This window comes from Lysinibacillus sp. UBA5990 (assembly GCF_002429815.1).
Classification (GTDB): domain Bacteria; phylum Bacillota; class Bacilli; order Bacillales_A; family Planococcaceae; genus Lysinibacillus; species Lysinibacillus fusiformis.
On the sequence record NZ_DJAY01000015.1, the window covers coordinates 1 to 461,373 of the forward strand.

General features: G+C 37.5%; 447 protein-coding genes, 2 pseudogenes, 4 riboswitches and 1 other annotated feature (1 of these 454 only partly in view). Of the genes and pseudogenes, 362 read left to right on the forward strand and 87 right to left on the reverse strand.

All coding sequences use genetic code 11. From position 1 onward, the window contains the following. Positions 1 to 147 precede the first annotated feature (147 nt). Entirely contained in the window at positions 148 to 1,056 is a 909-nt protein-coding gene (locus B3D94_RS12500; protein ID WP_069480265.1) for a glycerophosphodiester phosphodiesterase, read from the reverse strand. A gap of 360 nt (positions 1,057 to 1,416) precedes the next feature. Here B3D94_RS12500 and B3D94_RS12505 point away from each other — a divergent pair, with 360 nt between their 5' ends. Then, positions 1,417 to 1,689, forward strand: coding sequence for a YlbG family protein (locus B3D94_RS12505; RefSeq protein WP_036123750.1), 273 nt, complete (start codon positions 1,417 to 1,419; stop codon positions 1,687 to 1,689). A gap of 2 nt (positions 1,690 to 1,691) precedes the next feature. On the opposite strand, the gene B3D94_RS12510 is transcribed toward B3D94_RS12505, so the two are convergent. After that, positions 1,692 to 2,081 carry a DUF7147 family protein gene (locus tag B3D94_RS12510; RefSeq protein ID WP_069480266.1) on the reverse strand — a complete coding sequence of 130 codons (390 nt, stop codon included), beginning with the start codon at positions 2,079 to 2,081 and terminating at the stop codon, positions 1,692 to 1,694. Positions 2,082 to 2,136: 55 nt separating this feature from the next. On the opposite strand from B3D94_RS12510, the gene B3D94_RS12515 reads away from it, so the two are divergent. From B3D94_RS12515 to coaD, 3 genes are all read left to right on the forward strand, one after another. Continuing rightward, a complete protein-coding gene (locus tag B3D94_RS12515; RefSeq protein ID WP_291757486.1) occupies positions 2,137 to 3,555 on the forward strand; it encodes an RNA polymerase II in 1,419 nt (472 codons plus the stop codon). A 74-nt stretch (positions 3,556 to 3,629) separates the two neighbouring features. Further along, positions 3,630 to 4,196, forward strand: a complete 567-nt coding sequence (gene rsmD / locus B3D94_RS12520; protein ID WP_036162598.1) for a 16S rRNA (guanine(966)-N(2))-methyltransferase RsmD — start codon at positions 3,630 to 3,632, stop codon at positions 4,194 to 4,196. A 1-nt stretch (position 4,197) separates the two neighbouring features. Next, positions 4,198 to 4,689: a pantetheine-phosphate adenylyltransferase gene (gene coaD, locus B3D94_RS12525; RefSeq protein ID WP_069480268.1), complete on the forward strand. Its 492-nt coding sequence runs from the start codon at positions 4,198 to 4,200 to the stop codon at positions 4,687 to 4,689. Between the two features lie 61 nt (positions 4,690 to 4,750). Here coaD and B3D94_RS12530 read toward each other — a convergent pair whose 3' ends face one another. Next, complete coding sequence (locus B3D94_RS12530; RefSeq protein WP_254664228.1) at positions 4,751 to 5,650, reverse strand: hypothetical protein; 900 nt, start codon at positions 5,648 to 5,650, stop codon at positions 4,751 to 4,753. Positions 5,651 to 5,768: 118 nt separating this feature from the next. Between B3D94_RS12530 and B3D94_RS12535 the strand changes: the two genes are divergently transcribed. Next, a complete protein-coding gene (locus tag B3D94_RS12535; protein ID WP_083244611.1) occupies positions 5,769 to 6,815 on the forward strand; it encodes a SepM family pheromone-processing serine protease in 1,047 nt (348 codons plus the stop codon). A gap of 48 nt (positions 6,816 to 6,863) precedes the next feature. On the opposite strand, the gene B3D94_RS12540 is transcribed toward B3D94_RS12535, so the two are convergent. Beyond that, positions 6,864 to 8,075, reverse strand: a complete 1,212-nt coding sequence (locus B3D94_RS12540) for a nucleotidyltransferase (RefSeq protein ID WP_069480271.1) — start codon at positions 8,073 to 8,075, stop codon at positions 6,864 to 6,866. Between the two features lie 166 nt (positions 8,076 to 8,241). Between B3D94_RS12540 and B3D94_RS12545 the strand changes: the two genes are divergently transcribed. The 31 genes from B3D94_RS12545 to ileS all read left to right on the forward strand — a co-directional run bounded on the left by B3D94_RS12545 (position 8,242) and on the right by ileS (position 38,353). Next, on the forward strand, positions 8,242 to 8,775 hold the full coding sequence (locus tag B3D94_RS12545) for a YceD family protein (RefSeq protein WP_069480272.1): 534 nt from the start codon (positions 8,242 to 8,244) through the stop codon (positions 8,773 to 8,775). A 24-nt stretch (positions 8,776 to 8,799) separates the two neighbouring features. Next, positions 8,800 to 8,973, forward strand: coding sequence for a 50S ribosomal protein L32 (gene rpmF, locus B3D94_RS12550; RefSeq protein ID WP_004224819.1), 174 nt, complete (start codon positions 8,800 to 8,802; stop codon positions 8,971 to 8,973). A gap of 163 nt (positions 8,974 to 9,136) precedes the next feature. Then, complete coding sequence (locus tag B3D94_RS12555; protein WP_069480273.1) at positions 9,137 to 9,904, forward strand: enoyl-CoA hydratase/isomerase family protein; 768 nt, start codon at positions 9,137 to 9,139, stop codon at positions 9,902 to 9,904. A gap of 110 nt (positions 9,905 to 10,014) precedes the next feature. Beyond that, positions 10,015 to 10,392, forward strand: a complete 378-nt coding sequence (locus tag B3D94_RS12560; protein ID WP_036123766.1) for a transcriptional regulator — start codon at positions 10,015 to 10,017, stop codon at positions 10,390 to 10,392. Between the two features lie 180 nt (positions 10,393 to 10,572). Next, positions 10,573 to 11,481: a ketopantoate reductase family protein gene (locus tag B3D94_RS12565; protein ID WP_291757495.1), complete on the forward strand. Its 909-nt coding sequence runs from the start codon at positions 10,573 to 10,575 to the stop codon at positions 11,479 to 11,481. Then, positions 11,478 to 11,873: a DUF3397 domain-containing protein gene (locus tag B3D94_RS12570; RefSeq protein ID WP_069480275.1), complete on the forward strand. Its 396-nt coding sequence runs from the start codon at positions 11,478 to 11,480 to the stop codon at positions 11,871 to 11,873. Before B3D94_RS12565 ends, B3D94_RS12570 begins: the two co-directional genes overlap by 4 nt. Before the next feature lie 274 nt (positions 11,874 to 12,147). Next, the gene (gene bshC, locus B3D94_RS12575; protein WP_069480276.1) at positions 12,148 to 13,764 is read left to right on the forward strand and encodes a bacillithiol biosynthesis cysteine-adding enzyme BshC; all 1,617 of its coding nucleotides are present in this window, start codon (positions 12,148 to 12,150) and stop codon (positions 13,762 to 13,764) included. A 254-nt stretch (positions 13,765 to 14,018) separates the two neighbouring features. Further along, on the forward strand, positions 14,019 to 14,450 hold the full coding sequence (gene mraZ, locus B3D94_RS12580) for a division/cell wall cluster transcriptional repressor MraZ (RefSeq protein WP_008173894.1): 432 nt from the start codon (positions 14,019 to 14,021) through the stop codon (positions 14,448 to 14,450). Positions 14,451 to 14,512: 62 nt separating this feature from the next. Beyond that, complete coding sequence (gene rsmH, locus B3D94_RS12585) at positions 14,513 to 15,463, forward strand: 16S rRNA (cytosine(1402)-N(4))-methyltransferase RsmH (protein WP_025113838.1); 951 nt, start codon at positions 14,513 to 14,515, stop codon at positions 15,461 to 15,463. Beyond that, positions 15,464 to 15,835, forward strand: a complete 372-nt coding sequence (ftsL2, locus tag B3D94_RS12590) for a cell division protein FtsL (RefSeq protein WP_069480277.1) — start codon at positions 15,464 to 15,466, stop codon at positions 15,833 to 15,835. Continuing rightward, on the forward strand, positions 15,832 to 18,060 hold the full coding sequence (locus tag B3D94_RS12595; protein ID WP_291757502.1) for a penicillin-binding protein: 2,229 nt from the start codon (positions 15,832 to 15,834) through the stop codon (positions 18,058 to 18,060). The genes ftsL2 and B3D94_RS12595 overlap by 4 nt, the downstream gene beginning before the upstream one ends. A 57-nt stretch (positions 18,061 to 18,117) precedes the next feature. Beyond that, positions 18,118 to 20,034, forward strand: coding sequence for a stage V sporulation protein D (locus tag B3D94_RS12600; protein WP_291757503.1), 1,917 nt, complete (start codon positions 18,118 to 18,120; stop codon positions 20,032 to 20,034). 125 nt (positions 20,035 to 20,159) lie between these two features. Then, on the forward strand, positions 20,160 to 21,131 hold the full coding sequence (gene mraY / locus B3D94_RS12605) for a phospho-N-acetylmuramoyl-pentapeptide-transferase (protein WP_025113842.1): 972 nt from the start codon (positions 20,160 to 20,162) through the stop codon (positions 21,129 to 21,131). Continuing rightward, positions 21,131 to 22,480 (forward strand): UDP-N-acetylmuramoyl-L-alanine--D-glutamate ligase, encoded by a 1,350-nt coding sequence (gene murD / locus B3D94_RS12610; protein WP_069480280.1) that lies wholly within the window; start codon positions 21,131 to 21,133, stop codon positions 22,478 to 22,480. Before mraY ends, murD begins: the two co-directional genes overlap by 1 nt. Positions 22,481 to 22,520: 40 nt before the next feature. Further along, positions 22,521 to 23,600 carry a putative lipid II flippase FtsW gene (gene ftsW / locus B3D94_RS12615; protein WP_069480281.1) on the forward strand — a complete coding sequence of 360 codons (1,080 nt, stop codon included), beginning with the start codon at positions 22,521 to 22,523 and terminating at the stop codon, positions 23,598 to 23,600. 20 nt (positions 23,601 to 23,620) lie between these two features. Beyond that, on the forward strand, positions 23,621 to 24,454 hold the full coding sequence (locus B3D94_RS12620) for a cell division protein FtsQ/DivIB (RefSeq protein WP_193831123.1): 834 nt from the start codon (positions 23,621 to 23,623) through the stop codon (positions 24,452 to 24,454). Next, a complete protein-coding gene (locus tag B3D94_RS12625; RefSeq protein ID WP_291757506.1) occupies positions 24,432 to 25,160 on the forward strand; it encodes a DUF881 domain-containing protein in 729 nt (242 codons plus the stop codon). Before B3D94_RS12620 ends, B3D94_RS12625 begins: the two co-directional genes overlap by 23 nt. A gap of 98 nt (positions 25,161 to 25,258) precedes the next feature. Next, the gene (locus B3D94_RS12630; protein ID WP_069480284.1) at positions 25,259 to 25,978 is read left to right on the forward strand and encodes a DUF881 domain-containing protein; all 720 of its coding nucleotides are present in this window, start codon (positions 25,259 to 25,261) and stop codon (positions 25,976 to 25,978) included. A gap of 3 nt (positions 25,979 to 25,981) precedes the next feature. Then, positions 25,982 to 26,353 carry a small basic family protein gene (locus tag B3D94_RS12635; protein ID WP_008173872.1) on the forward strand — a complete coding sequence of 124 codons (372 nt, stop codon included), beginning with the start codon at positions 25,982 to 25,984 and terminating at the stop codon, positions 26,351 to 26,353. Between the two features lie 95 nt (positions 26,354 to 26,448). Further along, positions 26,449 to 27,732 carry a cell division protein FtsA gene (ftsA, locus tag B3D94_RS12640; protein ID WP_069480285.1) on the forward strand — a complete coding sequence of 428 codons (1,284 nt, stop codon included), beginning with the start codon at positions 26,449 to 26,451 and terminating at the stop codon, positions 27,730 to 27,732. Between the two features lie 53 nt (positions 27,733 to 27,785). Then, positions 27,786 to 28,943, forward strand: a complete 1,158-nt coding sequence (ftsZ, locus tag B3D94_RS12645; protein WP_069480286.1) for a cell division protein FtsZ — start codon at positions 27,786 to 27,788, stop codon at positions 28,941 to 28,943. Positions 28,944 to 29,135: 192 nt separating this feature from the next. Beyond that, entirely contained in the window at positions 29,136 to 29,969 is an 834-nt protein-coding gene (locus B3D94_RS12650) for a sigma-E processing peptidase SpoIIGA (protein ID WP_069480287.1), read from the forward strand. A 13-nt stretch (positions 29,970 to 29,982) separates the two neighbouring features. Then, on the forward strand, positions 29,983 to 30,690 hold the full coding sequence (sigE, locus tag B3D94_RS12655; RefSeq protein ID WP_025113851.1) for an RNA polymerase sporulation sigma factor SigE: 708 nt from the start codon (positions 29,983 to 29,985) through the stop codon (positions 30,688 to 30,690). Between the two features lie 114 nt (positions 30,691 to 30,804). Then, positions 30,805 to 31,578: an RNA polymerase sporulation sigma factor SigG gene (gene sigG, locus B3D94_RS12660; RefSeq protein ID WP_025113852.1), complete on the forward strand. Its 774-nt coding sequence runs from the start codon at positions 30,805 to 30,807 to the stop codon at positions 31,576 to 31,578. A 139-nt stretch (positions 31,579 to 31,717) separates the two neighbouring features. Next, positions 31,718 to 31,954 carry a PRC-barrel domain-containing protein gene (locus B3D94_RS12665; protein WP_025113853.1) on the forward strand — a complete coding sequence of 79 codons (237 nt, stop codon included), beginning with the start codon at positions 31,718 to 31,720 and terminating at the stop codon, positions 31,952 to 31,954. Positions 31,955 to 32,043: 89 nt separating this feature from the next. Beyond that, on the forward strand, positions 32,044 to 32,748 hold the full coding sequence (locus tag B3D94_RS12670; protein WP_069483255.1) for a YggS family pyridoxal phosphate-dependent enzyme: 705 nt from the start codon (positions 32,044 to 32,046) through the stop codon (positions 32,746 to 32,748). Continuing rightward, a complete protein-coding gene (locus B3D94_RS12675; RefSeq protein WP_036226338.1) occupies positions 32,732 to 33,232 on the forward strand; it encodes a cell division protein SepF in 501 nt (166 codons plus the stop codon). Before B3D94_RS12670 ends, B3D94_RS12675 begins: the two co-directional genes overlap by 17 nt. Positions 33,233 to 33,252: 20 nt before the next feature. After that, positions 33,253 to 33,534, forward strand: coding sequence for a YggT family protein (locus B3D94_RS12680; RefSeq protein WP_008173852.1), 282 nt, complete (start codon positions 33,253 to 33,255; stop codon positions 33,532 to 33,534). Positions 33,535 to 33,735: 201 nt separating this feature from the next. Continuing rightward, a complete protein-coding gene (locus B3D94_RS12685; RefSeq protein WP_291757518.1) occupies positions 33,736 to 34,524 on the forward strand; it encodes an RNA-binding protein in 789 nt (262 codons plus the stop codon). Positions 34,525 to 34,619: 95 nt separating this feature from the next. Beyond that, entirely contained in the window at positions 34,620 to 35,144 is a 525-nt protein-coding gene (locus tag B3D94_RS12690; RefSeq protein ID WP_036226342.1) for a DivIVA domain-containing protein, read from the forward strand. A gap of 100 nt (positions 35,145 to 35,244) precedes the next feature. Continuing rightward, positions 35,245 to 35,472, forward strand: a binding site (T-box leader). Positions 35,473 to 35,584: 112 nt separating this feature from the next. Next, complete coding sequence (gene ileS / locus B3D94_RS12695) at positions 35,585 to 38,353, forward strand: isoleucine--tRNA ligase (RefSeq protein ID WP_036123800.1); 2,769 nt, start codon at positions 35,585 to 35,587, stop codon at positions 38,351 to 38,353. 110 nt (positions 38,354 to 38,463) lie between these two features. Here ileS and B3D94_RS12700 read toward each other — a convergent pair whose 3' ends face one another. Further along, positions 38,464 to 39,669 carry an AraC family transcriptional regulator gene (locus B3D94_RS12700; protein WP_069480289.1) on the reverse strand — a complete coding sequence of 402 codons (1,206 nt, stop codon included), beginning with the start codon at positions 39,667 to 39,669 and terminating at the stop codon, positions 38,464 to 38,466. Between the two features lie 203 nt (positions 39,670 to 39,872). Between B3D94_RS12700 and B3D94_RS12705 the strand changes: the two genes are divergently transcribed. From B3D94_RS12705 to pyrE, 14 genes are all read left to right on the forward strand, one after another. Further along, a complete protein-coding gene (locus B3D94_RS12705) occupies positions 39,873 to 40,208 on the forward strand; it encodes a hypothetical protein (protein WP_036123805.1) in 336 nt (111 codons plus the stop codon). Between the two features lie 23 nt (positions 40,209 to 40,231). After that, the gene (locus B3D94_RS12710; RefSeq protein ID WP_036147375.1) at positions 40,232 to 41,800 is read left to right on the forward strand and encodes a cation acetate symporter; all 1,569 of its coding nucleotides are present in this window, start codon (positions 40,232 to 40,234) and stop codon (positions 41,798 to 41,800) included. A 163-nt stretch (positions 41,801 to 41,963) separates the two neighbouring features. After that, positions 41,964 to 42,443 carry a signal peptidase II gene (gene lspA, locus B3D94_RS12715; RefSeq protein WP_291757524.1) on the forward strand — a complete coding sequence of 160 codons (480 nt, stop codon included), beginning with the start codon at positions 41,964 to 41,966 and terminating at the stop codon, positions 42,441 to 42,443. After that, a complete protein-coding gene (locus tag B3D94_RS12720; protein ID WP_069480292.1) occupies positions 42,440 to 43,351 on the forward strand; it encodes an RluA family pseudouridine synthase in 912 nt (303 codons plus the stop codon). The genes lspA and B3D94_RS12720 overlap by 4 nt, the downstream gene beginning before the upstream one ends. A 239-nt stretch (positions 43,352 to 43,590) precedes the next feature. Further along, positions 43,591 to 44,139 (forward strand): bifunctional pyr operon transcriptional regulator/uracil phosphoribosyltransferase PyrR, encoded by a 549-nt coding sequence (pyrR, locus tag B3D94_RS12725; protein ID WP_025113865.1) that lies wholly within the window; start codon positions 43,591 to 43,593, stop codon positions 44,137 to 44,139. A 14-nt stretch (positions 44,140 to 44,153) separates the two neighbouring features. After that, positions 44,154 to 45,464: a uracil-xanthine permease family protein gene (locus B3D94_RS12730; RefSeq protein ID WP_031418932.1), complete on the forward strand. Its 1,311-nt coding sequence runs from the start codon at positions 44,154 to 44,156 to the stop codon at positions 45,462 to 45,464. A 192-nt stretch (positions 45,465 to 45,656) separates the two neighbouring features. Further along, entirely contained in the window at positions 45,657 to 46,535 is an 879-nt protein-coding gene (locus B3D94_RS12735) for an aspartate carbamoyltransferase catalytic subunit (RefSeq protein WP_291760524.1), read from the forward strand. 1 nt (position 46,536) lies between these two features. After that, the gene (locus tag B3D94_RS12740) at positions 46,537 to 47,814 is read left to right on the forward strand and encodes a dihydroorotase (RefSeq protein ID WP_291757531.1); all 1,278 of its coding nucleotides are present in this window, start codon (positions 46,537 to 46,539) and stop codon (positions 47,812 to 47,814) included. Beyond that, positions 47,814 to 48,914 (forward strand): carbamoyl phosphate synthase small subunit, encoded by a 1,101-nt coding sequence (locus B3D94_RS12745; protein WP_291757533.1) that lies wholly within the window; start codon positions 47,814 to 47,816, stop codon positions 48,912 to 48,914. The genes B3D94_RS12740 and B3D94_RS12745 overlap by 1 nt, the downstream gene beginning before the upstream one ends. After that, on the forward strand, positions 48,907 to 52,104 hold the full coding sequence (gene carB / locus B3D94_RS12750; RefSeq protein WP_291757535.1) for a carbamoyl-phosphate synthase large subunit: 3,198 nt from the start codon (positions 48,907 to 48,909) through the stop codon (positions 52,102 to 52,104). Before B3D94_RS12745 ends, carB begins: the two co-directional genes overlap by 8 nt. Position 52,105: 1 nt before the next feature. Then, positions 52,106 to 52,879 carry a dihydroorotate dehydrogenase electron transfer subunit gene (locus B3D94_RS12755; RefSeq protein WP_291757537.1) on the forward strand — a complete coding sequence of 258 codons (774 nt, stop codon included), beginning with the start codon at positions 52,106 to 52,108 and terminating at the stop codon, positions 52,877 to 52,879. Next, a complete protein-coding gene (locus B3D94_RS12760) occupies positions 52,876 to 53,787 on the forward strand; it encodes a dihydroorotate dehydrogenase (protein ID WP_069480298.1) in 912 nt (303 codons plus the stop codon). The genes B3D94_RS12755 and B3D94_RS12760 overlap by 4 nt, the downstream gene beginning before the upstream one ends. Beyond that, entirely contained in the window at positions 53,787 to 54,491 is a 705-nt protein-coding gene (gene pyrF, locus B3D94_RS12765; protein WP_291757539.1) for an orotidine-5'-phosphate decarboxylase, read from the forward strand. The genes B3D94_RS12760 and pyrF overlap by 1 nt, the downstream gene beginning before the upstream one ends. Positions 54,492 to 54,494: 3 nt before the next feature. Further along, entirely contained in the window at positions 54,495 to 55,124 is a 630-nt protein-coding gene (gene pyrE, locus B3D94_RS12770; protein ID WP_069480300.1) for an orotate phosphoribosyltransferase, read from the forward strand. A 73-nt stretch (positions 55,125 to 55,197) separates the two neighbouring features. Here pyrE and B3D94_RS12775 read toward each other — a convergent pair whose 3' ends face one another. After that, positions 55,198 to 55,986, reverse strand: a complete 789-nt coding sequence (locus B3D94_RS12775; protein ID WP_291757541.1) for an MBL fold metallo-hydrolase — start codon at positions 55,984 to 55,986, stop codon at positions 55,198 to 55,200. A 735-nt stretch (positions 55,987 to 56,721) separates the two neighbouring features. Between B3D94_RS12775 and B3D94_RS12780 the strand changes: the two genes are divergently transcribed. From B3D94_RS12780 to B3D94_RS12800, 5 genes are read left to right on the forward strand one after another with little or no spacing between them, the layout of a single operon-like run. Beyond that, a complete protein-coding gene (locus B3D94_RS12780) occupies positions 56,722 to 57,735 on the forward strand; it encodes an ABC transporter ATP-binding protein (RefSeq protein WP_012293192.1) in 1,014 nt (337 codons plus the stop codon). Further along, the gene (locus tag B3D94_RS12785; protein ID WP_069480302.1) at positions 57,732 to 58,667 is read left to right on the forward strand and encodes an ATP-binding cassette domain-containing protein; all 936 of its coding nucleotides are present in this window, start codon (positions 57,732 to 57,734) and stop codon (positions 58,665 to 58,667) included. The genes B3D94_RS12780 and B3D94_RS12785 overlap by 4 nt, the downstream gene beginning before the upstream one ends. Before the next feature lies 1 nt (position 58,668). After that, the gene (opp4B, locus tag B3D94_RS12790) at positions 58,669 to 59,631 is read left to right on the forward strand and encodes an oligopeptide ABC transporter permease (protein WP_008173810.1); all 963 of its coding nucleotides are present in this window, start codon (positions 58,669 to 58,671) and stop codon (positions 59,629 to 59,631) included. A gap of 35 nt (positions 59,632 to 59,666) precedes the next feature. Further along, the gene (locus B3D94_RS12795) at positions 59,667 to 60,566 is read left to right on the forward strand and encodes an ABC transporter permease (RefSeq protein ID WP_204162639.1); all 900 of its coding nucleotides are present in this window, start codon (positions 59,667 to 59,669) and stop codon (positions 60,564 to 60,566) included. Positions 60,567 to 60,582: 16 nt separating this feature from the next. Continuing rightward, entirely contained in the window at positions 60,583 to 62,412 is a 1,830-nt protein-coding gene (locus B3D94_RS12800; protein ID WP_291757548.1) for an oligopeptide ABC transporter substrate-binding protein, read from the forward strand. Between the two features lie 428 nt (positions 62,413 to 62,840). On the opposite strand, the gene B3D94_RS12805 is transcribed toward B3D94_RS12800, so the two are convergent. The 7 genes from B3D94_RS12805 to B3D94_RS12835 all read right to left on the reverse strand — a co-directional run bounded on the left by B3D94_RS12805 (position 62,841) and on the right by B3D94_RS12835 (position 73,016). Beyond that, a complete protein-coding gene (locus B3D94_RS12805) occupies positions 62,841 to 63,767 on the reverse strand; it encodes an ABC transporter ATP-binding protein (protein WP_069480304.1) in 927 nt (308 codons plus the stop codon). Further along, a complete protein-coding gene (locus tag B3D94_RS12810; RefSeq protein WP_036123858.1) occupies positions 63,760 to 64,815 on the reverse strand; it encodes an ABC transporter ATP-binding protein in 1,056 nt (351 codons plus the stop codon). The genes B3D94_RS12805 and B3D94_RS12810 overlap by 8 nt, the downstream gene beginning before the upstream one ends. A gap of 13 nt (positions 64,816 to 64,828) precedes the next feature. Continuing rightward, positions 64,829 to 65,749 carry an ABC transporter permease gene (locus B3D94_RS12815; protein WP_291757551.1) on the reverse strand — a complete coding sequence of 307 codons (921 nt, stop codon included), beginning with the start codon at positions 65,747 to 65,749 and terminating at the stop codon, positions 64,829 to 64,831. Continuing rightward, positions 65,749 to 66,678, reverse strand: a complete 930-nt coding sequence (locus B3D94_RS12820) for an ABC transporter permease (RefSeq protein WP_031418948.1) — start codon at positions 66,676 to 66,678, stop codon at positions 65,749 to 65,751. Before B3D94_RS12820 ends, B3D94_RS12815 begins: the two co-directional genes overlap by 1 nt. Positions 66,679 to 66,810: 132 nt before the next feature. After that, positions 66,811 to 68,472, reverse strand: coding sequence for a peptide ABC transporter substrate-binding protein (locus B3D94_RS12825; RefSeq protein WP_291757555.1), 1,662 nt, complete (start codon positions 68,470 to 68,472; stop codon positions 66,811 to 66,813). A gap of 911 nt (positions 68,473 to 69,383) precedes the next feature. Further along, positions 69,384 to 71,069 (reverse strand): methyl-accepting chemotaxis protein, encoded by a 1,686-nt coding sequence (locus tag B3D94_RS12830; protein WP_291757557.1) that lies wholly within the window; start codon positions 71,067 to 71,069, stop codon positions 69,384 to 69,386. Between the two features lie 252 nt (positions 71,070 to 71,321). Then, positions 71,322 to 73,016 carry an Rqc2 family fibronectin-binding protein gene (locus B3D94_RS12835; RefSeq protein ID WP_291757560.1) on the reverse strand — a complete coding sequence of 565 codons (1,695 nt, stop codon included), beginning with the start codon at positions 73,014 to 73,016 and terminating at the stop codon, positions 71,322 to 71,324. Between the two features lie 260 nt (positions 73,017 to 73,276). Between B3D94_RS12835 and B3D94_RS12840 the strand changes: the two genes are divergently transcribed. The 15 genes from B3D94_RS12840 to spoVM all read left to right on the forward strand — a co-directional run bounded on the left by B3D94_RS12840 (position 73,277) and on the right by spoVM (position 87,671). After that, complete coding sequence (locus B3D94_RS12840) at positions 73,277 to 74,152, forward strand: YicC/YloC family endoribonuclease (RefSeq protein ID WP_291757562.1); 876 nt, start codon at positions 73,277 to 73,279, stop codon at positions 74,150 to 74,152. A gap of 43 nt (positions 74,153 to 74,195) precedes the next feature. Further along, positions 74,196 to 74,813: a guanylate kinase gene (gene gmk, locus B3D94_RS12845; RefSeq protein ID WP_008173787.1), complete on the forward strand. Its 618-nt coding sequence runs from the start codon at positions 74,196 to 74,198 to the stop codon at positions 74,811 to 74,813. Between the two features lie 3 nt (positions 74,814 to 74,816). Further along, a complete protein-coding gene (gene rpoZ / locus B3D94_RS12850) occupies positions 74,817 to 75,044 on the forward strand; it encodes a DNA-directed RNA polymerase subunit omega (protein WP_008173785.1) in 228 nt (75 codons plus the stop codon). Positions 75,045 to 75,143: 99 nt separating this feature from the next. Further along, positions 75,144 to 76,154: a bifunctional phosphopantothenoylcysteine decarboxylase/phosphopantothenate--cysteine ligase CoaBC gene (gene coaBC, locus B3D94_RS12855; protein ID WP_069480310.1), complete on the forward strand. Its 1,011-nt coding sequence runs from the start codon at positions 75,144 to 75,146 to the stop codon at positions 76,152 to 76,154. Then, positions 76,151 to 78,562 (forward strand): primosomal protein N', encoded by a 2,412-nt coding sequence (gene priA / locus B3D94_RS12860; RefSeq protein WP_069480311.1) that lies wholly within the window; start codon positions 76,151 to 76,153, stop codon positions 78,560 to 78,562. Before coaBC ends, priA begins: the two co-directional genes overlap by 4 nt. A gap of 87 nt (positions 78,563 to 78,649) precedes the next feature. After that, on the forward strand, positions 78,650 to 79,144 hold the full coding sequence (def, locus tag B3D94_RS12865) for a peptide deformylase (protein ID WP_069480312.1): 495 nt from the start codon (positions 78,650 to 78,652) through the stop codon (positions 79,142 to 79,144). A gap of 1 nt (position 79,145) precedes the next feature. Further along, positions 79,146 to 80,087, forward strand: a complete 942-nt coding sequence (gene fmt, locus B3D94_RS12870) for a methionyl-tRNA formyltransferase (RefSeq protein WP_069480313.1) — start codon at positions 79,146 to 79,148, stop codon at positions 80,085 to 80,087. Next, entirely contained in the window at positions 80,084 to 81,445 is a 1,362-nt protein-coding gene (gene rsmB / locus B3D94_RS12875; RefSeq protein WP_291757569.1) for a 16S rRNA (cytosine(967)-C(5))-methyltransferase RsmB, read from the forward strand. The genes fmt and rsmB overlap by 4 nt, the downstream gene beginning before the upstream one ends. Continuing rightward, complete coding sequence (gene rlmN, locus B3D94_RS12880) at positions 81,445 to 82,587, forward strand: 23S rRNA (adenine(2503)-C(2))-methyltransferase RlmN (RefSeq protein WP_083244613.1); 1,143 nt, start codon at positions 81,445 to 81,447, stop codon at positions 82,585 to 82,587. The genes rsmB and rlmN overlap by 1 nt, the downstream gene beginning before the upstream one ends. Positions 82,588 to 82,593: 6 nt before the next feature. Continuing rightward, positions 82,594 to 83,343 carry a Stp1/IreP family PP2C-type Ser/Thr phosphatase gene (locus B3D94_RS12885; protein WP_069480315.1) on the forward strand — a complete coding sequence of 250 codons (750 nt, stop codon included), beginning with the start codon at positions 82,594 to 82,596 and terminating at the stop codon, positions 83,341 to 83,343. Positions 83,344 to 83,345: 2 nt separating this feature from the next. Beyond that, positions 83,346 to 85,334: a Stk1 family PASTA domain-containing Ser/Thr kinase gene (gene pknB / locus B3D94_RS12890; RefSeq protein WP_069480316.1), complete on the forward strand. Its 1,989-nt coding sequence runs from the start codon at positions 83,346 to 83,348 to the stop codon at positions 85,332 to 85,334. A gap of 11 nt (positions 85,335 to 85,345) precedes the next feature. After that, positions 85,346 to 86,230, forward strand: coding sequence for a ribosome small subunit-dependent GTPase A (gene rsgA / locus B3D94_RS12895; RefSeq protein WP_069480317.1), 885 nt, complete (start codon positions 85,346 to 85,348; stop codon positions 86,228 to 86,230). Positions 86,231 to 86,232: 2 nt separating this feature from the next. Beyond that, the gene (gene rpe, locus B3D94_RS12900; protein WP_291760529.1) at positions 86,233 to 86,901 is read left to right on the forward strand and encodes a ribulose-phosphate 3-epimerase; all 669 of its coding nucleotides are present in this window, start codon (positions 86,233 to 86,235) and stop codon (positions 86,899 to 86,901) included. Then, positions 86,898 to 87,551, forward strand: coding sequence for a thiamine diphosphokinase (locus B3D94_RS12905; protein WP_069480319.1), 654 nt, complete (start codon positions 86,898 to 86,900; stop codon positions 87,549 to 87,551). The genes rpe and B3D94_RS12905 overlap by 4 nt, the downstream gene beginning before the upstream one ends. An 18-nt stretch (positions 87,552 to 87,569) precedes the next feature. Beyond that, complete coding sequence (spoVM, locus tag B3D94_RS12910; protein ID WP_099805045.1) at positions 87,570 to 87,671, forward strand: stage V sporulation protein SpoVM; 102 nt, start codon at positions 87,570 to 87,572, stop codon at positions 87,669 to 87,671. Positions 87,672 to 87,790: 119 nt separating this feature from the next. Here spoVM and rpmB read toward each other — a convergent pair whose 3' ends face one another. Beyond that, positions 87,791 to 87,979, reverse strand: a complete 189-nt coding sequence (gene rpmB / locus B3D94_RS12915; protein WP_004227417.1) for a 50S ribosomal protein L28 — start codon at positions 87,977 to 87,979, stop codon at positions 87,791 to 87,793. 186 nt (positions 87,980 to 88,165) lie between these two features. After that, positions 88,166 to 88,909 carry an IclR family transcriptional regulator gene (locus B3D94_RS12920; RefSeq protein ID WP_069480320.1) on the reverse strand — a complete coding sequence of 248 codons (744 nt, stop codon included), beginning with the start codon at positions 88,907 to 88,909 and terminating at the stop codon, positions 88,166 to 88,168. A gap of 297 nt (positions 88,910 to 89,206) precedes the next feature. On the opposite strand from B3D94_RS12920, the gene B3D94_RS12925 reads away from it, so the two are divergent. The 104 genes from B3D94_RS12925 to B3D94_RS13440 all read left to right on the forward strand — a co-directional run bounded on the left by B3D94_RS12925 (position 89,207) and on the right by B3D94_RS13440 (position 195,419). Continuing rightward, a complete protein-coding gene (locus B3D94_RS12925; protein ID WP_069480321.1) occupies positions 89,207 to 90,079 on the forward strand; it encodes a dimethylarginine dimethylaminohydrolase family protein in 873 nt (290 codons plus the stop codon). 16 nt (positions 90,080 to 90,095) lie between these two features. Then, positions 90,096 to 90,857 (forward strand): dimethylarginine dimethylaminohydrolase family protein, encoded by a 762-nt coding sequence (locus B3D94_RS12930; protein WP_193831153.1) that lies wholly within the window; start codon positions 90,096 to 90,098, stop codon positions 90,855 to 90,857. A gap of 111 nt (positions 90,858 to 90,968) precedes the next feature. Beyond that, positions 90,969 to 92,396 (forward strand): amino acid permease, encoded by a 1,428-nt coding sequence (locus B3D94_RS12935; RefSeq protein ID WP_291757591.1) that lies wholly within the window; start codon positions 90,969 to 90,971, stop codon positions 92,394 to 92,396. Positions 92,397 to 92,432: 36 nt separating this feature from the next. Continuing rightward, entirely contained in the window at positions 92,433 to 94,037 is a 1,605-nt protein-coding gene (locus B3D94_RS12940; protein ID WP_291757593.1) for a M20/M25/M40 family metallo-hydrolase, read from the forward strand. A gap of 352 nt (positions 94,038 to 94,389) precedes the next feature. Beyond that, the gene (locus B3D94_RS12945; RefSeq protein WP_008173742.1) at positions 94,390 to 94,749 is read left to right on the forward strand and encodes an Asp23/Gls24 family envelope stress response protein; all 360 of its coding nucleotides are present in this window, start codon (positions 94,390 to 94,392) and stop codon (positions 94,747 to 94,749) included. Between the two features lie 18 nt (positions 94,750 to 94,767). Further along, entirely contained in the window at positions 94,768 to 96,417 is a 1,650-nt protein-coding gene (locus B3D94_RS12950; protein ID WP_069480325.1) for a DAK2 domain-containing protein, read from the forward strand. A gap of 353 nt (positions 96,418 to 96,770) precedes the next feature. Then, entirely contained in the window at positions 96,771 to 97,433 is a 663-nt protein-coding gene (gene sdaAB / locus B3D94_RS12955; RefSeq protein ID WP_031418969.1) for an L-serine ammonia-lyase, iron-sulfur-dependent subunit beta, read from the forward strand. A 14-nt stretch (positions 97,434 to 97,447) separates the two neighbouring features. Further along, a complete protein-coding gene (sdaAA, locus tag B3D94_RS12960; RefSeq protein WP_069480326.1) occupies positions 97,448 to 98,356 on the forward strand; it encodes an L-serine ammonia-lyase, iron-sulfur-dependent, subunit alpha in 909 nt (302 codons plus the stop codon). A gap of 137 nt (positions 98,357 to 98,493) precedes the next feature. After that, positions 98,494 to 99,648, forward strand: a complete 1,155-nt coding sequence (locus B3D94_RS12965) for a M20 metallopeptidase family protein (RefSeq protein WP_291757599.1) — start codon at positions 98,494 to 98,496, stop codon at positions 99,646 to 99,648. A gap of 167 nt (positions 99,649 to 99,815) precedes the next feature. Next, positions 99,816 to 101,861 (forward strand): ATP-dependent DNA helicase RecG, encoded by a 2,046-nt coding sequence (gene recG / locus B3D94_RS12970; RefSeq protein ID WP_291757601.1) that lies wholly within the window; start codon positions 99,816 to 99,818, stop codon positions 101,859 to 101,861. 129 nt (positions 101,862 to 101,990) lie between these two features. Further along, complete coding sequence (fapR, locus tag B3D94_RS12975) at positions 101,991 to 102,563, forward strand: transcription factor FapR (RefSeq protein ID WP_069483258.1); 573 nt, start codon at positions 101,991 to 101,993, stop codon at positions 102,561 to 102,563. A gap of 2 nt (positions 102,564 to 102,565) precedes the next feature. Continuing rightward, positions 102,566 to 103,558: a phosphate acyltransferase PlsX gene (gene plsX, locus B3D94_RS12980; RefSeq protein WP_291757603.1), complete on the forward strand. Its 993-nt coding sequence runs from the start codon at positions 102,566 to 102,568 to the stop codon at positions 103,556 to 103,558. An 18-nt stretch (positions 103,559 to 103,576) separates the two neighbouring features. Continuing rightward, complete coding sequence (gene fabD / locus B3D94_RS12985; RefSeq protein ID WP_291757605.1) at positions 103,577 to 104,530, forward strand: ACP S-malonyltransferase; 954 nt, start codon at positions 103,577 to 103,579, stop codon at positions 104,528 to 104,530. Continuing rightward, on the forward strand, positions 104,523 to 105,269 hold the full coding sequence (gene fabG, locus B3D94_RS12990) for a 3-oxoacyl-[acyl-carrier-protein] reductase (RefSeq protein ID WP_193831162.1): 747 nt from the start codon (positions 104,523 to 104,525) through the stop codon (positions 105,267 to 105,269). Before fabD ends, fabG begins: the two co-directional genes overlap by 8 nt. 58 nt (positions 105,270 to 105,327) lie before the next feature. Further along, positions 105,328 to 105,564, forward strand: coding sequence for an acyl carrier protein (gene acpP, locus B3D94_RS12995; RefSeq protein ID WP_008181678.1), 237 nt, complete (start codon positions 105,328 to 105,330; stop codon positions 105,562 to 105,564). A 397-nt stretch (positions 105,565 to 105,961) separates the two neighbouring features. Beyond that, on the forward strand, positions 105,962 to 106,726 hold the full coding sequence (gene rnc, locus B3D94_RS13000; protein ID WP_069480332.1) for a ribonuclease III: 765 nt from the start codon (positions 105,962 to 105,964) through the stop codon (positions 106,724 to 106,726). 3 nt (positions 106,727 to 106,729) lie between these two features. Next, a complete protein-coding gene (gene smc, locus B3D94_RS13005) occupies positions 106,730 to 110,305 on the forward strand; it encodes a chromosome segregation protein SMC (protein WP_291757609.1) in 3,576 nt (1,191 codons plus the stop codon). 2 nt (positions 110,306 to 110,307) lie between these two features. After that, positions 110,308 to 111,588, forward strand: coding sequence for a signal recognition particle-docking protein FtsY (gene ftsY / locus B3D94_RS13010; protein WP_069480334.1), 1,281 nt, complete (start codon positions 110,308 to 110,310; stop codon positions 111,586 to 111,588). Between the two features lie 341 nt (positions 111,589 to 111,929). Beyond that, positions 111,930 to 112,265 carry a putative DNA-binding protein gene (locus B3D94_RS13015; protein WP_012293242.1) on the forward strand — a complete coding sequence of 112 codons (336 nt, stop codon included), beginning with the start codon at positions 111,930 to 111,932 and terminating at the stop codon, positions 112,263 to 112,265. Positions 112,266 to 112,277: 12 nt separating this feature from the next. Further along, the gene (ffh, locus tag B3D94_RS13020; RefSeq protein ID WP_069480335.1) at positions 112,278 to 113,636 is read left to right on the forward strand and encodes a signal recognition particle protein; all 1,359 of its coding nucleotides are present in this window, start codon (positions 112,278 to 112,280) and stop codon (positions 113,634 to 113,636) included. Between the two features lie 94 nt (positions 113,637 to 113,730). Continuing rightward, positions 113,731 to 114,003: a 30S ribosomal protein S16 gene (rpsP, locus tag B3D94_RS13025; protein ID WP_004269411.1), complete on the forward strand. Its 273-nt coding sequence runs from the start codon at positions 113,731 to 113,733 to the stop codon at positions 114,001 to 114,003. Between the two features lie 15 nt (positions 114,004 to 114,018). Next, the gene (locus B3D94_RS13030) at positions 114,019 to 114,252 is read left to right on the forward strand and encodes a KH domain-containing protein (protein WP_004269410.1); all 234 of its coding nucleotides are present in this window, start codon (positions 114,019 to 114,021) and stop codon (positions 114,250 to 114,252) included. Between the two features lie 372 nt (positions 114,253 to 114,624). Further along, on the forward strand, positions 114,625 to 115,140 hold the full coding sequence (gene rimM, locus B3D94_RS13035) for a ribosome maturation factor RimM (protein ID WP_069480336.1): 516 nt from the start codon (positions 114,625 to 114,627) through the stop codon (positions 115,138 to 115,140). Next, a complete protein-coding gene (gene trmD / locus B3D94_RS13040) occupies positions 115,140 to 115,877 on the forward strand; it encodes a tRNA (guanosine(37)-N1)-methyltransferase TrmD (protein WP_291760540.1) in 738 nt (245 codons plus the stop codon). The genes rimM and trmD overlap by 1 nt, the downstream gene beginning before the upstream one ends. A gap of 116 nt (positions 115,878 to 115,993) precedes the next feature. Beyond that, positions 115,994 to 116,338, forward strand: a complete 345-nt coding sequence (gene rplS / locus B3D94_RS13045) for a 50S ribosomal protein L19 (protein WP_069480337.1) — start codon at positions 115,994 to 115,996, stop codon at positions 116,336 to 116,338. A 105-nt stretch (positions 116,339 to 116,443) separates the two neighbouring features. After that, complete coding sequence (gene lepB, locus B3D94_RS13050; protein ID WP_012293246.1) at positions 116,444 to 117,007, forward strand: signal peptidase I; 564 nt, start codon at positions 116,444 to 116,446, stop codon at positions 117,005 to 117,007. A 57-nt stretch (positions 117,008 to 117,064) separates the two neighbouring features. After that, positions 117,065 to 117,937: a ribosome biogenesis GTPase YlqF gene (gene ylqF / locus B3D94_RS13055; protein ID WP_036123953.1), complete on the forward strand. Its 873-nt coding sequence runs from the start codon at positions 117,065 to 117,067 to the stop codon at positions 117,935 to 117,937. Positions 117,938 to 118,091: 154 nt separating this feature from the next. Continuing rightward, the gene (locus B3D94_RS13060) at positions 118,092 to 118,853 is read left to right on the forward strand and encodes a ribonuclease HII (RefSeq protein WP_291757626.1); all 762 of its coding nucleotides are present in this window, start codon (positions 118,092 to 118,094) and stop codon (positions 118,851 to 118,853) included. A 49-nt stretch (positions 118,854 to 118,902) separates the two neighbouring features. Further along, on the forward strand, positions 118,903 to 120,792 hold the full coding sequence (locus tag B3D94_RS13065) for a hypothetical protein (RefSeq protein ID WP_291757628.1): 1,890 nt from the start codon (positions 118,903 to 118,905) through the stop codon (positions 120,790 to 120,792). Further along, positions 120,789 to 121,091, forward strand: coding sequence for an EscU/YscU/HrcU family type III secretion system export apparatus switch protein (locus B3D94_RS13070; RefSeq protein ID WP_069480340.1), 303 nt, complete (start codon positions 120,789 to 120,791; stop codon positions 121,089 to 121,091). Before B3D94_RS13065 ends, B3D94_RS13070 begins: the two co-directional genes overlap by 4 nt. Positions 121,092 to 121,252: 161 nt before the next feature. Next, positions 121,253 to 122,413, forward strand: coding sequence for an ADP-forming succinate--CoA ligase subunit beta (gene sucC / locus B3D94_RS13075; protein ID WP_025113922.1), 1,161 nt, complete (start codon positions 121,253 to 121,255; stop codon positions 122,411 to 122,413). A 17-nt stretch (positions 122,414 to 122,430) separates the two neighbouring features. After that, positions 122,431 to 123,333 carry a succinate--CoA ligase subunit alpha gene (gene sucD, locus B3D94_RS13080; protein WP_069480341.1) on the forward strand — a complete coding sequence of 301 codons (903 nt, stop codon included), beginning with the start codon at positions 122,431 to 122,433 and terminating at the stop codon, positions 123,331 to 123,333. Positions 123,334 to 123,501: 168 nt separating this feature from the next. Continuing rightward, on the forward strand, positions 123,502 to 124,398 hold the full coding sequence (gene dprA / locus B3D94_RS13085) for a DNA-processing protein DprA (protein WP_291757633.1): 897 nt from the start codon (positions 123,502 to 123,504) through the stop codon (positions 124,396 to 124,398). A 91-nt stretch (positions 124,399 to 124,489) separates the two neighbouring features. Continuing rightward, on the forward strand, positions 124,490 to 126,568 hold the full coding sequence (gene topA / locus B3D94_RS13090) for a type I DNA topoisomerase (protein WP_069480343.1): 2,079 nt from the start codon (positions 124,490 to 124,492) through the stop codon (positions 126,566 to 126,568). Between the two features lie 18 nt (positions 126,569 to 126,586). Then, positions 126,587 to 127,900 (forward strand): FADH(2)-oxidizing methylenetetrahydrofolate--tRNA-(uracil(54)-C(5))-methyltransferase TrmFO, encoded by a 1,314-nt coding sequence (gene trmFO, locus B3D94_RS13095; RefSeq protein WP_069480344.1) that lies wholly within the window; start codon positions 126,587 to 126,589, stop codon positions 127,898 to 127,900. Positions 127,901 to 128,185: 285 nt separating this feature from the next. Further along, positions 128,186 to 129,085: a tyrosine recombinase XerC gene (gene xerC / locus B3D94_RS13100; protein ID WP_291757635.1), complete on the forward strand. Its 900-nt coding sequence runs from the start codon at positions 128,186 to 128,188 to the stop codon at positions 129,083 to 129,085. 21 nt (positions 129,086 to 129,106) lie between these two features. After that, complete coding sequence (gene hslV / locus B3D94_RS13105; RefSeq protein ID WP_008181271.1) at positions 129,107 to 129,652, forward strand: ATP-dependent protease subunit HslV; 546 nt, start codon at positions 129,107 to 129,109, stop codon at positions 129,650 to 129,652. After that, positions 129,652 to 131,052, forward strand: coding sequence for an ATP-dependent protease ATPase subunit HslU (gene hslU, locus B3D94_RS13110; protein ID WP_069480346.1), 1,401 nt, complete (start codon positions 129,652 to 129,654; stop codon positions 131,050 to 131,052). Before hslV ends, hslU begins: the two co-directional genes overlap by 1 nt. A gap of 87 nt (positions 131,053 to 131,139) precedes the next feature. Continuing rightward, positions 131,140 to 131,919 (forward strand): GTP-sensing pleiotropic transcriptional regulator CodY, encoded by a 780-nt coding sequence (codY, locus tag B3D94_RS13115; RefSeq protein ID WP_025113928.1) that lies wholly within the window; start codon positions 131,140 to 131,142, stop codon positions 131,917 to 131,919. Positions 131,920 to 132,500: 581 nt separating this feature from the next. After that, positions 132,501 to 132,893: a flagellar basal body rod protein FlgB gene (gene flgB / locus B3D94_RS13120; protein WP_008180790.1), complete on the forward strand. Its 393-nt coding sequence runs from the start codon at positions 132,501 to 132,503 to the stop codon at positions 132,891 to 132,893. Between the two features lie 3 nt (positions 132,894 to 132,896). Beyond that, entirely contained in the window at positions 132,897 to 133,358 is a 462-nt protein-coding gene (gene flgC / locus B3D94_RS13125) for a flagellar basal body rod protein FlgC (protein ID WP_012293259.1), read from the forward strand. Positions 133,359 to 133,381: 23 nt separating this feature from the next. Next, positions 133,382 to 133,687, forward strand: a complete 306-nt coding sequence (gene fliE / locus B3D94_RS13130; RefSeq protein ID WP_025113930.1) for a flagellar hook-basal body complex protein FliE — start codon at positions 133,382 to 133,384, stop codon at positions 133,685 to 133,687. A 119-nt stretch (positions 133,688 to 133,806) separates the two neighbouring features. Then, on the forward strand, positions 133,807 to 135,402 hold the full coding sequence (gene fliF, locus B3D94_RS13135; RefSeq protein ID WP_069480347.1) for a flagellar basal-body MS-ring/collar protein FliF: 1,596 nt from the start codon (positions 133,807 to 133,809) through the stop codon (positions 135,400 to 135,402). A gap of 15 nt (positions 135,403 to 135,417) precedes the next feature. Then, positions 135,418 to 136,431, forward strand: coding sequence for a flagellar motor switch protein FliG (fliG, locus tag B3D94_RS13140; protein WP_008180783.1), 1,014 nt, complete (start codon positions 135,418 to 135,420; stop codon positions 136,429 to 136,431). Continuing rightward, on the forward strand, positions 136,424 to 137,215 hold the full coding sequence (fliH, locus tag B3D94_RS13145; protein WP_069480348.1) for a flagellar assembly protein FliH: 792 nt from the start codon (positions 136,424 to 136,426) through the stop codon (positions 137,213 to 137,215). Before fliG ends, fliH begins: the two co-directional genes overlap by 8 nt. A 5-nt stretch (positions 137,216 to 137,220) precedes the next feature. Beyond that, the gene (fliI, locus tag B3D94_RS13150; protein WP_069480349.1) at positions 137,221 to 138,546 is read left to right on the forward strand and encodes a flagellar protein export ATPase FliI; all 1,326 of its coding nucleotides are present in this window, start codon (positions 137,221 to 137,223) and stop codon (positions 138,544 to 138,546) included. Further along, positions 138,547 to 138,996 carry a flagellar export protein FliJ gene (fliJ, locus tag B3D94_RS13155; RefSeq protein ID WP_069480350.1) on the forward strand — a complete coding sequence of 150 codons (450 nt, stop codon included), beginning with the start codon at positions 138,547 to 138,549 and terminating at the stop codon, positions 138,994 to 138,996. A gap of 4 nt (positions 138,997 to 139,000) precedes the next feature. Continuing rightward, the gene (locus B3D94_RS13160) at positions 139,001 to 139,609 is read left to right on the forward strand and encodes a MotE family protein (protein ID WP_069480351.1); all 609 of its coding nucleotides are present in this window, start codon (positions 139,001 to 139,003) and stop codon (positions 139,607 to 139,609) included. A gap of 24 nt (positions 139,610 to 139,633) precedes the next feature. Continuing rightward, a complete protein-coding gene (locus B3D94_RS13165; protein ID WP_291757646.1) occupies positions 139,634 to 140,893 on the forward strand; it encodes a flagellar hook-length control protein FliK in 1,260 nt (419 codons plus the stop codon). Positions 140,894 to 140,896: 3 nt separating this feature from the next. Next, on the forward strand, positions 140,897 to 141,583 hold the full coding sequence (flgD, locus tag B3D94_RS13170) for a flagellar hook assembly protein FlgD (protein WP_069483260.1): 687 nt from the start codon (positions 140,897 to 140,899) through the stop codon (positions 141,581 to 141,583). Positions 141,584 to 141,598: 15 nt separating this feature from the next. Then, on the forward strand, positions 141,599 to 141,967 hold the full coding sequence (locus tag B3D94_RS13175; RefSeq protein WP_025113938.1) for a TIGR02530 family flagellar biosynthesis protein: 369 nt from the start codon (positions 141,599 to 141,601) through the stop codon (positions 141,965 to 141,967). Positions 141,968 to 142,052: 85 nt separating this feature from the next. Continuing rightward, positions 142,053 to 143,021: a flagellar basal body rod protein FlgG gene (flgG, locus tag B3D94_RS13180; RefSeq protein ID WP_069480353.1), complete on the forward strand. Its 969-nt coding sequence runs from the start codon at positions 142,053 to 142,055 to the stop codon at positions 143,019 to 143,021. A gap of 101 nt (positions 143,022 to 143,122) precedes the next feature. Then, positions 143,123 to 143,344, forward strand: a complete 222-nt coding sequence (locus B3D94_RS13185) for a flagellar FlbD family protein (protein WP_008180764.1) — start codon at positions 143,123 to 143,125, stop codon at positions 143,342 to 143,344. Next, positions 143,334 to 143,762: a flagellar basal body-associated protein FliL gene (fliL, locus tag B3D94_RS13190; protein WP_008180761.1), complete on the forward strand. Its 429-nt coding sequence runs from the start codon at positions 143,334 to 143,336 to the stop codon at positions 143,760 to 143,762. The genes B3D94_RS13185 and fliL overlap by 11 nt, the downstream gene beginning before the upstream one ends. Positions 143,763 to 143,793: 31 nt before the next feature. Beyond that, positions 143,794 to 144,789: a flagellar motor switch protein FliM gene (gene fliM, locus B3D94_RS13195; protein WP_008180759.1), complete on the forward strand. Its 996-nt coding sequence runs from the start codon at positions 143,794 to 143,796 to the stop codon at positions 144,787 to 144,789. Next, entirely contained in the window at positions 144,782 to 146,005 is a 1,224-nt protein-coding gene (gene fliY, locus B3D94_RS13200; RefSeq protein ID WP_069480354.1) for a flagellar motor switch phosphatase FliY, read from the forward strand. The genes fliM and fliY overlap by 8 nt, the downstream gene beginning before the upstream one ends. 21 nt (positions 146,006 to 146,026) lie before the next feature. Continuing rightward, positions 146,027 to 146,389, forward strand: coding sequence for a response regulator (locus B3D94_RS13205; RefSeq protein WP_008180756.1), 363 nt, complete (start codon positions 146,027 to 146,029; stop codon positions 146,387 to 146,389). Positions 146,390 to 146,399: 10 nt separating this feature from the next. Continuing rightward, entirely contained in the window at positions 146,400 to 147,074 is a 675-nt protein-coding gene (locus B3D94_RS13210; protein ID WP_254664229.1) for a flagellar biosynthetic protein FliO, read from the forward strand. Then, positions 147,071 to 147,736, forward strand: coding sequence for a flagellar type III secretion system pore protein FliP (fliP, locus tag B3D94_RS13215; protein WP_025113942.1), 666 nt, complete (start codon positions 147,071 to 147,073; stop codon positions 147,734 to 147,736). The genes B3D94_RS13210 and fliP overlap by 4 nt, the downstream gene beginning before the upstream one ends. A 13-nt stretch (positions 147,737 to 147,749) precedes the next feature. Further along, positions 147,750 to 148,019: a flagellar biosynthesis protein FliQ gene (gene fliQ, locus B3D94_RS13220; RefSeq protein ID WP_025113943.1), complete on the forward strand. Its 270-nt coding sequence runs from the start codon at positions 147,750 to 147,752 to the stop codon at positions 148,017 to 148,019. Between the two features lie 4 nt (positions 148,020 to 148,023). After that, entirely contained in the window at positions 148,024 to 148,797 is a 774-nt protein-coding gene (gene fliR, locus B3D94_RS13225; RefSeq protein ID WP_069480356.1) for a flagellar biosynthetic protein FliR, read from the forward strand. 1 nt (position 148,798) lies between these two features. Next, positions 148,799 to 149,887, forward strand: a complete 1,089-nt coding sequence (flhB, locus tag B3D94_RS13230; RefSeq protein WP_025113945.1) for a flagellar biosynthesis protein FlhB — start codon at positions 148,799 to 148,801, stop codon at positions 149,885 to 149,887. Positions 149,888 to 149,911: 24 nt separating this feature from the next. Continuing rightward, positions 149,912 to 151,942: a flagellar biosynthesis protein FlhA gene (flhA, locus tag B3D94_RS13235; RefSeq protein WP_069480357.1), complete on the forward strand. Its 2,031-nt coding sequence runs from the start codon at positions 149,912 to 149,914 to the stop codon at positions 151,940 to 151,942. Further along, a complete protein-coding gene (flhF, locus tag B3D94_RS13240; protein ID WP_291757657.1) occupies positions 151,942 to 153,138 on the forward strand; it encodes a flagellar biosynthesis protein FlhF in 1,197 nt (398 codons plus the stop codon). Before flhA ends, flhF begins: the two co-directional genes overlap by 1 nt. Continuing rightward, a complete protein-coding gene (locus B3D94_RS13245; protein WP_291757658.1) occupies positions 153,135 to 154,010 on the forward strand; it encodes a MinD/ParA family protein in 876 nt (291 codons plus the stop codon). The genes flhF and B3D94_RS13245 overlap by 4 nt, the downstream gene beginning before the upstream one ends. Next, entirely contained in the window at positions 154,011 to 155,165 is a 1,155-nt protein-coding gene (locus tag B3D94_RS13250) for a protein-glutamate methylesterase/protein-glutamine glutaminase (RefSeq protein WP_291757660.1), read from the forward strand. A gap of 15 nt (positions 155,166 to 155,180) precedes the next feature. Further along, positions 155,181 to 157,253, forward strand: coding sequence for a chemotaxis protein CheA (locus B3D94_RS13255; protein ID WP_291757662.1), 2,073 nt, complete (start codon positions 155,181 to 155,183; stop codon positions 157,251 to 157,253). Between the two features lie 27 nt (positions 157,254 to 157,280). Then, positions 157,281 to 157,727 carry a chemotaxis protein CheW gene (locus tag B3D94_RS13260; protein ID WP_291757664.1) on the forward strand — a complete coding sequence of 149 codons (447 nt, stop codon included), beginning with the start codon at positions 157,281 to 157,283 and terminating at the stop codon, positions 157,725 to 157,727. A gap of 9 nt (positions 157,728 to 157,736) precedes the next feature. Then, positions 157,737 to 158,369, forward strand: a complete 633-nt coding sequence (locus B3D94_RS13265) for a chemotaxis protein CheC (RefSeq protein WP_012293284.1) — start codon at positions 157,737 to 157,739, stop codon at positions 158,367 to 158,369. Then, a complete protein-coding gene (locus B3D94_RS13270) occupies positions 158,369 to 158,875 on the forward strand; it encodes a chemotaxis protein CheD (protein ID WP_008180730.1) in 507 nt (168 codons plus the stop codon). The genes B3D94_RS13265 and B3D94_RS13270 overlap by 1 nt, the downstream gene beginning before the upstream one ends. A gap of 38 nt (positions 158,876 to 158,913) precedes the next feature. Further along, positions 158,914 to 159,246, forward strand: coding sequence for a hypothetical protein (locus tag B3D94_RS13275; protein WP_232540462.1), 333 nt, complete (start codon positions 158,914 to 158,916; stop codon positions 159,244 to 159,246). A gap of 429 nt (positions 159,247 to 159,675) precedes the next feature. Next, positions 159,676 to 160,074 carry a nucleoside deaminase gene (locus B3D94_RS13280; protein ID WP_291757667.1) on the forward strand — a complete coding sequence of 133 codons (399 nt, stop codon included), beginning with the start codon at positions 159,676 to 159,678 and terminating at the stop codon, positions 160,072 to 160,074. A 14-nt stretch (positions 160,075 to 160,088) separates the two neighbouring features. Further along, positions 160,089 to 161,312 (forward strand): amidohydrolase, encoded by a 1,224-nt coding sequence (locus B3D94_RS13285; RefSeq protein ID WP_291757669.1) that lies wholly within the window; start codon positions 160,089 to 160,091, stop codon positions 161,310 to 161,312. Positions 161,313 to 161,340: 28 nt separating this feature from the next. After that, the gene (locus B3D94_RS13290; RefSeq protein WP_069483263.1) at positions 161,341 to 162,561 is read left to right on the forward strand and encodes an amidohydrolase; all 1,221 of its coding nucleotides are present in this window, start codon (positions 161,341 to 161,343) and stop codon (positions 162,559 to 162,561) included. A 581-nt stretch (positions 162,562 to 163,142) separates the two neighbouring features. Then, on the forward strand, positions 163,143 to 163,913 hold the full coding sequence (locus B3D94_RS13295) for a FliA/WhiG family RNA polymerase sigma factor (protein WP_008180720.1): 771 nt from the start codon (positions 163,143 to 163,145) through the stop codon (positions 163,911 to 163,913). Positions 163,914 to 163,936: 23 nt separating this feature from the next. Continuing rightward, the gene (locus tag B3D94_RS13300) at positions 163,937 to 164,245 is read left to right on the forward strand and encodes an RNA polymerase subunit sigma (RefSeq protein ID WP_069480363.1); all 309 of its coding nucleotides are present in this window, start codon (positions 163,937 to 163,939) and stop codon (positions 164,243 to 164,245) included. A gap of 9 nt (positions 164,246 to 164,254) precedes the next feature. Beyond that, entirely contained in the window at positions 164,255 to 164,830 is a 576-nt protein-coding gene (locus tag B3D94_RS13305; protein WP_069480364.1) for a hypothetical protein, read from the forward strand. Between the two features lie 156 nt (positions 164,831 to 164,986). Then, positions 164,987 to 165,706, forward strand: coding sequence for a 30S ribosomal protein S2 (rpsB, locus tag B3D94_RS13310; RefSeq protein WP_004269262.1), 720 nt, complete (start codon positions 164,987 to 164,989; stop codon positions 165,704 to 165,706). A 102-nt stretch (positions 165,707 to 165,808) separates the two neighbouring features. After that, complete coding sequence (gene tsf, locus B3D94_RS13315; RefSeq protein ID WP_069480365.1) at positions 165,809 to 166,696, forward strand: translation elongation factor Ts; 888 nt, start codon at positions 165,809 to 165,811, stop codon at positions 166,694 to 166,696. A gap of 215 nt (positions 166,697 to 166,911) precedes the next feature. Then, entirely contained in the window at positions 166,912 to 167,637 is a 726-nt protein-coding gene (pyrH, locus tag B3D94_RS13320; protein WP_069480366.1) for a UMP kinase, read from the forward strand. After that, positions 167,637 to 168,194: a ribosome recycling factor gene (frr, locus tag B3D94_RS13325; RefSeq protein WP_008181402.1), complete on the forward strand. Its 558-nt coding sequence runs from the start codon at positions 167,637 to 167,639 to the stop codon at positions 168,192 to 168,194. Before pyrH ends, frr begins: the two co-directional genes overlap by 1 nt. Positions 168,195 to 168,509: 315 nt before the next feature. Beyond that, positions 168,510 to 169,304, forward strand: a complete 795-nt coding sequence (locus B3D94_RS13330) for an isoprenyl transferase (protein ID WP_008181400.1) — start codon at positions 168,510 to 168,512, stop codon at positions 169,302 to 169,304. Continuing rightward, positions 169,301 to 170,101, forward strand: a complete 801-nt coding sequence (locus B3D94_RS13335; RefSeq protein ID WP_193831185.1) for a phosphatidate cytidylyltransferase — start codon at positions 169,301 to 169,303, stop codon at positions 170,099 to 170,101. The genes B3D94_RS13330 and B3D94_RS13335 overlap by 4 nt, the downstream gene beginning before the upstream one ends. A 62-nt stretch (positions 170,102 to 170,163) precedes the next feature. After that, positions 170,164 to 171,309: a 1-deoxy-D-xylulose-5-phosphate reductoisomerase gene (gene dxr, locus B3D94_RS13340; protein ID WP_291757682.1), complete on the forward strand. Its 1,146-nt coding sequence runs from the start codon at positions 170,164 to 170,166 to the stop codon at positions 171,307 to 171,309. Between the two features lie 46 nt (positions 171,310 to 171,355). Next, positions 171,356 to 172,618, forward strand: coding sequence for an RIP metalloprotease RseP (gene rseP / locus B3D94_RS13345; RefSeq protein ID WP_193831187.1), 1,263 nt, complete (start codon positions 171,356 to 171,358; stop codon positions 172,616 to 172,618). A gap of 148 nt (positions 172,619 to 172,766) precedes the next feature. Further along, complete coding sequence (locus B3D94_RS13350) at positions 172,767 to 174,473, forward strand: proline--tRNA ligase (RefSeq protein WP_291757686.1); 1,707 nt, start codon at positions 172,767 to 172,769, stop codon at positions 174,471 to 174,473. Between the two features lie 273 nt (positions 174,474 to 174,746). Beyond that, positions 174,747 to 179,078: a PolC-type DNA polymerase III gene (locus B3D94_RS13355; protein ID WP_139133716.1), complete on the forward strand. Its 4,332-nt coding sequence runs from the start codon at positions 174,747 to 174,749 to the stop codon at positions 179,076 to 179,078. 341 nt (positions 179,079 to 179,419) lie between these two features. Then, positions 179,420 to 179,890: a ribosome maturation factor RimP gene (rimP, locus tag B3D94_RS13360; protein WP_069480371.1), complete on the forward strand. Its 471-nt coding sequence runs from the start codon at positions 179,420 to 179,422 to the stop codon at positions 179,888 to 179,890. Positions 179,891 to 179,920: 30 nt separating this feature from the next. Further along, positions 179,921 to 181,060 carry a transcription termination factor NusA gene (gene nusA / locus B3D94_RS13365; protein WP_193831189.1) on the forward strand — a complete coding sequence of 380 codons (1,140 nt, stop codon included), beginning with the start codon at positions 179,921 to 179,923 and terminating at the stop codon, positions 181,058 to 181,060. A 136-nt stretch (positions 181,061 to 181,196) separates the two neighbouring features. Beyond that, entirely contained in the window at positions 181,197 to 181,475 is a 279-nt protein-coding gene (gene rnpM / locus B3D94_RS13370; RefSeq protein WP_291757690.1) for an RNase P modulator RnpM, read from the forward strand. Further along, positions 181,472 to 181,780 carry a YlxQ family RNA-binding protein gene (locus B3D94_RS13375; protein WP_008178997.1) on the forward strand — a complete coding sequence of 103 codons (309 nt, stop codon included), beginning with the start codon at positions 181,472 to 181,474 and terminating at the stop codon, positions 181,778 to 181,780. Before rnpM ends, B3D94_RS13375 begins: the two co-directional genes overlap by 4 nt. A gap of 14 nt (positions 181,781 to 181,794) precedes the next feature. Continuing rightward, positions 181,795 to 184,065 (forward strand): translation initiation factor IF-2, encoded by a 2,271-nt coding sequence (gene infB, locus B3D94_RS13380; RefSeq protein WP_069480373.1) that lies wholly within the window; start codon positions 181,795 to 181,797, stop codon positions 184,063 to 184,065. Continuing rightward, entirely contained in the window at positions 184,065 to 184,343 is a 279-nt protein-coding gene (locus B3D94_RS13385; RefSeq protein ID WP_008178987.1) for a DUF503 domain-containing protein, read from the forward strand. Before infB ends, B3D94_RS13385 begins: the two co-directional genes overlap by 1 nt. Positions 184,344 to 184,420: 77 nt before the next feature. Continuing rightward, complete coding sequence (gene rbfA / locus B3D94_RS13390; protein WP_069480374.1) at positions 184,421 to 184,762, forward strand: 30S ribosome-binding factor RbfA; 342 nt, start codon at positions 184,421 to 184,423, stop codon at positions 184,760 to 184,762. Between the two features lie 121 nt (positions 184,763 to 184,883). Beyond that, the gene (gene truB, locus B3D94_RS13395) at positions 184,884 to 185,795 is read left to right on the forward strand and encodes a tRNA pseudouridine(55) synthase TruB (RefSeq protein WP_291757693.1); all 912 of its coding nucleotides are present in this window, start codon (positions 184,884 to 184,886) and stop codon (positions 185,793 to 185,795) included. Positions 185,796 to 185,807: 12 nt separating this feature from the next. Beyond that, the gene (ribF, locus tag B3D94_RS13400; RefSeq protein ID WP_008178983.1) at positions 185,808 to 186,758 is read left to right on the forward strand and encodes a riboflavin biosynthesis protein RibF; all 951 of its coding nucleotides are present in this window, start codon (positions 185,808 to 185,810) and stop codon (positions 186,756 to 186,758) included. A 153-nt stretch (positions 186,759 to 186,911) separates the two neighbouring features. After that, positions 186,912 to 187,181, forward strand: a complete 270-nt coding sequence (gene rpsO, locus B3D94_RS13405) for a 30S ribosomal protein S15 (RefSeq protein ID WP_008178982.1) — start codon at positions 186,912 to 186,914, stop codon at positions 187,179 to 187,181. 388 nt (positions 187,182 to 187,569) lie between these two features. Continuing rightward, a complete protein-coding gene (locus B3D94_RS13410) occupies positions 187,570 to 188,094 on the forward strand; it encodes a DoxX family protein (RefSeq protein ID WP_291757698.1) in 525 nt (174 codons plus the stop codon). A 448-nt stretch (positions 188,095 to 188,542) separates the two neighbouring features. Next, entirely contained in the window at positions 188,543 to 190,657 is a 2,115-nt protein-coding gene (gene pnp / locus B3D94_RS13415; protein WP_069480377.1) for a polyribonucleotide nucleotidyltransferase, read from the forward strand. A gap of 82 nt (positions 190,658 to 190,739) precedes the next feature. Further along, positions 190,740 to 191,963, forward strand: a complete 1,224-nt coding sequence (locus tag B3D94_RS13420) for a M16 family metallopeptidase (protein WP_069480378.1) — start codon at positions 190,740 to 190,742, stop codon at positions 191,961 to 191,963. Between the two features lie 159 nt (positions 191,964 to 192,122). Then, a complete protein-coding gene (locus B3D94_RS13425; protein WP_291757701.1) occupies positions 192,123 to 193,121 on the forward strand; it encodes an ABC transporter substrate-binding protein in 999 nt (332 codons plus the stop codon). A gap of 17 nt (positions 193,122 to 193,138) precedes the next feature. Beyond that, complete coding sequence (locus B3D94_RS13430; RefSeq protein WP_291757703.1) at positions 193,139 to 194,131, forward strand: FecCD family ABC transporter permease; 993 nt, start codon at positions 193,139 to 193,141, stop codon at positions 194,129 to 194,131. Beyond that, positions 194,131 to 194,913, forward strand: coding sequence for an ABC transporter ATP-binding protein (locus B3D94_RS13435; protein WP_291757705.1), 783 nt, complete (start codon positions 194,131 to 194,133; stop codon positions 194,911 to 194,913). The genes B3D94_RS13430 and B3D94_RS13435 overlap by 1 nt, the downstream gene beginning before the upstream one ends. An 11-nt stretch (positions 194,914 to 194,924) precedes the next feature. Further along, positions 194,925 to 195,419 carry a pyridoxamine 5'-phosphate oxidase family protein gene (locus B3D94_RS13440; RefSeq protein ID WP_069480382.1) on the forward strand — a complete coding sequence of 165 codons (495 nt, stop codon included), beginning with the start codon at positions 194,925 to 194,927 and terminating at the stop codon, positions 195,417 to 195,419. A gap of 33 nt (positions 195,420 to 195,452) precedes the next feature. On the opposite strand, the gene B3D94_RS13445 is transcribed toward B3D94_RS13440, so the two are convergent. From B3D94_RS13445 to B3D94_RS13460, 4 genes are read right to left on the reverse strand one after another with little or no spacing between them, the layout of a single operon-like run. Further along, positions 195,453 to 196,067: an ABC-2 transporter permease gene (locus B3D94_RS13445; RefSeq protein ID WP_193831197.1), complete on the reverse strand. Its 615-nt coding sequence runs from the start codon at positions 196,065 to 196,067 to the stop codon at positions 195,453 to 195,455. 10 nt (positions 196,068 to 196,077) lie between these two features. After that, a complete protein-coding gene (locus tag B3D94_RS13450; RefSeq protein WP_069480384.1) occupies positions 196,078 to 196,704 on the reverse strand; it encodes an ABC-2 transporter permease in 627 nt (208 codons plus the stop codon). A gap of 2 nt (positions 196,705 to 196,706) precedes the next feature. Beyond that, positions 196,707 to 197,549, reverse strand: a complete 843-nt coding sequence (locus B3D94_RS13455; protein ID WP_069480385.1) for an ABC transporter ATP-binding protein — start codon at positions 197,547 to 197,549, stop codon at positions 196,707 to 196,709. Between the two features lies 1 nt (position 197,550). Continuing rightward, positions 197,551 to 197,928, reverse strand: coding sequence for a GntR family transcriptional regulator (locus B3D94_RS13460; RefSeq protein ID WP_008178959.1), 378 nt, complete (start codon positions 197,926 to 197,928; stop codon positions 197,551 to 197,553). A gap of 141 nt (positions 197,929 to 198,069) precedes the next feature. Between B3D94_RS13460 and B3D94_RS13465 the strand changes: the two genes are divergently transcribed. From B3D94_RS13465 to B3D94_RS13755, 59 genes are all read left to right on the forward strand, one after another. Then, entirely contained in the window at positions 198,070 to 198,333 is a 264-nt protein-coding gene (locus B3D94_RS13465) for a hypothetical protein (protein ID WP_004224966.1), read from the forward strand. A gap of 9 nt (positions 198,334 to 198,342) precedes the next feature. After that, positions 198,343 to 199,122: an NAD(P)-dependent oxidoreductase gene (locus B3D94_RS13470; protein ID WP_008178957.1), complete on the forward strand. Its 780-nt coding sequence runs from the start codon at positions 198,343 to 198,345 to the stop codon at positions 199,120 to 199,122. Beyond that, on the forward strand, positions 199,116 to 199,706 hold the full coding sequence (locus B3D94_RS13475) for a dipicolinate synthase subunit B (protein ID WP_008178956.1): 591 nt from the start codon (positions 199,116 to 199,118) through the stop codon (positions 199,704 to 199,706). The genes B3D94_RS13470 and B3D94_RS13475 overlap by 7 nt, the downstream gene beginning before the upstream one ends. 82 nt (positions 199,707 to 199,788) lie before the next feature. Continuing rightward, complete coding sequence (locus tag B3D94_RS13480; protein ID WP_036124081.1) at positions 199,789 to 200,826, forward strand: aspartate-semialdehyde dehydrogenase; 1,038 nt, start codon at positions 199,789 to 199,791, stop codon at positions 200,824 to 200,826. 13 nt (positions 200,827 to 200,839) lie between these two features. Beyond that, complete coding sequence (gene dapA, locus B3D94_RS13485) at positions 200,840 to 201,739, forward strand: 4-hydroxy-tetrahydrodipicolinate synthase (protein ID WP_069480387.1); 900 nt, start codon at positions 200,840 to 200,842, stop codon at positions 201,737 to 201,739. A gap of 260 nt (positions 201,740 to 201,999) precedes the next feature. Then, positions 202,000 to 203,667: a ribonuclease J gene (locus B3D94_RS13490; protein WP_258267993.1), complete on the forward strand. Its 1,668-nt coding sequence runs from the start codon at positions 202,000 to 202,002 to the stop codon at positions 203,665 to 203,667. Positions 203,668 to 203,820: 153 nt separating this feature from the next. Then, complete coding sequence (locus B3D94_RS13495; RefSeq protein ID WP_291757717.1) at positions 203,821 to 206,112, forward strand: FtsK/SpoIIIE family DNA translocase; 2,292 nt, start codon at positions 203,821 to 203,823, stop codon at positions 206,110 to 206,112. A gap of 188 nt (positions 206,113 to 206,300) precedes the next feature. Further along, the gene (locus B3D94_RS13500; protein ID WP_008178950.1) at positions 206,301 to 207,029 is read left to right on the forward strand and encodes a GntR family transcriptional regulator; all 729 of its coding nucleotides are present in this window, start codon (positions 206,301 to 206,303) and stop codon (positions 207,027 to 207,029) included. 54 nt (positions 207,030 to 207,083) lie between these two features. After that, positions 207,084 to 208,163 carry a BMP family lipoprotein gene (locus B3D94_RS13505; RefSeq protein WP_069480390.1) on the forward strand — a complete coding sequence of 360 codons (1,080 nt, stop codon included), beginning with the start codon at positions 207,084 to 207,086 and terminating at the stop codon, positions 208,161 to 208,163. 443 nt (positions 208,164 to 208,606) lie between these two features. Next, positions 208,607 to 210,154 carry an ABC transporter ATP-binding protein gene (locus B3D94_RS13510; protein WP_193831201.1) on the forward strand — a complete coding sequence of 516 codons (1,548 nt, stop codon included), beginning with the start codon at positions 208,607 to 208,609 and terminating at the stop codon, positions 210,152 to 210,154. Then, on the forward strand, positions 210,154 to 211,200 hold the full coding sequence (locus B3D94_RS13515; RefSeq protein ID WP_069480392.1) for an ABC transporter permease: 1,047 nt from the start codon (positions 210,154 to 210,156) through the stop codon (positions 211,198 to 211,200). Before B3D94_RS13510 ends, B3D94_RS13515 begins: the two co-directional genes overlap by 1 nt. A 1-nt stretch (position 211,201) precedes the next feature. Continuing rightward, positions 211,202 to 212,161, forward strand: a complete 960-nt coding sequence (locus tag B3D94_RS13520; RefSeq protein WP_069480393.1) for an ABC transporter permease — start codon at positions 211,202 to 211,204, stop codon at positions 212,159 to 212,161. Between the two features lie 175 nt (positions 212,162 to 212,336). Next, on the forward strand, positions 212,337 to 213,608 hold the full coding sequence (gene yfmF / locus B3D94_RS13525) for an EF-P 5-aminopentanol modification-associated protein YfmF (protein ID WP_069480394.1): 1,272 nt from the start codon (positions 212,337 to 212,339) through the stop codon (positions 213,606 to 213,608). Beyond that, positions 213,605 to 214,903 carry an EF-P 5-aminopentanol modification-associated protein YfmH gene (gene yfmH, locus B3D94_RS13530; protein ID WP_193831202.1) on the forward strand — a complete coding sequence of 433 codons (1,299 nt, stop codon included), beginning with the start codon at positions 213,605 to 213,607 and terminating at the stop codon, positions 214,901 to 214,903. Before yfmF ends, yfmH begins: the two co-directional genes overlap by 4 nt. Then, the gene (gene ymfI, locus B3D94_RS13535) at positions 214,903 to 215,631 is read left to right on the forward strand and encodes an elongation factor P 5-aminopentanone reductase (RefSeq protein WP_258267995.1); all 729 of its coding nucleotides are present in this window, start codon (positions 214,903 to 214,905) and stop codon (positions 215,629 to 215,631) included. The genes yfmH and ymfI overlap by 1 nt, the downstream gene beginning before the upstream one ends. Positions 215,632 to 215,675: 44 nt before the next feature. After that, entirely contained in the window at positions 215,676 to 215,933 is a 258-nt protein-coding gene (locus B3D94_RS13540) for a DUF3243 domain-containing protein (protein ID WP_008178933.1), read from the forward strand. A 227-nt stretch (positions 215,934 to 216,160) separates the two neighbouring features. After that, the gene (locus tag B3D94_RS13545; protein WP_069483265.1) at positions 216,161 to 216,946 is read left to right on the forward strand and encodes a DUF3388 domain-containing protein; all 786 of its coding nucleotides are present in this window, start codon (positions 216,161 to 216,163) and stop codon (positions 216,944 to 216,946) included. A 16-nt stretch (positions 216,947 to 216,962) separates the two neighbouring features. Then, a complete protein-coding gene (locus tag B3D94_RS13550) occupies positions 216,963 to 217,892 on the forward strand; it encodes a helix-turn-helix domain-containing protein (protein WP_291757726.1) in 930 nt (309 codons plus the stop codon). A gap of 47 nt (positions 217,893 to 217,939) precedes the next feature. Beyond that, positions 217,940 to 218,518 carry a CDP-diacylglycerol--glycerol-3-phosphate 3-phosphatidyltransferase gene (gene pgsA / locus B3D94_RS13555; protein WP_025113992.1) on the forward strand — a complete coding sequence of 193 codons (579 nt, stop codon included), beginning with the start codon at positions 217,940 to 217,942 and terminating at the stop codon, positions 218,516 to 218,518. Positions 218,519 to 218,535: 17 nt separating this feature from the next. Further along, positions 218,536 to 219,795, forward strand: a complete 1,260-nt coding sequence (locus tag B3D94_RS13560; RefSeq protein WP_291757729.1) for a competence/damage-inducible protein A — start codon at positions 218,536 to 218,538, stop codon at positions 219,793 to 219,795. A 161-nt stretch (positions 219,796 to 219,956) separates the two neighbouring features. Beyond that, positions 219,957 to 221,018 (forward strand): recombinase RecA, encoded by a 1,062-nt coding sequence (gene recA / locus B3D94_RS13565; RefSeq protein ID WP_291757731.1) that lies wholly within the window; start codon positions 219,957 to 219,959, stop codon positions 221,016 to 221,018. A 524-nt stretch (positions 221,019 to 221,542) separates the two neighbouring features. Further along, entirely contained in the window at positions 221,543 to 223,102 is a 1,560-nt protein-coding gene (gene rny, locus B3D94_RS13570) for a ribonuclease Y (RefSeq protein WP_008178918.1), read from the forward strand. 146 nt (positions 223,103 to 223,248) lie between these two features. Beyond that, entirely contained in the window at positions 223,249 to 224,013 is a 765-nt protein-coding gene (locus tag B3D94_RS13575) for a tyrosine-protein phosphatase (protein WP_291760546.1), read from the forward strand. Positions 224,014 to 224,266: 253 nt separating this feature from the next. Further along, positions 224,267 to 225,202, forward strand: coding sequence for an O-antigen ligase family protein (locus B3D94_RS13580; RefSeq protein ID WP_291757733.1), 936 nt, complete (start codon positions 224,267 to 224,269; stop codon positions 225,200 to 225,202). A gap of 69 nt (positions 225,203 to 225,271) precedes the next feature. Next, positions 225,272 to 225,988 (forward strand): YveK family protein, encoded by a 717-nt coding sequence (locus tag B3D94_RS13585; RefSeq protein ID WP_291757735.1) that lies wholly within the window; start codon positions 225,272 to 225,274, stop codon positions 225,986 to 225,988. Then, the gene (locus B3D94_RS13590) at positions 225,988 to 226,686 is read left to right on the forward strand and encodes a CpsD/CapB family tyrosine-protein kinase (RefSeq protein WP_291757736.1); all 699 of its coding nucleotides are present in this window, start codon (positions 225,988 to 225,990) and stop codon (positions 226,684 to 226,686) included. Before B3D94_RS13585 ends, B3D94_RS13590 begins: the two co-directional genes overlap by 1 nt. Positions 226,687 to 226,695: 9 nt before the next feature. Then, a complete protein-coding gene (locus tag B3D94_RS13595) occupies positions 226,696 to 227,781 on the forward strand; it encodes a glycosyltransferase (protein ID WP_291757738.1) in 1,086 nt (361 codons plus the stop codon). A gap of 67 nt (positions 227,782 to 227,848) precedes the next feature. Then, positions 227,849 to 228,955, forward strand: a complete 1,107-nt coding sequence (locus B3D94_RS13600) for a glycosyltransferase (protein ID WP_291760549.1) — start codon at positions 227,849 to 227,851, stop codon at positions 228,953 to 228,955. A gap of 15 nt (positions 228,956 to 228,970) precedes the next feature. Continuing rightward, a complete protein-coding gene (locus B3D94_RS13605; RefSeq protein ID WP_291757740.1) occupies positions 228,971 to 230,491 on the forward strand; it encodes an oligosaccharide flippase family protein in 1,521 nt (506 codons plus the stop codon). Beyond that, positions 230,491 to 231,471 (forward strand): glycosyltransferase family 2 protein, encoded by a 981-nt coding sequence (locus B3D94_RS13610; protein ID WP_291760552.1) that lies wholly within the window; start codon positions 230,491 to 230,493, stop codon positions 231,469 to 231,471. Before B3D94_RS13605 ends, B3D94_RS13610 begins: the two co-directional genes overlap by 1 nt. 120 nt (positions 231,472 to 231,591) lie before the next feature. Next, a complete protein-coding gene (locus B3D94_RS13615) occupies positions 231,592 to 232,389 on the forward strand; it encodes a TIGR00282 family metallophosphoesterase (protein WP_258268004.1) in 798 nt (265 codons plus the stop codon). A 178-nt stretch (positions 232,390 to 232,567) separates the two neighbouring features. Then, entirely contained in the window at positions 232,568 to 232,834 is a 267-nt protein-coding gene (locus tag B3D94_RS13620; RefSeq protein ID WP_004224903.1) for a stage V sporulation protein S, read from the forward strand. Between the two features lie 260 nt (positions 232,835 to 233,094). Then, the gene (locus B3D94_RS13625; protein WP_069480406.1) at positions 233,095 to 234,834 is read left to right on the forward strand and encodes a 2-oxoacid:acceptor oxidoreductase subunit alpha; all 1,740 of its coding nucleotides are present in this window, start codon (positions 233,095 to 233,097) and stop codon (positions 234,832 to 234,834) included. After that, entirely contained in the window at positions 234,834 to 235,700 is an 867-nt protein-coding gene (locus B3D94_RS13630; protein WP_025114005.1) for a 2-oxoacid:ferredoxin oxidoreductase subunit beta, read from the forward strand. The genes B3D94_RS13625 and B3D94_RS13630 overlap by 1 nt, the downstream gene beginning before the upstream one ends. A 186-nt stretch (positions 235,701 to 235,886) precedes the next feature. Continuing rightward, positions 235,887 to 236,594, forward strand: coding sequence for a lantibiotic protection ABC transporter ATP-binding protein (locus tag B3D94_RS13635; protein ID WP_069480407.1), 708 nt, complete (start codon positions 235,887 to 235,889; stop codon positions 236,592 to 236,594). A gap of 1 nt (position 236,595) precedes the next feature. Beyond that, positions 236,596 to 237,324 (forward strand): lantibiotic immunity ABC transporter MutE/EpiE family permease subunit, encoded by a 729-nt coding sequence (locus B3D94_RS13640; RefSeq protein WP_069480408.1) that lies wholly within the window; start codon positions 236,596 to 236,598, stop codon positions 237,322 to 237,324. Between the two features lie 3 nt (positions 237,325 to 237,327). Further along, positions 237,328 to 238,080, forward strand: a complete 753-nt coding sequence (locus tag B3D94_RS13645) for a lantibiotic immunity ABC transporter MutG family permease subunit (RefSeq protein ID WP_069480409.1) — start codon at positions 237,328 to 237,330, stop codon at positions 238,078 to 238,080. Positions 238,081 to 238,106: 26 nt separating this feature from the next. Next, on the forward strand, positions 238,107 to 238,769 hold the full coding sequence (locus tag B3D94_RS13650) for a response regulator transcription factor (RefSeq protein ID WP_069480410.1): 663 nt from the start codon (positions 238,107 to 238,109) through the stop codon (positions 238,767 to 238,769). Then, positions 238,757 to 240,133 carry a sensor histidine kinase gene (locus tag B3D94_RS13655; protein ID WP_291757755.1) on the forward strand — a complete coding sequence of 459 codons (1,377 nt, stop codon included), beginning with the start codon at positions 238,757 to 238,759 and terminating at the stop codon, positions 240,131 to 240,133. Before B3D94_RS13650 ends, B3D94_RS13655 begins: the two co-directional genes overlap by 13 nt. 119 nt (positions 240,134 to 240,252) lie before the next feature. Next, on the forward strand, positions 240,253 to 240,630 hold the full coding sequence (locus B3D94_RS13660; RefSeq protein ID WP_008178900.1) for a hypothetical protein: 378 nt from the start codon (positions 240,253 to 240,255) through the stop codon (positions 240,628 to 240,630). A gap of 230 nt (positions 240,631 to 240,860) precedes the next feature. Further along, a complete protein-coding gene (locus B3D94_RS13665) occupies positions 240,861 to 241,949 on the forward strand; it encodes an ABC transporter substrate-binding protein (protein WP_069480412.1) in 1,089 nt (362 codons plus the stop codon). Next, on the forward strand, positions 241,939 to 242,775 hold the full coding sequence (locus tag B3D94_RS13670) for an alkaline phosphatase family protein (protein ID WP_069480413.1): 837 nt from the start codon (positions 241,939 to 241,941) through the stop codon (positions 242,773 to 242,775). The genes B3D94_RS13665 and B3D94_RS13670 overlap by 11 nt, the downstream gene beginning before the upstream one ends. A 71-nt stretch (positions 242,776 to 242,846) precedes the next feature. Next, a complete protein-coding gene (locus tag B3D94_RS13675; RefSeq protein ID WP_175422989.1) occupies positions 242,847 to 243,692 on the forward strand; it encodes an ABC transporter permease in 846 nt (281 codons plus the stop codon). Beyond that, a complete protein-coding gene (locus B3D94_RS13680; RefSeq protein WP_069480415.1) occupies positions 243,689 to 244,474 on the forward strand; it encodes an ABC transporter permease in 786 nt (261 codons plus the stop codon). Before B3D94_RS13675 ends, B3D94_RS13680 begins: the two co-directional genes overlap by 4 nt. Further along, positions 244,471 to 245,472, forward strand: coding sequence for an ABC transporter ATP-binding protein (locus B3D94_RS13685; protein WP_291757761.1), 1,002 nt, complete (start codon positions 244,471 to 244,473; stop codon positions 245,470 to 245,472). The genes B3D94_RS13680 and B3D94_RS13685 overlap by 4 nt, the downstream gene beginning before the upstream one ends. Then, the gene (locus B3D94_RS13690) at positions 245,469 to 246,251 is read left to right on the forward strand and encodes a DeoR/GlpR family DNA-binding transcription regulator (RefSeq protein ID WP_069480417.1); all 783 of its coding nucleotides are present in this window, start codon (positions 245,469 to 245,471) and stop codon (positions 246,249 to 246,251) included. Before B3D94_RS13685 ends, B3D94_RS13690 begins: the two co-directional genes overlap by 4 nt. After that, positions 246,251 to 247,261, forward strand: coding sequence for a histidinol phosphate phosphatase domain-containing protein (locus tag B3D94_RS13695; protein ID WP_291757764.1), 1,011 nt, complete (start codon positions 246,251 to 246,253; stop codon positions 247,259 to 247,261). The genes B3D94_RS13690 and B3D94_RS13695 overlap by 1 nt, the downstream gene beginning before the upstream one ends. A 77-nt stretch (positions 247,262 to 247,338) precedes the next feature. Beyond that, complete coding sequence (locus B3D94_RS13700) at positions 247,339 to 248,643, forward strand: ATP-grasp domain-containing protein (protein ID WP_291757766.1); 1,305 nt, start codon at positions 247,339 to 247,341, stop codon at positions 248,641 to 248,643. A gap of 182 nt (positions 248,644 to 248,825) precedes the next feature. Further along, positions 248,826 to 250,370: a tRNA (N6-isopentenyl adenosine(37)-C2)-methylthiotransferase MiaB gene (miaB, locus tag B3D94_RS13705; RefSeq protein ID WP_069480419.1), complete on the forward strand. Its 1,545-nt coding sequence runs from the start codon at positions 248,826 to 248,828 to the stop codon at positions 250,368 to 250,370. Then, on the forward strand, positions 250,371 to 250,808 hold the full coding sequence (locus B3D94_RS13710; protein WP_012293354.1) for a RicAFT regulatory complex protein RicA family protein: 438 nt from the start codon (positions 250,371 to 250,373) through the stop codon (positions 250,806 to 250,808). 132 nt (positions 250,809 to 250,940) lie between these two features. Continuing rightward, positions 250,941 to 251,594, forward strand: a complete 654-nt coding sequence (gene cotE, locus B3D94_RS13715; protein ID WP_175422990.1) for an outer spore coat protein CotE — start codon at positions 250,941 to 250,943, stop codon at positions 251,592 to 251,594. Between the two features lie 127 nt (positions 251,595 to 251,721). Further along, positions 251,722 to 254,292 carry a DNA mismatch repair protein MutS gene (gene mutS, locus B3D94_RS13720; protein ID WP_291757769.1) on the forward strand — a complete coding sequence of 857 codons (2,571 nt, stop codon included), beginning with the start codon at positions 251,722 to 251,724 and terminating at the stop codon, positions 254,290 to 254,292. Between the two features lie 15 nt (positions 254,293 to 254,307). Then, positions 254,308 to 256,170: a DNA mismatch repair endonuclease MutL gene (mutL, locus tag B3D94_RS13725; RefSeq protein ID WP_291757771.1), complete on the forward strand. Its 1,863-nt coding sequence runs from the start codon at positions 254,308 to 254,310 to the stop codon at positions 256,168 to 256,170. Between the two features lie 17 nt (positions 256,171 to 256,187). After that, positions 256,188 to 257,681, forward strand: a complete 1,494-nt coding sequence (gene glpK, locus B3D94_RS13730) for a glycerol kinase GlpK (protein ID WP_291757773.1) — start codon at positions 256,188 to 256,190, stop codon at positions 257,679 to 257,681. Positions 257,682 to 257,699: 18 nt separating this feature from the next. Continuing rightward, positions 257,700 to 259,346 carry a glycerol-3-phosphate dehydrogenase/oxidase gene (locus B3D94_RS13735; RefSeq protein ID WP_069480423.1) on the forward strand — a complete coding sequence of 549 codons (1,647 nt, stop codon included), beginning with the start codon at positions 257,700 to 257,702 and terminating at the stop codon, positions 259,344 to 259,346. A 3-nt stretch (positions 259,347 to 259,349) separates the two neighbouring features. Further along, complete coding sequence (locus tag B3D94_RS13740; protein WP_291757775.1) at positions 259,350 to 260,267, forward strand: alpha/beta fold hydrolase; 918 nt, start codon at positions 259,350 to 259,352, stop codon at positions 260,265 to 260,267. Then, positions 260,254 to 261,156 carry a tRNA (adenosine(37)-N6)-dimethylallyltransferase MiaA gene (gene miaA / locus B3D94_RS13745; protein ID WP_291757777.1) on the forward strand — a complete coding sequence of 301 codons (903 nt, stop codon included), beginning with the start codon at positions 260,254 to 260,256 and terminating at the stop codon, positions 261,154 to 261,156. Before B3D94_RS13740 ends, miaA begins: the two co-directional genes overlap by 14 nt. Positions 261,157 to 261,253: 97 nt before the next feature. After that, complete coding sequence (gene hfq / locus B3D94_RS13750; RefSeq protein ID WP_069480426.1) at positions 261,254 to 261,484, forward strand: RNA chaperone Hfq; 231 nt, start codon at positions 261,254 to 261,256, stop codon at positions 261,482 to 261,484. Positions 261,485 to 261,578: 94 nt separating this feature from the next. Further along, entirely contained in the window at positions 261,579 to 261,881 is a 303-nt protein-coding gene (locus B3D94_RS13755; RefSeq protein WP_025114024.1) for a rhodanese-like domain-containing protein, read from the forward strand. 49 nt (positions 261,882 to 261,930) lie between these two features. Here B3D94_RS13755 and B3D94_RS13760 read toward each other — a convergent pair whose 3' ends face one another. Next, entirely contained in the window at positions 261,931 to 262,326 is a 396-nt protein-coding gene (locus B3D94_RS13760; RefSeq protein WP_069480427.1) for a hypothetical protein, read from the reverse strand. Between the two features lie 270 nt (positions 262,327 to 262,596). Between B3D94_RS13760 and B3D94_RS13765 the strand changes: the two genes are divergently transcribed. Both B3D94_RS13765 and cobT read left to right on the forward strand, forming a co-directional pair. Beyond that, the gene (locus B3D94_RS13765) at positions 262,597 to 263,460 is read left to right on the forward strand and encodes a DMT family transporter (RefSeq protein WP_291757783.1); all 864 of its coding nucleotides are present in this window, start codon (positions 262,597 to 262,599) and stop codon (positions 263,458 to 263,460) included. A 56-nt stretch (positions 263,461 to 263,516) separates the two neighbouring features. Next, a riboswitch (cobalamin riboswitch) is annotated at positions 263,517 to 263,693 on the forward strand. A 91-nt stretch (positions 263,694 to 263,784) separates the two neighbouring features. Continuing rightward, positions 263,785 to 264,840, forward strand: a complete 1,056-nt coding sequence (gene cobT, locus B3D94_RS13770) for a nicotinate-nucleotide--dimethylbenzimidazole phosphoribosyltransferase (protein WP_291757785.1) — start codon at positions 263,785 to 263,787, stop codon at positions 264,838 to 264,840. A gap of 75 nt (positions 264,841 to 264,915) precedes the next feature. On the opposite strand, the gene B3D94_RS13775 is transcribed toward cobT, so the two are convergent. Further along, positions 264,916 to 265,521 (reverse strand): trimeric intracellular cation channel family protein, encoded by a 606-nt coding sequence (locus B3D94_RS13775; protein ID WP_291757787.1) that lies wholly within the window; start codon positions 265,519 to 265,521, stop codon positions 264,916 to 264,918. A gap of 345 nt (positions 265,522 to 265,866) precedes the next feature. Here B3D94_RS13775 and B3D94_RS13780 point away from each other — a divergent pair, with 345 nt between their 5' ends. The 3 genes from B3D94_RS13780 to glnA (B3D94_RS13790) all read left to right on the forward strand — a co-directional run bounded on the left by B3D94_RS13780 (position 265,867) and on the right by glnA (B3D94_RS13790) (position 269,041). After that, positions 265,867 to 267,117: an aminotransferase class I/II-fold pyridoxal phosphate-dependent enzyme gene (locus B3D94_RS13780; protein ID WP_069480431.1), complete on the forward strand. Its 1,251-nt coding sequence runs from the start codon at positions 265,867 to 265,869 to the stop codon at positions 267,115 to 267,117. Positions 267,118 to 267,274: 157 nt separating this feature from the next. Continuing rightward, positions 267,275 to 267,652: a MerR family transcriptional regulator gene (locus B3D94_RS13785; protein WP_008174727.1), complete on the forward strand. Its 378-nt coding sequence runs from the start codon at positions 267,275 to 267,277 to the stop codon at positions 267,650 to 267,652. 54 nt (positions 267,653 to 267,706) lie between these two features. Further along, on the forward strand, positions 267,707 to 269,041 hold the full coding sequence (gene glnA / locus B3D94_RS13790) for a type I glutamate--ammonia ligase (protein ID WP_069480432.1): 1,335 nt from the start codon (positions 267,707 to 267,709) through the stop codon (positions 269,039 to 269,041). Between the two features lie 90 nt (positions 269,042 to 269,131). On the opposite strand, the gene B3D94_RS13795 is transcribed toward glnA (B3D94_RS13790), so the two are convergent. After that, complete coding sequence (locus B3D94_RS13795; RefSeq protein WP_069480433.1) at positions 269,132 to 269,443, reverse strand: CotD family spore coat protein; 312 nt, start codon at positions 269,441 to 269,443, stop codon at positions 269,132 to 269,134. A 457-nt stretch (positions 269,444 to 269,900) separates the two neighbouring features. On the opposite strand from B3D94_RS13795, the gene B3D94_RS13800 reads away from it, so the two are divergent. The 6 genes from B3D94_RS13800 to B3D94_RS13825 all read left to right on the forward strand — a co-directional run bounded on the left by B3D94_RS13800 (position 269,901) and on the right by B3D94_RS13825 (position 276,463). Next, positions 269,901 to 270,908: an ABC transporter substrate-binding protein gene (locus tag B3D94_RS13800; protein ID WP_069480434.1), complete on the forward strand. Its 1,008-nt coding sequence runs from the start codon at positions 269,901 to 269,903 to the stop codon at positions 270,906 to 270,908. 112 nt (positions 270,909 to 271,020) lie between these two features. Beyond that, positions 271,021 to 272,037, forward strand: a complete 1,017-nt coding sequence (locus B3D94_RS13805) for a FecCD family ABC transporter permease (protein ID WP_036124211.1) — start codon at positions 271,021 to 271,023, stop codon at positions 272,035 to 272,037. Further along, on the forward strand, positions 272,030 to 273,070 hold the full coding sequence (locus B3D94_RS13810; RefSeq protein ID WP_069480436.1) for a FecCD family ABC transporter permease: 1,041 nt from the start codon (positions 272,030 to 272,032) through the stop codon (positions 273,068 to 273,070). The genes B3D94_RS13805 and B3D94_RS13810 overlap by 8 nt, the downstream gene beginning before the upstream one ends. 50 nt (positions 273,071 to 273,120) lie before the next feature. Beyond that, positions 273,121 to 273,948: an ABC transporter ATP-binding protein gene (locus B3D94_RS13815; RefSeq protein WP_036147775.1), complete on the forward strand. Its 828-nt coding sequence runs from the start codon at positions 273,121 to 273,123 to the stop codon at positions 273,946 to 273,948. Continuing rightward, positions 273,945 to 274,715, forward strand: coding sequence for an IucA/IucC family C-terminal-domain containing protein (locus tag B3D94_RS13820; protein WP_069480437.1), 771 nt, complete (start codon positions 273,945 to 273,947; stop codon positions 274,713 to 274,715). The genes B3D94_RS13815 and B3D94_RS13820 overlap by 4 nt, the downstream gene beginning before the upstream one ends. Positions 274,716 to 275,107: 392 nt before the next feature. Next, positions 275,108 to 276,463, forward strand: coding sequence for a YjiH family protein (locus B3D94_RS13825; RefSeq protein WP_291757799.1), 1,356 nt, complete (start codon positions 275,108 to 275,110; stop codon positions 276,461 to 276,463). 15 nt (positions 276,464 to 276,478) lie between these two features. Here B3D94_RS13825 and B3D94_RS13830 read toward each other — a convergent pair whose 3' ends face one another. Together B3D94_RS13830 and B3D94_RS13835 are read right to left on the reverse strand one after the other, a co-directional pair. Further along, complete coding sequence (locus B3D94_RS13830; protein ID WP_291757801.1) at positions 276,479 to 277,105, reverse strand: CPBP family intramembrane glutamic endopeptidase; 627 nt, start codon at positions 277,103 to 277,105, stop codon at positions 276,479 to 276,481. 296 nt (positions 277,106 to 277,401) lie between these two features. After that, entirely contained in the window at positions 277,402 to 278,406 is a 1,005-nt protein-coding gene (locus tag B3D94_RS13835; RefSeq protein WP_291757803.1) for an acyltransferase family protein, read from the reverse strand. A 236-nt stretch (positions 278,407 to 278,642) separates the two neighbouring features. Between B3D94_RS13835 and B3D94_RS13840 the strand changes: the two genes are divergently transcribed. The 4 genes from B3D94_RS13840 to B3D94_RS13855 all read left to right on the forward strand — a co-directional run bounded on the left by B3D94_RS13840 (position 278,643) and on the right by B3D94_RS13855 (position 282,839). Continuing rightward, a complete protein-coding gene (locus B3D94_RS13840) occupies positions 278,643 to 278,894 on the forward strand; it encodes a phage holin (protein WP_025114039.1) in 252 nt (83 codons plus the stop codon). Positions 278,895 to 278,975: 81 nt separating this feature from the next. Beyond that, complete coding sequence (locus B3D94_RS13845) at positions 278,976 to 281,069, forward strand: DUF2339 domain-containing protein (RefSeq protein WP_291757806.1); 2,094 nt, start codon at positions 278,976 to 278,978, stop codon at positions 281,067 to 281,069. A 260-nt stretch (positions 281,070 to 281,329) separates the two neighbouring features. Then, on the forward strand, positions 281,330 to 282,082 hold the full coding sequence (locus B3D94_RS13850) for a prepilin peptidase (RefSeq protein ID WP_291757808.1): 753 nt from the start codon (positions 281,330 to 281,332) through the stop codon (positions 282,080 to 282,082). 34 nt (positions 282,083 to 282,116) lie between these two features. Further along, the gene (locus B3D94_RS13855) at positions 282,117 to 282,839 is read left to right on the forward strand and encodes a gamma-glutamyl-gamma-aminobutyrate hydrolase family protein (RefSeq protein WP_291757810.1); all 723 of its coding nucleotides are present in this window, start codon (positions 282,117 to 282,119) and stop codon (positions 282,837 to 282,839) included. Positions 282,840 to 282,943: 104 nt separating this feature from the next. On the opposite strand, the gene lexA is transcribed toward B3D94_RS13855, so the two are convergent. After that, entirely contained in the window at positions 282,944 to 283,561 is a 618-nt protein-coding gene (lexA, locus tag B3D94_RS13860; RefSeq protein WP_031419079.1) for a transcriptional repressor LexA, read from the reverse strand. A gap of 91 nt (positions 283,562 to 283,652) precedes the next feature. Between lexA and yneA the strand changes: the two genes are divergently transcribed. Continuing rightward, a complete protein-coding gene (gene yneA / locus B3D94_RS13865; RefSeq protein ID WP_291757813.1) occupies positions 283,653 to 284,042 on the forward strand; it encodes a cell division suppressor protein YneA in 390 nt (129 codons plus the stop codon). Further along, positions 284,039 to 284,704, forward strand: a complete 666-nt coding sequence (locus tag B3D94_RS13870; RefSeq protein ID WP_069480445.1) for a YneB family resolvase-like protein — start codon at positions 284,039 to 284,041, stop codon at positions 284,702 to 284,704. Before yneA ends, B3D94_RS13870 begins: the two co-directional genes overlap by 4 nt. A gap of 18 nt (positions 284,705 to 284,722) precedes the next feature. Here the strand turns inward: B3D94_RS13870 and def (B3D94_RS13875) are convergent, their stop codons facing one another. Both def (B3D94_RS13875) and B3D94_RS13880 read right to left on the reverse strand, forming a co-directional pair. Continuing rightward, positions 284,723 to 285,301, reverse strand: coding sequence for a peptide deformylase (gene def, locus B3D94_RS13875; protein WP_291757814.1), 579 nt, complete (start codon positions 285,299 to 285,301; stop codon positions 284,723 to 284,725). Positions 285,302 to 285,431: 130 nt separating this feature from the next. Then, complete coding sequence (locus B3D94_RS13880; RefSeq protein ID WP_069480447.1) at positions 285,432 to 285,959, reverse strand: GNAT family N-acetyltransferase; 528 nt, start codon at positions 285,957 to 285,959, stop codon at positions 285,432 to 285,434. Positions 285,960 to 286,149: 190 nt separating this feature from the next. On the opposite strand from B3D94_RS13880, the gene B3D94_RS13885 reads away from it, so the two are divergent. After that, the gene (locus tag B3D94_RS13885) at positions 286,150 to 286,383 is read left to right on the forward strand and encodes a DUF896 domain-containing protein (protein WP_008174688.1); all 234 of its coding nucleotides are present in this window, start codon (positions 286,150 to 286,152) and stop codon (positions 286,381 to 286,383) included. Positions 286,384 to 286,508: 125 nt separating this feature from the next. Then, positions 286,509 to 288,503: a transketolase gene (tkt, locus tag B3D94_RS13890; protein ID WP_291757820.1), complete on the forward strand. Its 1,995-nt coding sequence runs from the start codon at positions 286,509 to 286,511 to the stop codon at positions 288,501 to 288,503. 184 nt (positions 288,504 to 288,687) lie between these two features. Here tkt and B3D94_RS13895 read toward each other — a convergent pair whose 3' ends face one another. The 5 genes from B3D94_RS13895 to B3D94_RS13915 form a co-directional block, all read right to left on the reverse strand. Continuing rightward, the gene (locus B3D94_RS13895; protein WP_008174684.1) at positions 288,688 to 289,320 is read right to left on the reverse strand and encodes a response regulator; all 633 of its coding nucleotides are present in this window, start codon (positions 289,318 to 289,320) and stop codon (positions 288,688 to 288,690) included. Beyond that, the gene (locus B3D94_RS13900) at positions 289,295 to 290,335 is read right to left on the reverse strand and encodes a sensor histidine kinase (RefSeq protein ID WP_291757822.1); all 1,041 of its coding nucleotides are present in this window, start codon (positions 290,333 to 290,335) and stop codon (positions 289,295 to 289,297) included. The genes B3D94_RS13895 and B3D94_RS13900 overlap by 26 nt, the downstream gene beginning before the upstream one ends. Beyond that, complete coding sequence (gene liaF / locus B3D94_RS13905; protein ID WP_043989784.1) at positions 290,332 to 291,015, reverse strand: cell wall-active antibiotics response protein LiaF; 684 nt, start codon at positions 291,013 to 291,015, stop codon at positions 290,332 to 290,334. Before liaF ends, B3D94_RS13900 begins: the two co-directional genes overlap by 4 nt. 112 nt (positions 291,016 to 291,127) lie before the next feature. Continuing rightward, positions 291,128 to 291,766, reverse strand: a complete 639-nt coding sequence (locus B3D94_RS13910) for a PspA/IM30 family protein (RefSeq protein WP_036124247.1) — start codon at positions 291,764 to 291,766, stop codon at positions 291,128 to 291,130. 15 nt (positions 291,767 to 291,781) lie between these two features. Then, positions 291,782 to 292,138 carry an ABC transporter permease gene (locus B3D94_RS13915; RefSeq protein ID WP_069480450.1) on the reverse strand — a complete coding sequence of 119 codons (357 nt, stop codon included), beginning with the start codon at positions 292,136 to 292,138 and terminating at the stop codon, positions 291,782 to 291,784. 342 nt (positions 292,139 to 292,480) lie between these two features. On the opposite strand from B3D94_RS13915, the gene sirA reads away from it, so the two are divergent. From sirA to B3D94_RS13930, 3 genes are all read left to right on the forward strand, one after another. Beyond that, positions 292,481 to 292,906 carry a sporulation inhibitor of replication protein SirA gene (gene sirA / locus B3D94_RS13920; RefSeq protein WP_025114054.1) on the forward strand — a complete coding sequence of 142 codons (426 nt, stop codon included), beginning with the start codon at positions 292,481 to 292,483 and terminating at the stop codon, positions 292,904 to 292,906. A 99-nt stretch (positions 292,907 to 293,005) separates the two neighbouring features. After that, positions 293,006 to 293,224: a YneF family protein gene (locus tag B3D94_RS13925; protein ID WP_004232154.1), complete on the forward strand. Its 219-nt coding sequence runs from the start codon at positions 293,006 to 293,008 to the stop codon at positions 293,222 to 293,224. A 362-nt stretch (positions 293,225 to 293,586) separates the two neighbouring features. Next, the gene (locus tag B3D94_RS13930; protein WP_069480451.1) at positions 293,587 to 294,057 is read left to right on the forward strand and encodes an S-ribosylhomocysteine lyase; all 471 of its coding nucleotides are present in this window, start codon (positions 293,587 to 293,589) and stop codon (positions 294,055 to 294,057) included. A 49-nt stretch (positions 294,058 to 294,106) separates the two neighbouring features. Here the strand turns inward: B3D94_RS13930 and B3D94_RS13935 are convergent, their stop codons facing one another. Continuing rightward, on the reverse strand, positions 294,107 to 295,078 hold the full coding sequence (locus B3D94_RS13935; RefSeq protein ID WP_036127701.1) for an alpha/beta hydrolase: 972 nt from the start codon (positions 295,076 to 295,078) through the stop codon (positions 294,107 to 294,109). Positions 295,079 to 295,284: 206 nt separating this feature from the next. On the opposite strand from B3D94_RS13935, the gene B3D94_RS13940 reads away from it, so the two are divergent. The 3 genes from B3D94_RS13940 to B3D94_RS13950 all read left to right on the forward strand — a co-directional run bounded on the left by B3D94_RS13940 (position 295,285) and on the right by B3D94_RS13950 (position 297,421). Then, a complete protein-coding gene (locus B3D94_RS13940) occupies positions 295,285 to 296,469 on the forward strand; it encodes an acetyl-CoA C-acetyltransferase (protein WP_291757839.1) in 1,185 nt (394 codons plus the stop codon). A gap of 22 nt (positions 296,470 to 296,491) precedes the next feature. Then, positions 296,492 to 296,758, forward strand: coding sequence for a YqkE family protein (locus B3D94_RS13945; RefSeq protein ID WP_025114058.1), 267 nt, complete (start codon positions 296,492 to 296,494; stop codon positions 296,756 to 296,758). 156 nt (positions 296,759 to 296,914) lie between these two features. Then, positions 296,915 to 297,421 carry a GNAT family N-acetyltransferase gene (locus tag B3D94_RS13950; RefSeq protein WP_291757841.1) on the forward strand — a complete coding sequence of 169 codons (507 nt, stop codon included), beginning with the start codon at positions 296,915 to 296,917 and terminating at the stop codon, positions 297,419 to 297,421. Positions 297,422 to 297,443: 22 nt separating this feature from the next. Here the strand turns inward: B3D94_RS13950 and B3D94_RS13955 are convergent, their stop codons facing one another. Continuing rightward, positions 297,444 to 297,923: a VanZ family protein gene (locus tag B3D94_RS13955; RefSeq protein WP_069480454.1), complete on the reverse strand. Its 480-nt coding sequence runs from the start codon at positions 297,921 to 297,923 to the stop codon at positions 297,444 to 297,446. Next, entirely contained in the window at positions 297,920 to 298,819 is a 900-nt protein-coding gene (locus B3D94_RS13960) for an aldo/keto reductase (protein ID WP_069480455.1), read from the reverse strand. Before B3D94_RS13960 ends, B3D94_RS13955 begins: the two co-directional genes overlap by 4 nt. Positions 298,820 to 298,894: 75 nt before the next feature. On the opposite strand from B3D94_RS13960, the gene B3D94_RS13965 reads away from it, so the two are divergent. From B3D94_RS13965 to B3D94_RS14020, 12 genes are all read left to right on the forward strand, one after another. Next, a complete protein-coding gene (locus tag B3D94_RS13965) occupies positions 298,895 to 299,446 on the forward strand; it encodes an NUDIX domain-containing protein (protein WP_069480456.1) in 552 nt (183 codons plus the stop codon). 58 nt (positions 299,447 to 299,504) lie between these two features. Continuing rightward, the gene (locus B3D94_RS13970; RefSeq protein WP_025114062.1) at positions 299,505 to 300,017 is read left to right on the forward strand and encodes a hypothetical protein; all 513 of its coding nucleotides are present in this window, start codon (positions 299,505 to 299,507) and stop codon (positions 300,015 to 300,017) included. A 122-nt stretch (positions 300,018 to 300,139) separates the two neighbouring features. Further along, positions 300,140 to 300,604 carry a Fur family transcriptional regulator gene (locus B3D94_RS13975; protein WP_008174639.1) on the forward strand — a complete coding sequence of 155 codons (465 nt, stop codon included), beginning with the start codon at positions 300,140 to 300,142 and terminating at the stop codon, positions 300,602 to 300,604. A gap of 172 nt (positions 300,605 to 300,776) precedes the next feature. Next, positions 300,777 to 301,679: a site-specific tyrosine recombinase XerD gene (gene xerD, locus B3D94_RS13980; protein ID WP_258268040.1), complete on the forward strand. Its 903-nt coding sequence runs from the start codon at positions 300,777 to 300,779 to the stop codon at positions 301,677 to 301,679. A 92-nt stretch (positions 301,680 to 301,771) separates the two neighbouring features. Further along, complete coding sequence (deoB, locus tag B3D94_RS13985) at positions 301,772 to 302,953, forward strand: phosphopentomutase (RefSeq protein ID WP_069480458.1); 1,182 nt, start codon at positions 301,772 to 301,774, stop codon at positions 302,951 to 302,953. A gap of 13 nt (positions 302,954 to 302,966) precedes the next feature. Continuing rightward, complete coding sequence (locus B3D94_RS13990) at positions 302,967 to 304,217, forward strand: thymidine phosphorylase (RefSeq protein WP_069480459.1); 1,251 nt, start codon at positions 302,967 to 302,969, stop codon at positions 304,215 to 304,217. Between the two features lie 274 nt (positions 304,218 to 304,491). Continuing rightward, a complete protein-coding gene (gene spoIIAA / locus B3D94_RS13995; RefSeq protein ID WP_025114066.1) occupies positions 304,492 to 304,845 on the forward strand; it encodes an anti-sigma F factor antagonist in 354 nt (117 codons plus the stop codon). Continuing rightward, positions 304,838 to 305,278 (forward strand): anti-sigma F factor, encoded by a 441-nt coding sequence (gene spoIIAB / locus B3D94_RS14000; protein ID WP_069480460.1) that lies wholly within the window; start codon positions 304,838 to 304,840, stop codon positions 305,276 to 305,278. Before spoIIAA ends, spoIIAB begins: the two co-directional genes overlap by 8 nt. A 58-nt stretch (positions 305,279 to 305,336) precedes the next feature. Next, positions 305,337 to 306,080, forward strand: coding sequence for an RNA polymerase sporulation sigma factor SigF (gene sigF, locus B3D94_RS14005; RefSeq protein WP_372428013.1), 744 nt, complete (start codon positions 305,337 to 305,339; stop codon positions 306,078 to 306,080). Between the two features lie 15 nt (positions 306,081 to 306,095). Beyond that, positions 306,096 to 307,544: a spore germination protein gene (locus B3D94_RS14010; protein WP_054612283.1), complete on the forward strand. Its 1,449-nt coding sequence runs from the start codon at positions 306,096 to 306,098 to the stop codon at positions 307,542 to 307,544. A gap of 222 nt (positions 307,545 to 307,766) precedes the next feature. Further along, positions 307,767 to 309,086 carry a diaminopimelate decarboxylase gene (gene lysA, locus B3D94_RS14015; RefSeq protein ID WP_291757845.1) on the forward strand — a complete coding sequence of 440 codons (1,320 nt, stop codon included), beginning with the start codon at positions 307,767 to 307,769 and terminating at the stop codon, positions 309,084 to 309,086. A gap of 199 nt (positions 309,087 to 309,285) precedes the next feature. Further along, positions 309,286 to 309,657, forward strand: coding sequence for a GNAT family N-acetyltransferase (locus B3D94_RS14020; protein WP_008174622.1), 372 nt, complete (start codon positions 309,286 to 309,288; stop codon positions 309,655 to 309,657). A gap of 274 nt (positions 309,658 to 309,931) precedes the next feature. On the opposite strand, the gene B3D94_RS14025 is transcribed toward B3D94_RS14020, so the two are convergent. Continuing rightward, positions 309,932 to 310,435, reverse strand: a complete 504-nt coding sequence (locus B3D94_RS14025; protein ID WP_069480463.1) for a DUF309 domain-containing protein — start codon at positions 310,433 to 310,435, stop codon at positions 309,932 to 309,934. Positions 310,436 to 310,490: 55 nt separating this feature from the next. Between B3D94_RS14025 and B3D94_RS14030 the strand changes: the two genes are divergently transcribed. From B3D94_RS14030 to B3D94_RS14110, 17 genes are all read left to right on the forward strand, one after another. Then, positions 310,491 to 311,270: a segregation/condensation protein A gene (locus B3D94_RS14030; RefSeq protein WP_291757846.1), complete on the forward strand. Its 780-nt coding sequence runs from the start codon at positions 310,491 to 310,493 to the stop codon at positions 311,268 to 311,270. Beyond that, entirely contained in the window at positions 311,242 to 311,835 is a 594-nt protein-coding gene (gene scpB / locus B3D94_RS14035; RefSeq protein ID WP_069480465.1) for an SMC-Scp complex subunit ScpB, read from the forward strand. The genes B3D94_RS14030 and scpB overlap by 29 nt, the downstream gene beginning before the upstream one ends. Positions 311,836 to 311,906: 71 nt before the next feature. Next, complete coding sequence (locus B3D94_RS14040) at positions 311,907 to 312,977, forward strand: D-alanyl-D-alanine carboxypeptidase family protein (RefSeq protein WP_291757847.1); 1,071 nt, start codon at positions 311,907 to 311,909, stop codon at positions 312,975 to 312,977. A gap of 339 nt (positions 312,978 to 313,316) precedes the next feature. Then, positions 313,317 to 314,048, forward strand: coding sequence for a pseudouridine synthase (locus B3D94_RS14045; protein WP_008174614.1), 732 nt, complete (start codon positions 313,317 to 313,319; stop codon positions 314,046 to 314,048). Between the two features lie 326 nt (positions 314,049 to 314,374). Beyond that, on the forward strand, positions 314,375 to 314,908 hold the full coding sequence (gene resA / locus B3D94_RS14050; protein WP_069480468.1) for a thiol-disulfide oxidoreductase ResA: 534 nt from the start codon (positions 314,375 to 314,377) through the stop codon (positions 314,906 to 314,908). A 13-nt stretch (positions 314,909 to 314,921) separates the two neighbouring features. After that, complete coding sequence (gene resB, locus B3D94_RS14055) at positions 314,922 to 316,598, forward strand: cytochrome c biogenesis protein ResB (protein WP_069480469.1); 1,677 nt, start codon at positions 314,922 to 314,924, stop codon at positions 316,596 to 316,598. Further along, the gene (ccsB, locus tag B3D94_RS14060; RefSeq protein ID WP_291757848.1) at positions 316,595 to 317,776 is read left to right on the forward strand and encodes a c-type cytochrome biogenesis protein CcsB; all 1,182 of its coding nucleotides are present in this window, start codon (positions 316,595 to 316,597) and stop codon (positions 317,774 to 317,776) included. Before resB ends, ccsB begins: the two co-directional genes overlap by 4 nt. 115 nt (positions 317,777 to 317,891) lie before the next feature. Continuing rightward, positions 317,892 to 318,608, forward strand: a complete 717-nt coding sequence (locus B3D94_RS14065; protein ID WP_004232215.1) for a response regulator transcription factor — start codon at positions 317,892 to 317,894, stop codon at positions 318,606 to 318,608. Beyond that, complete coding sequence (locus B3D94_RS14070; protein ID WP_069480470.1) at positions 318,601 to 320,376, forward strand: ATP-binding protein; 1,776 nt, start codon at positions 318,601 to 318,603, stop codon at positions 320,374 to 320,376. The genes B3D94_RS14065 and B3D94_RS14070 overlap by 8 nt, the downstream gene beginning before the upstream one ends. Positions 320,377 to 320,454: 78 nt before the next feature. After that, positions 320,455 to 320,988 carry an RNA polymerase sigma factor SigX gene (sigX, locus tag B3D94_RS14075; RefSeq protein ID WP_036124281.1) on the forward strand — a complete coding sequence of 178 codons (534 nt, stop codon included), beginning with the start codon at positions 320,455 to 320,457 and terminating at the stop codon, positions 320,986 to 320,988. Further along, complete coding sequence (locus tag B3D94_RS14080) at positions 320,985 to 322,268, forward strand: RNA polymerase subunit sigma (protein ID WP_291757849.1); 1,284 nt, start codon at positions 320,985 to 320,987, stop codon at positions 322,266 to 322,268. The genes sigX and B3D94_RS14080 overlap by 4 nt, the downstream gene beginning before the upstream one ends. 154 nt (positions 322,269 to 322,422) lie before the next feature. Further along, a riboswitch (FMN riboswitch) is annotated at positions 322,423 to 322,610 on the forward strand. A 218-nt stretch (positions 322,611 to 322,828) separates the two neighbouring features. Further along, on the forward strand, positions 322,829 to 323,416 hold the full coding sequence (locus B3D94_RS14085) for an ECF transporter S component (protein ID WP_069480472.1): 588 nt from the start codon (positions 322,829 to 322,831) through the stop codon (positions 323,414 to 323,416). Between the two features lie 183 nt (positions 323,417 to 323,599). Next, positions 323,600 to 324,946 carry a sodium-dependent transporter gene (locus B3D94_RS14090; RefSeq protein WP_069480473.1) on the forward strand — a complete coding sequence of 449 codons (1,347 nt, stop codon included), beginning with the start codon at positions 323,600 to 323,602 and terminating at the stop codon, positions 324,944 to 324,946. A gap of 191 nt (positions 324,947 to 325,137) precedes the next feature. Continuing rightward, the gene (gene glnA, locus B3D94_RS14095) at positions 325,138 to 326,472 is read left to right on the forward strand and encodes a type I glutamate--ammonia ligase (RefSeq protein ID WP_036124288.1); all 1,335 of its coding nucleotides are present in this window, start codon (positions 325,138 to 325,140) and stop codon (positions 326,470 to 326,472) included. Positions 326,473 to 326,558: 86 nt separating this feature from the next. Further along, positions 326,559 to 326,756: a hypothetical protein gene (locus B3D94_RS14100; RefSeq protein ID WP_069480474.1), complete on the forward strand. Its 198-nt coding sequence runs from the start codon at positions 326,559 to 326,561 to the stop codon at positions 326,754 to 326,756. 370 nt (positions 326,757 to 327,126) lie between these two features. Further along, complete coding sequence (locus tag B3D94_RS14105; RefSeq protein WP_069480475.1) at positions 327,127 to 327,990, forward strand: AraC family transcriptional regulator; 864 nt, start codon at positions 327,127 to 327,129, stop codon at positions 327,988 to 327,990. A gap of 167 nt (positions 327,991 to 328,157) precedes the next feature. Beyond that, the gene (locus B3D94_RS14110; RefSeq protein WP_069480476.1) at positions 328,158 to 328,661 is read left to right on the forward strand and encodes a pyridoxamine 5'-phosphate oxidase family protein; all 504 of its coding nucleotides are present in this window, start codon (positions 328,158 to 328,160) and stop codon (positions 328,659 to 328,661) included. A gap of 45 nt (positions 328,662 to 328,706) precedes the next feature. On the opposite strand, the gene B3D94_RS14115 is transcribed toward B3D94_RS14110, so the two are convergent. Beyond that, complete coding sequence (locus tag B3D94_RS14115; RefSeq protein WP_291757850.1) at positions 328,707 to 329,213, reverse strand: GNAT family N-acetyltransferase; 507 nt, start codon at positions 329,211 to 329,213, stop codon at positions 328,707 to 328,709. Positions 329,214 to 329,347: 134 nt separating this feature from the next. On the opposite strand from B3D94_RS14115, the gene B3D94_RS14120 reads away from it, so the two are divergent. Then, positions 329,348 to 330,118, forward strand: a complete 771-nt coding sequence (locus tag B3D94_RS14120) for a GNAT family N-acetyltransferase (RefSeq protein ID WP_291757851.1) — start codon at positions 329,348 to 329,350, stop codon at positions 330,116 to 330,118. Positions 330,119 to 330,153: 35 nt separating this feature from the next. Here B3D94_RS14120 and B3D94_RS14125 read toward each other — a convergent pair whose 3' ends face one another. Continuing rightward, complete coding sequence (locus B3D94_RS14125) at positions 330,154 to 330,417, reverse strand: Parvovirus coat protein VP1-like protein (RefSeq protein ID WP_083244617.1); 264 nt, start codon at positions 330,415 to 330,417, stop codon at positions 330,154 to 330,156. A gap of 183 nt (positions 330,418 to 330,600) precedes the next feature. Here B3D94_RS14125 and B3D94_RS14130 point away from each other — a divergent pair, with 183 nt between their 5' ends. Next, positions 330,601 to 331,650, forward strand: a complete 1,050-nt coding sequence (locus B3D94_RS14130; protein ID WP_291757852.1) for a DUF418 domain-containing protein — start codon at positions 330,601 to 330,603, stop codon at positions 331,648 to 331,650. A gap of 97 nt (positions 331,651 to 331,747) precedes the next feature. On the opposite strand, the gene B3D94_RS14135 is transcribed toward B3D94_RS14130, so the two are convergent. Next, positions 331,748 to 332,221 (reverse strand): YbaK/EbsC family protein, encoded by a 474-nt coding sequence (locus B3D94_RS14135; protein ID WP_291757853.1) that lies wholly within the window; start codon positions 332,219 to 332,221, stop codon positions 331,748 to 331,750. A 185-nt stretch (positions 332,222 to 332,406) separates the two neighbouring features. On the opposite strand from B3D94_RS14135, the gene B3D94_RS14140 reads away from it, so the two are divergent. The 3 genes from B3D94_RS14140 to B3D94_RS14150 all read left to right on the forward strand — a co-directional run bounded on the left by B3D94_RS14140 (position 332,407) and on the right by B3D94_RS14150 (position 334,448). After that, a complete protein-coding gene (locus B3D94_RS14140) occupies positions 332,407 to 333,540 on the forward strand; it encodes a PstS family phosphate ABC transporter substrate-binding protein (RefSeq protein ID WP_291757854.1) in 1,134 nt (377 codons plus the stop codon). A gap of 31 nt (positions 333,541 to 333,571) precedes the next feature. Next, positions 333,572 to 333,667, forward strand: a riboswitch (guanidine-I (ykkC/yxkD leader). Between the two features lie 125 nt (positions 333,668 to 333,792). Next, positions 333,793 to 334,134 carry a DMT family transporter gene (locus tag B3D94_RS14145; protein WP_036124306.1) on the forward strand — a complete coding sequence of 114 codons (342 nt, stop codon included), beginning with the start codon at positions 333,793 to 333,795 and terminating at the stop codon, positions 334,132 to 334,134. Next, positions 334,134 to 334,448, forward strand: coding sequence for a DMT family transporter (locus tag B3D94_RS14150; protein ID WP_069480483.1), 315 nt, complete (start codon positions 334,134 to 334,136; stop codon positions 334,446 to 334,448). The genes B3D94_RS14145 and B3D94_RS14150 overlap by 1 nt, the downstream gene beginning before the upstream one ends. Before the next feature lie 56 nt (positions 334,449 to 334,504). Here the strand turns inward: B3D94_RS14150 and B3D94_RS14155 are convergent, their stop codons facing one another. From B3D94_RS14155 to B3D94_RS14170, 4 genes are all read right to left on the reverse strand, one after another. After that, positions 334,505 to 335,383 carry a glycine betaine ABC transporter substrate-binding protein gene (locus B3D94_RS14155; protein ID WP_069480484.1) on the reverse strand — a complete coding sequence of 293 codons (879 nt, stop codon included), beginning with the start codon at positions 335,381 to 335,383 and terminating at the stop codon, positions 334,505 to 334,507. Positions 335,384 to 335,451: 68 nt separating this feature from the next. Beyond that, positions 335,452 to 336,306 carry an ABC transporter permease gene (locus tag B3D94_RS14160; RefSeq protein ID WP_008174570.1) on the reverse strand — a complete coding sequence of 285 codons (855 nt, stop codon included), beginning with the start codon at positions 336,304 to 336,306 and terminating at the stop codon, positions 335,452 to 335,454. Continuing rightward, on the reverse strand, positions 336,299 to 337,498 hold the full coding sequence (locus tag B3D94_RS14165; RefSeq protein ID WP_069480485.1) for a quaternary amine ABC transporter ATP-binding protein: 1,200 nt from the start codon (positions 337,496 to 337,498) through the stop codon (positions 336,299 to 336,301). The genes B3D94_RS14160 and B3D94_RS14165 overlap by 8 nt, the downstream gene beginning before the upstream one ends. Positions 337,499 to 337,656: 158 nt before the next feature. Continuing rightward, positions 337,657 to 338,292: a TrkA C-terminal domain-containing protein gene (locus B3D94_RS14170; RefSeq protein ID WP_258268054.1), complete on the reverse strand. Its 636-nt coding sequence runs from the start codon at positions 338,290 to 338,292 to the stop codon at positions 337,657 to 337,659. Positions 338,293 to 338,562: 270 nt separating this feature from the next. On the opposite strand from B3D94_RS14170, the gene B3D94_RS14175 reads away from it, so the two are divergent. Genes B3D94_RS14175 through B3D94_RS14190 form a run of 4 tightly spaced genes read left to right on the forward strand, consistent with a single transcriptional unit; the run spans position 338,563 to position 342,084 of the window. Beyond that, positions 338,563 to 339,294 (forward strand): GTP cyclohydrolase II, encoded by a 732-nt coding sequence (locus tag B3D94_RS14175; protein WP_069480487.1) that lies wholly within the window; start codon positions 338,563 to 338,565, stop codon positions 339,292 to 339,294. 15 nt (positions 339,295 to 339,309) lie between these two features. Next, positions 339,310 to 340,422 (forward strand): bifunctional diaminohydroxyphosphoribosylaminopyrimidine deaminase/5-amino-6-(5-phosphoribosylamino)uracil reductase RibD, encoded by a 1,113-nt coding sequence (gene ribD, locus B3D94_RS14180; RefSeq protein WP_291757859.1) that lies wholly within the window; start codon positions 339,310 to 339,312, stop codon positions 340,420 to 340,422. Then, the gene (locus B3D94_RS14185) at positions 340,419 to 341,504 is read left to right on the forward strand and encodes an FAD-dependent monooxygenase (RefSeq protein WP_291757861.1); all 1,086 of its coding nucleotides are present in this window, start codon (positions 340,419 to 340,421) and stop codon (positions 341,502 to 341,504) included. Before ribD ends, B3D94_RS14185 begins: the two co-directional genes overlap by 4 nt. Before the next feature lie 16 nt (positions 341,505 to 341,520). Continuing rightward, positions 341,521 to 342,084 carry a 5' nucleotidase, NT5C type gene (locus B3D94_RS14190; RefSeq protein ID WP_291757863.1) on the forward strand — a complete coding sequence of 188 codons (564 nt, stop codon included), beginning with the start codon at positions 341,521 to 341,523 and terminating at the stop codon, positions 342,082 to 342,084. 220 nt (positions 342,085 to 342,304) lie between these two features. On the opposite strand, the gene solA is transcribed toward B3D94_RS14190, so the two are convergent. The 4 genes from solA to B3D94_RS14210 all read right to left on the reverse strand — a co-directional run bounded on the left by solA (position 342,305) and on the right by B3D94_RS14210 (position 347,412). Then, positions 342,305 to 343,423: an N-methyl-L-tryptophan oxidase gene (solA, locus tag B3D94_RS14195; RefSeq protein ID WP_291760566.1), complete on the reverse strand. Its 1,119-nt coding sequence runs from the start codon at positions 343,421 to 343,423 to the stop codon at positions 342,305 to 342,307. Positions 343,424 to 343,550: 127 nt separating this feature from the next. Then, positions 343,551 to 344,903 carry a uracil-xanthine permease family protein gene (locus B3D94_RS14200; RefSeq protein WP_069480492.1) on the reverse strand — a complete coding sequence of 451 codons (1,353 nt, stop codon included), beginning with the start codon at positions 344,901 to 344,903 and terminating at the stop codon, positions 343,551 to 343,553. A gap of 51 nt (positions 344,904 to 344,954) precedes the next feature. Next, positions 344,955 to 346,322, reverse strand: coding sequence for a guanine deaminase (guaD, locus tag B3D94_RS14205; protein ID WP_291757866.1), 1,368 nt, complete (start codon positions 346,320 to 346,322; stop codon positions 344,955 to 344,957). A 199-nt stretch (positions 346,323 to 346,521) separates the two neighbouring features. Further along, positions 346,522 to 347,412, reverse strand: a complete 891-nt coding sequence (locus B3D94_RS14210) for a LysR family transcriptional regulator (protein WP_069480494.1) — start codon at positions 347,410 to 347,412, stop codon at positions 346,522 to 346,524. 112 nt (positions 347,413 to 347,524) lie between these two features. On the opposite strand from B3D94_RS14210, the gene B3D94_RS14215 reads away from it, so the two are divergent. From B3D94_RS14215 to B3D94_RS14225, 3 genes are all read left to right on the forward strand, one after another. Next, the gene (locus tag B3D94_RS14215) at positions 347,525 to 348,709 is read left to right on the forward strand and encodes a YbfB/YjiJ family MFS transporter (protein WP_291757868.1); all 1,185 of its coding nucleotides are present in this window, start codon (positions 347,525 to 347,527) and stop codon (positions 348,707 to 348,709) included. A gap of 186 nt (positions 348,710 to 348,895) precedes the next feature. Continuing rightward, a complete protein-coding gene (locus B3D94_RS14220) occupies positions 348,896 to 349,636 on the forward strand; it encodes a class I SAM-dependent methyltransferase (protein WP_291757870.1) in 741 nt (246 codons plus the stop codon). Between the two features lie 12 nt (positions 349,637 to 349,648). After that, complete coding sequence (locus B3D94_RS14225) at positions 349,649 to 350,164, forward strand: DUF6886 family protein (protein WP_291757872.1); 516 nt, start codon at positions 349,649 to 349,651, stop codon at positions 350,162 to 350,164. 51 nt (positions 350,165 to 350,215) lie between these two features. On the opposite strand, the gene B3D94_RS14230 is transcribed toward B3D94_RS14225, so the two are convergent. Continuing rightward, positions 350,216 to 350,698 carry an NUDIX hydrolase gene (locus B3D94_RS14230; RefSeq protein WP_069480498.1) on the reverse strand — a complete coding sequence of 161 codons (483 nt, stop codon included), beginning with the start codon at positions 350,696 to 350,698 and terminating at the stop codon, positions 350,216 to 350,218. Between the two features lie 204 nt (positions 350,699 to 350,902). Here B3D94_RS14230 and B3D94_RS14235 point away from each other — a divergent pair, with 204 nt between their 5' ends. Beyond that, positions 350,903 to 351,346, forward strand: coding sequence for a DUF523 domain-containing protein (locus tag B3D94_RS14235; RefSeq protein WP_291757874.1), 444 nt, complete (start codon positions 350,903 to 350,905; stop codon positions 351,344 to 351,346). Positions 351,347 to 351,408: 62 nt separating this feature from the next. On the opposite strand, the gene B3D94_RS14240 is transcribed toward B3D94_RS14235, so the two are convergent. Together B3D94_RS14240 and B3D94_RS14245 are read right to left on the reverse strand one after the other, a co-directional pair. Further along, entirely contained in the window at positions 351,409 to 353,793 is a 2,385-nt protein-coding gene (locus B3D94_RS14240; RefSeq protein ID WP_291757876.1) for an ABC transporter permease, read from the reverse strand. 3 nt (positions 353,794 to 353,796) lie between these two features. After that, a complete protein-coding gene (locus tag B3D94_RS14245; RefSeq protein WP_291757878.1) occupies positions 353,797 to 354,555 on the reverse strand; it encodes an ABC transporter ATP-binding protein in 759 nt (252 codons plus the stop codon). Positions 354,556 to 354,714: 159 nt separating this feature from the next. Between B3D94_RS14245 and B3D94_RS14250 the strand changes: the two genes are divergently transcribed. Beyond that, positions 354,715 to 355,497 carry a DUF4184 family protein gene (locus B3D94_RS14250; RefSeq protein ID WP_291757880.1) on the forward strand — a complete coding sequence of 261 codons (783 nt, stop codon included), beginning with the start codon at positions 354,715 to 354,717 and terminating at the stop codon, positions 355,495 to 355,497. On the opposite strand, the gene B3D94_RS14255 is transcribed toward B3D94_RS14250, so the two are convergent. From B3D94_RS14255 to B3D94_RS14280, 6 genes are all read right to left on the reverse strand, one after another. After that, positions 355,487 to 356,926 (reverse strand): HAMP domain-containing sensor histidine kinase, encoded by a 1,440-nt coding sequence (locus B3D94_RS14255; protein ID WP_291757882.1) that lies wholly within the window; start codon positions 356,924 to 356,926, stop codon positions 355,487 to 355,489. The two genes, B3D94_RS14250 and B3D94_RS14255, sit on opposite strands and share 11 nt — an antisense overlap. 9 nt (positions 356,927 to 356,935) lie before the next feature. After that, positions 356,936 to 357,643, reverse strand: a complete 708-nt coding sequence (locus B3D94_RS14260; protein ID WP_069480503.1) for a response regulator transcription factor — start codon at positions 357,641 to 357,643, stop codon at positions 356,936 to 356,938. Between the two features lie 32 nt (positions 357,644 to 357,675). After that, positions 357,676 to 358,377: an ABC transporter permease gene (locus B3D94_RS14265; RefSeq protein WP_069480504.1), complete on the reverse strand. Its 702-nt coding sequence runs from the start codon at positions 358,375 to 358,377 to the stop codon at positions 357,676 to 357,678. 18 nt (positions 358,378 to 358,395) lie between these two features. Next, a complete protein-coding gene (locus tag B3D94_RS14270; protein WP_069480505.1) occupies positions 358,396 to 359,268 on the reverse strand; it encodes an ABC transporter ATP-binding protein in 873 nt (290 codons plus the stop codon). Between the two features lie 166 nt (positions 359,269 to 359,434). Beyond that, a complete protein-coding gene (locus B3D94_RS14275; protein ID WP_069480506.1) occupies positions 359,435 to 360,451 on the reverse strand; it encodes an ABC transporter permease in 1,017 nt (338 codons plus the stop codon). Next, positions 360,448 to 361,176: an ABC transporter ATP-binding protein gene (locus tag B3D94_RS14280; RefSeq protein WP_291757884.1), complete on the reverse strand. Its 729-nt coding sequence runs from the start codon at positions 361,174 to 361,176 to the stop codon at positions 360,448 to 360,450. Before B3D94_RS14280 ends, B3D94_RS14275 begins: the two co-directional genes overlap by 4 nt. 117 nt (positions 361,177 to 361,293) lie before the next feature. Between B3D94_RS14280 and B3D94_RS14285 the strand changes: the two genes are divergently transcribed. Next, complete coding sequence (locus B3D94_RS14285) at positions 361,294 to 361,890, forward strand: TetR/AcrR family transcriptional regulator (RefSeq protein ID WP_291757886.1); 597 nt, start codon at positions 361,294 to 361,296, stop codon at positions 361,888 to 361,890. A gap of 166 nt (positions 361,891 to 362,056) precedes the next feature. Here B3D94_RS14285 and B3D94_RS14290 read toward each other — a convergent pair whose 3' ends face one another. Further along, positions 362,057 to 362,956 carry a hypothetical protein gene (locus B3D94_RS14290; protein ID WP_291757888.1) on the reverse strand — a complete coding sequence of 300 codons (900 nt, stop codon included), beginning with the start codon at positions 362,954 to 362,956 and terminating at the stop codon, positions 362,057 to 362,059. A gap of 558 nt (positions 362,957 to 363,514) precedes the next feature. Here B3D94_RS14290 and B3D94_RS14295 point away from each other — a divergent pair. From B3D94_RS14295 to B3D94_RS14315, 5 genes are all read left to right on the forward strand, one after another. After that, entirely contained in the window at positions 363,515 to 364,528 is a 1,014-nt protein-coding gene (locus B3D94_RS14295; protein WP_291757889.1) for a hypothetical protein, read from the forward strand. 426 nt (positions 364,529 to 364,954) lie between these two features. Next, on the forward strand, positions 364,955 to 365,527 hold the full coding sequence (locus B3D94_RS14300; protein ID WP_291757891.1) for a class I SAM-dependent methyltransferase: 573 nt from the start codon (positions 364,955 to 364,957) through the stop codon (positions 365,525 to 365,527). After that, entirely contained in the window at positions 365,527 to 366,114 is a 588-nt protein-coding gene (locus B3D94_RS14305) for a DedA family protein (protein ID WP_291757893.1), read from the forward strand. Before B3D94_RS14300 ends, B3D94_RS14305 begins: the two co-directional genes overlap by 1 nt. Before the next feature lie 46 nt (positions 366,115 to 366,160). Continuing rightward, positions 366,161 to 366,862: a response regulator transcription factor gene (locus B3D94_RS14310; protein ID WP_069480569.1), complete on the forward strand. Its 702-nt coding sequence runs from the start codon at positions 366,161 to 366,163 to the stop codon at positions 366,860 to 366,862. Further along, on the forward strand, positions 366,846 to 368,357 hold the full coding sequence (locus B3D94_RS14315; protein ID WP_291757894.1) for a sensor histidine kinase: 1,512 nt from the start codon (positions 366,846 to 366,848) through the stop codon (positions 368,355 to 368,357). The genes B3D94_RS14310 and B3D94_RS14315 overlap by 17 nt, the downstream gene beginning before the upstream one ends. Positions 368,358 to 368,366: 9 nt before the next feature. Here the strand turns inward: B3D94_RS14315 and B3D94_RS14320 are convergent, their stop codons facing one another. Further along, the gene (locus B3D94_RS14320) at positions 368,367 to 368,672 is read right to left on the reverse strand and encodes a hypothetical protein (protein ID WP_291757895.1); all 306 of its coding nucleotides are present in this window, start codon (positions 368,670 to 368,672) and stop codon (positions 368,367 to 368,369) included. Positions 368,673 to 368,954: 282 nt separating this feature from the next. Between B3D94_RS14320 and B3D94_RS14325 the strand changes: the two genes are divergently transcribed. Next, positions 368,955 to 370,556: a Na/Pi cotransporter family protein gene (locus B3D94_RS14325; RefSeq protein ID WP_175422995.1), complete on the forward strand. Its 1,602-nt coding sequence runs from the start codon at positions 368,955 to 368,957 to the stop codon at positions 370,554 to 370,556. Between the two features lie 187 nt (positions 370,557 to 370,743). Here B3D94_RS14325 and B3D94_RS14330 read toward each other — a convergent pair whose 3' ends face one another. Further along, complete coding sequence (locus B3D94_RS14330; protein WP_069480573.1) at positions 370,744 to 371,616, reverse strand: LysR family transcriptional regulator; 873 nt, start codon at positions 371,614 to 371,616, stop codon at positions 370,744 to 370,746. Positions 371,617 to 371,718: 102 nt separating this feature from the next. On the opposite strand from B3D94_RS14330, the gene B3D94_RS14335 reads away from it, so the two are divergent. Continuing rightward, positions 371,719 to 372,876 (forward strand): YbfB/YjiJ family MFS transporter, encoded by a 1,158-nt coding sequence (locus B3D94_RS14335; RefSeq protein WP_291757896.1) that lies wholly within the window; start codon positions 371,719 to 371,721, stop codon positions 372,874 to 372,876. 61 nt (positions 372,877 to 372,937) lie between these two features. On the opposite strand, the gene B3D94_RS14340 is transcribed toward B3D94_RS14335, so the two are convergent. Together B3D94_RS14340 and B3D94_RS14345 are read right to left on the reverse strand one after the other, a co-directional pair. After that, positions 372,938 to 373,798: a YitT family protein gene (locus B3D94_RS14340; protein ID WP_069480575.1), complete on the reverse strand. Its 861-nt coding sequence runs from the start codon at positions 373,796 to 373,798 to the stop codon at positions 372,938 to 372,940. Positions 373,799 to 373,831: 33 nt separating this feature from the next. Further along, a complete protein-coding gene (locus B3D94_RS14345) occupies positions 373,832 to 374,371 on the reverse strand; it encodes a transcriptional regulator (RefSeq protein WP_069480576.1) in 540 nt (179 codons plus the stop codon). Between the two features lie 185 nt (positions 374,372 to 374,556). Here B3D94_RS14345 and B3D94_RS14350 point away from each other — a divergent pair, with 185 nt between their 5' ends. Genes B3D94_RS14350 through B3D94_RS14375 form a run of 6 tightly spaced genes read left to right on the forward strand, consistent with a single transcriptional unit; the run spans position 374,557 to position 379,146 of the window. After that, the gene (locus B3D94_RS14350) at positions 374,557 to 374,808 is read left to right on the forward strand and encodes a PLD nuclease N-terminal domain-containing protein (protein WP_291757899.1); all 252 of its coding nucleotides are present in this window, start codon (positions 374,557 to 374,559) and stop codon (positions 374,806 to 374,808) included. Next, complete coding sequence (locus B3D94_RS14355; RefSeq protein ID WP_069480578.1) at positions 374,792 to 375,694, forward strand: ABC transporter ATP-binding protein; 903 nt, start codon at positions 374,792 to 374,794, stop codon at positions 375,692 to 375,694. The genes B3D94_RS14350 and B3D94_RS14355 overlap by 17 nt, the downstream gene beginning before the upstream one ends. Before the next feature lie 4 nt (positions 375,695 to 375,698). After that, the gene (locus B3D94_RS14360) at positions 375,699 to 376,478 is read left to right on the forward strand and encodes an ABC transporter permease (protein WP_291757901.1); all 780 of its coding nucleotides are present in this window, start codon (positions 375,699 to 375,701) and stop codon (positions 376,476 to 376,478) included. Positions 376,479 to 376,492: 14 nt separating this feature from the next. Continuing rightward, on the forward strand, positions 376,493 to 377,194 hold the full coding sequence (locus B3D94_RS14365; RefSeq protein ID WP_291757902.1) for an ABC transporter ATP-binding protein: 702 nt from the start codon (positions 376,493 to 376,495) through the stop codon (positions 377,192 to 377,194). Beyond that, the gene (locus B3D94_RS14370) at positions 377,184 to 378,755 is read left to right on the forward strand and encodes a hypothetical protein (protein ID WP_291757904.1); all 1,572 of its coding nucleotides are present in this window, start codon (positions 377,184 to 377,186) and stop codon (positions 378,753 to 378,755) included. Before B3D94_RS14365 ends, B3D94_RS14370 begins: the two co-directional genes overlap by 11 nt. 7 nt (positions 378,756 to 378,762) lie before the next feature. Next, positions 378,763 to 379,146, forward strand: a complete 384-nt coding sequence (locus B3D94_RS14375; protein WP_291757905.1) for a GntR family transcriptional regulator — start codon at positions 378,763 to 378,765, stop codon at positions 379,144 to 379,146. A gap of 52 nt (positions 379,147 to 379,198) precedes the next feature. On the opposite strand, the gene B3D94_RS14380 is transcribed toward B3D94_RS14375, so the two are convergent. Next, positions 379,199 to 380,596, reverse strand: coding sequence for a hypothetical protein (locus B3D94_RS14380; RefSeq protein ID WP_291757906.1), 1,398 nt, complete (start codon positions 380,594 to 380,596; stop codon positions 379,199 to 379,201). Between the two features lie 465 nt (positions 380,597 to 381,061). Between B3D94_RS14380 and B3D94_RS14385 the strand changes: the two genes are divergently transcribed. The 4 genes from B3D94_RS14385 (at position 381,062) to B3D94_RS14400 (ending at position 385,913) form a co-directional block, all read left to right on the forward strand. Then, positions 381,062 to 381,700: a GntR family transcriptional regulator gene (locus B3D94_RS14385; RefSeq protein ID WP_036124377.1), complete on the forward strand. Its 639-nt coding sequence runs from the start codon at positions 381,062 to 381,064 to the stop codon at positions 381,698 to 381,700. A gap of 19 nt (positions 381,701 to 381,719) precedes the next feature. Beyond that, on the forward strand, positions 381,720 to 382,769 hold the full coding sequence (locus B3D94_RS14390; protein ID WP_069480585.1) for a 2,3-butanediol dehydrogenase: 1,050 nt from the start codon (positions 381,720 to 381,722) through the stop codon (positions 382,767 to 382,769). A 439-nt stretch (positions 382,770 to 383,208) separates the two neighbouring features. Beyond that, positions 383,209 to 384,120: an ABC transporter substrate-binding protein gene (locus B3D94_RS14395; RefSeq protein ID WP_069483276.1), complete on the forward strand. Its 912-nt coding sequence runs from the start codon at positions 383,209 to 383,211 to the stop codon at positions 384,118 to 384,120. Between the two features lie 140 nt (positions 384,121 to 384,260). Continuing rightward, positions 384,261 to 385,913: an AraC family transcriptional regulator gene (locus tag B3D94_RS14400; protein WP_069480586.1), complete on the forward strand. Its 1,653-nt coding sequence runs from the start codon at positions 384,261 to 384,263 to the stop codon at positions 385,911 to 385,913. Positions 385,914 to 386,114: 201 nt separating this feature from the next. On the opposite strand, the gene B3D94_RS14405 is transcribed toward B3D94_RS14400, so the two are convergent. From B3D94_RS14405 to B3D94_RS14415, 3 genes are read right to left on the reverse strand one after another with little or no spacing between them, the layout of a single operon-like run. Then, the gene (locus B3D94_RS14405) at positions 386,115 to 387,239 is read right to left on the reverse strand and encodes a Ger(x)C family spore germination protein (RefSeq protein WP_069480587.1); all 1,125 of its coding nucleotides are present in this window, start codon (positions 387,237 to 387,239) and stop codon (positions 386,115 to 386,117) included. A gap of 29 nt (positions 387,240 to 387,268) precedes the next feature. After that, complete coding sequence (locus tag B3D94_RS14410; protein ID WP_069480588.1) at positions 387,269 to 388,669, reverse strand: spore germination protein; 1,401 nt, start codon at positions 388,667 to 388,669, stop codon at positions 387,269 to 387,271. Then, positions 388,662 to 389,732, reverse strand: coding sequence for a GerAB/ArcD/ProY family transporter (locus B3D94_RS14415; RefSeq protein WP_291757908.1), 1,071 nt, complete (start codon positions 389,730 to 389,732; stop codon positions 388,662 to 388,664). Before B3D94_RS14415 ends, B3D94_RS14410 begins: the two co-directional genes overlap by 8 nt. Before the next feature lie 343 nt (positions 389,733 to 390,075). On the opposite strand from B3D94_RS14415, the gene B3D94_RS14420 reads away from it, so the two are divergent. The 13 genes from B3D94_RS14420 to B3D94_RS14480 all read left to right on the forward strand — a co-directional run bounded on the left by B3D94_RS14420 (position 390,076) and on the right by B3D94_RS14480 (position 407,753). Then, positions 390,076 to 390,867: a nicotianamine synthase family protein gene (locus B3D94_RS14420; protein WP_291757909.1), complete on the forward strand. Its 792-nt coding sequence runs from the start codon at positions 390,076 to 390,078 to the stop codon at positions 390,865 to 390,867. A gap of 471 nt (positions 390,868 to 391,338) precedes the next feature. After that, positions 391,339 to 392,166 carry a helix-turn-helix transcriptional regulator gene (locus B3D94_RS14425; RefSeq protein WP_069480590.1) on the forward strand — a complete coding sequence of 276 codons (828 nt, stop codon included), beginning with the start codon at positions 391,339 to 391,341 and terminating at the stop codon, positions 392,164 to 392,166. 83 nt (positions 392,167 to 392,249) lie between these two features. After that, complete coding sequence (locus B3D94_RS14430) at positions 392,250 to 393,236, forward strand: ABC transporter substrate-binding protein (protein ID WP_291757911.1); 987 nt, start codon at positions 392,250 to 392,252, stop codon at positions 393,234 to 393,236. Between the two features lie 52 nt (positions 393,237 to 393,288). Next, positions 393,289 to 393,618: a cupin domain-containing protein gene (locus B3D94_RS14435; RefSeq protein ID WP_291757913.1), complete on the forward strand. Its 330-nt coding sequence runs from the start codon at positions 393,289 to 393,291 to the stop codon at positions 393,616 to 393,618. A 514-nt stretch (positions 393,619 to 394,132) separates the two neighbouring features. Next, positions 394,133 to 396,001 carry an S-layer homology domain-containing protein gene (locus B3D94_RS14440; RefSeq protein ID WP_291757915.1) on the forward strand — a complete coding sequence of 623 codons (1,869 nt, stop codon included), beginning with the start codon at positions 394,133 to 394,135 and terminating at the stop codon, positions 395,999 to 396,001. Between the two features lie 72 nt (positions 396,002 to 396,073). Then, entirely contained in the window at positions 396,074 to 399,901 is a 3,828-nt protein-coding gene (locus B3D94_RS14445; protein WP_291757917.1) for a chitobiase/beta-hexosaminidase C-terminal domain-containing protein, read from the forward strand. Positions 399,902 to 400,409: 508 nt separating this feature from the next. Continuing rightward, positions 400,410 to 401,315: an NAD(P)/FAD-dependent oxidoreductase gene (locus B3D94_RS14450; protein WP_291760573.1), complete on the forward strand. Its 906-nt coding sequence runs from the start codon at positions 400,410 to 400,412 to the stop codon at positions 401,313 to 401,315. A 624-nt stretch (positions 401,316 to 401,939) separates the two neighbouring features. Next, positions 401,940 to 402,117: riboswitch (cobalamin riboswitch) on the forward strand. Between the two features lie 117 nt (positions 402,118 to 402,234). Next, the gene (locus tag B3D94_RS14455) at positions 402,235 to 402,459 is read left to right on the forward strand and encodes a glutaredoxin family protein (protein ID WP_031417836.1); all 225 of its coding nucleotides are present in this window, start codon (positions 402,235 to 402,237) and stop codon (positions 402,457 to 402,459) included. Next, positions 402,456 to 402,815 (forward strand): class Ib ribonucleoside-diphosphate reductase assembly flavoprotein NrdI, encoded by a 360-nt coding sequence (nrdI, locus tag B3D94_RS14460; RefSeq protein WP_069480595.1) that lies wholly within the window; start codon positions 402,456 to 402,458, stop codon positions 402,813 to 402,815. Before B3D94_RS14455 ends, nrdI begins: the two co-directional genes overlap by 4 nt. After that, positions 402,812 to 404,905: a class 1b ribonucleoside-diphosphate reductase subunit alpha gene (gene nrdE / locus B3D94_RS14465; protein ID WP_069480596.1), complete on the forward strand. Its 2,094-nt coding sequence runs from the start codon at positions 402,812 to 402,814 to the stop codon at positions 404,903 to 404,905. The genes nrdI and nrdE overlap by 4 nt, the downstream gene beginning before the upstream one ends. After that, on the forward strand, positions 404,893 to 405,861 hold the full coding sequence (gene nrdF / locus B3D94_RS14470; protein ID WP_025114203.1) for a class 1b ribonucleoside-diphosphate reductase subunit beta: 969 nt from the start codon (positions 404,893 to 404,895) through the stop codon (positions 405,859 to 405,861). Before nrdE ends, nrdF begins: the two co-directional genes overlap by 13 nt. Before the next feature lie 11 nt (positions 405,862 to 405,872). After that, complete coding sequence (gene dut, locus B3D94_RS14475; protein ID WP_069480597.1) at positions 405,873 to 406,310, forward strand: dUTP diphosphatase; 438 nt, start codon at positions 405,873 to 405,875, stop codon at positions 406,308 to 406,310. A gap of 276 nt (positions 406,311 to 406,586) precedes the next feature. Beyond that, on the forward strand, positions 406,587 to 407,753 hold the full coding sequence (locus B3D94_RS14480; protein WP_291760576.1) for a glycoside hydrolase family 5 protein: 1,167 nt from the start codon (positions 406,587 to 406,589) through the stop codon (positions 407,751 to 407,753). Between the two features lie 160 nt (positions 407,754 to 407,913). On the opposite strand, the gene B3D94_RS14485 is transcribed toward B3D94_RS14480, so the two are convergent. Together B3D94_RS14485 and B3D94_RS14490 are read right to left on the reverse strand one after the other, a co-directional pair. After that, positions 407,914 to 408,150, reverse strand: a complete 237-nt coding sequence (locus B3D94_RS14485) for an indolepyruvate ferredoxin oxidoreductase subunit alpha (RefSeq protein WP_036124417.1) — start codon at positions 408,148 to 408,150, stop codon at positions 407,914 to 407,916. Next, complete coding sequence (locus B3D94_RS14490; protein WP_069480598.1) at positions 408,150 to 408,665, reverse strand: YwhD family protein; 516 nt, start codon at positions 408,663 to 408,665, stop codon at positions 408,150 to 408,152. Before B3D94_RS14490 ends, B3D94_RS14485 begins: the two co-directional genes overlap by 1 nt. Positions 408,666 to 409,047: 382 nt before the next feature. Between B3D94_RS14490 and B3D94_RS14495 the strand changes: the two genes are divergently transcribed. The 3 genes and pseudogenes from B3D94_RS14495 to B3D94_RS14505 all read left to right on the forward strand — a co-directional run. Beyond that, on the forward strand, positions 409,048 to 409,200 hold the full coding sequence (locus B3D94_RS14495) for a hypothetical protein (RefSeq protein WP_175422997.1): 153 nt from the start codon (positions 409,048 to 409,050) through the stop codon (positions 409,198 to 409,200). 148 nt (positions 409,201 to 409,348) lie between these two features. Continuing rightward, positions 409,349 to 410,404 (forward strand): Cfr family 23S rRNA (adenine(2503)-C(8))-methyltransferase, encoded by a 1,056-nt coding sequence (locus B3D94_RS14500; RefSeq protein ID WP_069480599.1) that lies wholly within the window; start codon positions 409,349 to 409,351, stop codon positions 410,402 to 410,404. Between the two features lie 536 nt (positions 410,405 to 410,940). Further along, positions 410,941 to 411,492, forward strand: a pseudogene (locus tag B3D94_RS14505) (aldo/keto reductase); the annotation flags it as partial. On the opposite strand, the pseudogene B3D94_RS23030 reads toward B3D94_RS14505, so the two are convergent. Continuing rightward, a pseudogene (locus B3D94_RS23030) lies at positions 411,467 to 411,898 on the reverse strand (LysR family transcriptional regulator); the annotation flags it as partial. The pseudogenes B3D94_RS14505 and B3D94_RS23030 overlap by 26 nt on opposite strands. Before the next feature lie 533 nt (positions 411,899 to 412,431). Between B3D94_RS23030 and B3D94_RS14515 the strand changes: the two are divergent. Then, positions 412,432 to 414,909 (forward strand): S-layer homology domain-containing protein, encoded by a 2,478-nt coding sequence (locus tag B3D94_RS14515; protein ID WP_291757925.1) that lies wholly within the window; start codon positions 412,432 to 412,434, stop codon positions 414,907 to 414,909. Between the two features lie 91 nt (positions 414,910 to 415,000). On the opposite strand, the gene B3D94_RS14520 is transcribed toward B3D94_RS14515, so the two are convergent. Beyond that, on the reverse strand, positions 415,001 to 416,128 hold the full coding sequence (locus B3D94_RS14520; RefSeq protein ID WP_291757927.1) for an acyltransferase: 1,128 nt from the start codon (positions 416,126 to 416,128) through the stop codon (positions 415,001 to 415,003). A gap of 311 nt (positions 416,129 to 416,439) precedes the next feature. Beyond that, positions 416,440 to 417,432, reverse strand: a complete 993-nt coding sequence (locus tag B3D94_RS14525) for an NADPH:quinone oxidoreductase family protein (RefSeq protein ID WP_069480603.1) — start codon at positions 417,430 to 417,432, stop codon at positions 416,440 to 416,442. A gap of 126 nt (positions 417,433 to 417,558) precedes the next feature. On the opposite strand from B3D94_RS14525, the gene B3D94_RS14530 reads away from it, so the two are divergent. The 11 genes from B3D94_RS14530 to B3D94_RS14580 all read left to right on the forward strand — a co-directional run bounded on the left by B3D94_RS14530 (position 417,559) and on the right by B3D94_RS14580 (position 429,593). Further along, positions 417,559 to 418,149 carry a TetR/AcrR family transcriptional regulator gene (locus B3D94_RS14530; protein ID WP_069480604.1) on the forward strand — a complete coding sequence of 197 codons (591 nt, stop codon included), beginning with the start codon at positions 417,559 to 417,561 and terminating at the stop codon, positions 418,147 to 418,149. 440 nt (positions 418,150 to 418,589) lie between these two features. Then, positions 418,590 to 419,495: an arginase gene (rocF, locus tag B3D94_RS14535; protein ID WP_291757931.1), complete on the forward strand. Its 906-nt coding sequence runs from the start codon at positions 418,590 to 418,592 to the stop codon at positions 419,493 to 419,495. Positions 419,496 to 419,773: 278 nt separating this feature from the next. Further along, positions 419,774 to 421,201, forward strand: coding sequence for an amino acid permease (locus B3D94_RS14540; RefSeq protein WP_069480606.1), 1,428 nt, complete (start codon positions 419,774 to 419,776; stop codon positions 421,199 to 421,201). Positions 421,202 to 421,441: 240 nt separating this feature from the next. Then, positions 421,442 to 422,215 (forward strand): DUF817 domain-containing protein, encoded by a 774-nt coding sequence (locus B3D94_RS14545; protein ID WP_291757934.1) that lies wholly within the window; start codon positions 421,442 to 421,444, stop codon positions 422,213 to 422,215. 129 nt (positions 422,216 to 422,344) lie between these two features. Continuing rightward, the gene (locus B3D94_RS14550) at positions 422,345 to 422,932 is read left to right on the forward strand and encodes a pyridoxamine 5'-phosphate oxidase family protein (protein WP_069480608.1); all 588 of its coding nucleotides are present in this window, start codon (positions 422,345 to 422,347) and stop codon (positions 422,930 to 422,932) included. Between the two features lie 292 nt (positions 422,933 to 423,224). Then, entirely contained in the window at positions 423,225 to 423,911 is a 687-nt protein-coding gene (gene vanR, locus B3D94_RS14555; protein WP_069480609.1) for a VanR-ABDEGLN family response regulator transcription factor, read from the forward strand. A gap of 22 nt (positions 423,912 to 423,933) precedes the next feature. Then, positions 423,934 to 425,028 carry a sensor histidine kinase gene (locus tag B3D94_RS14560; RefSeq protein ID WP_291757936.1) on the forward strand — a complete coding sequence of 365 codons (1,095 nt, stop codon included), beginning with the start codon at positions 423,934 to 423,936 and terminating at the stop codon, positions 425,026 to 425,028. 90 nt (positions 425,029 to 425,118) lie between these two features. Further along, entirely contained in the window at positions 425,119 to 426,033 is a 915-nt protein-coding gene (locus B3D94_RS14565; protein WP_069480611.1) for a D-alanyl-D-alanine carboxypeptidase family protein, read from the forward strand. A 151-nt stretch (positions 426,034 to 426,184) separates the two neighbouring features. After that, entirely contained in the window at positions 426,185 to 426,580 is a 396-nt protein-coding gene (locus B3D94_RS14570) for a VOC family protein (protein ID WP_069480612.1), read from the forward strand. Between the two features lie 285 nt (positions 426,581 to 426,865). Next, positions 426,866 to 427,996: a CamS family sex pheromone protein gene (locus tag B3D94_RS14575; RefSeq protein WP_083244624.1), complete on the forward strand. Its 1,131-nt coding sequence runs from the start codon at positions 426,866 to 426,868 to the stop codon at positions 427,994 to 427,996. Between the two features lie 313 nt (positions 427,997 to 428,309). Beyond that, positions 428,310 to 429,593 carry an NtaA/DmoA family FMN-dependent monooxygenase gene (locus tag B3D94_RS14580; RefSeq protein ID WP_414673991.1) on the forward strand — a complete coding sequence of 428 codons (1,284 nt, stop codon included), beginning with the start codon at positions 428,310 to 428,312 and terminating at the stop codon, positions 429,591 to 429,593. A 38-nt stretch (positions 429,594 to 429,631) separates the two neighbouring features. Here the strand turns inward: B3D94_RS14580 and B3D94_RS14585 are convergent, their stop codons facing one another. The 3 genes from B3D94_RS14585 to B3D94_RS14595 form a co-directional block, all read right to left on the reverse strand. Then, a complete protein-coding gene (locus B3D94_RS14585) occupies positions 429,632 to 430,558 on the reverse strand; it encodes a TIGR03943 family putative permease subunit (RefSeq protein WP_291757940.1) in 927 nt (308 codons plus the stop codon). An 11-nt stretch (positions 430,559 to 430,569) separates the two neighbouring features. Continuing rightward, positions 430,570 to 431,568 carry a permease gene (locus B3D94_RS14590; RefSeq protein WP_291757942.1) on the reverse strand — a complete coding sequence of 333 codons (999 nt, stop codon included), beginning with the start codon at positions 431,566 to 431,568 and terminating at the stop codon, positions 430,570 to 430,572. A gap of 134 nt (positions 431,569 to 431,702) precedes the next feature. After that, positions 431,703 to 432,890 carry an AraC family transcriptional regulator gene (locus B3D94_RS14595; protein ID WP_291757944.1) on the reverse strand — a complete coding sequence of 396 codons (1,188 nt, stop codon included), beginning with the start codon at positions 432,888 to 432,890 and terminating at the stop codon, positions 431,703 to 431,705. Between the two features lie 157 nt (positions 432,891 to 433,047). Here B3D94_RS14595 and B3D94_RS14600 point away from each other — a divergent pair, with 157 nt between their 5' ends. Continuing rightward, a complete protein-coding gene (locus B3D94_RS14600; protein ID WP_291757946.1) occupies positions 433,048 to 433,806 on the forward strand; it encodes an SDR family NAD(P)-dependent oxidoreductase in 759 nt (252 codons plus the stop codon). A gap of 57 nt (positions 433,807 to 433,863) precedes the next feature. Here B3D94_RS14600 and B3D94_RS14605 read toward each other — a convergent pair whose 3' ends face one another. The 6 genes from B3D94_RS14605 to B3D94_RS14630 all read right to left on the reverse strand — a co-directional run bounded on the left by B3D94_RS14605 (position 433,864) and on the right by B3D94_RS14630 (position 439,763). Further along, positions 433,864 to 435,525 (reverse strand): methyl-accepting chemotaxis protein, encoded by a 1,662-nt coding sequence (locus B3D94_RS14605; RefSeq protein WP_069480617.1) that lies wholly within the window; start codon positions 435,523 to 435,525, stop codon positions 433,864 to 433,866. Next, on the reverse strand, positions 435,522 to 436,508 hold the full coding sequence (locus B3D94_RS14610; RefSeq protein ID WP_291757949.1) for a BMP family lipoprotein: 987 nt from the start codon (positions 436,506 to 436,508) through the stop codon (positions 435,522 to 435,524). Before B3D94_RS14610 ends, B3D94_RS14605 begins: the two co-directional genes overlap by 4 nt. A 261-nt stretch (positions 436,509 to 436,769) precedes the next feature. Then, positions 436,770 to 438,038, reverse strand: coding sequence for a PTS ascorbate transporter subunit IIC (locus tag B3D94_RS14615; RefSeq protein WP_291757951.1), 1,269 nt, complete (start codon positions 438,036 to 438,038; stop codon positions 436,770 to 436,772). A 33-nt stretch (positions 438,039 to 438,071) separates the two neighbouring features. Then, complete coding sequence (locus B3D94_RS14620) at positions 438,072 to 438,335, reverse strand: PTS sugar transporter subunit IIB (protein ID WP_069480620.1); 264 nt, start codon at positions 438,333 to 438,335, stop codon at positions 438,072 to 438,074. Continuing rightward, a complete protein-coding gene (locus tag B3D94_RS14625) occupies positions 438,332 to 438,796 on the reverse strand; it encodes a PTS sugar transporter subunit IIA (RefSeq protein WP_291757954.1) in 465 nt (154 codons plus the stop codon). Before B3D94_RS14625 ends, B3D94_RS14620 begins: the two co-directional genes overlap by 4 nt. 55 nt (positions 438,797 to 438,851) lie before the next feature. Beyond that, complete coding sequence (locus B3D94_RS14630; protein WP_291757956.1) at positions 438,852 to 439,763, reverse strand: LysR family transcriptional regulator; 912 nt, start codon at positions 439,761 to 439,763, stop codon at positions 438,852 to 438,854. A 138-nt stretch (positions 439,764 to 439,901) separates the two neighbouring features. On the opposite strand from B3D94_RS14630, the gene B3D94_RS14635 reads away from it, so the two are divergent. From B3D94_RS14635 to B3D94_RS14675, 9 genes are all read left to right on the forward strand, one after another. Beyond that, positions 439,902 to 440,861, forward strand: a complete 960-nt coding sequence (locus B3D94_RS14635) for an ABC transporter ATP-binding protein (RefSeq protein ID WP_291757958.1) — start codon at positions 439,902 to 439,904, stop codon at positions 440,859 to 440,861. Positions 440,862 to 440,863: 2 nt separating this feature from the next. Next, positions 440,864 to 441,889 (forward strand): ABC transporter substrate-binding protein, encoded by a 1,026-nt coding sequence (locus B3D94_RS14640; protein ID WP_069480624.1) that lies wholly within the window; start codon positions 440,864 to 440,866, stop codon positions 441,887 to 441,889. Positions 441,890 to 441,946: 57 nt separating this feature from the next. Continuing rightward, the gene (locus B3D94_RS14645) at positions 441,947 to 443,608 is read left to right on the forward strand and encodes an ABC transporter permease (protein WP_291757961.1); all 1,662 of its coding nucleotides are present in this window, start codon (positions 441,947 to 441,949) and stop codon (positions 443,606 to 443,608) included. Then, on the forward strand, positions 443,601 to 444,671 hold the full coding sequence (locus B3D94_RS14650; RefSeq protein ID WP_069480626.1) for an MBL fold metallo-hydrolase: 1,071 nt from the start codon (positions 443,601 to 443,603) through the stop codon (positions 444,669 to 444,671). The genes B3D94_RS14645 and B3D94_RS14650 overlap by 8 nt, the downstream gene beginning before the upstream one ends. Further along, a complete protein-coding gene (locus B3D94_RS14655) occupies positions 444,664 to 445,470 on the forward strand; it encodes a hypothetical protein (protein WP_291757963.1) in 807 nt (268 codons plus the stop codon). Before B3D94_RS14650 ends, B3D94_RS14655 begins: the two co-directional genes overlap by 8 nt. A 191-nt stretch (positions 445,471 to 445,661) precedes the next feature. Continuing rightward, positions 445,662 to 446,960: a M48 family metallopeptidase gene (locus tag B3D94_RS14660; RefSeq protein WP_291760586.1), complete on the forward strand. Its 1,299-nt coding sequence runs from the start codon at positions 445,662 to 445,664 to the stop codon at positions 446,958 to 446,960. An 83-nt stretch (positions 446,961 to 447,043) separates the two neighbouring features. Then, positions 447,044 to 447,862 carry a YitT family protein gene (locus B3D94_RS14665; RefSeq protein WP_291757965.1) on the forward strand — a complete coding sequence of 273 codons (819 nt, stop codon included), beginning with the start codon at positions 447,044 to 447,046 and terminating at the stop codon, positions 447,860 to 447,862. Positions 447,863 to 447,959: 97 nt separating this feature from the next. Then, a complete protein-coding gene (locus B3D94_RS14670; protein ID WP_069480629.1) occupies positions 447,960 to 448,343 on the forward strand; it encodes an MmcQ/YjbR family DNA-binding protein in 384 nt (127 codons plus the stop codon). 193 nt (positions 448,344 to 448,536) lie between these two features. Continuing rightward, positions 448,537 to 449,082: a hypothetical protein gene (locus tag B3D94_RS14675; RefSeq protein WP_291757968.1), complete on the forward strand. Its 546-nt coding sequence runs from the start codon at positions 448,537 to 448,539 to the stop codon at positions 449,080 to 449,082. A 65-nt stretch (positions 449,083 to 449,147) separates the two neighbouring features. On the opposite strand, the gene B3D94_RS14680 is transcribed toward B3D94_RS14675, so the two are convergent. The 6 genes from B3D94_RS14680 to B3D94_RS14705 all read right to left on the reverse strand — a co-directional run bounded on the left by B3D94_RS14680 (position 449,148) and on the right by B3D94_RS14705 (position 453,056). Beyond that, a complete protein-coding gene (locus B3D94_RS14680) occupies positions 449,148 to 449,492 on the reverse strand; it encodes a GIY-YIG nuclease family protein (protein WP_069480631.1) in 345 nt (114 codons plus the stop codon). A 17-nt stretch (positions 449,493 to 449,509) separates the two neighbouring features. Further along, on the reverse strand, positions 449,510 to 450,265 hold the full coding sequence (locus B3D94_RS14685; RefSeq protein ID WP_069480632.1) for a DUF2087 domain-containing protein: 756 nt from the start codon (positions 450,263 to 450,265) through the stop codon (positions 449,510 to 449,512). 134 nt (positions 450,266 to 450,399) lie between these two features. Further along, entirely contained in the window at positions 450,400 to 451,275 is an 876-nt protein-coding gene (locus tag B3D94_RS14690; protein WP_349679801.1) for an ABC transporter permease, read from the reverse strand. Then, complete coding sequence (locus B3D94_RS14695; RefSeq protein ID WP_291757973.1) at positions 451,275 to 452,195, reverse strand: ABC transporter ATP-binding protein; 921 nt, start codon at positions 452,193 to 452,195, stop codon at positions 451,275 to 451,277. Before B3D94_RS14695 ends, B3D94_RS14690 begins: the two co-directional genes overlap by 1 nt. Before the next feature lie 5 nt (positions 452,196 to 452,200). After that, positions 452,201 to 452,605, reverse strand: coding sequence for a DUF3021 domain-containing protein (locus B3D94_RS14700; protein WP_291757975.1), 405 nt, complete (start codon positions 452,603 to 452,605; stop codon positions 452,201 to 452,203). Position 452,606: 1 nt separating this feature from the next. Then, on the reverse strand, positions 452,607 to 453,056 hold the full coding sequence (locus B3D94_RS14705) for a LytTR family DNA-binding domain-containing protein (RefSeq protein WP_069480636.1): 450 nt from the start codon (positions 453,054 to 453,056) through the stop codon (positions 452,607 to 452,609). Between the two features lie 221 nt (positions 453,057 to 453,277). On the opposite strand from B3D94_RS14705, the gene B3D94_RS14710 reads away from it, so the two are divergent. Then, positions 453,278 to 454,306 carry an AbrB family transcriptional regulator gene (locus B3D94_RS14710; RefSeq protein WP_291757978.1) on the forward strand — a complete coding sequence of 343 codons (1,029 nt, stop codon included), beginning with the start codon at positions 453,278 to 453,280 and terminating at the stop codon, positions 454,304 to 454,306. Between the two features lie 33 nt (positions 454,307 to 454,339). Here B3D94_RS14710 and B3D94_RS14715 read toward each other — a convergent pair whose 3' ends face one another. Continuing rightward, a complete protein-coding gene (locus B3D94_RS14715; RefSeq protein WP_291757980.1) occupies positions 454,340 to 456,034 on the reverse strand; it encodes a methyl-accepting chemotaxis protein in 1,695 nt (564 codons plus the stop codon). 213 nt (positions 456,035 to 456,247) lie between these two features. On the opposite strand from B3D94_RS14715, the gene B3D94_RS14720 reads away from it, so the two are divergent. The 3 genes from B3D94_RS14720 (at position 456,248) to B3D94_RS14730 (ending at position 459,082) form a co-directional block, all read left to right on the forward strand. Then, positions 456,248 to 456,388 (forward strand): RAxF-45 family protein, encoded by a 141-nt coding sequence (locus B3D94_RS14720; protein ID WP_175423000.1) that lies wholly within the window; start codon positions 456,248 to 456,250, stop codon positions 456,386 to 456,388. 104 nt (positions 456,389 to 456,492) lie between these two features. Then, on the forward strand, positions 456,493 to 458,298 hold the full coding sequence (gene abc-f / locus B3D94_RS14725) for a ribosomal protection-like ABC-F family protein (RefSeq protein ID WP_291757983.1): 1,806 nt from the start codon (positions 456,493 to 456,495) through the stop codon (positions 458,296 to 458,298). Beyond that, positions 458,291 to 459,082 (forward strand): GNAT family N-acetyltransferase, encoded by a 792-nt coding sequence (locus B3D94_RS14730; RefSeq protein ID WP_291757985.1) that lies wholly within the window; start codon positions 458,291 to 458,293, stop codon positions 459,080 to 459,082. Before abc-f ends, B3D94_RS14730 begins: the two co-directional genes overlap by 8 nt. A 57-nt stretch (positions 459,083 to 459,139) precedes the next feature. Here the strand turns inward: B3D94_RS14730 and B3D94_RS14735 are convergent, their stop codons facing one another. Beyond that, entirely contained in the window at positions 459,140 to 460,702 is a 1,563-nt protein-coding gene (locus tag B3D94_RS14735; protein WP_291757986.1) for a bifunctional metallophosphatase/5'-nucleotidase, read from the reverse strand. 181 nt (positions 460,703 to 460,883) lie between these two features. Here B3D94_RS14735 and B3D94_RS14740 point away from each other — a divergent pair, with 181 nt between their 5' ends. Beyond that, positions 460,884 to 461,373, forward strand: partial view of a PhnD/SsuA/transferrin family substrate-binding protein gene (locus B3D94_RS14740; protein ID WP_291757987.1) — the start only. It continues 584 nt past the right edge of the window; 490 of the gene's 1,074 nt are visible here — the first part of the coding sequence; it begins with the start codon at positions 460,884 to 460,886; its stop codon lies off the right edge, out of view.

Below are 461,373 nucleotides of genomic sequence, written 5' to 3' on the forward strand. Positions count from 1 at the left end.
CACTTACTTTTGCCATAAAAAAAACCCCCGTAAAAGTTAGATTGATGTCTAACTTTTACGGGGCAGTTCATAAATCCCGATGGCTTTTGTCTATAGTAGGTGGGAAGGTACTTACTTAGAGCATTAACCCTTCCATGGACTTATCTATTAAGACTCTTGAGTTTGAAATAGCTCTACGGCAATATCTGGACGATCAGTGATAATTCCTTTTGCGCCGTTATTAATTAATTTTTTCATTGTGTCTAAGTCATTGATTGTCCAATAATGAACAGGAATGTTGAGATTATTTAAAAACTGAATAAATTTTGGAGAATCTAAAGCGATAACCCCTGATTTAGGAGGAATTTGGAACACATCTACTTTTGGATGATATAAATGTCCAAATTGACTGGAGAATGAAGCAAATGCTTTTCTCACATCTGATTCTCCTGCACCAAGCGCTACCTGATTTTGGGCATATAAGTTAAAGCGATCTATTTGCTCCCCATAAAAGCTTGTTACAATGACACGATCCTCTGCGCCTAGTTCTTCAATTAAACGCCAGAGCTTAGAAGGCATTAGACTTCCTTCATAAGTTTCAGGGGCATCTTTAATATCAATATTGATCAACATATGTGGATACGCCTCAAGTAGCTCTCGTAATGTTACAACTTGTAATTTATCCTCACGGTAAGGGAAGGATCCATCCAAATCTTCAAATTGATAGCCATGATTTAAGGCATTTATTTCTGCCAAAGTCATATCAGCTATAAGACCATAGCCGTCTGTTGTTCGTTCAACTGTATCATCGTGGAAAACAATAATTTCTTCGTCTTTTGTTAAACGTACGTCTATTTCAAATCCGTCAACGCCTAGCTGCGCTGCTTTGTCAAAGGCGATCATAGTATGTTCAGGTGCTAAATGAGCTCCGCCTCGGTGTGCAAGAATGATTGTGCGATCAAATTGTAATGCTTGTTTACCTTCACGTTGCTGTGGTTTAGAAATAGCTTTACTACCTGCCCAAGCTGCCGCACTTGCAGCTGCGATTGCAATTGCTATTTTAGTTTTCTTCCCCATATTCGTCCTCCTTAACAATTTTTTACCTATTAAAGTAAATGGTGAATTCATTGTGCAATGACTAGCTCCCACATCCGTCCGAGAGCTTTAAAAACTAGTAATTAGTTAAGTGAATGATGATTCTTTCATGCTTCCTTGATGGAGGTATGAGGCATTATCATCCTTCAGCAAAATGTACATTCATTCCGTGGAAAAATAATCATGTAAGCTATTTAAAACAACTGATTCGAATTCCTACGATGTTTAACGTAGTATGCTTTTCCATTATAACGGAAAATCGAGTGTTCTGTCAGCTAAACTCTGTTGCTATCATTTTCTGGTCTATGGTATTCTTTTAGGTAAGAAATGAGGGAATCCATTATGAACGAACGACAAGGGCTAATCGTTTACGTCCATCAATTAAAACATGCGAAGTCTCTTCGGAAATATGGTCATGTTCTTTATATTTCTAGAAGACAAAAATACGTAGTGCTGTATTGTAATCGTGAGGACATTGAAATGTTGACAACAAAACTACAACGCCTTCCTTTTGTGAAAGACGTTGTGGAATCTTATCGTCCATTTGTCAAAACTGAATATGAAAATGCAAAGCCGGATAAAGCAAAGGAATATGACTATAAAGTAGGTCTATAATATTATGCCAATGCTGGTATATAGTTATTTAGTCTTAATATGCCGATTAAGTATTGATAAAATAGTTTTGATTCCGAAAATATAGATGAGTGCTTTATTTCTACAACAACTGCTTTTCGGTCTAGTTGTTCTATTTGTGCTTCAAACATTTTTTGTCGCTTAGTTGGTTCATCATCATGATAAGGGATGCCTTCGCGACAAATATATATTGGCATGAATTTACTCTCACCAACTGGTTTGAAGGCAACGGCTAAGGAGATTACCTTTTTATCTCCTTTTGTAGATGTTAGTATAAAGGCCTGATGAAAGCGTTCCTGATTGGTTTTAATAATTTCAAGTAGCTCGTATACATCACCATAGCCTTCTCCTAATTCTATAAATTGTTGTGGCATAATAACTGCACATCCTTTCCAATATCATAGTATCATGCTGCGGGAGGTCAAGCACATGAAATTTGCATTAAGCTTTTTTTCTATTTTAGTACTTATTATTTCAGGAACGTTATTTTTCCAGTATCATGCATACTCATCTGATTTAGAAACCGGCATAGGGGATTTTCATTACTCTCAGGAAATAGAGATTGTTTATCGTGAAAATAGCTTAGATATTCGTCAGCATTTTAAAAATTTACCCAATCAAAAGGTAAAAATTAAATGGCCAGAAAAGGCAACAAACCCTAGTTGCTTTATCGAGAATGAAAAAAGCTGTGATCGATTATCAGATGAGGTCTCTTATTTTGCAAAAGGAGAAACAAAATCACAATCTGTGTCATACATAATTCCGATTGAGGGTGGCTTGAAAAATAAGATGCTCCTTCAAGATGTTTTTGCTACACTAATAAATGGTGAAGCGTCCTATTCAATTGTTCATATTTCTACAGATAGTAAAATTAATGGACAATGGATTACAGGTTTACCATTAGTAGGTCAACAACAGCTATCACTTGTTAACTATACGATGTTTAGAGGCAACGGGACTGTTCATGACCTTTATTGGCAAGCAGGAAAACTCAAAGTACAAGAACAAACGCCTGTATTATCAATTTATGCACAACAGGCTATTCCTAATGATTTCCTAAAATCATTAGAGAATTTACAGTTTTTAAATGATGAACATATTGCAATTATTCAAGAAAAAAGTCCTGTCCCAGTTCATGATGAAAGATTGTTATTTTTACCAACACTTACAGCACAAGCTGTTGAACAGGAAGTCATTTTGTCCCAAATAAAATCGCAATATACATTTGTAGACTCTCCAGAATGGTTGCTTGAAGTTGTCGCATCCTATTTAGTAAACGATCCAATAGGTGGAGACAAAGCAAAGAAAATTGTGAAGACATTAAATGATTATATGACAGATAGCCAACAGCAGGCTTGGCAGGATAAGTTGAAAAAGCTTGGAGATGATCCTATATCTCCAAACACAATGGATGAGTATTTATCGCAAGTGTTAGATGCTAAGACTTCTTACTTTACGTTAAATGCAGCCCACAAAGACGGAACGTATCCATTATTATTTGAGGATCCTCGAGATGTGTATGTAAATGATGTATTGAAGGAAGACGTTCATGTTATTCTATATGAAGGACAAGCGTTATATACGGCAGATACGTTATTACCTTATCTAGGTTACACAGTTGGAGAAGGGAAGAACGGCTATTATGTAAATAGCGAGCATCGTACATTCCGATTCCCTAAAGAACCTGGTTTTTATGTATTTAATCAGCGGAGATATTCAACAATTTCAGAGCCAATTATTAAAATTGCTGATCAATATTATGTGGAAGAAGCTTGGTTACAACGTTTATTCTTAGTTGAATTACAAAAGAAAGAGGAACGTATTCAAGTATTAACACAAGAGCAATAATAACTTTTGCAGCGGAGGGCTTTCCTTTCGCTGCAAAAGTACTTTATATGGATGAAAGTACGGTGATAGATTATATGAGAGTTGTAGCAGGAGAGCGTAAAGGAATGCCGCTAAAGGCAATAGCTGGGAATACGACGAGGCCTACAACTGATAAAGTGAAGGAATCGATTTTTAATATTATTGGTCCTTTTTTTGATGGAGGTACTGCACTTGATTTGTTTGCAGGAAGCGGTGGTTTAGGTATTGAATCGCTAAGTCGTGGTGTAGAGCGTGCTATTTTTATTGAAAAAGATGCAAAAGCCTTTCAGGTGCTGCAAGAAAATATTAAAAAATGCCGTTACGAAGAACATACTGAGCTGTTTCGCATTGATGCAAAGCGTGCTGTGAAAGCGCTATTAAAGCGTGATATTACGTTTTCATTAGTTTTTTTAGATCCCCCTTATCATCAAAAGGAATACTATGACTTAGTACAATTACTCGTTGATAATGAAAAAATTCAACAAAATGGTATTATTTTATGTGAACATGCAAAAGAAGTAACATTGCCTCAAAGTTTTGGTGAGTTTGTTTTAAAAAGACAAGAAACATATGGCGGAACAATTATTTCTGTTTATCGCTGTACAGAGGAAGAGGGAGAATAAGTTGTCAGAGAAAATTGCTGTAGTTCCTGGAAGTTTTGACCCTGTGACATTTGGCCATTTAGATATTATTAAACGTGCAGCGGATGTGTTCGATATCGTCTATGTAGCCGTATTAAACAATTCAGCAAAAAATCCGTTGTTTTCTGTAGAGGAGCGTATGGCTTTAATGGCTGAAGTAACAAAAGCGTTACCTAATGTTCGGATAGAAAGTTCTTCAGGTCTTCTCATAGACTATGCTAAAGAAAAAAAAGCTAAGGCCATTGTACGTGGCTTACGAGCAGTTTCAGATTTTGAATATGAAATGCAAATTACTTCTATGAACCGTTTTCTAGATGAAACAATCGAAACATTCTTCATTATGACGAAGAATCAATACTCATTCCTAAGTTCCAGTATTGTAAAAGAGGTTGCGAAATATGGAAGTGATGTAAATGAGTTAGTTCCAAATTGTGTTGTACAAGCTTTAAAAGAAAAATATGGTTTTACCCAATAGTGGTTGAAGAGGATGTCGGTAATATACGCTGAACATCCTCTTTTTTATCGGTGAAAACTAATTATTTCAGAAAAAATAGAGCATAAATAGTTGGTACAATGATTATGCTAAGGAGGCGGAATTTTAGATAAGGTCTCACAGAAAGTTTGGCGGATTTAGCAATCACAAAAATTTGTAAATGAATACTTATACTTTGCATCGTTAACAAAATGACAACTAGTAAAGAGGTATACGGGAAATCCGGGAAGGCTGTGACGGTCATTTTAAGACCATTTGTCACTTCTAGGATAGCGGCTAAGGACAGTTCAATCGAATAAGGTAGCTTCGGTATTAGTTGATCTAAGCCCTGTTGCACGATAGTCTGAATGGTTGTGAAAAAGATAATGGTTGTACCCACTAATAAAATGGTTGGGGCAGTTTCTTTAATACTTTCCGAAAAGGGAGCTGTGTACAGTGTAGTGTTGTGTACTGTGATGGTTGGTGAATCCGTTTTGCGGTATAAAAAGTAACCAGTTACTAAGCAACAAATATTAAACGTATGTAGTAAACATAAAAACAACCATCCAAACGTATTACTGTGTAGTAAATCAAGGCTTACAAAACCTAACACGAATAATGGACTTGGTGCATGACAAACGGCTAGTAGAAAATTTGCTTCCTTAGGATGTAATTGTCCACTGTTTTTTAAGTAAACAACAGTAGTCGCTCCAGTAGGATAGCCTCCAAGTGCACTAATAATGTAGGCTTGTACGTATAAAGAAGCTCTTTTTGTTTTTGTACGCATAGGGGCTGTTAAACGCAGGAGCCATTGTGTTAACACCAAATACGGTAGTAAATACGGAAATAGCGCCTCCATGAAAAGAGATAAGCCTAAATCAGTACCACTATGAGCAGTTTGTGGGAATAACAAGAGTAAGAGAATTAGAATTACGCAGAGCGCTATTTGAATTGTAGCAAACATATGATCATCTCGTTTCAACTTTTTGTCATTCACATAGGCAAATGCTAAAATTAATATATGTGTGAAAGGCAAAAACATGAACGTATGGTTTTGCAAGCGTCCTAGGAGGTGTATTCAAGTGAAGAGAAAAATTGGCATTTATGCGGTGTTAATAGTCGTGATTTGTTCTATGATGTTATACCGACTAGACGCGTATATTATGAAACCTGGTAGTGCCTATGATGTCAGTAAATTTGTTACGGTCGATAGCAAGGAGGCAGATAGTTTAGGGTCTATGAGTCTTATGACAGTTGCCATGCAACAAGCCACACCGCTTTCATATTTATGGGCTAAAACTCAAAAGTATCAAAAGCTTATGGATATTGAACAAGTCCGAAATCCATTAGAGGATGATGAGGAATATAATGTTCGACAGTTAAAATTAATGTCTGACTCCCAATTTAATGCAAAATATGTAGCTTTCCAAAGAGCGGGATTAGAGACAAAAGTTCATTTTAATGGTGTCTTTATCTTAAATGTATTGGATGGTGGCGCTTCAGATGGCATCTTAAAAGCCGGGGATGAAATAATTGAAGTAGATGGTCAAAAAATAACTAATCAGCAAATGCTTGTTGAGCTTTTACAGCCTAAACAGCTCGGGGATCAAGTATCCATTCAATTTATACGTAATGAAGAACAGCAGAAGGCAACGATCACATTGAAAGAAATACCAAATGCACAGGAGCATAGAGCCGGTTTAGGGATTTCTTATACAGAAAGCAAATCGATAGAAACCAATCCACAGGTGACAATGAAGACAGAGGATATTGGCGGTCCTTCTGCAGGATTGATGTTTACACTTGAAATATTAGATCAACTTCTGGATGAGGATTTAACGAAAGGTTATGCCATCGCTGGTACAGGAGAAATGCTAGTTGATGGATCTGTTGGTCGAATTGGGGGAATTGACTATAAGATTATAGCGGCTGATCGTGATGATATGGAAATCTTTTTTGCCCCTGATGATGAAATTTCTCCAGAAATGAAGGTAAAGTATCCAGAGTTAGAATCCAATTATACGACTGCTGTAAAAACAGCGAAGGAGATTGGGACAAAGATGAAAATTGTACCTGTGAAAAACGTGGACGATGCCATAAATTATTTAAAGCAGCTACAATCAAAATAAAAGACGATAAAGGGATGCTAGAACCCATCTAGCATCCCTTTTATGACTTTAATAACGGATTGGTGGTGTTTGATAATCTTTTGGAAGACTTACCGCTGTACCGCCTTGCTCTATACTTAAATTGTATAGCTCTGCAGCATGAATATCGATGGCCAGCATAGCATTATTTGCAGCTGCAACACGGCTTATTAAAGGTAATTCGATATCTTTTTTACGCTTTCCTAAATAAGCTTGGCCGGTTTCGCTCATGCCCAGTAAACGGATAAATGATGGGCCTTCAAAGCTGTGTAGCTGTTCCTTTGTAAATCCTGTATAAATATGTGTAATCATACGTTGAAGGCGGGTCCATGTATAACGTTTAGATTTTATTTTTTCCATAAAGCTGTTAAAGGATGAGCTGTTTTTGGCTGCTTTCATTATAGCATTCTCAATCCCCTCAGTTACTTCTGCATAACGTGTGAGCTCGGAAGGTGTGTGTCTCATAATAGTGAACTGTAATAGTGGCCAAAATGATTCCCAGCTAGCAAATTTTTTATAGTGTCTGTGCCAGTCTGCCAAATAATCAAAAGATTTCTCTGGAACAACCTTTTGAACACTCTGTAAAGAACTTGTAGTTGCTAGGGCTTTACGTATTCCTGTAGCGCTTGCGATGGATGCATCCTCTTTAAGTTCATCATGATAACCTGCTGCAATACGAGGGATGGTAAGTGGCTGTATGTTACTGTCCAGCGTTCTCACCGCCTCGAGATAATGAAAGCCAAGAATATTATTGGGTTGTGCTAGATCAATGTATGGAGCAGGGAACTTCTGAGTAAGCTGTTCATAGGCGTAATATAGGCTTTTAGGATAGCTAGCTCCTGTTTTAAGGCTGTCTTTAATAAGTGCGTCATACTCTGTACGGTTATTGTCGATCAATTCAAAAGTGTTCAAGAACGGTTGGATAGAGCCATCCTCACTACCAAAAGCAAACGAGTCGCAGCCAACAGCAGTTAATAATGAAATCGCACCCTTGGCAAAATCAGTTGCAGGAGCTGTACTATAGACATAAGGTAGCTCAATGACAATGTCTACACCACCTGCGAGTGCCATTTTTGTTCGTGTCCATTTATCAACCATAGCAGGCTCACCGCGTTGCAAAAAAGTTCCACTCATAACAGCGATGACAATATCTGCTTTCGCAACTTTTTTAGCCTGTGTTAAATGATAGGCATGTCCGTTGTGAAAAGGATTATATTCAACAACAATTCCAACTGCTTTCATGCTTTACCTCCTGATCATTTATGTTTTATGGTAAGCTGTCTAGAGCAAATATACTTCTTATAGTATATAATTATAGGTAGGTTTTAAAGAGGTGACAAGAAATTATCTTGACATCTAATTTTACACATTATATAATCAACATTGTTGTCTCGAGGTGATTAAACGAATGAAATGGTCAATTCATCAATTATCTAAATACCGCCAAAACGGGATGCCAATCGATGCCTTTGTCCAACTGGACGAAGTGATGGAGCGAAACCAGGATATTCGAGCAATTTCGCCCGTTCATGTAAAAGGGCTATGTACTTTTGGTGCATCGCAAATGACATGTCAGTTAACTGTGACAGCGACGTTAACGCTACCATGTGCTCGCACTTGGGAGGATGTTGAGTTTCCTATCGATGTTGAGACAGTTGAAATTTTCAGCTGGATTGACGAAGAACAACGAGGAGACGATGACGGAGACATTCACTATATTGACGGTGAAGTCATCGACATGAAACCAGTTCTTGAAGAGCTAGTGCTGCTCGAGGTACCTATGCAAGTGTTCAAGGAAAATACCGAAGGACAAGTGCAAGGTGGTAAAAGCTGGTCTTATGCAACAGATGAAGACGTAAAGCTACACAAAAAAGCTGACGAACAAAAAGTGGATCCAAGACTAGCTGCTTTAGCTAAGTATTTTGATCAAACAGACGAATAGACGATCTGTAAGGAGGTGCCATCAATGGCTGTACCATTTAGAAGAACTTCTAAAACTGCAAAAAGAAAGCGTCGTACGCATTTCAAATTATCTGTACCTGGTATGGTAACTTGCCCTAACTGTGGTGAGGCTAAATTATCACACCGTGTTTGCAAAGCTTGCGGACAATACAAAGGTAAAGAAGTAGTAAGCAAATAATACAGTGTTTGCTCACTTAAAAGGCTAGTAGAGAGACCATGGCTCTATACTAGCCTTTTTTTGATGGATTAAAAACAGAATATTGCGTTGATTGTGAAGTTTAATATAATAGTGAAATAATTGTATGATACAATTTGTTCATGGAGACAAAGGGGGGAATAATATGAGTTATATGATCGACAATCTTGATGGTGTTATGACTTTTACAATTAATCGAGAAGAGAAGCGTAATGCTGTCAATGATGAGGTTATGAATGGTCTTCAGGAAGTCATTACGTATATTCGGAAACATGAGGATGTGCGTTTTTTAGTAGTAACAGGTGCTGGAGATAAATCATTTTGCTCTGGAGGGGATTTATCTGAGTTTCATTCGCTGGAGACAGAGGATGAGGCATTTGGTATGTTAAGTAAGATGGGGAAAATATTATATGACCTTGCTACACTCCCGGTGCCCACTATAGCGCTTATAAATGGTACCGCAGTTGGTGGAGGTTGTGAGATTGCCACAGCTTGTGATTTTCGTTTAGTGGCAAACCATGCAAAATGTGGTTTTATTCAAGGGACCTTAGCCATTACTAGTGGTTGGGGTGGTGGTACATATCTTTTTGAACGAGGTTTACGTCATGACCGAGCATTAAAAATGCTTGTGGATGCGAAGCCGTATCCTGCGCAGTTGCTCTATGAAATAGGGTGGGCAATGCGAGTTTTTGAAGGTTCAAAAGATGAGGCGTTAAATGATTTTATTGAACATATGCGAAAAATTCATCCTTCCGTTCATAAAGCTTATAAGGAAATCGAACTTCGTAAATGGCGAGAACGAAATATGTATGAGCGGGTGTTGGAGGAAGTTCGTACGTGTGCAAAATTGTGGGAAAGCGAAGCGCATCATCTGGCTGTTAATAATTTCTTAACAAAGAAGAATAATAAGTGATGTATAAAGGCAGTGATGAAAGAAAAACATAACCACTGTCTTTTTTCATGCAATGATTCTATTTTGCTCGCTACTGCATATAGTAGTAAAAAATGCGAGGGTGATAGATTATGGAATTGAAAAAAAGAAAAGATCAATGGACAAAGGAAGACGATGAAAGACTAGCAGAAATTGTCTTGCATAATGTGCAAAATGGCAAAACGCAGTTGGAGGCTTTTGAAATGGCGGCTGTGGAGCTGGGCCGTACAAAGCAGGCGTGTGGCTTCCGTTGGAATAAAACATTACGTGGTCAATATAGTCAGTCATTATTAGCGGTACGAAATCAACCCCAACAATCTATGCGAAGTCACTTGAAATTGGCATTGACAAGTTTTGATGAATTAACAGATGCTTATCAAACTCTTGAAATGAGACATCGCGAGTTGCAAAATGAACATGAGAAATTAGTGAAGTGGCTACAGCAAGGCTATTCGTTAATGAAAGATTAAACTTCAGTAACTATGAAGAGCATACAATATTTATCTTTCCTAGAGATAAAACCCTTTCTGTATATCGTCAATAATCAGCCAATCTTGTATAATAGAAGAACCTGTTTAGGGGTGCCTTAGAATTTATTCTGAGGCACCTTATTCTTATAGCTTCATAATGTGGAGAGGAAAGGGTGTAAAATGAAAATGAAAGTAGCAGTTATTGGTGCGGGAGCGGTTGGTCAATTAACAGCAAGCTTTTTAGCAGAGTCAGGAATGTCAGTATCGTTAGTTACAAGAAAACAGGAGCAGGTAGAAAAGCTAACTACCGATCAATTAACGCGATTGAATGTTGATGGAACTAAAACTGTACAAAAAATTGTTTCTACAACAAAATTAACTGCATTACCACCTCAAGATTTAATTGTGATTGCTGTTAAGTATGTTCATTTACAAAATCTCTATGACCAATTAGCGTCACTATCAAATGAAATACCTTTGCTCTTTATGCAAAATGGCTTAGCTCATTTTGAGGAGGTACTAAGTTTACCTCAAAAAAATATCGCGTTTGGCTCTGTATCTTTTGGTACACAATTGCTGAATCAAACAACGGTTCAACATAGAGGAATTGGTCCTTGTAAAATAGCTATCGAACGTGGGGAACAACCTGTTTTTCTAAAGTTGTTACAATTACAAAATCCATTGTTTCCAGTTGAAATGGTTGATAATGCGGAGAAGATGCTATTTGAAAAAGCAATATTCAATAGCTTAATTAATCCATTAACTTGTGTATTACAAATAAAGAACGGGGAACTAGTGACTAATACACGAGCGTATGCACTTATGGAGAATATTTATCAGGAGTTAACGATTGCGTTCAAAGATCTTGAGCGCACTATATCTTTTGGAGATGTGGTAGACTTATGTAGGCAAACAGCCGAAAATACATCTTCCATGCTTGCAGATCGTATGCAGGGAAGAAAAAGTGAGATTGAAACAATTGTTGGTGCCATTTTGGATAAAGCTTTAACAAATGGTCATCATTTGCCTACTTTGCGTACTTTATATCTCCAAGTACTTGCGATAGAGGAGAGCGGTGAACAAAGTTGAAAGACCTTTTACATATTATTGTTAGTATCGTTATTTTTTGCCCAATTGTACTTTTTATTATAGTCTATCTAATTAGCCGGAAAGTTAAAATACGTGGCACCCATGCATTTGGTGCGGCCTCTGATGTGACAACCTTCTGTTTGTTCTTTTCAGTGCCCTTAAGCGTTGGAGTACTGTGGCAAGTAAATGTAGGGGGACTTTTAGTCATCCTTGCAATAATGATGGCTATGATTTTTACATATATTGATTGGCGGACAAAAAAGGAAATAGAAGTGAAGCCTTTATTAAAGAAAATTTGGCGTTTTTTATTTTTATTACTGAGTACCGCGTATATTGTGATCTGTATGATCGGCGTCATTCAGTCCCTTGTAGACTATTTACAGGTTGCCTAAGCATTTTCTTTTCATGTTGGAGCTATAAGGGTTAAAATAATAGCATTATAAAGTAGATATAAAAAATCATTTTTTATGGATGGGAAACTGATTAAATATCATAAAGCCTAGTGCTAGAAGAATAGTTCAGTAATATTGCACAGTGCTATGTTCATGGTAGGGCAAATGCAATATGGGCTAAAAACATTTACAGCATCATGTGCATAATATGTGAGGAATCAATTTCTCGTTATAAGTAAAATAATGATTGAGTGAGTAGAGGAGCTTATGTTAAATGAAACTGGAGTCTATCCAAGTACCTATAAAAAATAATGTGCTAGCCGATTACTGGTCGCCAAATACTGCCATTCATCAGTTTTTTGAATACAATTTTAATGATCAGGCTTTTGAGAAAAGAGCGAAGTATTTAGCACAACATGCCAGAGATCAAAAAGAGCTGACATCCATCATCCGTCAATTTATGGAGCCACTAGGGCTATCACAAAAAGCGAATGAACATTTGCAACAACTAGAACAAGGAGCTATGGTCATAATCGGTGGCCAACAAGCAGGTATCTTAACTGGCCCTCTTTACTCCGTTCATAAAGCGATTTCAGTCATTGTGTTAGCAAAAGAGCAAAGTGCGAAGCTTCGAAAATCTGTGGTACCTGTTTTTTGGATAGCTGGAGAAGATCATGATTTGGAAGAAATTAATCATACCTATACGGTGCATGGTGAATTATTAAAAAAACGAGCATACAGTGAGCGCTCTAGACGTAAAACAATGGCCTCGGCAACAATGCTAAATAAAGAGTCGATGACACAATTTATCAATACCATTGTTAGAGATATTGGGGAAACCGAGTATACAGAGGCGCTTATTAAACAATTAGTAGATGTGCTAAACGAAAGTGAGACATTTACTGATTTCTTTGCGCGGTTAATGAACCAATTATTTAAAGATGAAGGGTTACTGTTAATTGATGCAGCGGATTATAATTTCCGTCAATATGAAAGTAACAATTTTGCACATCTCATTCAGCATAGTGAAGAAATTGCTAGAGTTGTAACAGAAAAGGAAGAGCTGCTAGAGCAAACAGGCTACGGTAAGCCTATTTTGGCGACACGAGAAGCGGCTAATTTATTCTATGTAGAGGACGGAGAACGTCATCTGTTAGAAAGAAAAAATAATCTATTTATTAATTTAGCGGCAAACCTTAAGTTTACTCGAGAAGAGCTATTAGAGATTGCCAAGAAATATCCAGAGCGTTTGAGTAATAACGTAGTGTCCCGTCCATTAATGCAGGAAATGACGTTCCCTGTACTGGCATTCGTCGGTGGCCCAGGTGAATTAGCTTATTGGGCGACATTAAAAAGTGCATTTTCTATACTAGACCTACAAATGCCTATATTTGCCCCGCGCCTTCATATGACGATTGTGACACGCCATGTAGAGCAATTATTGCGTGAACATCAATTAACTGTTACGGATGTTTGGAATGGCAAAGCTTTAGAAATGAAAGAGCGTTTTATTGATGATGTGCAAGATAGTGAGGCTAAACGTCAAATTCAGGCTATGGAGCAGTTATTAGCAGAAAAGTACAGTGAGCTTGCATCATATTTAGAGGAACAGCATTTAACTTTAGATAAAATCATTGTTAAAAATCAAGAAAATCATGCAAAACAATTTGACTACCTTCAGCAAAAAATTGAGCAAACGGTACTCGATAAGCATGAAACTACTATCCGCAAATTTACGACGCTACAAAATGAGTTGTATCCAAACGAAGGTTTCCAGGAAAGAACTTATAATCCGTATCAATATTTTAATGAGTTTGGACCTATGTTGATTGCTGAAATGTTAAAGCAAAACTATAGTATTGGCAAACACCACTATTTACTTTATTTATAAACCCATGTACCGGGTTCTTTGTGCCTAGTTAATTATTTGATACAATATGGATTTGATGAATTATGTCTATAAAAATAGTATTTAAAGAGCTATCCTCCTAAGGGTAGCTCTTTCTTTGTGTCATTTAGCACATATCAAAAATCCCTATCAAGGTCTAATTGCACATTGAGAGATAAAATGTCAAGTTTTTTTTAAAAAAAGTGGAGGAAAGTGGGGGGATGTGGTACATTATTTAATAAAGTGGGGTGAGTAGTATGTTCATGGGAGAATATCAACACTCCGTTGATGCGAAAGGGCGATTAATCGTGCCGGCAAAATTTCGTGAAGCTTTAGGCGAAGCGTTTGTTGTCACAAGAGGTCTCGATAACTGCCTATTTGGCTATCCTATGAATGAATGGCGAAAACTCGAAGAAAAGTTAAAAGATTTACCGATGACCAAAAAGGATACACGTGCATTTGCAAGGTTTTTCTTTTCTGGAGCAACAGAGGTAGAAATAGACAAGCAGGGGCGAATTAATATTCCAGCTACTCTTATGCAACATGCACATCTTGTTAAGGAATGTGTAGTGTTGGGGGTTTCAAATCGAATTGAGATTTGGGCTAAAGATGCATGGGAAGCCTACTTCAGCGAGTCTGAACAATCTTTTAATGAAATTGCAGAAAATATGATTGGCTTTGATTTTTAACTTTTGATAAGCATGTCAATGCAAAGTTGACATGAGGTTAAGGCCTGAAAGGAGCGAGTGGTATGTTCGATCATACAACCGTGTTATTAAAAGAAACTGTTGATGGGTTGAACATCGATCCTGATGGTGTATATGTGGACTGTACTTTAGGTGGTGCAGGCCATAGTGAATATTTAGTACAGCAATTATCAGATAAAGGTCGTTTAATTTGTTTCGATCAAGACATGACGGCTATCGAAAATGCGAAAATTCGATTAGCGCCTTATATTGAGCGCGTCACGTTTATCCATTCGAATTTCCGGTATTTAAAAGAAGAATTATTGGCTCATGGTTTTGAACAAGTGGATGGTATTTTATATGACTTAGGCGTATCTTCACCTCAGTTAGATACACCTGAACGAGGCTTTAGCTATCACCATGATGCACCACTTGATATGCGCATGGATCAAACGGCAACACTTACAGCTTTTGAAGTTGTCAATCAATGGGCATATGAAGATTTAGTACGTATTTTTTTCCGTTATGGGGAAGAAAAGTTTTCAAAGCAAGTTGCCCGTAAAATTGAAGAGGCGCGTAAATCAGCCCCGATTGAAACAACTGGACAACTTGTAGAGCTTATTAAAGAGGGTATTCCAGCAGCGGCACGCCGAAAAGGTGGGCATCCAGCAAAGCGCATTTTCCAAGCAATTAGAATTGCTGTCAATGACGAGTTAGGCGCGGCAGAGGATTCATTAGTCGATGCGATTGATATGATAAACGTAGGTGGACGCATTAGTGTCATTACGTTCCATTCATTGGAGGACCGCCTATGCAAGACAATCTTTAAGGAAGCGTCATCATTACCGGAATTACCACCAAATTTACCTGTAATTCCTGATGACATGAAGCCAACTTTAAAGCTGATTTCACGAAAACCAATTGTTCCTTCTGATGAAGAATTAGAAGTGAATAATCGGGCGCGTTCCGCAAAGCTTAGAGTGGTGGAGAAAATTAACGACAAAGGGCGTGAGTAAATGGCAGCCGTACGTGTAAGGCAACAGCACCAACATCAACAAGTGCAACAACCGATAACACCACCTAGTCCACAACCCACTATCATACGTCGTAAAAAAACGAACCAGAAGTTTGAGAAGACAATGCTAATTGTTTTAGTTAGCATTATTGCTGTATTAGGAGTCCTAGTATTAAATAAACAAGCAGCTATTCAAACGACAAGCATGGACATTCAAAAGATCGAATCAGAAGCAGATGAGATTGCAAAACAGAATGTTGACTTAACGGTTCGTGTAAGTGAACTTTCTACATACGAAAACATATGGAAAAAAGGAAAAGAACTCGGTTTAACTCAAAATGAGAAAAATGTAAAGGTAGTGCCGGGAGAATGAAAAAAAAGAGATTTCGATTCCAATGGGGAGCCTTTCTATTATTGATTTTTTATGGAGGGCTCTTTTTTCTATTATTCACAAGAATGGTGAACATTCAGGCGACAGGGCAAATAGAAGGACAGGAGCTTGCGGCAAGAGCAGCTGCTAAGTATGGTAAGGAAAGTGTTATCACAGCAAACCGAGGAAAGATTTATGACCAAAACGGTCAAGTGATTGCAGAAGATACGTTAAGCTATCGTCTAGTTGTTGTCGTAAGTGAAGCAGCTACAACAGATCCAAAGAAACCTAGGCATGTTGTAGATGCTGAAAAAACGGCTCAAGTTTTAGCAAAGTATATTCCGGCAATGCAAGGAAGAGAAGATGAAGTTCTTAAAAAGCTAAATAATCGCTATAGAAGCGATGGTAAACCATTATATCAAGTGGAGTTTGGGAGTTCTGGACGCGGTATTAGTCACGAGGTTATGAGTAAAATAAAGGAAGAAAAATTACCAGGGGTTCTATTTGTTAGTGATTTAAAACGTTATTATCCAAATGGTGTCTTTGCTTCACATTTAATTGGCTATGCATTGAAAAAAGATAACGAGGATGGGACTATCACAACAAAAGGCGAAATGGGTCTAGAATATACGTATGACAAAGAACTGACAGGCGTTAATGGTAAAATTAAATACGAAACAGATGCCTTCAGTTATTTATTACCCAACAGCGAGAAGATGGTGACACCTGCTAAAGATGGGGATGATATTTATTTAACAATTGATAAAACCATCCAAAGTTTTTTAGAGGAAGCGATGTCATCGGTTGAAAAGGAATACAATCCGGAATCTATGACTGCGGTTGTAGCAGACCCGAAAACAGGGAAAATATTAGCGATGTCCCAGCGTCCTACATTTAACCCAGAAACACGTGATAGTCAAAATATGAAATGGCTGAACGAAGTAATTGAAGAAACGATTGAGCCTGGTTCAACGATGAAAACATTTACACTAGCTTCAGCTATTGATACAAATACATGGGAACCAAACACTAAATTTCAATCAGGTTCTTATACTATACTTGACCGTACTATTCGAGATCATAATCAAGTCGGTTGGGGCCCTATTACCTATTTAGAAGGATTCCAACGATCTTCGAATACAGCCATGGCAAACTTATTAAAATTAATTGGTGAAGATGTCTTTATTGAGTATTTAGACCGCTTTGGCTTTGGGCATAAAACAGGGATTGATTTACCAAATGAGGCAGCAGGTACAATATTATCTAAATACCCAATCCAACGAGTGACAACAACATATGGACAAGGGTCAACCGTAACACCTATCCAAATGATCCAAGCCATGACTGCTATTGCGAATGATGGTAAGATGATGCAGCCTTATGTGATTGACCGTATTGTTGATTCATCAACAGGGAAGGTTATTCAAAACCATGAACCTGTTGAAAAAGGACAGCCAATCAAAGCAGATACAGCGAAACAAGTACGAGAAATCCTTGCCTCTACACTGACATCAAAATTTGGTACTGCGAAGGATTTTATTCTAGAGGATTATGAGGTTGCAGGGAAGACAGGGACAGCACAAATTCCGAGAGCAGATGGTACGTATGCTTGGGGTGCTAACCAATTCCTATATTCATTTTTAGGTATGGCTCCTGTCGATGATCCTCAGCTCATCATGTATGTCTCAGTGAAAAAACCCAAGTTAAATAATGAGCTTGGGTCAGTACCGGTATCTAAAGTGTTTAACCCTGTTATGTTAAATAGCTTAAAGCACCTTAATATTAATCCAGGTGATGTACAGTATGTGGATAAGGTAGATATTAAGGATTATACAGGTCAAAGTGCTGAGGCGATTGAGGTAGAACTAGGAAATGATGGATTACAGCCTGTTATTGTTGGAAGCGGGGGTAAAATCATAGATCAATATCCGAAAGATACAAAACAACTAGTTAAAGGTAGTTATGTATTTTTGAAGACGGATGGCGATATCATATTGCCAGACTTTACGAATTGGTCATTAAGAAATTTACTTGTTTTCAAATCTATGACAGGGGTAGAGATGGAGATTTTCGGTGAAGGCTTTGTAGCGAGTCAAAGTGTGTCCCCTGGGACTATTATAACGGATAGTTCACCGATTGTTGTTAAGCTCAAAACACCTGCTGAAAGCTTTGTGCAAGATGTAGAGGCAGCTTCTGAGGGTGAAATTGAACAAGTAGAAGATGAATAATACTGAATAGAAGTCCACTTTATTTCATACGTTGTAAAAAACAAGGTGTGATGTCGAATGAAGTGGATTTCTATCCATTCTAAAAAGCGTTTACGTATTTTATATGTGTTGTTTATGTGTGCGGCAGTGGCGATAGTGATTAGGCTTTTCTTTTTGCAAGTGTTGGATCAAAAGGAACTAACAACGAAGGCAGAAGAGAACTGGGACCGAGAAATACCATTTGCTAATGAACGAGGGCATATTACTGATCGAGATGGTGAGAGTATTGTAACCAATAAGCTTGCACCGACATTATATTTTATGCCTTCCCAGAGTAAAGATATTGAAGGGGCAGCTGAAAAAATTGCGCAAGTTCTGGAAGTGGACAAAGAGAAACTGCTAGAGAAGATGAAGAAAAAAGCCTATTTAGTAAAACTAGCGCCAGAGGGGAAAAATATCCCCTATGAAAAAGCAGTGGAATTACAAGGCTTACAAATTGAAGGACTATATAGTGGTGTCGACTACTCAAGAGACTATCCATATGGGACACTTTTATCTCGATTTTTAGGCTTTACAGGGTATGATGCACAAGGTTTAGCTGGTATTGAATATGAATATGATAAGTTTTTGCAGGCTAATTCATCCGCAATTCGCATTTTTACCGATGCGAAGGGCAATAATTTACCGAATGTCGCGAGTGCTTGGAAAGCTGGCGAGGATGGAGCAACTATTGAGCTAACGATTGATGTCGATGTCCAACAGGTCGTTGAACGTGAATTGTCACAGGCTATGAAGCGCTATGATGCGGACCAAGCATTGGCCATTGCTATGAATCCAAATAATGGAGAAATCTTAGCGTTAGCCTCTTATCCAACTTTTAATCCGGCTGAATACCAATTAGTCGAGCCTGCGATTTATAATCGGAATTTACCTGTGTGGATGACGTATGAACCGGGTTCTACTTTTAAAATTATTACTCTTAGCGCTGCATTGGAAGAAAATTTAGTGGATTTAGAGCATGATACTTTTTATGATCCAGGGTATACGATGGTTGCTGGGGCAAGGCTTCGTTGTTGGAAGCGTGAAGGGCATGGACATGAAACCTTCTTAGAAGTTGTGGAGAATTCCTGTAACCCAGGCTTTATTGAATTAGGGCAGCGGTTAGGTAATGAGCGATTATTGCAATATATTAAAGATTTTGGCTTTGGTCAAAAGACTGGTTCCAATATTGCTGGTGAAGCTTCAGGCATTTTATTTTCTAAGGAAGCCTTCGGACCTGTTGAACAGGCTACAACCTCATTTGGGCAAGGAGTAGCGGTAACTCCAATTCAGCAAGTTCAAGCGGTAGCAGCAGCAATAAATGGAGGCAAGCTTTATACGCCTTATGTTGTGAAAAAAGTATTTAATCCCAATACAGGGGAAGTCATACAAGAAACTAAACCGGTTGTCAAAAATCAGGTGATTCGTGAGGAGACTTCTTCAAAGGTTCGGGGCGCATTGGAGTCTGTTGTTGCGAATGGTTCTGGTCGACAAGCCTTCCGAGATGGTTTACGAATTGGCGGTAAAACAGGAACAGCACAGAAGGTTGAAAACGGACGTTACAAAAGTGGAGAATATATCGTATCATTTATTGGCTTTGCGCCAGCTGACAATCCGCAAATTGTCGTCTATGTAGCAGTCGACAACCCTAAAAAGACGACACAGTTTGGTGGCGTCGTAGCAGCACCTATTGTTGGGCAAATTATTGAGGATGTTGCACCGTTTGTAGGTATTGAAAAATCGAAGGAACAGCTTGAAAAGGATTATCGTTATGGTGATCCAATTACTGTGAAGGTACCAAATTTTATTGGTCAGACAAAGGATGATATTGCCAAGCAGTTTTATCCATTCCGTATAGAATGGCATGGAGAAGGGACAAAAATTGGTAACCAATTACCTGAAGTGGATAGTGTTATCAAACAAGATGGTACCATTCATTTATATTTGGAGAACTGAAATAACTTTACCTTTAAAAAATGGGAAAGAACCACTATTATTATGAAGGGTAGTAATAAATAAATGAAAGTTTATGCTTTTTTCCTAACGAAGAAAGTGAAACAAGATTTAAAGGAGATTTTTCAATGAAACTCGCAACAACACTTACCATTTTAGCTCTTGCTTTTATAGTAACAGTTATCCTGGCACCAATTAGTATTCCACTTCTTCGACGCCTAAAGTTTGGGCAAAGTATTCGTGAAGAGGGACCGAAATCACATATGAAAAAAGCTGGTACACCAACAATGGGCGGTATAATTTTCTTAATTTCTATCGTCCTAACAACTGTTGGTGTAGGAAGCTTTTTAGATTTATTAACGACTCAGACCGTAGTACTTTTACTAGTATTAGCAGGATTTGGCTTAATAGGTTTACTGGATGATGGTTTGAAGGTTGTATTTAAAAGGAATTTAGGGTTAACTTCTCTTCAAAAATTAATTGGTCAAATTGTTATCGCCATCCTTGCATATTTTCTACTGCATGTTGGATCGTTTGATACAACGCTTGCTATTCCATTTACAGATTGGACAGTTGATCTTGGTGTCTTCTATGTTGCCTTTTTAATTTTTTGGTTAGTAGGCTTCTCCAATGCGGTGAATTTAACAGATGGTTTAGATGGACTAGTGGCAGGAACTGCATCGATTGCTTTTGCGGCATTTGGCGTTATTGCACTTTTCCAAAGCCAAGCTGATATTGCTTTATTTGCATTTGCTGTTACAGGAGCATTATTAGGGTTTTTATTATTTAATGCGAATCCAGCAAAAGTATTTATGGGTGATACTGGTTCATTAGCATTAGGTGGGGCATTAGCCATGGTATCGGTATTAGTAAAAGAAGAGTTTTTACTTTTACTGGTTGGCTTGGTATTTGTCATCGAAACATTATCCGTTATTTTACAGGTAGGAAGCTTTAAGCTGCGTAAAAAGCGTATTTTTAAGATGAGCCCAATCCATCACCATTTTGAATTATCAGGTTGGTCAGAGTGGAAAGTAGTGCTTGTCTTCTGGTCAACTGCCCTAGCAGTAGCATTGATTGCAGTCTTATCGGAGGCGTTTTAATGAAAAACTATACAGATTTACAACATAAAAAAGTACTTGTGTTAGGCCTAGCGAAAAGTGGTGTGGCCGCTGCAGAAATTTTGCATGAGCTCGGCGCCTTTGTTACAGTCAATGATTCCAAACCATTTGATGAAAGCCCGGATGCACAGGGGTTATTACAAAAGGGGATTACCGTGATTTGTGGCCGCCATCCTGAGGACTTACTGGATGAAGGTTTTGAATTAGTCGTTAAAAACCCAGGTATTCCTTATAGTAATCGCATTGTAGCGGATGCACTACATCGCGATATTCCTGTGTGGACGGAGATTGAACTTGCTTATTTAATAAGCGATGCACCATTCATAGGTATTACAGGCTCGAATGGTAAAACAACAACGACTACTTTAATATTCGATATGTTAAACAACGGAAGTAAAAATCCATTGATTGCAGGGAATATCGGTACAGTTGCTTGTGGCGTCGCTAAAGAAGCTAGTGAAGAAGACATTATTGTAACGGAGTTGTCATCGTTCCAATTGATGGGGACTAAAACATTTAAACCTAAAATTTCTATTCTAACAAACCTTTATGATGCCCATCTTGACTACCATGGAACATTTGATAATTATGCTGAAGCGAAGTTTGCTGTGACGCGTAATCAAGATGAAAGTGATTACTTTATTTATAATGCTGATCAACCAATTGTAGTTGGATATGCAGCACAATCGAATGCGCAAAAAATTCCATTCAGTTCAAATGGCCGTACTGTCAACGGAATCAGCGCAGACGATACAACGATATATTGGCAAGGGGAACCTTATATGGACCGGGCAAATATCGCGCTTCCTGGAAAGCATAATTTAGAGAACATCCTAGCAGCAGTGGCAGCCTGTATTTTAGTTGGCTGTGACAAAGGGAAGATGGAAGAGGTTTTAGCAACATTCGGCGGAGTGAGACACCGTACTCAATTCGTACGCGAATGGAATGGTCGGAAGATTTATAATGACTCCAAAGCTACAAACTGTTTAGCAACAAAAAGTGCTTTAGATGCATTCCAGGCGCCTGTTATTTTGCTAGCAGGTGGCTTAGATCGAGGCCACTCTTTTGAGGAGCTTCGATCAAGTATGAATCATGTCAAAGGCGTCGTCGCATTCGGAGAAACTGGATTACGTTTTGTTGAATTTGCAAAATCGTGTGGTGTCCAACAAACAGTTATCGCTCAAAATGTGGAAGACGCTGTACACTATGCAGCACCGATGTCAGCAGAGGGAGATATTATATTATTATCTCCAGCATGTGCAAGCTGGGATCAATATGACAGCTTTGAAATACGCGGAGATGTTTTTATTGATGCTGTAATGAAGCTGTAATGAGCCTGTAACTATTTTAGAATATACTTGACTTGGAAGGATGGCATTACTGAGAGGGAAAGAAAGTTACTTATTGCTCGTCACAACTTTGATGCTATCAGTAATCGGCATTATTTTCGTCTATTCTGCGGGGACTTATTGGAGTGCCATTCATTATAGTGGAAAAATGCCGTTTTATATGAAGCAAAGCGTATACTTTGTGGTAGCTATAATTGTATTTTTAATCACCATTCGATTAAATATTTTGAGAGAGCAGTCCTTTTGGAAAATGGCCTATATATTTTCGTTAATTTTACTTGTTCTAGTGTTAATACCTGGTATTGGGCTAGTGCGAAATGGTTCGCAAAGCTGGATAGGGGTCGGTCCATTGACAATCCAGCCAGCGGAGCTAACGAAAATAACTGTCATTGTTTACCTGAGTCATATTCTAGCGCAGCATAAAACAGGGACACCGGTTGTTAATTGGCGCCATGCTTTAATCCTATTAATCCCTGTTGCTTTGATTATGTTGCAGCCTGACTTCGGTTCAGTATTTATTCTTGTTGTTGCTGTATTTTTATTGTTTTTTGTCGCTGGGTACCCATTAAAGCTATATGCCATGATTATGTTGGTTGGTATAGCTGGACTAGTTGGATTAATTGCAACTGCACCATATCGACTAAAGCGAATAGAAGCATTCCTCGATCCATGGGCTGATCCCTTGGTAAGTGGGTTCCAAGCAGTGCAATCACTAATGGCAATTGGTCCTGCTGGAATTTTTGGTCATGGTTTTGGACAAAGTCGGCAAAAGTTTCTATATTTGCCTGAGCCACAAAATGACTTTATTTACGCTATTATTTTGGAAGAAGTTGGCTTGATCGGTGGTCTCGTTATTTTAGCACTATTCGTACTGACAATTTATGCGGGCTATAGATTTGCTGTACAGGCTAAAAACCGAACATCCTATTATGCGATTATAGGGCTAGTTACAATGCTGATGGTGCAAGCGTTTCTTAATATAGCTGTAGTAATAGGTTTAGTACCTGTAACCGGTGTTACATTGCCTTTTATTAGCTACGGAGGAACATCTTTAGTCACAATGTGGTTAATAATAGGTATTATTTATCAATTAGCGAAATAAATATAAAGGAGGAGTACTTTTTGGAGAAAGTAATTGATATAGAAGATCGTATACCTACGCTAAAAAAGCGACGAAAAAAGCGTACTAATCGTAAATTTATCGTGCTAATATTACTTTTCTTTATTGTGTTAGCGGTACTCCTTTATTTTCAATCTCCATACAGTAACATCAATAAAATAACAGTCAATGGTGCGAAGTTGGTAGATAATGAACATTATGTGGAGACAAGTACCCTTGCGCTAGGTAAATCAATGTGGGGGTTCAAAATAGAAGACGTGGAGAATCTTCTGTTAAAGGATAAATGGGTAAAAGAAGCACATGTTAAACGTAACTGGCTTCGAGGCGTAACGATTGATGTGAAAGAATGGAAAAAAGTTGCGTATTTAGCTGGGGACGGCACCTATTATCCGTTACTTGAAAATGGTGAACGTTTTGAGCAAAAGGGTAATGATACTCCAATTGATGCACCTGTTTTTATTGGTATTACTGGGGAAAAAACAATTAAAAAACTAGTTGAACAGTTAGCCCAATTAAAACCAGAAGTATTAGCTTTAATTTCTCAGGTTAACACGAATAGTAATGATACAAATCCGAACGCGGTAAAGCTTTATATGAATGATGGCTATGAGGTACGAGCTATTATTCAGACGCTTGCGGATAAGTTAAATTATTACCCCTCCATTGTTGCACAAATAGCAAATTTAGAAAAAGGCGTGATTGATTTAGAGGTCGGTTCCTATTATCGTCCTTTTAACGAGGAGTACAACAAAATAAGCATCGACATGGAAGCTAATGAAGATGGGGAAATGGTTGACCAGGAAGTGACAGAAGATGAACAACAAGAAGAAGAATAGCAAAGGGAGTTTTTTTTCTAGAAAACAATTTGAATTATTGATTGTTTGTGTGACAACAGGGTTTATCATCGGCTATTCATATAATCAAGCAAAAGATAACCGCGAAGCAGGTACAATTAATTCAGAGCTTTTTGAGCAAGAAGATTCTTATCGTGAGGAATTGATCACTCAGCAAGAACGTAATAAAGAGCTAACGGAAGAATTAAATAGCCTACAGGAACAAATTCGAAAGTATGAGAAATCATTTGCTTCTGATGAGAAGGACTATAAGAAGCTTGTTGAACAAGCGGAGGATTTGCGGCTCTTACTTGGTGAGTTGAAGAGTGATGGAAAAGGAATACGGATCACTCTGCAGGATGGCGACTATGATCCAAAATCTTTGAATCCGAATGATTATATCGTTCATGAAAGCCATGTTTTTAAATTGTTGAATGAATTGAAAATTTCGGGTGCTCAAGCAATTGCTATTAATGGGCAACGTGTCATGGCCAATTCCTATATACGATGTAATGGTCCAGTAATAACTATTGATGGTACACAGCATCCCGCACCTTTTGTAATAGAAGCTGTAGGAGATTCCGATACCTTAATGGCTTCTTTAAATTTAAATGGCGGTGTCGTTGATCAATTATTAAATGACAATATTGTGGTGTCTTTAGAAGAACATCAAAAACTTATAATGTCAAGGGTAAAAGTAGAAAGTTAAGGACAAGTCCTAGTTCATGTTTAAAGTCTAATTTCAGCCTCAAGAGAAGTTTTACATTGATTTCTGAGGGGCATACGATACGTCTAGGAGGGGCTATTTTGCGAAGAAATATGTACACCCGAATAACGATCGTGCTATTTATTATCGGTTTGATGATAGCGGTACAATACAATACCATACAAAAACCAGCAGAGCGAGATACACGAGATATTTGGGCAATAAGAGAGGAATTAGCACAAGAGAAGCAAAGGCATTCCGCATTACTGGCAGAAATTCGCTCACTTCATGAAGTAGTGGATCGCTATGAGCAATCTGAAAAAGTAAATCAGCAAGCAGCTTTACATGAAACATTGAATCGTTTAAAGCAACAGGCTGGACTAACGGAAGTGATAGGGCCTGGTGTCATACTTCGTATTGAACCAGCACCGGAATTAATCGAGATGGGCTATGAAATTAAAGAAATATCGCCCGATTTGTTAACTCAATTATTAAATACGCTGTTTAAAAACGATGCAACTAGTGTTTCAATAGATGGCAATCGTGTTGTTCAAACAACAGCCATTCGGGACATTAATGGGAAGACAACGGTGAATAGTGTACCATTGACGTCACCTAAATTTGATATATATGTTGGGACAAGCGATTATAAAGCAGCACAAAAAATGTATAATTCGCTACAAGCCTCGACATTTATAGATTCATTTTATTTAGATAATTATAATTTAGTAATTGAAGAGCCAATAGATCAATTACAAATTCCAGCATTTGATCAGCCATTGACAAATGATTACTTAACAGAGGTAAAAAAAGGAGATTAATTTATGTGGCTACCATTTTTAGGTTTGATATTTGGACTTGCCCTTGGCTTGTTAACAAATATACAAATCCCCTCTATGTATGAAAATTATCTGTCAATAGCAGTTTTAGCAGCTTTAGATACATTATTTGGTGGTATCCGTGCTCAATTACAGCAAGTGTACGACGATAAAGTTTTTGTATCAGGATTCTTTTTTAATATAGTTCTCGCAGCAGGGTTAGCTTTTATAGGTGTGAATTTAGGAATAGATTTGTATTTAGCGGCCATTTTCGCTTTCGGAGTACGTTTATTCCAAAATATTGCAATAATTAGGCGTATATTACTAACTCGCTTGGATGAGAAACGTCACAAGAAAGAAAAAACTTCCATAGATTAAGAGAAAAATTGACCAAAATACTCGATTTGCTTAGACATTATGCCAAATTTACAATAGAATGAAAATAAGAGCATTTTTCAAGGAGGTGCAGCGAATTGAATCAGCAAGATTTATACATTTCACTTGATATTGGATCCTCCTCTATCAAGGTATTAATAGGTGAAATGAGTGACGGACAATTACATGTAATTGGCGTCGGAAATGTAAAATCGAATGGGGTTCGAAAAGGGGCAATTGTTGACATCGATGCAACAGTTCAATCTATTCGAAAAGCAATAGAACAAGCCGAACGAATGACAGGTTATCAAATTCAAGAAGTCGTTCTAGGCGTTCCTGCTAACCAAACGATGTTACAGCTAGTTAAAGGTGTTGTCGCTGTAAATAGTGAAAACAGAGAAATTACAGATGATGATTTAGACAGAGTGGTAGAATCTGCACAAGTCATGTCAATACCTCCTGAACGTGAATTAGTTAACATCATTCCAAGACAGTTTATTGTGGACAACCTTGATGAAATTAAAGATCCCCGTGGTATGATTGGCATCCGTCTAGAAATGGATGCGACAATGATAACTACATCCAAAACGCTTTTACACAATGTTCTTCGCTGTGTTGAGCGTGCAGGTTTAAGTATACGAGAAATATATTTGCAACCATTAGCATCAGGCTACTTTGCATTAACTGAAGATGAAAAAAACCAAGGAACTGCCTTTGTAGACATAGGAGGCGGCTCTACTACAATCGCGGTATTTGAAGAGGGATTGTTAACGCATACAGGCGTCCTACCAGTTGGTGGTGATCATATAACGAAAGATATATCCATCGTTTTAAAGACACCAACAGAACAAGCTGAAAATATCAAACACCAATTTGGACATGCCTTTTATGATGATGCATCTGACGATGAAATCTTTGAAGTACCAATTGTAGGAACAGATTCTACTGATCAATATAGTCAACGCTATATCTCAGAAATTATTGGCGCTCGCCTAGAAGAATTACTAGAATTAGTGATTGACGAGTTAGCACGTCTAGGTGTTAGAGATTTACCTGGTGGCGTTGTTTTAACTGGTGGTGTCGCTAAACTTGAAGGTATCGCCCAGTTAGCACGTCAAATTCTACAAACGCGTGTAAGAATTTATACACCCGATTATATTGGCGTTAGAGAGCCTTCATTTGCAACAGCGGTTGGACTTATTCGTTACGCCTATTTAGAAGATGATTTTTACGGTAAAAGTACGAATACGCAACCTGTTGAATATGCAGCTGTAGGAGCTCAAGCAGCTATGCCTAAAAAGCAAGAGTATTCTGCACCTTCAGAACCAAAAGAAAGCGTAATCGGGAGAGCAAAAAAATTATTTGATAAGTTTTTTGATTAACTAGAATGCGTAATGATTGATACAGAGTCGAGTTACCGTGGGAGGAAAAAGAGATGTTAGAATTTGATACAAATGTAGATGAACTTGCAGTAATAAAGGTCATAGGTGTTGGTGGCGGCGGTAACAACGCTGTCAATCGAATGATAGAACATGGTGTACAAGGTGTTGACTTTATCGCAGTTAACACAGATTCACAAGCATTGAATTTATCAAAGGCAGAGGTTAGGCTTCAAATTGGTGCTAAACTGACGCGTGGATTAGGTGCAGGTGCTAATCCAGAAGTAGGAAAAAAGGCTGCTGAAGAGAGCCGTGAGCAATTAGAAGAGGTTCTACGTGGCGCAGACATGGTATTCGTCACTGCTGGTATGGGTGGAGGAACCGGTACTGGTGCAGCGCCAGTAATAGCACAAATTGCTCGTGAGTTAGGAGCACTAACAGTAGGTGTTGTGACACGTCCATTTACGTTTGAAGGACGTAAACGTCAAACACAGGCTATCGGCGGAATCGGTGGTATGAAAGAAGCTGTGGATACGCTAATTGTTATCCCGAACGACAAGCTATTACAAATTGTCGATAAATCAACACCAATGTTAGAAGCTTTCAGAGAAGCAGATAACGTACTTCGTCAAGGTGTCCAAGGTATTTCTGATTTAATCGCAACACCTGGTCTTATTAACTTAGACTTTGCAGACGTGAAAACAATTATGTCAAACAAAGGCTCAGCATTAATGGGTATCGGTATTGCTACTGGTGAAAACCGTGCTTCAGAAGCAGCAAAGAAAGCCATTTCGAGTCCTTTACTAGAATCGTCTATCGATGGTGCTAAAGGCGTTCTTATGAATATTACAGGGGGCTCTAATCTTAGCTTATTTGAAGTACAAGAAGCAGCAGATATCGTAGCTTCTGCATCTGATGAAGAAGTAAATATGATTTTCGGTTCTGTCATTAATGAAAACCTTAAAGATGAAATCATTGTGACAGTTATCGCAACAGGCTTCTCGGAAGAAGCGTTACAACAACAACGTCATACAGTAAAACCGTCACTCAATATAAATAGACAATCTGCTCCACAACAACAAGCACCAATTCGTGAACAACGACAAGAAATGCATGTTCAACAAGAGCAGCCACGTCAAAACCAGCAACATTATGCACAGGATGATATGCTTGAAGTCCCAGCATTTTTACGTAATCGCAAAAATCGTGGTTAATTGAAATAAAATAACTTCTAAAAAGCTCGTATTTTACATATGTAAAATACGAGCTTTTTATATTTGTTGTCAAGATGTTCATTTGTGTAAGGAAACCATGTATTTTGTCAAAACATTTTAAGGAAATGATGCGATTGTTTGACAATTTTTGTGGGAGTAACATGCTAACTTTGTAAGTAGGAGGCGGCTGTTATGTATGGAGAATGGCTGGTGCTCATTAATACGCTTTTTAATCTAGCAATACTTACGTTTACAGCAAGAGTAACAAGGGTTTTGGTCAAGAATTCAAGATTATTAATGAGTTCGTTTTGTAGTAGTTTAGTAGCTGTAATAGGCAGTCAAATGCTGTGGACAACGGTTCTTAGTTTTATATTACTCATAGGTATAGCTTTTCGCTTTAAGATTCGAAGCTTCCAAAAGCAAGGACCGATCGTTTTAACAGCAACGATCGTTATAGGGGGATTGTTAACAGCACTACAACCTTTTTTAAAAAATCTTTCTGCCACCCATTTTATAATGATTTGTTTTGTACTAGCAGTTTTAAATCTCGTTGCATTCTATAAGCAATGGGGGTTTGTTAAGCTAGAGCGTTTAAGTGGACAATTTGTGTTTGATACAACTTTAAAAATCTTTGGCGCACTAGTACCACTTTCAGCTTTTGTGGATACAGGTAACCAAGCAATTGAGCCACTTTCAGGAAAGCCCGTTCATTTCGTCTCATATACAGCTTTAAGTCCACATTTACCTGCGGATTTTCGCAAATCATTAGTAGAATGGCAAGAAACAGATCCGTACAATGTATCTATGTTTTCAGAAGATTATCAGCGTTTAATACGATTTATTCATATCAATACTGTACAGCAACAAACTGTTGTATTAGGTTTTCGCTTTGATGAATGGCTTATAAAGGGGGAGCCTTCGCAGGTGAAATCGAATGAATATATCGTTTTAACAAAAAAGGCTAAAAATTTTCCACATAGCACAGCAGCAATTTTACATTTTTCAGCGCTTTCAAATAACTCATAGAGGGGGAGAACTATTGCTTCTTAGGCTACTTGCTAGCTTGAAAAAATTTTGGAGTAAGTTTCGTAGTCGTGAAACGTACTATATAGGGGGAAATGATTCATTGCCAGTGCCACTAAGTCGAGAAGAAGAAGTCACAGTCATTGCATCCTTTATGAAAGGTGATTTACGTGCTAGAGACACACTAATTGAACGTAATTTACGTCTTGTTGTTTATATTGCTAGACGTTTTGACAATACGGGGACACCAATTGAAGATCTAATCAGCATTGGTTCTATCGGGTTAATAAAGGCGATTGAAACGTTCAATACAGATAAAAATATTAAGCTTGCAACATACGCATCACGATGCATTGAAAATGAAATTTTAATGCACTTACGAAAAACAAGTCGTATGAAGGGTGAGGTTTCATTAGACGAACCATTAAACTCTGATGCAGATGGAAATGAATTATTACTATCAGATATTTTAGGTACAGAAGAGCACATTATTCTTGATAATGTGGAGAAAAAAATTGAACGACAACATATGTTCCATGCCATTAATTTATTAGGTGCACGTGAACGGTATATTATGGAATGCCGTTTTGGTCTCAATGGAAAAGTGGAAATGACGCAAAAAGAAGTTGCAGATCATTTAGGGATATCACAATCATATATTTCCCGCTTGGAAAAGAAAATTATTCAAGATTTACGTGAAAATTTAAACCAACCAATTTCTTAGAAAGGGAAAATTAGCCTACCTAAAATTGGTCATAGCTTTTGTGCATATTCTTGTTTCTCTCGGACAAACTGATGTCACGGTTTAGTCAGAGAATAACATCCGGAGGAATCGAATATGCGAACAAAAGTAGATCTTTGCGGCTTAGATACATCGACTTTGCCAATTTTAAAGCACGAGGAAATGAAGGAACTCTTCATTCGTTTACAAGCCGGTGAAACTGAAATCAGAGAAGAGCTTGTCATGTGCAATTTAAGGTTAGTGCTAAGTATTGTCGGTAGATTTGCCTATAGAGGTGAACAGGCAGATGATTTATTTCAAGTAGGCTGTATTGGCCTCATGAAAGCCATTGATCATTTTGATTTAAAGCATAATGTAAGATTTTCAACATATGCTGTCCCAATGATCATTGGTGAAATTCGTCGCCATCTGCGTGATCATCATGCATTACGAGTATCTCGTTCTTTAAGAGATATTGCGTATAAGGCAATGCAGGCAAAAGAACAGTGGATAACCGAAAATTTGCGCGAACCAACGATTGAAGAAATTGCTGACATGATCGAGATGAAAAAAGAAGATGTTTTATTTGCTTTAGATGCTATTCAAGACCCTATGTCATTACAAGAGCCCATATATTCAGATGGAGGGGACGCTGTATATATGATGGACCAATTACGTGATGATGATGTATCAGAAGATCAATGGGTTGCCTACGTGTCGGTAAAGGAAAGCTTGCAAAAACTAGATGAACGTCAGCAAATGATCGTGGCAAAACGTTTTTATTACGGTGAAACACAAACTGAGATCGCTAAGGAATTAGGGATTTCACAAGCACAAATTTCACGTCTTGAAAAAAATGCAATTGAAACAATGCAAAAAGATTACAAATAAAAAATGCGCATCGAATTATTCGGTGCGCATTTTATCTTCATTCAATGAACGATTGATACATAAATATAAAGAGACAGCAAAGTTTGATGATAGAGAAAAATAATTAAATGAAAGAGTAATGGATAGAGGAGGTTTTTCATTGCGGTTCTCATTGTTACAACAAAAAGAAGTAATTGAAGCAGGAAATGGACGATTTATAGGATTTGTGGTAGATGCTGAGGTATCAAAAGAAACGGGCTATGTAACAGCATTTTTAATTGCCGAGCCCCGAAAATATCTTGGTTTTTTTAAAGGCGAAGAATCTGTTAGAAAAGTGTATATGAAAGATGTGCTTGTTGTTGGCAAGGATGTCATTTTAGTAAAGGCACTTTCCTAAAAGGCTGACATAGGTCAGGCTATTCATTGATAAATCAAGCATTGCTTGTTACAATAAGAGAAACTAATGTTGTAAAGTTGGGAAAAACAGTGACAAAAATTTTAGCAAATTTAAACAAACTAAATGATTTAATAGCAGCAGCAGAAACAAGAGTCAATCGTGAAGCCAATAATGTCCAAATAATAGCTGTGACGAAAGAGGTTTCTGTAGAAAGAACACAAGAAGCAATCGAAGCTGGATTGACTCATTTAGGAGAAAACCGACCTGAAGGTTTAAATCGTAAAATATCTTCGATTCAAGCTCATGTCAATTGGCATTATATCGGGTCCCTACAAACACGTAAAGTAAAACAAGTGATTAACAGCATTGATTATTTACATTCATTAGATCGTTTGAGTTTGGCAGAAGAAATTGAAAAAAGAGCAGTAAAACCTGTAAAATGTTTTATACAAGTAAATGTTTCAGGTGAAGAATCAAAACATGGTTTAAGCATGGAAGAAGTTTTACCTTTTGTAGAATCATTGAAAAGTTTTACAAAAGTCCAAGTTGTCGGTTTAATGACAATGGCACCAAATACAGAAGACGAAGCACTTATTCGTTCTGTTTTTAAGCAATTAAAACAATGTCAACAGCAAATAGCCGAGCAAGGATTCGCACACGCACCTTGTACCGAGTTATCAATGGGCATGTCTAATGACTTTGAAATTGCGGTAGAGGAAGGGGCTACTTTTGTTCGAGTCGGAACGGCTCTTGTTGGAAATGAAAGAGGGGAACAGGATGAGCATGAAAAATAAAATTAAAAACTTCTTTTACCTTGAAGAAGAACTAGAAGAAGAAATCACGCAAGCTCCTATTCAGCAGCAACAACCCGTACAACAACAACAGCAACCGATTCATTCAGTAAAGCCTAAAAAAACAATTAAAGAACGTAAGGCATCGATCCATGAAATTGTGCCACAAAGTACAGCTACTCCTAATAATATTGTCAGCTTACAAGCTGCGATGAGTTCCAAAGGAGCAAAAGTTGTCTTAATAGAGCCTAGAGTCTATGCAGAAGCACAAGATATCGCGGAACATTTAAAAAATAAACGTGCAGCTATCGTCAATTTACAACGTATTGAGCGAGAGCAAGGTAAACGCATTATTGATTTTTTAAGTGGCACAGTTTATGCCCTTGCAGGGGATATACAACGTATCGGAAAAGATATTTTCCTTTGCACTCCAGACAATGTAGAAGTGACTGGTGAAATTACAAACTTTATTTTAGACGATAATTAATAGCGAGGATTGTAGTTTATATGACTTTTTTTATAATACTTGGTTATGTATCATTAGCATTTAGGATTTATTCATTTATGCTAATTGCATATATCTTAATGTCTTGGGTGCCTGCCGCTCAAAATTCAGCCATTGGACGAATGCTTGAAAAAGTGTGTGAGCCTTATTTGGGGATATTCCGAAAGTTTATCCCACCGCTTGGTATGATTGATATTTCACCAATTGTGGCAATCTTTATGCTGAATTTTATTGAAAGAGGACTTGTGATAGTCATTCAGAAATTATTTCTTATGTTCGTATAAATATAAAATCCTCACGTTTTAGTGGGGGTTTTTTATTTATATAGAAAATAGAGGAGAAGCAGACGTCGCGAATTTTATAGTGATTATTCGAGTGAACTCGAAAAAAATTTAATGCCATGATGTCAAAGTACCAATGATTGGGAATACTATGTTTATCCAATCAATGAAGCAAATAGGAACGATGAAAGAGGAGACAACGAGATGGAGCACTTGATTCAGCATTTTCGGAAAGATGAGCAACCTTTTATTGAACAGGTAATAAGCTGGCAGCGGGAGGTAGAGGATCGCTATGCACCTAAGCTGACTGATTTTCTTGATCCAAGACAGCGCTTTATAGTGACATCTATTATTGGACAGGATGACTCAATGAATACATTATGTGCTGGGCTATTTAATGAGGCGGAGAGACAACGTATGCTCATTTATCCAGCCTACTATGAGCCTACTGATAAAGACTTTCAACTGACAGCTTTTACACTTCAGTATCCCGTTAAATTTGTACAATTACGCCATCCAGATGTTTTAGGAGCCTTGTTATCATTAGGGTTACATCGAAGTAAATTCGGTGATATTCGCGTGAGTGAGCATCAAATCCAATTTGTCGTTGCACGAGAAGTGGCAGAATATGTCCGTGTACATTTAACGGGCATTGGTAAAGTAAAGGTACATGTCGAATCCCTTAAAGAACAGGAGCCTCTTCTTATTAATGAAGATGAATGGCTGGAGGAATCTCACACGGTTACCTCCATGCGATTAGATGTTATTATTGCAACTGTTTTGAAAGTGTCTCGTCAAAAAGCACAAGCTTTAATTACTGGTAAAAAAGTGCGTGTAAATTGGACAGAGCGTGATGCCGTTGCTTTTGAATTACAAGAAGGGGATATTTTATCGATAAGAGGGAGCGGTCGTATGAAAATAATTATGACAGAAGGCCGTACAAAAAAAGATAAAATCCGTATACAAGTCGGTCGATTGGCCCAAAAAAGCTAAAAGAAAAGTAAATTTCATTAATTTATACTGCTAAGTTGTCGGAAGAATTGTATAATAGGAAATACGAATGTACACGAAAAGGAGAGAAGGATAGTATGCCATTATCACCTATTGATATACATAATAAGGAGTTTACAAAAGCTTTCAGAGGATATGCTGAAGATGAAGTAAATGAATTTTTAGATCAAATCATTAAAGACTATGAAATTTTGCTGCGCGAAAAAAAAGAGGTTGATAAGCAACTAGAAATGGCCTTAGAACAAGCGAGGCATTTTAGCTCTTTAGAAGAAACTTTACAAAAATCTATTGTAGTTGCACAAGAAGCTGCAGATGAAGTACGTAGAAATTCTCAAAAAGAGGCAAAGCTTATCGTCAAAGAAGCAGAGAAAAATGCTGATCGAATCGTTAATGATGCTTTAACGAAAGCACGTAAGGTTACAATTGAAATTGATGAGCTTAAAAAACAATCTAAGGTGTTCCGTAATCGTTTCAAAATGCTTGTTGAAGCCCAGCTTGATTTATTAAATGCAGACGATTGGGATCATTTGCTTCAGTATGATATCGATTTAACAGAAATTCAAGCATCTGTAGATGAAGCGCAAGAAGCAGAGGATATGTAACTCTCCTTTTCATGGAGAGGATCAAATTTAAATGAAGCTTGACGCGATTGTTTGAATTTCATATACTTTGTAATAGTAATTATTTTGTACAGACATATGCATAGAAGCAGAGACGAAGACAGTATTTGTTAGGCGTGGTGAAGCGATTTGGGGATAGTGGAAGCCCAAACAAGCAACTAACAATGAACATCACTTCTGAGCTAAATAACTGAAAAAAGTAAGTTATTTCGTGATGCACGACGTTAATGTGCTTGAAAGAGGTAGTGCATTCTATTGGATTGTGCTACAAGTAGGGTGGTACCGCGAGTAGAAGCTTCTCGTCCCTTAGTGGATGAGGGCTTTTTTTATTTGTCCGCGAATTGTTTCAGAAAAGTTAGCCCATAACTGTCGTATGAGAAGAGTGTCGATATGCTTGATGTAAAATAAAGGAGGATTTTTTTATGGTGGAATACAAAGATACTTTATTAATGCCAAAAACGGATTTCCCAATGCGTGGAAATTTACCAGCAAATGAACCAAAAATGCAAGATAAATGGAATGAGATGGATATTAACAAATTACAGATGGAGCGTACAGAAGGTCGCCCTGAATATGTACTTCATGATGGCCCTCCGTATGCAAATGGTGATATTCATATTGGACATGCATTGAATAAAGTATTAAAGGATATGATTACACGTCATCGTTCAATGACTGGTTACCATGTTAATTATATTCCTGGCTGGGATACGCATGGTCTACCTATCGAACAAGCATTGACAAATAAAGGTGTCAAACGTAAAGAAATGTCAGTAGCAGCTTTCCGTCAACTTTGTGAAGAATATGCATATGAGCAAATTGACAATCAACGAAATCAATTCCGTCGTTTAGGGATCCGTGGTAATTGGGAAAATCCTTATATTACATTGAAACCTGAGTTTGAAGCTCGTCAAATTGAAGTATTCGGAAAGATGGCGGAAAAAGGATATATTTATAAAGGTTTAAAACCAGTATATTGGTCACCGTCTTCTGAATCTGCTCTTGCTGAAGCAGAAATTGAATATAAAGATATTAAATCGCCTTCCATTTATGTAAGCTTTGCTATTAAAGATGCAAAAGGTGTTGTACCAGCAGATGCTAAATTTGTTATTTGGACAACAACTCCTTGGACATTACCAGCAAACTTAGGGATTTCTTTAAATCCTGAGTTCGTTTATGTTGTCGTTGCAGTAGCAAATAAAAAATTCATCATTGCAAAAGATTTATTAGAAACTGTGGCAACTGCTCTTGAATGGGAAGCATATGAAGTTGTTCAAGAAGTGAAGGGTGAAGCATTAGATCGTATTGTCGCTCAACATCCTTTCTATGATCGTGATTCACTTGTAATGGTAGGGGAACATGTTACTGCTGACGCAGGTACTGGCTGTGTTCACACAGCTCCAGGACACGGTGAAGACGATTATCATATTAGTAAGCAATATGGCTTAGACATTCTTAGCCCACTTGATAATAGTGGCTGCTATACGGATGAAGCACCTGGGTTTGAGGGCGTCTTTTATAATGATGCCAATAAACTAGTGACAGAAAAGCTAAAAGAAGTAGATGCATTAGAAAGTCTTGGTTTCATTTCACACTCATACCCACATGATTGGCGTACAAAAAAACCAGTTATTTATCGTGCCACACCGCAATGGTTTGCGTCTGTTGAAGCGTTTCGTGGAGAGCTATTAGAGGCTGTTAAAGCAACTGCATTTACACCAGCTTGGGGAGAAACACGTCTTTACAATATGATTCGTGACCGTGGAGATTGGGTAATTTCTCGTCAGCGTGCTTGGGGTGTACCAATTCCAATTTTCTACGCTGAAAATGGTGAACCAATTATTACACCTGAAACAATTAGCCATATCTCAGCACTATTCCGTGAACATGGCTCAAATATTTGGTTCCAAAAAACAGCAAAAGAGTTGTTACCAGAAGGCTTTACACATCCGGGTAGCCCGAACGGTGAATTTACAAAAGAAAATGATATTATGGACGTATGGTTCGACTCAGGTTCTTCACACCAAGGTGTACTTGTAGAACGTGGCATGAAATACCCTGCTGATCTATATTTAGAAGGCTCTGACCAACACCGTGGATGGTTTAACTCTTCTCTTATTACATCAGTAGCTATTAACGGCTTTGCACCATATAAAGGACTTTTAACGCATGGATTCGTTCTTGATGGTGAAGGTCGTAAAATGAGTAAATCATTAGGGAATGTCATCATTCCACAAAAGGTAATGGATCAATATGGAGCAGATATTCTTCGTCTATGGGTTGCTTCTGTAGACTATACTGCTGACGTGCGAATTTCTATGGATATGTTGAAGCAAGTATCAGAAGTATATCGTAAAATTCGTAACACTTTCCGTTTCCTACACGGCAATATTGCTGATTTCGATCCAACAAAAGATCGTGTAGCCTACGCAGAGCTTCGTGAAATGGATCAATATGTGTATATGCGTTTACAGGATGTTTTAAAAACTGTACGTGCTGCATATGATCGTTATGATTTCGCTGCTGTTTATCATGTTGTGAATAATTTTGTAGCAGTAGAGTTATCTTCATTCTATTTAGATATTGCAAAAGATGTAGTTTACATCGAAGGTTCTGACAACAAAGATCGACGAGCAATGCAAACAGTTATTTATGATACATTAATGACTTTAGTTAAAATTATGACACCGATCATCCCTCATACTACAGATGAAATGTGGTCATACTTACATGCTCAAGGTATCGTAGAGGAAGCTTCTGTTCAATTAACGGACTTCCCAGTGGAAGATGTACAAGCTAATTTTGAAAATCTTCGTGCAAAATGGGAGAAAATCATTGATGTACGTGATGATATTTTAAAAGCATTGGAAGAAGCTCGTAATGCTAAAACGATTGGTAAGTCTCTTGAAGCAAAAGTAACAGTATATGCAAAAGAAGATATTGTAGCATTATTGAACGATGCAAACATTGATTTTGCACAACTATCTATCGTTTCTGCTTTTGAGGTAGCTACAATTGAAGAAGCACCAGCAGATGCTTTGGTACTTGAACATGTATCCATTGTTGTTGAAAAGGCTACAGGTGAGAAGTGTGAACGTTGCTGGTCTATTTCGGAAACAGTTGGTGCGAATGAGGCACATCCGACAGTTTGTGCTCGCTGTGCAGAAGTAGTAGAAAAATATTACGCGTAAGTGGAATCAGTGAATAATAAGAATCTGCATTCTATGTAGCTTATAAGCAAGTCTCCTTTAGGGGCTTGCTTTTTTCATGTGGTTTTTGCAGATTCTCGAAAAACTACATCCTATTTAAACAAAATTTCTTTCGTATTGCGGTAGTCTGTTGGCGATATTCCAACATATTTTTTAAAGGTTAGACTGTAATAATTCGGTGTATTGAACCCACAGGTAGAGGAAATTTTATCAACCGTATAATCAAACTTTCGTAAAAAGGGTAAAGTTTTGATAATACGTGTAAAGGCAACATAGTCAACAAAATTGCGACCCGTTTCTTTTTTAAATAGCCTGCTAAAATGTGTTGGGCTAAAGCTTATATATTTCGCAACTTCACTTATAGAAAGCTGTTCGTCAAAATGCTCTTCTATAAATTGAATGGCCTTTTGAAGCTGTTGGTGCTTCGTTAAATCTTCGTAATACCGTATATGAATGTTATCAATAGGCGGTTTTCTTCGAGCTTTTCGTGCCTGAGTATAGGACTCCTTCACTTGCATAGCATCCTGAAATACGCCACCAACCCCTATAAAAAGGTGGATACAATGGTCCTTTTTTAGTGTCTCGATGACCTCTAATAAAGATGCTTTGCCCTCTGACCAATGCTTGAATGAGTTATAGTCTTTAGGAATTCGCAAAAGAAGAAGTAAATAGCGTTCAAAATGTAAAAAGGATAACGGCGCTTTATCTGCAAATTTCTGCTGAATAACAGTTGTGATAATGCTACATGCATCTTGTGGATGAGCTCTCTCTTCATTTACATCAATATAGCCTTGTATTAAGAACACCATATTAGGAATACAGTTAGTCGATAAAAAGGATGCAGACTGTATGATTTCCTGTTCATTATCAATCTCACCGCGTATAAGACGTTTTAAAAAAGCTTCTCGGAAAGGAGAAGTTTGATGTTGGGAAATTTGTTGTGTCAGGTCGAGCATGGTAAGTGTACTACCCTTTTTCTCCTGATAGGAAGTGTGTAACTTTTTTACAATTCGTAAAAATTTTGATTTTTGTAATGGTTTGATGAGAAGTGCAGGTAAAACTAATTCAATTGCTATACCAGTCGAGTAGGTGAGGTGTTCTGTAACAATTGGGACAATTATACTATTAGGATAATTTCTTTTTAGTCGCTTAATCTTCACCCAATCAAATAACCGATTGACTTCATAGACAATAATGGTGTCATCTTCTGGTTTTGGCTCTTTACACTCCATTAAAGCGTTTGGTAAAACTTCTTCTAACCAATCTCTCATATGTTGCTTATCCAATGAGCTTTCCATAAACCATACCACCTTTAAAATGCTACCAACCCCCAAGAATAAAAATGATAGAAATATTTTAACTTAAAATAGCATTTTTTTGTACTAATACAGCAATATTTTATATCTATATTGATGTTGAAATAGAATAAAATAATTGTAGTAAATAATAATTTGAAATTTCAGATAATTATTTACTGATACAAATAAAGGGGGAGTTGGCTATGGCAGAAGTAGGGAGTCATGATTATGAATATGTAGAGGCAGGCACCATTGATGTAAAGGATCTTCCACCTCTAGATGCGGAGACCAATAAAATTATGAAAGATGAATTTACAACGGGTTTAGGCTTATCGGTATTTTATTTTATATTAATTTTTAGTATCCCTGTTATGAATTGGTTTGCACCAGCATTTGCCTTTAAGAAAATGTGGGGTGGCATGACGGTAACCTGGTTTGTGACAACTGTTGTGATGATGGCCATGGCATTTATTATTGCTTATGTGCATACTGCCATGTACGAAAAACGCCTGAAAAAATATGATTTAGCCAATAAGTAGTTGAAACAAGGGGGATGAGTTGAATGATGGAAGCTCTTTTAGAACCAAAGATGTTAATGACCATTGCATTAATGGGAACGATTGTATACATTACGTATTTAACAAAAAGAAATGCAACAGCATCGGATTTCTTTGTAGGAGGAAGAAGCTTTGGCTGGTTTACAAATGGTTCAGCAATTGGTGGGGATTATTTAAGTGCAGCCACATTCCTCGGTATTGCTGGATTAACATTTCAACTCGGATATGACGGAGCTTATTATGCTTTTTGTTTCTCAATTGGTTTAACCTTATTAGCTATATTCGTAGCGGGTCCTTTGAGACGATTTGGTGCATTTACGGTAGCGGATTTCTTGGGCTATCGTTTTCATAGTAAACGAGCACGACTAGTAGCGGTTGCGGTAGTATTAGCAATTTCAGGCTTTTATGCGGCTCCGCAACTATTGGGTGCTGCTCAAATTTTAAGTATGTTTTTCGGCACTTCCTATGAATTTGGCATTATCTTTACATGTGTTGTCATGATTTTTTATGTAGGTATTGGTGGAATGAAAGGAACAACCATTAACCAAGCATTGGAGCTGTGGATTCGTCTTGGTGCATTTATTGTGATGCTAGTAGCAGCGGTATATAGTGGCTTACATTACGATAAAATTCTTGCAGCTATTAATTCCTTTAGTGGTCCTATTACAGGCACCTCACCCTATGCTTTAGATGGGAATGATGTTAATTTTGATGGTGCTGCATGGACAGGGACAGGCTTTTATTTCCCAACGTTTTGGCAAACAATAAGCATGACGATTGGTTTAGCTTTAGGAACGATAGGACTTCCTCATATTTTATTGCGTTTTTATACGAATCCAAGTGCTAAAGCAGCTCGAAAATCAGCGCTAATGGCTATTGGGATTGCTAGTACGTTCTTTTTATTAGCGGTTTATTTGGGTGTTGTTGGTCGTTCAATTTTCATCTCGGGAACAGCTAGTGAAGAGGTTATGCGTGATCTTGTACTTGGCGGAAACAATATGGTGATACCGACTACAGCGCTGGCTCTAGGTGGTAAATGGTTGCTTGGCTTAGTTATAGCGGGGGCATTTGCAGCTATATTCTCCAATCTTTCAGGGCTCTTTATTACAAGCTCTGGGGCACTCGCTCATGATTTATATGCTAACATTATGAAGAAGGACATTACGCAAAAACAGCGTGTCATTGCTGGAAAAGTAGCTATCGTCCTATTGGGTATTTTGTATGGAGCACTTGGGCTTCTTGTTAAGGATGCATCTATTGGTCATTTAGTGGCGCTCGCCTTTACAGTCGCAGCAAGTACATTTACGCCAATATTCATTTTAGGTATTTGGTGGAGAGGCATGACAGAAAAAGGAGCCATTGCAGGATTACTTATTGGGCTTGGTGTATCCATGTGGATGATTTTTTTACCAGGAACTTTACCGAGTTTCTTACAGTTTAAAATTCCTGGAATTGTGACAGTTCCTGTAGGTTTCTTATCAGTGATTATTGTGTCACTATTAGATCGAAAGGTACCTGCTGATGTCAATGATTTTATGAAGCGGGTCCATTCAAAAGAATCTGAAACAGTATAAAACAATAAGTTTGGCTATTTCTATTGCTCAAAAAGTGATAGAGATAGCTTTTTTGTATGTTCAAGAGATTTGGAATCCGCCATATTTTGATGTGATATTAGTTATTGTGAATGGTGTTGATATGGTAGAATAGGTTAGATGTTGAGCGAACGGAGGAATGTTTGTGTATAAATATTACGGATTGGCTGCCTTTGTCGTATTATTGGACCAATGGACAAAGTGGTTGATTGTGAAAAATATGGAGTATGGTGAACGGATTGCTGTATTAGACCCATGGTTTGGCATTTTATCTCATCGTAATAAAGGTGCAGCATGGGGGATGCTAGAAGGGCAAATGTGGTTGTTTAGTATCGTGACAGTTGTTGTTATCTGTGCCATTGTCTATTTTTATCATAAAGAAGCAAAAGGGAAGCCAATTTTTCAAGTGGGCTTAATGCTATTACTTGGTGGAGCAATAGGGAACTTTATCGATCGTTTATTTAGAGGAGAAGTGGTCGATTTTGTAGATGTTTTAATTCCGATTATTAAGTATGATTTCCCAATTTTTAATGTGGCAGATGCTGCATTGACGATTGCTGTTGTTATACTAATGATTGGCTTAATTAGGGAAGATAAAAAAGAAAAGAAACAGGTGAAACAATGACTCAAGTAACATATACAATCGAAGAACAACAGCAAGGAGAGCGCATTGATAAAGCACTTTCAAGCTTACAATCTGAATGGTCGCGCACGCAGATTGGGAACTGGGTTAGTGACGGAAATATCAAAGTAAATGGTGACGTTGTGAAACCAAAATATAAGGTAAAAGCGGGGGACGTTATTGCTATCGATGTACCAGAAGCTGAACCGCTTGATGTAATCGCAGAAAATCTAGCACTTGATATTGTTTATGAGGATGCTGATGTTCTTGTTGTGAACAAACCAAAGGGTATGGTCGTTCATCCAGCACCAGGGCATTTGACAGGCACGCTAGTAAATGGGTTAATGTATCAATGTAAAGATTTATCGGGTATCAATGGGATTATGCGTCCAGGTATAGTCCATCGTATTGATAAAGATACATCCGGCTTATTAATGGTTGCGAAAAATGATGTAGCTCATGAATCATTAGTGGATCAGCTAGTCAATAAAACTGTTACTCGTAAATATATTGCTCTTGTACATGGGCATATTGCACATGATAAAGGGACTATTGATGCGCCAATCGGTCGTGATCAGAAGGACCGTCAGAAGCAGGCTATTGTTGATAATGGTAAACATGCAGTTACTCATTTCCATGTGGTAGAGCGCTTTGGTGATTATACGCTTGTAGAGTGCCGTCTAGAAACAGGACGAACACATCAAATTCGTGTGCATATGAATTATATCGGCTTCCCGCTTGTTGGAGATCCAAAGTATGGACCGAAAAAGACAATTGATTTTGGTGGACAAGTTCTACATGCAGCAACGCTAGGCTTCAATCATCCTACTTCAGGTGAATACTTAGAGTTTGAAACACCACTTCCTGCTGATTATGAGCAATTATTAAATGAATTACGAAATAAGCATTGACGTATACGCAAAGAAAGTCTATACTAACGACAGTGAATGAACAACCTAACTAAATATTCACCTTTAATAGCAGTCCAGAGAGGCTGAGAAGGGTCATGTGATAGTGTTGCAAAAAATTTGTGCTGCAAATTTTTCAACATGCTTTTTAAACACGTATACAACCCTCTCAGGCTATTCGCCTCGAGAGGTTTTTTTATGGACATATGGCCACATTAGATTGTAGAGAGGAGGAAACGAACTTGGCTCAAAATGAATTGTTAGATGGCCCTTCAATGGCACGAGCATTAACACGTATTGCTCATGAAATTATTGAACGTAACAAAGGAATTGATGAATGTATTTTAGTTGGCATTAAAACACGAGGTGCTTTTCTAGCCAAACGCTTGGCACAACGAATTGAAAAGATCGAAGGTAAACCGATTCGTACTGGCGAGCTTGATATTACACTTTATCGCGATGATTTAACAATGAAGCATGAAAATGAACAAGCACATGTCGAGCAAGTTGACATTGAGCATGAAGTGAAAAATCAAAAAATTATTTTAGTCGATGATGTTCTTTATACAGGGCGAACAGTTCGCGCAGCACTAGACGCTGTCATGGATTTAGGAAGACCTGGACAAATTCAACTAGCTGTTTTAGTTGATAGGGGTCATCGAGAGTTACCAATCAGAGCAGATTACGTTGGGAAAAATGTTCCGACTTCTGGCTCTGAGCGCATCATTGTCAATTTACAAGATGTGGATGGAGAAGATTGCGTTATTATTTATAAAGAAGACGAACAATAAAGTGAGGAAACAAAATGTCAAACGCAGTATTAGATATTAAGGATAAACCAACCCCACTTCAGCTAGTGACATTAAGTTTCCAGCATATGTTTGCAATGTTTGGTTCAACAATCTTAGTGCCACAGTTAGTAGGTCTTAGCCCTGCAATTGCCCTTTTAACAAGTGGGATTGCAACAATATTCTTCCTATTAATTACAAAATTTCAGGTACCTGCTTACTTAGGCTCCTCCTTTGCCTTTATTGCTCCCATATTATTGGCGGCAGGCGGTTTGAACGAGGATGGCTCCAGTGTAAACCCAGGAAATGCCATGATTGGCGCAATGGCTGTCGGAATCACGTATGGAATCGTATCTTTAATCATTTGGAAAAGTGGTTATAAGTGGATAATGAAAATTTTACCACCGATTGTAGTTGGACCAGTAATTATGGTTATTGGACTAGGCCTATCGGGTACGGCCGTGAATATGGCGATGAACGTCAATGGGGAGTATAGCTTTTTACACTTCTCAGCAGCTTTAGTCACAGTGTTTACAGCGATTATCTTCACGATTTTCTTTAAAGGAATTTTAAGTACAATGCCAATTTTGATGGGCTTAATCGTAGGCTATATTTACTCCATGATTGTCGACATTGTAGATTATACACCAATTGCCAACGCAAAATTCTTTGCTATGCCAGACTTCTTGCTACCTGGTGTGCATTATGAATTTGAAATCACAACAAAAATCCTACTTGTCATGGTACCAATCGTGATTGTAACGATTTCTGAACATATTGGTCATCAGCTTGTATTAGGAAAAGTAGTCAACCGTGATTACATTAAGGAACCTGGTTTGCACCGTTCCCTACTAGGTGATGGACTTGGCACATTTGTAAGTGCATTAATCGGTGGTCCACCTAAAACAACTTACGGTGAAAATATTGGGGTTCTAGCAATTACTCGTGTTTATAGTGTGTACGTTATCGCAGGTGCTGCAATAGTAGCCATATTACTATCATTCTTCGGGAAAGCAATGGCAGTGATTGCAACTATACCAACCGCAGTACTAGGTGGGGTATCCATCTTGCTCTTCGGTATTATCGCAGCTAGTGGTTTACGGATGCTAGTAGATAATCATATTGATTTTGGGAACAGTCGTAATCTGGTGATTGCTTCAGTGATTTTAGTCATCGGGATTGGCGGAGCGAAGTTCGTCATTTCAGAATCTTTGAGTATTGAAGGAATGGCACTAGCCGCTATCATCGGGGTGCTATTGAATGCTATATTACCAGGTAAGAAGGAAGCCGAAAAACCCGTACCATACAATCAAAATAAAAATTCATAGTAGTACCTTTTAATGAATTGTCCAGAGAGGCAAAAAAAGGGAAGTTGTGGATAGGCTAAAGTAAGGATGGTTCCCTGCTGTAGTTTGTCACGCCTCCTTATGCCTCGTTGATGACATCAACGGGGCTTTTACTTTATGAAAAGAACGTCATACATAGACGTTCATGACACACAACCTTATGGGGGTCACATGATGAAGAACTTATTATCGATGGAACATTTAACAACAGAAGAGATTAACCACATCTTAGATCTTGCGCAAGCGTTTGAAAATGGTGAAACATCATCGTTATCTCGGACTTACAATGTTGCCAACTTATTTTTTGAACCAAGTACACGGACAAAATCAAGCTTCGAAATGGCTGAGCATAAAATTGGCTGTCATATCATCCCTTTTGATGCAGGATTTTCGAGTGTGACTAAAGGGGAGACATTGTACGATACGGTCAAAACTTTAGAAATGATTGGTTTAGATGCAGTCATTATTCGAGCATCAGAAGATGAATATTATAATGAGCTACTAAATGGTATTAATGTAGCTATCATCAATGCAGGGGACGGCGCAGGACAACATCCATCCCAATCATTATTGGATCTATATACAATAAAAAAAGAGTTTGGTTATTTTGAAGGGTTGAATATTACGATTGTTGGGGATATCTCACATAGTCGAGTAGCAAAATCAAATGCCCATGCATTGCAACGTTTAGGGGCAAATGTTCATTTCCTTTGTCCAGAAGAATGGTCAGGAGGATTTGAAGCTCATCATTCTTGGGATGATTTAATCGAAATTAGCGATGTCATTATGCTATTACGTGTGCAACATGAACGTCATAAAGTAAATAAAAGCTTTTCGAAAGAAGGCTACCATCAAGAATACGGCTTAACAATTGAACGAGAAAAGCAAATGAAAGAATCAGCCATAATTATGCATCCAGCACCAGTGAATCGTGATGTAGAAATTGCTTCTGAGCTTGTAGAGTGTGGACGCTCTCGGATTTTCGAGCAGGTGCGAAATGGAGTCTACACACGGATGGCCATTGTGGAAACCATTTTAAGGGGGAGAGAATAACATGACAAAAGTACTTCAAAATGTACAAATGTTAAATGAACAAGGTGAGCTGCAAACAGTCAATATCGCCATGGCAGAAGGAAAAATTACAGCAATTGGCCAAGAGGTAACGGTAGTAGATGCAGAGGTCATTGAAGGTAATGGCTTTATTGTAGCACCAGGCTTTGTCGATGTGCATACACATTTACGAGAGCCAGGCTTTGAACATAAAGAAACAATCGCAACAGGGTCTGCCTCAGCAGCAAAAGGTGGCTTTACGACAATTTGCGCCATGCCAAATACAAAGCCAGTACCAGATTCAGTGGAAAACATGCAGCTTATTAATGGGCTGATTAAAGAAAGTGCTGTTATTCGAGTACTCCCATACGGTTCGCTAACAAAGGATATCTCTGGGGAAGTTCGAACAAATGTGGAGGAGTTAAAGGCACATGGAGCTGTAGCATTCTCAGATGATGGCGTAGGAATTCAGCTTGCTTCAACAATGTACGAGCAAATGAAGGAAGCTGCCCAGCACGATATGGTAGTTGTTGCGCATTGCGAGGACAATTCGTTAATTTATGATGGGGTTATGCATGAAGGAAAGCGTAATAAGGAGCTTGATCTTCCGGGGATTCCTTCCATTTGCGAATCCGTTCAAATTGCACGAGATGTACTGCTTGCTGAGGCTGCAGGTGCACGCTACCACGTTTGTCACGTATCAACAAAAGAATCTGTTCGTGCGGTAAGAGATGCAAAGGCAGCCGGAATTCGTGTAACTGCTGAGGTTTGTCCGCATCATTTATTACTAGAAGAAATGGATATTCCATCCGATGATGCGAACTGGAAAATGAATCCACCATTGCGTGGGGCTGATGACAAAGATTCGTTACATGCCGCACTACTTGATGGGACTATCGATTGTATCGCGACAGATCATGCGCCACATACAGTGGAAGAAAAATGCTGTGGTATGGTGGGGGCACCGTTTGGCATTGTAGGTTTCGAAACAGCCTTCCCACTACTCTATACACAATTTGTTGAAACAGGGAAATGGACTTTAAAACAATTAATAGACTGGATGTCCGTGAAAGCAGCTGAAATTTTTGATCTACCCTATGGCACATTAGCAGTTGGTGCTTCAGCGGATATGATTTTAATAGATATTCAAAAAGAACAAACAATTGATGCGGAAGGCTTTGTATCAAAAGGACGTAATACACCATTTAACGGTTGGGTTGCAAAAGGTTGGCCAGTACTAACCATTTTTGAAGGAAATATCGTATATCAGGAGGCAGAGTAATGAAAAAACGTTTACTAGTTTTAGAGGATGGCACAGTATTTACAGGTACAGCATTTGGGAGTGATCGTGCTTCACAGGGTGAGGTTGTATTTACGACAGGTATGACAGGGTATCAAGAAACAATTTCAGACCCTTCATTCTACGGTCAAATCGTTACATTGACGTATCCAATGGTAGGAAACTACGGCATTAACCGAGATGATTTTGAATCCATTACGCCAGCTATACGTGGATTTGTCGTACGCGAACTAGCTAAAACGCCTTCTAACTTCCGTTGCGATTTAACATTAGATGACTATTTAACATCGAAAGATATCCCCGGTATTGAGGGAATTGATACGCGTAAATTAACACGTATTATTCGTAGTAAAGGATCAGTAAAGGCGATTTTGACAGCAGCCAATGAAGAAGTAAATGTGAGTGAGGTTGTTGCGCAACTGCAAGCGACACCAGCTATAACACACCATGTACGTGAAGTATCGCCAAAAGCGGCCTATCCATCACCTGGACGAGGTAAACGAGTGGTCTTAATTGACTATGGTATGAAACACGGCATCCTTCGTGAATTAAATAAACGAGATTGTGATGTACTAGTAGTTCCTTACAATACGTCAGCTGAAGAAATTTTAGCTTGGCATCCAGATGGCATCATGCTCTCAAACGGACCAGGAAATCCAGAAGATGTCCAAGAAGGTATCGAAACAGTACGTAACTTAATTGGAAAAGTGCCAATGTTCGGTATTTGCTTAGGTCATCAAATCTTTTCGTTAGCTAGTGGAGCCAAGGCCTTTAAACTACCATTTGGACACCGCGGTGGCAATCATCCAGTAAAAGATTTACGCACAGGTCGTACAGATTTAACATCTCAAAATCACGGCTACGCTATCGATATCGAATCATTACAAGATACTGATTTAGAATTGACACATATCGCCTTAAATGACGGCACATGTGAAGGTGTACGTCATAAAAAATATCCTATTTTCACAGTACAATACCACCCAGAAGCATCACCGGGACCAGAAGATTCAAACCACTTATTTGATGAGTTTATCGAAATGATGGAAGTAGCAGCAGGGAAGGGGAAACAACATGCCTAAACGTACAGATATTGAAACAATTTTAGTAATCGGCTCAGGCCCAATCGTCATCGGACAAGCAGCAGAATTTGACTACGCAGGAACACAAGCGTGTTTGTCATTAAAAGAAGAGGGCTACCGTGTTATCTTAATCAACTCAAACCCTGCCACAATTATGACAGATACAGAAATTGCGGATAAAGTTTATATCGAACCTATTTCTCTTGATTTTGTCTCTCGCATTTTACGAAAAGAACGCCCAGATGCTATTTTACCAACGCTTGGTGGTCAAACTGGCCTTAACATGGCGATTGAATTAGATAAATCAGGCATTTTAGATGAGCTTGGTATAGAAATCCTAGGAACAAAACTAGATGCTATTCATAAAGCAGAGGACCGAGATTTATTCCGTAACTTAATGTACGAATTGGGTGCTCCAGTACCTGAGTCTGATATTATCCATTCCTTAGACGAAGCGAAAAAATTTGTAGTCAAAATTGGCTACCCTGTTATTGTTCGTCCAGCCTTTACGCTAGGTGGTACAGGAGGCGGTATTTGCTACAATGATCAGGATTTAGAGGAAATCGTAACATCGGGCCTTAAATATTCACCCGTAACACAATGCTTACTAGAAAAATCAATTGCAGGCTATAAAGAGATAGAATATGAAGTAATGCGCGATGCAGTAGATAATGCCATTGTAGTATGTAACATGGAAAATGTTGACCCAGTAGGAATTCACACAGGTGATTCGATTGTAGTAGCACCAACTCAGACACTATCAGATCGTGAAAATCAAATGCTGCGTAATATTTCCTTAGATATTATCCGTGCGTTAAAAATCGAAGGTGGTTGTAACGTACAGCTAGCACTAGATCCATATAGCTTCAACTACTATGTAATTGAAGTAAATCCGCGTGTGTCACGTTCTTCTGCGTTAGCCTCTAAAGCAACAGGCTATCCAATTGCCAAGCTAGCAGCAAAAATTGCAGTTGGTTTAACATTAGATGAAATTAAAAACCCTGTAACAGGTTCAACATATGCTTGCTTTGAGCCTGCACTTGATTACATTGTCGCTAAAATTCCACGTTGGCCATTCGATAAATTCGAATCAGCAAAGCGTAATCTTGGCACGCAAATGAAGGCTACTGGTGAAGTGATGGCGCTAGGCCGTACATTCGAGGAAGCGATGTTAAAGGCGGTTCGTTCACTTGAAACAGGTCAAGTACACTTAGAGCTAAAGCATGCTGAAGACAACTCTGACTCTTGGATTGAAAAACGTATCCGTAAGGCTGGAGATGAGCGTTTATTCTTCATCGGGGAAGCGTTACGCCGTGGTGTGACAATTGAACAAATCCATGAATGGTCAGCCATTGACCTATTCTTCTTAAATAAATTTAAAAACATTGTAGATATGGAACAAACGCTAGTTGACCATAAAGATGATCAAGAAGTGCTACGTACTGCAAAACGTTTAGGCTTTGCAGATAAGAAAATTGCTGAGCTTTGGAACACGACAGAAGAAGCAATCTCCGCATATCGTAAAGAGCATGGGATTATTCCTGTCTATAAAATGGTTGATACATGTGCAGCAGAGTTTGAATCTGAAACACCTTACTTCTACGGCACATATGAGGAAGAAAACGAATCGATTAAGTCAGAAAAACCGTCTGTAGTAGTACTAGGTTCAGGACCTATCCGCATCGGGCAAGGGGTAGAATTCGACTATGCTACTGTCCATTCAGTATGGGCCATTCAAGAGGCAGGCTATGAAGCAATCATTATCAACTCAAATCCAGAAACAGTGTCTACGGACTTCTCAATTTCTGATAAATTATACTTCGAGCCATTAACAATCGAGGATGTTATGCATATTATCGACTTAGAGCAGCCAATTGGAGTAGTTGTTCAATTCGGTGGTCAAACTGCGATTAATCTTGCTGATAAGTTAGCTGCAAATGGTGTGAAAATCTTAGGAACTTCTCTAGAGGATATCGACCGTGCAGAGAACCGCGATAAATTCGAACAAGCTTTACGAGACTTAGATATTCCACAGCCACAGGGTGAAACAGCGGTTTCTACAGTGGAAGCACTTGCCATTGGTGAGCGTCTAGGCTTCCCAGTACTTGTTCGTCCTTCCTATGTGCTAGGTGGACGTGCGATGGAGATTGTTTACAATCAAGAAGAGTTAAAGCACTACATGGAGAACGCAGTGGAAGCATCTCCAGATCATCCAGTTTTAGTGGACCGTTATCTAACAGGTCAGGAAATTGAAGTAGATGCTATCTGTGATGGAGAAAATGTATTGATCCCAGGTATTATGGAACATATTGAGCGCGCAGGGGTACACTCTGGTGACTCTATATCAGTTTATCCCCCACAGAAATTAACACAGTATCAAAAGGATACATTAGTAGACTATACAACACGTCTTGCAAAAGGTCTTGGAATCGTTGGTTTAATGAACATTCAATATGTAATTTCCCAAGGTGAAGTATTTGTCATCGAGGTGAATCCACGTTCATCACGTACAGTACCATTCTTAAGTAAAATTACAAATATCCCTATGGCTAATATTGCAACGAAAGCTATTTTAGGGAAATCAATTGTCGAGCAGGGCTATCCAACAGGGTTAGCGCCTGAACAAAAAGGTGTATTTGTGAAAGTTCCGGTGTTCTCATTTGCCAAATTACGCCGTGTAGATATAACATTAGGCCCTGAAATGAAATCTACTGGGGAAGTAATGGGCAAAGATGCAACTTTAGAAAAAGCACTTTATAAAGGTTTAGTTGCAGCAGGAATGGAAATTCGCACAGAAGGAACAGTATTGTTTACAGTATCTGATAAGGATAAAGAAGAAGCAATCGCATTAGCGAAACGTTTCTCAACAGTAGGCTATCGCATTGTAGCGACTGAAGGAACAGCAAAAGCATTTGAAGAAGCTGGAGTGCGCACAGATGTCGTTGGCAAGATTGGTGCGAAGGGACAAACTCTGATCGATCTGATCCAAAATGGTGAAGCTCAACTTGTTGTGAATACATTAACAAAAGGTAAGCAACCAGCTCGAGATGGTTTCCGAATCCGTCGTGAGTCTGTAGAAAATGGCGTACCTTGTCTCACATCATTAGATACAGCAGAAGCAATGGTACGTGTCATCGAATCTATGACATTTACAGCAGAGGAAATGCCAAAAGCGGAGGTAGTACACTAATATGATACGTCAAGAGAAAATGACGGTCGTCTCTCAAAAGCAAATTGCGACAAACATTTTCGAACTGACACTTCATGGTCAACTGGTTCAGGATATGACTCCTGGCCAGTTTGTCCATGTAAAGGTGTCGGATTCATTGGAGCCGCTTTTACGTCGACCGATTAGTATTGCAAATATAGATAAAGACAACAATGAATTTACAATGATCTACCGTGCTGAGGGTCGTGGTACAAAAGTGTTAGCGACAAATCGTGAAGGTCAACAGGTCAATGTCCTTGGGCCAATTGGCAATGGTTTCCCAGTAGACGCAGTAAAAGAGGGAGGAACAGCCCTGCTAGTTGGTGGAGGAATCGGAGTGCCTCCACTATACGAGCTTTCCAAGCAATTAAATGCTCGTGGTGTTAAAACAATACATGTGCTCGGCTTTCAAACGGAAGATGTATGCTTCTACGAGGAAGAATTCAGTGCCCTTGGAGAAACGCACTATGTAACGGTTGACGGCTCTAAAGGGACAAAAGGCTTTGTGACAAATGTGTTAGAGTCCAGAGCACCTGAATTCGATGTCTTTTATTCTTGTGGTCCTCTACCAATGTTAAAAGCACTTGAAGGCTTCTATCCAGAAAAAGAAGGTTATTTATCATTTGAAGAGCGTATGGGCTGCGGTATAGGTGCTTGTTTTGCATGTGTATGCAAAACAACTGATGAAGTAGCAAAAGACTATGTCAAAGTATGCTCTGATGGTCCAGTTTTCCCGAAAGGTACGGTGGCATTATGAGTCGTTTAAACATTCAATTACCAGGTTTAGATTTAAAAAACCCTATTATGCCAGCTTCAGGTTGCTTTGGCTTTGGACGTGAATATGCACAGCTTTACGATCTATCCAAGCTAGGGGCAATCATGATTAAAGCAACAACAGTTGAAACTCGTGCAGGTAATCCAACACCGCGTGTGGCTGAAACAGCAGCAGGGATGTTAAATGCAATTGGGCTACAAAATCCAGGCATTGAAAAAGTGATGAACGAGGAATTAAAATTTTTAGCGGGCTATGATGTACCAATTATCGCCAATGTGGCTGGGACGGAGACTGCGGATTATGTAGAAGTAGCAAGACGTATTTCAGCAGCACCTAATGTCAAAGCTTTAGAGCTGAATATTTCATGTCCAAATGTTAAGTGTGGTGGCATTCAATTTGGGACAGACCCTGACACAGCATGTGAGCTTGTTAAGGCGGTTAAAGCTGAATCGAATGTTCCTGTTTATGTGAAGCTATCACCGAATGTAACCAATATCGTAGACATTGCTTTGGCTGTGGAAGCGGGTGGCGCAGATGGTATAACAATGATTAACACATTAGTAGGTATGCGTTTAGATGAGCGGACAGGGAAACCAGTCATCGCGAATGGCACAGGTGGCCTATCGGGTCCTGCTGTAAAGCCTGTAGCCATCCGAATGGTTTATGAAGTATACAAGGCTGTCAAAATTCCGATAATTGGCATGGGAGGTGTAACAGAAGCACAGGATGTCATTGATTTTATGTCCGCAGGTGCTTCGGCTGTAGCAGTAGGAACAGCAAATTTTGTAGACCACTTCGTTTGCCCAAATATTATTGATGAATTACCAGCCAAGCTTGACGCACTTGGGGTAGAACATATTACAGATATTATTGGAAGGAGCCATCGTTGATGAATACTAAACCTATACTAGCATTAGATTTTCCAGGAGAAAAAGAAGTATTCGATTTTTTAAAGCACTTCAATGAGCCTCTTTTCGTGAAAATTGGTATGGAATTATATATGCAAGAAGGGCCTGATATTGTTCACAAAGTAAAAGAATTAGGTCATGATATTTTCCTTGATTTAAAACTGCATGATATCCCGAATACAGTAGGCTCTGCTATGAAGGGCTTAGCAAAACTAGGAGTAAATCTAGTCAATGTCCATGCGGCAGGTGGTCGTCCAATGATGGAGGCTGCCCTAGAAGGTCTAGAAGCAGGAACATCTGCTGGCAAGGAACGTCCAGCATTAATTGCCGTAACACAATTAACTTCCACAACAGAGGAGCAAATGCAGGCGGAGCAAAGAATTGCTTTATCCTTACAGGAGTCTGTTCTACATTATGCGCGTCTAACAAAACAAGCTGGCTTACAAGGTGTTGTTTGTTCAGTACACGAGTCTAAGGCAATAGCTGAAGTGTGTGGAGATCAGTTTCTTCGTGTAACGCCTGGGATTCGTCTAGCAGGTGGCGCTGCACACGATCAAAAACGTATTGCCACACCAGATGGGGCAAAGCGTGATGGTTCGTCACTCATCGTTGTTGGACGTGCTGTAACAGGTGCACAGGATCCAGTAGTGGCATATAAAATCGTAAGTGAATTATGGGAGGCATAAATAATGACATTACAAAATGAAATTGCACACGCTATGCTAAAGGTGGGTGCTGTAGAATTAAATCCAACAGAATTATTTACATGGGCATCTGGAATTAAATCACCTATTTACTGTGATACACGTTTAACAATCTCTGACCCTGTTATTCGTAAGCAACTTGCGAATGGCTTAGCAGCTGTAATTAAAGAGAGTTTTGGTGCGACAGAAATAGTAGCAGGTACAGCAACAGCAGGTATCCCACATGCAGCATGGGTAAGTGATATTTTAGAATTACCAATGGTTTATGTACGCTCTAAAGCGAAAGAACATGGACGTGGTAATCAAATTGAAGGAAAATACGCAGCGGGTCAAAAAGTGGTTGTAGTAGAGGATATCGTCTCTACAGGTGGTTCTTCGATTACAGCAGTTGAAGCATTGCGTGCAGCAGGCTGTGAAGTACTAGGAGTTGTTTGTGTCTACACATACAATCTCCCACGAGCTGAACAAGCATTTGATGAAGCAGGCATCCAATATGTCTCATTAACTAACTTCGATTATCTGATTGAAGCAGCAAATGAATCAGGTGCTATTAAAGAAGAAGATATTCCATCCTTAAAAGAGTGGCATGCGAAATTAAAGGCTGGAGAGCTTTAATGAGAAGCTGTTCTATAGGTTATTTGACCTGTAGAACAGCTTTTTTCTTCCTATTTAAATAGGGAGAGGATATTTAAAATTGAATACTAAAACCATTAAAACGATGTATACCTGTCCCAAAACGTACTAGATTATTCTCTCGAAGTGTAATAACTGCCTTTTTTACCTCTAATAAAATAGAAGGGTCAAGGCCTAATGTATGATGTGATCCGAAAATTTTCGTAAGCGAAGATAAGTTAGCTATTTTCTCTAAAGATTGGACTAAGTCCTCAGGGCTAGTAGTTGGAAAAAATGCATAAATAGGAGCGTGATCATATAGTAAGTCCCCTGTAAACAGATAACCATATTTATGATCCAAAAGAGCAATATGGCCAGGAGAGTGCCCTGGCGTGTGGAGAATAGATAATTTTCGGTTTCCTATATTTATAATATCACCATCTTCTAATATACCTGAAGGCTGTCCCTGAAAAGGCTTGTAGTTCGATGGATTAAACGTTTTAGGTGTAGGTAAGGTAATATTACGTCCAACATCCGTTCTGATCTGTTCGATAGATAATTTAGGGATACCATGGATTAGCCAATCAACTTCATCCTTATGAACATAAATATCATCAAACGCTCCATGACTACCAATATGGTCCCAATGGACATGTGTTGTAATCACAGAAATGGGCAAAGAGGTTAATTGTTTACTAATTCTTTGAATATTATCGACCCCAAGACCTGTATCAATGAGAACAGCGCGTTTTTCCCCAAGCAATAAAAAAGAATGCACTTTTTCCCAATGACCATATTCACTAATAGCATACGTTTCATTATTGATTTCTTCTACTGTAAACCATGTATCATTAATTTTTGCCATCACAGACAACCTTTCCTTATACAGAATTTAAAAATAATATAATAAAACTTTGTCATTGGAAATTTTAACATAAAAACATGTAATTTCCTTTAAAAATATTCTAAATAGTATTTCTATATTGAATATTATATAAAAATTCGTCAATTTGGATTAATTAAGAAGTATGGTAGGTAGCCAAAAACTAAAAGCTTTAAATTGTTTTCTCAAAGTAATTTGAAATAGTAGCACTTCAACGCCCGAAATTATTCATTGAAAATAAAAATGTGTGAAATATAACTTTACCATAAAAGTTAACTTTTAATTTTTTGCTATAAATTACTTGTATCCTTGAGATTAAGAGCATTTTATTTGAGAATATAAATTTATGATGTATTTTTTTTATTATATTTACATAATTTTTATTTGTGAAAATTGTAACTTTGTAAAGAAAAAGTAAAATATTTCTTACAGTCAAAATTATTTTTTTGAGGGAGATGTCTGGTGGAAATTTATAAGCCGGATTGAAATAATTTGAAAAAGGGACTTGCGTTTATACATGTTTTCTAGCTAAAATAATAGCACAGTTTAATTTTCAGATAATTCTATTAGTGGATGACGAGTTGAAGGCGAAAAATTTATTAAAATCAAACTTGCCAAGATAAAAATGAGAGGAGAAGAGAGAAAAACTAAATATAATTCTGATATAAAAAGTATTATTTGTATTTTCAGAATATTGAATTATAGAGGAGAGATTGTTTGAATACAGCAAAAGACTTACTAACAATAACAAATTTGACTACAAGTTTTCGCATAAAAGATACATACCACGCTGCTGTAGATGATGTCTCGCTTTCACTTCAAAAAAATGAGGTATTAGCAATAGTCGGAGAATCCGGTTGTGGTAAAAGTACGTTAGCGACTACTATTGTAGGCTTGCACAATGAAGTAAATACAAAGGTTACTGGTGATATTTTTTATAATAATCAAAATCTAGCTAAATTGAATGACCAACAATTTAATAACTTACGTGGTAATGATATAGGATTTATTTTTCAGGACCCACTTTCAGCACTTAACCCTTTAATGAGAATTAGCGAACAAATTGAAGAGGGGTTAATCTATCATACAAAGCTTTCAAAACAACAGCGAAGTGAAAGAGTATTAGAATTACTAAATCAAGTTGGGATTGCAAACCCAGAACGTGTAGCTAGACAATTTCCTCATCAATTATCTGGGGGTATGCGTCAACGTGTCATGATTGCAATCGCCTTATCATGTAAGCCTGCTATTTTAATTGCTGATGAACCAACAACAGCTTTAGATGTTACAATTCAGGCTCAAATTTTGGACCTGCTAAAAGCATTACAGACTGAGACAGAGACAGGCATTATTCTCATTACGCATGATTTAGGTGTTGTAGCAGAGATGGCTGACCGAGTTGTAGTTATGTACGCAGGTGAAGTCGTAGAAGAGGCGCCCGTTCAGGAGTTATTCAACAATCCAAGGCACCCTTACACTCGTTCACTATTAAATTCAATTCCACAAACACATAGCGAAAATGAAAGACTCGAGGTTATTCAAGGAATGGTACCATCCTTAATTAATTTACCTCGAGAAGGTTGTCGTTTTTCAGGACGTATTCCGTGGATTGATGCATCTTCACATGAAGCAAAACCACAATTACATGAAATTGCACCAGGACATTTTGTGAGATGTACCTGCTGGAAACACTTTCATTTCGAAGGTGAAGAAGGGGGCGGGACTGTATGAGCTTTATGCAAATTAAAGATTTAAGTGTTCACTATCCAATACGTGGTGGATTTTTTAATACCGTTGTTGATCGAGTATATGCAGTGGATGGCGTAACAATGGAGTTCGAAAAGGGCAAGACATATGGGTTAGTCGGAGAATCAGGATCAGGTAAATCAACAACAGGAAAAGCGATCATTGGCTTAGAAAAAATCACCTCAGGTCAAATTTATTATGAGGGTGAAAATGTGACAAATCAGCAGAGAAAAAGGGATTCTGCTTATAACAGAGACATACAAATGATTTTCCAAGATTCTCATTCAAGTATGAATCCTAGAAAACGCGTTCTCGATATTTTAGCAGAGCCTATTCGTAATTTTATGAAGCTTAGTGATCAAGAGGAACGCAAGCGCATTAAAGAGTTGCTTGCTATTGTTGGGATGTCAGAAGATGTTTTATTAAAATATCCCCATGAATTTTCAGGTGGTCAAAAGCAACGCCTCGGTATTGCGCGAGCGGTTGCTTGTAACCCTAAAATGATTATTGCAGATGAGCCTGTTTCAGCGCTTGATCTATCAGTACAGGCACAAGTATTGAACTTTATGAAAGATATCCAAAATGAGTATGGTCTTACATACTTATTCATTTCCCATGATTTAGGTGTTGTTAAACATATGTGTGATCACATTTCTATTATGTATAAAGGACGCTTTGTGGAAACTGGCACAAGACATGATATTTATAAAAATCCGCAACATATATACACGAACCGACTTTTATCAGCTATTCCAAACATCGAACCAGAGACTAGGAATGAGCGTAAATTAATTCGACAACAAGTAGAAGGAAATTATCAACAAGAGCAACATAAATACTATGATGAGCATGGAAAAGTCTATCCACTGAAATCCATTTCAGACACACATATGGTTGCAATGTCAGGAGGAATGTGAAATGTGGAAAACAATAGCTAGAAGAGTAATTTTAATGATTCCTCAAATGTTTGTGTTAAGCTTAATTATTTTTATTTTAGCAAAACAAATGCCGGGTGATCCTTTTACAGGGTTAATTACACCAGAAACAGACCCTGCACGTATTGAAGAACTTAGAATTCAAGCGGGTTATTATGATCCATGGTATGTACAATATTATCATTGGGTGATCAATGCCTTTCAGGGTGATTTTGGACAAAGCTATACATATAAACTTGCAGTGTCCTCATTGATTGGCGAGCGTGCATTAAACACATTTTGGCTTGCCCTACTTAGTACCATCCTTGTTTATTTAATAGCTATCCCTTTAGGGATGATAGCTGGACGTAAGCAGGATACTTTGTATGATAAGTCAATTACTCTGTATAGCTTTATAAGCTATGCAATACCAACCTTTGTATTGGGCTTAATTTTCTTATATATTTTTGGCTATCGTTTAATGTGGTTTCCAACGAGTGGAACAGTCGATGTAGGTGTAGAGCCTGGAACGCTCGAGTATTATTGGAATCGCTTGTATCATTTAATACTACCTGCAATGACGTATGCCATTTTAGCGACAACGACGATTATTCAATACTTACGTTCAGAAATTATTGATGCCAAAACACAGGATTATGTTAAAACCGCTCGTAGTAAAGGCGTACCGATGAAAAAAATCTATAGAAGACATATTTTCCGTAACTCTTTATTACCAATTGCGGCCTTCCTTGGCTTTACAATTACAGGTTTATTAGGCGGCTCGATTTTCATAGAGACAATTTTTGGCTTCCCGGGCATGGGTCAATTATTCATCCATTCCGTAACAAGTCGCGATTATAGTGTTATTACAGCTCTTGTTATGCTTTATGGCTTCTTAGCGTTATTAGGTAGTCTATTGTCAGATATCATTATGAGCATTGTTGATCCACGTATCCGCATAGACTAACAGTTACATTGAACGCATAAGGAGAGGTGAATAAAATGGAGCAAAAAAATGATGTAGTAAAAGTTGAAAGTATGCCACCAACAGGAATTCAAGTCGTGATCCGTGAATTCAGAAAAGATAAATTAGCATTATTGTCATTTATTGGAATAACATTGCTTATAATTGTAATATTGATTATGTCCGCCTTTATGAATCAGGATGAAATATTACGAATTAAATTATTAGAGCGTTTTACAGAGCCTGGTGTTAATGGATATATCCTTGGGGCTGATGAGGCTGGTCGTGATATGTATGGACAGCTAATTATCGGTGCGAAAAATTCTATATTAATTGCAGTTGCTATTACCCTTATTGCAAATGCCTTAGGGATCGCACTAGGTATTATAATGGGCTATTATGGCGGCTTTATCGATAATTTATTTATGCGTATCATTGATTTTCTTATGACCTTACCGACATTAATGATTATCATTGTGTTAGTTACTATTATTCCAAAATATGGTGTTTTTGAGTTGATTTTAATTTTAAGTGCCTTTCAATGGATAAGTACTGCGCGTCTCGTTCGAAGTAAAGCTTTATCTGAAGGACGTAGAGATTATGTAAGTGCCTCGAAAACAATGGGGACTAGTGATTTTGCCATTATGTTTAAAGGGATACTACCAAATTTAAGTTCGTTGCTAATAGTAGAGTTAACGTTAAACTTTGCAGGGAATGTTGGCATTGAAACGGGTCTATCTTTCTTAGGCTTTGGTTTACCACCATCTACACCTAGCTTAGGGACGTTAGTAAGCTATGCAACAAACCCGGTAGTATTATCTTCAAAATGGTGGATTTGGTTGCCCGCATCATTATTAATTTTAGTATTGATGCTTGGTATAAATTATGTCGGTCAAGCGCTAAGACGTGCTGCTGACGCAAAACAACGATTAGGATAAAGGGGAGGATTTACACATGAAGAAAAATTGGTTATTTTTGTCCATTTTATTTGCATTCATGCTAGTTTTAGCAGCCTGCAGTGGTGGAGGCAATGGGTCTGAAAAAGGCGGAGAAACTGATAACACAGAAAAGTCTGGTGAAACAGAAAAATCCGGCGAGTCTGAAGGAACTAGTGATTCATTATTACCAACGGAAGTAACAAATGAAGGAGACGCAATCCAAGGTGGTACATTACGCGTAGGACTTGTAACAAGCTCTCCGTTCCAAGGTATTTTCAACTGGGAACTATACGAAGATGCTTATGATTCAGAAATTTTAGCCTTTGCGTCTAATGTGCTTTTTGAACAAGATGGAAACTTCCTTGTTACAGACAAAGGTATTGCAAAGTTAGACGTTGATGCTGATGCAAAAACAGCAACTGTCACAATTCAAGGTGATTATAAATGGTCAGATGGTACACCTTTAACTGCTGATGATCTAATTTTCCCATATGAGCTAATTGGTCATCCAGATTATACAGGTGTTCGTTATGATGATGATTTTAAAAACATTGTAGGTGCAGAAGAATATCATAGTGGTAAAGCAGATACAATTTCAGGTATTACAAAAGTTGATGACAAGAGTATTAAAATCCAACTTAAAAAAGTATCACCAGCTATTTACTCCATTGGTGATGGTTTATGGGCTTATGCTGAACCTAAACATCAATTAGAATCTATTCCAGTGAAAGATTTACTTGCTTCAGATGCAGTACGTAAAAATCCAGTAACACTTGGTGCATTTAAAATTGATAAAGTCGTAAATGGTGAGTCTGTACAGTTTGTAGCAAACGAACATTATTTTAAAGGTAAGCCAAAAGTGGATAAAGTAGTACTTGAGGTTGTTCCACCAACTTCAATTGGTGAAGCATTACGTACTGGAAAATATGATATTGCTACATCATACCCAACTAATCAGTATGATAGTATTAAGGATTTACAAAACATAGCATTATTAGGTCGTCCAGAATTATCATATTCGTATATCGGCTTTAAATTAGGAAAATACGATACAACAAATAAAGTAAACGTATTTGATGAAAAGTCAAAAATGAATAGTATTGAATTACGTCAGGCTGTTGCATTTGCAATGGATGTTGAAGGTGTTGCAGAAAAATTCTATCAAGGATTACGTGAGCGCGGAAATTCTTTAATTCCACCAGTATTTGCATCCTATTATGATGCATCATTAGAAGGCTATAATTATGATCCTGAAAAAGCAAAAGAATTATTAGACAAAGCGGGCTTTAAAGATGTAGATGGTGACGGTATTCGTGAAGATAAAGATGGTAAAAAATTCTCTATTCGATTAGCTTCAATGGCTGGTTCAGAAACAGATGAAGCGATTGTTGAATACTTCCGTCAAAACTGGAAAGAAGTGGGATTAGACGTACAATTAACAACAGGTCGTCTTATTGAATTCAATGCTTTCTACGATAAAGTTCAAGCAGATGATCCAGAAATCGATATGTATCAAGCTGCATGGGGAACTGGAACAAATCCATCTCCTAAAGGTTTATATGGTGAAGGTGCTGAATTTAACTTTAGCCGCTATGTATCTCCTGAATTAACAAAATTATTAGACACTATTGACTCAGAAGAGGCAATGGACCAAGATACACGTACAAAGGCTTTCAGAGAGTGGCAAGAATATATGAGTGAAAAAGCAATGGTAGTACCAACTTTCTTCCGTACAGAAATAATTCCTGTTAATAAACGCGTGAAAAACTGGAATGCATCTTATGATAATGGAACTTCTGATAATCTTCAAACAATTGAATTATTAGCTGATCAACCTATTAAATAGTTTATTATTAATCAAAAAAGCAGCTTTTCTACAAAGAAGAAAAGCTGCTTTTTTAATAATACAATTCAAAAAATACTTAGATTATATTAGGAAATATTCAAAGTAAGGCAATATAGTGAGCTGTTATCTAAAATTGATAGTTAGTTAAGGTCTTTGTAGCAAGGCTTGAAGCCACACTAGAAGGGGAATACTGCTTTCCAAAGAAATACTTATAAGTTCCCACAAAAAGCAAATAAAAGTTTTGATATGTATTTCATTCTTTTATTAATATCAATAATATATAACCTGATAAATGGAATATAAGTAATATTTTCGATGCTTCATACATATAAATTTATGTACAAACTTATTAGTTATAGAACAAAATGGATAAAGTTTAAAAAAAAACTCCCATCCCAGTAGTAAAACTGTAGACAGGAGTTCAAGTTTTATCGACTATTAACCCAAGTTTTAACTAGATCAGCAGTGCCATATACATAGTGTTGGTCGCCTACTTCATGATACGATGCAGTTTCGTCAACTTCAGTATGCTTGTACGGAATACGTTGACGACGTTTCTCTGACATTGGATCAGGAAGTGGGATTGCTGATAATAAAGATTTAGTATACGGGTGGACAGGGTGATTGTAAATATCATCTGCTTTACCGATTTCCATTATTTTACCGCGGTACATTACAGCAATACGGTCACTGATGTATTTTACCATCGAAAGGTCATGGGCAATGAAAAGATATGTTAAGCCACGTTCCTTTTGAAGTTGTTTTAGTAAGTTAACAACCTGAGCTTGGATCGATACGTCAAGCGCAGAGATCGGCTCATCGGCAATGATAAACTTAGGATCTAAGCTTAGCGCACGGGCAATCCCAATACGTTGACGTTGACCACCAGAGAATTCATGTGCATAACGATTCGCGTGCTCTTTGTTTAAACCAACAGCTTCAAGTAGCTCTTGAATTTTTGCACGACGTTCATTTTTCTCCTTGTAAAGGCCATGGATATCAAAGGCTTCACCAATGATTTCACCGGCTGTCATACGAGGATTTAAAGAAGCGTAAGGATCTTGGAAAATCATTTGCATTTGGCGGTTAAAATTCTTTAACTCACTTTTAGATTTTTTTCCATGAACATTTTCCCCATCGAAAACAATCTCGCCACCTGTAATATCATATAATCGAATGATTGAACGACCCGTTGTTGACTTTCCACAACCCGATTCGCCTACAAGACCAAGTGTTTCACCTTCATAAACATCGAAGCTAATACCATCTACGGCTTTGATTGGATTACTTGGTGATCCAAAATGCTGCTTTAAGTTTTTAATTTCAAGAATTTTTTTAGCACCAGTTTTAGTCATTTTCTTGTGCCTCCTTTGCTAAATACCCTTCAATACGTTTAGCAACTGCTTCAGGAAGAGGAATCTTTGGTGCATCAGGATGCAATAACCACGTTTTTGCAAAATGCGTTTCACTTACTTGGAACATTGGTGGTTCTTGTTCATAATCAATGGCCATTGCGAACTCGTTACGTGCTGCAAATGCATCCCCTTTAGGTGGGTTCGTAAGATCTGGTGGTGAACCAGGGATCGTGCGTAATAACTCATCTGTATCATTATCTAGATCAGGCATAGAACCTAGTAGACCCCATGTGTATGGGTGCTTTGGATTATAGAAAATATCATTAACAGTACCATACTCTACGATTTGTCCAGCGTACATTACGGCAACACGATCGGCAATGTTCGCCACAACACCTAAATCGTGTGTAATGAAAATGATAGATGTTTTCGAGTTCTTTTGAATTTCCTTCATTAGCTCTAAAATTTGTGCTTGAATGGTTACGTCTAGGGCTGTTGTTGGCTCATCGGCAATCAGTAGTTTAGGATCTGCTGCAAGGGCGATCGCAATAACAACACGTTGACGCATACCACCAGAAAATTCATGTGGATATTGATTATAACGTTTCTCAGGGAAGGGGATACCTACCTGTGTTAAAAGCTCAATAGCACGTTTTTTTGCATCTGCTTTAGAAACTTTTCTATGTTGCAAAATTACTTCAGTTATTTGACGTCCGACCTTCATAGTTGGATTCAAACTTGTCATTGGATCTTGGAAAATCATTGCAATTTCATTTCCGCGTACTTTAGACATTTCTTTATCAGTTAACGGAACTAAATCACGGCCATTAAATAAAATTTGTCCTGACTCATAAATACCAGGTGGCTGAGGAATTAGTTTCATTAATGCATTACTCGTAACACTTTTACCCGAACCCGATTCACCAACTATAGCTAGTGTTTCACCTTCCTTTAAATCAAAGTTAACACCACGTACAGCATGAACAAGCCCTGCATAAGTTTTAAAGTTAATTTTTAAATCTTTTACTTCAAGAATTGTTTTACTCATTTCGGCCACCTCCTTATTTACGTAGTTTTGGATCTAGAGCATCACGTAAGCCGTCACCAACAGCGTTAAACGCAAAGATTGTTAGTGAGATAAATACTGCTGGGAAAATCAAGCGCCATGGTGCATTAGCTATAGCCTTATTACCGTCAGAAGCCATTGTACCCCATGAAGCAGTTGGAGCAGGAACCCCAAGACCTAGGTAACTTAGGAATGACTCAGTGAAGATAGCAGATGGAATTGTTAAAGTCATCGTTACTAAAATTGCACCAAGAGCATTTGGAACTAAGTGTTTAATAATTAAATGTCCTGTACTTGCACCTAATGTGCGAGCAGCAAGAACATATTCTTGATTTTTAATAGATAATACTTCACCACGAACGATACGTGCCATATTAATCCATCCAGTGATAGACAAGGCAATAATCATAGGGATTAAACCAGGTTGCATAACAACTAAAAGTACGATTACTACTAAAAGATAAGGTACAGCCGTTAAAACGTCAGCAATACGCATCATAATGTTATCAACACGACCGCCTGCTAAACCTGAAATACTTCCCCAAATAACACCGATAATTAAGTCAATAATCGCTGCAGCAATTCCAATAAATAGGGAAATACGAGCTCCTTCCCAAATACGAACGAAAATGTCACGGCCAAGATCATCCGTTCCAAACCAAAATTGTGCAGATGGAGGGGCATTGTAAACTCCGAGCTGATCACTTGCTTTGTATTGAGATAAAATTGGTACGAAAGTAGCCATTAAAATAACAATGATTAAAATAATTATCCCAATAATGGCCAATTTATTATGAGAGAAACGGAGAAATACTTCTTTCCAAAAGGAGACTGATTTATCAGCTAATTTTTCCGTTGCTTCATGATTGCCACCAACAATTTTAAACTTTTCTTTTTCAATTTGTTGCTGTGTCATTATTTTTTCGCTCCTTTCAGTTTAATACGCGGATCAATCACGCTATATAAAATATCAACGATTAATACCGCAAATAAAAGGATGATGGAGTAGAACACTGTCGTACCCATAATTACCGTATAGTCACGGTTTGTAATACTTTGAACGAAGTGTTTACCAAGTCCAGGAATAGCGAAAATTTGCTCTACAATGAAACTACCTGTAACAACACCAGCTGTTAAAGGACCAATGTACGTTACAACTGGTAGTAGGGCATTTCGTAATGTATGGCGGAATACGATTGTCCATTTACCAATACCTTTCGCACGAGCCATTTTTACATATTCACTATTGTTTTGTTCAAGCATACTTGAACGAGTTAGCTTTGCAATAAAGCCCATGTGTGAGAGAGCAATTGCAAAGGCTGGTAATATACTATAAACAAAGCCTTTCCATCCACTGATTGGGAACCAACCTAGCTTAAAGGCTAAGAAATACTGCATTAAACCTGCCAAGATAAATGAAGGTACTGATATACCGAGCACCGCAAAGGACGTTGCCAAATAATCCGGGAACTTATTATGATATAGCGCGGAAACTACGCCAATTAAAACACCGAATCCAATTGCTAATAGCATAGCTTCAATCCCTAATGTTAAAGAAACAGGGAAACTTTCAGAAATCATATCATTTGTAGAACGCGCTTTATATTTCATTGACTCACCGAAATTGAAAGTGGCCGTATCGATTAAATAATCTTTATATTGTATATACCAAGGGTTATTTAATCCATACGTTTCGTTTAACTTCTCCTCGATTTGAGGTGGGAAATTACGTTCACTCGCAAAAGGACTACCAGGAGCGAGACGCATTAAGAAAAACGTAACAGTTACGATGACGAAAAGCGCGAGAAGTATATACATCAGCCTTTTCAAAATATATTTAATCACATAAAACTCCTCCTTCTATTTGTCAATTGTCTGACAAATATATGCCTTCGTATTTTAAAAAGAGCTGACTCGCGCCGTAGGGGCTACGAGGCAGCTCTTCGCTGTAGAGCTAAATAAGCGAAATGTTGTTGTTTATTTCTCTACTTTAACCTCTTTAAGAGAGATGTTACCAAGGATGTCTGCCTTCATGTCTTTCACATAATCTTGTACTACAGATAGGTTCGTGTAGTAGTAAATTGGAACAACTGGGAACTCAGAAACAGCAATTGCTTCAGCTTGTTTTAAAAGCTCAAGACGTTTCGCTGGATCTGCTTCCGTATTAGATTGTTCTAATAATTTTTTGTACTCTGCATTTTCCCAACCAGTATCGTTGTTACCGTTTGCAGCAGTGTCATACATTTCTAGGAATGTATAAGCATCGTTGTAGTCACCAACCCAGCCCATACGGCCAACTTGGTAGTCTAATTGGTTAAGTTTTTCTAGGTAAACTTGCCATTCAGAGTTATCTAGACCTACAGTAATTCCAAGGTTTTTAGTCCAGTTTTCTTGTACGAATTGTGCGATAGCAGCGTGTGCTTCACTAGTGTTGTAAGAAAGGTTAATTTTGATATCTGCTGGGTTTGTAATACCAAGTTCTTTCATACCAGCTTCAAGTGCAGCTTTTGCACCTTCGATATCGTTATCTTTGTAGTAACCACGGTCTTCTTCAAAGCCGTGAACCGCAGTAGGAACCATACCTAATGCAGGTTTTTGTTCACCTTTAGTAACATTATCAATTAAAGCTTGTCGATCAACTGCTAATGCTAATGCTTTACGGATGTTAGCGTTTCCAGTGATCTTATCTTTTGTATTTAGCTTGTACCAATATACAGAAGCTTGGTCATTGATATTTAAAGATTTATCAGCTTTAAATCCATCAATAGCATCAAGTGCTACAGATTGGAATGGTGCTCCAAGGTAGTCAATTTCTCCACCTTTGAACATTGTTACTGCTGTTGCTTCAGATTCAACCATACCAATATTAACAGTGTCTAAAGCCACTTTGTCAGCATCCCAGTATTCTGGGTTTTTCTTTAATACGATTGTATCGTTGTGTCTCCACTCACCTAATGTGAATGGTCCGTTTGTTACAAAGTTTTCACCAGCATCTGTATACCACTCATCATTACCTTCAACTACTTTTTGGTTTAATGGTGCGTATGTTTTGAATGCTGTTAATTCTAAGAAGTAAGGTGTTGGGTTTTCTAAAGTTACTACTAATGTTTTATCATCTTCAGCTTTAACGCCTACGTCATCAGCAGAACCTTCACCATTGTTGTATGCTGTAGCACCTTTAATTGGGTAAAGGATTGAAGCATATTCAGAAAGATTGTCTGGGTTTAATGCCCATTTCCAAGCATATTCGAAGTCACCAGCAACTACTGGATCTCCGTTTGACCATTTAGCATCACGTAATTTGAATGTGTATGTTTTTAGATCTTCGCTAACTTCCCAGCTTTCAGCCGCAGCTGCTACTGGACGAGCATCTGCATCAAGCGATGTTAATCCTTCAAAAGTATTTGTAAGAATAACTCCAGAAGTTGTATCTGTTGCTAATGCAGGATGAAGTGATGGTGGTTCAGAAGCAACTACTACATTTAATTCGCCGCCTGAAGAAGCTGTTTCAGATGAACCAGAATCTTTTCCATCGTCTTTTGATTTTTCAGACGAATCTCCACCGAAGCCACATGCAGCAAGTACTAAAGAAAATACTGCAAGAACTGTTAGTAATAAAAACTTTTTGTTTTTATTCATGTGAATCCCCCTTATACAATTTTTAAGCCTTTTGTGAAGCTCCTATTTAATATACCAAAAAAATCATTGTGCACAAAATAAAAAAGATTCAAATTTATATAGTATTATCTGACAGTTAAGAGAATAATAAATTTTTCCGATTTACCACGCTAATGAAGTAGAGTGTATGTATGATAAAAATTTGATGTTTACCTATTCTGAATATCAAAAATAGAATAAAAATAAAAAAATGATTCACTATATAGAAAATTCCTATTTTTTCGATAATAATATCAATATTTGAAAAATGATACAAAAGTCATAGATGTAATACTTTGAGGATATTGTATAGATTTGTAGAAAATCTAAGTAAAACTCAGTTAATTAGATTCATTTGCAGGTAATTTCTTGTAATTTGTGATCTCGAAATATGAATATTTCTATCTATTAATGATATATAAGAAACTTATTTTGTAATTTTCTAGTATTACCCAATTGTGGAGTGTAAATAGAAATAATAGAGTTAATCTATGAAAAAATGTACCCATACTAAGGAAAAATTGGATTTAATGGAAGGCTGGTTATGTTAAATATATTCTACTGAAATAATTTCCATAGAATATGGTTAGATATGTATATATGCAATCACGTTAAGTTTTATTCATTAAAGATTAAGTATATAAAAACCTTGAATTCTGTACGCCCTTTGCTAATTTAATCCATTTTATTTGTAGTGTTTTTTTGAGGATGTCATTTGTCTTACTGGCGAGGATTGTTTATGCAAATAATTACTAAAAATCTGATTTTTCAATGGTTAATTTCTTTGTCAAATATCTTAATTATGGTATTATGCTTTGTCCTTCGGAAAATTACATAACATAATGAATAAAAAAATAGTGCATTCCAATAAAAAGAATGCACCATTTGTTTCATTAAAGTTTAAACTGATTAATTTGATGCTGTAAATCTAAGGACTTTTCACTTAGATGTGCGGCAACTTGATTGATTTGTTGCATCGTGATTGTTTGTTCTTTGCTAGCGGCGGCTACTATTTGTGTACTATCTGAGCTAGTTGAAGCACCGTGAGCAATTTCTGCGACAGAAGCTGCTACTTGTTCTGCGCTAGCTGAAATTTCTTCAGAAGTAGCTGATATATCTTCTATTTGATCTGTCATTGTATTGATGGCTTTCACGATTGCTTCAAATGCTTGTCCTGCATGTCCAATGATTTTGACGCCGTCTGTAACCGAATGGAGGCCATCTAAAACAGCTTTTTCTACATTTTGTGTATCTTCTTGAATCTCCTGCGTTAAGGCAACAATTTGATTAGCCGATTGTTTGGATTCCTCAGCTAACTTACGAACCTCATCCGCGACAACCGCAAATCCTTTTCCATGCTCTCCAGCTCGGGCTGCTTCAATGGCAGCGTTGAGTGCTAATAAATTAGTTTGATCCGTAATGGCTGTAATAACAGTAGTGATTTGGCTAATCTCTTCTGATTGTTTACTTAATTTTTGAACAAGATTATTAATTATTTGTGTTGAATCATGGATCACATTCATTTGTTGTTGAGCATTCTCTACGGTACTGTTCCCGTTTGTAGCTAATTCATTTGTTGTTACAGCACTGTGATGAAGTTGTTGCGTTGCTTCTGCTATACGTTGAACACCTACGGCTGTTTCATCCATTGCATGAGCACTTTCATTGGCAGCAACTGTGGCCGCTTTAGCAACATTGGCTGTTTCATTAATACGCACCGTTATTTCATCTGCGGAGGAAGTAATTTCCTCGGTAGAAGCCGAAAGTTCTTCTACTGATGCTGTTAAATGCTCAGCATTGTCTTGAATATGGGTTAGTAAGTCTTTTAGATTGCCTTTCATGGAATTAAAGGCCGTTGAAAGTTGACCAATTTCATCTTTAGAATGGTGAGTGATATCTTGATGGAATAATTCTCCGTTTGCAATTTGGTTTGCCGAATGGACTACCGATTTTAAAGGGCGAGAAATAGTTCGCTGTATATAAACCATCAGAATAATGCCAAGTACAACACCAATAATGATGGCAATAATTGAAATGATTTGAGAGTTGAACACGGCTTGTTTAGATTCTTGTGTAACCGTTTCAAGTTGTCCCTTTTGATAGTTCGCAATTTTATTAGATATATCTTGGATGCCTTTATTAGCTTGCTGTACTTCACCATTAACCTTTTGCAAAGCTCCTTCTAGGTCGCCAGCTTCAAAAAGTGCGAGTGCCTCAGTAGCTGATTGATTAAAAGTATCATTAAACGTATTTAATTCGTTTGCATATGTATCCATTTCAGAGGAATGTGATTTTTCTTTGATTTCAGCTACTAGCTTATCGAGTAAATTTGCATGTTCTTTAAAACTTTCTTTATTCGCAGGATTGTCTTCGATAATAATGGCACGGATAAATAGACCTTGCATGGCCATTTCAAATTGAATATCATCTGCTAATTCCACAAGGGCTACGTGAACTTCTAATGCATTTTCAATCTTTTTTTCTATGTTTGAAAATAGCATAAACATAATCATTAATGAAATGATTAACGTGAGAATAATGGTAAAGAAACCGAAACTTAATTTTTTGCCTACAGACATATTGATACGCCCTTTCCAAAATGCTATTCAATCTTTTATATTTTGATTTTGCTTTGCTAAAAGGTAGAAGTCAATAACTGTAGTAAGAAACAGTTCAGATGATTCATATGTTTTTTTATTGTTATTATAATAAGGAAGATTGTCTGTAAGAATCAATCAAGATATGGCTGTTTTCATTGTTTTATAGTACGGATTACGTGCTCATCATTAAAAAAAAGAAAAAACCGAGAAAAATTATCTCGGTCTCTATCTTTACGACTGCTTTTTTAATTGTAATATGAGTGCCTCATCTGGATCGATATACAAAGTTTTTTGTTCGAAGTAAATCACAAAACCGGGTTTTGCCCCATTTGGTTTCTTGACCTGACGAATGTCTGTATAATCGACTGGAACAGAAGAAGACTCTCTTGCCTTTGAAAAATAAGCAGCTAATGTGGCTGCTTCACGTAGAGTTGTTTCATCGGGTTCACTAGAATGGATGACAACATGAGAGCCTGGGATATCCTTCGTGTGTAACCAGATATCTGTGCGTTTTGCAATTTTAAATGTCAACATATCATTTTGCTTGTTGTTCTTGCCGACAGAGATGGCAATACCTGTGGAAGAAATATAGCGTTCGGGTTCAGGTTTCACAGGCTTTTTCTTTTTCTTAGAATGGCGTAGCTTTAAGTAGCCCTGTTCGGCTAGTTCTTCGCGAATTTCTTCAATATCCCCTGGTGATGCTTGTTGCACTTGTTGTGCCAGCATTTCAAAGTAAGTAATTTCTTCTTTTGTTTTTTCAAGTTGTTGTTGCACCATAATTAATGCATTTTTGGCCTTGGTATACTTCGTATAATAGGCTTGAGCATTTTCTGTAGGTGTTTTACGTTCACTGACGGGGATTGTAATCTCTTCGCTATTTTCGCTGTAGTAATTGATGACCGTTACTTCCTTGACGCCCTTTTCAAAGGAGTAGATATTAGCCATTAACAGTTCACCATATAACTGAAATTGATCGAGCTTTGAGGCGCGCTCAAAGTCCTTTGTTAGCTTTTTCGTTTTTAAAGCAAGTTTATCAATTTCATTTTGTAGCCATCTTTCTAAATCACCTGCTTGCTGCTTGACACGGTCCCGCTCCGCACGTGCAAAGAATACTCGATCAAGAAGTTCGTGTACATTCGGATAAACTGTCATATCTCCATGTAAGTGGGTTAATTCAATTGGTGAGAAGTAAGTTTTGTGATTAGCCAATACATACATTGGGCTCGTTCCACCATTAGCAAAGCTTGCTATAAATTCTTTAAAACATTGTACTCGATTTGATGTTGATGTCATGCGGTACAATAATTCCTCTGCATGAAGAGGTGAAAATCCAGTAAATTGTGTCACAACATCTTTGGCATTTTTAGTTTCCGCAAAAAATGTTGCTAGCTCTTCATCTGTAACTAATAGAGGATTCCATTTATTTTGTGTTGGTGGGGCTAAGTAAGGCTGACCAGGTAATACGGTACGAAAACTATTTACAGATGGTGGCAAGTGCTTTAAACTATCAACAATTTTACCTTGCTCTTTATCAATTAAAAGTAGATTACTATGTCTACCCATAATTTCAGCATGTAGTTGTCTAACAATAGGGTCGCCAATTTCATTTTTACTTTCGATTTCTACTATTATAATACGGTCAAAACCAAGCTGTTTAACGGAGGAAATAAAACCACCCTCTAAATGCTTGCGCAGCAGCATACAAAACATAGGAGGTTCTGCTGGATTTTCAATCGTTTGTTCCGTAAGATGCATTCGCGCATAAGAAGAATGAATAGAAAAAAGCAATTTATGATTTTTCCCATTTGCACGAACATGTAAAACCACCTCTTGAGCGTTAGGTTGATGTATTTTAGTAATTCGACCTGTAACAAGCTGTTGTAGGTCGGCGGTTATTGAATAAGTAAATAAGCCGTCAAATGCCATATGAATTCCTCTTTCCAATGATAACAAGCATCTTGGTACTTTCGTATTTTTTCTTGTTGCATTTGCATTTTGCTATTTCTAAGCTTCCGCAAAGCACTAATTGTATGTTTATCATAGCATTTTTTAGGCGAATATTAAAATATAGCTTCAATTGTGGTAGAATTAGCTCTTATTCGATCCAATTTTTTTTGGAGATTCGTCATATTCGATAAAGCTTATGTTATAATATTCCCAGTATGCAAAGAAAGGTGTGACGAACCTTGGTGCGTAGTATGACTGGTTTTGGCAGAGGTGTCACAACAACTAGAGACTTTCAATTAACCGTAGAAATGCGCTCGGTCAACCATCGCTTTTTAGAAATTAACGCTAAATTTCCGAAAGAATGGCTTGAAGCTGAAATTTTTGCAAAGAAATTTATTTCTCAAGCTTTGTCACGCGGCAAAATTGATGTGATGGTATATGTGAAGGATTTAGAAAATGTAGAGCAATCTATCGAGATTAATTGGTCATTAATTGAAGCGTATCGTAAGGCAAAAGAGCAATTAGCAAGTAAAGTACCACTAGAAGAAAAATGGACGATGCAGGAGCTTTTATCGTTAGAGCAAGCACTCGTACAACAAAAACCACAATTAACACCTGAGGATTTGCTTAGTGCTGTTGAACAAGCGATTTCACAGGCGATAAAACAGCTCGTACTTATGCGTGAGCGTGAGGGGCAAGAATTGCAGGAAGTTGTTGTACAATATAAGGAACAGTTAAAAGAACAAGTGAACCAAATACGTTCATGTTCATCTCTAGCTGTTGAAAAATATCGTACACGATTAGTAGAACGGATTGCAGAAGTTGCAGATGGAACTTTGTTAGATGACCGTTTACTAGCAGAAGTAGCGATTTTTGCAGAACGCGTTGACATTTCCGAGGAATTAGACAGGTTGGATAGTCATTTTAATCAATTGGAAGAAACGTTAAATGAAACGATTTCAGTCGGACGAAAATTAGACTTTTTAATGCAGGAGATTCATCGTGAAATCAATACGATTGGTTCAAAAAATCAATCTACAGAAGCAGCGGTTGCTGTTGTTCAGGCGAAAACAATTTTAGAAAAGATGCGTGAGCAAGTTCAAAATATCGAATAACTTGCACGTGTCTGTTATAAATTAAGGGAGATATAGAGAATAAATGATAAAAGAACGTGGATTATTAATTGTTCTGTCTGGCCCATCTGGTGTAGGTAAAGGGACAGTGCGAAAAGAATTATTTTCTCAGCCGAATACGAATTATGAGTATTCCATCTCGATGACGACACGAAATCCTCGCGAAGGTGAAATCGATGGTGTAGACTATTTTTTCAAGAAACGTGAAGACTTTGAAACGTTAATTGAACAGGGTGGCTTATTAGAGCATGCTGAATTTGTAGGAAACTACTATGGTACACCACTAGCCTACGTGAATGAAACACTGGATGCAGGTCGCGATGTGTTTTTAGAAATAGAAGTACAGGGTGCAGCGCAGATTCGTAAAAAAGCACCAGATGCCTTATTTATTTTCTTAGCCCCTCCAAGTTTAACTGAACTAAAAGATCGTTTAGTTGGACGTGGGACGGAAACAGAGGACATCATAGCAAAACGCATTGCTACAGCAAGTGAAGAGCTTGAAATGATGAGCTTATACGATTATGTTGTAGAGAATGATGAAGTGACAAATGCCTGTGATCGTATTAATGCGATTATTAAAGCAGAGCATTGCCGTAGAGAACGTGTTGAAAAAAGATATTTGTCAATGTTGAGAGGAGAATAAACAATGTTATACCCATCAGTAGATGCTTTAAAAAAAGAAATCGATTCAAAATATTCACTAGTGAGCCTTGCTTCAAAACGTGCTCGTCAAATGCAAGAAGAGCAAAATACAGAACGTTTACACAAGTACGTATCTCATAAATACGTAGGAAAAGCACTTGAAGAAGTAGCGGCAGGTGTACTTACGAAAGTATCACAGGATGAGTCAACTGTGTACGAAGACGAAATCTAACTTCAAGTTAGTCAGCAGTTGATTTGATTATACAGAATGCCGAGAGCTCCCAGGGAATCATCCTTTGGGAGCTTATCATTTGAAGGGAAGACACCTAGCATGAATAAAAATATTTTACTATGTGTTTCAGGCGGGATTGCCGTATATAAAGCTGTTGCTCTAGTTAGCAAGCTATCACAAGCAGGGGCGAACGTAAAAGTGATAATGACTGCCTCTGCTAGACAGTTTGTGAATCCATTAAGCTTTCAAGTGATGTCCAAAAATGATGTTTATTTTGACACGTTTGATGAAAAAGATTCAAGTGTGATTGCCCATATTGATTTAGCGGATTGGGCTGATTTGATTTTAGTGGCGCCGGCAACCGCCAATATGATTGGGAAATTGGCCAATGGAATTGCGGATGATATGGTATCAACAACCTTACTTGCTACTACTGCGCCTGTGTGGATAGCCCCAGCTATGAATGTACATATGTATGACCATCCAGCAGTAAAGCGTAACTTAGATAGATTAGCAGCAGATGGCTACCAATTTATCGAGCCTTCAGAAGGGTTTTTAGCATGTGGTTATGTTGGGAAGGGGCGCTTGGAGGAGCCTGAAAAAATAACAGCTATTGTACAGGGTTTTTTTTCGGCGACAGTGACATCAAAACCACTTACAAATAAAACGGTTGTAGTGACAGTTGGTGCCTTGCATGTACCGTTAGATGAAAAGCATATGATTAGACCACAAGCGAATGGTGTCATTGGACAGGCATTGGCTAATGAGGCGAGGACCCTAGGCGCGCATGTGATTCAAATAGAAAATAGTAGTTTGAAGGATTTTATGCAACAGCTTGAAAACTATAAAAATCAGAACCCAGAAGTTCTCTTCATTCATGCAGCTAATGTACCGACAATGGAGAAAACACCGCTTATTTCAGTAGAGGGTATCAAGGCTGTCACATTTGGACAAGAAGTGCTTGGCGAACCTATGCTTAACATTGAATCGGAGCGTTGGATTGACTTTAGTGAGGAAGCTCAAATAAATGAGCAGATCATAGCTACAACTAATCCACAGCACTTTGCCCGAACATTATGGGCTCAAATACTAAAGGGTGAGGAACAATGAGCTTATTAATAGCGGAAGTCATTGTAGACGTCTCGACCTACCATGTTGATCGTCCTTTCGATTATCAAGTACCACCTGAATGGATAAATGTAATAGAAATGGGCTGTCGTGTAAAAGTGCCATTTGGTCATAGAAATGTTTTAGGCTTTGTAGTGGGATTAAAAACTGAAACAGACGTGCCCCTCAATAAATTAAAATCAATCGCTCAAATTTTAGATATGGAGCCGGTACTAACTGATGAAATGCTACAAATGGCAAAGTGGTTGAAGAATCAAACGATTTGCTATGAAATAGATGCTTTACAAGTAATGTTACCTTCAGCATTACGTGCGAAATATGAAAAAATTATAAAGCTAACCAAAGATCAAAATATCCCGAGTGAAGTACAAGTGATTTTTGGTAAACGACAAAAAGCTAATTTTAAAGAATTTGAACGTGCAGGTTTACTGCCTTTATTAAAGCAATTAGTCGCACAAAATAAGGTGACTATTGATAATGTTGTGAAACAACAGGGTCATGTAAAAGAAATACGAATGGTGAAAATTATAGATGAGCCTAACGTTATTGAAAAAGCGTTAGAGCAATCAACTCGAGCTGTGAAACAACGTCTATTACTAGAATGGATGAGGCAGCATTTAGGTGAAGTTTTGTCACCTCAGCAAATTTGTGAGAAGGCAGGAGTCTCTTCTTCTGTTTTAGAGAGCGTTATTGACAAAGGTGCGGCACAGTTTATTCAAGAAGAAGTATACCGTGACCCATTTACGAAAGAAGTTTCACGTACGCAGGCCTTACAATTAACAGATGAACAGCAAATTGCTTTACAAGCCATTACCGTGGCTATGGAGGAGCAACAAGCGCAAACGTTTTTATTGCATGGTGTAACAGGGAGTGGCAAGACAGAGGTATATTTGCAGGCAATACAAAAAGTATTGAACGAAGGCAAAGAAGCTATTATGCTCGTACCTGAAATCTCTTTAACACCTCAAATGACAGAGCGATTCCGCAGTCGTTTTGGAGAGATGGTTGCGGTTATGCATAGCGGATTGTCTGTGGGCGAGAAGTATGATGAATGGCGCAAGATCCAACAAGGGAAAGTGAGAGTAGTCGTTGGTGCTCGTTCAGCAATATTTGCCCCCTTTACAAATATTGGCCTTATTATTTTAGATGAAGAACATGAGTCAACGTATAAGCAAGAAGACTCACCACGTTACCATGCAAGAGATGTAGCTATTTGGCGTAGTGAATATTATAATTGCCCTGTTATTTTGGGTAGTGCTACACCAGGTTTAGAATCTTTTGCAAGAGCTAAAAAGGGTGTTTATACCTTACTTTCATTAAAAATGAGAGCCTTACATCAGTCATTACCAACCGTTTTTATTTCAGATATGCGTGAGGAGCTTCGACAAGGAAATCGATCTATGTTTTCGCAATCCCTTATAGAAGCAATCCGTGTAAGATTAGAGAAAAAAGAGCAAATGGTGTTGTTTTTAAATCGTCGTGGCTACTCGTCTTTTGTCCTCTGTCGGGATTGTGGGACAGTTGTACAATGTCCCAACTGTGATATTTCTTTAACCTATCATCGTACAACTGAAAAATTGAAATGTCATTACTGTGGTTATGAGGAACATGTTCCTCAAATATGTCCACAATGTCAAAGTGATCATATTCGTTATTTTGGTACTGGTACACAAAAGGTGGAAGAGGAAATATATAAGCTGTTCCCAGAAGCAAGAGTATTACGTATGGATGTAGATACGACAAAGCATAAAGGTGCACATGAAGAAATATTAGCTACTTTTGGAGAAGGGCACGCAGATATTTTACTTGGCACGCAGATGATTGCAAAAGGGCTGGATTTTCCGAATATTACGCTTGTAGGAGTACTTAGCGCCGACACCTCCTTACATTTACCAGATTATCGTGCAGCAGAACGTACATTTCAGCTATTAACACAGGTAAGTGGGAGGGCAGGAAGACATGATAAACCCGGAGAGGTAATTATTCAGACCTATACACCTGAGCATTATGCAATTGAATTAGCTAAAACGCAGGACTATGAGCCATTTTATGAGCGAGAGATGTTTTTACGTCGTCGTTCCAGTTACCCTCCATATTATTATGTGGCACTTGTTCAGATTTCTCACGAGGATGTTATGATGGCTGCTGAATATGCAGGACGTATGGCGGATTGGCTCCGTGGAAATTTATCGAATCAAGCAGCTATTATTGGCCCAACGACTGCAAGTATTGCTCGACTCCAAAATAGATATCGTTATCAATGTTTGATAAAATATAAAATTGAACCAAATCTTATTCCGGTATTACAGCGTCTGCTCGCCATGTATCGAGCAGATTGGATCAAACAAGGAATATTAATGACGGTAGATTTAGATCCGTCTACTATATAAGAGTATAAATACAGTTTTACGAGCATATGACCATATAATAAATAAAATGGTATGGTTCTAGCTAAAAGCAGAAATGAGGACATAAAAATGGCAATAAAAAAAGTAATCGAACACCCAGCACAAGTACTTTCAACACCATGTGCAGAAGTAACAGAAATAAACGATGAACTCATTACATTACTGGATGACTTATATGACACAATGGTGGAATATGATGGTGTTGGCATTGCAGCACCACAAATTGATATAGGGTTACGAGTAGCGATTGTAGAATTGGGTGAGGAACGCGATATTTTAGAAATGGTCAATCCAACTGTTATTGAAACGGATGGTGCAGAAATAGATATTGAAGGTTGCTTGAGTTTCCCAGGATTATATGGCGAGGTAGAACGTCCTAGCTATGTAAAAATTGAAGCATGTGACCGTGAAGGACGTGTCTATGAATTAGAAGCAGGGGGCTTTGATGCTAGAGCAATTTTACATGAAATTGATCATTTAGATGGCGTGCTATTTGATTCAAAAATTAAACGTGTTATAACAGCAGAAGAACTTGAAGAAATGTACGCAGAAGAGGAGGAATAAAATGACTTCGATTATTTTTATGGGGACACCAGACTTCTCTGCACCCATTTTGCGTATGCTACATGAAGAAGGGTACGATATTAAAGCAGTGGTGACACAACCTGATCGACCTGTAGGACGTAAACGTATATTGACACCACCACCTGTTAAGGCCACAGCATTAGAGCTAGGATTACCTATTATACAACCAGAAAAGCTACGTGGATCTGAGGAGCTACAACAAATTCTTGCGTTACAGCCAGATATAGTCATTACCGCTGCATTTGGACAAATATTACCGAAAGAACTTTTGGATGCTCCTTCACTTGGCTGTATTAATGTCCATGCTTCATTATTACCAAAATATCGTGGAGGCGCTCCTATACACCAATCTATTATAGATGGTGAAAAAGAAACGGGCGTCACAATCATGTATATGGCAGAAAAGCTTGATGCAGGTGATATTATTTCACAAAGAGCTATCCCTATTGAATTAGATGATCATACGGGTAGAGTTTTTGATAAGCTAAGTATGGTTGGTCGAGATTTACTAAAGGACACACTTCCATCTATTATTAATGGAACAAATAACCGTACAGTGCAAGATGAAACGCAAGTTACCTTTGCGAGCAATATTTCGAGAGAACAGGAACGTATTGATTGGACAAATGACGCCACAACTCTTTACAATCAAGTACGCGGGCTTCATCCATGGCCTGTAGCTTATACCACTTTTGAAGATGGTAATTTCAAATTATGGTGGGCGACTATAGGCAAAAGCAAGCATGATACTATTCCTGGTACTGTTGTTGCAATTGCGAAAGACCATTTTGAAGTGGCGGCAGGCAATGGGACAACACTAGCATTATATGATGTACAACCTGCAGGTAAAAAGCGCATGACAGCTGAGGAATATTTACGTGGTACAGGTTCTAAATTACAGATTGGGGACCAATTTAAATGAGTAAAAAAAGTGTAGTTATTTGGGATGGAAATGTGCGAGACGCCGCACTATCTATTCTGTTAGCCGTCGATAAAAATCAAGCCTATAGCAATTTACTTCTCAATGAAACCATTAAACGACATAAGATAGAGGCGAAGGATCGCGCTTTATTAACAGAATTAACATATGGTACATTGCAACATAAAATGACACTTGATTATTACTTAGAGCCTTTTATCCGTGGTTCTATAGATCATTGGGTTCGTTGGTTATTACGAATATCTTTATATCAAATGCAATATTTAACGCGTATCCCAGCGCATGCTGCTGTTAATGAGGCAGTAGAAATTGCGAAGCGCCGAGGGCATCGTGGTATTGCTTCGACGGTCAATGGTATTTTAAGATCTGTCTTGCGTCAAGGTGTACCTGCTATAACTGATATAGAAAATCCAATAGAGCGTCTGGCTATTGAAACAAGTCATCCGATTTGGCTAGTACAACGTTTTGTTGATAATTACGGTCTAGAGGTAGCTACAGGAATGTTACATGAAAATAATGTACCCCCTATGCAAACTGTACGTGTCAATAGAACAAAGGTAACTGTTGAGCAAGCGATAGCGGAACTTGAAGCGGAAGGTTTAACAGCAAAGCAAAGCGACGTAATCCCAGAATGTCTACACTTAACAAATGGTCAACCTGCTCGTACCCATGCATTTAAAGAGGGGCATATTACTATTCAAGATGAGAGTTCAATGATCCCAGCCAATGTTCTAAATCCATCTCCTGGTATGCGTGTCTTGGATATGTGTGCAGCACCAGGTGGTAAAACAACGCATTTAGCTGAAATTATGAAAAATGAAGGCTCTATTTTAGCAACAGACCTTCATCCACATAAATTAGATCTAATCGACCATAATACAGAACGTCTAGGGCTAGATATTATTGAAACAGCCCCAATTGACGGTCGCAAAGCACCTGAATTTTTACAAGCAGAGTCGTATGATGCCATTTTAGTGGATGCACCATGCAGTGGACTAGGGGTTATGCGACGTAAGCCAGATATTAAATATACGAAGCGAGAAGAAGATTTAGAAAATCTTCAAACAATCCAACTAGCATTATTAGATGCAGCGACAAAAGTATTGAAGATAGAGGGTAAGCTTGTGTACAGTACGTGTACAGTCGATAAACAAGAAAATGAAGGCACAGTAAAAGCCTTTTTAGCAACGCATCCAGAAATGGAAGCGATACAACTAGAATCTTTACCAACAAAAATAGCGGAAAAGCAAGCTAATGGCATGCTTCAAGTCTTTCCACAAGACTTTGGCAGTGACGGTTTCTTCGTTGCCGCCTTTCGTAAAAAAGGAGAATCCAACTAATGGTGGATCAAAAGAAATTTAATGAACGTATCAACGATTTAGTTGAAGAGGCAGAAGAAAAGCCAGTTCGACGTGCGAAAAAGGAAAAACCAAATTTAAAGGAATCGATTTATTCATTCCAGCCACATCAATTAGAAGATTGGTTAAAGGAAAATGGAGAAAAGCCTTTCCGTGCAGCGCAGATTTTTGACTGGTTATATAATAAACGTGTTAAGACATTTGAAGAAATGTCAAACCTGTCAAAGGGACTACGGGACAAGCTAACTGCAAATTTTGCATTATCTACCCTGTCGACAATTATCAAGCAAGAGTCTAAAGATGGTACTATTAAGTTTTTATTCCAATTGCAAGATGGTTACTCTATAGAAACAGTATTAATGCGACATGAATATGGAAACTCTGTTTGTGTGACAACACAGGTGGGATGCCGTATTGGATGTACATTTTGTGCCTCAACTTTAGGTGGCTTGAAACGACATTTATTGGCTGGGGAAATTGTAGAGCAAGTTGTAAAAGTGCAGCAAACGTTGGATGAAGTAAGTGAACGAGTTTCACATATTGTTATTATGGGTATTGGAGAACCTTTCGATAATTATGATGCAATGATGAACTTCTTAAAAGTGATTAATCATGAAAAAGGATTAAATATTGGAGCGCGTCACATTACTGTATCCACATCAGGTATCGTTCCAAAAATTTATCAATTTGCTGATGAACAACTACAAATTAACTTTGCTGTATCTTTACATGCACCAAATCAAGAGGCTCGTCAAAAGCTTATGCCAATTGCCCGTGCCTATAAATTAGAAGAGTTAATGGAAGCCGTTCGTTACTATACTAAAAAGACGGGCAGACGTGTAAGTTTTGAATATGGATTAATGTCTGGCGAAAATGATTCAGTAGAAATTGCAGAAGAGCTTTCTGCTTTAATTAAAGGAATTAAATGTCACGTAAACTTAATTCCAGTTAACTACGTACCAGAACGTGACTATGTTCGTACGTCTCGTAGCCAAATTTTTGCGTTTGAAAAAACATTAAAGAAAAATGGGATAAACGTAACGATCCGCCGAGAGCAAGGTTCTGATATTGCAGCTGCGTGTGGTCAATTACGTGCGCAAGAGAGATCTGAAGAAACGAGGTGACTAGTGTTGGAATACACAGTCGAAAGTGATATTGGTTTAAAACGATCAATTAATGAAGACCGTGCTGCATTATTTAAACGTCCTGACGGGCTTGCACTAGCACTTGTGGCGGACGGCATGGGTGGTCATAATGCTGGAGATGTAGCAAGTGATATGGCAATAAAACAGATGGAGACCTTTTTTTTACAAGCAGACGCACATCATTTTGTATCAACGACATCAAAGAAAGAATGGTTATTACAAACAGTAAAGCAATTGAATAAAAATATTTATGACTATTCTTTATCACACGAAGACTGTAAAGGAATGGGCACGACGTTTATTGCAGTGTTAATAGAAGAACATCATTGTTTCATTGCACATGTTGGAGATAGTCGTGTGTATTATTTCTTTGAAGATGGTGCACAACAAATCACAAGAGATCATTCTTACGTGAATGTACTGGTTGAAAATGGAGAAATTAGTGAAGAGGAAGCATTGACGCATCCAAAGAAAAATTTCATCTTAAAAGCTGTAGGTACAGAGGAAGCAATAGAACCAGATTTTTATGAAGTAGAGTTGGCATCAAAATCGTATTTACTCATTTGTTCAGATGGATTAAGCAATAAACTAACTGTCTATGAAATGGCTTCAATCATTACGTATCCTGATCCTATATTGGAAAAAGGACGTAAACTTGTAGAATTAGCAAATGCCAGCGGGGGAGAAGATAATATCTCCCTCGTGCTACTAACTAAAAAGGATGAGGAGGTGTAAGAATGCTGGTAGGTAAAAGAATTAGTGACCGTTATAAGATTTTAGAACTCATTGGTGGCGGAGGTATGTCCAATGTTTATTTAGCTCATGATATGATATTAAATCGTGATGTGGCCATAAAAATATTACGCTATGATTTTTCCAATGAGGATGAGTTACATCGACGTTTTCAGCGTGAGGCACTGTCTGCCACAAGTCTTACACATCCTAATATTGTTAGTGTTTATGATGTAGGTGACGATGGGGATCTACACTATATTGTGATGGAATTTGTTCAAGGAAAAACGTTAAAGCAGTACATACAAGAATTTGCACCAATTTCTCCATCTAGAAGTGTGCATATTATGAAGCAATTAACGTCTGCTATTGCTAATGCCCATGAAAATCATATTATTCACCGTGATATTAAACCACAAAATATTTTGATGGATGCAGAGGGAAATGTCAAAGTAACAGATTTTGGCATTGCCATGACGTTAAGCGCTACATCCTTTACTCAAACGAATTCTGTGTTAGGGACAGTGCATTACTTATCACCAGAGCAGGCTCGGGGTGGTACGGCTACAAGTCAATCGGACATTTATGCACTGGGAATTGTATTGTATGAATTATTAACAGGTGAATTACCTTTTTCAGGGGAGTCAGCTGTTTCTATTGCTCTTAAGCATTTACAAGCGGAAACACCTTCAGTTCGTGCTTTTGATGGTACCATTCCGCAAAGCTTGGAAAATGTGGTGCTCAAGGCTACAGCAAAAGATGCATCTCATCGCTATAATACAGTGGAAGAAATGTATGATGATTTGGAAACCGTCTTATCATCTTCCCGAATAAATGAACCAAAGTTTGTTATTCCAGTGGATAATGATGCGACAAAGGCCATTCCAATTATTAAAGAGGAAGCTCTAAAGAAAGATGAAGATTTAACTAAAACAAGGGTTATTGAACCCATTGTGGAATATAAATCTCCAGCTCAACCATCACCTAAAAAAACTGTAGAAAAACCTACTCCTGTAAAAGCAAAGAAGAAAAAATGGCCTAAGATTGTGGCGGGATTATTGATAGCAGTAATTATCATCTTCTTATTCTTCATATTTGCAGCAGATTTATTTAGCCCGAAAAAAGTGGCAGTCCCAGATGTCATAAATTTGACTGTAGAGGAAGCTACAAAAAAATTAGAAGCCGAGGGATTTGTTGTTGGTGAGGAGCATCAGGAGCGAAATCATGAGGACATTGAAAAGGGTCATGTTATAGAAACGGATCCAGAGAAAAATTCGATGCGCGCGAAAGGCTCAGAGATTGACCTAATTGTTAGTTTAGGTGTGGAAACGACGACTGTTGATAATTATGTCGGACAAAATTATAGTCAAGTAGAGGCTTTAATAAAAGGAAAGTATAAAGAAGTAAGGAAAGAGGAAGTGCCTTCTCGTGAACCTGAAGGTAGAATTATTGAGCAAAGTATTCCGGCAGATACGGAAGTGGTAGCAAAAGAGGAAACGATTACCTTTAAAGTAAGTCAAGGTGTTCGTATGGTCAGAGTAGAAAATGTTGTGAACTATTCGAAAGCAGATATGGATAACTATGTGAACAGAGTAGGTCTCAGCTGGCGAGTATCTCGTGAAGAATATCATGAATCGATCCCTGCTGGTAGTGTAATTTCGCAATTGACAAAAGCAGGTACTATGGTGGAGGAAGGTTCAGCTATATCGGTTATAATTAGTAAGGGACCAGCTAAAAAGCCTGAGAAATTTCTGCTTAAGCCCATAGTCATTGAGTATAAACCTAAAGAAGAGGGTATACCTCAAAAAGTTCGCATTGAAATTCAAGATAAAAATCATACATTTTCAGAACCAGTTACGGAGCTGGAAATTTTAAATGATACGCCTTACAATATACAGCTTGTTATTGAAGAAGGCAAAGATGCGAGTTATAGAATTATCCGTGACTCAGAAATCATCTTAGAAGAAAAAGTTAATTATAACGATGTCAATTAAGGAGGAATTGGATGGCGCAAGGCCAAATAAGAAAAGCGTTAAGCGGTTATTATTATGTGTATGATGGTCATCAGCTTATTCAATGCCGAGGACGTGGGGTCTTTCGCAATCGCGGAGAATCCCCGCTTGTCGGTGATATGGTAGAATATTCATTGGAAACAGAAGGATCGGATGGCACTATTCAAAAGATTTTAGAACGTCAAAATGAATTAGTTCGACCGCCGATTGCCAATATTGATCAAGGTATCTTGGTTTTTTCTGTAAAAGAGCCTAATTTCAATACGATATTACTCGATCGCTTTTTAGTTGTTTTAGAATCATTCCATGTACACCCTATTATTTGTCTAACAAAAATGGATTTACTAGAAAATGACGAACATGAGGAATTACAGCGTTATATCGTCGATTACGAAAATATGGGCTATACCGTTCTTCAAACTTATAAAGATGAAGAAGAATTGGTGGAAAGATTACAGCCTATTTTAAAGGGGAAAACAACTGTCCTAGCAGGCCAATCTGGTGTTGGAAAATCAACATTACTCAATACATTAATTCCTGAATTGAATTTAAAAACAGGTATTATCTCACAGAGCCTAGGACGTGGAAAACATACGACGCGTCACGTTGAGCTAATAGAGGTCTGTGATGGTTTATTGGCAGATACGCCTGGATTCAGTTCGTTTGATTTTGATGAAATTGAGAAAGAAGAATTAAGCGCATGTTTTCCTGAAATGGTTAGAGTGGCCGATCATTGTAAGTTCAGAGGCTGTTTACATATGAAAGAGCCCAAATGTGCAGTCAAGGCGTCCGTAGAGACAGGGGAAATTCGTGACTACCGCTACAAGCATTATGAACAATTTATGCAAGAAATTATGGATCGAAAGCCGAGGTATTAATGATGATACAAATAGCACCATCAATTTTAGCAGCGAATTTTGCAAAATTAGGAGAAGAAGTAAGAGAAGTAGAGCAAGCCGGTGCAAAACTAATTCATATAGATGTGATGGATGGTCATTTTGTGCCGAATATTTCATTTGGCTCAATCGTATTGGATGCTATCCGTCCATTAACGGATTTACCATTAGATGTGCATTTAATGATTGAAAACCCAGATCAGTATATTGAACAGTTTGCTCAAGCTGGAGCAGACTATATTACCGTACATGTTGAAGCTTGTCGTCACTTACATCGTACAATTCAATTAATCCGTTCGTATGGTATAAAGGCGGGTGTCGTATTAAATCCACATACACCGATAGAATCTATCCAGCATGTTCTTGAAGATATCGATATGGTATTATTAATGACTGTCAATCCAGGGTTCGGCGGACAAAAATTCATTCATTCGGTTGTGCCTAAAATCGAGACTTTATCTACATTGATTAAAGAGCGTGGGTTGGACATCGCCATTGAAATTGACGGTGGCATTACAGCTGAAACGATTGTTCCATGTGCACAGGCAGGGGCGACAATTTTTGTAGCAGGATCAGCCATCTATAGTAAAGAGGATCGAACAGCTGCGCTTCAAGAAATTTTAGCGGCTGGTGAGGCAGCGATTAACGGATGACGACAGTCGTTGTTTGTGCAGGTGGTCCAAAACAAGAGCTGTGTTCATTCACATCGTTTCAACAACAACAGAATGTAGTGTTTATTGGCGCAGATCGTGGTGCTTTATATTTAATAGAGCAGGGGATTACGCCACATGCAATTGTTGGAGATTTTGATTCTTTATCAGAAGAGGAATATCAGCTAGTGATGGCGCGGACAAATGATCAACAACGTTTTCAGGAAGAGAAAAATGAAACGGATACGGATTTAGCCTTACTTAAAGCATTTACGTATGCACCACAAGAAATTATTTTGACAGGTGTTACGGGAGGGCGTCTAGATCATTATGAGGCAGCTGTTCGATCTATATATCGTTTACAAAAAGAGCATCCACACATTGTATTGAAGATTATTAATCATACAAATATGTTACAATTTTTATTGCCGGGTACACATGCTATTTATGCAGATAACCGATACCGATATTTATCTTTCTTTGCTCATGAAGAGCCGATAAAAGATGTGACATTAAGGCAAGTAAAATATGAAACAACGAAAGAAGAAATTTCTTTAGGCACATCCCGATTTACAAGTAATGAAATAATAGGAACTTCAGGGTCTATATCTTTCTCAAGAGGCATATGTTTAATGATAAGAAGCATAGATTAGCGTAAGGGGGAGAGAGTCCTGAAAGTATATACGTTCCAATTGCCGAAATTCGTTAGTAGTATCACGCGCACGTGTATTAACCTATTTAAAAAAGATAAGAAAGTAAAAAAATCCGACTAAAAGTAGTCGGATTTTTTCATTCTTTGCTATATGTAGATTTTTACTGCTGTAATCATTCTATAACCAAAGAAAAAAATCGATTTACGCTCAAAGCGAAATCGATTTTTTAGAAGCGTCGATTAAACGCGCTCGATTTTACCTGATTTTAATGCACGAGCAGAAACCCATACACGTTTTGGTTTACCGTCAACTAAGATACGAACTTTTTGAAGGTTAGCACCCCAAGTACGTTTGTTAGCGTTCATAGCGTGGGAACGGTTGTTACCAGTACGAGCTTTACGTCCAGTGATTACACATTGTTTTGGCATGTTGTATTCCCTCCTTACTGTTGATGCTGAAAGATTATTATATTTCAGTTCGGTATTTCACATACCATAATAATTTAACATACGATGGCGTTCAGTGCAATAGTTTTCACATAACCTTTCAAGAAAAAAACCTTTACAGGCAAAATTGATGAACAAAATAGATTTGCTCTATGGGAATCGGTTGTTCTAATCTTTTCCTCGATAACCAAGTTTCAGTGAGACGCGTTTACCGGTATTAACCAAACGTTCAATGAGTGTTTGAATGTGCTCTTGAGAAACATTAAAGCTGACGAAACCGATGCTTACTGCTCCTATTACTTCACCAAAACCATCTAAAACGGAAACGGCAATGGAAGAAGTACCAGCCGTTCGTTCTCCGTGACTAATCGCATAACCTTGTTGTCGAATTTGACGAAGTTGTTCCTCCAGTTCAGGCATTTCATCTTGCGTTATTAGTTGTTCTAATATTTCTTTCGATTGTGCGTCAGACATAGAGGCGAGAATGGCTTTATTGGCTGCTCCAATATGTAGCGGTATACGAATACCCAGCTGGTCATAAATACGAATTGGATTGGCAGCGCTATCTATTCTTTCAATAATAATCGTGTCTAAACCTGCTGGCTTACTTAAATAGACACTTTCCTCAACATCTCTTGCTAATCGCTCTAGCTCTGGTCGGATTTTGCTAATATAATCCATCGTATCATAGACTTGTAAACCGAGTTCCATCCAAATGGTCCCGAGCCGATAATGTTTAGTTTGTTCATCTTGCTCAATCATACCTTGATTAATCATCGCTTTTAAAATTCTATGTAAAGTACTTAGAGGTAAATCACATTTTGTTGAAAGCTCCGAAATGGACAAGCTACTGCCATTTGCTTCAGAAGCTAAAACCTTCGCAATAGTCATAGCCCGCTCTAGTAATTGCATTTGTCCTACCTCCTTTTCTCCTATTTTATTTTTATTCTCTACCTACGTCTAGTTCCAATCTTACTCAGACTATGAGTTCATTGAATAAATGATTTTAATACAAAAAGAAAGAGTATACCCATTTAGAAAAATTCAGCCTTAATACAACAAGGCATACTGAGAGTAGTTTGAGAAGAAAATGAAAAATAAAAAGTTTTCTAAATATATTGACAGTATAACATAAAACGCATATATTTTTCATATAAACTTTCCTCTAAACGGAAACGTTTTCCACTACACGGAAAAGGAGTGAAGGGAATGCATTATTGCTCGTCGATGTATACACCTTTAAAACACGTAATAGTAAAACATCCAAAAGATGCCTTCCGAAGTCAGAAACATCTTAGTGATGAATGGAAAACTTTTAACTACTTATCTGAGCCCAACTTTGAAGAAGCATTAAAGGAATATGCAGAATTTGTTGAGATTCTTAAGAAGTATGTTGACACAATTGATTATCTACCACTTTCAGATGAGGTAGGGTTGGACTCGCTTTATGCCCATGATCCAGTCAAATTTACGCCCAAGGGTGCCATTTTATTAAAGTCTGGAAAAAAATTAAGACAGCCAGAAGCTTCCATCTACAAAGAATTTTTAAAGGACAGGGGTATTTCCATAATCGGAGAACTCACTGGAGATGCAGTAGCAGATGGTGGAGACATTGTTTGGTTAGATGATCGAACACTTGCTGTTGGGAGAGGTTATCGAACAAATGATGAGGCCATTCGTCAGCTAAAAGAAATGACAGCTGAAATGGTAGATGAATTTATAGTGGTACAGCTACCACATGATTTAGGTGAAGCTGAATGCTTACATCTTATGTCTTTCATTAGTATGGTTGATAAAGATTTAGCAGTTGTACATTCCCGCTTAATGCCTGTATTTTTCCGCCAACTACTGGTGGAAAGAGGTATTCAGTTAGTGGAAGTGCCAAAGGATGAATACGATACACTTGGCTGTAATGTGTTAGCGCTTGCACCTAGAGTTTGTGTAATTCCTGAAGGAAATACGGTCACAAAACAACAACTAATCGAAGCTGGTGCAACGGTATTTGAATATAAAGGTCATCAAATTTCTGTGTTAGGAACAGGCGGGCCTACATGTCTGACTTGTCCTGTAATAAGAGCATAAAAGGAGAGAAAAGAATATGTTTAAAAATGTTATTGTTAAAAATCCAGGAAATAGTTTTGTAAACGGTTTAACAACTAGTGATTTAGGAAAACCCATTTTAGAGAAATTATATGAGCAGCATGACAAGTATGTAGAAGCTTTAAAAAAGTGTGGGGTTGAAGTAACTCAATTACCAGCGAATGAGGCATTTCCTGACTCAACATTTGTAGAGGATACGGCTGTATTAACACCAGAATTTGCTATTATTTCAAATCCAGGAGCTGCTGCTCGTAACCGTGAAATTGAAGATATCGAACCTGCTGTAAAGCAATTCTACGATAAAATTTATTATATTAAAGGATCTGGAACGCTTGATGGAGGTGACGTATTACAGGCTGAAAAGAAATTTTATGTAGGAATTTCAGACCGTACAAATAAAGAAGGGGCACAACAATTTAAGGAAATCGTTGAACAAGAGGGATATGAGGCAACGATTATCCCATTAAAAGATTTCTTCCATTTAAAAACTGGTATTGCTTATGTAGGTGACAATCGTATGGTGCTAGCTGGTGAGTTCGTAGATCATCCGGCATTTGAAACCTATGAAAAAATTATTATTCCAAAGGAAGATGAATATTCTGCTAACTGTATTCAAGTCAATGATTATATTATTATTCCAGCAGGATACCCAGACACAAATCGTAAATTACTCGATCTAGGTTATCAAACGATTGAACTAGAAATGTCTGAATTTAGAAAACATGATGGTGGCTTAAGCTGCTTATCATTACGTTTTTAAGTAAAACTACTTGAACCCAATCAATTTAAAAAAGATAAATTGGTTGGGTGCTTTCGTTATTTTTATATCAGAATATTCAATATATTCACAGAATATGGGAAGGATGGATGAATGTTGGATAAAGGGGATCAAGTTCACAATCAACAATTAAACCGTTCAATGAAAAGCCGTCACTTATTAATGCTTTCTCTTGGGGGAGTTATCGGAACAGGATTATTTTTAAATGTAGGCTATACCATTAATCAAGCGGGTCCAGGTGGAGCACTTATTGGTTATTTATTTGGTGGGTTAATTTTATTTATGGTAATGAATTGTCTAGGAGAATTAGCTGTTTACATGCCTGTGACCGGTTCCTTTCAAACATATGCTACACGTTTCATCAGCCCTTCAGCCGGATTTTCATTAGGCTGGATGTACTTCGTCGGTTCAGCAGCGACAGCGGGCGTTGAGTTTACAGCTGCCGGAATTTTAATGCAACATTGGTTTCCAGATATCCCTATTTGGATATGGTGTGCAGTATTTATGGTTCTTTTATTTGTCTTAAATGCTTTAACTACAAAGGGGTTTGCTGAAGCAGAATTTTGGTTTGCGAGTATTAAAGTAGTCGCAGTTATTGCCTTTATCATAATAGGTGGGGCTGCTATTTTTGGTTTGGTACCGTTAGCAGATCGTCCAACACCTCATCTCACAAATTTAGCACCGTCTGGCTTATTCCCAGCAGGTATTTCCATTATATTTGTCACGATGATGAATGTTATTTTCTCTTATCAAGGGTCCGAGCTTGTGGGAATTGCAGCCGGTGAAACCGAAAATCCCGAAAAAAATATACCAAGAGCTATTCGGACAATACTTTTTAGAATTATTGTTTTTTATATTGCTTCTATTATTGTATTGTCGGCCATCTTCCCATCATCAGAGCTTGGTCTTATGGAGAGTCCATTTGTGACGTTGATGAATTTAGCAGGAGTTCCCTATGCAGCTGGTATCATGAATTTTGTTATTTTAACCGCGATTCTATCCGTTGGTAATTCATGCTTGTATGCGTCAACTCGTTTATTGTTCTCGATGTCCCATGAGGGAATGGCACCAAAATTATTTGGTCGTCTTACTAAAAATAAAGTGCCTCTAAATGCACTGATCTTTACGATGGTTTTCTCCCTCTTATCATTACTAACAAGTGTTATGGAAGCAGATGCGGTATTTGTTTTATTAATGTCGGTTGCAGGAATATCTGTCACGATTTCATGGATGGGGATTTGTGCTTCTCAATTAATGTTCCGCTATCGTTATATTAAGTCGGGTGGAAATTTAGCTGATTTAAAGTTTAAGACACCTTTATTTCCATTAATACCGATATTTTGTATTGTCTTTTGTTTAGTGATTTTGATTTTTTTAGCATTTGATCCAACCCAAAGAATCGGCCTATTGTATGGCATTGGCTTCTTTATTGCGTGTATGATTTTTTATCAATTGAAATTAAAAAAAGCACCTATTGCTACTACAGATACCAAAAATGAAGAGTCATTAGATATTCGTTAAAAACCTTTAACGAATGAGATTTAAAGGAGAATTTTTATGGATAATTATATGTGGGATACACCAGAAAAATTGCGAACACTGCTATGTGAAATTGTCAGTTGGGACAGTAGAACATTGACTGAGGGTGAAAATGAATTTGCCTATAAATTGAAAAATAAATTGATGGCGCTTCCATATTTTAAGAAGCATTCTGAGTTGATCGAATTGCATGAAGCAGGTCTAGGAAGAAACGCTGTAACGGCATTATATAAACATCCTACAGCAACTGACACAGTAGTGCTAATTAGTCACTTTGATACAGTGCATACTGAAGAATATGGAGAATTAGAGCCTCTAGCTGTTTTCCCTGAGGAATTGACTAAAAAGCTTATGGAGCCTAAGTACAAAAAGGATTTACCAGAAGCTGCTAGATTGGATTTGGAATCAGGCAATTATTTGTTTGGTCGTGGCACAATGGATATGAAAATGGGACTGGCATTACACATGCAGCTAATTGAAAAAGCAAGCTTCGAGCAATGGCCAATCAATCTGATTTTAACAGCGGTTCCCGATGAAGAAGTAAATTCAGCGGGAATGAGAGCTGCTGTAGTAGAGCTTGTAAGAATACGTGAACAATATGATTTAACGTATCAATTATTTTTAAATAGTGAACCATCTTTTTCACAAGGACCTTCTGATACGAATGAATATATTTATTCAGGTACAATTGGTAAGATAATGCCAGCTGCACTATTTTATGGGAAGGAAACACATGTCGGTGAACCTTTAAAGGGAATGACAGCCAATTTTATTGCTTCTTATATGACGCAGCATATGGAGTGGAATCCTCTTTTCCGCGAAACAGATTTAGGAGAGAGCACACCACTACCAGTCTCTTTACAGTTAAAAGATTTGAAAATGGAATACTCTACACAAACGCCATATCGAGCTGCGGCTCTTTACAATGTATTTTTATTAAAACGTACAGCAGCAGAAGTGATGGATATATTTGAACATGTTGCATTCGAAGCAATGACGGCTTGTAATCAACAATATGTGCAAATTTGCAAACGAGAAAAAGTACAAGGTGTTGGGACAGTCAAAGTATTACGATATGAGGCTCTCTTAGAACATGCCATCCGGAAACTGGGAGCTGCCGAAGTCGATTCTATCAAATCTCAAGTTCTTCAGCATAGTTCGTGGGATGATCGTGAAAAGTCAATACGCATCGTTGATCAGCTTATGATACGTTGCCAGGAATTAGCACCAGCTACTGTCCTGTTATATGCCCCACCTTATTACCCAGCTATTAATTCATCCAATCATCCACTTATTATAAAATCGATTGAATTAATGAAGAAAACGGCGCAAACATTCGATGTTGAGGTGGAGCAAATCCATTATTTTAATGGAATTTGTGATTTAAGCTATGTGAACTATACAGATGAATCAGATGAATGGTTAGCCTTCGAACGCAATACACCTGTATGGGGGGATACGTATAGTATTCCATTTAAAGAAATGACCGCTTTACAAGGGCCGGTCTTAAATGTAGGACCATTTGGTAAGGATGCGCACCAAAAAACAGAAAGATTACATGTGGATAGTGCTTTTAAAGAAATGCCAGTTATGATCGATACCCTTATAAAAAGTTTAATTTAATGCAATAAAAAGTTGATGCTTTCATAGTATCAACTTTTTTATATCTAGAATTGACTGTGATGTTTAACATAAATAAAGAGAGGCCACATAGGCATATGTCCTAATAAAATTTTGAGGAAAGGGCATATATAAATGGGCTATGGGGCTTGCTGACCGAGCGTTATACTTCATAACACAATTAGGCGGAAATAAATTTTATTGTAAGAACGCCATTTTTGATGAATTCATAAATACGTCGATTTAAAGTCACAAAACGTTGCTACATAGCCTTTCTTTACCCCCTTAGGTTGCTTAAATTACAACGAAAGTGTTACAATATAGTTTAGTCAAAAAGAGCCAAGGGGGCATTTCTATGTCAATTGAATTAAACAGTGAATTCGGCCAAATTGATATTTCAACAGATGTACTTGCACAAATTGCTGGTGGTGCTGCTGTAGAATGCTACGGGATTGTTGGCATGGCATCTAAACATCAAATTCGTGATGGTCTAACTGATATTTTACGTAAAGAAAACTTCGCAAAAGGTGTTGTGATTCGACAACAAGACGACGATTTACATATTGATATGTACATTATTGTTAGTTACGGGACAAAAATTTCGGAAGTTGCTTACCAAGTACAGTCGAAAGTGAAATATACAGTAGATAAAACATTAGGTATGAGCGTAAAATCTGTCAATATCTTTGTACAGGGCGTTCGTGTAGCGAATTAAGAGGAGGAACTAAATCGAATGCAGTCTTTAGACGGTATAAAGTTTGCAGAAATGGTACAAATGGGTGCGCATCACCTATTCCAAAATGCAAATTATGTAGATTCATTAAATGTTTTCCCAGTTCCGGATGGTGACACAGGGACAAATATGAACTTATCGATGACATCTGGTGCAAAGGAAACGGAGCTTCATGCTTCAGAGCATGTTGGTAAAACGGCACAGGCCTTATCAAAAGGTTTATTAATGGGGGCGCGTGGAAATTCAGGTGTAATCCTATCACAATTATTCCGTGGATTTGGAAAATTTATTGAAAAAGAAGCAACAATTGATGCGAAAAGCTTTGCAGGTGCCTTCCAAGCTGGGGTAGATACAGCATATAAAGCCGTTATGAAACCTGTCGAAGGAACTATTTTAACGGTTGCTCGGGAAGCAGCGAAAAAAGGCGTAGAAGTGGCAGAAACTGAAACCGATATCATTGCGGTTATGGAAGCTTTTACTGCAGAGGCAAAGGCATCGCTAGATCGAACACCTGATTTATTACCTGTTTTAAAAGAGGTAGGGGTTGTCGATAGTGGTGGCCAAGGTTTATTGTTTGTATATGAAGGATTTTTATCTTCTTTAAAAGGAGAGCCTCTCCCAGAGAAAAATGATGCGACATTAGATGATTTAATCAATGCAGAGCATCATAGAGCTCAAGACTTTATGAATACTGAAGATATTGAATTTGGCTATTGTACAGAAATAATGGTGCGTTTAGAAGATGGGAAAGAGCCATTTAATGAGGAGCAATTCCGTCAAGAATTAAGTCCTTTAGGTGATTCGTTACTTGTTATTTCGGATGAAGAAATTGCCAAGGTTCATATCCATTCTGAGCAACCAGGCTCTGTTTTATCAATTGGACAAAAATACGGTAGTCTTATGAAAATAAAAGTCGATAATATGCGTGAGCAACATTCAGCTATCGTCGGTGAAGAACATAAGGCACCTACGACAACGAAAAAATTAGAAAAACATCCATATGCTATTGTAACAATTGCGATGGGTGAGGGTGTTGCAGGATTATTGCGTTCGATCGGTGCATCTTATGTCATTGAAGGTGGTCAAACGATGAACCCTTCAACAGAAGATATCGTTAAAGCAGTACAAGAAATTGGTGCAGAGAAAGTTTTAATTTTACCTAATAATAAAAATATAGTGATGGCTGCAGAGCAAGCTGTTGAGCTTTTAGAAATTGAAGCAGCAGTTGTCCCAACGAAGACAATTCCGCAAGGTATGGCTGCAATTTTAGCGTTTAATCCTGAAGCGGCTGTTGACTTAAATAAAAAGACAATGACGGATGCATTTGCAAATGTAAAGACGGGTCAAGTAACTTATGCTGTGCGTGATACATCTATAGATGGTGTTGAAATCCATAAAGATGACTTTATGGCGTTAGCAGAAGGAAAAATTGTCCTTTCTACACCAGCTTTAAAAGATGCAGCTGAAAAAGTAATTGTTGATTTAGTTGATGAGGATGCTGAAATTGTAACAGTCATTTATGGAGAGGATACAACTGAACAAGATGCTACAGAGTTAGTAGCATTCATTGAGAAGAACTATCCAGACATAGAAGTTGAATTATTTGATGGAAAACAAGGGTTATACCCATATATTATTTCGGTAGAATAATTACATGCTACTTTGCTATTCCGTAAAGAAAGCAGTGCACAAAATGTGTACTGCTTTTGTTTATGCTACAAAGAGAGTATTATCTATATTTAGTCGGAAACATACGTACTATTCATAGTTGAATGTACGTATGTAGAGGATATAAAAAATTGGAAATATTGGAATATCAACGGTTTTCATTGTGTGTGCACACGGTATGGACAATGTATAACATATCTCGATTGGCTACAAATTATAGTAGTGGTAATTTTCTGAAAGCTGACAAATTAAATACTTTACTTTTGTGGTAACTATCAAGCATGATATAAGTAAATATAAATATTATTATAGGAATAGAATAGAGGGGTGTTTGTATGAAATTTACTTCGGTTTTTGATATTATTGGCCCCGTCATGATTGGGCCTTCCTCCTCTCATACGGCAGGGGCAGCTCGTATTGGACGAGTTGCAAGGGATTTATTTGGTAGACAACCTAAATGGGCGAAAATTCATTTATATGGTTCTTTCGCAGAAACGTATAGAGGGCATGGGACAGATGTTGCAATCGTTGGGGGCTTATTGAACTACGATACATTTGATGATCGTATTAAAACGGCATTTGAAGATGCAGAAAAGGCAGGGTTGGAATATGAATTTATTCCAGAAACAGCTAATACGGAGCATCCAAATACGGCACGTCTAGTTATTGGAGACGATGAAGGGGAAATGTCTGTCGTCGGTATTTCTATTGGTGGCGGTAAAATAGAAGTAAGTGAAGTAAATGGCTTTAAATTGCGTTTAACAGGTGGCATGCCAGCGATTCTTGTCGTACATGATGACCGTGCTGGCTGCATAGCGAACGTAGCCAATTGCTTAGCGATGCACGAAGTTAATATTGGACATATGGAAGTTTCACGTATAGAACGTGGTTTAACGGCTTTAATGGTTATTGAAGTCGATCAAAATATAGAAGAAAAAGTGCTACAGCAGATTTCATTAATCCCATATATTACAAAAGTATCAAAGATTAATAACTAAGGGGGTGTCCCAAGATGGACGTTTTATTTCATAATGTTCGGGAGCTTGTGGAACGAGCAGAACAGGAAAATAAATTAATATCAGAAATTATGATTGAACAGGAAATGTTGATAACTGGTAGAACACGAGAAGAAATCATTCAACAAATGGATCGAAACCTAACGGTGATGGAAGAAGCGGTAGAGCGCGGCTTACAAGGTGTACAGTCGGTTACAGGTTTAACTGGTGGGGACGCCGTATTACTTCAAAATTACATTGCACAAGGAAAATCACTATCAGGTGATTTATTATTAGATGCAGTAAGTAAAGCGGTTGCAACCAATGAAGTCAATGCAGCAATGGGAACAATTTGTGCAACGCCAACAGCGGGTTCGGCAGGGGTTGTACCAGGAACACTTTTTGCGGTAAAAAATAAACTAAATCCAACGCGTGAGCAAATGATCCGTTATTTATTTACATCAGGTGCATTTGGCTTTGTTGTGGCTAATAATGCTTCCATCTCAGGTGCTGAAGGTGGCTGCCAAGCAGAGGTTGGTTCAGCGGCAGGTATGGCAGCGGCAGCTATCGTTGAGATGGCTGGAGGAACACCGCAACAATGTTCAGAAGCATTTGCGATTACGTTAAAAAATATGCTTGGCCTTGTTTGTGATCCAGTAGCAGGCTTAGTGGAAGTACCTTGTGTTAAACGGAATGCTATGGGTGCTGCTAATTCTCTTGTAGCAGCAGATATGGCGCTTGCAGGTGTGACAAGTCGAATTCCATGTGATGAAGTAATTGGAGCGATGTATCGCATTGGACAATCTATGAGTCCAAACCTGAAAGAGACGGCACGCGGTGGTTTAGCCGCAACGCCAACAGGTAAGGCAATTAGTAAAGCCATTCTCGAAAATGGCGGATTACAAAGTATTAAAGCAATCCAATAAAACATGAAAAACATGCTATCTCATTAGATGGCATGTTTTTCATGTTGGTTCAGTTAAGTTTGTTTTTAGTATAATGAATTGGTAGAGATACAAATCAATAGGATGGGTTTTTAGGGGCATATTAAAGGAGTTTTTTCATGGATATTACTAATTTGAAATGTTTGACAGAACAAGCAATAGAAGATCGTCGTTATCTTCATCAATATCCAGAGCTGTCAGGCGAGGAATATGAAACATGTAAATTTATTCGCAAAAGATTAGAGCAACTTCATATAAAAATTTTAGATTTTAATCCTCCAAGTGTAGTAGCTATGGTTGAAGGGACGAAAGGTACGAAAACAATCGCCTTACGAGCGGATATAGATGCTCTACCAATAGTAGAAGAAGGAGACAAGCCCTATATCTCTCAACAACCGGGTGTAGCGCATATGTGTGGGCATGATGGCCATACAGCTATCCTATTAGCGGTTGCTGAGTGGATTTCGATGAATAAGGAAAAAATAGAACCAAATGTCATGCTCATATTCCAATCAGCCGAGGAAATTACACCAAGTGGGGCAGATTTTTTAATTCAGAATGGTGTTCTAGAAGGTGTCGATGCAATTTTTGGTATTCATTTATGGCAAGGCTTAGAAAAAGGGAAAATAGGCTTAACATATGGTCCTATGATGGCTTCTGTAGATGATTTTGAAATAGAAATTCAAGGATATGGTGGGCATGGCTCCATGCCGCATGAAACTGTGGATCCTATTTATATTGCGAGCCATGTTATGCAATCTTTTCAAAGTATTATCAGTAGAAATTTAAATCCCATTGAGGCAGGCGTGATTACTGTAGGTAATATTCAAGCTGGTACGACGTATAACATCATTCCAGACTCTGCAAAATTAATTGGGACAATTCGTGCGTTGACACCTGAAACAGTCCATACCATCCAAACAAAGATGGTGAATTTAACAGAAGGAATATGTGGTGCCTTCGGTGCAAAAGGGAAAATCGACTTTATTTTAGGGACGCCTCCTCTTATTAATGATACGAAGGAATCTCACTTTGTAGAGTCTATTGTTCGGGAAAACTTTGGGGAGAATGTATTTAAACTTGTCGATCCTGTAATGGGGGGAGAGGATTTTGCTTACTATCTAAAACATAAACCTGGCGCGTTTATCTTTGTAGGCATGGGTGGGGAAAAAAGCAGATATCCACATCATCACCCGAGGTTTGATTTAGATGAAAATGTCTTCCCTGACGCGATTAAGCTTTTTATTGAAATTATTATGCATTATCAAGCGTAATGAACAGTCCATAAGCATAACCCTATCAGTCAGTGGTAGGGTTTTTGCTAATGGCTAATGATTGTTTATTTACGGCAACGAATGGTTTTTATGATACATTGAATAGAGAGTTAGAAATGCTACATAGAAAAAAATGTTAAGAATCAATGAAGGGAGTTGAGAGATAAGTGACTGATTTAAATAATCCTGTTACCGAATTAAAAGGTATTGGGAAAGAAACAGCAACGCATCTTGAAACACTAGGCATTGACACGATTGCTGATTTATTATGGACCTTTCCACATCGTCATGAAGATTTTCGTTTGAAGGATTTAGCACAAACACCGCACAATGAGCGTGTTACAGTCGAATGTAAAGTAGAACGTGAGCCTACCGTCTTATTTTTAGGCCGCAATAAATCACGTTTACAGGTAACAGTTTTGGCTGGCCGCCACTTAGTGAAAGTGGTGTTTTTCAATCAAGGCTACTTAAAACAAAAACTTATACCCGGCTCTATTATTACTGTGACTGGGAAATGGGATCGTGGGAGACAGGTCATCAATGGCACAACGGTCACATTTGGCCCTAAAACCGATCAAGTAGACTTTGAACCTGTCTATAGCCTGAAAGGTTTAATTCAACAAAAAAGATTTCGAAAATATATGCGACAAGTATTGGACGATTATGGCGCTAATTTGCCTGATGCTATTCCACAGCATTTGCAGGATTCCTATAAGCTTGTGCCTATACAGGAAGGCTTGGAGGGTATTCATTTTCCGCTAGATGCACAACATGCTAAACAAGCGAGAAGACGTTTTGCCTATGAAGAGCTATTAAATTTTCAATTACGTATGCAGGCGTTACGTAAGGTACGGAAGGAAAATGAACAAGGAACGGTCATTCAATATGATGTGCATCTGCTACGTGAATTTATCGCGGCATTACCGTATGAATTAACCAATGCTCAAAAACGTGTTGTCAATGAAATTTGTAAAGATTTGAAGGAGCCACATCGAATGAATCGCTTGTTACAAGGTGATGTAGGTTCGGGGAAAACAGTGGTGGCAGCTATAGGCCTATACGCTGCAGTTTCAGCAGGTTATCAAGGAGCGTTAATGGCTCCAACAGAAATTTTAGCAGAGCAGCACTTGGAGAACTTGCTAGAATGGTTCCAACCATTTGGCGTTCGTGTAGCTTTATTATCTGGTTCAACTAAAACGAAGGAGCGCCGTGCTATACTAGCAGATTTGGCGAATGGAGAGCTCGATATTGTGATCGGTACACATGCCTTAATCCAGCCTGATGTTATTTTTAAAAATCTAGGTTTTGTTATTACCGATGAACAACATCGTTTTGGTGTTGAACAACGTCGCATACTGAGAGATAAAGGGGAAAACCCGGATGTGCTCTTTATGACAGCCACTCCAATTCCGAGAACACTTGCCATTACAGCATTTGGAGAAATGGATGTGTCGATGATTGATGAAATGCCGGCAGGGCGCAAGCAGATTGAAACCCATTGGATGAAAAAAGAACAATTCGGATCGGTTATATCAAAACTAGAAGGAGAGCTAGCCGCTGGAAGACAAGCCTATGCCATTTGTCCTCTTATTGAGGAATCAGATAAACTGGATGTTCAAAATGCAGTTGAAATCTATGAACAGCTAGCCACTTATTTTACAGGCCGCTATCAAGTTGGTCTAATGCATGGACGTTTATCCGCAGATGAGAAGGATGCTGTTATGCGCGCTTTTAGTGATGGATCCATACAGGTTTTAGTTTCTACGACAGTCGTTGAGGTAGGGGTGAATGTACCGAATGCGACATTTATGATTGTCTATGACGCTGAACGCTTTGGTTTAGCACAATTGCACCAGCTACGAGGACGTGTTGGACGAGGTGAACATCAATCCTATTGTATTTTATTGGCTGATCCTAAGTCCGACGAGGGGAAAGAGCGGATGCAGTCTATGACAGAAACAAATGATGGTTTCCGCTTAGCTGAGAAAGACTTAGAGTTGCGAGGACCAGGGGATTTCTTTGGACGTAAGCAAAGTGGTCTACCTGATTTCAAAGTAGCTGATTTAGTACATGACTACCGGATTCTTGAGACCGCTCGAAAGGATGCTACTACAATGCTTGAAACCGATGATTTTTGGCATGGTGACGACTATCGGTACTTGAGGAAAATGTTAGAAAATTCTGGCGTTTTGCAAGGGGAGCGCTTTGATTAATAATTGTACGATGATTCATGCGGAGAATGCAGGACTTGATTTAAAACAAGTCTTGCATTCTTTTTTTAACCTCTATATACTGATATTAGTACCAAGTGCTAATAACAACTCAAAAGGTGGCGAATGATGTTGAGACGAACAAAAAAAGAACGACAGCGACTACTATCTGAAACGATAGCTGAAAATCCATTCGTCACAGATGAACAGCTAGCAACACAGTTTCAGGTAAGTGTTCAAACAATTCGTTTAGATCGTATGGAATTATCCATACCAGAATTACGAGAGCGTATTAAAGATGTCGCTTCAAAAAACTATGAAAATGAAGTAAAATCTCTACCGATTGATGAGATCATCGGAGAAATTGTTGATATTGAATTAGATAATCGAGCACTTTCGATTTTTGATGTGAAAGAAGAACATGTTTTCCAGCGCAACGGCATCGCACGTGGACATCATTTGTTCGCGCAAGCAAACTCCTTAGCGGTAGCCGTTATTAACGATGAACTAGCATTGACAGTACATTCTACTATTACGTTTGTGAAACCTGTTCGTGCTGGAAATCGTGTTATTACAAAAGCGATTGTTGTCGGACGAGATGATAAAAATCATCGGACAAAAATCGAGGTAACATCTACTGTTAATGGTGAAACCGTTTTTGTTGGTGAATTTGATATGTACCGTACGAAAGGTAAGGGTGAGTAATAATGAAATTAGCGCTTGATGGAATGGGTGGAGACAATGCACCAAAATCAGTAATTGAAGGTGCACTCTTAGCATTAGAGCAAATTCCAAATTTAGAAATTCAATTATATGGACAGCGAGAGAAGCTCGAGCCATTTTTAAAACAACATGATCGATTAACGATCGTACATTGTGAGGAAGTTGTTGAAGGGACGGACGATCCAGCACGTGCTGTTCGTAGAAAAAAGGATTCTTCCATGGCGCGCATGATGGACGCAGTGGATGAGGGTAGAGCAGATGCTTGTCTGTCAGCAGGAAATACAGGTGCTTTAATGGCAGGTGGTTTGTTTAAAGTAGGTCGTATTGAGGGAATTGCCAGACCAGCTTTAGCTACGACATTACCAACACTTGATGGGAAGGGCTTTTTAATGCTTGATTTAGGTGCAAATGCAGATGCCCGACCAGAACATTTAGTGCAATATGCTATTATGGGCGATATTTATGCGAAGAAAGTTGGCGGCTTACAAAAACCTAGAATCGGCCTATTAAATATCGGTACAGAAGAAAAAAAGGGAAATGAATTAACAAAAGCAGCCTTTGATTTATTAAAGGAAGCGGATTTGAATTTTATTGGTAATGTAGAGGCACGTGATTTACTTGAAGGAGTAGCTGATGTCGTTGTTACGGATGGCTTTACAGGAAATATGGTGCTGAAGTCAATTGAAGGTACAGCAGGTGCTTTATTTTCCATGTTAAAAGAGGCGTTTATGTCTTCAACAAAAACGAAGATCTCAGCTGTTCTTATGAAAAATAATTTACGTGACTTAAAACATAAAATGGACTATACAGAATACGGTGGTGCTGGATTGTTTGGCTTACAAGCACCTGTTATAAAGGCGCACGGTTCATCTAATGCGAAAGCGATTTTTAGTGCTATCCGCCAAGCAAACACAATGGTTGAGCATACTGTTATTTCGACAATTACAGAGACAGTACGCCACATAGAAATTGATTAAACAAAGGGGACTATTCAAATGACGAAAATAGCATTTATTTTTCCAGGACAAGGTTCGCAAGTAGTAGGAATGGGGCAAGAGTTTGTTGAAAATGCTGCGGAAAGTAGAGACTTCTATGATCGTGCAGACCAAGCTCTCGATTTGGAGCTATCTAAGCTTATGTTAGAAGGTCCAGCGGAGGAATTAACATTAACATATCATGCTCAGCCAGCTCTGCTTACTACTGGTGTAATGGTAGCAGAAAAGCTACGTGCAGCAGGAATTCAACCTCATTATGCAGCAGGTCACTCTCTTGGAGAATACGGTGCATTGGTCATAGCGGGTGTCATGTCCTTTGAAGATGCAGTGAAGATTGTGCATAAACGTGGTCTATATATGAATGAAGCTGTACCTGCTGGACAAGGTGCTATGGCTGCCATTCTAGGCATGGAATTAGAAGCGTTAAATGAAGTAACTAAGCAAGTGTCAGCAACAGGGGAACCTGTGCAGGTAGCCAATGTTAATTGTCCTGGTCAAATTGTTATTTCAGGTACAAAAGAGGGTGTTGAGAAGGCATCAAGCGCGGCAAAAGAAGCAGGGGCTAAGCGTGCTATACCATTAGTTGTAAGTGGCCCATTCCATTCTGAGCTGATGCGACCATCGTCTGAGAAGTTGAAAGTGGCGTTGGCGGATGTTACTTTAGCTACTCCGCAAATCCTTGTTGTAGGGAACGTTATGGCGAAGGAGTTAACGGATGTTCCAGCCATTCAACAAGAGCTTGTTGAACAGGTTTATAGTGCAGTTCAATGGGAGGCCTCTATGCGAGAAATGATTGCACAAGGTGTGGATGTCTTTATTGAATGTGGCCCAGGTAAAGTATTAAGTGGTCTCTTGAAAAAAATCGATCGCTCTGTTGCTGCCTATTGTGTTTATGATGAGGCATCATTAGAAGCGGTTTTAGAAGCGTCAAAGGAGTGGTCAATCAATGCGTAAACTTGATGGAAAAGTAGTTGTTGTAACAGGAGCTTCACGAGGGATTGGTCGTGCTATTGCATTAAAGCTTGCTGACGAGGGTGCAAAAGTTGTCGTGAACTATAGTGGTTCGCAAGCAAAAGCTGAAGAAGTGGTTGCTATGATTCAAGAAGGCGGTGGCGAGGCAATTGCTGTACAAGCTAGCGTCTCTCAAACAGAAGAAGTGACAGCATTAATGGATACAGCTGTGAAAACATTTGGCTCCCTTGATATTTTAGTGAATAATGCTGGTATTACAAGAGATAATTTACTTATGCGCATGAAGGAAGATGAATGGGATGATGTATTAGATACGAATCTTAAAGGGGTTTTCCTATGTACCAAAGCGGTAACACGCCAAATGATGAAGCAACGTGCCGGCCGTATTATCAATATTTCATCGATTGTTGGCGTAGCTGGAAATGCGGGTCAAGCAAACTATGTCGCAGCTAAAGCAGGTGTTATTGGGTTAACAAAAACAACTGCGAAGGAATTAGCGTCACGTAATATTTTAGTCAACGCTATTGCACCTGGCTTTATCGAAACAGAAATGACTGATCAGTTACCAGAAGATATTAAACAAGGGATGTTAACACAAATTCCACTTGCGAAACTAGGGCAACCGGAAGATATTGCAAAGGCAGTCGTTTTCCTTGCATCTGATGATGCTAACTATATGACAGGACAAACACTTCATATAGACGGTGGTATGGTCATGTAATTTGAATTAGGCATAGGCGCTAATTTTTTGTATAATCATTTGAGGGGAGGTGAATCATTTGTCTACAGTATTAGAACGCGTAACAAAAGTAATCGTGGACCGTTTAGGTGTTGAAGAAAGCGAAGTAACACTTGAAGCTTCTTTCCGTGATGATTTAGGTGCTGACTCATTAGACGTAGTTGAGCTTGTAATGGAGCTTGAAGACGAATTCGATATGGAAATTTCTGATGAAGATGCTGAAAAAATCTCAACAGTAGGTTCTGCAATTTCATACATCGAAAGTAAAATAAACTAATTTCGTTTATACTTTATTTAGCAGAAATTTATCACCCTTATAGGTGTAATGGTTATCGTAATTATACAAATGGTATTTATGGTTGGTTGAATAAAGGAGAAATAGTTTACTGCTTTTTTTTACAGATGAAGCAGATCTAATAGACAAGATGTGTTCAAAGGGGACGAAATAGATCAGTTTACGATCTATATACGTCCCTTTTTTGTTTCAATTTTACAGTGGATTTTTATTCCGAAGATCGATTCGGACGCAAATGTGCCAAGGCTTAATTGATTTTAGAAATAAATATTCTAATAATTTTCCAAAATATTGTGTTTACGCCGAAATACTTTTGCATAAACGCTTTGAAAAAGGTACACTAAAACGGTAGAAACTATTAGGAAGGCAGATTTGTTCAATGGCTATGAAAAGAAAAGGAACTATGCAGAAATCTGGCGTACTTCCTGAAAAAGTACGCAATCAATTCGAGCTGTTACAGCATGAATTAAATATCACATTTATTAATAAAAATTTATTGTATCAAGCATTCACGCATTCATCTTATGTGAATGAGCATCGCCGTAAGTTATTTACGGATAATGAGCGTCTTGAATTTTTAGGAGACGCAGTACTTGAACTGTCTGTTTCTAAATATCTTTTTGAGAAATACCCAAGTATGAGTGAGGGTGAGTTAACAAAGTTACGAGCATCCATTGTTTGTGAACCATCTCTAGTTATTTTCGCGAATGAACTAGGCTTTGGTCGCTTTGTTTTACTTGGAAAAGGTGAAGAATTAACAGGTGGACGGGAACGCCCAGCACTACTTGCAGATGTGTTTGAGTCATTTGTAGGTGCCCTATATTTAGATCAAGATTTACAAACGGTCGTGTCATTTTTAGAACGTATCGTGTTCCCAAAAGTAGAAGTCGGTGCTTTTTCGCATGTGATGGATTTTAAAAGCCAACTGCAAGAAATGGTACAGCAAACGAATAATGGACTTCTTCATTATGAAATCATTGATGAAAAAGGACCTGCACATAATCGTACCTTTGTATCAAGCGTCTTACTGAACGGACAAGAGCTTGGTATAGGTCGGGGAAAATCGAAAAAAGAAGCCGAGCAGCAAGCTGCACAATGTGCGATGCGTATGATGCGAGAAGAAGCTGCGAAAGAGGAGGCTTAATAGATGTTCCTAAAACGACTAGAAGTGATTGGCTTTAAATCATTTGCGGAGCGCATTGGTATTGATTTTGTACCCGGTGTTACAGCGGTTGTGGGACCAAATGGCAGTGGAAAAAGTAATGTCACAGATGCAATACGTTGGGTACTTGGTGAGCAATCGGCAAAGTCGTTACGTGGATCAAAGATGGAAGATGTAATTTTTGCAGGGAGTGACTCTCGGAAGCCACTCAACTTTGCAGAGGTAACACTAATATTAGATAATACCGACGAGCAACTTGCTTTTTCCTATACAGAAGTAAGCGTAACAAGACGCGTATACCGTTCAGGTGATAGTGAATATTTATTAAATAACCAGCAGTGTCGCCTGAAGGATATTACGGACTTGTTTATGGATTCAGGGCTTGGAAAAGAGGCATTTTCTATAATTTCACAAGGTCGTGTCGATGAAATTTTAAATAGCCGACCTGATGACCGTCGTTCGATTTTTGAAGAGGCAGCTGGCGTATTAAAGTATAAAATAAGAAAGAAAAAAGCAGAGCATAAGCTTGTTGAGACAGATGAGAATTTATATCGTGTATTAGATATTCTCCATGAATTAGACAGTCGACTTGGACCGCTTGAAATGCAAGCATCTAGTGCAAGAGACTATGTACAAATGTCTACTGAGCTAAAAGATTTTGATATTGCCATTCTTGTGCATGATTTTAAAAATTGTGCACAGTCTTTGCGTGCGCTTAAAGAAGAGTACACAAACCTATCTGAGATAGAGCAAAAGCAAGCTCAAGATATTGCTACTTTCGATAAACAGACAACTAATATTCGCAAGCTATTAAAAGAACTTGATGAATATTTGGATGTTTCTCAAGCTGACCTAGTCAATGCAACAATGGAGGTAGAACGTTGGGATGGACGAAAGGCGCTAATGGCTGAAAAGCGTCAAAATGCGTCCAATCAATTACAGCAGCTGAATACGTCATTACAAGAGGCCAAAGCAGAAGTAGAGGCACTGTTTATGCAGGAGCAGGAGAAAAAAGACGTATTCTCTGAAAAACAACAAGCCGTGTCGGTGCTAAAACAAAGCATTAAACAGTTAGAGCAATCTTTAAATCGCTCCGTAACGGAAATCGAACAAGAAATTGAGGAGCAAAAAAACCGATATATCGATTCGTTGAATGAAGAAGCGACCATCAAAAATGAGTTGAAAAATATCGATCAGCAGTTGGCTCAACAAAAAGCTATGGCAACACGAATGTCCGACCAAACTGATGAAATTGGGCAAGAGCTTATGCAAATTGTTGCTGAAAAAGAACATCTAATAGCTGCACATACTTCAACAACAAATGACTTACAAAAAAAGCTAGAACAATATGAAGCTTTACAAATACAGTTGAAAAATGTTAATTCTACCTTTACTGAAAAGCAAGATATGCTATATAAGGCTTATCAGCATCAGCAGCAACTAAAAGCTAGAAAAGATACGTTAGCGGAGCTTGAAGCTGACTTTTCAGGGTTTTTCCAAGGGGTTAAAGAAGTACTGCTAGCACGAGATAAAGGTGAATTACAAGGTATTGAGGGTGCTGTAGCTGAATTAATTCAGGTTGAGGGGAAATACTCACAAGCAATAGAAACGGCTTTAGGAGCTGCCTCTCAGCATATTGTCACAACTAATGAACGCCATGCTCAACAGGCTATTCATTGGCTGAAGCAAAAGCGAGCTGGGCGTGCTACTTTTTTACCAAAAACGGTAATGAAATCACGTAAAATTAATTTAGCCACTATCCAATTAGCAACTGAGCACCCAGCATTTATTCGAATGGCGGATGCATTAGTGACTTTTAATGAAGATAATCGAACGATTGTTGAAAATCTTCTAGGCAATGTCATTGTGGCAGCAAATCTTGAAGGTGCAAGTCAAATTGCTAGATTATGTGGGTTCCGTTATCGAGTGGTTACACTTGATGGGGATATTGTTAATGCTGGGGGCTCGTTAACAGGTGGTGCCCTGAAACAGCAATCTTCACTCTTTACAAGAAAAGCGGAATTAGATGGTTTAATTCTTAAGCTAGAGTCATTGCAAGCTTCTATTTATGGTGCAGAACAGGCTGTTGCAACGGAAAAAGAAAAGCTAGCAACACTTCGAGATCAAGTAGAGCTATTGAAGCTTGAAGGGGACCAATTACGAAAAGATGAGATGCAGCAGGCAGGTCGTTTACGTGAGCTAGAGGCTGTAGAAAAAAGCTTATCGGCTAGAGTAACCTTTGCTTCGACTGAAACACAGGATGTTAAAACACGAGAAGAATCATTATTGGCTCAAAAGCAAGAAGCAGAGGAACGTTTAAGTGCGCTTGCAGGAGAATTAATCGAAATCAATGAAACTGTTGAGCAATTAAGTAAGGTTAAGCTACAAAGTGAGACAGAGAAAGATGTATTACGTGAGCAATTGGCAGAAAAACGCTCACAATTAGCTGTTATGCAAGAACAAATGTCACAAGTTCAAATAGCTACAGCTGACTTAGCCCTACAATTAAACAAAGCTCAACAAAAAGTCGAAAATATTTCTCAGGAAATATCGTGGCTTCAATCTGATGAATCGACAAATTATTTAAGTGATGAAGAGGTCGATGAACAGGTGTTGTCATGGAAGACCAGAAGAGATGCGCTACAAGAGGCAATTTCTCAGAAAAAAGAGGAAAAAGTAGGGCAACAGGATGAACTTTCTTCGTTAGAGGTTCAGCTGAAGGAATTACAACGTATCCATAAAGGGTATCTTGAAGCGATACGTGCAAATGAATTGAAACGAAATCGTGTCGAATTTGAAATGGACAATTTCACAGCTCAGCTCGAGGAGAATTATCAGTTAACATTTGAAGAAGCAGAAGAAGAAGCACAAGCTATAGAAGATGAGGAATTTGTACGTCGACGTGTTAAACTGCTTAAAAAATCAATTGAAGAGCTAGGACCTGTTAATTTAAGCGCGATTGAAGAATATGATAGAGTGCTTGAACGACATACTTTCTTAACTGAACAGCGAGAGGATTTACTTGCGGCGCAAGAAACATTGCACGAAGCCATTAAAGAAATGGATGAAGAAATGACAATGCGTTTTAGCGAAACATTCTATGCGATCCGCGAACAATTTAGACGTGTTTTCCGTGAATTGTTTGGTGGAGGGCAAGCCGATTTAGTGCTGATTGATCCGGAAAATTTACTAGAAACTGGCATTGACATTGTTGCTCAGCCTCCAGGGAAAAAATTACAAAACTTAAGTTTGCTTTCTGGTGGTGAACGTGCGCTAACGGCGATTGCTTTATTATTCTCCATCTTAAATATAAGACCTGTTCCTTTCTGTATTCTCGATGAAGTGGAGGCGGCACTAGATGAAGCAAATGTTGTGCGATACAGCCAATATTTAAAGAAGTTTAGTGGTGAAACACAATTCATTGTCATTACACATCGTAAAGGAACGATGGAGGGAGCGGATGTCCTGTATGGTATAACAATGCAGGAGTCAGGCGTATCGAAACTTGTATCAGTAAAATTAGAAGACGAACCCGTACTTGCGGAGCAAAGGAGCAAATAAGGATGAGCTTTTTTAAACGTATAAAAGATAAATTGATGGGAAATCCAGCGGACGAAGAAAAACTAGAAGCCGTTGAACATGATTTAGATTCTCATCCACAGGAATTAGAAGAAGGCAGTGAACCTGCCACTACTGAGACTGTTGTTGAAGAACCTTCTGAGCAATTTGAGCAATCCTCACCAATTGAAGATACTAAAGAATCCGAACAATCGACGGACATCGAAGGTACAAAGGATCTAGAGCTTTCTCCAATTGAGGAAGAAGAGCAGCTAGAGGTACAAGTTATTGGGGAACAACCAACTGAGGAGAAAAAACCTTCTGCTTGGTCAATTACGCAAAAATTTAAAGCCGGTCTTGAAAAAACACGTAATTCCTTTACATCGAAAGTCAACGACCTTGTTGCGCGTTATCGTAAAGTGGATGAGGATTTCTTTGAGGAATTAGAGGATCTTTTATTACAGGCCGATGTTGGTTTTGAAACAGTCATGGAACTTATGGATAAATTACGTTTCGAAGTACAACGTAAAAACATAAAAGATACAAATGGTATCCAAACTTTAATTTCTGAAAAGCTTGTAGAAATTTATGAGCAAGGTGAAGAGGATTTAATTGAATTAAATATGCAACCTGATGGTGAACTGACAGTCATTCTATTTGTTGGGGTGAATGGTGTAGGGAAAACAACGACAATTGGTAAACTTGCTCGTCGTCTAAAATCTCAAGGCAAAACAGTCGTTTTAGCTGCGGGCGATACATTCCGTGCAGGTGCTATTGATCAATTACAAGTATGGGGAGATCGTGTAGGCTGTGAGGTTATTAAACAATCTGAGGGCTCTGATCCAGCAGCAGTTATGTATGATGCAATTCGTGCTGCGAAAAACAGAAAAGCAGATGTGTTAATTTGTGATACAGCTGGTCGCTTACAAAATAAAGTGAATTTAATGAACGAGCTTGAAAAAGTACATCGTGTCATTTCCCGTGAAATCCCAAGTGCTCCACATGAAGTGTTATTAGCGTTAGATGCTACAACTGGTCAAAATGCCCTTGTTCAAGCACAAACATTTAAAGAAGTAACGAATGTGACAGGTATCGTTTTAACAAAGCTGGACGGTACAGCTAAGGGCGGTATTGTGCTTGCAATCCGTAACAAATTACACATTCCTGTGAAATTTGTAGGTCTTGGAGAGAAAATGGACGATTTACAGCCATTTGATGCAGAGCGATATGTCTATGGATTATTTGCTGACGGTTTAGATAAAGAATTACAAAATAATGAAGAATAACAGTGAAATTGGCAGTGTCATTTTATCTTGATTTAGCATTCATCTCCTTCATGTATCGGAGGGGATGAATGTTTGTTTTGTTTTTTATAGATCTTTCATTTTAGGTTAGCCTCTCCATGCTTAATATCAAGAAATGTGATACCAATCCACTGAGTGTAATGGATTAGAAACGCTCGACTGTGATAAGTTGAATTGACTTGTTGGAAAGTGTCATACAAGCTACAGGCAAGAAATGCCCAAAAGTAAGTAAATTAGGCTTTTAGACAAGGAGATTACCTTGACACAGACGGGCGCTTTTCGTTATGATACAAATGACTAAATAGCGGGAGGAGAAACATTCGATGCTACTTGAAAAAACAACACGCATGAACTTTCTCTTCGACTTTTATCAAGCATTATTAACAGATAAGCAAAGAAGTTATATGGAACTATACTATTTGGACGATCACTCACTAGGTGAAATCGCTGAATCGTATGGTGTATCACGCCAAGCTGTCTACGATAATATTCGTCGAACAGAAGCAATGCTTGAGGAATATGAAGAAAAATTATGTTTACTTGAAAAATTTCAACAACGTACCCAAATGCTTTCACAGCTAACTATGGGGATAACAGAACAAAGTATGACGGCTGAAGAGCAGTTAGCGCTTATCGAACAGCTGAAAGAATGGGATTAGGAGGCGAAAGCAATGGCTTTTGAAGGATTAGCGGAACGACTCCAAGGAACGATCCAGAAAATTAAGGGCAAAGGGAAAGTATCGGAGCAAGACGTCAAAGAAATGATGCGTGAAGTCCGATTTGCTTTAATTGAGGCGGATGTTAACTTAAAAGTAGTCAAGGAATTTGTAAAAAAGGTTAGTGAACGCGCTGTTGGCGTCGATGTTATGCAAAGCTTAACACCAGGTCAACAAGTTATTAAAATTGTACAAGACGAATTAACAGAATTAATGGGTGGCGAGCAAAGCCCAATTAAATTTAATACGAAGCCTCCAACTGTTATTATGATGGTCGGCCTCCAAGGGGCAGGGAAAACGACAACTTCAGGTAAATTGGCAAATGTTCTACGGAAAAAATATAATCGTAAACCATTGTTAGTGGCAGCCGACGTTTATCGTCCAGCAGCTGTTCAACAATTAGAAACATTAGGTAAACAACTTTCATTACCAGTTTTTTCGTTAGGCACTGATATTTCCCCTGTAGAGATTGCACGTCAGGCAATTGAAAAGGCAAAAGAAGAGCACCATGATGTCGTAATTATCGATACGGCCGGTCGTTTGCATATCGATGAGGATTTGATGCAAGAATTAAAAGATATTCGCGCATTAAAAGAGCCAGATGAGGTCTTCCTTGTTGTTGATGCAATGACAGGTCAAGATGCTGTAAACGTAGCAGAAAGCTTTAATGAGGCTATTGGTATTACAGGGGTTGTGTTAACGAAACTTGATGGTGATACTCGTGGTGGTGCGGCATTATCTATTCGTTCTGTAACGCAGAAACCAATTAAGTTTGTCGGTATGGGCGAGAAAATGGATGCGCTAGAACCTTTCCATCCTGAACGTATGGCGTCTCGTATTTTAGGTATGGGAGACGTTCTATCTCTGATCGAAAAGGCCCAAGCCAATGTAGATGAAGCAAAAGCCAAAGAGTTAGAAGAAAAATTCAAGACTCAAACCTTTACATTTGATGATTTCGTGGAGCAATTGCAGCAAGTTAAAAAAATGGGACCTCTAGATGAAATTTTAAAGATGCTCCCTGGCGCAAACAAAATCAAAGGCTTAGATAATGTCAAAGTTGACGATAAGCAAATGGGACGTGTAGAGGCTATTATTTACTCGATGACGCCTGCAGAAAAGACGAATCCTGAATTGATTAATGGTAGCCGTAAAAAGCGTATTGCTAAAGGTTCAGGGACTTCTATTCAAGAGGTGAATCGTCTGATTAAGCAATTTGATGAAATGAAAAAAATGATGAAGCAAATGACTGGAATGGCTAGTGGTAAGGGCAAGAAAAAAATGAAATTACCAGGCTTTGATTCATTGTTTAAATAATAATTTTTAGGTGTTAAGAAAAAACACTTTACAAACAACCTAAACATTGATAATATACTATCTTGTGTGAAACTTATTCGGAGGTGCTATTAAAATGGCAGTTAAAATTCGCTTAAAACGTATGGGAGCTAAAAAATCTCCTTTCTATCGTATCGTAGTTGCAGACGCTCGTTCACCACGTGACGGCCGTCAAATCGAAACAGTTGGTACTTACAACCCACTAACTCAACCAGCTACTGTAAACATTGATGAAGAGAAAGCTCTTAAATGGTTAGCTGACGGTGCAAAACCATCAGATACAGTACGTAACCTGTTCTCAGAACAAGGTATCATGGAAAAATTCCATAACCAAAAATTCAGTAAATAATCGGGGGCGACGTCTTTGAAGCAGCTGATTGAAGCAATCGTTTTACCGTTAGTCGATTATCCAGAAGAAGTTCGTATTGAGACGGATGAAAATGCAAATCGAATTGTTTATAAACTTTTTGTTCATCCAGAGGATCGAGGGAAAGTCATAGGCAAGCAAGGGCGAGTAGCGAAAGCGATTCGTACAATTGTTTATTCAGCGGCAGGTAGTCACCATCAAAAGAAGACCTACGTCGATATATTGGATTAATAGAAAAGATTTTCGCGCTCTTGCAACGAGTACAATTGAGTCCTGATAGGTGTGTTTACATGTCGCTTAGGAATTCGAAGTGGCCTTTAGCATGAAGCGTAATGTCTGGACTAAGAAGGAGGGAGCTTGTAGGTTCCTTCCTTTTTTCTTTATTTCACCTAGGGTTGTTCTTTTTATTTTGGACAAACAGGGCATATAGCTTTAACAAAGATTATAGCTATAGACAATTGATTATATTAATATGGACGAGACAATTGATTGTCTTAGGTGAACCTACATTCTTCCAAAGTGAATTTGCTTATTATTACGAGAAGAGTAAGAGAATAAATGCAATGGGAGAGAGTAGTACGTTTTTAATGAGGTGATAGTTGAATGGAATGGTTTAATGTAGGTCGAATTGTCAATACACACGGTATTCGAGGAGAGGTGCGTATATTATCGACAACAGACTTTGAAAAAGAACGTTTTGCGGTAGGGAATAAGCTTGCTGCCTTTAAAAAGGACGATAAAAAACCAACTTGGGTAACGATTCAATCTGTGCGTCGTCATAAAAACTTTATTTTATTAACATTTGAAGGTATGAATAACATCAATTTGGTCGAGCCATTTAAAGAAGGTTTGTTAAAAGTGACAAAAGATCAAATGACTGACAATCTCCTTGAAGAAAATGAATTCTTTTTCCATGAGATTATAGGTTGTACAGTTGTTTCTGAAGAAGGCGAAACAATAGGTGTTGTGAACGATATTCTACAAACAGGTGCTAATGATGTATGGGTGGTTAAAGGCTCGAAGAAAGAGCATTATATCCCTTATATAGAAGATATCGTGAAAGAAATTGATGTGGATGAAAAGAAAGTTGTCATTCACGTAATGGAAGGTTTATTATGATGAATATCCATGTGCTGAGCCTTTTTCCTGATATGTTCTCTGGTGTTTTTGGAGCTTCTATTTTAAAGAAAGCTCAAGAAAAAAATGCGGTCAAGCTGGAGGTAACGGACATCCGTACATTTTCGGGAAATAAGCACAATCAAGTTGACGACTATCCATATGGTGGAGGAGCAGGCATGGTTTTAAAGCCTGAGCCGATGTTTAGCGCTGTAGAGGCAATCAGTGCAGGAAAACAACCACGCATCATTTTAATGTGCCCTCAGGGAGAACGATTTACCCAAAAAAAAGCAGAAGAATTATCACAAGAGAAGGAATTAGTCTTTTTATGTGGTCACTATGAAGGCTATGATGAACGTATACGCCAACACCTTGTAACAGATGAAATTTCTATAGGAGATTTCGTTTTAACAGGTGGAGAACTAGGAGCAATGACGGTTATCGATAGTGTTGTACGCCTATTACCAGGTGTATTAGGGCAAGAAGATTCACATATACAAGATTCCTTTTCAACTGGTCTCTTAGAGCATCCTCATTATACTCGACCGGCAGAATTTCGAGGAATGAAGGTGCCAGATGTTTTATTATCGGGCAATCACGCAAAAATTGAGCAATGGCGTGAGGAACAATCGTTGAAAAGAACCTTTGAACGTCGTCCTGATTTACTCGATCAATATCCTTTAACTGACAAGCAAAAATTGTATTTAGAAAAACTTAAAAACAAACAACAAGATGCTTGATTGCCTAGTATATTTATGATAACATTTAATCTGTACTTCTATGTGAAGTACTGAATTACGGTGTTCCGCTGTGGCATAGATTGCGTGCAAGAGCATCTGTCTAAGGAGAGAAAACAATGTCAAACATTATTACAGAAATTACAAAATCTCAACTTCGCACTGATCTACCTGCTTTCCGTCCTGGTGATACTGTTAAGGTACACGTGAAAGTAGTAGAGGGTACTCGTGAACGTATCCAGCTTTTCGAAGGTGTAGTAATTAAACGTCGTGGTGGCGGTATTAGCGAAACTTTCACAGTTCGTAAAATTTCTTACGGTGTAGGTGTTGAGCGTACATTCCCTGTACACACACCAAAAATCGCTAACTTAGAAGTTATACGTCGTGGTAAAGTACGTCGTGCTAAACTTTACTACCTACGTAACCTACGTGGTAAAGCTGCTCGTATTAAAGAAATTCGATAATTATGACTTAAAAGTGAGGGGCTTGTACGCAAGCTCCTTTTCTTTTTGCTTGTCATCTTAATTCCCTATCAACTAAAATAGTGTTAGACAAGGGGGCATTTCTCAATGGAAAAACAGGTGAAAGAAAAGAATGAATTATGGGAATGGACAAAAGCGCTATTAATTGCATTTGCGATTGCTGCAATCATACGATATTTTTTATTTACACCAATTGCAGTTGATGGTGAGTCCATGATGCCAACCCTTGAAGATGGCGACCGCATGATTGTGAATAAAATTGGTTATAAAATAGGTGAACCAAAACGCTTTGATATTGTTGTATTTCATGCGCCTGAACAAAAAAATTACATTAAACGTGTAATTGGATTGCCAGGAGATTCACTGGAATATAAAGACGATCAATTATATATCAATGGTGAGCCAATTGATGAGCCCTATTTAGATGCTTATAAAGCTCAAATCACAGGGGGAACATTAACAGAAGACTTTACCTTAAAAGACATCGATGTTTCTTTAGATGAGATTCCAAAAGGGTATGTTTTTGTGATGGGGGATAATCGTCGAAATAGTAAAGACAGTCGACATATTGGTCTTGTAGATCAAAAGGAAATCATTGGCAACACAAGTTTGATTTTCTGGCCGTTTAATGACATAAAAATTGTAAAGTAATGCAAGAAAGGGAGCGTTCATGAACTCCCTTTTTCTTTTAGTTTAGGAGGCACAGCAGTGACAATTCAATGGTTTCCCGGGCATATGGCAAAGGCCCGACGTGAAGTAACAGAAAAATTAAAGCTTGTTGATATTATATTTGAGTTAATAGACGCACGTTTACCTTTATCGTCTCGTAATCCAATGATCGACGAAGTCATCAATCAAAAACCTCGTCTTTTAATTTTGAATAAGGCAGATATGGCAGACGAGCAAGAAACGCGCAAATGGGTAGATTATTTTGCGCAGCGTGGTCATAAAGCAGTAGCCATTAACTCACTTGAGGGTAAAGGCTTACAACAAGTAACGAAGGCAGCACAGGAAATATTAAAAGAAAAGTTTGATCGCATGAAAGCAAAAGGGATGAAGCCTAGAGCTATTCGTGCAATGATTGTTGGAATACCAAATGTTGGGAAATCAACACTGATTAATCGCTTGGCAAAAAAAAATATTGCTAAAACGGGAAATACACCGGGTGTAACAAAAGCACAGCAATGGATTAAGGTCGGGAAAGAACTTGAGCTATTAGATACACCAGGGATTCTATGGCCAAAATTCGAAGATCAAGAAGTGGGCTTTAAATTAGCTTTAACAGGAGCTATTAAAGACACCATTACAAACATGGAAGACTTAGCAGTATACGGCTTACGTTTCCTATCAGTTCATTATCCAAAGCGTATGGAGGAGCGTTACGGCTTTGAGTTGGTCCATGAAGATTTGGTTGAAACGTTTGACCATATTGGAAAACTTCGGCGCGTGTTTGGCGCAGGTGGAGAAATTGATTATGATCAAGTAGCTCAACTAATCGTTCGAGATATTCGAGGCTTACAATTAGGCAAATTAACATTTGATTTTGTTGATGAACAATTAGAAAAAGAATCAGAACAATAAAAAGTCTTGGAAACTGTCACACCTTCTTTGTGGCAGTTTTTCTTTTAGGAATGAAATTTCTTACCGATAATAATTATATAGAGGAAAAATATGAAGCTACATAATTACTGGTATTGATATAGGTTTAATAAGTAGAGGCAAGAAGGAGTAAGAAATGAGAAGTATTAAAGAAATTACAGTTGCATTAAAAGATGCGGAAGAATGGCAAGAGTGGATGTCTGGTATTGCAGAAGATGAACGAATAGGTGTCCAAAAGGCTTGGCTTTCTTGGCAAAAGAAACAAGAAAAAAAGCACCAATTACTTCAGGAACATCAAGCAAAAGTGGCATTTGATTTAAGCTATGGGGGAATAGATGTATTAATTGCAGGTGTAGATGAAGCGGGGCGTGGTCCTCTAGCGGGGCCAGTCGTTACAGCAGCTGTAATTTTGCCAACAAATAGTGAGGCTCTTGTTGGTTTGAATGATTCTAAGCAATTATCGAAGGATAAACGAAATGCCTTTGCTACTTTAATTAAAGAACATGCCATTAGCTATTTTATTCACTTCCAACCGGCTCAACAAATAGACGAACTTAATATTTATGAGGCGACCAAACAATCTATGAAGGCAAGTGTGGAATCGTTATCGAGAAAACCTGATTACGTTTTAGTAGATGCCATGACATTACCTATAGCTATACCTCAGGATTCCATCATTAAAGGGGATGCCAAAAGCTTAGCAATAGCAGCAGCCTCCATTCTAGCTAAAACAGCCCGAGATGATTACATGGAACAATTAGATAAAGATTTTCCAATGTATGGTTTTGCACAACATGCAGGCTACGGTACAAAGCAGCATTTAAAAGCACTAGAAGAATACGGACCAACGATTCACCATCGTAAATCGTTCGAACCGATTAAATCCATGTTTGAATAATACGTTAGCACCAATTACTGAAGGAGTAATTGATGAAAGGAGTATATATATGACAGCCACATCATTTAATCCGATACAAATGCAACAAAACCCAATAACTGCAAATAATCAACCGCTGGCTTTAAAACAGGGACAAGTATTTCATGGAACGATTAAGAAATTATACCCTGATCAAATGGCAGAGATACAAGTAGGAAATCAAAAATTTATAGCTAAACTTGAAGTCCCATTAAAAGCTGGAGATGTCCATTTTTTTCAGGTAACAGGAACGGATCCACAAGCAGAATTGAAAGTGGTGTCAGGGCCAATGACGCCAACCACTTCACCAAGCCAACAAATTAATCAGCTATTAGAGTCTATGAATTTACCTAAATCTGCAGAGATGCAGCAATTATTAGGACATTTTATGAAGGCAGAGCTACCGATTTCAAAAGATCAACTTTTACAAGCTGAAATGTGGTTAAAGGCATTACCAGAGGGTATATCTAGAATAGATGCTTTGCAAACGATTCAAAAAATGATAGAGCTTAAAATGCCCATGACTAATGAAGTGTTTCAAGCTCTAATGAGTGGACAAAAGACTTCTGGTATGGCGGCTATTATGGAAAACTTTGCACAGCTTCTAGCAAAAGATACAGCCTTGCCTGAACAGCTTAAACAAAATCTAATGCAACAATTACAAGCAATTGCAAAGCCATTTGAAGTAGAAACGGGTAGCGTGGTTCTTGCAAAAGTTCTAGAAAGTTTAACAAATAATGCTGCTACAACTAGTGAAAAAATGCAAGCCTTGTCGATCTTAAAGGAGTCGGGGATAATTCCGAATCAGGCAACATTGCAAAATTGGTCAAGTATGAATGAGGGAAAAGCTTCTCAGCAAATGCAGCAAGCGGGTCAAGTCGTTCAGTCTATCCTAACAACGAAGCCTGAAAATGCCGCTCAACTGATCGAACAGCTTAAATCTTGGACAACAAATCAACAATTTTTAACAAATGATCAAAAGCAACAGATTAATCAGTTGATTGATCGTTTTAATCAATTACCTGTCACAAAGCAAACAGTAGATATTTTTGCTAAACAGATGCAAGATCAATTATTAAAAGCTTTTTCTCAAAATACGTCCAATCATTTATTTACACAGGATATAAAAGGACTGGCAGTAAAAGATCATCTATTGTCCTTATTGAAGCCAGAGGTAGCTTCTCCCTTACAAAATGAAGCCTTTATGCGTAATCTTGTAAAAAATAGCATCGCTTCTTCACAGCCCTTCATTCAACAAATAGTGACACAAGCAGACGCTCTTGTACAAAATTCGATGGATAGTAAGGCAATGGAGCATGCGATGAAAACAGTATTAAAAAATTTAGGGATTAGCTATGAGGCGACACTCGGAAACAAATCAGCGGATTTACAAATGATTGCACATCAATTAAAACCGCAGCTTCATACATTATTGCAGGAAACTAATATGACACCGCAATTGAAGGAAGCGGCAGAAATGCTAATGACACGAATGAATGGGATGCAGCTATCATCAGGCGAAAATGGACACCAACATCAATTGATTATGCAAGTTCCGCTTGAATTTTTCGGTAAGAGAATGGATGCTACATTGCAATGGAATGGTCGCATGAAGGATGATGGTAAAATTGATGCCAACTATGCGAGGGTATTATTTTATTTACAAATGGCATCCATGCAAGAAACGGTTATTGATATGCAGGTTCAAAATCGAGTAGTTACAGTAACGGTCTTTAATGAACATCTGGAGATTCAATCGCTTGCAGAACCACTAAAAGCAGCATTGAAAATAGGGCTGGCAGAAAAAAATTATCAACTATCAGGCATTTTTATGAAACAATTTGACAAGGGGCAGGCGGTCAAAAATAGTCCTGTAGTAGAACAGCAAGAGGAACAGAGTGGGGTGGATATCCGCGTATGAGCGAAGAAAAATTTACCCGTAAAGAGGCAATTGCGCTAACTTATAAACTCGGTCAATTCGATAGTCCGACTGTTGTAGCAAAGGGAAAAGGGAAAATTGCCGAGAACATTTTGGCAAAAGCAAGTGAGCATAATGTGCCGATTTATGAGGATCCTAACCTTGTGCAGTTGCTTGGTCAATTAGATTTAAATGAGTCTATCCCTGAGGAATTATATCAGGCTGTGGCAGAGGTCTTTGCTTTTATTTATCGTTTAGATCAAGAACATGAGCGAAAATATAGAAAAAATGAAGTATTCTGATTATTTTACGAGCTGTTTTAGTACACAAAATAGAAGAATGCGTCATAATAATAGAGAAAATTCGAACAAAAGACAAAGTGTAGACTTTATCAGAATGTTTCGTTAGAATAGACTATGTTAGTAAAACAATTTTATGCAAATGTTTGATGGGAGGATGTATTATGAATATCCATGAATATCAAGGGAAAGAGATTCTGAGAAAATATGGTGTAGCTGTACCAAACGGAAAAGTTGCTTTTTCCCCTGATGAAGCAGTGAAAGTAGCGAAGGAACTTGGCTCTAATGTAACTGTAGTCAAGGCGCAAATTCATGCAGGTGGACGCGGTAAAGCAGGTGGTGTAAAAATCGCTAAAAACCTTGACGAGGTACGTACGTACGCAAAAGAATTATTAGGGAAAATTTTAGTGACTCATCAAACAGGTCCAGAGGGAAAAGAAGTAAAACGCTTGTACATTGAAGAAGGTTCTGATATCCAAAAAGAATACTATTTAAGTTTAGTTTTAGACCGTGCAACTTCCCGCGTTACAATGATGGGATCTGAAGAAGGCGGTATGGATATTGAAGAAGTAGCGGAAACAAATCCGGAAAAAATCTTCAAAGAAGTAGTTGATCCAGTTGTTGGATTAACAAGTTTCCAAGCACGTCGTATGGCGTTTAATATGAATATTCCAGCAAACCTTGTAGGGAAAGCTGTTAAATTAATGTTAGGTTTATATCAAGCATTTATCGACAAAGATGCATCAATTGTTGAAATTAATCCACTTGTTGTTACTGGACAAGGCGAAGTAGTGGCACTAGATGCTAAGTTCAATTTTGATGCGAATGCATTATACCGACATAAAGATATTGTCGAATTACGCGATTTCGATGAAGAAGATCCAAAAGAAATTGAAGCGTCAAAATATGATTTAAGCTATATTTCTTTAGATGGTAACATTGGCTGTATGGTTAATGGTGCTGGTCTTGCTATGGCGACTATGGACACAATTAGCTACTACGGCGGTAGCCCGGCCAACTTCCTTGATGTAGGGGGCGGTGCAACAGCTGAAAAAGTAACAGAAGCTTTCAAAATTATCCTTTCTGATCCACACGTAAAAGGCATTTTTGTAAACATTTTTGGCGGAATCATGAAATGTAACATTATCGCTGAAGGCGTTGTGACAGCTGCAAAAGAAATCGGTTTAGCTGTGCCATTAGTTGTACGTTTAGAGGGTACAAATGTAGAACTTGGAAAAGAAATTTTAAATGCATCTGGTTTAAACATCGTTGCAGCGGATTCAATGGCTGACGGTGCACAAAAAATTGTGGGACTAGTAGGCTAAGGAAGGCAGGGAGAACAATGGCTGTATTTATTAACAAAGATACGAAGGTAATTGTACAAGGGATTACGGGCGAAACAGCTCTTTTCCATACGAAGCAAATGCTTGAGTATGGTACTAAAATCGTAGCAGGTGTAACACCAGGTAAAGGTGGACTTGAAATCGAAGGTGTTCCTGTTTTCAATACAGTGGCAGAAGCTGTAGCTGCAACAGGCGCGACAACTTCAGTTATCTATGTTCCTGCTCCATTTGCAGCAGATGCAATCTTAGAAGCTGTTGATTCTGAATTAGAATTAACAATTTGTATTACAGAACATATTCCTGTTCTTGATATGGTGAAGGTTAAACGTTACATGGAAGGCAAAAAGACTCGCCTTGTAGGTCCAAACTGTCCAGGTGTTATTACAGCTGATGAATGTAAAATCGGTATCATGCCTGGTTATATCCATACAAAAGGCCATGTAGGAGTTGTATCTCGTTCTGGTACATTAACTTATGAAGCAGTGCATCAATTAACACAAGCTGGTATTGGTCAAACAACAGCTGTTGGGATCGGTGGAGACCCTGTAAATGGTACTAATTTCATCGATGTTCTTGAAGCGTTTAATAATGACCCAGAAACTTATGCAGTAGTTATGATTGGTGAAATCGGTGGTACAGCTGAGGAAGAAGCAGCTGCATGGATTCAAGCGAATATGACGAAACCTGTCGTTGGCTTTATTGGTGGACAAACTGCACCTCCAGGAAAACGTATGGGGCATGCTGGTGCTATCATTTCTGGCGGTAAAGGAACAGCTGCTGAGAAAATTAAAGCTATGAATGCGGCAGGCATTGAAGTAGCAGAAACACCATCTGTTATTGGTGAAACATTGATTAAAGTAATTAAAGAAAAAGGGCTATACGAAAAGTGTAAAACCCATTAAAATGGAAGATGTAGCACATAGTGGCTACATCTTTTCCTTATTTATAGACTGTTTATCTTCCTTCATTAAACAAATTCCTATTTACTGTACTGGAAATTACATCACGAAGTTGTGTTCAAATCATCTTGCGGTCATTTACTTTCTTCTATTATAAAGGAGGTTTGTAGAATGATCCTTGCAGTAGATACACAGAGATTACTAGCTTTGCATTATGTATATCCTTTACCTCTTCAAAAACTTCAACGATTATTGTCCCCAGTGAACGTTCTAAACACTTTTGAAGAAGCTCATTATGATGAAATAGCAAATGTTTTACAAATATCGCCACATAAAGCATTGCAAATTTCTCAAAGCTTTCGACAAATTATGACAATCCCGTTTGAAGAAGCTTATGCACGGGCTGATATTTTCCCCATCCCTTTTTATCATCCCTATTTCCCGGCGCAATTATTTGAAATATCCAGTCCTCCTACTGTATTGTATGTGAAAGGTCAGTATTCCCTGTTAACAAACAAGAAACAGATAGCTATTATAGGCTCTAGGAAGGCTACAGCGTATTCGAAAAGAGCATTAGACCTAATTGTCCCATCACTTGTTCAATGTGGGTATACGGTCGTAAGTGGGCTAGCTAGAGGCGCTGATACAATGGCACATAGGGCAACAATCGATATGGGTGGGCACACAATGGCTGTGCTTGGGCATGGTTTTAATTATCTCTATCCAAGAGAAAACCAAATATTGGCGAAGGAAATGGCAAATCAACAGTTATTAATAACTGAGTATCCTCCCTATATGAAGCCCGAAAAATGGCATTTCCCGATGCGTAATCGAATCATTAGTGGTTTAGCTCAAGCGTTAGTTGTTACAGAAGCAGCGTTAAAAAGTGGTACGCTTATTACAACAGAGCTTGCATTAGAGCAGGGGAAGGATGTATTTGTAGTACCAGGACCTATTGATGCAACACAGTCCAGGGGGACCAATCAATTACTTGTGGATGGAGCGATTCCAGTAATGAATGGTCATCAAATCGTTGAAACACTGGACCTGTTTTCTAACAAAAATTGAAAAAAAGTTGCATTATCTTAAAATCTGTTATACATTTTGCAACAGGTAACTTAAAAATTTAGTAAAAGACCTCGCTAAGGGGGAGACATAGATGGCGGATTATTTAGTGATTGTAGAATCACCAGCAAAAGCAAAAACAATTGAACGTTATTTGGGAAAAAAATATAAGGTGAAAGCATCAGTTGGACACGTACGAGATCTTCCACGTAGCCAAATGGGTGTGAGTGCTGAAAATAACTTTGAACCTAAATATATAACGATTCGTGGTAAAGGACCTGTTTTACAGGAATTAAAATCTGCGGCTAAAAAGGTTAAGAAAGTTTATCTAGCAGCCGATCCAGACCGCGAGGGAGAAGCGATTGCTTGGCACCTTGCGACTGCATTAAATATCGATATAAACTCGGATTGTCGAGTTGTATTTAACGAAATTACGAAAGATGCGATTATTGAGTCTTTTAAAAACCCACGTCCTATTAACATGGATTTAGTAGATGCACAGCAAACAAGACGTATATTAGATAGACTTGTTGGTTATAACATCAGCCCAATTCTTTGGAAAAAGGTGAAGAAGGGTTTATCAGCAGGTCGTGTACAATCTGTAGCGCTGCGTATGATTATTGATCGCGAAAATGAAATTAAAAACTTCCAACCAGAAGAATATTGGACGATTGAAGGTACTTTTGAAAAAGGGAAAAAGTCGTTTGATGCACTTTACTATGGAAATGGCAAAGAGAAAATTAAGCTAACAAATGAGGAACAAGTAAAGACCATTTTAAAAGGTGTCAAAGGGACAGACTTTAATGTTGTTAATGTTTCTAAAAAAGAGCGTAAACGAAATGCTGCACCAGCCTTTACAACATCTTCGTTACAACAAGAAGCAGCGCGAAAATTAAATTTCCGAGCAAAGAAGACGATGATGCTTGCACAGCAATTATATGAAGGTATTGATATTGGTAAAAAAGAGGGAACAGTCGGGTTAATCACTTATATGCGTACCGATTCCACACGTATTTCTGAAACGGCAAAAACAGAAGCAATTGCTTTCATCGAGTCAAAGTATGGAAAAGAGTATATTGCAACAGAAATAAAGCCGACGAAAAAAGCTTCAAATGCGCAGGACGCCCATGAGGCAATTCGTCCAACAAGTACGATGAGAACACCAGAGGAATTAAAGGCAGTACTTAGTCGTGATCAGTTGCGTTTATATCGCTTGATTTGGGAGCGCTTTATTGCAAGTCAAATGGCCCCGGCTATACTTGATACTGTGGCGGTAGATCTTCAAAATGGAGATGTTTTATTCCGTGCGAACGGCTCACAAGTTAAATTTGCAGGATTTATGAAGCTTTATATCGAAGGTACCGACGATCAAACGGAGGAAACGACAAAGCTTTTACCTGAGATGGAAATTGGTGATCAAGTAAAATCGCTTGAAATTGAACCTAAGCAGCATTTTACACAGCCACCACCACGCTATTCAGAGGCGCGACTTGTTAAAACGATGGAAGAATTAGGTATAGGTCGCCCGTCCACATATGCACCGACCCTCGATACAATTCAGCGCCGTGGCTATGTTGTGTTAGATGCAAAACGCTTTATGCCAACAGAGCTAGGCGAAATCGTACACCAACTCGTACTAGAATTTTTCCCTGATATCATAAATATCGAATTCACTGCACAAATGGAACAAGATTTAGATGATATTGAAGAAGGTAGTCGTCAGTGGAAGAATATTGTGGAAGAGTTTTATAAAGACTTTGAAGTCCATGTTAAATATGCAGATGAGGCTATGGAAAAAGTAGTAATAAAAGATGAGCCAGCTGGAGAAGATTGTGAGCTTTGCGGGTCACCAATGGTCTATAAGCTAGGTAGATATGGTAAATTTATGGCTTGCTCAAATTTCCCAGATTGCAGAAATACAAAAGCTATTATGAAACCTATTGGTGTAAAATGTCCATCGTGTGAAACAGGCGAAATTGTGGAGCGTAAAAGTAAAACGAAGCGTCTATTCTACGGATGTAATCAATATCCGGAATGTGAATTTGTATCTTGGGACAAACCAATTAGTAGACCGTGTCCGAAATGTAGTGCATTATTAGTAGAGAAAAAGATTAAAAAAGGTGTCCAAATTCAATGTACAAAATGTGACTATGAAGAAGCACCAACACAATGATAGGAAGATGGTAAAATCATGACTGAACAAGTAGTAAATGTAATAGGAGCGGGTCTGGCAGGTAGTGAAGCAGCTTGGCAAATAGCAAAACGCGGTGTGAAAGTAAGACTTTATGAAATGCGTCCAGTAAAGCAAACGCCTGCCCACCATACAGATAAATTTGCAGAGCTTGTTTGTTCTAATTCGCTACGTGCAAATGGCTTAACAAATGCTGTAGGTGTTATTAAGGAAGAAATGCGTATTTTAGATTCTGTCATTTTAAAGGCAGCAGACCAATGTTCTGTACCTGCTGGAGGAGCATTAGCAGTAGACCGTCATGAGTTTGCAGGTTATGTGACAGAGGCAGTGAAAAATCATCCATTGGTGGAGGTTATTCATGAAGAAGTGACTGAAATTCCTGAAGGTATAACAGTTATTGCTACAGGCCCTTTAACTTCGAAGGCTTTGGCTGAAAAAATTCAAGGTTTAACAGGGCTGGATTATTTATACTTTTATGATGCTGCTGCACCAATTATTGAAAAAGATAGTATAGATATGGATAAGGTTTATTTAAAATCTCGTTATGATAAGGGAGAAGCGGCTTATTTAAACTGCCCAATGACGAAGGAAGAGTTTGATCGTTTCCGTCAAGCATTAATCGAAGCGGAAGTAGTACCTTTAAAAGAATTCGAGAAAGAAATCTACTTTGAGGGCTGTATGCCAATCGAAGTTATGGCAGCTCGTGGAGAGAAAACAATGTTATTTGGCCCAATGAAGCCAGTCGGACTTGAAGATCCGAAAACAGGGAAACGTCCATATGCCGTAGTACAACTTCGCCAGGATGATGCTGCTGGTACTCTTTATAATATTGTTGGTTTCCAAACACATCTTAAATGGGGCCCTCAAAAAGAAGTATTACAGCTAATCCCAGGATTAGAAAACGTGGAAATTGTACGTTATGGTGTTATGCACAGAAATACTTTTATTAATTCACCAAAAGTATTAGAGAAAACATATCAACTTCGTGAACAAAAGAATATTTTCTTTGCAGGTCAAATGACGGGTGTTGAAGGGTATGTTGAATCAGCTGGAAGTGGATTAATAGCCGGAATAAATGCAGCTCGTTTAGCATTGGGACAAGAGCCAATTACTTTCCCATTCGAAACGGCGTTAGGAAGTATGGCGCGTTATATAACAGAAGCGCAATCGAAAAACTTCCAACCAATGAACGTTAACTTTGGTATTTTCCCTGAATTACCACCAGGTCGTCGTTCAAAACCGGAGCGCGCTGAAATGCATGCAACACGCGCAATAAGCATGATTCATAATTTTGTGAATTCACAAACAATTTAATTGCCAAAAGCCTCTAAAAGTTGTTATACTCTTAGAGGCTTTTTCTTTTTGTAGATAAAATGCTTGCTTAGACATGTTTTATTATTTTGTATGGAGATTTTCTCAAAATATAACTAATTACACTTGCTATCTTACAAAGATAGGTATAGTGTCAGTATGTATGTTTATTAATGATGGTTTACGATACAAACTTGTAAGAGATGACAAAGAATAATTTATCCGTTATATTACAAGTGTCAGTCATTTGAGAAAATTATTAATAAATTATTGGTGGTGAATCTTTCTATGTTAGTTTCGTCCCAAGATGCACTCGAACAGTTCATGCTTTACATCCAAGTTGAAAAGAACTTCTCTGTTCATACAGTGCGAGAATATGAATCAGACCTGCTGGATTTTTTGACCTTCTTACAAGGGGAGGGAATTAATGATTTAGCGAGTGTTGAATATATACATGCACGTCTTTATGTAACAAAGTTGTATGACGAAAAAAGAGCAAGGGCTTCTATTTCTAGAAAAATATCCTCCATACGCTCCTTCTTCCGCTTTCTAAATAGACAGTATGGATTTGATGATGGGGCATTTCGTTCTCTTTATCATCCAAAAAAAGAATCTCGTTTACCTAATTTCTTCTATGAAGAAGAATTAATGCAGTTATTTAACGCGAATACCGGGGATGATTTGAAATCATTGAGAAATATGGCTATATTAGAGCTGTTATATGCGACAGGTATTCGTGTAAGTGAGCTAACTTCCATTCAGGTTAAGGATGTAGATTTTCATTATTCCATCATACGAGTTATGGGAAAAGGTCGGAAAGAACGAATTATCCCATTCGGTCAATTTGCGAGTTTAGCAATGCTGGACTACCTAGAGCAGGCTCGTCCTAGATTGATGAAAAAGACTGATCATCAGCAATTGTTTGTCAATATGCGAGGTGGGGAACTTACTCCACGAGGGGTACGTCATGTTTTAAACGAAATGATTGACAAGGCCTCACTGCATACGAAAATTTACCCACACATGCTTCGCCATACTTTTGCCACACATTTATTAAACAATGGCGCGGATTTGCGAACAGTGCAGGAGTTATTAGGCCACTCGCATTTATCTTCTACACAGGTTTACACACATGTAACAAAAGAGCACCTACGTCAAACATATATGAATGCTCATCCAAGGGCATAATAGAGTTAAGGAGGAAAGCAGATGGGACAAATTCATGCGACTACGATATTTGCAGTTCATCATAACGGAGGCTGTGCCATGGCTGGTGATGGTCAAGTAACATTAGGAAATGCAGTTGTGATGAAAGGTACAGCGAAGAAGGTCAGACGTCTGTTTAATGGGCAGGTTCTGGCAGGCTTTGCAGGCTCTGTTGCAGATGCATTTACACTATTTGAGATGTTCGAAGGCAAATTGAATGAATATAACGGTAATTTACAACGTGCTGCAGTAGAGGTTGCCAAGCAATGGCGCGGAGATAAAATGCTACGCCAACTAGAAGCAATGCTATTAGTCATGGATAAAACAACACTGCTACTTGTTTCTGGTACTGGTGAAGTCATTGAACCTGATGATGGAATTTTAGCTATTGGTTCTGGTGGAAATTATGCTTTATCAGCGGGTAGAGCATTAAAAAAATATGCAGGTGAAACGATGACTGCTCGTGAAATTGCTGAAGCAGCATTAGAAACAGCTGCTGAAATCTGTGTATTTACGAATCATAATATTATCGTGGAGGCGCTGAGCTAATGACGCAAAAAAATTTAACGCCAAGACAAATTACTGAGCATTTAGATCGTTATATTGTTGGGCAAAATGAAGCTAAGCGAGCTGTAGCCATTGCTTTGCGAAACCGCTATCGTCGTTCATTGTTAAATGAAGATATGAAGGCAGAGGTTATTCCTAAAAATATCTTGATGATTGGGCCAACTGGTGTCGGAAAAACGGAAATTGCCAGAAGAATTGCGAAGCTTACAAATGCACCTTTTGTAAAAGTGGAAGCGACAAAATTTACAGAAGTAGGTTATGTAGGTCGTGATGTTGAATCAATGGTACGTGACTTAGTAGAAGCTTCTCACCGTCTTGTAAAAGAAGAGATGATGGAATCTGTTAAGGAACAAGCAGAGCAATTAGCAAATGAAGCGATTGTGAAACTTTTAGTCCCGTCATTGCGTAAGAAACAGAGCATGCAAAATCCATTTGAAATGTTATTTGGTGGGAAAGAACAAACTTCAACGGATGATACGTCAACTGAGGAAACAGAAGTACGCTCTAAACGTGCACAAATTGCTATTGATTTACGAAATGGCAAATTAGAAAATGAATGGGTTACGGTAGAGGTAACAGAACAAACTCCATCCATTTTTGATGCGTTACAAGGCACGGGAATGGATATGTCAGCTAATAATGGTATGCAAGATATGCTATCTAGCTTAATGCCTAAAAAACAGAAAAAACGCCGTGTGCAGGTAAAGGATGCGCGTCGTATTTTAACAATAGAAGAAGCAAATAAGTTGATAGATGCAGATGAAGTGGCACAGGAGTCAATTGTTAGAGCAGAGCAAACTGGTATTATTTTTATTGATGAAATCGATAAAATAGCTAGTAAAGAAGGAAATTCTTCTGCGAACGTATCTCGTGAGGGTGTACAACGAGACATTTTACCAATAGTAGAAGGTTCGACTGTAACTACGAAGTATGGCGCTGTGAAAACTGATTACATGCTATTTATAGCTGCAGGCGCGTTCCATATGTCGAAGCCTTCAGATTTGATTCCAGAATTGCAAGGGCGTTTCCCAATTCGTGTAGAGCTTGAAAAATTAACAAAACAAGATTTTGTCCGTATTTTACAAGAACCAGATCAATCGCTCATTTTACAGTATAAGGCATTGCTAGAAACGGAAGGTGTGGAAATCAATTTCACATCTGATGCCATAGAACGTATTGCGGAAATAGCCACAGAGGTTAATCAGGAAACAGATAATATCGGAGCTCGCCGTTTGCACACGATTTTAGAACGTTTACTAGAAGAGCTGTCGTTTGAAGCAGCTGAAATTGCACCAGCGAGTATACCGATCAACGCAGCCTATGTAGATCAAAAACTCGCAGGTATCGTAAAAAACAAAGATTTGTCACAGTTTATATTGTAAGATAAAGCTGATCAGTACCATTCAGTAGTAAAAAACTTTAGAATATTAAGTGAATACTCTTCGGATTATTTATAGGAGGAACATATAATGAATTTATTAGGAAAAACACGTAAAATTAACTCGATGCTTCAAGCTTCTGCAGGTAAGCCTGTAAACTTTAAGGAAATGGCTGATACACTGGGTGATATTATTGATAGTAATGTCTATATTTTAAGCCGTAAAGGTAAATTATTAGGTATTTCAATTCACCAACAAATTGAAAATGAGCGTATGAAAAAAATGTTTGAAGAGAGACAATTCCCTGAAGAATACACACATAGCTTATTTACAATCTCAGAAACATCGTCTAATTTAGATATCCATAACGAACATACAGCTTTCCCTGTGGAAAACAAAGATCTTTTCCAAAACGCATTAACAACAATTGTACCAATCGTTGGTGGTGGTGAACGTTTAGGTACATTAATCCTTGCTCGTTTATCTTCTCAATTTGAAGATGATGATTTAATCCTTGCAGAGTATGGCGCAACAGTAGTTGGCATGGAGATTTTGCGCGAAAAGTCTGAAGAAATCGAAGAGGAAGCTCGTAGCAAAGCGGTTGTACAAATGGCCATTAACTCACTTTCTTACAGTGAATTAGAAGCTATTGAGCATATCTTTGAAGAGCTTGATGGTAACGAAGGTTTACTTGTTGCCTCTAAAATCGCAGACCGAGTGGGAATTACACGCTCAGTGATCGTCAATGCATTACGTAAACTGGAGTCAGCAGGTGTTATTGAGTCTCGCTCTCTAGGTATGAAAGGAACTTATATTAAAGTGTTAAATGATAAGTTCTTAAATGCATTAGCTGAAATTAAAATGAAATAATTCTTCTTGAAGAAGATAAAGAAGGCGTCTAGGTAAAACTAGGTGCCTTTTTGTATGCATTTCACTAGACATTTAACGATACAATTGATCGTTGTTTTTTGTATAAATACAAATTTGGAGAATATTGATGCTTTTTTGTTTCTTTTAACCTAATGTCGTTCATAAATTTGTCACTACAATTAGCATATAAAAATGAAATGTGTGTTACTTTAGAATAATGGTGAATAAACTGTTAATTGCCTATATTAGAATATTCAGCTATTTGTCGAACTAGTAAAATGGAACCCTAAATTAATTTCGTTTTAAAAGGCGATAAAGCTCATAAAAAGGCAAATTTAATACTAAAATCGTAAACACTGTCGAAATAGTGTAAAATAACTAGGTGGTAACCAACCTTTTATGAAGCCTAGAGCTACAAGGGATGCAGAAGTATTGTCCCGGTTGAGACGTTGAAAAAATAGGGCGTATATACTATTAAAAAGTGACAAAAGACAATAGACACTAGGTAGCATCTTAATTACAATTGTATTATTGAATATATTAACAAGTACATAGAATTTAATAAAATGAGGTGAACAGTTTTGAATTTATTTGGAGGAACTATTAGTAGCTTGGAAAATGGACTTTCCTATGCAACTTTGAATCATAAAACAATCGCAAACAATATTGCGAATGTCGATACACCTAATTATAAGGCGAAAAATGTTAGTTTTAAGGATATGTTGGCGGAACAAAAGGATATCTCTATTTCTGCCTATAGAACTGACAATAGACATTATGATTTCACAATTCGACAATCTACACCTGGTGTCAATAATATAGAAAATCTACGATACCGAAATAATGGCAACGCAGTAGATATGGATGCTGAACAGGCAAAATTAGCAGAAAATCAAATTTACTACAATGCTTTAATTGATCGTGTAAACGGGAAATTAAACACATTAAACACAGTTATTAAAGGAGGTAAGTAATAGATGTCTATTTTCCATGGGATGAATACCACTGCCTCGGCTTTAACTGCACAACGCTTACGCATGGATGTCATTTCTTCTAATATGGCAAACATGGATACAACTCGAGCTCGTCAAGTTAATGGGGAGTGGGAGCCGTATCGACGGAAGTCTGTAACGTTTACAGCACAAGAAGGACAATTTTCAAAGTTTATGAATGTAGCACTTGGGAAAGACGCCAAAAGCGGTGTTGGAAATGGTGTGAAAGTAACTCGTATTTCAGAAGACCGAGAAACACCTTTCAAACTTGTTTATGACCCAACTCATCCAGATGCAAATGCAGATGGTTATGTCAATTTGCCGAATGTCGACCCATTAAAAGAAATGGTAGATTTAATGTCAGCCACTCGTTCTTACGAGGCAAACGTAACAGTATTTAACGCAAATAAATCTATGCTTACAAAGGCATTAGAGATTGGTAAATAAATAAGAAGAAAGGAAGATACATAATGACAATTTCGTCCGTTTCGCTAATGACACCTACTCAGGTTGTAAATGAAACAAATAAACTTAATACGACACCTTATGAAGCACAACAAAGCTTCGCGAACTCGTTAAAAGAGGCAATAGCCAAAGTTAATGACCAGCAAATCACATCCGATAATTTTACTCAAAAGCTAATTAAAGGTGAAAATGTGGAATTGCATGAGGTAATGATTGCTTCACAAAAGGCGAGCATTACATTAAACGCAACAATTGAAGTTCGCAATAAGGTGATTGAAGCTTACCAAGAAATAATGCGAATGAGCGTTTAATCTTTGATTGGGGGGGAGAGCCCCTCTCGATAAAAGATTAATGACCACTTAAATGGTGGGCTCTTGAAGTTCGCAAATTATTGATGGCTAGGTTATTCACTATAACCGGAGGATTCATAATGAATGAACGATTGACGAAAATAAAAAACGACACCAGTCAATTTTGGAAAAGTCGAAGTAAAAAGCAAAAAATAGTTATGATTGGCTCCTTGGTAGGTGTCATCGCTCTTGCGGCAATTGTAACGTTTTTCGCTTCAAAAACTACATATGTTCCACTTTATAAAGATTTATCAACAAGAGAAATTGGACAAGTAAAAGAAGCACTGGATTCACAAGGTGTAACATATCAAATTGCGCCAGGCGGAACATCTATTTTAGTGCCTGAGGAGCAAGTTGACTCCTTATTAGTGCAATTAGCATCAGAAGGATATCCACAAACGGGTACGATTGATTACTCATTTGCAAACAGTTCAGGGTTTGGGATGACAGATAATGAATTTAATCTATTAAAAAAAGCAGCTACTGAAACTGAAATCGCTAAGCTTTTTAGAAACCTTGAAGGCGTTAAAGATGCAAAGGTAATGATTACTGTTCCTGAAGAAGGGGTCTTCGTAACAGATGTGAAAGAGGATGCAACTGCATCTATCGTATTAAATACAGATCCAGGATATAAATTTACAGAACAGCAAATTACAACTATGTATAATTTGGTGTCAAAAAGTATTCCGAATTTAAAAACTGAAAACATCGTAATCTCTAACCAATTCTCAGAGTACTTTGACTTGAATGCAGCCACAACAGATGGAACATCTACAACAACGGCTGAAGGTCAATTGCAAATGAAAAAGTTAGTCGAACGTGATCTACAACGTCAAGTGCAAAATATGCTTGGTACGTTGATGGGACAAGATAAAGTGATGGTTTCTGTCACTACGGATATTGACTTCAAGAAAGAAAATCGTGAAGAAAACCTTGTGACACCTGTTGATGAAGAAAATATGGAAGGAATCGCCATTAGTGCTCAAAGAATTACTGAGCAATATTCTGGAACAGGGGCGGCAGCAGCTACTGGAACACCTGAAGCTGAAACAACTACTGATAACTTTACTACTTATAATGAAGGTACATCGGGTAACGGCGATTATGAACGTACGGAAGAAACTATTAACAATGATGTGAACCGTATACGTAAAGATATCCAAGAAGCTCCTTATAAGGTGCAAGATATTGGAATTCAAGTAATTGTTGAACCACCAACAGCAACAGATGCAGCGTCATTACCTGACGGTGTCCGCGAAGATATTGAGAAAATTTTAAGCACAATCGTTCGTACAACGATTTCAAAAGACGTGGCAGCTGAGCTTACTCAGGAGCAAATTGATGAGAAAGTAGCCGTATCTGTACAGCCTCTATATGGTAAGGCCACACAAGTTGCTGATGAAAAACCAATAATTCCTTGGTGGGTTTGGGTTATTGGCGGTATCTTATTAGCGGTTATTTTATTGTTAGCATTCTTCATTATCCGTTCTCGTAAGCGTGCGCAGGAAGAAGAAGAGCTAAGTATCCTAGAAGAACAAGAAGATTTAATGATTGACGATATTAATGAAGAAATTGAAACGGAAGCTACAATGCGTCGTAAGCAGCTAGAAAAAATGGCAAAAGATAAGCCAGACGATTTTGCGAAGTTACTGCGTAGTTGGATTGCTGAAGACTAACTAGGAGGTTCGGCTGTGTCCAAGAAAGATAAGGAATTAACCGGAAAACAAAAGGCCGCTCTCTTGTTAATTTCATTAGGACCTGAAGTTTCAGCTTCAGTCTATAAACATTTAACAGAGGAAGAAATTGAACGTTTAACATTAGAAATTTCAAGTGTTAAAAAAGTAGAATCAAACGTCAAGGAAGAGATTATAGAAGAATTCCACAATATTGCGCTAGCTCAAGACTATATCACGCAAGGTGGTATTGGTTATGCGAAAACAGTATTAGAAAAAGCACTTGGTGTAGAACAAGCTCAGACAATCATTAATCGTTTGACATCTTCGTTACAAGTGAGACCGTTTGATTTTGCACGGAGAGCTGATCCAGCACAAATTTTCAACTTTATTCAAAATGAACATCCACAAACAATTGCCCTAATTCTTTCTTATTTAGAAGCGGGGCAAGCGGGAGTGATTTTATCTTCATTACCACAGGAAGTACAGGCTGACATTGCAAAACGTATAGCAGTTATGGAATCGACTTCACCAGAAGTAATTAGTGAAATTGAATCGGTGTTAGAGCGTAAATTATCATCTACAGTTACCCAAGATTACACTGAAACTGGTGGTATTGATGCGGTCGTTGAAGTACTGAATGGTGTTGATCGACAAACTGAGAAAACGATCCTTGATGCACTTGAAATTCAAGATCCAGAGCTGGCAGAAGAGATCAAAAAACGCATGTTTGTATTCGAAGATATCGTTACACTCGACAATCGTTCCATTCAACGTGTTATTCGCGATTGTGAAAACGAAGATTTACTGCTTTCAATGAAAGTGTCAAGCGAAGAGGTAAAAGATATTATTTTCCGCAATATGTCTCAACGTATGGCTGAAACATTTAAAGAAGAAATGGAAATTATGGGACCTGTACGTTTACGTGACGTAGAGGAGGCACAATCTCGAATAGTTGCTGTTATTCGTCGCCTAGAGGATGCTGGTGAGATCATTATTGCACGTGGTGGAGGAGATGACGTCATTGTCTAGAATCATCCGTTCAATTTACACTCAATCCACTAGCGATAATGTAAAAGAGATACAAATTCGTGATATGTTTGAAGGACTTGATTTGGAAAATGGTGATGATGCTTCATCCCAACATCAATTAACAATAGAAGAAATAATGGCTGAGCGAGATCGTTTACTTACAGAGGCTAGAGCTTCTTTACAAGCAGAGCGTGAAGCATTTGAGCAAGAAAAGCACATGCACTATCAAGAGATTGAGCATTTGAAGTTAAGTTGGGAAGAAGAAAGACCGAATCGAGTTCAAGAAGCCTATGACGAAGGCTTTGGACAAGGCTATGAAGACGGTGTGAACAAATCCACAGAAGCAATGGCCGAGTCACTTCAAACTGCGAATGAAGTCATTAATCAGGCAAAAGAAAATGCAAAAAAATATATTGATGATCAAGAAGCTGTGGTATTAGAGCTTGGCCTAACGACAGCGGAACGAATAATTGGCACATCTTTAGAACGTGATCCTGATCTATTTGTGTCGATTGTTCGCAGAGGCTTAAAAGAAGCGAGAGAGATGAAAGAAATTAAAATTTATGTGTCGCCAACCTATCACGCTTTAATTACTGCTAATCGTGATGAATTAGCGGAAATGTTCCCGGTTGATGTACCATTTATGATTTTTGTTAATGAAGATTTGAACAATGAAACAGATTGCTATATCGAAACAAATCATGGACGTATAGTAGTGAGCATTGATGAGCAATTGAACGAACTAAGATTAAAGCTTCATGAAATATTGGAAAGTAGGGAATGATCTAGATGAAGACGGCTCAATTAATCGAACATATTCCTCATATGCCAACTTTTAAAAAGTTTGGTAGAGTCACTAGAGTTGTCGGCTTGATGATTGAGTCGCAAGGTCCGGATAGTTCCATAGGTGATGTTTGTAAAATTCATGTGGAAACTGTAAACAATGGTCACCAAATCATTTTAGCTGAAGTTGTGGGCTTTAAAGATGAAATTGTTGTTTTAATGCCTTTCACTTCTTTAAGAGAAATATCTATTGGCTGTCTTGTTGAAGGGACGGGGGCTCCACTAGAAGTAAAAGTGGGCCCAGAGCTAATAGGAAAAGTGTTGGATTCAATGGGAAATCCTATTGATGGCACATTATTACCAAAAGGGCTAATGACGGTTCCGACAGAGCAAGATCCGCCAAATCCACTAACACGTCCGCCAATAAATGAAAGACTTGAGGTCGGCGTTAAAGCTATTGATGGAATGTTAACTGTTGGTAATGGCCAACGTGTCGGGATTTTCGCGGGTTCAGGGGTCGGAAAAAGTACACTTCTTGGAATGATTGCAAGAAATACGCAGGCAGATTTGAATGTTATTGCGCTGATCGGAGAACGTGGGCGTGAGGTTCGTGAATTTATTGAACGTGATTTAGGTACTGAAGGTCTAAGTCGCTCTATTGTTGTGGCTGCTACTTCTGACCAACCGGCATTAATGAGGATAAAAGGGGCGTTTACTGCAACAGCAATCGCCGAATATTTTAGAAATCGTGGTTTAAATGTCATGTTGATGATGGACTCTGTTACACGTGTTGCCATGGCTCAACGTGAAATTGGACTTGCCACAGGTGAGCCACCTGCACAGAAGGGGTATACACCGTCTGTATTTGCGATATTACCTAAATTATTAGAACGTACAGGTACTAATGAAAAGGGTTCTATCACTGCATTTTATACGGTCTTAGTAGATGGTGATGATATGAATGAACCAATCGCTGATACGGTGCGAGGGATATTAGATGGTCATATTGTGCTTGATCGAAATTTAGCTAATAAAGGTCAATACCCTGCTATAAATGTTTTAAAAAGTGTTAGTCGTTTGATGAATCATGTAGCAGAACCTGAGCATAAAAAAGCTGCAGAACGATTAAGAGAACTCTATTATACATACGACAAATCTGAGGATTTAATCAATATTGGCGCTTATAAACGAGGCACATCTAAAGAAATTGATGAAGCTATTCATTATGAACCGCTCATTACTGCTTATCTCAAGCAGGGCTATTTGGACAAAGTGACATTGGAAGAAAGTGTGAATGAGCTAATATCCTTATCGAACGGTGGTGTGAACTAGATGGTTAGCTATGTGTATCGTTTTGAAAATGTGTTAACAATTCGTGAGCAAGAAAAAAACGAAACTGAAATGGCCTACAAGGAATCTGTCCGTTCTTTTGAGGAAGTGGCTACGAAGTTATATGACTTGCTTAAAAAGAAGGAAGATTTAATTGCCTTCCAGCAGGATCGTTTAACTGTTGGTTCATCTATTGATGAAATTCATCACTACGCACGTTTTATTGATAGTCTTGAAAAAACAATTGCAGATGTTCAGCAGAAAGTGATACAAGCTCGTGCAAAAATGAATTGGCACGAAGATAAATTATTAGAAAAAAACTTGGAAGTACGTAAATTTGAAAAAATGAGAGAAAAGGATTTTAAGCTTTTCCAACAAGAGCAGGATCGTATAGAAAGCCTTTTTTTAGATGAAATTTCATTATTAACGTATAACAAGAGAGAAATCAGGTGATTTCATGGTGAGAAAAGACAATCGATTGAAAGCGGAATTAGTAGAACAGCCGCCTAAGAAAAAAACGGGAGGCTTTCTAAAGTTTTTTACTTGGATCGTACTGCCACTTATGTTTGTAGTAGCAGTTTTACTTGTTGTGGCTACATTAATGAATACAAATGTTTTTGACTTAGGAAAAAAGGCAATTGGCAATTTACCTTTTGTTCCGTCAGAAGAACAGCAAGCGAAAGATGCTGTCGTAAATAATGACTCGAAAATAGTTAATTTACAGGCAGAGATTCAAGAAAAAGAAGCAGAAATTACACAACTACAAAAAAAGTTGGATACAACAACAACTGAAAAAGAGAAGCTCATGACTGAAAAAGAGCAGCTTCAATTTGAAATTGAAAAATTAAATCGAGAACAAGATGATGTAAAACGTGACTTCAACGATATATTATCAACTTTTGATAAAATGTCTCCAAAATCTGCTGCACCTGTATTAATCAATATGAGTGATACAGAAGCATTACGCATTTTAACCAATTTAAAACCTGATAAACTAGCAGCAATTTTAGAGAAAATGGATGCTAAAGATGCAGCGAAATATACGGAACTCATGGCTAAACAATAGAGTTCATGAAAGGAGGTGAAAAGAGTGGATATAGCGATGATGAAAATGATAACTCAATCAGTACCGACCAAAACTGCGGCAACGAAAGCTACAACAAGTAATAGCACTGATGGGAAGATCGAAGGAACATCGAAACAGGAGACTTTATCGAAATTCGGCTCTGTTTTTGGACAAGTACTTTCATCCTCAACCCAATCAAATCAATCTTCTCAAGCTACTCCAAATAATGAGCTGGCTGATTTACAGCAGGTTTTAAATGCTGATTCATTGGAAGAGGTACTTGATTTATTAGGAATCCCCCACGATGATGGTTTGTTAATCCTTCAACTTGGAGAAGACGGTAAAGCAGTGTCTATGGACGAAATGCTGGATCTGGACAATATACTAAATGCATTAGGTATTGAGGATGAACAGCTTCAAAAAATAGTCCAACAGCTATTAGGAGAAGAAAAAGAAGCTAGTGATGTTTGGGAGCTATTATCATTAGTAGATGCCCAAGCGCCAATTCTACAAGCGCAAATAGGTTCAGCGTTGCAAGGAGAAGGTCAAGTAACACCAAAAGAAGCGAAGCAATTACTTCAAGTGTTAAAGCTAGCGCAGTTAGTAGGACAGAAATCGGACTTAACAGCTCCACAAGAAAACTTATTAACAACCGTTAAAAGTCTTTTAACGACATTACAAACGCAAGTCGAAACTATACAAGTAATAACAACCAAATCAACAGGAACATTTTCATTACAGGGCTTCCAGCAAGTCCAAATGACTAAGCAAAGTGAGACAAGTTCTAATGAAATGGTGACACCGCAAACGGTACAAACCAAACCGGATACGTTCCAGATAACATTACCTACTGCTAAGCCTGCACAGTCAGAGGCTTTATTAAAAGAAATGCAAGCCATAATCAATAGAGCCCAAATTTCTAACGCACAAGGAATAACACGATTAACGATTAAATTGTATCCAGAAAATTTAGGAACAATTCGTATAGAGCTTGTGCAAAATGATGGCGTACTGACAGCACGTCTACTAGCTTCTACAGCGCATGGACGTGAGATGCTTGATAGTCAAGCTCATCAGCTAAAACAGGCGTTTGTTCAGCAAAACATTCAAGTAGATCGTCTTGATATTGCACAATCATTACAGGATGCAGATCGCCAGCAACGTGATCAAAACTTCTTTAATAATTTCTTTAGGCAACAACAGGATGAAGAACAGCACCAAAAAACTGAGGATGACGATGAAGAGATGTCATTTAGTGACTATTTATTAAGCGAGGAGGTATAAATGATGGCTGATTCAACGGCTAAAGTAGCTAATACATCCATAACGGACGATCTTTACTATTCGAATTATAGAAAACCAACCAAACAAACAGGGAATAGTGAACTAGGCAAAGATGCCTTTCTCCAACTGTTAATTACTCAATTACAGCATCAGGATCCAACAAATCCAATGGATGACCGAGAGTTTATTTCACAAATGGCGCAGTTTTCTTCTTTAGAACAAATGCAAAACATGACAAAGGCAATAGAATCATTACTAGCATCACAGCAACAAACACAAATGATGAATTATGCAACCTTTGTTGGTAAAGAAGTCAAATGGCATGAAATTACAGATAAAACAGATGAAAAAGGAGATCCAGTTGTAAATGAAGGAACAGGTGTGATTGAATCCTTGAAGTTTGTAGATGGTAGTGTTGTCTTCATATTAGCAGATGGGAAAGAAATAACGCCTGGTAATATTTCTGGAATCCTTGGCTCTGGAACAAGTTCAAATGGAAATAATCCTGTGCCAGAATCTCCACTTGTTCAGGCTAGTAAATTGATAGGTAAAAAAGTTACATATCAAGATGGCGAGCAGGAATTACAAGGGAGAATCGTCTCTGTTTCCAATAAAGATGGCGTTATTTATTACGTATTAGACAATGATAAAAAAATTACGGATAAAGATTTTACAGTTATTAGCGAATAAAGGTGGGGAAAAGTGATGGATAAGTTTTCAATTCATCGTGTACCCTTGCATCCATCTATTCGTGCAACTCAACCTACGCCCATTCATTCACAGCAATCCTTTAAAGCCCATTTACAGGAAGCATCAAAGCAAGAGCTAAAGGTGAGCAAACATGCACATGAACGAATCATGGAGCGTAAAATTGACATCTCTGAACAAGAATGGCAGGTTGTCTCGGATAAGGTATTTGAAGCTCACTCAAAAGGTGTTAAACAGCCATTAGTCTTGATGGATCAAGCAGCTTTAATTGTCAGTGCTAAAAACGCTACTGTCATTACAGCAATGGATCGCACGGAAGCAAAACAACAGTTATTTACAAATATTGATGGCACGATCGTGCTTTAAGGCTGGACCTTCTTATGAAAGGAAGCCTTCGTGATGCTGATTGATAGAAGCACACAAATAAAAAATGAAGGGAGAACGAAAACTTATGTTACGTTCTATGTATTCAGGTATTTCAGGTCTTAAAAACTTCCAAACAAAGCTAGATGTTATTGGTAATAATATTGCAAATGTTAATACTGTTGGCTTTAAAAAAGGGCGCGTTCTTTTTAAAGATTTAATGTCTCAAACACAAGCCGGTGCATCGGCAGCAACAGCTACACGAGGTGGTGTCAACCCACAACAAGTTGGTTTGGGTTCACAATTAGCTGCGATTGACACGATTCATGGGGGCGGTTCCTTACAGAGTACAGGTCGTGGACTTGATTTAGCTATTGAAGGCGATGGCTTTTTCATGGTAGCTGATGCAAATGGTGCTCCTGATCCAGATAGTGGTTTCATAGACGAAGAAGGCTTCAACAATACTCTATTTACTCGTAATGGTGTTTTCTACATGGATAGCAATGGCTATTTAGTGAATGCTGACGGTAAATATTTAGTAGGTGTTTCTGCTGGAGAGGATATCGTTATGGAAGCTGATGATGATGGTATCAATCCAGAGGATGCACCAATTGCTTCAGGGGATGAAGGCGCAAACTTATTTGATGATGATGGTGTACTAGATCCTGATGAGGGAGAAGTAGGTCCAATTCGTATCCCAACGACTGCTAAAGAGATTAGCATTGGACCTAATGGTACGGTTGAATATGTAGACCTAAACGGTGAACGCAAATGGGCAGGGCAGCTGATTATGGCTAAATTCCCTAATGCTGGTGGTCTTGCTAAGAATGGTGGGAACTACTATCAACAAACAGCGAACTCTGGTGCTGCATATGCACAAGTGGCAACTGTTGCAGGGATGGGGAAAGTAGTGCCTGGAGCAGTAGAAATGTCCAACGTTGACTTATCAGAAGAGTTTACAGAGATGATTGTTGCACAACGTGGTTTCCAAGCGAATACTCGTATTATTACAACATCAGATGAAGTGTTACAAGAGCTAGTAAACTTAAAACGTTAATGATTGAATAGTCCTTTAATTCATAATGGACGTTTTAACAAACATATTTTCATATGAGGGAGGGTCGGGCCGGCTCTCATGCTAGACCCGGCCCTAATTCAATGATTGAACTAACACGTCTTAATGGCAAAGCATTTACATTAAATGCTTTATACATAGAAACAGTCGAATCATTTCCAGATACGACTATTACTTTAACAACTGGAACAAAATTAATTGTTTTAGAGAGTGAAGATGAGGTGCGACAAAAGGTAACTGCCTTTTATAACAATATACAAATACTATCCAACCCGCATCTACGAGGTGAAAAAGATGAAGAATAATAAAATGTTAACAATGATTATTATTTTGCTAGTAGCAGTCATACTGATCGGGGTTATCTTGTTTGTATTGCTAACACAATTTAATAAACCGACAGGAGCTATTGAACCAACCATTGATGAAATTGTAGAGGCAACAGTGGAGATTCCGGAAATCACAACGAATCTTGCAGATAAACGAGTAGTACGCTTGTCATTAAAAGTTCAAACGACAAGCAAAGATGCTGCTGCAGAATTAACAAAGCGTGTTTTCCAAGTGCAAAACATTGCTATACAAGAACTTTCTGAAATGGAGCAAAAAGATTTAGAAGGTAAACAAGGAAAGCAAATTTTCCAAAAATCATTAAAAACTAGAGTAAATGAATTGATGCAAGAGGGAGAAGTTCAGGAAGTATATTTTACCTCCTTCATCACTCAATAAAACAGAAACTGCTTGAAATGGAGGTGGGCAAATGGCAGGAGATGTGTTATCTCAATCCGAGATAGATGCGCTGCTTTCCGCTATATCGACTGGGGAAATGTCAGCAGATGACATAAAAAAGGAGGATGAGGGACGCAAGGTTAAAGTTTATGACTTTAAACGAGCGCTTCGATTCTCAAAAGATCAAATCCGAAGTTTGACCCGAATACACGAAAATTTTGCACGACTATTGACAACCTTCTTCTCTGCACAGCTTAGAAGCTATGTGCAAATTACGGTTGCGTCAGTAGACCAAATACCATTTGAAGAGTTCGTTCGTTCGATTCCGAATATGACGCTCATTAATGTGTTTGAAGTGCCACCATTAGATGGTAATATATTGATGGAAATAAATCCGAACATTGCCTATTCCATGCTAGATCGTTTAATGGGCGGTAGTGGGGCGAGTCATAGTAATGTAGATAATCTAACTGAAATTGAAACAAAAATTATGACAAACCTTTTTGAACGCTCATTCGACAATTTACGCGAGGCGTGGGAAAATGTAGCGGAAATTGATCCGATTTTAGTGGAGCTTGAAGTTAATCCACAATTTTTACAAATGATCTCACCTAATGAAACAGTAGTTGTCATTTCATTAAATACGATCATTGGTGAAACAAGCGGTATGATCAATATTTGTATTCCGCATGTTGTATTGGAGCCAATTGTTCCAAATCTTTCTGTTCGCTACTGGATGCAAACAAATACGAAAGAAATGTCTCCAGAGCAAACAAAAATGCTTGAAACACGCGTAAAACAAGCAAAATTACCTCTTTCGGTTGAATTAGGGCTAACGGATATCACTATCGAGGATTTCCTTACAATGCAAGTTGGTGATGTTATACAGTTAGAGCAAAAAATTAATGATCCACTTCTATTAAAGGTAGGGACATTACCAAAATTCACTGTTCAACCAGGTAAGCAAGGCAAAAAATTAGCAATCCAGATTATCGACCCTTTGAAAGGAGGAGACGAAGATGAGTGATGAAATGCTCTCCCAAGAAGAAATTGAAGCGTTATTAAGGGGCGAGACGTTGGAAGATAAAAACAGCGGCACTGAAGCTTCTTCAATTGATGAAACAAATGATATACGAGTAGAGGATTACCTTGATTCGTTTGCACAAGATGCATTAGGTGAGGTAGGCAATATTTCCTTCGGGAGCTCTGCCACAGCACTTTCGGCATTATTAGGACAAAAAGTAGATATTACTACCCCAAGTATATCAATGATTAATCGAAACAAATTAGAAGAGGAGTTTCCACATCCTTATGTAGCTGTACAAGTGGAATATACGATTGGCTTAACAGGCATGAATTTACTTGTTATTAAACAATCTGATGCAGCAATTATTGCAGACCTAATGTTAGGTGGCGATGGATTAAATCCGAAACCTGACTTAGGAGAAATTCAGTTAAGTGCTGTTCAAGAGGCAATGAATCAAATGATGGGCTCAGCGGCTACATCTATGTCGACAGTATTCAACAAAAAAGTAGATATTTCGCCTCCCACAATTGATTTAATGAATATTTCTCAAAATGAAGGTCGAGAAAATATCCCTGAAGATGATTTGCTAGTCAAAGTATCTTTTAGATTAAGAATTGGTAATTTAATTGATTCGAATTTAATGCAATTATTACCGCTTAAATTTAGTCAAAACATCGTAAAATCTCTATTAGGTGAGACTGAATCAATTGAAGAACCTGTGGCTGCAACGATTGCACCTGAGGCACCGCCAATTGCAGCACCACCTGTTCAACAACAAGCGCCTGTTATGCCACCGCCTGCACAGCCTGTTTATCAGCAGCAGGAAGCAACTATGCAGCAACCTGTTTATCAGGAACCACAGCAGTTTGCGCAACCAGGGAGAGCTGCACAGCCAGTGAATGTTCAACAAGCACAATTTGCTAGCTTTGATTCAAATGTAATCTCTCAATCTGAAGCTAGAAATTTAAATATGCTACTTGATATTCCATTGCAAGTTACTGTAGAGTTAGGACGTACGAAACGTTCTGTTAAAGAGATTTTAGAACTATCAAGTGGTTCGATTATTGAGTTAGATAAATTAGCAGGGGAGCCTGTTGATATATTAGTTAATAGTCGTTTAATCGCTAAAGGTGAAGTCGTTGTTATTGATGAAAACTTTGGTGTACGTATTACAGATGTTTTAAGTCAAGCAGAGCGTTTAAATAATTTAAGATAGTTTCAATTGGAGGAGTTAACCATGTCTAAAAGAATTTTGATTGTAGACGACGCTGCATTTATGCGTATGATGATCAAGGATATTTTGTCGAAAAATGGATTTGAGGTTGTTGGAGAAGCTGCAGATGGATTACAAGCTGTTGAAAAGTACAATGAATTAAAACCAGATTTAGTAACAATGGATATCACAATGCCAGAAATGGATGGTATTGCGGCTCTTAAAGCAATTAAAGGATCAGATCCAAGTGCAACTGTAATCATGTGTTCAGCAATGGGACAACAAGCAATGGTAATCGATGCAATTCAAGCTGGTGCGAAAGACTTTATTGTAAAGCCTTTCCAAGCAGATCGAGTAATTGAAGCGATCCAAAAAGCGCTAGGATGATTGCATGAAAATGTTAAAATCATTTCGTTTCACGATGATTTTTGCATTTCTTGTATCCTTCCTGTTTTTGTACCCGACACCAACTTCGGTCTATGCAGACTCTGATACGAATAGTGTGACAGATTGCATTAAAGACCCAGAAGCTTGTTATGGAGATACTACCGATCCAGCTGCTAAACAAGAACCAAGTGTATCAGCAGCTGGAGATATATCTGCATGGGAATACATAAAAATGGTTTTAGCGCTTATTTTTGTTGTAGCTTTGTTTTATGGTTTAATGAAGTTTTTAAATAAACGTAATTTAAACTTTCAACGTAATCAAATGATACAAAATTTAGGCGGTTTATCGTTAGGTGCACAAAAATCAGTACAGCTTTTACAAGTAGGTAAAACAATGTATTTAGTGGGTGTCGGTGAAGACGTTCAGCTATTACGTGAAATTACTGATCCAGAAGAAATAGAAGCGCTGTTAGCACTTTATAACGAAAGGCAAGAACTTGCAGCAACATCACCGTATATTGCAGAAGTATTTTCTAAGTTTAAGAAAAAAGATAGAGAGAATTTGCAAAATGAACAAAAGCAAGAGACATTTGGCAAACTCTTTGAAAAAAAGATATCCGAAATTAAACAGGAGCGCAGTGAAGAGATTGAGAGATGGAAGCAAAAGGAGAAGGATGATAAATGAATGATTTAATCAATATTTTTTCCAATAGCGATCCAACAAACGTCTCCACTTCCGTTAAGCTCTTACTACTATTAACCGTTTTATCACTGGCACCAAGTATTTTAATTTTAATGACATCCTTTGCTCGTATTGTCATCGTTTTATCCTTTGTGCGTACGGCACTGGCTACACAACAAATGCCACCTAATCAGGTGATTGTTGGTTTAGCCTTATTTTTAACGTTCTTTATTATGGCCCCAACCTTTCAGGAGGTCAATAAAGAGGCTTTGCAACCATTATTTTCTGAAGAAATTGGTTTAGATGAAGCTTATGATCGGGCAAGCTTGCCATTTAAAGAATTTATGAGTAAGCATACAAGACAAAAAGATCTTGACTTGTTTTTATCGTACAATCAAGCAGAAAAACCAGCATCAGTGGAAGAAATCCCACTGACAATGCTTGTGCCAGCATTTGCTTTAAGTGAAATTAAAACAGCATTTCAAATAGGTTTTATGATTTTTATTCCATTCCTAGTGATCGATATGATTGTTGCGAGTACATTAATGTCGATGGGGATGATGATGTTACCGCCAGTAATGATTTCATTGCCATTCAAAATCTTATTGTTTGTTCTGGTCGATGGCTGGTATCTCGTCATGAAATCGCTACTACAAAGTTTTTAGGGGATGATACAGTATGACAGGTGAATTGGTTATTTCCGTTGCAGAACGTGCCATTATGATTATCCTTCTAACAAGCGGTCCGTTATTATTAGTAGCTTTAATCACTGGTTTGGCTGTAAGTATTTTTCAAGCTACCACTTCGATTCAAGAGCAAACATTAGCCTTTGTACCGAAAATTATCGCCGTCTTAGTGGCCATTGTATTCTTTGGCCCATGGATGTTATCTCAAGTTACTAGCTATGCGAGAGACATTTTTGAGAATTTAACACGTTATATAGGGTGAGTCCATGAATGAATTAATTCCGCATTTAACGGTTTTCTTATTGGTGCTTGTGCGTGTTTCAGCATTTTTTGTTACGGTTCCTTTTTTTTCCTATAGAACCATACCACCACAAGTCAAAATTACTCTCGCACTGGTTTTAGCTTGGATGATGTATTATACAATTGATGTTGAGCCATTTGCATTCAATGATGAATACATATTATTAGTGATGAAAGAAGCACTTGTTGGACTGTTACTCGGTCTAGTAGGTTATATAATCATGTCTGCCATTCAAATTGCAGGGAGCTTTATTGATTTTCAAATGGGTTTTGCCATTGCCAATATTATTGATCCGCAAACAGGAGCTCAAAGTCCATTAATCGGTCAATTTTTTAATATGTTAGCATTCCTTTTATTGTTAGCAATTAATGGCCATCATATGATTCTTGATGGAATATATTATAGTTATCAATTTTTGCCTATGGATCAATTCCCTAGTTTTACAAATGAAGGCTTTCCCAAATTTATCATCACAACATTTACAGCTGTTTTTGCTATTGCATTTCAGATGGCTGCACCTGTTGTGGCTACCTTATTTTTAGTCGATTTAGCTTTAGGAATAACTGCGAAAACAGTACCACAATTAAATATATTTGTTGTTGGTTTTCCTATTAAAATAGGAGTTAGTTTTTTAGTGTTATTTACAATGATGGCTGTAATGATTCAAGTCATTCAAAAGTTAATCACTATTATGATTTACGGCATGCGTGATTTAATGGCCATTTTAGGTGGTGGATAACATGAAACTACTACTGAATTTAGATATCCAGTTTTTTTCAGGAGAAAAAACTGAGAAGGCGACGCCAAAGAAACGTCAAGATGCTCGAAAAAAGGGACAAGTTATTAAGAGTCAAGATGTAACAAGTGCCATCGTTATGCTGATGGTCTTTATCTTCTTATTTTTCTTTGCAGGTTCTTTACGGGATGAGCTATTAGCGTTTTTTAGACAAACGTTTATCCATAACATACGCATCGAAACACTAACCATTGATAGTGTGATGCACTTATTTATAGAAACATTAATACAAATGGCTTTCATTATTGTACCGATTATGGCGATAGCAGTAGTTGGAGCACTTGCAGGTAACTTTTTGCAGTTTGGCTTTTTATTTACTTTGGAGCCAATGAAGTTTGATTTGAAAAAGATGGACCCTATAAAAGGGTTGAAAAGGATGTTTTCGGTTAAGGCAATTGTTGAGTTGCTGAAATCGGTTTTAAAGATTGGCTTTATCGGTAGTGTAACGACAATTATTATCTGGACAAACTTGCCAGAGGTTTTAGCTTTATCCTTTAAAAGTCCATGGATGACGCTCATTACAGTCGGAAAGCTAGTCGGCATTATGGGCATAGCAGCATCTTTAGTTTTACTTTGTGTATCCATTTTGGATTGGATGTATCAAAAATTTGATTATGAAAAAAATCTTAAAATGTCTAAGCAAGATATTAAAGATGAATATAAAAATAGTGAGGGTGACCCGCTGATTAAATCGAAAATCAAACAACGTCAGCGCGAAATGGCGATGCGTCGTATGATGTCAGAGATTCCAAGTGCAGATGTGGTGATTACCAACCCTACTCACTATGCGATTGCGCTCAAATATGACGAGGAAAGTATGGATGCACCTCGCGTAATTGCAAAGGGTACAGACTTTATCGCACAAAAAATAAAGCTGATTGCCAAGGAGCATGACGTCATTATGGTGGAAAATAGACCATTAGCTCGCGCCATGTATGATCAAGTTGAAATTGGTGATCCCGTACCAGAAGAATTTTTCAAAGCAGTAGCAGAAATACTCGCTTATGTTTACCGTATTAAACGTAAAATTTAAAGCTTTTTAGTAGGAGGGACACAAATGAAAGTTCGCGATATTGGGGTTTTAGGTGCGGTTATTTTAATCGTTGCGATGCTCATCATCCCTCTTCCTCCGTGGATGTTAAGTTTCTTAATTGTCATTAATATTACATTAGGATTAATTGTACTGCTAACAGCAATGAGTATGAAGGAAGCTTTAGACTTTTCCATTTTTCCTTCGGTTATTTTACTTTTAACCTTATTCCGATTAGGGCTGAGTGTTTCCACAACACGTGCGATCTTAGCAAATGGAGACGCGGGCTCTGTTGTAGAAACGTTTGGTGATTTCGTAGTAGGTGGAAATATTCTAGTAGGTTTAGTTGTCTTTTTAATTCTAGTATTAATTCAGTTTATTGTTATTACAAAGGGTGCAGAGCGGGTAGCTGAAGTAGCAGCTCGTTTCACACTTGATGCGATGCCAGGTAAACAAATGAGTATTGATGCTGACTTAAATGCAGGAGTAATTTCCGAAAAGGAAGCACGCGAACGACGTGAAAAAGTAGCGGGGGAAGCAGACTTCTACGGAGCGATGGATGGTGCCACGAAATTCGTAAAAGGGGATGCCATTGCCTCAATGGTCATGGTTATTATCAACTTATTATTCGGAATCATCATCGGGGTAGTACAAATGGGTCTCCCATTTGCTGAAGCAGCAACTCATTTTTCTAAGCTAACCGTTGGAGATGGTATTGTTTCACAAATTCCTGCCTTGCTTATTTCAACAGCAACAGGGATTGTGGTAACTCGTGCCTCTTCTAAAGGAAGTCTTGGTCAAGATATAACAGGACAATTATTTGCTCAAGCAAAGTTACTCTATGTAGCTGGAGGTACCATTGTATTACTAGGGTTATTTACACCAATCCCTAACTGGGTAACACTCCCAATAGGTCTTTCCCTAATTGCTGGGGCTTATATGATGGAACGTAAGAAACCAGAGGATGAAGAGGAATTACTTGAAATTGAAGAAGAAGTGGCAACAGATGGCATGAAGAGCCCTGAAAATGTTGTGAATTTATTAAATGTGGACCCAATCGAATTTGAATTTGGTTATGGATTAATTCCGTTAGTAGATGCTGCTCAAGGTGGGGATTTATTAGATCGTGTCATTATGATTCGTAGACAGTTAGCACTAGAATTAGGAATTGTCATCCCGGTTGTTCGTATTCGAGATAATATTCAGCTTCAACCAAATGAATACCGAATTAAAATAAAAGGGAACGAAATGGCAAGAGGTGAGCTATTACTAGATCACTATTTAGCTATGAGCCCAGGTGATGATGATTCTATTGAAGGAATTGATACAGTGGAACCATCATTTGGATTACCAGCTAAATGGATTACTGAGCAAGTAAAAGAAGATGCTGAAATTTATGGCTACACTGTTGTAGACCCACCAAGTGTGGTATCCACGCATTTAACTGAAATAATTCGTGCAAATGCTCACGAATTATTAGGTCGTCAAGAGACGAAGCAGTTAATAGATCACTTACGTGAAACCCATCCTATTTTAGTAGAAGAGCTGACACCGGCACCTTTATCAACTGGAGAAATCCAAAAGGTTCTTGGTAAACTACTACGAGAAAATGTTTCTGTTCGTAATTTACCAATTATTTTTGAAACTTTAGCAGACTATGCAAAGGTAACTAGCGATACAGATATTTTAACTGAGTATGTTCGTCAATCATTGGCACGTCAAATTACTGCCCAATATGTGGGTGATAGTACGGCATTAAAAGTTATTACAGTTTCAGGTAAAGTAGAAAAAATGATTGCTGATAGTATTCAGCAAACAGATCACGGAAATTATTTAGCAATGGATCCTCAAGATTCCCAAACGGTACTAGAGACGATTGCAGCAGAAATAGAGCGTGTGTCCTTTATGGAACAATCCGCTATTATTTTATGTTCTCCGGCTGTGCGTATGTATTTAAGACAACTGACGGAGCGTTATTTCCCGCAAATTCCAGTTCTTTCTTATAATGAGTTGGATGCTTCTATTGAAATTCAAAGTGTTGGGGTGGTGAATGTTTAATGAAAATGAAAAAATATTATGCATCTTCCATACCAGAGGCTATGAAGCAAGTGCGTGCAGAACTAGGTGAGGACGCTGTTATTTTGAATTCTAAAGTAGTCATCACTAAAAAATTTTTCGGTATGATTAAACAGAAAAGTTTTGAGGTAGTTGCCGGAGTGGATGGAATGGAGCCAAATCAAGTGGCTCCAGTACCAACGCCTGCATCATTACCTATCACAACTAAGGAAAATGCGAGACTACAAGATATTACAAATGCAATTCAAGTAAAAATTCACCAAGATCAACCATCGCATGATGTAGTTAAGCCCGAGGACACTGGCATTTCTGAAGAATTGAGGAAGGAAATTGCAGATTTAAAATCTTTAATGCAATCGATGCATAAAAAGACTACCCAAGCTCAATATCCCGATGAACTCTTACCCTTCATTGAATACTTAAGACAGCAAGAGCTAAATGAAGAGCTCATCACAACGATAGGTGATGAGCTTTTTATGCATTTCAAAGAAGCGTCAGAAATAAATTTCTCACAATGTAAAATGGTGACGAAAAATTTACTACGTAAGAGATTAGAAAGCCTGCCTATCGGAGGATTGTCCTATGAAAGAAAATATATCAACGTATTAGGTCCTACAGGTGTGGGTAAAACAACGACCATCGCCAAAATGGCAGCTAGAGCAGTTTTAGAAAAGAAGAAGAAAATTGGATTTATTACGACAGATACGTACCGAATCGCAGCAATTGAACAGCTAAAAACGTATGCTGGTCTTTTACAGGCACCCGTTGAAATTGCTTATAACGCAACAGATTTCGAACAAGCTATCCAAAGATTATCGCATTTAGACTTAGTGTTTATCGATACAGCTGGTCGAAATTATAAAGAGGTAAAGTATGTAGATGATCTCCAACGTCTCATAAAATTTGATGATCAAGCACAATCCTATTTAGTACTCGCGATGACTACAAAAGAAAAGGATATGGCGAACATTATCGACCAATTTAATCAGTTACCAATTGAAAAATTTATCTTCACAAAGATTGATGAAACAAATTCTATTGGCACAATGCTCAATTTAATGATTAAATATAATAAAGGACTTGCTTACTATACGAATGGTCAAGAAGTACCAGAAGATATTGAAGAAGCTGATTTAGAAGCAGTGCTTAATTTGTTTTTTCAAGGTGAAGAGAAATGAGAGACCAAGCTGAAACATTACGCTTGAAAATGATGAGACAGCAAGGCGATTTAGGTCGAGCAATTGCAGTGGTCAGTGGCAAAGGTGGGGTTGGAAAAAGTAACTTCACGATGAATTTTGCCTTGTCTTTATCCCAAAAGGGAAAAAAGGCTGTCATTGTAGATATGGATATTGGGATGGGAAATATCAATATTTTAATTGGGAAAAATGCTTCCAATAGTTTGAAAGATTACTTAGAAGGAAATAAACTACTAGATGAGGTAATATTTGAGGGTCCCCATGGTTTAAGGTATATATCAGGTGGGTCGGGAATGACAAATATTTTTAATTGGTCAGAGATGATGTTTGAACAGCTTATTCATGCATTTGAACAGCTTCAGAAAAACTATGATTATATTTTATTTGATATGGGGGCGGGTGCGACAAATTGGTCGCTAGATTTACTCACATCAATAGACGAAATTATTGTTATTTCAACGGCAGAGCCGACCGCAATTACGGATGCCTATTCGATGATGAAATATATTCATACGCGGGATGCTGATAAGCAATTTTATGTCCTTTGTAACCGTGCATTTAGTAAAGAAGAAGGCATCGAAACAAACGAGCGTTTAAAGTTAGCCATGAAACGTTTTTTAGACAAAGAAGTCACGATACTCGGTTCATTACCCGAAGATTCGATTGTGCGAAAGGCTGTGCGTGAGCAAGTCCCATTTTCACTTGCTTATCCAGACGCACTGATTTCTAAAACATTACAACTCATAGTGATTCGTTTTATGGAGCATCGTGTGGAGGAAATACATGCACATGATCAGACAGCAAAGAAATTTTTAACGAAACTAAGAAGTATTTTTTCGAAAGGGCGTGATTAATTGGACTTTTTACATAAAAGCAAGCTATTAGTTGTGGATGATTCTGCTTTTATGAGAAAGCTAATTAGTGACTTTTTTGTTGGCAACTCGAAGGTGGAAGTAGTTGGAACTGCACGAAATGGAAAAGATGCAATCAAAAAGATACAATCTTTGAAGCCATCAGTTGTGACAATGGATATTGAGATGCCTGAAATGAATGGGCTAGATGCATTAAAAGAAATAATGATACAATGTCCAGTTCCTGTAATCATGCTCTCTAGCACCACTCAGCGTGGAACAGAAAATGCTATAGCAGCTATTGAAAGTGGCGCTGTAGATTTTGTCGCAAAGCCAAGCGGAACAATATCTCTTGATTTACATAAAATCCAAAGTGAGCTTGTTCATAAAGTAGAGCAAGCTGCAATGGTGCCAATATCCAAATTGAAAAAACCTTCTGGAAGCAAACGACAACAAGATTCAGTGACAAAAGTGAGTACCGTAAAAAAGGATTTACAACAACATGGTCAAATACCTATTCCTATGAATGCCACTGCTACTAAAGTAGCTGTAATGAAATCGCATGCTGAATGGAATAAAGTAGGTAAAAAGATTGTGCTAATAGGTACATCTACAGGAGGACCTCGTGCGCTTCAGGAGGTCATTACAAAAATTCCTAAGACTATTCAAGCGCCTATCCTCATCGTTCAGCATATGCCTGCTGGATTTACGAAATCACTCGCTACTCGTCTCGATCAGCTCAGTGAAATTGTTGTGAAGGAGGCTGAACAAGGCGATATTTTACAAAATGGGGTAGCCTATATTGCCCCAGGTGGCTATCACTTAAAGCTTAGGAAAGTAGGGACAACTTTTGGTATTGTTCTTGATAACCAAGAAGCACCAAGGTCAGGCCATAGACCATCTGTAGATGTGATGTTTGAAGATGTTAGTCAATATAAGGATTTTGATAAAGTAGCAGTTATTATGACAGGTATGGGGCATGATGGTTCAAATGGACTAAAAGCACTGAAAAAGACTGGTAATGTCATGGCAATTGCTGAGTCAGCAGAAACTTGCATTGTATATGGTATGCCAAAAGCAGCGGTAGAAACGCAACTAATTGATGAAGTTGCCGATGTAGATGATATAGCACTAACAATAATGAAATATTTGCCTTAAAAGGGGTGTCCTCTTATGGAAGTCAATCAATATTTAGAGATGTTTATCGAAGAAAGTAAAGAGCATTTACAAGCATGTAGTGAACATTTATTAGAATTAGAAAAAAATCCAGATGATTTGGCAATTGTTGGGGAAATATTCCGATCTGCCCATACTTTAAAAGGTATGTCTGCCACAATGGGTTTTGAAGATTTAGCCGATTTAACACATAAAATGGAAAATGTTTTAGATGCAATTCGTAATGAAAAAATCCATGTAACACCAGAAATTTTAGATGTGGTCTTTGAATCTGTTGACCATCTGGAAGAAATGGTCATGGATATTGCGAATGGTGGAGATGGGAAGCGTGATGTGTCAGCAACAGTTGCTCAACTTAAGCGCATAGAATTAGGTGAGGAAGCAGTACCAGAGGTGGCTGCAACCGTTGCAGGACCAGCAGCCGTGGAAAGTATTTTAGAATATGATAGCTTTGAACAAACAGTTATCGCACAATCATCTGAACAAGGTTTCCATGCATATGAAATTTCAATAAAATTACGAGAAGATTGTCTTTTAAAGGCTGCACGTGTATTTATGGTCTTCGAGATTTTAGAAAAAGACGGAGAAGTTATTAAATCGAGCCCATCTGTTGAAAAGCTAGAAGACGAACAATTTGATCAACAGTTTTATGTAGCCTTTGTGACAAAGGAATCAGCAGAAGATATGCAGAAAAAGATCATGAAAGTTTCTGAGGTTGAAGAAGTTGTTGTAACAACAATTGACCAAAAGAAATTTAGTGAAAGAGAATATGAATCACAACAAGAAGTAGCTGCAACTGCATCGGCTGTAGCAGAAGTAGAATCTACACCTGCTACTGTACCTTCTAAACCTGAACCAGTCGCACAGTCTGCAAAAACAACCACACCAGCAAAGGCTGAAAAAAATCACGCACCTGTTGGGAATAAAACGATTCGTGTAAATATTGAACGTCTTGATATTTTAATGAACTTGTTTGAAGAACTTGTTATTGACCGTGGACGATTACAATCTATAGCCACAGAAGTAAACCATGGTGAGCTAAACGAAACTGTGGAGCGAATGAGCCGTGTAATGGGTGACCTGCAAACAATTATTTTAACAATGCGCATGGTGCCAGTTGAAACAGTGTTCAACCGCTTCCCAAAAATGATTCGTCAGCTATCACGAGATTTAAATAAAAAAATTAATCTTGAAATTATTGGTGCTGAAACAGAACTAGATCGAACAGTTATCGATGAAATTGGTGATCCACTTGTTCACTTAATTCGAAATTCTGTGGACCATGGCATTGAGAATCCAACATCTCGTCGTGCAAAAGGCAAGCCAGAAGAAGGAACGGTTGTCCTACGTGCTTACCATAGTGGAAACTATGTCTTTATTGAAATTGAAGACGATGGTGCAGGAATTAATCGTGATAAAGTACTAGCGAAAGCTATTGCAAAAGGCATTGTGACACAAGAACAGTCTTATTCAATGTCTGATAATCAAATCAATGAGCTAATTTTAGCCTCAGGCTTCTCGACTGCAGATGTCATTTCTGATGTATCTGGCCGTGGAGTAGGATTAGATGTTGTTAAAACAACGATTGAATCACTTGGTGGTAATATTTCAATTGAATCCACACAAGATGTTGGTTCCATCTTTTCTATCCAACTACCACTAACATTATCGATTATTTCTGTCATGCTTGTGGAAATTGAAAAAGAAATTTATGCAATTCCATTATCATCTATTATTGAAACATCTATTATCCGTTCATCGGAGATTATGAATGCGCATAATCAAAAAGTAATCGACTTCCGTGGCAAGGTGGTACCATTGGTATTCTTAGAGGAAATCTTTGAAGTACCTCGTACAGAGTCACAAGATGAAGAATTCCATTCAGTAGTGATTGTTCGTAAAGGTGAAAAACTTGCTGGTTTAGTGGTGGATTCATTCATTGGACAACAAGAAATTGTCTTGAAGTCTTTAGGAAATTACTTAACAAATATTTTTGCTATTTCAGGTGCAACTATTTTAGGAAATGGTAAAGTAGCCTTAATTGTAGATTGTAACGCATTAATAAAATAAGGTGAATGAATAAGAGAGGTGTAAAAGATGACAAACGCAGTGGAACAAGAAAATATTAAAGTAATTGTATTTCAATTAGCGAATAAAGAATATGCTATTCCGGTATCCCATGTTCAAGGTATAGAAAAGCTAATGCATATTACGCGCGTACCGAAAACGGCGAAGTATGTAAAAGGTGTTATCAATCTTCGTGGTGTCGTAACGCCGATTGTAGATTTACGTGAACGCTTTGAATTACCTATTTCAGAACATGAGGAAACAACTCGCATTATCATTATCTCACTAGAAGATATGGAAGTAGGCTTTGTTGTTGATTCAGCAAACGATGTAATTGATATTCCTGCAAGTGCGATTGAACCACAACCAGAAGTTGTTGGCTCACTAGAGGAAGAATTTATTTCAGGTGTTGCTAAAGTAGAAAAACGATTATTAATCTTATTGCATTTAGAAAAAGTATTAAATCCACTAAAGTAGGGATCGATCATGACATTTAATCAAAAGATTACCTCGCTACATTTAGATGTATTAAAGGAAATTGGCAATATTGGTGCTGCGCATGCCGCGACAGCACTTTCCAATTTACTTGGAAAAAAAATTGATATGCGTGTCCCAAAGGTAGAAATGGTGTCCTTTAACGATATGATGGAATTGGCTGGCGGATCAGAAAATGTCGTTGTTGGTATTTACCTTCGCATTGAAGGTGATGCAGAAGGAAGTATGTTCTTTATACTACCTATTGAACAGGCAAACCGTTTTATCCGTCGTCTCATTCATGATGAAACATTTGATTTTAAAAAACGACCTGTTTCTGAACTGGGATTATCTGCTATGCAAGAAATGGGAAATATTTTATCAGGTTCTTATTTATCTGCCTTATCGGACTTTACTAATTTGAAAATTTATCCAACTGTACCGGGGCTAAGCGTTGATATGTTTGGTGCAATTATAAGTATTGGTTTAATAGAATTATCACATGTAAGTGATAATGTCATTGTTATAAATACATCCATTTTTGAAGAAGGTGTAGAAGACCATGAAACAGTGAGAGGTCATTTCTTCCTATTACCAGATCCTGACTCATTTGATGCTATTTTTAAAGCATTAGGGGTTTCCTAATGATGCTAAGCAGTAGTAGTGGGCAAGTGGTTAAAGTAGGAATTGCACAAATGGATGTAGTAAAGCTACCTAACACGATTCGAACTTCTGGTCTGGGTTCTTGTGTTGGCGTTATTTTATATGATGAGTCAAAAAAAATTGCGGGTTTAATCCATGTGATGTTACCAGATTCAAGCTTGGGAAGATCTGAGTCAATCAATGTGGCGAAATTTGCAGATTCTGGAATAGCAGCAATGATTGATCTATTAAAATTAGAGGGCGTTCAAAAGTTTAAACTAAAGGCAAAAATTGCTGGGGGCGCACAGATGTTTCAATTTACTTCGGACAAAGATTCGATGCGCATCGGTCCTCGTAATGTAGAAGCTGTCAAAAATGAATTGAAAAGGCATGGAATTCCTTTAGTAGCCGAGGATACTGGTGGAAACAGTGGTAGAACGATAGAATTTAATCCTGCCACATCGTCATTACATATTCGAACAGTTAACCAAGGAGTGAGCGAAATCTAATGTTTGGTTCCATATTTTATAATCTATGGGGAGCATTAATGGCTTTTACTATTTATTTTTTTAGTACATTTCTAAAGCCTTACACGCCCCTTCGAATCATTATCGGATCTTTTGTTACAGCAATCATTGTATTCCTTGTAATGTATATTGTACGTTTTTTAATAGCATACATTTTGTATACGCCAGAGGTAGATGAGGAAGCAGTTGAAGGTGAACTAGCAGAAAATGAACAAACTACTCCTGAAGGCACGAATCAAGAAGCAGCTTCGGCTCATTCAACCGTTGAATTTCAAGATGAGAACTCAGAGGAGATTGCACAAGTGGTTCGGACGATGATGAATCGAGAAGAAGAACAACAAGTGAATGCTTAAAACAGAGAGTCGCTAGGAGCGGCTCTTTTTTATTTGGCCATTCAAGAAACTTTATTATAGGGAAAACTTAAGTGAAATTTACTTTTTTTATATTATTCATATAGTATTCTTCGTGTTAGCATATTTGTATAAAGGAAAAGTATTGAAGGGACATTATTATATGAAATTGCGGCGGGAATCCTAGATTCATTATGTATGTCTCATAGAACTGATTTAAAAGACTGAATATTCTGCTTATGATATGGTGATTCCTAAAACACTAAGCCTATAGGATCGTAATGATCGTTGAAATAGCCTATTAGAGTAAAAGTTAGTATAGTCACAACTCCGGAAACGTTGGTTAAAAAGGATTTCGCTACTGGTCATCATTCATATCATTTTACAGGTATTAAAGTGATATATATCTGCTTTTACTAGGAGGAATAGAATATGAATCAACATGAATTTATGAGAAAAGCGCTTGATTTAGCAAATGAAAATGCACTCTCACAAAACGGTGCGCCATTTGGTGCGATTGTAGTAAAAAATGGGCAAATTATTGGTTCGGGTGTTAATGAGGTTGCCAAAACAAATGATTTGACGAATCACGCAGAAATTCAAGCGATCCGCCAAGCTTGCCATACTTTGCAAACAACTAATCTCGAAGGCTGTGAAATGTATGCAAGTACAGAACCTTGTCCGATGTGTTTAAGTGCCATCTATTATGCCAAATTAACAACAGTCTATTATTTTCATGCTAGTAATACTAGCCAAGACTATGTCTATCATCAACTGTCCTTACCACATATAGAGAGGAACATTCAGATGGTTCAGCTTGGAGAAAAATAAAGGAGGTTCAAATAATGAAACCAACAACATATTGGCTCATTAACGTACGACTAGAAACAGGTTTTCATTACAATCATACTACTGTAATTGGAACACAAACCGAGCTTTTTAATATACAAATCGAAAAGGGAAAAATACAGCAAATTAAACGTGGAAATCAACCACTAGAGACGAATTTACCTCAATTAGATGCACAAGGCTACCTCATGTTACCATCTTTTAGGGATATGCATATCCATCTTGATAAAACATATTTTGGTGGCCCATGGAAGGCACCTACCATTCCAACAGAGGGTCTTATAACTAGATTAAAAGAGGAAGAATTACTCCTCCCTAGTTTATTACCTGTGACAGAGGAAAGAGCAAAAAAACTAATAGACCTATTATTAAATGCAGGCTCCTCACATATTCGTACACATTGTAATATTGACCCATTTATCGGTTTGAAAAATTTGGAAGCAATCTTAAGAGCAAAAGAGGCTTACAAAGATAGAGTTGCTATGGAGATTGTAGCATTCCCACAGCAGGGGTTATTACGTAGTGATTCGATTTCTTTAGTAAGAGAAGCATTACGTAACGGGGCATCACTTGTAGGAGGTGTTGATCCAGCAACAATCGATGAAAATATTGAGAAATCATTACAAACCATGATGGAATTAGCGGTAGAAGCAAATGTAGATGTAGATCTTCATATTCATGATCCTGGCCATCTCGGCATTTTTACGTTTAAACGACTAGCAGCGTTAACAGAAGCAGCAGGTTGGCAAGGAAGAGTGACAATTAGTCATGCCATGGCTCTTGCAGATATTCCTACTAGTGAAGCGAGTGAAGTAGCAGAATTACTTGCGCATCTTGGCATAGCTATTACTTCTACTGTGCCAATTAAGCGCACTATCCCTATTCCTCTCTTAGATCATAAAGGGGTAAACATATCTCTTGGCGATGATAGTATTACCGACCATTGGTCACCATTCGGCCAAGGGGATAGTCTAGAAAAAGCAGGAACACTTGCTGAACGATTTGGTTTAAATGATGAGCGTTCACTTGGTCAAAGCCTAAAATACATTACAGGCGGTATTACACCTCTAAATAAGGAAGGTCATCAAATATGGCCGAATGTCGGAGATGAAGCAAATATAGTTTTTGTTGAAGCAACTTGTTCTGCAGAAGCAGTGGCTAGAAGGGCGAAAAGAGTGGCAGTGCTCTTTAAAGGAAAAATAGTTTCTGGTGAACTTTAAAATTGAAAATAGAAAGGATTTATTTAAAATGCATGCTACTTTTTGGTTAACCAATGTACGACTTGAAACAGGCTATCATGTTGAAAATGGTATGGTTGCACAGACAAGAACGGCTTGCTCACATCTCCTCATTAAGGATGGGAAAATTGCAGATATTGTTTCAGCAGAAATGCAATTGAATGATCATTTCCCTAAAAAAGATATGAAGCAACTATTGGCGCTACCATCCTTCATCGAAAAACATTGTCATTTGGATAAAACACTTTTAGGCGATCAGTGGCGTGCTGTCACACCAGTGAACAATATTTTTGAACGTCTGGAAATAGAAAAAAAGGTACTTCCTACCTTACATACCACAACACAACAACGTGCGGAAGAGTTGCTTACACATTATGTACAGTCTGGCGTTACCCATGTTCGTACTCATGTAGATTTGTATCCCGAGGTGGGCTTAAAAAATTTGCAGGAAGTTCAAAAGGCTTTACAAACTTTTGAAGGAAAGTTGTCATATGAAATCGTAGCCTTTCCGCAGCACGGACTGTTGCGAACGAAAGCGACAAATATAATAAGAGAAGCCCTTCGTATGGGTGTAGGCTTAGTAGGTGGTGTTGATCCAGCTACTGTGGATGGAGATATTGAGGCATCCTTACAACAAATGGTGGAACTTGCTGTGGAGGGGAATGCTGGGATTGATTTGCATTTACATGACCCAGATCAATTAGGTACCTTTACAATGAAAAGATTAGCCCAACTAACGAAGGAGGCTGGTCTGCAAGATAAGGTGGCGATAAGCCATGCATTCGGACTAGGAGATGTTTCGCGAGCTGAAGCAGAAGAAATGGCTGACATATTAAATGATGCAGGGATTACGATAGTGACTAGTGTACCCATTCGGAGAAAATTTCCTCCAGTTGGATTATTACATGGCAAAGGGGTACCCGTTGCAATTGGTTGCGATAATATTTTTGATGTTTGGTCTCCATTTGGAAACGGGGATCTTTTAGAAAGAGCCGGTCGTTTAGCTAATAGTTCTGGGTGGAGAGATGAATATTCATTAGCACAAACTTTGCAATTTATTACAGGTGGGAAAACACCGCTTAATCAAGTAGGTGAACAAATCTGGCCAAAGGTTGGAGATAGTGCCAATATAGTTTTAGTGGATGCTTCTTGCGCTGCTGAAGCAATTGCCCGCAAAGCTCAACGTAAGGCAACCATCTTTAATGGTAATATCGTTTCTAGTTTGATTTAAAGCAATATTTTCGAAAGGGTGGTACTATTTCGCTTCGGTCAAATAGCCATCCTTTTTTATGCTAAAATGGTTGAGAAATTGAGGCAAAATTCGAAACAGTATCATTAAGTTCGATAGTAGATGATTTGAAAATTTTTGTGGACAAATGGTGAGAACGCTACTTTATCAGGGGGTATTTATACCTAGCGACCTTGGTGAAGAAAGAGCAAAAGCACACTAAATGAGATTCATAACTCCTACAAAAAGAACTAACAAAATTAAAAAGTAAAAGCTTAATAATTTAGACATATTTTTAAACTGTATCCTAGGTTAATGTATAGCTAGGGTGCAGTTTTAATTTGTTTGTACAAAATGAAGAAAGACTAACAGAAACAAATGAAATTATAGTCGATTTTTGTTATAATAGTAGGAAAGATGGCAATGATTTATCCATTTTTTTACTCTGTTGGGTTACAGTAAGAGTTCCCCAGATATAGATTTAAAAAAATTATGGAGAAATCCTTATGAAAGAATAGTTTTATGAGCGCAAGTAGTCAGTAGCAAACGGGCGCGTAAAGGCGTTTTTTAGAGAGGTGGATTTCATGACACAACCAATTCTGAACGATGAGCAAAAACTGTGGAATCGCTGGATACATGAGCGTGATCCAGATGCTGGTGATTTACTCATAAAAAAATATATTTCTTTAGTATCTTATCATGTTCAACGTATTAGTGCGGGATTACCAAAAAGTGTATCGCGAGATGATTTAACGAGCTTAGGTATGATAGGACTTTTTGATGCATTAAATAAATTTGATATTAATAGAGATTTGAAATTCGATACATATGCTTCATTTAGAGTAAGGGGAGCCATTATAGATGGGCTTCGAAAGGAAGACTGGCTACCACGCTCAGCGCGAGAAAAAGCCAAAAAATTAGACGCTCAGATTGAGCAATTAGAGCAAAAATATATGCGTCATGTGACACCTGAGGAACTTGCGAAGCATATGGAAGTACCTGTGGAGGATGTTTATCAGACAGTACAAGAGCATTTTTTTTCCAATGTTCTTTCCATTAATGAACAACAAGACCAAGAAGAGGTAGATGGAAAGTCGTTTGTCATTCGAGATGATACGACAAAAACTCCTGAACAATCGGTGGTTAAATCTGAATTACTAGATGATTTAGCAGAAAATATTCAGAAGCTAAATGAAAAGGAACAGTTGGTTCTAAGTTTATTTTACACGGAGGAACTGACGTTGACTGAAATTGGTGAAATGCTTGAATTATCGACATCACGTATTTCTCAAATCCATTCCAAAGCGCTTTTAAAGTTACGTAAATTATTATCTAGCGAAATGATGAATGCGTAAATATCCTTGAGGGAGAGATTCCGATGAGTTTAAAAGGGGTTGAATTGCAAATTGCGATTCCTAAAACATTTGAAGCTGGGAAAATAGCGGATCAAGTACAGCAACAAGCTTTAGCTCAACAAGCACATGCCAATGAAGCGTTAAAAAAGGAAATAGAGCGCAAGCAAAAAATAGTAAATACATCAGAAGGTATGGATGAAATAAGTGAGGATGAAGATGCAGGTGGCGAATACTTAACGGATACTTACAAAAAGAAGAAAAAGCAACAAGATCAACAAGAAAAACAGGCACAACATCCGTTTAAAGGCAATTTCGTGGATTTTAGTGGATAGGAGTTTACAATGACAACCATACTAATAGCGGTACTATTCTTTTTACAGCTACTTACATTTTACTTCCTTATTATTTTAAATACTAAGTTAGCAAAATTTAAGGATTTAGAAAAGAAGCAAGAACGCTTAATGAGTGAAATGGACGATACCATTAGTGTCTATTTAACAGAAATGAAAGATGAAAACGACCGTCTTATTAAGGAGCTACAAAATGTCTCACCATCAGACATAGCAGCGACTAGTGTTCAACAAACCTTAAGCAATGAGTCTCAGCAAGATCAGGTTTCTTCGCCCACAGAGCAAGTGCTGAAAAATGACAGTCCATTAAGTTTAGATAAAGATACTCGTATCTATGTACCTAAAAATATTGTAGCCAATGCTTACTCGCGTCAGCAACAGACAACGGCGACAGTAGCACCCTCACCAACGCCTTTAAATGTAGAGCAAAAGGAACAGGTTAACGAGCTTACAATAGAGCAACAGGCATTAAATTTAGCAAAGCAGGGTAAATCAACAGAAGAAATAGCGAAACAGCTGCAAAAGGGAAAAACAGAAATCGAGCTTTTACTGAAATTTCATCACTAAATTGTTGCTAACCAGGAAAAGCTATGATATAGTTGCAAATGGTGTTATTACTACACACGCATTTTGATGTAGTAAGTGGTGCTCTAAGATTAGGGTAGCTTGTTGCAGAAGATAAATGCGGAGGATATAAACCAAACATACTAGGAGGAAATTCACATGTCAGTAATTTCTATGAAACAATTACTTGAAGCTGGTGTACATTTCGGTCACCAAACTCGTCGTTGGAACCCAAAAATGAAGAAATATATCTTCGTAGAACGTAACGGGATCTACATCATCGACTTACAAAAAACTGTTAAAAAATTAGAGGAAGCTTATGACTTCATGCGTCAAGTTGGTCAAGACGGTGGTAAAGTTCTTTTCGTTGGTACGAAAAAACAAGCACAAGAAGCGATCAAAGATGAAGCTGAACGTTCAGGCAACTACTACATCAACCAACGTTGGTTAGGTGGTACTCTTACTAACTTCGGTACAATTCAAAAACGTGTTGCACGTATGAAACAAATCGAAAAAATGGAAGAAGAAGGTACTTTCGAAGTTCTTCCTAAAAAAGAAGTAATCCAACTTAAAAAAGAACACGAGCGTCTAATCAAATTCTTAGGCGGTATCCGTGATATGCACGATCTTCCAGACGTAATGTTCGTGGTTGACCCACGTAAAGAACGTATTGCGGTTGCTGAAGCTCGTAAATTAAACATCCCTCTAGTAGGTATTGTTGATACAAACTGTGATCCAGATGAAATCGACTACGTAATCCCTGCTAATGATGATGCTATTCGCGCTGTTAAACTTTTAACTGCTAAAATGGCTGACGCTTTAATCGAGTCAAAACAAGGTGAAGAAGAAGCTCCAGCTGTAGAAGCTGCTGCTGAGTAATTCACGTTTACAAAAAGGTGATAAGTGGCTCAAAACCCTTATCACCTTTTTTAGAACCTATCATTAAAACTATGTTCAAACAATTTGAGGAGGAAACACTAAATGGCAAACATTACTGCACAATTAGTAAAAGAATTACGCGAAAAAACTGGCGCTGGTATGATGGATTGTAAAAAAGCGTTAGTACAAACTGATGGTGATCTAGAAGCTGCAATCGATTTCCTACGTGAAAAAGGTCTTTCTTCAGCTGCTAAAAAAGCTGACCGTATCGCTGCAGAAGGTACAACTTACATTTTAGAACAAGGTAACGAAGCAATCATCCTTGAAGTTAACGCTGAAACTGACTTCGTTGCAAAAAACGACAAATTCCAAGTATTAGTTTCATCTTTAGCAGAGCAATTACTTACTGCTAAACCAGCATCAGTTGAAGCTGCTCTAGAGCTTACAAATGCTGATGGTGTGAAAATTGAAGATCAAATTTCTACAGCTGTTGCAACAATTGGTGAAAAAATCACACTTCGTCGTTTTGAAATCAAAACAAAAACTGATGCAGATTCATTCGGCGCTTACTTACACATGGGCGGCCGCATTGGAGTATTAGTAACTTTAGAAGGTTCTACTGATGCATCAGCAGCGAAAGATGTTGCAATGCACATTGCTGCAATCAACCCAACTTATGTTTCTCGCGATGAAGTTTCGGCTGAAGAAGTTGAACGTGAGCGTAAAGTATTAACTGAGCAAGCTCTTAACGAAGGTAAACCAGAAAACATCGTTGCTAAAATGGTTGAAGGTCGTCTTGGTAAATATTTCGAAGATGTTTGCCTACTTGATCAATCATTCGTTAAAAACTCTGATCAAAAAGTACGTGATTTCGTAGCTTCTACTGGTGGTTCAGTAAACGGCTTTGTACGTTATGCTGTTGGTGAAGGTATCGAAAAACGTGAAGATAACTTTGCAGAAGAAGTAATGAGCCAAGTTAAAGGTAACTAATTTAGCGGGCATTTGATCCTAATCAAATAATATCTAGATTTTCTAGACAAAAAATGGGGAACACAACATAGCGTGTTCCCTATTTTTCCGAAATGAACGAAAATAGCAATAGAATTTTCTATTCTGCCTTATTCACAACTAGCAATTATTGTTAGATATACTATAATGGAAAAGGGAATAGAGATTTTTTAAATAAAGTCTTACGGAGGTTTACAATGAGTGTACCGCAATATAAACGAGTAGTTATTAAACTAAGTGGTGAAGCGTTAGCTGGAGAAGCGGGCTTCGGTTTATCACCAAAAATAATCAAGTCTGTTGCAGAAGAAGTAAAAGAAGTAGTGGATCTTGATGTAGAAGTTGCTGTTGTTGTAGGTGGCGGTAATATATGGCGTGGAAAAATAGGTAGTGAAATGGGGATGGATCGTGCTGCAGCTGACTATATGGGCATGCTTGCAACAGTAATGAACTCCTTAGCTTTACAAGATGCTCTTGAAAAATTAGGCATTGAAACACGTGTTCAATCTTCTATCGTGATGACTCAAGTAGCGGAGCCATACATTCGTCGTAAAGCAGTTCGACATCTTGAGAAAAAGCGTGTCGTTATCTTTGCAGCAGGGACAGGTAATCCGTTCTTCTCAACTGATACGACAGCGGCATTACGTGCAGCAGAAATTGATGCAGATGCGATTTTAATGGCTAAAAACAATGTTGATGGCGTTTATTCAGCAGATCCAAAAGTGGATCAAACTGCCGTTAAATATGATACACTCACATACTTAGACGTTATCCAACAAGGCTTACAAGTAATGGATTCAACAGCTTCTACCCTATGTATGGATAACGATATTCCACTAATTGTTTTCTCAATTACGGAACCAGGCAACATTAAACGTGCTGTACTAGGCGAAAAAATCGGAACAGTTGTTAGGAGGAATGCATAATGGCAAAACAAGTATTAGAACAAGCAAAAGATAAAATGAACAAAACAATTGCAGCTTTCACACGTGAACTATCTTCAATTCGTGCAGGTCGTGCTAACGCATCATTATTAGATCGTATTATGGTTGATTATTATGGAGCTCCAACACCAATCAATCAACTTGCGGGTGTTTCTGTACCAGAAGCTCGCTTATTAGTGATTACACCTTACGATAAAACAATTTTAGGTGAAATTGAAAAAGCAATTATGAAATCTGATATCGGTATTACACCAACAAATGATGGCTCTATCATTCGCTTAATGATTCCTGCTCTTACTGAAGAGCGTCGTAAAGATTTAGTGAAGCAAGTGAAAAAAGAAGCAGAAGACGCAAAAATTGCTGTACGTAATGTACGTCGTGATGCGAATGATGATTTGAAAAAACTTGAAAAAGCTGGCGAAATCACAGAAGACGATCTACGTGGCTATGGTGATGATATTCAAAAATTAACAGATGAATTCATTGTCAAAGTGGATCAAGTAACGAAGGATAAAGAAAAAGAAATTTTAGAGGTGTAAAACAAACGTTTTATATGTCTATGATGGAACTTTTTGATGAGATGAAGGCGTCCTATACTTTACAGGACGTCTTTTCTCTTTACCGTTCGAATATGAGCTGAATCATAGAGAAAAGCATAGATGAAATATACAATGATATGCATCACATAAATATTGATTAATTTTTTAACAAACTTATTCTTTAAAAATGTGTATAGTTCTAAAATACGCTAGTACATACATAGTCAATTTAGAGGGGAAAAAAAAGACAAAAAGCGCTTTTGTTTGTTATGATAGGTTAGTATACGTCCGATTAGTTGTAGTGGGGGAGTTAGCATGTTTAAAAAGCTATTAGGTAAACAAATAAATATGGATACACTATCATTGGAGGAGCGTGTGGCCCTAACTAAAAGCGAGCCGATTCCTGCCCATGTAGCGATTATTATGGACGGAAATGGACGTTGGGCAAAAAAACGAGCTATGCCACGTGTTGCTGGTCATCATGAAGGAATGAAGACAGTACGTAAGGTCACGAGATTTGCGTCAGATTTAGGCATAAAGGTATTAACCGTATATGCATTTTCCACTGAAAACTGGAAACGCCCAAAACCCGAAGTAGATTTTCTGATGCGGCTACCAGTCGAGTTTTTAGGTTCCTTTTTACCCGAGATGATGGAACGTAATGTACGTGTCGAAATGATTGGAGATCCATCTTTATTACCTGCCCATACACAAAAAGCGTTGTATGAGGCAATGGAAGAAACGAAGCATAATACAGGCCTTATTTTAAATTTTGCGCTGAATTATGGAAGTCGTTCTGAGATGGTTAATGCCATGAAAATGATGCTTCAAAAAGTGCAGGACGGTCAATTAACAATGCAAGACCTAACAGAAGAATGCTTAACGTCTCATTTAATGACGGCCCATTTGCCTGAACCGGATTTATTAATTCGTACAAGTGGTGAAGTACGCTTAAGTAACTTTATGCTTTGGCAGCTTGCCTATACAGAATTTTGGTTTACAGATACATTGTGGCCAGATTTTAGTGAGGAAACCTTACTGGAAGCGGTGGAAAACTATCAAAAGCGTAATCGCCGTTATGGTGGGTTGAAGGGAGAAGAAACAACTTGAAACAACGAATTATTACCGCAATAATTGCAGCAGCACTTTTCATTCCATTTGTTATTTATGGAAAAGTACCATTTGCCATACTTGTGCTAGCAATGGCTGTTGTCGGTTTTTATGAAATATTAAAGATGAAAGGTATTTCGATTTTTTCTGTGCCTGGCTTCTTAGGGCTGGTCACTTTAATCTTACTTGTAATACCAAAGGACTGGAGTGAAAAGGTTGTAGAATTAATAGGCTATTCGTCTAATCTAATGGTAGTCTATGGTCTAATGATGTTACTCCTTATTTACGTGGTTTTAGTTAAAAATAAAATAACTTTTGATGAAGTTGGTTTTATTTTATTAGGTGCATTTTATGTGGGCTTAGGGTTCCATTACCTAATTGAAACAAGGAATGTAGGCTTAGAGTACGTTGTCTATTGTTTATTAGTCGTTTGGACAACGGATTCAGGTGCTTATTTTGTCGGAAGAAAATTTGGTAAGAATAAGTTATGGCCTGAAATCTCACCTAAGAAAACGATTGAAGGCTTCATCGGTGGAATTGTCATTGCCGTCATTTTCGCTGTCTGTATGCAACTCATTTACCCATTCGAAGATGGTTATATATCACTTGTAGTCGTAACAATTTTCGCCTCCATTATTGGTCAGATGGGCGACTTAGTAGAATCTGCTATTAAGCGTCATTTTGATGTAAAGGATTCAGGTAATATTTTACCAGGGCATGGCGGGATATTAGATCGTTTCGATAGTCTATTGTTCGTCGTGCCTTTGCTTCATTTTTTACATTTGTTTGGTAATTAATCCGAACTTTTAAGGACATCTATTCATACATTTGCTTAGATAGAAAAAGGGGACAATGTGTTGTGAAAAAGATTAGTTTATTAGGTGCAACTGGTTCAATCGGTTGGCAAACCTACGATATTTTAAAAGAACAACGTGAAGCTTTTCAATTAGTAGCTTTCTCTTCAGGGAAAAATATAGAGAAAACGCGAGAGATGATTGATAACTTAAAGCCCGAATTGGTTTCTGTGCAGCTAGAAGAAGATGCGCTGCTGCTTGCTAAGGAGTATCCGACAATTCACTTTACATTTGGCGCAAAAGGCTTAGTGGAGGTTGCTACACATCCAGATTCGACGATTCTTGTCAATGCAGTGCTCGGAAGTGTTGGGCTGGAATCTACTTTAGCAGCCATTCGAATGGGAAAAACAATTGCTATTGCTAATAAAGAAACACTTGTGACAGCCGGGCATTTAGTGATGGCTGAAGCGAAAAAATACAACGCAACTATTCTGCCTGTTGATAGTGAGCATTCAGCTATCTTCCAATCGATGAATGGTGAAGACCCAAAAAATATTGAACGTTTAATTATTACTGCTTCAGGTGGCAGCTTCCGTGATAAAACAAGGGACCAATTAAAACATGTGACTGTCGCTGACGCACTGAATCACCCGAATTGGTCTATGGGCGCAAAGATTACAATAGATTCTGCAACAATGATGAATAAAGGTTTAGAAGTGATTGAAGCGCATGTTTTATTTGATATGCCATATAAAAAAATTGATGTACTTTTGCATAGAGAAAGTATTATTCACTCTCTAGTTGAGTATCATGATACTAGTGTGATTGCTCAATTAGGTACACCAGATATGCGCGTTCCTATCCAATATGCTTTAAGTTATCCTGATCGAATCCCGTTACATAATGGTCAGCGACTGAATTTAGCGCAAATTGGTCAGTTACATTTTCAAGAAATGGACTTTGAACGTTATCCAGCATTGCGATTAGCATATGAGGCTGGCTGTACTGGTGGTACCATTTTAACAGCAATGAATGCAGCGAACGAAGCAGCAGTTGCAGCTTTTTTACAAGGGAAAATAACATTTCTTCAAATCGATGAGACGATTGAACGTGTGATGCAAGCACACCAAAACATTGCAATACCAGATTTACAAACGATTTTACAGGTGGACAGTGAAACAAGAAAAATAGTGTTAGACATGGTAAAATAACGAGAGCAATGTATCGTTAACTAATCGCTTTTAAAGGTGGGGTATTATGCAAACAGCCATTGCATTTATTTTAATATTTGGTTTGCTCGTCTTCTTCCATGAACTTGGACACTTCTTATTCGCCAAACGAGCAGGTATTCTAGTACGTGAATTTGCCATTGGAATGGGACCCAAAATTTATGGGAGAACACATGGAGAAACAATGTACACTGTTCGTTTATTGCCTATCGGGGGATATGTACGAATGGCTGGCGAAGATATGGATGGCACTGAATTACAGCCAGGATATCGAATAGGGCTTGTTGTCAATGAAGATAATGTTGTTAAAAAAATCATTTTCAATCAAAATAATAAGCAATTACCAGATTTATTATTTTTAGAAGTTGAACGTGCTGATTTAGAAAAAGATTTGTTTGTAGAGGGCTATGATGAAGAAGAACAATTAGTTCGTTATCAAGTAGCGAGAGATTGTGTCCTTGTGGAAAATGGACGAGAGCTTGTCATTGCACCTCATGATCGTCAATTTAATTCTAAAACGGTTGGCCAACGAGCGATGACTATTTTTGCAGGTCCATTTTTTAACTTTATTCTCGCTTTCGTGATTTATTTAGTTATTGGATTAATTCACGGAGTTCCAACATATGAGCCAGTTATCTCGGAAGTAGTAGAAAATAATCCAGCTGCGGAGGCTGGGATGCTTGCCGGTGATAGAGTTACAGCCATTGATGGACAAGCTGTTGAAAAGTGGCAGGATTTAGCTGCAATTATTCAGGATCATCCAAACGAAGAGATTATGGTGACCGTAGATCGAGATGGACAATCTATCAACTTAAATATGACTGTGAAGGAAGTCCAACAGGATGGAGAAAAGTATGGTCAAATTGGTGTGCTTTACGATAGCCCGAGAGAATTTAATCCACTAAAGGCTGTTGTCTATGGGGCACAAGAAACCTATAATATGACTGTTAAAATATTTGAGCTTCTAGGTATGCTGATTACTGGTAAGTTTACAATAGACGCGTTATCTGGTCCTGTAGGTATTTATAAAGCAACAGAGCAAGTAGCTCAGTATGGTATTATGAACTTAATGAATTGGGCTGCAATGTTAAGTATAAATCTAGGAATTATGAACTTACTTCCATTACCTGCTTTAGATGGTGGTCGCTTATTATTCTTTGGTTTTGAAGCTTTACGTGGAAAACCAATTGACCGTCAAAAAGAAGGAATTGTTCATTTTGTAGGAATCGTTCTACTAATGATTTTAATGGTAGTTGTCACATGGAATGATATACAGAGATTTTTCTTTTAATCAATGACTAGCAAATTCTAACTTTACAATTAAAAGGAATTTTATTTATAGCTTTGGGCGCAATTTCTACGAAACATTGCGCTCAAAGCTAAATTTGTTTATGCTATTGAGAGTATAAACTTATCTATTAAAAAAGGTGGAACACTGAATGAAGCAAAGTAAAACATTTATCCCAACATTACGTGAAGTACCTGCTGATGCTGAGGTAAAGTCACATAAGCAATTACTACGTGCAGGGTTTATTCGTCAAAATACAAGTGGGGTATACTCGTATTTACCGCTTGCAAAACGTGTGTTATCAAAAATTGAAACAATTATTCGAGAAGAGATGGAGGCCATCAATTCGATTGAGCTGTTAATGCCATCTCTACAATCTGCTGAGCTTTGGCAAGAGTCAGGTCGATGGGAAAAATACGGTCCAGAATTAATGCGCTTGAAAGACCGTCATGACCGTGATTTTGCATTGGGGCCAACACATGAAGAAGTAATTACAACATTAGTGCGTGATGAAATTAAATCATATAAAAAATTACCGTTAACACTTTATCAAATTCAAACGAAATTCCGTGATGAAAAACGTCCTCGCTTTGGTTTACTACGAGGAAGAGAATTTATTATGAAGGATGCATATTCCTTCCATGCATCTCGTGAAAGCTTAGATGAAACCTATGATGATATGTACCGTGCTTATTCTAATATTTTCTCACGTCTTGGCTTAAACTATCGCGCTGTAATCGCTGATGCAGGTTCTATCGGCGGAAAAGGTACACATGAGTTCATGGTACTTTCTGAAATTGGAGAAGATACAATTGCCTATTCAGATACATCTGACTATGCAGCAAATATTGAAATGGCTGAAGTCATTGCAGATTACCAAACATCGGATGAAGCATTAAAAGAAGTTGAAAAAGTAGCGACACCAGATCAAAAAACAATTGAGGAAGTTTCAGCATTCCTACAAGTAAAACCTGCCAATGTTATAAAGTCTCTTGTCTTTGATGTAGATGGAGAGCTCGTAGTTGTTCTTGCGCGTGGAGATCATGAAATTAATGATATTAAATTGAAAAATGCTCTTGAAGCAGGTTCTGTAGAGCTTGCAAGTGAAGCAGCGATTCGTGAGCTATTAGGCTGTGGTGTTGGTTCAATTGGGCCAGTGAAGTTACCTGTAGATGTAAAAGTAGTGGCTGATCATGCGATTAAATCTATTCATAATGGTATTGCAGGTGCGAATGAGGATGGATTCCATTTAGTAAATGTTAATCCTGAGCGTGACTTTGCTGTGGATGACTACTTAGATATTCGTTTTATTCAAGAGGGAGATCCTTCTCCAGATGGACAAGGTACTATTAAATTCGCGGAAGGCATCGAGGTTGGTCATATTTTCAAACTAGGTACTACATATTCTGCTAAAATGAATGGTACTTTTTTAGACGAACAAGGGAAATCCCAACCATTTATTATGGGTTGCTATGGTATTGGTGTTTCTCGTATTCTAGCTGCGGTAGCTGAGCATTTCCAAGATGAAAATGGCTTTACATGGCCAACGCAATTAGCTCCGTACGATATCCATGTTGTTCCTGTAAATACTAAAGATGAAGCGCAAGTATCGTTAGCAGATGAGCTTTACGGCTTATTAAAATCATATCGCTATGATGTACTACTAGATGACCGAGCTGAGCGTGCTGGCGTTAAATTTGCGGATGCTGATTTAATTGGTTTACCTGTTCGCGTAACAGTTGGTAAAAAAGCAACAGAAGGTATTGTGGAAGTGAAATTCCGACAAACTGGAGAAACATTTGAATGGAAAAAAGAAGAAGTGATTGACCGCTTAAATGAATTTTTCCGTAAAAATTAATAACCTGTCATGATTGGTTTTAAATGGAAGTGAATACTTCTAATAGAGGCTTTCATGTAATTTTGATAAAATAGGAATAAATAAATTCGCGACAATTCTGCGGGACGGTGAGCCAAGCATAGAAAAACAGATAGTCTAGACTCTCTGTTAAGCTTGAAGAGCGCCCGCAGTGAGGGAGCGAATTTTTTTCTGGCATTCTTGTCCTATGTTGAAGATGAATAAGAATATGAGGCTTAAACAGACTGCCTCCTCCTGAAAGTAGGTGTCGATAGATTGGAACAGCAACAAGAGGCAAGAACGAGATTTCGAATGCTTTTGCAGCAATTAGAGTTAACAGATGATGTGTACATGTCATTTTTTGAAGAAGGTGAGTTATCACGGCTAACGGTCCATAAAAAAGATAGACTATGGCATTTTACTATTCAATTACGTGATATACTGCCATTTCCGCTTTACCAGCTTTTCCGTACCCATTTAACAGATAAATTCTCAGCAATCGCACAAGTTTATACAACCATTGAGACACAAGAGAAAAGTGTGACAGAGGAACTTGTCCAAGCTTATTGGCTAAATGTTGTTGAGCAAATTGATGAGATGGCACCAACATTGAAAAATTGCCTTATCTCTCAAGTGCCGATGTGGAATGGTCAGAAAATCACATTAGCCTGTATGCAGGAAATGGAATTCATGATGTTAAAAACGAAGTATGCCGACAAGCTAGCAGAAAGCTATTGTCAATTCGGTTTTCCAAAAATGGCGATAGACTTTGTGCTTCAAGAACAAACGGAAGAAATGATTGCTGCTCAGGAAGCGTTTATGGAACAAAAGCGTATGGAAGAAGCAGCTTTATCTCAGCAAGCGATGCAGGATTTCCAAAAACGAGAACAAGAGAAGAAGGACAATCCAGCTATTGCGAACCTCGGTGATCGTCCCTTCCAGCTTGGTATGCTTATTAAAGACGATGAAATAATGGAAATTAAACGCATTGTTGAAGAGGAACGCCGGGTGATTGTTGAGGGCTTTGTCTTTGATACGGAAATTAAAGTACTGAAAAGTGGACGTTCTTTATTACAAATTAAGATTACTGACTATACGGACTCTATCATCGTCAAAATGTTCTCACGTGATAATGACGATGCCGAATTGATGCAGCATCTAAAAAAGGGAATGTGGGTTAAAGTTCGAGGCTCCGTCCAAACAGACACATTTATTCGTGATTTAATCGTCATGGCAAATGATATTAATGAAATAAAAAAAGAAACACGTCAGGATCTGGCACCAGAGGGTGAAAAGCGAGTAGAGCTACATTTGCATACACCAATGAGCCAAATGGACGCTGTGACGCCCGTTGATCGTCTAGTTGCACAGGCAGCAAAATGGGGTCATCCAGCAGTAGCTATTACAGATCATGCTGTTGTACAATCCTTCCCTGAAGCATATGCAGCAGGGAAAAAACATGGCATTAAAGTAATTTATGGCTTGGAGGCTAATTTAGTTGATGATGGTGTGCCAATAGCTTATGCACCAGAGCACCGCTTATTAGAAGAAGCCACTTATGTTGTCTTTGACGTGGAAACGACCGGGTTATCAACTGCTTACGATACAATTATTGAACTGGCGGCAGTAAAAATTAAAGATGGCCAAGTCATCGATAAATATGAAAGCTTTGCAAACCCCCATCATCCGCTTTCAGCAACGACCATTGAATTAACAGGTATTACGGATGATATGGTTCGTCATGCACCAGAAGTAGAGCAAGTTATAAAAGAGTTTCATGCATTTATTGGTGATGGGATTGTTGTTGCTCATAATGCGTCATTTGATATTGGTTTCTTATATACGGGCTATAAAAAATTCGGTCTTGAAGGAACAACACATCCAGTCATCGATACATTAGAGCTAGCTAGATTGCTGTACCCAACAATGAAAAATCACCGTTTAAATACACTTTGTAAAAAATTCAATATTGAATTAACACAACATCACCGAGCGATATACGATACAGAGGCGACAGGCTATTTACTATTACAATTATTAAAAGATGCCGATGAATTAGTCATTAAATACCATGATGATTTTAATAAGCATATTGGTGGAGGGGACGCCTATAAAAAAGGGCGACCAATGCATTGTACTATTTTAGCTGTTGATAATGCGGGCTTAAAGAATTTATTTAAAATTGTTTCACATGCTCATACAAAGACATTCTATCGAGTTCCTCGTGTGACAAGAGCTGTTTTAGAGCAATATCGAGAAGGTTTACTAGTCGGTTCTGGTTGTAGTAATGGTGAATTATTTGAAACGATGATGAATAAATCACCTGAGGAAGCCGAACAAGTGGCTAAATTCTATGATTATATTGAGGTGCAACCGAAAGCGGTATATGCACCATTAATTGAACGTAATGTCGTGCGTGATGAATGGACATTAGAGGATATCATTCGAAAGCTTGTTAAGTTAGGGAAGAAGCTCGATAAACCAGTTGTGGCAACAGGAAATGTTCACTATTTAGATCCGACAGATGCTATGTTTAGACAAATACTCGTGGGCTCTCAGGGTGGTGCAAACATCTTAAATCGATCCAAGCTACCTGAGGTGCATTTTAGAACAACAGATGAAATGCTAAAAGAATTTGATTTCTTAGGACCAGATCTGGCTAAAGAAGTTGTTGTGACGAATGCACAAAAAGTCGCTGATAGCATTGGGGATGTTAAGCCAATTAAGGATGACTTATATACGCCAAAAATTGAAGGCTCTGATGATGAAGTAACCAATTTAACGTATGAAATGGCTCATCGTATTTATGGTGAGGAGCTACCCGAAATTGTAAAAGCTCGAATTGAAAAAGAACTAAAATCTATATTAGGACATGGTTTTGGTGTAATTTATTTAATTTCGGCCAAGCTGGTGAAGAAATCTTTAGCTGATGGTTATTTAGTAGGTTCTCGTGGTTCCGTTGGTTCCTCATTAGTCGCAACCTTTATGGAAATTACGGAGGTTAACCCACTTCCTCCGCATTATGTTTGTCCAAATTGTAAGCATTCCGAGTTTTTTGACGATGGTTCGGTTAGCTCAGGCTTTGACTTACCGAATAAAGACTGTTCAGAATGTGGAACACCTTATAAAAAAGATGGACAAGATATCCCATTTGAAACCTTCCTTGGCTTTAAAGGAGATAAGGTACCCGATATCGATTTAAACTTTTCTGGTGAATACCAGCCGAAAGCACATAATTATACAAAGGTATTATTTGGTGAGGATTATGTGTACCGTGCCGGAACAATCGGTACGGTGGCGGAGAAAACAGCATATGGTTATGTCAAAGGCTATGCGAATGATCACAATCTACATTTCCGCGGAGCTGAGGTGGATCGTTTAGTGCAAGGATGTACGGGGGTTAAGCGAACTACCGGACAACACCCTGGAGGAATTATCGTAGTACCTGATTATATGGATATTTTTGATTTCTCTCCAGTACAGTTCCCTGCTGATGCTCAGGATGCAGAATGGCGCACAACCCATTTCGACTTCCACTCGATTCATGACAATATTTTGAAGCTAGATATACTTGGACACGATGATCCGACGGTTATTAGAATGCTACAGGATTTATCAGGAATAGATCCGAAAACGATACCTACTGATGATCCTGTCGTGATGCAAATTTTTAGTTCACCTGAAACGTTAGGTGTCACAGAAAAGCAAATTGGCTGTAAGACGGGAACATTAGGTATTCCAGAATTCGGTACTCGCTTCGTGCGGCAAATGTTAGAGGATACAAAGCCTTCTACATTCTCAGAGCTTGTGCAAATTTCCGGATTATCTCATGGGACAGACGTATGGTTGGGTAACGCACAAGAATTAATTCATAACGGGACATGTGTCCTGAAAGAAGTAATTGGTTGTCGTGACGATATTATGGTGTATTTAATTTACCAAGGTCTAGAGCCATCGTTAGCATTTAAAATCATGGAGTCTGTACGTAAAGGGAAAGGCTTATCAGAGGAATTTGAAGCAGAGATGCTCGCCAATAAAGTACCAGGCTGGTATATCGAGTCATGTAAAAAGATAAAATATATGTTCCCGAAAGCCCATGCTGCCGCATACGTGTTAATGGCGGTCCGTATTGCTTGGTTTAAGGTCCATTTCCCAATCCTGTACTATGCAGCATATTTCACAGTTCGGGCAGATGATTTTGATTTAATTGCTATGGTTCAAGGTTCACAAATGATTCGTGCACGTATTGACGAAATCAATTTAAAAGGTCTAGATGCTTCTACAAAAGAGAAAAACTTATTAACAGTAATGGAGCTAGCACTAGAAATGTGTGAGCGAGGCATGAGTTTCCAAAAAGTTGACTTGTATCGTTCGCAGGCAAGCGAATTTGTCATTGAAGGCAATACATTAATCCCACCTTTTGATGCTATCCCAGGACTTGGTACGAACGTGGCTAAAACAATTGTAGCTGCTCGAGAAGATGGGGAGTTTTTATCGAAGGAGGATTTACAGCAACGCGGCCGTGTTTCGAAAACACTGATTGAATACATGGATCAGCTGGGCTGTTTAGAGGGCATGCCTGATGCCAATCAGCTATCACTCTTTTAAGAAAGAATGAGCTGCTGATTCATTCAAAGTTTAACCTGCAAAATCATGGTGATTTCAAAATCCTGTCACAATATGGTTATCCTTAATGAAGGAAATTTGCATTATGCCAAGAACTATGCTATTCTAATGGTAATAATTTGTTGATATTTTTCCAGCAAAAGAGTGGGGCTTACCCGCTCTTTTCTGTTGTTATACCGTAGCAAACAAATTTTGACTAACAGCAGGTAAGACCGTAAAATTTCACCAAAGTAACTGGTGGAATTTCTGTTTTATTATGGTTCATTACACTACCAATACTGTAATGAATGATTAACACGCTAGCATAGATACAGGAGGAAATAATGAGCAAAGTACCATCTTTAATTGAAGAGCTCGCTAAACCAATAGTAGATGAGTTAAATCTGGAGTTAGTGGATATTGAGTTCGTAAAAGAAGGGCGTAACTGGTTTTTACGCGTCTATGTTGATACACCAGAAGGTAGCATCGACATTGACCAATGTGCTCAAGTAAGCGAACGACTAAGTTTGTTATTGGATGAAAAAGATCCAATTACACAAAACTATTATTTAGAAGTTTCATCACCTGGAGCGGAGCGTCCATTAAAAAAGGATGCTGATTTTGAAAAGGCAATTGGTAAGTTTATTTATGTAAAAACCTATAAGCCCATTAAGGACATGAAGGAATTCCAAGGCTACTTAACATCCTACGAGGAACATACATTAGTGATGGAAGTGCGCATTAAAACGCGTAAAATTACAGTAACAATAGAACAAGAGAAAATCGCATTGGCACGATTAGCCATCGATTTTTAAGCATAATGCATATTTAGGAGTGAAAACAAAATGAGTAGTGATTTGTTAGATGCGCTGAATGCGCTAGAAGAACAAAAAGGAATTTCAAGAGATGTGTTAATTGAAGCAATTGAAGCGGCATTAGTCACAGCTTACAAACGCAACTTTAACCAAGCACAAAATGTTCGAGTGGACTTAAATTTAGATAAGGGCTCTATTCGCGTGTTTTCACGTAAAGATGTAGTGGAAGAAGTAGAAGACGATCGTCTACAAATTTCTTTAGAGGACGCAAAGGTTATTAACCCTGCTTATCAATTAGAAGATATCGTGGAACAAGAAGTAACGCCACGTAACTTCGGCCGTATTGCTGCTCAAACAGCTAAACAGGTAGTAACACAACGCGTACGTGAAGCGGAACGTGGTTTAATCTACGAGCAATATGTCGATCGTGAAGATGATATCGTAACAGGTGTTGTGGAACGTTTAGATGCGCGAAATATTTATGTAGGTTTAGGGAAAGTAGAGGCTGCATTGCCAGTCAATGAGCAAATCCAAGGCGAAACTTATCATCCACATGATCGCATCAAAGTATATATTACAAAAGTTGAACGTACAACACGCGGTCCACAAGTGATTGTATCTCGAACACATCCTGGCTTATTACGTCGATTATTTGAGATGGAAGTACCTGAAATTTACGAAGGAATTGTAGAGATTAAATCGATTGCTCGCGAAGCAGGAGATCGCTCAAAAATTTCCGTCTTTGCACACAACGAAGAAGTGGATCCAGTAGGTTCTTGTGTTGGTGCTAAAGGTGCTCGTGTACAAACAATTGTTAACGAATTAAACGGCGAAAAAATCGATATCGTAGAATGGTCGGAAGATCCTGTTGTATTCGTTGCTAATGCACTTAGCCCATCGAAAGTTTTAGATGTTCAAGTAAACGAAGAAGAAAAATCTACAACGGTTGTTGTACCAGATTATCAATTATCACTAGCTATTGGTAAACGTGGTCAAAATGCGCGTTTAGCTGCGAAACTTACTGGCTGGAAAATTGATATTAAGAGTGAGACAGATGCTCGTGAATTAGGTATCTATCCATCTGCTACAAGCACTTTCGTACCTGCTGAGGATGAAGAAAGTGATTTTGATGAAGTGGCAGTAGATTTATATCAAGACGACGAAGAATAAGTAAGAAAGCCCGTGTGACGAGTTACCTGACAGTATTCAGTGGGCCCCCTACGCCGACTGAATACTGTCAGAGCGTCAAGTAGAGCACGACTTGTCCACCTCTTACGACAAGCTTCAGAGAGGAATGGTGATTCTTATGGCTGTTAACAAAAAAATACCTCTTCGTAAATGCGTAGCAACTGGAGAAATGCTACCAAAGAAAGAAATGATACGTGTTGTTCGTTCAAAAGAGGGCGAAGTAAGTGTAGATATCTCCGGGAAAAAACCTGGGCGTGGTGCCTATGTCTCTAAATCAGAGAAGGCAATCGATATCGCTCGTAAGAAAAATGTATTGGGGCACCAACTTGATGTGAAAATTCCTGAAGAAATTTATGAGGTGCTTATTTTGCTAATTCGTAGGGAGTCAATTTTATGATTAATCAAGCAATATTTAATTTGCTTGGAATTGCGGCAAGAGCCCGTAAAGTGATTTCAGGAGAAGAGTTAGTAGTAAAGGAAGTCCGCAATGGCAATGCTAAGTTAGTACTGCTTGCAAACGATGCTTCTAAAAACTCAAGTAAGAAAATTCAAGATAAGTGCACGTACTACAACGTTGAGTATCATGTAATTGGAGATCGTTACGATCTAGGACATGCTACAGGTAAGGAGGCCCGAGTGGCTTTAGCGATTACCGATAAGGGTTTTGCAAGTAAATTGTCTAGTCTACTCAACGAAAAATAATCGGGGGTGAGCAGATGACCAAAATCAGAGTTCATGAATATGCGAAACAAGTGAATAAAACGAGTAAAGAGGTTATTGAAGCACTTAGTAAATTAAATGTGAGTGTAACTAATCATATGTCTATGTTAGAGAGAGACATCGTGTCAAAGTTAAACCAAACATTTAAAGCAACACCTGAGAAAAATGTAGGAAAACAAGCAACTCAAAACATATCACAAAAACCTCAATCGAATGGTCAACAAAACCATTCGGTGAAAAAGCAAGAAGGTCAAAGGCAGCAATCTGCTACTTCTAAGCCTAAAGCAAATAATCAGCAACACTCAAATTCGTCTAACGAAAAATCTAAGAATACAAAAGGTAATCAAAACAGAAATATGACACAAAATAATAATAATAATAACAATAATAATAATCGTAGAGGTGGCGGTGGTTACAACCAACGTCCAAAACCAGGGATTCATGGAGGCAAACGTCGCCATCCAAAAACGCATCAACCATCAATACCACTTAAACAAAAGGAACTTCCAGAAAAAATTACTTTTGTTGAATCATTATCAGTGGCAGAATTAGCAAAAAAATTACACCGTGAGCCATCTGAAATTATTAAAAAATTATTCATGCTTGGGGTAATGGCAACAATTAACCAAGAATTAGATAAGGATGCAATTGAATTAATTTGCACAGACTATGGTGTAGAAGTGGAAGAAGAGATTCGTGTAGATATTACGGACTTAGAAACACACTTCGAGCAGACAGAAGAAGTAAATGAAGCTGAATTATCAGAACGTCCGCCAGTTGTGACAATCATGGGTCACGTTGACCACGGTAAAACAACATTATTAGATTCAATTCGTAATACTAAAGTGACTGCAGGTGAAGCTGGGGGCATTACACAGCATATTGGTGCCTACCAAGTTACAGAAGGTGACAAGAAAATCACTTTCCTTGATACACCAGGACACGCTGCTTTCACAACAATGCGTGCACGTGGTGCAAAAGTAACGGATTTAACAATTTTAGTAGTAGCTGCTGATGATGGTGTAATGCCACAAACAGTAGAAGCAATCAATCACGCAAAAGCAGCAGAAGTACCAATTATTGTAGCTGTGAATAAAATGGATAAACCGTCTGCAAATCCAGATCGTGTGATGCAAGAATTAACTGAACATGGCTTAGTTCCTGAAGCATGGGGTGGCGAAACGATTTTCGTACCAATTTCTGCATTAAAAGGTGAAGGCATTGACACATTACTAGAAATGATTTTACTTGTTGCAGAAGTAGGAGAACTAAAAGCAAATCCTGACCGTTTAGCTCTTGGAACAGTAATTGAAGCTCAGCTAGACAAAGGACGTGGTTCAGTTGCTACGCTGTTAGTGCAAGATGGTACATTAAAAGTGGGTGACCCGATTGTTGTCGGTCATACATTTGGTCGAGTTCGTGCAATGGTGAATGATAAAGGCCGTCGTGTGAAAGAAGCTGGACCATCAACACCAGTAGAAATTACAGGTTTAAATGATGTACCTCAAGCAGGGGACCGTTTTGTTGTCTTTGAAGACGAAAAAACAGCTCGTCAAGTTGGGGAAACTCGTGCGATGTCAGCTATCCAAGCACAACGTTCTGAAAAACAACGTGTAACGCTTGATAACTTATTTGAGCAAATGAGCCAAGGCGAAATGAAAGAGCTGAACTTAATCGTTAAGGCTGACGTACAAGGTACTGTAGAAGCAATGGCTGCTTCATTAATGAAAATTGATGTAGAAGGCGTAAATGTGAAAATTATTCACACTGGTGCAGGTGCCATTACAGAATCTGATATTTCTCTTGCTGCCGCTTCCAATGCAATTGTTATTGGTTTCAATGTACGTCCAGATGTCAATGCAAAACGTGCTGCAGAAGAAGAAGGCGTAGATATTCGTTTACACCGTATCATTTACAAAGTAATTGAAGAGATTGAGCAAGCAATGAAAGGTATGCTTGATCCTGAATTTGAAGAAAAAATTATTGGGCAAGCAGAAGTTCGCCAAACAATTAAAGTATCAAAAGTTGGTACAATTGCTGGTTCGTATATAACTGAAGGAAAAGTAACACGCGATTCAGGCGTTCGTGTAATTCGCGATAACGTAGTTATTTTTGAAGGTGAATTAGATACGCTTAAGCGTTTCAAAGACGAAGTAAAAGAAGTAGCAAGAGGATACGAATGTGGTATTACGATTACAAACTTCAACGATATTAAAGAAGGCGACATTATTGAAGCCTACATTATGGAAGAAGTTAAACGAGTATAATGATTGTATACGCAGAGGTTGAATTTATCATTCAAACTGCCCATTCGTTAAAAGAAAAACGTGCTGTCTTACAGCGTATGATTACCCGCACTAAGCAGAAGTTTAATGTTTCTATTGCGGAAATTGACCATCAAAACGTATGGCAGCGCACAAAATTAGCACTTGTAGCTGTTTCTTCATCGAAAGAAGCAGCTGAACGGGAAATTAATCACGCGCTCCACTATTTAGAGTCAAATCCGTCATGGGAACAGCTTAATGTGTGGCGAGACTATTTATAAGGAATAGTAGGTAGTTGAGATAGCTAAGTAGCATGAAAAGATCAACTATCTGTACATCGAAATAGAGGTGACAAATTATGTCTCTACGTTCAAACCGTGTTGCTGAGCAAATGAAAAAAGAGCTTGGTGATATTCTTGGCCGTAAAATTAAAGATCCGCGTGTTGGTTTTGTTACTGTTACAGGTGTTGAGGTAACTGGTGATTTACAGCAAGCGACTATTTATATTACATCTTTAGGCAATGAACGTGAACGTGAGGAAACGCTTAAAGCTTTAGTAAAAGCTTCAGGTTTCATTCGATCAGAAATTGGTTCACGTATTCGTTTACGACGCACACCAGAATTAATCTTTGAATTCGATTCATCGATTGAGTACGGAAACCGTATTGATACATTGCTAAAAGGTTTACACAAAGAATAAGCTGATAAAAGTCTGCCACTTGCATGTTCATGCAGGCAGGCTTTTTATCTTCATAAAGAAGATTTTTGACTTGGTAAATGCTAGGTATATTTTATTTTAAAGGCAATTTGGGAGGATTTATATGAACGGTATTTTACCGCTTTGGAAAGAAAGAGGCATGACAAGCCACGATTGTGTCTTTAAGCTACGCAAAATTTTACGTACAAAAAAGGTTGGACATACAGGGACATTGGATCCAGGTGTGGAGGGTGTACTACCAATTTGTATTGGCCAAGCTACTCGAATTGCAGAATATTTAACAGATGCAGGGAAAACCTATGAAGCCATTATTTCCATTGGTCGTACAACGACAACGGAGGATGCAGAGGGCGAAACGGTTTCACAGGATCCTTCAGTTAAAAAGGTTTCTCGTGAGCAATTGCAAGAGGTTTTAGCTTCATTAACAGGTGTTATTGAACAAACTCCACCAATGTTTTCGGCTGTCAAGGTAAATGGTAAACGTCTCTATGAATATGCTCGAAAAGGAGAAACAGTTGAAAGACCGACTCGTCAAGTTACCATTTATGCTTTAGAGCTTCTTGATGAAAAAAAATCCTACGAGGGGCAGGAGATAACATTCCCAGTTCGTATCGCTTGTAGTAAAGGAACTTATATCCGTACATTAGCTGTCCAAATTGGGGAGGCTCTTGGTTATCCAGCACATATGAAAGAGCTCGTACGTACTGCTTCAGGTACCTTTACGCGCGCTAACTGTTTTACACTAGCACAGGTGGCGGAGCTTATGGATGCAGAGCAGGTGACTACTTGTATTTTACCTGTCGAGTATGCATTAACAGACTATCCATATATTGAGATTACTTCTGCCAATGAAAAAGAAATTTTCAATGGACAAGTGCTTCCCGCAGATACATTGTTAAAGATACATGATAAAATTGTCTTTGGAATCAGTGGAAAGGCAGTTGCGGTTTATCAAGCTCACCCTACAAAGGCAGGTTTGATGAAACCACACAAGATGTTTCCGACGATAGAGTAGGAGGATTTTTCAATGGAGGTCATTCATTTAAAATACCCACATCAATTACAGCAAAGAGAAAGCATGCAGCCCTATTCATTAGCGCTTGGCTTTTTCGATGGTGTACATAGAGGGCATCAGGCTGTTATTAAGGCGGCAAAGGAAGAGGGAGAAAAGCGTCAAATTCCAAGCGCAGTAATGACATTTGATCCGCATCCATCATTAGTCCTTGGAGGACGTAACGAAAAGGTTTTTTATATTACACTCTTACAGCAGAAATTGCAGCTTTTTGAAGAACAAGGCGTAGATACAGTATTTGTTGTCCATTTCACTTCTGATTTTGCTAAGCTATCTCCAGCCGCATTTATTGATACATTTATTCGTGGATTAAATATTCAACATGTGACAGCTGGCTTCGATTATTCATTTGGGGCATTTGGTAAAGGGACAATGGAAGATATGCGTGCATTAAGCAATGGTGATTATGGTGTGACAATTGTTGAGAAGAGAACGGATGATGTGGAGAAAATCAGCTCAACCCGTATTCGCCAACTTTTACAAGAGGGTGATATGGAAGCAGCGAGAACATTATTAGGACGACCATTTGAAATTAACGGAATGGTTGTACATGGTGATAAACGTGGTCGAACAATTGGCTTCCCGACTGCAAATGTCCAAGCTTTAGAAGGTACTTTTATTCCGGCAAGTGGGGTCTATGCTGTTCGTCTGCTAGTCCAAAATGCTTGGTATGATGGTGTCTGCAATGTAGGCTACAAACCAACGTTTAAAGATCCAAACGATAAGCAATTGTCCATTGAGGTTCATATTTTAAATTTTGATAAAAATATTTATGGCGAAGAAGTACATGTAGCTTGGTATAAACGTATTCGAAGCGAAAGGAAATTTGACGGTATTGATGCTTTAAAAACGCAAATTGAAAAAGATAAACAAGAAGCTATACAATATTTTAATGATCTACAATAGAGTCAACTAAGTAACGGTTTTTACTTGCTTGACCCAATCATTTATGGTAACATTCATAAGTGCATAATGCTCAACCTTAGCTCGGTATATCGAAGACTCCAACGTTTACTGTGCTAATGGGGATAAATAATTTTTCTTAGGAGGTCCATACAAATGGCTATTACAAAAGAACGTAAAAACGAAATTATCGCTGAGTACCGTACTCACGAAAGTGACACTGGTTCACCAGAAGTACAAGTTGCAGTATTAACAGCAGAAATCAATGCTCTAAATACTCACTTACGTACACACAAAAAAGATTTCCACTCTGAGCGTGGTCTTCTTAAAATGGTAGGTCGTCGTCGTCACTTATTAAAATATCTTCGTGAAACTGACGTACAACGTTACCGTGAACTAATCAACCGTTTAGGCTTACGTCGCTAATTACAGCGGGCTGTAGACAAACTTATGTTTTGTCTACAGTCTTTTTTTTATTGAAAAATAGAAATGACCTTCTAGGGTAGTTCACTTCTCGTCTCCATTTTTATTTTGTTCGATAATAAGCCATAACTTTTTTACGCTCCGGTGAACGAGCTAGAAAAAACATGTTCTAACCAATAAAAGGGTGATATATTCTAATCACATTTCGCAACCAAATTCAACCAGTCCTATGTGAATCTGGCTTTATTGACCATGCGACAAAAGAAATAGAGTTGAATCAATGAACTAATTGAATAGTAGTTGTTTTTATTTAGCCATGAATGGCCTATAACAGCTTACTTCAGCTTGTGAAATGTGAAAATAAAATCTTATGGTGAGAAGGTGCAGTTGGATGTTTAACAAAATATTAAGAGAGAATAATATTGTTGCAGGGATTTTGACAATTATTCGCATCTATCTAGGTTGGCATTGGCTAACAGCCGGTTGGGGAAAATTGATGAATGGATTTGATGCATCTGGTTTTTTAGCAAATGCGATAGCAAATCCAGTGACTAGCGGTGAGGATTTAGCATATCCACTATACGTAAAGTTTATTGAAACATTTGCTTTACCCAATGCTGAAATCATTAATTTTCTTATCCCTTGGGGAGAGTTTTTAGTCGGCCTAGGGTTAATACTTGGATGTTTAACAACATATGCTGCATTTTTTGGGATGGTCATGAACTTCGCATTTTTAATGGCAGGTACTATATCAAGTAACCCTTGGGATATATTACTCGCTATCTTTATAGCAGCAGCTGGTTTCAATGCCGGTAAGTTTGGATTGGATCGTTTCGTCATACCAACTATCAGCAATAAGATCCAAAAAGTAAAAAACAAAGATAAAATAGCTAGACCGCTGTCTAAAACTACATAATTTACATAAAAAATATATGAAATGCCCCGTGAATGCTAGTTTGATGGGGCATTTATTTTAATTTTTCCCTCTTGACACACTTAAACTTTACTACATACTTAACTTTCTTTATACTAGTAGGATGTTGTATGACAAGTACCGTGTTATAATAAATCTATTGTGTATAGCCTGCACTTGAAATAATAATGTGAAGAAGCTTATATCTATTTACATACATTACTTTTCGTCAGGAAGGAATCAATTTAAGTCAATTCCATATAACAAAAGTATAAAAATGTTTTTTCAATAAAATATAGAAATAAATCTTAAATAAATTGGCAATAACTGAATTTAAATGTATGATTATTTCAAGAAATATTTTTTAGCATAGAACAAGCATTTTTGGTACACTTACAATTAGTACATACAGACGAAGTAAGTGTTTTTATAATAGAGAGGGGTTCATTGAATGAACGAAAAGAAAGTCTATTCCTACGAATGGGCTGGCCGTCCACTTGTAATTGAAGTTGGACAGTTAGCAAAACAAGCAAACGGAGCTGTATTAGTACGCTATGGCGATACTTCTGTTTTATCTACAGCCACAATGTCAAAATCACCAAAACCACTTGATTTCTTCCCATTAACAGTAAACTATGAAGAACGTCTATATGCTGCAGGTAAAATTCCTGGCGGCTTTATTAAGCGTGAAGGGCGTCCATCTGAAAAAGCTATATTGGCTAGCCGTTTAATCGACCGTCCGATCCGTCCGATGTTCCCAGATGGCTTCCGTAACGAAGTTCAAGTAATCTCTATGGTTATGTCAAATGATTCTGACTGTACGTCTGAAATGGCAGCAATGGTTGGTTCTTCATTAGCATTAGCTATTTCTGATATTCCATTTGATGGGCCAATCGCAGGTGTACAAGTTGGTTATATTGACGGGGAGTTCATTGTTAATCCAACAGTGGACCAATCGAACCAATCTACAATTCATTTGTCTGTAGCTGGGAACAAGGACGCTATCAACATGGTTGAAGCTGGCGCACTTGAAGTTCCAGAAGAAGTGATGTTAGAAGCGATTATGTTTGGGCATGAGGAAATTAAAAAAATTATCGCATTCCAAGAGCAAATTGTGGCTGAGGTAGGAAAAGAAAAGAAACCAGTTACATTATTTGAAATTGATGAAGCAATCCAAGCGGATATAAAGGCTGCTTGTGAGACTGATATGCATGATGCTATTCAAACTGCTGAGAAACATGCTCGTGATGAAGCGATTCAAGCTGTAAAAGACCGTATTATTGCTTCCTATGAAGAGCAAGAAGCAGATGATGATACGATGAAGCAGGTTTATACAATACTTGATAAGATGGTAAAAGATGAAGTACGCCGTCAGATCACTGAAGATAAAATTCGTCCAGATGGTCGTAAACTAGACGAGATTCGACCACTTTCTTCTGAAACAGGAATATTACAACGTACACACGGTTCAGGTCTATTTACACGTGGACAAACTCAAGCACTATCTATTTGTACGTTAGGTGCGCTAGGCGATGTGCAAATTATTGACGGTTTAGGTGTCGAAGAATCAAAACGCTTCATGCACCACTATAATTTCCCTCAATTCTCGGTTGGTGAGACAGGACCAATTCGTGGGCCAGGTCGTCGTGAAATTGGTCATGGAGCTTTAGGAGAACGTGCACTGGAAGCAGTCATTCCTGATGAATCTGTTTTCCCATATACAATTCGTTGTGTATCAGAAGTACTTGAATCAAATGGTTCAACATCTCAAGCTTCTATTTGTGCATCCACATTAGCTATGATGGATGCTGGTGTTCCATTAAAAGCACCAGTTGCAGGTATTGCAATGGGCCTTATTAAAAAAGGTGAACATTATTCTATTTTAACGGATATTCAAGGTATGGAAGATCATCTAGGTGATATGGACTTTAAAGTGGCTGGTACAGCTAAAGGTGTAACAGCTTTACAAATGGACATTAAAATCGATGGCCTATCACGCAATATTTTAGAAGAAGCATTAACACAAGCTAAAGTAGGTCGTATGCATATTTTAGAATCAATGCTTGCGACACTTGCAGAGCCACGTGAACAATTATCTGAATTTGCACCAAAAATCGTGATAGTTAAAATCAATCCAGATAAAATTCGCGATGTTATTGGACCTGGCGGAAAACAAATCAATAAAATTATTGAAGAAACGGGCGTTAAGATTGATACAGAACAAGATGGTACAATCTATATTTCTTCTGCCAATGAAGAAATGAACGCACGCGCAAAACAAATTATTGAAGATATCGTACGTGAAGCTAAAGTAGGGGAATACTACTTATCGACAGTGAAGCGTATTGAAAAATTCGGTGCGTTTTGTGAAATCTTCCCAGGTAAAGATGGCTTGCTTCACATTTCTGAAATTCAAGAGGAACGTACAAAGCAAGTGGAAGACGTCTTAAAACTTGGCGATCAATTATTAGTAAAAGTAATTGAAATTGACAAACAAGGTCGTGTGAATTTATCTCGCAAAGTAGTACTACAAGAGGAAAAAGAACGCGCTGAACAACAAAAATAATAAAGATAAAAGGCTGCGTCGAATGCGCAGCCTTTTTAAATAGCTTATCCATATAAAGAAATATATAGTTGGGGGAGATTTTTTGGTTCAAGTACATACATGTCAGAATGGTGTTCGTATTGTGTCAGAGCAAATTAACCATGTAAGATCTGTTGCTTTAGGTATTTTTGTTAATGCGGGTTCACGCTATGAACTGCCTGAAGAGAACGGTATTACACATTTTATAGAGCATATGTTGTTTAAAGGAACAACAACTCGTTCTGCTCGTCAAATTGCGGAAGAATTTGATCGGATAGGTGGAGAATTAAATGCTTTTACATCTAAAGAAAATACGTGTTATTATGCAAAGGTTTTAGATCATCATGCAGAGCTAGCAGTCTCCATTTTGGCTGATATGTTTTTTAATTCTACATTTGCAGAAGAAGAATTAGAAAAAGAAAGACAAGTGGTATTAGAGGAAATTTTAATGAGCGAAGATGCTCCGGACGATGATGTGCATGAAAAGCTGTGGAGTGTCATGTATCCAAATGATGCACTGGGCCGTCCGATATTGGGTAGTGCAGCTACATTAAAGACATTTACTGCAGAGGCGATTCGCCATTATATGGCCAAACATTATGGTCCAGAGTCAGTTGTTATTTCGATTGCGGGCAATATTTCACCTCAACTCATGGCAACAATTGAACGGTTATTCGGACAATATCAGCCTTCCGCAGTTGCGATTGCGCCTGTGCTGACAAATCCTTCATTTCATCCTGGAGAAATCTCGAAAATCCGAGATACTGAGCAAGCTCATTTAGCTATATCCTATCCGGCTATTGGTGTAAAGGACCCTAATATGTATAGTTTTATTGCGTTAAATAATATTATTGGTGGCAATATGAGCTCACGACTGTTTCAAGAGGTGCGTGAAGAAAGAGGACTAGCTTATTCTATTTTCTCTTACCAATCCTGTTATGCAGATGTTGGGGCGTTCACCATTTATGGCAGTACTAGCCGTCAGCAATTATCACAACTACAACATACTATTGATGCTACTTTACTCGATATTGTCGCAGGTGGTGTCACAGAAGAAGAGCTTGATAATGCAAAAGAACAGCTGAAAGGTAGCTTTGTTCTAGGGTTAGAGGGAACTGGTGCACGTATGAATCGAAATGGTACAAGTGAACTTGTTCATCGTAGACATCGTACAGTAGACGAGGTATTAGCTTCTATAGATGCTGTATCCATGGACTCAGTGGATCGATTGATTGCTAAAATTTTGAAAGCAGAGCCGGCTATTTCAATTATTGGACCAAGTGAATAAAATACCTCATCGTATGGTCTTAAAGGAGGTGTCTCAAATGATTATTGAGGCACCTCCTTTTTATTTGTATTATCAATTAGACATTGTAATTATCAATTAACTCTGATAGTATGAGTGATATTGAAAATCATTTTCATTTAAGTGGAGGAAATAGTAGATATGAAAAAATGGCTATATGTTAGTACACTTGCATTATCACTAGCACTGGTTGGATGCGCAGAACAAGAAGAGAAAGGTGCAGACAAAGAAATTCAAAAAGAAGAAGTAACAAAGCAAGAAGAAGCTGCAGGTACTTCGACTGTCAAAAAAGATGAATTTCAAGATGGTGTTGATGAAGAAGCCTTTCAGAAGGCATTAGCAAGCTTTCCTACAACAGTCCCAGAAAAAATTGTGACGACATCAGTTCCTTTAACAGAAATGCTACATCTTTTGGAGATCACACCAGTAGGAGTACCAACATCTACAAATCCGATACCGTCAGACTTTGATTCCATTACTAAAATTGGTTCGCCAATGTCACCAGATTTAGAAGTTATTTCGAGTTTACAAACAGATTTGATTCTTGGAGCTTCTTCTTTACAAAGCTCATTAGATCAAGCACTACAGGGAATGAATCTCCCAACAGCTTATTTACCAACAGATTCGTATGATGACTTGAAATTGAGTTTTAAGGTGCTAGGTACATACTTTGGTAAGGAAGACGAAACAAATGAAATCTTGCAAAATCTTGTAGCAAAAGAAAAAGAGCTGGAAGAGCAAGCACAAGGAAAAGAACTACCATCTGTTATGCTCGTTATCGGAACATCTGATTCCTTTATGGTAATGAACGACAAATCCTATTTAGGAAGCTTAGTCGAAAGATTGGGAGCAGATAATATTGCGAAATCAGTATTAAAAGCAGAATCTACTTATTCACCAATGAATTTAGAAGATATTGTTGTAGCAGATCCAGATATTGTGTTTGTCTTAGCGTCTGGCGATCATGGAGCGAATGAAGATAAATTCAAACAAGAAATTGGAAAAAATAGTGCTTGGCAACAATTATCAGCATACAAAAATGACAAAATCTATATGCTTGATTACAGTATTTTCGGTGTCACATCTATTACAAATGCTGAGACAGCACTAACAACGGTTGCAGATTATTTCTATAAATAAGTTCGTGAGGTAGAGGTATGATTCATACAGCAAGAAGTCGCATGATTATTATCACGACATTTGTGGTAACCATATTAGTCGCAGTAATAGCAATTGGATTAGGTAGTGTCCATATTTCTATACCTAATATTTTATCGACCCTTATCAATGGTCGTGGTCAAGAGGGGGTATATACAACAATTATATGGGATATCCGCCTTCCCCGCGTGTTACTAGCTTTAATTATTGGCGCAAGTATAGCTATATCAGGGGCATTACTGCAGGCAGTCATGGGAAATCCATTAGCAGATCCAGGTTTAACAGGGGTAACAAGTGGTGCTGCAGCATTTGTATTGCTTATCCTTTTAGCAAATCCAGAATTAACTCATTTGATTCCTATCGCAGCCTTTGTTGGTGGTTTAATTGCCGCAGCAATTGTCTATGCACTTGCCTGGAGACGGACAGGTATTACCCCAATCACCATTATTTTATCAGGGGTTGCAGTAAATGCATTGTGCGGGGGCGTCATTGGATTTTTATCGATTCTATATAGTGATCGTCTACCATCGGCAGTACAATGGATGAATGGTAGTCTCGCTGCAAAAGGAAATGCATCGCTGCATATGATTTATTTGTACGCCATTATAGGCTGGATACTATCCATTTTTGCGATTCGTAAAGCTAACATTATCCGTTTGGGTGATCAGGTCGCTACTAATTTAGGGGAAAGTGTAACACGTATTCGTATTCTGCTATCAATTTTAGCTGTCTTTTTAGCAGCGATATCTGTTGCTGCAGTGGGGATGATCAGTTTTGTTGGATTAATTGTACCTCATATGGCCAGATTATTAGTTGGTTCTGATTATAAATACATGTTGCCTATGAGTATGGCCTTGGGGGCAATTGTTTTATTGGTTGCCGATACGGGCGGGCGGACATTATTTGCACCACTCGATATTCCGGCAGGCATTTTAATGGCGGTAATCGGTGGACCTTACTTCTTATACTTAATGAGAAAGAGGGCGTTTTAATGTTAAAAATTGAACAGCTAACCATCAGCTATGAACAAAAGGAAGTTGTCCATAATTTTTCATTTGAAGTGGAACAAGGCGAGATTCTATCGATTATTGGACCGAATGGCTCTGGAAAATCAACGATATTAAAGGCGATTGCACAGATGCAGCCGTACAGTGCTGGGAATATCCTGTTTGAAGGAGAAAATATGCGTCGGCTATCCTCAAAGGAAATCGCACGCAAAATGTGTATGCTGAGTCAGCAAAACCAAGCTCCGAGCGATATTTCTGTCAAAAGTTTAGTGGCCTATGGTCGATATCCGCATAAAAAGTGGTTTGAACGCCTGAATGCAGAGGATGAGGCAATTATTGATTGGTCATTAGAAAAAACCTATCTCTCCCATTATAAAGAAAAACCAATAGCCGCTTTGTCTGGTGGTGAGGCACAGCGAGCATGGATTGCCATGGCTTTGGCACAACGGCCACAAGTCTTATTATTGGATGAGCCCACGACCTTTTTAGATATTGCTCATCAGCATGAAGTGCTAGAATTAGTACGGGAGCTTAACCGTGATATGGGTATGACAGTTGTAATGGTGCTCCATGATTTGAACCAAGCCTCTAGTTACAGCGATAAAATCGTCGTTGTAAAGGATGGTAAGCGAGCACATATAGGGACACCGGATGAAGTTATGACTGAACAAATGATCCAACAAATATATCGGATGGAAGCTGAAATTCAATATGTATCTTGGGATCATGCTCCGAGAATTCAATTAAAAAATACGGTTAGAGTATAGGGGGAAATAATATGCCAAAAGCAATTGATATTGAACAAGTAAAACAAAATTATGAAAGCTTTATACAAAGTAAAAAAAACTGTGTGTTAAGCTTCGTGAATGGGGAAGGGAAGCCTTTTAGTAGTACTACGCCTTTTGTGCGACTCAACGGAAAGTTTTATGTTTATATTAGCCAAGTAGCAGAGCATTACCAACTCATGGATCAATCGGAAGTGGTTGATTTAATATGTGTAGCAGATGAGGCCGTAACAGCCAATCCATTTGCTCCAGAGCGAGCACGTTGGCAATGTGTACCGAAAAAATTAGGGAATGAAGGTCATGAGGATATATTTGCGACATTCGATCAACTGTTTAATGCAAAAATGATGGAGTTGTTGCGTTCACTTGATTTTTCATTATTCGAACTAACGCCAATAGAGGGGCGCTATGTTGTTGGATTTGGGAAAGCCTTTACGATTGATATTGCTAATGACACATTAATTCATGTAGTTGTAGATAAAAAATAGGTTGCCTTAAGGGCAGCCTATTTTTTTGAATGCTTAAAATATTTCTCGTGTCATCAATAAATGAAGACATTTTTGAAAAACTAACCAGCTACTAATGATACTTATAAGCGTTGGGATTAACAAGATGATAAGATTCCCTGCTACTAGTGATAAATAAAAATGAACAACCGAATTAAGAGTTATAATTAGCACTGTAGATGTAAGCATCCGTAAAGATCGCATTTTCTCCGTTTCCTCGAGCTGTTGAATATAAAATTGACTAGAAAGAAGAAAAAAAGAGCTACTGATAAAACCAAAATACATGGCAAAATGGCCAATAAAATTTGTAGACGCTTCAGTCTGTGAAAAGTACAATGGTGCAATTAAAATATAGAGACTTAAAACAAAGGCATAGCAAAAAAGGAAATCCGACTTTAATTGGACTTTCTTTGAGAGAGGCAAGCTATTAACATAAACTTCCCATTTTACTTGACGATCCCCTTTATATAAATTTTCAACAAGGCTAGCGGAAACAATTACAACAAATAGACAAATGAATGGGCTATCTAAATAAGGCAAGCGTATGAAATAAAGAACGAAACAGATAGTGATTGCAAAAAGGATAGTCCATCTTTGTACGATAAGTCTTTGTACGAATAAGGCACGCATGGAATCCCCCCTAGAATTCTTTTCGTTTATAGATTTCTGTAGAAATGAGTGAGGAAAGCCACAGTAACAGAAGTCCAGCGAAAGGTGTAAAATAGATTAATTGCTTTAAATCTAAAAATGTCATAATTATTGTGGGTATAGCCCCTTTAAACATCCCCACTAAAAAGCCAGGGATAAAACAAAGTGCAATCAGAACCATTCTTCCTTTGAGAGAGCCATATTTAATATAAATAGGTAAAAAAAGGGCTAACAGACAAAGGGCCGATGTTACAATCATCATAAACGTAAGGAAAAATTGAGCAGTCATCTCATTATTGCTCAATTGATGAATAAGAAAAATGATTGGTAGAGCAATGACAAGACCGATTAGCATTAATAACACACTTAGTAAGTATTTACTAAGCACAATATCAGCTTTTGTAATTGGAAATGTATTAGCGTATTTATCCCAGTTGCATTGTTCATCATACGCAAGGGCAGTGATGGCTTGAATGGTAACAATAAAAACAATAACAGCTAAAAGCATAGAAGTTTCTTGCATAAGAATAGCCATAATAAGGAGAAAAAGTATGACAAATAATTGTGACTTCATTTGACGCTGAATGGTCATAAAATCTTTTACTAGTAAACCAATCATAATTAAATACACCCTTTCACGAAAAATAGCATAATATCTTCGATAGAGGGTCTTTCAAGTTTAAAAATCTCATTTACTTCCTTTTTAAGTACTAATGCCTCGATTCCAAATACGCCATTGCGCTTTCTTATAATCGCATGCTCAGGTAATTCGTTTACCTCCTCAAGACTTCCTTTGAAAATGCCATACTCATATAAAAGGGCATCTTTACTTTCACTCAATAAAATTTCTCCATTATGAATAAGGGTGATATGGTCGGCTATTTTTTCTAAATCACTTGTAATATGGGAGGAAAAAAGAATACTGTGTGTTTCATCCTGCATAAATGCTAAAAATAAATCTAAAATTTCATCGCGAATAATGGGGTCCAGACCACTTGTTGGTTCATCTAAAATTAAGAGCTTCGGATGATGGGACAATGCTAAAGCAATTGATAGCTTCATTCTCATGCCTCGTGAAAGTTCCTTGATTTTTTTCTTCTTTGGCACGTTAAATTGAGCTAATCGTTCAAAGTAGTAATCTGTATCCCATGTTTTAAATACCTTTTTCATAATTTTGTCAAGCTGAGTCGCAGTCAACGTTTCAGGTACGTGTAATTCGTCAAAAACCACGCCAATGTCATTTTTTATCGATTGTTCATGTTCGACATGATCTTTATTAAAAAGTAATATATCGCCGTATTCTTTTTTTACTAAATTAAGCATGCACTTAATCGTTGTGGATTTTCCAGCACCATTTTCTCCAACAAAGCCCATTACTGTTCCTTGAGGTACTGAAAAACTCACATCTTTTAGTGAAAAACCTTCAAATCCTTTATGTAAGTCATGAATTTCAATGGCATTCATCTTAATGATCCCCCTCTAACATTAAAGTGACTAAATCTTGTAATTCTTCATTTGATAGACCAGCTGTTTTCGCTAATTTTACGGCTTTCAGCACATGTTCCTCTACTTGTCGCAAGAGCTCCTCACGCAGGAAATCCTGGTTACGTTCCGTTACAAAGCTTCCCTTCCCAGCGACTGTTTCAATAAAGCCATCGCGTTCTAAATCAGCATAGGCACGTTTAGTAGTCATTACGCTTATTTTTAAATCTTTAGCTAAAGCACGAATGGATGGTAGGGCATCACCTGCTTGCAATTTATTAGCTAGAATGGCTTCTTTGAGCTGGATGGTGATTTGCTCATATATGGGCTTATCACTGGCATTGCTTAAATGGATATGCAAAATCCTCACCTCTTATAACTGTATATACACACTATATACAGGTTGGAGCGGAAATGCAATATATTCCTACTTTTGGTAGGGGGCACGATTTACAAAAACTCGGCATATATTGAGGTAACGGCTCAAGGAGGGAGATGAGAAATGCTACTATCTGAGATGGTGGATAAAGAGTTAATTCAAATTGAGGGTGGTGTACATTTTGGCATCCTGGCTCATACAGAATGCCTATTAGATGTGCAAACAGGAAAAATACATGGTTTTGAGATTGTCAAAGATAAATTACCTTTCCAAAAAAAGAAAATGAAGGTTAGTGAAATGATACCTTGGCACGAAATTATATTAATTGGTGAAGATCGAATTTTATTTAACAAGACATCTACAGTACAGTCAGAATATTTACAGTGAGGTGAGCTTTTGGAAAACGAAAAATGGCTCGTTATCGGTGAGGACTCCAGATTAAAAGAACTAGCAACAATGTTAAGAAGTCCATCGAGAACAGTGTTTTATAAAAGAACGACAGTTTGGAACGAGGAGTTAAATAAACTTGTTTTAGAATTTCAACCAAATAAAATTATTCTACCTATCCTGCCTTTAAAAATAGAAGTAGAACAGCTATATGGTATATCACAGGTTAAATTCTATACAGGTCGTTTAACTATGCACTGGAAGCATCTGCTAGAAAAAAATGAATCCCTTTGCTATTTGCAACAAGAATCGTTTATTTGGCAAAACGCTAGATTAACAGCAGAGGGGTTTATCGCCACGTTTTACGGACTCGAGCAAAAATGTATTTACGGACAAAACTTTACAATTGCAGGTTTCGGACGTATCGCAAAAATGCTCGCTTCTTTACTAGTTAAAATGGGGGCAAATGTTCATATTGTTGCACGTTCGGTTGTACAAGTGAGTGAAGCTAAAGCATATGGCTATAAAGCTACGGACTTAGATGATCGTTTATGGTCAATTAATGAAGGTACATTTATTAATACCATTCCAGCTAAATGGATTACAGAATCGTTTAAAGATCATGTTCCAGCAGTTTTATATGATTTAGCCTCAGAGCCAGGCTGTTTGGATATAGATGCTGAGCAACTTCAAACATATGTACTGTTGCCATCATTGCCTGGGAAATACTTTGCACATGATGCTGCTGAAATTCTGTGCAAGGCCATAGAGGAGGAAGAAAATTGTTAACGGGGAAACGAATTGGCCTAGGTATTACAGCCTCTCATTGTACGTATGAAGATGTCATACCTAAAATTCAAAATTTTATGGATGTTGGTGCAACGGTTATACCAATCATTACCCATTCCGTTTTACATGCAGCTACACGCTTTGGTACAGGGGAGGAATGGATTGCAAAAATAGAAGCTTTAACTGGAGAAAAAGTTATTTCTTCTATAAAAGAAGCGGAGCCATTTGGTCCATCCAATCCACTGGATGCAATGGTAATCGCTCCAATGACAGGTAATAGTATTAGTAAGTTTGCCAATGCGGCTACAGATAGCCCTGTTCTTATGGCAGCAAAGGCAACTTTACGTAATGGATCACCTGTAGTGTTAGGAATTTCAACAAATGATGCACTCGGCTTAAATGGAATAAATATAATGAAGTTGTTAAATGCCAAAAATATTTACTTTATCCCATTTGGTCAGGACTCTCCTCACTCCAAACCAAATTCACTAATTGCTGATTTTGACCAAATGGTAGATACTGTTCATGCAGCAATTACGCAGAAAAAGCAATTACAACCGCTGTTGATACAATATTTCAAATAAATCATAGATTACACACAATTTTCAGTATTTTTGTGATACAATAGCACACATTATGGAACTTGTATTCAAGGAGAGATGACAGATGACAAAGCAGTTAACAGTTGCGGTTGTTGGAGCAACAGGAGCAGTAGGATCAAAAATGATGGAGCAATTAATCAAACGAAAATTTCCAATAGGGAACATTAAATTTCTAGCATCTGCACGTTCAGCAGGAAAATCAATCGAGTTTAATGGTCAAACATATACAATTGAAGAAGCGACACCTGAAGCTTTTGAAGGCGTCAATGTCGCTTTATTCTCAGCTGGTGGTTCAGTATCAGCTGTGCTTGCACCCGAAGCAGCAAAGCGTGGTGCGGTAGTTATTGATAATACGAGCCATTTCCGAATGGATCCAGAGGTACCACTTGTTGTACCTGAAGTGAATCGAGGCGATCTGGCGAAGCATAAAGGGATTATTGCAAATCCAAACTGCTCGACAATTCAAATGGTAGCTGCACTTGAGCCAATTCGTAAAGCATTTGGATTAACAAAAGTGCTTGTTTCAACGTATCAGGCGGTTTCAGGTGCAGGTATTTCTGCTATTGAAGAATTAAAAACACAAAGCGCAAACTGGGAAGCAGGTAGGGATGTAGAAGCAAATATTTTACCATCTGGTAGTGATAAGCGCCATTACCCAATCGCTCGTAATGTCATTCCACAAATTGATAAATTCACAGATAACGGATTTACATACGAAGAAATGAAAATGATTAATGAGACGAAAAAAATTATGCATGCACCAGAGCTAAAAGTTGCTGCTACTTGCGTTCGTGTGCCGGTCGTTTCAGGTCACTCAGAGTCTGTTTATATTGAGGTAGAGAAAGAAACATCAATCCAAGAGATTTTTGACGTATTACGCAATGCACCAGGTATAGTATTACAAGATGATATTGCAACACAAACTTACCCAATGCCTATTTATGCAGAAGGGGAAGACGCTACTTTTGTAGGACGTATCCGTCAAGATTTAGACAACAAAAAAGGATTCCATCTATGGATCGTTTCTGACAATCTATTAAAAGGCGCTGCATTAAACTCTATCCAAATTGCAGAAGCAATGCTTGAGGATAACTTACTATAAGAGGGGTGTAAGGATGAATTTAGGTCGAATTGGAACGGCTATGATTACGCCGTTTAAAGATGATGGCACGATAAATTATCCAGAATTAGAACGTATTATTAATCATTTGATCGACAATGGTACAGATTGTATTGTTGCTTGTGGTACGACTTCTGAAAATCCAACAATGTCTACTGAAGAAAAAATAGAGGTTGTTCGTTTTACAGTAGAAAAGGTAGCTGGTCGTGTGCCAGTTATTGCTGGTACAGGGGACAATGAAACAGCATACTCTATAGCCATGACCCATAAAGCAGAAGAAAATGGAGCAGATGGCATAATGCTTGTAGCTCCTTACTACAATAAACCAAATCAACGTGGGATCTTTGCTCACTTTGAAACGATTGCTAAACAAACGAGTCTACCAGTTATGCTTTATAATGTCCCTGGGCGTACTGGTGTGAATGTGGCCTATGAAACTTCTGTTGCATTAAGTAAGATTCCTAACATCGCTTGGATTAAAGAAGCAAGCGGCAATTTGGATCAGATGGGTGATGTTATCGAAAATGTTGATCCAGATGATGATTTCTTAGTGTATAGCGGAGATGATGGCCTAACATTGCCACTAATGGCGATTGGCGGGGCAGGCGTTATTTCTGTTGCTGCTCATGTAGTAGGCAATGATATGCAATTAATGATTAAAGCGTTTGAAGAAGGAAATCATAAGCTAGCAGCCAAAATTCACCGAGCATTATTACCTCTTGTACGTGCGCTGTTCGCTCAACCGAACCCTTCACCTATTAAATATGCGATGACAAAACTAGGCTTTGATACACTCAATGTTCGTTTGCCAATGATGGAAATGACTGATGAAGAGAAGGTAAACTTTGACAACATTTGGGATACGTATCAAGAAAAAGCGAGAAGTTTTAGATAAATAAAAACGAGGCTGATCATTCAAATCAGCTTCGTTTTTTATTTCAGAAAACCATAACTTCTCATCCTCAAAAATACTCTAATGACTCTATTTATATAAGGAATCCAATATTTGCCTTTCCATCTACTAGGAATAATGAAAAGATAAGAAAATATATTTCTGATGTGAAACATGTATTTTTAATTTGTGCAAAAGCTTAGCAAACCGTATAATAAATGTTAAGTGGTTGCTGTTCGGGATATTTTTTAGGAGGAAATAAATTGACAAAAAAGAAAAATGAATTGATTCGAATCATCCCTCTTGGGGGTGTGGGCGAAATTGGAAAGGCAATGTACGTAGTAGAAATTGATGAAGAGCTATTTGTAGTAGATAGCGGATTAATGTTCCCAGAGGACGAGATGCTAGGCATAGATATCGTGATCCCTGACATTACGTACTTAGAAGAAAATAAAGAGCGTGTGAAAGGTATATTCTTAACACACGGACATGAAGATGCAATTGGCTCTATTGCCTATGTATTGCAAAAAATAAAGGCACCAGTGTACGGCTCAAAATTGACAATTGCTCTAGCAAAGGAACATTTGAAAGAATTACCTGCACCACATCAGGTAAAGTTTTTTGAAGTAACAAACCGTAGTCGTATGAATTTTAACTCAACGTATGTAACATTCTTCCACACAACACATAGTATTCCCGATTCGTTAGGGGTAGTGTTCCATACATCTGAAGGCGCGATTGTTCATACAGGAGAGTTCAAATTCGATCAATCGGCGACAGGTAAATTTAAACCTGATTTAGCGAAAATGGCCCAGTTAGGGGAAGACGGCGTCTTTATTCTATTATCTGAGTCTTGCGAAGCTGAGCGACCAGGTTATACGACATCGGAAATTGTTATTGAAGAACAATTATCAAAAACATTCCATTCAGCACCAGGTCGGATTTTAGTAGCTGTTTATGCATCGAATTTTATCAGAATTCAACAAGTATTTGCTCAAGCTCAAAAATCATTCCGTAAAGTAGTGATTGTCGGGAAGCCATTAGAAAAGGCTGTAGATTTAGGTGTACAGCTTGGCTATTTAACGGTCGAAGAAGATACGATTATTTCCATTTCAGAAATGCAAAAATATCAAGACGATGAAATTATCATTATTACAACAGGTAATAAAGGAGAGCCTTTAGATGCTCTAGAAAAAATCGTACGTAAGCATCATCGTGACATTAAAATTAAGCAAGGTGATACAGTTTTAATTACATTTACACCTTCTCCTGGTATGGAAGTGCAAATGGCTAATACGATGAACTCCATTTCTAAAGCTGGGGCTGAAATTCTAACTTCTAGCAAAAATGTGCACGTATCAGGTCATGGTAGCCAAGAAGATTTAAAGCTTATGTTAAATTTAATGCAGCCAAAGTATTTTATTCCTGTTCAAGGGGAATATCGTATGCTGATTGCTCACTCTAAGTTAGCTCAACAGCTGGGCATGCAAAAATCCCAAATATTTATCGCTGATAAAGGGGATATTGTTGAATATAAAAATAATAAAATGCGCATGAGTGGACGTGTACAAGCTGGTAACGTCTTAATTGATGGAATCGGTGTTGGCGATGTGGGGAATATTGTTCTACGTGATCGTAAATTATTATCACAGGATGGTATTTTCATTGTGGTCGTGACATTAAATCGTGCTCAAAAGAAAATTGCGTCTGGTCCAGAAATTTTATCACGCGGCTTTGTATATGTTCGAGAATCAGAAGAGTTAATGGTCGAGGCATCGGACATCGCAAGAACTGTCATTGAAAAATATGTAGGGAAAGATACATTTGAATGGACGAATATTAAGCAAGAAATTCGTGATACTTTAAATACGTACCTATTTCAGAAAACAAAGCGTCGTCCAATGATTATCCCAATCATTATGGAATATTAATACAAATGACTCATCGTCAAGACTTTGAGGAAAAGTAAATGGAAAAGGATTTTCTCCCAATTGCGGTGGAAAATCCTTTTTTTGAAATGTTCGAGTTCTACATGGTATGATTCGCTACATATATAAAATGGATTGCAGAAGAAGGTGATAGAGATGGCGGTTAGTAAAAGAAAAAAGGTTACTAAAAGCAAAGCAACAACAGAAAAGAAAGAAATGTCTCCACTTATGTATGAAATTCTAGGACTGCTCTTAATTGCGCTTGCGGTCATCATGATTTTTGAATACGGTATGATCGGGCGTACGCTACAAACTTTCGCAATGTTTCTTTTAGGAAATTTACATTTTGCGGTTCCATTTATGCTAATATTTGTTGCGTTATTAATGATGATTGGTCGTAAAAAAGTCGGTATGAAAGACCGCTTAATTCTAGGCATGCTCCTTATTGTTATGAGTTTAACTATTTTTAGTCATGGCATATTATTTGAACAATTATCAAAATCAGGTGGCTTATTATCTGATTCGGTTCTCCGTGAATCATGGCGAATTCTCATCAATACCGAGGGGATTATTCATCGCAGCAATGCACTAGGTGGTGGAATGATTGGTGCCCTATTATTTAGTGGTCTTCACGTTCTATTTGAAGCATCAGGGGCAAGAGTCGTTGCTTGGGTTATTTTCTTTATCGGCTTGATTTTGGTTACTGGAAAAGCATTAGTGCCATATTTGGCAGAGAAAATGCCTGATTTATTTGGTAAATGGAAAAAGAAACATCGTGATAAGAAAAAAAATGCACCTAAAAAGCCAAGCAATCGTCGTTCTAGAGCAGAAAGTGTGGACGAGATTGCAGCGGTCAATCAAACTACGGATATGCCTGAACAAGAAGAAGAAACACATCATGAGCCGATAATTTCTGCATTTACTCAAAATATGTCTCAGGAAAGAACTATATTTGATCAGGCAGATATAGTGGAAAATGAACACGATGAAGCCATGGATGAGGTCCATATTCAAGGGACAGATACTGTAGAAAATGCAGACTATCAGCTTCCATCTTATAATCTATTACAATTACCACCACAACATGACCAAAGTGGAGAATATTCCGTCATCCAGGCGAATGCCAAAAAGCTTGAACAAACATTGCAAAGCTTTGGCGTAAAGGCAAAGGTCACACAAGTTCATTTAGGGCCAGCCGTTACAAAATATGAAATTTTACCTGATATTGGTGTCAAAGTAAGTAAAATTGTCAATTTGCAAGACGATCTAGCATTAGCGCTGGCTGCCAAGGATATCCGAATGGAGGCACCAATCCCTGGCAAATCTGCCATTGGTATTGAAGTGCCAAATAGTGAGGTAGCCATTGTCACTTTACGAGAGGTATTAGAATCGAAGGATGGCGCTAAGCCGGAAGCATTGTTGCAGGTAGCATTTGGACGAGATATTACGGGACAAGCTGTGCTAGCAGAGCTCAATAAAATGCCGCATTTGCTAGTAGCGGGTTCAACAGGTAGTGGGAAAAGTGTCTGTATAAATGGCATAGTAGTATCCATACTAATGCGTACAAAACCACATGAAGTAAAGCTCATGATGATCGACCCGAAGATGGTGGAGTTAAATGTTTATAACGGTATTCCTCATTTATTGGCGCCTGTTGTGACAGATGCACGAAAAGCTTCTCAAGCCTTGAAAAAAGTAGTTTCTGAAATGGAACGCCGTTATGACCTGTTTTCACATACTGGAACACGAAATATTGAGGGCTATAATAATCATGTACAGAAGGTCAATGAGCAGACAGATGAAAAGCATCCTAAGCTACCTTATATTGTAGTTATTGTAGATGAGTTAGCAGATTTGATGATGGTCGCATCTAGTGATGTGGAGGATTCAATTACCCGTTTAGCCCAAATGGCACGTGCAGCGGGAATCCATTTGATTATTGCAACGCAAAGACCAAGTGTAGATGTTTTAACAGGTGTCATTAAAGCTAATATTCCATCCAGAATTGCTTTTGCAGTTTCTTCAGCTATTGATTCGAGAACGATTTTAGATATGGGTGGAGCAGAACGATTACTTGGTCGTGGGGATATGTTATTTTTACCAGCCGGTGCATCAAAACCAAAACGGGTACAAGGAGCCTTTTTATCAGATCAAGAGGTTGAGGCTGTTGTGAATTTTGTTATAGAACAGCAAAAAGCACAGTATCAAGAGGAGATGATTCCTACTGAAGAAGAAACGATTTTAGAGGAAACCGATGAATTATATGACGAAGCAGTGCAATTAGTTGTTAGTATGCAAACAGCATCTGTCTCCATGCTTCAGCGTCGCTTCCGAATTGGATATTCAAGGGCTGCACGTATTGTTGATCAAATGGAACAACGAGGTATTGTCGGGCCTCCCGAGGGCAGTAAACCTCGTCAAGTGCTTATTCATCAATACGACAATTAAACATTAAATGGTTGTTCATTTCTGTATATTTGTCTATTTATTTGCAATGAATTTGAAGAAAGAATGAATTCTATAACAGATTTTATTTAAAACTGTTTATTTCATTCTGCAAAAATGTTATATTTATGAACGATTAGTAGGAATGTTGTACATCAGATGTCTGATCTCTGATTTTGGTGGTGATATATGTGACTATTAAAGCAGATCATCGTCATCTCTATCTTCAAGTAATCGATCGTTTAAAATCTGACATTGAGGCTGGCATTTTTAAAGAAAATGAAAAGCTGCCTTCAGAATTTGAATTATCGAAATCACTCGGAGTCAGTCGAGCAACACTTAGAGAAGCACTTCGACTGTTGGAAGAGGAAAATGTGATTGTGCGCCGACACGGGGTTGGGACTTTTGTCAACCCTAAGCCGTTGTTTACATCAGGCATCGAGCATTTATCGAGCATTTCTTCTATGATCGAGGCAGCGGGTATGGAGCCTGGTTCGCGTTTTTTAAAGGCGGCCGAGCACATCCCTTCTGAGGAAGATTTAAAACGCTTCCAATGTGATGGCGACGATAAAATACTCACAATTGAACGTGTCAGAACAGCGGACGGTGAGCCCGTAGTTTACTGTATAGACAAGCTACCCGCAAGCTTCCTGCCTACTGACTTTGTCGAAAAAAAAGAAGTTTCACTGTTCTCTGCTCTTGAGCAATCTGGAAAAATTCATGTGGCCTATGCGGTTACGTACATTGATCCAGTTGGGTATCATGAACAAGCTTCACCGATTTTAAACTGTGGACGTGAAACAGCTCTTTTAGTGTTAAAGCAGTTGCATTACGATGACCATGATCAAGTAGTGCTCTATTCAAAAAATTATTTCCGAGCTGATAAATTCAGCTTCCATGTAGTTCGTAAACGGGTGTAGAACATTTCTAAATTTTTTTCCTGCTAATTACAATACCTTTGGGGGGTTAATTAAATGAAAAAACGTAAATTTGGTTTAGTATTAACATCAGTATTAGCGGCAAGTGCAATTTTAGGTGCTTGTGGTACAAAAGACGAAAAGCCTGCAAAAGAAAATGATAACGCTTCAGGTGGAGAAACATCAGAAGAATCATTTTCAGTAGCAATGGTTACTGACGTAGGTGGCGTTGATGACAAATCATTCAACCAATCTGCATGGGAAGGTGTTCAAGCTTACGGAAAAGAACACGGTCTTAAAAAAGGTGATGGTTTTGACTACCTACAATCAAAATCAGATGCAGACTATGATTCAAATTTAAATGCATTATTACGTCGTGACTTCAATTTAATTTTCGGTATTGGTTATATGATGGAAGATGCAATGGCTGCAATTTCTGAAGAAAATCCAGATGGCCAATTTGCAATCATTGATGCTGAAGTAAAAGCTGACAACGTAGTATCAGTATTGTTCAAAGAGCAAGAAGGTGCTTTCTTGGCAGGTGTTGCGGCAGCTAAAATGTCTAAATCAGGTAAAATCGGCTTTGTAGGTGGCGTAGATATTCCAGTTATTAATCGCTTTGAAGCTGGATTCATTGAAGGGGCAAAAACTGTTAACCCAGATATCGTCATCGAAAATAAATACACTGGCGCATTCGATAAAGCTGATGTTGGTAAAATTACAGCAAGTGGTATGTACTCTTCAGGTGTAGATGTAATCTTCCACGCTGCAGGTGCAACTGGTAACGGTGTATTCTCTGAAGCAAAAGAACGCAAGAAAAAAGATCCAGAGGCAAATATTTGGGTAATCGGTGTAGATGCTGACCAATACGATGAAGGTAAAGTAGATGATAAAACAAACGTAACTTTAACTTCAATGCTAAAAGGTGTTAACACAGCAGTAATAGATATTTCAAACAGAGCGAAAAACGGTGACTTCCCTGGTGGAGAAACACTAGTTTATGGATTAGCTGAAGATGGGGTTAAACTTGCGGATTCTCGCGGTGCAATTCCAGAAGATGTACAAAAAGTAATCGAAGAATATAAAGAAAAAATTGCTAAGGGTGAAATCGAAGTTCCAGAAAAAGTGGAAAAATAATTCATCTTTTGATCATCATAAGGGACTTTTAAGAAGGACCTTATGATGATTTTTCAATCCATCGTTATATTTAGATTATTCGCAATTCTCTATTTAACTAGATTTATATGAACCTTTTAGAGGTAGTATTTAATGATTTTCATAATGATGGTAACAAGTTAATAGAAGAAAGGTTTCTAACGATGACCTTTCCTGTATTAATTTAGCAAAACACCTACCTCTATAGGTGGGATTAATCAGTAAATAAAAGATAGCCTTCGGTAACGAAAGCGGTCTAAAGAATTAGTGAACTGTAGCAAAAAAAGCTCTAACGGTCATCTAGTTTATGTACATTTCGAATACTGGATGTATTGCTAATCTGTGCCATCAGTCATAGTAGAGGCAGATACGAAACGCTAAGGCGGAATTACTTTATAAAAGTGCCTATTAAGGGAGTGACAATATTGGAATATGTGATTGAAATGCTAGGAATCCGGAAAGAATTCGGTAATTTCGTGGCGAATAATAATATCACCCTCCAACTGAAACAAGGCGAAATCCATGCATTGCTTGGAGAGAATGGTGCAGGTAAATCGACTTTGATGAACGTCCTTTTTGGTTTGTATCAACCAGAGGGTGGCGAAATTCGCGTTCGTGGGAATGCTGTAAAAATTACAAACCCAAATGTTGCCAATGATTTAGGGATTGGTATGGTGCATCAGCACTTTATGTTGGTAGAGAATTTTACAGTAACAGAAAATATTATTTTAGGCTCCGAGCCAACTAAAATGGGTATTGTCAATATAAAAGATGCATCTAAAAAAGTACAAGCCCTTTCTGAGAAATATGGCTTGGATGTTGATCCTAATGCCAAAATTGAAGACATCACTGTTGGTATGCAACAACGTGTTGAAATATTAAAAACATTATACCGTGGTGCTGAAATATTAATTTTTGATGAACCAACAGCCTCTTTAACACCACAAGAGATTACGGAATTAATTCAAATAATGCGTCGTCTTATTGCGGAGGGGAAATCTATTATTTTGATTACCCACAAGCTAAAAGAAATTATGGAAGTGTCCGATCGTGTAACGATTATCCGTAAAGGTGAAGGAATTGGCACTGTTGTAACCGCTGACACAAATCCTGATCAGCTAGCTGAAATGATGGTTGGCCGACAAGTTGAATTTAAAACAGAAAAAACGGATGCGAATCCAACTGATGAAGTACTTGCTATCCATGACTTAGTCGTTACGGATTACCGTGATATTGATAAGGTAAAAGGTCTGAACTTAAAGGTTCGCAAGGGTGAAATCGTCGGTATAGCAGGTATTGATGGAAATGGTCAATCAGAATTGATCGAGGCGATTACAGGTCTTCGTAAAATTAAAAGTGGTACTGTTGAATTAAATGGTAAAAATATTACAAATTTGAAGCCTCGTAGTATTACAGAAGAAGGCGTTGGGCATATTCCGCAAGACCGTCATAAGCATGGTTTAGTACTAGATTTCCCGATTGGTCATAATATTGCGCTACAAACGTATTACCAATCTCCTATAGCTAAAGGCTTTGTCATGGACTATAAAAAAGTGTCGGAGAAAGCCAATCAAATTATTAAAGAATACGACGTACGTACAGGTAATGGTGAAATGACACCTGCCCGTGCATTATCTGGTGGTAACCAACAAAAGGCTATTATTGGTCGTGAAATTGATCGTAATCCAGATTTATTAATTGCCGCTCTACCAACACGAGGTCTTGACGTAGGGGCGATTGAATTTATTCACTCGCGTCTTATTGAGCAACGTGATAAAGGGAAAGCAGTTCTGTTAATTTCCTTTGAATTAGATGAGGTTATGAATGTATCGGATCGCATTGCCGTTATTTATGATGGTCAAATTGTGGACGAATTAAATCCTAAAGAAACAACAGAACAAGAGCTTGGATTATTAATGGCCGGTCAAAGTAAAAAAAATAACAAGCATGATGCGAAGGAGGGGAACGACTAATGTCAAATCGTGTCATTAATATACTCGTTCCTATCATCTCTATCATTATCGGTTTAATTGTAGGGGCTATCGTCATGGTAGTCAGTGGCTATGACCCAGTACAAGGTTATATCGCTCTTTGGACAGGTATTTTTGGAGATTCATATTCAATAGGGAACACAATTCGTCAAATTACACCGTATCTATTAGCAGGTCTTGCAGTAGCATTCGCCTTCCGTACAGGACTGTTTAATATTGGTGTTGAAGGTCAGCTTATTTTAGGTTGGTTAGCAGCAGCTTGGGTAGGTTATGCATTTGAGCTACCTAAAGTTATACACTTACCATTGGCATTACTTGCAGCCGCCGCCGCAGGTGCATTCTGGGCCTTTATTGCAGGTTTCTTAAAAGCGAAATTTAAAGTACATGAAGTAATTGCGACAATTATGCTTAACTATACGGCGTTATATATTGCAAACGCGGTCATTAAAAAATTGTCAGATGGTAGCTTTAAAACAGAACGTATCCATGAATCCGCTTCATTACGTTCTCCGTTTTTAAGAGAGCTTACAGACAACTCAAGTCTTCACTATGGGATCATTGTTGCACTATTAATGGTTGTTGTTATGTGGTTTATTCTAGAAAAAACAACTCGTGGATATGAGCTGAAAGCTGTAGGGTTCAACAAAAACGCTGCAGATTATGCTGGTATGAGCGTTAACAAAAACATTATTTTAGCGATGACTATTTCAGGTATGTTTGCAGGTCTTGGAGGAGCGATGGAAGCTCTAGGTACGTTCCAAAACGCATCTATTAAACCTGGCTTCACTGGAATTGGTTTCGATGGTATAGCCGTAGCCTTACTTGGTGCAAATACACCGCTTGGCGTAGTATTCGGGGCATCACTCTTTGGTTCATTAAAATATGGTGCTTTAAATATGCCAAATGCTGCTGGTATACCGGAAGAAATTGTATCGATTATCATCGCGTTAATTATCTTCTTCGTAGCATCAGGCTATATTATTCGAGTAGGCTTACAGAAGCTGAGCAAGAAAAAGGAGGGACAATAACATGAGCTTTTTAGAAATGTTATATTTCATCATCCCTTCAGCGATTCTATATGCAACACCTTTGATTTTTACAGCCATCGGTGGGGTATTCTCTGAACGCTCTGGTGTTGTCAACATCGGGCTAGAGGGCTTAATGATTGTTGGTGCTTTTGTTGGTATATTTATCAATTTAGAATTTGCTTCATCATTAGGTGCGGCAACGATTTGGGTAGCGATGTTAGCAGCGATGATTATTGGTGGGATTTTCTCACTTTTCCATGCCATTGCGTCTATTTCTTTCCGTGCCGATCAAACAGTTTCAGGGGTAGCCATCAACTTACTTGGATTAGCAGCTACTGTATTCTTAGTTAAAATGATTTATGATAAAGGTCAAACGGATATGATTACCCGTCCAATCGACCGTTTTGGTATTCCTTATCTAGAGGATATTCCGTTTTTTGGTCGTTTATTGTTCCATGATGTATATAGCACATCTATTTTAGCGTTTGTAGTAGCATTTGGTGCTTGGTTTGTTATTTATAAAACACCATTCGGCTTACGCCTTCGCGCTGTAGGTGAACACCCAATGGCAGCAGATACTATGGGGATTAACGTCAATAAAATGCGTTATATTGCGGTTATGATTTCTGGGGCTCTAGGTGGACTTGGTGGTGCAGTCTATGCACAAACAATTACGCACGACTTCTCACATGCAACAATTGCTGGTCAAGGTTTCATGGCAATCGCTGCTATGATTTTCGGGAAATGGCATCCAATTGGTGCGCTAGGTGCAGCCTTATTCTTCGGTTTAGCGCAAACATTAAGTATTGCAGGGAGTCAAATTCCATTCATAGAAAATGTACCAGCTGTTTATTTGCAAATCTTACCGTATGTACTTACAATACTTGCTTTAGCAGGCTTTATTGGTAAAGCAAATGCTCCTAAGGCAAGTGGTCAACCATATATTAAAGGTAAGCGTTAAAATAAGTCATGATCAAAGACTGAGTGAAATATGCTCAGTCTTTTTTTCCATGTTGAATTCATACATTTTATAATTTTTCCCATACATACTTTGGATTCTTTTTGCAATTATAGACAGTAGACATGTATAGTATGTGTAGTACATCGTTATATTAAGAAGGATAGGAGGGTTTCATATGTTTAAAACTATACCTTTTGCCAAAGGTGTCAATTTGCATATCCGACAAACGACCCAATTTAAAACCGTAAATTTTTCAATTAAATGGAGAAGAGCATTAACGGCTAAAAGTGCATCGGAACGTACTGTGTTAACCAATGTACTGCAGCATAGTAATGCTAAATATAAAACAACTGCTGCTTTCAGAAGCTTCTTAGATGATCTATATGGCACTGTTTTATATTTTGATACGTCTAAACGAGGTAATGAACATACAGTGCTCATGAATGTGGAGACTGTAAATGATCATTATTTAGCAAATACAAGTGTATTAAATGACATGCTTGGTTTATTGCACACGGCTATTTTTGAGCCTAATTTAGAAAATGGGGTCTTTAAGGAATCCATTGTGGAACGTGAAAAGAAGACAGTTATACAAAGGATTGAATCTATTTTTGATGATAAATCTCGTTTTGCTCAATTCCGCTTACAACAAATCCTAAGACCAAACGAACCAGCATCTATTTCGGCAAATGGTAGTGTCGAGGAAATTCAAAAAATTACCCCTTCCTCCTTATTTGAGGCTTATCAATCAATGCTAGCTAACGATAAAATAGATATTTATGTTGCTGGGGATATTAATGAAGAGGAAATTGTAGCGAAATTAAAAAAAGCGCTACCATTTAATGATCGTACGCCTGAGGAAGTGCCAGCTGTTCTACCGCAACAGCATCCTCAAAACGATTATGTTCGAGAACAGCATGAGATGAAGCAAGGTAAACTTCACATTGGCTTTAGTACGCCTGTAAGATTTGGTAGTCCAGACTTTGCTAAAATGCAGATTTTTAATGGTATTTTCGGCGGCTATCCACATGCTAAATTGTTTATGAATGTTCGTGAAAAAGAGAGTTTGGCTTATTATGCTTCTAGCTCCTATGCTTCTCATTATGGTCTTGTATTTGTAGTTTCTGGTATCGAGGCTAAAAATGAGGAAAAGGCGTTATCATTAATTAAAGAACAGCTTGCGACAATGCAGTCTGGTAACATTACTGATTTAGAGCTAGAACAAACAAAAGCAATGCTCACAAATCAATTAAAAGAGTCCTTGGATTCTGCTCGTGGACAAATTGAAATTTTTGATCAATATAAAGATTTACCAGAAGAGTTCTCTGTGGAATCTTGGGCTAATAAGTGGAAAGCTGTGACGAAGGAAGATGTTGTGGATATGGCGAAGCAAGTGCAGCTTGAAGCGGTCTATTTCTTAAGTGGAAAGGAGCAAGCCGCACAATGAAAACAATTGAATTTAAGCAACTAGATGAAACCCTTTATTATGAAAAGCTTGAAAATGGATTAGATGTATATATCTTGCCGAAAAAAGGTTTTTCTAAAACATTTGTTACATTTACAACAAAGTACGGTTCTATTGATCGCACTTTTGTACCAATAGGTCAAACAGAAAGCATTACTGTGCCAGATGGAATCGCTCACTTCTTAGAGCATAAAATGTTCGAAAAAGAAGATGGCGACGTCTTCCAAAAGTTCAGTGAATATGGAGCTTCTGCTAACGCCTTTACATCATTTACGCGTACAGCATACTTATTCTCTTCAACTGATAATATTTATAAAAGTACCGAAACATTATTGAATTTTGTGCAGGAGCCTTACTTTACAGAAGCGACTGTCAACAAAGAAAAAGGAATTATTGGGCAAGAAATTACAATGTATGATGACCAACCAGATTGGCGCCTATATTTTGGCACGATAGAAAATATGTATCATCATCACCCTGTAAAAATTGATATTGCTGGTACTATTGAATCGATTGATGGCATTACGGCCGATCATTTATATACGTGCTACAATACGTTTTATCACCCATCTAATATGCTTTTATTTGTGATTGGTGCAGTAGACCCTGAGGAAATGATGACTTTTATTCGTGATAATCAAGGGAAAAAAGAGTTCTCAGAACCGGCATCCATTCAACGTTTCTTTGATGAAGAACCAACAGAGGTAGCGATAAACGAGCGGACATTAAACATGGATGTACAAAAGCCTAAAGTTTATGTTGGACTGAAGGCAAAAGAAACCAATTTGTCAGGTCGAGAAATGTTAAAGCATGAGCTATCTGTTCAAATTGCACTAGAACTTATTTTTGGACGTACATCTAATTTTTATGAACGTGTTTACGAGGAAGGTTTAATTGATGAAACGTATGCGTTTGATTTTACATTAGAAAATGGTTTTGGGTTTGCTATGATCGGTTCTGATTCTTCAGAGCCTGATAAATTAACATCTGCAATTAAAGAAGAGTTGGCTAAATTTGAAGGAAATTCACAATTTGAAAGTGCTGATTTAGAACGTATTAAACGTAAAAAAATTGGTTTCTTTTTACGCGCTTTGAATTCTATTGAGTTTATCGCCAACCAATTTACTCGTTATTCCTTTAATGATATGAATTTATTTGATGTTGTACCAGTTCTTGAGGAATTAACAATTGATGATTTGTACAAAGCGTTTGCCTCAGTTCAAGGTGAATCTCAACAAACCGTGTTTAAAATTTTACCAAGTAAGCAGGATGCCTAGTGAAAAAGTTTGCTCTTGTACTAGGTGCTTCAGGTGAGATTGGTCACGCTATTTGTCATAGCTTGGCTGAAGAAGGTTGGTCCATCTATTTACATTATTCAACTAATAAAAATGCTGCAGAAACTTTATGTCATACACTTTCTAAAACTTTCCCTGCTCAAGAATTTATGCTTGTACAGGGGGATTTTTCAATTGAAACAGGAGCAGAAATGGTAGCCGCACAGATTTTTAATGTGCAGGCTATTATTTTCGCAAATGGACAAGCGCATTATTCGCTGCTAGAGGATACAACAGTAAAAGATATGGACGCATTATGGCGAGTCCATGTTCAAAATCCGATGAGGCTGACAGCTTTACTTTCTGAAAAACTTCGTCAGCATGATGTCAGCTATGTTTTATTTATTGGCTCTATATGGGGCGAAGCTGGGTCAGCTGGTGAGGCGTTGTATGCAACTGTAAAAGGAGCACAACATGCATTTGTGAAATCATATGCAAAGGAAGCGGCATTATCTCGTATTCGAGTAAATGCCATTGCTCCAGGTTTCATTAATACATCCATGAACAGTCATTTAAGTAAAGAGGAGCTTAATTATATTTTGGAAGATATTCCTCTAGGCTCAATAGGGCAAACAACAGATGTGGCTGAAATGGTTCGCTTTTATTTGTCTGGGAAGGCTGATTATGTGACTGGACAAATCATTCGATTAAATGGTGGTTGGTACATATAATATTCTTTTTTACACATACTACATGTGTAAAGGAGGAGGAACATATGACCATTTTAGAAAACTGGCAAAAATGGACATCGTTTTTAGGACAAAACGTTATGCAAGCTGAATCAAGTGGTATGCCTAAGAAAATGATTCAAGCAGCTGCTGTCCAAATTGGTGAATATTTAGCTTCAAATGTAGATCCTAAAAACGAGCAAGAGCGAGTGCTGTCGGATTTATGGGGCGTTGCCTCAGAAGATGAAAAGCATGCATTGGCGAATTGTGTCGTTAAGCTTGTCCAAAATAAGCATGTGCAATAAAAAAAAGAGGAGAGCTTATCTCCTCTTTTTTCTATATAAAAAATTTATTTTTTAGTGAAAACGGGAACGTATGTAAGCCTTATTTCTATGCATTCAAAAAAATTAGTAAGTTTTTAAAAATAACGCCGTAATTCCATGTATTCTAACTTTCCATTACATAAAAAATCAGCTATGATGGAACTTATAAAGGATTTTTTACGTTAACTAATAGGAAGGGAACGAGTGTGTTGAGCGATTGGTACTTTGAATATGAAATTCAGGTGAATCGCCCTGGATTATTAGGAGATATTGCTTCACTTTTAGGGATGCTACGTGTCAATATTATTTCAATTAATGGTGTCGATGAGGGTCGACGTGGTATGTTAGTGCATACAGACAACGATGAGGCAATTGAACGTTTTCGTACAATTGTTTCGACAATGGAACATATTAACGTGACCAAATTTCGACAACCGAAACTTCGAGACCGCTTAGCTATTAGACACGGTCGTTATATTCCTCGAGATGCAGATGAAAAAAACACTTTCCACTTCGTAAGAGATGAACTTGGTATTTTAGTCGATTTTATGGCCGAACTCTTTAAAAAAGAGGGGCATAAGCTGATTGGTATTCGTGGCATGCCACGCGTTGGTAAAACGGAGTCTATAGTAGCAGCAAGTGTTTGTGCCAATAAAAAGTGGATTTTTCTATCGTCCACAATGATAAAACAAACAGTTCGTAATAAACTAGTGGGGGATGAATTTAGTCGTAATAATATTTTTATTTTAGATGGTATTGTGACTCGTCGCTCCTCTGATGAGCGACATCTACAATTAGTGCGTGAAATGATGAATATGCCATGCATTAAGGTTGTAGAGCATCCTGATATGTTTGTTCAGCATTCCGAATATAAAATAGAGGATTTTGATTATATTATTGAATTACGTCATCACACAGATGAAGAAATTACTTATGAAATAATGGAAAAAAATCATATGTCCGAATCCGATTCATTTGGTGGATTTAATTTTTAATTTGATGTTAAAGTAGGTGTTATTAGTGGCAGAATTAGGGACTCGACTGAAAGAGGCGAGACTGTCTAAAGGCTACAGCTTAGACGATTTACAAGAAATAACGAAAATTCAAAAGCGTTATTTAGTAGGAATTGAAGAGGGCAATTATTCCATTATGCCTGGCTCGTTTTATGTACGAGCTTTTATTAAACAATATGCAGATGCTGTTGGTTTAAACGCGGAAGAAATTTTAGAGACTTATAAAAAAGAGCTGCCAAGTACTCCGAATGATCAAGTAAGTCAATCCATAACGAATAGTCCAAGCAGAAGAAAGGTCACAAAAGGCCCTTCCAATAAAATGATGGAGGCAATGCCAAAAATCATTGTTGGGTTATTTATTGTTGTGATCATTGTGGTAATTTGGGTGCTATGGCAATCAAAAAACAGTCCAGGGACAAGCGAGGGCAACACAACATCCCCTGAAATTGAATATGATACAAATGCCAAGCCTATCGATAGTGCCAAAGATAAGAAAGAAAAAGAAGAAAAAGATGCTCTGAAAAATGACCAAAAAAATACAGACTCTAAAGAAGAAACACCAACTGATGAAGATCAAACTGATCAAACTGAAGAGATCAAGCAAACCATTTCCGCAGGTACTGTTGAAGCAGATGGAGCAACAACTTCATACACGTTAACAGGTACAGATACACTGAAACTTAAAATCGAAGTTTCAGGTCCTACATTTGTTGGTATTCGTAATCAGCAGCAACAAGAATTATTAACGGATACTCGTGTTTATAATGCTGGTGAAGTGGTAGAATTCGACGCGACGACTGAAAATTATGTTCGTATCCGTCTTGGTAATTCTACGCAAGCTAAAATCTATATTAATGACGAGCTTCTCACGTATGCACAGCAAGTTGTAACTCAAAATATCGTCATCAATTTCAATAAAGAACAGTAGTCATCATGTGATGGCTACTTTCTTTCATCATGAAAGGTGTTAGAAAAATGAACATACCAAATAAAATTACCATCTCACGAATCTTGCTTATTCCATTTTTTGTCATTGTTATGATGTTTGATTTCGGCTGGGGAACATTGACTCTATTTGGGGCAGAGATGCCAATCCATCATTTTATAGGTGCACTTATTTTTATTTTAGCTTCGACAACTGATTGGGTAGATGGTTACTATGCACGTAAGTATAATCTTGTGACTACATTTGGGAAATTTTTAGATCCCTTAGCTGATAAATTACTTGTGTCAGCAGCTTTCATTTTAATGGTAGAGCTTGATATGGCACCAGCCTGGGTGATTATCATTATTATTAGCCGTGAATTCGCTGTTACGGGTTTACGCCTTATTTTGGCAGGTGGGGGAGAGGTCGTTGCGGCCAATCAGCTTGGAAAAATTAAGACTTGGGCACAAATTGTAGCAATCGCTGCCGCTCTTTTACACAACACAATTTTTACACTCATTGGTATTCCTTTTGATATGATTATGCTATACGTAGCATTGTTCTTTACGCTATGGTCTGGGTGGGATTACTTCTACCTTAATCGACGTGTTTTACTTGAGTCTAAATAAGAAAGGTCTTGTGAATCATGAATGCTGAAATTCTTGCGGTTGGCTCAGAGCTATTATTAGGCCAAATTACGAATACGAATGCGAGATTTATCTCGAACCAGTTATCCGAGCTAGGCATTAATGTTTTTTACCATACAGTAGTGGGTGATAATGCAAAACGATTAGAGCAAGCTATTGAAGTGGCAGAATCTCGTGCAGACTTAATTATATTTTCGGGAGGACTAGGACCTACGAAAGATGATTTAACAAAAGAAACGATTGCTCGCCATCTCGGTGTTTCTCTTGAATTTGATGAAGTTGCATTAACTTATATTGAGCAGTTTTTTGCTAAGCGAGGACGTCCTATGACGGAGAATAACCGCAAACAGGCTTTAATTCTAGCTGGAAGCGAAATACTAGCCAATCATCATGGAATGGCGCCTGGTATGATTTTCAAAAACAATAACCGTACGTATATCTTACTCCCAGGGCCACCTAAGGAGCTTGAGCCTATGTTTCAATTTGAGGCCAAACCTAAGCTTGCTTCGATGCTTAACGATGGAGGGATCATTGCCTCTCATGTGATGCGTTTTTATGGGATTGGTGAGGCCGAACTTGAAGTCCAGGTACAGGATATTTTAGATGCCCAAACAAATCCAACAGTCGCTCCACTTGCGTCGGATGGTGAGGTAACATTACGCGTAACAGCCAAAGCAGAAACCGAACAACAAGCCCAACAACTTATTGCCGCCAAAGTAGCAGAGATACAAGCCCTTGTTGGTGACTATCAATATGGTGTGGATGATGACTCGCTTGTTTCAAAGACAGTTGAAATGCTAGTAGACAATAATCTAACTATTTCTGCTGCGGAAAGTTTAACGGCAGGGTTGTTTCAATCAGAGCTTGCGGAAATTCCAGGGGTAGGTAACGCACTTCTTGGTGGCGTAGTGACCTATGCGGCAGAAGCAAAAGTAAAGCATCTTGGTATTTCACAAGAATTAATAGATACACACGGCGTTGTTAGCGGTGAATGTGCTGCTGCAATGGCAAGTGCAATTCGAAAACAATTTGGGACAAATATCGGCATTGGATTAACAGGAGAAGCAGGGCCTACAGCTCATGATCATCAGCCAGTAGGGACGGTTTGGATTGGTATTGCCATCAATGATGAGGAGCCACTTACATACTTACTTCATTTATCTGGTATGCGTAATACAAATCGACTCCGTGCAGTGAAATTTACATGCCATTATTTAATGCAGCGTTTGGAAGAACGCGGCTATACAAAACGATATTAATATAGAGTTAAAAATAGGAATTTGGGTAGAGGAAAACTATCCAAATTTTTATTTTGTAGAAAAAACGAATAAATGTTCGCTTTTTTCTTGCGTGTTTTCTCAAAAACAAGTATAGTAGAGATAGACAAAAACAGTGAACAGTTTTCGAAGGAGGAAAATGAATGAGTGATCGTAAATCAGCCTTAGAACAGGCTTTAAAACAAATTGAAAAGAATTTTGGTAAAGGTTCAATCATGAAACTCGGTGAAAAAACCGACTTACAAATTGCGACATCGTCAAGTGGATCACTAGCACTTGACGCGGCATTAGGCGTAGGTGGTTATCCACGTGGACGTATTATTGAAGTGTATGGTCCTGAATCATCAGGTAAAACGACAGTTGCTTTACATGCTATTGCTGAAGTACAAGCAAAAGGTGGACAAGCAGCATTTATCGATGCAGAACATGCATTAGATCCAATATATGCTCAAAAATTAGGTGTCAACATTGATGAGTTATTATTATCACAGCCAGATACAGGGGAACAAGCACTTGAAATCGCAGAAGCACTAGTTCGTAGTGGTGCAATTGATATCATCGTTATTGACTCCGTTGCTGCTCTAGTGCCAAAAGCTGAAATTGAAGGGGATATGGGTGATTCTCATGTCGGCTTACAAGCCCGCTTAATGTCACAAGCATTACGTAAACTTTCAGGTGCTATTAACAAATCAAAAACGATTGCTATTTTCATTAACCAAATTCGTGAAAAAATTGGGGTAATGTTCGGAAATCCAGAAACAACACCAGGTGGACGTGCCCTTAAATTCTACAGCTCTGTACGTTTAGAAGTTCGCCGTGCAGAAGCTATTAAGCAAGGTAATGATATTGTTGGTAACCGTACGAAAATTAAAATTGTGAAAAATAAAGTAGCGCCGCCTTTCCGTACAGCTGAAGTGGATATTATGTATGGAGAAGGTATTTCTAAAGAAGGCGAAACAGTTGATTTAGGTGTAGAATTAGACATCGTGCAAAAAAGTGGATCTTGGTATGCATATGGTGATGAGCGTCTAGGTCAAGGACGAGAAAATGCTAAGCAATATTTAAAAGAAAACTCTGCTGTTTTGGAAGAAATCTCAAACAAAATTCGATCTTCTTATGGTATTGCTGCTAATTCTTATACAATTGCTGCACATGAAGAAGACGAGATGGATGAAGAATTAATGTCACTTCTTGATGAAGAATAATCAAACGATTGCATTGTTCCCAATTTATTACGGGAACAATGCTTTTTTTGTCTATAATCTAAAATTTTTACACATAATAAGATAGAAGCTATATGCCCTCAGAAATTATTTCTTATGTACTGGGTTAACGTAAAAGGTGTAAAAGGTGAATTTTTTCCTAGTGTAAAAGTAATAGGGAAAAAATTCGCTGAATGGATAAGACTTACTTTTTTTCTTTTCAAAGGGCGAACAGGTGCCCGACTATCCTTGACAGAGCTGATGGCTAGCTATACAATTAAATATGTATAATTTCTGAATTATGACTTTAAATAGGCAGTACATTTTATCTTCATTTAGCAAAAGTTTTATAGTTACATGTCCTTTTCGAAGGATGTCAAAACGCCTACTGAATGCAGATAATACCTTTGGCCAATTAGACAAGTTTTGTGTGAAGACTAACAAAATATTGCGCGATTTGCCAAGGCGACATAGATGTATGCGCCGACTGAAACTGTAATACCCAAATAGCAAGAGGAGGTGTTCATATGGATGGAATTACTATCATCTCCGCTTTGCTTGGACTCATCGTTGGTGCCGCTGTTAGCTATATCTACATGAAAAAAGTGAATGACTCAAAAATCACTGGTGCTAAACATGTCGCTGAAACAATCGTTGAAGAAGGAAAACGAGAAGCGGAGGCATTAAAGAAAGAAGCACTACTTGAAGCCAAAGATGAAACTCACAAATTTCGTACTGAAGCCGAAAATGACATTCGTGAACGTCGTTTAGAACTTCAAAAACAAGAGAACCGTTTATTGCAAAGAGAAGAGAATCTTGATCGCAAGGATGATGCTCTAAATAAGAGAGAAGCAAGCTTAGAGCGTAAAGAACAAGCTCTAGCTGAAAGACAACAGCATATTGAACAGATGGAGAGCAAAGTGGACGAGCTCGTTGCATCACAAAAAACAGAGCTAGAACGTATTTCTGCTTTAACTAGAGAAGAAGCGAAATCAATTATCTTAAATGAAGTAGAAAAAGAGCTAGCAACTGATATTGCTGTGATGACGAAGGAAGCTGAAACACGTGCAAAAGAAGACTCAGATAAAAAGGCGCGTGAAATCTTATCGTTGGCACTACAACGATTTGCTGCAGATCATGTAGCTGAAACAACCGTATCTGTTGTGAACTTGCCAAATGATGAAATGAAAGGTCGAATCATTGGTCGTGAAGGCCGTAATATTCGTACATTGGAAACGTTAACAGGCATTGATTTAATTATTGATGATACTCCAGAAGCGGTTATTTTATCAGGCTTTGATCCAATACGTCGTGAAACGGCTCGACTTGCACTTGAAAAACTTGTACAGGATGGCCGCATTCACCCAGCACGTATTGAAGAAATGGTGGAAAAATCTCGCCGTGAAGTGGACGAACAAATCCGTGAAACTGGTGAGCAAACTACATTTGAAATTGGCATTCATAACTTACATCCAGATTTAATGAAAATTTTAGGCCGCATGAAATATCGTACAAGCTATGGACAAAACGTCCTAAAACATTCAATTGAAGTCGCGCATTTGGCAGGTTTACTGGCTGCTGAATTAGGTGAAGATGTAGCATTAGCTCGTCGCGCAGGCTTATTACATGATATTGGTAAAGCCATTGACCATGAAGTAGAAGGTAGCCATGTTGAGATTGGCGTGGAATTAGCAACAAAATACAAGGAACATCCAGTCGTTATTAATAGTATTGCTTCACATCACGGTGATACAGAAGCAACATCTGTTATCGCGGTATTAGTCGCAGCAGCTGATGCTTTGTCAGCAGCTCGCCCAGGTGCACGAAGTGAAACACTTGAAAACTATATCCGCAGACTTGAAAAATTAGAGGAAATTTCAGAAAGCTATGATGGCGTAGAAAAATCTTATGCAATTCAAGCTGGACGTGAAATCCGAATAATCGTACAACCTGAAAAAATTGATGATTTAGCTTCTCATCGTCTTGCTCGTGATATTCGCAAACGTATTGAGGAAGAATTAGATTATCCAGGTCATATAAAAGTAACAGTCATTCGCGAGACTCGTGCAGTTGAGTACGCGAAATAATATTGAAAGTTAGAGGTTTCTCTAGATTCATATCTAGAGAGCCTCTTTTTTAATTTAGCAAGAGTCATGTTTAAGGAACATCCATCATAAAAAAGAAAAAGGCTAGAATTTCTGCAGATGGATTAAAGAGGAAAGATGTGATCAAAATGATAGATCTTCATGCTCATATATTATTTGATGTGGATGATGGTCCTAAAGATAGAACAGAATCCTTAAACATGTTAAAGCAAGCTGCACGGGAGGGGATAACAGATATTGTCTGTACCTCGCATGCTATGCATCCACAATATCATGTTCAATATAGCAAGGTACAAGCGCTAGTCCATGATCTACAACAGTTACTGCTGCATCACCAAATTCCAATCACCATCCACACAGGACACGAAGTTCGTTTAAATGATGAGCTTTTAGTACATCTTCAGCAGAAGCAACTCCATACATTAGCCCACACTGACTATATTCTATTAGAACTTCCTTCAAATACAATCCCTGCCTATACGAAAGAGATGATTAGACGTTTAAAATGTGCTGGATATACACCGATTTTGGCACACCCAGAACGTAATCTTGCCATTAGAGAAAATCCAAAAAGACTCGATGTCCTTATCCATGAAGGTGCGTTTACACAAATAACGACAGGTAGTTTAACGGGCTTGTTTGGTAAGGAGGTACAGCGTTTATCATTAGCTTTAGTAAGAGCAAATTACATTCATACAATAGGCTCTGATGCCCATAATGTAAGCACAAGAAAGTTCTGCTACCAAGAGGCACTCCAATATTTAGAGAAAAAAAATCAAATGGAGATGATTGAACGGCTCCTCATGAATAATGCAAATGTTTTAGCTAACAAGCCTATCATGCGATTTGAACTAGAGAATATTGTTGTGAAGAAGCGATGGCTTATATTTTAATCTCCTATGTAGAATTGAGTGTGAGTATAATATGAAACTATTCATCACATTAGTGTTTAGCGCGCTTATTTTTATGAGCCTTATGCAGCCCGTCGATGGAATTTACCATAAATTATCTTTAGTTTTTAGCCTTTTCCTTATTATGATCTCTATACTTCAGCATAAAAAAATTATTATTCACAATGTACAAGCTAGTGTTTTTTTTAGTATGTATACATTTTTTTGTGTCATTGCAGCAGGGGTAAACCAAGATATGAATTTATTAAAAAATAGTCTTCAATTATTTTGCATGTTTTTAGCAGTTTCTATTTTCTTTAATGATCTTGTGAAAGAGCATGTTATGGAGATTGTTGTAAATAGTGTTTTAATAGCCTATGTGCCATTTATAGTTATATGTTTTCACCAAGCGCACTATATGTTTGGGGGCTTTGCAGGTGTATTTGAAAATCCCAATACAATGGGGTTTTCTATGATTGGATTAATGGTTGTCGTACTTATAAGGCTATATCACCTAATCATGAAAATATTACATGAACGACAACAGCCAAAATTAATTTTATTATTTGTTTTTTATACGACCATATATTTAATATGCTTGTATATTATACTACTTTCAAATGCACGTACTTCATTGTTAACCGCTGCACTAGTGACGATTGTAGTGAGTGTTTCTAGTATTAAAAGTTTGAATAAAACCTTCCTGCCATTCCTAAAGTTTAGTGCTCTTTTTGCGGGCACTGTTTTAGTTGTATTAATAGCTTTTATGAAAATGAATAGGATGCAAGATGCCGTACAAAGTATTTTATTGAAAATGGAAAAAAAATCCACAAATATAACAGATGGTCGTCTTGAAATTTGGCAATATGTTTTTGAGCATGTTCAATTTTGGGGACATGGTGTGGAATCATTATGGTCTATAGGTGTATCTCATGCACATAATACATTTATTAATATTTTACAGGAGGCAGGTCTACTGGCATTGATTAGCTATTGCTGTTTTCTGCTAGCCATTGCCAAAGGCTATCGTCAAATGAATGACCAGCTTGCCGTTCTAATGGCGTTAATTATAGTTGCGATGTTAGGGGTTTCCACGTTTGAAATTCTTTATTTTAACGTGCTTCATATTCTTGTGTTTGTTGTCAGTGGTAGCTTGAGAGATACGGACAAAAAGACAATATTGACCGAATAAGCGATAGGCTTGTTTAATATACTTTATTAGCATTGCAGTTATCTGCCTATATTAGGAGGGATCCATTTTGTGAATGAAGAAATGACAATCCAAAGTCTAGTAAAAGTATTGCAAAAGCGCTGGTTCTTCATCCTAATACTGATGATGCTGTCGATCGGCATTGCCGTGTTCATTAGCTATCTTCTTCAAACGCCTATTTATGAGGCCGAAACTCAATTATTGGTCAATCAAAAAAGCTATGAGAATCAGCAACTAATAGGGGCACAGAATGTTGATACGGACCTTCGTTTAATAAATACGTACAATGTTATTATCAAAAGTCCTGTTATTTTAACAAAGGTTATCGATGTCCTGGCACTAGATACAACTCCAGAAACTTTAATGAAGCAAATTGAGGTTTCAAGCGCAAATAATTCACAAGTAGTGAATATTCGTGTACAGGATGAGGATGAAGCAAGGGCGGTGAAGATTGCCAATACGATAGCGGAGATTTTTAAAGAGGAAATCCCTGTTTTAATGCATGTGGACAATATTAATATTCTCTTTATTGCCCAATCCAGTGAACATCCAGTACCGGTGAAACCAAATAAATTGCTGAACATCCTAATAGCAGCTATCAGTGGTTTCAGTGTAGCACTCGTACTCGCCTATTTTTTAGAAACGCTTGATAGGACTATTAAAACAGAGCAGGATATTGAGGAGATATTATCATTACCAGTGATTGGTGTAGTCAGTAATATAGAATTACTCAATAGTAAAAAATCCAGAGCTAGGGGGACCTCCTAATGCTGTTCAAAAGAAAAACAAAAAGAATCCCGATGGCTCGCAAGCTGATTACCGTTTCCGATATGATGTCCATTCCTTCGGAGCAATATCGCACCATTCGCGCGAATATTAAATTTTCACAACCCAATCAAGATGTCAAAACTATTCTAGTAACCTCCTCTATCGCTGGTGAAGGAAAATCGACAAATGCCGCGAATATCGGTGTTGTATTTTCACAGGAAGGGAAACGTGTCCTCATTATTGATGCTGATATGCGTAAGCCTACACTTCATCATACATTTTATCTTGATAATATTTTTGGCTTATCTTCTGTGTTATCACGGCAAGCAACTTTACAAGAGGTGATTCAAGAAACCTTTGTAGAAGGTGTGGATATCATTTCGAGTGGCGCTATTCCTCCTAATCCAACAGAATTATTAGCCTCTGAAACAATGACCTTCTTATTGCACGAAGTGAAAGAGCGGTACGATATTGTGATGATTGATGCCCCACCGTTGCTTTTTTTATCGGACGCCCAAATTTTATCTAATAAATGTGATGGTACTCTTTTAGTTGTAAATACGGGGGCTGTAGGAAAAGCAGCTGTCGTAAAATCAAAATCCATCTTAACGGTTTCCAAGGCCAATATATTAGGTGTCATCTTGAACAATTATAAAATGAAGGGCAGTACGTATGAGCAGTATTATGGAAAAGAATAAAGGTGGAGGATGACAGTGAAAAAGATTCTGCATATTATCCCTACCACTGATTTTGGTGGTATAACGACCATGATTGTAGATACTTGGATGAATGTTAATAAATCTTCGTACCATTTTGATTTTGTGTCATTTAATAAAGGTACTTACCATGATATTCTCTTACAGCAAGGTTCGAAAATATTTTACGAAACGTATATTACCGAGCAAGGCCCACTTTCTTATATGCGAAACGTTTATCGGATCATCAAACACTATCAATATGATGCCGTTCATGATCATACAGGCTACCGCGCAGTTTTTACCATGCTAGCAGCTCGTTTGGCCGGTGTATCATGCCGTGTATTACATAGCCATACGAATGTTGCTGAAGAATGGAACAATAAAGCCCTGTTAGCATTGTTGAAAAGGCTAAGTGTTGGAAATGCAACGAGACTGGTAGCGTGTAGTCAAAAAGCGGGTGAGTTTTGCTTTGATAAAAGATCCTATGAGGTTGTCGCTAATCCAATCGATATGCAGAAAATAGAGCATTTATCGCCAGAAGAAAAGAAGAGTTTAGCTGAAGGTCTAGGGATTCAAGATGGAGATTTAATAATAGGACATATTGGTCGTTTTGCACCTGTGAAAAATCATCCATTTTTAATTGAGCTTGCTGCTAAATTAAAGCAAGAAGGAATTCCATTCAAATTGCTTTTGATAGGGGATGGCCCCTTAGAGCAGGAAATTCGCCTTCTCGTCAAGCAACGAAAAGTAGAGAGTTATGTTCGATTTTTAGGCCCACGTGCGGATATTATTAAGCTCCTTCAGCTCATGGATAAATTTATTTTACCGTCTCATTTCGAGGGCTTTGGCATTGTATTATTAGAAGCTCAAATTTGTGGTACACCAGCTATCGTTTCTTCCACACTGCCAAAAGAGGTAGATCTTAATGTAGGATTATTACAATATTTAGATCTACATGGAGAGATTGATCATTGGCTGCGAGCTATTTTGGAAAATAATGTGAAGCTAGATCCGCAAATTATTAGGAAGAGTCTTAAAAATAAAGGTCTTGATGCAGAAGAAATAGCAACTAGATTATGCGCTCTTTATACTTAGCAAGTAAACTAATTCAAAGGATGAGACTATCCAAAAGAAAATTAAAATTACTCATATCATCACTACGATAGGTCTTGGCGGAGCAGAAGCGATGCTTTATCGTCTCTTACAAAACGTTGATAGGGACATGTATGAGATAGAGGTTATTTGTCTAACAGAGATGGGAACTTATGGTGAGTTTATCGAACAGCAATTAAACATCAACGTAACTATATGTGATATGCGACGGAATAGGGGCAGTGCCTTTATTCATTGTTATAAACAATGTCGAGAGAGTGATATTATTCAAACTTGGATGTATCATGCTAATCTTCTTGGATATATTCTTTCAAAATTACTTAAAAAGAAATTAATTTGGGGTATCCATCATAGTAATTTAAATAAGCATGAAAATAAACGAAGGACAATTTTTATTGCAAAGCTTTGTGCTAAATTATCTAAACATGTGGATGCTATTATTTCTTGTGGTCCAAAGGTGAAAGAAATCCATGAAGCGATTGGGTACAAAAATATGCAGCACCGAATTATTGTAAATGGTGTAAACACTGATTTATATAAACCCAGTAAAAAGCGCCAATATTATATGGAACGATTTAACATCCTGAACCAACCTATTTTATTGCATGTTGGTAGATGGGATCCTTTAAAAGATTATGGAAATTTGCTGGAAAGTTTGAAGCGATTAAGGCAGAAACGACAAGATTTTTATATGTTTTTAGTTGGCTATGAGATAGATGGATCCAATGAGGTATTGCAGCAAATGATTGAGAATGCGCAATTAGAGCATTTTACATTCCTAATAGGTAGTAGAGACGATATTCCACAATTAATGGCAGCAGCAGATCTATTCATTTTATCCTCTTCGGGGGAAGGGCTGCCGAATGTGCTGGTAGAGGCACTTGCCAGTGGCACTTGCTGTGTGACTACAAATGTTGGGGATTGTGAATATTTAGTAGGAAATTACGGGGAGGTTGTACCAGCCAAAGATGCGGTAGCTTTATCGCAGGCCATCAATAGGGCATTAAATTACGATTCAAAGCAATATGAACATAAAGCTTATCTTGGTCGTGCACACGTTTTAGCAAATTTTGAAATTAAGCATGTTGTGGAGCAATATCAATCTCTATATCCAGCTATTATTGATAGGAAAGATGGAAAAGCCAATCCTTACTAACAGAAAGGTGTGCTCATGAAAGAAATTAAGATTGGAGCCATTCTTTCGTATCTGACAATCGGCTGCACGATGATTTCTTCCCTTCTTTTTACCCCCTTTATGATTTCGCTTCTTGGACAGAAAGAGTTTGGATTATATTCCTTAATGATTGTCCTTGTTGGCTATCTTTCTATTTTAGATTTGGGGTTGGGCAATGCGATTGTACGCTATATTGCTAGAAATAGAGCAATAGCAGATAAGGCATTAGAGGCATCATTAAACGGATTTTTTTTGAAATTATTTATGGGTATTGGCTGTCTTACATTATTGATAGGCTTCTTCCTATTTTCACAAGTACATATTATTTTTGGACAAAGCTTATCTGGAGACCAATTAGCCAAAGCCAAAGTAATGGGCTATATCATGACGATTAGTGTAGCGGTGCAATTTCCACTAGGTGTATTTACTTCCATCTTACATGCATATGAAAAATTTATTTTTATCAAATTAACAACATTACTACAGGTGATTGTACAGCCTTTGACAATGTTGTTTTTTCTGTTACAGGGAACCGATGCGGTGACATTAATCTATATTATCGCTATTTATAATATTCTCTTTTTAGTATTGGATGCCATTTATTGTATAAGAGTCCTATCCATCCGATTTACATTTACTTTAAAAAACATCAAGCTTATAAAGGAAATTTTTATCTATTCTTTATTCATTTTCATTACAGTCATTGTCGATAAAATCTATTGGCAAACGGACCAAGTGTTATTAGGCATATTAAAAGGTACTGAGGATGTGGCAATTTATGCGGTAGCTATGCAAATAGTGCTCATATTTATGTCACTTGCGTTAGCCATAAGTGGACTATTTCTACCTCGTATTTCTATGCTTGTCACTAAAGAAGATGGCTTATTAGAAATTAACCAATTATTCATTAAAGTGGGTGCCATTCAGTTTTTAGTAGTTGGCTATATACTAGGTGGATTTTTTCTGTTTGGAAAAGAATTTTTATTACTGTGGTTAGGCAAGGATTTTATGGCCATCTATGCAATTGTCCTTATTATTATGGTGCCATTCAGTATTGATCTCATACAAAATTTGGGTATTAATGTGTTGAAGGCGAAGAATCTTTTTAAATTTAGAACCATTTTGTTAATGATAGTGGCGGTGGTCAATATCATTGTTTCCATACCGGCTATTTATTTTTATGGGAAAATGGGCACAGCGATTATTACGGCATGTTCATTATTGATAGGAAATGTAGTAATCATGAATATTTATTACTATAAAAAAATTGGTTTGGATATTTTGGGTTTTTGGCGGACAATTAGCAGGCTAGTTCTAGCATTTATATTGGCTATTTGCTGTAGTCAGCTTTTATGGGATTTAACGAAACCTCCCATTACTTTGATCTCTATCATCCTTTATATTTTTTATTATACAGTTCTGGCAGGTGGGAGCCTTTTCTTTATTGGCATGACAAAAGAGCAGAGAAGAAAGTGGTTAGAGTTATTACGTAAAGGAGGGGCAAAATTTTGGTCTTAGTGAGTGTGATTGTCCCTGTCTATAATGCCGAGAACTATTTGAACAAATGTCTTACAAGTATTTGTCATCAAAGTTTAAAGGACATTGAAATTATTACGATTAATGATGGTAGCGAAGATCAATCATTGGCGATTTTACAAAATTTTGCACAGATGGACGCTCGTATAACTGTTTTAGATATTGACAATGGTGGTGTTAGTAAGGCAAGAAATTTAGGAATGGAACTGGCCAAAGGACAATATATTACTTTTGTTGATGCGGATGATTGGCTAGAGCTAACTATGCTGGAAGAAATGTTTCACGCCTGTAGGCTGACAGGTAGCAATATTGCCAAATGCGATTTATATTGGCAGGAGAAAATGGGAAATAGGCAGCTATATTATCCCTCAAAGACATACTTTACTTATAGCGCAACCGTTTGTTTAAATAAATTATTTACAGAAATAGGTGAAAAGCATTTTGGTTTTGCCAGCTGTAAACTATATAAAAAATCCTTTATAGATTTGCATAAACTACAATTTGATGAAACGATGAATTTTGCAGAAGACACAGTGTTTCTAACGAGAGCTGTTATAAAAAATCAATCCATCTGCTATGTCCCAAGACAGCTTTATTACTATAATGTAGGTAATCAAAATTCCCTCACAAGTAGAGCTATGAGCAATGTAAGAAACAATTATGATTTGTTGTATAAAAAGCTTTTTGAGGAATTACAAAGTGGAGAGGTTTATGAGAAAGTAAAAAATAGCTTTTTAAATTACCAATTTGAAGGGCTCCTTGTTATTCTTCATCAATGTCCAGCTAAACCACAGGCCATTAAAAATGCCCTTCAATCCTTTTTACAAGCGTATCCAGACGTATTGAAGGTGAAGCTTATTAACCGTAAACTAAAACAGTTTATTTTTTTAAAGCTCATAAAAATGAATTGGCTTACTTTATCCTCTACATTAATCTACATGAAGGTGAAAAGAGCACTATAATGGCAGATATTTATTTTATTTTGCTTAATCCTCCACCTAGCGTTACAATTAATGGTGTTATTCAAGGTACGTAAAGTCTGTTATTTAGAGACGTATTGGAAAGAAAGAGTGGTTGAAAAAATGAAAGTTTTATTTATCGGCGATATTGTTGGTTCAATTGGTCGGGATGCGGTAGAGAAATATTTACCTCGCTTAAAAAAGAAATATAATATTGATGTTGTCATTGCCAATGGTGAAAATGCTGCGGCAGGACGCGGAATTACTCGTAATATTTATAATGACCTGCTACAAATGGGTGTAGACGTTATTACGATGGGTAATCATACATGGGATAATAAAGATATATTCGATTTTATTGATGATGCTGATTATTTAGTACGTCCAGCCAACTTCTCAGAAGAAGCGCCAGGTAAAGGTATGGTGCAAATTTCTAAAAATGGCGTGACATTATCTGTCATTAATTTACATGGTCGTGTGTTTTTACCACCACATGAGGATCCATTTGCGATGGCAGAAAAATTGATTGAAGAAGCTCGTCAAACGTCACCGCTTGTATTTGTAGATTTCCATGCGGAGGCAACTAGTGAAAAGATCGCTCTTGGCTGGCACTTAGATGGAAAGGCTTCTGCGGTTGTTGGGACGCATACACATGTGCAAACAGCGGATGCACGTATTTATCCAAATGGAACAGCTTATATTACGGATGTAGGTATGACAGGTCCGTATGATGAGATTTTAGGGATGACGAAGGAAAGTGTTATTTATAAATTCCAAACAAATATGCCTTCTCGTTTTGAAGTACCGAAAAAAGGCCGAGAAGTATTGAGTGGTTTCTTTGTAGAGATTGATAATCAAACAGGGAAGGCTAAATCCTGTGAACGCATTTATATAAATGAGGATTATCCATTTCAAGGATAAAAAAGTCGAAGAATGTTGATTTACAGCGCTTTTACCGAGGAAACAGGATTCTTTGTGAAACTAGTCTATTTCCGTCTTGCGGAGCATAAAATGTGCTACGGACAATAACTTGAGGTCCAAAAAGGGGGACATGAGTTGTTGAGCGTAAACACTATTCGCGAAACGGGGAGGAATAATTGTGGATTCATTAAAAGTATCATCACGCTCTAATCCAAATTCAGTTGCAGGTGCATTAGTCGCGGTAATCAGAGAAAAAGGGCAAGCAGAAATGCAAGCAGTTGGGGCAGGTGCACTTAACCAAGCCGTGAAAGCAGTGGCCATCGCACGCGGATTTGTAGCGCCAAGTGGCACAGATTTAATTTGCGCGCCGGCGTTTGCCGATATTTTAATTGCTGGTGAAGAACGAACAGCCTTGAAGCTGCTAGTGGAAAAACGTATTCGATAAAAAAGTAATAAGTAAAATGCCTTGTCACATAATAAAGTGACGGGCATTTTTTCGTTTTCCTGTTTACATATGATAGATGTCACTTGAAATAGGTGCGTTATTTTGCTTAGTTTTGAAAATTACAACTTTATGAACATGATTTTCAGTCAAAGGTCTGATTTTCGCCTAAATCGTTGAGAAACAATAGTGCAGAAGGTTTCTTCGTGTTAAACTTATGAAGGAAAAATAATAGTACACATTGGATTTAAGGAGTTGTTGACATGTTACATCAGCTTTCATGGAAAGTCGGTGGGCAACAGGGTGAAGGGATTGAGAGTACAGGTGAAATCTTCTCAATGGCAATGAATCGTTTAGGGTATTTCCTATACGGTTACCGTCATTTCTCTTCTCGAATTAAAGGTGGCCATACGAATAATAAGATTACAGTTCGTCCAACAGAAGTACGTGCAATTGCGGATGATTTAGATATTCTAGTAGCATTCGATCAAGAAACAATCGATGTCAATTATAAAGAGCTTACAGAAAACGGTATTATTTTAGCGGATGCCAAATTTGATCCTGTTAAACCAGAAGATTCAAAAGCACCATTGTTTGCAGTACCATTTACAGAAGTGGCAGCAGAACTAGGCACTTCATTAATGAAAAATATGGTGGCAATTGGAGCAACAGCATCGTTACTAAATTTAGAGGACGCAGTGTTCCAAAATGTTGTCGATGATATCTTCGGTAAAAAAGGTGAAGAAGTCGTTCAAAAAAATATGGAAGCTATTACTCGCGGACGTCAAATTATGAATGAGCTTTTAGGTGATCGTATTGGCGAATGGGCGCTTGCGCCAGCAGATGGCAAACGCCGTATGTTTATGATTGGTAACGATGCTGTGGCGCTTGGTGCATTAGCAGCTGGGACACGCTTTATGGCTGCCTACCCAATTACACCGGCTTCTGAAATTATGGAGTATCTTATTAAAAAACTTCCAAAATTCGGTGGCACAGTCATCCAAACAGAAGATGAGATTGCCGCAGCAACAATGGCGATTGGCGCTAACTTTGGTGGTGTTCGATCCTTTACAGCATCGGCTGGTCCTGGTCTTTCATTGATGATGGAAGCAATCGGTCTTTCAGGTATGACAGAGCAACCATTAGTGGTCGTTGATACACAACGTGGAGGTCCATCAACTGGATTACCAACAAAACAGGAACAATCAGACTTAATGGCTATGCTTTATGGTACCCATGGGGAAATCCCTAAAGTAGTCATTGCTCCTTCAACAATGGAGGAAGCATTCTTCGATACGATACAGGCGTTTAACATTGCAGAGGAACTACAATTACCGGTAATTTTAATGACGGATTTACAATTATCGCTAGGGAAACAGTCTGTTGAACCATTTGATTACAATAAAATTGAAATTCGTCGGGGTAAAATCGTCATGGACGATTTAGAAGAAGCGGCAGACAAAGCTTATTTCAAACGCTATGAAGATACTGAAGATGGTATTTCACCTCGTGTATTACCAGGGAAATTACATGGTATTCACCACGTTACTGGTGTGGAACATGACGAAACAGGTAAGCCATCTGAAGCTACGGGTAATCGTCAAGCTCAAATGGATAAACGTTTCCGTAAGTTAGAGAATTTGAAATTTGATAATCCCGTGTTTGTGAATGCTCCACATGAAGAGGCGGATATTTTATTAGTTGGCTTTAACTCAACTAGGGGTGCAATTGAAGAAGTTCAAGAACGACTAAATGCGCAAGGAATGAAAGTTAATCATGCGCATGTTCGCTTAATTCATCCATTCCCATCTGCGGAAATGGCACCACTTGTAGCGAAAGCGAAAAAAGTAGTCGTTGTGGAAAATAACTATACGGGTCAATTGGCAAATATTATGAAGATGAACGTAGGTGGTCACGATAAAATCGCGACAATCACTAAATATAACGGTACACCATTCTTGCCAGGTGAATTAGAAAATCGTGTGAAGGAGTTGACTCACTAATGGCAACATTTAAGGATTTTCGTAATGCAGTAAAGCCAAACTGGTGCCCAGGTTGTGGAGACTTCTCTGTACAGGCAGCTATTCAACGTGCTGCTGCCAATGTTGGAATTGAACCAAATGAACTTGCAGTAATTTCTGGAATCGGTTGTTCAGGTCGTATATCAGGTTATATCAATTCTTATGGATTCCATGGTATTCATGGTCGTGCACTACCGATTGCACAAGGATTAAAAATGGCCAATCGTGATTTACATGTTATTGCTTCTGGCGGTGACGGTGATGGATTTGCGATCGGTATGGGGCATACGATTCATGCCATCCGTCGAAATATTGATATTACGTATATTGTCATGGATAACCAAATTTACGGCTTAACAAAGGGCCAAACATCTCCACGTTCTGCTGCGGGATTCATCACTAAATCCACACCAGGTGGAGCAATTGAGCCATCGTTAAAACCTTTAGAAGTTGCATTAACAAGCGGTGCTACATTTGTGGCACAAGGCTTCTCAACAGATATTAAAGAATTAACGGCTTTAATCGAAGCAGGGATCAACCATAAAGGCTTCTCATTCATCAATGTATTTTCACCTTGTGTCACATATAACAAAGTGAACACTTACGATTGGTTTAAAGAGAACCTAACAAAATTAGCGGATGTTGAAGGTTATGATCACTCAGATCGTGGTATGGCGATGCGTACAGTGATGGAAAATGAGGGCTTAGTAACAGGAATTATTTATCATGATACAGAAACAACATCTTATCAAGAGAAAGTACCTGGCTACTCCGAGTTACCATTAACAGATATCGATATTAAAATGAGTGAAAATGATTTCAATGAGCTAGTAAAAGAATTTATGTAAAATGATAGAGTCAAAGCATTTGGACTGGTAATAGTCCAAATGCTTTTTTTGTTGTATGGATGAGTAGCTTGTTAAGACAGTAAACGTAAGCACTGACACCTATATATGTGAAAAACAATTTAAAACCTTATAAAATCCTTATAATCATTTTTTACACTAAGGTCATCGAAAGGATGATGACTAATAATGAAAGATATGATATTGAAAACAGAAAGTCTTACTAAAACATTGAAAGGGCAAAAAATTGTAGATCAACTAGCGCTAGAAATTCAACGAAATACGGTTTATGGTTTGCTTGGACCTAACGGGGCAGGGAAATCAACAACATTAAAGATGATTACAGGTATGCTACGTCCCAATACTGGATCAATCATTTTTAATGGCCATACTTGGACACGAAATGATTTACACGACATTGGTGTCTTAATCGAAACACCGCCACTATATGAAAATTTGACAGCTAAAGAAAATTTACAAGTCCGAACAATAGCCTTAGGTTTACCAAAAAGTCGTATCGAAGAAGTTTTAAAGGTTGTAGATTTAACGAATACAGGTAAAAAACGGGCAGGACAGTTTTCTTTAGGGATGAAACAAAGACTAGGGATAGCGATTGCACTGTTAAACAAACCAAAGCTATTAATTTTAGATGAGCCAACAAATGGGCTTGATCCAATTGGTATACAGGAGCTTCGTAAGCTTATTCGTTCTTTTCCAGAGCAAGGCATTTCGGTCATATTATCTAGTCATATTTTGTCTGAGGTGGAACAAGTCGTCGATGATATTGGAATTATCGCTGATGGAAGACTCGGTTATCAGGGCCCAGCACCACAGGGGCAGGAATTAGAATCATTATTTATGCAGGTTGTGTCTGCTAATAGAAAGGGAGGTCATTAACATGCTATCCATTCTGAAAGCAGAACAATTAAAATGGAAGAGGACTTTTATTCCAGCCTTACTTTGGCTTACTCCCTTAGTAACATTGCTTTTAAGTGCAGTACTTATGGGTGGTTCGTATTTTCAAACAGGTGCATATAACTGGTGGTATACGATGCTACTTCCAGGTGCTTTAACAATTTGCTGCGCATTAGTAGTGGAAACAGATAAGAAAATGAAATATCAAAGTATACTTGCACTGCCTCTTGATCTAAAAAAAATCTGGCTGGGCAAGATACTTTCATCCAGTGTGTGGCTACTTTTTATCTCTGTCATTTTCTTTATTGGAATTACGGTAGGGGGCTGGCTTTTCGGTCATAGTTTATCGCTATATAGCAGTTTGATAAGTACTATAGTCATTTTCATAGCGTTTTTGTGGCAAATTCCTTTATGTCTTTTCCTAGCGGCGAAATTAGGCACATATTTAGCTATTTTATTCAATTTAGTTGCCAATATAGTAGGAATTGTTGTGTTTGCAGATGGGAAATTATGGTACATCTATCCGTTTGCAATAGGAGCGCGTTTAATATGTTCCACAATAGGTATGTTACCGAATGGTTTACCAGTACCAGAGGGAAGCCCTTTATTGAATACAAATGTTATTTTCCCAGGCATTATTATGGCATTAGCTTGGTTTATAATAGTTTGTTTCCTTACTGCCAAGTGGTTTCAAAAAAGGGAGGCCAAATAGCGGATGGACATGTTACGATTATTGAGAGCAGACTGTTTAAAAATAAAACGAACACCATTTTTACTCACACATTTAGTTGTTCCCATTGTTATTTCAGCCCTCTTTTTAGCCTACTATTCTTATTCACCATGGGATTTTAAAGGGAAAGTAATGGCGTATTTCCAGGGGATTGCATGTGGCTTACCCATTATTATTGGACTAGTGTGTGCTATGGCATCTGAACAGGAGGCAAACGTAGGTCAATTCCAGGTCATGTTAGCAACAACAAATAGGAAAATGAAGACATATGTTAGTAAGCTATTACTGTTATTGCTGTATAGCTTTGGGGCAATTTTCTTATCTATAGCCATCTTTAGTATTGGTTTTATCGAGCTATTACACGAAGAAGGTTTTAGTTATTCATTTTATAGTATGGCTGCGTGTATTCTCTTTGGAAGTCATGTTTTTATATATATTTTACATTTATATGTGAGCTTACAATTTGGAAAAGGTGCTTCGATTGGGTTGGGTATAGTGGAGGCTCTTTTGGTTGCTCTATTGCTTACAGGTTTAGGGGATCATATTTGGCCCTTTTTACCTTATGGGTGGAGTGGACATTTTGTCTCTTTATGGATCATAAAGTCGACAGGAGTGAATATGGCTCTACTCGAAACAAGTATGCTTACAGGAATCGTTTGTTGTTTGGCAGGAAGTGTATTTGCCTTTATTTTGTCGTGTCTATGGTTTGGGAAATGGGAAGGTAGAAGAACGGAATAGTAGGAATAAATAGTTGAGGGTGAGTTATGGCAAACATATTAGTCGTTGATGATGAAGAGGATATTTTAATATTAGTCAAAAATGCTCTGCGTAAAGATGACCATATAGTAACCATTGTTTCTGAATCTACAGAAGTTTATAAGATGAATCTTGGTTCCTTTGATTTGATTTTATTGGATGTTATGATGCCAGCTATTGATGGTTTCACATTATGTGGGCAAATTCGTCATGCTGTAGATTGCCCGATTCTCTTTCTCACTGCTAAGTCATTAGAGGAAGATGTGATGTATGGTCTAGGATTAGGAGCAGATGATTATTTGATTAAACCTTTTGGGATTGGGGAGTTACGTGCAAGGGTGAACGCTCATATTCGACGTGAGCGAAGAGAGAAGCGGAGCATCCTTTATATCGATAAGGTTCATTTTAATCTATCTGGGAAAGAGCTTTTTGTGAGTGATGAGCGAGTCATGCTCACAAAAAGTGAGTATGAGATATGTGAATTTTTAGCACGACATCGAGGGCAGGTCTTTTCAAAAGAACAAATATACGAAACTATTTTTGGATTTGATGGCAAAAGTGACAGTACAGCTATAACAGAGCATATTAAAAATATTCGCTCGAAGCTACATGCTTGTGAAATAGATGCTATTGAAACGGTTTGGGGGATCGGCTATAAATGGAAACCATAAAACCGGGGAAGGGAACACGCCTTCATACATTTTTCCTTAGGTATTTATTATTTTTGTGCTTGGGAATTATTTTATTAGTAGCCATGCTTTTGGGACTATTTATGTTTGCCTTTTCAGCAAATATTATTTTGCCAGCAAATTATGCGGAAATGCAGATTGCTTTAGTTAAGAATCAGATTATTTCTAGCAAGTCAGTTACTGCCGAAATGATCCCAGAGCTTGTGGACTATGCGGTGATTTCTAACAAGGGGGAATTCATATCAGGTAATTTAACAGAAAAAGAGGCTTTTGATGCGTGGCATTTGAAGCAAAAGGGAGAGACACAGGCTAATTCACGATTTTATGCGTTTATAGAGCGAGAACAAGAAGTTTGTATTTTACGCTATAGTTTAGTGCCAGAATATAGCTCTGCTAGCTTGAGAGAGTATATGCCAAATCCGCAATTATCTGTCTTACTATTATTTATTTTTGGGGTTATCATACAAGCTACGGTGCTGGCTATTCATTTTGGCAGAAGGCTCAAGCAAAAAATGAAGGGCTTACAAGACGCCATTGAGAAGATACAAAATCAAAATTTAGATTTTCATTTAAAACCATCAGGTATTCAAGAAATAGATGATATTGCAATTTCCTTTGAACATATGAAGGAAGCCTTAAATTCCTCATTGAAACAACAATGGGAGGCAGAAAAATCACGTAGAGAACAAATTTCTGCACTTGCCCATGATATAAAAACCCCTCTCACCATTATAAGGGGGAATGCAGACCTTTTACTGGACACCGTTCAGGATGAAACACAAAGAGAATATAACGATTATATATTGAAAAATACCCTTGAAATTGAAAAGTTCATCAAACAACTAATGGATATATCCAAAATGGAGCAAAGCGCTGCTAGTGAAAAAAAAACTGTAGATATGTGTACTTTTATTCAGCAACTTGAACATCAAATGAGGGCCCTCTCTTTAGAAAAAAACCTTGAAGTAATGGTAGAAAAAAACGAATTGCCAAATTCAATTGTTGTAGAGAAAGAGCTTTTTTATCGGGCACTATTAAACCTGATTGTCAATGCTGTAGAGCATACACCCAATAACAGTAAAGTTATTTTGTCTGTTCAAGGAGAGAATAACGTTGTTCATTTTACTGTGACGGATAGTGGCACAGGTTTTTCATCGCAAGATTTAAAGGAAGCAACGAAACAGTTTTATCGAGGTGATCCAAGTAGAAATTCAGCGAATCATTATGGTATGGGGCTCTATATTGCTCAATCCATCATTCAAAAACATGGTGGCACATTGACACTAGATAATGATTCATTGACTGGAGGAGGAAAAGTGACCATCACTATTGTGACGTCTGGATGATCAGGCGTCTTTTTTGATTTCCGTTTATACGTCTTGTATGTATATCAAGGGAAAATAGGAGGGGTTAGTAGGGGCATTGGCCCTTTAAAAAATGCTACAATAAAAGAAAAAAAGAGGCGATGCACGTGAATAACGTCATTGATTTTATTGCAAAGAAAAAAGAACGTGAAGAAAGGCAGCGTGCGCAGGATTTAGAGCGTTATGTGGCGACACACTGCAATTTTGAACAACCAGAAAATATTGATGCACTCGTTGAGGGCAAACTGATAGAAGTTAAAGACCATTCGTTATTTTTGGGCTTTCTGTCCATTTTAAAGGATGAGCAAATAGAGCCGATGACTATTTTTCAGGATGTCTTTACGTTAGAACCCGCTCGTTTTGAAATGTCTTACAATATGAGATGGTGGTCTGTTGTTCAACTAGCGTTTACATTTTTAACAATTTTAAAGGAAAATGAGCCGCATACATATGCTGATTTTTTAGGTCTCTCCAAATAATCTCAGTATGTGTACGTCTGGTCAAACACACGTACACATACAACACCCCTATGTTCTTCAATTAATTTTTAACTCTCTATCCATCATTCTATCCATTCATAGATATTTATAATTTCTCAATAATTTTTACTAAATATTTTAACGACCTCCATACTTGCTTAATGTTTGTTTTATACCATTACAGGTGTAAGCAAATAAAAATAAACAAAAACAAATGGAGGGTCCAACACATGGCAATTCAAAAGTTGTGGAAAAAAGGCTTAATTGGTGCATTAACTATTTCCATGTTGGCAGCTTGTTCAGACAGTTCATCAGGTGCAAATGAGGTAAATGAAGATGTAACGCTTGAAGAAATTACAACAAAAGCAAAGGAAGAGGGAACTGTCAATTCTGTTGGTATGCCTGATACATGGGCGAACTGGGTGGAAACTTGGGAGGAGCTAGGAACTGAATATAGCATTAAACACAAAGATACAGATATGTCGAGTGCTGAAGAGCTAGCGAAGTTCGAAGCGGAGAAAGATGATGCTACAGCAGATATCGGTGATGTAGGGATTGCATTTGGTCCAATTGCCAAGGACAAGGGTCTAACATTACCATACAAAACTTCTTACTGGGATGAGATACCTGATTGGGCCAAAGACGATGAAGGCCATTGGATCGTTGGCTATACAGGAACTATTTCATTTTTAACAGATAAAAATAATGTAAAAGATGCCCCTAAATCGTGGGAGGATTTAAAAAATGGCAATTATACAGTCAGCATTGGGGATGCATTAACAGCTAACCAAGCACAGTTTGCTATTTTAGCAGCTGCTATGGCATTTGGTGGGGATGAAACCAATATTCAACCTGGGATTGATTTTTTTGCAGAGTTAGCGAAGCAAGGTAGATTACAGGGTGATCCATCGGTCGCAAACTTAGAAAAAGGAGAAATTGATGTCGCTATCTTATGGGATTTCAATGCATTAGGCTATCGTCACCAAATTGATGAGGACCGTTTTGATGTAGTGATACCAAATGAGGGATCTGTTACTTCAGGCTATGCAACGATCATTAATAAGTATGCGAAAAACCCACATGCGGCCATGCTAGCACGTGAATATATTTTATCCGATGCAGGTCAAGAAAATTTAGCAAAAGGCTATGCAAGACCAATTCGAGACAAAGTGGACCTACCACAAGATGTAAAAGATTTATTATTACCAGCTGATATGTATAACAATGCTCAGCCAGTAAACGATCAAAAGAAATGGGAAGAAACAACGAAGCAAATTCCACAATTATATCAAGAGCAGGTGTTAATCCATGCAAAATAAGAAAGTAGTTCTTATTGTCGTTGACGCACTACGCTTTGATACTGCTTGTAGTCATATGGGATTTTTACACCATTTAGTAGAGCGAAAGGTAGCAGCGCGCTATAAAATTTGTTCAGAGGTTCCAGCGTTATCCAGACCATTGTATGAAACCATTTTAACAGGGACACCCCCCATCGTTCATGGTGTCACAAGCAATATGACCGTCCGTTTATCGACTCAAAAAAGTGTCTTTCATGTTGCGAAGGAGCACGGATTGTCTACTGCAGCCTCAGCCTATTATTGGGTAAGTGAACTTTATAACAGAGCACCATTTAACCATATGACTGACAGAATTCAACTGGATACATCCTTACCAATTGACAATGGATTGTTCTATTTTGAGGATCATTATCCGGATAGTCATGTATTTGCGGATGCAGCGTGGTTAATGGATGAAAAGCAGCCAGATTTCCTTTATATTCATCCGATGAATGTTGATGATGATGGTCATAAATTTACTGCAGATTCCGCACAATATCGCAATCGTGTTTTAGCGATGGATGCCTTATTATCTTTATTCATCCCAAAATGTATGGCGCAAGGGTATGAGGTCATTGTTACAGCAGATCATGGCATGACGAGTGATGGCAATCATGGAGGAACAACGGATGAGGATCGTTATGTTCCACTGTTTGTGATAGCCGATTCTGTCAAGGCAGGGATAAATGAGGGTGTTGTTTCACAATTGCAAATTGCACCCCTATGCTGTCATTTATTGAATATGGAGCCTACTGATGAGATGGTGCCACTTTTGCTTGAAGGTGTGTATGCAGCAAAAGAGGTTTAACTAATAATCGTCGCTCCTTTTAGACTGGAGCGACGATTAACCCCATGAGCAGCAGTAATTAATAGAAAGAAGTGATTGTGTTGAAATCGAAGCGGCAATCCATTGCCTGGCTTTCTCCTTTTCTAGTATTACTAGTATTATTTTTCCTTGTCCCTTTATTGTATATGCTTCTAACTAGCTTTCAAAATAGTGATGGCTTTACGCTGACGCAATACAAGGCTGTCTTTACAAACGGCTATATTTTACAAGGTTTTAAAAATAGTATTACCTTATCTGTCATTTCAGCTATTATCGCGTTAATGGTTACATTGTTCGCGGTCTATGCCATGATGAAGTTTTCTGAGCCAGTAAGGGAGAAAATTTTAATACTAACAAATTTAACATCAAATTTTTCGGGTATTCCGTTAGCTTTTGCTTTTATCGTGTTACTTGGCAATAGTGGTTTATTTACACTGTTGTTTGAAAAATGGGACATCGATGCACTATCATCATTTTCACTTTATAGTTGGGGTGGCCTTTTATTAATATATATTTACTTTCAGCTTCCGTTATCGCTTATGCTGTTATATCCGATTTATGATGGAATCCAGCAGCAGTGGAAGGAGGCAGCAGCACTTTTAGGGGCATCCAGTTGGCAGTTTTGGATGAAAATTGGTCTACCAGTTATGCTACCAGGGATTGTCGGAACATTTAGTGTATTATTTGCTAATGCCATGGGGGCGTATGCCTCTGCCTATGCACTGACGAGCAGTAATTATAACTTAGTGGCGATTCGTATTGGCTCATTAATTAAGGGTGATATCTTTGCCCAACCAGAGCTAGCAAGTGCGATTGCGGTCATTTTAGCCGTATCAATGGTAACGGCTATGTTAATTAGTGAGTGGAGCATCTCAAAAACAAGGAGGAAACTTAAATGAAGAAGCGGGGCTTGGCCGATTTATTTTTCCTCCTGTTAGTTGGGTATCTTTTATTGCCCGTTCTAGCAACGATGCTCTATGCTTTTGCATCAAAATGGAATAAAACTATATTACCCGAAGGATTTACATTAAAATGGTTTTTCACATTGTTTCAGGATAGTGATTTTATTCAAGCATTTGGACGTTCAGTATTATTAGCAGGTGGTGCTGTTAGTATCGCACTCCTCGTTATTGTGCCAGCCATCTTCGTTATTGTCTTGTACTTTCCTAAGTATGAAAAATGGATACAGATGGCCGTTGTCATGGTCTATTCTTTCCCAGGAATCATTTTAGCGGTCGGACTTATCCGCGTTTATAGCCAAATAGGGATACCGATGATTTTCGTTGTTTTAGGGGCCTATGTTGTTGGAATTCTACCTTATATCTATCAGGGCACACGAAATAGTTTGCGAAATATAGATGCAAGGCAACTTCTTGATGCAGCTCAATTACTTGGCGCCTCTAAAAGGCAAGCATTCACAAAAATTTTACTGCCTACAGTTTATCCAGGCTTATTTGCAGGTGCGCTGTTATCTTTCTCTGTTTTATTTGGTGAATTTGTCTTAATTAATCTTGTTGTTGGCTCTCGCTTTGAAACAGTTCAAATTTATTTAATGAAAAAACTTAGTACAAGTGGACATATTGCTAGTGCAGTAGTTTTCATTTATATCGTGCTGATGGGTTTATTAACATTTGTCATTGCAATAGTAACAAAACGATCGAAAGGTGCTACAAATCTATGAGTTATCTTGTTATTGAAGGGCTTCATAAAAACTATGGGTCATCTACTGTTTTATCGAATATTAATATGAAAATTGGCAAAGGTGAATTTATTACTTTATTAGGACCAAGTGGCTGTGGAAAGAGTACGATTCTTCGTATTGTCGCAGGCTTAACGGATGCAACAGCAGGCCAAATTTCCATTGAAGGCAAAGATATGAATGGTGTACAACCGAAGGATCGCCTAGTGGGGATGGTTTTTCAATCCTATGCACTTTTTCCGAATATGACTGTGCAAGAAAATGTCGCCTTTGGTTTGCATATGCAAAAAGAGAATTCAGTTGAGCTAGAACAGCGCGTTCAAGACATGTTGGAGCTTGTTCATTTAAGCGAAAAAGCGCACGCTTATCCGAAAGAACTATCGGGAGGTCAACAACAACGTGTTGCACTAGCGCGAGCGTTAATTGTCCGACCTAAAGTGTTGTTATTAGACGAGCCACTTAGTGCGCTAGATGCTCAAATACGTAAGAAGCTTCAGGCAGATTTACGGGCCATTCAACGGAAGCTCAATATGACGATGATTTTAGTAACGCATGATCAGGAAGAGGCCATGGCTGTTTCAGATAGAATATTTGTAATGAATAATGGCAGTATTGCGCAAAGTGGGACACCAACTGAGATTTATACAAGACCTGATACTGAATTTATTGCTAATTTTATCGGGCATTATAATGTTTTTTCCCGACAGGTATTACAGCAAATGCTCGGAGAACCTTTGCCAGAGCCATACCGTAAATTTGCGATTCGTCCTGAAGCTTTGCATTTCGATAAAAGAAACGGTGATCTGAGTTTAACAGGGATAGCGAAACAATCGTTAATGAGTGGTAATATCATTCGAACAACGTTTGAGGGGGAGGTCTTATTTACAATGGAGCAGCTGCATCAACAGGGCTATTCAATTGAAATGGGAACAACCTATAATTGTTATGTCTCAAAAGAAGATGTGATTGCATTATCATGACTTACGCAAAACTAGAAAGATTCGAATTTATATTAAAACAATTAGATTGGGAAGGGAAAATAATTGTTACAAATATTGCTGATGCTCTTCAAGTAGCCCCTGAAACAATACGAAGAGACTTTGATGAATTAGAGCAACAGCGTTTATTAACAAGAGTTCATGGAGGAGCTATTAAATATACGAATGTACGGAATGAGCCTGCCTTTTTACGTAAGCTACAAATGCAAAAAGAGGCTAAGCGTCAAATTGCTCGTATGGCCGCAAAACGCATTGGTGATGGAGATACGATAGCAATTGATACGGGGACGACAACGGTCCATATTGCAGATTTTCTACTAGCTGTTGACGATATAACAGTTGTTACGAACTCGATTGCAGCAGCTGTCCAGTTCAATTTAGCGATAGAGGAAAGACGCATGACTGGGAAGGTTATTTTACTAGGAGGTACTGCGAATCCTCGACAATCCTCTGTCGCAGGTGCCATGACTTTGGAAATGTTAGATAATATGAATTTTGATAAAGCATTTATCTCATGTGGTGGCATTAGTGATGGTGTCGTGTACGATTATGATTTGGATGAATCTCTCATTTCAAAAAAAATGCAAAAGCATAGTAAGGTTAATTATTTATTAGCGGATGCATCGAAAATTAATGGGAAATCATTTTTTCAAATCTGTCATCTTGAAGAATGTACGGAAATTTTTTGTGAAAATACTTGTCCATTAGAGTGGCAGACTTATGAAGAAAAATGGACGGTATGTAATGGAGGGAAAAGTTGATGACAATTGATTATCATGTACATTTAGAAGAGGGACCTTATTCATCTCGCTGGCTAGAGCGTACATCACAGGCGCTTGAGTTTTTTCAACCAGTGGATGCTACTTCACAAGGTTCAAAGGAGGAGATGACCTTTCAGCTACAGAGGTTAACAGAGAGGGTTCAAAATGGCTGCTATAGTGAGGAATGGTTGGATTTATATCTTCAACAAGCAAAGCAGCTTGGTTTACGTGAGGTCGGCATTGTTGATCACTTATATCGTTTTAAGGAGACGCGCGCTTACTTCGAGCGCTTTATGAAATTGGACGATAGTGAGATTGGTCAATTACAGCGATATTGGCTAGATCGTGTCATGACAGAAAATATCGATACTTTTGTCTCTACCATTCAGCAGGCTAAAGAAAAATGGCACCGAGAAGGTATTGCCTTGAAGTTAGGTATAGAGGCAGATTATTTTATAAGTGGGGAGATGGAGCTGATTTCATTATTAGCAGACCACCCATGGGATTATGTAATCGGTTCAGTCCATTTTGTGGATGGCTGGGGCTTTGATAATCCCCAAACAGAACATCTATTTAAGCAAATGAATACGCAAGCATTACAAGAAAACTATGAGCGCTTTTTTATGACTGTTGAAAACATGATTCAGTCCAAACTATTTGATGTTGTTGCACATCTTGACAACTTTAAAGTATTTAATTATCAGGTAGAGGATCAGGCATTTCTAAAAGTTTGGTATGAACGTATCGCACAAGCTTTAACGTCAACTCAAACTGCTACTGAGATCAATGCCGGGTTGTATTATCGTTATCCTGTAAAAGAAATGTGCCCTGGCCCTCGTTTTTTACAAACCTTACTTGACTATGGGGTTATTTTTACAATATCCTCAGATGCCCATTTCCCTGATGATTTAGGAAAGTATACATTTGCCAATACAGACTTACTCAAGAGCCATGGGGTTCAATCCATCGTCTCTTTTGAACATCGCATTAAAAAATTTATAGAAATATAGATACTGGAGAAGACACTAAAGTTTTATATTAGTGTCTTTTATTCGTGCTACATATGTACAATCTAATTTGCATACAAATGAATAAATTCATTTTTACTAGAGAGGCGATCGAATTGTCATACCTACATGAGCAACCATTTTTGCCTATTGTTATACAGTCAGGACAGCATGCTTACGGGGTAGCCCGCTCTTTTTATGAGGCGTATAATATTAAGAGTTTTGTCATCGAGCCAGCCAGAAAACGAGGGAATTTCCGATCATTTTTCTCCAGTGGTACGCAAGGAATCGCCACTCAAAATAGTGGTATCCTTGACTTTCAATATGTAGAGCATTTAGATGATCCTAACCATTTTGTACAAGTGCTGCTGACGCTGGCAAAGCAGTTTCAGCATCAACGATTGATTTTATTAGTTTGCGACTGCTTCTACGCAGAGCAGATTATTAAAAATAAAGAGGAGCTAGAAAAATATTTTATTTTACCCTATATCGATCAAGTTTTGCTAAAGAAGGTTCAATCGAAGGAAAAATTTTATCAACTATGTGACTTGTATAAGTTAAAATACCCCCAAACAGTGACTGTCACAAAGGAACAACAGACAAACTGCGTCATACCATTCCATTACCCAATCATTATTAAACCTTCAAATTCTGTGGCGTACGCTAGCTGCTCCTTTCCTGAGAAGAAAAAAATTTATCTAGTCCATAATGACTGCGAGATGCAACAGATTGTTCGCAGTATTTATCGCTCAAGCTATCAAGATACCTTAATTTTACAAGAGTTTATCCCCGGTGATGATTCGTTCATTCGCGTATTAGACGTTTATGTAGGGAGAGATAAAAAAGTGAAATTGATGTGTTTAAGCAATAAGCTTTTTGAGGACCCTTCCCCGCAAAACAAAGGCATCTCTTTAGCTGTCATGATCGATTATGATGAGCAATTGATGGATACAATACGGCATCTGTTAGAGGACATCGGCTATACGGGCTTTGCCAATTTTGATATGAAATATGATCCGCGTGATGGGGAGTATAAGTTATTTGAGCTCAATTTACGAGCCGGTTCTTCCAGCTATTATGTAACAGCGAGCGGCCATAACTTCATGCAATATGTAGTGAATGATCATCTATTCCACATCCCGCTTGAACGAACATATGTCCAAACTAAGCATTTGTGGTCACTACTGCCTCCAAAAACTTTATATAAATGTATGGGGAATGAAAAATTAAAAATTGAAGCAAAACGATTAGTGAAACAAGGCCAATATACAAATGCTTTATTTTATAAAGAGGATATGAGTATGAAGCGTTGGGTCAAGCTGAAATTATACAATGGATACTTATATATAAAGCATAGGAAGTATTTTATTGATCGTGACGTTTAGCTCTCTTATTAGATAAGATAAAACTTGAAATTGGGCGGATTAATCCTTTCAGCTACTTGTAATTAAGTCGAAACCACGACATTTGAAGCGCAAGCCTTGTAGGAAGTATCAACTATTCAGTATAATAGTAAGATGGAAATTCAAGTGCATGGATTTCGTTTGAAAGGAGTTACCTGATTGCGATGAATGAGGAACAACGCTTAGCTAATCAACAGGTCAATCAACCAAAAAAAGAAGACAAGCCTGAAAAGGATTACAGTAAATATTTTGAGAAGGTCTTTACGGCACCTTCCTTAAAAGATGCTAAAAAACGTGGTAAAGAAGATGTAAAATACCATAAGGATTTTACCATTGACGAACAATTTGCAGGAATGGGTAAAGATCGTACTTTCTACATTCGTACTTATGGCTGCCAAATGAATGAGCATGACACAGAAGTAATGGCTGGTATTTTTATGCAGTTGGGTTACACACCAACTGAAATAATTGAAGAGGCTGATGTCGTCTTGCTGAATACATGTGCCATTCGAGAAAATGCAGAAAACAAAGTATTTGGAGAACTTGGTTTCCTGTTGAAATATAAACGAAAAAACCCAGAGATGCTAATCGGGGTTTGTGGCTGTATGTCGCAAGAGGAATCGGTTGTAAATAAAATTTTAAGAAGCTATCCACATGTCGATATGGTTTTTGGAACGCATAATATTCACCGCCTTCCAAACATTCTTAAAGAGGCTTATATGTCGAAAGAAATGGTCGTAGAGGTTTGGTCTAAAGAAGGCGATGTGATAGAAAATCTGCCGAAGAAACGTCTTGGTTCCATTAAAGCATGGGTTAATATTATGTATGGTTGCGATAAATTCTGTACGTATTGTATCGTACCGTATACACGTGGAAAAGAGCGGAGTCGTCGTCCAGAGGAGATCATTGCTGAGGTCCGAGAGCTAGCGGCAGCGGGCTATCAGGAGATCATGTTGCTTGGTCAAAATGTCAACGCTTACGGGAAAGACTTTGAGGATATCGAATATCGTCTTGGCGATTTAATGGATGCTTTAAGAAAAATTGATATTCCACGTATTCGTTTTACAACGAGTCATCCTCGAGATTTCGATGATCATCTAATCGAAGTACTTGCAAAACGTGGTAATTTAGTAGAACATATTCATTTGCCAGTACAATCTGGCTCTAATGACATTTTAAAAATTATGGCTCGTAAATATACACGTGAGCATTTCCTGACATTAGTAGAAAAAATTAAAGCTGCCATTCCTGAAGTAACATTAACGACAGATATTATCGTTGGCTATCCAAATGAAACAGAGGAGCAATTTGAGGAAACGCTTTCCTTATACCGTGAAGTTGGCTTTGAGGCAGCATTTACGTATATTTATTCTCCTCGTGAAGGGACACCGGCTGCGAAAATGGTCGATAATGTACCTGAAGAGGTGAAAAAAGAGCGACTTCAACGTTTAAATGAAGTTGTGGGTGAGTATTCTCGCAAAGCCTTAGAACGTTTAAATGGTGAGGTTGTCGAAGTATTAGTTGAAGGAACAAGTAAACGACGAGATGATGTGCTAGCAGGCTATACGCGTAAAAATCGTCTTGTCAATTTTAAAGCACCAGCAGAAGTAATTGGTCAATTAGTAAAAGTTAAAATTATAGAGACTACATCTTATTCACTTACTGGTGAGTTTTTGGAAGTCGTAAAAAATGAAAAGGTGGAAGCGTAAATGACACAAATCTTATACACAAAAGAAGATTTAATTAAAAAATCACATGAAATTGCACATATGATTGCAAATACACCAGAGGTTGAGTTTTTCAAAAAGGCAGAAGCACAAATTAATGAAAATCAACAAGTACGTGAACGAATTGCTAGTCTAAAAAGTTTACAAAAACAAGCGGTTAATTTCCAACACTTAGGAAAAGAAAAAGCGCTAAAAATGATTGAAGATAAAATTGCTAAAATCGAAGAAGAAATTAATGACATCCCTGTTGTTCAACAATTTAAAGAATCACAAGGCGATGTAAATGATTTATTGCAATTAGTATCAAATACGATTGCAAATAATGTAACGAATGAAATTATCCGCTCAACAGGTGGTGATGTGCTACGTGGTGAAACGGGTTCATATGTAGACAATTCTCAACCGGGTAGCTGTTCTTAACAGATTATAGAAGTAAAGCTCGAATGACAGCATTCGAGCTTTTTTATGTTCATTTCTATGGAGAAATGCTCACGCTATAGCAGTCATCTTTCGAAAGGAGTTCTGGAGGAATCATTTAATTCTCTAAAATATATGTTCACCCAATGGGCGCTACCTGCATATGATGGAGTGAAAAGAGTCGAAGGAGGAATTGCGCTGAAACGTTTACGACAAATCGTGACGAAAGCAGTAGTTGCCAAAGGGAAGAAGAGAACGGAAGAGCGTGTAACATTATCACCAACAAATAAACCGACAAGTATTTTAGGATGCTGGGTAATTAACCATACTTGCTCTGCTAAAAGAGTCGGGAAATTTGTAGAAGTAACAGGGAAATTTGACGTCAATGTATGGTATGCCTATAGTAATCATTCGAAGACAGCTGTGTTTTCGGAAACAATTCACTATAAAGACAAAGTGAAGCTTCACTATCGAGAAGGAGAAATTAGCGTTGGTGATGATGTTCGTGTACGGGTAATACAAGAACCAAATTGTATTGAAGCAGTAATTTCTTCATGTGGTACGAAATTTGAAATTGTAGTAGAACGTGAAGTGATTGTGGAAGTAATGGGTGAAACAACAATTTGTATTAGTGTACATCCGCTAGATTATGAAGAAGACTGGAGCTTAAATGATGAGAGTTCATCATCATCATCATCTAGCTCGAGCTCAAGCTCATCTTCAAGCTCTGATGGAGAAGGTAGGTATGTATTAGAGTCATCATCGTTTCCTGATGAACGACCAAGATAATTTTAGAAACCATCATTTTTCGATACATGCGAAACGCTAGCATCTTAAAAAAGGTGAAGGAAGCGTTTCGCATGTATCTTTTGTTATAATAAAACTATCTATAGGTAAGAGCGAGGTAAATATTTATATGACAACATATACACCAATGATGCAACAGTATCTACAGGTTAAAGAAGATTACAAGGATGCCTTTTTATTTTTTAGATTAGGTGACTTTTATGAAATGTTTTTTGAGGATGCCATTAATGCCTCACAAATTCTAGAAATTACATTAACGAGCCGGGATGCTGGCGCAAAAGAACGAATTCCAATGTGTGGTGTGCCGCATCATTCGGCTAAAAATTATATTGAAACACTTGTGCAAAAAGGCTATAAAGTGGCTATTTGTGAACAAACAGAAGATCCAAAGCAAGCAAAAGGCGTGGTCAAACGTGAAGTGGTTCAACTCATCACACCCGGTACAATTATGGAAGGTAAGACACTTGAAGGGAAATCCAATCATTTTATTGGAGCAGCCGAACAACTGGATGACACAACATTTGGCTATGCATATCTAGATTTATCAACAGGTGAAGCCGTGGCTTCGTCCATTGAAGGGGATGGCAAAGCATTATTAATGCAAATGCAGGCTTATGGTATTCGGGAACTTATTGTAACGGATGGTTTACAGTTATTGTTAGCAGAACATGCTGCAAATGCCGCCATTGTACTGTCAGTGGAAGCGGATGAAATGGCGGTGGATCAAGCAGCTAGCTATGTAGAAGCTGTTCCACCAGCCCTACAAATTTCATGCCTTCGATTATTGGCCTATATAGATAAAACACAAATGCGTTCGTTATCCCATATTCAAGCATTTACGTTTAATGAAATGAAACATTATTTACGCATTGATTCTAGCTCAAAGCGAAATTTAGAGCTAATTCAATCCATTCGCGGTGGAGATCAAAAAGGGACACTGTTATGGTTGCTCGATGATACTGTCACAGCAATGGGTGGCCGTAAATTAAAACAATGGCTACATCAGCCGCTTGCCACACGCTCAGCTATTGAGGCTAGACTAGCGATTGTAACTGATTTATTAGAAGAATATTTTGTTCGAACAGAGTTACAAACTGCTTTAAAACAGGTATATGATTTAGAGCGGCTGGCTGGTCGCGTTGCTTTTGGCAATGTAGGTGGCCGTGATTTAGCACAATTACGTGATTCGTTGCGCCAAGTGCCAGCTATTCAGCAGCAGTTAATAGGTGCGGGTAAGGAGACACTCCAACAATTAGGGGCAGCTCTCGATACATGTACAGCTGTTGAGGAGCTTTTAGCAAATGCCATAACGGATAATCCACCAATTACCATTAAAGAAGGGGATGTGATTCGAGACGGCTATCATGAACGATTAGACGAGCTTCGATATGCCGCTCGCAATGGTAAGGATTGGATTGCTCAGCTCGAGCAAGAAGAGCGTTTGAAAACAGGCATTAAAAACTTGAAAATTGGCTATAATCGCATCTTTGGTTATTATATTGAAATTACAAAATCTAATATCCATTTAGCAGATTTAACTCGTTATGAGCGCAAACAGACGCTAGCTAATGCAGAGCGCTATATTACACAGGAATTAAAAGAAAAAGAAGCATTGATTTTAAATGCTGAGGAAGAAAGCCTAACACTAGAGTACAACCTATTTGTAGAAATTCGAGATGCATTAAAGGAATTTATTCCACGTGTACAAGCACTAGCAGCGAGCATAAGTGAGTTAGATGTTTTGCTAAGCTTTGCTAGCATCTCAGAAAAATATCGTTTTACAAAACCACAATTCCATAATGGACGAGCGCTTGAAATCATTGAAGGTCGCCATCCTGTTGTGGAAAAAATGTTGAACAAGCAAATGTATGTACCAAACGATTGTGTGCTAGAAGAACAGAATAATATGATGCTTATTACTGGGCCGAATATGTCTGGTAAAAGTACCTATATGCGTCAGGTAGCATTAATTGTCGTCATGGCACAAATGGGCTGCTATGTACCTGCTGAAAAGGCAAAGCTACCGATTACTGACCAAATTTTCACGCGCATCGGAGCAGCTGATGATTTAGCAGCAGGGCAATCTACATTTATGGTAGAAATGCTTGAATCTCAACACGCCATTATGCATGCCACAAAAAACAGTTTAATGTTATTTGATGAAATAGGCCGGGGAACCTCTACTTATGATGGGATGAGTTTAGCTCAATCCATGATGGAATATATTCATGACAAAATCGGTGCCAATACGTTATTTTCTACGCATTATCATGAATTAACAGCTCTTGAAAAGGATTTACCACGCTTACAAAATGTACATGTCGCAGCGACCGAAAAAAATGGCATGGTTGTGTTCCTGCATAAGGTAAAAAAAGGTGCTGCTGATAAATCATACGGTATTCATGTGGCACAATTAGCGCAATTACCAGAAGAAATTTTGGCAAGAGCACGTGTGCTATTGGAAAACTTTGAGGCTGGGAACGAAGTAGTGGCTGAAACACAGAAAATAGCAGAACCGACACTGCAAATGTCCTTATTTACTGAAGAAGAGCCAATTGCACCAGCTGGGGCAGAGGTGTTAAAAAAATTAGAGAAAGTTAATATTTTAGGAACTTCACCGATGCAGGCAATGAATATTTTATATGAGTTACAGCAAGAGTTATTAAACATGAAAAAATAAAGGAGTGATTCGTTAGTGGGAAACATACAAATTATGGACGAATGGCTCTCCAATAAAATTGCAGCAGGAGAAGTAGTTGAAAGACCAGCTTCAGTTGTCAAAGAGCTAGTAGAAAATGCGATTGATGCGGGAAGTACGTCCATTGATGTTTTTTTACTAGAAGCGGGTCTCACTTCCATTCAAGTAATTGATAATGGTAGCGGTATGGATGAAGAGGATGCCATCATGTCATTCTCTCGCCATGCAACGAGTAAAATTCATCAAGAACATGATTTATTTCGTATTCGGACATTGGGCTTCCGTGGTGAGGCATTAGCATCTATAGCTTCTGTTTCAAAAATGACTTTAATTACATCGAACGGTGAATCCGGTACACATTTAGAGCTGGAGGGTGGTCATATGTTGACGCATAAGCCCGGCCCTTTACGTAAAGGGACAGATCTGACGGTATCACAATTATTCTTTAACACTCCTGCTCGCTTAAAATATATGAAAACTATTCAAACTGAACTTGGGCACACTATAGACTTAATGAATCGTCTTGCGCTTAGTAACCCACAAATTGCTTTTAGATTACTGCATAATGGTCAAATATTACTCCAAACAAATGGACGAGGAGATGTGCAACAAGTGCTTGCTGCCATTTATGGAGTACATAATGCCAAGAAAATGGTGTTTTTCCAAGGAGAATCACACGATTATCGCATTTCTGGCTATGTGACTCTACCAGAGGTGACGCGTGCTTCAAAAAATTATATGTCTCTATTCGTCAATGGTCGCTGGGTTAAGCATTATTTAGTACAAAAAGCTATTGTTGATGCCTACCATACGTATTTACCAATTGAACGTTTTCCTATTGTGGTTCTTTATATAGAGGGAGATCCATTTTTGACAGATGTCAATGTGCATCCTGCGAAACATCAAATTCGTTTAAGTAAGGAGCCAGAGCTTTTAAAATTAATCGAAGAAACTATCCGTGAAAGAATACGTAGCGTTATTCGCGTACCACAAATGGAGAAAAAAGAAAAAATCGTCAAACCAGCTACAGAGCAATTAAATATTTGGAAGCCTGCACCTAAGATAGATGTGGAGAAAATGAACGCAATTGTAGAGAAGTTATATGATGTACAAACCGTTCAAGAAAACAATCGAGAAACTACAGTAGAGCCAGAGCCTATTTCTACTATTGTGGAGGATTACGTGCAGCCAACTCCGCCATTAAAGATTGAAGAAATAGAAGAAGTACCTGTTATGGAGCAACATGAGGAATTAGCAGATAAGACGGCTAATGAGCCGTTCCCTGAGCTAGAAGTAGTAGGGCAAATCCATGGCACATACATTGTAGCCCAAATGGAGGATGGTTTTTATTTAATTGATCAACATGCTGCACAAGAGCGCATTAAATATGAATTTTTCCGAGAAAAGGTCGGTCAAGTTAATCCACATGAACGTCAGGCATTACTGCTTCCACTAACATTCCACTATGCGGCCGATGAGGCTCTTTTATTACGAGAACACAAACATGAATTAGAAGCAGTAGGCGTATTTTTAGAGGAATTTGGACAATCTTCCTTTGTTGTACGCGAGCACCCTAGTTGGTTCCCTAAAGGTGAGGAACAGGAAATCATTGAAGATTTAATTGAACAGGTGCTGACGACTAAAAAGGCAGATGTTAAAAAATTACGTGAAGCCGCCGCGATTATGATGAGCTGTAAAAAATCTATTAAGGCCAATTATTATTTAACGAAAGAACAAATGGAAATTTTGCTGAGAGATTTACGCAAAGCTGATAATCCATTTACATGTCCACACGGACGTCCAGTGCTCATTCATTTTACATCTTATGAAGTGGAAAAAATGTTCAAACGGGTCATGTAGTGAAAAGGGGGAAAATAATGGGCGAATTTATTTTAGCAATTGATCAAGGCACAACAAGCTCAAGAGCTATCTTATTCGATAAAAAAGGTGAAATTGTTCATGTAGCACAAAAGGAGTTTCAGCAAATTTTTCCGAGGGCTGGCTGGGTAGAACATAATGCCAATGAAATTTGGGGTTCGGTCCTTTCAGTAATTGCAACCGTCTTAACAGAAAGTGGGCATGATGCTAGTGAGGTCCATGCTATTGGAATAACGAATCAGCGAGAAACAACCGTTGTGTGGAATAAACATACAGGACAGCCTATTTACAACGCCATTGTCTGGCAGTCGCGTCAAACGCAGGAAATCGTGAATCACCTGAAAGAACAAGGGCATGAGAAGCTTTTTCAGCAAAAAACGGGATTACGTCTAGATGCTTATTTTTCAGCCACAAAAATTAAATGGATGTTAGATCATGTAGAGGGCGCACGTGAAATGGCTGACAATGGAGATTTATTATTCGGCACGATTGATTCTTGGATAGTTTGGCGATTATCAAAGGGAAAGGCTCATGTTACCGATTATTCAAATGCGGCTCGAACGTTACTATACAATATTCATGACTTACAATGGGATGCGGAACTTTGTCAGCTATTAGATATTCCGATGTCGATGCTTCCTGAAGTGAAAAATTCATCAGAAATTTACACTGAAACGGCAGCAAGTATTTTCTTTGGCGAAAAAATTCCGATTGCAGGTATTGCTGGTGATCAGCAGGCTGCACTTTTTGGTCAAACTTGTTTTACAAAGGGAATGGCTAAAAACACGTATGGTACTGGCTGCTTTATGTTATTGAATACAGGACAACAGGCAGTAAAATCGGAAAATGGGTTATTGACGACAATTGCTTGGGGAATAGATGGTAAGGTAACCTATGCATTAGAGGGAAGTGTTTTCGTAGCAGGCTCAGCGATCCAATGGCTACGAGACGGACTACGTATGATTCGGACTGCAGAGGATTCAGAAACCTATGCTAAAAAAGTAGCCAATACGGATGGTGTCTATGTTGTACCTGCCTTCGTTGGACTAGGTACACCTTATTGGGATACAGATGCTCGCGGTGCCATTTTTGGATTAACGCGTGGCACTTCTAAAGAACATTTCATCCGTGCGACACTTGAATCATTGGCCTATCAAACGAAGGATGTACTCGATGCTATGGAAGAAGCCGCGGAGGCACCTATTGAAGTACTCCGTGTAGATGGTGGTGCTGTAAAAAATGAGTTATTAATGCAATTCCAAAGTGATGTCTTACAGTTGCATGTAGAACTGGCAAAGCTCAATGAATCAACAGCACTAGGTGCAGCTTATTTAGCAGGACTTGCTACAAATTTTTGGCCAAATCAAGAGGTTTTATCTGCACTGTGGGTAAATGGTCAAACCTACCAGCCAAAAATGGAAAAAGACCAAGCGACAACTCTTTATGCTGGCTGGCAAAGAGCTGTAGAGGCAACACGAATTTTTAAATCTTAGCTATTGGGGGAAAAAGGTATGTTTTCATATGAGCATCGTCCAAAAATTTTATATTATTTAGAGCACTATAGTTTTGACGTTTTAGTCATTGGTGGAGGCATTACGGGTGCAGGTATTGCCCTGGATGCTGCATCGAGGGGACTGTCCGTCGCTTGTATCGACATGCAGGATTTCTCTGCTGGAACATCGAGTCGATCAACTAAACTCATCCATGGTGGACTAAGATATTTAAAGCAATTTGATGTAGGAGTTGTAGCAGAGGTGGGACGTGAACGTGAAATCGTCTATGACAATGCTGTTCATGTGACAACACCAGAAAAAATGCTTTTGCCTTTATATAAAAAGGGTTCCCTTAGCCCGATGACAACATCTCTAGCCTTAAAAGTTTATGACCGTTTAGCAGGTGTCAAAAAACAGGAACGTAGAACGATGCTAAATGCGCAAGAGACCTTAGCATTAGAACCTTTACTCAATCAAGAAGGACTTGTTGGTGGAGGATATTATGTTGAATATCGTACGGATGATGCGCGTCTTACAATTGAAGTATTAAAGAAGGCTGTTGAATATGGGGCACTTTGTCTTAATTATGCGGAGATGAAGGAATTTATCTACGAGAAGAAAAAGCTTGTTGGAATTAAAGTAGAAGATCATTTAACAGGACGCATTTTAAATGTACATGCTGCACAAATTGTCAATGCTACAGGTCCTTGGGTGGATGATGTACGACAAAGGGATAAAGTAGCTGATAATAAGCAATTAAGATTGACGAAGGGTGTTCATATTGTCCTGAATCAAAAAGATTTTCCATTAAAGCAAGCAATTTATTTCGATATTGCTGATGGGCGTATGGCATTTGCTATTCCGCGTGATGGTAAAACCTATGTAGGTACAACCGATACTGTCTTTGAGGGCAATCCAGTGCATCCTATTGCAACACAGCAAGATGTGGACTATTTAATAGAGGCGGCAAAGAAAGTCTTTCCTTCAGCTAATATTACAAGAGCTACAGTTGAATCATCGTGGGCAGGCGTTCGTCCATTGATTTATGAAAAAGGAAAGAATCCTTCAGAAATTTCAAGGAAAGATGAAATTTGGACGGCTCCGAGTGGTTTAATGACGATAGCAGGTGGCAAGCTAACAGGCTACCGACAAATGGCAGAATCGATTGTAGATAAAATTGTAAAAACCCATCGTTATAAGCATGCGAGTGCATCCATAACTCGAGAATTATCTCTGTCAGGTGCAAAGGGTATTAACGCTATCAATTTCCCTGATTATATTGCCTATAAAGCTCGAGAGGGTGTTCAGTATGGTTTAAATTATGATGAAGCCAAGCAACTTGTCCAAAAATATGGCACGAATGTGGATGCTTTATTTGATCGTGTAAAATACTTACATGAGCATGGTAGTACAATGCCACTTACTTTACATGCGATGCTATTATATGGCTTAGAAGCTGAGATGGTCTATACGCCAAGTGACTTCTTTATTCGTCGTACTGGCATGCTATATTTTGACATTGAAGCAGTCAAGCTCTATAAGCAACAAGTGCTTCAAGTGATGCAACAGCACTTGAATTATACGGAGGAACAACGAGATGCTTATATGGCTGAATTAGATCAAGCCATCATGGATGCCACTATTTTCGTGAAAGAAGGGGAGTAAGCGATGGAGCGTTATATTCAAATGTCAGATGGACATTTTGTATTCACACGAACATTAGAATCTAAAAGGCCATGTATTGGACATATCCATATTTTACACGGCATGGCCGAGCATAGTGGTCGTTATTTAAAATTTGCTCAAACTCTTCAAAATGCCGGCTATGTAGTGACGATGCACGATCATCGTGGACATGGTGAAACAGCTGCTTATAATGGAACTTTGGGCTTTTTTGCTGAAAATAACGGCTTTGAACGTGTTGTAGAAGATGCACATGAAGTCATTACTCAATTACATGCACCATTTGCCGACAAACCGTTCATTATTTTTGGTCATAGTATGGGCTCATTCATTACGAGACGCTATATCCAACGGTATGGGGAACAGGTTGACAATGTTGTGCTCTGTGGAACTGGCAATGTTACAGCTTTACATGCAATTGGTAATATCGTATCCAAGGCTTTAGCAAAAGGTCTTGGTAAAGAGACAGAAAGCCGTCTCCTCAATCAATTAAGTTTTGGTAGTTTTAATAAGCAGTTTCCAAACCCGAAGACTGCATATGATTGGCTATGCTCCGTACAGGTAGAAGTTCAAAAGTATATAGATGATCCATATTGTGGCTTTATTCCAACCAATCAATTTTTTGTAGATTTGACAACAGGCTTTTCAACCTTGAACCGCAAAAAAGAAATTGCCAAAGTAAGAAAGGATCTTCCAATACTTTTGATAAGTGGCAGTAAAGATCCTGTCGGTGAAAAAGGACTAGGCGTGTACGCAGTGGCAGAACAATTGGCAACTGCTGGTGTAGAGGATGTCACTGTTTATTTATTTGAAGATAAGAGACATGAAATTTTAAATGAAGACAATCAAGAAGCAGTCTTTCAAGTATTATTACGGTGGTTAGAAAAATATGATAGAAAATAAATTACAGCAGGCAGAGGTCGTAGCAATAGTAGGACCAACTGCTTCTGGAAAAACAGCGTTAAGTATTGAACTTGCCAAAAAGTATAATGGAGAGATCATTAACGGTGACTCCATGCAAGTTTATAAAGGGCTAGATATAGGTACAGCGAAAATTACGGAAGAAGAAATGGAGGGAGTCCCTCATCATTTACTAAGTTTTCTGGAGCCGACAGAATCATTTTCAGTGGCCGATTATCAAAAGCTAGTAAGAGCAAAAATTGCTGACATACAAGCTCGTCATAAGCTACCGATTATAGTTGGTGGCTCAGGCTTATATGTACAAGCTGTTCTGTTTGATTTTCAATTTACTGATGAAAAAGTGGATGAGGCAGCACGTCAAGCCTATTATGATGAATTAGCGAAGCTTGGTCCTGAGGCTATGCACGATAAATTAAAACAACTAGACCCTCAAACTGCAGAGGCCATTCATCCAAATAATACACGTCGTGTCATTCGTGCATTAGAGATGCTAGAATTAAGCGGTGTATCGAAGGCAGCTGAAGCTCAAAATCGAGGCGAAGTGCCTCTCTATAATCACTTGATCTTAGGGCTAGGTCAAAATATGTCACGAGAGGTGCTTTATGACCGTATTAACCGCCGTGTCGATTTGATGATGGAGAATGGTCTTTTAGAAGAGGTCAGTGGTCTATGGCAACAAAATATCCGAGGTGTGCAGTCTATACAAGCCATTGGTTATAAGGAATTATATGATTATTTAGATGGTAAATGTTCGCTAGAAGGCGCTATTGACAGCCTAAAACAAAACTCTCGCCGCTATGCGAAAAGGCAACTTACTTATTTCCGCAATAAAATGGATGTCCATTTTGTGATGACAGGTGAGCAATTATAAAATTAAAGAAAAATTTCTAAAAATTACTAATTGATAAATTGGTAGAACGTGCTACTATAGGAATGAAGAGGTAGAAAGTTAGTAGGGAGGCTATTTGATGAAATCAATCAACTTGCAAGATACGTTCTTGAACCAACTACGTAAAAACAGTGTTTTTGTAACTGTATTTCTATTAAACGGATTTCAGTTAAAAGGGACTGTGAAATCATATGATAATTTTACAGTTTTATTATTAGATGCTGATAATAAGCAGCACCTGATTTACAAGCACGCTATTTCTACATTCGTTCCAGCTAAACAAATAGAATTTTTAGAGACAGAAGCATAAAAAGATTGTTAAACAGTTAGTGTTCTCACACTGGCTGTTTTTTTTGCTTCAGGCTATAATGATAGAGGAAATAGATATTTGGAGGACGAGTTTGATGAAATCAATGGAAACAACACAATTATTAGAACTATTAGATGCAAATGAAGACCTATATATTATTGATGTACGTGAAGAGGATGAAGTAGCACATGGCATGATTCCTGGTGCTCAACATATTGCTCTTGGGACAATCCCAGAACGTCTAGAGGAATTAGATGAAACTAAGCCATATATTATCGTTTGTAAGGCTGGTGGCCGTTCAGCTAATGCTTGTTCTTATTTAGAGGCACAAGGATTTGATGTGACAAATCTTGAAGGCGGCATGTTAGCTTACGATGGCGAATTAGAATTTAAATAATGACATAATGAAAAAAGAAAGAGTGTATACTCTTTCTTTTTTCATGTGCTTATTTTTGGAGTGAGTCCATGATGAGGCTAAAGTTTTTTTCAAAGTTCATGTACGGGTTCACGTTTTTTTGCCCACGAACCTTTGAAGCATAGCTGGCAAAATTTAAACCAGCACCGTATATTTGTAAAGCGCCATTCGCAAGATCTCCCTTTTGTAAGAGCTCGATGCCATCCTTTAAGAAATTTTCACTCTCATCGAAGTGACATTCCGCCATATATTTATCTCCACTATAAAATAATTTCAAATTTTCCATAATGACATACGCTGTTTCTTCACTGATGGAAGCATCAACATTTATTAATAACTGATTAATCGGTTTCACTAACTGAGCGTAATGACTATCATAATTTTCACAAGTGTCCGCAATAGCGTTTCTTAATTCTCTTGCGTTCATTCTAACTCCTCCTTAAAGAAAATTTTAGGCTAACCTTATGAAGTAATTAGCCATTCCTTTTCCCTGTATCTATAAAACGTACTCTTTAATTTTCAGAAATATGTTACAATTATATCGATGAAGGAGGGATTTTGTATGTTTCGTTCAATAGCACCCCCAACAATGTCTTTACAGTAGAATCTACTGTTAAGGCATACGATAACAGTTTGCTCATTTTCAATAGATTCTACTGTATAGATTAAAACTTATACGTAGAAAGTAGGAATTGTAATGAGCGGAAAATTAGCGTTTATATTATCCATGTTTATTTTTGGCGCAGTTGGTGTTTTCGCCAAGTATATACCTTTAAATTCTAGTGAAATCGCTTTTTGGATGAGTTTAATTGGTGCTTGTTTTTTGATAGTGATTTTTATTTATAAAAAGGAAAGCTTTACGAAAAGAAGTATTCTCAAAAATAAGTGGAAATTAGTACTTTCTAGTGTTGCCTTATGTGGGAATTGGATTTTCTTATTTCAGGCTTATAAAGAAACAACAATTGCTAATGCTGCACTTAGTTATTATTTTGCACCAGTACTTGTTATCTGCTTATCTCCAATTATCTTAAAGGAGAAGCTAGTTGGCAGAAAAATACTGTATGTCTGTGTGGCCCTTATCGGACTCTTTTTGATAGTCCAAAGTCAAGGCACTGGGGACAGTAAACATTTTATTGGCATTGTCTACGGTCTTATTGCTGCATGCTTTTACACAGCTTTAACATTTACAAATAAATGTATATGTGGCTTAAAAGAACCGGAAAATACAATAATTCAACTATCTTTAGCAGCATTTTTCCTTTGCTTTTATATACTTGGGACAACAGGATTTCAGGTCATGACATTCAGTTTTAAGTCAGTCCTATTATTAATTTCATTAGGTATTGTCCATGCAGGGGTTGGATTTTTATTGTTCTTTTGGGGCATGTCAAAGCTGAAAGGGCAAAGTATAGCCATTCTTAGCTATATAGATCCACTGACATCATTAGTCATTTCAACGATGATTATTGGAGAAAAAATGACGCTTCTACAAATAATAGGAGCGGTACTATTATTAGGGTCAACATTGCTAAGCGAGCTAGAAAAAGAGCCAAAGAAATAGTACAAGTAACGCATTCAAATATTGACAGAAAAAATATGCTGTCGTAGATTATAAGTAGCTTAATACAAGCATTAGGTGCCCATTTAGGGAGAATAGGGAATAAAGTGAAAAGCTTTAGCGGACCCGCCACTGTAAAAGGGAGTTTAATAGTGAAGACCACTAGCAAATTGCTGGGAAGGTACTATGAAATGTTGAACTTAAGCCAGGAGACCTGCCTATTTGCTTTAAGAGGATATAGATGATGGAAAAGTCTGTAGTTTATTTGTCATGACAATAAACTACAGGCTTTTTTTGTCTTCATGAAAAACGAGAGGAGAAATGACAATGCAATTATTACAGGACACGATTCAAAACATTCAAGGCGCTGATAAGAATAGTAGGGAGCAAGCAAGGCGTCGAATAGATATTCTTTGTAAGCCGCCAGGTAGCCTAGGTAAATTAGAGTCCATTGCTGTGCAACTTTCTGGGATTACAGGACAATTATATCCGGTGATTGATAAAAAGGTGATGATTGTCTGTGCAGCAGATCATGGAGTTTGTAAGGAAGGTGTGACGACGAACCCACAAGATGTTACTTTATTTCAAACATTAAATTTTCCAAAGGGAGGTACAGGCGTTTGTGCGATTGCAAGTGTGACGAATACGAAGGTTGTAACGGTAGATGTTGGAGTAAAGGAAGATATTCCTCTCGATGCGGGCGTAATTGTTCAAAAAGTAAAATATGGTACAGATAACATGGCACAAGGCCCTGCTATGTCTAGAAAGGAGGCCATTCAATCTATTGAAGTGGGGATTCGTGTGGCAACAGACGAAATCACAAATGGAGCTAATCTGATTGGAACAGGTGAGATGGGCATTGGTAATACAACGCCGAGTACTGCCATTTTAGCTGTTTTGACTGGCTATGACCCAATTGAAATAACAGGATTTGGAGCAGGCGTTGGTCAAGGAGGAATTGCTCATAAAGCAAGGGTCATTGAAAAAGCAATTACGCTCAACAAACCCAATCCTACCGATATCATTGATGTTCTAGCTAAAGTTGGAGGGCTAGAGATCGGGGCTATGGCTGGTATCATACTTGCTGCCGCAAGTCACCGAAAACCTGTTGTCATTGATGGATTTATTTCAACGATTGCTGCGCTTATTGCTTATCAAATTGAACCGAAAGTAAAGGACTTTATCATACCTTCTCATGCATCGGAAGAGCCAGGAGCTAAAATAGCCGCTGAATTACTCGGAGTGGAACCGATGCTGCACATGAATATGCGCCTAGGAGAAGGTTCTGGTGCAGCCCTAGCCTTTCCTCTATTAGATGCTGCTTGCTCGATGATGAAAAATATGGTGACGCTGGAAAAAGCAATGAATCTTTTAGCTAAATAGTTACTGAAAAACAATTAAGCGCAAATAGTTAAGGAACTATTTGCGCTTATTCATTTTTAAAATCTATGATAGACTCTATGCCCGATTCAACCTTCGCAAAGGTAAACGCCATTTCATCATATAGGAAAGAATGCGTAAGGATGTTATTACCGCAAATAAAAAATAAAGGAAGATATCTCCTGTAAAAACTTCAAATCCAATAACAAGCCCTGCGAGAGCAGCCCAAACACCATAGACTTCGTCACGAAGAACAAGTGGTTTTCGTCTAGCTAATAAGTCACGCACGATACCACCACCTGACCCTGTTAAGACCGCAGCTACAATGACAGCGCTAATCGGCATATCTAGCTTTACGGCGTAGAGTGCGCCTTGAATAGCAAATGCTGATAAGCCAATTGCATCTGTGAAATTGCCCCAACGATGCCAGTGTTGAATCAAATGATGAGGAAAAATAAAAAATATGGTAATGGCAGCAAGTGCAATTTGAAACATCATATCCTGTCCCCATAATGTTGTGACAGGTAGCCCGATAAGTAAATTTCGAATAGCCCCTCCACCAAAAGCAGTGACGATACCGAGTATATAAACACCGAATAAATCGTATTCCTCTTCCATTGCAATAATTGCCCCAGAAATAGCAAAGGCAATTGTACCGATAATACTAAAAACTTCCCAAGCCATCCCTTTCACCCCTTCTATAAATAAATGAATCTCATTCCTAAAGCTGAAAGATCCTGTAAGTAACAAAATCTATGAATTTAATAGCCAAAATTCATCATTAAATACTCTTCTTGAAATAAGTACGCACATTAGCTTAGCGTAAATTTCGCTGAGAAACAATAGGCAAGTTTTACAGGGGCCTATACAAATTGATAAGATGTTAATGAAATAAAGAAAAACATCTGTCATAAGCGTTCATTACAAGTAGACGATTAAGAAATTCAAGGATAATCGAGGTTCATTTAGATATTGAATAAAGTTTACGGAATAATATGCATGACAATTGTGAAATGGAGAAGAAAAAGAATGACGTTTACATCTAATTTATCAGCATCGACGCTATCTTTAGCGGCAACAATAGAAGAGAGAGTGAGACCTTTTCATGCTAAGGTGGAAGAGATGGCGTTTTATAACCAGCAAAAAGTGCTAGCGGCATTTCGAAAACATCAAGTTAGTGATTATCATTTACACCCATCCAATGGCTATGGCTATGACGATGAGGGACGCGATAATTTAGAGCGTGTCTATGCTGAGGTATTTGGAGCAGAGGCTGCCATTGTTCGACCGCAAATTATTTCAGGGACACATGCAATTACGCTTAGTCTATTCGGTGTGCTACGTCCCGGTGATGAGCTGCTTTATATTTCTGGTCAGCCATATGATACGTTACAATCCATTGTCGATGGTGGTGACAAAGATACAGGTTCCCTGAAGGATTATCAAATCGGTTATTCACATGTTGATTTGCTGGATAATCAAACCATCGATTGGGCCGGTGTGAAAGGAGCCATAACAGCAAAGACGAAAATGATTGCCATTCAACGATCAAAGGGCTATGCAACACGCCCATCCTTTTCTATTGCAGAAATTGCTGACATGTGTGCAAAGATTCGTGAGTTAGCACCGGAGGCCATTATTTTTGTTGATAATTGTTATGGTGAATTTGTAGAAAAGCAAGAGCCTACAGAGATTGGTGCTGATTTAATGGCGGGCTCCCTCATTAAAAATCCAGGTGGAGGATTAGCGAAAATTGGAGGCTATATCGCAGGCCGAGCAGATTTAGTGGAGAAATGTGCGTATCGGATGACATCACCAGGAATCGGGGCAGAAGCAGGAGCGACATTAAATACATTAGGTGATTTTTATCAAGGGTTTTTCCTAGCTCCACATGTTGTATCACAAGCATTAAAGGGCGCCATTTTTACGGCAGCTATGCTGGAGGAAATCGGGATGAATACATCTCCAAGTTACCAGGCACATCGGACAGATTTAATACAATCGGTTTCTTTCCAAAGCGCACAGCAGATGATTGCCTTTTGTCGGGAAATACAAGCCAACTCGCCAATTAATGCTCATTATGCACCAGAACCTGCCTATATGCCAGGCTATGAAGATGATGTCATTATGGCAGCGGGAACATTTATCCAAGGCTCCAGCATAGAGCTTACAGCAGATGGTCCAATACGTCCGCCCTTTACAGCCTTTATACAGGGTGGACTAACATATGAGCATGTGAAATTTGCAATTTGTAGTGCGGTACAAGCTATTCAAAAATAGAGATGAGAAAATGGACAAACCGTAAATTTGAATAGTTTTTTACAATTTTCTCTCGGATTGAAAAAAATAGTACCAACCATGTTAGGAAACCTTACATGGTTGGTTGACAGTGAAAAAATTTCGTTATATGATAAGCGGGTATTGGAGGAGGACTTAAATGAGTCGTGAAATTAGACGAACTATGCCGTTATTATCAATGAGTATTGTAATGCAATTAACTGAGCTCTCGGCACGACAAATTCGTTACTATGAAGAACACCATTTAATTGAGCCGCACCGAACAGAAGGCAACCGGCGAATGTTTTCTTTAAATGACGTCGACACATTGCTTGAAATTAAAGACTACTTAGAACAGGGTATGAATATGGCGAAGATTAAAAAAATATTTGCTAAAAGGAAAGATCCTGTTGCTACAATTGAAGAACAAGATTTAAGTGATTCTGAATTACGTCAAATTATGCGTGAAGAAATGCGTCAAGCACAGCGCATGCAAAAATCATCCATCCGACGAGGGGATTTATCTCGATTCTATTAAAAATAGGGTAGGGTAAACATAAAAGCTAGACAAATTATAGGAGTGTGGAAAACTGTGGGTAAATACACAAAAGAGGACATTAAACGTCTCATCGAAGAAAAGAACGTAAGCTTTATTCGTTTACAATTTACAGATATTCTTGGCACAATCAAAAACGTTGAGATTCCTGTAAGTCAATTAGACAAAGCACTAGAAAATAAAATGATGTTTGATGGCTCATCTATTGAAGGCTTCGTTCGAATCGAAGAATCAGATATGTATTTATATCCTGATGTTGATACTTTCGTAGTATTCCCTTGGACTTCTGAAAAAGGGAAAGTAGCCCGTCTTATCTGTGATGTATACACTGCGAAAGGCGAACCGTTTGCTGGTGACCCACGTAACAACCTAAAACGTATTCTTAAAAAAATGGAAGATATGGGCTTCTCAAGCTTCAATTTAGGACCAGAGCCTGAATTCTTCTTATTCAAATTAGATGCAAAAGGCGAACCAACATTAGAAGTAAATGACCATGGCGGTTACTTCGACTTAGCTCCAACAGATCTAGGTGAAAACTGCCGTCGTGATATCGTATTAGAGCTAGAAGAAATGGGCTTTGAAATCGAAGCTTCTCACCACGAGGTTGCTCCTGGACAACATGAAATCGACTTTAAATATGCGGACGCTGTTACAGCTTGTGATAACATCCAAACATTTAAATTAGTCGTGAAAACAATTGCTCGTAAACACGGTTTACACGCTACATTTATGCCAAAGCCATTATTTGGTGAAGCAGGTTCTGGTATGCACTTTAACGTGTCACTATTTAAAGGCAAAGAAAATGCATTTTATGATGAATCTACAGAATTAGGACTATCTAGTACAGCTATGCAATTTATGGCTGGTGTCCTTGCACACGTACAAGGTTTCACGGCTGTTACAAATCCAACAGTTAACTCTTATAAACGTCTAGTACCAGGTTATGAGGCACCATGTTATGTAGCATGGTCAGCACAAAACCGTTCACCACTTATTCGTATTCCTTCAGCACGTGGCCTTTCAACTCGTGTAGAAGTACGTTCAGTGGACCCTTCTGCCAACCCATATTTAGCAATGGCTGTTATTTTAGAGGCAGGTCTAGAAGGTATTCGTCAAAACTTGACGCCACCAGCAGCTATTAACCGCAACATCTACGTGATGTCAGAGGAAGAGCGCCAAGCAAATGGCATTGAAAACCTACCAGCGGCACTTGATGATGCTTTAACATTATTGGCTAAAGATCAAGTAGCGCAAGCAGCTTTAGGTGAGCATATTTATGCTAACTTTAAAGAAGCAAAAGAAATCGAATTCGATATGTATCGTACAACTGTACATCAATGGGAACGCGATCAATATTTAAAAATGTATTAATAACGCATAAAACCGAGTACCTCTGAGAGAGGCTACTCGGTTTTTTTGTTTAAAATAATAAAGGGGCATTACTCGCCCCCACATTATCTATTAATAGCCCATATGTTTATGGGGATGATGCGGCATATGACAAGGGTTAGGTGGCATACCGCACATTGTATGTGTTTCACAGCATTCATTAACAACTGACTCTGTGCATGGGAAGTAGTATTGATGATCAATCATATGTTTGTTCACTGTTGTGACATGTGCTGGTTGTACATGTGGAACAACTGTGTGGATATAATTTGTACGAACATATTGCTCTGGTGGTAAAAATTGTGGTGGATCAAATTGCATTGGCATTGTTTGTGGCGGACAGCAGTGTGGACCTTTTGCCGGATGGCGTCTTCGGTGAAACATGTTATAACCTCCTGTTTTGATAAGTTGTCGTTCATTATTAAGATATGAGATAGACGTCAATAGGGACTATTTATTTGCCTATTATTGAATAGGTAAATCTAACAAGTCGCTGAAATGGTAGAAAATCTAATGTTGATATGCCTACAAATTAGGTGAAAGAATGAACTACCAAAAGCTTTTTTCACATTCTACTGTTGTCACAATGATATTGAATCGACCTAATGTTTAAATAATAATCCTCTACAGCTTGGCATAATTGTGTCGAAATTTTTACAAGTAAACAACAAACCTAATGCTTCTAAACTATAGATAATCGAGCTGGAAGCTAAATGAGCATAAAAAATTAATAAAAAAGTATATTTTTTGAAAAAATAGATATTGTCAATAAAACATTCATACAGTATACTCTTTAATTGATAATGATTATCGTTATTGATTATAACTTAGGAGGAAATGTATGTCGAAATTATCACTACGCAATAAAAATATTTTTATTCTTTTTGCTTTATTATCAATAGTATCTCTCATAATGGTTGGATGTGGAGATAAAGCAACAAACACTAGTAGTAGTTCACAAGAAACGGATAAAGCTGAAGAAGGTAATACCGAGTCTTCAAGCCGTGAAATTACCCACGCTATGGGCACTACGACAATTGAAGGAACACCTACAAAAATTGTTACTCTATACCAAGGGGCTACTGATGTAGCAGTAGCAATGGGCATTAAGCCAGTAGGGGCAGTAGAATCTTGGGCCGAAGCACCTTTTTATAATTATTTGAAGAAGGATTTAGATGGTGTTGCGGTTGTTGGACAAGAAACACAACCAAATCTTGAAGAAATTGCAAAGCTTCAACCAGATCTAATCATTGCATCGAAAGTTCGTCATGAGGAAATTTATGATCAGCTATCACAAATAGCACCAACTGTTGCTCATGAAACGGTATTTGATTTCAAAGGTACAGCTGAAATGATGGGTCAAGCAATGAATCAAGAAGAAAAGGTAAAAGAGTTATTTGGAGAATGGGATACGCGAGTTGCAGATTTCCAAACAAAAATTAAAGAGAAGCTTGGCGATAAATGGCCATTCCATGTTTCGGTTGTCAATTTCAGAGCAGACCATGCACGTATTTATGTAACTGGATATGCAGGTTCTATATTGTCGGAGCTTGGCTTCCAAGGTCCTAAAAATTTAACGGATGACTCATTGGAGATCGTCAAGCTAACGGATAAAGAAAGTATTACGCAAATGAATGCCGATGTCATTTATATGTTCATGGAAAATGATGAGGCAGTGAAAAAAAATTATGAAGAATGGACAAATCATCCGCTATGGAAAGAGCTTGATGCTGTGAAAGCAAATCAAGTTTATCAAGTAGATGAAATCAATTGGAATCTAGCTGGTGGATATATTAGTGCTAATTTAATGCTAGATGATATTTATGACAAATTTGAATTAGATAAATAGAGAAAGTGATTAGGGCTGTTTAAATGACAGCCCTCTCCTTGTAGTGTTTAACCTATAAAAACCTGCAACTTTTCTCATAAGTTAAAATGTGGATCAAGAAAGTTGGCGCAAAATGAGAATTTTTCTTTCTACTACCTCGATGAAACAAATAGGGTTGTTCATCAGTTGTTTGATCCTTTTGCTGACGTTTATGTTCAGCATAACTATTGGTCAAACATCCATTCCCTTCTCGTCAATCTATGATGCCATTTTTCATTATGATGCTGCTAATAAGGAGCATGTCATTATTCGAACATCTAGATTTACAAGAGCTGTGATCGCTACAGTAGTTGGCGCAAGCCTAGCTATCTCGGGAGCATTAATGCGGGCATTAACTAGAAACCCTTTAGCAGCTCCTGATATTTTAGGTATTAATGCAGGGGCAATATTTTTTATTGTCAGTGCCATTACTCTTTTTTCTGTTAATTCCTTAATGAGTTATATGTGGATTGCCTTTTTAGGTGCTGGTGCAGCGGGAGCTATGGTGTTTTTCCTTGGATCATTAGGGAGAGATGGTTTAACACCAATTAAAATAGTGTTAGCTGGTGCAGCGATTACAGCTCTATTTGTCTCGTTTACGCAGGGGCTTTTAGTGATTGATGAGCAAGGTTTACAAAGTGTACTCTTTTGGTTAGCGGGGTCAGTATCCGGTCGAAGCATTGACATGCTCATACCTGTCCTACCATTTATTTTAGGGGGCACAGTCGTGGCAATAGGTATGGGCCGTTCAATAAATATTTTACAATCAGGTGATGATATTGCAAAAGGCTTAGGCCAACGAACGATGCTGACGAAACTCACACTCGGTATCATCATTATTATTCTTGCAGGTAGCTCAGTTGCTGTAGCAGGTTCAATTGGCTTTATAGGTTTAATTGTCCCTCATATTGCGATTCATCTTGTTGGTATGGATTATCGGTGGATTATACCGTACAGTGCGGTATTAGGAGCTATCTTGCTGCTGCTTGCAGATATAGCAGCAAGATACGTAATTATGCCATTAGAAATGCCAATTGGTGTAATGACTGCATTAATTGGTGCTCCTTTCTTTATTTATATTGCACGAAAGGGGTTAGCAAAAAATGTCTAATTATAGGACGATTCGAACGAAATCCGATCGCATATCTTTTCAAATCGCCAACAGAACTTGTTGGATTATACTACTATTAAGCTTATTATTAGTCATCATTACGATTATTGGCTTATCTGCAGGTAGCGATTTTATTCATCCTTTCATAGTAGTGAAGGAGTTATTAGGCTACGGGAACGGAGAGTATGATTTTGTCTTACATACATTAAGGCTCCCACGTATATTGATGGCCTTATTAGTTGGTGCTGCGCTAGGAGTTGCTGGTTTAATTTTACAAGGAATCATACGTAATCCGCTAGCTGCTCCAGATATTATTGGTGTAACGAGTGGAGCATCCATGGGTGCGATTATTTTTATTGTGTATTTTATGGGATCAGTTGGCATCCAATTTTTACCGTTAGCGGCCATTTCAGGTGCGGCCATTATCTCCTTTATCATTTACTTGCTATCATGGAGAAAAGGTGTCACACCTATTCGCATGGTGCTTATTGGAATTGGGATTTCCGCATTAGCAAAGGCAGTTGTAACCATGTTACTGGTCCTCAGCGAGGTAGCTGCAACTACGAAGGCCTATCTATGGTTGACTGGAAGCTTGTATGGGGCGAATATGACAGATGTCTATTTGCTTTTACCATGGGTGGCTCTTTTATTACCTTTAACATTTGTTTTAGCGAGAACAGTCAATGTGAAGGAATTAGGAGATGACATTGCGACAGGGCTGGGCGTAAAAGTTCAAGTGTACCGTTTGCTTTTTTTAATCATTAGTGTCATGCTAGCTGGTTCTGCGGTTGCTTTTGCAGGTGGAATTGCCTTTGTTGGATTAGTAGCCCCTCATATGAGTAGACTGCTTGTAGGGCGTTCTTTTGCAGGATTAATACCCGTTACTGCTATAATTGGTGGCATTATTGTCATTGTAGCTGACATTGTTGCACGAACAGCCTTTTTACCAAAGGATTTACCAACAGGTGTCTTTACGGCTGCTATTGGAGCACCATTTTTTATTTATTTACTATTTAGAACGCGCAATCAATAGTGCCTAATGATAAATGAGTTAAAAGCGTGAGAGAAGAAGGTGAAGGGATTATGAAAAGCGTCTTAGAAGTACAAAATCTAGATGTTAGCTATGGTGAAAATCTTATTTTGGAAGATTTGAATCTTCAAATACCAAAAGGGAAAATTACGGTACTAGTAGGTGCCAATGGTTGTGGAAAATCTACGCTCCTAAGAACGTTTGCCCGACTGCAAAAACCAAAGTCGGGTGAAATTTTTTTAGAAGAGCATCCACTAGATGGGATTTCAACTAAAGAGGTGGCAAAACGTTTAGCCATTCTCCCACAGGGACCTGTTGCGCCAGAAGGATTAACTGTTCAACAATTGATTAAACAAGGTCGTTATCCTCATCAAAGCTGGTTAAAGCAATGGTCTACAGAAGATGAAAATATTGTGAACAATGCTCTTGAGGTGACACAGATGACCGAATTTGCAGATCGCCCAGTAGATGCATTATCCGGAGGTCAGCGTCAGCGTGTGTGGATTGCTATGACATTAGCTCAAAAAACAGATCTTATTTTACTTGATGAACCTACAACTTATTTAGATATGGCTCATCAAGTAGAAATTTTAGATTTACTATTTGATTTAAATGAAAATGAAGGCCGTACAGTTGTTATGGTATTGCACGATTTAAACTTAGCTTGTCGTTACGCTCATCATATTGTAGCTGTGCGAAATAAACAGGTGTACGCACAAGGTAAGCCAGAGGAAGTGGTGACACCTGAGATGGTACAAGCTGTCTTTCGGATGGACTGTACCATAATGAGAGACCCACTATTTGGAACGCCATTATGTGTTCCGCATGGTAAGGGACGAACGGTTCAGATGGAAGCATTTGAGGAGGTAGCGGCCACTTGAGCAACAAACTGTCAGCTGAAGAAATACCAATATTATTAAGCGATTATCGATTGACGTTTGAGCCAGCAATAGATGCTACTTACTCCATAAGTGCCGAAAATTTATTGGACGCTGAACAGGCTCTAGTCTATTTACAAACAATCGCCCCTTTTTTTCAATCGCCCTCTTTATTAGTGACGGCATCGTTATTTGGAAAGCGCTATAGTGTTTTGACGATGGCTTCAGCATTTTATGCCATGTCGAGATATGATAAAGGGCTACAAGTTGCTATCGAAAATATTTGGGTGGAAGCAGAAGGTCATGCGAAACCATGGCTGCCTAACGTTCGGTTTATTGATCATACGGTGTCAGTACCAACAACAGATCGTAACGCATGGCGTGACGAGGTGCTTAAAGGGATTTTTGCAGATAATCTAGCGAAAGTGTGGCAGTCATTAACGAAAATAAGTAAAATCCCAAAAACAATTTTATGGGAAAATACCGCTATTTATGTCAATTGGCTATACGAAACGAAAATTAGAGAAGGGGCCAATGAGCAAGAAATCATTCGCCTACAAGAGGATTATGACTATATTGTAAACCAGGCACCAGGTTCTCTCTTTGGCGAGAAGAAAAATCCTTTGACTAATTATTGTGGACCTAAAGTGACGATAAAGGAATCCGAGCAACCTATACGCTTAAGAAAAACATGTTGTTTCTATTATCATACATCTGACGAAACAAATGATTATTGTATCTCCTGTCCTAAAATCAAAAGGCTCGTCTAACCTCATAAACTATATAATTCCTCAAAGTGAATAAATGACGTGTTTATTCACTTTTTCTTACTTTAAAAATTTCTGTTTGTTATCTTATATAATTGTTATACTTGATTGAAGCATTTGTTGTCTGTATAAAAATTCAGAAAAATGTGAGATTGAACCAATGGCTTTATAGCGTTTAAAATAGTTTTATAACACAGTAATGTTATAAAAACATGAATAATGTGAGTATTTTTCTGTTTAAAACTCAAAACCCTATTGTTTTTGTAATAGTACTATAACAGGTTGTGAGGGGAGGTTTTGAATGAACATAACATCTAGAGCTCATAGAACGGTAGATTGGGAAATAGATCAAGTTGCAATTTCATGCTTAATAGAAATGAGGTTTTAATCAAAAAATGAAAAAGTATGCTGTTTCTACATATGTTTATTTTATTATCCCTTCTTTAATTGGTATTTTTCTATTTATGACACCTGTCTTAACAGAAGAAGGCTGGAAGGTACCGATTGCGATTTTAGCAAATGTTTTAGCAACTATTGTTGCTCCTGTCATTAGTTATTTTACAATTCTTATGTTTGCCATTTCAGCAATTGGCGCACTTATGGCTAAATTTATTCCTCGTAAAAACGTGAAAGAGCCGAGTATTTTAGATACATTGTTTTATGTTAATTGGTTTTGGACGATTACCCGCTGTATCGGCTTAGTTTTTGCTTCAATGGTTGTCTTTAACTTTGGTCCTTTTGCCATCAACAACGAAAATACTGGTGGACTACTGATGGATCCTAATGATGGTCTTGTGACATTTTTATTTACCATCTTCTTGTTTGCTGGATTCCTCTTGCCGTTTTTGACTAATTTCGGGCTTCTTGAATTTTTCGGTACAATGATGGTGAGAATTATGCGACCCTTATTTAAAAGTCCGGGACGTTCTTCCATTGATGCCCTTACATCATGGGTCGGTGATGGAACGATTGGTGTGTTAATGACAAGTAAACAATATGAAATGGGGAACTACACCAAAAAAGAAGCAGCTATTATTGCAACAAGCTTCTCGGTAGTATCTATTACATTTTGTATCGTAGTATTGGATACGGTTCATTTGGCACGCTATTTTATTCCATATTATTTAACAGTTGTCTTTTGTGGAATTGTACTAGCGATTATTATGCCCCGTATCTATCCACTTGCACAGAAAGAAGATACATATATAGATGGTACGCCTGTAGACTATTCACGTGAGGAATTACCAGAGGGCTATAATTTAGTCTCACATGGCTTAGAGAATGCACTTGCTGTTGCCCATGCCAATCGTGATCCACGCAAATTTATAAAAGATGGATCTAGAAATGTCATTGATTTATGGGTTGGTGTTGCGCCTATCGTAATGGCTTTTGGGACGATTGCCCTGATGCTGGCTGAATTTACTAGTATCTTTGTGATTTTAGGCAAACCCTTCGAGCCTATTCTAACAGTACTTGGCTTACCAGAAGCGGCAGAAGCTGCACAAACAATGGTTGTGGGCTTTGCAGATATGTTCCTGCCTTCTATTTTAGGTGCGGGTATTGAATCTGATACTACTAGATTCGTCATAGCAGTTGTTTCTGTCACGCAGTTAATTTATATGTCTGAGGTGGGTGGACTTATTTTAGGTACGAAAATTCCGTTGAAATTTTTCGATTTAGTGGTGATATTTATATTACGTACACTTATCTCACTTCCAATTGCTGCATTAGTGGGACACCTTTTATTCTAATCAAAATGCCAAGTCCTAGACCGACTTGGCATTTTTCATGAAATTAATAGCATAGGATTGCTTTACTTGCTTCCATAAAACAAGCGTATAGACAAATAACACTAAGATAATAAGATAACCACTAAGCGTAGGGCTCTCTACATTTCCCATAAAGTTAAAGAAATTATTTAAGCCATGGAAAAGAATCGTAATAATGATCGATTGCCCATCTAAAATAAGTAAAGAAAGAACAAGGCCCACTAAAAGGGCATAGACGATTTGAATAATAGTATCTTCAAGCGATTGCCCACCAAGTAATTGTAAAGCATGTGTAATGCCAAACAATAAACTAGAAATTAATACCGCTGTAAATGCACCTTTGGCAAGAAGCATCCGCAGCATAATGCCCCTAAATACGGTCTCTTCTATAAATGCTACAATAAACACTTGTATTAATAACATAAAAATAAGATCGCTAATTGATGTAAAATTTAATCCTTTTGTACTTACAATGATGATTCCTAAAACGAAAAGTAGCGGTAAAATCATTAATAAATGATTCTTTTTAATGGGATGAAAGAAATACATTTGCCAGTTTTTTTTCATGGCAATATAAAAGAAGATTCCCAATGCTAGCGGAACTAACATAACAAACTGTAACAAAGGGCCTGATGGTTGTTTAATAGAAACAAAAGCTCCGTTACCAACATAGAAAAGTATGATAAGAAATTATAAGCCAATTATTTTTGCAATCACTTTTTGTTTCATTTTGTTCATTTCCTCCTAATCATGCTAGCAGTAATTAATAGGAAGACACTTAAAAAGAGAGTGCTTCCGAAAAGAATAGGTAAATACATTCTAAAATGATGTTAAAATCCTCAACATGCAATAAACCGGAATCATTTGATGTGTACTCGGAATAATTAATGAACTATTATCCATTGTAGCAAGTTTTTACCTTAATCACGGATTGGCTTTTTTGGGTGAGATTTACCGATTAAATATGCACTAAAGGGAAGAAAGGAAATAATTTTTATGAGCAGCATACAGACGAGTAAAGTAGCTAGAAAAAGTGAAATAACTTGCAGTGAAGTAGTAGGGAGTAAGGCACTATAGGGTGCTAAATATTCTTGAATAAGCCAGTGAATTAAGAAGATACCAAAGGAATAACGGCTTATGCTATGAATGAAGGACAGCTTAGGCAAAATTTGAGCAAACGCTAAAATAAAAATCATCATCGCCAACACAAATAGCATCATATCCATTCTTCGTGATGTAATTTGCTGGTCGCCCAAATAGTAATTTATATAGATAATGACTGTTGCAAGTATGACCGATAAAACGGTAAAAAATTTATATTTAACGACATAATACGTGAATCTTTCATAATGACGACCAATGAAATGGGCAAATACAAAATAAGGAAGCCAGCCTACGAAGAGCAGTCGCATAAAATGATCGTTTTCAACGAAATAATCTATATTTAATTTTGCTAATGTCATATAGAGAATCCCCAGTAAGAACATAATAGGAGCAAACCATGTACTGGATAGCTGATATTTTTTCACAATAAAGAAGAGAATATAGAGCTGAAAAATGGTCATGACAAACCATCCAGAAAAATCGCCCAAAATAATGTGACGATACAAGGCATCCCAAAAATTTTCGTGATAATGAAAGGCTGCATTAGCCGCATATAAAATACCAGCAGCTATAAACGGCATGACGATAAACTGAAATCGATGCCATAAAAAATGGGTAGGTAGTTGGTGTTGATAGCGATTAGCTAATATTAAAATGGATAATAAAATGAAAATGGGTGTGGCGGCACATAGCAGAAGTCTAAAAAATTGATAGAATGGTTGATCAATAAAGCCATTAATAATTTCAATATTTGTCGTCGCGTGCAATAGCACAATACTTAAACAAGCAATAGCTCTCAATGCGTTCCACTCGTACACCATCTCAATCACCCTCGATTTCAGTAAATTGGCGGGCATCTCCTGCCAGGATGCAACCTAACTAACTATATGAATTTGGCATTATGGTTACAACCACTCTGCCTTGTCGCTCGAAAATAGTTTAGTTCGCAAATTATTATTAAAAACACCTAGTAAACTTGCCAAAAGCTCCATTTTTGCATATGTGTCACATAACCTCCTTGCATATACTGGGGCAAGAGGGGGGGAGGTGAGCTTTTATGAGAATTAACTGGAAGGTTCGTCTTCAACATATACCATTTTTACTAGGGCTATTTTCATTGTTACTCTTACTCGCACAACAAGTAGGGGCGATTTTCGGCTTTGATTTGACAGCTGCAATGAGTGAGCAAATTGCATCTATTTTAAATACAGTTTTATCTATTCTTGTATTAATGGGTGTCATAGTGGACCCAACGACAAAAGGTACAAGTGATAGTGAAAAGGCATTAATGTATAGGAGACCACGATAAAGTGTTCGAAAAGTGTAATTTTACAATAAGGATAAATATGTTATAATGTTAGAAAATTGATACAGTGGGGAGGATGATTGAATGTCCCTTGAAATGGAACAAAGAGTGGCTAAACTTGAGGAGGAAATGGCGGATTTACGTCAGGAGTTAAGTGAATTAAGGCGAATTCAAAGCAATGAAAAAATAAATACTCTTGATGCTAGACAGTCAATGATTGAGCAATCGGTTCCAATAAAACCAACACCAACACCAAAAGTAATGGTGGAACAGAAGTCTACCCCAGTCAAAACAGCACAAAAAGAGGTGCAACCACAGCCATCGATGGAGGAACGTGTTATGTGGGCACTTCCAAAAGTATTCATGGTTATTTTAGTTATGGGGGTACTTTGGGGTCTCAAACTTGTTAGTGACTATGGTTATTTATCGAATGGCGTGAAAATCATCCTTGCCTATTCATTATCGGTAGGATTGGCGATTATCGCTTATATTCTGGAACGTAGAAAAGTAGGCTCACCCGCTATTACGATGTCATTATATGGTGGAGCATTCATTGTTGGTATTTTAACGACTGCAGCTAGTGCCATTTTATACGAAATCATCCATCTCACACCTGCGCTTGGCATTACAATTCTTTATATTGGCTACGGTATTGCCATAAGTTACTTAAAGAAAAATGAGGCATTAACTATTTTTGTTGCTTTTACCTCGTTATTACTACCTTATTTATTAGAATATATGGACTTTAGTGCCGTCATTATTTTACTATTTGTAATCGTTTTATTTGCCATGCTGCAATTGGTTGTCCTACAGCACAAGCAAAAGCTTGCTCTTTATATTTCAACCTTTTTCTCAGTGCTGGCAATAGGTGTTGTAGCATTTATGAATCATGATAAGCAAGTTGTCTTTGCTTTTGGTTTACTTGCTATACTAGCAATCTTTTATGTAAGCTGGTGTCGATTATTTAATGCACAATCTAAATGGAAACCTCTTCATATTGGTCTCCAATTTTCGTTAGGGTCATTTAGTTTATTGCTGATGAACCTGATCATACGTTCACTAGAATATGGAGAAGCATTGCTACTTATTTTCATTGGTTTATTAATAGCATTAACGTTTTATAGTCATCGTCAAAAGTGGCAGGAAGTATTTGATAGTGCTATAACACTCGCATTTATTGCCGTATGTAATACGATACTTATTATGAATATACCTGATAAAGTGGATGATTTACTGTATCCACTGATCGCATTTGCAGGTGTAATGATGAGCTTACGATTACGTGCCAGTATGATGAAGGTAGTCACATCATTTTTCCTTGTGATTACATTGTTGCTAAACTTCATTTTCCATGAACCGACACCATTTATCAGCTTTGATCATTTAAGTCTGTTCATGCCAATTGTTTATCTTGTAGTCATTTATTTGTATGCTAGACGCCCAAAAGAAAAATTATCACCTTTTGAGAAAGTCATGAAGGATTTATATGCTATTGATATTTTAGCAGTAATTACCGCAGGCTACTTCTTAGCTTATATTAGCAAACTAGATACAGCCTATTTCGCGGCAACAAATGGCATTCAGTATTTGATGTGTATCGCACTAGCTGCTTTGTTTGCAGGATCTCTGCTCGTGTCAGAGAAATTCAAAGGGCGTTCTCTAACACCTGTCCTTGGAGCATTCTTTATAGTATTTTCTTTGCCGATCAGCACGAGGCCATCTATGATGGATAGCTTAAATATGATGACCAGATTAGTTTATATAGCAGTAATTATGGCGATTATTGTGGACGTTCTAGTAAAGGGTCGTATTTATCGGCTGTATGAAGAGCGAATGGGGAAATATATAGACGCTATTGTTAGCTCAGGAGTCGTTCTCACAATGATCTCGATGTGGGGGCTCGTTCATCAATTTACGTATAGTCATCTACTTGATTGGAAACTAAGTATAGCTCTTACAACGATTACATTATTCCTTACAGCGAGTATTTCGCTATGGCTTAGTTCCACGCAACAATTAAAAACGCTTCGTACAACAGGTTTTGTTATCTTAGTCATTGCGTTTATCAAGCTTATTTTCTTTGACTTATCGGCCCTTGATTTATTAATTAGAGCTGTTCTATTTATAACAATTGGTGGCATTGGCATGCTGTTGTCAGGTAGGTTACTGAGGAAATGAATTGAAGGGATTCCAATTATTTTTGGAATCTCTTTTATATTGTGCTAAACTGATAATACTCTTACTCTACTCCTTCTTTCTTCGTACCGTATGACTTCAAATCTTTTATGAAATATTCTTCAAATACATCACTCATTATCTATGTTCATTGCTTTGAATAACATTCGTTACGTATATTGCCGAGCAAGAATACAATATTTATATGGATAGGCGCATCATACTTATTGTATGGGCGCCTATTGGTTTAGGAGGACATAAATTTGGAAATGGCTTATACAATTATCATTTTTTTAGTTGGTATAGTCTTTGGCTCTTTTTATAATGTAGTTGGCTTACGTGTGCCGCGGAAGGAGTCTCTTGTATATCCTTCCTCATATTGTATAAACTGTCAGAGACAATTGTCGGTTCTTGATTTAGTGCCAGTATTGTCTTATCTCTTTTTAAGAGGAAAATGTCGAGGCTGTGGCTATAAAATTTCTTTTGTATATCCAGCGATAGAATTGTTGACTGGGGGATTATTCGCCCTTGCTTATTTTGAGCTAAACTGGAGCTTAGAATTTATAGTAGCCTTATCGTTCATCTCATTGTTAGTCATTATAGTTGTTTCAGATTTTACTTATCTGTTAATTCCAGATAAGATTCTTTTATTCTTTTTGCCTTTTTTGGCCATAGGACGTGTACTGTCACCTTTAACACCTTGGTGGGACAGCCTAGTGGGTGCACTCGCTGGTTTTGGCATATTATATAGTATTGCGGTTTTATCGAAAGGTGGAATGGGAGGAGGCGATATTAAATTATTCTTTTTAATTGGCCTCGTTCTAGGTATTATTCATACGCTGTTGACTTTATTTTTTGCTGCTATCATTGGTATGATAGTCGGAATAGTTGTCTTATTAAAGCGTAAACAGGGAAGAAAAACACCTATTCCCTTTGGTCCATCTATTGCATTAGCCGCTTCTATTGTTTATTTCTACGGAGATTCGTTCATCAATTGGTATTTAGGTTTTTGGTAAGTGTTTAATCTTCAATTTTATGGAGGGGAATCAAGTGAAGCCGATTATTGGAATTACAGCTTTTGTAGAAGATGATTTATCAGCTCATTTAAATGCTGCTTACAGCAAAAGTATTATTGAGGCGGGCGGTATCCCCCTCATTATTCCGGTAGGTGTGGAGGAAGATGCTGCTCAAATTTTAGCCCTTACTGATGGCTTATTGCTATCGGGAGGCTATGATGTACATCCTTTTCTATTTGGAGCGGAGCCTTCACCAAAGCTAGGTAAAATTCATCCAGCTAGAGATGCCGTGGAATTAGCATTAATTGAGGCTGCATTTGTACGGAAAATGCCTATTTTCGGTATTTGTCGGGGTATCCAAATACTAAATGTTGCATTAGGTGGGACGTTATATCAGGACATTGATAGTGACCATTATAGTACGAAGCTGATCAAACATATACAACAAGCTGGTAGGTCAGTAACGACGCATTATGTACAAATTATTGCGGAGAATTTATTAGCGACTATTCTGGAACAAGAGAAAATCGCCGTCAATTCTTTTCATCATCAGTCAGTGAATGTACTAGCGGAGAATTTAAAAGTTGCAGCGAAATCCAGTGATGGCATTATTGAAGCAGTGGTGCATGAGGAATTACCATTCTGTTTGGCTGTCCAGTGGCACCCAGAGGAATTAGCTATAGCGGGAGATCAGCATGCACAAAAGTTATTTGCAGCTTTTGTTGAAGCGAGCTTGAAATTTAAAAAAGAGGCATAGAGAGATCATTAAAAAAAGAATCCAATAGATTGTGGATTCTTTTTTTGCGTAAAAAAGAGGATACATGCTCAGTGAAGGAACACAATCCTCAAACTCTCATTTAATTAATGTACACGGCGATAAAGACCAACAACTTGTCCCAAAATTGATACTTGATCAACGATAATCGGTTCCATTGATGAATTTTCAGGCTGTAAACGGAAATGGTTTTTTTCCTTAAAGAAGCGTTTTACAGTAGCTTCATCCTCAGCTGTCATGGCTACAACAATGTCTCCATTATTGGCGGTTGACTTTTGCTTCACAATCACTAAATCACCATCTAAAATTCCCGCTTCAATCATCGATTCACCCATAATTTCTAGCATGAATAACTGATCCTCACTCGTGCCATATGTATCTGGCAGTGGGAAATACTCTTCAATATTTTCGATAGCTGTAATAGGAGAACCTGCTGTAACCTTCCCTACAAGTGGTACATGGATGACATGTTGCTTTTGGATGGATTCTTCAGGCTCAAGAATTTCAATAGCACGTGGCTTTGTTGGATCTCGACGAATAAAACCCTTTTGTTCTAACCGAGCCAAATGACCATGAACAGTTGAACTTGAAGCAAGTCCAACAGCTTCCCCGATTTCACGGACTGATGGCGGATACCCTTTAGCTCGTACCTCGTCTTTAATGAACGCTAGAATGTCCTCTTGTCTTTTCGATACTTTTTTCATGATTGCTCACCTCTTTTTTCTAATATCATTCTTCTTATTTGATAGTATAACAGAATGCGAACACGTATGCAAACATAGGTTCGAAAAGTGTTTGACAAAAACGTTTGTTCGCTTTATTATGAGAACATACATTCCGAACAAACATTCTAGAAATGAGGTTATTATGATGACATGGTTAAAGAAAAATACACATATCACTATATTATTAGGTGCTTGTTTACTCTTCGCAAGTTACCTTTACATCACTGATCCGGGGGATGTTAATTACGCTGAAATTCAAATCGAACATGGGGATAGCTTGTGGTCGTTAGCCGAACAATACCGTGGTAAAATGAGTAAAGAAGATTGGATTAAGCTTGTCAAATCAGAAAATGAGTTAGCAGATATTAAAATCGTGGCAGGTAAATCTCTAGTCATTCCAGTTTTGAGTGATCAAGCCAGTCCCATCAAAACCATTGAAATTGCGAGAAATGAACAATGAAAATTAATCAAATGACGGCTGTTGTCTATTGCCGAGTAAGTACTGAAAAAGAAACGCAAAGCTCCTCATTAGAGCGCCAACAAGAAGAATTAGTGCGCTATGCTAAAGAGCAAGGCTATGAAGTAAAGGGTGTTTTTAAAGATAAACATAGCGGTTATGATGTTGAACGCGAAGGCTTACTTGAAATGCTTGATTTTATAAAAGAGAAGGAAATAAAAGCTCTTTTTGTACAAGATGAAACTCGTATAGGTCGTGGAAATGCAAGGATGGCAGTATTGCATTTATTACAAAAATCAGCAACAGATGTTTATTCAATGCGTGACGCAGGACCAGTCCAATTAAACGAAATGGATACGATGCTACTAGAGATTTTAGCAATTGTAGAGGAATATCAACGTAGAATCCATAATGCGAAAATCCGCAGAGGGATGCGACGTGCTGTTGAAAATGGCTATCGCCCTGAAAACAACCTATCCAATCGTGGCAATCCAAATGGTCAGGAACGGAAGGAACTCCCTGTTGATGAAATTGTGAAGCTACGTAATCGTGGTTTTACCTTTGAAGAAATTTCCATTACGCTTAGAGGACTAGGCTTTGAGGTAAGTAAGGCAACGGTACATCGCCGATTCCAAGAGCATCAAGAAAGATTAGCGGGCAAATAATATAGCCCGCTAATTTTTTTAATACAAGCTTTCTATAATAACATTTTGGGGTAGTTGAAAAGGATTATCTTTATTCATTCGATCATAAAACATAATACCCTTTAAATGATCGATTTCATGTTGTACAACGATAGATTCATAGCCTTTTAAAGACATAATAAATTCCTGTCCAGCAATATTATAGGCTTTTACTTTAATTCGTTCATATCTTGGTACAAAACCGTGAACAGGTCGATTAACAGACAGACACCCTTCTCCCTCAGGCAAATAGATCATATTTAAAGAATGGCTCATTACTTTTGGGTTAATGAACATCATTTCGTGTTTTTGGTTGTGATCCTTAAAAAGTACAGCAAACATTCTTTTATCTACGCCAATTTGATTTGCAGAGAGGCCACTCCCAGGACGTAGTTTATACTTTTTTATTAAATTCGGATCTTGGCTGTTTTTTAAATACTGAAGCATAGATAATAATGTATGTCGATCCTCTGAGGGAACTGGTATGGCAACGTCTTGCGTTTGTTTTAGTAATAGGACTGAGTGTTCTTTTACAAAATCTTTCATAGTAATCATGTAATCAGGATGAAATTTTGCCATCGAAAAATACCTCCTCAATAGGATTTCTTCAGAAGTTTCCTCAAGCTAAATTGTATGGTCAGATCATACATCATTGATACAGTGCCTAATAATGTTTATAGGAGCCCATTTTCACGAGTTTAACGTTCTTCTAACCTTCTAATAAATGGCTCCAATCCTCACGTAAGACTGCGTAATAGTATTCGTCCCACCATTCATCCCCATACGGTATACATTTTTTAAAATATCCTTCACGCCTCATTCCGATCTTTTCCATAACTTTATAGGAAGCGATATTTTCGGGCTGACACGTTGCAATAATTCTATGAAGTTTCTTTTCATTAAATCCATAGTCTAATACAGCACGAGCAGCTTCAGAAGCAAAGCCTTGATTTTGATAAGCTGGATTTAGTACCCAACCGATTTCATAAGTATGATTACCGAAACAAGGATGGAAAACAATATGACCAATCACTTGCTCGGAATTATTTGAAACAATAGCAAAATGTTTTGCTTTGTCGTTACTATTTTCTGCAATAAATTTCTTGGCCTGATCTTCATTAAAAACACCTTCAGGCATATAGTGCATCACTTTTTCATCTGAAGTATAGCTATAAACAGCTTCCCAGTCCTGCTCTTGAAATGTTCGAATGAGTAATCGCTTAGTTGTCACGTTCACATGTATGTCCTCCAATGTATAGTTAAATTTTTCCTTCCATATAATATTTATACACTTCACACATCTGGAAGTCATGTATTTTTTTATTTCAACAGCTTGAATTAGGGTTGGTATAACTGCATTTAATGGGAAACCATGCTATACTTTGCATACCGAAATTAATAAGATAGGTACTGAAAGGTGTGTAACTATGTTATCAAAAGAAAAAATTAACCGTATAAATGAACTTTCTGCTAAAGCGAAAAGTGGTCAACTAACGGATGAAGAGGCAAAGGAGCGAACAGCGCTTCGTAAGGAATACTTAGATACATTTAGAGCAACAATGCGTGATACGATTGAAAACGTAAAAGTGGTTGATGCAGAAGGAAATGATGTTACGCCAGAGAAGGTAAGACAAGCGAAAAAAAATAAATTTCTAAATTAATGTGACACAATTCAATAAAGTATGTATGAAAATGCAAATAGTATAACAAAAGCATTGTTTTCTAAAGCAATGTTGACTAAACTGTAGAAGTACAATTATAGGACGAGAAAGGATGTCACAATATAATGACTCAACATGCGGATTTATTAGCAATAAATGCTATCCGAACTTTGTCAATCGATGCTATTGAAAAAGCAAATTCTGGTCACCCAGGTTTACCAATGGGGGCAGCGCCAATGGCTTATACGCTTTGGACAAAACAATTACGCCATAATCCAGCGAACCCAAAATGGTATAATCGCGATCGTTTTGTATTATCAGCTGGTCATGGTTCCATGCTTCTATACAGCCTACTTCATCTAGGCGGCTATGGTTTACCAATGGAAGAAATTCAAAACTTCCGCCAATGGGATTCATTAACACCAGGACATCCTGAATATGGTCATACAGTAGGTGTGGAAGCAACAACTGGTCCTCTAGGACAAGGTATTGCCATGACTGTAGGTATGGCAATGGCTGAGCGTCATTTAGCAGCTACTTACAATAAGCCAGGTCATGACATCGTTGACCACTATACATTTGCATTATGTGGTGATGGTGACTTAATGGAAGGCGTTGCAGCAGAGGCTATTTCATTAGCTGGTCACTTAAAACTTGAAAAATTAATCGTGCTTTACGATTCTAATGATATTTCTTTAGATGGTGACTTAGAAAAGTCATTCTCAGAAAACGTACAAAAACGTTTTGAATCTTATGGTTGGAATTATTTAAAAGTTGCAGATGGCACAGATGTTGATGCGATTAATGCAACTATTGAAGAAGCTAAAAAATCAACTGGCAAACCAACATTAATTGAAGTGAAAACAGTGATTGGTTTTGGTTCTCCAAATAAATCGGGTAAAGCGGATTCTCATGGAGCACCACTTGGTACAGATGAAGTAGTATTAACAAAAGCTGCTTATGAGTGGGCACACGAGCCTTTCCAAATTCCTGCTGAAGTATATGATACTTTTAATGCTGCGGCTGAAGTGCAAGGAGCACAGTCTGAAGAAGCTTGGAATGCGAAATTTACTGCTTATAAACAAGAATTCCCAGAGTTAGCTGCTCAATTTGAACATGCTATGAATGGTGAATTACCAGCAGACTTCGCTTCTGAATTACCAGTGTATGAAGCTGGTAAATCTGTAGCAACGCGTTCTTCTTCTGGTGATGCGATTAATGCTATTGCTAAGAAAACACCATCATTCTTTGGTGGCTCTGCTGACCTTGCTGGCTCAAATAAAACAACGATGAAGGGTGCAGGCGATTTCTCTGCAGACGATTATGCTGGTCGCAACATCTGGTTTGGTGTTCGTGAATTTGCAATGGGCGCTGCTTTAAACGGTATGGCTCTTCACGGTGGTTTAAATGTATTTGGTGGTACATTCTTCGTGTTCTCAGATTATGTTCGTCCGGCAGTTCGTCTTTCAGCATTAATGGGTCTTCCTGTAACGTATGTATTTACACATGACTCGATTGCTGTAGGAGAAGATGGTCCAACGCATGAACCAATTGAACACCTTGCATCATTACGTGCAATGCCTAATTTATCTGTTGTTCGTCCTGCGGATGCAAATGAATCAGCTGTTGCATGGGAGCTTGCCGTTGCATCAGAAAATACGCCAACAGTATTAGTATTGTCACGTCAAAACTTACCTGTTCATAACGCTTCTATTGAAACAGTACGTGAAGGTGTGACGAAGGGTGCTTACACAGTATCTCCTGCTACAAAAGAAGTAGCGGATGCTATTTTAATTGCAACAGGCTCAGAGGTTTCGCTTGCTGTTGAGGCACAAAAAGCTTTAAAAGCAGAAGGCATGGATGTAGCTGTTGTTTCAATGCCATCTATGGACCGCTTTGAAAAACAAGATGCTGCTTACAAAGAATCTGTTTTACCAAAAACTGTCACTAAACGTCTTGCGATTGAAATGGGTGCATCATTCGGCTGGCATAAATATACGGGCTTTGAAGGTGATGTGCTTGCAATCGATAAATTTGGTGCATCAGCTCCAGGTGAAATTGTAATGGAAAAATACGGATTCACTGTAGAGAATGTTGTAGCGAAGGTAAAAGCGCTATAAGATTTTTAATAAATACCGCAACACTCAGCGTACGTATCAATTCGCTGGGCGTTGCGGTGCTTTTTTTTACTATTGGGTGACGTATCACTAAAGGAATGGACAAATACATCCGATGACAATGATCTTCTAAAATATGTCTAATCAAAAAAACTGCATAACCATACGCAGTTTTTTTATGTAGAAATTATTTCGCAAGCCCATTCTGAAATGCATAGACAACGGCTTGTGTGCGATCTTGAACCTCAAGCTTTGCTAGAATATTGCTTACATGTGTTTTAACAGTTTTTAAAGCAATATATAGCTCGTCAGCGATTTCCTGATTGGCTTTGCCTTGTGCCATCAGCAATAAAACTTCCATTTCACGGTCAGTAAGATGGTCGTAAAGAGGTGTATTATTGCCGTGGCGCATACGGTGCATCATTTTAGATGTAACTTCTGGCTCTAATACCGTTTCGCCACCCATTGTTTTACGAATGGCTTCCGCAATTTGTTTAGCATTAGATGTTTTTAATATATAACTCACTGCCCCTGCCTCTAAAGCAGGGTAGACTTTGTCATCATCTAAAAAGCTAGTCACCATCATGATTTTTGCCTCTGGCCATGCGGCTAAAATTTCTGCTGTTGCCTCAGCGCCAGTCATAATGGGCATAACATTATCCATTAAAATAATATCAGGCTTTAGGGCAAGGGCACGCTCAACTGCTTCTTGCCCGTTTTCAGCCTCTCCCACAACTGTAATATCTGGCTGTGCGGATAAGTACGCCGATACGCCGATACGCACCATTTCATGATCATCCACTATGAGCACTTGTATCATTGTCATTGACCTCCTCTTTATGTAGTGGAATTTTAACTTCGACAATCGTTCCTTCTTCAGGGACCGACACAATTTTATATGTGCAGCCAATTTCAACAGCTCGTTCAGCAATATTTTGCAAGCCGTAAGAAGTGGATTTATCTGCCTCTACATCAAAGCCTAAACCATTATCTTGAATGCGTAAAATGGCTAAGTCATCTCGTGCAACAAGCAACAATTCAACCTCACTTGCTTTGGCATGTCGAAGTGTATTAGAGAGGGCTTCCTGGGCAATGCGGAATAGGTGATCTTCTTCTGCTTTCGTTAATGCCATTTCTTCTAGTTCATATTCAATATGGAAGTAAACCTTTTGCTGAAGCTCAATAATTAATTCCTCTAAGCCTTGGGCAAGTGTTTTATTGCGAAGTGCAACAGGTCGTAAGTGTAATAATAATGCACGCATTTCGAGCTGTGCTTGCTGAACTATTTTTTCCACTTGCTTTAAGCTAGTCGCATTTTCGTCATTTTCCGTTAAAGCAGAAAGCAACATGGAGGCCGCAAATAATTGCTGCGACACAGAATCATGTAATTCTCTAGCCAGACGTTGACGTTCAGCAATGATGCGTTCCTGTATAATTTTGTCATGAGCTTCTGCCCGTTCATTGGATAAGCGCTGTAGACTTTTACGCTGTGTATCTATTAATTCACTTGTTTGCACAAGTGCTTTTTTTAATGGTTTCGGAAGGGCTTGCTTTTTAGAAAGTACAAAATCAGGTTCGATTAACTGCTTTACAATTTTTGTTGCTTGAGCCTCTCTGGCACGAGCAGTAATACTAATCCAACTGGCAAAGAGGAAGCTAAGAGCAAATAGGCTGACTACAATAATTCCGCCAAGAGGAAAATTATTGTAATTTTGTCGCCATAAAGGTTCCCAAGTTTTCTCATCAGGATTTCCCCATACTGCAACAAGCAATCCGAATGTAGCACTCATTAAAATGAATAATAAGGTAAATAATCTTGAGATAAAGGCAATCATTTACGCAGCACCTCCAAATCTCCAAGCCATGTTGCAACATGAATAATTAAAATACGTTTTGCATCTTCAGGATTTCCATCAGAAAAGCTAACACTTTCATTTAAAATACGTTGTGGACCCACATGTAAGCAAGTAAGCTCACCAAATAGGGTCGTATAGTGTATACGAAAAGGTATTTCATATGGGATATAGATTTGAACTTTACCGATCCCTTGACGAATCGTAATTAGACTTGTGCCAGCAGGCAAAATCGTTTGAGTCGTATCAACTGTGATATCTCCTGCTAAACGTTGAATTTGCACATCTTGCCATTTGTATGCTTCAGTTGGTGCTGGTATGGTGCCAATTAAGTCATTTTTCGAGGTAGATAGTTTTTCAAAAAGCTCAGCACCAACTATTTTTGGTTCATTTTCTCGTTGTAAGTATTGATAAAGCATATATAAGAGCATAATTACAATGAATAGACGGAGGCTCCACATTGTGAATAATGCAATCGCAATGAAGAATATGCCGGTCCATTTAAAAAAGCGGACTTTTTTAGAAAAGCTTAAATAAAGCAGTACGGCCCCAATCAATAAACAAAAGGCGCCACCATTATTAAAAATAGTAAGCTCCACAAAAACGAGTAAAAAGAAGCATAGTACCCAAAATGTGAGCTTATTTGTAGTGAAATTTTGCAAGAGGGTCACCCTTCTTTCTACTAATAGTATAAAAGAGGGAATGGGACCCTCTGTTTTAAAACGTGAAAGAATGCGCCGGTTAGAGTTGGCGCATTGCTTCCATTATAACATGTTATTTATTTTCAATTAGCAGTGGAGAGCTTTCCTCTGAAGCTTTTTTTTCTAATTGTGCCAATCTTGCTTCAAATGTTGTAACTTCATGATCTTTGTCAATTTGATAAGCCAATTTATCAATATAAGCTTCCAAATCTTCAAAATTTGTTTTATTGTTTTTGGCAATCATACCATCCATTTGATGATGGGCACGAGTGACGTTTTCTTTGCCCATTAACTGTAATTGACGAACTTTCATGTCTTTAATTTTATGTTTCATGGTTTCGAATTTACGCTCTAGCTCGAAATATTCACGTGTACTTGCTTCAATACTCGCTTGTAACGTATGATTACGGGCAGTGTAAGCTGTCACTTCATCCGTTGCGAAATCAATTAAATCTTGCTCGCCACTAGTCTGAGCTAATGTCAGTTGAGATTCACGTTTAGCAAGTAAATCTGCATTTTGTTGATATTCTTGCTCAAGCTTTTCTTTTAATTGTCCTTGACGTTCTAATAATTTACCTGTTTCTTCCGTTTGCTTTTCAGCTTCACGGATGTACTGGTTTAACATAGCAATTGGATTTTTTTGTTCCTTCTTATCAAATAACTGATGTAAGTCTGCCTCTACTGTGTATCTAAAACGTTGAAATAAATTCATATTCATTCTCTCCTTTTATTTTGTTAAATTTGACCATTCTTTTTCGAAGTTTGTAAATGGATCTTCTTCTTTTTTACTTTCAATTGTTGGGATTTTTACATTTTCGCCATTCCATTTTTTATAAATGACATAGACAATAGCGATTGCTGCAAGACCAATCATTGCAGGAATGTTCGATACTGCTGATAGGATACCGATTAGACCAACCGCAAACCAAAAGATTTTACCGAAATTTGACTTGCTCGCCATGTAAAAATGCATCCCTAGTGCTACAAATAATCCGGAGAATAGTAAGCCTGCCAATGGTCCGATTAAGGCAAGTGCAACACATGCTGCGATAACGCCTCCAGTTAATAAAAGAAATTTTCTCATTTGTTTTAGCTCCTTTCGTTTGTACCTTTATGTTACCTATTTACAAGATTGTCTAAAACGGACTCGAAATTGATTTTCTACTAGGTCTTGAGGCTGAGAACTATCTAGGCTGCAACAAAAGTGGGTTTTTGGCATACACAATGAGTGTATATTGCTTGTTTTCATTGAAAAATAGCAGTTCATTTTAAGAGCTATTTATCATCTGCCATAAAGTAATTTTTAGATCCTAAACTAGAAGCTTTTCGACAAAAATAGAAGATGAAAACTTCCTCCGTTTGACAAATTAACAAGATGGGATGAGCTATACTTATGGAAAATAAACTGAGCGAAGGAGGATTTCTGGTGAGAACCTATTCCATATATAAGATAAAAGAAGAGCATTTAACGTTTATTTTTGGCAGAGAGCGAAAGTTGTTAGAGATGATGCAAGGCTGTGAAGACGCCAATGAGAAATCCTTAAAAGAGCTTGCGTATATATGTGAATCCGTTCGTTTTGATGAAATAGCAGCAATGTTGGAGCATCAACTTGATTCCAAATATGCACATTTAGAAAGAGCTCGTAATGCTTTGTTTTTAGAACATCCGATAAAAGGTAAAATGGCTATTTATTTAGTCGATCGTAAGATTTGTGTTTATTGTGAAGGTTCACGAATGCTAGATTTGGATTTATTTCAAATGCTTGCCAAGATGAGTGAACGATTTATTGCTTTCAATAAACAAGATAATGAATGTGGGTGGTTGAAACCTATGAAGTATACAATGCACTAGGAAATTTCACTACAATATATAGTAACATGCTATCATTTGGTGTATAATGGAGCGTGGAGAGTTTTTTCTCGGTATATTGTAGTGGAGGAGGTTGGTTGTATGCCTACATGGGGCTGGATTATTATCGTAATTATCGCATTAGCAGCGGGAGCGGCACTTGGTTTCTATTTCGCTCGTCAAGCTATGATGAAATATTTAAAAGAAAACCCACCTATTAATGAGCAAATGATTCGTATGATGATGGCACAAATGGGTCGTACGCCGTCTGAAAAGCAAGTACGTCAAATGATGGCACAAATGAATAAATTCCAAAAATAATTGGGGTTTTTAAGGAGCAGCTGGTTAAGGTAACTGGTTGCTTTTTTCATGGAGTCATAATAAGGGGATGTCTCAATAATTTTTGAGACATCCCCTTATTTTTAGTTACGAGAAACGCTCAACCCGTTCATAGCCCTATGTACAACAACTGCCACTCATTTACTCACCGACAATTTCTTTGACAAAAGAGGCTTACAGAAGACATGTATCAGTCTTTTAGAAACAAGAATAAAAAAATCTTACCTCTATTCGTTTGAAATATTCTAGGAAAACATAAAAAAACTAGCAATTTAAAATATTCCCACTAATTTTGAAAAAACTAGCTATAATAAATAGTATTCATAGAAAAGGAGCTGTTAAATATGGAACGCGAAAAGACAAATGTAGAAAGCTTTGATCTAGATCATACAAAAGTAAAAGCCCCGTATGTTCGGTTAGCGGGAGTTAAAGCAGGGAGAAATGGCGATGAAGTGTACAAATATGATATTCGCTTGAAGCAACCTAACAAAGAGCATATGGAAATGCCTGCTTTGCATTCTTTAGAGCATTTATCTGCGGATATTATTCGTAATTATTCTAATCATATCGTTGACTTCAGTCCAATGGGTTGCCAGACTGGCTTCTATGTATCCCTTATTAATCATCAAGATTATGAAGACCTATTAACTATTTTAGAAAAAACGTTTACTGATGTGACAAAGGCGACAGCAGTGCCTGCATGCAATGAGGTACAATGTGGCTGGGCTGCGAGTCATAGCTTGGAAGGAGCACAAGCATTAGCGAAGGAATTTTTAGCGAAACGAGAGGAATGGCATATCGTTTTTGAAGAGTAAATATAGAAAAAACCTTGCGGGAATAATAAAAGCAAGGTTTTTATTTGCGTTAAAAATGGAATGGAATGACGTTGGAGGAGGAAGAATCCCGATTGATTTTTTGGTAAATAAAACTTTCTAAAAAATCATGAATTAAATCTTCATATTCATCCATATTTTCATTAAAGGATTGGGCATGTGCACCAGTATCAAAAAGCTTTAATTTTTTAGGACCAACTTTTTTATTGTAAAGGTCTAGTGACATGGACGCTGGAATAAATGAATCAGGAATACTATGGATAAAAAGTACAGGTTTTTCAATATGGGTCACTGCTTCGGCGGGGGTCACACTTTTGAAGGAGTAGCCGTCCCGGAGGCGGACAAAGAAATCAGCAAAACGGATGGGAATAATAGAGCCATATTTAAATTCAGTTTTGGCAATTTGCTTGAGCAACATGGAAAAATCAGAGAATGCACAATCAGAAATATAAAAATCAGCACCATCTTCTACCGTACCTGCATAAAGTAACATTGTTGCTGCACCCATAGATTCTCCATGAATACCTAGTATTGCATCTTCACCAATCATGGCTTTCACTGTATTAACTACAGCATCAAGATCATTTTTTTCATAGTGACCATAGCTAGTTGTTTTGCCACCAGATTCGCCATGACGCCGATGGTCAAAGATGACCGAATTATAGCCAAGCCTTTCAAATAGCCTAGCGTATTTAACGGAATTGATTTTATTTTCGGTAACTCCGTGACATATGATGATCGTGTTATTGGTTTGCAAAGGCTGAAGCATAATTCCTCGGATCGTATAACCATTAGGAGAATCGATATTTAATTCGCATTTCAAGTTTTTATTGTACCAAGCCTCATCAAAGCGTTTAGCTGTCGTTTCTCGTTCACGAACAAATTCAGGATCTTTTTGTTGAATATACATTAATTTATTGGAAAGCGCGAAGCCGAACAGACCAGTAGCTGCTGCGGCAAGCGTTGTTGTAATACCAGAGAATAAAAGCATCTTCTTTTTCATCATAAAACACCTCCACATGCTGTTTCTTATTTGTAATGTTCCCAACTGAGATTGTTTAAAACACGTCAACATTTTACAATAACTTTGGCAAAACTGCGATTATTTCTATTATCGAAAATCGTCAAAATATTTGTTAAAATATACATATCTGCTAGTAGCATATGCAGCAGTGTTGATTTTTGAACGGGGAAAAGGGGAGAATGGACATGATAAATGAGGTAGTAATTGTGAGTGCTGTACGAACAGCTATAGGCTCATTTCAGGGGATATTAAAAGACGTACCAGCTGTAACTTTAGGTAGCATTGTTATTAAGGACGCTTTAGCGCGTGCAGGAGTAGCAGGGGAACAAGTCGATGAGGTCATTATGGGGAATGTGTTATCGGCTGGTCTTGGACAAAATCCAGCTCGTCAGGCAGCGATAAAGGCTGGTTTAGCGCATGAGGTATCAGCATTAACAATTAATAAAGTATGCGGATCAGGTTTAAAAGCTGTGCATTTAGCAACGCAAGCTATTTTAGCAGGTGATGCTGATATTATCGTGGCTGGTGGCTTTGAAAATATGAGCCAGGCACCTTATGTTTTAAAAAATGCGCGTGAAGGCTTCCGAATGGGTGATCAAAAGGTAGTGGATACTATGATCCATGATGGTCTATGGTGTGCTTTTAATGATTATCATATGGGAATTACAGCTGAAAATTTATGTGATATGTATGAAATTTCAAGAGAAGAACAGGATGCTTTTGCAGCTCGTTCTCAACAACGCGCAGAGGCAGCAATTGCAGCAGGCAAGTTTGAAAAAGAAATCGTCGCTGTTGAGATTCCACAGCGTAAGGGAGAGCCTATTGTATTCGCCAAGGATGAATTTCCACGTGCAGGTGTAACAGAAGAATCTCTAGGTAAGCTCCGTCCCGCATTTAAAAAAGATGGCTCCGTAACAGCAGCTAATGCTTCAGGTATTAACGATGGGGCAGCGGCAGTTGTTGTGATGTCGAAGAAAAAGGCACAAGAGCTTGGTATACAACCAATGGCGATTATTTCAGCCAATGCAAGCGCAGGCGTAGATCCTGCAATTATGGGAACTGGTCCAGTTAAAGCAGTCCAAAAAGCACTGGCAAAGGCAGCAGCAACATTAGATGAAATAGATGTAATTGAAGCAAATGAAGCATTTGCAGCACAATCGATTGCTGTTGATCGTGAATTACGCTTTAATCATGATAAACTAAATGTTAACGGGGGCGCGATTGCTCTTGGTCATCCGATCGGTGCGAGTGGTGCTCGTATTTTGGTCACACTCTTACATGAGATGGAAAAGCGCGATGCGAAATTGGGCTTAGCCACATTATGTATCGGTGGTGGTCAAGGCGTAGCCACAGTAGTAAAGCGTCCTTGATGTCAATAAGAAGGTGAATGAAATGGGAAAGAAACGAAAACAACAACAACAGACAAGCAATAGCATGACAGCAAGCTTGCCAAAGCAGGAGGCAGTCACATTAGCAGACCAGCTAGGTGGCGATGTGCTAGCTAAATTAAAAGCGGCAAAGCAAGATTTAACCGTGAAAGAACAGGCTGCAGAAGAAGAGCGCCAAGCAAAACTAGCTTTTGAACGTAAGCAACGAGAAAAAAATAAATCGTTTGAAGAATTATTAAACGAGTATGGCGATAAAGGCACGAAATATTAACAAGAAAAACAGTGAATTCGCGCATGTGGGTTCACTGTTTTTGGATAATAGAAAAGTCGATATTATATAAGTAGCAAATCATGACGTGGGAGACGCTGCCAATAACATATACCTTATTATAGTTTAGTAAATAGATTAAATTATGATAGGAGAACAATGATGTTTGAATTATATTCTAAAAGATTAAGATTAATTCCTTTGAATGCTAAGTATTTACAATTGCTGATAGAGCATGAGAATGAATTAGCAATTGAACTATACTTACATAAGTTAGAGGGGAATATGGATGATGAGCTAAAACAGGCATTGCACTATAGACGCTCCAAAGTTTTGGAAGATGAAGAAAATTATATTTGGCATACGAATTGGTTGATAGTTTGTAAAGAACAGAATAGTGCTATTGGAGGCATTATGCTAAAAGGGATGCCAAATGAGAGGCAGGAAGTGGTGATTGGTTATTATACCTTTCCTAGTTTTCAAGGACGTGGTTATATGACAGAAACCATTATAACAATGATACACTGGCTACATCATCAACCAAATGTTCAGTATATTATTGCAGATACAGAAAAAGATAATTTCGCTTCCCATCGAGTTTTAGAAAAAGCAGGGGCTACCTTATATAAAGAAACTGAGTCTCTTTATTATTGGAGATTCCTATAAGGTTTATAAATAAGACAAAAGGCTAATATAGTGCCTTTTGTCTTTTATTGTTCAACAATTTCCTGAAGACCACAACGACACCAACAAAAACAATGGCTCCAGCTGTATCTACAAGCACATCTTGACCGCTCATTGTCCGACCTGGTGTAAAGCTTTGACGAAGTTCATCAAGCATAGCAATAAAAGCCGTTCCAGCAATAGCAATAGTTGCTGCAAAACGGCGTCTACCCCATGCAAAGTACAAACCAAGCGCAATGCATCCAAATCCGATAAAATGTGTTAGTTTACGAATTAAAAATTCAACAAATGGAAAATAACCACGTTCTTCAACTGATACGACTTTGTCCCAATAGGGGATTTTTAAAACAGATAGTTGTTTTTCAAAAGGTTTATTAGCTAATAAATCTTTAAGCTCTGGTAAAATACTTTGTTGTTCGTAAGTCATGCTGGAGGAAATGATAAGCACAACTAGACAGATGATGAAGATTAACCACTTTTTCATCGATGTTCTACATATTGTTCATTTTTTGTTAACGTATTTGCTGCTTCATAATCGGTTATAGTAGCCATGTTTTCATAGGCAGAGAGGGTCTGAGCTAGTTGCTCCTGTGAGCTTGCTCCAATCACTGTAGAAGCGATTGTAGACTCTTTTAAATTAAAGGCTAGTGCCAGTGCATGTAAATCATTATACTGTGAAGCTAAGTTTGTTAACGTTGTTGTTAGCTCTTCTGAAGAATAGTTGTTAAAACCATTTACTCGTTGAAGACGTTGCTGCCAGCTATTTGTTAATAAGCCCTTTGCCACAGTGCCACGAGTTACAACAGAAGCACCTTCGTTCGCAATAAAGTCAAACCACTCTTCGGGTCGACGATCTAATGCACTATATTGCATCATGACACTTTTAGCTGAGCTTGCAGGTAAAAAACGTTGCAAAACATTTGGACGAATCGAGGAAATGCCATATTCACGGATAAGTCCTTCTTTTTTCAAACTCTCAAAAGTGTCAATAATACCATCCCAGTCATCTTCGATTGTACCACCGTGTAACTGATAAACATCAATATAGTCCGTTCCCAAACGTTTCAAACTAGCATGAATAGCTTGTTTTATATAGGATGGTGAAGCATCCCAATGCCAGCCTTCTACACCTTCAGTCCAGCGATTACCTACTTTTGTGGCAAGGATGATCTCTTGACGACGTTTTCCTAATGCTGCGCCGATGATCTCCTCATTAGCCCCAAACTCATATAAATCGGCAGTATCAATATAATTAATGCCCGCATCTAATGCCATATCAACAATAGTAGCAGCTTGCCCTTTATCTGTCGAAAGTGACATGCCTCCTAAACTAATTTCAGAAATGAATAATTCACTAGTGCCAAGCTTTCTTTTTTTCATGAAACGACCTCCTTCGATTTCTTTACTTGTAATGGTACAATGAACATATCTGAAGGACAAGCGAGGTTATCGTCTATGAAAAAGTTTGAGGAAAAAACGACAAAAACGACACCAATCTATGACGGAAAAATTGTAAAGCTACAGGTTGATGATGTCATGTTGCCAAATGGTCAGGCTGCAAAGCGCGAAATTATTAAACATCCTGGAGCGGTTGCGGTAATTGCCGTGACGGATGAGGGCAAATTAGTGTTAGTGGAGCAATATCGTAAGGCACTTGAACGTTCTATTGTTGAAATTCCAGCAGGGAAACTTGAACCTGATGAAGAACCAGCGATGACAGCTCGCCGTGAATTAGAGGAAGAGACAGGCTACGGCGCGCACAGCTTTACATATTTACAAACATTTGCAACGTCGCCGGGTTTTGCAGACGAGGTCATTCATCTATATGTAGCGAAGGATTTGTATATTATCGACAATAAAGCAGCATTAGATGAGGATGAGTTTGTCGAACTTTTAGAAGTTTCGTTGGAAGTAGCACAATCAATGGTCGCGGATCAACGTATATTTGATGCTAAAACTGCATTTGCTGTACTTTGGCTTGCTGCCCATTTAGAAAATAATCTTTAGCATAATAGAGACGGACGAGCATAAGCTGTACAAACCTTGATAGAAAAGGAGCATGTTTATGTCTCGTACGGTGTCTATATTTTATCACGCTTCCATCATTGCCGTTAGCTTTGTTTGTGGCGTTATTTTCTTTCATATTTTTGGTGGACCAAAAGCGGAACCGTTTATATTATTTATAGAACCTCGTTTAGCCGATGGGGACAGGCATTCGATTTTTCGTTTAGTGCTTCCTGTCGCCATTTCTATAGGTCTTGTATTATTACTAGCAACTCACAGTGTTTTAAAAGTTTTAGTACGTGTAACTGTAGCCATGCGTGCCACTTTTTTTGGCTTTAGTTCTGTTTTTTTATTACAAAAACTTGAAGCTTTTTGGCTTTATACGATTTGGTGGTTTCCATTTCAGCTTATCTATTGTATATTGTTGCTAGTCCTATGCAATTTACTTGTACCTGCTTGGTCAAAGCGAAAAATCGGGAAACAAGTATCTGGTCGGACAATTTTGTTGAATTTTATCGCATTTTTCATCATAATAGTTGCTGAGTTTATTGTTGTTTCTTATGTGTTAAAATGATGGGTTTAATAAACAGAAATTGTGATCAGATAAAAAAGTAGAAGCATGTTAGAAATCTATTCACTATCTTGTAATAGGATTTACTCCTTTGGTATAATGGAAAGAGTTTAGGGGGGCGTCACATGGAGAGCCGAATTGATCGTATAAAAAAACAGTTGCATAGTGCTAGTTACAAGCTGACGCCGCAGCGAGAAGCAACAGTTGCTGTCTTGCTTGAGCACGAAGAAGATCACCTAAGTGCTGAGGATGTATATCTTTTAGTAAAAGAAAAAGCACCAGAGATCGGTCTAGCTACTGTTTATAGAACGTTAGAATTATTAACTGAGCTCAAAATTGTCGACAAAATCAACTTTGGCGATGGCGTGTCGCGCTATGACCTACGCCAAGAGGGAGCTGCCCATTTCCACCATCATCTAGTTTGTATTGAATGTGGAGCTGTTGATGAAATTCAAGAAGATTTACTTGAAGATGTGGAAGCCGTTGTTGAAAAGCGTTGGAACTTTATCATAAAGGATCACCGACTAACTTTCCACGGCATATGCTGGCGCTGTCATGATAAAAACGACGAATCGAATGAAGAAAATTAACGAAAAGCTGTCTGTTTTAATCTCTGATATAGATTAAATCGGGCAGTTTTTTGTTTTTTTATGAAATAATAAAACCTTATTACCGTTGGTTTATGTCGAATGGAGGAGGCTTTAGCACATTTCTAATAGCCATGCTAAAATAGAAAATAATTGACAGTAAGGGGGCGTTGTGATGAATGAATTTCAATATGCAGTAGAGGATTATATCCATTTTATCCAAGTGGAACGGCAGTTATCTGTTAATACATTAGCATCCTATCGCCGAGATTTAGAAAGCTATGTAAATTTTTTGCAAAATGCAGAAGGTATGGCTGATTTTAATCGTGTAGAAAGAACAACCATACTACGACATTTAGAGCAACTACGTGCTCAAGGGAAGACAAGCCGTACGATTGCTCGCCATATTTCATCTATTCGTAGTTTCCACCAATTTTTACTCCGAGAAAAACGTGCGGAATCAGATCCAACGGTACATTTAGAAATGCCAACAATTGAGCAAAAATTACCGAATATTTTATCTATAGAAGAAATTGAAGCCTTATTGACTGCACCGAATCGAAGTAAACCACAAGGTATCCGTGATTTAGCGATGCTGGAATTATTATATGGCTCGGGTATGAGAATCAGTGAGCTTATTGCTTTAGACTTAGCAGATATTCATTTAACAATGGGTTTTGTTCGAGTGTTTGGGAAGGGTGGAAAAGAAAGAATCATTCCCCTTGGTAAAAGTGCATTATCAGCCATAAGCACCTATTTAAACAATGCTCGTGGTCAATTACAGGGAAAATATCCAAAAACTGAGGCGTTTTTTATTAATCAAAGAGGGAAACGTTTAACAAGACAAGGTTGTTGGAAATTAATGAAGGAGCATGCTTTAAAAGCTGGCATCCAACATGAGTTAACACCACATACATTGCGTCACTCTTTTGCTACTCATTTAGTCGAAAATGGGGCTGATTTACGTGCCGTACAAGAGATGCTTGGTCATGCAGATATTTCAACAACGCAAATATATACACATATTAGTAAAACAAGATTATCGGAAGTATATAAGCAATTTCATCCCCGTGCTTAAAAATTTCAGAAAATTTTTTTCGGTCGGATGTCTGACCTTTATTTTTCACGTTTTTTTGGTAAAATAGAGTCATGAGATTGGAGGCAATAATAATGAATAAACCGTTTAACAAAATCCATGTAGTTGTAATGGACTCTGTAGGAATTGGTGAAGCGCCAGATGCTGCAAATTTTGGCGATGTAGGATCACATACATTAGGACACATCGCTGAAAAAATGAATGGGCTTACAATGCCGGTAATGGAGTCAATGGGTTTGGCAAATATTGAGCCGCTGCAAGGTATGCAAGCGACAAACGAGCCGAAAGCTTTCTATGGAAAAATGCAAGAAGCTTCAGTAGGAAAAGATACGATGACAGGACATTGGGAAATTATGGGGTTAAACATTGATAAGCCTTTTAAAGTGTATCCTGATGGATTTCCAGCAGAGTTGATTGCTGAGCTAGAAAAACGTACGGGTCGTAAAGTACTCTGCAATCAACCAGCAAGTGGTACGCAGGTTATAGAAGACTTCGGTAAAGAGCATATGGAAACTGGAGCAATTATTGTCTATACTTCAGCTGATCCAGTTTTACAAATTGCTGCACACGAGGAAATCATACCATTAGATGAATTATATAAAATCTGTGAAATTGCACGCGAATTAACATTACAGCCTGAGTATTTAGTGGGTCGCGTAATCGCACGTCCATTTATAGGTACTCCAGGGGACTTCTCTCGTACTTCAAATCGACATGACTATGCGTTAAAGCCATTCGGTCGTACAACGATGAATGTATTGAAAGACGCAGGCTTAGATGTAATTGCAATTGGAAAAATCTCTGATATTTTCAACGGTGAAGGTGTCACAGATGCTGTACGTACTAAAAATAATACGGATGGAATGGACAAATTTGCTGAAGTTGTCCGCCGTGATTTCCATGGAATGAGCTTCTTAAACTTAGTAGACTTTGATGCTAATTTTGGACACCGCCGTGATCCTCTAGGCTACGGACAAGCTCTAGAAGAATTCGATACACGACTACCAGAAATTATGAGTGCAATGTCAGAGGATGATTTATTAATTATTACAGCAGACCACGGGAATGATCCAACCTTCCATGGCACAGATCATACACGTGAATATGTACCGTTAATTGTCTATTCTCCACGTTTTAATGGTGGAGCTGAATTAGAGCTTCGTGAAACTTTTGCAGATATTGCAGCTACAGTGGCTGAGAACTTCCAAGTAGAGGCACCAGCATTCGGCAAAAGTTTCTTACAAGAATTGAAATAAGGGGGATTTTCGAATGAATATGGTGCAATTGTTTGAAAAGAAAAAACAAGGATTAGAGCTCTCACAAGCTGACATTCAGTATTTTGTAGATGGCTATACGACAGGTTCGATTCCTGATTATCAAGCAAGCTCACTCTTAATGGCGATTCGACTTTTAGGAATGTCTGATGATGAAACGTTTTATTTAACAAAAGCAATGATTGAATCAGGAGATGTCATTGATTTAACGTCTATTGATGGTTTTAAAATTGATAAACACTCAACAGGTGGCGTTGGAGATAAAGTAACGCTTGTGGTCACACCTATTATTGCATCACTAGGAATTCCAGTAGCCAAGTTTAGTGGTAAAGGTCTAGGTATTACAGGTGGTACAATTGATAAATTAGAGTCAATCCAAGGCTTCAAAACAGAGCTTTCCTCACAGGAATTCATTGACAATGTCAATCGACATAAAATTGCAGTTGCTGGGCAAACCGGCAATCTTGTACCAGCCGACAAAAAGTTGTATGCATTAAGAGACGTGACAGGAACGGTCGATTCGATTCCATTAATTGCTGCATCCATTATGAGTAAAAAAATCGCTAGTGGTGCGGATGGCATTGTGTTAGATGTTAAATGTGGGTCAGGTGCGTTTATGAAAACGCAAGAAGAAGCTCAGCGATTAGCTGATACAATGACAGCTATTGGGGAAAAACTTGGGCGCAGAGTCGTTGCCCATATTAGTGATATGGATAATCCACTAGGTAAAATGATTGGCAATAAGCTTGAGGTATTGGAAGCCTATGCATTATTAAGTGGTCGTATGGAAGAAACACATGAGGATTTACTAGATGAATGTGTAGTCATTGCTTCTTTAATGTATCAAGTTGCCGCAGGTGTTGATGAAACGGATGCAACTGCCGCAGTTAAGCGCGTACTGGCAGATGGTTCTGCCGCTGCTAAATTTGAGGAATTTATTGTTGCGCAAGGTGGAGACGTATCTGATATCGTACAAAATGAAACGGCCCATAAAGTTTCAGTAACGGCAGTGACAGAGGGTACTGTGGAAACAATTAATGCCCTTTTAGTTGGTGAGGCTAGTGTTAGTCTAGGTGCTGGACGTTTAACAAAGGAATCCGCGCTGGATTACGATGCAGGCATTCAGCTGATTGCTAAAAAAGGTGATCGTGTAAAAAATGGGGATATCATTGCTTATTTATATTCCAATAACCAAATCGATCAAGATACGATTCATAAAATACAGCAAGCTTATACAATTGCATAACATTTTATTTGCGAGAGCTCTCACATACGAGGGTTCTCGCTTTTTTTGTCGTTCCACCATTAAACCTATGAAATGTTTACATTTTTGTAGAAATTTCATATTGAGATAACAGCAACTTGTTTAAAACACGTTCACTTATCCCATACTGCACTTAAACCTAAAAAGCTATAAGTATGTCGATTTGACACTATTTCAGAAGACTTTGCACTAGTTCTGTCAGCCGCAAGGATTCAGCGTATTAAATGTGGAATTGCACGAGAAGGAGGCGATGTTCATGCATTTTCAATTAGAAATGGTCACAAGAGAGACAGTCGTTATACGTTTATTTGGGGAGCTCGATCATCATGCAGTTGAGCAAATTCGAGCGAAAATTTCTGCAGCAATTTTCCAAGGCACTGTGACGACCATCATATGGAACTTAGAAGGGCTATCCTTTATGGATAGTTCAGGAGTAGGCTTAGTGCTTGGTCGTATGCGTGAGTTAGAAGCAGTTGCTGGGCGAACTATTTTATTGAATCCATCGCCAACCATGCGAAAAGTTTTTCAATTTTCAGGTTTAGGGCCTTGGATGATGGATGCAACAGAGGAACAAGCGATTGATCGCGTAAGGGGGATTGTAAATGGATAACGAAATGACATTAACTTTTTTAGCAATTAGTGAAAATGAAGCCTTAGCTCGTGTAGCAGTCACTGGCTTTATTGCTCAATTAGATCCAACTATTGATGAGCTATCTGAATTTAAAACAGTTGTCTCAGAAGCAGTTTCCAATGCCATTATTCATGGCTATGAAGAGGATGGCAAGGGTGTTGTTACTGTTCATGCTAAACGTGAAGATGACATTGTAACGGTGTCTGTGATGGATAAAGGGGTAGGAATTGAAGACGTGAGTCAAGCAATGGAGCCGTTATTTACAACAAAAAGTGTAATGGAGCGCTCAGGTATGGGCTTTACGATTATGGACAGTTTTTCTGATCAGCTAACAGTTATGTCCAAGTGGCGAGAAGGAACAACTGTAACATTTACGAAGAAATTTTACACAGTTCGCACAGCGGTAATGTGAGGGTATCATCGTGAAGCCGTTAGAACAGTCGTCCGAAAAGCTTTTGTCTCAGGAGGAAATGCGTGATTTAATAGCACGTGCACAGCAGGGCGATCATGAGGCTCGTAAACGAATGGTAGAAGGCAATACGAGGCTTGTGTGGTCCATTGTTCAACGTTTTACAACGAGAGGTGTTGAGCTCGAGGATTTATTCCAGATAGGCTGCATAGGACTCATGAAATCAGTAGATAAGTTCGATTTATCGTATGAAGTTAAATTTTCAACCTATGCAGTACCTATGATTATTGGTGAGATTCAACGCTTTTTAAGGGATGATGGCATGGTGAAGGTGAGTCGCTCTATTCGGGAGCTGAACTTTAAAATCCGACATGCTACAGACGAATTTATTAAAAAGAATGAACATCCGCCAACGATACAGGAGCTGGCTCAAGTACTTGGTGTGACAACCGAGGAGATCGTGACAGCATCAGATGCATTAAGAGATCCAGCATCTCTACATGAGCAATTGTATGAAAGTGAAGGAGATTCCATCACATTGATGGATCAAATGAAGGATGAAAAATCCGAGCAGCCATTTGATTATATCCCCCTTAAAGAAGTGCTTACAAGGCTTGAACCGAGAGAACAGTCTATCATTTATTTACGATATTTTTCAGATTGTACGCAAACAGAAATTGCAAATAGGTTAGGTATATCACAGGTACAAGTATCCCGTTTGGAGAAAAAAATTCTTGCTCAATTAAAAAGCTGGATGGCTACAAGCGCAACTGTAGAGCAAGAAGCAATAAAAAAAGACATCTAAGAAAATGGTGACAGCATGACAAATAAATTATTTAGCAACTTAGAAGCAGCCGAAGATTTTCTTAAGGAGCAATTTGGTGACGGCGAATCATTTGACGTTGGGATTAAGCATTTATTTGTCAAAGATTTGCCGGTTCTTTGCGCCTATATTAGTGGCCTTGTGGATGGAGAAGCCCTAACACAATTACTTTCGAGCATGCTCCCAGATGAGGATTATGAAATCGATGTGGAGGATGAGAAGGAGTATTTTGAGTCTTATTTTAACTTTCACGGACGTTCTGAGGAAACCGAGCGTAAAGCTTATTTATTAGCCATTTTAAGCGGGCAAGTGACCTTTATAACTAAAAGTGGCTATTGCTACGTTGCCGAGCTCAGAAACTATCCAGGACGTTCCCCTGAGGAGCCCGACAATGAAAAGGTAATACGTGGCTCAAGGGATGGTTTTACAGAAGGGATATCTCAAAATACGGCTTTAATTCGTAGGAGGATTCGCAATAGTAATTTACGTTTCGAGCTACATAAAATATCCAAAATCGGCCAAACCGACGTTGCCATAGCGTATATGAAGGATGTTGCCAATGAAGATATGCTCGAAAAATTACGACAGCGCCTTGACCAGATTAACCATGATGGTTTGACAATGGCTGATAAATCATTAGAAGAATGGCTGTTTAAGCAAAAATTCCATCCAGTTCCGTTTGTCCGTTACACGGAAAGGCCAGATATTGCTGCAGCGCATTTACTAGAAGGGCATATCGCCATAATGGTAGATACTTCACCGTCTGTTATTCTTGTGCCAATTACGATTTTCCATTTACTACAGCATGCGGAGGAATATAGACAGGCGCCACTAGTTGGTACATTTGTACGTTTTATGCGGTATTTCGGCGCCATTATGGGTTTACTTTTATTACCTTTGTGGTATGTATTTGCAACAAATGAATCATTGCTTCCTGATGCTCTTTCTTTTTTAGGGACTCAAGAGAAATCGCATGTACCCTTATTACTGCAAATTCTTATTGCAGATATTGGTATTGAATTTTTGAGGATGGCCGCCATTCATACTCCGACACCACTGTCTACTGCGATGGGCTTGGTTGCGGGGGTAATTATTGGTCAAATTGCGATCGATGTGGGACTATTCTCAGCAGAGGTTGTGCTCTATACAGCGGTTGCGGCTATTCTCATCTTTATTATCCCGTCCTATGAGCTAAGTATCTCCATAAAAATATTTAGGCTGTTCTTATTAATTATGGTAGGTATTTGGGGTGTTAATGGTTTATTCATAGGCATATTCTTAGTGTTTACGTATTTATGTTCATTACGACCAATGCAGGCACCATATTTTTGGCCGCTTGTTCCATTCTTCCCAATGGCGATGCTACGTGTCCTTATTCGTTTCCCAATGACGGCAGATGCATTAAGACCTTATGTAGTCGCTTCCAAACAGCGAAAAAGATCATAGGAGCCGTTGCACTCGTTTTTTTCATGTGATAAAGTTCACATATAGTATTTTGTGATTTTTGCAAAAATTATTTTCATTCAGCAAAAAGGAGGTTTTATACATAGGCCTCTTGAAGCTGGTTGTAATAAATTTTTGATGGGACTACTCTATTTCCAATGGTAGATCCTATCATATTTCTGTAAAAGTGACAGAATGGAACGAAGTGAAAAGGGAGAGATGCACATGCATTTATATGGAACACAAGCGATTTCTGAGAATGGTCATTTAACAATTGGACAGGTAGACACACTAGAGCTTGCCAAAGAGTACGGTACACCACTTTTTGTGTATGATACTGCACTTATTCGGAAGCGTGCTCGCAGCTTTATCGATACGTTTAAAAAACTAGGCGTAAAAGCAGAAGTAGCTTATGCTTCAAAGGCATTTGCATGTGTAGCTGTGTATCAATTAGCAGCAGAAGAAAACTTATCATTGGATGTTGTATCAGGTGGAGAATTATTTACAGCACTAAAAGCAGGTTTTCCAGCTGAGCGCATTCATTTCCATGGCAATAATAAAAGCATTGCAGAATTAGAGCTAGCTTTTGACTCCAAAATCGGTTGTATTGTTGTAGATAATTTCTATGAGATTCAGCTTTTAAAAGAAATATCTGAACGTCGCCAACAAAAAATGCGTATATTACTACGTGTTACACCAGGGGTTGAAGCACATACGCATGATTTCATTACGACAGGTCAAGCTGATTCGAAATTTGGTTTTGACTTAAACAATGGTCAAGCGGATGAGGCATTCCAACAAACATTTAACCATGAATTCTTAGAGCTATTAGGCCTACATTGTCACATTGGCTCACAAATTTTTGACACTGCTGGCTTTGGGTTAGCAGGAGAAAAATTGATTGACAAAATTTCTGATTGGAACAAGGCTCACGGATTTACATGTACTGTGTTAAACTTAGGTGGGGGCTTTGGTATTCGTTATACTGAAGAAGATGCACCGCTTGAACCACAAGTATATGTAGAGGACATGATTACAGTAGTGAAAAACAAAGCAACTGTACTTGGACTAAAAATGCCAGAAATTTGGATTGAACCAGGTCGATCACTTGTCGGTGATGCAGGAACATCTCTTTATACAATCGGATCACAAAAAACAGTACCAAATGTGCGAAAATATATTGCTGTTGATGGTGGGATGAGTGATAACATCCGCCCAGCATTATACGACGCTAAGTATGAGGCAATCATTGCAAGTAAAGTGAATGAGCCGAAAAATGAAATTTATACGGTTGCTGGTAAATTATGTGAATCTGGCGATAAATTAATTATTGATGCTAAACTACAAGACGCAGCTTCAGGTGATATTTTAGCCATTTTCTGTACAGGCGCATATGGTTATTCTATGGCAAGTAACTATAACCGTGTTCCTAGACCTGCTGTTGTATTTGTAGAGAATGGACAGCATCAATTAGCTATTCGCCGCGAAAGTTATGAAGATATTGTGCAAAACGATCTCCCGCTAACTTTAAAAAAGGGTGAGTAAATTTGAGAAAGAATAAATGGGTATTACTAGCATCCATTTCAACTTTTATTGTGTTGTGGGGTATTGTCTATTGGGTGTTGGCGTCTAAAGGAATTCTCGGACCTGGTTCGTAAGACAGAAATTGGCTTGCGGTAAAAGTACAAATCGTGTAGGATAGTCAAAGATTATGTACAGCTAGAAAAAGAGGGAATAGACAAATATGTTAATTCGATATAAAAAAGCTTTAGAGAAAATAGCAATGGGGCTACTTTCGTTTATGCCGAACGAAAAAGACGTAAAAAAGCTTACCGAGACCATCCACTCCTATGAAAATGATGATAATTGGGTTTTATACTTATGGAAAAAAAATGATGAGTATGTTGGCATTGTTGGGCTTGTAACGGATGAGAATAATACTGCTACGATCCAACATGTATCTGTTGTGCCTTCCTATAGAGGCGAGGGTGTTGCGAAGGAAATGCTTCAGGAAATAGGAGAGCTAGGCCAATATGAAAATGTACGTGCAACAGATGAAACACGTCAATTAGTTCAAAAATGTATCAATTGCATTGATAAAAAAGCAGACGAGTAACATCGTCTGCACATACTGTAGACAAAAACCATCGAGAGTAAACTTATCGATGGTTTTTGTGTTCTATATGTGGACAATTATTAATTAACCACGTTCATTCATTCAATACCCAGCTATTATTGGTTAGCATCGCCAAAGTTTAGTTGAACGGAACAAAAGCCTGTGACACCTGCGGGAAAAGCGAAGAAATTGAGTTCCTGGTCAGTAGGGACTCTAGGGAAGCGATGAAATCAGCTCATCTCCACAAGCCGAAAGCGTCTGCCCATAGTGGAAATTAACGTCTGCTTTTTCTTTGTTTGCTTTCTTGTCGCTCTGCAAGTATATGTGAGCGATCCCTTAGCATATGCTTATGAAGAAGATAGTTTGAGTTACTAGGTGGCATAATTTGTATACGCGCTAGTGCTAATTCCAGCAACTTGGGTGAAAGGGGGAGCTGGAATGCATGGAAGGACTTGCCTGCTTGGATCCCGGCGAGACTATTTTTAATTTCTGTCAGGAGTTGATAATAACTAATTTCATGGAAAAAGATATGACCTTCATTTTGTTGAAAATTATGAAGTGCTTTTTCTAAAATTCGTATAGCGCCAGTATCATTACCACGCCGCCAATGGTATAAGCCTGTTGCGAGCTGTACATAGCCAGCCAATGGGTGCATTTTATCACCAGGCGCGATTTCCTTCCAATATTCCTCAAGCACTTCATGGCATTCAAAAAAATCCTGATTGCCATTAAAATAAGCGCAGTAATCGATAAATAAAGTATGATGCTGTGGATGCATTTTGAACTCCTTTCCACTATACTATAAGAACATAGAATCTCAGGGTGGTAAAATAATGTCTTATGAAGTAAAATTAGATGCCTTTTCAGGGCCTCTTGATCTATTATTGCATTTAATTCACAGGTTGGAAATTGATATCTATGATATCCCAATGGCCGAAATCACACAACAATATATCGACCATATACATGCCATGCAAGTATTGGAGTTAAATGAAGCAAGTGAATATCTAGTAATGGCCGCAACACTGCTGGCGATTAAAAGCCGAATGCTATTACCTATTCATGAGGGTGAAATGGAAGATGCCGAATTGGAAGTAGATGGCCCAGACCCACGTGAGGAACTGGTACAGCGGTTAATCGAGTATAAGAAATACAAGGAAGCCGCTAGCAGTCTGCAAGAGCTTGAAACTGATCGAGCGCAAGTATTTACAAGGCCGCCAGCTGATTTAACTGGTTTAGCATCAGATGAACAAATGGCTTTGTTTGATTTGAATGTGAATATTTATGATATGCTTGGAGCATTTCAAAAATTGATGCGTCGAAAGAAATTAAAGAAGCCTCTAAAAACGACAGTAACGAGGCAAGAACGGTCAGTGAAGGATCAAATGCGTTCGGTTGTAGATACTTTACGATCAACAGGTGGACGTGCATCATTTTTCGAGCTTTTTCCCTATGAAGATAAGCCGACTCTTATTTTGACGTTTGTATCCCTTCTCGAATTGATGAAACGTCAGGTCGTCATCGTAGAGCAAGATGGTAACTTTGAAGAATTAATGGTTACCCTACAGAAGGAGGAATGGGAAGATGACGAAAACATCGATGTTACAAAGTAGAATTGAAGCCTTATTGTTCGTTGTCGGTGATGATGGCTTAACAATTAAACAACTTTCTCAGCTGTTAGGAGAACAAGATGAGGTTATTATACAGGCAATGGATGCCTTGCGAAAAGTCTATGATGAAGATTTAGCTAGAGGAATAACTGTGAAAGAAATGGCAGGCGTTTTCCAGCTTATTACAAAATCCGATTTAGCAGATACTATTCAAAGATTAGTAGAAAACCCAACAGCACAATCATTATCCCAAGCCTCTCTTGAGGTATTAGCAATTGTAGCTTATAAACAGCCAATTACTAGGGTAGCTATAGAAGATTTAAGAGGAGTTAAATGTGAAAGACCCATTCAGACTTTAGTGTCTAGAGGGTTGATAAAAGAGGTAGGACGTTCAGAGGGAACTGGTCGTGCTATCCTATATGGAACAACTAAAGAATTTTTACACTATTTTGGTTTAAACAGTGTAGAGGAAATGCCACCTCTGCCAGATGAAGAGCTTTCAGAAAATGAACAAGAAACCGATTTATTTATGACTAAATTCCAAGAAGCTTTTAATGGTGCAAAGTAATGTATAGGAATAAAGCATAACGACCAATATAAATCTATACTTTCCTATCATATTGAATAAGGAGTGGCTCGTTGCTTCGGTTATTTCGATTAATAATGTTGATGATCATTGTGTTAATGGTATTACTTCCGCAAACAAGCTTTGCGAGAGGTGGAAGTGGCTACGCGGTTTTAGATGGAGATACAGGTCGCGTGTTAATAGGTTCAAATAGTAATGAACGGCTACCAATTGCTAGCTTAACGAAGATTTGGACGGCCCTTGTGGCCATCGAAAATAGTGATTTGCAAGAGGAAGTTGTCATTACACCTAAGGCTGCCATGGCTGAAGGGAGTTCCATCTATTTGCAGGCAGGCGAAACGGTAACCGTAGAAACGTTATTATATGGTTTAATGCTGCGATCAGGCAATGATGCTGCGACAGCTTTAGCAGAGCATGTAGGTGGTTCTGTAGAAGGCTTTGTCAAATTAATGAATGAAAGAGCTGTTATTGCGGGTCTTACCAATACGGTTTTTATGAACCCCTCTGGCTTACATCATGAAGAGCATTTATCTTCTGCAAGGGATACGGCCGAGATGCTGAGAGTTGCCTTGCAAAATAAAACATTTGAAAAAATCGCTTCAACGGTTCTTTATCGAGCGAATACGGTGAACGGAATGCTATGGGAAAATAAGCATCGACTATTAAGAGAAGGCTCAGGAGTGGCTGCAGAAATTGATGATGAGACAGAGCAGCCTGTGAGTTCTTTAAAATCTGCTACTGGAGCTGCTTATGCAGGTAAAACAGGTTTTACAAAGGTAGCTGGTCGTACGCTTGCAACAGCCTTTCAAAAGGACGGGCAAACCTGCATAGTTGTCACGTTAAATGTATCGGATGATTGGAATGTTCATCGAAGCTTTTCCAATCAAGTGTGGACAGATTATGATCTTGAAACAGTAGTAAAGAAGGGCAAATACAACGTAAATAAAAAGTTGGCTATTCGATTAGAAGAGCCAGTTCGCCTGCAGTTAAATAAAGAGGAAAAAGCGCAAGTGCGGCAAGTTTTACATGTTTCAAGAAAGCGTCAGGAAGCTGTCTTGTCCATCTTTCTAGGCGAAGAACGTATTTATGCAATACCAGTAAAAGTTGAATCAGCGGATCGTTGAAAAAACGATTTGCTGATTTTTTTGTTCTACAAAAATTCCGTCTAAAACGGAGTGCAAACAGAAAATATAAACATTTTTTTAAAACGATTTGCTTTTTGGTAAAAAGAGTATACTACTAGCATGGTACAAGGAAATTTCTATTCCTAATATTGAACAATGCGCTAATGAAAAAGTATTACGAATACTCCAACAATGAATGTGAAATTTGTTTTTCTTTAATATTACGCTAAAGTATGACATAATTTTCACAGATTAGCGGGAAAATTAACCCTATTCAATTGAACGAGAAATCGATTTTCGACGAAATTGTCAATGTGAAAGAAAACTAGAGGTGAAGAAATGGAAAGATTACAGAAAGTCATTGCCTATGCGGGGATTGCTTCAAGGCGAAAAGCAGAGCAATTGATACTAGAAGGTAAAGTTAAAGTGAACGGTAAAGTTATCCGTGAATTAGGAACAAAGGTGTCTAACTCAGATACAATTGAAGTGGAAGGCGTAAAGCTTGAAAAAGAAGATAAAGTTTATTTCTTACTGTATAAACCACGCGGAACAATTTCGGCCGTGACTGATGATAAAGGACGCAAAACTGTCACAGATTTATTTCATCATATTCCGCAACGTATTTTCCCAGTTGGTCGTCTTGATTATGATACATCTGGATTATTGCTATTAACAAATGATGGAGAATTTTCCTATATGTTGACGCATCCGAAATTTAAAATTGACAAAACGTATATCGCTCGTGTCAAAGGTATTCCAACAATTGAAGGTCTGAAAAAGCTTCAACGTGGTATTAAATTAGAGGATGGCAAGACTGCACCTGCCAAAGTAAGTATGACGTCCTTTGACGAAAAAGCTGGCAAGGCAATTTGCGAAATCACAATTCATGAAGGCCGTAATCGCCAAGTTCGACGTATGTTTGAAGCAATTGGTACACCTGTTGTCAAATTAAAACGTGAACGATTTGCCTTTTTAGATTTATTTGGCCTTGCACCAGGTGAATTCCGTGAATTGTCGAAGCATGAAGTCAAGCAATTGCGCGTGTTAGCAGAAACAGGGAAACTGGATTAAATAATTTGCCAGAAGAAAGTGATAGTACCTTGAACGGTAATAAAAACTATATTCACTTTCTTTTTGGTGAAATCGTTCATAAATCATTCATAATTAATAGCTAAGTGTTTTTGTATCATTTTGCTATAATAGGTGAGAATAGTACACCTAGTTACATTTTAGCCTGAAGAGCTTAGCACATCGGTGACGTACAATTTTCATAGATGTTTTTACATACGTAAAGACGTTTATAAAATGAAAAAGTTCTAGCTAAAGTCTTTATAATGTAAAAAGCTTCATGTCTACAATGTTTACGCAAAGTCGTAAATGATAGGGGGTTTATTAACTTGGAGAAAAAGAAAAAGCGTCTCGTACTACGGACTGTCATTTTAGCAGTATTAGCCTTGGCAATCGGGTACACGGTATATGGAACAGCAACAAAGGAAAAAGTAGAGTTAGTAGCAGTTGGCTCAGAAGCACCTGACTTCACGTTAGTAGATTTAAACGGTGAAAAACATAAATTGTCGGATTATAAAGGACAAGGGGTATTTTTAAATTTCTGGGGAACTTGGTGTAAGCCATGCGAAAAGGAAATGCCTGCGATGGACAGACAGTATCAAATATTTAAAGATCAAGGTGTACAAACTTTAGCGGTCAATATCGCTCAAACAGATTTTGAAGTACAGAATTTTGTCGATCGATATAAATTGTCTTTCCCAGTAGTCATTGATAAAACAAAAAGTGTTATGACTGCCTATAACGTAGGTCAATTACCTGCTACGGTGTTAATTGATCCAGAAGGAAAAGTGGTAAAAATTATTACTGGTGAAATGACAGATGCAAATATTGCTTCGTACATGGAATTAGTGAAGCCGAAATAAGGAGTAAATGACGATGGAAAAAATCATTTGTGCTTGTGGTCATAGTAATCCTTACGGCACGAAGCTCTGTGAGAAATGTGGTCGTCCTTTAACGGAAGAAGAGAAGCAAAATAAAGTTGTCGATATGCGCTATGATGGTACTGCCATTCGTTCTAAGACTTATAATAAATCGATTGTCGACAAAATTTGGAATTTCTTCTCGAGTGTTAAAGTTGGTATATCTTTAATTATTATCACATTGATTGCTGCTTCAATCGGAACATTACTACCACAAGAGTTTTACGTAAAAGCCTCTGATATGGAGAAAGGCGCTTATTACGCTGACGTATATGGTACGTTTGGTAAAATTTATTACACGCTAGGACTCTCAGATTTATATAGTTCATGGTGGTTCCAAATTTTAGTTGGCATGTTAGCTGTGTCAATTATTGTAGCGAGTCTGGACCGAGGCATCCCGCTCTATAAATCTCTAAAGAATCAACGTGTTAAAAGACATGAAAGCTTTATGAAGCGTCAACGCATTTTTGGTGAGGGGCAAATAACGGCTGACGCCGAGGAAACGCTTGATAAAGTGGCTCAAAAGATGACTGAAATGAGATACTCTGTCCGTCGAGATGGTAGCGCTCTCTTAGCTGAAAAAGGTCGCTTTTCTCGTTACGGTCCGTACATAAACCATGTTGGTCTCATTATCTTCATAAGTGGGGTTATGTTACGTCTTGTACCAGGCTTCTATGTGGATGAGTCGATATGGGTCCGCGAGGGAGAAACACGTGCTATTACTGGCATGGACGGTTATTTTATTGAAAACAGAGATTTTATTTTAGAAACTCATGATAATGAACCCCAAGGAGAGCAAGTAAAGCAAAATGTTAATGTTGTTGCAAAAAACTTCCAAACTGACATTACGCTTTACAAACAGCCTAAAGATGCAATCCCGGGTGATACGGAAAATCTGGAAAAAGTTAAAGATTATTCGATTCGTGTCAATCACCCATTAAAAGAAGATGGCTACGCTCTTTATCAAATGGATTATCGTCTGAATGAATTAAAGCAAATGAATTTTGAATTAATTAATAAGGCGAGTGAAAAATCACTTGGTAAAGTGGAAATTGATTTAACAAATCCTAAAAAAGAATATGATTTAGGTAATGGGTCTTCCGTGCAAATTCTAGTTTATACACCAGATTTTGATGGCTTTGAAAATGGAGAACCCCAAACAAAAACATCAATTCCAAATAATCCAGCATTTTTATTTAAAATGACTACGCCAGAAACACCAGAAGGCGAAGTAAGTTTTGTGGAAATTATGCAGCCACCACTAGAACCGCTGGGTGAAAATCAATACAGAATGAAATTTGCTGCAGCAGAGATGCGTGATATGTCTGGTATTACGGTCCGTAAAGATAGTACAATTCCTATCTTATTTGTTGGTGGAGTTATCTTTATGCTTGGTGTCGTAATTGGATCATACTGGAATCACCGTCGTTTATGGCTTCAAGTTGAGCCGGATGGCCGTGTTTTAATGGCTGCCCATGTTAATAAAAATATGTTCAGCATGAAAAAGGATTTAGATGCTGTTACAGCATTTGCTGCATTGCCTCCATACAAAGATCAGTTAGAGAAAGAAGAGGCTGGCGAAGAGTCCACGGATGGTGGCATTAAAGAAAAGGAAGGTGACAACACCTTATGAGTTTGATTGACATAAGTGGAAACCTGTTATTTGTAGCTTTTATTGCTTATTTAGTTGCGACGTTATTATTTGGTGGTTCCATTAAGCAAGCGAATGCTACGGGTAAAAACACTGGTAAATGGGGTAGGCTTGCCATTGTCGTAACAATTATTGGATTTGTATCACAGCTTGCCTACTTTATTACACGATGGATTTATACTGGACATGCGCCAGTAAGTAATATGTTTGAATTTACAACTGCCTTTGGTATGTTCATTGTTGGTGCGTTTATTTTAATTTACTTTATTTATCGTTTATCTGCACTTGGATTAGTAGCATTACCAGTAGCACTTTTAATTATCGCTTATGCTTCAATGTTCCCGAAAGAAGTAAGTCCATTAGTGCCCTCATTACAAAGCCATTGGTTAACAATTCACGTGATTACAGCGGCATTAGGGCAATCTATTTTAGCGATCAGTGCTGTGGCTGGACTTATTTACTTATTAAAGGTTGTAGATTTAACGAAGCCTTCTAAACAACGTTTTTGGTTAGAAGCTGTTATGTACTGTCTTGTAGTAGTTGTTGGGTTTGTCGCTGTGACATCTACATTCAGTGCAATGGATTATGAATCTAGCTACAATTACGTGGATAAAGAAGGAACAACGCGTAAAATTATTTACAATTTACCACCAGTTTTCGGTATGAATGAGTATGAGGCGGTTGAAGAGCATGGCATGTCACCAATAGTAGAAATGCCAGCATTAATTAATGCGAAGAAATTAACAACTGTCTTTTGGTCTTTATTAGTAGGGTCTGTATTGTATTTATTAATTCGCTTAATTGCACGTCGTCGAATAAGTGCTATTTTCCAACCACTTGTGAAGCGTGTTAATTTACAATTACTTGATGAAATTGGCTATCGTTCAGTGTTAATTGGTTTCCCTGTATTCTCCCTAGGCGCTTTAATCTTTGCGATGATTTGGGCGCAAATTGCTTGGAGTCGTTTCTGGGGTTGGGATCCTAAGGAAGTATGGGCTCTTATTACATGGTTATTCTATGCGGCATTCCTACATTTACGTTTATCAAAAGGCTGGGAAGGTCAAAAATCTGCTTGGTTAGCATTAATTGGTTTCGGTATTATATTATTTAACCTAATTGCTGTTAACTTAATTCTTGCAGGTTTACACTCCTACGCATAACCTGTGAAACAACAAGCCTTTTCGCTCTAGCGAAGAGGCTTTCTTTTCTTTTCAATATGTGTCACACCATGTACAATAGAAGTTAGAGAAAGATTGGAAGAGAGGGATCGTGAAAGTGTCAGAAAATATTTCAGTATTAGTAGTAGATGACGAGGATCGAATTCGCCGCTTATTAAAAATGTATCTGGAGCGAGAAGGATACCTTGTTGACGAGGCAGAAAATGGTGAACAAGCGATCGAAAAATCTTTAGAAAAAGAATATCACTGTATTTTACTTGATATTATGATGCCTGAAAAAGATGGGCTAGAAGTGTGTGCAGAAATTCGTGAACGCGCTGCAACTCCTATTATTTTATTAACTGCTAAAGGCGAGGAAGCTAATCGTGTTCAAGGCTTCGAGCTAGGAGCAGATGATTATATTGTAAAACCATTTAGTCCTCGTGAGGTAGTGTTACGTGTGAAGGCCATTTTACGTCGTTCACAGGCATTCTCACCAACGACAAATGCATCCTCTTCAAAAGATTTAGTGGTGTTCCAGCATTTGATGATCGATCATGATGCACACCGTGTAACGGCAGAGGGCATTGAGGTGAATTTAACACCAAAAGAGTATGAATTACTTTACTTCTTAGCGAAATCGCCAGACAAAGTATTTGACCGTGAACAACTACTAAAAGAGGTTTGGCATTACGATTTCTTTGGTGATTTACGTACAGTTGACACACACGTAAAGCGTTTACGTGAAAAGCTCAACCGTGTTTCTGAAAACGCTGCTAAAATGATTGTGACGGTTTGGGGCGTTGGTTACAAATTTGAGGTTGTCAATGAATAGAATATGGAATAGTGTTGTCGGGAAGCTATGGGTAACCATATTGCTTCTCGTTTCATTTGTATTATTTGTTTTCACGGTATTAATGCTTGAATTTCTTCAAAACTACCATATGCAGCAAGCGGAAATATCTTTACGTCAAACCGCTGCCACTGTGGCAAGTATAGTGGATGACAATGAAACAGCTGAATCGACTTCGGAATTATTAAAAGATATTTTACCTAAAGGCACCAACGCACTAATCGCAATCAGCCATGTAGAGGTATCCTTTGCTATGCAAGAGGGACTCAATAAAAAGGAAATTCAAGATACTATTTTGGCAAATAAATCTTTCCGTGAAGTTTTTCAATCAGATGAACCAATTACTAAAGAAATGATGATGCCCTCCTCTACAGATCAAGAGAAAATGGAATCTTACGTTGTACTTGGTTTCCCATTAAATGTAGAGAATGCTGTACATGGAGCAGTTTTCATCTATCAAAGCCCCGATGCCCTACATAAAACGTCCAAGGAAACGACGAAAATTGTCTTTTTGGCAGCTTTCATAGCATTTGTCTTGACTACATTTTTTGCGTTCTTCTTGTCTTCACGTATTACTTCACCACTTAGAAAAATGCGTGAGCTGGCATTTGAAATTGCAAAAGGGAATTTTGAAGCGAAAATGCCTACGACTCAAAATGATGAAATTGGACAGCTGGCAGTTGCTTTCAATCAAATGGGTCGTCAATTAAAGCATAATTTAGAGGTCATCAATCAAGAGAATGAACAGTTATCCAATATTTTGACATCCATGACAGATGCAGTGATCACATTTAATCGCGACCGTACAATATTATTAAGTAATCCACCAGCGGAACGTCTGATGCAAAAATGGTTTGTAAACAAAGGCTCACAAAGTGCTAAGCCAATACCGCCAGAGCTGTATCATATGCTGGACCATGTACTAATGTTTGAGGATAAGCTAGAAGAGGAAATTGAAATGGACGGTAATTACTATACGTTTACAATTAGTCCTCTTTATAGTGGAGAAATCATTCGTGGTGCAGTCGCTGTTATTCGTGATATGACTGAACAACATCGCCTAGAAAAACTTCGATCCGATTTTATTGCGAACGTCTCTCATGAATTGCGGACTCCAATCGCCATGCTTCAAGGCTACTCTGAAGCATTGATGGATGATGATTTTATTCAAGATCAGGAAGAACGTAATGAAATAACTAAAATTATTTATGATGAATCCAAACGAATGGGTCGCCTTGTCACGGATTTATTAGATTTAGCACGCATGGAATCGGGACATATGACGCTCTATAAAGATGAATTACCAATTAATTCTACATTCGAACGTATTACTCACAAATTTGCACAGGTTGCAAAAGAAAAGCATATTCGTCTACTATTTGATAGTGAATTTAATGACGATGCGATGATTAATATAGATGAGGATCGCATTGAGCAAGTACTCACAAATTTAGTCGACAATGCACTAAGACATACGGACGAGGGATCTGTCACAGTAAAAGTGGAGCAGGAGCCAACATTCGCTAAAATTTCTGTTCAAGATACAGGACATGGCATTCCTCAAGATGATTTACCTTATGTCTTTGAACGCTTTTATAAAGCAGATAAGGCACGTACTCGATCTAAGGGGGGTACGGGACTTGGCTTAGCCATTGCACGAAATATTATAAAGGCACACTCAGGAAATATTATGGTAGATAGTGTGCTTAAGGAAGGTACTACCTTCACATTTTATTTACCATTCGATTAATAACATGGTTTGTTATTAGTTGACTGTAACTTCTGCGAATGTAAGACGACAAATAATATAGAACGGGGGTGGAGTGCATTGAATGACTCCGTGTTCCATCGACTATACGATGCCTATCATCAAGACGTGTTCCAGTTTCTAATTTATCTAGTAAAAAACCGTACACTTGCTGAGGATTTAGCGCATGAAGTTTATGTAAGAGTATTGCGCTCATATGATCAATTTGCAGGCAATAGTAGTGAGAAAACATGGCTTTTTGCAATAGCCAAAAATGTTGCGATTGATCATTTTAGAAAGCAAGCTGTGCGTCAGAAGCATTCGCTTGATTTCTTTGACTGGGAAACGGAACAGCTCCATTCAAACACACCATCACCGGAGGAAATGCTACAGGCCAGTGATGAATTTATGCAAGTAGAGTCAGCATTAGAAAACTGTACTGGCGATCAAAAAATGGTCATTATTATGCGCTATTTCCAGGATTTATCGATTGCAGAAACGGCGCAAATACTTGATTGGACAGAAGCGAAGGTAAAAACAACCCAGCATCGAGCCATTAAATTTTTAAGGCAACAGCTACAGCCGATCAGAGAACAGGAGGCGAAACGGCAATGACACATAAGCCATTTGATGATGAGCAGCTTGAACATGTACTGAACAATGCCCCTAAGCTTTCTGACCACCGTTCGAAAGAAGATATATTAAATCGGTTAATGGCGGATGCTCGCTTGCAAGATAATATCCACCTTCAAGAAGCTATGCAAGAACCTATAGATGATGAACCATCTCAACAGGAAGATGCTATTATTAAAAAGCCTGCGACAAAATCAAAAGTACGTAATATGCAGATTTATATGAGTGTAGCCGCAGTTTTTGTGCTAACAATACTAGTTAGCACAATATTGAAGAACAACCAAGGTGAGCAAAAAGATCAAGCGAGTATTCCTGAAACGGCACAGTATTCTACGATGCAAGAGGATTCAGCAGCAAAGGAAGCGGCAACGCAGGATGAAGTGCTGGATTCCAAAAGTATTGTCGCCGAACATGAGCGCATTTTATCTTTACGTACATCTGTCTATGAGGAGGATGTAAAAGATGCTGTCGTATTCCGTATTGGTTTGGCAGGGCGTGATGCGGAAAGTGTTCCTATGACGTATGTGATACCAAATGAACGTGTGGCTACTGATTTTGGAGAAGAGAAGCCTTCTACCCTACGGATGTATGAAAAGTATGCTCCTCAAATTGACGAGGAGGCTAAAGGATTTACAGAGTATCATCCTTATAAAGGAGAGCTGAAGGAAAAGGAAGATAAGCTCATCCATGTCTTGCCAAAAGAGAATGACTATGATGTTGCCTCTGCTACAGTGAATGAATATAAAGGCACAATGGAAGATACATTCTCGAACTCTGAATATACCGAAGTAGAAATCCAAAATGAAGATGGAACCCTATATGAGTTTTCTCAAGAAGGTGAGCCAAGTCAAGCAATGTCATTAACGAATGCAAAGAACTTTAATTATTACTTGTACCATGATACCAATGGTGCAGAATATTTATCACCAGATTTCCGTCAATCTTTTGAGACAGTCACAGAGGCACTTACAATGATGAAAAATAAAAATGATGATGTCTATACATCCGTAGTGCCTGAAAATGTAACATACACAGTCACTGAACAAGCAGAAGGTGTAGTTGTTACTTTTGATATTCCACTTGATTTAACATCTATGGAACCAATACAAGCAACTCAATTAATTGAGGCCATGATGTTAACTGCTGCTAGCTTTAATCAACAGCTACTTTTAGATAATGTTGTGCAAGAAAGCTGGGAAGGGTTTGATTTGAAGGGTTATTTACCAAAGCCAGTGGGACCGAATAAACAGTTTTTACCATAGTCGAAGGAAGAAAAAAACAAGAGAGGCATTCCTGCATGGCGGGAGTGCCTTTTCTATTTATAAAGCATAGCAATTTAATCGGATTTTTTTGAGCAGAACTATTTACTTTTACTTAGTAATTCTTTATAGTAAAGCTGTAGAATAAAATAATATGATTCATCTTCGGGGCAGGGTGAAAATCCCGACCGGCGGTAATAGAGTCATAAATCGCTAGTGAATACATTCATTAGCTCGTTTGATTTATGTTAAACTCTTCAGCCCGCGACCTGTGCGAATTTTCGCATGGCTGACTTGGTGAAATTCCAAGGCCGACAGTTAAAGTCTGGATGGGAGAAGATGAAGGTACGATCGTCATTCATTGTCATGAAATGAACTATGACCGAGCGCTTTTTTGTATGGCTTATCAAACAGTGCTCAAAAATAGTAAATGAGGACGCTTATTCGTTATGCCTTTCTCCCTTATGCTTTATTAAACGCATAAGGGTTTTTTCATGAAACAATTGAAAGATCGTCACCTTTCTTCTTGCGAGATTGAATCAGCAAAGAGGAGAGAGTTTTCTATGAAGAAAAATGTCAAACTTCAATCGTTTATTACGATTGGTATGCTGAGCAGTATTTCGTTTTTATTAATGCTTTTTAATTTCCCAATTCCGCCATTCCCAGCATTTTTGGAAGTGGACTTCAGTGATATGCCTGCCTTACTTGCAGCAATCACGATGGGACCTGTAGCTGGTATTTTAGTAGAATTGTTTAAAAATGTGTTGGATTGGATTTTCTCAGGCACTCCAACAGGCGTTCCGGTAGGGCATATGGCTAATTTTGTAACAGGTATTTTATTTATCTTGCCAGTAAGCTTTATTTTTAATCGCTTTAAAACAATCGCTGGTCTTGTTGGAGGTTTAGCAATGGGAACAGTTGTGATGGCAGTAGGAATGAGTGTTTTAAACTATGCTGTATTTTTACCAATGTACACTTACTTCTTAGGGATGGAGCCTGTTGTAGGTGATTCACTTTATAAAATGATTGTCGCTGGTATTTTACCATTTAATATTGTCAAAGGTATTTTATTAACGGGAATTATGGCGTTATTATTTACGACGATGCGTAAATGGATTGACCGCCAGCGTTCTATGTATATAACAAAATAAATTGTACTAAACCTCGAGGGATCAACTCGAGGTTTTTTTATGGGGTGGAATGTAGAAAGAAAAATAGAAAAAGGTAATGGGTAGTCAAATTAACACTAGTTCTTTTTTAGTAAAACCTAGTCGAAAGCTATATTTTCATGTAAAATTAGAGAAGAGTTTAGAAAGTTTGAGGAGTTTGAAGAGATGAGTGGAAAAAAAGGACAGTGGTCTAGTAAGTTAGGATTTATTTTAGCATCAGCAGGTGCTGCAATTGGACTAGGAGCGATTTGGAAGCTCCCGTATGTAACTGGGCAAAGTGGCGGTGGCGCGTTTTTCTTAATCTTTGTACTGTTTACATTGTTAATTGGGCTCCCAATGCTATTATCTGAGTATATTTTAGGACGAGGTACACAGTCAGAGGCAATCACTGCCTATAAAAAAATTGCTCCTACGAAAAAAGGATGGGCATGGATTGGCCGCATGGGTGTTCTCGGATGTTTTTTATTACTAACATTTTATAGCGTTGTCGGGGGCTGGATTTTTATTTATAGCGGGCTAGGAGTAGCGGGTGCTGTCATTGATCCGGCTATTGATCCTGGAGAACTATTTGGAAAAATAATTGGTACACCGTGGATTACACTTGTAGGTTTGGCTTTGTTTACATTAGCAAACGTACTTGTAATTTCATTAGGTGTTCAAAATGGTATTGAAAAGGCGAATAAATGGATGATGCCATTGCTCTTTATTATGTTCATTGTCCTAGTGATACGTGCTGTCACATTAGATGGCGCCATGGAAGGGGTAAAATTCTTTTTATGGCCTGATTTCTCGAATATTACCGGAAAAGCTTTATTAGAAGCTTTAGGGCAATCATTCTTTGGATTAGCAGTTGGATTTTCTTGTCTTGTTACATATAGTTCCTACCTCAAAAAAGATGTGAGTCTACCGAATTCAGCAGGCTCCGTGGTTATGCTGACGGTACTTGTTTCATTTTTAGCTGGACTAGCTATTTTCCCGGTTGTATTTGCTTTTGATTTAGAGCCGGCAGCTGGGCCGGGCTTGTTATTTATGGTGCTACCGACAGCATTTAGCCAAATGCCATTTGGGGAAGTATTTTTAGCGATGTTTTTATTATTATTCTTATTTGCCACATTAACGTCCTCGTTTAGTTTATACGAAATTATTGTTGCGGCATTTATGGAAAATAGTCAGAAGTCTCGCTTGGTATGGACTTCATGTCTTGGTGTAGTCGTCTTTCTTGCGGCCATTCCAGCATCTCTTTCCTCTAGCCTGCTAGCGGATGTATCCGTTTTTGGAAAGAATATTTTTGATGCAACTGACTTTTTAGTATCAAACTTAATGCTACCATTGGGTAACTTGTTCATTGCAATTTTTATCGCATATGTCGTGGATAAGGAATTTGTGAAAAGAGAACTGCTAATGGGAAGCCAAATGGGTCAAGGGTATTATTCGATTTACAGGATATTAATGTTAGTCATAGTACCTGTTGTCATTCTCGTAGTGTTCGTAAATATGCTATTACAATATTAAATATATATATAAGGTGTATCCATTAAGTAAATGGGTACGCCTTTTTATGTATCGAAAATCAAGATGAATATATTCTAAAAAAACGATGTTATAAAACCTTACATATATATTGCTGAAAATAAAAAAGTGATGTATTTTAAAAGCAGTCATAAAAAAATGTGTTAACTAAATTTACATTGGAGTGGTGGAAAATGAAACATTATACAAAAGAAGGTATTATACGCCGAGTAAAGGAAGAAAATGTGAAGTTTATTCGCCTACAATTTACTGATATATTAGGAACGATTAAAAATGTAGAGATACCTGTGAGTCAATTAGAGAAAGCTTTAGACAATAAAGTCATGTTTGATGGCTCTTCGATTGAAGGCTTTGTACGTATAGAGGAGTCAGATATGTATTTAAGACCAGATTTCAATACATTCGTAATTTTTCCTTGGACAGCTGAAAAGGGTAAGGTGGCACGTCTTATTTGCGATATTGCAAGGCCAGATGGCTCACCATTTGAAGGAGACCCACGCTCTAATTTAAAGCGCGTTTTAAAGGAAATGGAGGAGTTAGGCTTCACTTCCTTTAACTTGGGCCCAGAGCCAGAATTTTTCCTTTTTAAGCTAGATGAAAAGGGGCATCCGACACTTGAGCTAAATGATAGTGGAGGTTATTTTGACTTAGCACCGACAGATTTAGGGGAGAATTGTCGTCGGGATATTGTTTTAGAGCTAGAGGGGATGGGCTTTGAAATTGAGGCTTCTCACCATGAAGTAGCACCTGGGCAGCATGAAATTGATTTTAAATATGCTAGTGCCATTGAAGCATGCGACAATATTCAAACATTTAAATTAGTCGTAAAAACAATCGCTGCACAGCATGGGCTACATGCAACATTTATGCCAAAGCCACTATTCGGAGTTAACGGCTCTGGCATGCATTTTAATCTATCGTTATTTGAAGGGGATAAAAATGCATTCTATGATGAACACGCAGAACTTCAATTAAGCGCTACAGCACGTAGTTTTATGGCAGGAATTATCCAGCACGTACACGGATTTACGGCAATCACGAATCCACTTGTTAATTCTTATAAACGATTAGTTCCAGGCTATGAGGCTCCATGCTATGTTGCATGGTCTGCTCAAAACCGTTCACCACTTATTCGTATACCAGCAGCTCGAGGATTATCAACACGAGTTGAATTACGTTCAGTTGATCCAGCGGCGAATCCTTATTTAGCAATGGCTGTGATCTTGGCATCGGGACTTGATGGCATACGCAAGGATTTAACGCCTCCAGCAGCGGTAGATCGAAATATTTATAAAATGACAGGTCCAGAGCGTGAATTAAATGGCATTGATAGCTTACCCTCTTCATTAGAACATGCGTTAATTGAATTAGAAATGGATTCAGTTGTACGAGACGCTCTAGGTGATCATATTTATGAAAAGTTTAATGTTGCCAAAGAAATCGAATGGGATAAATACCGCACACGGGTCCATAACTGGGAGCGTGAAGAATATTTAACGATGTATTAAAAAATATTGGAGCTAAAAAGCTCCAATATTTTTTTACTGACTTTAATACCCTTTTGATCTATCATTAAGGAAAAGGGGTGTGGGCAATGACACAAACGACTCAAGTTGTGACAATTCAAAACAACGATATTGTGCAATTTGAACATGATATTAATCGGGCTTTATTAGATTTAAGTTACTTTTTCATACTTGATATCAAATACAATACCCTCTATATCGGAGAACAGACGGTCATCCATTCTGCCTTAATTATTTATCAACATCAAGACGAAAACAGCCAGTAATTTTATATGTAAAAAGATGGTCATGTCGAGAGGACGTGACTTTTTTTATGGAAATAAAGATGAGAGATGGTCGATCTTCTGGGGATGTTATTGGTAGTCGTGCGAAGATCCCAGCATTACCCTCTCCTTATTTAAGGACACTAAAGGTCTTGTCCGTTATATAAATATATCAATGTTATTTTTTAATATATTTTGATATTTAGTACAATGGAATTTAGAGGAGAAAGAGTAAAAAACGTATGTAAAGTACGGCATTAGGAAATGTCATAGTGATGTTAAACTACTTCTAAATGTACCTGTCCAAAGTTAGCATAAAAAGACAGGCTGGAAAGCATGAACTATTTTAAGATTTTATCAGGGAGTGAGAGCAATGAGTTGGATTGAGTCGATTCAAAAAGCCATTAATTTTATGGAAGATCATTTATTAGAAAACATAACCATTGAACAAATTGCACAGGAGGTTAATTCATCTGTCTTTCATTTTCAGCGAACATTTGCGATTTTAACGGATATGTCCATTGCGGATTATCTAAGACGGAGGAGATTAACATTAGCAGCCCAGGAATTAATGGATACAGATCAAAAAATAATCGATCTCGCCTACAAATATGGCTATGAAACTCCTGAAGCTTTTACAAAAGCGTTTCGTAAACAGCATTATGTAACGCCGAGTGAAGCGAGAAAGAGGCAAGGACCATTACAATCATACAATCGCCTGGTTATTCAGGTAAGCTTGAAGGGAGCAGAACCAATGAAGTATAAAATCGTAGAAAAAGACAAGTTTCAAATTGTTGGTGTAAAAAGAACTTACAATTGCCAAGATGGAGAGAATACTCGAGAAATCCCATTATTTTGGCAGGGAATCAATGAGAGTGGCTTCGATCAGCAGCTATATCAATTAAATAATGGCAATATCAATGGGGTACTGGGCGTTTGTGTACCAAATACAAGCCAAGGACAACAGGGGTTCATTGATTACTGGATTGCTACAAATCATGAAGGGGATGTAGGAGAAGATCTATTAACAATGGAAGTGCCTGCATCAAAATGGGTTGTATTTGAGGTACATGGCCCTATGCCAGATGCCATGCAAAATACGTGGAAACAAATATATTCAGAATGGTTCCCATCCAATCCATATGAGCCAGCAGGAACAGCGGAGCTTGAGGTGTACCCTGAAGAAGATGCATATAGTCCTGATTCATACTCAGAAATTTGGATTCCGATTAAATAACGATAAAGTAAAGCCAAGAATGCTAAACAAATGCATTCTTGGCTTTACTTATTGTCGAAAGAAAAAATATCCTTTTTTTAGGTATCATAAAGATGTAAAATATATATATGTTTGAGATTAAATGTTTTTATTTTAATCGTTCCATATTTTGATGAGGGGGTTAAAGTATGAAAAGAGGTATGATTCAAAACAAACGGGTAGAAATTTCTAATGATGAAGCACAGCAATTTTTGAAGATGGGGAAAGTAGCGCATGTTGCGACGGTTGATGAAGAAGGATATCCTTATGTGATTCCATTTGTTTATGTGTATGAAGGAAATGACAAACTTTATTTGCATATCGGTAATATTCGAGAAAGCCATTTTTGGTCCAATATTAAACAAAACCCTAAAATTAGTATAGAAGTAAGTGAAATGGGCGATTTACACCCTGGGAAAAAATATGCTTGTCAATCTGCACTTGTCTACCAAAGTGTAGTGCTATTTGGACAAGTTGTAAGAATTGAAGAGGAGTCAAAGAAGGAATGGTTCTTTGATGTGCTTTTAGAGAAATATGGAAATCCTGAATGGACATTTGAAAAAGAGGGCTATCCAATTATGCCTAAAATAGAGTTATTCGAAGTACAAATAGAAAAGTTAACGGGGAAAATTAATCACGGCATGTATCACTAAGCAAAAAGCTAAGAATGGTTAGGTAGCCATTCTTAGCTTTTTATATTACCCTTTACATAGTACGTATACTTGTAAATTTTCTTCAGTACTATCATAGCCCTGCAAAGTAAAATTCAATTTCTGCAAGACTTTGATGGAATTAATATTCGCGGCATTGACCTTTGCTACAATTGTCGTCATCTCCAAATGTGTAAAAGCAACATCGATTAAAGCAATGATAGCTTCTGTGGCGTAGCCCTTTCCCCAATGAGTCTTCGCCAAGTCATAGCCAATTTCTGCGGTAGCATTATCGAAGTCCACATTATTAAATCCACAGGAGCCAACGATATTATTACCTGTCTTTTCAATGATAGAATAGCGAATGGCAGTATGTTCATTAGCTAATTGATTTAGTAATTTAATCATTTCTAGCGCCTGTTCTTCGTGAGTAAAGGTTGAGATATTCATAAATTTGGTCACTGCAGGGTCTGACCAAATCGCCCATAAACTTTTAGCGTCGGCACTAGCAACTTTTCGTAATAATAATCTTTCTGTGTCCATACATTCAATCAATACTTTTACCTCCAAGATTTTAATGATGTTGGATGAAAAATATTGCTATCTGTGCATAATTCAGTCCCTTCAACTAGATCTATATTTTATTATAGAATATAAGGTACTTAATGCCAATAAAAGGGGGAAACATCGTGATAAAAGTTACAGTAAAACATTATCCAATTATTAAACAAAACATTCAAAGGGCACCAACATTTGTTTATAGTATACTCGATCAATTAATAGAAGGGACAGTCTATACAGATACAGCTACTTTTCAAACGCTACTAATACACACAAAATCAGGAATTTATTTTGTATATGGTGATTCCACTACAACTGAGATTGACCGTCAGCTTGCCATTTGCCTCGAGCTATCTATAGAGGAAGGGAAGCGCTTTACCTTATTTTCTTATTCAAAACAATGGAATACTAAAATTGAACAACTTTTAAATGGGCGGCTAAGAAAAATAGAGCGCTATACCTTTACATTTGATAAAAGCTTGTACGGTAGGAAGGAGGAGCAAGAAGTATCCAATTTTGAGGTGATGCCAATTGCTCAACTACATATAAAAAACGCAATGGAGTTTACATATGCTTACTATGATGAATATTGGGATTCTACGGCTAATTACCTGACTAATGGTTTTGGTTTTTGTTTAATACATAAGGAGCAAATCGTCAGTGAAGCTGTCTCTATTTTTAAATCAAATGAATATGCGGAAATTGATATTATGACAGATTCGAATTTTAGAGGTCAGGGATTGGCTAGTTTGATCGCGACAGCATTTATCAACCATTGTTTGGCAAACGAGCTAAAGCCTTGTTGGGATAGTGATATCTCAAATACAGCATCGATTTATTTAGGAAAAAAGCTTGGCTTTACAGATCCTCAAAAATATGCGATTTATACAAAAAAGTAGCCCCCGCTGTTTTCAACACAACGTGAGCTTCATTATTAAAAGAATCGATTACGTAGTTCAAATACCCGATTGAACAGTCTTGCATCTCTCGCCATCTTATTGGGTGCATGCATGTGAGGTCTGAGGCATTGCTGAAACAGTTCATCACAATATCTTATGCTACCGTAACGATCATAGCATTCATCATGTAGTTTACAGCAATTATCCACTGCATTTGTGGGCTCACCTGGTCCTGAGCAACCAGGTCCACAGTATCGATAGCCAGGGTAACAAAAACCAAATTTGCGATTTCTTTTCATGGGAGAAACCTCTCTTCTGCTATGTTCTTACTATAAAGTATGTTATTTTTTTCGGGAGAATCGGATAAAAAACTATAAAGTTAATCTTTTGATTTGTAAGGTTCCTGTAAGCTTAAAAAAAAATAGTTGTAAGGATGAGGAGTTATGCTAGCTATAACATAAAAGATAAGGAGTTATTTGAACATGAATCCATCCGTTACACAAAAAGAACGAATTCTTTCCTTGGACATTATTCGAGGATTAGCGTTATTTGGCATTTTATTTATTAATGTAGGAGCCTATCAGGTCATTATAGAGGGCGGCCCTATGCCTGATTATAGTGGCATCAATGGAATGATCGATTCACTTATTGATATCTTTATTGAAAAGAAATTCTTTTCAATCTTTTCCTTCCTATTCGGTGTTGGTTTTTATATTTTTGCTTCTCGGGCAGAAGCTCGTGGAGATAAACCAAAACGACGCTTTGCAAGACGTTTAGTTGCATTATTGATTATTGGTATCATTCATATTTTCCTGTTTTGGGGTTCAATCTTAGCTATCTATGCAATTATTGGATTTTTATTGCTACCATTTTACTCTGCGGAAATTTCAACAATTTGTAAATGGCTTTTTACAATCATTACACTTCATATTCTTGCTATATTAGGTCAATTGTATATGCCAACTAATTCGATAATGGCCACTATTTTAGGTCTTTTAGGGAATGATGCTATCGCTATATTTATCATGTTTTTAAGTGGATTTTTAGTAGCGAAAGCGGGTTGGATTAGTCATATTGGAGCTCATATCAAAAAAATAAAATGGCTGCTTCTTGTTACAGGCCCATTCTTTATTGGTTTTTCACTATGGATATGGTTTGCCTCACAAGCTGATGACCAACAGTTACAATCTATTATTGGTTTAGGAGTAGTTCCGACAACATATTTTTATGTAGCTTGTTTATTTATTATCTTAGAAAATCGTCAAATAGCGAAAGTTCTTCAGCCGATCGGACGAGTGGGACAAATGGCATTTACCAACTATTTAGCCCAAAGCTTTATTGGTATGGCAATCATCTCGATTATGGGCTTAGAAGTCGTTTCACCATCAGATATTGTAGTAATCGCAAGCATTATTTTTGTCATCCAAATGATCTTTAGTATGATTTGGTTCAAATTCTTTTCCATTGGACCATTTGAAAAACTATGGCGCTATATGACATATGGTAAAAAGATGGTGACAAAACAATCATAAAAGCTCTATGAATTTTTTCATTGATGAAAGAGAATAGAACAATAACTACAACAAAAATCGGTGAGACTGTGGAAAAGTTTCACCGATTTTTGTTCGTCTATTCATTCCAGCCCTTACAGACATCAATCCATTCTTCGTATGGCGTATAGGTTTCAAGTTCAGAAATAGTAACCTCTATCGCGGAATTACTACTGCCACATGCAGGAAAAACCGTTGTAAACCGTTTAAGCGATTCATCTAAATAAATGGCAACACCTTCATTCACGCCAAAGGGACAAACTCCACCGACATCGTGACCAATCATAGCTTCCACATCATCTTTGCCTAGCATCTTTGCTTTTGTCCCAAACACGGCTTTATATTTGGCATTATCGATTTTTGCATCACCGGCTGCCACAATTAATATAGCGCCATCATTAACAAGAAAGGATAAAGACTTTGCTATGCGGGCAGGCTCACAGCCAAGTGCCTGAGCTGCTAATTCCACAGTTGCAGAGCTCTCTTCTAATTCTTGTATTTTGTGTTCCACATGCCATTGGGTTAAATGGCTGCGTACTTTTTCTATTGCCATATGTACATTCCTCCTAATCATTCCTGTTGTGCCTTGATAGCCAGCATAGGCACGATCTTGTTCCAAACAGGTGTCGAATCAAGATAAATTTAATTTTAACATAATTTTCAGAATATAATATTGCGAATGCCTGCTTTTTCTAGTACGATTAATTTGAAAGTGTAAAATTACACTGGGGGTGCATCTTGATTAAATTTTTACAAATCGTGAGCGTTATGATTGGTTTATCAATAGTGACATTTGTCATACTGAATGGTCATCTGCATTTTCTGCAACTAGTTTATACAGTTCCAGTTTGTTTATTTGTGTTGTTTGTTTGTGGAAAATTGAATTGGATACATACAAAAAAGAAAAAGAGATGGTTAATGAGTGTATTAGGTGTAGCAATAGTGATTGCTTTAATTACTCCTATTCAACATTATTATAAGCTGAGTATTCCCACTGTAGATGCAGAAATTGATATATCTGCTTATCAACCATTTACGCGGGCCAATCAAGTGGTAAAGCCTGACGAAAAAGCCTCATTACATTTGACAGAGTCATTACCGCGTTTAGATGGAGCCACAGCTATGTATCCTTTATATGCAGCTTTTGTGGAGGCTATTTACCCTAAAGGAGACTACCAGCCATATAATAGTAAGGTCCAAGTGAGCCGTACGCCAGAAGCCTATCAAAATTTAATAGTAGGAAATGTGGATCTTATTTTTGTAGCAGCACCTTCTGTCTCGCAAGAATGGCAAGCAGAAAAGGAAGGTCTTACGTTTGATATGACACCAATTGGGCGAGAGGCATTTGTTTTTTTCGTCCATCATAAAAACAGTGTAGATAATGTTACATTGGAACAGGTGAAGAAAATATATGCTGGTGAAATTACCAATTGGCGTGATGTAGGCGGTAAGGATGAAGCTATCCGTGCTTTCCAACGTCCGGCGGATAGTGGAAGTCAAACGGCACTAGAAAAACTAATGGGCAACATGCCGATTATGAAGGCACCCTCAGAAAATATTGCCTCAGGAATGGGTGGCATTATCCATGAAGTATCACAATATCGAAATTATAAAAACGCGATGGGCTATACGTTTAGATATTATTCGACAGAGATGGTTCAAAATAAAAAAATCAAATTATTATCCATTGATGGAGTGGCTCCAACTAAAGAGAATATTCGAAATGGAACTTATCCTTTAGTATCCGAGTTTTATGCAGTCACAGCAGGGACAGAAAATGAAAATGTTCAAAAGCTAATCGATTGGATACTTACCGATGAAGGTCAAGCATTAGTAGAAAAAGTCGGCTATGTTCCAGTGGAAAATTATTAAATAGTTTGCTATACTAAGCTTAATAAAATATTGTAAAGTTTTCTAGGGTTCCGTAGCTGATGCTAGTCTGGTCCGAGAGAAAACCACAATTTTTTTTGTGACACGGAGGGATAAAAGCCTGGGAGATACTGTTGAAGGACAGTTTCTTCTAGGCTTTTTTGCTTGGCTAAAATCATGCAATTTGGCGAAAGCTGAGAAAGGATAGTCATCAAGGTAGTATTCATCGTGTCCTATAAAATGGAGGGATTTTTTATGAATAAGCATTGGTTAAGTGTCATTATCGCTGCTTGCTTTGAAGTAGGTTGGGTCATTGGTTTAAAGCATGCTTCAACTGTGTGGGAATGGATAGGCACTGCAATTGCAATCTATGTTAGTTTTTATTTGCTTATTAAAGCGGGAGAGCACTTACCAGTTGGTACGGTATATGCGATTTTTGTAGGCTTAGGGACAGCCGGCACAGTATGCGCGGATAGTTTGCTGTTTGGAGAGCCATGGAAGCTAGCAAAAATACTATGTATTGTTGTTTTATTGGCAGGGGTTGTAGGCTTAAAGCTTGTGACAGGAGAGCCGAAGGAAAAAGAGGTGACTGAATAATGGCATGGATGGCATTAATAATTGCAGGCCTATGTGAGATGATGGGTGTCTATATGATTAGTAAATATAATAACGAAAAAAATAAAAAAAACTTGGGATTATTGATATTTGCATTTACATTAAGCTTTGCAGGCCTTGCGTATGCTATGGAAACCTTACCAATGGGTACTGCTTATGCAATTTGGACAGGAATTGGTGCGGCTGGAGGAGCCTTGCTAGGAATGCTCTTCTTTAATGAATCCAAGGATTGGAGAAGAATTGTTTGTATAGTGCTTGTTCTAGGAGCAGCCGTCATGTTGAAAATATTGTCATAAAAGAAGCATATAAAAATGCACTTCCAGTTGAAACAAAGGAAGTGCATTTTTTTACATTATTTTTTTACATCTTTTGTCCATTCAGCTACTTTTTCTGGATTTGCTTCAATCCATTCTTTAGCAGCGTCTTTTGGATCTTTACCATCCATTACTTCTAGCATAACGCTTTCTAAATCTTCTGCTGTCCAGTGAAAGTTGTCTAACACTGAATACACTTCAGGTAAATCCTCTTTTAAACCTTTACGAACAAAAGTATTGATTGTTTCTTCGCCACCGTAAACACCTTTTGGATCTTCTAAATATTTAAGATCATATTTAGCAAATTTCCAGTGTGGTGACCAACCAGTAACAATAATTTCTTCCTTTTCTTTCAAAGCTTTAGCTAAAGAAGTAGTCATTGCACCAGACGAAGAAGTAACAAAATTCCAATCTGCTAAACTATCATATTCATCTAATGCTTTTTCAGTTGCTGCTGTTATACCAGCACCAGGCTCGATCCCAGTAATTGTACGATCAGCTTCATCTGTTAAATCTTCAATAGAGTTTGCTTTCATATAGCTTGGTACAACTAAGCCGATTTTTGCGCCAGCAAGGTTTTCGCCAAGCTCATCTAATTTATCTTTATATTTTTCATATTGTGATTCATGTGTATGTGGTAACCATGCAGCGACCATGCCGTCTGCCTCGCCTTTAGAAACTGCTTCCCACATAATGGCATTATCTAAAGGAGTTAATGTTACATCATAGCCTAAATCTTCAAGGACTTGCCCCACTACATTTGTAGAGGCGATTTCAGTATCCCACTCTACATAGGCTAAATTTACCTCCTTAGAATCACTATTTTTTCCAGAACCCGAGTCTCCTCCGCTACATGCAGCGAGCATGAAGCCTAAACCTAAAGCCATTCCTAATTTCGATAGTGTTTTCAGTTTCATCTAATCTCCCTTTCTGTACATCATTTCTATCTATTAAACTGCCTTCATGGCAAGAAAATAAACTAATTTTATAAGGCTTTCTTTTTATTGAAGCTTTGTGTTAAACGGTCAATAATAATGGCGAAAATAACTAAACCTAAGCCTGCAACGAAACCATTCCCAACCTGTGTACGTTGTAGGGCTGTTAAGACTTCACGTCCTAAACCTGGAGCACCAATCATCGAGGCGATGACTACCATAGAAAGGGATAGCATTACAGTTTGGTTAATACCTGCCATAATCGTTGATTTAGCAAGTGGGATTTCTACTTTAAATAGTTTTTGACTAGCCGTACTACCGTAAGAGTCTGCGGCTTCCACTAATTCTTTAGGTACCTGACGAATACCAAGGTTCGTCATACGTACAGTTGGTGGTAAAGCAAATATAACGGATGCGAAGACACCAGGTACAATTCCTATGCCGAAAAAGGCAACGGCCGGGATGAGGTAGACAAAGCCAGGCATTGTTTGCATGAAATCGAGTATTGGTTTAATAATACTTTCAGCGATTGTAGACTTCGACATGAGAATCCCAAGTGGAATACCAATGATGATGGAAATAATACTTGAAAAGATGACGAGTGTGGTTGTTTCCATCAGATTTGTCCAAAGACCTTGATTATAGATAAACAACAAGCCTATTAATGAAAATGAGGCAAGCCCGAATTTTTTACCAGTTGCATAAAAGGCAAAAACAACGACAAGTAAAATTAAAATAATGGCTGGGATACTATTTAACAAATCAGTGACCTGATTCATGAGTAGTTTTCCAAATTGCTGAATCGAGTTAAAGAACGCTGAAAAATTACTCGTCAACCAGTCCATAGCTGATTCTACCCATGGAGCTAGTGGTATTGTTGGAATATTATCTAAAAAATTATTCATGTACATCGGCCTCCTCATCACTCGTTGAAAGTGCTTGGATGACAACGCCTCTAATCAGTACACCAAGCAAGCGACCATCTTTTACAACGGCAATAGGAGTAGGTGAATTATAAATCATCCCTAATATATCCTGTAATAGCATGTCTGGCGGAACTGTTAACACTTCTGATTGCACAATCGAATGAACGGTTTGCTCTTGCTTCTTAGCTGAAGCTAATGCGTCGTCTGCTGTAATAAAGCCTTTTAAATGTCGGTTTTTGTCGACGGCCATTAATAAACTAACAGCTTCTTGTCGCATACGTTTTAGTGCTACTTTAGGGCCGTCTAAATCTACGTTGACATACACAGGTCGCACCATGACATTTTCAGCCGTCAATACTTTAGAGCGGTCCACATCTTCCACGAATGTTTTGACATAATCATTTGCTGGGTTGGTTAATATTTCTTCTCCCGTACCAATCTGAATGATAGAGCCATCCTTCATAATAGCGATTCGATCCCCAATGCGTAATGCTTCATTCAGATCATGAGTGATAAATAAAATTGTTTTTTTGACCTTTTGTTGTAGGTCGAGTAGCTCATCTTGCATTTCTTTACGAATCAATGGATCTAATGCTGAAAAAGCTTCATCCATTAATAAAATTTCAGGATCATTGGCAAGAGCACGCGCTAATCCAACACGTTGCTGCATACCACCTGATAATTGACTTGGGTATTGATCTTTATAAGCGAGTAATCCAGCATTTTCAAGAGCTTGCTCAGCTTTTGCTTGGCGTTCTTCCTTTGAAATGCCTCGGATTTCAAGGCCGTATTCGGTGTTTTGAAGTAATGTACGATGAGGGAATAAACCGAAGTTTTGGAAAACCATGCTCATTTTGTTTCTTCTTACAGTCCGTAAACTTTCTTTACCCATTTTAGAAATATTTTCTCCATCGATATATATATTTCCGCTCGTTGGTTCAATAAGGCGGTTTAAGAGCCGTATTAATGTTGATTTACCGCTTCCTGACAATCCCATAATAACGAAGATTTCTCCTTCGTTCACTGTAAAGCTTGCATCGTATACACCAACAGTTGCACCTGTTTCTTTTAAGATATCAGTTTTACTTTTTTGTTTCTTGACGAGTTCTAGTGCTTGGGGAATATGTTTGCCAAACACTTTAGATACGTGTTCTACTTTTAATTTTTCCATAGAAGCACTCCTTTCGTAGATTATTACTATTTGAGGATAGTGATACCCAAAAATAAGCAAGTAACAACCTTACTGTAACAAAGGGTTGTTACTTTTGTCAAACTGACCAATAAGAAAAAAACCGCTTAAACGCTGTGATATCAGCGCTTAAACGGTTTTTAATTTGGGTATAAAAAGCTTTGTACTCTAGCGAAGCTTTCATCATTTCCAACAAAATAAATAATGTCACCTTCTTCGAATGATACATAAGGACCAGGTGATAGTAATAATTCATTACCGCGACGAATGCCGACGATAGTACTTGATGTATTTTGCCAAAAGTTTAAGGCTTGTACAGTTTGATGAATGCCTGGGCTTTCAGCAGTCATTTCCAATTGATAAGGGATAAATGGATTTACTGAACGGAAATGCTCCGTACGACTAATTAGCTGCTTTGCCTTGTCTTGTAAATTTATTAATTCATGCTGTTGCTTTTGAATACTTGTCAGAAGATCATTTTGTATTTCGTGAATGGATTGAACGTCATGAAATTGTCGGACAAAATGCGCTGCTTTTTCATACGACTTAATAATTACACCGCTACCTTTCGATGCCTCTACAATTTCTAAGTCTTGTAAAACAGCGATTGCTCTTCTAGCAGTCTCAGCAGACACATTGTATTGACTTGCAAGAGAGGATCTTGCATATATTTTATCGCCGATGCGGTATTTTCTTTCTACGATCTTGGAGGCAAGGTCGATAGCAATTTGTTGATATTTTGGCTGCTTCAGTTGCACAGTTTTTTCTAAGTTCATTTTAAACTTCCTTTCGTCATTACGGTACCACAGCTTATTATAGACTAGCCTGCACAGAAAAAATAGCATCTCCATAAGCTAGTAGTATATGATAAAAAAGTAATGCTAAAATTTTTGTATCTACTATTAAAAATCATAGGATAGTAGCCGTTGTTTGACACTTTTAAGTTATTATTATAAACTAAGTTACGTTATGTAAGCGTTGTGAAAATACATGTGCTCAGTTGGTGTTTTTAACCAACTGTTTCCTATAGAAGGTTGGAGATTAATATGACAATTACTACTAAAATTATGGACATAGTGAAAGATAAAATGACAGTTATAAAGCACACGAATACAGAAAATATTTGCCTAGTTGGTCCTGTGAATTTGCCCGTTAAACAAGGTGACTTTTCTGCTACTTTTCAGTGGTATAACTGGCTTACAGTAGATGTGAATGTATCAAAAGAAGAAATAATTGATGGCTTAGCCACAGCCAATTTGGCTTTTTTACAGCAATCATCAGTTCTTGTATATGGTGATTTTACCCATTCAGAAGATGCTTTAATCCGTATGCATAGTATTTGTCACACAGGTGACATATTTGGCAGTCAGCGCTGTGATTGTGGGTATCAATTGCATGAATCTATGAAAATGATTGTAGAGCACGGCTGTGGAGCTATTTTTTATTTAGCTGATCATGAAGGGCGAGGCATTGGTTTATTCTCTAAATCACTCGCTTATTTATTACAAGAAGAAGGGCTAGATACAGTAGAGGCAAACCATGCACTCGGCTTCCCTGATGATACTCGTTCATATGAAGAAGCACTTGCAGTTTTAGCTACTCTACGTGCAAAGCCTGTGACGCTTATTACAAATAATCCTAAAAAATTGGCTGCTTTACAGGCTCGAGGCTTGGCGGCAGAAGGGCATGTTCCTTTATGGGGTGGCTTAACGGAAACGAATCGTTTTTATTTGGAAACGAAGGTTGAGAAATCTGGACATTTACGAGAAAAACAATAAGTGGAGGTGGCGACCATGACTAATAAAGACGAAAAATACATGCAACTAGCTCTAGACCTAGCAGCTAGTGCAAAAGGCAATACAAACCCTAATCCACTTGTTGGGGCGGTAATTGTCAAAAATGACATCATTGTAGGTACTGGTTTACACAGAAAAGCAGGCGAACCACATGCAGAAGTTCATGCTTTTCGTATGGCTGGCGAACATGCACAGAATGCTACACTATATGTCACGCTTGAACCTTGTTCACATTTTGGTAAAACGCCTCCTTGTGCGAATCTAGTGAAGGAATCAGGCGTTAGTCGAGTTGTGGTTGCCATGCAAGATCCTAATCCTACTGTAGCAGGTCGTGGCATTCAATTGCTGCGCGATGCAGGTATAGCAGTGGAGGTCGGTGTTTTGGAGCAACAAGCACGCCGTTTAAATGAACGCTTTATCCATAACATGCTTACTAAAAGACCGTTTGTAATTTCAAAATTTGCTATGACTGTAGATGGGAAAATTGCTACGCATACAGGTCATTCTAAATGGGTAACAGGTGACGCTGCACGTGAGGATGTCCACCATATTCGCCACGAGGTAGATGGCATTCTAGTTGGTGTTGGTACAGTCATCGCTGACAATCCATCTTTAACAACAAGATTGAGCGACGGCTTTGGGAAAAACCCAACACGTATCATTATGGATAGTTTATTACGTACACCGCTTGATGCGAATGTGATCAATACGGAAGAAGCCCCAACAATTCTAGTTTGTAGCAATGAGGTTAGCCAAGAAAAGGTCGATTCATTTACTAATAAAGGCCTCACAGTTTTACCTATTGAGAAGAACGAACATGGGCTAAATATTGATGAAATGCTTGCAAGACTTTATGAACACGGCATTACAGATATTTTGCTAGAGGGTGGTAGTAAAGTGAATGCTTCATTTTTACAGCAAGGTGCCATTGACAAGTATGTGATTTATATAGCGCCAAAGGTTCTAGGAGGGAATTTATCCTTAACGCCATTTGCGGGCTATAACCCCTCTTTAATGAGCGAGGCATGGGATATTGAATTTGCCTCATTTGATAAGGTAGGCGAGGATTTACGTATCATCGCTTATCCAAAGCAAGGTGAAGGAAATTGAACTATGAAGCGGATGTTTGTATAGTAGGGGCTGGACCAGCTGGGGCACTTTTATCTTATTTATTGGTCAAAAAAGGGCTTTCGGTCATTCTACTAGAGCAAAATGCGGCCTTAGGTAAGTCTTTTCGTGGCGAACATTTAAATGAAGAAGGCGAGGCTGTTTTAAAAAGTCATCAACTTTTCGAAGCAGTCGAGTCGCTTGGCTTATTACGTATGGAGAAGCTAGAATATTACGCAGATGGTAATGCCTTTAAAACAGTTTTTCCTAATGACTCAGTCGGTCATCTTGGAATTCATGTACCTCAAGCAAATTTATTAAAGGGGATTTTACAAAAAGCGCTGCTATACTCTCACTTTACTTGCCTGCTACATACGAAGGTAACGGAGCTCATTGAGGACGCACCAGGTAATTATAAAGGCGTCATTGCAATAAAAGATGGAACAACCATAAAGATCAATAGTCAACTAATAATTGGTGCTGATGGACGCTATTCTACGATTCGTAAGGCAGCACATATTGATGTTCAAAAACAAAAACATGGCTTTGACTTACTATGGGCTAAAATTCCAGCTCCTTCAGGCTGGGAGCCCTCTATTAAAATGGCATTAATCGGAGATAAGCAACTATCATTGTTCACGCAAGTTGGTGGCTCTATTCAAATTGGATGGAATATTGAACAGGGGAGCTATCCACAGCTCCGAAAACAATCATTTACACCTTTTATCCAACAGCTTACCATGCAATTTCCTGCATTATCTGAGCCAGTAAGGGAGCATATTCAGTCTTGGAAAGATTTTGTGCTGTTAGATGTTTTCAGCTGCCACTGTAGCTGTTGGGGTACGCAAGGTCTTGTGCTATTAGGTGATGCGGTCCATACGATGACGCCGACCGGAGCATTTGGCCTGAACAGTGCGTTAAAAGATGCTGATTGTTTGGCATCTCTATTAAATAAAGATTCATTAGCTCATTTTAATGTTCAAGATTTTCAGCATATGCGAGAGCAAGCTATTGAGGATGTTTTAGCAGTACAAATAGAAAGGGAACAAACTTTTTCTGCTCATTTTGTCAATAGAGCATCATGAAAGGAAGTAACACCTAATGAAATTTGGTTTTGACATTGATGATACACTAATAGATTTACGGGCACATGCCTTTGCCATTTACAATAAAAAAATGGAAAAAAATATTCCAATTGATATTTTTGATACGCTAAAAAGAGTTGAAATTCATGAGCCATTTGGCTTATCAGATGCAGAGGGAGCAGCGATGTGGAACAGTTCATTAGAAGAAATTTATTTTACGAACTGTCCTTCTTTTGAAGGGTCATTAACAGTGCTGCAAGCTTTAGTGGATCATGGCCATGATATTTACTACATTACCTCTCGTCCGAAGCAATTTTGTAAGCAAACAAAAGAATGGATGGAAGCACAAGGATTTCCGATAAAAGAGGGCCATTTTTTCTGTGGCATGCAAGATGCCGAGAAGGTAGCGATTATAAAAGAGCTTGCTTTAGATGTTTATGTAGATGATAAACCAGCCGTGCTGGAGACACTTCACAATATACAGACAAAAGTAATTTTAAAAAATCAATCTTATAATCAGCATGTTGAGTTACCAAGATTGCATCATTGGCAGGATTTTTTAGCACTTATTGAAGCGTAAGATTTTTTATATGGTTGAACCCCAAATTATAGTGACTGATAAAGTTACCTGTTTGGGGTTCTTTTTAGTCAATAAAAATGAAATAGTAGATTGATTTAGAATGAAATAGAGTAACGTCGCTCATTTCCACGACTGGGATTGCGCCTTACGTTCCAATCTGCTTTATGACGAAGCATCCAATTAATGTCGGATATTGATTTTTTCCTACATGTATTCAAAATTAATGAAATCGATTAAGCTGGAAGCGTGTTAAATTTTGCTTACATTCACCATGTAACGTTAATTCTGCGAGAGCTTCTCCAACGGCACTGCTAAATTTAAAGCCATGACCTGAAAACCCTGCCGCAATTATAATATTTTGATGAGTAGGTAAGAAATCAATGATGAAATCTTCATCTGGCGTCATAGAATATTTGCACGTTTTCCCGTATTTTAATGCTCCATGCCGAGGCATAAATTGCTGAATGAAATGTTGTAAATCTGCACGATCATTGTCATCGAATGGATGAAGAGGCCTATTTGGATTTATTTCTTCGCCACCATCATGTCGACCTAGCTTTAGTCCTGCACCATCAATACTAGGGAAGCCATAGTAAGAGGAATCGGCGAATTCGAAGCAATAGGCTGGAAAGACCCCTTCACTATAAAGCTGTTCATCCGCTTCGAACCATGCAAAGGTTTTTCGCGTTGGTGTAACAGGAAGGGCGATGTCCAGCGTTTGAAGTAGCTCGGTTGCCCATGCCCCTGTAGTGACAATTAATTGCTTTGCCTCATAGACTTGATTGGCCGTTTGAACTTGCACAATTTCTCCAGCTTGGATGCCAACAACTTTTTCATTTGTCTGTAAGCGTGCCCCAGCTTCCAAAGCTAGCTTTTTATAGGCTCGAATACATGCTTCAACTCGAAGGACACCAGCTGTCGGCTCAAAGCATGCCACCAAATTGGCCGATAAAGATAATCCAGGCCACTTGTTCATGGCTTCAGCTGCTGAATAGTGTTCGAGGGCTAATTCATGAAGTGTAGCACTGGCTTTTACATTTTGAATAAAACTGCAGGTTGGTTCTCCGATATTTACTACCCCAGTTTGTAAAAATAAGTTTTCATCTGCCAAAGATTCGAGCTCCTGCCATAGCTCACCGGCTCTTTTAACGAAAGGTACATAGCTAACTCCCTCCCCATAGGCAAAGCGAATAATTCTTGTCTCTCCATGATGGCTACCTTCCTCATGTGGGGGATCGAAAGCATCCAGCATCAAGACATTTTTTCCTACCATCGCTAAATAATAACCTGCTGCCATCCCCATAGAGCCTGCCCCAACTATAATGACATCATATACCATAATAATCCCTACTTTTTTGCTCAAGTATAACAGATTGCTAGAAAATGAAACAGAAATTTTTGAAAAATTAAACATGTACAACCCTCGCTCACCAATAGGGAAAGAGGGTTGTACATGAAATTGTTGATTATTTTGAGCGTGGTAGTATTTTATTGAGGACAATGGCTACAAGTGCAGCTGTGGCAATTGGTGAGCCGAATAAATATTGAACAGTTGTCGGTAATGAATACAAGAAATCATCTGGTAATAATGTCAGTGCTAACGTTAAAATGACTGGAATAGCAATTACATACATTTCCTTTTCGCCAATATGTTCATTTTTCATGACCTGTAAACCACTAATAGCAATAATGCCGCATACAATGACAAACACTCCTCCGATGACAGCAGATGGAATTGCTGAAATGAGCGCTGCTAATTTACCAGAGAAGCCAAAAACAATAAACCAAATACCCGCAGCGATAAATACCCGACGACTAGCAATTCCTGTAATGGAAATTACCCCTGCATTTGTTGAGTAACCAGTTACTGGTGTAGAACCTAGTAATGAAGCTATAAAACAGCCAATACCTTCACCGACAACACCGCGATTAATTTGCTTATCCGTTAAAGGTTTGTCGATGACATTACTAATAGCAAACCATGTTCCAGTTGTTTCCGCCATTAAGACAATATAAATAATGACCATTGTAACAATGGCAGAAATATTAAAACTAAAGCTGAAATCAGCGAAAGGAATTTGAGGCATACTAAACCATTTTGCTTGTGAGACAGCTGATAAATTTATAACTCCCATCATATTTGCAGCAATACTACCGACTATTAAAGCAATAATAACGGAGCCAATACGGAATAGGCGCCCCTTTTGATGGAAGACTGTACCTAACATCACACAAATCATTAAGACAACTGCTGAAATCAACGCTAAATAAATATTTTGTTGAATGGATGCACCTGCTCCATTAAAAATATTATCGCTTAAACCGACAGGCATTAACGATAGACCAACAACAAAAATAATTGTTCCCCCTACAATTGGCGGAATAAATGTTTGTACAATTTTATTGAAGATACCTGTGTAGCCTAAAATAATTACTAAAATGGCACCAACTAAGCTTGCGCCTAATATTGTGCTCCATCCTAAATCCCCACTACCACTTGCTGCGTAAATACCAACGATGGCTCCTAGCGGAACATAAGAAGGACCTTGTGCCATTGGTAATTTCATGCAGAAATGTGTTTGTATAATAGTTGCAAGCCCTGTAGCAATAAAGGTTGATTGGATTAATGCACTGGCTTGACCAGTTTGTAAGCCAATTAGCATGGCGATTAAAAATGGGACAACGTAAACATCCATTGCCATGACATGTTGTAAACCTAGTAGCGCTGATTGACCAATCGAAACTTTTTCATCTGGTAGTACGGTTAATTTTGTTGTTTTTCTCGTTGTATTAGTTAGTTTGCTTTGTTGCGTTTCCACGAAGATGTGCACCTCATAATGATAAATTTTTAATAGACAGTTGGTGAATCATTAGTCCCTTGAATGAACTTTATTCCCTTGGACCCAAACTTCACGGATATTTTCAGGACGGACAAGATACATCACTTTTTGGAAAATATCGTGTAAAGCTTCTTGACTATCAAAAATCGGAAGCTTTGCAGAATGGGTTTTTGTATCTATGATTTGTACATCCCATGTATAATTTTCCTGTAAACGACCAATTGGTAGGCTTAAGCTTTCACCGCCACCAGCTGTCGCTAGATAAAAGGCTTCATTAATCGTAATACGTGAATTTGGAACACCACGTTTATTGGCTGTGATTGCTGTATCTACACCATCCTCAAGCATTCTTGATGACATGACAGCCTGTCTTGCATTATCGAAAAGGCTAGGCGAAAATCCGCCTGATATATCTGAACCTAATCCAATATCAACCCCGAGTGCATGGAATCGGGAAATGGGAATAACGCTATTAGCAAAATAGGCATTAGAAATTGGGCAATGACCGATAGCTGTGCCTGTCTCTGCAAATAATCGTGCATCATCATCGCTTAGAAAATTACAATGGGCCATAACAGATTTTTCGCCTAATAAACCAAAATCATGGAGAGCTTCAGCATCATTTTTGTGGAATCTTTCCTTGACGTAGCCATGTTCCCAATCACTTTCGCTACAGTGAGATTGGATATGTGTATTGTATTTTGCTGCTAATTCCCCTAAGCCCTTTAAAGCATTGTCGGTACAACTTGGAATGAAGCGAGGAGTGACAACAGGATATACACCTTGCTTAGTTGTCTTTGCCAATTCCTTAACAGCTAAAATGAATTCTTCTGTATCAGCAAGAGCTGTTAGTGTAGTAGCATCTCGGTAAAAATGAGGATTTTGTTCAGGGTCATCCATCACCACTTTTCCGACTAATCCTCGTTGCCCCTTTTCAGCACAAATTTTTGCTAAAAGAATACTAGCCTCTTTATGAACCGTCGCGAAATATAAGGATGTTGTAGTGCCGTTAGCAAGGAGTGTGCTCACTAAATCTTCGTAAACCTCTTGGGCAAATGTTAAATCTGAAAATTTTGATTCGATAGGAAAGGTGTATGTGTTCAGCCAATCGTAAAGTGGTATGTCTAAAGCTGTACCAGATTGTGCCCATTGTGGTGCATGTACATGCAAGTCGACAAATCCTGGTAAGAAATATTGACCTTCATCTAATTGATGAAAATGTTTGTGGTGTTGGTATGTAGTTATTAATTGTTGGTAATCAGCATGTTCAGGAGAGACTGTTTTTTCAATCATGCCATCTGCATTAATGAAAAATAAATAGTCTTTTAAAATCTGAACTTCAGTAGCAGATTTACTAGTAAAAGCTGTTCCTTTGAAAATTTGCGTATATTCAGCCATAAAAACCACCTTAATGTTCGTTTATTGATAATAACACGGATTATTATAGGCTATTTAAACTATTAAGTCTATAAAAAAACGAATAATAATAGAGGGTGGTTTGAGGGGAGTTAATGTCTCAGCCTACATTTTTACAGCTTTGACAGACGATGAAAGATAGAAAAAAGGCGCTCTTTTTTAGTGCCAGAGTGCCTTTTCTCTAAGAGATTGTTTCATTAATGATATGAAGAAAGTTATTAAAAGAAGAAGAATGATGTTGTTCATTTTTCCGTGTACAAAGATAAATCGGGCGCTGAATGTCTATGTCTTTAATAAACACTCGTGCTATTTGTTGCTGCTGAATAAAGCTGGATGCTGCTATAGATGGGGCAAGCATCGTCCCGAAACCAGCTGCAATTGCATGAATGGACTCATTAATTCCATCTAATTGTAGTCCAACTTTAGGTGGGGGTATTTTATGTACTTTACATAATGCATATAAATATTCCTTTGTGGAGCTACCATCTTCCCTTGTGACAAAGGGCTGTTGCATGAGTTCTGAAAGTGAAACCGTTTGCCCAGCTAACGTGTGTTTGTATGGCACGATAAACCAATAATCTAAATTCATCAGAAATTGGTAATTAATATCAGGATGATGACCATCTTCTTTAACGATAAAGGCTAAATCTGCTTTATAATGGAGTAACTCTTCTATTACTTGTTGTGAATTAGCTGTTTTTAAATGAATATGGGTAGTGGGGTAGACTTGTTTAAAATGAGCCAATAATTTAGGTAATAAAAAATGAGAAGGCACATGTGTGGAAGCAATTTGTAATTCCTCACGGCCTGTATTTTTTAACTGTTCTACTTTATTTTCGATATCTATTTCTAAATCAAATAAGCGCTGTGCTTGTTTATATAAAAAGGCGCCGCTCTGAGTTAGTGTAATACCTCTACCTTTTGATTCTAGCAATGTTAAACCTAGTTCTTTTTCTAAATTTCGAATTTGAATGGTTACAGCGGGCTGACTAATCCTAAGTGCTTGCGCAGCTTTGGAAACACTATTGAACTCGGCTACCTTTGTAAATAACCGCAGTGCATGTAGATTCATGTTAAACACACCTTTTATAAATTATTTTTATGATTTTATATAGATTATATATTAGATTTATTAATTTTGGCTCGGTATCCTGTATATTACAATAGGGAAAAGGGGGGGCACTATGAATCGCCAACATATGGGGATTGTTTTCGGAGGAATTTTATTACTCGTCATCGCTATGGGGATTAGTCGATTTGCTTTTACGCCGATTCTACCGTTTATGCGACAGGATGTAGGATTTTCTTTAGAAGTTGCTGGGTTTTTAGCTTCAAGTAATTATATTGGCTATTTCATTGGGGCACTATGGGCAGGCTTTATTCATCGTCAGCGTAAACAAATTTTAATGGTAAGTGTTATTTTTAATGTCCTATCAGTTGGATTAATGGGTTTGATTGATCTGTATAGTATATGGTTAATTCTCCGATTAATCGCTGGTATTACAGGTGGACTAATTTTTGTTTTAACGTCTAGTATTGTCATGGATTATTTGGCGAAACACTCACTATCCCGATGGTCGGGCTATGTATTTAGTGGTATAGGGCTAGGGATTGCCATTTCAGGTATATGCGTTCCTCTTATTGAAGCGAGACTTGCATGGCAAGGAACATGGTTAGGACTAGGCATACTATCAGTTGTTTTTTTACTGATTACTACTATTTTATGGAGAGGTTTAGAGATTCAAGATACTTTAAAAGTAGCACAATCTTCTAATACGAAAATGACAAAGGGCTTTATGCCATGGCTTATTCTGTCATATGGACTTGAGGGGCTTGGCTATATTATTACTGGTACTTTTTTAGTTGATATTATTCATAATATTCCTTCTCTCCAAGCGTACTCTTCGTATAGCTGGGTCATTGTAGGATTAGCGGCAATACCGTCAGCACCTGTTTGGACGATCTTATTAGAGAAGTTTTCAGCAATAAAAATTTTATTTGTGGCATACATACTTCAAGTAGTAGGCATCTTGTTACCTGTATTTTCACAAAATGTATGGAGTGTATTGCTAGCATCATTTTTATTTGGTCTAACCTTTGTAGGTATTGTGACACTGACTACTTCCTATGCACGGCAACTTTTTCCTACACAGAGCGGATTTGTTGTATCATTACTAACAACGTTTTATGCATTTGGACAAATAATTGGACCTATTGTCGCAGGACAGTTGGTCGATATTTATACTAGCTATAAGGCAGCACTAGTCTTTGCGGGAATAATCGTCTTTTTGGCATTACTTGTGATGTTAGTGGGCAGATGGCTAACCATTAAAAAAGAAGCCGTTGCTGAACATACCATTTCTATATAAAGCATAAAAGCCAGAAATCCTATATGGATTTCTGGCTTTAGTCATTTACTTAAAGAAGGCGTGCCTCTATCTAAATGATATTAAAAAATTAAATAAAAGTCTATATGTTTTTTTCTTTATATGGAAAAATAGACAAGTGCACAAGGGACGTAACGTTGCGAATTTACATTGAAAAGAGGTATTTTTATGGATACAGAACAAGCCATTAAACGTTGGAATCAATATGCGGAAAGGTATACGGCTAATTATAATGAGTATGGTGATACTCATCGTGAAGTACTATTAAATCCCACTATCTTTTCTTTACTGGAAGAGGTGAATGGAAAGCATATATTAGATGCGGGGTGTGGCGAAGGATACTTAAGTAGATTACTAGTGAAAAAAGGGGCTATCGTAACGGCTGTTGATTTTTCACAAAAAATGCTGGACATTGCTATGGAAAGAACACCGCAGCAGTTGCCAGTCCAATTTTTTTATGGTAATTGTGAAAATTTAGCGTTCTTAGCAGACAACCAATTTGATCGTATCGTTTCAAATATGGTTCTCCAAGATTTAGAGGATTATCGTGCCACAATACGTGAGATGTATCGTCTTTTAAAGCCGAATAGCACTTTTATTTTTTCAATATTGCATCCCTGCTTTGTCACGCCAAATAGTGGATGGATTAGACATGAGCAGCTGGTTCAGCAGTATTGGAAGGTACAGCGTTACTTTTATGAAGGCGTTTATCAACAACTAGCTGCTGACCCACCGCTTATATTGTTTCATCGCACACTAACAAGCTATGTGGAAGCAATTACGGAAGCTGGCTTTCATATAGAAAAAATTGTAGAGCCTAGACCGTCACAAGAGATGCTTGAGAAGTATCCTCAATTTGAGGAGGATTTGCATTGTGCTGATTTTATTGTATTTAAGTTGAAAAAATAAGGAGGAGAGCCCATGAGATTATTTCATGTTAGTGAAGACCCTACGATAACGATTTTTCATCCTCGTATACCTGAGCGACCAGATTTAGATGCCAGTAAAGGTCTTGTATGGGCGATCAACGAGAGATGCTTGCCTAATTATTTAACTCCGAGAGATTGTCCGCGTGTTTGTTTTCGTGCTGGGAGTCAAACTACAGAGCAGGACAGACAGCATTATCTCAAAACAGCGCCTCATGTCGTGGTTATTGAACGCAAATGGTTGGAGGTATTGAAAAATACAAGACTATACCTATATGAGTTTGAGAGAAATGGATTTACGCTACAGGATGAAAATGCGGGCTATTCGGTTAGTGAAACTGCTCAAATTCCTATTGCGTTATTTGAAATCGATGATATATGTAGTGCATTGCTAGAACGTAATGTCGAATTAAGAATAGTAGATAGCCTATGGGACATTCATGATGAAATTCAGCATACAACGTTACATTGGTCAATGTGTCGAATGCGTTTCGCAAAGCCAAGATATTAAGTAAACAAGCCTCGTCATGTACTTTTTACATAGACGGGGCTTAGTAATTTATTATACTTTAGATGTTTGTTCAATCGGTGTTGAAGAGATATTGACTAATTTTTTGTCTTGATAAGTAAAGATGTATTCGTAGTTCGTTGGTTCATTAAGCATTGTAGGCAAATAATACTTTAAATCCGCAATGCCTACATTTTCAGGGTGGAAAATCCATTTAAGCTCTTTCCAATCAAGAATGCCCTCTGCAACCTTTATCGGTGTAACATATGTAAATGAATCAGGAATTTCTGCTATAAACGCATACATACAGCCATAATCAATGACCCCATCTGTCCATGTGATTTTACCTTTATAAGTAATATCCTCAACCGTAATACCTGTCTCTTCTTTAATTTCTCTTAGGGCACCAGCTAAAGGTGTTTCATTTTGTTCAATTTTACCACCTACACCATTCCATGCGCCCATCCAAGTTGGATAGTCTCTATTAAGTAATAGGATGTGCTCACCCTTTTTTAGAAAACAAATCGTAAATTCCACGAAAATCTACTCCTCCTACTTTTCTTTATAAATTCCTTTTCAATTTCTTAGAAAGCAATATCGATGGCTAAACCCTATTTTAGAACTGCTTTGATAAGTATTGTATCAGAGAAAATGCTAGGCCACTTGGTAATTTTTCAGCGACACATGTTAAAATGATGTTATTCAATATAAACGATGATCCTAGAGGGGAGAGGGCTAGCAGTGATTTTAATAAGTGCTTGTTTAGCAGGATTAAATGTTCGTTATAACGGAACGAACTGTATAGATGATAGAGTACAAAAGCTTGTGTTAGAGAAAAAGGCTATCACCGTTTGTCCTGAGCTAATGGGAGGTTTTTCAACTCCTCGTGAGCCTGCTGAAATAGTGGGAGGCAATGGAGAAGATGTTCTTGATGGCAAAGCTACCGTTATTGAAAGGTCTGGCCGTGATGTCACAGAGCTTTATATAAAGGGGGCATATGCGACCTTACAGAAAGCGCTAGAGGTGGGGGCGACACAGGTTGTCTTGAAGGAAAATAGCCCGTCCTGTGGCAGTGCAGCGATTTATAATGGTGAGTTCAATGGTATGAAAATAGTAGGGGAAGGCGTAACCACTGCCTTACTCCGAAGAAATAATATTGTCGTGCTATCGGAAGTAGATGTTTAGTGAATTACGTTTCCTCCAGAAATCATTCCATGAAAATGGCCCCTAATTTGTAGGGGCCAATTTTATTCCACAATTAATAATCGAGGCGAAGTCTTAGCTATAACTTTGGTAGAGACCCAGCCGCCAAAACAAGCTGCTATAACACTTACCAGGCTTATTCCGATACTCATCGGCCAGTTGATCACAAGTGGAAGTTCAAGTAAGCCGTATTCTAAAATGATCGAATGAAGAGCAAGTGGAATTAATTTTATACCGATAATAATTCCTCCGATTGCCCCGAATATAGAAAGGATTAAAATACCGGATGTAATCGACCACCTAATATTTGGAGAGGTCATTCCAATGGACTTATAAATTCCATACGTACTACTTTCTTTTCTAACATTAATTCTCGATAAACTAAAAATAATGATGCATGTGACGATGATAAATAAAATGCCAACGGTTGAAAGTGGGATGATTAATACTGCTACAACTTCTTTAAAAACAGCATCAAGTAATACTTGTTGTGTGACTGCTGATATAGAACTTTTAAAGTGAGCACTCAAATCCTCGGCAATTTGAGGAGCGGATGTATCATCAAATAGATTCATCATACTAATTTCAGAAGCAGAATAGGTAGCGTTATAAACTTTAATAACATCTGCTGAAATTCTCGCCGAGTTCGACATATTCGCTATAGATTGATAGATGCCTGTAATGATCAGAAAGTGCTGCTTCCCCTCAATGTAAACTTCTACAATATCTCCTGTATTTTTATTTAAAGATCGCGCGACATTAATGCCGATAGCTATCTCATTTTTACTTATAGGATTACGTCCAAACATGGTTTCGTAGCCAACGGCATCAAAGCTACCCTCGATTACATTAACACTGATATTTAATGGCGAATTGTTGTCGTTAGGAAGTACTCCCGTGAATTGATCCAACCATGCATAATCTTTAATACGTTTATCTTCCATTAAAAAATCTTCAAATTGTTGTTTTGAAAATGTCTCTTTATTAAAAACAGTTACTATTACATGTGATGCATCATACCCCCACAAAGGTGATGTTTCTTTGATAGAGATAAAACTATTCAATATGACCACACTAAAGACGAGTATGGCAGACGTTATAGAGGTAAGCACTATAATAAGGATGGAACTTTTTAAATTCTTTGTTATGCTTTTCAGTCCAATTTGAAGTTGAATGGGTAGATTAGATAAACGAAATAGTCTACTCGAGCTGCTTCTACGGCGATTTATTTTACTATTTGCACTTTCCGACATACCATACTTGATTGCTTGGACAGGTTCCACCTTCCGCGCCTTGTTCGAGTAGAAATAGGCGGTGAGTAGCACAATACCAAATAGAATGAGGGCAATCAGCACGGTAAGTCGAGTATCTTGGTAAATTGCTAAAAGATTTCCGGCTTTAAGATACGATAAGGAGCTTTCTATAATGATTCTGGACAAAAATTTACTTACTATGAGTCCAGGAATGATCGAGAAAGCAGACAATAAGCCAAATTGCAATACGTAAGTAGCACTTATCTTTTGAGACGATAGACCGAGAGATTTCATAACACCAATTGTTCTGTAGTTCGTTAAAATGGCGTCAGAAATGCTAAAACCAATGATAAATAAAGATACTAAAAGCATAGCTATACCAAAGGCAATCATAATAAAGCCAATGATTTTATTAATAATTAAATAAAAAGAAGCTATTTCTTCATATTCCATTTTAGATTCAAGATAAGGTCCTTGCAGATAGTTTTCAAAATCACGCCAATAGTTGGAGCTTTGCTGATAATCGTCAAAGCGTAGTGCCATCATGTATTGTTCAGAACCGATCATAGAGGTTAAATGCAGCTGATAGTCAGTATTGTTCATCCAAATACGAGCGTTTGTTGTAAAGGGTCCACCATACGGCATATCTACTACAATACCTGAAACCATTAAGCTAAACGTTCTCTCACCTGTATTAAATTCAATTGCATCGCCGAGTGAAATGTGAGCACTTGTTGCCAATGAGGTAGGAATCCATATTGTCCCTTTAGGTGGAGATGTTTGCTTTTCTCCCTCAGAAAATAATAATTGATCAATCATTGAAGGCGTTCTTGGTGTATCCATCATAAATAAATAGAGATTGGGCATTTCTTTCCCTTTGAAAGTAATTCCAGATAAATTTCTATAGGGTATTAAACCGGAGGAAGTTACCCCTTGCTGCTCCTGCCACCAATGGTTTACGGCAAAAGGGTTATGGACATCTTCACCCATTGTTAAAATTTGATGGGCACCATTTGAATCAGAATGGGCTTTTTCAAAAATATTGTTAGTATTAATTAGTATGGTTACAGAAGTAGCGAGTAAAAGCGTTGATAGGAAAATAAGGACAACCATCAGACTATTTTGCAATTTTCTTTTTCTTAAATAGGAGGAACAAAGAGTAACAATTGCGTACATCGACTACTCCTTTCCAGCAACATAAGAAAAGATAATATGTTCTCGCTCTTGTATGTTAAGGTGATCATATTTTTCGAAGTTTAATATCCCATCTATTTTTCCATCTTGAATGATAATAAGACGATTCGCACGACAAGCCGCCTTCATATCATGTGTTATCATAACAACAGATTGCCCATTTCTATTTAAATTAGTTAAAATATCTAATACGGCTACACCTTGATCGTAATTTAAACTACCAGTTGGTTCATCCGCAAAGAGCACTTCAGGATTATTGACCAATGCTCTAGCAATAGCAGCTCGTTGTTGCTGACCACCTGATGTTTGAGAAGGTAAACGATTTCGTTGATTGTCAAGACCCATTAAATGTAATAGCTGTTCTGCTTTTTGGATAATTACTTTTTTATTTGTTTTGGCGATGTATCCAGGGAGAGCGATATTTTCAAGCAGCGTCAAATCAGGAATGAGATTGCTATTTTGATAGATATAACCAACCTTCTGTGAACGAAAAGTCGCTAACCTTCTTTCTGAAAAGGTATCAAGTTTCTCACCCTGAAAGTAAATTTCACCTGCCGTGATCGTATCAAGCCCACTTAAAAGATAAAGAAGAGTTGATTTACCAGACCCGGAATTCCCCATAATAACAGTGAAATCCCCCTTATAAATATCAATATTCATATTTTTAATGGCATGGAATTGCTCGCTACCGGTTGAATAGGTTTTACATACATTTTGTGCTTGTATCAGTACTTCTTTCTCCATAGTATGGGCTCCTTTTGATTCATTTTCTTTAGTGTAATATGTAATTATTAGTAAGTCCTTATGAAATTATTAATAAATTCTTACAGTCGGAGTAACCTTTTCAACTAAAAAACGTTGTAATAATCGATTTGAAAGATGTCATAAAAGGAGATGGAAGTTATGCCATTAACATTTGCTCATCCAGCAGCGGTCCTACCTTTTTCTCGAAAAAGTAACTATATTCATTTTTCTGCCTTGGTATTAGGTAGTATGTCTCCAGATTTCGAATACTTTTTAAGGGGACGGCCAATAGGGGAGATTGGCCATACATTTGCAGGGTTTTTTTTATTCAATCTTCCACTCGTTCTAATAATCTACTTGATTTATCATCGGTTTATCCATCAGCCAATCATGAGCCATTTACCAGAATTTTTACAGGATTTTAATAGCAATCAAATGGCAGGGACTAAAACATGGAAAACTATTGTTTTTAGTTATTCAGCATTATTAGGTATGCTAACCCATGTCATATGGGATTCATTTACCCATCAAAATGGGCTTATGGTGACCAATCTTCCTTTTCTTTCTCAAACATTTACTTTATTTGGATTTCATATCCCCATTTATAAGTTTTTACAGCATGGAAGTACATTGTTAGGCATGACGCTTATTTTTGGATATATGTATTACAGGGCATCTTTGATCAAACATAATAAAGTGTCCACGGTATCTCCTCAGAAAAAATTGGCCTTTTGGAGTGCGCTAGCTTTCTTAACGTTTGTTTATGTATGTCTTTGGCAGTGGATCAATAGCATTCCGTTAAGCAGCTACGGCGTATGGGTTGTCCGTATCATCGATTCATTTTTTGGTAGTGTACTGACCCTTTCAATCTGTTTAGCATATCGGGAAAGAACGATGAACGATAAAAAGACTACCAAAAATGGGAGTCTTTTTACGAGATAGGGAGTGTTAGTGTAAAGGTAGTGCCTTCCTCGTGCTTGCTATGAAATGAAATTGAACCATAATGTTCCTCCATAATATGCTGGCAAATGGATAGGCCAAGCCCCGCTCCTTCGTTTTTAATAGCAGATTCTCTTTCGGGTTGATGACCTCTAAAGTAACGTTCAAAAATAAAGGGCATATCTTCCGGAAGCATCCCATTGCCATTATCTATTACTTGGATATAAAGTGTTTGATATTCAATATAAGTAGTAATAGTTATGGTATCTCCATTGGAGGTATGCTTTAGTGCATTGGTAACAAGGTTGGATATAACCTGCTCTAGCCGACCCTCATCTACTTGAATAAGAACATTAGGAATTATTGCAGGTTTTATAAAATGAATATTGGTTGTTTGGACATAATATTGAATCGGCAGCAAAATGTTTGTAAGGACGTCTCGGCTATATTGTTCATTTAAATGGATGGGGATGTGGCCGAGTTCCTTTAAGGCATGAATAAATAAATCATCAATGAGCCTCGACATTTTTTCCGTATTCGTCTGCATGATATGAATGTAGGACATAAGTGAATCTTCATTTCGGCAAACGCCTTCAGATATAGCGTCCAAATAAGCTTTTATGGTAGTTAGAGGTGTTCTCACATCATGAGAGATACTTGATATGAGCTTTTTTTGATTTTGCTCTTGTTCATTTTGGAGGATGACTAATTGTTTAATCTCTAATCGCATTTGATCAAATACGGCATACAATTCACCAAGCTCAGCTAATTTCGGATAGCTACTCATTTGTTCGTAATTCCCTTTGATAATTTCCTCGGTGTTTTTTTTCAGCTCATGTAAAGGTGTTAATATGTCTTTCTGTACCTTCCTGTTCATATATAAGGCTAGGCAAATAATAAAGAAGCTCAGAGCGCCCATCAAGATTACTAAAAAGAAGTAATTTGAATTTGGTTTGGAAGGGAATAGACTATCTTTGTTTAGAGAAAAAATAGCATTCCCTATCTGTTCATGGCTCACATCATTAACGATAGGAAAAGCAATATTAATTTTCCCTGGTTCTTGTTGTGATGTAAATAAATCATAATGTATATTATTTTTGATTTGAATCGTAGATGTAACGTCTTTCTCGATGGAATGGAACATTACTTTTCCATCTAGGTGAAGTATTGTAATTTCAATTTCCTGGTCATCGCTCATTTGTTGCAGCTTGCTACGTATCTCGGAATCTCGTTCTAAAATTGAAAAATGATCTTCTATGTACAATAATAGCTGATTCACGGATAATCGAATTTGATTAATTACATATTGATCCTCTGATACTTCTTGAGATTTGTGAGTAGCAAAGAATAGTATAAGGGTTGCTATAAACAATAGTCCAACACAGATGATAAGCATCCATATCCATTTGTTGATCCAATTTTTTAAGTACATTTGATTCTCCTATACGTGATTGGATGTACTGAATTTATAACCAACTCCCCAAACGGTTTGAAGATAAACAGGATGAGAAGGATTGATTTCAATTTTTTCTCGAAGCCGTCTAATATAGACTGTAATTGTATTTTCATCTCCATAGGTGTCATAACCCCAAACCGCATCAAGCAACTGACTTTTGGAGAAGACTTGATTTCTATTTTTAGCTAGAAAAAATAATAACTCAAACTCTTTTGCTGACAGGGAAATAGGCTTGTTATCGCGCAAAAAAAGATATTCCTGCTTATTAATAACGAAATGATCAATGTGAATGACATCCTTCAGAGCGTCATGTTCTTGAAGCCATCTATCCTGCCTTCGTAAATGAGCATTAATTCTTGCGACTAGCTCACTTAGTGAAAATGGTTTAGTCATATAATCATCCGCACCAAATCCTAGCCCCAATACTTTATCGGTATCACTCCCTCTAGCACTTAAAATGAGTATCGCCACATTACTAAGTTCACGGATTTTACGGCATATTTCGATCCCATCACAATCGGGTAGAGAAAGATCAAGGATCACGAAATCTGGAGTGGATTCTTGCAAATAAAGGATAGCTTCATGGCCAGTTCTTACGATATGTGAATCGAACTGATGAACGCTTAAGTAATCCTTTATAATATTGGCAATATCATTTTCGTCCTCCACAATTAGAACGTTGATGTTCTTCATTAAAACGATCTCTCCTTAATAAAAAGTCTAAATCATTTACTTCTCCGGTTAACGAGGAAGAAAAATAATGCAATGATAAGGAATGCGTAAATGATTATCCAAGCAAAATGCCAGTAAAATACGGTAGGGACTACTTCTATTTGATCGCCAATGTTCATCGTTTCTAGTGAAAAATGAACTGGCGGTAGTAGCCACAGGAAACCAGCGTGAATATTATTTTTTAAAGTAGCGATAACGACAGAAATAATTAGGATACTTATGACACCCCACCAAGTATTTTGCCTATTTTTTACAATCTCTCTTGTGAACAAGGCAGTGAGTGCAATAGCAAGAATCGATAAGCTAAAATGAGATAAGAAACCTAATACTATATGTATTGGTTTGGGTTTTTCGAAAAATGCATCAATTAGAATCGGGTAGAAGACGGAAACACAACTTAAGCTAAAAGCAATTAAGCCACAAATAATGAAAACGCCAATATTGTAGTGTGTTGGACCTTTGGCATGAAGAGTAGTAATCACCTTTTGCCCCTCATCCTCAGCATGAAATAACGTAACAGTAAACCAGCCCATTAAAAAGAACAGAATAAGCGATGTAAATGAATAGCTATCTAATATTGGATTAGGCACAAACGTATAGTTAACGACAAGACATAGGATGAAAATTGTAAAAGGTGGAACGTATTGATAGGTTCTTAAATAATTGATAAATTGATAGCGCAATAAACTGCTCATCTTTTTCGATACCTCCTTTTAAAAATGAGAAGAGAATTGTTCTTTTTTGTGATGGACATTAGCCAAATATTTAATAGAGGCATTTTTTTGTAGTAGTTTTAGCAAAATTTGATCTGAATCCTTTGCCTGCACAATCGTTATGATTTCAAAATGCCCATTCGCTAAAGGTTGTTTTTGTTGAATTTCCATCAAAGGTAAAATTTCATCGAGTAATGCTAGGCTCGCAATGTCAAATATTAGTCGATGTACAGGATGGCTATCAAAATCCTTTGTATGAATGATTTGATTTTCTTGAATAAGCAAAACTGAATCGACAAGATTTTCGAGTAATTTCGTTTCATGGCAAGTTAGAATGATGCTTAGACCTTTATCTCTTACTGTGGCCAATATTTGTTCGAAATCATTTTGTGCTTTGGCATCAAGCCCTGATAATGGTTCATCCATTATTAGTAAATCTGTTTCTTCCAGCATTGCCTGCATGATCATCACCTTTTGCCTCATTCCTTTAGAGAAGTGGACGATCCTTGTATTTTGAGATTCTTTTAATTGGAACATCTCAAGCAATTCTTTTATCTTCTTCAAAAGATGCTTTTTAGGCATACCTCGAATCCGGCCCATATGATAAAGATATTCTTGCGGTGTAAATAAAATATGGGAAGGGGTGACTTCTGGGACATAACCGACTTTTAGCGAAGTTTTATGCGTCACAATTTTACCGCTGTCTGGTTTAATGAACGCCGCAATAATTTTGAGTAAAGTGCTTTTTCCAGATCCATTTTTTCCGACAAGCGCAATAATTTCATTGGCTGCAATCAAAAACGATGTGTTATCTAAAACTGTTTTCCCATTGAATTGTTTACTAACGTTTTGTACTTCCAAAATAGTAGCCATCTTCACTCACCTTTTTTCTTTAGATAAATCTCGACCATAAAATTATTATAAAGAAATTTGGTCTTTCACTTCAATGAAATTGGATAATTTCCCTGTATTTAGATATTATTATTATGCCTGCAATAAAAAAAGTTCTGCTCTATTCGGCAGAACTTTTAACGGTTCATTATAACGAACGATATTTTTTTAAACTAATAATATTTAAAGTGATGAAAACAAGGGCGAAACAAGCAAGTATGCTCAGATTCAGAATAATATCCGGGAAGGAATACCCCTTATACATAACGCCATTCAATGCGTCTGCTGCATAGTAAAGGGGCATGATTCGGCCGATATTTTGAAGCCATTCAGCCATACTATCAAGTGGGAAAATGCCCGAAAAGAATACTTGTGGAACAATAATTAATGGTATAAATTGCATCATTTGAAATTCGGAAGCGGCAAAGCTTGATAATAGCGCACCCAATGATAAGGATACAAGAGCAACTACCATATTAATGAGTAAAACAAGCCAGATAGAGCCTACATGGACAATATCAAGTACATAAATACCAAACAACACGATAATAATCGTTTGTAGAAAGGCAAATAGACCATAGCCAACCATATAACCTGCTACAATTTCAGAACGCTTAATCGGTGTTGCGAGTAAACGTTCCAATGTTCCAGTGGTGCGTTCCTTTAACAGGGCAATGCCAGTAATTAAAAAGACAAAGAAAAAGACAAAGAAACCAATGAGCATGGGACTAAAAATATCAAAAATGGCAGTATCTTCATCACCATAGACATAGTCTGTTTTCAAGCTCCCAAATGCAGCTTGTGATGGCTGTAAAATTTGCGTAAGCTGCATGGTTAAAGCTTTTGACTGGGAAGGATCATCATTTAATAAGGTTAATTTACTACTATTTGGCTCTATTGTTAGCCATCCGTCATACTCTTTATCCTGCAGTTGTTTTTTCGTAAAATGATCATCAACAACAACAGAAAACTCCGCATTTTTTAATTTCTCTATTAAGGGAGCTGGGGCATCGGAGACAACTAGTGTGATCGTAGCTTCGTTACTATTAAAAATAAAGTACATTAATGACAGTACAAGCAATGGGGCAAAAAACAATAATGCAAGTGTCCGTTTATCTCGTTTCATTTGTTGGATGATTCTTGTTACAATTGCACCTATTCTCATAGTACGTCCCCTCCAGCCATTAAAAATACTTCATCAAAATCTTTTGCCTGATAATGATCCTTTAATGCTTGGGGTGTACCCTGTGCAATAATTCGGCCATTTCTCAGCATAGCTAAATGATCGCATCTTTCTGCTTCATCCATTGCATGAGTCGTTACTAAAATGGTTTTCTGTTCTTGATCTTTTAAACGAATGAGCTCTTGCCAAATTTCTTTTTTGAGTACAGGATCAATACCTACTGTTGGTTCATCTAAAATCAATAGCTTAGGATCTTGAATAAGGGCAATCGCTAACGATAATCTTCTTTTCATTCCGCCAGAATAATTCCCCACTTTACGTTGTAAATCATCCGTCAGACGGACAAGATCGGCAGCATAGGCTACACGTTCCACTCGTTCTGCTTTCGATAAGGGATAAAGCTTAGCGAAGAAATGTAAATTTTCCTCCCCCGTTAAATCTGTATAAAGAGCATCTGATTGTGCCATATAGCCGATATCTTTCAATAATTGTTGATGGGGTACAACCAAATCTAATACTTCAACTGTGCCGTTATCAGGTTTCAGCATGCCCATTATCATTTTAATTAACGTTGTTTTACCACAGCCTGATGGACCAAGTAAGGCCATTAATTGCCCCTCTGGAATATTTAAAGAAAGGGGGGCAATTACCTGTTTATGTTGAAAACTTTTTTCAAGGCCCTTTATTGAGATGGCATGGTTTACCATATGAATTTCACTCCTTCACTGAACACAATGTTGATTTGATAAAAATTTTAAGGTAGCATGTGAGCAAATACAATAAACAGTTTGCCAGTATGTGTTAAGTATATGGAGGAAAGCACATTGTCCGTACATGAAAAGATGAATTTTGAAACAAAACAAGCGATTAAATCGGCATTGATCCAACAAGTGGAGAAGGTGGGCTTTGAACGTGTGACAGTAAAAAATTTAGCACTAATAGCCCAAATTAATAGAGGAACCTTTTACTTGCATTACTCAGATAAATATAAAGTAATGGAGGATTTGCAGCAGGAACTTTTGGTGGAATTAGAACGCTATGTGAAGCATGTGCAACCAGTAGATGCTTTTCAAACATTAAAAATGGGACAACTATATCAACCGTTCATCAAGGTTATCGCCTGCATAAAAGAGCATGCCCCTGCCTTTCGTATGTTATTAGGTGAACAGGGAAGTCCTAGCTTTACACAAAAGATGAAAACCATATTCGGCCATCATATTTTGGACAGATTATCGGTAGTTCGCGAAGAAGTGAAGGACCCGGAATTCCAACAATACTTACAAGCCTTTATAGCATCTGCCATTTTAGGAGTGATTCAAGAATGGTTAGAAAAGGGCAATGACAATTTAACGGTAGAAGAAATGGTCACGATGCATTTTCGGTTAATGCGATTTTTAGGGAATGTACTAGCTAGCAGTTAAACATAAAAATCTACATAGCGTAGAATGTGCCATGTAGATTTTTTCTCCTTATAAAAAATCGAATAACGCTAAGTATGGGAAATAGAGCACAATGGGAAAATGAAAAAGAACATGATTGGCATCATTCACATGGCCTTACTCATGTTCTAATTATGCGTATTCAAATTTATTTTCCATAATAATCATTTAATGCAACTTCCAAGCGTTCTTCTAAATGAGTAGAAATATAATTTAAAACGAATTGCTCTTTTTCCATTTCAATTTGAGAGGTTCTGAACATCCTTTTGAAAAAACTAACTTGATTATTCATTGAAAATTGCTGTAATGCTTCCGTACGTAAGGTAGAAACGATTTCATTTTCGATATGACGCTCTCTAATTTTCTGTACTATTTCCTTGACACTATTTTCTTGTAGCTCGGTAATCTGTTGTTGGAGATTTTCATTTTCCTGTTTTAGTTCAGATGTTTCTTTTTGAATTTCCTCAAACTGAAGGGCAGAATCGGAGGATAATCGTTGAATGTTCTCGGCAAGAAATTCCTGATTAATGTTAACTTGTAATGTTCCATGCTTCTCATCTGGCAAAATCTGAAAGAGCCCTGTTTGAATCATTTGCTGGAGGACATTTCCAAGAACATCAATTTTATGAGATAAATCCCCGGAATCCATAGTCGTTGCCGTAATTTGATGCCTCAACAGCTGACCATTATCATCAATACCAAGCAATAATTTTATACCCTTCACACGATATTCATCCTTTAATAATAAAATCATTCTTAGCCTTAATATAGCTGGTAAGTCTAAACGGATATTTCCATGCTCATTCGGTGTAGCATTGTCGAAAATATACTGCTCAAACGGCTTTAAATAGTAGCGAAGCATGGCATCTGTAATATCGAACCAGCCAGCGATTTCTGCTATCGTATAGTGATTAGTTTCATCGATGTCCGCTAAATAATCATCATTGTATAGGCTCTCCTCTAAAGGCGTATGCTGTAGCGCAACAAACAATGGGTCATCTTGCACAATTCCAAGTACCATCTCTTTTGCATTATTTACTTTAAGCATCCTTTCACACCCCACTTTATTTTTCCCATAATAAAATGTTCCCTATATAGGTTTCTATTCGATTGGTAGCAATTGTATGCCTAATTTGTGTAGTAAATAATCATTAGAACAATGTACCTTTTAACCTTTTATGACTCTTTAGAAAAAAATAAATCGTACTAAGTAGAATCCAATAAATCATAAAAACTCAATAAAGTGTCCATTATTTTTTAATTTCCTTCACTTCTCCTCTTAAAAAGTGAACATAAACTTTAAGACTATTTTTACTGAGGCCCTTTTCACTTTATGAACCGGAACTAATATCTCCTGTAAACCTAATCATCCAAACATTTATAATACTCACTTGTAATAATGATTTCCTATTCTGAATTTATTTATATAGATCTTATTATTTAATTCACACAAGCTCATTTACCTAATTTTTTTACCACAATAAATATACCTAATATATAAAATTAGAGATAAATATATGGATTTATTGTAGAATTTACCATCTATGCGAGCTATAATGAAATTGGAAGTTTAATAAAAAATATAGTAAGGAGATGGAGAAACGTTTTGAGGAATTTAACTAAAATCATTATTACTTTTGTTCTTATGCTAGTGGCTACTGCTTCAGTCTTTAGTCAGTCCGTGGATGCGGCTAATGAAAAAGTTTCCAAAATACATAGAGTATCAAATCCAGAGTTTTGTAAAAACAAATTTTTCCCATTGGAACTGACCAACGGATTGTCGATTGGAGTGTATAGAGGCGAGTCTAACAACTTATGCCAGCCAATACTCCTAAAAGGTAAGAATGAAGTATATTCTTTCGGAGGTCCATTTATGGAAGGATATATGCAGTTCACTATTACCGGAAACAAAGATACATTTATGTATTATAGAGATTCTGGCCGTGGCGGTGACACCCTCCAATTAGTCGGAGTACGTCCAAATGGAGAAATTTTCCTAGAGAAAGAGATTGCTAATGGTACTGGCATCAACGCCGAATTCCTTTCACCTAATATAATTGAAATAGGTATAGAGGGGTATAATGAAGATTATGTTGCCATGGCCGATAAATTTACGGGGATATTCGATACAAAATATTTTTCACTTACTAAAGAAGGCGAGATAAAAGAAATAGATTATATCGATAAAGAATTTGCTGATGTAGCGAAGAAGGGGCAGTTAAAATGGGTGCCAGGGCATTTAGGCATGCAATATAAATCTTTAAAAGCCAATATACAAGGCACGCTTGATTATGGCGAAATTCCTTTCTATAAGACACAAAAAGCAGTTTACAGCTTCCCTCCTAAAAATAAGCTTGACGGAATGGAAGTAGTTAATACTATCGGCAAAGTAGATTTAATAATGGGCTCGCGAAAAGAGCTAAATGAAAAGCTACACTCATATTTCGGCAAGCCTATAGCAGAAAATATACATGGTGATAGCTATGTGTATGCTTACAAAGCCGGTCAATATTATGTAGTGATAGAAGGGGATGCTCAAAGCAAAGAAGCGTATCTTACGATTGGGACAAAGGTCGGTATTAATATTTTATTTTGGCCATTTAGTGGAGGCATAAAATAATCTGAGTATTGCAGACTCACTATTTCGAATAATAATTTTAGAACATGTTAAGACAAATGAGCCATTTAAAGGTTCAAAGATCTTAGCGTGTTCTTTTTTATTGTCAAAAAATTTATATGAGGGGAACAAAAGTCGGTCACAATTTTTTTCATAGGGGCTGGGTTCAAGGAATCTAAAACTGGCGATAAATTTTATGAATCTTTATCCAGAGATTCATGGAGACGAAAAGGCAATGGGGCTACATTATATTTGCTAAAGGGAAGATGCGTTTAATTAAAAAATACCCATCCATAGTTAGCCCAATATAAATACAACTAAATAATGTAAACTCTTAAGGAAATATTAAGAATTCTCCTCGCAATTCTTTAAGAAATTCTCATTATAGTTAGAACCATCAACGATTAAAGCCAAGCGGGGAGAGTAAACATGAATTTCATCACGTTTCTTACTGAATTTATAAAACATCCAAAAACAATTGGTGCCATTTCACCTAGCTCCAAAAAATTAGCTTATAAAATGATACAACCTATTTGTTTTGATAATGCTCATTGTATTGTCGAATTGGGGCCAGGAACGGGATCTTTTACAAGAGAGCTTGTGAAAAGAAGAAATCCAGAAACATTGCTTGTTCTCATTGAACATAATACAGCTTTTTGTGAAAAACTACGGCAAAAATTCGCAGACGAAAAGAATGTTGTGGTCATAAATGGTTCGGCAGAAAATTTGATGCAGTATATGGTCGAGTTCCGTATTGAAAAAATTGATTATGTCATCTCAGGACTCCCCTTTACTTCCTTAGAGGCTGAGGTATCATGCAGTATTTTAAAAAATGTGCAGGGTTGTTTGCACAATGGAAAATTTATTACGTTCCAATATTCACTTGTGAAAAAATCATTTTTTCAAAAATATTTCGGGGATATCTCCCATGAAAAAGTTTGGATTAATATGCCACCAGCCTATGTACTTAGCTGTAAATTAGGAAATAAGAGGAACGGTTAATGGAGCTACAGGATCTTTTATTAGTTATTGAACGATATGGCTATTTTTCATTGTTTTTTAGTTTATGGCTAGGCATCATCGGCATGCCTCTGCCAGATGAAATGATTGTGATGAGTGGTGGCTTTTTATCTACATTAGAGACGATGAGTATATGGAAGTCTTTTTTAGTTACCTATTTAGGTGTTGTTTCGGGTCTATCGATTGGGTATGTTCTAGGTAGACTATTCGGTCATCAAGTACTCGATAAATTGCTTAAAAGGAAAAAGGCAAAATATTTATTGAAGTCCAAAGAACTGCTTGATAAATATGGCCGTTTTGCATTAGTCTTGAGTTACTTTATCCCGATTGTCAGGCATATTCTTCCGTACTTGGTGGGGATGAATAATATGTCGTTTAAAACATATGCGTTGTTTTCCTACACAACGGGATTTGTATGGACATTTATTTATTTTACACTGGGTTTATTGTTTGGGAGCCACATTGAGCATATTTCTATACTGGCTACGAAATATGGAATCTATTTGGGCATGGTTATTGTCATTATTAGCTGTCTTTATTATTTTTATATACGAAAAATGAAAATATAGTTAAAATAGGAACGTTTATTGGTAAATATTTGAATGGTGGGGTTAGATGAGTAACGAAACAATTCTAATTGTGGATGATGAAAAGGAAATTAGAAATCTTATTGCGATTTATTTAAAAAACGAAGGCTATCAAGTGCTCGAGGCATGTGATGGTGAGGAGGGGTTACAGCTATTAAAGAAACAGGAGATACATTTAATCGTTTTGGATCTAATGATGCCGAATGTGGATGGTATGGAAATGTGTATGAAGGTAAGGGAAATAGCAGAAATGCCTATTATTATGTTGACTGCTAAATCTCAGGATATGGATAAAATTATGGGCTTAACAATAGGAGCAGATGATTATGTCACCAAGCCCTTTAACCCATTAGAGCTAGTCGCAAGAATTAAATCACAGCTTCGGCGCTATCTAAAATTAAATGGCTTGAATAAAAGTAGCAGTGATGAAATTGAAATTGGAGACTTACGAATCAACACAGCGACACATGAGGTCTTGGTTAACAATGAAAAAGTAAAGCTAACGCCAAGAGAGTTTGCTATTTTAGAATTACTTTCAAGTAATCCAGGAATTGTGATGAGTGCAGAGCAAATCTATGAAAGGGTTTGGAAAGAGGAAGCATTTCAATCAGAAAACACAGTGATGGTACATATTCGAAAAATTCGAGAGCGCATTGAAACGAATCCAAGAAATCCTCAATATATCAAAACCGTATGGGGAGTAGGGTATAAAGTTGAAAAGGATCTTTAGGCTATTTTTCAAGCTAGTAGAGTTAATAACCCACATTGGTGAAAAAATTAAAAACAATATTCAACGTAGTATTAGAATACAACTATTTACGACATTTATTTTATGTGCTCTTGGAAGTTTTTTAGTGTCCCGTGCAGTTCTTCCATTATTTGAAAATATTAATGAGAGCGCTATTATTGATTATAGTTTCAGTATGAGGGTGATGTATTTTCAAGCACTCGATATAGCGGAGTTAGCGATTCAAGAAAACAGTGTTGATTCATTACGTCAATCAATCGACCAAGAAAATGAAAAAATGGAGAGCCATCAGAATACGTTAAAGATGATCGTAACGGATGAGGTTGGTGAGGTTTTATACAAAACAAAGCAAGTAAAAGAAAAACACATCGATTTACATGAAGAAATTAGGAATTCCATGAATTTTACGATGAATCAGCCGTTTGAAGAAGCGCCTCCCAACATGGTAACTTCACGTGAAGAATTTTCTACCTTAGTACCGCTGACCTTGCAAGATAAAAAATACTATTTCATTGTAAGTGGACTTCCGCAAGGAGAAGTGATAACGAGCACTAGTGAAGGACCTATACCGTTTTTCATTGGGGTTATTTTGTTTATCTTGTCGTTTTTCTATATAACGAAACGTAAAATGACGCAAATAGAATCCTTGGTAGAGGGGGTTATGGAAATCGCAAAGGGAGATTTAGCTTATCGTATCGAGAAAAAAGGGCAGGATGAAATTGCCTTATTGACGGATAATATCAATCAAATGGCAGAAGAAATTATGACCAGCATTGAAATGGAAAGAAAAGTTGAGCAGCAAAAGAATGACCTCATTACAAACGTTTCTCATGACCTAAGAACACCGCTTACCTCTATTATGGGCTACTTGCGTTTATTAAGAGAAGAGAAGTATGAGACAAAAGAACAGTATGACGAATATTTGAAGATAGCCTTTTCTAAATCTGAGCAATTGAAAAATTTAATTGATGATTTATTTGACTATACGAAGTTAATGAATGATAAAAATACGTTAGTACGACAACAGGTTTGTTTGAACGAGCTGCTTGATCAACTGATGGAGGAGTTAGTGCCCCTAGCAGAGCAAAAACAACGTCTTTTTATCAAACATTTTCCAGAACATCGTATTTTTGTGGCACTGGATTCTGAAAAAATGGTTCGAGTATTTGATAATCTATTAATCAATGCTATAAACTATAGCGCTGGTGACGGGAAAATTTTAGTTTCACTTGAGGAGCAAGACGACCTAATTCGAATTTGTGTGGCCAATGAAAGTGATGCATTTACCGCAGAGGAACTTGATAGTTTATTCGAAAGATTTTATAAAAAGGATCAATCAAGAACAAATGTGACGGAGGGCTCAGGGCTTGGACTAGCGATTGCCAAAAGCATCGTGGAACTTCACGGAGGTACAATTCACGCAAAATACAAGAACGAGACATTGTACTTTATTATCTCATTGCCATTTACGGCGTAACAAATCTGTTTAAAGCGAGTAAATAGTAATAGCGTGATGTTTTTGTTCATAGCTTGCAAGCATATCTTGCATAGCAGCTAAAAAAGCAGTGTCTTTAATTAATATTTGAATTTCTGTCTGTTTGTATTGCTTTTGAAAATCAAAAATATAATCTCTAATGATCGCTAGGTTGTAGTGACTTTTAATTTCTACCTCAACGAAAAATGGCAATGTTAAATCAGGAAGCTTGGTACTACCGCCACGGCGAATCCAAACAGATTCTTGCACATAATAACGGATGGGTAGTTGACGGTTACTGGCAATAAACATATCCATAAAAAGCCCCCCCTTCTCAGTCTATTTCAAGCCTATAGGAAATTTTCTCAGTCGTCAAAAGAAAACATGTGGAAATCCTAATAGCGATTTCTCACATGTTTTTTCTGTTTGCTTTTTGTTGAATACTATTTGTTTTTGTCCGTTTTTTGGACTAATTGTAAAGGGAATGTAAACATTTATTTAATCCATTGTAAATGATATATACAGCAAGCTTAAAACTATTAATAATAAAGTCTGACAACAAGGAAGGGACTGAATGGATTGGATATCAATATACAGGAGATGATTTTCCAATTTCTTGGAGGGTTAGGCTTATTTCTTTTTGCTATTAAATTTATGGGAGATGGTTTGCAGAAGGCTGCTGGTGACCGTCTACGAGATATTTTAGATAAATTTACAACAAATCCATTAATGGGTGTACTAGTTGGTATTATTGTAACGGTTCTTATACAATCCAGTTCAGGAACAACTGTTATTACAGTAGGACTAGTAAGTGCAGGCCTTATGAAATTGCGCCAGGCAATCGGCGTAATTATGGGTGCCAATATTGGGACAACTATTACCGCATTTATAATAGGGATTGACGTAGGCGCATATGCATATCCCATAATGGCAGTCGGTGCCATTTGCTTATTTTTCTTTAAGAAAAGTATCATTCAAAATATTGGACAAGTACTGTTTGGGTTTGCCGGTTTATTTATTGGTTTAGAGCTCATGAGTGGTGGGATGAAGCCACTTCGAGATTGGCAACCATTTTTAGATTTGACTGTCCAAATGTCTGATGTACCGATTTTAGGTGTACTAGTAGGTACGATATTTACTTTAATTGTTCAATCTTCCTCTGCTACAGTAGGTATTTTACAAGGACTTTATGCTGAGGACTTAATTTCTTTACACGGAGCATTACCTGTTCTGTTTGGAGATAATATTGGAACAACTATTACTGCCATCTTAGCGGCTTTAGGTGCTTCTATAGCAGCAAAAAGAGCTGCTGCCACTCATTTACTGTTTAACGTGGTAGGTACGATTATCTTTATGCTGATACTTGGCTTATTTACGAACTATGTAGAATGGATTGCTGGGTTGCTTAATTTAGAACCAAAAATGCAAATAGCCTTTGCTCATGGAACTTTTAATGTCATGAATACACTTATTCAACTACCATTTATTGGCGTTTGGGCATATGTTGTAACAAAATTAATTCCTGGTGAAGATTCAGCCATCGAATATAAACCAAAATTTTTGGATAAAAATTTAATTGTGAAATCACCTTCCATTGCACTAGGCCAAGCAAAAATGGAAGTTGTACGTATGGGAGAATATAGTATTCTAGGTCTAGAAGAAACGTTAACGATCTTAAAAACAGCTGACACAAAATTGGTAGGCAAGGTCGAACAATTAGAAGAAGCTATCAATAACTTAGATCGTAAATCCACAGAATATTTAATAGAGTTATCAAAGCAGTCTCTATCGAACCAGGATTCTCAACTGCATCACGCTTTGTTTGATAATATTCGAGATATCGAGCGTATTGGTGATCATGTAGAAAATATTATCGAGCTTCTTCAATACAAAGATAGTAATCGCGTCCGATTAAGTGATCAAGCGCTGAAAGAGTTAGAAGATATGTTTATTTTTACATTAGAGACTGTAAAAATGGCTATCGAATCTCTCGACAAACAGGATCGATCTTTAGCACAGCAAGTAGTAGAAAAAGAAAATGAAATAGATAATATGGAGAGGCGTTTACGTAAATTGCATATTAAGCGATTAAATGAAGGCGTATGCTCAGGTTCAGCAGGCATTGTATTTGCAGATATCGTAAGTAATTTGGAAAGAATCGGAGATCATGCATCCAACATAGCGGAAACTGTTATTTCCTAAAATTAAGCTGTTCAGAGAGTAAAAAACTACTGAACAGCTTTTTTATAGAATGAATAGATTTTCATTCAAATGCGACGGATAGGACAACAAAAGTATTGGATAAAACTATGAAAGTTACGGATAGAATCCCGGAAGTGACGGATAGAACCTCAAAATTGCCGGAGAATTACGAAAAATCCTAGATCCTCTAACAAGGATGATAAGTTTCTATAGATTCTATAAAATATTGGAGGATGGGTGATTGTACTTCATCCTTACGATAAATAAACCATGTAGGAATTTGGGATTGCTTGGTTGTTATTTCATGCAGCTTTAATGGATAGGCTGCCATATATTTTTCTGCAATGGCGCGGGGGAGTAGGGTAATACCTAGACCAGCCGCCACACAGCCAATAATTCCATCAAGCGTACCAAATTCCATTCTATTTTTTGGCTGTACGCCGTCCTCATGTAACCAATGCTCGAAAACGGCTCGGTAGGAACAGCCATGTCTGAACGAAATTACTGTACTGTCCTCGATATCACGCAAATCGAGGATAGGTTTATGGTTGCTTGATGTAATGATGACAAGCTCTTCGTTGACAAATTCCTTGATCAATATATTTTCTTTATAAACGGGCCCAGTCACAAAGGCACCATCTATTTCATAGTTTATTAAACGGTCAATATTGTACTGAGATGGACTTGTTAAAATAGTAATATCGATCTTTTCATGAGCTTGATGAAATGTCGTCAATAGGGTAGGTAAATGCAAAGCGGCTGTTGTTTCCATTGAGCCAATCCGTAAAACGCCACTCGAATTCTCATCATCTTGTAAAAGTTCAAAGGATTTCTCATAGAGATGAAGCATTTTTAAGGCGACCTCGTAAAATTGTTCCCCTTTAGTTGTTAGCTGAATACCTCGATGTCCCCGATAAAATAATGTTGTATTATACATAGCCTCAAGATTTTGAATTTTCATAGAGATATTGGATTGTGTGTAATTAAGTGTTGCAGCTGCTTTAGAAAAACTTCCTGTTTGAACGACTGTTCGAAAGATAGTCAGATCATTAATATTCATATGCCCTCCAGCTATCAATTTTTTTGATATCAATTATAACTAATTTAGTGTATGTGTGATATCTAAAGATTCGATATAGTGGAGAAGAGAAGGAGTGGTACTATGCAAAAGCAAACGATCCACTATTTAATTGGTGGCGTATTCGCATTAATGATCGCGATGGGAATCGGACGTTTTTCATACACAGTCATTCTACCCTATATGCAAGAAGCATCAGGGTTTAGTCGCGCTACGGCAGGCTATTTAGCAACCAGCAATTATTTAGGCTACCTGATTGGGGCATTAGTAGTGGGACGATTACCAATTGAACAGAAACGTGTTCCCTTTTTACAAACAGGTCTTATAATTAGTATGCTGACTACGGCCTTTATGGGTTTTACGGAAACTATCATTATTTGGTATGTCCTCAGATTTATTTCTGGGGTGGTGAGTGCTTTTATTTTTGTAGTTATTGCTAGTCTAGTCCTTGATCAATTGGCGGATAGTAATAAATCGCATTTATCAGGGCTTTTCTATAGTGGTGTGGGAATTGGAATAGCCATAAGTGCCATCATAGTTTCGCCCATTCACGCAATCTTTAAGTGGAATGGAACATGGATAGCTTTAGCTTTGTTGTGTGTTCTATTATTTGTCTTTATTGCCTTATTCGTAAAGCCTATTCCACGGAGTAAAAAACAGTGGGGGAATCAATCCATACCATTACCAAAAATGCCACCTAAGTCATGGATGAAATGGTTAATTATCGCCTATAGTTTAGAGGGGCTTGGCTATATTGTCACAGGAACTTTTATTGTTTCGATTGCACAGGAATCAACAAGCTTTCATGGAAATGCAGCACTGGTATGGTTTGTAGCTGGTTTAGCTGCTATTCCATCGTGCATCGTATGTTCCAAGCTAGCACAGCGCTATGGATATGTGAAAATATTACTGATTTCTATGGTTGTTCAAGCAGTGGGAATAGCTCTACCGGCATTTGCAACAAATTCAATTATGCTTTATATAAGTGCCTTTATTTTTGGGGCAACCTTTATGGGTATCACTACAATTGTCACAACACTAGCAAGACGCATTGTGCCAGTAAACAGTCACCAAATTTTAGGGTATTTAACAGCTGGCTATGCTTTAGGTCAGATGGTAGGACCTACTGTAGCAGGGGTACTTGCTAACTCTACTAATAGCTACCAATATCCATTAGTTGGTGCAGCTATAGTTGTAATCATTGGGGCGATGAGTTTATTAGGTGGAATAAAATACGAATAGTTCATCTCTATAAGTATAAAAAAAGTAAGTAAGACATGTTGGCGTCTTACTTACTCTTATTTTAATGGATATCTCTTTTCTTAAAGTTCCCGCCACGAACTTCTGAAACATCAGAAATCACAACAAAGGCACCTTCATCGATATCTTTAATAATAGAAACTAACTTGTTTTCTTCCATACGGTTAATGACACAGTTTAAAATTTCAGTTGGTTCATTGGAGAAGCCACCACGTCCATGTGTATAGGTAACACCACGTCCGAGACGAGCTTGGATCGCGTCCCCAATCTCCTCAGATTTTGCACTAACTACACGGACTTCTTTTGATTTCTCTAAACCAACTTGGATAATATCGATAACATTTTTCGCAATATAATACGTTAACGCTGAGTATAAAGCGCTCTCTAAGCCAAAGATAAAGCTTGCCCCTAAGAAAATAAAGGCATTGATAAATAAGATAATATCGCCGACTGAAAATGGAATTTTACGTGATAGTAATACAGCTAAAACCTCCGAACCATCTAAAGCACCACCGTTACGTAAGACAATACCGATACCTACACCAAGCAGCATACCCCCAGATAAGACAATTAGTAAGGGATCATTTGGGCCTAAAATGGTTTTGACATCATGTAAAAGAACCGTAGAAATGGATAATGCTGCGATACCAGCACTACTCATTAAGGCAAAGGTTTTTCCAACCTGCTTATAACCGATATAGATGAACGGGATATTTAGTACAAAGAGCAGTAAGCCTAATGGAATTCCGAATAGGTGAGCTCCCATAATACTCAGACCTGTTACACCGCCATCAATGACAGCATTTGGAATTAATACAGCTTCTAGTCCATAAGCAGCAATAACTGCCCCAATAATAATCATAATAAATTTTCGAGTGTTTTCTAGTGACTTTCCTTTTTTCATAAATCTTCTCCATTTCTTTACGTAAAATACTACTTAAGGTTTTGGAATAATATTTATTGCAATTGTTTTAGTCTCAGAACCTTTACTTGAGTCGGCCATATTATAGTATTTAGTTAATAAGTCGTTCAATTCGTGGTCAAAGTTCTTGAATTGATCAGCTGTTAACGCCAAGTCAATGAAAGAAAAAGTAGCTAAATCTGTTGTACTTTCTTTTTCATCAAGTGAATGTAAATAATTTTGATATTGAGATAATAGTGCCAATTGATAGTAGGAAATGTAATTTAATTTTTGTTTGGTTGTAAGCTGTGTCCAATCCTCCTTACTAAGTTTTGCTGCTCCTTCATTTAATGCATAAAACTTCTCTGTAACAGAACGTACTTTTCGCTCTTTCACAATTTTTATGATGTTTTCGTCCACTAAAATTTGGATATGTCTATATAAAGTAGCTTGCGGTACATCCTTAATGACTGAAATCATCTCCAAAGTGCTTAAACCTTCTTCTTTATTGTGCATCAGAGCTTGTAAAATTTTCATTCTCACAGGGTGCATTAATACCTCTGCTTTATTGCGCATAAACCGATCCTCCTAATAAAATAATGAGATGGTATCAAGGAAAGCATTCGAATGTTATCAAAATGAGAACATTATCAAAAAATATACTATAGATATTTTTTGGGGATGTACAGTAAAAAGGTAATGAAATTTTTTAACATCTCTGTTATCATTATTGATAATGATAATGAATGGGGGTTTTAAAAATGAAATTACATTATGGTTTTGATGAAATCAGTCAACTCGATTGGGCAAGTATACTTCCTATTCTTTTACCATTTTTATTGGTGGGATCTATGCTCATTCTAATTGCATTAATCGATTTATACCGCAACAGAAATAGGAGAGAAAACGTACTAATGTGGACAATTATTATTGTGCTTTTTAATACAATTGGTCCTGTTTTATACTTCATGATTGGTAGAAAGGATGTCAATACACGTGCGCTTAGAAATTAAAGGCATTACAAAAAGGTTTAAACAAAAAACGGCGGTGAATGATTTTTCAATGGTCGTTGATGCGAATGAGTGCGTCGGATTAATTGGACCAAACGGGGCAGGGAAATCGACATTGATTCAAATCATTGCGGACATTTTATATGCAGATGAAGGAAAAATCCTTCTCGATGGTCAACAAATTACAAGGATGAAAAATCAGATTGGCTATTTACCTCAATATCCCAATTTTTTCTCCTGGATGACAGCATTTGAAACATTATCCTTTATGGGAACACTTTCTGGTTTACCAAAGAATGAATTACAGCACGAAATTCCTTTGCTTTTAGAAAAAGTTGGATTAGGGAAAGAAGCTCATTTTCAGGTTGGAACTTTTTCTGGTGGTATGAAGCAACGACTTGGCATCGCACAAGCTTTATTGCATAAACCAGCTTTGATGATTATGGATGAGCCAGTATCAGCTTTAGATCCAATTGGAAGACGGGAAGTGTTGAATCTTTTAAAAGAGATTAAAAAAGAAACAACCATCTTACTATCAACCCATATATTGAGTGATGCGGAGGAAATTTGTGAACGCTTTGTCGTCATTCAAAATGGTCACAAAATAGAGGACGCTACAAAAGATCAGTTGTTGGAACGTCACCAAGAATCTGCCATTTATTTGATGATTCGCCAAGAAGACTTTGATTGGGTAACAATGGTTGAACAGTTATCCTATGTCAAGAAAGTCGAAAATGAAAGAAATGGCTTTAAAATACACGTCCATCATTTGGAGGAAGATGCTCAAAGATTGTTACAGTATGCGATAGACTCAAATGTCATGTTGTTAAAGTTTGAAATGGGCATTCATGAAAGCTTAGAAGAAATATTTTTAGAATTGGTGGTGTGAGATTGTGAATACTTTTTTGGCATTAAGTAAAAAAGAAGTAACTCAAATGACGAAGGAATTTAAAATTGTCTGGCTACCAATTGTCTTTATTCTACTTGGGTTAACACAGCCGATTATGATGTACTACATGCCGGTTATTTTGCAATCAATGGGTGGTGTGGACGGTATAATGATTGACCCAACCTTGGCAAAGCCGGATGGAAGCGAAGTACTAGCCACAACCCTAAGTTCGCAGTTTGATCAGTTAGGTATTATTATTTTAGCAGTTGCAGCAATGAACATTATACAAGGTGAAAAAGCGAATGGAATGATGGCATTTATTCTTACAAGACCAGTATCTATCTCATCCTACTTAAATAGTAAAATTATTGTCCATTATCTAGTAGCTGTTTTCTGTACAGCTCTAGGCTACGGGATGTCCTATGGCTATACATCCTATTTATTTACGACGGTACCAGTGACGCATGCTTTGCTGGCTTTGCTATTTTATTGTGTCTGGCTATTATTTGTTATTACCTTTGTTGCCATGATGAGCACGTTTTTTAATAGTGCGGCTTTTATAGCTTTAGTAAGTATTGTCGTCCTATTTATCTGCCGTTTTATTGCTGGTTTACATCCGCTCTTGGATGTTGTTAATCCCGCAAGTAATAGCTTGCATGCTACTACTATATTGATGTCAGGAGATATTAAAGCTTGGTATGGTATCCATATTGCATTTACGATGCTCCTAGTTATATGCATGATTGCTACCATGCGCCATTTCATTGCAAGAAAGAAGTTTTAAATGGGAGGGAGAAATTGTTAAAGATAGAAAATTTACATATAGCATATGGATCACATGAGGTTTTAAAAGGCATAGAGTTAAAGGTAGAAAAGGGAGAGATAGTTGGGTTCGTTGGTGGTAATGGTGCAGGGAAAACAACCACATTAAATTGTATAATTGGATTAGTAGAACAAGATAATGGAAAAGTGACAATTAATAATGTACCGAAATCACAGTCACAAAATTATAAAAAGCAATTCTATTTTATACCGGATACGATTCATATGTTTTCAAACATCACAGCGTATGATTGGATTCATTTCGTTTTAAAACTGTATGAAAAGAAGGAAGAATCTAAACTGCAAAGACTTATTACGAGCTTCGGAATGGAGGCAAGTATTAATAAACCTTTGGGAACGTATTCATATGGAATGCTTCATAAAATGGCATTAATTACTGCATTTACAATTTGTCCACCTCTCCTTATCATGGATGAGCCCTTAAATGGTTTGGATCCTCTCGCTGTGGTTGCGTTTAAAAATTGTATCAAGGACTATATAGATAGCGGGGGGACTATTTTATTTTCAACCCATTTGTTAGATGTGGCTGAAAAAATTTGTCAATCCATTGCATTTTTAAAAGATGGAAAAATTGTATTACATGAACGTTTGGAAAATTTATTGGTAGATGGAAGCCTTGAGACTATATTTTTGGAGAAGCAAACCAATGACAGCTAATCATTTATTAATTAAGTTCTTCTTAACATCTCTTTATGCAAAGCCAAAGCAACCAATAATCCAGGTTCTTTTCATTCTTGCCATCCTTTATGTATCCATCCAATACGTGATACTCACCTTCGTGATGTACTTTATGGTGACCCCAGAGATATTTTTATTTTATAATATGCTTCTTTCAAGCGGTGTCACGTATATTTTAATCGTATATTTTGCTGTTTCGGTAGTGTTTAGTCAAAATGATTTTTTTATTATGGGTCATTTACCTATTTCTTCGAAGCATATTATCATGTCGAAAATAGTCAGTGGGGTTGTATTGCCGTTAGTGGTAGTTAGTATTCTATCAATACCTACATTTATCTTAGTCTGGATAGAGTGGGAGCTAGGAATAGCGATCAAAACAATACTGTTTATATTGGCCATGAATGTATTTCTTACACTGTTCCTTTTATTTATATTATCCATTTTCAATCATTTTCGAACTGTATTTAATGAGACATCCGTGTATTTGCTGAGAATGATCGTTATCTTAGTTCTTGGAATAAGCCCAATCTTCTATTTTGTGATGAGAAATTATCCTGCAATTAGCGTTGCTATGGAGAAATTGGATACTTCCACACTCTCATCTTTAAGAGCATCAATCTCTACGATATTCGAGATAGGCTATCGTTTTACCATGCAACAATCATTGGTAGAGGCACTGTTTCCAATGACTACTATACAAAGCTTCATCTATTTCACTGCAATCATCATCCTATGCTATGTATTGTTTAAAGCGACCATTATAATCAATGCAGTTAAGTATTATGAATATGGCTTACTTGTAAACAAGAGAGAAAAAACGACCAAGGTTTGGGGAAGTGGTATTAAAGGATCTTGGGTCTATTATTTGCAACGTGAATATTGGATTTTACAATCAGAATCATATTTTAAAATGCAAGTTATTATAGGATTCATGTTAACGCCTATTTGTACGATTATTTTCTTACTAAGTATTCAAATGAATATATTAAAATCGGATTGGCTGATGAATGATGAAAGATACCTATTTGTCTATTTAGTTTTGCTGATGAGTTGTATAAACAATATAAGTGGAACACCCTATTCAAGAGAGGGAAAATACTATGCAACCAGCATAACGCTTCCATTTAATCCACGGAAAATTTATATGGCCAAAGTTATTGTATCCTCCTGCATAAGTATAGGAGCGGTCTTAATAAGTTACATAATCTATACGTTATTTGGCAAAGGGGATGTGATAACGGTTTTGTTTTTAGCAATGACCATATTTATAGTCATCGCTTATAATGCCGTGACGCCACTTTATGATAAAAAACATCCATTTCTTGCATGGTCAAATCCATCGGAAGCCATTAAATCCAATCCAACTGTATTAATAAGCCTATTATACGGAACACCTGTTTTAATCATCACTCTGCTTCTTCATTTCTGTCTATTGTTTGTGGGAATTCCCCCATTGACAGCAGCCATTATTATTTCGTTCATTGCAATACTATGTACAATTACATTAATTTATGGAGTCATTTCTAACATGAAGGGATAGTTGGCAATTGAATTTGAAAGTAAATAATAGAAGTAAGGTTCCATTTTATCAGCAGCTCACTCAGCAGCTGCTATTAGCCACAGTGACTGGAAATCTAAAAAAAGGGGACTATTTGCCATCCATTCGTAATTTAGCAATCCAAACAAATCTTAATCTTCATACTGTTCATAAAAGTTACAAGGAACTTCAGAAAAAAGGGATCATCACCATTAAACCCCATTCCAAAGCAATAGTTATTGTTGATTCTGGGGAAGCAATAAATATTTATCTTCAACAAATATCTATAAGTATTGAACAAATACTTATAGAATCTTCTATTTTAGGGATTAATAAAATTTACCTTAAGCAGTTGTTTGAAGGAGTTTTACAAAAATATTACACTGATCGTTAAATTAAAAAGAGACGGCTCCTGATCCTAAGGAGCCATCTCTTTTTTGCCCTATTTAAATCAAAAACACCGCTACAATTGTTGTCACAACAAGCCCAATGACTACAGGGATTAAGTTCCGCCTTGCGAGCTCGAATGGGCTCACATTACAAATGGCAGCTGCTGGAATTAATGCCCAAGGAATCAATGTACCGCCACCAACCCAAATGGCAGTAATTTGCCCTAAAGCAGTTAAAGTAGCAGTTCCCTCGCCTAACGCATTGCCGAATAAACTTCCGACAGAGCCCGCTAAGGAAATTCCTGAGAAGCCCGAGCCATCTAATCCAGTAATAGCTCCAACCACAGCCAAAGTAACCACCGCAATTTCCTTAGTTAAAGGGACTATTGCTGCAAGACCAACACCGAGATCATTGACAATACCGTGCGAGGTGGCGGGCAAATGATCTCCGAGTATTTGCGTGAAGCCTGCATCTCCTAAATAGAAGAAAGCAGCAATCGGGATAACTGGCCCGAAGACTTTAAAGCCGAATTGAAACCCTTGAATTAAATAGCTTGTTGTTTTTTCAAGCCCCTCTGTTTGATGGGCTACCATACTAAGCAAAAGTAATATGAAAACGGAGGTTCCACCAATTAAAGCAGTTGCATCGCCACCCTGTAATTTGAAAACCGACATGGCGATGACATCTAAGATAAAAGCAATCGGAATAAGCACAGCGAAGAAACGTTTTTGCCCAATTGACAGTAAATTTTCTATCGTTTCTTGCTCACCGTTTTCTTCTGCCGAATTTGCTGTGTTTAAAAGTAAAGTTCCACGTTTCATATCTCGCCGCAAGAAGATATAAGCAACGATGGTCGTTACAACACCCATAGTAATGACGAGCGGAATACTAGCAGACACCACGTCCCCAACAGGAATACCAGCAGCATCTGCTGTTAGCTTCGGTGCACCCTGGATGACAAAATCACTCGATAATGCTATCCCATGACCAAATAAGTTCATCGCCATCGCCACTCCGAGTGCTGGCAAACCTGCTCGAATGGCAACAGGCAAGAGTACTGCCCCTAACAATGCCACTGCAGGTGAAGGCCAGAAAAACCAAGAAATAATCATCATTAATAGGCCAATCGTCCAATAAGCAAGAGCTGGTGTTTTAATGATTTTCGTAAATGGCGCAACCATAACCTCGTTAATTCCTGAAGTCATCATGACCCGGCTCATAGCAACAATAATAGAAATGATAAGAATGGTAGATAACAACTCTGTAATGGCATAAATAAAGCTATTAAATACACCACTAATGGATGAAGTTAAATCGCCAGTCGCAACAATTGCTAGCATGAATATGCCTATTACACAAATGAGGGTGGTATCGCGACGTTTAACCATAAATCCGATGATAAGCACAATAAAAATAACGTAAATCCAATGGAGAGCAGTAAATTCAACCTCCATATGTTTCCCCCTCAATATTCGATCTGATTCTATAGAATATGAAGGGGAAAAAAGTTGGTGATAAATTTAAAAAAATTTCAGTCTAAGTGAAGGGAAATGTGATTTGCTAATTGGCAATAAAACAATCAATACATATAGGGGATGACCATTACAGGAGGTACTTTGGTACTTTGATCAATCTTAATGAATTGTATAAATAAAAGGGGTACTAATTGTTTTCAGCCTTGTGTTACATAACTTCTTAACTCTCTCCATGAAAGTAATCAGCGTAATAACCACTCCATTAATAGATTTGAATTTCTCTCCTACCCAAAACAAGATAATTGAAAGAATTGGATTTTTATAATAGAATACTTTTATAGATTATCGATAATCTATAATCCATAATATATAACGTCTGTAGCTAATCACTCTATACACTGAACTATGTTAAAATAAAACATATAAATTTATTGGAGTGGTTTAATGGGGTTTGATGAAAATTCAATTTCAAAAAAGACAATTTCTGAGCAAATAGCTGAACAATTATTATTTCGCATATTTTCTGGCTATTATGAACAAGGTCAGCGCTTAATAGAAGCGGAAATTGCAAAAGAGTTACAAGTAAGTCATGCACCTGTCCGTGAGGCGCTTTATCTTTTACAAAAAGATGGTGTAGTTGAAAAAGTACAACATAAAGGTGTAAGAGTGAAAACCATATCTGATCAGGAATTGAAGGATTATTTGGAAGCGCTTTATAACCTTTTGGATTTTGCACTGACAAAATGTGAAGCTAAATGGACGGACGATTTGCAAAATGAACTTTTATTTCGTTTTGAAGCGATGAAGCAAAAAAAGTCTGCTGAAAATATTTATGAATATGTTGTTTCGTTTGCTCACTTGTTACAATTGTTTTTTGATGTTTCAGGAAATATAGCGATGCTACGATTTTTTAAAGAAACAATCTTTGTTACAAATGTAGCTGCCCAAACAAAATGGAAAATGAATCTAGTTGAATCCTACCATATGTCCATCAATACATTTATCAGATGTATAGAAGCGTCGGATTTTGATAATGCACGAGTAGCTATTAAAGATGTTATTTTATGGTACCAATTTAAATAATTTTATGGGGGTAACATAAATGAAAGCTGCAGTTTGGCATGGTGTGAAAGATATTCGTGTAGAAGAGGTTGAATTACGCGCTTTACGAGAAGAAGAAGTGAAAGTAAAAGTAGCATGGGCAGGTATTTGTGGAAGTGATTTGCATGAATACGAAGAAGGTCCAGTTTTCGTACCTGTTGATGTAAAAGCAGATTTAACTGGTGAAGTTGCCCCGTTGACAATGGGTCATGAATTTGCTGGTATTATTGAAGAAGTTGGCTCTAACGTTAAGGACTTAAAGGCAGGAGACCGAGTTGTCATCAATCCTACTTTAACTTATAGAAACAAACATGAAGATGTCGATCGCTATGATGGATTTAACTTTATTGGATTACATGGAGATGGTGGATTTGCCGAATATGTTAATGTTCCTGCAACAAATATTCACCGTTTAGCAGATAACTTAACATTACAAGATGGTGCATTAGTAGAACCGATGGCTGTTGCTGTACAAGCTGTCAAAGATGCTGGGGTTACATTAGGAGATTCGGTTGCAGTATTTGGGGCTGGACCTATTGGGTTATTAACAGTAATCGCTGCAAAAGCATCTGGCGCAAGTAAAGTTATCGTATTGGATTTATCTGATGACCGATTAGAAAAGGCAAAAGAATTAGGTGCTACCCATGCTATTAATTCTGGTAAAGAAAATCCTGTACAAGCAGTTCGGGCAATTGTTGCAGATGGGGTGGATGTATCCTTTGAGGTTGCGGGAGTTGCTCCTACCTTTAAGCAAGCAATTGATGTAACAAAACCTCGAGGTAATATGATGATTGTTTCGATTTTTGCTAGACCAATCGAATGGAATCCAATGCAACTTACAAATACAGGTGTTAATATACTATCCTCCATTGTGTATACACCGTCAATTTTCCAAAGAACAATTGATGCAATGAGCTCGGGTCAACTAAATCCACAAGGTATCATTACAAGCCAAATTGAACTAGATGAAATTGTTGACAGAGGATTTAAAACATTAACAAGCGACAAAACGCAATCTAAAATTTTAGTTGCAATTAGTGGAGAAAACTAACAGATTCATATATTCCTATTTTTAAAAAGGGAGCATGGGTAATTACAGCCATGCTCCTTTCCTATATCTTTATACATGAAGCCCTCAGACCTTCACCAGCAATCCCAGCATCCCCGCTTGCACAAACAGCAAAGAAGCTGCACCTTCGAAAGTAAGCCCCCAGAAACTAAGTAAAGGAGCTCCGTCCGTAGTAATATGTAATAATTTAATTGCATTTACCTAGGTTATTATTCTTCTTCAATAAATCACTTTGTTTTGGACAAGTATTGACATTTATACAAAGAAATCGTTGCGTTTTTTTCATTGTTTCCCCCTTTCACACAAATTATAATAATGTTGTAAATGATAATCGTTTTCAATTAAAGGCCGAAAGAAAGGAGCAACAAATGTGACAAAACAACGTGGAAAGAAAATAATACGATGGGTAGGGGGGGTCCTCCTGTTGTTAATCATATCAGCATGCAGTACTTCTAATGCTAATAGCAATGTGGCTGATGAACAGAAGGAGGAAGGTGAGAAAACAGTACAATATACAACGATTACTGGTGAACAAGTTGAAGTACCTGCTGATCCAAAAAGAGTGGTTTATATTGGTCAGACAATTGGTGATTTCTTGGCGATGGATATTCCAGTTGTAGGTAATAATCTTCCGAAAGATCCAGCTAGTTACTATGAAGGTAAACTCGAAGGAATCGTTGATATTGGAAATCCTGCTGACTTAGAGACGATTCTGACTTTAAAACCTGATCTGATTATTAATGGTTATTACAAGGCGGATCCAAACCTTAATGAAGAATTGGCGAAAATAGCCACTACGATTCCCTTTAATCCAGCTCTTCCTTATACAGAACGTGTAAAGGAAATGGGGAATATATTGGGCAAGCAGGAAGAAGTAGCTAAAGTGATTGCTAAATTTGAAACACACTTTAAAGAAATGTTTGAAAAGATTCAATTAGCAGAAGGGGAGACTGCAACGGTTTTCTATCAGTTAGGTAAAACGCTTTATGTTATGGGCGATCGTAGCCTTGGTGCTATTATTTATGGAGAAAATGGCTTTGCTGTCCCTCCAGCAGTACAGAAGAATATTATTGATGTAGAAGGTGTGTCTTTCGTTACGGTTTCAGAAGAGGTACTTTCAGAGTTTGCTGGTGATCATTTGTTTGTCATTGTACAAGAGGATGATGAAAGTGAATCAGAAGCTGACCGGCTGCTTCAAAGTCCAATATGGGGAACATTGCCTGCAGTCCAAAAAGGAAATGTTTATGTTGTTGCTAATGAGTGGAATACAGATGAATTGCTAGCTTTGGAGCAATTATATAAAAAGCTACCAGAATGGATGCACAAGCAGTAAAAATTGTATCTATTCAATCAATTTTTGTAACAGCTAGTTTGCTAAAATAACGAATCTTCGAACAATCGTTGATAGTGAGTCAATCTATGTTATAATTATAACGATAATGATAATCATTTTCAATTGTTGGAGAGTTGCTTATGAATTTTGCATGCCTGTATACTAGGCTACAACACTATGATAGTTTTCAAGTTAATCAGCAGACGGCAGCGATGAGCTATAAAAAGAGGAATGACACTGAAACGAATTTGTGCACATTATTAATAGCACTTAGTCATGGCATACGCCTCTATGTAGACAAAATTGCAATTGATCTAAGACAAGGGAGCTGCATTCTAGTTTTACCAGTACAACGCTACACTGTGGAATCAAGTACCGGAGAGGCACAGCTTGCACGTTTTACCTTTGAAACCTTTGAAGTAAAAGGAAGGGCTTTACATCCGGTTGATCATCCACCCTTGCTTTGTGGTTATCCTTATAGGCTATTATATTCTCAAGTTAAGCAAGTATTAGGGAATGAAGTGTGGATGAAGAATCAATTTTGCTCCTCTCTATCCTCATCAGAAATGGCTATGATGCAAAGTAGACTTCAACTGATTCTAGGGATGATGGGCCAGTTAGATCAGCAAGCTATCGATTTTCAGAACGAAGAAAAGACAAAAATGATTCAACATACTATCCAGTACATGGAACAGCATTATGATGAAGATTTGACGGTAGAACAGCTAGCTAATATGGCTGGAATGGTCAGGTGGCAGTATAGTCAACAGTTTAAAATGTTGACAGGCAAAAAACCAACTGATTATCTAGTCCATTTACGAATAAACCAGGCAAAAGAACTTCTATGTAATTCCACCGAGCCATTGAACAAAATAGCTCGACAAATTGGATTTAAGGATGAATATTATTTCAGTAGGTGTTTTCATAAATTAACTGGCAACACTCCACGTGAATATGCGAATATCCAACTCCATACACAGCAAAGAACAGTTATCGATTCACTTGGTAGAAAGATTCTTGCTCCTCAAGATGCCACACGTATTGTGACAGATGGCAAACATACACTTGGCGAATTATTAGTTTTAGGTATTTCCCCAATAGGAGCGGCCATCTCTATCATGAAAGATAACGTAATTTATCATAATAAGCTACGCAATATTCAGAGTATCGGGTATTGGGCCGATCCAGATAAAATAGCACAGCTGCAGCCTGAATTTATATTACTTAGCTATTATCCAAAAGATTTGCAGGAACTAAATGCGCTTGCTCCAACGGTTGTACTGGACAAAAAGTTTAGACTATTTGAGCGGTTACGGTATATCGCCAAACTTTTTGAACGTAGTAAGGCTGCAGAGAAATGGATTACTACATATGAAGACAAAGTAAGATTGGTGCGGAGACAATTAGCAGATGCCTATGTAACTGGAGAAACAGCTACTGTTTATCTCAAGTTAGGTGAAAAGCTTTATATTATGGGCATGAATGGATTGGCGAGCTCTTTATATGAATCACTGGGCTTTCGTCCCTCAGAAAAAGTGATGCACCTAATCGAGGAAGGGGAGGCATGGATAGAAATTCAGCACCAGCAAATAAGCCACTATGCTGGAGATCGTAATTTTGTCTTAGCTTCTCGTAAGGAATTACATACTGTCTCTCACTGTCCACATATTTCGGCTTTAGCCGAGTTAAGTCCTGGTAAGACTCATTTTTTAGATGCTATATGGAATTATGATGACCCGATTACTCGGGGACGGTTACTAGAAGAACTACCAAATATTTTTAAGAGAGGATGATAAGAAGGAGAGGGATAGGTCACCAACCTTCAAAAGCTTACTATCATACAAATATTTATTTTACAGCTATCGAGAAGTTCCCTCGATAGCTTTTGTTATTTTTCTCTAAAAGTTGATTGGAACGAAGAGCCACGATTTCTGCGTACTTTCTTCACCAACTTAACCGGAGTGTAGAGTCAAAAAAAGATGCAGGTGGCCAAATTATTTATTAGCCCCTTCATCCTTTATGAAAACTTTTATATTAAATTTTTTAATTGAATTTTCATTAATTGAATTTAATTTATCTACAGTCCATGATTGGGGCTTGAAGCGATAAGCTTTTTCTGAAAAATTGAAGACATCAGAGTTTATTTCCAACCCTTTATTAAATGTAGTTTGAAACTGTGATAAAAAAATATTTTTAATATCATTTTCAATTGTTTTTTTTTCAATATTTTTTGGGTTTTCTCTGATTGAAGCTTTTATTTCTAAATTGATAATATATTTAGGAATTGAATTATCCACAATTTTTATATGATAATCTATATTATCTATAAACATCGAAACTGACTTATCCTTTATTGATAATTTCATGTTATTAAAATCCTTATTAAACCAATCTAGCCCTGAAAGTTCTTCTTCCTTTATCCAACCATTGAATTTTTGACGTGAAAGAAAATAAGCACCATTTATTTTTAATATATTTTTAGATTTATTATCCTCCATCCAATAATCTTCACTAACTTTTATTGTAGGAACCATAATTGATCCAACTGGTTCATAATATCTTTTAATCATATCTTGTACAGTACTAGTTGAGATGAATGAATTAAAGAATAATTGTTCATTTGGATCATAAGGAAATGTTAATATAGGCGGTTTATAAAAGAGACCATGTACATTCATTATCTCTTTAATATCATCTTCATATCCATAAGCTAAAGTATTGTAACGTAGATAATAATCCCTACTAAAAAAATCAAAAAATTCATCCAAATGACCATCCAATACATTTTTGGAAATAAAGAAAGTTTGTATATGTCCATAATACAAAGGGTTAACAGAATTTTTTTCTATATCATCGATTGCTCCCTGAATTGTTTCACCTTCTCCATGTCCAACAACAATTGGAGCTGGCTCAGATGCAATGCTAGGATCTGAGCCAGCAACATTCGTAAATCCGAAAGCTTGAAAATATAAATGATACACATCATTAGAATAATCAATACCAAGAGCGGTAATATAAACTTCACTTTGTATTTCCTTCGTACCTAAACAGCCGCCTAGAATAAATAATAAAGGAAAAATTAATGTTATTTTGAATATGGAAGTATAGTAATGGGACATTTATAATCTCCCTTCTGCTGAAAAAGCAGTCAGTCTTTAATTTTAATTCTAAATGGCATTTTTAAAAAACCTTTAATAAGATTGGGTATACTTACTTTATAAAATGTAGAAAGGTAAGAATGTCCAAAACTTTCTAATGACGAGATATATGTTAAGAAAAATAAGACGCTTAAAACAAAGCCATACATTCCAAAAAAGGAAGCAATTATTAATGTAGCAACTCTTATTAAAAATACATTTCCTAGTACATTTTGATTAATTAATGTATAACTAGATATAACGGTAAGTGCTCCAATTACTAATGTTGATGGTGATGTAAACCCTGCTCTTATGGCAGCATCACCAACTATTAAACCTCCTAAAACTGCAACAGTTTGCCCTACAGCTTTAGGTAAACGTATTCCCGCTTCTCGAAAGAGGTCAAAAAAAATGAGCATAATGAGAATTTCGAACGAAGAAGAGACGGGTAGTCCAATTTTAGATGCAGAAATTGATACTAGTAAGGGAAAGGGTAACTGGTTAAGTTGATGGACAGTTAATGCAATCCAAAACCCAGGTAAAAAGATACTTGTTAATAAAGAGGTAATCCTTAAAATTCGTGAAAAACTCACAAATAAAAAATTAGTTTGATCATCTTCAGGTGCTTTCAAAATAAGTAATAAATTTACGGGTCCAATTAAACAGCTTGGACTTCCATCTACCAATATGACAAAACGGCCTTTATTGAGGGAGCTTACTACAAAATCGGGCCTTCCTGAATAATCAAGGAGGGGGAAGAGTGTCAACTTATCATAAAGTAATTCTTCAATATGATAACTACTTGCAATATTATCTACTTTTATTTTATTTAGTTTGGTTTGTACATTCTTTAAAGTGTTTTGATCAATATAGTTCTCAATGTAGATCAATAAAACTTTTGTTTTACTGGTGTCGCCAATTGTAAAATTGTCACTGGATAAATTTTTACTTTTTAATCTCATTCTTATTAAAGAAAAATTGGTATCTATATTTTCAACAAACCCGTCTCTAGGCCCTCTTAATGAGACTTCCATATTTGATTCTTCAATGGATCGTTCAGGTAGTTTAGCTAAATTGGTTGAATATAAGCTATTCGATGGAACATGATAAAAATATAAAAAACCTGAGAAAATTTGGCTATTTATTTCATCTGTCTTCATTCTGTACTCTATGATCTCCTGTACCTCTAAATAGCGATTTATAATTTCCACATTATATAAACTACCTTGTTCAGCCAAAAATCTAATATTCGGTAATAATGAATTCAAAAAAAGTACACTATCAATTAAACTATGGCAATAGATAAATATAACTTCATGTTTTTCGTTATTAAACATATAGAATTTACTACTTACCGTTATATCTGACTGGTGGCCTAATTCTTTATAAAAAAAATCCTTATTTTCAGTCAAGATGCTGAACTCCTTTTTGCTTTTTTGCTAATACGTAGAAAACAGTCATAAAAAAGAATAAAAATGAAAAAATAGAAAGAAGATAAGTGCTTTTTATAAATGACAAAAAATCAGAAACAGTCCAAGGAATTAATAATCCTATTGTTAAGCATAGATAACCAATAATTAATATAAATTTTGGATTTTTAAAAAAGGATGACACAATATACATAAATAAACAGATACGAATAAAAGCCATTGATAATATTTGGAGAACAGATAAAGAATCTAATCTTGTAAAGTACTTACCAAATGACAAAACTCTCCATTGCTCGTTTATAGGAAAGAGCATTTTTTTAGTTAGATAAATGCCAAATTCAGATACAGTAGTCACAATAGCGATAAAAACTAATAAGACAAACAGAGTAGAGAAAATGAGTATTCCTGTCCTTTTCATTTGCTCTTTTACATAACTATTTAAAACGATTAAAATAAAGCCCATTTCTAAAATTCCAATACATATGTATAATATTCCCCATAAAATGGGCGAAGTATTACTTGTATTTACTGGTAATAATAGTTCGTATTCATTGTTCATCGAGTTCCCTAAATTGAGGAGTACAAATAAAAAAATGTATAGTGAACAAATAATCAATGACAGGATAGCAATGGTTTTGAGCCCTTTTAGAGAACCATAAAAGCATAATAAGATAAATAAAATAACTGTAATAAAATATGGATAATCAGAATTAAAACTTTCTTCTGCCCAAATAATTGTAAATTTGAGTGAGACGAACGTTGCTGAAAACAAATAAACGATATAGGAAGTAACGATAAATAAATAAAGTGGTCTATTAATTTGGAAAGATTGTAGTTCAAAAAATGAAGTATTATTGCATGAATTGGTAAGTCTAGAAATAAATGATGCGAAAAGTAATATCGGGATTAAACTTACCAAAGCACTTATCCATGCTTCACGTTCGACCACTGTGAAAATTGTCGGAATTAAAACGAAATGTGCTAAAAAACTAACTGATAAAAATAACAAACTATATACATGGATTGGTTGTATAACTTTATTCATTTGATCTTAACCCTCCTTCTAACAATATTGCCCATGTTTGTTGCCATCTAATCTAAGTGGGGCGTTATTATTGCCACCCGAAGTTCCTCTTAATAAAAACGTTACTCATTTCTTACAATATTTTAGGCCCATTTATTGCTCACCTCCAAACTAGTTTCATAGACAACCTAGCAGTGATCAAAACACGTAAAAAAACAATCAAAATAGATTTTGATTGTTTTTCATTATATCCTTCTAATTTTGAAGAGCTGTCCAATAATTCACATACCTTAAAACATGTTGAAATAGTTTTAAAAGACATGGCATATATTGAACTTTAATTCTCAAAATAGGAGTGGAGCAAGTGGATGATAGGATGTTATTTTTAAAAAAACTACAGGACTTTGATAAGAAATTTCAGTTCATTATCCAGCAAAATAAGGAGCAGCAACGGATTAATTATTTTGAGCTGTGTGAAATAATGGATGAATATTCTTCTTTTATAATAAATCGTGACAATGAAGAACAGTGGACGAATATCAAGGAATCGATAGAGATCCTATTATTAACCGATAATTTAAGAATGAACGCGTCTGTTTGTGTGCAAATCTTGGAGAAATATCGAGCGTTATTACTCAGTCATGAACAGGAAGCGGTCACGGATTATTTTCGTAACATAGAAAATTGTATTGGTAAGGAATTTGGTGATTTTGAAATAACTAGTCAGTCGAAGGTACTTTTAATTGGATCTGGGTCTTTTCCGATTACCTTATTAATGGTTGCGGAGCGCACAGGAGCAGACGTTTTTGGAATAGATATTGATGATGAAGCGATTCGATTAGGAAAACATGTAGTCAATAAATTAGGGAATCATTTGTCCATTCAAATTGATAAAAAGACTGTAGGGGAACTTGCAGTAATAAAGCAAGTTAGTCATATTATATTTAGCTCAACGGTCAGCAATAAATATGACATGTTAGATCAATTATACGATATAACAAATAAAGATGTGCTTGTTGCAATGCGTTACGGAAATGGGTTAAAGTCTCTATTTAATTATCCCATGCAGAAGGTAGACGATACCAAATGGCATATAGTAGAAGAAATTAAGCATCCTCAGCATGTATTTGATGTTATTTTATATCACAAGGGTTAGTGAAATTGATAAATGTGAAGAAAGCAAATAAGAAATAGATTTGCGTTTTGATTATAGCAAAGGGAAAGAGAATTCTCATATGGAAAATGATTAGAAGGCATTTTGATTACATTAGGTCGTTCATATAGCCGCATTAACGGTCGTGTGAAAACTAAGATCAATTTAGACATGGTTCTATGTTCAAGCTTTTCATGCGGAGTGCAAGCCACCAATTAGTAGAAAGGTGGTTATATTTCAAATTGACAATGATAATCATTATCGATAAGGTGAGGATAGGCGAAAGTCATCATCCCACCTTTTTTCATTTCAGAGAAAAGGGAACTAACCTTACAACGGCTTTTTATGACCCTATCTCTTAGTTGGAACAGATGCAATTGGAAAATTGTGTATATAATTAGAAGTGCACAGAACGTACAGCTAGGATTCTAAGATTACAGATGGTAACCACAATTTTGAAATGAGGTAATTAATTTGAAAATCGATGTTGAGCAATTAGCAGAACATTTAGCATATATTCCATTTCAAGTACAGGGGGTATACCGATATGCAAAAAGCACTGGTGTACCCTATGCTGAATATACAGATTCTTTTCCTGGATTCGTTTTCCCCCTTTCTGGAAAAATACAGTTTCAATTTAATGGCACTCCGTATATCTTTTCACCAGGAAAAATTGTGCATGGCGCTGCAAATATGAAACTAGATCAAAAAAATTTTGAATATGCAAACTGGGAATATATTCTTGTTCAATATCAAATATGTAACGCAGAGCTACAAGAGTCCAGCTTTTCTCATCAACATTTTGAATTATTGACTGGCCAATCTCCACGTCTTATCGAATTAATTATGCGTCTTTGGCAAGTGTACAATCAGCGCGGAGGTATTTCGAGGTTTCAAACCGAAATGCTATTTCGTGATGTATTGAATGAAGCCTTATTATGTGTGGTGAATAGGCAAAATAGCTGTGAATCACATACTTTATTCGAACGGGTATGTAACTATATTCATGAGCACTATTATCAAAGCCTTACCATATCTTCGCTTGCAGAACAAAATGATGTTAATCGAAATCGACTTTCTTATGTATTTAAAAAACATGCAGGGATAGGACCAGCAGAATATTTATTAAAATATCGGATAAACATGGCGCAAAAAATGCTATATACAAGTGATGCCCCGGTACAACAAATTGCACAGGCTGTTGGAATTGATGATCCTTTTTATTTTAGTAGAGTGTTTAAAAAACAATTTGGTAGATCCCCTAAAGAGTATCGAGAGAAGTTCATCAATAATCCATGCTAGTTTCAACAAGCATCCATTCAAACCTATAAATCATTTTACTATACTAATGGCATATCAAAGATAATATGTTGGAGGAATTTTGGATGCAAAAGATGAAAGGACTATGTTTCTCATTACTATTATTAGCAGGCATACTAGGAGGTTGTCATGAAACACCTGCTGTAAATAAAGAATTATATAAGAAAGAAGAAGCATCTTTTTCAACGATTCAAGTGAATGCCAATGATTGGCCAAGAACAATTAAGGATGCCTTAGGGAAAGAAATAGTGATCGAGAAGAAACCTGAAAAAATAGCTTCACTTTGGTATTTTTACCCGGAAATATTAGTGGCATTGGGTGAGCCACCTGCAGCTTCTACAGATAAAGAATATCTATCTTCTTTAGCATATTTAAACGGAAAGCTAGATTCAACCGAAGAATTAGGAGATAAATTGTCTCCTAGTATTGAAAAAACTCTATCGATTGAGCCTGATTTTATTTTAGCAACAGAACATCATGAAAAACTGTATGAATCACTTGAAAAAATTGCGCCAGTCATTACTTTTAAATACCAGGATATTTATGAAGATTGGCAATATGGTCTTCGTACAGTAGCTGAGATTATTGGCAAAGAGGACGAAGCTGAAAAAGTAATTGAAAAAATGATGCAAGCAATTACAACTGGTCGTGAAGATTTAAAAACGATTGAAGGAGAGTCAGTAGCGCTTATCGTGTCATGGGATGGAAAAACTTTTAATGTTTTAGGTGAAGATAATCCTGTTTATACACTTGCATTTGATAAAGAAAGGGGGTTGGGGCTTTCACCAGATACCACATTTAATGGGAAGAGTAATCAGTTTTCTGCGTTCGAGGGAATTTCAACTATTCGAGCAGATCACATTTTCCTTATAGGTGACATAACAAAAAAAGAAACATTGATGAGTGAATTAAATCAAAATAATGTTTGGAATAATATGAACGCAGTAAAGAAAGGGAATATTTATTTGATGGATACGTCTGCTATTACTGGTGGTCCATTAGCAATCGAATACGCTTTGCAAAATATAACTAATGCTCTGCAAAAGCACTAAAAACAATGTAGAATTCCATCGAAAACAAATAAAACAATAGGGAGAGATGTATATGTATTATCAAGCTATTAATCTTAATGAGAGTGCAGCTCAAATAAAAGAACTTTGGTCTCCGAAAGTTGTTGGTGAAATACACGATTTCCAATTCAAGCTGGTTAAGATTGATGGGGAATTTATGTGGCATGAGCACCAAGGCGCCGACAAAGTATTTATCGTGCTCGAAGGAGAACTATTTATCGCCTTTCGCGATGGCCAAGTGAAAGTTTCACAAGGGGAGATGGTTATTATTCCTGGAGGACCCGAACATAAGCCTTTCGCCGAAAAAGAATGTCATATCATGTTAGTGGAACCAAAGGACATAATAAACACGGAAAGTAATTAAAGTAATATGAGGCTTGAGCTGCATAGTCAGCTCTTTTTTTATTGAATACATGAGGCAGGTCCAAAAAGGGAGTCTATCTTCAATTAGTTACAGTAAACCATATCATAATTAAGTACGCTGACGAGTTGATGATACTCATCAGTTTTTTTACGGTTATAGAAATTATCGCATTGTAAAAAAAATATGAGGAGAAAGTTTGCCTACGTCTTGGCAAATGTCCCAACTCTGGACATCTAATATTTGTCGGAACTAGGCGGCACATTTACGCGTTTGATCATATAATATAAACCGAATTGAAAAAACCCCTGTTATTACTGCTCATATTCATATTGTAAAAGTTTAATATGTACTATTTTACATAGTATTTAGAATATTAATAATAAATTAGAATGTTTTTATTATTTTTCTGTTAAAATTATTATGTTAACCAATATTTTGGTAGTGTTAATGGAACCTATTAATTGGATTTAAAATTTTCCTTATTAAATAGGAATGGGGAGGTATTACTCTAAGCATGAGTAAACGGAGGAAATCGAAGTATTTAAAAGCAATAACAGCAATGGCATTAACGGCTTCAACACTAGTGATGGTAGCACCGATTGTATCAGAAGCAAGTAGCTTTAAGGATGTACATCGAACGCATCCATTTTATGACGACATTAAAAATTTAAATGATCGTGGCATTATTAATGGGTTCCAAGATGGCACATTTAAACCTGAACAAAACTTAACACGTGGACAAGCTGCTAAAATTATTGCAAGTGTATTAGGACTGGACACATCCAATGTTAGCAATCCCAACTTTAAAGATATTCCTACTACTCATCAATATTTTGGAGCTATTGCTGCTTTAAAGCAAGAGGGGATTATTGATGGCTACGAAGATGGCACATTCCGTCAGGGCGCTTATATTCAACGTAACCATGTAGCAAAGATTTTAGCGAACGCCTTTCATTTAAAAGCTTCGAATACAAATTCATTACCATTCACCGATGTGCGTGCTGATTACAAAGAAGCGATCGCTGCTTTATATGAAAACAACATAACGAATGGCAAGTCAGCTACATTATTTGATGGTTCTTCAAATGTAACACGAGGGCAAATGGCTGCATTTATTACTCGTTCAGAAGCTGTTGGTCATCCAATTTCTCAACTTTCTCAAAGTGTAACGTTTAAAGTTGAAGAATATGCGGCGAATGAAATTAGTATTAATGGTAAGATATATTATTTTGATGATTCAGTAAAAACGATTTTTACCACTGAAAATAAACCCGCACTTACGGGGGCAGAAATTACAGCAACCATTAAAAATGGTGTGATGACAAAAGTAAATAATGTTGTTTTAAATAACGCAGGTTCAGCAGAGAAGGAAGTTGTATTCAATACAAATGCAACGATCGATTCAATAACAATTAATGCAGATGGTGTGGCAGTTAAAAATGTATCGATTACAGGAAATGCAACCATTAGCTCAAACGTTAAAACAAAAGTGACATTTGATGGTGCTACAATTACTGGGGATTTAATTTTAGCTGAAGCCATAGATAGAGCAAATGCTTCATTAGACAATAAAAATGCAAGTCAAAGTACACCTGTATTGACAATCAAAAATACACAAACAGGAAAAGTCCATGTCAAACGAAATAATACTTCGATTGTGTCGAACACTGTTATTCCAGAAATTGTAATGACAGCTACTATATCTGCTATCAATATTGAGGGAGCAGCAACGAAGGTAACAATAGAATCTACGGCCAAACTTAAAATGACCGGAAATGTAAAGATTGAACGACTATTGCTTTCAACGGCCGTGGAATTAGCGTTGAATGTTGGTGGTGTAGTTAATTATTTAACGGTTCTAAACGCCGATGCTCGAATTACAATCGGTTCAGGTTTACTAATAAATACGTTGTCGATTCCAACGGGTTCAACTGTAACGAAGATTATTACTAACTATACAGCAGTTGCTTCCCAAATTAAGGCCATTATTGGAGGTTCTTCGCCAAGTATTGGGGATCCAAACACAGGTGGAGGAAATGTAGCACCCGATCCAGTTATTCCACCAGAAAAAGTGAATGAATTTAATGTCAAGAATGCTGAAGAATTAAAACAAGCATTAAAAAAAGCAAAAGCAGGAGACTTAATTAAGTTAATGGCTCCAGTGACTACAGATATAACGTTAACAGATTTAGTAATAATTGATTTGAATGGTCATACCTTGAACGGAAATGTAACGATAACAGCTCCAACAGCTAAAGGGAGATATTCTTTAATGCCAACTGGTAGTACTGGTATTATTTCAGGTGATTTAATCATTGATGCACCAAATGTAAACATCAGTTTAGATGGGGTAACTGTTGAAGGAAACACAGTAATTGAATAATAACTTTCACGTAAACTACTTTGCAAGATAGAGAAATGGATGAAAGATAAAAAATCATAAGGAGCTAAACGAATGAAGAAAAAAGAATTTAATTTCGTTTCCAAAATAGCTTTATCATTTTTACTTATAATGTCTATAATTTTGCCTTACTTAACAGTTGTAAAGGCGGAAACGACAGAAGCCACTTCAGTTGACTTTGTTGGACTTGATCCAACAGAACCGACTGAGCCGACTAATGCTTCAGTCACTGAAGGAACAATTGCCGAAGCTCGTGCAGCTGTTGGAACAGACCGCACATTTCAAATTCAAGGGACGGTTACGACAAAACCTGGTAGCTGGGGAGGCAAGGCCTTCTATGTACAGGATGAGTCTGCAGGGGTATATGTTTTCTCTAGTTCTACAGAAGCGGGGAGCTTAGCTGCTGGGGATATTGTCAAAATCACAGGGAAAACGAGTTTATATAGTGGAGAAGTTCAATTTAATTCACCGACAATTGAACGCATTTCTACAGGGGCAGCACCATCCCCGCAAATAGTGAATCTACCACTTGAAGACAGCTTACAAGGTAAATTAATTACACTTGAAAATGTGAAGATTAAAGATTTAGCGTCATCTGGTACGTATGGAACATTTGAGTTTAAAGCAGCTGACGCAGAAAATAACGAGCTATTAATTCGTCATGATAACCGTACGGGCTATCAGTTCTCTCAATTTGAAGCAGATGGGTTCAATAATAATGATGTGATCACAGTGACAGGAATTGCATCCATTTTTAACGGGACATATCAATTAAAAACTTTAAACGCGGAAAGTTTCCAATTAGTATCAAACTATGAGCCTACACAAGTAGCGAATGTTAAAGCATTTCCAGCGATGGGTGAAGTTTTTGCAGGGTCAAAAGTAACATTGTCTACAGATACACCAAGCGCAACAATTTATTACACGATAGATGGTTCTGAACCGTCAACAGCTAGTGAGATTTATGATGCAGCAACGGGCATTGTTGTAAATGAAGCAATAACAATCAAAGCATTTGCTTCAGTAACGGGCTTAAACGATAGCGAAATTATGTCCTTTAATTTTACAGTTAAAGATGCGCCAGCAACTATTTCAATAACGGAAGCACGTAATAAAAAAATAGGACAAGTAGTAATCGTATCGGGTATTGTAACAGCAAAATTAGAAACTGCTACTGCTCACATTCAAGATGAAGAGGGTGCGGCGATTGCAATTTACCCTGTAGATAGTCTTACTGCAAATGTCGGCGATTTGGTGACGGTGCAAGGTCAAGTTGCTGAATATAGTGGACTAAAGCAATTAACGAATATTTCGCTTGTTGGCATGCCTATTCCTTCTACACTACCAGGGGCACACATTATTAAAAGTAGTGAGGTTGCAGAAGACAATGAATCGAAATTAGTAACGATTAAAAATGTAGCCATTACTGGTTCAGGTCAAAATTTTACCGGAACTGATGATGTAGGCACATTTGCTATTTACGATAAAACACGTGACGCAGGTTTAGTAAGTGGAAAAACGTATGGGGAAATTACCGGTATTGTTGGTCAATATACCAATCATCAGCTACTCCCGATTCGCATTATTGAAGATGTAACAAAGGTTCAGGATATTAAAGCTTCTCACGTAGGTGGGGTAACAGCAGATACAAAGGTTAGACTTTCTACCATGACAGAAGGCGCAACGATCTATTACACAATGGACGGCTCAGCACCCACTACAGCTAGTACAAAGTATACAGGGGAAATTCTTGTTAATAAACCGTTGACGATTAAAGCGATTGCAGTGAAAGAAGGTTTAACGGATAGTGCGATTGCTACATTTGTTTATGACATTATTGATACTGAAAATGCCACAATTAGCAATATTCAAGGGGCAAGCCATATATCACCTTATGTCGATTTAACAGTAAATGATGTAGAAGGAATTGTAACATTCGTTATTAATTCAAGTAGCTTCATTATGCAAGAAGGCGATTCGGCATTCGATGGCGTAAAATCAACAGCGATCAAGGTAAATAAGTCGGCACATAATGTAGCGGCAGGGGACGTTATTAAAGTATCAGGAAATGTAACTGAAGTGGGTGGAAACTCTCGATTGAGAGATACGCAAATTTCAGCAACGACTATTACAAAAACAGGTACAGCACAAATTCCAAAAGCTCTAGTTATAGGGGAGGACCTATCCCCGCCAAATAAAATTATCGATAATGATGGCTTTGCAATTTTTGATCCACAAGAAGATGGTATTGATTTTTGGGAATCCATTGAGTATATGCGGGTATCATTCCCTGATGCGAGAGTGATTGGACCAATTTATAATAATGATTCACCAATTGTTGTCCCGAGCACAACAAATAATACATTTAATATGAATGGCGGTTTAAATATTGCAGCCGACGATTATAATCCAGAAAAAATTATGCTTGAAGGGGTAGCAGGAAAAAATTATGATTCGGGTGATCGTTTTAATGAACCACTTATCGGATTTGTAGAAAACTTTACAGACGGCTATCGACTGAACACGAATAAAGTCTTTCCTGATGTGACAAAGGCAAACCTTCAGCAAGAAGTGACGCATCTTGAACCAGTAGCGGACAAGTTAAATGTCGCTTCTTATAATATCGAAAACTTTTCGAATAATCCTACCAATACATCTAATGAAAAAGTAGACAGAATTGCAGCGACATTTGTGAAAAATATGAAGTCACCAGATATTATTACATTAGTTGAAGTACAAGATAATGATGGACAAATTGATTCAGGAAATGCTGATGCATCTGAAAGCTATTTGAGATTAATTAATGCGATTAAAGCTGCAGGTGGCCCTGCTTATGATTGGGTTGACGTGATGCCTATTAACAATACAGTAGGCGGTGCTCCTGGTGGTAATATTCGTGTAGGCTACTTATATAATCCGACACGTGTTTCTTTAGTGACTGGTACAAAGGGAGCGGGTGACCAAGCGAATGGGTGGACAGCAGATGGAAGCCTTGCTTTAAATCCAGGCTTTGTTGATCCAACTAAATTTGCAGATACACGCAAACCAATTGCGGCAGAATTCGAATTCCAGGAAGAGCATGTAGTCATTATAGGAGCTCACTTAAATTCTAAAGGAGGGGATGGCTCACTTTGGGGACCAACTCAGCCGCCAGTATTAGAATCAGTAACAAAACGTCTTCAGCTTGCTCAAGCCATCAATGATTTTATCCATGAGGGTCTTGCCATCAATCCGGATATAAATATCATTGTAGCAGGGGACATGAATGACTTTGAATTCACTCCAGCACTTGAAACATTGAAAGGTGATGTATTAACGAACATGGTGGATAAAGCCCCAGAGACAGATCGTTTTACGTACTTCTTCCAAGGGAACAATCAAGTGTTGGATCATATTTTAGTTTCGAATAATCTTGCTGACGTTACAGAAATAGACTTGATTCATATTAATGCGAACTTTACAGAAGCACAAGGGCGAGCATCGGATCATGACCCTGTATTAGTTCAAATTGATTTGAAAGCAGGAAAAGAAGAAATACCAACACCAATAGTACCTGAAAATGTATATAGCTTTAATAACTATAAGACTGGTAAATTAATAATGAATCGTCCAAGCATTTCATTAACGTTAGGAAAAAATACCAATATTAAAAATGGAATTGCAGTATTTAGTCAATATGCAGAATTTCATGGTGAAGGATTTGCAGACAAAACTGTAACGATCAGTCCTAAAAAAGGAAATGCGATTATTGATTTTAAAGGTACGAAAATGGGCGAAATTATTATCGAAGGAAAACATGTGAAAGAAATCCGTAATTTACCTGATGGAGCGACCATAACGTATACAAAAGGGGCTTCGGCTGAAGAAATTGAATTTAAGTAACGACTACTAGCAGAAAGAATGTAAAACATATGCCAATCCTTTAGGGCTTGTTAAATTAAACTGCATGGACAGTATTCATGAAGATCAATATTATAGTAAAAAATTGCCATTCCACATTTGGAGTGGCTTTTACTTTTCTCTCCTCAAACATTGAAAAATGGATATTAGGTTAATTCCTATAAAGTGGATAAAAAAGTTACTTTTATAAAATGAGTAAATGTACTTAACCTAACAGTGATTAGTCGGTATTTCAAACATGAAAACGAAAAATTTGACGAAAAAAAAATAAATAGATATTATGGATATGTTAAGTCTTTAATTCAGACAAGCTAAACGTTATTTAAGCTTTGTCATCCTTATTGAGATAGCTAACATTAAGGTATCAATGACTCATATTTTGTTGGCTTAACAAATGAAAAAGATATCATACATATAATTTGCGATGTCTTTTGCCTTAATTACGGATATTAAAGGTCTGTAATATATTGTGATGTGGAGGGAAATAATGATGAATAAATATGATTGTATGATTATAGGTGGAGGCCCTGCTGGGTTAAGTGCTGCCTTAACATTAGGAAGGGCGCGCAGAAAGGTTGTACTATTTGATAATGGAACAAATCGAAATCGTGTAACTCAGGAGTCACATGGCTTTTTAACAAGAGATGGGATAAAGCCACAAAAATTTAAGAATATTGCAAGTAAAGATATAGAATCTTACCCTTCTATAACAATGATGGATCAAACCGTCATTGAAATAATTAAAGATGATATAACTGGTTTATTTCTAGTCAATACTTTGGAAAATAAATCCTATGTATCTGAAAAAATACTGTTAGCTACTGGAATACAAGAGGAATTTCCTCTACCGCAAATCAGACAATATTATGGTAAAAGTTTGTTTAGCTGTCCTTATTGCGATGGTTGGGAGCTGAGAGACAAGCCATTGGCTATCATAGCAGAAAACGAGGAGCATATTTGCCATATGACGAAATTGGTTTTTAATTGGTCACAGGATTTAATCGTTTTTACGAATGGTCATCAACTTTCCGATAAGGTTCAAAATGATTTTGAACATAAAAAAATTAAGGTGTATACAAATGCTATTAAAGATTTACATGGAGATGATGGTAACTTATATAGTGTTGAATTAGAAACAGGTGAAAATATTTTAAGAGCTGGTGGATTTATTGTGCCAAGTTTTTATCGTCCAAATAAATTTGCTAAACAGCTAAATTGTCAAGTTGATGAAAATGGATCAATTATGACTGATGGGGCTGGACGAACAACAGCGGCTGGAATATATGTTGCAGGTGAAACGGAAAAGGGTGGTCCCTCTTCTTTAATGATTGCTGCTGCGGAAGGATTTAAGGCTGCTTCAAGCATAAACATGGATATAACAATAGAAAGATTTTAAGTCAATGCTTAGCTGATGAGTACATGAAATTCATCAGCTATTTTTAATATGACTAGTCAAGCTGGAGGAGAATGAACTTGGTTATGTTATACTATAAATAAATATAGAATAACTAGAAAATGTACATATTCATTATAAATTAGTTTAAAAGGGAAGAACGGTTGGTTGCCTCTCACCTGTTTGTTGAGCACATATTAGTAGTCGGCGTTATGTTATGACGAAGGAGAATTTGTGATGATCGTAAGGGAGGAGTCCTACTTTAGACTCGTACAACGAAAAAATCTACGAGGATAGGATGTATGGAGTAGGGTGCATGATTTACATCATACTCATAGCTTAAGTCATAATTGCATCTTTACTGTAAAGGAAAGATGCCTTTTTTTATGAATAAAATTTCTTTAGGGCTACGTTTTTAGGTAAATAAGCGACTATTATTTTACTTCCTATTTTTTAATAAAATAATGCTATCGCTTACATAGTTATATTTTTATATAATTATGTTTAAGTTCTTTCGTTCAAGGTTATGTCAGAAAATACGAGTAGTCTTAAATTGATGAACTTTTATTTCTCGATTTACTTTTTATATAAAGGATGGTACACTTAAAACTATCGAAAAACAATATATTGTGTTCGTTTTATGTGGGTACTACTATATGTAGTTTAATAGGGAAGTTCGGTACTATTCCGACGCTGTCCCCGCAACTGTAAAGCTGACGATGATTGTAACCACTGTGCATTCGCATGGGAAGGAAATCAGAGATTGAAGCAAAGCCAGGAGACCTGCCTATATAAAACAAATTTATCATTTCTTCGGGGATTAAGAGATGGGAACGTCAGTATTTTTAGTATGTTAACGTTTCCATTTAAGCTATCTCTCTAGTAGAGGTAGCTTTTTTATTTTATGAAAAGAGGGATTACTATGAAACTTTATACGAAAACAATCTGTCCAAAATGCCTTTGGGTAAAATCTGAATTACAACGAGCAGGACTTGAAGCAGAAATTGTTAATATTGATCATGATGAACAAGCTAAACAAACAATTATAGATGCAGGTTTTTTAAGTGTGCCTGTTTTAGAGGTGGATGAAACATTTATAGGCGATGTGCAGGAAATTGTTTCTCGTATTGAGATGATTACACTATGATCGTTTACGCTAGTCGTACAGGAAATGTCCGTAATGTAGTATCTAAATTAAGGGCAGAATCTATTGAACTCTCTGAGGAATTAAGCTTGAATAAGCCTTACCTTTTAATTACATATACAGATGGCTTAGGTGACATTCCCGCAAAAGTGCAACGTTTTTTAGAAAAAAACAGAGATTTTTGTAAAGGAGTAGTTGCTAGTGGCAATAGTAACTTCGGACATAATGTATTTGGCGGTGCTGGGGAGAAAATTGCTACTACCTATCATGTACCCTTAGTGAGGAAATTAGATTTACGTGGCAATCAAACAGATTATGAAGCAATACAAACGTTTTATGAAACGAGGGTAATGGGATGAAAACATATTTAAAGCTTAATAATGACGTTCTGAATCGTTATAGTACAACGGGGCTACTAGAGTTAGAAAAGGACCGTGAGGCTACTCGCCGCTACTTTTTAGAATATGTCAACGTACGTTTACGTTATTTTATAGATATAGAGGAGAAAATCCGCTATTTAGTTGATGAGGGATACTACGAAAAGGATTTTATCGACTTGTACGAGATGGATTTTATAAAGAAGCTGTACAAAAAAGCATATGATTATAATTTCCGTTTCCCATCATTTATGAGTGCTAGCAAATTTTATGACAGCTATGCTATGAAAAGTCGTGATGGGGAAGAAATTTTAGAAAAATATGAGGACCGTATTGTCATTATTGCCTTGTACTTAGCACAAGGGAACACTGTACTAGCAAAACGTTCTGTAGAAGCGATGATGGAAGCCTATCAGCCTGCAACACCTACTGCCTTAAATAGTGGGAAAAAAGCCCGTGGTGAATTAGTAAGTTGCTTTAAATTATCAATGGATGACTCTATGAATAGTATTGCTGAAAATATTGGTTATTGTTTAGAGCTATCACGTCTAGGCGGAGGGGTCGGGGTCAACTTAACGGATTTACGTCCTTTGGGTGATCCAATTAAAGAAATACTAAATCGTGCAAGTGGTGTTATCCCAGTTGCAAAACTATTAGAAAACTCATTTAGTTATTCTAATCAGCTCGGTCAACGAAATGGCTCAGGGGTAGTTTATTTAAATATTTTCCATGCAGATATAGAGAATTTCATTTCATCAAAAAAACCGAATGCTGATGATAAAATTCGCCTCGCAACACTATCAACAGGAATAATTATTCCAAGTATATTCTTCGATCTGATGAAACGTGATAAAGATATAGTGTTATTTAGTCCATATGATATTTATAAAGTTTATGGTAAACGAATGTCTGAAATTTCAATTTCAGAAATGTACTATGAACTACTTGATAATCCTAAAATCCGTAAAATTAAACGTTTGAATGCGCGTAGACTCTATACGGAGGTGAAAAAAGCTCAATTTGAATCAGGTTATCCTTTCGAAATTTTTGATGATAATGTCAATGACGTACATCCACTAAAAAATATCGGTCGCGTAAAAATGTCAAACCTATGTACTGAAATCTTGCAAGTGCAAGAAACTAGTATCATTACAGATCAAGATCAACCGAACGAATATGGGTTAGATGTGTCGTGTAATTTAGGGTCAATTGATATTCATGCAGCGAGTAAAGTAAATGATTTTGAAACATTAATCGATACAGCTATGCACTTATTAACGAATGTGTCACAAATGACATATATTAAAAATGTCCCATCGGTGGCAAAAGCGAATCGATTAATGCACTCAGTAGGGCTAGGTTGTATGAATCTCCATGGACATCTTGTTACGGAGGGCATCATGTATGGCTCGAAAGATTCTATTGATTTCATGGATCGCTTTATGGAAGCAATGAACTATTATTCTCTTAAATCATCGATGGAAATGGCTAAAGAAAAAGCAGAAACGTTCTACCGATTTGAAGATAGCGATTATGCTTCAGGTAGCTATTTTGATCAATATGTAAATAAGAATGAGGAAGAGCTATCACCTGCTGTGTTAAAAGCACTTGGGAACATTCCAATCATCACTAATAAAATGTGGGAATTATTAAAGGAAGATGTAATGAAATATGGTCTATTTCATTCATATCGTTTAGCTATAGCACCAACTGGCAGTATTTCGTATATTCGTAGCTGTACGGCATCCATCTCTCCTTGTACAGAGCGTGTAGAGGTTCGTGATTATGCAGATAGTCGAACAATTTATCCAATGCCACATTTAACAAATGAAAACAGTCATTTATATGTAGAGGCATATGATGTGGATCCTTATGATTTAATTGATTTATACGCAGCTTCTCAAAAACACGTTGACCAAGGTATTTCAATGACTCTTTATGTCACTGACAATTGGACAACAGAACAACTAGCTAAAGTATACATTTATGCATGGGTTAAAGGGATTAAGTCCGTTTACTATGTTCGTCAACGATTACAAAGCTTAGAGGAGTGTGTAGCATGTCAAATATAGTGTATGAGGCAGTCAACTGGAACAAGGCAACAAGTGAACTTGCCCAAATTTTCTGGGACCAGCAATGGAAGCAAATTTGGTTTCCTGAAGAAATTGCAGTGAGTAAAGATATTAAACAGTGGAAAAGTTTTGAGCATCAGGACACGTATAAAAAAGTGTTTGCAGGATTAACTTTGCTTGATACCGTTCAAACGAATATAGGGATGAATCGTGTTGCTGCTTATACAGACGATTTACAGGAAAAGGCTGTATTAACCGTTTTTGATGCATTTGAGGCAATACATGCTAAATCATATTCTTATATATTTACAACGCTTTGTACAAACGAGGAGATAGACGAGCTCTTTGAATGGGTAAAGAAAAATGAATATTTACAATATAAGGCAAATAAAATTGCGGATATTTATAATAGTATTGAAGAAGGGGACTCTGAGAGCTTATGGAAAGCGATGTTCTCATCCGTTATGCTTGAATCTTTCCTTTTCTATTCTGGCTTTTTCTACCCATTATACTTAGGTGGACAGGGTTTTTTAAGAAACAGTGCTGAAATTATTTCACTCATTTTGCGCGACGAATCCATTCATGGAGTAGCAGTAGGTTTTTTTGCTCAAAATCTATATAAGCAATTTTCTAAAGAAAAACAAGAAGCTTTACAATTATGGGGTTATGAATTACTGCTGGATTTATACCAGAATGAAATGAAATATACAGAGGATATTTATGCGGAGACAGGATTATCGCCTGAGGTAAAAGCTTACGTGCGTTATAATGCTAATAAAGCCTTAATGAATGTCGGCTTTGAAGCCATGTTCCCTGAAGAAGAAGTGAATCCGATTGTCATGAATGGAATTCGTAATGAGGGCTCCACATATGATTTCTTTTCACAAAAGGGGGCTACCTATGCCAAAGCAAAAGTAGCGCCAATTACAGATGACACATTTAATTTTAATCGTTAGGATGAAGAACAATGAACGTAGAAGTAAAAATTAAAAGAATGCATGCAGATGCAATACTACCAATGCAAGCTAATCCTGGTGATGCTGGGATGGATCTCTATTCCATTGAAACTGTAGAGATACCCGCTGGTGGGACTAAATTAATTAAAACAGGAATTCAAATAGAATTACCTAAAGGAACGGAAGCACAAATTCGACCAAGAAGTGGACTAGCCTTAAAACATAGTATTACAGTGCTCAATAGCCCAGGAACAATCGATGAAGGCTATAGAGGAGAAATCGGTGTTATTTTAATTAATCATGGTCAAGATACGTTTTTAGTAGAAAAATCTATGCGAATTGCCCAAATGGTGATTCAATTTGTCCCTACTATTCAACTTCTTGAAGTCAACGAATTATCTCAAACAGTTCGTGGAACTTCTGGATTTGGAGCGAGTGGTACAAAATAAGATTAAGTTTTGAATAAGCCTATGTCAGGATTGAGTTTGGTATGTACTGAACTCAATCTTTTTTTGATCCAATCAATTATATTCAAACAACCACTTAAATTGTCACATTCGTGTAACGTAAGTTCAGTAGGATTTACATGAGGTGATAATATGAGAGAAATAAATCATAGGAAAAGAATGAAAAATAAGTTCAACATGATAGTTTTCCTCTGGTGTGCTTTAATAGTCGTCTTTGCTACTGGCTGTAGTTCAGTGGAGCAAGAAGAGAAACAGGCAATGCCAAAGTTGCAAAATGATTTTTGGAATGAGCAAAGAAAAGGTACAAATTTTATGAACTCCACTTCTCTGCCAGAAAATTATGAAGAGGCTAATGAATTCAATATTGAATTTATTCGTTTAGCGCCTGATAAATGGGCAAAAGAAAGAGATTTTTTATTTGATGCTAAACCTGATGCTAATTCTAATAAAGATTTTTTAATCGGCAATGCAGATCAGTATGAGGGAGTTGTTGAAAATGATTTTAAGATGTTAAAAGAAGATTTAGATGCAGCATATGCAAGAGGATCAAAAGTTGTACTGACTGTTCTTAGTCTTCCGGGAAACCGCTGGAGACAGTTTAATAACTATGAAAATGATGACCGAATTTGGCAAGACTTTAAATATCATGAGCAAGCAGCGCTTTTCTGGAAAGATCTTGCCGTGCGTTTAAAAGAACATCCCGCAGTGGTAGGATATAACGTAATTAATGAACCACATCCTGAAACAGCTACAGGTTTTAATGATTTTTGGACAGAAGACTATGACAAATGGTACAACAAGGTAGAAAACACTCCAGCAGATTTAAATAGGCTTTATGGAACAATTGTAGATTCTATACGATCCGTAGATGCGGATACACCTATTATTTTAGATTCCGGTTTATTTGCTACACCATGGGCAATAAACTATTTAAAACCAATAGAAGACAATAATGTACTGTATGCTTTCCATATGTATGAACCGTATGAAATGACAAGCCAAAATCGAAAAAAAGGATTCACATACACTTATCCTGGTAAGGTCAAAGTCGGGAATGATCAAAAAGAAAAAATATTTGATAAAACTTCATTAAAAGATTTTTTAGAACCCGTTGCTGAATGGGCTGAAAAGCACAATATACCAAACAACCGAATTATTGCAGAAGAGTTTGGCATTAACCGAATGGTTGATGGAGCGGATCAATATATCAAGGATTTAATTGATATTTTTAATGATTATGGCTGGCACTGGGCATTTTATGCATTTCGAGAAGACACATGGAATGGTATGGATTTTGAATTAGGTAATAAACCTGTCAAGGAGGCATATTGGGATGCGCAGGCTAATGGAGAACTACCTGATAGAAAAGCAATAGAAGTAGATAATTCTATTTGGGATGTCCTGAAAAAAGATCTGAACAAGTAACATGTTTGTTCGCTGCTAAGATCAAATAGAAATTATATGTAGTAGTACAAACCATCGTTTGTACTACTTTTTTGCCTGACACACAGCGCTTTAAATCAGTACATCTTTCAATCAATATCTTGCTGTTACAGTAAATAAAAAATAGTAAATTGCATGTTATTTAGTTTCGAAAATAGTTACGCGCTAGTAGAGTTGCAGAATTATATTCAGCAGGCAATTCATCCTCAAAAAAAATAGCCTCTACAGGGCAAACTAATTCACAAGCGCCACAATCAATACAAATATCAGGGTTAATGACATATTGGGTATCCGTATTCACAATGCAATTTACGGGACAGACATCTAAACAAATGGCTGCTTTTTCATCCCTACATAATTCTGTAATTACAAAAGCCATTATAAATCCCCCCATAATTGATGTTTTAATTCTTCAGGTGAGTGTGTCCAATACTGTTGATTAAATTCAGATAAAAATTGGGAAAGTAGTTTTTTTGATTTTGTATCGATATGATTTAGGTGAAATTTCCCTTTAAGTGCTTTATCTAAATAATTTACTTGCTCTGGCAACGATTTATAGCCAAGTTTAATGCGGCGTTCTTCTTTTGCTACCCGTACTTCACTTGCGGTACATCCCGCATAATAAGGTCCATTTTCCCCTACCTGAAGAGCTACCCAAACGATCCAATACCGATTATAATCGTCACTAGCATGAGCTAAATCTGGTGAAAAACGCACTTTTTTTTCAATAATACTTCGCCCATGTAATGCTTCTAAGTCTATAAATACGTGTTCTTTTTCTCCATCTATAATAATAGGCGTTACATTATTTAAATCAAGGGTACCTACTCCGTACCCTCCATCTCCATCTGTCGAATCATTACTTAAGATGGTAAAATGTATCTTTTCTTTCATAGAAAACACCCCCACACTCTTTTTACAACATTTACAGGTGTCGCAAATAGAAACAATTTATAGTATTAAAATAGCAAATTCATTACGTATAGCTTTTATAAATTAATCTAATTGAACGTTTTAGTAGTAATTTTTATACTATACGTAATGGTTGCCAAGGATTTCTCCTCATACTTTTTTAATTCAAAAGTATAACTGAAATATACAACTTATTATCCTTTGTTGTCTTCGGACTTACGTCTGAATTGTTATGAATTGGTAACTTATCTATATGCAGTGATCTTTTATTAATGAGGTTCACTTAAAATTTTATGGAACTTTACATATACTCAATTTTATGTTAAATTACTCCATAATAAATTTGACAAAGGAGGTACAAGCAATGTTGACTGTTTTTAGAATTTTGTTTGGTAAAAATGTAAAAATTGGAAATGATTTAGCAGACAAAGGGAGTAGTCTGTCCTTTTTTATGCTATACAAATATAGTTATCGGAGCTTTGCCTATTTGCCAATTAATTATAAGGTAATGACTTAGGATCCTTATTTATTTGAGCATATTTTTTATTGTAAGTTAGGCACCGATAACTCTATTGGTGCTTTTTTGTATTTAATTTTTAATGGATAGACAACTCCTTTCTCTATACTCCTATAAAACTAGAGAGTCATAAGGAAGGATGAGAAAGATGCAATTAAAAGAAAGAAATAAGTATATAAGAATAAAAGACTTTTTAAGGGAACATGGTTACCCTAATTTCAGAATGAAACAAATATTACATGCTATTTTTAAAGAAAGAATAGGTAAGTTTCATGAAATGAATGTACTTCCTAAAACATTAAGAGAGAAGTTAGTTGAAGAGTTTGGGGAGACTATTTTAGATGTTGTTCCTTTAATGGACCAACATTCCGAGCAAGTTACAAAAGTCTTATTTGGCATTACAGGAGACGACAAAATAGAGACAGTAAATATGAAATATAAAGCAGGATGGGAGTCATTTTGTATATCCTCGCAGTGTGGTTGTCATTTTGGTTGTAAATTTTGTGCAACTGGTGATATAGGTTTAAAACGCAACTTAACATCAGATGAAATTACTGATCAAGTTTTGTATTTTCACTTAAAAGGACATGCCATTGATAGTATTTCTTTTATGGGGATGGGAGAAGCATTGGCTAATGTACAAGTTTTTGATGCTTTAAATGTACTGACAAACCCAGAGTTTTTTGCCTTAAGCCCTCGCAGGTTATCTATTTCAACTATAGGCGTTATTCCAGGCATTAAAAAAATGACTCAAAACTATCCACAAGTCAACTTGACGTTTTCATTACATTCTCCTTTTAATGAACAGCGAAGTAAGTTAATGCCAATTAATGAACGCTACCCATTAATAGATGTAATGGACACATTAGATGAGCATATACGGATGACCTCAAGAAAAGTTTATATTGCTTACATTATGTTGCCAGGAGTTAATGATTCTGTGGACCATGCAAAAGAAATTGTAAATCTTTTAAGAGGTAGGTATAAAGGAGGGAAATTGTTCCATGTAAACATCATTAGATATAACCCAACTATTAGTTCTCCTATGAGGTTTGAAGAAGTAAATGAAAATCAGGTTGTAAACTTCTATAAAGAATTAAAGTCAGCGGGAATTAGTGTTACGATAAGAAGTCAATTTGGCATAGATATAGATGCTGCTTGCGGGCAATTGTATGGAAATTATCAAAAAAACAACATCCAATAAATGTAGGTGAGAGTAATGTATAGAACGTGGGAAGTACCGTAATAGCCTATTACAATATAAAAAATAAATTTGAATGATAAAAGAGTAATATGGCACGTGGGTTTAGTCAAAATAGAAATTGTTAAAGTGGAAGATCATATTGTCTTTAAAAGTTTTTAGTAGAGATAATGGCTGTTATAAGAATGCCCTCACTAACGCATGGCACCGGAGTATTAGAATTTTCGAAAGATATTTTATGTAAATTGGCTGTCTTAGAAAGTAAAGAACTAAAGGAATGGTATGATTTATTAAAAAAAGGATTTATTGTTTAAGGGTCATCAGGTTACTATTAAAATTTGAAAAGTCATTTAATATGCAATTCTTCTATAACTTTAAAATAATAATTTAGGAATAACCTTCTACATCTAAGGATAGTTGGAGGTTATTTTTTCCTTTGATGTTATATATTTTTTATATTAATCCATAGTTAATAATATATTATCCGTTATAATACGTGGCTTTTATAATGAAGATGCCATATAAAAGGAGGGTCTAGCATGGAGTTTAATAAACTTGGCAATGGTGGGTTATCCATCAGTAAGATTGCCTATGGAAACTGGATAAATCATGGCGGAAAAGTGAATGAGGAGATGGCACATGCATGTGTAAGAGCAGCATTAGATGTTGGTATTACAACATTTGATACCGCTGATGTTTATTCAGACACGAAAGCAGAGGAAATACTTGGTCGCTCATTACAAGGTGTGAGGAGAGAGAGCATTGAACTATGTAAGAAGGTGTGCCATCCGACTGGTAATGGGCCAAACGATAAAGGTTTATCTCGAAAACATTTTCTAGAAAATTGTCATGCTTCTTTACGTCGGTTACAAACCGACTATATTGATGTCTATTATGCACACAAGTACGATCCAACTACTCCTCTCGGAGAAACGATGTTAGCATTCTCAGATCTTGTAAGACAAGGTAAAGTACTTTATATCGGTGTAAGTGAGTGGACGGCAGAACAAATTACTAGGGCTACAGCTCTTGCACGAGAATTGCATCTTCCTCTCATGGCTAGCCAACCACTCCAATATGAATTTGTATTTCATAGAGTGCTCCTAATTGCTGTTCTGTTGTCATTTCACGTAATATAAGATGAACTTGAGGTAAACGTGTTCTAAATTTATTAAGGATTTTTATAACGATTTCTGTTGAATCGACAAAACCAATGATTAAGCTCCCATTTCTCTCTTCAGTTTCTAGTTGTGTTTCCTCTATAGTTTTTCCATGAGGGTTTGCCTAAAAATCCTTGTAAAAATATCTTCCCTGCATCCGTTAGCTCAACCATTCTCCTTGACAGATGAAAAAGAAAAAGTTAACGTCCAGCTCTTCTTCTAATTTACGAATTTTTTGGCTAAGGGAAGGTTGTGCCATCCGAAGAAGTTCTGCTGCACAACTAACATTCAAATCTTCTGCCACCATTATAAAATAGCGCATCTTTCTAATATCTATTTTCAATCACCCCTTCTAAAAACGATATATTATTAATAGGAGAAATAATGATTATGGTAAATTTTAACAATTTATATTTTATTAACATAGAATTTAAACTGTTAAAGCTTTACATATATAAAGCTATATAATTCATCTAACATACTATTATATCAAAAAAATAAATGGAATCCAAAAAAAGGAAATTGAAGTTTCCAGTTATAAATAAACGTTTTTATCTGCGTTTTGTCTTCGTTTCTCTAATTATTGGGAATTAGTTATGTAATAATTACCTATGTAACCATTTTAGTATTAATATTACCTTATTTTTAGCGTTTATTTATTGGTAATGTAGTTATATTATTGTCTTGTAAAGCAAATTTAAGATTGATTGGTATTTTTCATCATGAAAAATTTTGAAGGCTGCTTTATCCATAACTATTTGTAATTATTATTTGAGAGAACGTATTATACATATCATTAAAATTTAATAGAGCGGTAATATTGTTCTCACAGAATAATATAATTTATTTGAATTCTGGAGGAATATTAAAATGACGAAACAAAACAAAGGTCGTAAATTTTTCGTAACTACTGCTACAGCAGCACTTGTAGCATCAGCAATCGTACCGGTAGCATCAGCAGCTGAATTTAATGATGCTAATAGTATTTCATCATGGGCAAAAGAAGCGGTACAGTTTTTAACTGACAAAGGTTTCATCCAAGGTGATGAAAAAGGAAACTTCAATCCAGCTGGTACACTTACTCGTGCTGAAGCTGCTGAAATTTTATCAAAAGCATTAGACTTAAAAGCTACTGGAACAGAAGATTTTACAGATGTAAATGAAAATGACTGGTTCTATAATGCAGTGCTTGCTACTTCACCAGAATTATTTGACGGTATGGGTAATGGTAAATTTGAACCGAAAGCACAATTAACAAGAGAACAAGCTGCTAAAGTTATCGTTCAAGGTTATCAATTAACTGGTAAAGCAGACCTTAGCCAATTCTCAGATGCTTCTAAAGCTTCTAAATGGGCTGTATCTTACTTAGAAACAGCTGTTGAAAATGGCGTAATCAATGGTAAAGGATCATTATTAGCGCCACAAGATAAAATTAGCCGCGAAGAATTCGCTACTATGGTAAAACGTACAATTGATGCAGTTAAAGAAGTGACACCAGCAGTAGAATCTGTAAAGGGACTTAATGCAAAAGAATTTGAAGTGAAGTTCAACACAGCTGTTGATGCAAAAGATGCTGCTGTAACAGCGAAATATGCTATTGACGGTGTAACGATTACGAATACAAAAGTATCTGAAGATGGTATGACTGTTATTTTAACAACTGATAAAGAAATTAAATTAACAAATGGTAAAGTGACTGTAAACCCAATCAAAACAAAAGCAGATGCAAAAATTTTAACTGAAGAGTTTAATAAATTAATCACATTTGCTGATACAACTCCTGTTAGCGTAAATTCTGTTGAAGCAAAAGGCACAACAGCAGTAATCACTTTCGATGAGCTTGTACAAAGCGAAGGAACAGTAAGCTTAAATGGTACTGAACTTGCTAAAGATCGATATACATTATCTGGAAAAACATTAACAATCAAAGGTTTAACTGCTGAACAAACTTATAAAGTAGATATCGTAGGTGCAACTGACTTCGCTAATAATATCGCTAATCCGATTGCAGTGAACTTCACGGTTCTTAAAGCAGACGTTGATAATTCTAAACCAACTGTTTCTACTGCAGTGAATGGCACAGAAATCACGTTTGATTTCTCTGAAGAATTAATGAAGCAAAATCTTGATGCAGATGCTGGCGCTACTGCTGAAGAATATGCAAAAGTAACAGTTGGCTCTACTGTCTACTACTTAAAAGATGCTGATATGAAAGATACAGAGGATAAAACTGTATTTACTATTGATGCAAAAGCTGCATTAGGTACAGCTACATTCATTAATGCGGACGTTAAAGTAGAAGGACAAAAAGATTTAGCTGGTAATGCTGGAGATGCATTTGAGTTCAAGGCTATTCTATCTAAAGATTTAACGCCTGCTACACTTGTATCTGCTTCTACTAAAATGTTAGTAGCTGACGATGTTAATGCTACAACTGATGTAGATGCTCTATACCTTACTTTTAGCGAACCAGTAAAAGTAGATGGTAAATTAACAGTTAAAACTCAAAATGGTATTGCTTACACTACTGGAAAAGAAACAGCTGTTAAAGCAGATGCTGGTTACGATGTAGATGGTAACGGTAAAATTGAGGGTGCAGAGAAAAACACTGTGAAAGTGGACATTGATTTAGATAGTAATTCAACATATACATTTGAAATATCTGCTAAAGCAGTTGCTGATTTAGCTGGCAATGTAACTGCAGATACAATCACATTCAATGTGACAACTGGCACGTATGAAGCTGCACCTGAAACTACTACAGATTCATTAGTATTTGGAGTTACACCTGTAGTAGTAACAGATAACAATGTATTCACAGTTGAGTATGCTGCTGATGTAACTGCAACAGCAACAAACGCTTCTAACTACACACTTGGAGGAAAAGAGCTACCTGCTGGCACTCAACTTCAATTTGTGGATGGTACTAAAAAAGTAAGATTCACTTTACCAGAAGGTTCTATTACTGCAAATGGTAATTATGTATTTGAAGCTAAAAATGTAGTAGATACAAAAGGTAACACTCTTAAAAATGGAAAAGCTACAACTCTAGTAGCTCTTAAAGAAAATATTGTGCCTGTAGCTTCTAAAGTAACAGTAGTAGATAGCAAAACATTAACAGTTGACTTCACTGAAAGTATTGCTGATCAAGCTACACCAACAGGTTTAACAGTTAAAATTGCTGGCTCAACTGTAGAAATTGCTTCAGCTGCTGTAGCTAATGGTAAATTAACTGTGACAACTAAAGCTGACTACGCTTTAACTGACAGCATTGTAGTTGAATTTAAAGCAACAAACCTTGTTGATGCAAATAACAACAAAGTAAAAGACGGTTCAGTTTCAAAATAATTAAGCTGATCATTTAAGAAAGCCCTGTGGACGATTTCCACAGGGCTTTTTTGTTAGTCCACATAGTTTCTACTATTATAATAGTCAACATTTATTTATAAGGAAACTCTTTCGGAATAGGCCCGAATGCAATCCAATGATATTTAATATATTTTCCCACCAAAAACACCACAATCCACGTAACAAATAGAGCAACAATAAAACCTCCCACACTCCAAACATGAAATAAGAGACTATTGCCACTTACAGGAATTAGACGATAAAGGAAGAGGAAAAAAGGATGCAATAGATAAATGCCAAATGATAGTGTTCCTAGGTTAATAAGGGCATTTACAAAGGCTTTTTTCCCTCGATCATAGATCCAGAAAGAAAACTGTAACAATACCATACAGGCTGTTAAAGATTGTAGCTGAAAGACTAGTTCAAACACGATACTGTTGGCTAAATAACTTTGGGATGAGTAAACAAAATAATATAGATAAATATTATAAATAGTAGAAAATAACCAAATAGCCCAAATGAAATATATAGAAACAGGAAAGTTTTCTTTTGTTAGCTGGAGCCATCGTTTATACTTTTCAAAATAAATCCCTAAAAATGCACCAGCTAAGAAATAAAGGATATAAGAGAATGAGATACTCCCTCTGTAAGGATACTGCCAAACCTCAGCATTTAATTGGATAAAAATCCATTGAAGAGCTAGTCCTATCCATATCAGGTGAGGTGATAGGGCAGGTTTTTTCTTTAAAATATATAAGAATAACGGGAACAATAGATAGAACTGCACCATAATAAATATATAGTATAAATGAGTATATGCTTTTCCAATTAATAGTTTCTCAAGAAATTCAACACTAAAAAGGGCGTGCCATGTTAATGAAAAATCGTGCGTCACATAAAATTGCATGGTCGCATAATAAAAAACGGAAAAAAAGAGATAGGGAATAAGTATTTGGGTAACTCTTTTTTTATAAAAACGAACAATCAGTTTTTTTGTGAAATCCTTTTGTATATAGTTGTAAAATAATACAACCCCACTTAAAAAAATAAAAACAGGGACAGCGAATTTGGGGAAAATATTGAAAAATACATAAATGGTGTAGAGTCTTGATTCACTGGACAAAGCTGATACTGGTGTACTAGTAGAATGGATAAGAAGTACAGCTAGTATAGCTAAGGCTCTAGTAATATTTAATTCATCAATATGTGCTCGTTTCATATGATCATCTCCAAAAATAGTTGATAGTTTTTGAGTTCCCTGAATTGAATGCTCATATACATTAATGGTATGTTTGGGAACACGAATTTAGACAATTTTTTATAAAGCTTGTCCAGATACCTTACTAGAATCAACTAGTGATACGTTCATGCTTACTATAAAGAGCTTTTATGTCAGGCGGATGTCCAAATAATAAAAAAACCACCATGCTGATGCATAGTAGCTTGAAATAATGACAGTAGTATTTTAAAAGCCTTCCTACATTCATATGTAAGAAGGCTTTCGTTTACGCTTTTTATAGGAGTATCTATTTATAATTTCACAAGGAATCTACCTCTTGCTTGACCTTTCAGTAACATAGGTAAAACAGTTGGAAGTTGTTGTAATGTTACCTCCTGATGAATAAAGCTTTCAAGGATTGCTGGTTTAAAATCAGTCGCTAAACGATTCCATATTTTCAATCGTACATCCATCGGACAATAAACAGAATCAATTCCAAGTAAATTCACGCCTCTTAAAATGAAGGGGAAGACACTCGTAGGAAGGTTTGTTCCTGCTGTTAATCCACTGCTAGCAACCGCACCTCCATACTGAATTTGGCTTAATAAAGAGGCAAGTGGCTCTCCTCCAACAGAATCGACAGCTGCAGCCCATTTTTGTTTGCCTAACGCTCTAATTTTCCCATCAAATACCTCTCCACGATCTACAATTGAAGTGGCTCCAAGGTTATTCAAGTATTCATGTTCTGAATCTTTTCCTGTACTTGCTTCTACTTGATAACCTAGTGTTGAAAGAATCGAGACAGCAAAACTACCTACACCCCCAGTTGCACCCGTAACAAGGATTTTTCCTTTCTCAGGATTAATGCCATTTTCTTCGAGTCTTTGGATCGACAAAGCAGCTGTAAATCCGGCTGTTCCAATTATCATCGCCTCTTTGAGAGATAGACCGCTTGGAAGTGGAACAATCCATTTAGAAGGGATACGAGCGTATTCACTAAATCCTCCAAAGTGGGCTACGCCAATTTCATAGCTTGTTGCAATTACCTCGTCACCTTCACGAAAGCGAGGATCTTCAGAGGATACAACAATCCCAGCTAAATCAATACCTGGTACGAAAGGATAGGAAGTAACGATTTTACCATCCGGTATAGTTGCCAAACTGTCTTTATAATTAATGCCAGAGTAGCTTACTTTAATTAATACCTCACCATTCGGAAGATCATTTAAAGTAAGATCATTAACTTTCACTGTAAAATTTTCATCTTGATTGACTACCAACGCTTTAAAGTTTTCTAATGTCATCGTAAACATCCTCCTACAATCTAATTCCATTAAACAGTATCAAAATTATTCTGACCGGTCAATATAAAATTGGAAAATGCACTTTGTTCATGTATAATGACTTGTATCAAGTCATTGGAGGCTTCTATGAAAAAGAAAGAGGAAGAACGAAAGAAACAAATAATGAAAGCAGCCTTTGATGCTGTTTCAAATTTAGGCTATGATAATGTTACATTACAAGATATTGCCAATCATGCAAATGTTTCGAAAGGTGTAGTTCACTATTACTTTACGAGCAAGCAAAACATATTATTAGAATTACTGGAATCCACAACAAACAAAATTTACAGTTTTGAAATAAAAGAAATTGCGAAATACGAGACGGCTATAGAAAAACTTCATGCCTATATAAATGCTGTTTTTGTATCCCCTCAAGACAATAAAAAATTTTACAGAGTGTATTTAGATTTTTTAGCCCAAGCGAATGGAAATGAAGCGTATAAAAAAATAAACTTAAAATTTTATGAGAATTGTTGGGGGATTGGACAAGAAATTATTGAGTTAGGACAACATGAAGGCGTGTTTTGTGAAGATATGGATTCCTTCGCAAGTGCAAAAATGGTGAGGGCGATGATTGATGGTTCCTTGATACAATGGTTAACCGATGATTTAGAAGAACAGCATCAATATTATAAAGAAACATGTTTGAATAGTATTTTAAAATTATTAAAAACTTAGAAGTTTTAAAGCCTTATTAGCTACGGCATAGGGCTTTTTTTTTGTCCAAAAATGACAAGTAATCTCCTAAAGCTATTTTAAATAGAACTTTTGGTAGTAAACAAAAGAGCTCCTAACCTAAACAAAATAGTATATATTTTCAATATTATGTCATTAAATAGTATTAAAACCTTAAATTACATTGAAAATTTTCAAAAAAAACAATAAAAAAAGAATAGTTTTACTGTTTCATTTTTGAAATTTCTGACAATAAGTGATGTAAAATTGTAAAATATTGTTTTTGTATTCATTGTTTTGGTGTTTATGCATTCATTTATGCATGATAAAATCTATGTTTTTAATAATCCAAACTGTATAAAAATTAAAAATAATGTCGAGTTGAGTCAATTTTTCATTTTCTTTATACTGTGAAAGTAATTATTGGAGAGGAGAAAATTATCATGCGCAAAGAAGTTACAATTATTGGGGTGCCAATGGATTTTGGACAAACGAGAAGAGGAGTTGACATGGGGCCGAGTGCAATTCGATATGCCGGGCTAACAGATCGACTTGAGGGTCTTGGATATTCGATTCAGGACGAAGGGGATCTGACTATCGAACTCGTTAATAAAGATGTAGAAATAGAGGCAACAACTAACTTAAAAAATTTAAAAACTGTAGCTGATGCTAATGACAAGCTTGGTCAAAAAGTAGATCATGTTATTACCTCAAAACGCTTTCCTTTAGTTTTAGGTGGAGATCATAGTATTGCCATTGGTACATTAGCAGGTGTTTCCAAACATTATGAGAATCTAGGCGTTATTTGGTATGATGCCCATGGTGATTTAAATACAGGTGAAACATCACCTTCAGGTAATATTCATGGAATGTCTTTGGCAGTAAGCTTAGGACTTGGTCATCCGGCACTTACTAGTATTGGTGGCTATGCACCAAAAGTTAAGCCTGAAAATGTTGTTATTATTGGGGCACGTGATTTAGATCCAGGTGAGAAACAACTAATTAAGGAAATTGGCATTAAGGTGTATACGATGCATGAAATCGATCGTTTAGGCATGACGACAGTAATGTCTGAAACGATTGAATATTTAAAGGAACGCACTGACGGTGTCCATTTATCTTTAGATTTAGATGGCCTTGATCCGAATGATGCGCCAGGTGTAGGAACTCCAGTGGCAGGTGGTATTAGCTACCGAGAAAGTCATCTAGCTATGGAAATGCTATCGGAAGCAAATATTATTACTTCTGCAGAGTTTGTAGAGACAAACCCAGTTTTAGATAAATATAATAAGACAGCTATTGCTGCCGTAGCTTTAATCAGCTCACTCTTTGGCGATACATTACTTTAAGCAAACGATTGGGAAGATGAATGAGCCTATAAGGAAGAACTTTTTTAATAAAATTAGGTCGCCACAACCGAATATTAGAAAATTGCTCTCCCTAATTATAGTTTACAATAGAACGAATTAATGCTCTAGACTAAACGGGAACTTTTATTTGTCAGAAAATTGACTGTTCACAAAATAGATTAAATTTTATAAATCAAATCTATTGATATTTCTACTAGTTACCTATTTGCACTTACAAAAGTAAGTGCTTACAAGGTAATAGCATAAGGGGTTTTTTTATGGCATCAGAACAATATGAATTAAAAAGAAGTATGAAAGCTAGACACTTGTTTATGATCTCGCTTGGGGGATGTATAGGAACGGGGTTTTTCCTTGGATCAGGTTTTACCATTAATCAAGCCGGACCAACGGGTGCCATTCTTTCTTATTTAGTAGGCGGATTAGTGATGTATCTAACGATGCTTTGTTTAGGTGAATTATCAGTGGCTATGCCAGTATCTGGTTCATTTCAAACATACACGACGAAATTTATTGGTCCTGCTACTGGCTTTGCTGTTGGCTGGCTCTATTGGTTAGGCTGGGCAGTAACTGTTGCCCTTGAATTTTTAGGCGCTGGACAACTTATGCAAAGATGGTTTCCTGAATCGCCAGTATGGATGTGGTGTTTAATTTTTGGGGCCTTGCTCTTTTTATTAAATGGTTTATCAGCAAAGGCATTTGGTGAAGCAGAGTTTGTCTTTTCTAGCATTAAAATTTTGGCCATCATTATGTTCCTAGGAGTTGGGGGAGCAGCTATGTTTGGCTTGATCGATATGAAGGATGGAACGGAGGCCCCATTCCTTACTCATTTTTATGAGGGTGGACTATTTCCAAATGGTGTAACAGCATTGCTCATAACGATGATTACTGTGAATTTTTCATTCCAAGGGACAGAGTTAATTGGTATTGCTGCAGGGGAAAGTGAAAATCCGGAAAAAACGATTCCTAAATCTATTAAACAAACCGTATGGCGTACGCTTTTCTTCTTTGTTCTATCTGTGGTTGTGCTTGCAGGTATGATTCCTATGGATAAAGCGGGAGTTGTTGAAAGCCCATTTGTAGTTGTCTTGGATAGTATAGGAATACCTTATGCGGCAGACATCATGAACTTCGTTATTTTAACAGCTTTATTATCGGTTGCAAACTCGGGTCTATATGCAGCAACGCGTATGTTATTCTCTCTTTCCGTTGAAAAAATGGCTAGCCCAGTTTTAGGGAAGGTTAATAAAAGAGGGATTCCTATGAACGCATTATTAATAACACTTGCTGTAGCTGGATTATCACTTTTGTCTAGTGTTTTCGCCGCAAAAACAGTTTTTGTTTGGCTTTTATCGCTCGCAGGTTTAGGCGCTCAAATAGGCTGGATTGCAATTACGGCATCACAAATTGCCTTTAGACGATCCTATGTACGACAAGGTGGAAAAGTGGAGGATTTAAAATTCAAAGCTCCACTTTATCCAATCATTCCAATTATCGGTTTAGTAGCAAACTGTATTGTTATGGCGAGCTTGGCATTTGATCCATCACAACGATTAGCACTTTATTGTGGTGGAGCATTCTTTATTGGCTGTTACATTGTTTATTACTTAAAAGTGAAGAAGACAAAGGCGATAAAAATAAGCCAACAAGAAGTACAGTTAAAATTAGATCAAAAAATGTATCTTTAAGTATGGGGGAGTAGCTGCTAAGACGGCTACTCTTTTTTATTTCCCTCCTAAATCCCACAAATTTAGAAAAACGAAGGACGTATTTCATAAAAAATTGTTCCAATAAAAAGCGAAAAAATTTATCGTTTTTCGATAAAAAAATATTGAAATAAGATAATATATCGTATATTCTTCATACAAGAAGAATTTAGTTTTGCAAGCTAAGTTCCTCAAACTTTGTATCATTTCTGAGGTGGATGAATGATGAAGAATTTTTTGAAAGACTTAGGTTACTTTACGTACCATCAATCATTATCTTGTATTTTTCCTGTAGTAATATTTATTACTCTCGCGTTCTCCAAAGTAATTCATATACCAGGCGTTGCAAGATACGATTTCATTTTAATAATCTGTCTTGTGACACAATACTTGATGTATAAATTTGGTCTAGAAACGAAAGATGAAATAAAAGTGATCTGTCTGTTTCATATTATTGGGCTTGTTCTTGAACTTTATAAAGTGAATGTTAATTCTTGGTCTTATCCAGAAGAGGCTTGGTCAAAAATTGGAGGTGTGCCATTATACAGTGGCTTTATGTATGCAAGTGTAGCCAGCTATATTTGCCAAGCGTGGCGCAGGTTTGATTTAAAGATTGTCAATTGGTCAAAGAGTTATATAGCTATTCCACTAGGGGCCATGATTTACTTAAATTTTTTCACACACCATTTTATTTATGATTTAAGATGGCTGTTAATGGCGTTACTTTTCATTGTATTTTATCGTACAATTGTCAAATTTACAGTACGCAATAACATCTATCAAATGCCGATTGTAGTATCATTCTTTTTAATTGGGTTTTTCATTTGGATTGCGGAAAATATCGCTACATTTTTTGGTGCATGGTCATACCCTAATCAAGAGGTAGCCTGGACGATTGTTCATTTTGGGAAAATCAGTTCTTGGTTTTTACTTGTCGTTATTAGCATTATGATTGTGGCACAGCTAAAGTTATTTTATCGAGATTCGAGTGAGTAAATGAGGAAATAGAATCTCTTTAAATTAAATATTTTGAAGTTGTACCCACTGGTTTTCATCAAACTGTCCCTTTTTTAGGCGCCCTTCCTGCTGTAGACTCCTCTGTAGAAGAGAATAGGGGGTTAAAAAATGAAAACGGACATTCGAATGCATCTAAGAGCATGTACAGATGACAATCATGTAAAACTATTTTTAGAAGACGCACAAACTGCTTTTCTTGGGTTAGTGGATGAACATATGCCATATGTTATTCCATTTAATTATGTCTTTAAAGATGGCTATTTTTATTTTCATGGTGCAAATGAGGGGAGAAAAATAAATATTATTGAGACCAATCCACATGCATGTATTACAGTATGTGAAACTTTTGGAACAATGGTAGATCCCATTCCTGGTGAAACGGATACAGCATATATGAGTGTTGTTGCGAATGGTCAAGTGGAAATAGTAACAGATTTAAATGAAGCAACTGCTGCCATGCAGGCAATGCTTGATAAATATGTACCAAGCTATTACCATACTCGATTATCAAAAACGCATATCGAAAAGTATCAATCTTCTTTAGGGAGTAAAACACTCGTATTGAAAGTGAAACCTATTACGATAACAGCAAAAGAAAATAACTTAAATGAACAAATGAAATTTTATCCAGGGAGAATAGTAAAACAAGATATGTCCCAAAAATCTTCTCCTACTGCCAACCATTCATTAAATTAATGCACTATAAAACAATTAGTTTTACAGTATGGGAAGGTTAATAACTTTATGATTCAGTAATTTAAGGTGAAATTGAAGCAAAGCGAGGAGCGCCACTCGATTCCGCCTACGGGAATGCACAGCTTTACTATATTTCGTTATAAAAAAGATTTGGATATATGTTATTTCCGAATCTTTTTTTATTTGGTTCTAAAAATAAACTATTCTTATTTATAGATATAGCAATAAGGAAGTGCTATAATGCGTGTGAAAAATCATAGGAAATTCGAGGATAGAAGGAGGAGCAGTTCGTTTGAACATTTTAGTAGTTGACGATGAAAAAGAAATTGCAGATTTAATTGAGCTTTATTTAAAAAATGAAAATTATGATGTATTTAAATATTATACAGCTCAGGAAGCATTGGCTTGTATTGAACGTGAAGGTTTGGATTTAGCTATTTTAGATATTATGATGCCAGATATTGATGGCTTTACTATCTTGCAAAAAATACGTGAAACCTATAATTTTCCTGTCATTATGTTGACGGCTAAGGAAGAGGAAATTGATAAAATAAATGGATTTTCTTTAGGAGCAGATGATTATATTACAAAGCCTTTTCGACCATTAGAGTTGGTTGCTCGTGTTAAGGCACAGTTACGAAGATTTACGTTATACAATCAAAGCTCGAAGCCACATGAGGATACGATTGATTTTGCAGGTTTAATGATTAACAAAAATACGAGACAAGTCTTGTTAAATGAAAAACAATTATCCCTTACACCTACAGAGTTTTCTATATTATGGTACTTAAGCTCTAATAGAGGTAAGGTTATTAGCTCAGAAGAGTTGTTTCAGGAAATTTGGGGAGAAAAATATTTCAATAGCAATAATACGGTTATGGTTCATATTCGGCATTTGCGTGAGAAAATGAAAGATTCTGTAGAGAACCCCAAATTTATTAAAACGGTTTGGGGAGTGGGGTATACAATTGAAAAATGAGTTTGGAAGACTGAAGAGGAAAATGATTTTACAAATTATTTTTATTCTTGTCGTGGCCATTATATTCGGTCTTATTATCAACTTCGCCCTCATTGATGGTGTTTTGCAAGCGCCTTTCGCTAATGCTTTTATGTCTTTCTGTGAAAATGTTTTACAATTAGATTATTATGCAGCCCAACAAGCTTATTTTGTATTATTCCAACAAAATAAACCCCTTTGGCTAACGATAGGATTCATTTTATTACTTCTCGTTATTTTTTATATGGCCTTATCTCGTTTTACTCGTTATTTTCATCAAATTAGTTCAAGTATCTCCATGCTTTCTGATGAGTCAGAACAGGAAATCCACCTACCTTCTGAGCTAGATTTTTTGGAGAAAAAATTAAATGATGTAAAAAATAAATTAGAAAAACGGGCAAGAGATGCGCAAGAAGCGGAGCAACGGAAGAATGACCTTGTTGTTTATTTAGCACATGATATTAAAACCCCTTTGACTTCGATTATTGGCTACTTAAGCCTTTTAGACGAGGCTAAGGACATGCCTGTGGAGCAAAAAGAAAAATATGTAACGATTACGCTTGAAAAATCTTATAGGCTTGAGCACTTAATTAATGAGTTTTTTGAAATCACCCGATTTAATTTACAATCCATTATTTTAGAAAAAGATTCAATTCCTCTAAACTATATGTTGATGCAAGTCGCCGATGAATTTTACCCATTGCTAGCACCTAGAGGTCAAAAGGCTATCGTCCATATAGATAGAGAGATTACTATTTATGCAGATGGAAATAAATTAGCAAGAGTATTTAATAATATTTTAAAAAATGCAATGGCCTATAGTGATCCTAATAGTACAATTGAAATTAGTGCTAAAAAAGAAAATAATGAGACATTTATTTCGTTTTCAAATACAGGAAAGACTATTCCTCCTGAAAAACTAAAGATGATATTTGAAAAGTTTTATCGTTTAGATAATGCAAGATCAACACAAACTGGTGGTGCGGGACTAGGTTTAGCAATTTCAAATGAAATTGTACAAGCCCATGGCGGAACAATTACAGCTACTTCTAGTAACGAAAAAACGATCTTTACTGTCATGATTCCAAGTAATTCTTAAGAAACCTTAAGAATTCACTAATAGTTAATTAAAATAAAGCTCCTCTTTTTATGTTTGAATAAAGACATAATGAGAAGGAGTTGTTTTTATATGTTTAAGAGAAAAGGTATTTTTACTATACTATTCATTTTCGTCATGCTGTTTGTTTATTTTATATGGGCTAAAGAAAAGCCTGTTTCCTTACAAGTCAACACGCAATCGTTTGACACGCCAACAAAAAGTGGCGATATGATGAATGTTAATTTATATAGCTCAAATGCTATTTTAGTGAATTTGGATGAAAATAAAGTTCTGATAGATAAAAATAGCGAGGAAGTTATTTACCCTGCATCATTAACAAAAATGATGACGGTTTTAGTTGCTATCGAACAGATTCCTAATTTACAGGAAGAAATTGTTTTAGGGAATAATATATTTAATAATTTATACGAAGCGAACGCATCACTTGCTGGCTTTCTCCCAAATGAAAAGCTTACGCTAGAGGATTTATTATATGGTTCTATGCTTCCATCAGGGGCCGAGGCTTCCATCGGTTTAGCTGAATATATTGCTGGTTCGGAAAGGAAATTTGTAGATCTAATGAATGAAAAGGCCCAACAGTTAGGCATGAAAAATACTCATTTCATGAATACTACTGGATTGCATCATTCAGATCATTATACGACCGTCAAAGATATGTCTTTACTTTTGCAATATGCATTAACAAATGATGAGTTTCGTCAAGTTTATACAGCGGAAAGATATTCTATCAAACCTACAAATCGTCATCCAGAGGGGATAACTTTTACAAATAAAATGTTTCAAAATATGACAACAAGAGCATTACCAGGCGGAGAAATTTTAGGTGGGAAAACAGGTTATACAGACGTCGCGGGTTTATGTTTAGCAAGTTTAGCCACAATAAATGGACAAGAATACATTCTGGTAACCGTAGGGGCTGAAGGAAATTCTCGAACAGAACAATATAATATAACAGATGCATTTTCCGTTTATAGTCAATTATAAATTAATTTAATGTAGCAAGATTATCCTTTAGAGACTGTCTAAAATCAAATAATATAGAATTGATAGAAAATTAAAAAATATTTTATTTTTCATCCTGTAAAAAATGCTTTATAGTAAATGTATTCAAACATTTGCAACGAAGGAGGATACAATGGGGAGATTAGTTCATTTTGAAATTCATGTAAGTGACATGGAGAGGGCAAAGAATTTCTATGGGAACGTATTTGGCTGGTCATTTCAAGATTGGAGTGACTACGCGGGAATGCCATATTTCGGGGCAGTAACGGGTGGTGAGGATGAGCATGGCATTGATGGCGCTTTGATGCAACGTCAGGGTCCTCCTCCAGAGACAAACCAAGCTATGAATGGATTTGCCTGTACGATGGGCGTAGAAAGTTATGATATAACAGAAGCAAAAATTCTAGCAAACGGTGGCCAAGTAGCCATGCCAAAGTATGCATTACCAGGTATGGCATGGCAAGGGTACTTTAAGGATACGGAAGGTAATATATTTGGTATTCATCAGCCAGATAAAAATGCAAAGTAAGAATGAATGATGTAGCATTTGCTATGTAAGTAGGGATGAGTGCTTTAATGCTAATTGAATCTCAGCGGAAACCCATACTTAATCAAAACTAACCATCTAAGATACCAAACAAGTAAGACTTATGTGCCTTTACGGACATAGGTCTTTTTTTGATTGGGTGACATTGCATCAACAAATGGGATAAAAATGGTGGAATTTTCAAGTTATTAATGTTTTATTTTGGTAAATTTGATATGGTTAATTAAGGAATTTTAAATGCTGCATAATGATCGAGGAGTAATCGTGATGAAAATAAGAAAACGAATGTTATTTTTGGTGGCGCCCCTATTACTTTTAAGTGCTTGTAATAGTGAGATGGAGAGGGGCACGAACAATGAGAAAAAGTATATATCGTCTATTCAAAAAAAGGAAACATATGAAACTCAACAACCTGTTAAATTTAATATTGCTAGAGGCGCCCTAATCAAGAATATGAATAATGCATTAAATATGAATGAAATAGAAAGAGGCTTAATGGATTTATCAGTCAATCAATTTTCGACTGAGAAGTTTTATATGCAGGAAGGTCAATATGTAAGTGATAAAATGATTAGTCAATGGCTAAGTAGAAAAACAAATGATGATATGGGTTTAAACCCTGCTATCGAAAACAAAACCGATAACGTTTTAGAGGATGAAAAAAAGTATCCCTTAATCCTTTCCCATGTATTGGAACAAAATTTTATTACTAAAGAAACTAGTAAAATAGAAGGCATGTCGATCGCAATTTCGTTAAATGAATATTATGACATACGAGTAACTGATGATAAAGGTTTAATTTACACTGGGCAAGTGAAAGTAGACCAAAACGATGATGAAATCAATGATGTCAAAAACTTTGGTAAAAAAGTAGCTGAAAAGATAGTTAAAGATATTAGGGAAAATGTAAAAATACCAAATGTTCCTATTTACCTTACGTTATTTCAGGAATCGAATATAAATGATATTATTCCAGGGGTATTTTTAGCAGAAACGTTTATTCCTCAGGGGGAAGCTACCATTACAAAATGGGCTGAAATAGATAAGAAATTTTATATATTCCCCTCGGAAGCTTTATATAGTTTAGACCAAAATATGTATACTAAATTATTGCTTTTCAAAGGAGACATTCAGGAAGGATTTAAACATTTAAACCTAAAAATATTTGGCAAGCTACGATATGAAGAAGGCAAATTAACAGACATTCAAATAGAGGTGAACGCTCCACTTATAAATGAACCAGAGTTGATTGGTCTATTACAGCTGATAAGTACCAATTTAAATAGGATAGTAATTGATTATATTCCCATTACAATACGGATCATCGATCAGCAACAAGATGTAGGAATTGTTCTTTGGGACCCTATTGAAAAACAAATTTTTGCAAAGCCTATTTAATTTCTCCACATCGTAAATGCTTATTTATAACTAGTATTTGCAGGAGAAACCATCCATACTATCAAAGCTCATGATCCATAGGCTAGCCGTTAATAAAGAGGTCAAGCTTTTTAAGGATACCACTGCCTTCGATTATATCTTTTATCATGATAATATCTATCTATTCCTTTATAGGAAGTGTTTAAAGTAATAACGTTTAGGTGCCCATTCAACTGTGGCACCTTTTTTTATGGCAAATGGCATTGCAATCTTTAAAATGAATGAGTATGATGAAAATGATAATCATTTTCATTTAAAAAGGAGTAGAGTATTCATGAAAAGACATCTCATTATTGGCATGCATCTAGCTGTGCAAAACAAACATGGTGAGAAAGATGTGTTGATTGATGAGCATATTGCATTCGCGAAGCGTGCTGAGGCGGCTAAATTAGATTTTTTATTTAAAGCAGATTACTTAATGGCTCATCCAGAATTAATGGCTAAAACAAAAGGTACAGTTGGGTTAGACCCAAGCTTTTTATTGACAGCAGTGGCAAGAGAAACGAAGCAAATAGGTTTAGTAACTACCATTTCTACATCCTTTATACCACCCTATTTGATTGCCCGACAATTACAATCCTTGAATTGGATTAGTGGGGGACGTGTAGGATGGAATATCGTGACCTCCATTGATGGTGCCTATAATTTTAGTAACGAGCCTATGCCTTCCTCAGAGGAGCGTTATGCAAAAGCGGCTGAATGTACTAAGGTTGTGAAGCAGCTATGGCATAGTAATCCTTATGAAATGTTAGAAACAGATGGCAATATAGAGAAAATAAAAGAACTTATGAAGCCAATCAATCATGAGGGGGAGTTTTTCCATATAAAGGGGCCGTTAAATATACCGATGCATCCGGCAGGAGAAATTCCATTATTTCAAGCAGGAGCATCAGACGTGGGGCGACAATTTGCAGCAACCGTATCCAATGCCATTTTTGCGGCGACACCAGCTATGGAGGTTGGTATTGAGATGCGCAATGATTTACGGAAAAGAGCTGTTAACGTGGGACGTACAGCAGATGATATACGCTTATTACCAGGACTCTATTTCTTTATTGGAGATACATATGAAGAAGCATTAGACATGTACCATCATGCACACGCACATTTAACCCTGGAGCGTCGTTACGATGCTTTAGAGTCAGTCATTGGTTTGAATGTTCGACATATGGCACTACATGATCCTGTAACAGTGGATATGTTACCACCCGAGAATCAAAAAGTACGCAGTCGAACACATGCTGATCTTGTTCGTCGTTACATCATGGAAAATGAACCATCTGTTGAAGTACTGCTTGCTCGTCCAGAAGTAATTGGTTCAGCACATCTTGTAGCAATCGGCACACCACAGCATATTGTCGATCAAATCGTTACTTTTTATGAGGAGGGGGCATTGGATGGCTTTATTGCTGTTCCAGGTGGTCCTGCGAAATCTTTGGATTTATTCTTTAGCGATGTTATCCCTCTGTTAATAGAGCGTGGGTTATTCCGAGCTGAATATGAAGGTAGTACATTAAGTTCCCATTTAGGCTTAAACGTGCAATTATCTAATAAATAAACGAAAAAGGGCAAACAGATAGTTTTGCCCTTTTTTTGCTAGAAGCTCATCCGAACATTAATAGGATAAAGATAGGGTGATTCGGGTTGTTCAATTGTTACCCAATTATCAATATGGATGACAGGTAAGCTTGCCCCCTCATATGTTGTTTGACCAATGGTACCGACTACTTCAAGCCATGTATCTTCTGTGAGCGTAGGTGCCTCAGGAAATTCTGTTAGAAAGCCTACGATACTTGCATCAGCGACACAATGGGTAATAAGAAATCTTGAAATAACTAGTTGCTGCTCTGTAAAGCTTTCCTCTTTTAAAACAAAGCCCTTTATTTGAATTTTCTTCCCTACATAATTAGACAAATTTTGATTGATTTCTTCATAGTAAATGGTATAGTCCTCATCGGTCATTTTCAGCATAGGCTGTTGTGAGAGCCGTTGCTTTAATTGTTCATATTGTTTTTTCGTCATCTCCTGTTTTTCCTCCAGAAGTCGGGGGTCAGCATCATGCTCATCGTAAATATTTTCATCGATCATTTCATTAGAAGTCAGGTAATCCTCTATTTTAGATGATTGATTTTGCTGAGTGATCATAAAAGCACCGCCCTTTTTATCAGCAATGGCAGTATCTAAAATTTTTGCTGGTACGAAGAAGCCCGTCATGATGGGGGTTATGATAATAAGATAGGCTAGCCATTTTTTTCGTGTAGAAGGAGCGTGAACATGGTCGTGATTAGAGCAGCAAGCTTGTCCAATTGGATGACATGGCTGGGAAGTCTTTGAGAAAGATATAACTGTTGTTAATTGCACAAGAAAAAGTATAAAAAATAAAGCGGCAGCTGTTTGACTAAGGCCTTCATATTTAGGGTTGATGAATTTTGTTAGTTCTCCGGTCCAATGCAGATTGGCTATCATAGCAGAAAAAGCGAGGAGCATTAAGGCTCTTAGTGCTTGTTGCACGTGAAATTTCATAGTTTACCCCCTTAGAGATACGCTGAAAGAATCCATATACTAATGTAGACAACTATAGCCACTAAGGCGATTAACGAGAAGACAAATTTTAAGCGAAATACGCTCATCAACATGATAGTATTTTTCAAGTCAATCATCGGGCCGAAAATAAGAAATGCAAGAATGGATGGTGTAGAGAAAACTGCGCTAAAGGATGCGCCAATAAAGGCATCGGCCTCCGAACAAAGAGATAAAATGAAGGCTAAGCCCATCATGACCAAAATTGAGGAGGATACACCATCTCCAATTTCGACGAGTGCTTTGGTAGATACATAGGTTTGCACAAAGGCAGCTAAAAACGCCCCAATAATGAAGTATTTGCCCACATCAAAAAATTCATCAATGGCATGTTTAAACATAGTCATTAGTTTTGTGACGAAGGATGTTTGTTGATTAGTAGTTGTCAATGAATAGGGCTGTAAGGAACGTTTAAATTGTGAGCCTTTAAAAAACAAGCTGATGAGTAATGCGACTACAATGGCAATGACAAAGCCAATTAGCATCCGAAGGCTAGCTATTCTTAAATCATTGCCAAATGCCATATAGGTAGAAAGAATAACGACTGGATTAATGAGTGGGCCAGTTAACATAAATCCCATAGCTGCATAAATAGGTACCCCCTTGGCAATCAATCTCTTAACAATCGGAACAATTCCACATTCACAGGCTGGAAATAAGGCTCCTATAAGACAGCTCATAACAACAGCCAACAGAGGGTTTCGAGGGATCCACCTTTGGATATGTTCCTCTGTAATGAAAATTTGAATAAAGCCAGCAATGAGTATCCCCATTAAGACAAATGGTAATGCCTCAATTAAAATACTTAAAAAAATGGTGTTCAAACTGAGTAAAGAGGAACTTAGATTGTTCAGTGCAGAGATGTTGAGCAAGAGTAGTGATAAAAAGCTAATAAATAGAATGAAGAGGAGCCAAAAATTCAATGCATATTTAGAGAAAGAGAGACGTTCCACAAATACCTCCTTAAAGTGTAATGATTACGTTTTAATACAAGGTATGTTATAAAAGTTTTTCTTAGTACTGTCAAAAAAGAAAGAGAAAATAAAAGCTAGTTCCTCCCAACTTATTACTTTTCTCCTCTGTTGAATTATTTATGAGAATATTTTGTTCTATATTGCTTAGGGGTAATACCCGTAAATTTCTTAAAAACTTTAATAAAATAGCTTTGGTCTGTGAAATTGAGTAAAGAGCCGATATCTAAAATTGGATAGTTTGTAAATGTTAAGAGCTTCTTCGCCTCATCAATCCTTTGTTGCTGAATATATTCAGTAAAGGAAATCCCAACTTCCTTTTTAAATAACGAAGAAAGATAATTGGGGCTTAAATGGCAAATAGCTGAAAGTTGATCGAGTGTTATATCCCCGTATAATTGATTTTCAATAAAATGAATACAAGTAGTGATGGGTGCTGAATATTTCCTTGTATTGGCTTGTGCAACACGGCTTGTATAGTCGTAAATAGCTTCCTCCATTAACGAAAGAATGTTGATTAAACTATTTTGATCCTCTAGTTTTTGAATGTAAAAATCACTTAATGTAAAGGCTGTTTCTTCGTTTAATCCCCCTTCAATCGCTGCACGACAAATTAGGGCAATCCCTGTAATCATCAAATATTGTACACTTTTTAAATTATTACGTTTTGAAAGTACTCCGAGTTCCGCTTGCTCAACAATGGAATAATTCAAGACTTCTGTTAATTTCTCCATACGCCCATTTTTCACATTGTCTAATAATATTTTTTCATAGTAAAGATTTGTATGAACGATATCATTTCTTCTGGCATTCGAAAGTTCAAGCGCTGTATGTCCCTCATGACGAATAAGAGGCTTTAGTTCTTGGTTGTAATGAATTACCGCTGTTTTATTTAATTTCCGCTGATAGATGGAATAATAAACAAATAAACTAATAGCTAAGCATTGCTGATAATGAAGAGTAGGAATCGGCTCGTGCTCTTGATAAGTGGTTTCCTCCATTAGTGGTGAAAGGGAAGGACCGACAATTATAGCTCCTAAATATTGTTTGTTTATCGTGAGATTGATAAAGAAAAAATTTAAATTTGATATAGTGAAAAAAATCGGATAGTCCGTTGAAGACCTATGGTAAGGATATGTTTTCAATTGTTCCTGTACAGAATGATAGGATGGATGATTGAGACATTCCGCTGATGCGTATTCAAACATTATTTCTCCCGATGCATGGATATAAGAGACAGGAAGATGATGTGTTTCATAAATTAATTGACTTATGTATTGAAGGTCGATAGTGGATATTTTCACGTTCTACACCTCAGTTGGTGCTATCAAAATGAAAGCAGTTTCAATTTTTATGGATAGACAATAGGAAAGTACTATTTTGTGTAAAATAATACAATAAAAAAGGGGGAAGTAGCAATAAAATAGACCATGTATTCAACATACTAGGGAGGAATGGAAGATGGATCTTTTAAATAAAATTGCCGTAGTAACGGGTGCAGGAAGCGGTATTGGAAGAGCAAGCAGTTTAAAGCTTGCTAGCAACGGTGCAAAAGTTGTGATCGTTGATTTCAATAAGGAAACGGGAGAAGAAACGTTAAACTTGGTGAAAGAACAAGGCGGAGAAGGAATCTTCGTTCAGGCTGATGTTTCGAAAAGTGAAGATGTAAAGAAATATGTGGATACTGCCGTTGAAGCATATGGTCGTATTGATGTATTTTTTAATAATGCAGGAGTGATTCAAAAAATTTCCCCATTAACAGAGATTGCTGATAATGAATATGATCGTATTATGTCAATCAACGTAAAAGGAGTTTTTCTTGGCTTAAAATATGTGATTAAAGTAATGGAAGGACAAGGAAGCGGCTCTATTATAAATACCGCTTCAACTGCTGGTGTTCGTAGCGAGTATAGTATGGCTGTTTATTCTGCAAGCAAACATGCAGTTATTGGTTTAACAAAATCTGCTTCATTAGAGTATGTGAAAAAAGGTATTCGTATCAATGCGATTTGTCCTGGCGGAGTGGAAACAGCGTTAACAAACAGTGTAACTGCTATGTTTGAAACAGGTGGCTATATTCCAGAGGAAATTCCAAATATGAGAATGGGACGTTATGCTAAACCAGATGAATTAGCAGAAATGGTTGTTTTCCTAGCATCAGAAAAAGCAAGCTATATGACAGGGTCTATCGTAGTAGTTGATGGTGGCTTAACATTATAAAATGAAGAAATCCAGTGAACAACTAGTCACTGGATTTTTTCATGTTTATTTGACAAGCTATAATGTGAATTTTTTTAGCTCACTCATTAATGTATCTGTCATTTTTTGAAGATCGACGATTTTTGTATTTATTTTTTGGAAGGATACTAGTTGTTCCTGTGTTGAGGCTGAAATTTCCTCTGTACCTGCGGCTGTTTCTTCTGTAATCGCAGAAATATTTTCAATCGTACCATTCACTTGCTGGCTCATTTCATTTGTTTGCATCATTTCCTTAGTGAGATGCTGTAAATCATGATGGATATCAGTAATATGATTAGTAATGGCTGCAAATGAATGTTCCGTTTCTAGCATTGATTGTGCTTGCTCATTTGAAAGCTCATGCCCTCTTTCAGCCGTAGCTAGGATGTGATCTATACCATCTTGAATATGAGTCACCATCGAAGAAATTAAATTTGTTGCATGTTCCGTTTCAGAAGAAAGCTTTTTAACCTCATCAGCTACGACGGCAAATCCTTTTCCTGCTTCGCCAGCACGGGCTGCTTCAATAGCCGCATTTAGAGCTAACAAATTTGTTTGACTGGCAATTGTATGAACAGCATTAGCTGCTCCTTCGATTTCCGTTGTAAATTGTGAAAATTGAGTAACAGCATTTTTAATTGCTAGTGAAGCACCTTGAATATCCTTCGCAATGGTAGATTGTTTTTCCAATGTATATTGCCCATTTTGAACAGCATCCAATGCCTGTTTACCATGTATAGCTGATTGTTCTGTTGTGTGAGCAACGGATCTAAATTGATCCGACATATTATTCATGAGAATCGCGACCGATTGAATATCTTCTGACATCGTGTAACTACCCTTTGCTAATTCGTCAGTAGATACTGCTACTTGATTGCTACCTTCATTAATATTTTGCATATGGCTTGTTACATCCTGTGTAAATAAATTAACATCCTTACCTATTTGATCGATGGACAACACGGTGCTCTTTAAATTCGTCATCATTTGTGAAAAACTTTCAGTCAATCGATCAATCTCATAACGACTATTCGATTGATAGGAAAGGGTGGAGGTATCTATCGTGAGATCCCCAGTAGCCGCACTCTGCGCACATTCTACAATTTGGTTGATTGGTTTGGTAATTCTTTTAGCAGCTACATAGGAATAAACAATCGTTGCTAAGATTAGTAGGGCACTGCCTATGATAGCTGTTGTAATAATAAAACCAATTTTTTGCTTTGTTACTTGTATCATTTCTTGATACCATTCATTCGTTTCTTTTTTCAGCAAATACATATCATTTAAAATGCCTTTAATTCGAAGAGATTGCTTTTTGATTTCTGGGCGATTGTCCTCTTGCAGGCCTGCTTTTGTAGCTTTTTCGAGCGCTGCAAATTTATCCGTAATTTTATTGATTAATTTCTGATGTTCAGGAATTTTCGTCAAAGATGCTAATGCATCTAAATTAACTTTTGTTTCTTGTAATATAGCAAGCGCTTCGTTTTTATTGGCCTCACTATCTAAATAGGTGTAGTTATTTAATGATTGGCTAGCAACTACTAAGCTTTGTTCAAGCTCTTTCACTGAGAGTAATAGTGCGGTATCGTCTTGTGCCGTTGTTTGAATGGAAAATGTTTGAACAATAATAAAACCGATCATCCCCATTGCCAGCAAGATGGGGATCAATGTGTTCATAAATAATTTCTTTCGAAGTGTCACTGGCTATCCCTCTTTTCTGCAGAAACTTTTATCGAGCCTGAAACAATTGCTTCACGGGCTTTTTCAATAGCGGCTTGTTGATCAGACGTTAATGTAATTACACGGATATCAGCTAGTCCTACACCTTGCTCGGATAGCCCTAGAGCCAAGGATTTTTCAGTTAATTTCCCTTCATCCACCAAGGTTTTTGCGAGTTGAAAAACGGCATGGTCAACATTCTTTAACATAGAAGTGACGACTGTTTTTTCCGCGATATAAAATTGATCGATATCAACCCCAGCTGCATAAATTCCCATTTCCTCAGCTTTTTTTATCGCTCCAAATCCTGTAAAACCGGCAGCGTGGTAAATAAAATCAACTTGATTTTGGATATATTTATCAGCAATCGCCGCACCAGCTTGAGTATCATCAAAGGTACCTGCATAGTCACTCATAATTTCAATATTTGGGTTTACATAGCGAGCTCCTTCTATAAAACCATTTTCAAAGTGATGGATAACAGGAGCATCTGCTCCACCAATAAAGCCGATTTTTCCTGTTTTGCTTGTCATAGCAGCCACCATACCAACTAAGAAACTTCCTTCTTGCTCCTTAAAGGTAATAGAGATAATGTTGTTCACATCTGACTGTCCATCAATCAATACAAATTGTTGCTCAGGGAATTGCTTCGCAGTCTTTTCTAGTGCCTCTTGTACAGAAAAACCGAGACCAATGATAATATCATATTTTTCTTCTACAAGTTCCTGTAGCTTTTCCTCATAATTTCCATCTGGTGCCTCTTTATAATCAAATAAAATACCAAGTTCATCTCGCGCCTTTTCAAGTCCTTTAAAAGCAGAATCGTTGAATGATTCATCTCCTAGTCCGGCATCCGATAGTAAAACTCCTATCTTATAACCTTCCGTGGATGTTTCTGTCTGAGACGATGAACAGCCGGCTATTAATAGAGCAATCAAAAGACAAGCCACCATTAATTTCTTCAAAATATGTACCTCCTGTTGTTTCCTAGTTATAAAGTATATATCGGCAAAAATTTAATATTTTTAGTCGGATGTCAGACGACGAATAAAATAAATTTCTGTAGAATCTGTAAGAATATATATCCAAATCTATATACATAATAAGTTAATAATATAAAGCTAGATGACTAATCAAATAATAAATTTATTAAAGTTTCCCACTTTTCCTTGTACGTACAATAACAAAAAAGCCCAACGCAATTTGCGAAGGGCTTTTATCTAGATTTAAACAGCTCCAAATAATTTTAATAAATTGATAATAATAATGCCGATAACACCAAAGTCTGAATCACCAAATGTCGTGCCTACATAACCGATGTCTCCCATAAAGATTAGAAGTACCGCGGGAATAAAGCTAATTAATAAACCGTTAGCAAAGGCACCTGACATGGCACCAATTCTGCCTCCAGTAGCATTGCCAAACACACCTGCTGCAGCGCCAGTAAAGAAGTGGGGAACTAGCCCTGGAACAATCACTTTCAGTCCGATGAAAGGCAGTATAAACATTGAAACAAGTCCAGCTAAAAAACTAAATAGGAAGCCAATGATAACAGCATTCGGGGCAAATGGGAAAATAGTTGGGCAATCGAGTGCAGGTTTAGTATTTGGCACAAGCTTATCAGCAATGCCTTTAAAGGCTGGAATAATTTCAGCAATTAACATCCGTACACCAGCTAAGATGATATAAACCCCAGCAGCAAATGTAACCGCTTGCATAATGGCGAAAATAATGAAGTTAGATCCACCAGATAATTGTGCCTCTATATAGGAAGGCCCTGCGAATAGCGCTACAATGACAAAGAATACACTCATCGTTAAAGAGATAGCGACAGATGTATCTCGTAAAAAGCCAAGTGACTTAGGTACCTGAATATCTTCTGTTGATTTTGCTTTATTACCAACGAGCTTTCCAATTTTAGCAGATACATAGTAACCAACACTACCAAAGTGGCCGACAGCAAAATCATCACTGCCTGTTATTTGGCGGACAGTTGGTTGCAAAATAGCAGGGAACACCACCATACAAAGTCCGAGTATAATAGAACCGACGATTATAAGAGGTGTCCCACTCATTCCACCAACAGATAAAGAAGCAGCGATTAAACAAGCCATGAATAATGTATGATGTCCAGTTAAAAAGATATATTTTAATGGCGTAAATCGCGCAAGTAATAAGTTCATAATCATCCCAAATACCATAATGAGTGCAGTGGCTGTTCCAAAATTAGTTTGAGCAGCTGCTACGATGGCCTCGTTGTTAGGAATTACTCCCTGTACTTGAAAAGCATGATCGAACATTTTACTAAAATGATCTAACGAGCCAATTAGGACAGTTGCTCCTGCCCCAAGGATCACAAAGCCCATAATTGTTTTTAAAGTACCAGAAAGAATAATGGAGCTTGATTTCTTTTGAATGAATAAACCAATAAAAGCGAATAGGCCGACTAATATAGCTGGTGTTCCTAAAATGTCATGCATGATAACATCTAACATACCAACACCTCATCCTATCCAAATTTTTTTTGCTTAAAGCCAAGGTTCCAGCTTTTCCTTAATTTCCGATATATTCATCATGTTGACGATACTCACAATGATTGCGTTGTCTTTCGCTAATTCATTCACAATATCAGACGCACCTAAATAAATATCAGCCATCTCCGCCTTGGCGGATGCTAAATCCGTATGTGTTACCTCAGCCTCTTTGCCCATAGCCTCTAATGCCTTTTTTACATTTAATTCTAAAATAAAGCTACTTCCTAATCCGCTACCGCACACGACTAATATTTTCATCCTGCTGACTCCTTTGTCGTATATTGTTGGATCTTCTCTCTTATGTCTTCTTCATGCTGACAAGCAATAAGGCTATCAATCTGATCCGGATGTTGTAGCACTAATGTTAGATCAGCCAATACCTGTAGATGTGAAGTATTGTCGATCGCAGCTAAAATAATAATTAAAAAGACAGGTTGATTAGGGCTGAAAAAAACAGGCTGCTGTAAACGTAGCAAACTTACTGCTAAGGCATGAACACCGTCTATTGGCCGTGCATGTGGAATAGCGACTTTCGGTGTAATAACGACATAAGGACCATATTGCTCAATGGATTGAATCATTGCTTCGATATAGCGTTGTTCAATTTTATTTTGACGTATTAATGGGTTGGCAGCTAAACGAATGGCTTCTTGCCAGGACTGAACAAAATTTGCAACTTGGATACAATCCTTTGTCAGCAATTTGATTAGCAAATACATTCCTCCTTTCTAATAAATATATCCCCATTGCATTTTATTACGACTATCTGTGGAATTATGTCAGAACTGAAGACATTTTTAATCGCTGCGCTACATCGTAAATCGACATTTTGACAAACTCATCAATGGCATTATCTAACCGCGTTTTAGGATATATAAATTGAATCTTTCTCCTAAGCGACACATCTTGTAAATCCTTTTTCATTAGTACACCCGATTTTAATTCTTCTTCAATTAAGGCAGCGGAAACGAAAGCCAAGTTCTTTCCGAAGGTCAGCATTTTTTTTATTGTACTTACCGAATCCAATTCGATGGTATAAGTAGAAGGCTGAAAGGGGTCCATCCACTTTTCGATGAAGTGATTCGTTGAACTAGAAGAAGTATGCAATAACAGTTTATTTTTAAGAACATCCTCTTTGGTAATGTTCTCTTTAGATGCGAGTTCATGTGTTGGGCTAAAAGCTAAAACAAGGGCATCTTCTCCAATTGTCTCGTAATGAAGGGCGGTATTTTCCTGTTTAGTCTCCATAATGAGCCCACAATCTAACTCTTGAAGAGCTACTTTATTTTCAATTTCAGGAGCTGTTTTCACCTCTAAAGAAATACGAATTTCTGGATAAGCCAATGAAACTTGATGGATTAAATCTGGCATGAAAATATGTGCGGGTAATCCACTTGCTCCAAGTCGTAGGGAGCCAATATGCCCAGCTAATAGGTTTTCAATAAAGCGATTCATATCCTTTTGGAGCTGTACAATTTGACGGGCATAATGATAAACACCCTCGCCCGCTTCAGTTAAGCGGTACCCGCCTGCATTTGTGCGAAATAATCGAATACCATATTCCTCCTCAATTGAGCGAATATGAAAGGACACAGTTGGTGCTGTAATGCCAAGTTCTTTGGCGACAGGAGCTAATTTTTTTAATTGAACGAGTAAGCAAAATGCCTGTAATTTTAAATTATTCATTTTATCCTCCTAAAGTAAATTAGAAAAAATCTTGCATTAACTTAAGTTTATTAGATTTTTTTTAACGAGTTATTAATAGTAGATTAATATTTTCTAAATATGCGGAATTTATAGTAGTTAGTAACGAGGAGGATACTTATGAAAATCTCATTATCTAATATCGAGAAAAAATATGGGCAATCTCAAGCTTTATGGCCTATTAATGTGGAGTTGGATCAACAATTCATTACGATTCTCGGGCAATCAGGCTGTGGTAAAACAACTTTATTAAAATTGCTTGCAGGTCTTGAACAGCCAACGAAAGGGGAAATTCGATTTGATGAAACTGTCATTTATTCTTCGGAATCTCGTAAAAATGTCAAACCGAATAAACGCAATATCGCCATGGTTTTTCAAGATTTTGCCCTATGGCCCCATATGACCATTTTTCAAAATATTGCCTTTGGTTTAAAGGGGATTATTCCAAAGTCAGACATTCCAGCACGTGTAGAGCATGTGATGCAATTAGTAAAAATGCAAGGGTTTGAGAAACGGAAGCCAGGGGAGTTATCAGGCGGTCAGCAGCAACGCGTGGCACTGGCAAGGGCTTTAGCTACAAGCCCTCAATTGATTTTATTTGATGAGCCATTATCTGCCTTAGATGCAGTGCTTCGAGAGCAAATGCAGGATGAAATTATGCAACTTATCCATGACCTTGATTGCCAAGCCATTTTTGTTACTCATGATCAAACAGAAGCAATGACCATGTCTGATCAAATTATCATTATGGAAGCGGGAAGAATTGCACAAATCGACTCCCCAGAAGAGATTTATCGTGCTCCAGCAACACCATATGTAGCAGATTTTATTGGTAAAGTAAATTGGTTTCATAATGGACAATCCATTGTGCGCCCTGAAGGTGTTTCTAGAATACATCGCCCAGGCACGATCGCTAAGCAAGCGAAGATTGTGAAAAGTACGTTTGTTGGAGACCGTTACTTAGTACAGGCTCAAGTAGAAGGAAAAGCATGGAGCTTTTACGAGAATCAGCCCCTAGAACATGGAAAACGACTACAAGTATTTATTGATGAAAATCAAATTTATCAAATGGAGGGCTAACATTGAAAAAACGACGTTTCAAATTATGGGCAACTGCAGGGATTCTACTGACACTAGCATTAGCTGGTTGTGGTAATAAGCAGGTAGAGAATGTTGATCAAGCTAGTGCAAAAACACAAGAGGATAAAGTATTAACGGTGTATTCTGCTGGCCCTGATGGCTTAGCGGCAAATATCCAGCAAGCTTTTGAAGAAAAAACAGGTATTAAAGTTGAAATGTTTCAAGGAACTACAGGTAAAATTCTTTCTCGTTTAGAAGCAGAGAAAAATAATCCTGTAGCCGATATTGTTGTACTTGCCTCCGTAGCCTCTATGGATGGTCTAAAGGCAACAGAACAGCTACAAAGCTATAAAGATGCTGAAAATAAAGACAAAATCAATAGTGCTTGGTCTGATGGAGAAGGGTATTACTACGGCTACAGTGCCTCCGCATTAGGTATTGCTTATAATACAAAAAATACAACAAAGGCACCGACTGATTGGGCAGATTTAGCAAAAGCTGAGTGGCAAAACAAAATCAATATACCGGATCCGAGTTTATCAGGTTCTGCTGTCGATTTCTTATTTGGCTATACGGAGGCAGAGAAAACTGCATGGGCAACAGTGGATACGTGGAAGAAAAATGGCTTACAAGTAAATGGTGCGAATAAAGAAGCGTTAGATGCAGTCATTACGGGTGAGAAAAATGCCACGATTGCAGGCGTAGATTATATGGCTTACAAAGCAAAAGCAGACGGAGAGCCAGTAGAGATCATCTATCCAAAAAGTGGTACTGTAGTTAGTCCTCGTGCTGTCGGTATTTTGAAGGAAGCAAAACATGTAGAAGCAGCAAAAGCATATGTTGATTTTTTATTATCAGATGAAGGACAAAAGCTTGTAGCAGATGCGTACTTATTACCAGGAAATAAAGATATTGCTGTAAAAAATCGTGCGGCATTAGATGAAATTCCTCAGTTAAATGTTGAGTGGGGTGGCGCTGAAGCCAAGCAACTTGAAGTACTAACAAAATTTAACGATTTATTTCGTTAAGCAATAGGGAGGTACAAACACCTCCTTTGAGTTTTTAAATAGAAGGGTTGAAGTGTCATGATCATGGAAGGAAGACGAGCTTTTGGAGTTTTATTGACGATTGTCGTCGTATTTGCTATCGCTCCTTTGATCGCAATTTTGATTTATACCTTTACAAAAGAGGGGCAATTTGATTTTTCACAGTTTAGCCGAATGTTTGCACATGAAAGATTATGGCAGACACTTGGAAATTCAATAGGTTTAGGGATTTTCGTTATCCTAGGTACAACGATTATTGCCTTTCCTATGGCATTTATACGAACGAAAACAAGCTTATATAAACATGAATGGCTCGATATTATATTAACCATTCCATTTATGACACCCCCATATATTGGTTCTATGGGTTGGATATTGTTTATGCAGCATAATGGTTTTCTTCAACAGTTAGTTCCGGGTGCTGCTTGGTTGACGGATTCATTCTTTTCCTTATTTGGCATGGTCATGATTATGAGCTTACATCTCTTTCCGTTTTTGTATTTAATGTTAAGAAATACATTACTACGAATTAACGGTTCCTTTTTAGATGCAGCATTGATTTTCGGACGGAATCCTTGGAGAAATTGGGTGAAAGTCGTTTTACCACTTATTCTATCAAGCTATGTTTTAGGAAGTTTACTGATTTTCATCAAAACGCTTGCGGAATTTGGAACGCCAGCTACATTTGGCAGTCGTATTGGTTTTCAAGTATTTACAACAGAAATTCATTCGTATCTATCAAGATGGCCAGTCGATATTAGGATGGCTACTTCTCTGTCTTTATTTCTACTATCAGTCTGTCTAGTGATCTGGTATTTTCAAAATCTAATTGGACGTAAATTTACTTATGGCGTACTTTCAGGGAAAAGCCCTGCAAAACGTAGGGTAACAGATAAATGGTATGTAAGAGTCGCTTCATGGACTTTTGTGGGGATTGTTCTTTTGTTGTCCATTGGTATTCCTTATTTCTCCATTATCGTGACCTCTTTGCAAAAGGTGAGAGGAGATGGTTTACACGCAGGGAATTTTAGTCTTGCCTCCTATCAGGAAGTATTCACAGGTGGTAGTGCAGGATTAACAGCATTTTTAAATAGTATCGTTTTTTCCATCATTACAGCTATTATAACTGCAATTGTTGGTTTATTGATTGCCCTCTTTATTAAAAAAGGAGAAACGAAGAAACAGCAAGTATTAGATTTCTTTAGTTTAATGCCTAACATTATTCCTGGTATTGTCTTTGTTGTGGGATTGATTATGTTTTGGAATGCCCCTTGGCTTCCAGCAACTATCTATAACACAAAGGCGATGGTTGTCGTCACGTACTGTGTTCTTTTCTTGCCTTATTCTGTGCAATATATCAAATCTTCGTTTTCCCAATTAGATGCTTCCATTTTTCAATCAGCGGCTATTTTTGGTCGTAGCAATTGGGATATTTATCGCCGAATCATTCTCCCGTTATTAATGCAGGGCATACTTACGGGCATGATGATGACCTTCATTATTTCAATGCGAGAGCTAGTAGCAGGTCTCTTAATTTTGCCACCTTCTGTTGAAACAGGTGCAACGTTTATTTACAGCCAATTTGAGCAAGGAAATGTAGGGGTTGGGATGGCCGTGGCGGTCATTACTGTCTTTATGACTGTGATCTTCATGTTTCTTTTAGATTGGCTGCAAAGACGGGGAGGACAAGCCAATGCTTAATATTGAAATTTTAGGTGGGGTTGGAGAGTACGGGCGCAATTGCTTTTATATCGAAAATCATGGAAAGGCGATTTTACTGGATTGTGGCGTGATGAAAAACCCACAAAAGACCCCACCGGATTTAACACCTAAACATGTTGAAAAACTAGGGGCAGTGTTTATTTCTCATTCCCACATCGACCATGTAGGCGCATTGCCATTGCTTGAAAAAATGGGCTACAAAGGACCAGTACTGATGAGTCACAGAACTGCTCAGCAGCTTCTACAACCTATTCCACATATCCGTACTTTTCATCCAGATTCAAGAGGAACGTGGATAAGGGTTAATGCTTGTCTTGCCTTTCAATGGGGATATAGCGGACATTTGATTGGAAGTGTATGGTACAAAATTCGATTTTTTGATAAGATGCTTTTTTTCTCGGGTGATTATGTCAGCGATTCTTATTTATTAAAGGCAACCTTGCCAGAAGATGATGGAACGATTTATGATGTAGCGTTTATTGATAGTGGTCATGTTGAAAAATGTATTGATAATCGTGAAGTGTTACAAAAATTGTTAAATTATATAAATGAACATCCGAACAGCCCTTTTGTTTTTCCATCATCCTTTTCTGGGAAAACAGTCGACATTGTCACCTATCTTGCTCAGCAAACTTCGCGAGCAATCTGTGTAGATACTGAATTACAGTCACTGTTTAAGCAGTATGAGGAAGAACCTGAAAATATTTGGCCGCACAGATTGGTGTTACAAGTGGGTCACAAGCAATGTTCTGACAGTAACCATGCACTCTATTTTGTAAGGGAACAGGATGAAGCTCGACTTGAGGAACTAGCGAAGGAGTATCCAACAGCCATATTCATCCCAACAGGGTATTCGCGTCAGTCATTCAAACAAGATGTTTGGAATCAACCGGCTAAGGAATTTTTTTATAAAACGCATCCAGACTATCAGGATATTATTTCGCTATCGCAAAGTATTCATGCACGACAAACTATTTATTTTCACAGTCCACATACAAATTTAGAAACAACCTTTCAAAAGGAGGAAGTAAATAATGGCTAATTTGAAGAAATGGGCAATTTATATGTGCTTAATGGGTTTGACGGTAATCAGTATGATGAGTGTCAATACAACACAGGTGAAAGCAGCAATAGAACCAGGTCATGAAATTAAATTTAATATCAAATCAGAGATCTTTACGGATTCAAAAATAGCAAATGTTTTTCAAGCAACTAAAAAAGATGATGTGAAAATTTATTTCTATGATACACCTGATAAAATGTTTCTCGGTAACGATTATATCCACCGCTTACGTGTTTACAAAGGTAGTAATAAGATGGATATTACCTATAAAAAGCGTTTTTTAAATACACCGTTGAACGACGCGATTGCTGAGACAACAAGTCATGGCTTTACAGGCTCAGAATCCAATTATAAATTTGAACTAGATATAAAAGGGGACCAGCGTACATTTACCATTAGCCGTAAAGAATCTCTGAAAACAACTTCAAATGTGTCTTATGATACTGTGGATACGAGTGCTGCTAAAAAACTCATCCTTGAAAATTCACCAAAGAAAATTCTAAATTGGGATTCAGAAGCATGGTATAAAAATCTATTATCTCAAACTGTTGTATTTGGTCCTGCCAATGCTACAACCTATAAAGGAAGCTTTTTAGGGCAAGAAGCGGATATTGAGGTGTGGCAGTACAAAGGAGAAATTATGGTTGAGCTTTCTACAAAGATAGATAATGGCGCTCAAGCAGCTATTATCGAACAGCAGTGGTATGATCATTTATTATCCGAGGGCTATTTAAGTGAGGATCAACGTGGAAAAACAACATTTGTAATGGATAAATAACAAGCACTTTCATAAATTCGCGACATGTTGAAACAATGAGAAGGATATTCTGTCCTCATTGCTAGAAATGGAGCGAATTTTTTCTTGTGAAAAAGAGATGATAAAAAGTAGGTCCATATTTGTTCTAACTTTGATAATTTAGCTTACACTTACTATAGGACGAACTTTGGCTGATATGAGGGGGAATTGACATAGCTAAAAAAATGGGCATTGTTGCGCTACTATTTTTCGGTGTTTACGTGCTTTGTATGTACTGGTATATATTCCATAGTGGAGGGGGCAAAATACCAAGTGCCTTACAGGGTACTGTTGCTGATCCAGTAATGTTTATGTCTGGTAAGGAACTTTTTTTAAGTGGTGAATATTCAAAAATACGGAACTTTTTATTCTTTGTAGCCACTCCTTTGGAATGGCTTGTTTACTTCATGATATTACTGCTGGGGGTCTCACGTTATTTAGAGAAAGTGAGCACATCCCAAACAAAGTGGAAGCTTTTGCAAAATGCAGGCTATTTATTTTTATTGTCATTATTCGTATATGTCTTATTATTCCCAATGGACTATTATCGTTATTATCTCAGTAAAAGCTATGGCATTAGCACCCAAGCATTTGGATCTTGGATGAAGGATGGTGTCATTGATTTTTGGGTGAACTTTGGAATGACTTTGATCATAGTGACAGTGCTCTATTGGCTCATTAAAAAGAGTGAGAAAAGATGGTGGCTCTATGCATGGTTATTAACCATTCCATTCACAATGTTTGTGATGTTTATCCAGCCAGTTGTGATCGACCCTTTGTACAATGAATTTTATCCGTTAAAAAATAAGGAGCTGGAAACCAAAATATTATCACTTGCTACCCAGGCACATATCCCGGCAGAGCATGTTTACGAGGTGAATATGGCTGAGAAGACGAATGCCCTAAATGCTTACGTGACAGGGATAGGTAGCAATTCAAGAATTGTTCTTTGGGATACTACATTAAACAGACTGACGGATAATGAAATTTTGTTTATTATGGCGCATGAAATGGGACATTATGTTGAAAAGCATATTTATTTTGGCATTGCAGGCTATCTTTTACTCTCTTTAGTTGGTTTATGGCTAACAGCTAAAATTATGCGACGATTAGTTACAAGATATGGACAGGTATTCAAAATTAATAAAATTAGTAATATTAGCTCCTACCCATTATTTTTACTAATTACCTCGATATTATTATTTGCTTCCAATCCCGTATCCAATTACGTATCCAGATACCAGGAATCAAGGGCAGATCAATATGCGATTAACTTGATGAATGATCGCGAGGCGGCTGTAACGTCATTTCAAAAGTTAACGATTTCAGGCTTAAGTGAGGTCAATCCACCAATTTTGGTGAAATGGTTCCGTTACACACATCCCCCAATGCTCGAGCGTATTAATAACGTTGCTGATAAGGGCGAATACAAACAAGAGGGTCCTTTAAAGGAAGAACAGAAGAAAAAGTAAGTAAATAGGTTTTCCCAGTAAGTAAGTTGGGTAGTCTATGGAAAAGATGTATCAAAATTTGGTCGTTTATAGGGGACATCATCATGCGTAATGTGATTATTATTACACTTTCTTCCATTTTAGTGGCCTTTGCTTATAATTTTTTGTTAATTCCCCATGAAATTTTAAGTGGGGGATTAAGTGGTATTGCCATTATGCTTGGGATTATTACTCCGTTAAATACAGGGGTGTTAAACTTATTACTGAACTTGCCTTTGCTTATTTTAGGTGTGATGAAGCTCGGGAAACGTTTTATTAGCTATACGATTTTATCGGTGGCTGCTTTATCCGTGAGTTTATATATTATTCCGATTTACAAGGCGACACAAGAACCGATTCTTGCTTCCTTATTTGGTGGAGTCATCGTAGGTGTTGCCATGGGATTGATTTTCCGAGCAGCAGGCTCCTCTGGGGGCTTCGATATTATTGCCATGCTATTAAGCCGTAAACGTGATTTTCCGCTTGGTACTTTAATTGCTGCTATGAATGGTATCGTAGTGGCAGCTTCGGGCTTTGTCTTTAGTTGGGATGCAGCGCTATTAACGCTTGTTTCCATTTATGCAACCGGAAAAGTAGTGGACACGATTCATACAAGTCATATTAAATTAACCCTTATGATTATTACGAATAAAGGCGAAGAGGTCAAACAGCAGTTATTAGAAAAGCTTCACCGTGGGGTAACGATTATCGATGCGAAAGGAGCCTATTCTGGCGAAGGCCGTCAAGTATTAATTACGGTTATTACACGCTATCAACTGGCTGATGTGAAAAGTACAATTAAAGAAACCGATCCTAAGTCGTTTGTGAATATTTTGCAAACAACCGAGGTGATGGGGATGTTTGATCGTGGTACAAGTAAATAACGCTATTCTTAACACATGTTTTCGATTATACTTACTATAATCGAACGTGTGTTTTTTATTTTAGGGGTAACTAGTTGATGTTGGAAGGGGAATGAGAATGGAAAAGGAAACGATTCATGCAAATTGTCTTCAGCTGCAAGGAACAACGTATGACTATAAGGAAGAATGGCAAGCAGATCGCTATCATATCGGTGGGAAGATGTATGCCATGATTGGAGGAAATGCAACAGGTAGGCCAGTGTTAACGTTAAAATGTGAGCCTGCGCGAGCAGAGGAATTACGAGAAGCCTATGCCAACATTATACCTGGCTACTATATGAATAAAACGCATTGGAACTCCATTTATATGGATGCTGAAGATGTCCCGATGGATTTGGTGGAGAATCTTATTAAGCATTCGTATGAACTTGTTTTCAGTAAATTAACGAAAAAAGCACAGCAGGAATGTGTAAGTGATGTATTTAAAGGAAGTAAAATATAGAACCCAAGTTATGTAAAAATTTATTGGATCTTAAATTAATATACAAAATTGTTTTATGATAAAGGTAAAGGATGTTTTCAAATTCTTTACCTTTTGTATTTAGATACATGATATTAAAGGAAATAAAGCTATAAAACATATCCAATTTAATTAAAAAAACAGTTATTTAGCTTGTTATAGGGTGGTTGAAAATATGAAAAAAATCTTGTTACTAATTATAGTTATTGTAAGTGTTTTATTATTTCTATCAGGTTATCGCCTTACGGCATTAAGCGCTGCAAAAGCAAATTTTTTTATGACACCTGAGTATAAGAATGTTGAAAAGATTCAAGAAGGACACGATATTTTTTATTTGTTTAAGAGTGATAAAAAAGAAATTTATCAAACTGTTTTGGTACAAAAAAACGCATTTCTATATAAAAGGGTTTATGCTACGAGCATCTCTTCCACGAATGATTCTTTAGAGACAATAGGAGGCATGAGCTATCGTTTGAATCATGAAGGAACTTTGTTTGTTGTATTATCTCATGATGAAAATGTTTCATATATAACAATTAACTCAAAGCAAGGAATTATCAAAAAATCCATTGAACATAGTAAACTAGTTTCGTTTTATATACCTTATGCGCAGCAAAATGATTTATTAGAAGCTGTTGCTTATGATAAGAACGATCGCCCCATCTATTATTATGGCTATGATGATGCTGATAATTTAAGATGGAATCGTGTGGATGAATAAAAAATAGCTGAGGAGACAGTTAAATTTTCATTTGCTTGTTTACTCAGCTATCTATTGGATAAATACTAAGAATTATAACCGCGCTCACCATAAGGATTTAGCGTGTCGAGCCATTTTTGCTCTAGCTTTTCAAGCTCTTTTTTGGCATCAAAATAACCCTCTTCCTTCTTCTTTAAATACTCTACAATTTTCACCTCGAAAGCATCCTGACCAAATAAATTGTAGTCCGCCTGAAGCTCCTTGTTCGTATGTGTATTCGTTTTGAGCATAAATTGAAAGCCATTTAATCGTTTCAAATTATTAAAGCTACCGACAAATACTTTATCTGTTTGTGTATTCGTCATTGTAAAAACGCCCGCTTCAATTTTCATGTCCTTATACATTTCTTTTAGCTCTTTTTTATGATCCATTTTAATTACCTGCCTTCTTATTTTTTAACCCAGTAAGCACTACCGTCAGCTTGGCGGTCCAGAAAACCGTATTCAATTAAGTAGCGGCGTATATGAACGTAGTCTTCATACATTGGTTTGATGATTTCATTCAATTCTTTTTCTGTATATTGTTTTTCTTTGTCAAAAAGCCTGGTAATGGCACGAAGTACTACAATTTTTTGTTTTTCACGCTTAGGAAAACGAACTAGCTCCTTGCCAACACCGTGTGGAAATAATTTCGCCAATAGTTGTTGTTCTTCTAAGAGAGTGACGTTATAGCGATCGTCAACCATTGTAGCTGTTTTATGAATAGACACAAATGTATCCTCCTTTCGATCTTGTTCCTTCAGTAATTCCATCATTACTAACAACGTTTTGGCTTGGCGTTCTTTTTCCTTTAACGCAAAACGGTGATGACGAATAGTCGTGGCACTGCCTATTTCTAATTCCTCTTTTATTTCCTGATCTGATTTACCTTCATAAAATAAGCGTAAAATATGACTTTGATGCTCAGTTAAGCCGGTCATTTTTTTATTGAGACTATTTAAGTAATGAAAAACAGACTGGTGTGTAATCGTAATATGGTGTTGCATCATTTTTTCGGCTTCATACAATAAGTCGTCGTATGGGTAAATAATTCCTTTTTCTATTTTTTCCCCACATAGCAGACAAGTGAAATGTGTCTCATCGCCGATATAACCCTTTTTTAGATTATCGATAGGCGCTTGCCAAAATAGTTCATTTACATCCATTAGGAATCCTCCAGATAAAACAAACGAATTTTATTTTTGTTTGCTCATTTATTATTAAAATAACAAATTGTTTGTTATAAAGCAATAAAAAACACATCGTTTTCTAAACGATGTGTAAAAACGTTGGCAATTATTTATTTATATTTTCTTTTAAAGAAAAGCAAGGAGGCAATCGCTAGGACGAGAATTGTACCAACGATAATGAGGATGCTCGTTGAGGCACTCAGGGTATTACCATGAAGCTCGTAGACAATACCATAATTAATTTTGTAGTCATGCACATAGGAGACTGGTATACCCTCAAAGACATTGGCAATGGAGCTTTCCATAAATGTGTTTCGTAAGAGTAATGTAGTATGACTAACTGGGAAATACATAATTAAATTTTGAGCAAAGCTTGGTAGTGCACCTAGTGGGACATAGACACCGCATAAAAATCCGAGTAGTGTACCGACAATAGTTCCCAATGTTGAGAAGGCATTTTGTGTCGTCACAAACAAGGAAAGAAATAGATTCAAGACACTTGCGAGTAAGACAGATAATAAGATAATGCCAAGTACTTGAACAAAATGTGCAAGGCTTAAAAGCTTACCTCCTGTTGCTACTATAAAAATTTCACAGCCAATTAATGCAATAAAGGAAAAAATACTGCCAATTATTAATGCATTGAGTACATAGCTCATTTGTATTGTGGCACGGGAAAGAGGGGCAGTTAAAAAATCGGCCATTGCCTTTGATTCCTGATCCTTTATGGCAATACCGTATGCACCAAGTGTTGTCGAAACGGCAATCATCGAAAGTAACCCAGCTACAACCCATTCGTTCACCATGGTAATCACTGCAGGTGTTGCTTCCGTTATTCGTTCAATTGCATCTACTTGCATTTTTTGGAGGAATACGGCGTAAAGCACGATGACTATAATCACCGATAGTAGAGAGAAAAACACTTGTGTTTTATCTCGCCTAAATACTTTACTATTTCGTTGTACTAAGCTCATTAAGGCTTCCACTATGCAACACCTTCCTCTGCCATTATATGAAGAAAGACATCGTCCATAGTTCCTTTAATCACTTCAAAGGAGGCAATGAGTGGCTCCGCTTTCTTTAAAAGAGAGAGAGCTTGCAGAGTAGATTCTAAACGGATTGTATAGATCTCCTGTTTCTCGGTATAGGAAATGGCGTGTTCTTCAAGCCATTTAACACCGTCTATTGGATTATTGAAAACAACGGCCATAGAGTCGTAGGCATACTTGGTTTTCAACGCATCGGGCGTACCTTGTGCGACAATTTTTCCTTCCTTTAAAACAAGGACTTGATGTGCGACTGCCGCTTCCTCCATATAATGGGTTGTTAAAAACACAGTCATATTCGTTTCGAGTTGAAGCTGCTTGATGGCCTGCCAAACTAATTGTCGTGTTTGTGGATCTAAGCCGGTTGTAGGTTCATCTAGAAATAAAATAGTTGGACGATGAATAAGTGCACGTGCAATGTCTGCTCGTCTTTTTTGACCGCCAGATAATGTTCCATATTTTTGTCTTTCAATATCCTCTAAATGCAAATAGGAGGAAACAAATTGATAGTTTTCAGCAAGTTGTGTTTTTGATAATTCATAAGTTCTGCCTCGGTGTAGAATGTTTTCCTGTACAGTTAAACGATCATCTAATAAACTTTGTTGGAACACAACACCGATGGATTTACGGATATCTGCATTATGATTGCTGACATCTAGTTTAAAGTTATTGATAGTGACATGGCCGCTGGATTTTTTTAATAAAGTACATAGGATTTCAATTGTTGTCGATTTGCCAGCACCGTTTGCTCCTAAAAAAGCAAAGAGGGTACCTCGTTCAACCGTGAATGAAATGTCGTTAACCGCATGATGGTCACCATACTGTTTACATAAATTCTCAACTTTTATCGCGAAGGACATCCAGATTATTCCTTTCTTTTCCGAATTTCTCGATTTATTTTTTCAATATCATTTAATTGAAGGATATAAAGAATACACCAAACGATGATGTAAATAACGGCTTCAGATAGCAGCACATATTTCACACCAGAATGCGTAAACCAGCCACCAAAATAGCCAGCAATCAAAACACATATTGTCACAGCGATTAAATGCAAGAATAGCTGCACCATAAAAGGGATTGATTCAATCTCAAAAATACTAGATAGAAGTCCGATGGCAATGCCAAGTATGGCTGCAATAACAATTTGCTCTAGTAATTCTGTCCCTGATACCATCGCATTATTTGATAGGACGCTAAATGTCACTAAGACATAAGAAGAGCTAAGGGAAATGAGTAGTCCGATAATCATCATGCTCACATATTTCATGCTATAGATCCCTCCCAATACCTAAGTGTCGCTTCAATTCTTTTATATATTTACGACTAACATGAATGGTTACATCATTTTCAAGCAGTAATTGTGTTGTACCGATTTTGCCCATTTGAATAGAGGCGATTTTATGGATATTGACAAGTGTAGATTTACTTACTCGAACAAAGTCCTTTGAAAGCTGTGCCTCTAGTTCATATAATTTTCGTTTAGACTCAAACTCTTGTTCATTCGTTTGTAAAAATATTTTGGCATCCTCTGCATAGATGGAATAAATATCAGAAATTTTTAGTAGATGAATTTCTTGTTGAAAATACCCATCTAGCATAGTAGTTTGAGAAGCTTGTAATTGCTGCATGAGTCTTTCTATTTGTTCGTTGTATTCTTTCGCATGTATATGAACCTCTGTTTCTTCAAGTTCATGGTGAATAGTTAAATGAATTTTCATAGGAGGCCTCCTTTATTTTCCCTCAAAGGGAAAACGCTGAATCAGGTAATAATAATGTAGCATAGAAAAATTTAGCAAAGGTAAATTATTGGATAAGAGGTTCAATTTTATCGATAACAGGTTATTTTTTAACGATAGCAAACCATACAAAAGTCGCTTCAATAGAAAAAAAGGTTAAGAAACGTCATAATATAGTTATCTAGTTGTAAGGGGTTGCTAGTATGTTTGTTTTTGGTAGGCATATATTGATTACATTATGCATTGGCCTCATAGGTGCTGTCTTTTTTCAACTACTTCATATACCAATGCCTTGGTTGCTAGGCGCTATTACAGCGGTACTTATCGTGCAATTGTCGACCAATGTACAATTGAGATGGCATTCTTCCTTCCGTAATTTTGGTTTAATCGTAGCAGGGTATTCTATCGGCTTTGCCTTTACTCCAGAAGCGGTGCAGGATATCAAGCTTTTTTTAGGGAGTATTGTCGTTATAAATGTGATTTTTATATTGTTATTTTTTGGTGTCAGTTATTTAGTAGCCAAACGTACAGATTTGGATTTTGCAACGGCATTGACATGCTGTGTACCTGGTGGCATGGCACAGGTTATGGCCTTTGCTGAGGAGCAAGGCGATATGGATATGGTGGTCATTACGTTCTTTCAAATCCTCCGTGTTCTTTTAATCGTCGGCTTTGTCCCGCTAATGTTGACAGATGTTGGTGGAAACAGCCCTATGAATGATGGAATATATACATGGGGTCTTGTTGGTATACTAATGGTTTGTGGCTTAGCAGGGTGGCTTGCTCAGAAGATTAAAATTCCAACAGGTTATATGCTTGGCCCCGTATTTTTATTGATGGGAATTAATATGGTGGGGATAGAAGTGCCTAGAATACCCATATCCCTTCTACATATTGCTCAATTGATGATTGGAATCCATATCGGGTTATTGTTGAAAAAAGAAGATCTACATTTATCGAAGAGGCATATTTTTTATGCATTTGTATCAGCTGGCATTTATATCGGAGCAGCGTATGGTTTATCATTTTTGATGAAAAGCCTATACAGTCTCGACTTTAAGACAGGCTTTTTAAGTATTGTACCTGGGGGACTTGATCAAATGGGGATTATTGCGGCTTCTGTACATGCCAATGTGACAATCGTCACAGCTTTCCAACTCTTCCGAATCCTTGTGATCTCAATTTTCCTTGTGCCTGTGGTCAAAATGTTTGTGAAAAAAGTGAAAACATGAGGGACAATCCCTCATGTTTTTTTGCTACTTATTTTAATATTTAAATTGGTGGATCAAATCTTGCAGTGTTTCGGCATTCGCTGTTAGCTGTGACGCTGCCTGATTAATATCATCCATTGATAGAAGATTTGTTTCAGCAATTTGTGTGACGATTTTTGATTGTTCACGAGCATCCATAGCAATTTCTGCCATAATTTGTGTTGAAGCATTCGCCTGTTCAATTCTTGCATACAGCTCTTCGGCAATGCCTGATACCTCTTGAATTTTAATTGTTACAAGTGACACCTTTGTAGTAATATCTGCAAAAGCCTTGCTTGTTGTGTAGACCACTTCAGCGCTTGTAGTGGCCTCTTGTTTACTTTGCTGCATATACACACGTGCTTCCTTAGATAGTTGTTGCATAGTATGAATCGTCTCTGTAATTTCTGCTGCGGAGGTTTTGGATTGTTCAGCAAGCTTACGAACCTCTTCTGCAACAACTGCGAAGCCCTTGCCATGTTCGCCCGCACGAGCTGCTTCTATCGATGCATTGAGGGCTAATAAATTTGTTTGATCGGCAATGGCATGAATGACCTCCACGATCTCATCTATTTTAATGGCGTGTGTATCAAGTGCTGCAATGGCCTCTGCACTTTCCTGAACGGCATTGGTCATAGCATGCATTTGAAGTTGCATATTATGGGCAGCTTCCTCACCATGCTTGGCCGTATCGAAGGCATCCGAAGCATAGGAAGATACCTCGCTATTAGTTTCTGTGACTAGTTGAATTCCACCAGCAATATCTTCCATCGCTTCGGCATTCTCATGAGCACTATGCTTTTGAGTACTTGCACCACTTGCAAGCTCCTGCATATTGGCTGTTAATTGCTCCGTTGTTGTCGTGGTAGAACCTGCCGTTGCAGATAATTCCAGTGAGGATGCAGACACTTGATTGGCTGTTGCATCTACTTGTTGCATCATACTACGTAAAGTTGCGAGCATGGCATTAAACGACTCTGCCACATGGCCGATTTCATCCTTTGATTGCACTAGTAGCTGTTGCGTTAAATCACCTTTCCCAGCAGAGATCGTTTCTAGCTGAATGTTTAATTGCTTTAAAGGTCTGACAATGCCACGAATAAAGAACATACCTGCAATGACTGCAATAAGGGCTGAGATGACAGCGATAATCCCAGTCTTTAATAACATCCTTTGTGCGACTACATCAATATCAGCGGAAGGTACCCCAGCAAAGAACATGCCAATCGTTTCGCCGTTTTTATTTTTAATGGGCTCGTATTTTGTAAAATAGGGGTTGCCTAGCACTTCGGCAGTACCAGTGTACGTTTTCCCTTGCTGTAAAACAGTGTCAGCTACTTTTGGGTCGACCGTTGTTCCAATAGCACGTTGTCCGTCTACGATAATATTTGTATTAATTCGTGTTTCTCCAGCGAAAATTGTAATGGCAGCCTGTGATAATTCTCCTAAAGTATCAATAAGTGCTGTTTCATTGGCTACGTTTACATTGCCTTTGTAAAGCTCGCCATTTTTTAATTGCCATTCACCAGGTAATGTTTGGTTGAGGTTAAGTATACTTAAATCTAAAATTTGATGAAGCCTTGTATTGTACTCTTCTCGTAATGTTTTTTTCATTTCGGTTGTGTTCATAATACCTATAGCAATGAGTACAAATCCAATAATAACCACAATTAATAAGCTCATTTTCTTTTGCATACTTAGCTTTTTCATGAAATGTCCCTCCACATTCTCCGTAAAAAACCCTATTACCAATCACCTAAATGTTGATATAATTTGGGAAAAAATTTCTATTTTTTATTAGTATATAACTAGTGTGCCGGTTTGTATATTTATAAAATAAAATGATTGTTCATTTATCCCCTTTTCAAATAATCTAAAAAATGGTATTATATGTTTAACTATAACGAACGGAGGTGAAAAAGAATGAATAAAAACGCTACGGACACATGTGTAAAAGTGGATACAGCTATGTATTTTGCACGTGTCATTACTTTTGATTTTGCGAACAACGGGATAGGTCTGTCCATTTTTAAGCAAAATCAAATAACTAACGTAGCGAATTAACCATTCTTTTTCACACATTTTAATGAGAAAAAGACTGCTTGTTAATGAGCAGTCTTTTTTGTGTTGTCGAGATGTTTTCGCGCGTTTCATTGGAGGAAAAAACGATGCAAATGAAAGCTGAGCAAATTCAAAAAATTATGGGTGGCAATATATTATTTGAGAATTTACAACTGGAGGTAAATAGTGGGGAGCATGTTGCTATAGTTGGCGTAAATGGTAGTGGTAAAACAACTTTATTGCAGCTTCTTTCGGGTGTAGATATACCCGATCGGGGACGTATCATAAAAAGTAAAGATGCTACGATTGGCTATTTACATCAAATACCACATTATCCAGGTCATTCAGTAAAGGAAGTGTTAGAAGAGGCGTTTGCTGCTATTTATGCATTAAAGGCTAGAATGACGATACTTGAGCAAGAGATGCAGTCAAACGTAACGGATAAAACTTTATGGCAATATGGGCAAGTGCAGGAGCAATTCATGCTACAGGGGGGCTATGAGGTGGAAGCCCAATTAGCGATGATTGCAAATGGGCTAGGTATTATGGAAATGTTGGCACAGCCATTTAGTAGTTTAAGTGGTGGAGAGAAGACGAAAGTAATGCTCGGGCAAATTTTATTGAGCCAGCCAGCTATTTTATTGTTAGATGAACCAACGAACCATCTTGATATGCAGGCAATCGAATGGCTTGAAAAATATGTACGCAGCTTTGAGGGAATTATCATTGTCGTATCTCATGACCGCCATTTTATGAATCAGATTGCGCATAAAGTCATTGAAATTGAAGATGGAGAGGCCTTTACGTACACAGGTAATTACGATGCATTTATAGCACAAAAAGAGGCAAAGATTGAACAGCAATTTGCTGATTATGAAGAGCAGCAGAAGAAAATTAAGAAAATGCAAGAAACGATTAAACGATTAAAACAATGGGCTAATGAAGCAAATCCACCAAACGCTTCTATGCATAGACGTGCAAAAAGTATGGAAAAAGCTTTAGCACGTATAGAACGGGTGAAGAAGCCTATATCAAAAAAGAAAATGAATCTGGCTTTAACGATGGCTGAACGCAGCGGCAAAGAGGTAGTGCAATTACAAAACATTTTCCACGGTTATGATAAGCCTTTATTGATAGACAGTAACCTAGCTGTCTACTTTGGAGAAAGACTAGCGATAGTTGGGAACAACGGTAGTGGTAAATCAACATTATTAAAAATGATGTTAGGGGAAATCGTTCCTAATCGCGGTGTTTGCCATGTAGGTAGTAATGTGAAAATTGGCTATCTATCTCAGCAATTGGAACATAAAAATCCAGCCATCCGATTGATTGATGCGTTTCGTGAAAATGTAGCGGTGTCTGAGGCCGAAGCACGCCATATTCTCGCACGATTTTTGTTCTATGGCTATGATGTCTTTAAAAAAGTGAAAAATTTAAGCGGTGGAGAAAAAATGCGCCTTCGATTAGCTCAATTAATGCATGAGGATATTAATGTGCTCATTTTGGATGAACCAACGAACCATTTAGATATTGAAGCAAGAGAGGTATTGGAGGATACGCTAGAATCCTTTGAGGGAACCATTATTGGTGTATCCCATGACCGCTATTTCTTACAAAAAATATTTAGCAAAACAGCATGGCTAAAGGATCAAACTATTCATGTTTTTGAAGGAGATTATGAGTGGGCTAGACAAAAACTTGAGGAACTCTCGAAGAAAATAGTAGTTGAAAATGAACCGGCGCCTCCTAAAATACAACCTGTCAAAAAAGAGCAATCGATTGAACAACAAATTGAAAAACTAGAGGCAAAACTAGAGGAACCTTCACTTGCTAAAGAGCAACGGCAAAAGCTCGAACAGCACATAGAGGAATTATATGAAAAATGGATGGAAGAGGGAACGGAACATGCTTAATTTAGAACGTATTATGCAGCTTGATATAGATTATGTAAAGAGTTTTAGTGAAATGGAGGCATGTAAAGAAGGAGTTTTATTCTACAATAAGGCAATTCCAACCTATTATGATGCGAATCATGCACATGTTTGGCGAAAGATTGAAAAACCTGCTCAGTTTTTAGAAGATATAAAAACGTTCTATCAATCTAAGTCGCTTATCCCAAGGCTGTATTTATATAATCTTGAGGATAATCAAGCATGTATGGAGGCATTAGAGATGCATGGCTTTCAATATGAGCAGTTTGTTAATGAAATTCAGTGCTGGAATGGTGAGTTTAGTCAACGCTCACCACATCCAGCAATCCAGATTGAACGGGTAACAGATGCAAATATGAACGATGCCTTGGCAGTGGAAATGAGCATTTCGGCTTTTGGAGATCCTGAATTAATAAAAATGGCCTTTGAGCAAGCTTATTATTCGCCAAGCTTTACGTACTATTTATTAAAGCTAGATGGGGTGCCATGCTGTTCTGCTAGTATATTTGTGTCAGGAAATCAAGGAAGGATTGAGAGTGTAGCAACAATTGAAAGCTATCGAGGTCGTGGTTTAATCGGCTATATGTTGCAGCATATCCAACAACAGTCAGTGAATCAGAAGCTTGAGAAGCTTTGGATATGGCCAATTAACGATCAAGTTGCTAAAGTTTATGATAGGGCAAATTTTAAATCGGTTGGATCCATTGCATCTATTCATGCATTTACAGAAGGAAAAAGTATTCAAGATATACGACAAAATTCTTAATCTAGTTTAAATCAAAACCCGCCAAATTCCTGTAATGTTTAGAATTTGGCGGGTTTTTTAGAATTGTACTTGCCAATTATGATTACATGTCGCTTGAACCATGGGCTGTTTTAACAAATAATCGGCAATTAGCTCGGTCATATCAATCTGAATCTCTTTCACAACAGGCCGATTTCTTAAAAAGTCAAAATTTCCTGCACCAGTCGCACGATAGCTACTCATTACGACATCGAATTCTTCCTCCCTATTAATAGCTACGCCATGATACATCAATTTGGTAACACGTTCTCCAATAGGCTTTGAAATATCCAAGATATACTCAATACCTTCCCACATATCATAATTATAAGGTTGCGCTTTCGGGGAAAGGAAGGAATCTGCAACATGCAATTGACCTGCTTTTACCGTAAAATAGCTAGCTGATTGTTCAAGGGCAAGTAAAATGTCCTGTCCTGTGAGTCGAAGTACTTTTAATGTATTAGCGTAAATATAGTTTGTCACAATGTCACGCATCGTAACGGCTTGCTTTAAGCCACCTGGTTCATCATGAAAAAGAGCTGTACATGAAATAGAAGAACCCGACACAGCCATTTGAATGCGGTTGATAAATTCAATATAGGGATGTTCCTGAATGCGCGCAAGAAATGGATCTTCAATTTGTAAATCACCTTGGATCATGCCAATTGTTTCATCTAACCATGCTTCGGTTTTTTCAAAGATAGGTGAGATGATCTGACAAACAGCTGCATGAGGTTGCGTATGCTCTGAACTATAAATAAGCGATGGGGTATGAGAAATCGATTGAATTTTATGCTGATGATCCATGTCAATTTCTAGCTCTATTTTAGCGATACAAACGCCCTTCGTACCAGGTTGAACGACTGATTTACCCATAATGGTTGTGCTAATTTCACGATGCTGGTGGCCGGAAATAATAATGTCTACTTCTTCTATTTCAGCACACATGCGGTATCCTTGATTTTCCCCATCCTCAGCTTCAAGTAGTTCTCCTGATTCAAGATCTCTCTCGAATCCACCGTGATAACATAAAACTAGAACGTCAATTTGTTCATTAGCACGAATCCATTTTGCCCAGTAGCTAGCACTTGAAAAGGCATCTTCAAAATGAAGCCCCTCGATGTGAAGAGGTTCCTCCCACTTGGTGACAAAATGTGTTGTCACACCTAAAATGGCTATTTTAATACCATCTATTTCTTTGATAATAAACGGCTTTGTAAATGGCCTCCCATCCTTGGTCACGATATTGGCTCCTAGCCAAGGGAAATTGGATTGGTGAATCACTGATTGTAGCGTCTGAAGTCCATAATTAAATTCGTGATTACCGAATACAATGGCATCATATTGAAGCTCATTGGCCACCTGAATCAAAGGGTTCTGTTCCTGCATTTGAGATTTTTGATGATAAAAGGTCATGGGACTGCCCTGAATAAAATCACCATTATCAATTAAGATGGTTGGCATTTCAAGCCTTTTTCCTTCAATAATTGTTGCGAGCTTGGCTAACCCGAGTGCTTCATTTCGATCATTTCGAAAGGTTGTGGGTATGATATAGCCATGAATATCACTAGTTGCAAGTATTTGAATGGTTTTGATAGACATAATAGATCCTCCGATCATTAGTATATCCATAGTATATAAAGTAATTTCGTATGAAGTTAGCTTATTTACAATATCAAAATATTATTTTACCAAGTAGAAACATTAATTTACGCGCTATTAACACTAGGAAAATATTTACTGTATATACTGAAAAAGCATTTCAAAAAGGGAGGATAACATTTTGAAGAAACTACTATTTTTCACGTTAACATGCATGCTTGCTGTGTTCCTAATGGCATGTGGAAATGAAGCTTCGGACACATCAAAAGATAATAAAACGACAGATGTGGCTGCAGAGGCAAGTGGCAATGAGTCTATAGACAAATTATCGATTGGCTTTGTACCTTCTCGTAATCCAGATGAAATTATTACGGCAACGGAACCTTTAAAAGGTTTATTAAAGGACGAGCTTAAGAAATTAGGTTTTGATGTAGGTACAATTGATATTACCGTTGGAACTAATTTTGAAGCAGTAGGGGAAGCCTTGTCCGCTGGAACTACAGATATTGGCTTAATTCCTGGAGGGACTTATGTGTTATATGACGATGGCGCAGAAGTGATTTTAACTGCTACACGTGCTGGATTAAATAATGATTCTGATAACCCAGTGGAGTGGAATAACAATAAACCAACAGCACCAACAACAACACAGGCTACATCATATAGGGCCA

Excerpts from the sequence above, each read along its gene's own strand:
- B3D94_RS12730 (WP_031418932.1), top strand. The coding sequence starts at position 44,154 with ATGTCAAACGCAGTATTAGATATTAAGGATAAACCAACCCCACTTCAG.
- B3D94_RS14345 (WP_069480576.1), bottom strand. The coding sequence starts at position 374,371 with ATGCGCAATAAAGCAGAGGTATTAATGCACCCTGTGAGAATGAAAATT.
- B3D94_RS14220 (WP_291757870.1), top strand. The coding sequence starts at position 348,896 with ATGGATACAGAACAAGCCATTAAACGTTGGAATCAATATGCGGAAAGG.
- ribF (WP_008178983.1), top strand. The coding sequence starts at position 185,808 with ATGGAGGTCATTCATTTAAAATACCCACATCAATTACAGCAAAGAGAA.
- B3D94_RS12650 (WP_069480287.1), top strand. The coding sequence starts at position 29,136 with ATGTATGGAGAATGGCTGGTGCTCATTAATACGCTTTTTAATCTAGCA.
- B3D94_RS13775 (WP_291757787.1), bottom strand. The coding sequence starts at position 265,521 with ATGGCTTGGGAAGTTTTTAGTATTATCGGTACAATTGCCTTTGCTATT.
- yfmF (WP_069480394.1), top strand. The coding sequence starts at position 212,337 with ATGTTTAAAACTATACCTTTTGCCAAAGGTGTCAATTTGCATATCCGA.
- ftsY (WP_069480334.1), top strand. The coding sequence starts at position 110,308 with ATGAGCTTTTTTAAACGTATAAAAGATAAATTGATGGGAAATCCAGCG.
- B3D94_RS12545 (WP_069480272.1), top strand. The coding sequence starts at position 8,242 with ATGAAATGGTCAATTCATCAATTATCTAAATACCGCCAAAACGGGATG.
- B3D94_RS14675 (WP_291757968.1), top strand. The coding sequence starts at position 448,537 with ATGAAAAAAATCTTGTTACTAATTATAGTTATTGTAAGTGTTTTATTA.
- B3D94_RS14245 (WP_291757878.1), bottom strand. The coding sequence starts at position 354,555 with ATGGAGAAAGAAGTACTGATACAAGCACAAAATGTATGTAAAACCTAT.
- trmFO (WP_069480344.1), top strand. The coding sequence starts at position 126,587 with ATGACTGAACAAGTAGTAAATGTAATAGGAGCGGGTCTGGCAGGTAGT.
- gmk (WP_008173787.1), top strand. The coding sequence starts at position 74,196 with ATGATAAAAGAACGTGGATTATTAATTGTTCTGTCTGGCCCATCTGGT.
- B3D94_RS13755 (WP_025114024.1), top strand. The coding sequence starts at position 261,579 with ATGAAATCAATGGAAACAACACAATTATTAGAACTATTAGATGCAAAT.
- B3D94_RS13950 (WP_291757841.1), top strand. The coding sequence starts at position 296,915 with ATGATGTTTGAATTATATTCTAAAAGATTAAGATTAATTCCTTTGAAT.
- B3D94_RS12965 (WP_291757599.1), top strand. The coding sequence starts at position 98,494 with ATGGATATTACTAATTTGAAATGTTTGACAGAACAAGCAATAGAAGAT.
- B3D94_RS14695 (WP_291757973.1), bottom strand. The coding sequence starts at position 452,195 with ATGTCCTTCGCGATAAAAGTTGAGAATTTATGTAAACAGTATGGTGAC.
- rsgA (WP_069480317.1), top strand. The coding sequence starts at position 85,346 with ATGGCGCAAGGCCAAATAAGAAAAGCGTTAAGCGGTTATTATTATGTG.
- B3D94_RS13805 (WP_036124211.1), top strand. The coding sequence starts at position 271,021 with ATGAGAATTTTTCTTTCTACTACCTCGATGAAACAAATAGGGTTGTTC.
- B3D94_RS13840 (WP_025114039.1), top strand. The coding sequence starts at position 278,643 with ATGAGAATTAACTGGAAGGTTCGTCTTCAACATATACCATTTTTACTA.
- fliL (WP_008180761.1), top strand. The coding sequence starts at position 143,334 with ATGAAGAATAATAAAATGTTAACAATGATTATTATTTTGCTAGTAGCA.
- B3D94_RS13275 (WP_232540462.1), top strand. The coding sequence starts at position 158,914 with ATGGCTTTTACTATTTATTTTTTTAGTACATTTCTAAAGCCTTACACG.
- B3D94_RS13970 (WP_025114062.1), top strand. The coding sequence starts at position 299,505 with ATGTCTCGTACGGTGTCTATATTTTATCACGCTTCCATCATTGCCGTT.
- B3D94_RS14125 (WP_083244617.1), bottom strand. The coding sequence starts at position 330,417 with ATGAAAAGAAATCGCAAATTTGGTTTTTGTTACCCTGGCTATCGATAC.
- B3D94_RS14385 (WP_036124377.1), top strand. The coding sequence starts at position 381,062 with ATGGGGTTTGATGAAAATTCAATTTCAAAAAAGACAATTTCTGAGCAA.
- B3D94_RS14265 (WP_069480504.1), bottom strand. The coding sequence starts at position 358,377 with ATGAGCAGTTTATTGCGCTATCAATTTATCAATTATTTAAGAACCTAT.
- B3D94_RS13330 (WP_008181400.1), top strand. The coding sequence starts at position 168,510 with ATGTTTAAAAAGCTATTAGGTAAACAAATAAATATGGATACACTATCA.
- B3D94_RS13515 (WP_069480392.1), top strand. The coding sequence starts at position 210,154 with ATGTCAAATCGTGTCATTAATATACTCGTTCCTATCATCTCTATCATT.
- fliJ (WP_069480350.1), top strand. The coding sequence starts at position 138,547 with ATGGTTAGCTATGTGTATCGTTTTGAAAATGTGTTAACAATTCGTGAG.
- B3D94_RS13645 (WP_069480409.1), top strand. The coding sequence starts at position 237,328 with ATGGACATGTTACGATTATTGAGAGCAGACTGTTTAAAAATAAAACGA.
- B3D94_RS13375 (WP_008178997.1), top strand. The coding sequence starts at position 181,472 with ATGATTAATCAAGCAATATTTAATTTGCTTGGAATTGCGGCAAGAGCC.
- fliQ (WP_025113943.1), top strand. The coding sequence starts at position 147,750 with ATGACAGGTGAATTGGTTATTTCCGTTGCAGAACGTGCCATTATGATT.
- dut (WP_069480597.1), top strand. The coding sequence starts at position 405,873 with ATGAACGTAGAAGTAAAAATTAAAAGAATGCATGCAGATGCAATACTA.
- xerC (WP_291757635.1), top strand. The coding sequence starts at position 128,186 with ATGTTAGTTTCGTCCCAAGATGCACTCGAACAGTTCATGCTTTACATC.
- pyrE (WP_069480300.1), top strand. The coding sequence starts at position 54,495 with ATGACATTACAAAATGAAATTGCACACGCTATGCTAAAGGTGGGTGCT.
- B3D94_RS14545 (WP_291757934.1), top strand. The coding sequence starts at position 421,442 with ATGATGAAGAATTTTTTGAAAGACTTAGGTTACTTTACGTACCATCAA.
- B3D94_RS14700 (WP_291757975.1), bottom strand. The coding sequence starts at position 452,605 with ATGAAATATGTGAGCATGATGATTATCGGACTACTCATTTCCCTTAGC.
- B3D94_RS14530 (WP_069480604.1), top strand. The coding sequence starts at position 417,559 with ATGAAAAAGAAAGAGGAAGAACGAAAGAAACAAATAATGAAAGCAGCC.
- B3D94_RS14670 (WP_069480629.1), top strand. The coding sequence starts at position 447,960 with ATGGAAAAGGAAACGATTCATGCAAATTGTCTTCAGCTGCAAGGAACA.
- B3D94_RS12515 (WP_291757486.1), top strand. The coding sequence starts at position 2,137 with ATGAAATTTGCATTAAGCTTTTTTTCTATTTTAGTACTTATTATTTCA.
- B3D94_RS14100 (WP_069480474.1), top strand. The coding sequence starts at position 326,559 with ATGACACAAACGACTCAAGTTGTGACAATTCAAAACAACGATATTGTG.
- B3D94_RS14445 (WP_291757917.1), top strand. The coding sequence starts at position 396,074 with ATGAAGAAAAAAGAATTTAATTTCGTTTCCAAAATAGCTTTATCATTT.
- B3D94_RS13740 (WP_291757775.1), top strand. The coding sequence starts at position 259,350 with ATGGAGCGTTATATTCAAATGTCAGATGGACATTTTGTATTCACACGA.
- flgD (WP_069483260.1), top strand. The coding sequence starts at position 140,897 with ATGGCTGATTCAACGGCTAAAGTAGCTAATACATCCATAACGGACGAT.
- B3D94_RS12920 (WP_069480320.1), bottom strand. The coding sequence starts at position 88,909 with ATGCAATTACTAGAGCGGGCTATGACTATTGCGAAGGTTTTAGCTTCT.
- fabD (WP_291757605.1), top strand. The coding sequence starts at position 103,577 with ATGACGAAAATAGCATTTATTTTTCCAGGACAAGGTTCGCAAGTAGTA.
- B3D94_RS12540 (WP_069480271.1), bottom strand. The coding sequence starts at position 8,075 with ATGAAAGCAGTTGGAATTGTTGTTGAATATAATCCTTTTCACAACGGA.
- rny (WP_008178918.1), top strand. The coding sequence starts at position 221,543 with ATGGATGGAATTACTATCATCTCCGCTTTGCTTGGACTCATCGTTGGT.
- B3D94_RS12815 (WP_291757551.1), bottom strand. The coding sequence starts at position 65,749 with ATGACACAGCAACAAATTGAAAAAGAAAAGTTTAAAATTGTTGGTGGC.
- abc-f (WP_291757983.1), top strand. The coding sequence starts at position 456,493 with ATGCAAATGAAAGCTGAGCAAATTCAAAAAATTATGGGTGGCAATATA.
- fmt (WP_069480313.1), top strand. The coding sequence starts at position 79,146 with ATGACTTCGATTATTTTTATGGGGACACCAGACTTCTCTGCACCCATT.
- def (WP_291757814.1), bottom strand. The coding sequence starts at position 285,301 with ATGGCAAAATTTCATCCTGATTACATGATTACTATGAAAGATTTTGTA.
- B3D94_RS13780 (WP_069480431.1), top strand. The coding sequence starts at position 265,867 with ATGACGTTTACATCTAATTTATCAGCATCGACGCTATCTTTAGCGGCA.
- B3D94_RS14110 (WP_069480476.1), top strand. The coding sequence starts at position 328,158 with ATGAAAAGAGGTATGATTCAAAACAAACGGGTAGAAATTTCTAATGAT.
- B3D94_RS14495 (WP_175422997.1), top strand. The coding sequence starts at position 409,048 with ATGTTGACTGTTTTTAGAATTTTGTTTGGTAAAAATGTAAAAATTGGA.
- flhB (WP_025113945.1), top strand. The coding sequence starts at position 148,799 with ATGAAACTACTACTGAATTTAGATATCCAGTTTTTTTCAGGAGAAAAA.
- pyrF (WP_291757539.1), top strand. The coding sequence starts at position 53,787 with ATGAATACTAAACCTATACTAGCATTAGATTTTCCAGGAGAAAAAGAA.
- B3D94_RS12785 (WP_069480302.1), top strand. The coding sequence starts at position 57,732 with ATGAGCTTTATGCAAATTAAAGATTTAAGTGTTCACTATCCAATACGT.
- hfq (WP_069480426.1), top strand. The coding sequence starts at position 261,254 with ATGAAATCAATCAACTTGCAAGATACGTTCTTGAACCAACTACGTAAA.
- recA (WP_291757731.1), top strand. The coding sequence starts at position 219,957 with ATGAGTGATCGTAAATCAGCCTTAGAACAGGCTTTAAAACAAATTGAA.
- B3D94_RS14085 (WP_069480472.1), top strand. The coding sequence starts at position 322,829 with ATGAAGAAAAATGTCAAACTTCAATCGTTTATTACGATTGGTATGCTG.
- B3D94_RS13640 (WP_069480408.1), top strand. The coding sequence starts at position 236,596 with ATGCTATCCATTCTGAAAGCAGAACAATTAAAATGGAAGAGGACTTTT.
- B3D94_RS13175 (WP_025113938.1), top strand. The coding sequence starts at position 141,599 with ATGGATAAGTTTTCAATTCATCGTGTACCCTTGCATCCATCTATTCGT.
- B3D94_RS14325 (WP_175422995.1), top strand. The coding sequence starts at position 368,955 with ATGATTTTCCAATTTCTTGGAGGGTTAGGCTTATTTCTTTTTGCTATT.
- ftsZ (WP_069480286.1), top strand. The coding sequence starts at position 27,786 with ATGTTAGAATTTGATACAAATGTAGATGAACTTGCAGTAATAAAGGTC.
- B3D94_RS13270 (WP_008180730.1), top strand. The coding sequence starts at position 158,369 with ATGATGCTAAGCAGTAGTAGTGGGCAAGTGGTTAAAGTAGGAATTGCA.
- spoIIAA (WP_025114066.1), top strand. The coding sequence starts at position 304,492 with ATGCATTTTCAATTAGAAATGGTCACAAGAGAGACAGTCGTTATACGT.
- B3D94_RS13265 (WP_012293284.1), top strand. The coding sequence starts at position 157,737 with ATGACATTTAATCAAAAGATTACCTCGCTACATTTAGATGTATTAAAG.
- B3D94_RS13910 (WP_036124247.1), bottom strand. The coding sequence starts at position 291,766 with ATGAATTTATTTCAACGTTTTAGATACACAGTAGAGGCAGACTTACAT.
- topA (WP_069480343.1), top strand. The coding sequence starts at position 124,490 with ATGGCGGATTATTTAGTGATTGTAGAATCACCAGCAAAAGCAAAAACA.
- B3D94_RS13895 (WP_008174684.1), bottom strand. The coding sequence starts at position 289,320 with ATGATACAAGTGCTCATAGTGGATGATCATGAAATGGTGCGTATCGGC.
- rnc (WP_069480332.1), top strand. The coding sequence starts at position 105,962 with ATGGCTATGAAAAGAAAAGGAACTATGCAGAAATCTGGCGTACTTCCT.
- B3D94_RS14520 (WP_291757927.1), bottom strand. The coding sequence starts at position 416,128 with ATGAAACGAGCACATATTGATGAATTAAATATTACTAGAGCCTTAGCT.
- tkt (WP_291757820.1), top strand. The coding sequence starts at position 286,509 with ATGACTCAACATGCGGATTTATTAGCAATAAATGCTATCCGAACTTTG.
- mraY (WP_025113842.1), top strand. The coding sequence starts at position 20,160 with ATGAAACTCGCAACAACACTTACCATTTTAGCTCTTGCTTTTATAGTA.
- B3D94_RS13665 (WP_069480412.1), top strand. The coding sequence starts at position 240,861 with ATGGCAATTCAAAAGTTGTGGAAAAAAGGCTTAATTGGTGCATTAACT.
- rpsP (WP_004269411.1), top strand. The coding sequence starts at position 113,731 with ATGGCAGTTAAAATTCGCTTAAAACGTATGGGAGCTAAAAAATCTCCT.
- B3D94_RS12775 (WP_291757541.1), bottom strand. The coding sequence starts at position 55,986 with ATGGCAAAAATTAATGATACATGGTTTACAGTAGAAGAAATCAATAAT.
- B3D94_RS13590 (WP_291757736.1), top strand. The coding sequence starts at position 225,988 with ATGCTGTTCAAAAGAAAAACAAAAAGAATCCCGATGGCTCGCAAGCTG.
- flgC (WP_012293259.1), top strand. The coding sequence starts at position 132,897 with ATGTCTATTTTCCATGGGATGAATACCACTGCCTCGGCTTTAACTGCA.
- B3D94_RS12705 (WP_036123805.1), top strand. The coding sequence starts at position 39,873 with ATGGCAGAAGTAGGGAGTCATGATTATGAATATGTAGAGGCAGGCACC.
- B3D94_RS14335 (WP_291757896.1), top strand. The coding sequence starts at position 371,719 with ATGCAAAAGCAAACGATCCACTATTTAATTGGTGGCGTATTCGCATTA.
- B3D94_RS13160 (WP_069480351.1), top strand. The coding sequence starts at position 139,001 with ATGGTGAGAAAAGACAATCGATTGAAAGCGGAATTAGTAGAACAGCCG.
- solA (WP_291760566.1), bottom strand. The coding sequence starts at position 343,423 with ATGGTATATGATGTCATTATAGTTGGGGCAGGCTCTATGGGGATGGCA.
- B3D94_RS14635 (WP_291757958.1), top strand. The coding sequence starts at position 439,902 with ATGAAAATCTCATTATCTAATATCGAGAAAAAATATGGGCAATCTCAA.
- nusA (WP_193831189.1), top strand. The coding sequence starts at position 179,921 with ATGAGTAGTGATTTGTTAGATGCGCTGAATGCGCTAGAAGAACAAAAA.
- B3D94_RS12625 (WP_291757506.1), top strand. The coding sequence starts at position 24,432 with ATGAACAACAAGAAGAAGAATAGCAAAGGGAGTTTTTTTTCTAGAAAA.
- B3D94_RS12560 (WP_036123766.1), top strand. The coding sequence starts at position 10,015 with ATGGAATTGAAAAAAAGAAAAGATCAATGGACAAAGGAAGACGATGAA.
- B3D94_RS14440 (WP_291757915.1), top strand. The coding sequence starts at position 394,133 with ATGAGTAAACGGAGGAAATCGAAGTATTTAAAAGCAATAACAGCAATG.
- B3D94_RS13595 (WP_291757738.1), top strand. The coding sequence starts at position 226,696 with ATGACAGTGAAAAAGATTCTGCATATTATCCCTACCACTGATTTTGGT.
- B3D94_RS14550 (WP_069480608.1), top strand. The coding sequence starts at position 422,345 with ATGAAAACGGACATTCGAATGCATCTAAGAGCATGTACAGATGACAAT.
- truB (WP_291757693.1), top strand. The coding sequence starts at position 184,884 with ATGAACGGTATTTTACCGCTTTGGAAAGAAAGAGGCATGACAAGCCAC.
- B3D94_RS13540 (WP_008178933.1), top strand. The coding sequence starts at position 215,676 with ATGACCATTTTAGAAAACTGGCAAAAATGGACATCGTTTTTAGGACAA.
- B3D94_RS14145 (WP_036124306.1), top strand. The coding sequence starts at position 333,793 with ATGAATAAGCATTGGTTAAGTGTCATTATCGCTGCTTGCTTTGAAGTA.
- B3D94_RS14430 (WP_291757911.1), top strand. The coding sequence starts at position 392,250 with ATGCAAAAGATGAAAGGACTATGTTTCTCATTACTATTATTAGCAGGC.
- B3D94_RS14490 (WP_069480598.1), bottom strand. The coding sequence starts at position 408,665 with ATGAAAGAAAAGATACATTTTACCATCTTAAGTAATGATTCGACAGAT.
- B3D94_RS13685 (WP_291757761.1), top strand. The coding sequence starts at position 244,471 with ATGAGTTATCTTGTTATTGAAGGGCTTCATAAAAACTATGGGTCATCT.
- rsmH (WP_025113838.1), top strand. The coding sequence starts at position 14,513 with ATGTTCGATCATACAACCGTGTTATTAAAAGAAACTGTTGATGGGTTG.
- B3D94_RS14415 (WP_291757908.1), bottom strand. The coding sequence starts at position 389,732 with ATGAATAAAGTTATACAACCAATCCATGTATATAGTTTGTTATTTTTA.
- B3D94_RS14250 (WP_291757880.1), top strand. The coding sequence starts at position 354,715 with ATGCCATTAACATTTGCTCATCCAGCAGCGGTCCTACCTTTTTCTCGA.
- B3D94_RS14105 (WP_069480475.1), top strand. The coding sequence starts at position 327,127 with ATGAGTTGGATTGAGTCGATTCAAAAAGCCATTAATTTTATGGAAGAT.
- B3D94_RS13925 (WP_004232154.1), top strand. The coding sequence starts at position 293,006 with ATGCCTACATGGGGCTGGATTATTATCGTAATTATCGCATTAGCAGCG.
- B3D94_RS12940 (WP_291757593.1), top strand. The coding sequence starts at position 92,433 with ATGGATAATTATATGTGGGATACACCAGAAAAATTGCGAACACTGCTA.
- B3D94_RS14565 (WP_069480611.1), top strand. The coding sequence starts at position 425,119 with ATGTTTAAGAGAAAAGGTATTTTTACTATACTATTCATTTTCGTCATG.
- B3D94_RS13965 (WP_069480456.1), top strand. The coding sequence starts at position 298,895 with ATGAAAAAGTTTGAGGAAAAAACGACAAAAACGACACCAATCTATGAC.
- B3D94_RS13435 (WP_291757705.1), top strand. The coding sequence starts at position 194,131 with ATGTTAAAAATTGAACAGCTAACCATCAGCTATGAACAAAAGGAAGTT.
- B3D94_RS13480 (WP_036124081.1), top strand. The coding sequence starts at position 199,789 with ATGACAAAGCAGTTAACAGTTGCGGTTGTTGGAGCAACAGGAGCAGTA.
- B3D94_RS12930 (WP_193831153.1), top strand. The coding sequence starts at position 90,096 with ATGTTTAAAAATGTTATTGTTAAAAATCCAGGAAATAGTTTTGTAAAC.
- B3D94_RS14175 (WP_069480487.1), top strand. The coding sequence starts at position 338,563 with ATGACAATTACTACTAAAATTATGGACATAGTGAAAGATAAAATGACA.
- B3D94_RS12600 (WP_291757503.1), top strand. The coding sequence starts at position 18,118 with ATGAAGTGGATTTCTATCCATTCTAAAAAGCGTTTACGTATTTTATAT.
- B3D94_RS12530 (WP_254664228.1), bottom strand. The coding sequence starts at position 5,650 with ATGTTTGCTACAATTCAAATAGCGCTCTGCGTAATTCTAATTCTCTTA.
- B3D94_RS12760 (WP_069480298.1), top strand. The coding sequence starts at position 52,876 with ATGAGTCGTTTAAACATTCAATTACCAGGTTTAGATTTAAAAAACCCT.
- ribD (WP_291757859.1), top strand. The coding sequence starts at position 339,310 with ATGACTAATAAAGACGAAAAATACATGCAACTAGCTCTAGACCTAGCA.
- B3D94_RS13065 (WP_291757628.1), top strand. The coding sequence starts at position 118,903 with ATGACAGCCACATCATTTAATCCGATACAAATGCAACAAAACCCAATA.
- rimP (WP_069480371.1), top strand. The coding sequence starts at position 179,420 with ATGAGCAAAGTACCATCTTTAATTGAAGAGCTCGCTAAACCAATAGTA.
- B3D94_RS13440 (WP_069480382.1), top strand. The coding sequence starts at position 194,925 with ATGCCAAAAGCAATTGATATTGAACAAGTAAAACAAAATTATGAAAGC.
- sigG (WP_025113852.1), top strand. The coding sequence starts at position 30,805 with ATGCGAACAAAAGTAGATCTTTGCGGCTTAGATACATCGACTTTGCCA.
- B3D94_RS12835 (WP_291757560.1), bottom strand. The coding sequence starts at position 73,016 with ATGGCATTTGACGGCTTATTTACTTATTCAATAACCGCCGACCTACAA.
- B3D94_RS14615 (WP_291757951.1), bottom strand. The coding sequence starts at position 438,038 with ATGTTAGATGTTATCATGCATGACATTTTAGGAACACCAGCTATATTA.
- B3D94_RS14685 (WP_069480632.1), bottom strand. The coding sequence starts at position 450,265 with ATGGATGTAAATGAACTATTTTGGCAAGCGCCTATCGATAATCTAAAA.
- rocF (WP_291757931.1), top strand. The coding sequence starts at position 418,590 with ATGCGCAAAGAAGTTACAATTATTGGGGTGCCAATGGATTTTGGACAA.
- murD (WP_069480280.1), top strand. The coding sequence starts at position 21,131 with ATGAAAAACTATACAGATTTACAACATAAAAAAGTACTTGTGTTAGGC.
- B3D94_RS14600 (WP_291757946.1), top strand. The coding sequence starts at position 433,048 with ATGGATCTTTTAAATAAAATTGCCGTAGTAACGGGTGCAGGAAGCGGT.
- B3D94_RS13410 (WP_291757698.1), top strand. The coding sequence starts at position 187,570 with ATGTTTAACAAAATATTAAGAGAGAATAATATTGTTGCAGGGATTTTG.
- B3D94_RS14010 (WP_054612283.1), top strand. The coding sequence starts at position 306,096 with ATGACAAATAAATTATTTAGCAACTTAGAAGCAGCCGAAGATTTTCTT.
- B3D94_RS13060 (WP_291757626.1), top strand. The coding sequence starts at position 118,092 with ATGAGAAGTATTAAAGAAATTACAGTTGCATTAAAAGATGCGGAAGAA.
- B3D94_RS14585 (WP_291757940.1), bottom strand. The coding sequence starts at position 430,558 with ATGAAATTTCACGTGCAACAAGCACTAAGAGCCTTAATGCTCCTCGCT.
- B3D94_RS14450 (WP_291760573.1), top strand. The coding sequence starts at position 400,410 with ATGAATAAATATGATTGTATGATTATAGGTGGAGGCCCTGCTGGGTTA.
- B3D94_RS13810 (WP_069480436.1), top strand. The coding sequence starts at position 272,030 with ATGTCTAATTATAGGACGATTCGAACGAAATCCGATCGCATATCTTTT.
- pyrH (WP_069480366.1), top strand. The coding sequence starts at position 166,912 with ATGAGTGTACCGCAATATAAACGAGTAGTTATTAAACTAAGTGGTGAA.
- B3D94_RS12825 (WP_291757555.1), bottom strand. The coding sequence starts at position 68,472 with ATGAATAAAAACAAAAAGTTTTTATTACTAACAGTTCTTGCAGTATTT.
- B3D94_RS13975 (WP_008174639.1), top strand. The coding sequence starts at position 300,140 with ATGGAGAGCCGAATTGATCGTATAAAAAAACAGTTGCATAGTGCTAGT.
- sucD (WP_069480341.1), top strand. The coding sequence starts at position 122,431 with ATGGCTGTATTTATTAACAAAGATACGAAGGTAATTGTACAAGGGATT.
- ftsW (WP_069480281.1), top strand. The coding sequence starts at position 22,521 with ATGGCATTACTGAGAGGGAAAGAAAGTTACTTATTGCTCGTCACAACT.
- B3D94_RS13625 (WP_069480406.1), top strand. The coding sequence starts at position 233,095 with ATGTTACATCAGCTTTCATGGAAAGTCGGTGGGCAACAGGGTGAAGGG.
- fabG (WP_193831162.1), top strand. The coding sequence starts at position 104,523 with ATGCGTAAACTTGATGGAAAAGTAGTTGTTGTAACAGGAGCTTCACGA.
- rsmD (WP_036162598.1), top strand. The coding sequence starts at position 3,630 with ATGAGAGTTGTAGCAGGAGAGCGTAAAGGAATGCCGCTAAAGGCAATA.
- trmD (WP_291760540.1), top strand. The coding sequence starts at position 115,140 with ATGAATATCCATGTGCTGAGCCTTTTTCCTGATATGTTCTCTGGTGTT.
- B3D94_RS14580 (WP_414673991.1), top strand. The coding sequence starts at position 428,310 with ATGAAAAGACATCTCATTATTGGCATGCATCTAGCTGTGCAAAACAAA.
- B3D94_RS14280 (WP_291757884.1), bottom strand. The coding sequence starts at position 361,176 with ATGGTAAACCATGCCATCTCAATAAAGGGCCTTGAAAAAAGTTTTCAA.
- B3D94_RS13455 (WP_069480385.1), bottom strand. The coding sequence starts at position 197,549 with ATGAATGCCATTGAAATTCATGACTTACATAAAGGATTTGAAGGTTTT.
- glnA (WP_036124288.1), top strand. The coding sequence starts at position 325,138 with ATGAAACATTATACAAAAGAAGGTATTATACGCCGAGTAAAGGAAGAA.
- B3D94_RS14485 (WP_036124417.1), bottom strand. The coding sequence starts at position 408,150 with ATGGCTTTTGTAATTACAGAATTATGTAGGGATGAAAAAGCAGCCATT.
- deoB (WP_069480458.1), top strand. The coding sequence starts at position 301,772 with ATGAATAAACCGTTTAACAAAATCCATGTAGTTGTAATGGACTCTGTA.
- B3D94_RS14400 (WP_069480586.1), top strand. The coding sequence starts at position 384,261 with ATGAATTTTGCATGCCTGTATACTAGGCTACAACACTATGATAGTTTT.
- B3D94_RS12735 (WP_291760524.1), top strand. The coding sequence starts at position 45,657 with ATGAAGAACTTATTATCGATGGAACATTTAACAACAGAAGAGATTAAC.
- B3D94_RS14480 (WP_291760576.1), top strand. The coding sequence starts at position 406,587 with ATGCCAAAGTTGCAAAATGATTTTTGGAATGAGCAAAGAAAAGGTACA.
- resB (WP_069480469.1), top strand. The coding sequence starts at position 314,922 with ATGGAAAAAATCATTTGTGCTTGTGGTCATAGTAATCCTTACGGCACG.
- B3D94_RS13305 (WP_069480364.1), top strand. The coding sequence starts at position 164,255 with ATGACAACCATACTAATAGCGGTACTATTCTTTTTACAGCTACTTACA.
- B3D94_RS13990 (WP_069480459.1), top strand. The coding sequence starts at position 302,967 with ATGAATATGGTGCAATTGTTTGAAAAGAAAAAACAAGGATTAGAGCTC.
- B3D94_RS14160 (WP_008174570.1), bottom strand. The coding sequence starts at position 336,306 with ATGAATAATTTTTTAGATAATATTCCAACAATACCACTAGCTCCATGG.
- lysA (WP_291757845.1), top strand. The coding sequence starts at position 307,767 with ATGCATTTATATGGAACACAAGCGATTTCTGAGAATGGTCATTTAACA.
- scpB (WP_069480465.1), top strand. The coding sequence starts at position 311,242 with ATGACGAAAACATCGATGTTACAAAGTAGAATTGAAGCCTTATTGTTC.
- ileS (WP_036123800.1), top strand. The coding sequence starts at position 35,585 with ATGGTGGAATACAAAGATACTTTATTAATGCCAAAAACGGATTTCCCA.
- B3D94_RS13635 (WP_069480407.1), top strand. The coding sequence starts at position 235,887 with ATGAAAGATATGATATTGAAAACAGAAAGTCTTACTAAAACATTGAAA.
- ffh (WP_069480335.1), top strand. The coding sequence starts at position 112,278 with ATGGCTTTTGAAGGATTAGCGGAACGACTCCAAGGAACGATCCAGAAA.
- nrdI (WP_069480595.1), top strand. The coding sequence starts at position 402,456 with ATGATCGTTTACGCTAGTCGTACAGGAAATGTCCGTAATGTAGTATCT.
- B3D94_RS13280 (WP_291757667.1), top strand. The coding sequence starts at position 159,676 with ATGAATCAACATGAATTTATGAGAAAAGCGCTTGATTTAGCAAATGAA.
- B3D94_RS13700 (WP_291757766.1), top strand. The coding sequence starts at position 247,339 with ATGAATAAATTCATTTTTACTAGAGAGGCGATCGAATTGTCATACCTA.
- B3D94_RS12755 (WP_291757537.1), top strand. The coding sequence starts at position 52,106 with ATGATACGTCAAGAGAAAATGACGGTCGTCTCTCAAAAGCAAATTGCG.
- B3D94_RS12950 (WP_069480325.1), top strand. The coding sequence starts at position 94,768 with ATGCAGTCTTTAGACGGTATAAAGTTTGCAGAAATGGTACAAATGGGT.
- B3D94_RS13915 (WP_069480450.1), bottom strand. The coding sequence starts at position 292,138 with ATGAGAAAATTTCTTTTATTAACTGGAGGCGTTATCGCAGCATGTGTT.
- plsX (WP_291757603.1), top strand. The coding sequence starts at position 102,566 with ATGAAATTAGCGCTTGATGGAATGGGTGGAGACAATGCACCAAAATCA.
- B3D94_RS14630 (WP_291757956.1), bottom strand. The coding sequence starts at position 439,763 with ATGAATAATTTAAAATTACAGGCATTTTGCTTACTCGTTCAATTAAAA.
- B3D94_RS13650 (WP_069480410.1), top strand. The coding sequence starts at position 238,107 with ATGGCAAACATATTAGTCGTTGATGATGAAGAGGATATTTTAATATTA.
- B3D94_RS12720 (WP_069480292.1), top strand. The coding sequence starts at position 42,440 with ATGACTCAAGTAACATATACAATCGAAGAACAACAGCAAGGAGAGCGC.
- mraZ (WP_008173894.1), top strand. The coding sequence starts at position 14,019 with ATGTTCATGGGAGAATATCAACACTCCGTTGATGCGAAAGGGCGATTA.
- rlmN (WP_083244613.1), top strand. The coding sequence starts at position 81,445 with ATGGTGGATCAAAAGAAATTTAATGAACGTATCAACGATTTAGTTGAA.
- frr (WP_008181402.1), top strand. The coding sequence starts at position 167,637 with ATGGCAAAACAAGTATTAGAACAAGCAAAAGATAAAATGAACAAAACA.
- B3D94_RS13070 (WP_069480340.1), top strand. The coding sequence starts at position 120,789 with ATGAGCGAAGAAAAATTTACCCGTAAAGAGGCAATTGCGCTAACTTAT.
- B3D94_RS12905 (WP_069480319.1), top strand. The coding sequence starts at position 86,898 with ATGACGACAGTCGTTGTTTGTGCAGGTGGTCCAAAACAAGAGCTGTGT.
- B3D94_RS13295 (WP_008180720.1), top strand. The coding sequence starts at position 163,143 with ATGACACAACCAATTCTGAACGATGAGCAAAAACTGTGGAATCGCTGG.
- mutS (WP_291757769.1), top strand. The coding sequence starts at position 251,722 with ATGACAACATATACACCAATGATGCAACAGTATCTACAGGTTAAAGAA.
- sdaAA (WP_069480326.1), top strand. The coding sequence starts at position 97,448 with ATGGACGTTTTATTTCATAATGTTCGGGAGCTTGTGGAACGAGCAGAA.
- rpoZ (WP_008173785.1), top strand. The coding sequence starts at position 74,817 with ATGTTATACCCATCAGTAGATGCTTTAAAAAAAGAAATCGATTCAAAA.
- B3D94_RS13630 (WP_025114005.1), top strand. The coding sequence starts at position 234,834 with ATGGCAACATTTAAGGATTTTCGTAATGCAGTAAAGCCAAACTGGTGC.
- B3D94_RS14170 (WP_258268054.1), bottom strand. The coding sequence starts at position 338,292 with ATGAACTTAGAAAAAACTGTGCAACTGAAGCAGCCAAAATATCAACAA.
- B3D94_RS14300 (WP_291757891.1), top strand. The coding sequence starts at position 364,955 with ATGAATTTCATCACGTTTCTTACTGAATTTATAAAACATCCAAAAACA.
- B3D94_RS14155 (WP_069480484.1), bottom strand. The coding sequence starts at position 335,383 with ATGAAACTGAAAACACTATCGAAATTAGGAATGGCTTTAGGTTTAGGC.
- sdaAB (WP_031418969.1), top strand. The coding sequence starts at position 96,771 with ATGAAATTTACTTCGGTTTTTGATATTATTGGCCCCGTCATGATTGGG.
- B3D94_RS14575 (WP_083244624.1), top strand. The coding sequence starts at position 426,866 with ATGAAAATAAGAAAACGAATGTTATTTTTGGTGGCGCCCCTATTACTT.
- smc (WP_291757609.1), top strand. The coding sequence starts at position 106,730 with ATGTTCCTAAAACGACTAGAAGTGATTGGCTTTAAATCATTTGCGGAG.
- bshC (WP_069480276.1), top strand. The coding sequence starts at position 12,148 with ATGAAACTGGAGTCTATCCAAGTACCTATAAAAAATAATGTGCTAGCC.
- B3D94_RS14260 (WP_069480503.1), bottom strand. The coding sequence starts at position 357,643 with ATGAAGAACATCAACGTTCTAATTGTGGAGGACGAAAATGATATTGCC.
- B3D94_RS13580 (WP_291757733.1), top strand. The coding sequence starts at position 224,267 with ATGAATTTATTAAAAAATAGTCTTCAATTATTTTGCATGTTTTTAGCA.
- B3D94_RS13760 (WP_069480427.1), bottom strand. The coding sequence starts at position 262,326 with ATGAACGCAAGAGAATTAAGAAACGCTATTGCGGACACTTGTGAAAAT.
- B3D94_RS13935 (WP_036127701.1), bottom strand. The coding sequence starts at position 295,078 with ATGAAAAAGAAGATGCTTTTATTCTCTGGTATTACAACAACGCTTGCC.
- pknB (WP_069480316.1), top strand. The coding sequence starts at position 83,346 with ATGCTGGTAGGTAAAAGAATTAGTGACCGTTATAAGATTTTAGAACTC.
- pnp (WP_069480377.1), top strand. The coding sequence starts at position 188,543 with ATGAACGAAAAGAAAGTCTATTCCTACGAATGGGCTGGCCGTCCACTT.
- rseP (WP_193831187.1), top strand. The coding sequence starts at position 171,356 with ATGCAAACAGCCATTGCATTTATTTTAATATTTGGTTTGCTCGTCTTC.
- B3D94_RS12685 (WP_291757518.1), top strand. The coding sequence starts at position 33,736 with ATGGAGCACTTGATTCAGCATTTTCGGAAAGATGAGCAACCTTTTATT.
- B3D94_RS13300 (WP_069480363.1), top strand. The coding sequence starts at position 163,937 with ATGAGTTTAAAAGGGGTTGAATTGCAAATTGCGATTCCTAAAACATTT.
- flhA (WP_069480357.1), top strand. The coding sequence starts at position 149,912 with ATGAAAGTTCGCGATATTGGGGTTTTAGGTGCGGTTATTTTAATCGTT.
- B3D94_RS14320 (WP_291757895.1), bottom strand. The coding sequence starts at position 368,672 with ATGGATATGTTTATTGCCAGTAACCGTCAACTACCCATCCGTTATTAT.
- B3D94_RS13350 (WP_291757686.1), top strand. The coding sequence starts at position 172,767 with ATGAAGCAAAGTAAAACATTTATCCCAACATTACGTGAAGTACCTGCT.
- B3D94_RS13695 (WP_291757764.1), top strand. The coding sequence starts at position 246,251 with ATGACAATTGATTATCATGTACATTTAGAAGAGGGACCTTATTCATCT.
- B3D94_RS13845 (WP_291757806.1), top strand. The coding sequence starts at position 278,976 with ATGTCCCTTGAAATGGAACAAAGAGTGGCTAAACTTGAGGAGGAAATG.
- B3D94_RS14045 (WP_008174614.1), top strand. The coding sequence starts at position 313,317 with ATGGAAAGATTACAGAAAGTCATTGCCTATGCGGGGATTGCTTCAAGG.
- B3D94_RS13205 (WP_008180756.1), top strand. The coding sequence starts at position 146,027 with ATGTCTAAAAGAATTTTGATTGTAGACGACGCTGCATTTATGCGTATG.
- B3D94_RS12800 (WP_291757548.1), top strand. The coding sequence starts at position 60,583 with ATGAAGAAAAATTGGTTATTTTTGTCCATTTTATTTGCATTCATGCTA.
- codY (WP_025113928.1), top strand. The coding sequence starts at position 131,140 with ATGAATTTATTAGGAAAAACACGTAAAATTAACTCGATGCTTCAAGCT.
- B3D94_RS14150 (WP_069480483.1), top strand. The coding sequence starts at position 334,134 with ATGGCATGGATGGCATTAATAATTGCAGGCCTATGTGAGATGATGGGT.
- B3D94_RS12680 (WP_008173852.1), top strand. The coding sequence starts at position 33,253 with ATGACTTTTTTTATAATACTTGGTTATGTATCATTAGCATTTAGGATT.
- B3D94_RS13575 (WP_291760546.1), top strand. The coding sequence starts at position 223,249 with ATGATAGATCTTCATGCTCATATATTATTTGATGTGGATGATGGTCCT.
- cobT (WP_291757785.1), top strand. The coding sequence starts at position 263,785 with ATGCAATTATTACAGGACACGATTCAAAACATTCAAGGCGCTGATAAG.
- B3D94_RS13245 (WP_291757658.1), top strand. The coding sequence starts at position 153,135 with ATGAGAGACCAAGCTGAAACATTACGCTTGAAAATGATGAGACAGCAA.
- fliM (WP_008180759.1), top strand. The coding sequence starts at position 143,794 with ATGGCAGGAGATGTGTTATCTCAATCCGAGATAGATGCGCTGCTTTCC.
- B3D94_RS13690 (WP_069480417.1), top strand. The coding sequence starts at position 245,469 with ATGACTTACGCAAAACTAGAAAGATTCGAATTTATATTAAAACAATTA.
- flgG (WP_069480353.1), top strand. The coding sequence starts at position 142,053 with ATGTTACGTTCTATGTATTCAGGTATTTCAGGTCTTAAAAACTTCCAA.
- B3D94_RS13285 (WP_291757669.1), top strand. The coding sequence starts at position 160,089 with ATGAAACCAACAACATATTGGCTCATTAACGTACGACTAGAAACAGGT.
- B3D94_RS13560 (WP_291757729.1), top strand. The coding sequence starts at position 218,536 with ATGAATGCTGAAATTCTTGCGGTTGGCTCAGAGCTATTATTAGGCCAA.
- B3D94_RS13900 (WP_291757822.1), bottom strand. The coding sequence starts at position 290,335 with ATGATTGCCTTTATCTCAAGATTATTTACCTTATTATTCATTTTAATG.
- B3D94_RS13605 (WP_291757740.1), top strand. The coding sequence starts at position 228,971 with ATGAAAGAAATTAAGATTGGAGCCATTCTTTCGTATCTGACAATCGGC.
- B3D94_RS14290 (WP_291757888.1), bottom strand. The coding sequence starts at position 362,956 with ATGCTTAAAGTAAATAATGCAAAAGAGATGGTACTTGGAATTGTGCAA.
- miaA (WP_291757777.1), top strand. The coding sequence starts at position 260,254 with ATGATAGAAAATAAATTACAGCAGGCAGAGGTCGTAGCAATAGTAGGA.
- B3D94_RS14570 (WP_069480612.1), top strand. The coding sequence starts at position 426,185 with ATGGGGAGATTAGTTCATTTTGAAATTCATGTAAGTGACATGGAGAGG.
- B3D94_RS13505 (WP_069480390.1), top strand. The coding sequence starts at position 207,084 with ATGAAAAAACGTAAATTTGGTTTAGTATTAACATCAGTATTAGCGGCA.
- B3D94_RS13210 (WP_254664229.1), top strand. The coding sequence starts at position 146,400 with ATGTTAAAATCATTTCGTTTCACGATGATTTTTGCATTTCTTGTATCC.
- B3D94_RS13800 (WP_069480434.1), top strand. The coding sequence starts at position 269,901 with ATGTCGAAATTATCACTACGCAATAAAAATATTTTTATTCTTTTTGCT.
- nrdE (WP_069480596.1), top strand. The coding sequence starts at position 402,812 with ATGAAAACATATTTAAAGCTTAATAATGACGTTCTGAATCGTTATAGT.
- B3D94_RS14350 (WP_291757899.1), top strand. The coding sequence starts at position 374,557 with ATGAAATTACATTATGGTTTTGATGAAATCAGTCAACTCGATTGGGCA.
- B3D94_RS13260 (WP_291757664.1), top strand. The coding sequence starts at position 157,281 with ATGACAAACGCAGTGGAACAAGAAAATATTAAAGTAATTGTATTTCAA.
- B3D94_RS13945 (WP_025114058.1), top strand. The coding sequence starts at position 296,492 with ATGGGAAAGAAACGAAAACAACAACAACAGACAAGCAATAGCATGACA.
- rpsO (WP_008178982.1), top strand. The coding sequence starts at position 186,912 with ATGGCTATTACAAAAGAACGTAAAAACGAAATTATCGCTGAGTACCGT.
- xerD (WP_258268040.1), top strand. The coding sequence starts at position 300,777 with ATGAATGAATTTCAATATGCAGTAGAGGATTATATCCATTTTATCCAA.
- fliR (WP_069480356.1), top strand. The coding sequence starts at position 148,024 with ATGAATGAATTAATTCCGCATTTAACGGTTTTCTTATTGGTGCTTGTG.
- B3D94_RS14720 (WP_175423000.1), top strand. The coding sequence starts at position 456,248 with ATGAATAAAAACGCTACGGACACATGTGTAAAAGTGGATACAGCTATG.
- B3D94_RS13825 (WP_291757799.1), top strand. The coding sequence starts at position 275,108 with ATGAAAAAGTATGCTGTTTCTACATATGTTTATTTTATTATCCCTTCT.
- fliE (WP_025113930.1), top strand. The coding sequence starts at position 133,382 with ATGACAATTTCGTCCGTTTCGCTAATGACACCTACTCAGGTTGTAAAT.
- B3D94_RS14135 (WP_291757853.1), bottom strand. The coding sequence starts at position 332,221 with ATGGCAATAGAAAAAGTACGCAGCCATTTAACCCAATGGCATGTGGAA.
- fliF (WP_069480347.1), top strand. The coding sequence starts at position 133,807 with ATGAATGAACGATTGACGAAAATAAAAAACGACACCAGTCAATTTTGG.
- B3D94_RS14705 (WP_069480636.1), bottom strand. The coding sequence starts at position 453,056 with ATGAAAATTCATTTAACTATTCACCATGAACTTGAAGAAACAGAGGTT.
- B3D94_RS13495 (WP_291757717.1), top strand. The coding sequence starts at position 203,821 with ATGGCGGTTAGTAAAAGAAAAAAGGTTACTAAAAGCAAAGCAACAACA.
- B3D94_RS14340 (WP_069480575.1), bottom strand. The coding sequence starts at position 373,798 with ATGAAAAAAGGAAAGTCACTAGAAAACACTCGAAAATTTATTATGATT.
- B3D94_RS14390 (WP_069480585.1), top strand. The coding sequence starts at position 381,720 with ATGAAAGCTGCAGTTTGGCATGGTGTGAAAGATATTCGTGTAGAAGAG.
- flhF (WP_291757657.1), top strand. The coding sequence starts at position 151,942 with ATGAAAATGAAAAAATATTATGCATCTTCCATACCAGAGGCTATGAAG.
- priA (WP_069480311.1), top strand. The coding sequence starts at position 76,151 with ATGAGCTTATTAATAGCGGAAGTCATTGTAGACGTCTCGACCTACCAT.
- miaB (WP_069480419.1), top strand. The coding sequence starts at position 248,826 with ATGAATGAGGAACAACGCTTAGCTAATCAACAGGTCAATCAACCAAAA.
- lexA (WP_031419079.1), bottom strand. The coding sequence starts at position 283,561 with ATGAAAAAAGTATCGAAAAGACAAGAGGACATTCTAGCGTTCATTAAA.
- B3D94_RS14370 (WP_291757904.1), top strand. The coding sequence starts at position 377,184 with ATGACAGCTAATCATTTATTAATTAAGTTCTTCTTAACATCTCTTTAT.
- B3D94_RS14090 (WP_069480473.1), top strand. The coding sequence starts at position 323,600 with ATGAGTGGAAAAAAAGGACAGTGGTCTAGTAAGTTAGGATTTATTTTA.
- B3D94_RS12830 (WP_291757557.1), bottom strand. The coding sequence starts at position 71,069 with ATGTCTGTAGGCAAAAAATTAAGTTTCGGTTTCTTTACCATTATTCTC.
- B3D94_RS13015 (WP_012293242.1), top strand. The coding sequence starts at position 111,930 with ATGCTACTTGAAAAAACAACACGCATGAACTTTCTCTTCGACTTTTAT.
- B3D94_RS13465 (WP_004224966.1), top strand. The coding sequence starts at position 198,070 with ATGCTACTATCTGAGATGGTGGATAAAGAGTTAATTCAAATTGAGGGT.
- B3D94_RS14540 (WP_069480606.1), top strand. The coding sequence starts at position 419,774 with ATGGCATCAGAACAATATGAATTAAAAAGAAGTATGAAAGCTAGACAC.
- B3D94_RS12810 (WP_036123858.1), bottom strand. The coding sequence starts at position 64,815 with ATGAGTAAAACAATTCTTGAAGTAAAAGATTTAAAAATTAACTTTAAA.
- B3D94_RS14270 (WP_069480505.1), bottom strand. The coding sequence starts at position 359,268 with ATGGCTACTATTTTGGAAGTACAAAACGTTAGTAAACAATTCAATGGG.
- rnpM (WP_291757690.1), top strand. The coding sequence starts at position 181,197 with ATGGCTGTTAACAAAAAAATACCTCTTCGTAAATGCGTAGCAACTGGA.
- B3D94_RS12595 (WP_291757502.1), top strand. The coding sequence starts at position 15,832 with ATGAAAAAAAAGAGATTTCGATTCCAATGGGGAGCCTTTCTATTATTG.
- B3D94_RS12740 (WP_291757531.1), top strand. The coding sequence starts at position 46,537 with ATGACAAAAGTACTTCAAAATGTACAAATGTTAAATGAACAAGGTGAG.
- B3D94_RS13255 (WP_291757662.1), top strand. The coding sequence starts at position 155,181 with ATGGAAGTCAATCAATATTTAGAGATGTTTATCGAAGAAAGTAAAGAG.
- yfmH (WP_193831202.1), top strand. The coding sequence starts at position 213,605 with ATGAAAACAATTGAATTTAAGCAACTAGATGAAACCCTTTATTATGAA.
- B3D94_RS14275 (WP_069480506.1), bottom strand. The coding sequence starts at position 360,451 with ATGAGAATAGGTGCAATTGTAACAAGAATCATCCAACAAATGAAACGA.
- lepB (WP_012293246.1), top strand. The coding sequence starts at position 116,444 with ATGGAAAAACAGGTGAAAGAAAAGAATGAATTATGGGAATGGACAAAA.
- B3D94_RS14455 (WP_031417836.1), top strand. The coding sequence starts at position 402,235 with ATGAAACTTTATACGAAAACAATCTGTCCAAAATGCCTTTGGGTAAAA.
- hslU (WP_069480346.1), top strand. The coding sequence starts at position 129,652 with ATGACGCAAAAAAATTTAACGCCAAGACAAATTACTGAGCATTTAGAT.
- rpsB (WP_004269262.1), top strand. The coding sequence starts at position 164,987 with ATGTCAGTAATTTCTATGAAACAATTACTTGAAGCTGGTGTACATTTC.
- B3D94_RS13520 (WP_069480393.1), top strand. The coding sequence starts at position 211,202 with ATGAGCTTTTTAGAAATGTTATATTTCATCATCCCTTCAGCGATTCTA.
- B3D94_RS14240 (WP_291757876.1), bottom strand. The coding sequence starts at position 353,793 with ATGTACGCAATTGTTACTCTTTGTTCCTCCTATTTAAGAAAAAGAAAA.
- B3D94_RS14405 (WP_069480587.1), bottom strand. The coding sequence starts at position 387,239 with ATGTCCCATTACTATACTTCCATATTCAAAATAACATTAATTTTTCCT.
- B3D94_RS12565 (WP_291757495.1), top strand. The coding sequence starts at position 10,573 with ATGAAAATGAAAGTAGCAGTTATTGGTGCGGGAGCGGTTGGTCAATTA.
- dapA (WP_069480387.1), top strand. The coding sequence starts at position 200,840 with ATGAATTTAGGTCGAATTGGAACGGCTATGATTACGCCGTTTAAAGAT.
- B3D94_RS12945 (WP_008173742.1), top strand. The coding sequence starts at position 94,390 with ATGTCAATTGAATTAAACAGTGAATTCGGCCAAATTGATATTTCAACA.
- B3D94_RS12700 (WP_069480289.1), bottom strand. The coding sequence starts at position 39,669 with ATGGAAAGCTCATTGGATAAGCAACATATGAGAGATTGGTTAGAAGAA.
- fliI (WP_069480349.1), top strand. The coding sequence starts at position 137,221 with ATGAAGACGGCTCAATTAATCGAACATATTCCTCATATGCCAACTTTT.
- rplS (WP_069480337.1), top strand. The coding sequence starts at position 115,994 with ATGTCAAACATTATTACAGAAATTACAAAATCTCAACTTCGCACTGAT.
- B3D94_RS12510 (WP_069480266.1), bottom strand. The coding sequence starts at position 2,081 with ATGCCACAACAATTTATAGAATTAGGAGAAGGCTATGGTGATGTATAC.
- B3D94_RS13735 (WP_069480423.1), top strand. The coding sequence starts at position 257,700 with ATGTTTTCATATGAGCATCGTCCAAAAATTTTATATTATTTAGAGCAC.
- dprA (WP_291757633.1), top strand. The coding sequence starts at position 123,502 with ATGATCCTTGCAGTAGATACACAGAGATTACTAGCTTTGCATTATGTA.
- B3D94_RS13710 (WP_012293354.1), top strand. The coding sequence starts at position 250,371 with ATGACACAAATCTTATACACAAAAGAAGATTTAATTAAAAAATCACAT.
- B3D94_RS14330 (WP_069480573.1), bottom strand. The coding sequence starts at position 371,616 with ATGAATATTAATGATCTGACTATCTTTCGAACAGTCGTTCAAACAGGA.
- B3D94_RS12745 (WP_291757533.1), top strand. The coding sequence starts at position 47,814 with ATGAAAAAACGTTTACTAGTTTTAGAGGATGGCACAGTATTTACAGGT.
- B3D94_RS13680 (WP_069480415.1), top strand. The coding sequence starts at position 243,689 with ATGAAGAAGCGGGGCTTGGCCGATTTATTTTTCCTCCTGTTAGTTGGG.
- B3D94_RS13815 (WP_036147775.1), top strand. The coding sequence starts at position 273,121 with ATGAAAAGCGTCTTAGAAGTACAAAATCTAGATGTTAGCTATGGTGAA.
- ftsL2 (WP_069480277.1), top strand. The coding sequence starts at position 15,464 with ATGGCAGCCGTACGTGTAAGGCAACAGCACCAACATCAACAAGTGCAA.
- B3D94_RS14645 (WP_291757961.1), top strand. The coding sequence starts at position 441,947 with ATGATCATGGAAGGAAGACGAGCTTTTGGAGTTTTATTGACGATTGTC.
- B3D94_RS13655 (WP_291757755.1), top strand. The coding sequence starts at position 238,757 with ATGGAAACCATAAAACCGGGGAAGGGAACACGCCTTCATACATTTTTC.
- sigF (WP_372428013.1), top strand. The coding sequence starts at position 305,337 with ATGCGTGATTTAATAGCACGTGCACAGCAGGGCGATCATGAGGCTCGT.
- B3D94_RS14710 (WP_291757978.1), top strand. The coding sequence starts at position 453,278 with ATGTTTGTTTTTGGTAGGCATATATTGATTACATTATGCATTGGCCTC.
- B3D94_RS14025 (WP_069480463.1), bottom strand. The coding sequence starts at position 310,435 with ATGCATCCACAGCATCATACTTTATTTATCGATTACTGCGCTTATTTT.
- rbfA (WP_069480374.1), top strand. The coding sequence starts at position 184,421 with ATGTCTCTACGTTCAAACCGTGTTGCTGAGCAAATGAAAAAAGAGCTT.
- B3D94_RS13185 (WP_008180764.1), top strand. The coding sequence starts at position 143,123 with ATGATTGAACTAACACGTCTTAATGGCAAAGCATTTACATTAAATGCT.
- fliY (WP_069480354.1), top strand. The coding sequence starts at position 144,782 with ATGAGTGATGAAATGCTCTCCCAAGAAGAAATTGAAGCGTTATTAAGG.
- B3D94_RS14080 (WP_291757849.1), top strand. The coding sequence starts at position 320,985 with ATGACACATAAGCCATTTGATGATGAGCAGCTTGAACATGTACTGAAC.
- B3D94_RS13445 (WP_193831197.1), bottom strand. The coding sequence starts at position 196,067 with ATGCGTGCCTTATTCGTACAAAGACTTATCGTACAAAGATGGACTATC.
- B3D94_RS14190 (WP_291757863.1), top strand. The coding sequence starts at position 341,521 with ATGAAATTTGGTTTTGACATTGATGATACACTAATAGATTTACGGGCA.
- infB (WP_069480373.1), top strand. The coding sequence starts at position 181,795 with ATGACCAAAATCAGAGTTCATGAATATGCGAAACAAGTGAATAAAACG.
- B3D94_RS14730 (WP_291757985.1), top strand. The coding sequence starts at position 458,291 with ATGCTTAATTTAGAACGTATTATGCAGCTTGATATAGATTATGTAAAG.
- B3D94_RS14310 (WP_069480569.1), top strand. The coding sequence starts at position 366,161 with ATGAGTAACGAAACAATTCTAATTGTGGATGATGAAAAGGAAATTAGA.
- rimM (WP_069480336.1), top strand. The coding sequence starts at position 114,625 with ATGGAATGGTTTAATGTAGGTCGAATTGTCAATACACACGGTATTCGA.
- B3D94_RS12805 (WP_069480304.1), bottom strand. The coding sequence starts at position 63,767 with ATGACTAAAACTGGTGCTAAAAAAATTCTTGAAATTAAAAACTTAAAG.
- B3D94_RS13385 (WP_008178987.1), top strand. The coding sequence starts at position 184,065 with ATGATTGTATACGCAGAGGTTGAATTTATCATTCAAACTGCCCATTCG.
- B3D94_RS13670 (WP_069480413.1), top strand. The coding sequence starts at position 241,939 with ATGCAAAATAAGAAAGTAGTTCTTATTGTCGTTGACGCACTACGCTTT.
- B3D94_RS13870 (WP_069480445.1), top strand. The coding sequence starts at position 284,039 with ATGAAAATTAATCAAATGACGGCTGTTGTCTATTGCCGAGTAAGTACT.
- B3D94_RS14515 (WP_291757925.1), top strand. The coding sequence starts at position 412,432 with ATGACGAAACAAAACAAAGGTCGTAAATTTTTCGTAACTACTGCTACA.
- B3D94_RS13450 (WP_069480384.1), bottom strand. The coding sequence starts at position 196,704 with ATGATTGGTTTACTAGTAAAAGATTTTATGACCATTCAGCGTCAAATG.
- B3D94_RS14020 (WP_008174622.1), top strand. The coding sequence starts at position 309,286 with ATGTTAATTCGATATAAAAAAGCTTTAGAGAAAATAGCAATGGGGCTA.
- B3D94_RS13660 (WP_008178900.1), top strand. The coding sequence starts at position 240,253 with ATGCACGTGAATAACGTCATTGATTTTATTGCAAAGAAAAAAGAACGT.
- B3D94_RS12635 (WP_008173872.1), top strand. The coding sequence starts at position 25,982 with ATGTGGCTACCATTTTTAGGTTTGATATTTGGACTTGCCCTTGGCTTG.
- rsmB (WP_291757569.1), top strand. The coding sequence starts at position 80,084 with ATGAGTAAAAAAAGTGTAGTTATTTGGGATGGAAATGTGCGAGACGCC.
- B3D94_RS13835 (WP_291757803.1), bottom strand. The coding sequence starts at position 278,406 with ATGGTGTACGAGTGGAACGCATTGAGAGCTATTGCTTGTTTAAGTATT.
- ccsB (WP_291757848.1), top strand. The coding sequence starts at position 316,595 with ATGAGTTTGATTGACATAAGTGGAAACCTGTTATTTGTAGCTTTTATT.
- B3D94_RS12925 (WP_069480321.1), top strand. The coding sequence starts at position 89,207 with ATGCATTATTGCTCGTCGATGTATACACCTTTAAAACACGTAATAGTA.
- tsf (WP_069480365.1), top strand. The coding sequence starts at position 165,809 with ATGGCAAACATTACTGCACAATTAGTAAAAGAATTACGCGAAAAAACT.
- cotE (WP_175422990.1), top strand. The coding sequence starts at position 250,941 with ATGTTCACCCAATGGGCGCTACCTGCATATGATGGAGTGAAAAGAGTC.
- B3D94_RS14620 (WP_069480620.1), bottom strand. The coding sequence starts at position 438,335 with ATGAAAATATTAGTCGTGTGCGGTAGCGGATTAGGAAGTAGCTTTATT.
- B3D94_RS14680 (WP_069480631.1), bottom strand. The coding sequence starts at position 449,492 with ATGGATCATAAAAAAGAGCTAAAAGAAATGTATAAGGACATGAAAATT.
- B3D94_RS13940 (WP_291757839.1), top strand. The coding sequence starts at position 295,285 with ATGATAAATGAGGTAGTAATTGTGAGTGCTGTACGAACAGCTATAGGC.
- B3D94_RS14210 (WP_069480494.1), bottom strand. The coding sequence starts at position 347,412 with ATGAATCTACATGCACTGCGGTTATTTACAAAGGTAGCCGAGTTCAAT.
- B3D94_RS12555 (WP_069480273.1), top strand. The coding sequence starts at position 9,137 with ATGAGTTATATGATCGACAATCTTGATGGTGTTATGACTTTTACAATT.
- B3D94_RS12795 (WP_204162639.1), top strand. The coding sequence starts at position 59,667 with ATGGAGCAAAAAAATGATGTAGTAAAAGTTGAAAGTATGCCACCAACA.
- B3D94_RS13960 (WP_069480455.1), bottom strand. The coding sequence starts at position 298,819 with ATGAAAAAAAGAAAGCTTGGCACTAGTGAATTATTCATTTCTGAAATT.
- glpK (WP_291757773.1), top strand. The coding sequence starts at position 256,188 with ATGGGCGAATTTATTTTAGCAATTGATCAAGGCACAACAAGCTCAAGA.
- B3D94_RS14560 (WP_291757936.1), top strand. The coding sequence starts at position 423,934 with ATGATTTTACAAATTATTTTTATTCTTGTCGTGGCCATTATATTCGGT.
- B3D94_RS14305 (WP_291757893.1), top strand. The coding sequence starts at position 365,527 with ATGGAGCTACAGGATCTTTTATTAGTTATTGAACGATATGGCTATTTT.
- B3D94_RS14030 (WP_291757846.1), top strand. The coding sequence starts at position 310,491 with ATGTCTTATGAAGTAAAATTAGATGCCTTTTCAGGGCCTCTTGATCTA.
- B3D94_RS13765 (WP_291757783.1), top strand. The coding sequence starts at position 262,597 with ATGAGCGGAAAATTAGCGTTTATATTATCCATGTTTATTTTTGGCGCA.
- B3D94_RS13615 (WP_258268004.1), top strand. The coding sequence starts at position 231,592 with ATGAAAGTTTTATTTATCGGCGATATTGTTGGTTCAATTGGTCGGGAT.
- B3D94_RS12675 (WP_036226338.1), top strand. The coding sequence starts at position 32,732 with ATGAGCATGAAAAATAAAATTAAAAACTTCTTTTACCTTGAAGAAGAA.
- B3D94_RS12500 (WP_069480265.1), bottom strand. The coding sequence starts at position 1,056 with ATGGGGAAGAAAACTAAAATAGCAATTGCAATCGCAGCTGCAAGTGCG.
- B3D94_RS14215 (WP_291757868.1), top strand. The coding sequence starts at position 347,525 with ATGAATCGCCAACATATGGGGATTGTTTTCGGAGGAATTTTATTACTC.
- hslV (WP_008181271.1), top strand. The coding sequence starts at position 129,107 with ATGGGACAAATTCATGCGACTACGATATTTGCAGTTCATCATAACGGA.
- B3D94_RS13930 (WP_069480451.1), top strand. The coding sequence starts at position 293,587 with ATGGAACGCGAAAAGACAAATGTAGAAAGCTTTGATCTAGATCATACA.
- B3D94_RS13425 (WP_291757701.1), top strand. The coding sequence starts at position 192,123 with ATGAAAAAATGGCTATATGTTAGTACACTTGCATTATCACTAGCACTG.
- B3D94_RS14655 (WP_291757963.1), top strand. The coding sequence starts at position 444,664 with ATGGCTAATTTGAAGAAATGGGCAATTTATATGTGCTTAATGGGTTTG.
- B3D94_RS14650 (WP_069480626.1), top strand. The coding sequence starts at position 443,601 with ATGCTTAATATTGAAATTTTAGGTGGGGTTGGAGAGTACGGGCGCAAT.
- sucC (WP_025113922.1), top strand. The coding sequence starts at position 121,253 with ATGAATATCCATGAATATCAAGGGAAAGAGATTCTGAGAAAATATGGT.
- B3D94_RS14435 (WP_291757913.1), top strand. The coding sequence starts at position 393,289 with ATGTATTATCAAGCTATTAATCTTAATGAGAGTGCAGCTCAAATAAAA.
- B3D94_RS14735 (WP_291757986.1), bottom strand. The coding sequence starts at position 460,702 with ATGTCTATCAAAACCATTCAAATACTTGCAACTAGTGATATTCATGGC.
- rpmF (WP_004224819.1), top strand. The coding sequence starts at position 8,800 with ATGGCTGTACCATTTAGAAGAACTTCTAAAACTGCAAAAAGAAAGCGT.
- opp4B (WP_008173810.1), top strand. The coding sequence starts at position 58,669 with ATGTGGAAAACAATAGCTAGAAGAGTAATTTTAATGATTCCTCAAATG.
- B3D94_RS14500 (WP_069480599.1), top strand. The coding sequence starts at position 409,349 with ATGCAATTAAAAGAAAGAAATAAGTATATAAGAATAAAAGACTTTTTA.
- B3D94_RS14625 (WP_291757954.1), bottom strand. The coding sequence starts at position 438,796 with ATGTATTTGCTAATCAAATTGCTGACAAAGGATTGTATCCAAGTTGCA.
- rpe (WP_291760529.1), top strand. The coding sequence starts at position 86,233 with ATGATACAAATAGCACCATCAATTTTAGCAGCGAATTTTGCAAAATTA.
- B3D94_RS12935 (WP_291757591.1), top strand. The coding sequence starts at position 90,969 with ATGTTGGATAAAGGGGATCAAGTTCACAATCAACAATTAAACCGTTCA.
- def (WP_069480312.1), top strand. The coding sequence starts at position 78,650 with ATGGCAATAAAAAAAGTAATCGAACACCCAGCACAAGTACTTTCAACA.
- B3D94_RS13955 (WP_069480454.1), bottom strand. The coding sequence starts at position 297,923 with ATGAAAAAGTGGTTAATCTTCATCATCTGTCTAGTTGTGCTTATCATT.
- B3D94_RS14715 (WP_291757980.1), bottom strand. The coding sequence starts at position 456,034 with ATGAAAAAGCTAAGTATGCAAAAGAAAATGAGCTTATTAATTGTGGTT.
- B3D94_RS14380 (WP_291757906.1), bottom strand. The coding sequence starts at position 380,596 with ATGGAGGTTGAATTTACTGCTCTCCATTGGATTTACGTTATTTTTATT.
- spoIIAB (WP_069480460.1), top strand. The coding sequence starts at position 304,838 with ATGGATAACGAAATGACATTAACTTTTTTAGCAATTAGTGAAAATGAA.
- coaBC (WP_069480310.1), top strand. The coding sequence starts at position 75,144 with ATGAATAAAAATATTTTACTATGTGTTTCAGGCGGGATTGCCGTATAT.
- B3D94_RS13885 (WP_008174688.1), top strand. The coding sequence starts at position 286,150 with ATGTTATCAAAAGAAAAAATTAACCGTATAAATGAACTTTCTGCTAAA.
- B3D94_RS13785 (WP_008174727.1), top strand. The coding sequence starts at position 267,275 with ATGAGTCGTGAAATTAGACGAACTATGCCGTTATTATCAATGAGTATT.
- B3D94_RS14525 (WP_069480603.1), bottom strand. The coding sequence starts at position 417,432 with ATGACATTAGAAAACTTTAAAGCGTTGGTAGTCAATCAAGATGAAAAT.
- fliP (WP_025113942.1), top strand. The coding sequence starts at position 147,071 with ATGAATGATTTAATCAATATTTTTTCCAATAGCGATCCAACAAACGTC.
- B3D94_RS12505 (WP_036123750.1), top strand. The coding sequence starts at position 1,417 with ATGAACGAACGACAAGGGCTAATCGTTTACGTCCATCAATTAAAACAT.
- nrdF (WP_025114203.1), top strand. The coding sequence starts at position 404,893 with ATGTCAAATATAGTGTATGAGGCAGTCAACTGGAACAAGGCAACAAGT.
- B3D94_RS12710 (WP_036147375.1), top strand. The coding sequence starts at position 40,232 with ATGATGGAAGCTCTTTTAGAACCAAAGATGTTAATGACCATTGCATTA.
- rpmB (WP_004227417.1), bottom strand. The coding sequence starts at position 87,979 with ATGCCAAAACAATGTGTAATCACTGGACGTAAAGCTCGTACTGGTAAC.
- B3D94_RS14665 (WP_291757965.1), top strand. The coding sequence starts at position 447,044 with ATGCGTAATGTGATTATTATTACACTTTCTTCCATTTTAGTGGCCTTT.
- B3D94_RS14255 (WP_291757882.1), bottom strand. The coding sequence starts at position 356,926 with ATGTACTTAAAAAATTGGATCAACAAATGGATATGGATGCTTATCATC.
- B3D94_RS14070 (WP_069480470.1), top strand. The coding sequence starts at position 318,601 with ATGAATAGAATATGGAATAGTGTTGTCGGGAAGCTATGGGTAACCATA.
- carB (WP_291757535.1), top strand. The coding sequence starts at position 48,907 with ATGCCTAAACGTACAGATATTGAAACAATTTTAGTAATCGGCTCAGGC.
- B3D94_RS12690 (WP_036226342.1), top strand. The coding sequence starts at position 34,620 with ATGCCATTATCACCTATTGATATACATAATAAGGAGTTTACAAAAGCT.
- pgsA (WP_025113992.1), top strand. The coding sequence starts at position 217,940 with ATGAACATACCAAATAAAATTACCATCTCACGAATCTTGCTTATTCCA.
- B3D94_RS13430 (WP_291757703.1), top strand. The coding sequence starts at position 193,139 with ATGATTCATACAGCAAGAAGTCGCATGATTATTATCACGACATTTGTG.
- B3D94_RS14130 (WP_291757852.1), top strand. The coding sequence starts at position 330,601 with ATGAATCCATCCGTTACACAAAAAGAACGAATTCTTTCCTTGGACATT.
- B3D94_RS14165 (WP_069480485.1), bottom strand. The coding sequence starts at position 337,498 with ATGGAAAAATTAAAAGTAGAACACGTATCTAAAGTGTTTGGCAAACAT.
- B3D94_RS13795 (WP_069480433.1), bottom strand. The coding sequence starts at position 269,443 with ATGTTTCACCGAAGACGCCATCCGGCAAAAGGTCCACACTGCTGTCCG.
- B3D94_RS14225 (WP_291757872.1), top strand. The coding sequence starts at position 349,649 with ATGAGATTATTTCATGTTAGTGAAGACCCTACGATAACGATTTTTCAT.
- guaD (WP_291757866.1), bottom strand. The coding sequence starts at position 346,322 with ATGGCTGAATATACGCAAATTTTCAAAGGAACAGCTTTTACTAGTAAA.
- B3D94_RS13290 (WP_069483263.1), top strand. The coding sequence starts at position 161,341 with ATGCATGCTACTTTTTGGTTAACCAATGTACGACTTGAAACAGGCTAT.